General features: G+C 69.1%; 352 protein-coding genes, 1 tRNA gene and 4 riboswitches. Of the genes, 163 read left to right on the forward strand and 190 right to left on the reverse strand.

Annotation, left to right across the window (positions count from 1 at the left end; translation table 11 throughout):
* Together WFG93_RS07550 and WFG93_RS07555 are read left to right on the forward strand one after the other, a co-directional pair.
* Nucleotides 1-300, forward strand: a 300-nt coding sequence (locus WFG93_RS07550) for a cell wall-binding repeat-containing protein (RefSeq protein ID WP_336645723.1), incomplete at its 5' end; no start/stop codon positions are given.
* A 173-nt stretch (nt 301-473) separates the two neighbouring features.
* Nucleotides 474-2,414 (forward strand): DUF4012 domain-containing protein, encoded by a 1,941-nt coding sequence (locus tag WFG93_RS07555; RefSeq protein WP_336645724.1) that lies wholly within the window; start codon nt 474-476, stop codon nt 2,412-2,414.
* Nucleotides 2,415-2,499: 85 nt separating this feature from the next.
* On the opposite strand, the gene WFG93_RS07560 is transcribed toward WFG93_RS07555, so the two are convergent.
* Nucleotides 2,500-2,958, reverse strand: a complete 459-nt coding sequence (locus tag WFG93_RS07560; RefSeq protein ID WP_336645725.1) for a GtrA family protein — start codon at nt 2,956-2,958, stop codon at nt 2,500-2,502.
* 60 nt (nt 2,959-3,018) lie between these two features.
* On the opposite strand from WFG93_RS07560, the gene WFG93_RS07565 reads away from it, so the two are divergent.
* Together WFG93_RS07565 and WFG93_RS07570 are read left to right on the forward strand one after the other, a co-directional pair.
* Nucleotides 3,019-3,819 carry a glycosyltransferase family 2 protein gene (locus WFG93_RS07565; RefSeq protein WP_336645726.1) on the forward strand — a complete coding sequence of 267 codons (801 nt, stop codon included), beginning with the start codon at nt 3,019-3,021 and terminating at the stop codon, nt 3,817-3,819.
* Nucleotides 3,816-5,285, forward strand: a complete 1,470-nt coding sequence (locus WFG93_RS07570; RefSeq protein ID WP_336645727.1) for a hypothetical protein — start codon at nt 3,816-3,818, stop codon at nt 5,283-5,285. The genes WFG93_RS07565 and WFG93_RS07570 overlap by 4 nt, the downstream gene beginning before the upstream one ends.
* Before the next feature lie 276 nt (nt 5,286-5,561).
* On the opposite strand, the gene WFG93_RS07575 is transcribed toward WFG93_RS07570, so the two are convergent.
* Complete coding sequence (locus WFG93_RS07575) at nt 5,562-5,939, reverse strand: hypothetical protein (protein WP_336645728.1); 378 nt, start codon at nt 5,937-5,939, stop codon at nt 5,562-5,564.
* Nucleotides 5,940-5,963: 24 nt separating this feature from the next.
* Nucleotides 5,964-6,725, reverse strand: a complete 762-nt coding sequence (locus tag WFG93_RS07580; protein WP_336645729.1) for an SGNH/GDSL hydrolase family protein — start codon at nt 6,723-6,725, stop codon at nt 5,964-5,966.
* A 234-nt stretch (nt 6,726-6,959) separates the two neighbouring features.
* Here WFG93_RS07580 and WFG93_RS07585 point away from each other — a divergent pair, with 234 nt between their 5' ends.
* A complete protein-coding gene (locus WFG93_RS07585) occupies nt 6,960-8,900 on the forward strand; it encodes an endo-1,3-alpha-glucanase family glycosylhydrolase (RefSeq protein ID WP_336646048.1) in 1,941 nt (646 codons plus the stop codon).
* Between the two features lies 1 nt (nt 8,901).
* On the opposite strand, the gene WFG93_RS07590 is transcribed toward WFG93_RS07585, so the two are convergent.
* Together WFG93_RS07590 and WFG93_RS07595 are read right to left on the reverse strand one after the other, a co-directional pair.
* Complete coding sequence (locus tag WFG93_RS07590; RefSeq protein ID WP_336645730.1) at nt 8,902-9,456, reverse strand: arsenate reductase/protein-tyrosine-phosphatase family protein; 555 nt, start codon at nt 9,454-9,456, stop codon at nt 8,902-8,904.
* On the reverse strand, nt 9,453-10,910 hold the full coding sequence (locus tag WFG93_RS07595) for a polysaccharide biosynthesis tyrosine autokinase (RefSeq protein ID WP_336645731.1): 1,458 nt from the start codon (nt 10,908-10,910) through the stop codon (nt 9,453-9,455). The genes WFG93_RS07590 and WFG93_RS07595 overlap by 4 nt, the downstream gene beginning before the upstream one ends.
* Nucleotides 10,911-11,116: 206 nt before the next feature.
* Here WFG93_RS07595 and WFG93_RS07600 point away from each other — a divergent pair, with 206 nt between their 5' ends.
* Nucleotides 11,117-12,607 carry a hypothetical protein gene (locus tag WFG93_RS07600; protein WP_336645732.1) on the forward strand — a complete coding sequence of 497 codons (1,491 nt, stop codon included), beginning with the start codon at nt 11,117-11,119 and terminating at the stop codon, nt 12,605-12,607.
* Here WFG93_RS07600 and WFG93_RS07605 read toward each other — a convergent pair.
* The 4 genes from WFG93_RS07605 to WFG93_RS07620 all read right to left on the reverse strand — a co-directional run bounded on the left by WFG93_RS07605 (nt 12,491) and on the right by WFG93_RS07620 (nt 16,227).
* Entirely contained in the window at nt 12,491-13,465 is a 975-nt protein-coding gene (locus tag WFG93_RS07605; protein WP_336645733.1) for a GDP-L-fucose synthase family protein, read from the reverse strand. The two genes, WFG93_RS07600 and WFG93_RS07605, sit on opposite strands and share 117 nt — an antisense overlap.
* Nucleotides 13,462-14,493, reverse strand: coding sequence for a GDP-mannose 4,6-dehydratase (gene gmd, locus WFG93_RS07610; RefSeq protein WP_336645734.1), 1,032 nt, complete (start codon nt 14,491-14,493; stop codon nt 13,462-13,464). The genes WFG93_RS07605 and gmd overlap by 4 nt, the downstream gene beginning before the upstream one ends.
* 85 nt (nt 14,494-14,578) lie before the next feature.
* A complete protein-coding gene (locus tag WFG93_RS07615; RefSeq protein WP_336645735.1) occupies nt 14,579-15,685 on the reverse strand; it encodes a glycosyltransferase in 1,107 nt (368 codons plus the stop codon).
* Entirely contained in the window at nt 15,682-16,227 is a 546-nt protein-coding gene (locus tag WFG93_RS07620) for a putative colanic acid biosynthesis acetyltransferase (protein WP_336645736.1), read from the reverse strand. Before WFG93_RS07620 ends, WFG93_RS07615 begins: the two co-directional genes overlap by 4 nt.
* Before the next feature lie 162 nt (nt 16,228-16,389).
* Between WFG93_RS07620 and WFG93_RS07625 the strand changes: the two genes are divergently transcribed.
* Nucleotides 16,390-17,583 carry a hypothetical protein gene (locus tag WFG93_RS07625; protein ID WP_336645737.1) on the forward strand — a complete coding sequence of 398 codons (1,194 nt, stop codon included), beginning with the start codon at nt 16,390-16,392 and terminating at the stop codon, nt 17,581-17,583.
* A gap of 3 nt (nt 17,584-17,586) precedes the next feature.
* Here the strand turns inward: WFG93_RS07625 and WFG93_RS07630 are convergent, their stop codons facing one another.
* Entirely contained in the window at nt 17,587-18,330 is a 744-nt protein-coding gene (locus WFG93_RS07630; RefSeq protein WP_336645738.1) for a CDP-alcohol phosphatidyltransferase family protein, read from the reverse strand.
* 84 nt (nt 18,331-18,414) lie between these two features.
* Here WFG93_RS07630 and WFG93_RS07635 point away from each other — a divergent pair, with 84 nt between their 5' ends.
* The gene (locus WFG93_RS07635) at nt 18,415-24,105 is read left to right on the forward strand and encodes a LamG-like jellyroll fold domain-containing protein (RefSeq protein WP_336645739.1); all 5,691 of its coding nucleotides are present in this window, start codon (nt 18,415-18,417) and stop codon (nt 24,103-24,105) included.
* A gap of 131 nt (nt 24,106-24,236) precedes the next feature.
* The gene (locus tag WFG93_RS07640; RefSeq protein WP_336645740.1) at nt 24,237-25,559 is read left to right on the forward strand and encodes a glycerophosphodiester phosphodiesterase; all 1,323 of its coding nucleotides are present in this window, start codon (nt 24,237-24,239) and stop codon (nt 25,557-25,559) included.
* Between the two features lie 27 nt (nt 25,560-25,586).
* Here WFG93_RS07640 and WFG93_RS07645 read toward each other — a convergent pair whose 3' ends face one another.
* The 13 genes from WFG93_RS07645 to WFG93_RS07705 all read right to left on the reverse strand — a co-directional run bounded on the left by WFG93_RS07645 (nt 25,587) and on the right by WFG93_RS07705 (nt 40,368).
* Nucleotides 25,587-26,810: a glycosyltransferase gene (locus WFG93_RS07645; RefSeq protein WP_336645741.1), complete on the reverse strand. Its 1,224-nt coding sequence runs from the start codon at nt 26,808-26,810 to the stop codon at nt 25,587-25,589.
* 4 nt (nt 26,811-26,814) lie between these two features.
* A complete protein-coding gene (locus WFG93_RS07650; RefSeq protein WP_336645742.1) occupies nt 26,815-28,347 on the reverse strand; it encodes a sugar transferase in 1,533 nt (510 codons plus the stop codon).
* Between the two features lie 222 nt (nt 28,348-28,569).
* Nucleotides 28,570-29,016 carry an adenylyltransferase/cytidyltransferase family protein gene (locus WFG93_RS07655; RefSeq protein ID WP_336645743.1) on the reverse strand — a complete coding sequence of 149 codons (447 nt, stop codon included), beginning with the start codon at nt 29,014-29,016 and terminating at the stop codon, nt 28,570-28,572.
* A gap of 120 nt (nt 29,017-29,136) precedes the next feature.
* Nucleotides 29,137-30,348, reverse strand: a complete 1,212-nt coding sequence (locus WFG93_RS07660) for an MFS transporter (protein ID WP_336645744.1) — start codon at nt 30,346-30,348, stop codon at nt 29,137-29,139.
* 31 nt (nt 30,349-30,379) lie between these two features.
* Complete coding sequence (locus WFG93_RS07665; RefSeq protein WP_336645745.1) at nt 30,380-31,510, reverse strand: class II aldolase/adducin family protein; 1,131 nt, start codon at nt 31,508-31,510, stop codon at nt 30,380-30,382.
* Nucleotides 31,511-31,584: 74 nt separating this feature from the next.
* The gene (lsrF, locus tag WFG93_RS07670; protein WP_336645746.1) at nt 31,585-32,469 is read right to left on the reverse strand and encodes a 3-hydroxy-5-phosphonooxypentane-2,4-dione thiolase; all 885 of its coding nucleotides are present in this window, start codon (nt 32,467-32,469) and stop codon (nt 31,585-31,587) included.
* A 45-nt stretch (nt 32,470-32,514) separates the two neighbouring features.
* The gene (locus tag WFG93_RS07675) at nt 32,515-32,919 is read right to left on the reverse strand and encodes a cupin domain-containing protein (protein ID WP_336645747.1); all 405 of its coding nucleotides are present in this window, start codon (nt 32,917-32,919) and stop codon (nt 32,515-32,517) included.
* A gap of 23 nt (nt 32,920-32,942) precedes the next feature.
* On the reverse strand, nt 32,943-34,502 hold the full coding sequence (gene lsrK, locus WFG93_RS07680; protein WP_336645748.1) for an autoinducer-2 kinase: 1,560 nt from the start codon (nt 34,500-34,502) through the stop codon (nt 32,943-32,945).
* Nucleotides 34,499-35,497: a sugar-binding transcriptional regulator gene (locus WFG93_RS07685; protein ID WP_336645749.1), complete on the reverse strand. Its 999-nt coding sequence runs from the start codon at nt 35,495-35,497 to the stop codon at nt 34,499-34,501. Before WFG93_RS07685 ends, lsrK begins: the two co-directional genes overlap by 4 nt.
* 64 nt (nt 35,498-35,561) lie before the next feature.
* Entirely contained in the window at nt 35,562-36,599 is a 1,038-nt protein-coding gene (gene lsrB, locus WFG93_RS07690; RefSeq protein ID WP_336645750.1) for an autoinducer 2 ABC transporter substrate-binding protein LsrB, read from the reverse strand.
* Nucleotides 36,600-36,707: 108 nt separating this feature from the next.
* Nucleotides 36,708-37,784 carry an ABC transporter permease gene (locus WFG93_RS07695; protein WP_336645751.1) on the reverse strand — a complete coding sequence of 359 codons (1,077 nt, stop codon included), beginning with the start codon at nt 37,782-37,784 and terminating at the stop codon, nt 36,708-36,710.
* Entirely contained in the window at nt 37,781-38,812 is a 1,032-nt protein-coding gene (locus WFG93_RS07700) for an ABC transporter permease (RefSeq protein WP_336645752.1), read from the reverse strand. Before WFG93_RS07700 ends, WFG93_RS07695 begins: the two co-directional genes overlap by 4 nt.
* Entirely contained in the window at nt 38,809-40,368 is a 1,560-nt protein-coding gene (locus WFG93_RS07705) for a sugar ABC transporter ATP-binding protein (RefSeq protein WP_336645753.1), read from the reverse strand. Before WFG93_RS07705 ends, WFG93_RS07700 begins: the two co-directional genes overlap by 4 nt.
* 130 nt (nt 40,369-40,498) lie before the next feature.
* On the opposite strand from WFG93_RS07705, the gene coaA reads away from it, so the two are divergent.
* On the forward strand, nt 40,499-41,440 hold the full coding sequence (gene coaA / locus WFG93_RS07710; RefSeq protein ID WP_336645754.1) for a type I pantothenate kinase: 942 nt from the start codon (nt 40,499-40,501) through the stop codon (nt 41,438-41,440).
* Between the two features lie 3 nt (nt 41,441-41,443).
* Nucleotides 41,444-41,980 (forward strand): VanZ family protein, encoded by a 537-nt coding sequence (locus tag WFG93_RS07715; protein WP_336645755.1) that lies wholly within the window; start codon nt 41,444-41,446, stop codon nt 41,978-41,980.
* 21 nt (nt 41,981-42,001) lie between these two features.
* On the opposite strand, the gene WFG93_RS07720 is transcribed toward WFG93_RS07715, so the two are convergent.
* Nucleotides 42,002-43,477, reverse strand: a complete 1,476-nt coding sequence (locus WFG93_RS07720) for a sugar transferase (RefSeq protein ID WP_336645756.1) — start codon at nt 43,475-43,477, stop codon at nt 42,002-42,004.
* A gap of 165 nt (nt 43,478-43,642) precedes the next feature.
* Entirely contained in the window at nt 43,643-44,809 is a 1,167-nt protein-coding gene (locus WFG93_RS07725; RefSeq protein ID WP_336645757.1) for a nucleotide sugar dehydrogenase, read from the reverse strand.
* Nucleotides 44,810-44,877: 68 nt separating this feature from the next.
* Here WFG93_RS07725 and WFG93_RS07730 point away from each other — a divergent pair, with 68 nt between their 5' ends.
* Nucleotides 44,878-47,214: a glycosyltransferase gene (locus WFG93_RS07730; protein ID WP_336645758.1), complete on the forward strand. Its 2,337-nt coding sequence runs from the start codon at nt 44,878-44,880 to the stop codon at nt 47,212-47,214.
* Here WFG93_RS07730 and WFG93_RS07735 read toward each other — a convergent pair.
* Together WFG93_RS07735 and WFG93_RS07740 are read right to left on the reverse strand one after the other, a co-directional pair.
* Nucleotides 47,211-49,139: an ABC transporter ATP-binding protein gene (locus WFG93_RS07735; protein WP_336645759.1), complete on the reverse strand. Its 1,929-nt coding sequence runs from the start codon at nt 49,137-49,139 to the stop codon at nt 47,211-47,213. The genes WFG93_RS07730 and WFG93_RS07735 overlap by 4 nt on opposite strands.
* Nucleotides 49,132-49,983 (reverse strand): ABC transporter permease, encoded by an 852-nt coding sequence (locus tag WFG93_RS07740; RefSeq protein ID WP_336645760.1) that lies wholly within the window; start codon nt 49,981-49,983, stop codon nt 49,132-49,134. The genes WFG93_RS07735 and WFG93_RS07740 overlap by 8 nt, the downstream gene beginning before the upstream one ends.
* Nucleotides 49,984-50,209: 226 nt before the next feature.
* Here WFG93_RS07740 and WFG93_RS07745 point away from each other — a divergent pair, with 226 nt between their 5' ends.
* A complete protein-coding gene (locus tag WFG93_RS07745; protein WP_336645761.1) occupies nt 50,210-52,612 on the forward strand; it encodes a glycosyltransferase in 2,403 nt (800 codons plus the stop codon).
* Nucleotides 52,613-52,627: 15 nt separating this feature from the next.
* Here WFG93_RS07745 and WFG93_RS07750 read toward each other — a convergent pair whose 3' ends face one another.
* Nucleotides 52,628-53,668 (reverse strand): hypothetical protein, encoded by a 1,041-nt coding sequence (locus WFG93_RS07750; RefSeq protein WP_336645762.1) that lies wholly within the window; start codon nt 53,666-53,668, stop codon nt 52,628-52,630.
* A 93-nt stretch (nt 53,669-53,761) separates the two neighbouring features.
* On the opposite strand from WFG93_RS07750, the gene WFG93_RS07755 reads away from it, so the two are divergent.
* From WFG93_RS07755 to WFG93_RS07780, 6 genes are all read left to right on the forward strand, one after another.
* Entirely contained in the window at nt 53,762-54,736 is a 975-nt protein-coding gene (locus WFG93_RS07755) for a hypothetical protein (RefSeq protein ID WP_336645763.1), read from the forward strand.
* 58 nt (nt 54,737-54,794) lie between these two features.
* Entirely contained in the window at nt 54,795-56,258 is a 1,464-nt protein-coding gene (locus WFG93_RS07760; protein ID WP_336645764.1) for a hypothetical protein, read from the forward strand.
* 167 nt (nt 56,259-56,425) lie between these two features.
* On the forward strand, nt 56,426-59,239 hold the full coding sequence (locus tag WFG93_RS07765; RefSeq protein WP_336645765.1) for a glycosyltransferase family 2 protein: 2,814 nt from the start codon (nt 56,426-56,428) through the stop codon (nt 59,237-59,239).
* Nucleotides 59,240-59,294: 55 nt separating this feature from the next.
* On the forward strand, nt 59,295-60,170 hold the full coding sequence (locus WFG93_RS07770; protein ID WP_336645766.1) for a hypothetical protein: 876 nt from the start codon (nt 59,295-59,297) through the stop codon (nt 60,168-60,170).
* 362 nt (nt 60,171-60,532) lie between these two features.
* Nucleotides 60,533-61,831, forward strand: coding sequence for an alginate lyase family protein (locus tag WFG93_RS07775; RefSeq protein ID WP_336645767.1), 1,299 nt, complete (start codon nt 60,533-60,535; stop codon nt 61,829-61,831).
* Nucleotides 61,832-62,131: 300 nt separating this feature from the next.
* Nucleotides 62,132-63,607: a hypothetical protein gene (locus tag WFG93_RS07780; RefSeq protein ID WP_336645768.1), complete on the forward strand. Its 1,476-nt coding sequence runs from the start codon at nt 62,132-62,134 to the stop codon at nt 63,605-63,607.
* A 328-nt stretch (nt 63,608-63,935) separates the two neighbouring features.
* Here the strand turns inward: WFG93_RS07780 and WFG93_RS07785 are convergent, their stop codons facing one another.
* Nucleotides 63,936-66,872, reverse strand: coding sequence for a glycosyltransferase (locus WFG93_RS07785; protein ID WP_336645769.1), 2,937 nt, complete (start codon nt 66,870-66,872; stop codon nt 63,936-63,938).
* Nucleotides 66,869-69,907 (reverse strand): glycosyltransferase family 2 protein, encoded by a 3,039-nt coding sequence (locus WFG93_RS07790; RefSeq protein WP_336645770.1) that lies wholly within the window; start codon nt 69,905-69,907, stop codon nt 66,869-66,871. Before WFG93_RS07790 ends, WFG93_RS07785 begins: the two co-directional genes overlap by 4 nt.
* Nucleotides 69,908-69,992: 85 nt before the next feature.
* On the opposite strand from WFG93_RS07790, the gene WFG93_RS07795 reads away from it, so the two are divergent.
* Nucleotides 69,993-71,018, forward strand: a complete 1,026-nt coding sequence (locus WFG93_RS07795; protein ID WP_336645771.1) for a hypothetical protein — start codon at nt 69,993-69,995, stop codon at nt 71,016-71,018.
* Here WFG93_RS07795 and WFG93_RS07800 read toward each other — a convergent pair.
* Nucleotides 71,010-71,840: a glycosyltransferase gene (locus tag WFG93_RS07800; RefSeq protein WP_336645772.1), complete on the reverse strand. Its 831-nt coding sequence runs from the start codon at nt 71,838-71,840 to the stop codon at nt 71,010-71,012. The genes WFG93_RS07795 and WFG93_RS07800 overlap by 9 nt on opposite strands.
* 18 nt (nt 71,841-71,858) lie before the next feature.
* Nucleotides 71,859-72,920 carry a polysaccharide pyruvyl transferase family protein gene (locus WFG93_RS07805; RefSeq protein WP_336645773.1) on the reverse strand — a complete coding sequence of 354 codons (1,062 nt, stop codon included), beginning with the start codon at nt 72,918-72,920 and terminating at the stop codon, nt 71,859-71,861.
* A gap of 280 nt (nt 72,921-73,200) precedes the next feature.
* Here WFG93_RS07805 and WFG93_RS07810 point away from each other — a divergent pair, with 280 nt between their 5' ends.
* From WFG93_RS07810 to WFG93_RS07820, 3 genes are read left to right on the forward strand one after another with little or no spacing between them, the layout of a single operon-like run.
* Nucleotides 73,201-74,808, forward strand: a complete 1,608-nt coding sequence (locus tag WFG93_RS07810; RefSeq protein ID WP_336645774.1) for an alginate lyase family protein — start codon at nt 73,201-73,203, stop codon at nt 74,806-74,808.
* 4 nt (nt 74,809-74,812) lie between these two features.
* Nucleotides 74,813-75,916, forward strand: a complete 1,104-nt coding sequence (locus tag WFG93_RS07815) for a hypothetical protein (RefSeq protein ID WP_336645775.1) — start codon at nt 74,813-74,815, stop codon at nt 75,914-75,916.
* Entirely contained in the window at nt 75,913-77,010 is a 1,098-nt protein-coding gene (locus WFG93_RS07820) for a glycosyltransferase (RefSeq protein ID WP_336645776.1), read from the forward strand. The genes WFG93_RS07815 and WFG93_RS07820 overlap by 4 nt, the downstream gene beginning before the upstream one ends.
* Nucleotides 77,011-77,023: 13 nt before the next feature.
* On the opposite strand, the gene WFG93_RS07825 is transcribed toward WFG93_RS07820, so the two are convergent.
* Together WFG93_RS07825 and WFG93_RS07830 are read right to left on the reverse strand one after the other, a co-directional pair.
* The gene (locus WFG93_RS07825; RefSeq protein ID WP_336645777.1) at nt 77,024-77,992 is read right to left on the reverse strand and encodes a glycosyltransferase family 4 protein; all 969 of its coding nucleotides are present in this window, start codon (nt 77,990-77,992) and stop codon (nt 77,024-77,026) included.
* Nucleotides 77,989-79,128, reverse strand: coding sequence for a glycosyltransferase (locus WFG93_RS07830; protein ID WP_336645778.1), 1,140 nt, complete (start codon nt 79,126-79,128; stop codon nt 77,989-77,991). Before WFG93_RS07830 ends, WFG93_RS07825 begins: the two co-directional genes overlap by 4 nt.
* A gap of 107 nt (nt 79,129-79,235) precedes the next feature.
* On the opposite strand from WFG93_RS07830, the gene glmS reads away from it, so the two are divergent.
* Nucleotides 79,236-81,083: a glutamine--fructose-6-phosphate transaminase (isomerizing) gene (glmS, locus tag WFG93_RS07835; RefSeq protein WP_336645779.1), complete on the forward strand. Its 1,848-nt coding sequence runs from the start codon at nt 79,236-79,238 to the stop codon at nt 81,081-81,083.
* Nucleotides 81,084-81,204: 121 nt separating this feature from the next.
* Here glmS and WFG93_RS07840 read toward each other — a convergent pair whose 3' ends face one another.
* Nucleotides 81,205-82,038, reverse strand: a complete 834-nt coding sequence (locus WFG93_RS07840) for an endonuclease domain-containing protein (protein ID WP_336645780.1) — start codon at nt 82,036-82,038, stop codon at nt 81,205-81,207.
* A gap of 284 nt (nt 82,039-82,322) precedes the next feature.
* Here WFG93_RS07840 and WFG93_RS07845 point away from each other — a divergent pair, with 284 nt between their 5' ends.
* The 3 genes from WFG93_RS07845 (at nt 82,323) to tsaE (ending at nt 84,395) form a co-directional block, all read left to right on the forward strand.
* Complete coding sequence (locus WFG93_RS07845) at nt 82,323-82,685, forward strand: holo-ACP synthase (protein WP_336645781.1); 363 nt, start codon at nt 82,323-82,325, stop codon at nt 82,683-82,685.
* A gap of 121 nt (nt 82,686-82,806) precedes the next feature.
* Entirely contained in the window at nt 82,807-83,916 is a 1,110-nt protein-coding gene (gene alr / locus WFG93_RS07850) for an alanine racemase (protein ID WP_336645782.1), read from the forward strand.
* On the forward strand, nt 83,913-84,395 hold the full coding sequence (tsaE, locus tag WFG93_RS07855) for a tRNA (adenosine(37)-N6)-threonylcarbamoyltransferase complex ATPase subunit type 1 TsaE (protein ID WP_336645783.1): 483 nt from the start codon (nt 83,913-83,915) through the stop codon (nt 84,393-84,395). The genes alr and tsaE overlap by 4 nt, the downstream gene beginning before the upstream one ends.
* Before the next feature lie 21 nt (nt 84,396-84,416).
* On the opposite strand, the gene csrA is transcribed toward tsaE, so the two are convergent.
* The 17 genes from csrA to WFG93_RS07940 all read right to left on the reverse strand — a co-directional run bounded on the left by csrA (nt 84,417) and on the right by WFG93_RS07940 (nt 100,166).
* Complete coding sequence (gene csrA / locus WFG93_RS07860; protein ID WP_336645784.1) at nt 84,417-84,668, reverse strand: carbon storage regulator CsrA; 252 nt, start codon at nt 84,666-84,668, stop codon at nt 84,417-84,419.
* A gap of 4 nt (nt 84,669-84,672) precedes the next feature.
* The gene (locus tag WFG93_RS07865) at nt 84,673-86,742 is read right to left on the reverse strand and encodes a flagellar biosynthesis protein FlhA (RefSeq protein WP_336645785.1); all 2,070 of its coding nucleotides are present in this window, start codon (nt 86,740-86,742) and stop codon (nt 84,673-84,675) included.
* A gap of 32 nt (nt 86,743-86,774) precedes the next feature.
* Complete coding sequence (locus WFG93_RS07870) at nt 86,775-87,857, reverse strand: EscU/YscU/HrcU family type III secretion system export apparatus switch protein (RefSeq protein WP_336645786.1); 1,083 nt, start codon at nt 87,855-87,857, stop codon at nt 86,775-86,777.
* Complete coding sequence (locus WFG93_RS07875; protein ID WP_336645787.1) at nt 87,854-88,615, reverse strand: flagellar biosynthetic protein FliR; 762 nt, start codon at nt 88,613-88,615, stop codon at nt 87,854-87,856. Before WFG93_RS07875 ends, WFG93_RS07870 begins: the two co-directional genes overlap by 4 nt.
* A 1-nt stretch (nt 88,616) precedes the next feature.
* Nucleotides 88,617-88,892 (reverse strand): flagellar biosynthesis protein FliQ, encoded by a 276-nt coding sequence (gene fliQ, locus WFG93_RS07880; protein WP_336645788.1) that lies wholly within the window; start codon nt 88,890-88,892, stop codon nt 88,617-88,619.
* A complete protein-coding gene (gene fliP / locus WFG93_RS07885; protein WP_336645789.1) occupies nt 88,889-89,803 on the reverse strand; it encodes a flagellar type III secretion system pore protein FliP in 915 nt (304 codons plus the stop codon). Before fliP ends, fliQ begins: the two co-directional genes overlap by 4 nt.
* Nucleotides 89,800-90,330: a flagellar biosynthetic protein FliO gene (fliO, locus tag WFG93_RS07890; protein ID WP_336646049.1), complete on the reverse strand. Its 531-nt coding sequence runs from the start codon at nt 90,328-90,330 to the stop codon at nt 89,800-89,802. The genes fliP and fliO overlap by 4 nt, the downstream gene beginning before the upstream one ends.
* A 1-nt stretch (nt 90,331) precedes the next feature.
* A complete protein-coding gene (fliN, locus tag WFG93_RS07895) occupies nt 90,332-90,991 on the reverse strand; it encodes a flagellar motor switch protein FliN (RefSeq protein WP_336645790.1) in 660 nt (219 codons plus the stop codon).
* Nucleotides 90,988-91,899 (reverse strand): flagellar motor switch protein FliM, encoded by a 912-nt coding sequence (locus tag WFG93_RS07900; RefSeq protein WP_336646050.1) that lies wholly within the window; start codon nt 91,897-91,899, stop codon nt 90,988-90,990. The genes fliN and WFG93_RS07900 overlap by 4 nt, the downstream gene beginning before the upstream one ends.
* A 51-nt stretch (nt 91,900-91,950) precedes the next feature.
* On the reverse strand, nt 91,951-92,760 hold the full coding sequence (locus WFG93_RS07905; protein WP_336645791.1) for an OmpA/MotB family protein: 810 nt from the start codon (nt 92,758-92,760) through the stop codon (nt 91,951-91,953).
* Nucleotides 92,757-93,590: a motility protein A gene (locus tag WFG93_RS07910; RefSeq protein WP_336645792.1), complete on the reverse strand. Its 834-nt coding sequence runs from the start codon at nt 93,588-93,590 to the stop codon at nt 92,757-92,759. Before WFG93_RS07910 ends, WFG93_RS07905 begins: the two co-directional genes overlap by 4 nt.
* Nucleotides 93,590-93,814: a flagellar FlbD family protein gene (locus WFG93_RS07915; RefSeq protein WP_336645793.1), complete on the reverse strand. Its 225-nt coding sequence runs from the start codon at nt 93,812-93,814 to the stop codon at nt 93,590-93,592. Before WFG93_RS07915 ends, WFG93_RS07910 begins: the two co-directional genes overlap by 1 nt.
* A gap of 98 nt (nt 93,815-93,912) precedes the next feature.
* On the reverse strand, nt 93,913-95,505 hold the full coding sequence (locus WFG93_RS07920) for a DHA2 family efflux MFS transporter permease subunit (RefSeq protein WP_336646051.1): 1,593 nt from the start codon (nt 95,503-95,505) through the stop codon (nt 93,913-93,915).
* A 121-nt stretch (nt 95,506-95,626) separates the two neighbouring features.
* A complete protein-coding gene (locus WFG93_RS07925; RefSeq protein ID WP_336645794.1) occupies nt 95,627-96,088 on the reverse strand; it encodes a DUF2871 domain-containing protein in 462 nt (153 codons plus the stop codon).
* 52 nt (nt 96,089-96,140) lie between these two features.
* Nucleotides 96,141-96,758, reverse strand: a complete 618-nt coding sequence (locus WFG93_RS07930) for a response regulator transcription factor (protein WP_336645795.1) — start codon at nt 96,756-96,758, stop codon at nt 96,141-96,143.
* Complete coding sequence (locus tag WFG93_RS07935) at nt 96,755-98,086, reverse strand: sensor histidine kinase (RefSeq protein WP_336645796.1); 1,332 nt, start codon at nt 98,084-98,086, stop codon at nt 96,755-96,757. The genes WFG93_RS07930 and WFG93_RS07935 overlap by 4 nt, the downstream gene beginning before the upstream one ends.
* Nucleotides 98,052-100,166, reverse strand: a complete 2,115-nt coding sequence (locus WFG93_RS07940; RefSeq protein ID WP_336645797.1) for an MMPL family transporter — start codon at nt 100,164-100,166, stop codon at nt 98,052-98,054. Before WFG93_RS07940 ends, WFG93_RS07935 begins: the two co-directional genes overlap by 35 nt.
* A 165-nt stretch (nt 100,167-100,331) precedes the next feature.
* Here WFG93_RS07940 and WFG93_RS07945 point away from each other — a divergent pair, with 165 nt between their 5' ends.
* A complete protein-coding gene (locus WFG93_RS07945) occupies nt 100,332-101,549 on the forward strand; it encodes a Fic family protein (protein WP_336645798.1) in 1,218 nt (405 codons plus the stop codon).
* Between the two features lie 93 nt (nt 101,550-101,642).
* Here the strand turns inward: WFG93_RS07945 and WFG93_RS07950 are convergent, their stop codons facing one another.
* From WFG93_RS07950 to WFG93_RS08025, 16 genes are all read right to left on the reverse strand, one after another.
* Nucleotides 101,643-102,806 carry a flagellar hook protein FlgE gene (locus tag WFG93_RS07950; RefSeq protein ID WP_336645799.1) on the reverse strand — a complete coding sequence of 388 codons (1,164 nt, stop codon included), beginning with the start codon at nt 102,804-102,806 and terminating at the stop codon, nt 101,643-101,645.
* 10 nt (nt 102,807-102,816) lie between these two features.
* Entirely contained in the window at nt 102,817-103,242 is a 426-nt protein-coding gene (locus WFG93_RS07955) for a flagellar hook assembly protein FlgD (RefSeq protein ID WP_336645800.1), read from the reverse strand.
* 15 nt (nt 103,243-103,257) lie between these two features.
* Nucleotides 103,258-104,847, reverse strand: coding sequence for a flagellar hook-length control protein FliK (locus WFG93_RS07960; RefSeq protein WP_336646052.1), 1,590 nt, complete (start codon nt 104,845-104,847; stop codon nt 103,258-103,260).
* A 2-nt stretch (nt 104,848-104,849) separates the two neighbouring features.
* Entirely contained in the window at nt 104,850-105,272 is a 423-nt protein-coding gene (locus tag WFG93_RS07965; protein WP_336645801.1) for a hypothetical protein, read from the reverse strand.
* Entirely contained in the window at nt 105,269-106,564 is a 1,296-nt protein-coding gene (locus WFG93_RS07970; protein ID WP_336645802.1) for a FliI/YscN family ATPase, read from the reverse strand. The genes WFG93_RS07965 and WFG93_RS07970 overlap by 4 nt, the downstream gene beginning before the upstream one ends.
* Nucleotides 106,561-107,166, reverse strand: a complete 606-nt coding sequence (locus WFG93_RS07975; RefSeq protein WP_336645803.1) for a FliH/SctL family protein — start codon at nt 107,164-107,166, stop codon at nt 106,561-106,563. The genes WFG93_RS07970 and WFG93_RS07975 overlap by 4 nt, the downstream gene beginning before the upstream one ends.
* The gene (gene fliG, locus WFG93_RS07980) at nt 107,156-108,154 is read right to left on the reverse strand and encodes a flagellar motor switch protein FliG (protein ID WP_336645804.1); all 999 of its coding nucleotides are present in this window, start codon (nt 108,152-108,154) and stop codon (nt 107,156-107,158) included. Before fliG ends, WFG93_RS07975 begins: the two co-directional genes overlap by 11 nt.
* Nucleotides 108,151-109,785, reverse strand: a complete 1,635-nt coding sequence (gene fliF, locus WFG93_RS07985) for a flagellar basal-body MS-ring/collar protein FliF (RefSeq protein WP_336645805.1) — start codon at nt 109,783-109,785, stop codon at nt 108,151-108,153. Before fliF ends, fliG begins: the two co-directional genes overlap by 4 nt.
* On the reverse strand, nt 109,785-110,108 hold the full coding sequence (gene fliE, locus WFG93_RS07990) for a flagellar hook-basal body complex protein FliE (RefSeq protein WP_336645806.1): 324 nt from the start codon (nt 110,106-110,108) through the stop codon (nt 109,785-109,787). The genes fliF and fliE overlap by 1 nt, the downstream gene beginning before the upstream one ends.
* Nucleotides 110,108-110,500: a flagellar basal body rod protein FlgC gene (locus WFG93_RS07995; RefSeq protein WP_336645807.1), complete on the reverse strand. Its 393-nt coding sequence runs from the start codon at nt 110,498-110,500 to the stop codon at nt 110,108-110,110. The genes fliE and WFG93_RS07995 overlap by 1 nt, the downstream gene beginning before the upstream one ends.
* Nucleotides 110,497-110,841: a flagellar basal body rod protein FlgB gene (locus tag WFG93_RS08000; RefSeq protein WP_336645808.1), complete on the reverse strand. Its 345-nt coding sequence runs from the start codon at nt 110,839-110,841 to the stop codon at nt 110,497-110,499. Before WFG93_RS08000 ends, WFG93_RS07995 begins: the two co-directional genes overlap by 4 nt.
* A gap of 248 nt (nt 110,842-111,089) precedes the next feature.
* Nucleotides 111,090-111,356 carry a hypothetical protein gene (locus WFG93_RS08005; protein ID WP_336645809.1) on the reverse strand — a complete coding sequence of 89 codons (267 nt, stop codon included), beginning with the start codon at nt 111,354-111,356 and terminating at the stop codon, nt 111,090-111,092.
* Between the two features lie 16 nt (nt 111,357-111,372).
* Nucleotides 111,373-111,771: a flagellar export chaperone FliS gene (gene fliS / locus WFG93_RS08010; RefSeq protein WP_336645810.1), complete on the reverse strand. Its 399-nt coding sequence runs from the start codon at nt 111,769-111,771 to the stop codon at nt 111,373-111,375.
* Nucleotides 111,768-113,156 carry a flagellar filament capping protein FliD gene (gene fliD, locus WFG93_RS08015; RefSeq protein WP_336645811.1) on the reverse strand — a complete coding sequence of 463 codons (1,389 nt, stop codon included), beginning with the start codon at nt 113,154-113,156 and terminating at the stop codon, nt 111,768-111,770. The genes fliS and fliD overlap by 4 nt, the downstream gene beginning before the upstream one ends.
* 72 nt (nt 113,157-113,228) lie before the next feature.
* Nucleotides 113,229-114,407: a flagellin N-terminal helical domain-containing protein gene (locus WFG93_RS08020; RefSeq protein ID WP_336645812.1), complete on the reverse strand. Its 1,179-nt coding sequence runs from the start codon at nt 114,405-114,407 to the stop codon at nt 113,229-113,231.
* An 88-nt stretch (nt 114,408-114,495) separates the two neighbouring features.
* Nucleotides 114,496-115,305 (reverse strand): sigma-70 family RNA polymerase sigma factor, encoded by an 810-nt coding sequence (locus tag WFG93_RS08025; RefSeq protein WP_336645813.1) that lies wholly within the window; start codon nt 115,303-115,305, stop codon nt 114,496-114,498.
* 205 nt (nt 115,306-115,510) lie between these two features.
* Between WFG93_RS08025 and flgN the strand changes: the two genes are divergently transcribed.
* The 5 genes from flgN to WFG93_RS08050 all read left to right on the forward strand — a co-directional run bounded on the left by flgN (nt 115,511) and on the right by WFG93_RS08050 (nt 119,793).
* Nucleotides 115,511-115,993 (forward strand): flagellar export chaperone FlgN, encoded by a 483-nt coding sequence (flgN, locus tag WFG93_RS08030; protein WP_336645814.1) that lies wholly within the window; start codon nt 115,511-115,513, stop codon nt 115,991-115,993.
* A gap of 6 nt (nt 115,994-115,999) precedes the next feature.
* Nucleotides 116,000-117,418 (forward strand): flagellar hook-associated protein FlgK, encoded by a 1,419-nt coding sequence (gene flgK / locus WFG93_RS08035; protein WP_336645815.1) that lies wholly within the window; start codon nt 116,000-116,002, stop codon nt 117,416-117,418.
* Between the two features lie 9 nt (nt 117,419-117,427).
* Nucleotides 117,428-118,309, forward strand: coding sequence for a flagellar hook-associated protein FlgL (gene flgL, locus WFG93_RS08040; protein WP_336645816.1), 882 nt, complete (start codon nt 117,428-117,430; stop codon nt 118,307-118,309).
* Nucleotides 118,306-118,677, forward strand: coding sequence for a flagellar assembly protein FliW (fliW, locus tag WFG93_RS08045; protein ID WP_336645817.1), 372 nt, complete (start codon nt 118,306-118,308; stop codon nt 118,675-118,677). The genes flgL and fliW overlap by 4 nt, the downstream gene beginning before the upstream one ends.
* Nucleotides 118,678-118,878: 201 nt before the next feature.
* Nucleotides 118,879-119,793: a response regulator transcription factor gene (locus WFG93_RS08050; RefSeq protein WP_336645818.1), complete on the forward strand. Its 915-nt coding sequence runs from the start codon at nt 118,879-118,881 to the stop codon at nt 119,791-119,793.
* Between the two features lie 31 nt (nt 119,794-119,824).
* Here WFG93_RS08050 and WFG93_RS08055 read toward each other — a convergent pair whose 3' ends face one another.
* Together WFG93_RS08055 and WFG93_RS08060 are read right to left on the reverse strand one after the other, a co-directional pair.
* Complete coding sequence (locus WFG93_RS08055) at nt 119,825-121,366, reverse strand: chitinase (RefSeq protein ID WP_336645819.1); 1,542 nt, start codon at nt 121,364-121,366, stop codon at nt 119,825-119,827.
* Nucleotides 121,363-123,723 (reverse strand): glycosyltransferase family 2 protein, encoded by a 2,361-nt coding sequence (locus tag WFG93_RS08060; RefSeq protein WP_336645820.1) that lies wholly within the window; start codon nt 123,721-123,723, stop codon nt 121,363-121,365. The genes WFG93_RS08055 and WFG93_RS08060 overlap by 4 nt, the downstream gene beginning before the upstream one ends.
* 247 nt (nt 123,724-123,970) lie before the next feature.
* Here WFG93_RS08060 and WFG93_RS08065 point away from each other — a divergent pair, with 247 nt between their 5' ends.
* From WFG93_RS08065 to WFG93_RS08095, 7 genes are read left to right on the forward strand one after another with little or no spacing between them, the layout of a single operon-like run.
* A complete protein-coding gene (locus WFG93_RS08065) occupies nt 123,971-125,617 on the forward strand; it encodes a sensor histidine kinase (protein WP_336645821.1) in 1,647 nt (548 codons plus the stop codon).
* The gene (locus WFG93_RS08070) at nt 125,614-126,816 is read left to right on the forward strand and encodes a hypothetical protein (protein ID WP_336645822.1); all 1,203 of its coding nucleotides are present in this window, start codon (nt 125,614-125,616) and stop codon (nt 126,814-126,816) included. The genes WFG93_RS08065 and WFG93_RS08070 overlap by 4 nt, the downstream gene beginning before the upstream one ends.
* Before the next feature lie 41 nt (nt 126,817-126,857).
* Nucleotides 126,858-127,445: a tRNA (adenosine(37)-N6)-threonylcarbamoyltransferase complex dimerization subunit type 1 TsaB gene (tsaB, locus tag WFG93_RS08075; RefSeq protein ID WP_336645823.1), complete on the forward strand. Its 588-nt coding sequence runs from the start codon at nt 126,858-126,860 to the stop codon at nt 127,443-127,445.
* Nucleotides 127,442-128,026, forward strand: a complete 585-nt coding sequence (gene rimI / locus WFG93_RS08080; protein WP_336645824.1) for a ribosomal protein S18-alanine N-acetyltransferase — start codon at nt 127,442-127,444, stop codon at nt 128,024-128,026. The genes tsaB and rimI overlap by 4 nt, the downstream gene beginning before the upstream one ends.
* Nucleotides 128,023-129,090, forward strand: coding sequence for a tRNA (adenosine(37)-N6)-threonylcarbamoyltransferase complex transferase subunit TsaD (gene tsaD / locus WFG93_RS08085; protein WP_336645825.1), 1,068 nt, complete (start codon nt 128,023-128,025; stop codon nt 129,088-129,090). The genes rimI and tsaD overlap by 4 nt, the downstream gene beginning before the upstream one ends.
* Nucleotides 129,087-129,524: a hypothetical protein gene (locus WFG93_RS08090; protein WP_336645826.1), complete on the forward strand. Its 438-nt coding sequence runs from the start codon at nt 129,087-129,089 to the stop codon at nt 129,522-129,524. Before tsaD ends, WFG93_RS08090 begins: the two co-directional genes overlap by 4 nt.
* A 3-nt stretch (nt 129,525-129,527) precedes the next feature.
* Nucleotides 129,528-130,643 carry a hypothetical protein gene (locus tag WFG93_RS08095; protein WP_336645827.1) on the forward strand — a complete coding sequence of 372 codons (1,116 nt, stop codon included), beginning with the start codon at nt 129,528-129,530 and terminating at the stop codon, nt 130,641-130,643.
* Here WFG93_RS08095 and WFG93_RS08100 read toward each other — a convergent pair whose 3' ends face one another.
* Nucleotides 130,644-131,834, reverse strand: a complete 1,191-nt coding sequence (locus WFG93_RS08100) for a class I SAM-dependent methyltransferase (RefSeq protein WP_336645828.1) — start codon at nt 131,832-131,834, stop codon at nt 130,644-130,646.
* A gap of 141 nt (nt 131,835-131,975) precedes the next feature.
* Between WFG93_RS08100 and groES the strand changes: the two genes are divergently transcribed.
* The 5 genes from groES (at nt 131,976) to WFG93_RS08125 (ending at nt 137,570) form a co-directional block, all read left to right on the forward strand.
* Nucleotides 131,976-132,272 carry a co-chaperone GroES gene (gene groES / locus WFG93_RS08105; protein ID WP_067242196.1) on the forward strand — a complete coding sequence of 99 codons (297 nt, stop codon included), beginning with the start codon at nt 131,976-131,978 and terminating at the stop codon, nt 132,270-132,272.
* Between the two features lie 208 nt (nt 132,273-132,480).
* Nucleotides 132,481-133,707 carry a hypothetical protein gene (locus tag WFG93_RS08110; protein WP_336645829.1) on the forward strand — a complete coding sequence of 409 codons (1,227 nt, stop codon included), beginning with the start codon at nt 132,481-132,483 and terminating at the stop codon, nt 133,705-133,707.
* 90 nt (nt 133,708-133,797) lie between these two features.
* On the forward strand, nt 133,798-134,010 hold the full coding sequence (locus tag WFG93_RS08115; RefSeq protein WP_336645830.1) for a hypothetical protein: 213 nt from the start codon (nt 133,798-133,800) through the stop codon (nt 134,008-134,010).
* Nucleotides 134,011-134,043: 33 nt separating this feature from the next.
* Nucleotides 134,044-135,924 (forward strand): dynamin family protein, encoded by a 1,881-nt coding sequence (locus tag WFG93_RS08120; protein ID WP_336645831.1) that lies wholly within the window; start codon nt 134,044-134,046, stop codon nt 135,922-135,924.
* Nucleotides 135,921-137,570, forward strand: coding sequence for a GTPase (locus WFG93_RS08125; RefSeq protein ID WP_336645832.1), 1,650 nt, complete (start codon nt 135,921-135,923; stop codon nt 137,568-137,570). Before WFG93_RS08120 ends, WFG93_RS08125 begins: the two co-directional genes overlap by 4 nt.
* A gap of 454 nt (nt 137,571-138,024) precedes the next feature.
* On the opposite strand, the gene WFG93_RS08130 is transcribed toward WFG93_RS08125, so the two are convergent.
* From WFG93_RS08130 to WFG93_RS08140, 3 genes are all read right to left on the reverse strand, one after another.
* On the reverse strand, nt 138,025-138,912 hold the full coding sequence (locus WFG93_RS08130; protein ID WP_336645833.1) for an IniB N-terminal domain-containing protein: 888 nt from the start codon (nt 138,910-138,912) through the stop codon (nt 138,025-138,027).
* A gap of 81 nt (nt 138,913-138,993) precedes the next feature.
* The gene (locus WFG93_RS08135) at nt 138,994-141,684 is read right to left on the reverse strand and encodes a helix-turn-helix transcriptional regulator (RefSeq protein ID WP_336645834.1); all 2,691 of its coding nucleotides are present in this window, start codon (nt 141,682-141,684) and stop codon (nt 138,994-138,996) included.
* Nucleotides 141,685-141,720: 36 nt separating this feature from the next.
* Nucleotides 141,721-143,454 carry an Hsp70 family protein gene (locus tag WFG93_RS08140; RefSeq protein ID WP_336645835.1) on the reverse strand — a complete coding sequence of 578 codons (1,734 nt, stop codon included), beginning with the start codon at nt 143,452-143,454 and terminating at the stop codon, nt 141,721-141,723.
* Between the two features lie 99 nt (nt 143,455-143,553).
* On the opposite strand from WFG93_RS08140, the gene rarD (WFG93_RS08145) reads away from it, so the two are divergent.
* Nucleotides 143,554-144,465 (forward strand): EamA family transporter RarD, encoded by a 912-nt coding sequence (gene rarD / locus WFG93_RS08145; RefSeq protein ID WP_336645836.1) that lies wholly within the window; start codon nt 143,554-143,556, stop codon nt 144,463-144,465.
* 100 nt (nt 144,466-144,565) lie between these two features.
* On the forward strand, nt 144,566-145,831 hold the full coding sequence (locus WFG93_RS08150; RefSeq protein WP_336645837.1) for an ABC transporter substrate-binding protein: 1,266 nt from the start codon (nt 144,566-144,568) through the stop codon (nt 145,829-145,831).
* A gap of 168 nt (nt 145,832-145,999) precedes the next feature.
* Here the strand turns inward: WFG93_RS08150 and WFG93_RS08155 are convergent, their stop codons facing one another.
* The 4 genes from WFG93_RS08155 to WFG93_RS08170 all read right to left on the reverse strand — a co-directional run bounded on the left by WFG93_RS08155 (nt 146,000) and on the right by WFG93_RS08170 (nt 150,091).
* Nucleotides 146,000-146,758 (reverse strand): ABC transporter ATP-binding protein, encoded by a 759-nt coding sequence (locus WFG93_RS08155; protein WP_336645838.1) that lies wholly within the window; start codon nt 146,756-146,758, stop codon nt 146,000-146,002.
* Entirely contained in the window at nt 146,758-147,693 is a 936-nt protein-coding gene (locus WFG93_RS08160; protein WP_336646053.1) for an ABC transporter ATP-binding protein, read from the reverse strand. The genes WFG93_RS08155 and WFG93_RS08160 overlap by 1 nt, the downstream gene beginning before the upstream one ends.
* A gap of 64 nt (nt 147,694-147,757) precedes the next feature.
* Nucleotides 147,758-148,735 carry a branched-chain amino acid ABC transporter permease gene (locus tag WFG93_RS08165; RefSeq protein WP_336645839.1) on the reverse strand — a complete coding sequence of 326 codons (978 nt, stop codon included), beginning with the start codon at nt 148,733-148,735 and terminating at the stop codon, nt 147,758-147,760.
* 3 nt (nt 148,736-148,738) lie between these two features.
* On the reverse strand, nt 148,739-150,091 hold the full coding sequence (locus WFG93_RS08170; protein ID WP_336645840.1) for a branched-chain amino acid ABC transporter permease: 1,353 nt from the start codon (nt 150,089-150,091) through the stop codon (nt 148,739-148,741).
* 234 nt (nt 150,092-150,325) lie between these two features.
* Here WFG93_RS08170 and guaB point away from each other — a divergent pair, with 234 nt between their 5' ends.
* Genes guaB through WFG93_RS08185 form a run of 3 tightly spaced genes read left to right on the forward strand, consistent with a single transcriptional unit; the run spans nt 150,326 to nt 154,755 of the window.
* A complete protein-coding gene (gene guaB / locus WFG93_RS08175; RefSeq protein WP_336645841.1) occupies nt 150,326-151,828 on the forward strand; it encodes an IMP dehydrogenase in 1,503 nt (500 codons plus the stop codon).
* Nucleotides 151,829-151,885: 57 nt separating this feature from the next.
* Entirely contained in the window at nt 151,886-153,241 is a 1,356-nt protein-coding gene (locus tag WFG93_RS08180) for an MFS transporter (RefSeq protein WP_336645842.1), read from the forward strand.
* Nucleotides 153,238-154,755: a pyridoxal phosphate-dependent decarboxylase family protein gene (locus WFG93_RS08185; RefSeq protein WP_336645843.1), complete on the forward strand. Its 1,518-nt coding sequence runs from the start codon at nt 153,238-153,240 to the stop codon at nt 154,753-154,755. The genes WFG93_RS08180 and WFG93_RS08185 overlap by 4 nt, the downstream gene beginning before the upstream one ends.
* A 145-nt stretch (nt 154,756-154,900) precedes the next feature.
* On the opposite strand, the gene WFG93_RS08190 is transcribed toward WFG93_RS08185, so the two are convergent.
* The gene (locus WFG93_RS08190; RefSeq protein WP_336645844.1) at nt 154,901-155,749 is read right to left on the reverse strand and encodes a type IV toxin-antitoxin system AbiEi family antitoxin domain-containing protein; all 849 of its coding nucleotides are present in this window, start codon (nt 155,747-155,749) and stop codon (nt 154,901-154,903) included.
* 295 nt (nt 155,750-156,044) lie between these two features.
* Between WFG93_RS08190 and WFG93_RS08195 the strand changes: the two genes are divergently transcribed.
* From WFG93_RS08195 to guaA, 5 genes are all read left to right on the forward strand, one after another.
* Nucleotides 156,045-157,163, forward strand: a complete 1,119-nt coding sequence (locus WFG93_RS08195; protein WP_336646054.1) for a GuaB3 family IMP dehydrogenase-related protein — start codon at nt 156,045-156,047, stop codon at nt 157,161-157,163.
* The gene (locus tag WFG93_RS08200; RefSeq protein ID WP_336645845.1) at nt 157,160-157,960 is read left to right on the forward strand and encodes an SURF1 family protein; all 801 of its coding nucleotides are present in this window, start codon (nt 157,160-157,162) and stop codon (nt 157,958-157,960) included. Before WFG93_RS08195 ends, WFG93_RS08200 begins: the two co-directional genes overlap by 4 nt.
* A 156-nt stretch (nt 157,961-158,116) precedes the next feature.
* On the forward strand, nt 158,117-162,769 hold the full coding sequence (locus tag WFG93_RS08205; RefSeq protein WP_336645846.1) for an ExeM/NucH family extracellular endonuclease: 4,653 nt from the start codon (nt 158,117-158,119) through the stop codon (nt 162,767-162,769).
* A gap of 123 nt (nt 162,770-162,892) precedes the next feature.
* Nucleotides 162,893-163,381: a DUF3817 domain-containing protein gene (locus WFG93_RS08210; protein ID WP_336645847.1), complete on the forward strand. Its 489-nt coding sequence runs from the start codon at nt 162,893-162,895 to the stop codon at nt 163,379-163,381.
* Nucleotides 163,378-164,964: a glutamine-hydrolyzing GMP synthase gene (guaA, locus tag WFG93_RS08215; RefSeq protein WP_336645848.1), complete on the forward strand. Its 1,587-nt coding sequence runs from the start codon at nt 163,378-163,380 to the stop codon at nt 164,962-164,964. The genes WFG93_RS08210 and guaA overlap by 4 nt, the downstream gene beginning before the upstream one ends.
* Nucleotides 164,965-165,109: 145 nt before the next feature.
* Here guaA and WFG93_RS08220 read toward each other — a convergent pair whose 3' ends face one another.
* Nucleotides 165,110-165,382 (reverse strand): GlsB/YeaQ/YmgE family stress response membrane protein, encoded by a 273-nt coding sequence (locus WFG93_RS08220; protein WP_336645849.1) that lies wholly within the window; start codon nt 165,380-165,382, stop codon nt 165,110-165,112.
* 189 nt (nt 165,383-165,571) lie between these two features.
* Entirely contained in the window at nt 165,572-166,498 is a 927-nt protein-coding gene (locus WFG93_RS08225) for a Bax inhibitor-1/YccA family protein (RefSeq protein WP_336645850.1), read from the reverse strand.
* 87 nt (nt 166,499-166,585) lie between these two features.
* Between WFG93_RS08225 and WFG93_RS08230 the strand changes: the two genes are divergently transcribed.
* From WFG93_RS08230 to WFG93_RS08240, 3 genes are all read left to right on the forward strand, one after another.
* A complete protein-coding gene (locus tag WFG93_RS08230; RefSeq protein WP_336645851.1) occupies nt 166,586-167,569 on the forward strand; it encodes a glycerophosphodiester phosphodiesterase family protein in 984 nt (327 codons plus the stop codon).
* Nucleotides 167,570-167,696: 127 nt separating this feature from the next.
* On the forward strand, nt 167,697-168,680 hold the full coding sequence (locus WFG93_RS08235; RefSeq protein WP_336645852.1) for an ABC transporter ATP-binding protein: 984 nt from the start codon (nt 167,697-167,699) through the stop codon (nt 168,678-168,680).
* Entirely contained in the window at nt 168,677-169,696 is a 1,020-nt protein-coding gene (locus WFG93_RS08240; protein ID WP_336645853.1) for an ABC transporter permease, read from the forward strand. The genes WFG93_RS08235 and WFG93_RS08240 overlap by 4 nt, the downstream gene beginning before the upstream one ends.
* Nucleotides 169,697-169,714: 18 nt before the next feature.
* Here the strand turns inward: WFG93_RS08240 and WFG93_RS08245 are convergent, their stop codons facing one another.
* Complete coding sequence (locus WFG93_RS08245; RefSeq protein ID WP_336646055.1) at nt 169,715-170,113, reverse strand: pyridoxamine 5'-phosphate oxidase family protein; 399 nt, start codon at nt 170,111-170,113, stop codon at nt 169,715-169,717.
* Nucleotides 170,114-170,185: 72 nt separating this feature from the next.
* On the opposite strand from WFG93_RS08245, the gene WFG93_RS08250 reads away from it, so the two are divergent.
* The 3 genes from WFG93_RS08250 to ligD all read left to right on the forward strand — a co-directional run bounded on the left by WFG93_RS08250 (nt 170,186) and on the right by ligD (nt 175,048).
* Nucleotides 170,186-172,684: an ATP-dependent helicase gene (locus WFG93_RS08250; protein WP_336645854.1), complete on the forward strand. Its 2,499-nt coding sequence runs from the start codon at nt 170,186-170,188 to the stop codon at nt 172,682-172,684.
* Nucleotides 172,685-172,726: 42 nt separating this feature from the next.
* A complete protein-coding gene (locus WFG93_RS08255; RefSeq protein WP_336645855.1) occupies nt 172,727-173,911 on the forward strand; it encodes an SseB family protein in 1,185 nt (394 codons plus the stop codon).
* 75 nt (nt 173,912-173,986) lie between these two features.
* On the forward strand, nt 173,987-175,048 hold the full coding sequence (gene ligD / locus WFG93_RS08260) for a non-homologous end-joining DNA ligase (RefSeq protein ID WP_336645856.1): 1,062 nt from the start codon (nt 173,987-173,989) through the stop codon (nt 175,046-175,048).
* 32 nt (nt 175,049-175,080) lie between these two features.
* Here ligD and WFG93_RS08265 read toward each other — a convergent pair whose 3' ends face one another.
* Both WFG93_RS08265 and WFG93_RS08270 read right to left on the reverse strand, forming a co-directional pair.
* Nucleotides 175,081-176,115 (reverse strand): ATP-dependent DNA ligase, encoded by a 1,035-nt coding sequence (locus tag WFG93_RS08265; RefSeq protein ID WP_336645857.1) that lies wholly within the window; start codon nt 176,113-176,115, stop codon nt 175,081-175,083.
* 21 nt (nt 176,116-176,136) lie between these two features.
* Nucleotides 176,137-177,585, reverse strand: coding sequence for a phytoene desaturase family protein (locus tag WFG93_RS08270; RefSeq protein WP_336645858.1), 1,449 nt, complete (start codon nt 177,583-177,585; stop codon nt 176,137-176,139).
* Between the two features lie 64 nt (nt 177,586-177,649).
* Between WFG93_RS08270 and WFG93_RS08275 the strand changes: the two genes are divergently transcribed.
* Nucleotides 177,650-178,159, forward strand: coding sequence for a hypothetical protein (locus tag WFG93_RS08275; RefSeq protein WP_336645859.1), 510 nt, complete (start codon nt 177,650-177,652; stop codon nt 178,157-178,159).
* Nucleotides 178,160-178,186: 27 nt separating this feature from the next.
* On the opposite strand, the gene WFG93_RS08280 is transcribed toward WFG93_RS08275, so the two are convergent.
* Nucleotides 178,187-178,846, reverse strand: coding sequence for a TetR/AcrR family transcriptional regulator (locus WFG93_RS08280; RefSeq protein WP_336645860.1), 660 nt, complete (start codon nt 178,844-178,846; stop codon nt 178,187-178,189).
* A 132-nt stretch (nt 178,847-178,978) separates the two neighbouring features.
* Here WFG93_RS08280 and sucC point away from each other — a divergent pair, with 132 nt between their 5' ends.
* Nucleotides 178,979-180,145, forward strand: a complete 1,167-nt coding sequence (sucC, locus tag WFG93_RS08285) for an ADP-forming succinate--CoA ligase subunit beta (protein WP_336645861.1) — start codon at nt 178,979-178,981, stop codon at nt 180,143-180,145.
* A gap of 22 nt (nt 180,146-180,167) precedes the next feature.
* On the forward strand, nt 180,168-181,070 hold the full coding sequence (gene sucD, locus WFG93_RS08290) for a succinate--CoA ligase subunit alpha (protein ID WP_336645862.1): 903 nt from the start codon (nt 180,168-180,170) through the stop codon (nt 181,068-181,070).
* 91 nt (nt 181,071-181,161) lie between these two features.
* Here sucD and WFG93_RS08295 read toward each other — a convergent pair whose 3' ends face one another.
* Nucleotides 181,162-181,908, reverse strand: coding sequence for an SDR family NAD(P)-dependent oxidoreductase (locus tag WFG93_RS08295; RefSeq protein ID WP_336645863.1), 747 nt, complete (start codon nt 181,906-181,908; stop codon nt 181,162-181,164).
* A 36-nt stretch (nt 181,909-181,944) separates the two neighbouring features.
* Complete coding sequence (locus WFG93_RS08300; protein ID WP_336645864.1) at nt 181,945-183,411, reverse strand: NCS2 family permease; 1,467 nt, start codon at nt 183,409-183,411, stop codon at nt 181,945-181,947.
* A 91-nt stretch (nt 183,412-183,502) separates the two neighbouring features.
* Between WFG93_RS08300 and WFG93_RS08305 the strand changes: the two genes are divergently transcribed.
* Genes WFG93_RS08305 through purH form a run of 3 tightly spaced genes read left to right on the forward strand, consistent with a single transcriptional unit; the run spans nt 183,503 to nt 186,996 of the window.
* Nucleotides 183,503-184,771 (forward strand): cell division protein PerM, encoded by a 1,269-nt coding sequence (locus tag WFG93_RS08305; RefSeq protein WP_336645865.1) that lies wholly within the window; start codon nt 183,503-183,505, stop codon nt 184,769-184,771.
* 4 nt (nt 184,772-184,775) lie between these two features.
* Nucleotides 184,776-185,357 (forward strand): phosphoribosylglycinamide formyltransferase, encoded by a 582-nt coding sequence (gene purN, locus WFG93_RS08310; RefSeq protein WP_336645866.1) that lies wholly within the window; start codon nt 184,776-184,778, stop codon nt 185,355-185,357.
* A 31-nt stretch (nt 185,358-185,388) separates the two neighbouring features.
* Nucleotides 185,389-186,996: a bifunctional phosphoribosylaminoimidazolecarboxamide formyltransferase/IMP cyclohydrolase gene (gene purH, locus WFG93_RS08315; protein ID WP_336645867.1), complete on the forward strand. Its 1,608-nt coding sequence runs from the start codon at nt 185,389-185,391 to the stop codon at nt 186,994-186,996.
* 35 nt (nt 186,997-187,031) lie between these two features.
* Here purH and WFG93_RS08320 read toward each other — a convergent pair whose 3' ends face one another.
* Entirely contained in the window at nt 187,032-187,463 is a 432-nt protein-coding gene (locus WFG93_RS08320) for an Lrp/AsnC family transcriptional regulator (RefSeq protein ID WP_336645868.1), read from the reverse strand.
* A 140-nt stretch (nt 187,464-187,603) separates the two neighbouring features.
* Between WFG93_RS08320 and WFG93_RS08325 the strand changes: the two genes are divergently transcribed.
* From WFG93_RS08325 to WFG93_RS08355, 7 genes are all read left to right on the forward strand, one after another.
* Nucleotides 187,604-188,641 carry an ornithine cyclodeaminase gene (locus WFG93_RS08325; RefSeq protein ID WP_336645869.1) on the forward strand — a complete coding sequence of 346 codons (1,038 nt, stop codon included), beginning with the start codon at nt 187,604-187,606 and terminating at the stop codon, nt 188,639-188,641.
* Entirely contained in the window at nt 188,638-189,624 is a 987-nt protein-coding gene (gene ctlX / locus WFG93_RS08330) for a citrulline utilization hydrolase CtlX (RefSeq protein WP_336645870.1), read from the forward strand. The genes WFG93_RS08325 and ctlX overlap by 4 nt, the downstream gene beginning before the upstream one ends.
* Complete coding sequence (locus WFG93_RS08335) at nt 189,621-191,138, forward strand: Ada metal-binding domain-containing protein (protein ID WP_336645871.1); 1,518 nt, start codon at nt 189,621-189,623, stop codon at nt 191,136-191,138. The genes ctlX and WFG93_RS08335 overlap by 4 nt, the downstream gene beginning before the upstream one ends.
* Entirely contained in the window at nt 191,135-191,632 is a 498-nt protein-coding gene (locus WFG93_RS08340; protein WP_336645872.1) for a methylated-DNA--[protein]-cysteine S-methyltransferase, read from the forward strand. The genes WFG93_RS08335 and WFG93_RS08340 overlap by 4 nt, the downstream gene beginning before the upstream one ends.
* A 291-nt stretch (nt 191,633-191,923) precedes the next feature.
* Entirely contained in the window at nt 191,924-193,816 is a 1,893-nt protein-coding gene (locus tag WFG93_RS08345; RefSeq protein WP_336645873.1) for an ABC transporter ATP-binding protein, read from the forward strand.
* Nucleotides 193,813-195,621 (forward strand): ABC transporter ATP-binding protein, encoded by a 1,809-nt coding sequence (locus tag WFG93_RS08350; protein WP_336645874.1) that lies wholly within the window; start codon nt 193,813-193,815, stop codon nt 195,619-195,621. Before WFG93_RS08345 ends, WFG93_RS08350 begins: the two co-directional genes overlap by 4 nt.
* Nucleotides 195,622-195,636: 15 nt before the next feature.
* The gene (locus tag WFG93_RS08355) at nt 195,637-196,401 is read left to right on the forward strand and encodes a hypothetical protein (protein WP_336645875.1); all 765 of its coding nucleotides are present in this window, start codon (nt 195,637-195,639) and stop codon (nt 196,399-196,401) included.
* Between the two features lie 18 nt (nt 196,402-196,419).
* Here WFG93_RS08355 and WFG93_RS08360 read toward each other — a convergent pair whose 3' ends face one another.
* Entirely contained in the window at nt 196,420-196,878 is a 459-nt protein-coding gene (locus WFG93_RS08360; protein ID WP_336645876.1) for a GNAT family N-acetyltransferase, read from the reverse strand.
* A gap of 125 nt (nt 196,879-197,003) precedes the next feature.
* Here WFG93_RS08360 and WFG93_RS08365 point away from each other — a divergent pair, with 125 nt between their 5' ends.
* Nucleotides 197,004-199,220 carry an NADP-dependent isocitrate dehydrogenase gene (locus tag WFG93_RS08365; RefSeq protein ID WP_336645877.1) on the forward strand — a complete coding sequence of 739 codons (2,217 nt, stop codon included), beginning with the start codon at nt 197,004-197,006 and terminating at the stop codon, nt 199,218-199,220.
* A 96-nt stretch (nt 199,221-199,316) separates the two neighbouring features.
* On the opposite strand, the gene WFG93_RS08370 is transcribed toward WFG93_RS08365, so the two are convergent.
* On the reverse strand, nt 199,317-200,756 hold the full coding sequence (locus WFG93_RS08370; RefSeq protein ID WP_336645878.1) for a L,D-transpeptidase: 1,440 nt from the start codon (nt 200,754-200,756) through the stop codon (nt 199,317-199,319).
* 167 nt (nt 200,757-200,923) lie between these two features.
* Between WFG93_RS08370 and WFG93_RS08375 the strand changes: the two genes are divergently transcribed.
* Both WFG93_RS08375 and WFG93_RS08380 read left to right on the forward strand, forming a co-directional pair.
* Nucleotides 200,924-202,084 (forward strand): ROK family transcriptional regulator, encoded by a 1,161-nt coding sequence (locus tag WFG93_RS08375; RefSeq protein WP_336645879.1) that lies wholly within the window; start codon nt 200,924-200,926, stop codon nt 202,082-202,084.
* A 175-nt stretch (nt 202,085-202,259) separates the two neighbouring features.
* The gene (locus WFG93_RS08380) at nt 202,260-203,039 is read left to right on the forward strand and encodes a glucosamine-6-phosphate deaminase (RefSeq protein WP_336645880.1); all 780 of its coding nucleotides are present in this window, start codon (nt 202,260-202,262) and stop codon (nt 203,037-203,039) included.
* Between the two features lie 50 nt (nt 203,040-203,089).
* Here WFG93_RS08380 and WFG93_RS08385 read toward each other — a convergent pair whose 3' ends face one another.
* The 5 genes from WFG93_RS08385 to nagA all read right to left on the reverse strand — a co-directional run bounded on the left by WFG93_RS08385 (nt 203,090) and on the right by nagA (nt 208,213).
* Nucleotides 203,090-203,485, reverse strand: a complete 396-nt coding sequence (locus WFG93_RS08385; RefSeq protein ID WP_336645881.1) for an NUDIX hydrolase — start codon at nt 203,483-203,485, stop codon at nt 203,090-203,092.
* The gene (locus tag WFG93_RS08390) at nt 203,478-204,839 is read right to left on the reverse strand and encodes an FAD-binding oxidoreductase (RefSeq protein ID WP_336645882.1); all 1,362 of its coding nucleotides are present in this window, start codon (nt 204,837-204,839) and stop codon (nt 203,478-203,480) included. Before WFG93_RS08390 ends, WFG93_RS08385 begins: the two co-directional genes overlap by 8 nt.
* Before the next feature lie 13 nt (nt 204,840-204,852).
* The gene (locus WFG93_RS08395) at nt 204,853-205,224 is read right to left on the reverse strand and encodes a YrdB family protein (RefSeq protein WP_336645883.1); all 372 of its coding nucleotides are present in this window, start codon (nt 205,222-205,224) and stop codon (nt 204,853-204,855) included.
* Nucleotides 205,225-205,264: 40 nt separating this feature from the next.
* Nucleotides 205,265-206,860, reverse strand: a complete 1,596-nt coding sequence (locus WFG93_RS08400; protein WP_336645884.1) for an RNA polymerase sigma factor — start codon at nt 206,858-206,860, stop codon at nt 205,265-205,267.
* 177 nt (nt 206,861-207,037) lie between these two features.
* Nucleotides 207,038-208,213: an N-acetylglucosamine-6-phosphate deacetylase gene (nagA, locus tag WFG93_RS08405; protein ID WP_336645885.1), complete on the reverse strand. Its 1,176-nt coding sequence runs from the start codon at nt 208,211-208,213 to the stop codon at nt 207,038-207,040.
* A 125-nt stretch (nt 208,214-208,338) separates the two neighbouring features.
* Nucleotides 208,339-208,421, forward strand: a riboswitch (ZMP/ZTP riboswitch).
* Between the two features lie 36 nt (nt 208,422-208,457).
* Here nagA and glyA point away from each other — a divergent pair.
* Together glyA and WFG93_RS08415 are read left to right on the forward strand one after the other, a co-directional pair.
* Nucleotides 208,458-209,732: a serine hydroxymethyltransferase gene (gene glyA / locus WFG93_RS08410; RefSeq protein ID WP_336645886.1), complete on the forward strand. Its 1,275-nt coding sequence runs from the start codon at nt 208,458-208,460 to the stop codon at nt 209,730-209,732.
* A 109-nt stretch (nt 209,733-209,841) separates the two neighbouring features.
* The gene (locus WFG93_RS08415; RefSeq protein ID WP_336645887.1) at nt 209,842-210,729 is read left to right on the forward strand and encodes a bifunctional methylenetetrahydrofolate dehydrogenase/methenyltetrahydrofolate cyclohydrolase; all 888 of its coding nucleotides are present in this window, start codon (nt 209,842-209,844) and stop codon (nt 210,727-210,729) included.
* Between the two features lie 39 nt (nt 210,730-210,768).
* Here the strand turns inward: WFG93_RS08415 and WFG93_RS08420 are convergent, their stop codons facing one another.
* The gene (locus WFG93_RS08420; protein ID WP_336645888.1) at nt 210,769-211,491 is read right to left on the reverse strand and encodes a DUF6882 domain-containing protein; all 723 of its coding nucleotides are present in this window, start codon (nt 211,489-211,491) and stop codon (nt 210,769-210,771) included.
* A gap of 94 nt (nt 211,492-211,585) precedes the next feature.
* On the opposite strand from WFG93_RS08420, the gene WFG93_RS08425 reads away from it, so the two are divergent.
* Nucleotides 211,586-212,950 (forward strand): short-chain fatty acid transporter, encoded by a 1,365-nt coding sequence (locus WFG93_RS08425; RefSeq protein WP_336645889.1) that lies wholly within the window; start codon nt 211,586-211,588, stop codon nt 212,948-212,950.
* A 10-nt stretch (nt 212,951-212,960) separates the two neighbouring features.
* Here WFG93_RS08425 and WFG93_RS08430 read toward each other — a convergent pair whose 3' ends face one another.
* The 7 genes from WFG93_RS08430 to WFG93_RS08460 all read right to left on the reverse strand — a co-directional run bounded on the left by WFG93_RS08430 (nt 212,961) and on the right by WFG93_RS08460 (nt 220,804).
* Entirely contained in the window at nt 212,961-214,187 is a 1,227-nt protein-coding gene (locus tag WFG93_RS08430; RefSeq protein WP_336645890.1) for an MFS transporter, read from the reverse strand.
* Between the two features lie 7 nt (nt 214,188-214,194).
* Nucleotides 214,195-214,998 carry an aldolase/citrate lyase family protein gene (locus WFG93_RS08435; RefSeq protein ID WP_336645891.1) on the reverse strand — a complete coding sequence of 268 codons (804 nt, stop codon included), beginning with the start codon at nt 214,996-214,998 and terminating at the stop codon, nt 214,195-214,197.
* Nucleotides 214,983-215,765, reverse strand: coding sequence for a 2-keto-4-pentenoate hydratase (locus tag WFG93_RS08440; RefSeq protein WP_336646056.1), 783 nt, complete (start codon nt 215,763-215,765; stop codon nt 214,983-214,985). The genes WFG93_RS08435 and WFG93_RS08440 overlap by 16 nt, the downstream gene beginning before the upstream one ends.
* 2 nt (nt 215,766-215,767) lie before the next feature.
* Complete coding sequence (gene hpaD, locus WFG93_RS08445; protein WP_336645892.1) at nt 215,768-216,934, reverse strand: 3,4-dihydroxyphenylacetate 2,3-dioxygenase; 1,167 nt, start codon at nt 216,932-216,934, stop codon at nt 215,768-215,770.
* Nucleotides 216,935-217,062: 128 nt separating this feature from the next.
* On the reverse strand, nt 217,063-218,601 hold the full coding sequence (gene hpaE / locus WFG93_RS08450; protein WP_336645893.1) for a 5-carboxymethyl-2-hydroxymuconate semialdehyde dehydrogenase: 1,539 nt from the start codon (nt 218,599-218,601) through the stop codon (nt 217,063-217,065).
* A complete protein-coding gene (locus WFG93_RS08455; protein ID WP_336645894.1) occupies nt 218,601-219,281 on the reverse strand; it encodes a GntR family transcriptional regulator in 681 nt (226 codons plus the stop codon). The genes hpaE and WFG93_RS08455 overlap by 1 nt, the downstream gene beginning before the upstream one ends.
* Complete coding sequence (locus WFG93_RS08460; RefSeq protein WP_336645895.1) at nt 219,278-220,804, reverse strand: fumarylacetoacetate hydrolase family protein; 1,527 nt, start codon at nt 220,802-220,804, stop codon at nt 219,278-219,280. Before WFG93_RS08460 ends, WFG93_RS08455 begins: the two co-directional genes overlap by 4 nt.
* Before the next feature lie 142 nt (nt 220,805-220,946).
* On the opposite strand from WFG93_RS08460, the gene WFG93_RS08465 reads away from it, so the two are divergent.
* A complete protein-coding gene (locus WFG93_RS08465) occupies nt 220,947-222,353 on the forward strand; it encodes an MFS transporter (RefSeq protein WP_336645896.1) in 1,407 nt (468 codons plus the stop codon).
* Nucleotides 222,354-222,377: 24 nt separating this feature from the next.
* Here the strand turns inward: WFG93_RS08465 and WFG93_RS08470 are convergent, their stop codons facing one another.
* On the reverse strand, nt 222,378-223,067 hold the full coding sequence (locus tag WFG93_RS08470) for an IclR family transcriptional regulator (RefSeq protein WP_336645897.1): 690 nt from the start codon (nt 223,065-223,067) through the stop codon (nt 222,378-222,380).
* 103 nt (nt 223,068-223,170) lie between these two features.
* Between WFG93_RS08470 and WFG93_RS08475 the strand changes: the two genes are divergently transcribed.
* The 5 genes from WFG93_RS08475 to WFG93_RS08495 all read left to right on the forward strand — a co-directional run bounded on the left by WFG93_RS08475 (nt 223,171) and on the right by WFG93_RS08495 (nt 228,840).
* Complete coding sequence (locus WFG93_RS08475) at nt 223,171-225,027, forward strand: FAD-dependent monooxygenase (protein WP_336646057.1); 1,857 nt, start codon at nt 223,171-223,173, stop codon at nt 225,025-225,027.
* 210 nt (nt 225,028-225,237) lie between these two features.
* Nucleotides 225,238-226,227 (forward strand): ABC transporter ATP-binding protein, encoded by a 990-nt coding sequence (locus WFG93_RS08480; protein WP_336645898.1) that lies wholly within the window; start codon nt 225,238-225,240, stop codon nt 226,225-226,227.
* Between the two features lies 1 nt (nt 226,228).
* Nucleotides 226,229-227,008 (forward strand): ABC transporter permease, encoded by a 780-nt coding sequence (locus WFG93_RS08485; protein ID WP_336645899.1) that lies wholly within the window; start codon nt 226,229-226,231, stop codon nt 227,006-227,008.
* Nucleotides 227,009-227,083: 75 nt separating this feature from the next.
* A complete protein-coding gene (locus WFG93_RS08490; protein ID WP_336645900.1) occupies nt 227,084-228,205 on the forward strand; it encodes a sensor histidine kinase in 1,122 nt (373 codons plus the stop codon).
* Between the two features lie 5 nt (nt 228,206-228,210).
* Nucleotides 228,211-228,840, forward strand: a complete 630-nt coding sequence (locus WFG93_RS08495; RefSeq protein WP_336646058.1) for a response regulator transcription factor — start codon at nt 228,211-228,213, stop codon at nt 228,838-228,840.
* A 34-nt stretch (nt 228,841-228,874) separates the two neighbouring features.
* Here WFG93_RS08495 and WFG93_RS08500 read toward each other — a convergent pair whose 3' ends face one another.
* Complete coding sequence (locus tag WFG93_RS08500; RefSeq protein ID WP_336645901.1) at nt 228,875-230,590, reverse strand: thiamine pyrophosphate-binding protein; 1,716 nt, start codon at nt 230,588-230,590, stop codon at nt 228,875-228,877.
* A gap of 123 nt (nt 230,591-230,713) precedes the next feature.
* Nucleotides 230,714-231,529, reverse strand: coding sequence for a class II glutamine amidotransferase (locus tag WFG93_RS08505; protein WP_336645902.1), 816 nt, complete (start codon nt 231,527-231,529; stop codon nt 230,714-230,716).
* A gap of 138 nt (nt 231,530-231,667) precedes the next feature.
* On the opposite strand from WFG93_RS08505, the gene WFG93_RS08510 reads away from it, so the two are divergent.
* Nucleotides 231,668-232,177 carry a phosphoribosyltransferase gene (locus tag WFG93_RS08510; RefSeq protein ID WP_336645903.1) on the forward strand — a complete coding sequence of 170 codons (510 nt, stop codon included), beginning with the start codon at nt 231,668-231,670 and terminating at the stop codon, nt 232,175-232,177.
* 16 nt (nt 232,178-232,193) lie between these two features.
* Here the strand turns inward: WFG93_RS08510 and WFG93_RS08515 are convergent, their stop codons facing one another.
* From WFG93_RS08515 to WFG93_RS08550, 8 genes are all read right to left on the reverse strand, one after another.
* The gene (locus WFG93_RS08515; RefSeq protein ID WP_336645904.1) at nt 232,194-233,705 is read right to left on the reverse strand and encodes an ATP-dependent DNA ligase; all 1,512 of its coding nucleotides are present in this window, start codon (nt 233,703-233,705) and stop codon (nt 232,194-232,196) included.
* An 83-nt stretch (nt 233,706-233,788) separates the two neighbouring features.
* Nucleotides 233,789-234,559, reverse strand: a complete 771-nt coding sequence (locus WFG93_RS08520) for an enoyl-CoA hydratase/isomerase family protein (protein ID WP_336645905.1) — start codon at nt 234,557-234,559, stop codon at nt 233,789-233,791.
* Between the two features lie 34 nt (nt 234,560-234,593).
* A complete protein-coding gene (gene paaE / locus WFG93_RS08525) occupies nt 234,594-235,757 on the reverse strand; it encodes a 1,2-phenylacetyl-CoA epoxidase subunit PaaE (protein ID WP_442928249.1) in 1,164 nt (387 codons plus the stop codon).
* The gene (paaD, locus tag WFG93_RS08530; RefSeq protein WP_336645906.1) at nt 235,757-236,260 is read right to left on the reverse strand and encodes a 1,2-phenylacetyl-CoA epoxidase subunit PaaD; all 504 of its coding nucleotides are present in this window, start codon (nt 236,258-236,260) and stop codon (nt 235,757-235,759) included. The genes paaE and paaD overlap by 1 nt, the downstream gene beginning before the upstream one ends.
* A complete protein-coding gene (gene paaC, locus WFG93_RS08535) occupies nt 236,254-237,156 on the reverse strand; it encodes a 1,2-phenylacetyl-CoA epoxidase subunit PaaC (RefSeq protein WP_336645907.1) in 903 nt (300 codons plus the stop codon). Before paaC ends, paaD begins: the two co-directional genes overlap by 7 nt.
* A complete protein-coding gene (paaB, locus tag WFG93_RS08540; protein ID WP_336645908.1) occupies nt 237,153-237,443 on the reverse strand; it encodes a 1,2-phenylacetyl-CoA epoxidase subunit PaaB in 291 nt (96 codons plus the stop codon). Before paaB ends, paaC begins: the two co-directional genes overlap by 4 nt.
* On the reverse strand, nt 237,440-238,453 hold the full coding sequence (gene paaA / locus WFG93_RS08545; RefSeq protein WP_336645909.1) for a 1,2-phenylacetyl-CoA epoxidase subunit PaaA: 1,014 nt from the start codon (nt 238,451-238,453) through the stop codon (nt 237,440-237,442). The genes paaB and paaA overlap by 4 nt, the downstream gene beginning before the upstream one ends.
* 75 nt (nt 238,454-238,528) lie before the next feature.
* Nucleotides 238,529-238,948 (reverse strand): pilus assembly protein CpaE, encoded by a 420-nt coding sequence (locus tag WFG93_RS08550; protein WP_336646060.1) that lies wholly within the window; start codon nt 238,946-238,948, stop codon nt 238,529-238,531.
* 88 nt (nt 238,949-239,036) lie between these two features.
* Here WFG93_RS08550 and WFG93_RS08555 point away from each other — a divergent pair, with 88 nt between their 5' ends.
* Together WFG93_RS08555 and WFG93_RS08560 are read left to right on the forward strand one after the other, a co-directional pair.
* On the forward strand, nt 239,037-241,151 hold the full coding sequence (locus WFG93_RS08555) for a DEAD/DEAH box helicase (RefSeq protein ID WP_336645910.1): 2,115 nt from the start codon (nt 239,037-239,039) through the stop codon (nt 241,149-241,151).
* Between the two features lie 193 nt (nt 241,152-241,344).
* Nucleotides 241,345-242,814, forward strand: a complete 1,470-nt coding sequence (locus WFG93_RS08560; protein ID WP_336645911.1) for an HNH endonuclease signature motif containing protein — start codon at nt 241,345-241,347, stop codon at nt 242,812-242,814.
* A gap of 7 nt (nt 242,815-242,821) precedes the next feature.
* On the opposite strand, the gene WFG93_RS08565 is transcribed toward WFG93_RS08560, so the two are convergent.
* The 3 genes from WFG93_RS08565 to WFG93_RS08575 form a co-directional block, all read right to left on the reverse strand.
* Entirely contained in the window at nt 242,822-243,379 is a 558-nt protein-coding gene (locus tag WFG93_RS08565) for a GrpB family protein (protein ID WP_336645912.1), read from the reverse strand.
* A complete protein-coding gene (locus WFG93_RS08570) occupies nt 243,376-243,744 on the reverse strand; it encodes a hypothetical protein (RefSeq protein ID WP_336645913.1) in 369 nt (122 codons plus the stop codon). The genes WFG93_RS08565 and WFG93_RS08570 overlap by 4 nt, the downstream gene beginning before the upstream one ends.
* A gap of 69 nt (nt 243,745-243,813) precedes the next feature.
* Nucleotides 243,814-244,296 (reverse strand): GNAT family N-acetyltransferase, encoded by a 483-nt coding sequence (locus tag WFG93_RS08575; RefSeq protein ID WP_336645914.1) that lies wholly within the window; start codon nt 244,294-244,296, stop codon nt 243,814-243,816.
* An 84-nt stretch (nt 244,297-244,380) separates the two neighbouring features.
* On the opposite strand from WFG93_RS08575, the gene WFG93_RS08580 reads away from it, so the two are divergent.
* Entirely contained in the window at nt 244,381-244,776 is a 396-nt protein-coding gene (locus WFG93_RS08580; protein ID WP_336645915.1) for an NUDIX domain-containing protein, read from the forward strand.
* Nucleotides 244,777-244,884: 108 nt separating this feature from the next.
* Here the strand turns inward: WFG93_RS08580 and WFG93_RS08585 are convergent, their stop codons facing one another.
* A complete protein-coding gene (locus WFG93_RS08585; protein WP_336646061.1) occupies nt 244,885-245,553 on the reverse strand; it encodes a DUF4166 domain-containing protein in 669 nt (222 codons plus the stop codon).
* Nucleotides 245,554-245,564: 11 nt separating this feature from the next.
* The gene (locus WFG93_RS08590; protein ID WP_336645916.1) at nt 245,565-246,173 is read right to left on the reverse strand and encodes an SRPBCC family protein; all 609 of its coding nucleotides are present in this window, start codon (nt 246,171-246,173) and stop codon (nt 245,565-245,567) included.
* A 177-nt stretch (nt 246,174-246,350) separates the two neighbouring features.
* Between WFG93_RS08590 and WFG93_RS08595 the strand changes: the two genes are divergently transcribed.
* Nucleotides 246,351-246,935, forward strand: coding sequence for a 2'-5' RNA ligase family protein (locus tag WFG93_RS08595; protein ID WP_336645917.1), 585 nt, complete (start codon nt 246,351-246,353; stop codon nt 246,933-246,935).
* Nucleotides 246,936-246,939: 4 nt separating this feature from the next.
* Here WFG93_RS08595 and WFG93_RS08600 read toward each other — a convergent pair whose 3' ends face one another.
* Together WFG93_RS08600 and WFG93_RS08605 are read right to left on the reverse strand one after the other, a co-directional pair.
* Nucleotides 246,940-247,083: a hypothetical protein gene (locus WFG93_RS08600; RefSeq protein ID WP_336645918.1), complete on the reverse strand. Its 144-nt coding sequence runs from the start codon at nt 247,081-247,083 to the stop codon at nt 246,940-246,942.
* Between the two features lie 102 nt (nt 247,084-247,185).
* A complete protein-coding gene (locus WFG93_RS08605; protein WP_336645919.1) occupies nt 247,186-247,608 on the reverse strand; it encodes a hypothetical protein in 423 nt (140 codons plus the stop codon).
* A gap of 901 nt (nt 247,609-248,509) precedes the next feature.
* On the opposite strand from WFG93_RS08605, the gene WFG93_RS08610 reads away from it, so the two are divergent.
* Entirely contained in the window at nt 248,510-248,794 is a 285-nt protein-coding gene (locus tag WFG93_RS08610; RefSeq protein WP_336645920.1) for a hypothetical protein, read from the forward strand.
* A 123-nt stretch (nt 248,795-248,917) separates the two neighbouring features.
* Here WFG93_RS08610 and WFG93_RS13980 read toward each other — a convergent pair whose 3' ends face one another.
* The 8 genes from WFG93_RS13980 to pdhA are packed head-to-tail and all read right to left on the reverse strand — an operon-like array spanning nt 248,918 to nt 258,176.
* Nucleotides 248,918-249,553 carry a GNAT family N-acetyltransferase gene (locus tag WFG93_RS13980; protein WP_442928250.1) on the reverse strand — a complete coding sequence of 212 codons (636 nt, stop codon included), beginning with the start codon at nt 249,551-249,553 and terminating at the stop codon, nt 248,918-248,920.
* A 41-nt stretch (nt 249,554-249,594) separates the two neighbouring features.
* Nucleotides 249,595-251,682, reverse strand: coding sequence for a phenylacetic acid degradation bifunctional protein PaaZ (paaZ, locus tag WFG93_RS08620; RefSeq protein WP_336645922.1), 2,088 nt, complete (start codon nt 251,680-251,682; stop codon nt 249,595-249,597).
* Complete coding sequence (locus WFG93_RS08625) at nt 251,679-252,533, reverse strand: 3-hydroxyacyl-CoA dehydrogenase family protein (RefSeq protein WP_336645923.1); 855 nt, start codon at nt 252,531-252,533, stop codon at nt 251,679-251,681. Before WFG93_RS08625 ends, paaZ begins: the two co-directional genes overlap by 4 nt.
* Nucleotides 252,530-253,297 (reverse strand): enoyl-CoA hydratase/isomerase family protein, encoded by a 768-nt coding sequence (locus WFG93_RS08630; RefSeq protein WP_336645924.1) that lies wholly within the window; start codon nt 253,295-253,297, stop codon nt 252,530-252,532. Before WFG93_RS08630 ends, WFG93_RS08625 begins: the two co-directional genes overlap by 4 nt.
* Nucleotides 253,290-254,480, reverse strand: a complete 1,191-nt coding sequence (locus WFG93_RS08635) for a thiolase family protein (protein WP_336645925.1) — start codon at nt 254,478-254,480, stop codon at nt 253,290-253,292. Before WFG93_RS08635 ends, WFG93_RS08630 begins: the two co-directional genes overlap by 8 nt.
* Nucleotides 254,477-256,006 carry a dihydrolipoamide acetyltransferase family protein gene (locus WFG93_RS08640; RefSeq protein ID WP_336645926.1) on the reverse strand — a complete coding sequence of 510 codons (1,530 nt, stop codon included), beginning with the start codon at nt 256,004-256,006 and terminating at the stop codon, nt 254,477-254,479. The genes WFG93_RS08635 and WFG93_RS08640 overlap by 4 nt, the downstream gene beginning before the upstream one ends.
* On the reverse strand, nt 256,003-257,076 hold the full coding sequence (locus tag WFG93_RS08645) for an alpha-ketoacid dehydrogenase subunit beta (protein WP_442928251.1): 1,074 nt from the start codon (nt 257,074-257,076) through the stop codon (nt 256,003-256,005). The genes WFG93_RS08640 and WFG93_RS08645 overlap by 4 nt, the downstream gene beginning before the upstream one ends.
* A complete protein-coding gene (gene pdhA / locus WFG93_RS08650) occupies nt 257,073-258,176 on the reverse strand; it encodes a pyruvate dehydrogenase (acetyl-transferring) E1 component subunit alpha (protein WP_336645927.1) in 1,104 nt (367 codons plus the stop codon). The genes WFG93_RS08645 and pdhA overlap by 4 nt, the downstream gene beginning before the upstream one ends.
* A 185-nt stretch (nt 258,177-258,361) precedes the next feature.
* On the opposite strand from pdhA, the gene WFG93_RS08655 reads away from it, so the two are divergent.
* Both WFG93_RS08655 and WFG93_RS08660 read left to right on the forward strand, forming a co-directional pair.
* Entirely contained in the window at nt 258,362-258,790 is a 429-nt protein-coding gene (locus tag WFG93_RS08655) for an Lrp/AsnC family transcriptional regulator (RefSeq protein WP_336646063.1), read from the forward strand.
* A gap of 24 nt (nt 258,791-258,814) precedes the next feature.
* A complete protein-coding gene (locus tag WFG93_RS08660) occupies nt 258,815-259,945 on the forward strand; it encodes a hypothetical protein (protein ID WP_336645928.1) in 1,131 nt (376 codons plus the stop codon).
* Between the two features lie 5 nt (nt 259,946-259,950).
* Here the strand turns inward: WFG93_RS08660 and WFG93_RS08665 are convergent, their stop codons facing one another.
* The 3 genes from WFG93_RS08665 to WFG93_RS08675 are packed head-to-tail and all read right to left on the reverse strand — an operon-like array spanning nt 259,951 to nt 262,855.
* On the reverse strand, nt 259,951-260,601 hold the full coding sequence (locus WFG93_RS08665) for an HAD-IA family hydrolase (RefSeq protein WP_336645929.1): 651 nt from the start codon (nt 260,599-260,601) through the stop codon (nt 259,951-259,953).
* 45 nt (nt 260,602-260,646) lie between these two features.
* Nucleotides 260,647-262,053, reverse strand: a complete 1,407-nt coding sequence (locus tag WFG93_RS08670; protein ID WP_336645930.1) for an amidase — start codon at nt 262,051-262,053, stop codon at nt 260,647-260,649.
* A gap of 40 nt (nt 262,054-262,093) precedes the next feature.
* The gene (locus WFG93_RS08675) at nt 262,094-262,855 is read right to left on the reverse strand and encodes a sulfite exporter TauE/SafE family protein (protein ID WP_336645931.1); all 762 of its coding nucleotides are present in this window, start codon (nt 262,853-262,855) and stop codon (nt 262,094-262,096) included.
* Nucleotides 262,856-263,039: 184 nt separating this feature from the next.
* Here WFG93_RS08675 and WFG93_RS08680 point away from each other — a divergent pair, with 184 nt between their 5' ends.
* Together WFG93_RS08680 and WFG93_RS08685 are read left to right on the forward strand one after the other, a co-directional pair.
* Nucleotides 263,040-264,488, forward strand: coding sequence for a glyceraldehyde-3-phosphate dehydrogenase (locus tag WFG93_RS08680; RefSeq protein ID WP_336645932.1), 1,449 nt, complete (start codon nt 263,040-263,042; stop codon nt 264,486-264,488).
* Nucleotides 264,489-264,598: 110 nt separating this feature from the next.
* Nucleotides 264,599-265,375 carry a thioesterase family protein gene (locus WFG93_RS08685; protein ID WP_336645933.1) on the forward strand — a complete coding sequence of 259 codons (777 nt, stop codon included), beginning with the start codon at nt 264,599-264,601 and terminating at the stop codon, nt 265,373-265,375.
* A gap of 90 nt (nt 265,376-265,465) precedes the next feature.
* On the opposite strand, the gene WFG93_RS08690 is transcribed toward WFG93_RS08685, so the two are convergent.
* Nucleotides 265,466-266,908 (reverse strand): helix-turn-helix domain-containing protein, encoded by a 1,443-nt coding sequence (locus tag WFG93_RS08690; protein WP_336645934.1) that lies wholly within the window; start codon nt 266,906-266,908, stop codon nt 265,466-265,468.
* Between the two features lie 109 nt (nt 266,909-267,017).
* On the opposite strand from WFG93_RS08690, the gene WFG93_RS08695 reads away from it, so the two are divergent.
* From WFG93_RS08695 to WFG93_RS08705, 3 genes are all read left to right on the forward strand, one after another.
* Nucleotides 267,018-268,889, forward strand: coding sequence for a phosphoenolpyruvate carboxykinase (GTP) (locus tag WFG93_RS08695; protein WP_336645935.1), 1,872 nt, complete (start codon nt 267,018-267,020; stop codon nt 268,887-268,889).
* A 120-nt stretch (nt 268,890-269,009) separates the two neighbouring features.
* On the forward strand, nt 269,010-269,897 hold the full coding sequence (locus WFG93_RS08700; RefSeq protein WP_336645936.1) for an alpha/beta fold hydrolase: 888 nt from the start codon (nt 269,010-269,012) through the stop codon (nt 269,895-269,897).
* A complete protein-coding gene (locus tag WFG93_RS08705) occupies nt 269,894-271,357 on the forward strand; it encodes a diguanylate cyclase domain-containing protein (RefSeq protein WP_336645937.1) in 1,464 nt (487 codons plus the stop codon). Before WFG93_RS08700 ends, WFG93_RS08705 begins: the two co-directional genes overlap by 4 nt.
* A gap of 9 nt (nt 271,358-271,366) precedes the next feature.
* Here the strand turns inward: WFG93_RS08705 and WFG93_RS08710 are convergent, their stop codons facing one another.
* The 15 genes from WFG93_RS08710 to WFG93_RS08780 form a co-directional block, all read right to left on the reverse strand.
* Complete coding sequence (locus tag WFG93_RS08710; RefSeq protein ID WP_336645938.1) at nt 271,367-273,265, reverse strand: ABC transporter ATP-binding protein; 1,899 nt, start codon at nt 273,263-273,265, stop codon at nt 271,367-271,369.
* A gap of 56 nt (nt 273,266-273,321) precedes the next feature.
* On the reverse strand, nt 273,322-273,528 hold the full coding sequence (locus tag WFG93_RS08715) for an AsnC family protein (protein ID WP_336645939.1): 207 nt from the start codon (nt 273,526-273,528) through the stop codon (nt 273,322-273,324).
* A 55-nt stretch (nt 273,529-273,583) separates the two neighbouring features.
* Nucleotides 273,584-273,997 carry an MmcQ/YjbR family DNA-binding protein gene (locus WFG93_RS08720; RefSeq protein ID WP_336645940.1) on the reverse strand — a complete coding sequence of 138 codons (414 nt, stop codon included), beginning with the start codon at nt 273,995-273,997 and terminating at the stop codon, nt 273,584-273,586.
* Nucleotides 273,998-274,043: 46 nt separating this feature from the next.
* Nucleotides 274,044-275,270, reverse strand: a complete 1,227-nt coding sequence (locus WFG93_RS08725) for an alpha-hydroxy acid oxidase (RefSeq protein WP_336645941.1) — start codon at nt 275,268-275,270, stop codon at nt 274,044-274,046.
* Nucleotides 275,267-275,992 (reverse strand): ABC transporter ATP-binding protein, encoded by a 726-nt coding sequence (locus WFG93_RS08730; RefSeq protein ID WP_336645942.1) that lies wholly within the window; start codon nt 275,990-275,992, stop codon nt 275,267-275,269. Before WFG93_RS08730 ends, WFG93_RS08725 begins: the two co-directional genes overlap by 4 nt.
* Nucleotides 275,985-277,706, reverse strand: coding sequence for a branched-chain amino acid ABC transporter ATP-binding protein/permease (locus tag WFG93_RS08735; RefSeq protein ID WP_336645943.1), 1,722 nt, complete (start codon nt 277,704-277,706; stop codon nt 275,985-275,987). The genes WFG93_RS08730 and WFG93_RS08735 overlap by 8 nt, the downstream gene beginning before the upstream one ends.
* A complete protein-coding gene (locus WFG93_RS08740) occupies nt 277,706-278,584 on the reverse strand; it encodes a branched-chain amino acid ABC transporter permease (protein ID WP_336645944.1) in 879 nt (292 codons plus the stop codon). The genes WFG93_RS08735 and WFG93_RS08740 overlap by 1 nt, the downstream gene beginning before the upstream one ends.
* 23 nt (nt 278,585-278,607) lie before the next feature.
* Nucleotides 278,608-279,780: an ABC transporter substrate-binding protein gene (locus WFG93_RS08745; protein WP_336645945.1), complete on the reverse strand. Its 1,173-nt coding sequence runs from the start codon at nt 279,778-279,780 to the stop codon at nt 278,608-278,610.
* A gap of 154 nt (nt 279,781-279,934) precedes the next feature.
* On the reverse strand, nt 279,935-280,291 hold the full coding sequence (locus WFG93_RS08750; RefSeq protein ID WP_336645946.1) for a Fe-S protein: 357 nt from the start codon (nt 280,289-280,291) through the stop codon (nt 279,935-279,937).
* Nucleotides 280,292-280,309: 18 nt separating this feature from the next.
* Entirely contained in the window at nt 280,310-280,786 is a 477-nt protein-coding gene (gene ribH, locus WFG93_RS08755; RefSeq protein ID WP_336645947.1) for a 6,7-dimethyl-8-ribityllumazine synthase, read from the reverse strand.
* A complete protein-coding gene (gene ribA / locus WFG93_RS08760) occupies nt 280,783-282,051 on the reverse strand; it encodes a GTP cyclohydrolase II (RefSeq protein WP_336645948.1) in 1,269 nt (422 codons plus the stop codon). The genes ribH and ribA overlap by 4 nt, the downstream gene beginning before the upstream one ends.
* Complete coding sequence (locus tag WFG93_RS08765) at nt 282,048-282,716, reverse strand: riboflavin synthase (RefSeq protein WP_336645949.1); 669 nt, start codon at nt 282,714-282,716, stop codon at nt 282,048-282,050. The genes ribA and WFG93_RS08765 overlap by 4 nt, the downstream gene beginning before the upstream one ends.
* Nucleotides 282,716-283,798 (reverse strand): bifunctional diaminohydroxyphosphoribosylaminopyrimidine deaminase/5-amino-6-(5-phosphoribosylamino)uracil reductase RibD, encoded by a 1,083-nt coding sequence (gene ribD, locus WFG93_RS08770; RefSeq protein WP_336645950.1) that lies wholly within the window; start codon nt 283,796-283,798, stop codon nt 282,716-282,718. The genes WFG93_RS08765 and ribD overlap by 1 nt, the downstream gene beginning before the upstream one ends.
* Before the next feature lie 47 nt (nt 283,799-283,845).
* A riboswitch (FMN riboswitch) is annotated at nt 283,846-283,988 on the reverse strand.
* Nucleotides 283,989-284,054: 66 nt separating this feature from the next.
* On the reverse strand, nt 284,055-284,918 hold the full coding sequence (locus tag WFG93_RS08775; protein WP_336645951.1) for an Fpg/Nei family DNA glycosylase: 864 nt from the start codon (nt 284,916-284,918) through the stop codon (nt 284,055-284,057).
* Nucleotides 284,919-285,077: 159 nt separating this feature from the next.
* Nucleotides 285,078-285,647: a GNAT family N-acetyltransferase gene (locus WFG93_RS08780; protein WP_336645952.1), complete on the reverse strand. Its 570-nt coding sequence runs from the start codon at nt 285,645-285,647 to the stop codon at nt 285,078-285,080.
* Between the two features lie 99 nt (nt 285,648-285,746).
* Between WFG93_RS08780 and rarD (WFG93_RS08785) the strand changes: the two genes are divergently transcribed.
* From rarD (WFG93_RS08785) to cydC, 3 genes are read left to right on the forward strand one after another with little or no spacing between them, the layout of a single operon-like run.
* The gene (gene rarD, locus WFG93_RS08785; protein ID WP_336645953.1) at nt 285,747-286,703 is read left to right on the forward strand and encodes an EamA family transporter RarD; all 957 of its coding nucleotides are present in this window, start codon (nt 285,747-285,749) and stop codon (nt 286,701-286,703) included.
* 9 nt (nt 286,704-286,712) lie between these two features.
* Nucleotides 286,713-290,264, forward strand: coding sequence for a transcription-repair coupling factor (gene mfd / locus WFG93_RS08790; protein WP_336645954.1), 3,552 nt, complete (start codon nt 286,713-286,715; stop codon nt 290,262-290,264).
* Between the two features lie 52 nt (nt 290,265-290,316).
* Nucleotides 290,317-293,736 carry a thiol reductant ABC exporter subunit CydC gene (gene cydC / locus WFG93_RS08795; protein ID WP_336645955.1) on the forward strand — a complete coding sequence of 1,140 codons (3,420 nt, stop codon included), beginning with the start codon at nt 290,317-290,319 and terminating at the stop codon, nt 293,734-293,736.
* A 10-nt stretch (nt 293,737-293,746) separates the two neighbouring features.
* On the opposite strand, the gene WFG93_RS08800 is transcribed toward cydC, so the two are convergent.
* Entirely contained in the window at nt 293,747-294,568 is an 822-nt protein-coding gene (locus tag WFG93_RS08800; protein WP_336645956.1) for a M56 family metallopeptidase, read from the reverse strand.
* A gap of 8 nt (nt 294,569-294,576) precedes the next feature.
* Nucleotides 294,577-294,933: a BlaI/MecI/CopY family transcriptional regulator gene (locus WFG93_RS08805; RefSeq protein ID WP_336645957.1), complete on the reverse strand. Its 357-nt coding sequence runs from the start codon at nt 294,931-294,933 to the stop codon at nt 294,577-294,579.
* A gap of 157 nt (nt 294,934-295,090) precedes the next feature.
* Here WFG93_RS08805 and WFG93_RS08810 point away from each other — a divergent pair, with 157 nt between their 5' ends.
* Genes WFG93_RS08810 through WFG93_RS08820 form a run of 3 tightly spaced genes read left to right on the forward strand, consistent with a single transcriptional unit; the run spans nt 295,091 to nt 298,383 of the window.
* Complete coding sequence (locus tag WFG93_RS08810) at nt 295,091-296,680, forward strand: cytochrome ubiquinol oxidase subunit I (protein WP_336645958.1); 1,590 nt, start codon at nt 295,091-295,093, stop codon at nt 296,678-296,680.
* Nucleotides 296,681-296,704: 24 nt separating this feature from the next.
* A complete protein-coding gene (cydB, locus tag WFG93_RS08815) occupies nt 296,705-297,742 on the forward strand; it encodes a cytochrome d ubiquinol oxidase subunit II (protein ID WP_336645959.1) in 1,038 nt (345 codons plus the stop codon).
* Between the two features lie 26 nt (nt 297,743-297,768).
* Nucleotides 297,769-298,383, forward strand: a complete 615-nt coding sequence (locus WFG93_RS08820) for a gamma carbonic anhydrase family protein (RefSeq protein WP_336645960.1) — start codon at nt 297,769-297,771, stop codon at nt 298,381-298,383.
* A gap of 124 nt (nt 298,384-298,507) precedes the next feature.
* Here WFG93_RS08820 and gdhA read toward each other — a convergent pair whose 3' ends face one another.
* Together gdhA and WFG93_RS08830 are read right to left on the reverse strand one after the other, a co-directional pair.
* Entirely contained in the window at nt 298,508-299,824 is a 1,317-nt protein-coding gene (gdhA, locus tag WFG93_RS08825; RefSeq protein WP_336646064.1) for an NADP-specific glutamate dehydrogenase, read from the reverse strand.
* A 180-nt stretch (nt 299,825-300,004) separates the two neighbouring features.
* Nucleotides 300,005-302,671, reverse strand: a complete 2,667-nt coding sequence (locus WFG93_RS08830; protein WP_336645961.1) for a phosphoenolpyruvate carboxylase — start codon at nt 302,669-302,671, stop codon at nt 300,005-300,007.
* A gap of 57 nt (nt 302,672-302,728) precedes the next feature.
* Here WFG93_RS08830 and WFG93_RS08835 point away from each other — a divergent pair, with 57 nt between their 5' ends.
* The 3 genes from WFG93_RS08835 (at nt 302,729) to WFG93_RS08845 (ending at nt 306,088) form a co-directional block, all read left to right on the forward strand.
* Nucleotides 302,729-303,904 (forward strand): Na+/H+ antiporter NhaA, encoded by a 1,176-nt coding sequence (locus tag WFG93_RS08835; RefSeq protein WP_336645962.1) that lies wholly within the window; start codon nt 302,729-302,731, stop codon nt 303,902-303,904.
* Nucleotides 303,905-303,908: 4 nt separating this feature from the next.
* Nucleotides 303,909-304,619: a MazG nucleotide pyrophosphohydrolase domain-containing protein gene (locus tag WFG93_RS08840; RefSeq protein WP_336645963.1), complete on the forward strand. Its 711-nt coding sequence runs from the start codon at nt 303,909-303,911 to the stop codon at nt 304,617-304,619.
* Between the two features lie 158 nt (nt 304,620-304,777).
* Nucleotides 304,778-306,088, forward strand: a complete 1,311-nt coding sequence (locus WFG93_RS08845) for a histidine--tRNA ligase (RefSeq protein WP_336646065.1) — start codon at nt 304,778-304,780, stop codon at nt 306,086-306,088.
* A gap of 109 nt (nt 306,089-306,197) precedes the next feature.
* Here the strand turns inward: WFG93_RS08845 and WFG93_RS08850 are convergent, their stop codons facing one another.
* Entirely contained in the window at nt 306,198-307,427 is a 1,230-nt protein-coding gene (locus tag WFG93_RS08850; RefSeq protein ID WP_336646066.1) for an APC family permease, read from the reverse strand.
* A 198-nt stretch (nt 307,428-307,625) separates the two neighbouring features.
* Between WFG93_RS08850 and WFG93_RS08855 the strand changes: the two genes are divergently transcribed.
* The 9 genes from WFG93_RS08855 (at nt 307,626) to WFG93_RS08895 (ending at nt 316,176) form a co-directional block, all read left to right on the forward strand.
* Nucleotides 307,626-307,976 (forward strand): GntR family transcriptional regulator, encoded by a 351-nt coding sequence (locus WFG93_RS08855; protein WP_336645964.1) that lies wholly within the window; start codon nt 307,626-307,628, stop codon nt 307,974-307,976.
* Nucleotides 307,973-309,028: a DUF1648 domain-containing protein gene (locus tag WFG93_RS08860; RefSeq protein ID WP_336645965.1), complete on the forward strand. Its 1,056-nt coding sequence runs from the start codon at nt 307,973-307,975 to the stop codon at nt 309,026-309,028. Before WFG93_RS08855 ends, WFG93_RS08860 begins: the two co-directional genes overlap by 4 nt.
* On the forward strand, nt 309,025-310,086 hold the full coding sequence (locus WFG93_RS08865; RefSeq protein WP_336645966.1) for a CPBP family intramembrane glutamic endopeptidase: 1,062 nt from the start codon (nt 309,025-309,027) through the stop codon (nt 310,084-310,086). The genes WFG93_RS08860 and WFG93_RS08865 overlap by 4 nt, the downstream gene beginning before the upstream one ends.
* A 31-nt stretch (nt 310,087-310,117) precedes the next feature.
* Complete coding sequence (locus WFG93_RS08870) at nt 310,118-310,780, forward strand: O-methyltransferase (protein ID WP_336645967.1); 663 nt, start codon at nt 310,118-310,120, stop codon at nt 310,778-310,780.
* Nucleotides 310,781-310,856: 76 nt separating this feature from the next.
* On the forward strand, nt 310,857-312,137 hold the full coding sequence (gene eno / locus WFG93_RS08875) for a phosphopyruvate hydratase (RefSeq protein ID WP_336645968.1): 1,281 nt from the start codon (nt 310,857-310,859) through the stop codon (nt 312,135-312,137).
* A gap of 53 nt (nt 312,138-312,190) precedes the next feature.
* The gene (locus WFG93_RS08880) at nt 312,191-312,712 is read left to right on the forward strand and encodes an FtsB family cell division protein (protein WP_336645969.1); all 522 of its coding nucleotides are present in this window, start codon (nt 312,191-312,193) and stop codon (nt 312,710-312,712) included.
* A 58-nt stretch (nt 312,713-312,770) separates the two neighbouring features.
* Complete coding sequence (locus tag WFG93_RS08885) at nt 312,771-313,304, forward strand: DUF501 domain-containing protein (protein WP_336645970.1); 534 nt, start codon at nt 312,771-312,773, stop codon at nt 313,302-313,304.
* Nucleotides 313,305-313,315: 11 nt separating this feature from the next.
* The gene (locus tag WFG93_RS08890) at nt 313,316-314,680 is read left to right on the forward strand and encodes a S8 family serine peptidase (RefSeq protein WP_336645971.1); all 1,365 of its coding nucleotides are present in this window, start codon (nt 313,316-313,318) and stop codon (nt 314,678-314,680) included.
* A gap of 20 nt (nt 314,681-314,700) precedes the next feature.
* Nucleotides 314,701-316,176: an NAD(P)/FAD-dependent oxidoreductase gene (locus WFG93_RS08895; RefSeq protein ID WP_336645972.1), complete on the forward strand. Its 1,476-nt coding sequence runs from the start codon at nt 314,701-314,703 to the stop codon at nt 316,174-316,176.
* A 61-nt stretch (nt 316,177-316,237) separates the two neighbouring features.
* On the opposite strand, the gene WFG93_RS08900 is transcribed toward WFG93_RS08895, so the two are convergent.
* Nucleotides 316,238-316,310, reverse strand: a tRNA-Leu gene (locus WFG93_RS08900).
* A gap of 156 nt (nt 316,311-316,466) precedes the next feature.
* Between WFG93_RS08900 and WFG93_RS08905 the strand changes: the two genes are divergently transcribed.
* The gene (locus WFG93_RS08905; RefSeq protein ID WP_336645973.1) at nt 316,467-317,780 is read left to right on the forward strand and encodes a D-arabinono-1,4-lactone oxidase; all 1,314 of its coding nucleotides are present in this window, start codon (nt 316,467-316,469) and stop codon (nt 317,778-317,780) included.
* 71 nt (nt 317,781-317,851) lie between these two features.
* Nucleotides 317,852-318,418, forward strand: a complete 567-nt coding sequence (locus tag WFG93_RS08910) for a LemA family protein (protein WP_336645974.1) — start codon at nt 317,852-317,854, stop codon at nt 318,416-318,418.
* Nucleotides 318,419-318,439: 21 nt separating this feature from the next.
* Here the strand turns inward: WFG93_RS08910 and WFG93_RS08915 are convergent, their stop codons facing one another.
* A complete protein-coding gene (locus WFG93_RS08915; RefSeq protein WP_336645975.1) occupies nt 318,440-319,702 on the reverse strand; it encodes a winged helix-turn-helix domain-containing protein in 1,263 nt (420 codons plus the stop codon).
* 69 nt (nt 319,703-319,771) lie between these two features.
* Here WFG93_RS08915 and WFG93_RS08920 point away from each other — a divergent pair, with 69 nt between their 5' ends.
* Both WFG93_RS08920 and ilvA read left to right on the forward strand, forming a co-directional pair.
* Complete coding sequence (locus WFG93_RS08920; protein WP_336645976.1) at nt 319,772-320,971, forward strand: AI-2E family transporter; 1,200 nt, start codon at nt 319,772-319,774, stop codon at nt 320,969-320,971.
* Complete coding sequence (ilvA, locus tag WFG93_RS08925) at nt 320,968-322,197, forward strand: threonine ammonia-lyase (RefSeq protein WP_336645977.1); 1,230 nt, start codon at nt 320,968-320,970, stop codon at nt 322,195-322,197. The genes WFG93_RS08920 and ilvA overlap by 4 nt, the downstream gene beginning before the upstream one ends.
* A 102-nt stretch (nt 322,198-322,299) precedes the next feature.
* Here the strand turns inward: ilvA and greA are convergent, their stop codons facing one another.
* Both greA and WFG93_RS08935 read right to left on the reverse strand, forming a co-directional pair.
* The gene (greA, locus tag WFG93_RS08930) at nt 322,300-322,788 is read right to left on the reverse strand and encodes a transcription elongation factor GreA (RefSeq protein ID WP_182252596.1); all 489 of its coding nucleotides are present in this window, start codon (nt 322,786-322,788) and stop codon (nt 322,300-322,302) included.
* A gap of 119 nt (nt 322,789-322,907) precedes the next feature.
* A complete protein-coding gene (locus WFG93_RS08935; RefSeq protein WP_336645978.1) occupies nt 322,908-323,294 on the reverse strand; it encodes a DUF4307 domain-containing protein in 387 nt (128 codons plus the stop codon).
* A 74-nt stretch (nt 323,295-323,368) separates the two neighbouring features.
* Between WFG93_RS08935 and WFG93_RS08940 the strand changes: the two genes are divergently transcribed.
* Nucleotides 323,369-323,614, forward strand: coding sequence for a hypothetical protein (locus WFG93_RS08940; RefSeq protein WP_336645979.1), 246 nt, complete (start codon nt 323,369-323,371; stop codon nt 323,612-323,614).
* 30 nt (nt 323,615-323,644) lie between these two features.
* Here WFG93_RS08940 and WFG93_RS08945 read toward each other — a convergent pair whose 3' ends face one another.
* Both WFG93_RS08945 and trhA read right to left on the reverse strand, forming a co-directional pair.
* A complete protein-coding gene (locus tag WFG93_RS08945) occupies nt 323,645-324,118 on the reverse strand; it encodes an S-ribosylhomocysteine lyase (protein ID WP_336645980.1) in 474 nt (157 codons plus the stop codon).
* A gap of 77 nt (nt 324,119-324,195) precedes the next feature.
* Nucleotides 324,196-324,885 (reverse strand): PAQR family membrane homeostasis protein TrhA, encoded by a 690-nt coding sequence (gene trhA / locus WFG93_RS08950; protein ID WP_336646067.1) that lies wholly within the window; start codon nt 324,883-324,885, stop codon nt 324,196-324,198.
* Nucleotides 324,886-325,030: 145 nt separating this feature from the next.
* Here trhA and WFG93_RS08955 point away from each other — a divergent pair, with 145 nt between their 5' ends.
* Both WFG93_RS08955 and WFG93_RS08960 read left to right on the forward strand, forming a co-directional pair.
* The gene (locus tag WFG93_RS08955; protein WP_336645981.1) at nt 325,031-325,813 is read left to right on the forward strand and encodes an isoprenyl transferase; all 783 of its coding nucleotides are present in this window, start codon (nt 325,031-325,033) and stop codon (nt 325,811-325,813) included.
* Nucleotides 325,814-326,008: 195 nt separating this feature from the next.
* On the forward strand, nt 326,009-327,364 hold the full coding sequence (locus tag WFG93_RS08960) for a PhoH family protein (protein ID WP_336645982.1): 1,356 nt from the start codon (nt 326,009-326,011) through the stop codon (nt 327,362-327,364).
* A 145-nt stretch (nt 327,365-327,509) separates the two neighbouring features.
* Here the strand turns inward: WFG93_RS08960 and WFG93_RS08965 are convergent, their stop codons facing one another.
* The 8 genes from WFG93_RS08965 to xseA form a co-directional block, all read right to left on the reverse strand.
* Nucleotides 327,510-328,070 carry a PKD domain-containing protein gene (locus WFG93_RS08965; protein ID WP_336645983.1) on the reverse strand — a complete coding sequence of 187 codons (561 nt, stop codon included), beginning with the start codon at nt 328,068-328,070 and terminating at the stop codon, nt 327,510-327,512.
* Nucleotides 328,071-328,348: 278 nt separating this feature from the next.
* Nucleotides 328,349-328,882, reverse strand: coding sequence for a hypothetical protein (locus WFG93_RS08970; protein WP_336646068.1), 534 nt, complete (start codon nt 328,880-328,882; stop codon nt 328,349-328,351).
* Nucleotides 328,883-328,958: 76 nt separating this feature from the next.
* Complete coding sequence (locus WFG93_RS08975) at nt 328,959-329,795, reverse strand: type IV toxin-antitoxin system AbiEi family antitoxin domain-containing protein (RefSeq protein ID WP_336645984.1); 837 nt, start codon at nt 329,793-329,795, stop codon at nt 328,959-328,961.
* Nucleotides 329,796-329,975: 180 nt separating this feature from the next.
* Nucleotides 329,976-331,370: a class II fumarate hydratase gene (locus tag WFG93_RS08980; RefSeq protein WP_336645985.1), complete on the reverse strand. Its 1,395-nt coding sequence runs from the start codon at nt 331,368-331,370 to the stop codon at nt 329,976-329,978.
* Nucleotides 331,367-332,041 carry a carbonic anhydrase gene (locus WFG93_RS08985; protein ID WP_336645986.1) on the reverse strand — a complete coding sequence of 225 codons (675 nt, stop codon included), beginning with the start codon at nt 332,039-332,041 and terminating at the stop codon, nt 331,367-331,369. The genes WFG93_RS08980 and WFG93_RS08985 overlap by 4 nt, the downstream gene beginning before the upstream one ends.
* Nucleotides 332,038-332,679 (reverse strand): DUF4245 family protein, encoded by a 642-nt coding sequence (locus WFG93_RS08990; protein ID WP_336645987.1) that lies wholly within the window; start codon nt 332,677-332,679, stop codon nt 332,038-332,040. Before WFG93_RS08990 ends, WFG93_RS08985 begins: the two co-directional genes overlap by 4 nt.
* Nucleotides 332,676-332,915 (reverse strand): exodeoxyribonuclease VII small subunit, encoded by a 240-nt coding sequence (locus WFG93_RS08995; RefSeq protein WP_336645988.1) that lies wholly within the window; start codon nt 332,913-332,915, stop codon nt 332,676-332,678. Before WFG93_RS08995 ends, WFG93_RS08990 begins: the two co-directional genes overlap by 4 nt.
* 196 nt (nt 332,916-333,111) lie before the next feature.
* The gene (gene xseA, locus WFG93_RS09000; protein WP_336645989.1) at nt 333,112-334,389 is read right to left on the reverse strand and encodes an exodeoxyribonuclease VII large subunit; all 1,278 of its coding nucleotides are present in this window, start codon (nt 334,387-334,389) and stop codon (nt 333,112-333,114) included.
* 263 nt (nt 334,390-334,652) lie between these two features.
* Here xseA and WFG93_RS09005 point away from each other — a divergent pair, with 263 nt between their 5' ends.
* The 3 genes from WFG93_RS09005 to WFG93_RS09015 are packed head-to-tail and all read left to right on the forward strand — an operon-like array spanning nt 334,653 to nt 337,564.
* On the forward strand, nt 334,653-335,705 hold the full coding sequence (locus WFG93_RS09005) for a 4-hydroxy-3-methylbut-2-enyl diphosphate reductase (RefSeq protein WP_336646069.1): 1,053 nt from the start codon (nt 334,653-334,655) through the stop codon (nt 335,703-335,705).
* Nucleotides 335,702-336,235, forward strand: coding sequence for a DUF6264 family protein (locus WFG93_RS09010; RefSeq protein ID WP_336645990.1), 534 nt, complete (start codon nt 335,702-335,704; stop codon nt 336,233-336,235). Before WFG93_RS09005 ends, WFG93_RS09010 begins: the two co-directional genes overlap by 4 nt.
* 9 nt (nt 336,236-336,244) lie before the next feature.
* Nucleotides 336,245-337,564, forward strand: a complete 1,320-nt coding sequence (locus WFG93_RS09015) for a hypothetical protein (protein ID WP_336645991.1) — start codon at nt 336,245-336,247, stop codon at nt 337,562-337,564.
* Between the two features lie 60 nt (nt 337,565-337,624).
* Here the strand turns inward: WFG93_RS09015 and WFG93_RS09020 are convergent, their stop codons facing one another.
* Nucleotides 337,625-338,131, reverse strand: a complete 507-nt coding sequence (locus tag WFG93_RS09020) for a DUF2231 domain-containing protein (RefSeq protein WP_336645992.1) — start codon at nt 338,129-338,131, stop codon at nt 337,625-337,627.
* Nucleotides 338,132-338,201: 70 nt separating this feature from the next.
* Here WFG93_RS09020 and WFG93_RS09025 point away from each other — a divergent pair, with 70 nt between their 5' ends.
* From WFG93_RS09025 to WFG93_RS09035, 3 genes are all read left to right on the forward strand, one after another.
* Nucleotides 338,202-338,708: a sigma-70 family RNA polymerase sigma factor gene (locus WFG93_RS09025; protein ID WP_336645993.1), complete on the forward strand. Its 507-nt coding sequence runs from the start codon at nt 338,202-338,204 to the stop codon at nt 338,706-338,708.
* On the forward strand, nt 338,705-339,361 hold the full coding sequence (locus WFG93_RS09030) for a zf-HC2 domain-containing protein (RefSeq protein ID WP_336645994.1): 657 nt from the start codon (nt 338,705-338,707) through the stop codon (nt 339,359-339,361). Before WFG93_RS09025 ends, WFG93_RS09030 begins: the two co-directional genes overlap by 4 nt.
* A 74-nt stretch (nt 339,362-339,435) precedes the next feature.
* Entirely contained in the window at nt 339,436-339,951 is a 516-nt protein-coding gene (locus tag WFG93_RS09035) for a COG4315 family predicted lipoprotein (protein ID WP_336645995.1), read from the forward strand.
* 79 nt (nt 339,952-340,030) lie between these two features.
* Here the strand turns inward: WFG93_RS09035 and fbaA are convergent, their stop codons facing one another.
* Nucleotides 340,031-341,059 carry a class II fructose-bisphosphate aldolase gene (gene fbaA, locus WFG93_RS09040; RefSeq protein WP_336645996.1) on the reverse strand — a complete coding sequence of 343 codons (1,029 nt, stop codon included), beginning with the start codon at nt 341,057-341,059 and terminating at the stop codon, nt 340,031-340,033.
* Nucleotides 341,060-341,241: 182 nt separating this feature from the next.
* Between fbaA and glpX the strand changes: the two genes are divergently transcribed.
* Both glpX and WFG93_RS09050 read left to right on the forward strand, forming a co-directional pair.
* On the forward strand, nt 341,242-342,228 hold the full coding sequence (gene glpX / locus WFG93_RS09045; RefSeq protein ID WP_336645997.1) for a class II fructose-bisphosphatase: 987 nt from the start codon (nt 341,242-341,244) through the stop codon (nt 342,226-342,228).
* 95 nt (nt 342,229-342,323) lie between these two features.
* Nucleotides 342,324-342,599: a hypothetical protein gene (locus WFG93_RS09050; RefSeq protein ID WP_336645998.1), complete on the forward strand. Its 276-nt coding sequence runs from the start codon at nt 342,324-342,326 to the stop codon at nt 342,597-342,599.
* Between the two features lie 40 nt (nt 342,600-342,639).
* Here WFG93_RS09050 and WFG93_RS09055 read toward each other — a convergent pair whose 3' ends face one another.
* Entirely contained in the window at nt 342,640-343,023 is a 384-nt protein-coding gene (locus tag WFG93_RS09055) for an ankyrin repeat domain-containing protein (protein WP_336645999.1), read from the reverse strand.
* On the reverse strand, nt 343,020-343,676 hold the full coding sequence (locus WFG93_RS09060; protein ID WP_336646000.1) for a 3'-5' exonuclease: 657 nt from the start codon (nt 343,674-343,676) through the stop codon (nt 343,020-343,022). Before WFG93_RS09060 ends, WFG93_RS09055 begins: the two co-directional genes overlap by 4 nt.
* A gap of 61 nt (nt 343,677-343,737) precedes the next feature.
* Here WFG93_RS09060 and WFG93_RS09065 point away from each other — a divergent pair, with 61 nt between their 5' ends.
* The 6 genes from WFG93_RS09065 to WFG93_RS09090 all read left to right on the forward strand — a co-directional run bounded on the left by WFG93_RS09065 (nt 343,738) and on the right by WFG93_RS09090 (nt 347,644).
* Nucleotides 343,738-344,301, forward strand: a complete 564-nt coding sequence (locus tag WFG93_RS09065) for a class I SAM-dependent methyltransferase (RefSeq protein ID WP_336646001.1) — start codon at nt 343,738-343,740, stop codon at nt 344,299-344,301.
* Between the two features lie 45 nt (nt 344,302-344,346).
* Nucleotides 344,347-345,420, forward strand: a complete 1,074-nt coding sequence (ychF, locus tag WFG93_RS09070; protein WP_336646002.1) for a redox-regulated ATPase YchF — start codon at nt 344,347-344,349, stop codon at nt 345,418-345,420.
* A 33-nt stretch (nt 345,421-345,453) separates the two neighbouring features.
* Nucleotides 345,454-345,735 carry a type II toxin-antitoxin system RelE/ParE family toxin gene (locus WFG93_RS09075; protein ID WP_336646003.1) on the forward strand — a complete coding sequence of 94 codons (282 nt, stop codon included), beginning with the start codon at nt 345,454-345,456 and terminating at the stop codon, nt 345,733-345,735.
* Nucleotides 345,722-346,024, forward strand: a complete 303-nt coding sequence (locus WFG93_RS09080; RefSeq protein WP_336646004.1) for a HigA family addiction module antitoxin — start codon at nt 345,722-345,724, stop codon at nt 346,022-346,024. The genes WFG93_RS09075 and WFG93_RS09080 overlap by 14 nt, the downstream gene beginning before the upstream one ends.
* Nucleotides 346,025-346,363: 339 nt before the next feature.
* A complete protein-coding gene (locus tag WFG93_RS09085) occupies nt 346,364-346,909 on the forward strand; it encodes a hypothetical protein (protein WP_336646005.1) in 546 nt (181 codons plus the stop codon).
* Between the two features lie 48 nt (nt 346,910-346,957).
* The gene (locus tag WFG93_RS09090; RefSeq protein ID WP_336646006.1) at nt 346,958-347,644 is read left to right on the forward strand and encodes a hypothetical protein; all 687 of its coding nucleotides are present in this window, start codon (nt 346,958-346,960) and stop codon (nt 347,642-347,644) included.
* Between the two features lie 15 nt (nt 347,645-347,659).
* Here the strand turns inward: WFG93_RS09090 and WFG93_RS09095 are convergent, their stop codons facing one another.
* Both WFG93_RS09095 and pdxH read right to left on the reverse strand, forming a co-directional pair.
* Nucleotides 347,660-348,349, reverse strand: a complete 690-nt coding sequence (locus WFG93_RS09095) for a mismatch-specific DNA-glycosylase (protein ID WP_336646007.1) — start codon at nt 348,347-348,349, stop codon at nt 347,660-347,662.
* A complete protein-coding gene (gene pdxH / locus WFG93_RS09100; RefSeq protein ID WP_336646008.1) occupies nt 348,346-348,960 on the reverse strand; it encodes a pyridoxamine 5'-phosphate oxidase in 615 nt (204 codons plus the stop codon). The genes WFG93_RS09095 and pdxH overlap by 4 nt, the downstream gene beginning before the upstream one ends.
* 101 nt (nt 348,961-349,061) lie before the next feature.
* Between pdxH and WFG93_RS09105 the strand changes: the two genes are divergently transcribed.
* The 3 genes from WFG93_RS09105 to WFG93_RS09115 all read left to right on the forward strand — a co-directional run bounded on the left by WFG93_RS09105 (nt 349,062) and on the right by WFG93_RS09115 (nt 351,408).
* A complete protein-coding gene (locus tag WFG93_RS09105; protein WP_336646009.1) occupies nt 349,062-349,628 on the forward strand; it encodes a dihydrofolate reductase family protein in 567 nt (188 codons plus the stop codon).
* A gap of 124 nt (nt 349,629-349,752) precedes the next feature.
* On the forward strand, nt 349,753-350,322 hold the full coding sequence (locus WFG93_RS09110; protein WP_336646010.1) for an alpha/beta fold hydrolase: 570 nt from the start codon (nt 349,753-349,755) through the stop codon (nt 350,320-350,322).
* 30 nt (nt 350,323-350,352) lie between these two features.
* Nucleotides 350,353-351,408, forward strand: coding sequence for a tellurite resistance/C4-dicarboxylate transporter family protein (locus WFG93_RS09115; protein ID WP_442928252.1), 1,056 nt, complete (start codon nt 350,353-350,355; stop codon nt 351,406-351,408).
* A gap of 35 nt (nt 351,409-351,443) precedes the next feature.
* Here WFG93_RS09115 and WFG93_RS09120 read toward each other — a convergent pair whose 3' ends face one another.
* Both WFG93_RS09120 and WFG93_RS09125 read right to left on the reverse strand, forming a co-directional pair.
* Entirely contained in the window at nt 351,444-351,932 is a 489-nt protein-coding gene (locus tag WFG93_RS09120; protein WP_336646012.1) for a GNAT family N-acetyltransferase, read from the reverse strand.
* Nucleotides 351,933-351,939: 7 nt separating this feature from the next.
* Nucleotides 351,940-352,506, reverse strand: a complete 567-nt coding sequence (locus WFG93_RS09125) for a 1-acyl-sn-glycerol-3-phosphate acyltransferase (RefSeq protein WP_336646013.1) — start codon at nt 352,504-352,506, stop codon at nt 351,940-351,942.
* Between the two features lie 177 nt (nt 352,507-352,683).
* On the opposite strand from WFG93_RS09125, the gene WFG93_RS09130 reads away from it, so the two are divergent.
* On the forward strand, nt 352,684-353,256 hold the full coding sequence (locus tag WFG93_RS09130; RefSeq protein ID WP_336646014.1) for a Dps family protein: 573 nt from the start codon (nt 352,684-352,686) through the stop codon (nt 353,254-353,256).
* 89 nt (nt 353,257-353,345) lie between these two features.
* On the opposite strand, the gene WFG93_RS09135 is transcribed toward WFG93_RS09130, so the two are convergent.
* From WFG93_RS09135 to WFG93_RS09155, 5 genes are all read right to left on the reverse strand, one after another.
* Nucleotides 353,346-353,636, reverse strand: coding sequence for a Fe-S cluster assembly protein HesB (locus WFG93_RS09135; RefSeq protein ID WP_336646015.1), 291 nt, complete (start codon nt 353,634-353,636; stop codon nt 353,346-353,348).
* A gap of 130 nt (nt 353,637-353,766) precedes the next feature.
* Nucleotides 353,767-354,270 carry a DUF6328 family protein gene (locus WFG93_RS09140; RefSeq protein ID WP_336646016.1) on the reverse strand — a complete coding sequence of 168 codons (504 nt, stop codon included), beginning with the start codon at nt 354,268-354,270 and terminating at the stop codon, nt 353,767-353,769.
* Between the two features lie 37 nt (nt 354,271-354,307).
* Complete coding sequence (locus tag WFG93_RS09145; RefSeq protein WP_336646017.1) at nt 354,308-355,318, reverse strand: DUF2804 domain-containing protein; 1,011 nt, start codon at nt 355,316-355,318, stop codon at nt 354,308-354,310.
* Between the two features lie 360 nt (nt 355,319-355,678).
* Nucleotides 355,679-356,311: a carboxymuconolactone decarboxylase family protein gene (locus tag WFG93_RS09150; RefSeq protein WP_336646018.1), complete on the reverse strand. Its 633-nt coding sequence runs from the start codon at nt 356,309-356,311 to the stop codon at nt 355,679-355,681.
* Nucleotides 356,312-356,384: 73 nt separating this feature from the next.
* Nucleotides 356,385-357,860 (reverse strand): DHA2 family efflux MFS transporter permease subunit, encoded by a 1,476-nt coding sequence (locus WFG93_RS09155; RefSeq protein WP_336646019.1) that lies wholly within the window; start codon nt 357,858-357,860, stop codon nt 356,385-356,387.
* 169 nt (nt 357,861-358,029) lie between these two features.
* On the opposite strand from WFG93_RS09155, the gene WFG93_RS09160 reads away from it, so the two are divergent.
* Nucleotides 358,030-359,919, forward strand: coding sequence for an ABC transporter ATP-binding protein (locus WFG93_RS09160; RefSeq protein WP_336646020.1), 1,890 nt, complete (start codon nt 358,030-358,032; stop codon nt 359,917-359,919).
* Nucleotides 359,920-359,923: 4 nt separating this feature from the next.
* Here the strand turns inward: WFG93_RS09160 and WFG93_RS09165 are convergent, their stop codons facing one another.
* Nucleotides 359,924-360,880 (reverse strand): glycosyltransferase family 2 protein, encoded by a 957-nt coding sequence (locus tag WFG93_RS09165; RefSeq protein ID WP_336646021.1) that lies wholly within the window; start codon nt 360,878-360,880, stop codon nt 359,924-359,926.
* Between the two features lie 59 nt (nt 360,881-360,939).
* Here WFG93_RS09165 and WFG93_RS09170 point away from each other — a divergent pair, with 59 nt between their 5' ends.
* Nucleotides 360,940-361,926, forward strand: coding sequence for a squalene cyclase (locus WFG93_RS09170; protein WP_336646022.1), 987 nt, complete (start codon nt 360,940-360,942; stop codon nt 361,924-361,926).
* A 32-nt stretch (nt 361,927-361,958) separates the two neighbouring features.
* On the opposite strand, the gene WFG93_RS09175 is transcribed toward WFG93_RS09170, so the two are convergent.
* The 5 genes from WFG93_RS09175 to WFG93_RS09195 all read right to left on the reverse strand — a co-directional run bounded on the left by WFG93_RS09175 (nt 361,959) and on the right by WFG93_RS09195 (nt 367,537).
* The gene (locus WFG93_RS09175) at nt 361,959-363,107 is read right to left on the reverse strand and encodes a cysteine desulfurase family protein (protein ID WP_336646023.1); all 1,149 of its coding nucleotides are present in this window, start codon (nt 363,105-363,107) and stop codon (nt 361,959-361,961) included.
* Nucleotide 363,108: 1 nt separating this feature from the next.
* Nucleotides 363,109-363,960 (reverse strand): carboxylating nicotinate-nucleotide diphosphorylase, encoded by an 852-nt coding sequence (gene nadC, locus WFG93_RS09180; protein WP_336646024.1) that lies wholly within the window; start codon nt 363,958-363,960, stop codon nt 363,109-363,111.
* Entirely contained in the window at nt 363,957-365,447 is a 1,491-nt protein-coding gene (gene nadB / locus WFG93_RS09185) for an L-aspartate oxidase (protein WP_336646025.1), read from the reverse strand. Before nadB ends, nadC begins: the two co-directional genes overlap by 4 nt.
* Nucleotides 365,444-366,748, reverse strand: a complete 1,305-nt coding sequence (gene nadA / locus WFG93_RS09190; RefSeq protein WP_336646026.1) for a quinolinate synthase NadA — start codon at nt 366,746-366,748, stop codon at nt 365,444-365,446. Before nadA ends, nadB begins: the two co-directional genes overlap by 4 nt.
* Before the next feature lie 123 nt (nt 366,749-366,871).
* Nucleotides 366,872-367,537 (reverse strand): NUDIX hydrolase, encoded by a 666-nt coding sequence (locus tag WFG93_RS09195; RefSeq protein WP_336646027.1) that lies wholly within the window; start codon nt 367,535-367,537, stop codon nt 366,872-366,874.
* Nucleotides 367,538-367,587: 50 nt separating this feature from the next.
* Nucleotides 367,588-367,681, forward strand: a riboswitch (glycine riboswitch).
* A gap of 1 nt (nt 367,682) precedes the next feature.
* Nucleotides 367,683-367,792, forward strand: a riboswitch (glycine riboswitch).
* Nucleotides 367,793-367,845: 53 nt separating this feature from the next.
* Here WFG93_RS09195 and gcvT point away from each other — a divergent pair.
* From gcvT to WFG93_RS09235, 8 genes are all read left to right on the forward strand, one after another.
* The gene (gene gcvT / locus WFG93_RS09200) at nt 367,846-369,000 is read left to right on the forward strand and encodes a glycine cleavage system aminomethyltransferase GcvT (protein WP_336646028.1); all 1,155 of its coding nucleotides are present in this window, start codon (nt 367,846-367,848) and stop codon (nt 368,998-369,000) included.
* A complete protein-coding gene (gcvH, locus tag WFG93_RS09205; protein ID WP_336646029.1) occupies nt 368,997-369,374 on the forward strand; it encodes a glycine cleavage system protein GcvH in 378 nt (125 codons plus the stop codon). Before gcvT ends, gcvH begins: the two co-directional genes overlap by 4 nt.
* A gap of 2 nt (nt 369,375-369,376) precedes the next feature.
* Nucleotides 369,377-372,277, forward strand: coding sequence for an aminomethyl-transferring glycine dehydrogenase (gcvP, locus tag WFG93_RS09210; protein ID WP_442928253.1), 2,901 nt, complete (start codon nt 369,377-369,379; stop codon nt 372,275-372,277).
* A gap of 171 nt (nt 372,278-372,448) precedes the next feature.
* Nucleotides 372,449-374,083: a peptide ABC transporter substrate-binding protein gene (locus tag WFG93_RS09215; protein ID WP_336646030.1), complete on the forward strand. Its 1,635-nt coding sequence runs from the start codon at nt 372,449-372,451 to the stop codon at nt 374,081-374,083.
* Nucleotides 374,084-374,179: 96 nt separating this feature from the next.
* On the forward strand, nt 374,180-375,112 hold the full coding sequence (locus WFG93_RS09220) for an ABC transporter permease (RefSeq protein WP_336646031.1): 933 nt from the start codon (nt 374,180-374,182) through the stop codon (nt 375,110-375,112).
* A complete protein-coding gene (locus tag WFG93_RS09225; protein ID WP_336646032.1) occupies nt 375,099-376,043 on the forward strand; it encodes an ABC transporter permease in 945 nt (314 codons plus the stop codon). Before WFG93_RS09220 ends, WFG93_RS09225 begins: the two co-directional genes overlap by 14 nt.
* Entirely contained in the window at nt 376,040-377,689 is a 1,650-nt protein-coding gene (locus WFG93_RS09230; protein WP_336646033.1) for an ABC transporter ATP-binding protein, read from the forward strand. Before WFG93_RS09225 ends, WFG93_RS09230 begins: the two co-directional genes overlap by 4 nt.
* Nucleotides 377,686-378,255 (forward strand): PH domain-containing protein, encoded by a 570-nt coding sequence (locus WFG93_RS09235; protein ID WP_336646034.1) that lies wholly within the window; start codon nt 377,686-377,688, stop codon nt 378,253-378,255. The genes WFG93_RS09230 and WFG93_RS09235 overlap by 4 nt, the downstream gene beginning before the upstream one ends.
* 9 nt (nt 378,256-378,264) lie before the next feature.
* On the opposite strand, the gene WFG93_RS09240 is transcribed toward WFG93_RS09235, so the two are convergent.
* Nucleotides 378,265-379,023, reverse strand: a complete 759-nt coding sequence (locus WFG93_RS09240; protein WP_336646035.1) for a CPBP family intramembrane glutamic endopeptidase — start codon at nt 379,021-379,023, stop codon at nt 378,265-378,267.
* Between the two features lie 125 nt (nt 379,024-379,148).
* Here WFG93_RS09240 and typA point away from each other — a divergent pair, with 125 nt between their 5' ends.
* Both typA and WFG93_RS09250 read left to right on the forward strand, forming a co-directional pair.
* Nucleotides 379,149-381,059, forward strand: coding sequence for a translational GTPase TypA (gene typA, locus WFG93_RS09245; RefSeq protein ID WP_336646036.1), 1,911 nt, complete (start codon nt 379,149-379,151; stop codon nt 381,057-381,059).
* A gap of 355 nt (nt 381,060-381,414) precedes the next feature.
* Nucleotides 381,415-382,242, forward strand: coding sequence for a phospholipase (locus WFG93_RS09250; RefSeq protein WP_336646037.1), 828 nt, complete (start codon nt 381,415-381,417; stop codon nt 382,240-382,242).
* Nucleotides 382,243-382,268: 26 nt separating this feature from the next.
* Here WFG93_RS09250 and WFG93_RS09255 read toward each other — a convergent pair whose 3' ends face one another.
* Nucleotides 382,269-382,814 carry a helix-turn-helix domain-containing protein gene (locus WFG93_RS09255; RefSeq protein WP_336646038.1) on the reverse strand — a complete coding sequence of 182 codons (546 nt, stop codon included), beginning with the start codon at nt 382,812-382,814 and terminating at the stop codon, nt 382,269-382,271.
* Nucleotides 382,815-382,879: 65 nt separating this feature from the next.
* Between WFG93_RS09255 and WFG93_RS09260 the strand changes: the two genes are divergently transcribed.
* From WFG93_RS09260 to WFG93_RS09285, 6 genes are all read left to right on the forward strand, one after another.
* Nucleotides 382,880-383,635 (forward strand): AzlC family ABC transporter permease, encoded by a 756-nt coding sequence (locus WFG93_RS09260; RefSeq protein ID WP_336646039.1) that lies wholly within the window; start codon nt 382,880-382,882, stop codon nt 383,633-383,635.
* Nucleotides 383,632-383,946: an AzlD domain-containing protein gene (locus WFG93_RS09265; RefSeq protein WP_336646040.1), complete on the forward strand. Its 315-nt coding sequence runs from the start codon at nt 383,632-383,634 to the stop codon at nt 383,944-383,946. Before WFG93_RS09260 ends, WFG93_RS09265 begins: the two co-directional genes overlap by 4 nt.
* A 55-nt stretch (nt 383,947-384,001) precedes the next feature.
* The gene (locus WFG93_RS09270) at nt 384,002-384,400 is read left to right on the forward strand and encodes a histidinol dehydrogenase (RefSeq protein WP_336646071.1); all 399 of its coding nucleotides are present in this window, start codon (nt 384,002-384,004) and stop codon (nt 384,398-384,400) included.
* Nucleotides 384,401-384,404: 4 nt separating this feature from the next.
* Nucleotides 384,405-384,725, forward strand: a complete 321-nt coding sequence (fdxA, locus tag WFG93_RS09275; protein WP_336646041.1) for a ferredoxin — start codon at nt 384,405-384,407, stop codon at nt 384,723-384,725.
* A complete protein-coding gene (dapC, locus tag WFG93_RS09280) occupies nt 384,726-385,838 on the forward strand; it encodes a succinyldiaminopimelate transaminase (RefSeq protein WP_336646042.1) in 1,113 nt (370 codons plus the stop codon).
* Nucleotides 385,839-386,003: 165 nt separating this feature from the next.
* On the forward strand, nt 386,004-387,293 hold the full coding sequence (locus WFG93_RS09285; protein WP_336646043.1) for a citrate synthase: 1,290 nt from the start codon (nt 386,004-386,006) through the stop codon (nt 387,291-387,293).
* A gap of 73 nt (nt 387,294-387,366) precedes the next feature.
* Here WFG93_RS09285 and WFG93_RS09290 read toward each other — a convergent pair whose 3' ends face one another.
* Both WFG93_RS09290 and dapD read right to left on the reverse strand, forming a co-directional pair.
* Complete coding sequence (locus WFG93_RS09290; protein ID WP_336646044.1) at nt 387,367-388,875, reverse strand: DEAD/DEAH box helicase; 1,509 nt, start codon at nt 388,873-388,875, stop codon at nt 387,367-387,369.
* A gap of 208 nt (nt 388,876-389,083) precedes the next feature.
* Nucleotides 389,084-390,034, reverse strand: coding sequence for a 2,3,4,5-tetrahydropyridine-2,6-dicarboxylate N-succinyltransferase (dapD, locus tag WFG93_RS09295; RefSeq protein ID WP_336646045.1), 951 nt, complete (start codon nt 390,032-390,034; stop codon nt 389,084-389,086).
* A 69-nt stretch (nt 390,035-390,103) separates the two neighbouring features.
* On the opposite strand from dapD, the gene dapE reads away from it, so the two are divergent.
* The 3 genes from dapE (at nt 390,104) to WFG93_RS09310 (ending at nt 392,627) form a co-directional block, all read left to right on the forward strand.
* Complete coding sequence (gene dapE / locus WFG93_RS09300) at nt 390,104-391,177, forward strand: succinyl-diaminopimelate desuccinylase (RefSeq protein ID WP_336646046.1); 1,074 nt, start codon at nt 390,104-390,106, stop codon at nt 391,175-391,177.
* Nucleotides 391,159-392,373: a hypothetical protein gene (locus tag WFG93_RS09305; protein WP_336646047.1), complete on the forward strand. Its 1,215-nt coding sequence runs from the start codon at nt 391,159-391,161 to the stop codon at nt 392,371-392,373. Before dapE ends, WFG93_RS09305 begins: the two co-directional genes overlap by 19 nt.
* An 80-nt stretch (nt 392,374-392,453) precedes the next feature.
* Nucleotides 392,454-392,627 (forward strand): DUF3117 domain-containing protein, encoded by a 174-nt coding sequence (locus tag WFG93_RS09310; RefSeq protein WP_067122349.1) that lies wholly within the window; start codon nt 392,454-392,456, stop codon nt 392,625-392,627.
* Nucleotides 392,628-392,762 lie beyond the last annotated feature (135 nt).

The following is a 392,762-nucleotide window of genomic DNA, read 5'->3' on the forward strand; positions in this document are numbered from 1 at the left end:
ACGCGGTTGTCTGGTGCGAGTCGGTATGAGACGTCGGCGGCGATCTCGAAGGCATCGTTCGGCGCCGGTGTGCCGGTGGCGTACGTGGCGAATGGTGCGACGTTCCCCGACGCGCTGTCGGGGGCTCCGGTGGCGGGGATGAACAAGGGGCCCGTGCTGCTGGTCGCTGCGGGTTCGATCCCGGATGCGATCAGTGCGGAGCTGAAGCGGCTGAAGCCGAAGAAGATCGTGATCCTCGGTGGCGCGGGAGCGGTGAGCAGCAGCGTGGAGAACCAGCTGAAGAGCTTCACCGTCAGGTGACGAAAGCAGAAGGGCGGTCACCTCCGGTGGCCGCCCTTCTGCATCCCGCCAGGCTGCACAGAGGCGATCGCACAGGAAGCCATATCTCCACGCGGTAGCGTTGTGACCGGCGCGTGCATACCCGATGACGAGCCCGACCCATGACCACATCAGCCTTTCTCGAGGATGCCGCCATGACTACCAGAGCCGAACGTCGCGCTGAGCGGGAGCAGCAGCAGCGCGCCGACTTCGACCAGTTCGCCCAGGATGTCACTGCCGGGCGGCAGTCCGGTGGTGACGATCGGCCTCCGCGGCGCCCGCTGCTGCGCAGCTTCCGGTTCTGGGTCCCGATCAGCGTCCTCCTCATCCTCATCGTCGCGATCGGCACCGCATTCTTCGTCGGCTCGCACGTGTACAAGCGCGCCATGGCTGCCAAGACGTCGCTCGAGAAGGCGATGCCGCTGGCATCCGAAGCAGCGGACGCGGTCCTCGCCGGAGACAACGCGCAGGCGAAGGAGATCGCCGGCCGGCTGGCCGCGCTCACGGCTGACGCTCGTACGCAGACCGACGACGATGTCTGGAAGAGCATCGAGTGGCTGCCCGTCGCCGGGCCCAACCTGTACGCCGTCCGCACGGCCGCAGCGGTGACCGACGACCTGGTGCAGGACGCCCTCACGCCGGCGACCGACCTGTCGCTCGCGGCCCTGAAGCCGAAGGACGGCGCAATCGACCTCGCGGGCATCGCCGCCATGCAGGGCGTGATCTCGCAGGCGTCCACCGCGATGTCGACCGCCGCGAAGACGCTCGGGACCATCGACAACGACCAGCTCATTCCGCAGGTCACCGGGGCGCTCGACAAGCTCACCGGCACGGTCGACGAGCTCGAGCCGATGCTCAAGCCGGCGTCCGAGATCCTCGCGGTGCTGCCCGAGGCACTGGGCGCCGACGCTCCCAAGCACTACCTGCTGATGTTCCAGAACAACGCCGAGTCGCGCGGCAGTGGCGGCAACCCCGCCGCGCTCGTGCGCATCGACGTCGACAAGGGCAGGATCGACATCGGCGAACAGGCATCGAGCGGCGACTTCAACAACAACCGCAGTAACCCGATCACCGAGCTCAACCCCGAGACCGTCGCCCTGTACGGCGACAAGATCGGCCGGTACGTGCAGGACTCCACCCTCACGCCCGACTTCCCCGAGACGGCGAACATCGTGCGCGCATGGTGGGCTGAGGAGTTCGGCACGCCCCTGGACGGAGTGGTGTCGTTCGACCCGGTCGCACTGGGCTATCTGCTGAAGGCGACCGGGCCGGCTCCGGTGCCGAACGAGCCCGTCGACGTCGGCGGCTACTCCATTCGCGCCCTGAACGAACCGCTCACCCTGACCGCGGAGAACGCGGTGCCGTTCCTGCTCAGCGAGGTGTACTCGCAGTACCCGAACCCCTTCCAGCAGGATGCCGTCTTCGCACTGTCCACGCGAGCCGTGTTCGACGCGCTCGTATCCGGCAACGCCGAGCCGAAGGCACTGCTCGAGAGCCTGACCAAGGCCGTCGATGAGGGGCGCCTGATGTATCAGACGTCGAACGAAGAGCAGGCGAAGTTGATCGGAGAATCCCTGCTCTCGGGAAAGATGCCCACCAGCAACGCCGACACCACAACGGTCGGCGCGTATGTGAACGACGTAACCGAGGGCAAGCTCGACTACTACCTGCAACTCGACATGGCGGCGAAGACCACCCAGTGCTCGGCTCCCGACCAGCCGACCTTCGATGTGACCGCCACCATCACCAACACCCTCGATGCTCAGCAGGCGGCCGACCTGCCCAGGTACGTCGCACCTGCGCGATTCTTCAAGAAGGGCAACATCGCCACCAACCTCGTCGTCTACGGCCCTGTCGGCGCGAAGGCGACCAAGGTGATGGTCGACGGCAAGGAAGTGAAGGGCAAGAGCGTGCCGCATCTCGGTCGCAACGCTGTGCTCGTGATGCTCGAGAACGCGCCCGGGCAGAAGCACACGATGACTGTCACCTATGCGGGTGAGGCGGGGGAGTACGGCCCGCTCCAGGTGCGGCACACGCCGATGGTGCGCACGACTCCGGTGGCGATCGAGGCGCCCGGCTGCGCGGACGACAAGTAGCCGAGGAGGCGCCGCCGGGGGAGGGTGTCCCGCACCGAAGTGCCGGAACAACGAAGGAATCGAAGATCCGGCCCCGCCTGCCGAATCAACCGAGCCGGGGCTGCGACTTCTTCGAGACCCGGAAGACCACGCCGTGGTACAGCACGAATCGCACCAGCACGACGATGGCGATGCTCGCCAGGTTTACGATGTTGACTGCGAACGGGCCCGCGGGCCGGTCGAGCACGGCGGAAGCGGCGAGAACGCCCAGCCACAGCAGCAGCGCACCCAGGCCCGTGCAGGCTGCGTTCACGAGCACGAAAAGCACCAGTTCGCTCACGCGGCCGCGGCGGTCGCGGTGGCGGAAGGTCCACTCGCGATTGCCGATGTACGCGTTGATCAACGCGACCAGCGAGGCGATGATCTTTGCCCAGACGACATCGACACCCATGGCGTACACGAGCAGATTGAAGACGGCCACTTCGATGAGTGTGCTGACGGCGCCGACGATGAGGAAGCGACTCCCGACCGAGGCGAGCCGACGCAGTCGGGGGTGAATTCTCATGGCTCGACTAGGCTACTAGGGAGTGCGACCGTTCGCTGTCGCTGACCTGTGAGGATCCGCGTGACAGTTGCCCATCTCGTGATCGTGATGCCCGCTTACAACGAAGCGGAGGGCATCACTGAGTTCATCGACGAGATCCGTGAGCACGTCGCACCGCTCGCCGATCGGGTGACATTCGCGGTCGCCGATGATCGCTCGACGGATGCCACCGTCGCGGCCCTCAGCGGGATCGACGACGTCGAGGTTCGCCCGCAGGCGGTCAACCGGGGGCACGGTCCCACCGCCGTCGCCGCCTACCAGGCCGGCCTCGCGCTGGATCCCGACCTGCTCGTCCATGTCGACGGCGACGGCCAGTTCGTCGGCCCCGACTTCGCGCGCCTGATCCTGGCGGCCGAGAGCACCGGCGCGGACGTGGTGCACGGAGTCCGGCACAGCCGCACCGATGCCTGGTACCGCCGCGTGCTCACCGGCGCGGTCGGCCTGCTGATCGCGGCTGCGGCGGGTCGTCGCGTGCCCGACGTCAACACTCCGCTGCGCGCGTACCGCCCGGACGCGCTGCGACCGCTCCTCGACGCGCTTCCGGCCGACGCCCTCGTGCCGCACGTGCACTTCTCCCTCGCCGAAGCGCGGGCCGGCTTCCGGGTGCGCTACCTCTCCGTGCGCAGCATCCCGCGCCGCGGCGCCTCGGCCAACGGCACGATGTGGGGCTCCGGCGTGAAGGCGCTGGTACCGCCGCCGCGTCTGCGGCAGTTCGCCGTCGCGGCGCTGCGTGAGGCATGGCAGCTCTCGCTGCGCCCCGGCGCGCCGCTGCGTGGCATCCGCTCACCTCATCCTGTCGAGACGGGTGACCGGTCGGCATGAGGTTCGCGCGCACGATCGCGTTCTGGATGCTGGCGGCGATGCTGCTGGCCTGCCACGTGGTCGTGATCCAGCACAGCCTCACCGCGCGCTTCTGGGAGGACGAGGCGTTCAACCTCACCGTCCCGCTCAACCTGCTCGCCGGGCTCGGCTACTCGAGCGACGGCGCGCTGTCGGGCTCGACGATCACCCCGCTCGACCCGCGCATCTCGACCGGTCCCACCGTGCTGCTGCCGGTCGCCGGCGCGCTGGCTCTCGGGGGAGACCCGGTGATCAGCGCTCGCCTGATCCCCGTGGGCTTCTGGATCGCGCTGATCGCGGGGCTCTTCGTGCTCGGACGTCGCGTCGCCGGGCGCTGGGCGGCGCTCCTCGGCGTAGCCGTGCCGCTCGCCTTCAATGGGATGGGCAGCTATTCGCCCATTCAGGGGCCCGCCGACCTGCTCGGCGAGATCCCGGCGGCCGCCCTGCTGGTGTGGGCTCTCGTGGTGCTGCCCAAGCGGCCGTGGCTGGCGGGGCTGTTCGTCGGTCTGGCGGTGCAGGCGAAGCTGATCGCGCTGCTCGCCCTGCCCGCGTTCGCGGTGGCGCTGTGGGTGCTCGCCCCGGGGAGCGGATGGCGGCGTCTCCTCGAGACGCTGAAGCGGGCATGGCTGCCGCTGATCCTCGTCGGCGTGCCGACCCTGCTGTTCGAGATCGGGGCGCTGCTGACGTTCGGTGCGAGCGGCTATCTCGATCACCTGCGTGCACTGCGGGATTTCGTGCGCGGAGGAGGCCAGCACGTCGCCCCCACGACGATCTCGCAGAAGTTCGAGACGCTCGGCGGCGCATGGTTCGTGCCGACGTGGGTCGCCGGTGCGACTGTCGTGTTGTGCGTCGTTCTCATCGTCGTCGGTCTGCTGATGGCGCGTCGCCGCGCGTCCGACCTGCGGCTGCCGCTCATGCTGGCGACGGCTGCGGGAATCGGCGCTCTGGTGTTCGTCGGCTGGTGGTCGACGGCTTCGCACCTGCCGCTGTGGGTGCGGCATCCTGCGCCGGGAGTGCTCGCGTTCTTGCCGGTGATCGTCATCGTCGCGGCGTGGGGGGCGCGGGAGATCATCTTCGCTGGCAAGGGGCGGGGACGGACGCCGCAGCGCGCCCTCGCCGCGCTGCTGGCGGCCGCAGTCACCGCGGCCGTCGTCGCCGGCGTCGTCGGACACGTGCAACAGACGTTCCAGCCGCGCAGCGAGACTCTGGCCACCCAGCGCGCGGACGTGAAGATCATCAGCGCATGGGTAGAGCAGACCGACACCGAATGGCTGGCCGCGCAGCCGTGGGGTGCAGCGATCGCGCCCATCGTGATGTCTGGCGCGCACGCCGGGATGTTCGATGCGCGCGCCATGCGCGATGTCCCGCGTCTCACCGGGATGAAGTGCGAGACCGAGACGCTCGTCGCCGGTGCCCGGTACAGGGTCTGCGCTCCGCCGGCTCACTGACGCCGAGGCTGGGCTGTTCCGGCGCAAGCCGCCCATGAAAGTGCGCGGCCCCAGCGAGTGGGGACTCGGCTGAGGCCGCTGACGCAGAACTCTGGGGAAGTTCCACGTCCGACGCGCAGCACTGGGGATGCTTGAGCGCGTCAGCGACGCGTATGACGGCGCCGCACGGCCAGTCTACGCACTGCTCAACCTTTCACTTCAGCGGGAAGCGGATAACTTGCGGCGAGCGTACAATACCGGCGGGATATGCGCACCCCGATGAAGCGTACGCCCGCCTCAACGCTTTACGGTGAGCGTGAAAGCGATGTCTTCGATCTCTCCGGTTGGGTCGCTGAGCACGATGCTTGTCTTCCCCGGCGTCAGGCCACGAATCTCCGGGGCTATGGCGTCACTGCTGTTGCTGCCCTGAACGAACTCGGCCACGTCCGCATCCACTTGAACAGCCCGCAAAGCGTGTGTGCGGTCAGCAGGCTGAATGGCCAGCACCTCGCCGACGGAAATCGTGATGGTCTTCCCGTCGAGGTCGGCGACGTCGACGACCGCGTCCGATGTCACGGAGGGTGCAGGGCTGGGGGACATGTCCGCAGAGCATCCGCTGAGTACGGCGGTGAACCCGACCACAAGGAGGACGACGGACTTCGGTGTTCGGATCATGGCATCCTTCATGGTTGATAGGACTCAGGGAAGGGCGATCTTCGCGATCGCCTTCTCGACTGCAGAGGCCAATGCACGATAGCCATTGGCATTCGGATGCACCGAGTCTTCGGACATCAGATCACTCCTGTCAGCAAGCGGCTGGCCTGCGTCGATGAGTGTGACGCCGTGCTCCTCCGTGACCTTCTTGAACGCGGGCGCCAACTCATCGAACTGTGGCGGTGGAGGGTCGTCGTCGCGCCACGGGGTGAGTACCATGATGACGGCATCCGGGTAGCGGTTCTTCAGATCATGGAGCAAGAGGTCGAGACCTTCAACGATCTTTGCCGTCCCTTTCCCGATGTCGTTGCGGCCCCCACTGATGATTATCGCGCGGGGGGAGCCGACGATCTCCTTGCTCGTCTCGGCGTAAGTACCGCAGTAACGTCGCCCGCATCCGTCCGTGCCGGACGTCGTCAAGTAGCCGGTTCCGCCTCGTCCGAGGTTGGCGACGTCCCAGCCGCGCTTCGCCCCCACGAGATCCGGCCAGGTGACGCCCTCACCCCCCACCCCTTGGGTATAGGAGTCCCCGAGAAACACGACCAAGGGCATTGGTTTTGGCAGCGCTGGAGCGGTCTGCGCAGACGGCGCGACGAAAGGAGCAGGCTCTGCGCGCTCAGCGGAAGAGGCGACGCCCAAGGCAATGCCGATCACGCACGTGGTGACCAGGAGTGCCCAGATCGGCAGCCCTCCGATCTCGCGCGTCAGCGCACGCCTGATCACCCCATGTTTCCCCATGCGCATCATGCTACTGCGCTATGAGGATTCTGAGAACGACTGCTCGGCGAGGCGGGCGTAAGACTGGCCTGAGCGTCCTTTTCAGGATCGGAAGCTAGCCTATGCTGTGCTGCCCCGCTACCCTTCGCAATCATGCGAGCGGATCAGCCGCCTGCTGCGAGTTCGTTCCGACGTGCTCGCGGCTCAGCCCCTCAGAATCCCCGTTGCGGAAACGCAGACCCAGGAACTACATCTGTGACTCGAATGACATCTGTAAGCCGAAGAAAAATTCCCCTCATCGCGAGCCTCGCTCTCGCACTGGTCGCGTCGGCCCTTCCCGCAGCAGCATTCGCGCCCGCGGCTTCCGCCGCGACCGCCAGCCCCGAGAAGGTCGTTCTCAAAGCCGTCGACACCGCGTGGGCGACCAACCGCTACCCCAGCACCGTTCAGAAGCACGACTACCTCAGTGCCACAAGGAGCGCCGACACAACGTTCCTGAAGTTCTCGGGAGCTGCCCTCAAGGGTAAGGACGTGAAGTCGGCCTCGCTCGAACTCAAGGTCCGGTCGACGACCGCAACAAAGCCCGGCCTCGTCGCCTATAAGACCTCTTCAAACTGGTCAGCCGGAACTCTCACTTTCAATAATAAGCCCGCAGCAGGCGGAGTGGCTTCGGGACAAAGCGCTACTGTGGTTGCCGGGCAGGTCGTACGTGTGCCGCTGAACGTCGACGCAATTCCCACTACTGGAAACTTCTCGTTCAGCTTGAAGTATGCACAGGCTGGCATCCGTCTTCAGATGGAGCGGTCCGGCGCGTATGCGGCGAAAATCGTTGTGACCACAGCCAACGAAGCAGTGGCCACGGAAGATCGACCGCAGGCGCCGAGTCCGAAGCCGAGCGGATCGCCGCGGGTCTTCGCCCATTACTTCGTGCCTTACCCCCTGTCGCTCGACAATAAGGCGCCCGAGTCCGACTACTACGCCCGCAACTACCTCAGCCCGAGCGGTGAGAATGGCAAATTCTCTGAGCAGGGAGGTCTGCTGCGTGATCGTCCGCTTTCGCCTGCGCCACAATCCGCATCCGATTGGCGAGTGCGCAACATGGCCACTGAAGTTCGCCAGGCCAAGGCCGCCGGGATCGACGGTTGGATGCTCAATCTCATGAGCAGCTCGGGCCAGGGCTGGGAAGCCGGTATCAACGTGATGAAGGCGTCGGCTTCCGTCGGTGACTTCGTCGTCGTGCCCATGGTCGATGGCTCGTCCGGGTTCGTGAAGAACACGCCGACGCAGGCTGCTTCATTGCTCAATCAGCTATACCGTTCTGGCCCGGCGTACAAGATTAATGGCTCGTACCTGCTCTCCTCGTTCAAGGCGGAGGGAGCTTCGGTGAGCTGGTGGAGCCAGGTCATCAGCATCCTGGAGAAGACCCACGGCTTGCCGATCACCTTCCAAGCGGTATTCCTCAACGCCAGCGATGACAACATGAAGGCATTCGCTCCCATCGCGGACGGCTACGGGAACTGGGGCTCTCGGACGGAGCGGAACTCCCTCGCTCGTCCTAACTACGACGCCAGGGCCGCATCGTACGGTAAGACGTGGATGGAGCCGATCGCCGTCCAGGATGTCCGGTTCAATGCATCCCGGTGGGCAGAGTCGAACAATACAGCCGCGGTCCGCGCCCAATGGAAGCGCGCGATCGAAGAGAACGTGGACTACGTACAGCTGGTCACCTGGAATGACTACAGCGAATCCACGCAGATCGCTCCGTCCCAGGCGCATGGTGATTCGTTCCTGGATCTCACGCGGTACTACACCACTTGGTTTGAGACCGGTAAAGCACCGGCGGTGGCTTCGGATGAGATCCTGCTGACTCACCGCACTCAGTTCGTCAACGCGAAGCCAACCTTCTCCCACAAGTTGATGGGCGCGCCGACGCTTGACGGCACGTCGACTCCGGCCCGCGACACAGTCGAAGCCGTCGTGTGGATGAAGGCTGCAGGCACGGTTCGGATCACTGTCGGTGGCAAGACGACAACCGTCTCCGCGCCCGCAGGCATGTCCGCGCATACTGTCGCCCTCGGCCTGGGTACTGTTTCGGCCTCGATCGAGCGGTCTGGATCAGTCACCGCCAAGCTGACCTCGCCCTACAAGGTTGTTTCAACCCCAAAGGTGCAGGACTTGCAGTACTACGCAGCCAGCACTTGGTGAGTCATTGGGTGAAGTAGTGGGCTAGCTCGCCTACCACTGCATCCATCAAGGTCCCGACGCGCGCGTAAACGCGTCGGGACCTTCTCCATGGATCCACGATGTCGTCCTCATCTGTTGAGGCCCCAGCTTTGCCACGAGCACCGTTCGCGGAATCAACGAGGTCAGCTAACGAGCGTGAGCCTGGAGGGCTGCCGCTGCGCAACAGCCGAACGAACTGTTGCGCGGTGAACGTGCGCGCTGCCACGCCGTCAAAGGTATGAGAGAGCACCCGGCGCTGATCGCGAGTGGCGGTGAGGATGATGTCCGCCTCCTCGACGTCGACCTGATCGAGCTGACGGGCGCGGTGTTGCGCGGCCTCTAGTCCGTCGCTCTGCAGACGCAGGGCCAGCCGCCGGCTCAACGGATGTCCCACGAGCGCTCGCAAACCAGCCGAGCTTGCGGCAATGTCGTATCGCCCCAGCTGAGCGAGGGTCGCGCGGAGTCGAAGCTCCAGATACGGCGAGCGGCAGACGTTGCCAGTACACACGAACAGCACCCGCTGCGTGGCCTCGATCACGTCGCATCGCGAAGTTCTACAGCCGCGAATGCGTCATCTCTTCGTTCGATCGGTACCTCGCTGCCCGCGCGTCGGCGCCTGCGGGGCCCGGCGGGCACACGAGGTTCCCTCGCTTCTCGAGTAGAGGATTCGTAGCGGTAGCGACTGCTCGACCGCACACGCGCGAAGTTGAAGATCGCGCCCTCGGCGGTGGCTCCGACACCTCTTAACCGTTCCGCCGCTCGACGCAGGTCGCGCACACGCAGCACTCGAGAGGCGCCGACGACGATAACGCTGCCGAACATCCTCGCCACCACAGCGGCATCGGAAACGGGGTTGAGAGGGGGGCAGTCGATGACGGTCACATCGAAGTGTGACCTGATCAGGCGCAGGGTCTCTGCGGCTGCGCTCGACTCGAGCAGCTCACTGGGATTCGGAGGGATAGTCCCCGACAGCAGGACCTTCACCCCGTCTTCTCCCCACGGGACGAGTGCGTCCATCGCGGAGATATCTCCGGCGATGACATCACTGAATCCCAACGCGTCAGGCAGATCGAGCACTCCGCCCAGCGATGGGCGGCGGAGGTCTGCCTCAATGAGACAGGTCTTGAGCCCTGAAGCCGCCAGCGCGATCGCGACATTTGCAGATGTCGAGCTCTTGCCCTCTCCAGGGTTTGCGGAGGTGATAGCGAACACCTTGTGCTTCTCTCCGGACTGGAGGAACCTCAGATTTGCTCGAACCTGCCGGTACTCCTCGGCTCGAAGAGAATGTCTGTCTCTCATGGCGATCGGCTGTCGTCCTGCTCTGCGATCGTATCCGATCGAGCCGATTACCGGCGCGTTCAGCAGTCCAGAGAGCTGGTCGGCAGATCGTACTCGCGCATCGAGCACGCCGCGCACGACCACCGTGATCGTGGCCAGCAGTACGCCGAGGAGTAGGCCGACGACGAGCAGCAGCGGAACGTTGGGTGCGGACGGAAGGACGGGTGGAACTGCGGATTCGATCACCTGCAAGCGCACTGGCGAATCGCCCTGTACGCGAGGAGTGAGCGCCGGAACGACTTCGGACAGGTTGGTGGAGACGGAGTTCGCCACCGCAGCGGCACGCTCCGGCGACTCGTCTGTCGCTGAGATGGTGATGACACTGGTGTTCAGACCGACGGACGCTGAGACCTGTTTGCGCAACTTGCGAACCGTGGTGTCGAGATCCAGAGCTTCGATCACAGGCTGCAGGACGACTTCGCGCGTCGAGATCGCGGCGAAGTTTCGCGCCTGCTGTTGTGAGAAGTTCGTGGATTGCGCGATCTCGCCCGTATTGGCGCCGCCTGTGGCAGTGACGAAGACGTCTGCGCTGGCTGTGTACTCCCGCGGTGTGACCTGGGCTGCAACCCAACCGAAGGTCACGCCGACTATCAGGCACAGCGCAACCACCGCCCACTGATAACGCACCAGTCGCAGCAAACTATTGGATTCCATGCATCGCCCCCAACGCCGATGTCGGCATCACGCCGGACAGATGTCGACCGGCGCGCTCCCATGATATCTTTGGCCGCTGACCCGGGTAACCGCCGACACTTACAGCACCGAACGGCGCCGACGAAAACATGCCACCAGAAGGTAAGAGCGTGAGAACGAATCGCGACTCACACGCGAGCGCGACGCTCTCGAGGAGCCTCCGCTGGGTGCTGCTGGTCCTATCAGTCTCGATCCTCTCGGTCGGCCTTCCTGTATTCCTCCTCGCCGACATCGATGATGTCGCCAGGAGCGAAGCCTGGACGGTGACGTTGGGCCTCATGGTCTGGGCTGGAGTCCGGTTGTCCCTGTTGTGGGTCGCGGGCGTTCCGCGACTCTTCGACTTCTTTTTCTGGCTGTTCACGTATATCTTCATGGGCATTGCGCCGACTGCGCAGATTCGTTCTGGTCTGACTTCGACGACCACGCCTGGCGTGGACCCGAATCTCGATCTGCCTGCCGCTGGTGTGGTTGCGCTCGGCGTGGCGTGCTACGAGATCGGCAGACTGATCTGGCTGCACCGTGAGCACCGCGAAGTGCTTCACGCTCAGCCGAAGACGCGTTCAGTCTCGAAATGGCGCACAGTCGCTTTGTTCATCGTGGCCCTCGCCCTGAGTGGTTTCGTCGTTTCGCGACTGGGCGTGACGATCTTTCAGGGGAGTCGGGATGCGGCTGCCGCGGCGCGTGCGGCAGCGTGGCCGGACCCAGCGGTGCGCAGTCTCACGTATGCCAGTGGTATCTACCCGATGGTCGTGGCTGTGGGCGCGCTGCTGCAGTTGCGACGAGCGAGCACGACATCGGCAAGTAGACAGCTGGCGATCGCTGGCGCCGTCATGGGAGGAGCAGTGCTGCTGCTCATCGTCAATCCCGTCACAAGCGCGCGATACTCATTCGGCACGATCGCCTTCGCCCTCGTCGTCTATGCCGGCGCGTTGACCACCACTGCCCGGGCAAGAGTAGCGATGGCCGCAGTCATCGCGGGCTTTCTCTTCGTTTTCCCACTCGCTGACGCCTTCCGACGTGTAGACGGAGGGATCGCCACTCGCAGTGGATTCTTCACGGAGTACCTTTCCAATCCGGATTATGACGCATTTTGGCAGGTGGCCAATGCTGTCTCTCTCTGGACGGAGGGCATGGCTACGCCGCTGCGTCAGTTCGCCGGAAGTGTTTTCTTCTGGGTGCCCCGCGCCGTGTGGGCGGACAAGCCAACCGACACCGGCATACTCCTCGCGGAGTACCGCGGCTATTCATTTGATAACCTCTCTGCTCCGATATGGGCCGAAGCGATCGTCAATGGCGGGCTGATCGCGGTGATCATCCTTTTCGTAATCTACGGCCTCAGCGCACGGTTGATGGATACGCGTAGCGCGGCGGCCCTGTCGCGCAGCGGCGCATGGGCGATCGCCGGTGCGGTACTGCCAGTGTTCACGACGATCCTGCTGCGCGGCTCGCTATTGCAGGCCACGGGGCCATTGCTGTTAACCGTTGGCTGCATACTTTTCGTTACTGCTGGGCGCGGACCTTTCGCGGTCAGCGACGACCTCTTAGGTTCGCAACCTGGATACGTGCGACCGATACCAATCGACAGTGCGGCTCAACCCTTCGTGAAGACTGACGCTGGCGGTCCATCCCGACTCCGCCAGGCGAGAGACATCGAGTAGCTTCTGCGGCGTACCGTCGGGCTTGTCGGTGTCCCAGAGCACTTCACCTTCGAAGCCGGTGACCTCGGCGATGGCTTCAGCGATCTCGCGGATCGTGGCGTCTTTGCCCGTTCCCACGTTCACGTGCTCTGTGCCGTCGTAGTTCTCTAGGAGGTGCAGCAACGCTGAGGAGAGGTCATCGGCGTGCAGGAATTCGCGTCGCGGAGTGCCGGTACCCCAGTTGGTCACAGATCGCGCTCCGGATGTCACCGCGTCGTCATACCGTCGGATCAGTGCCGGAAGGACATGTGACCCAAGGGGGGAGAAGTTGTCATTCGGACCGTACAGATTCGTCGGCATAGCGGAGATCCAGGGCAGACCATCCTGTCGGCGCACCGCTTGCACATGCAAGATCCCTGCGATCTTCGCTATCGCGTACGCGTCGTTCGTCGGCTCCAGGTGTCCTGTCAGCAGCGCGTCCTCCCTGATCGGCTGCGGAGCGAGTCTTGGGTAGATGCACGAGGAGCCAAGGAACAACAACCGCTCGACCTCGACTTCGCGCGCCGCGTCCATGACGTTCGTTTGGATGCGGACATTGTCGCTGAGGAAGTCAACCGGGTAGGTGCTGTTTGCGAGTATGCCCCCGACCCTCGCCGCTGCTAGCACCACGTAGCGTGGTCGGACATCCCGGAAGAAGTCGAAGACGTCTTCACGATTTCTCAGGTCCAGCTCTGCAGAGGTGCGCCCAACGAGATTGTAGAACCCCGAGCCCTTCAACTGACGCCACATGGCGCTGCCGGCGAGCCCTCGATGTCCCGCGATGTAGAAGGGCGCGTCTCGATCGAGCGACTTGGGCCGAAAATCGTGCCGGTCGCTCATAGGACTGGCCAGCCCGAAAGCGGGACCTGATCGATCCACGGCGCGCCGGCGTGCTCGAGTGCCTTGATGTCAGCGTCGACCATGAGACGTGCAAGCTCCAGCGGACCGACGCTCGCCTTCCACCCGAGCTTCTCCTCCGCCTTGCGGGGGTCTCCGATCAGCGCATCCACTTCGGTCGGCCGCAGATAGCGCTCGTCGAAGCGGACATGGTCCTCCCAGTTCAGCCCGGCATGCGCGAACGCCGTTTCCAGGAACTCCCGTACTGTCGTCCCGGTACCAGTAGCGAGGACGAAATCGTCTGGCTCGTCGACCTGCAGCATGCGCCACATGCCTTCCACGTACTCGGCGGCGTAACCCCAGTCGCGCACGGCATCCAGGTTGCCCATGTACACATGGTCCTGCCGGCCGGCCTTGATCGCCGCGACGGCACGCGTGATCTTTCGCGTCACGAATGTCTCTCCACGACGGGGCGACTCGTGGTTGAAGAGGATGCCGTTGGTCGCGAACATCCCGTATGCCTCGCGGTAGTTCTTCGTGATCCAGTAGCTGTAGAGCTTTGCGGCGGCGTACGGGGACCGGGGGTAGAAGGGCGTCGTCTCATTCTGAGGAGGCGGCGTAGCACCATAGAGCTCCGACGAGGACGCCTGGTAGAAGCGCGTGTCGATACCGGACATTCGCACCGCTTCCAGAAGGCGAATGGATCCAGTCCCGGTTGTGTCAGCGGTGTGCTCCGGCTCGTCGAAGGAAACGCGAACATGTGATTGTGCGGCGAGGTTGTAGACCTCATCCGGCCGGATGCTGGCAAGCAGCGTCGTCAGCCGTGCGCCGTCGCTCAGATCGCCGTAGTGGAGGAACAGCTTTGCATCTGAGCGATGGGGGTCCACGTAGAGATGATCGATTCGAGACGTATTGAAGGTTGAAGCGCGGCGAATCATGCCATGCACTTCATACCCCTTGCCGAGAAGCAACTCAGCGAGATACGACCCGTCCTGGCCCGTGATCCCCGTGATTAAGGCGCGTTTAGTCACTCTGTTCCCCTTAGGTTCGGGCGGCTCGCTGCTTCGCGGCCGACTCCGTGTCGGGCTTCCCCATCTCGGCCCGACACGAGCGATCCTATAGGTAGAGTTGCTCCAGTTGTCGCGCGATGGCCGCCATGCTCCGCTTTTCGCGGACTGCCTGGCGCCCCCGCTCACCCGTCGCCCGTGCGCGATCTGGGTCGGCGATCAGCCCGCGCATGGACTCGATGAGGTCGGAAAGCGAACTCCCGATCACTGTCCCTGCATCACTTTCGGCGACAAATGAGGCAAGGCCGCAGGTCTCCGTCACGATCACAGGTAGTCCGACCGACATCGCTTCCAAGACAGACATCGGGTACGGCTCGTCCACGCTGGGAAGAACGTAAATCGACGCTTCTTGCATACGTGACGCTGTCTCACTCATGCTCACGGCCCCTTCCCAGCGGATGCGATCGCTGTAACCTGAACGTAGGATCGCCGCTCGTACGGACGCGCCTTCGCCTTCGTCTGGACCGATAAGGGTGAATCGCACCTCGGGAAATTCCTGGGCGAGAACGGTTGCCGCCTGCACGAAATGAACAGGTCTCTTTCTCTTTGCGAGCCTGGCGAGATACAGTACGTGCGGGACGTCCGGACGGGAACTCGGGAACTTCCCCTCTGGGACTCCATTAGGCAGTTCGACGAGTCGTGCCGCTCCTCGTGTGACCTCGCGAAGTCCGGCTCTCTCGACTTCGGACAAATACGCCACGGCGTGAGCGCTTTTCAGTACTCGTCGAGTAAGAACTGCATCAAGAGGGCCTGCGAGCGGGTTCGAGGATGGATCGATCATCCCGTGCGTTTGAAGTACGACGCGAGCCCCGCCCCGCTGAGCGAGGTATGCTGCGGGGAGTGTCACCAGGTCTCTTGCGGCGTGCACGTGTATGACGTCGAATTCGTGGCGATGCCGATGAACCGCACGCCATAGCCGGGGAGAGGCGAGGCCCGCGAAGCCAGCGCGCGGCAGAGCTGACATCACGGGGAACAGTCGTGTGCGTACACCTTCCAGCTTGACGGGGGGCGGCCCCGGGAATCCGCGTTGCCCTCCGGCAAGGACAACATCGTGACCGAGATCGCGAAGTGCTGCCAGCTGGTTGAGAGCGACCCGCGTCGGACCGCCGTACTCTCCATCCGGGCTCACCAGAGTGACCACGCCCAATATTCTCATGGCCGTGGCCCCGAGGGGTGCGCTCGGGGGGCGAGGACCGTTTCACCCTCATGAACATCTCGCGTGACGAGCGCCGTGGCGCCGACGAGCGCATTGGCACCGATGGTCACACCGCGAAGTATTGTCGCTCTTGCGGCGACCCAGGCGCCGTTCCCTACTCGGATCGGTGCGTTGTCGAACTCGAAAGTCGGGGAGTGGCGGTCGTGACTCCCGGTACACAAGAGGACGTCCTGCGAGATGCACACGTCGTGGCCGATGTCGACCGGCTCTAGATTGAGGATCCAGACGCGTTCACCGATCCAGCTCGCGTCGCCGATTGTGAGTTTCCATGGCCAGTGCACCCGCACGCCGGATCGTAGATTCACCCCACGACCGATGGTGGCGCCGAAGGCCCTGAGTACCGCGATTCGAACTCGGACAGGAACGTACCATGGCATCACCAGCACGCTGGAGACGAGTTGCCAAGCCGCCTGCCACGCGCGTCCCCGCCCTTTGTCGTAGCCGGCGCCGGTGAAACCGGAGAGCCTTCGCATCCGCCCCATGAGCGACATACTATGCCGCCACGCGGAAGAGCTACGCCGCTCCCGTTGCGAACCTCAGCGATAGGATCGCTTCCAGCATCCGTGCCTTGCACCGCGATGTGGTCTTTGCCGGCGCGTTGGAGGTCAGATGCCACCGGTCGTACGCCTCCTGGTGAGTCGGCGATGAGCCGGCGCCTCCGGGTCCCACCGCTCACCCTGGCACAGGCGTTTGCCAGTGCCGCCGGCGCCATTCCCATGGTGGTCGGAGCGGCGCGAATGCCGGCTTCGGAGTTCGCGGCCTTCTCGGTCCTTGTGTTGGTCGTGATCATGGCTGTCGGAGGTGTCCGAGCAGCGCTGCTGCAACCCGCCTTGATTCACCAGCGCGTCGCCGTCGGCGCTCTCGTACGAGCACGTTATGCGTGGACAGCGTTCGCTTCAGCGTTGTTGGTGCTGGTGCCCGCTGCCTGGCTTCTGACGATGATGCCCGTCGCGGAAGCGGCCGTGGCGGGAACAGCCGGGGCTATGCCGGTTCTTTATGAGTGGGCTCGATACCGATCGATCGGATCATCACGTCGCTGGCTGGTCGCGGGCGCGGACGGCCTCAGGGCGGTTCTGACGCTGATCACCCTCGTGCCGCTGATTCCGGCGGTGACCTCTAGCTTCATGCTCGTGATCGGGGTTTCGACAGCAGTTCCCGCCATCGTCATCCTTACACTGTGTCCACGGCCATCCACCTTTGCCCCTTACCGGGCGTACCGGGCTGCCGCGGGTTGGCAGGCGATCGACTTCGCCATCGGACAGTTCATCGTCTCGGTGCCGCTGATCGTGCTTGCCGGCGTCGGCGCTGATCGTCTCATCGCCGGAGCGCGGCTCGCGCAGACGCTGCTCGGTCCGCTGAATCTCGCGTTCTCAGCCGCCAGTACGAACATCATCGCCGACGGAGCCACGGACAGCGCCCATGCTCGCGCCGCCGCAGTCATCAGCCGAGGGTGGCGTGCGAGTTGGCAGCTCGTAACGCTCGCAACCGCAGTGGTCGGAGGGCTGGTGCTCTTCGTCTGGGCCTCGGGGTTCTCATTGCGCGGGGTCGATCACGATTTCCTGCTCTGGGGCCTGATCTTTGTCGGTTCCGCGACGGTGCTCAGTGGTTGGGCGGGTATCCATGGCATTGTTCTCAGAGTCCTCGGGCATCAGTCGAGCGTGACGGCTGTCCGGGTCGGCATCGCCGCCATCACCACCGCTGGCTTCCTTATCGGATTTGCCGTCGGAGGAGGTGAAGCGAGCCTCGCCGCGGGTTTCATCGCGAACGGCGTGTCGGCGCCGTTGCTGTTCGTGCCGGTCGCGTTGGCGCATTATCGCCGGGACATTCGAGAACGCTGACGATCACCGCAGCCGCGACAGCGCGCGGAACCACTTGGCGAAAAGAAGGCTAGTGATCGCCGCTGTCGCGGAGCCCAGGATGGCGTAGGCGGTGAAGAAGGCGGCAGGAAGCCCCCACAGGGTGAACGACAGGGCAAGGATGCCGTAGTCAGCGAAGAGGAGCACGACCGCTCGCATGGCCGACGGCGTGCTCCGCTGAACGGGGTCACCCCCTATCGCTCTGGTAAGCAGTTCGAAAAGGGTCATCCCTGAGAACATCAGGACCACGACCAACATGTAAGCCAGCGGCACAAGCAGCCAACCGGAGGTGAGAAGCTCATGCCTGTAAGCCGAAATCAGAACGGCTGCATGCACGGCCACCATCTTCCCCGCATCGACGACGTGGTCGAGCCATTCGCCGGCTGGGCTGCCGCGGCCGGTCAGTCGGGCCACCTGACCGTCGGCGGAGTCCAGCGCGAAACCGAGAACCAGACAGAATGCGACGACAAGCCCCGACCCCACCGCAACGGGCGCTACTGCGAGGACGATGAGTCCCGCAACGGTCATCGCCGCTGAAACCCCCGTCACCGCGTTCGGGGAGAGCCCCGCGGCAGCCGCTGCCGCCGCGAGCACGCGCCCTACCGGTCGGTTGATGTATCGCGAGTACAGCGAGATTCCCACGGGTGACTTCTGTGAAGCCTGCAGTGAGCTCAGCGCCGTGGAGAACGTCAGACCGGACAAGAGTATCCTCTCCGCGGTCACGCCCATCGCGATCGCATCCCTTCAGGAACCATATGCGACTGCAGGCCAACAAGTGTCGAAGATAGTTGCTTCCCCAAAACAGTGCGCCGCATGTATGCTGACCCTGCGTCGAAGCGGAACGTAGAAGAAGGGCTGGATCCGAGGGAGGATCCAGACAACGACTTCCGCTCGACGTTACTGGGGAAAATCGCATCCGAGTTCAACGGGTGCTCTAGGGATGGGGATCCCGTGGGGAAACGAGTTTGGGCTGCCGGCGCAGCCGTCGTAGCACTCGTCGCAGGTCTGGTTGTCGCGCAAGCGCCGCAACAAGCCTCGGCGCTTTCGCCCGGAGTGCACTTCAGTGCCGACGATCTGCCCACCTGGCAGACCAACGGCACCGTCTATGCGCTTGCCGCGTCAGGCGGCAAGGTCGTGGCAGGAGGCACATTCACGCAGCTGAGACCGCCCGCTGGCGCATCCGGCACTGCGCGCACGCAGACAGCACTCGCTGTCTTGAACGCCGATACGGGCGCCCCCGACAGCTGCCAGTTCGCCGTCAGCGCGGCCAGTGGGACGGCCTCGGTGCTCGCGCTGACCACGAATGCGGACCAGTCCGTCGTCTATGTCGCCGGCAACTTCTCAAGCATCGGCGGTGTGAATGTCGGGCGGGTCGCGGCGATCGATGTGAATGCCTGTGTCGTGAAGCCATTCCGGCCGGCTCAATTCTCGTCGACCGCCACTGCCCTTGCTCAATACGGCAACGTTCTGTACGTCGGAGGCCTGTTCAACACCGTCGGAGGGCAAACGCGCCGGGGCTTCGCTGCGGTGAACGCCACGACGGGCGCGCTGCTCGACTGGGTGGCCGATGCGGTGCGAACGGTCACGAACCTTCCTGCGGACGTGGGCCAAGGACGTGCGGTCGCCGTGTCTCCTGACGGCCAGAAGGTCGTTGTCGGCGGCGACATGTTCGAGATCAACGGCCAGTACTCGCATTCGATTGCGATGGTGACCGGAGCGACCGGGGCGAACGGTGCCGGCGGTGAGGTTCTTCGTACCTACCCGTCCGGCTTCTTCCCGAACTCGTCCATCACCAAGACCATCTGGTCCGGCGATGACGGGCGCTTCTACATCGGCAACGAGGGTACCGGCGGTGGCGTATTCGATGGCCGTGCTGCGTTCTCGTGGGAGACCGGCGATCAGGTGTGGCGAGACACCTGCCTCGGCGCGACCCAAGCCGTTCTCCTCTACGAGCAGACTCTTTACTCCGCCAGCCATGCGCACGACTGCTCCGGTATCAACGCGTTCAACGACGGTATCCGAAACTACTTCCTTGCTCAGGACTCGAACACGACGCAGCTGCTCGGGTGGTTCCCTGCCGGGAACGACGGCATCGGGGAGGGGATCGGACCGCGTGCGCTCACCGTCGCGGAGGGTGGCACGACAGGGAAAAAGTACATGTGGGCAGGTGGCGAGTTCACCCGCATCAACAACAAGGGGCAGCAGGGTCTGACTCGCTTCGGACCGGATGACGTAGGGGCTCCGCCCGCTCCCGTCGTCTCGGCCGTTGCTACCAGCGACGGCACGATTCAAGTTCAGTTCCGCACTGTGGTGGACTCCGATGACAGTGACCTCACCTACAGTGTGTACCGGAACAACGGCACCACGCCGGTCTGGACCGGAAAGGGAAGCTCCATGTGGTGGGAGCGCCCGCAGATCACCTTCGTCGATAAGGCGGTGAACGCCGGCAGCACCTACTCCTACCGTGTCACAGCGTCGGATGGGACGAACACTTCCGGCCTCTCTGCTACGGCAAGTGCTCGGGCTGTCGCAGCGAAGACGGACTGGGATTCCACCGTCCGCGCAGCGGGGGCGACGGGCTTCTGGTCGGGCGCAGTGACGTCCGGTGTGTGGGCCCTCGACGCTTCTGCGAAGGACACGAGTGTTGACGGTCCGGCGATGCGGTTGATGGAAGGCGCTACGACCTCTGCCTCCAGCGCAGTCCCATCGAACTCACAGTCCTTCTCCCTGGACGGCGTCGACGACTACCTCGTGACCGACCAATATCGTCCCGGACTAACGACGTACAGTGTGTCGGCGTGGATCAACACAACCACCGATCGCGGGGGCAAGATCATCGGCTTCGGCAACGGGCGCCCGCGTACGGGTAACAACGCGCCGAACCTGAGTGGCAGCTATGATCGACACCTTTACATGCAGAATGACGGTCGCGTCCGCTTCGGAGCGTACAACGGGAGCACCACTACGGTGACTTCCCCATCCGCGCTCAACGATGGTTCGTGGCACCTTGTCACGGGCACTCAGGGCCCAGAGGGCATGCGCCTCTACGTCGACGGGAAGCGCGTCGCTTCCAACTCCGTCGCCAACCAGCAGGCTTACTGGGGGATTTGGCGCATCGGAGGCGACAACCTTTCGGGATGGCCGTCGCGGCCTTCGAGCAACTTCTTCGGCGGACTGATCGACGAGCCGGCTGTGTACCCGCGAGCGCTCACGGCACGCGAGGTCGCTGCTCAGTACGTGGCCGCGGGTCGAGACCTGGTCACGAACCCTGTTCCGGCTGATGCTTACGGGAAGACTGTCTTCGAAGGCGATCCGCTGCTCTACTGGCGGCTCGGCGGTTCGACGGCCGACATCGCGGATTCCTCCTACTTCGGCACTACCCCCGGCACCGCACTTCCCGGTGTGGTTCAGGGCGTGACGGGGATTGTCGAGAACAACGCCGCAGTGCGGGTACCCGGATCGTCCGACGGTACGATCGCCACGAGCCAGAGCCTGACTCCATCGGCCACTGTCTCGGCAGAGATCTGGTTCCGCACGACCACGACGTCCGGCGGAAAGATTCTCGGGTTCGAGAACACCGCGACCGGCAACGGCTCCGGATACGACAAGCATCTGTACATGACCGATGACGGGCGCCTGATCTGGGGCTCCTACATCGGCAGTGCCGCCACTGTCACGAGCACGAAAAGCTACAACAACGGTGCTTGGCATCACGCGGTGGGTGTCATCGACTCCACAGGACGGCAGCTCTATGTCGACGGGCAGATGGTCGCGAGCAGCCCCGTCACCGGCGCCGAGTCCGGAGAGGGATACTGGCGCCTGGGCGGCGGAAACTTGAACAGCTGGCCGAACCGGCCCTCGAGCTTCTATTTCAATGGAGACCTCGACGAGTTCGCCATCTATTCCTCCTCGCTTTCGCCGGCAGTGGTCGCCGACCACTACGCCATCGGATCTGTGGACCGTTCCGCGCCCACCATGCCGACGGCAGTCAGTGCGAAGCATGTCACGGGTGGCGTCGAACTCGCGTGGGACGCCTCGACCGATGACGTGGGTGTCGCCCGCTACGAGGTCCATCGCGGTACTGGACCGGACTTCACGGTGGACAGCGCCACCCTTCTGGGCACGACGAGCACGACGACGTTCAACGACGCGACTGCGCCCGTTGGTGAGGTTTCGTACAAGGTGGTAGCGCTCGACTCCTCTGGCAACCGTAGCCAACCGTCTGATGCGGTCACCTTCACGGTGACGGATCAGCAAGCACCCTCGGCCCCCGAAGGACTTGCTGCTCAAACGGTAGGGACGGATGTCTCGCTCACGTGGTCCGCGTCGGAGGACAACGTCGGCGTGACGGGCTACGACATCTACCGCGGTGACAAGTCGGGCTTCGACCCGTCTGAGTCGGCGAAGATCGGCGAGAGCACCGAACTCGCCTTCACCGACGAAGATCTCGACCCGGGCACGTACTACTACGTTGTGGTAGCTGAGGACGCCGCGGGTAACCGCAGCAACGCATCGATCGAAACGAGCCTGGGTCACCGCCTGGTGGATGCCATTGCACCGACTCAGCCGAGCGACCTCGCAGCGACGATGTCAGACGGGAATGTCCAGCTGAGCTGGGCTGCCTCCACGGACGACATCGGCGTCACTGGATATCGGGTGTATCGAGGTTCGTCGGCAGACTTCGTGCCATCGAGCAGCACCCTCTTGGGGCAAACGACAGCCCTCGCGTACCTGGACAGCGCTGTTCCTGCGGGCACTTGGTACTACAAGGTGATAGCGCAGGACGCCGCCGGCAACGTCAGCTCTCCAGCTTCAGCCTCCGTAGCCATCGCGGATGACTCCGCGCCGACCGCTCCTGGAGACGTGAAGGCGTCGGTCACCGGCAGCAGCGTGACGGTCTCCTGGTCCCCTGCGACCGACAACGTGGCAGTCGTCGGATATCAGGTCCACCGCGGCGACTCGGCCGGCTTCGCGCCGGAGGCGGGCAACAAGGTGGGGGCAAGTACGTCGACGTCCTTCACCGACCGAAGCGTCGCCCCAGGCACCTACTACTACAAGCTGACCGCTGAGGATGGCGCAGGGAACGTCAGCGCCTCGAGTGATGCCGCCTCCGCGACGGTCGTCGCCGCGCCTCAGGAGCCGGTGACCATCTCCGTGGTCGCGACAGCGGACGCGATGGCTGCAGCGGTCAACGCGAACTATGCCTACGGCGCCTCCAACCAACTTTCGTCTCGGTTCGATACGGCTATCGTGTCGTTCCTGCAGTTCGATCTGCCGGCGGCTCCCTCCGGCCTGGTACTGGACAGTGCGCAGCTGCGAGTGCGAACCTCCACGGATCCGTCCGCGGGTTCGGCGAACACTCACCAGTTGCGTCGCGCGTCTGGTGCGTGGTCCGAGTCGCAGCTCACCTGGAACACGAGGTTGACGAACGTCGACCCCACCGTGTTGGGGGAGCTGTCCGGTGCGACCGCGATCAACACGGCCTACTCCGCGAATCTGTCTGCGGCGGGGCTGGCACCGAGCCTCGGCACATCCGCGACTTTGCAACTCTCGAGCGCTGCGGGAACGGATAACCTCCGCCTCTGGTCTCGTGAGTCCACCAACGCCGCTTATCGGCCCACCCTGGTCCTGAACTTCGTTCCTGGAACCGGCCCGGGACCTGACCCCGACCCTGACGTCCCGGACGTCACGGCACCCTCTGCGCCGGCCGGTGTGACGGCAGCGGTCAACGGTACAACGGCAACGTTGACGTGGTCGGCGTCGACTGATGATGTTGGGGTGGCTGAGTATCGGATCCACCGTGGCGATGCGGCGAACTTCACTGCTGACACGGGAAACCAGATCGGAACAAATCGATCGACTTCCTTCACCGATGCGGGATTGGCGCCCGGCACGTATTACTACCGAGTTGTCGCCGTTGACGCGGCGGGTAATGCCAGCAGTGCCAGCACTGCCGCCAGCGCCGTTATCGCGACGCCCGGCCCGGATCCGGTGCAGCCGGTGACCGTCACGCTGAGTGCCACAGCTGATTCGATGGCGGCGCAGATCGCGCCAACTACTCTCTACGGGACTACGAACCAGCTGTCTTCGCGAGGCACAACCCCCATCGAGTCGTTCCTTCGCTTCGACCTGCCTACAGCTCCGCCGGGGACTGTTCTCAGCGGGGTTGAGCTGAAGGTGAGGACGTCAACTGATCCAACCGCGGGCTCGGCCGACGCTCATGACTTCGCTCTGATCGGCAATGAATGGGATCAGGCGACAATCAACTGGAACAACCGGCCGACGCAGGCCGGGCCGCGCATTGGGCAGCTCACAGGAGCGACCGCGACGAACACGGCGTACTCCGCACAGCTTGATGCTGCAGCGATCCGATCCGTTCTGGGCTCGACGCAGACTCTGCGTATGTCGAGTGCTGGCAGTGACAACGTACGGCTCTGGTCTTCGGAAGCAAGCTCTTCCGCATACCGCCCAGTCCTAGTGCTTCAGTTCACTCCAGCGCCATGACTAGTCACGGGCGGCTCTCACGCAGGGCGGTGCTGGCGCTGGGTGGCGTCGCCCTGCTGACTGCTTGCACACCGTCGCCAGCGAAACCACTGCAGCAGCCGACGTCGACGCCCTTGGCGTCGGCGGTCGCTGTGCCTGGTTCCGTCTCTGGTCTGCTGGGAAGCGAGAGCTTCTTCGTCGCGCATCGTGGCAGTGGTGACAACTGGCCGGAGCACACTCTCACGGCATACCGATCCGCTTTGAAAGCCGGCGCCGATGCCGTCGAGGTGTCGGTGTGCGCAACAGCGGATGGAGTCCTGGTGTGCCATCACGATCTCTCGGCTTCCAGGACCTTGGGTGTGCAGCGAAATATCTCTGAGATGACCTGGAACGAGATCAACCAGTTGCGAGTTGACGCTCGTGCCTGGTTGGGCCCCGAAGCTCCATTGGAGCCGGTCAGCCGGCTCGAGGACGTTTTCGCAGCGTTGGGTGACGAGGTTCTGATGTTCATTGAGGACAAGCAGGGCAGCAACACCCGAGCGATCCTAGATCTGATGGATGCCCAGCCGAGGTCGACCGAGCGTTTGGTATGGAAGCAGTGGGCGCCAGCTAAGCAGGTCAACATGGTCAAAGATCGAGGATATGCGGCTTGGGGTTACTTCGACTCTGATCAGATGGGACGGTTGGACGAGTTCGCCGCTCGCTTCGATGCCATTGGCGTTCCTACCAGGATCAGCGACGACGAACTATCTCGGGCTGTTGCGACAGGAACTCCTGTCATCTGCTGGGAGGTGCATTTCAATGCGGAGGTCGATCGCCTGAACCGGATGGGAGTTGCCGGAAAGATGTGCTCCAACATCCCGTACCTGACCGGCGGCAAGCGCCGCAGTTCTGATGATTTCCAGTCGGGACGCCGAGCCGCGGGTGACCTGCCTTCGGGGTTCGAACAGTTGGGCTGGTACGCGCAGCCGGCCCTCGTCTCCGATCGGGGCGCGTTGCGTGTGCAACGAGCAGGTCGTTGCAGCTACCTCATGGGGTCATTGGCGCGTCCAGACTTGTCACTCGTGAGCCTGGAGGTCACACTGACCTGGCCGGACAAAGCTCCTGATGTTGGTGCCGCTGGAGTGGTCTTCGGTCTACTCGCGGATGGCCCCGGTGGGGAGGCGGAGCGAGGCAATTCAGATGGATATGAGCTGCATCTCACTGCGGATGGGGCGCTTCGCTTGATTGCACGTGAGTCCGGGCAGGTGGGCCAGGTACTCGCGGAGCAGGGCGGAGCGGCACCGCGCGCCGGCGAGCAGATCCGTGTCCGCATCGACGCTGACGCGTCCCAGGTCCGTATCCATCGAGCAGGCGCGCTCACTTCCATGGATGTGAATGACGGTAGATGGCGCGGGCCGTGGGTACGACTCTTCAAAGACTACGAATCTCCGTTGGCAGTAGAGTTCTCCGACATCACCGTCAAGCTGCTCTAACGCCGTCCGTTCGCCGCGCACGCGCTTTCAGGCTGTGATCGCTTGCGTTAGCGTTTGCTCGAACGCGTTGATCGCGGCTGACGAGGTTAGATGAGCAGCGCGATACGCGCGACCTGAGGCGCCGTAAGAAGCCGCAGCTCCCGGTTGTGCGTCCAGCGCTTCGATCGCATCCACAAGCGCAACCGGGTCACCCGCTGCCACGACCGGACCAGCGCCCGACGCGAGAACCTCGTCGTGTGTGGTGCTGGAGGAGTCAACGGCGGCAACGACCGGCAGCCCCGTCGCGAAGTAAGTGGTCAGCTTGCTGGGTACGGACATCTCGGTCAGTCCGGGGCGCTCGTTCGCGAGCAACACGTCAGCCGCCGCTAGCGTGTCCAAGAAGCGGTCGTCGGGCAGGGGGTCCACGAAGTCGAGGCGGGGGTCGGCGCCGAGCGATTCGAGGTGCTCACGCTGATTGCCATCGCCGAGCAGCACGAAGCGCACTCGCGAGCCGCGTCGGGTCGCCTCGCGAGCGGCGTACACGACATTCTCGAGGCCCTGCTTGGCGCCCATCGCTCCGGCGTGCAGAACGATGACGTCATCATCCGCCCAGTGCATCCGCCCACGCGTCTCAGCGCGGCGATCTCCGCTCACGTCCGGGACGTGCGACCAGTTGCGCACCACATCGATTGGCGCGGATGTGCCGACGCCCTCCACGAACATCGAGCGGAAACGGTCGTGGATCACCACCACGCGATGGGACGCATCCGCCAGGCTCCGCTCCACGCGTGCGATGAGCCCCTTTCCCCTCCCGCTGGACGCCTGTCCGACACCCAGCGTGTAGATGTCCTGCACCCAAGTGACCACAGGGATGCCCTGCAGGCGAGCCCGTGCGGCGACGAGTCGGGATGCGAGCAGGGCGGGCGAGATGACCACCACCACGTCAGGTGACCTCCACCTCGTGAACAGGGCACGCACGCCGAACGACAGCTCGAACAGTGCACGACGAATTGTGCTGGGCCGATGCGGGATGTAGTGGCGAAGCCGCCTCACGCGTACCCCGTTCGTTTCATCGCGTGCAGGCAGGTGCCGGTACTCCGCGGGGATGCGCCACCAGGGATAGTGCGGGAACGAGGTGATTACGCTGACGTCGTGGCCCCGGCCCGCGAGCCCCTCAGCCATCCCCGTCGTGTAGGGGCTGATGCCGGTGGGCTCCGGCGCGTAGTTGACGCCAATGAAGAGGATCGATCGATCTGGTGATGCTGCCGGCATACGCTCAGTATGCCCCGCTCGGGCGCAGCATGACCTTCGCCGTGCGCCACATGATCTGCAGGTCGCTGACGACCGACCAGTTCTCGACGTAGCGAAGGTCAAGTCGCACGCTTTCGTCCCACGACAGGTCGCTGCGCCCCGAGACCTGCCAGAGGCCCGTGATGCCCGGCTTGATGTACAGCCGACGGAACACCTTGCCGTCATACCCGGTGACTTCGCTGGGCAGCGGCGGCCGTGGCCCGACCACACTCATGTCGCCGACGAGAACGTTCCAGAACTGGGGCAGCTCGTCCAAAGAGAGCTTGCGCAGCACGCGGCCGACGCGGGTGACGCGAGGATCGTCCTTCATCTTGAACAGCAGCCCGGCTCCTTCGTTCTGTTCGCGAAGCGCGGCGAGCTGCTGCTCGGCATCCGTGCGCATCGAGCGGAACTTGACCATCTTGAACAGCTTGCCGTCGCGCCCGACGCGCTCTTGGAAGAAGAACACGGGACCTGGAGAGTCGAGCTTGATGAGCAGAGCGAGTACCGGAAGCATCAGCGCGATCGGCACGAGGGCGCAGAAAGCGACGCCGACGTCGAGTGCGCGCTTCACCAGGTGCTGCCCGCCAGAGTACGTGGGAATCTGCATGCGAATCAGCGGGAGCCCGTCCAGCGCTTCGAACGAGAGGCGCGGACCGGCCACATCGGTGAGCCGGCTCGAGAGCACGAGTTCGGCGGCGGTGCCCTCCAGCTGCCAACTCAGGCGCTTGACGAAGTCTGCATCGCCCTGTGGTCTGCTGGCGACGATGATCGTGTCGGCGCCGAGATCGCGAGCCACCGCGCCTACAGTGCGCAGGTTCCCCAGAACCGGATAGGCGCCGTCGCCGACGACCAATTCGCGGGCGTTGCCGTCGAGCAGGGTGACGCCGACGATTCGCAGCCCCGCTGAGTTCGAGCGGCTGAGGCTGTCGACAACGTATTCCACGTCGTCACGCTCGCCGACGACGAGCGTGCGCGACGTGTAGGAACCCTGGTTACGCTGCTGCACCAGCCAGCGACGCCACGACCACCGGCTCAGCATCAGCAATCCCAGCCCGAGGGGGAGGGCGACGAGCAGGAGCAACTGCATTCCATGCAGGCTCGTGAGCGCGTCACCGATGGCCAGGATGCCGAATGCCAAGCCGGTGGCGTGCGCAACGCCACGGTATTCGACCGCGCTGGGCCGAAACAGCGCAGCGTCGCGCGTGTGGGTGCCGCCGAGCATCGCCAGCCACAGTGCACACAGAAGGGATGCGCGCAGGGCGGTGTCGAGCGGGCTAGCCCCCAGCTGGAGTTGGATGCTTGCGGTGAGACCGACAGCGAGGCCGATCATCGCCACATCCGTGACGTGCAGAAGCGAGCGGTAGTGCCGTTCCCAGCGGCGCCGCTGCTCCAGCGTTGTGGTCGCGCGCGGTGCCACGACCAAGTCGGGCACCGCGCGCAGCGCTCGTGGCTCGGAGACGACGAGACCGTCGCCCCCGCCGCGGGTGTACCCCAGGACTTCCTCTACGGAGGTCATCGTGAAGCTCCACGAGCTGATGATGTACGCAAACCCCAGTGCGACATGTTTCCCCAGATTCCCCAGACCCGCCGCCGCAGACGGCGGGCATTTCGATAGGCGCCGACCCCTCGGCGCCTCGCGACCCCAGATCGCGGTACGGATGCTGCTCCCCAGCGGCATCCGCAAGTTCAGGCGTGACGCATCGCTCGCCTCACGGCGGGGAGCGTGATCCGGACTTCGTCATTGAGCCACCGCCAACTCGCCGCGTGTCAGCACGTCGAGAGCGCGTCTCAGCGTCGTACTCGATGTGTGCGCGGTGTACGGGAAGTACACGACCTCCACGCCCACGGATGCGAACTCGCGCTCGAGCCGAAGGCCCTTCTCGGTGCCACGCCAGTCATCGCCCTTGAAGAAGCGCGTGAAGTGCAGGTCGTGCCAGGCATCCATCTTCGCCGGCTTCGTCTCGATATAGACGTCGTCCACGAATGAGATGTGCCTGACGATCTCCGCGCGCTCGTCTTCCGGCACGACGGGATCGATCCCCTTCACGGCGCGCAGCATCTCGTCGCTGACGACGCCCGCGATCAGTACGTCGCAGTGTTGACGTGCATTGCGAAGGATGTTCAGATGCCCGACATGAAACAAGTCGAAGGCTCCGGCGGCATAGCCGACGATACGCGTCCCCATGATCTCCCCAGATCAACCACATGAGTGCGAATCCCCACCCGCACACGGCCCCCCATCGGCCGTTCCTGTGACTCTACTAGTGGTTACGCGCGTCACGCAAGGAAGGCTTGAAGAACGGCGTCAGAAACTTCCGCGCAGCCCTTCTTGGGGCTCGAGGCGAAGGCTGATCAGCATCAGCACCAGGCCGAAGCTGGTGAGGGCGACACCGACCCAACCCGGAGCGAGATAGCCCCAGTCGGCTGCGATGGCGGCCCCTCCCAGTCCTGCGCCTAAGCCATTCGCGATGTTGAACCCGGCGTGATTGAGAGCGGCGCCGAACAGCCGCGCCTCGCCGGCGACGCGTATCAGTCGGGACTGCAGGGCCGGCATCAAGATCGCCGACGTCCCGCTGGCGAAGAACGCGCAGATGTACAGGCCGATCGCGGTCTGGGCGAACAAGCTGTACGACGTGAGTGCGACGATCGAGAGCGATAGTCCCCACACGGCCGCGGCAGCGGGACGCCAGTCGGTGAGCACACCGCCCAGAAGATTCCCGATGGTCATTCCGACACCCATGGTCGCGAGTACCCATGGGATTGCGTCTGCCGACAGCGCGGTCTCGCGAACCGTCACCTCGGCGATGTAGGAGTACACCGCGAAGAAGCCTCCGAAGCCAATCGAGCTCACTCCAACCATGGCCCACAGCGGGGCGCTGCGCAGCGCCGACAGCTCGCGCAGCGGACTGCGCCGCGGATCGCCGGGCCATGCCGGCAAGAACACGCGAACCAGTATCAGAGTCACCGCAAACAGCCCTGCCACCACGACATACACCCACCGCCACCCCAGCTGCTGTCCGAGCACGGTCGACAGCGGCACGCCGACCACATTCGCGAGCGTGAGCCCCGACATCGCGAGTGCGATGCCGCGTCCTTCCCCTCCCGGGCCCATCAGCCGACTGGCGAGCAACGACACGACGCCGAAGTAGGCGCCGTGCGGCAGGCCGGCGATGAAGCGCGACAATATGACCGAGCCGAATGCGGGCATGAGAGCGGAAGCGAGCGTGCCCAACGACAGCAGGCCGAGAAGCAGCAGGGCGAGCCGTACCTGCGACATCCGTGCCCCGAAGACCGCGAACAACGGAGCGCCGACGACAACACCCAAGGCATAGGCCGAGATCAGCGTGCCCGCCTGCGCGATCACATCCTCGGGTGCCCTCGTGTAGTCGGGAAGAAGATCCCGAGCGATCTCAGGCAGAAGGCCCATGGTCGCGAACTCTGTGATGCCGATGGCGAAGCCGCCCAGGGCCAGTGCGAACAGCGCGACCCTCCGCTTCAGCGGCGACAGTTCAGACAAGAATCTCGGTGTCCTCCGTAGCAGTGCTCATTCAACGCAGCCGTCGCTGCTCGAGCTCCCAGTACTCGATGCCGAACGCCTGCGACTCGTCGACGGTCCGATAGCCCCCAGCTCGCTCCGCGGCGGTCATGACACGCATCGTGTGGCGGTAGATGTCCATGATCGCCTGCGCGGCCCGCTGATCCGCCGCCACTGCGAGCAGGCCCAGTTCGGGATGCAGCACGACCCGCGGAGTCGGATCGAGCATGATGAGGTCCGCATAGCGGTGGCGGTCGAAGTAGGCCCGGTAACTGCTCACGTAACCGTCGACGTCATCCCCGATGAGGGGCGTTCTCTTGGTTCGGATCACGTGCTCGAGCGTTGTAGGGCCGCGAGAGGTCAGCTGATCGAGGTCGGGACGCTGGAGAAAGTCGCGCACCTCACGGTCATCGCACTGCAAGATACTGAGCGGTCCGGTGGTGTGGCGTTCGAGCCGGTCGATCAGAGCGACGGCCCCCGGACCGCTTGCCGGTGTCAGGGGCACGACCTGGCCGCTGAACGGTGCACGAAGGTCCACCCCGAGATCTACGAAGTGCGCTTCGGCTCGCCCGACCAGATCGAGATGCAGCGCGTATGCCTCTTCCACGGTGTCGGCCATGGTGAACAGGCCGTGGTGCTGCAGCACGAGCGCCTGTGCGATCCCTCCCGACTGCTGCCAGATTCGCGAAGCGACCTGCGCGAGGTCGAACCCCGGCATGACGTACGGCACGGTGACGACGCCATCACCCAGCACCTCCCGCACAAGGTCGAGCCCGCGAGCGGTGTCGGTAAGAGCGACGATGGCATCCGCGTGCGTGTGCAGCACCGACGTGAACGGCAGCGCGTGATGCAGCATGGCCTCGATCGTCGGTGCGGGCTGAGCAGGAAGAACGGTGGCCGCCGTGTAGCCGGTCATCATCTCGGTGTCGCTCAGCGTTTCGCGCGCGAACAGCTCCTGCAAGTCCGCTCGGCGCAGCTGAACTAGACCTTCCTCCGTCAGGTCCCCTAGGTTGAACCCCGAGGCCTTCGCCCAAAGGAATTCCTCGTTCTTCACCGACGTGTTCCCGCCCCCGTGCAGCACGAGGAAAGGATCACGTCCCAGACGGCGCGATGCCGAAACCGTCTCCTGCAACAAGGCATGCATGTTCTGTTCCCTCGTTCTTCCGCCATGAGCGAAGGGCCGGTGCGCGAACAGCGACGCGCACCGGCCCTCATGATTCAGTCGTCAGCACCATCCGACAGATCGCGGTACTCCGCGTGCGCTTCTTCGGCCGTGACGCCACCGTGAACGACCGAGCGGACGGCTCGGATCATAGCGGCGGGGTGCTGACGCTGGAAGATGTTCCGACCCATGTCGACCCCGGCTGCGCCTTCGGAGATCGCCTTGTATGCCATCGTGAGCGCGTCCAGCGAAGGCAGCTTCTTGCCGCCCGCCATGATCACCGGCACCGGGCACGCGGCGGTGACGTTCTCGAAGCCCTCTTCGCAGTAGTAGGTCTTCACCATCTGCGCGCCGAGCTCTGCGATGATGCGAGTTGCGAGGCCCAAGTAGCGCGAGTCGCGAGTGAGCTCCTTGCCCACCGCGGTCACGCCCAGAACCGGGATGCCGTAACGCAGACCGGCGTCGATCTGCTGCGTCAGGTTGTGCACGGACTGGGTCTCGTGCTCCCCGCCCACGAACACCTGGACCGCGACTGCCGCTGCGTCGATACGCACGGCATCCTCCATGTCCATGGCGATGCGCTCGTCGGACAGGTCCTTCAGGATCGACGGACCGCCCGACGCTCGCACGACGAGTGCGCTGTCGATCGAGGCGGGCACGACGGATCGCAGGATGCCACGGGTCGCCATCAGCGCGTCGGCCTGAGGTGCGAGCGGCACGATGTTGAGGTCGACGCGCTCGAGGCCCCGAGTGGGCCCCTGGAAGTAGCCGTGGTCGAACGCGAGCATGACCGTCCGGCCGTCCTCGCCGAAGATGCGTGACAGGCGATGGCGCATGCCGAAGTCGAGCTGACCGGCGCCCTTCACCGCCGATCCCTCGGTCCGCTGCGGCGTGCCCACGCCGAAGTCCTTCGAATCGATGTTGCCTTCAAGATCTGCCATGGTCGCAGTCCCTTCTTCTCGGTGAGTATCTGAACGTCAGCGTCGTCACGCGGCTGCGCGTGCCTTGGCTTCAGAGATCGCGTCGACGGGCACGGGGTCGCCGGGCACCCAGGGCACCTGCACACCGTCTGCGGGATCGTAGGGCGCTTTGACGAAGACGGCGCGGAACACGGCGTCAGAATTGTTCACGAAGTAGTGCATCTCGCCGGGGTCGCAGCGCACGATGTCGCCGACCGAGAGCTCATAGCTCTTCTCGCAGTCGATCCACACGGTGCAGGCGCCCTCGATCACGACGAAGCTCTCTTCGATCTTGGCGTGATAGTGATTCACCGCGTCGTCACCGGGGCGCAGTCTCACCACGCCGAAGTCAGTGCGGGGGCCGCGCAGTACATATCCGGGGCCGTACTCGCCGAAACGGAATTCAGGCTTGCTGGTGTGAGTGAGTTCCATCGTCTCTCTTTCCTTCTGTGATGTCAGCTGCCCGGCGCACGCCAGAGCGAAGTCGTGATTCCGGCATCCATGAGCTCGCGCTGCGGGGCGTACGCGGCGAGCCAGCGCTCTCTGACCTGCGCATATGCCGCGTGTGCGCCGGCGTCAGGTTCGACCGTGCGCTCCCATGAGAGCCATGCCGCGGCGGCATCCGACGGAGTGGCGAACGCGCCCGCCCCTGCCGCAGCGCACGCTGCCGCGCCCTGTGCAGTGGCTTCGGTGACAGCGGGGACCCGTACCGTGCGCCCGAGCACGTCGGCCACGATCTGCGTCCAGACCGCACTCTTCGCAGAGCCGCCGGCGAATACCACCTCGTCCGCACGCGTGCCGCTGAAGTCCTCCACCATCTCGAGGTTGAGAGCGGCGACGATCGCGGCGTTCTCGAGCAGCGATCGGAACATGGCGGCACGCAGATGCGACCCGGCGATATCCAGAGAGAGGTTGAGGAAGGACGGAGCCGCATGCTTCCAGCGCCGATAGTTCATGACATCGGAGAAGATCGGAATGACCCCCTCCGAGCCGATAGGGATCTCACTCGCCGCTGCGGTCAGCGCATCCAGTGGCTCGGCGCCGGTCTCCTGCGCGGCGCGGATCTCCTCCTGGGCGAAAGTGTCACGGAACCAGCGGATGGATGTGCCGACGTGGAAGGCGATGGCCTCCGCCTGCCAGAGATCGGGAATCGCCGCGGCATTCACGCGTACTCGCATCTGCGGGTCGACGGAGGGCGTGGGGAGGTTGACGAACTGCTGCCAGAACGTGCCGGCAACGATCGCGGCCTGGCCGGGAGCGGTGAGGCCCATCGCCAGAGCCGCGAGCTGCGCGTCGCCGCCTCCGAGAACCACGCGCGTCGATGTCGACAGGCCGGTCTCCTCCGCGGCGGAGGGCAGCACGTGGCCGATCACCGTTCCAGGTTCGAACGTGCGGGGAAGAAGGTCGTCTCGCAAGCCGCATGCACGCAGCAGCTCGGGGTCGCCGCTGCGGCTGTCGAGGGCGACGAAGCCGGAGGTCGAGCCGTTCGACGGCTCCATGACACGCTCGCCGCTGAGCCGGTACAGTACCCACTCGCTGAGCATCAGGACGGTGGCCGCGCGGTCGTACAGGTCGGGACGGTGCGTCTTCAACCAGAGCAGGCGGGGACCTGCCGCAAGGGCGAAGCTCTGCCCGGTGCGGTCATAGATCGTCTCCTCGAGTCCGTCCTGGGCAGCGAGGGTGCGCACCTCCTGCTCCGCGCGGGCGTCGACATTCGCGCACGCCCAGATCTCATCGCCGGCCGCGTCGAGCACCACGATTCCCTCACGCATGGAAGTCGAGCTCAGTGCCGAGATGTCATCGCCGGTCAGATTCGCCGCCGCAAGTGCCTCGATGATGATCTCGACGATCAGAGGCCAATTGCGCTCGGTGACGAATCCCATCGATCCCGGGACGCCCTGCTCGGCGTCGTGTTCCCAAGCGCGCTGAGCGATCGAGACGAGCTTGCCGTGCAGATTGAACACGCACGCGCGGACGGAGCCGGTACCGGCGTCGATCGCCATCACGTGACTCATACGTATTCCTCCTTGGTCGCTTCCGTCGCACCGTCGCCCGCTTCTGCCGCGAGCAGTGCACGGGCCACGTCCTCGGTCGTGACCAGCACATCCAGATACCCCCCGCGCAGCGCGCCGAGGATCGCCCCGACCTTGTCCATCCCTCCGGCGATCCCGATCACGTTGGGGATGCTGCGGAGCTCATCGACGCCGATGCCGATGCGGCGATCGTGGAGGGGAAGATCGAGCACTCGTCCTTGAGCGTCATAGAAAAGTCCGAGAATGTCGCCGACGGCTCCGAGCTTCTGGATCTCGACGAGTTCCTTGTCGCTGACGTACCCCTGTTGCGCGAGAGTCGCCTGTGACGCGACTCCTCCGATGCCGACGAGTGCGTGCTCAGCCGCGCGGCAGTGCTCCAGGGCCCGACCTACGACGCCTTCGTTCCGGAGTGACTCGGCGAGTTCCGGCGAGGAGACGACAATCGGAGCGGGGATGACGGCGTCGTGGTAAGGACCCGGCTTGCCACGCACGCGACGAAGAGTGGGCACGTAGGTGTTGACTCCACCGGTCAGCGTCGCGGTGTTGATCTTGGCGGTCTGCTCGAGCGGCAGGCGTTCCATCGTCGCGTGCACGGTCTCTCCCCATCCGAGTGCGAGCGTCTGGCCGGCCTCGAGTCGGTTCTGCAGATACTGCGCACCTCCGCGAGCGAGGCGCCGGGAGACCTCGTACGGGTCAGTGGGCTCGAACTCCAGGGCCGGGGGCACGAGGGCCTCTCGCAGTCCGAAAGCCTCGCGCAGACGGCGACCGAGCTGAAAGGCCTCGAAGTTGCTCGACCCGAGCGTGAATGTGACGATGCCCGTCTGGCGGCTCCGCTCCAGCAGTCGTCCTGCGGTCGCGCGGGAGATAGACAGGCGCTTGGCGACCTCGTCCTGCGTGAGCTGATCGACGTAGTAGTACCAGGCTGCGCGCAGCAGCTGCTCGTGGGTCTCCCAGTCGTCGTACTCGGCGACGCTCATGGTGTGTCCTCTCTCCGGTCATCTGTGGGGGCGGTGGGGTGCGCGCGCACCCCACCGCGGACGATCAGAAGTCGTAATCGTCGATGTTCTCAGCAGTGAACACGGTGCGCTCGGGCATCACGATGATGCCGTTGCCGTCCGCCTCGTAGTCGTAACCCTGAACGGAGTTCGGCTGCACCTCGAGTTCACCGAAGCCCTCGACGTCGACCTTGTCGCCGACGTTGAGCTTCTTGCCGTCGAGCAGCAGCTTGGCGATGTGCACCGACAGCGCGCCCTGGGCCTTCGCGTCCCAAAGGGCGAAGCGCTTCAGAGTGCCGTTCTTGATGTACTCCTTCATCGCGTTCGGCGTCGAGAATCCAACGAGCGTGATGTCGGTACGACCGAGGTTCTCGAGAGCCTGTGCGGTGCCGGGCAGTGCGTTGGCATCCGGGGCGATGATCACCTTGAGGTCAGGGTTGGCGTTGATCAGCGCCTCGGCCTGCTGGACGGCGCGCTCCGTCTGGTTCTCGGAGAAGATCGTGTCGACGATCTCCCAATTGGTCTCCTTCCCGATGATCCCCTTGGCCACCTCGGCCCACTGGTTCTGGTCGGTCACGGTCGGGCTGGAGTAGTGGAAAGCGACCTTCGCGGTGTCATCCGCCGCGATGTCCTCCAGCGCCATGTCGACCAGCAACTTGCCGAGCTGGTCGGGGGTGCCCTGGCTGATGTAGAACTGCCGGCATTCCGGGTTGACGTCCGAGTCCCAGGTGAGGGTGACCACTCCCTGCTTGCGTGCCTTCTCGAGCGACTGGCACAGGCCGTCCGGGGTGGTTGACGAGACGATGATCGCGTTGAAACCTTGACCGACATAGGTGTTGATCAACTCGACCTGCTTGGCTGCCGAGGCCTCGGGCGAGCCGAGGTACTGCACATCCAGGCCGGTCTCCTTGCCGGCGGCGACCGCGCCCTCGCCTCCTGCCTCGAAGAACCCGACGCCCGTCAGCTTCGGAATGAAGGCGACCTGCGCTCCGGCGGAATCACCGGAACCCTTGTCGCCGCCGCTGCCGTTGTCGCTGCCACTTGCGCTGCATCCGGTCAGTGCGACCAGACTCACTGCTGTCACCGCAATCGCGGTCCTGATCCGATTCCTCATCGAATCTCTCCAATCACTCTTGGCAATTCCTTGCCTTATCGGGGTGGGACATTTCAGGTCGTTACGGTGCTCCGGCGATCACGCGGAGGTCTTCATAGCCGAGATCGTCGCGGTGTCCGGGATAGCGGTCGTGGTGCCGGTCATGCGCTTGAGGTTCTCTCGGCGCACGCGGGCGTTGCGCACCTTCTCGGACCAGCGGCCGCTCCACCAGCGCAGGCTCGCGACGGTGACCAGGATCACGCCGGTGAAGACGGCCACCTCGTTCTCGGTAAGTCGAGCGAAACGCAGCCCCTGCTGCAGGAAGCCGATCACGAACGTGGCCACGATGACGCCGAACATCGATCCTTCGCCGCCGTACATCGACACCCCGCCGATGACGACGAGAGTGAGCACCGGCATCAGCAGCGCCGATCCGATGTCCGCCCGAGCGGACCCGACGTACGACGAGAGCAGCACGCCCACGATGCCCGCGCACAGCGACGTGAGGGCGTAGGAGCCGATGAGCACAGCGTTCGATCGGAACCCGGCGTAGCGCGCTGCCACAGGGTTCGCCCCGATCAGCCGCGCCTGGCGACCGAAAGTCGAGCGGCCGAGGAGGAAGGCGAAGAACGCCGCGCACAGGGCGAAGATGATGAGCATGTTGGGCACGCCGAGAAGATCGCCGCCGGCTATTGACGAGAACTCAGCCGGCAAGCCCGAAACGCCCTCGAACGCTGAGACGCCGCCAAGCCCGGAAGCGGCGAGAGCCAGTCCCGCGAACAGGAACTGCGTGCCGAGCGTGATGACCATGGGGTTCGCGCCGGTGGTGACGATGAGCACGCCATTGAACACACCTGCGAGTGCGGCGATCGCGAGACCCACCAGCACAGCGACCCAGATGTTGGCTCCCGACTTGTATGTCACTCCCATGATGATCGCCGCCAGGGAAGCCACCGAGGCGAAGCTGATGTCGATCCCGCCCGTGATCATCACCAGTGCAAGCGGAAGCGCGATGATCCCGAGGTAGACGAAGTCCGACAGAGAGTAGACCATGCGGCTTGGGTCCATGAATTTCGGGTTCAGCGCGCCGAAGATCAGAACCTCGAGGATCAGTACGCCGATGAGGCCGATCTCCCAGCGGGCGAACATACGCAGTCGCGACTTCAATGCGTTCATGAGTGGACCTCGCTCTTGAGTTCGCGGGTGGGGATTGACTGCTCCGCCGGCCGAGTCTCTTGCAGCGCGGCGTAGCGAGAGGCCAGTCGGCGCCTGGACACGAGCGATCGGACGCGAGAATCCGCGATCAGCGCCGCGATCAGAATCGCGCCGATCACAGTGTCAGACCACGACCCGGGCACGCCGAGGAAGCTCAGCGAGCTCGTGGCAGTGCTGATGAAGAGAGCACCCAGCACCGCGCCGGCGACCGTTCCCACGCCTCCGGTGAGGGAGACACCACCGATCACAGCTGCCGCGATCGCTCGCATCTCGATGCCCTGTCCCGCCTGGTTGCCGATCGAGCCGACCTGCGCGAGGAAGACCAGCGCGGCCAGAGCGGCGAAGAGGCCGGACAGCGTGTACGCGAGGATGACGATGCGGTTCGTGGACATTCCGACGAGGTACGCGCCGTCTGCGTTGTCGCCCGTGGCGTAGAAGCAGCGCCCGAAGCGGGTCCGCGCCATCACGAGCGCGACGATCACCACGACCGCGACCGTAACCCAGACCAGCATTGGCACGCCCAGCCATTCGACGCGTCCGATGCGTCGATACGCCGACGGAAGGCTCTCGATGGAGTAGCCACCTGTGATGAGGAATGAGATGCCGCGGTACGCTGCGAGAGTGCCGAGTGTCATCACGATGGAGGGCACGTGTCCGTACGTGACACCGATTCCGTTGATGGCGCCCAGCCCTGCGCCGAGGACGAGTACCGCAAGTATGGCGACCCACAGCGGCGCGCCATCGCGCATGAGCATCGCTCCGGTGATGCCCGACAGCGCGAGCGTGGATCCGACTGACACATCGATGTTGCGCGTCAGGATGACCAAGGCGCTTCCGACCGCGAGCAGACCGAGGATGACGGTCGCGTTGAGTACTCGTGCGAGGTTTCCGGGAGCGATGAAGCTCGGATGCACGATGCCGACGACCGCGACCAGCGCGAGCACACCGGCGACAGTGATCGCCTCACGTTGTTTGAGCAGCGTTCTCATGAGTGCAGTACCTCCCGGGCCGAACCGAACGACGCATCGCGGACGGCGCTGAGTGTGATGTCATCCCCGACGATCTCGTCGTGAATCCTTCCGTCTCGCATCACCACTACTCGGTGACTGAGATCGACGACCTCCTCGAAATCCGACGAGATGAGCACGACAGCGAGGCCGCTCTTCGCCAGCTCGTCGATCAGCCGGTAGAGGTCCTCCCGCGCACCGACGTCGACGCCGCGCGAAGGTTCGTCGAGAATGATCACCGACGGGTTGCTCGCCAGGGCCTTCGCAAGGGAGACCTTCTGCTGGTTGCCGCCGGAGAGGTTCGCGAGTCGTCGGCGCCTGCTGCCCTTCTGCAGTGAGAGGTCCTTCGCGAACCGCTCGGTGAGCGCAACATCGCGTCGGTGACTGATCACTCCCGCGGTGCTGACCTTCTGAAGCACCGACGCGCTGGTGTTGTCGACGATGTCGCCGATCAGGAAGATGCCGTGCGCGTGCCGGTCTTCGGGGACGTAGGCCAGGCCGCGGTCGAGCGCTCGGCGAGGGGTGGGCCGCGTGAACGGCTTGCCGTTCAGAATCACAGAGCCAGAACCCGGGCGCAATCCGTACAGTGTCTCGGCCAGCTCTGTGCGCCCACTGCCGACCACCCCTGCGATTCCGAGCACCTCGCCGGGGTGCACCTCCAGGCTGACCTCGACGAAGCCCTGCCCGCTCATACCCTCCACGCGAAGGGCGGGGGAACCGCTGCGGTCGATCGACTTCCCGCCGTTCCGTCGCTGCAGCAGCTGTGCGTCTGGCACCATTGCCTGCACGAGGGAAGCGGCGTCGACGTCGCTCGTTGCTGCCTGCAGCACCATGTTGCCGTCCCGCAGGACTGTGACGCGATGGCAGAGTTCGAAGATCTCCGACATCCGGTGACTGACGTAGAAGATGCCCACACCGTCGGCGGCGAGTTTGCGCAGCTGCGAGAAGAGTCGATCCACCTCGCGCGCCGTGAGAGCGGCGGTCGGCTCATCCACGATCAGCAGGCGGGCTTCGCGCAGCATCCCGCGAACCAATTCGATCAGCTGCTGGTCAGAGATCGACAGCTCACCAGCGGGGTGATCCAGATCGATCCTGTGCCCTAGTGAGGCGATGACGTCGGTGACTTCGGCTTTGGTGACCTTGCGGGAGCCCAGAGCGAGCGCGACGTTCTCGTACACGGACAGGTTCGGGAACAGCTTCGGCTCCTGAGGAACCATGTACACGGAGTTGGCGTGAGCCGACTTGGGGGAGAGGTTCTTGACCTCATTGCCGTTGATCGTGATGGTGCCGGCATCCGGCTCGACCACGCCCGTGATCGCTTTCATGAGCGTCGACTTACCGGCGCCGTTTCCGCCGACGAGGGCGTGAATCTCTCCTTCGTGCACGTCGATGTTCACGCCCTTCAGGACGGGAATCCCGCCGAAGGACTTCCAGAGATCGGCTACGCGTGCGACGACAGAGCGTTCAGTCGACCCTTCGGACATTGAGCACCTCCACGACGTTGTGAGAAAAAGTTCACACAGAGAGCATCTGTGCATCAGGAGTCATAGTGACATATGCTCACGCGGTAAGCAAATGTCAATCGCCGTGAAAATCGCGACGCTGAACGATGGGGGGCCTCTCGAGAGCCGCCTCAGCGGCGTGCCCCGGCACCACTACGATGTAGGCGTGAGCGTCGCCCCGAACCTGCCGCTGTCTCCGTACCGCGAGATCGACCGTGCTGATTGGGCTCGCCTGGCGGCTGGACTGGATCAGCCGCTCACGGAGACCGAGGTCATCGGCATCCGCGGCATCGGCGACCGCCTCGACATCACCGAGGTGCGTGAGGTCTACCTTCCGCTCAGCCGTCTGCTCAGCCTCTACGCCAGCTCCACCCGTCAGCTCGGAAGGGCGACCAGTGCCTTCCTGCAGGAGGACGACACGACCACGCCGTTCGTCGTCGGCGTCGCGGGCTCCGTTGCGGTCGGCAAGTCCACCATCGCCCGTCTGCTGCGCGAGCTGATGAGCCGCTGGCCCGGCACACCGCGCGTCGAGCTGGTGACCACTGACGGCTTCCTCTACCCGAACGCCGAGCTCGAGCGGCGCGGGCTGATGGACCGCAAGGGGTTTCCCGAGTCGTACGACCGCCGCGCGCTCATCTCCTTCCTCACCGAGGTGAAGAGCGGTGCCGCCGAAGTGCGCGCCCCGTTCTACTCGCACATGCGCTACGACATCGTGCCCGACGCGCACGTCGTCGTGCGTCGGCCAGACGTCGTCATCGTCGAAGGGCTGAACGTGCTGCAGCCGCCGCCCGCTCCGAACGACGTCGCCGTCAGCGACCTGTTCGACTTCTCGATCTTCGTCGACGCCGACACCGCCCACATCGAGCGCTGGTACATCGACCGCTTCCTCGCGCTGCGCCAGAGCGCCTTCAGCAACCCGTCGTCGTACTTCAACGTGTTCGCGCATCTCAGCGACGACGAGGCCGTCACAACCGCGCTGGGGTTCTGGAACGAGATCAACATGCCCAACCTCATCGAGAACGTCATGCCGACCCGCCATCGCGCGACACTGGTGCTGCGCAAGGGCGCCGAGCACGCCGTTGAGAGCGTGCAGCTGCGGAAGGTGTGAAGGGTGACTGACGAGTTCACGCGGATGCTGAATTCTGCCCGGCAGCAGATCCCGGCACGCCCGTCGACCAGCGGGCTGCGCGTGGGCATCGCCGTTGCGCTGCTGCTGGTCTGCCTCGTCGTCGTGCTGTGCGTCACCATGTCGCCGACGCCGATCAATCTCGGGCGCGAGGACGCCATCCGAAAGCTGCTCACCGTGCTGCACGACAACGGTGTGCCCGAGTGGTTCGGCTATTCGAAGCTGGAGTTCACGGCGAACATCGCGATGTTCATCCCGCTCGGGCTGCTGATCGGACTCGCGCTTCCTCGCGGGCTCGGGTGGCTGGGGCTGGTGCTGCCACCCGCCTTCTCCGCCTGCATCGAGCTCACGCAGGCGCTGGTGCTCTCGCAGCGGACCGCGACGATCGAGGATGTAATCGCCAACAGTCTGGGCGGCTGGATCGGTCTGGCCGCGGCGTGGACGATCCGCCTGATCGTGCATCGGCGTGATCAGAAGGTGATCGCGCAGGCGCGATGGGACGAGCGCTGGGGGAGTCGCTGATCGTCTCTCCGACGCGAGAGGTCAGTGCGCAGTCCTGCCCGGGGCGAGGACCGCTTTGATCGTGCGGAACAGGATGTGGATGTCCTGCGTGAACGACCAGTTCTCGACGTAGTACAGGTCGAGCCGGATCGAGTCCTCCAGCGACAGCTGCGAGCGGCCGCTCACCTGCCACAGTCCGCTCATCCCCGGCTTGACCATCAGGCGGCGTCCGACGACGTCGTCGTAGAGCTCCACCTCGGCCGGGCGCTGCGGGCGCGGCCCGACCAGGCTCATCCGTCCCGAGAGCACATTCAGCAGCTGCGGCAGCTCGTCGATCGAGTGACGGCGGATGAAGCGCCCGACGCGCGTGATGCGGGGATCGTTGTTCACCTTGAAGAACGGCCGATCCGTGGCCTCCTGCAGATCGAGCAAACTCGCCAGCTGGTCGTCGGCACCCTGCACCATCGAGCGGAACTTGATCATCGAGAAGAGCACTCCTCGCCGTCCCACCCGCTGCTGCGTGTAGGTCACCGGGCCCGGTCCCTCGAGGCGGATTGCGATGGCCGTGGCGAGCATGATGGGCGATGCCACCATCAGAAGCAGCAGCGACACGACGATGTCGAACGAGCGCTTCGCGAAACGTCGATGACCTTCGAGCCGAGGGAAGTCGACGTGCACGAGCGGCAGCCCGGCGACCGGCTTCGCGTGGATACGGGGGCCGGCGACGTCGGTCAGCGCCGGCGCGACCACCCAGTTCACGTCGCGCTCTGCCATCGCCCAGCCCAGGCGCCGCATGGCGGTCGGGCCGATCTCGTCCGCACCGGTGAGGATGAGGGTGTCGGCGCCGATCTCGTCGATGGCCTTCTCGGCCTCATGCAGCGGGGCGAGTACCGGCACATCGGCGATGGCGGTATCAGCGCCGCCCGGGGTCACGGCCCCTACGATCAGGTAGCCGGTGCCATGGGTGCCCCGGATCTGCTTGATGATGTGGGCGATCTTGGCCCGATCGCCGAGCACGACCGCGCGATAGACGAAGTCGCCCGCCTGCTGGCGCCCGCGCAGCCACTGGCGGGACCACCAGCGCCCGAAGAGAAGGCCGCCGAGACCGACCGGGATCACCCAGAGGAAGAGCGTGCGGGCGACTTCGATCCGCAGGAAGAACGCGACGATGACGATGACCGCGAATGCGAAGAACGTCGCATCGATCACGCGTCGGTACTCCAGCACACCGTGCCCGACGATGTGCCGATCGCGGCTGTCGAACGCGGCAAGCGCCAGCATCCACAGCGCGCCGATGACGACCAGCGGTACCGCGTACGGCACATCATCGGGGCCACCCGGCCACGACAACCGCGTGTCGGATCCGCCGAGCAGAAGACTGCCGAGCCCGACGAGGGTGACGAGGAGGACGATCATGTCGGCGTAGACGAGCCGCAGCGCGTAACGGCGAGCCCAGCGAGGCAGACGCCGGCGACGGGCCGCAGCGGACTGAGCTGATCCCGCATGCGGGTGGGTCACCGAGTGAGCCTTGGGTCGCGCTCGCCAGGACGGAAGTCCTTGCAGCGCTTTGATCTCTTCGGTTGAAGCCCCCACGTCACCCGCTCTGCTCAATCAATCAGCAACACTGTTCCGCTGTCATAGCGGTCTGGTGTATACGTCAGAATACTATGCCTCGCTGAGACCTCAATCCCGCCCGAAGAGATCCCGCGTGTACACCTTGTGCGCGACGTCCTCCAGCGCGTCCGTCGCGCGGTTCGCGATGATCACGTCGGATCGGCGCTTGAAGTCCTCGAAGTCGCGCACGACCTCGGAATTGAAGAACTGGTCTTCCTCGAAGGTGGGCTCGTGGATGATCACGTTCACGCCCTTGGCCTTGATCCGCTTCATGATGCCCTGGATCGACGACTCGCGGAAGTTGTCCGAGCCCGACTTCATAACCAGCCGGTAGATGCCCACGGTCTGGGGCTCGCGCGCGAGGACGTCGGCGGCGACGAAGTCCTTGCGGGTGCTGTTGGCGTCGACGATGGCCGCGATGAGGTTCTGCGGCACCTCAGAGTAGTTGGCGAGCAGCTGCTTGGTGTCTTTCGGCAGGCAGTATCCGCCGTAGCCGAAGGACGGGTTGTTGTAGTGCGTGCCGATGCGAGGGTCGAGGCCGACGCCGTCGATGATCTGCCGGGAGTTCAGCCCGTGCACCGCCGCATACGTGTCGAGCTCGTTGAAGTAGGCGACGCGCAGCGCGAGATAGGTGTTGGCGAACAGCTTGATCGCTTCGGCCTCGGTCGGGTCGGTGAGAAGCACGGGCACGTCGGTGTCGATGGCGCCCTCGAGCAGCAGATCGGCGAACCGCTGGCCGGCCGGCCCGCGGTCGCCCACGACGATGCGGGACGGGTGCAGGTTGTCGTACAGGGCGCGTCCCTCACGCAGGAACTCGGGGGAGAAGATGATGGTGGCATCCGGATGCTGCGCAGCGAGGCTTGCGGTGAAGCCGACGGGGACGGTCGACTTGATGACGATCACGGCCTGCGGGTTGATGCCGAGCACGACGTCGACCACCGACTCGACGGACGAGGTGTCGAAGAAGTTCGCGACCTCGTCGTAGTTGGTGGGGGTCGCGACGACGACGAACTCGGCGTCGCGATAGGCCGCCTCCACGTCGAGCGTCGCGGTGAGGCTGAGCTCACGGGTGCGGAGATAGTCCTGCAGCTCTTCGTCGACGATCGGCGACATGCGGTCGTTGAGAAGGTCCACCTTCTGCGGGTCGATGTCGACGGCGACCACATCGTGGTGCTGCGCGAGGATGACAGCGTTGGACAGGCCCACGTAGCCGGTTCCGGCGATGGCGATCTTCATGGTCTCCAGGTTATCGGGTCTGCCGGGCCCGCATTTACGCGGGTAACGGCCGGATAGACTCAAGACCTATGGTCGCGCCGCCCCAGATCACGATCGTCATGCCCGTTTTCAACGATGAAGCGACAGTTGGAGCGGCACTGTCGAGCGCGGTCGGTCAGACCCTCGCCGAGATCGAGATCGTCTGCGTCGACGATGCCTCCACCGATGCAACGGTGGCGGTGATCGAGCGCTATCGCGCTCAGGACTCGCGGGTGCGGCTCGTCGAGCACGACCGCAACCTCTCGGCGTTCCAGGCGCGTCGGACCGGCGTGATGGCAGCGCGGGCGAAGCGGCTGCTGTTTCTCGATGGGGATGACGAGCTGGCCCCGGATGCCGCACAGAAGGCACTCGCGCTCGCCGAGGCGTCGGATGCTGACCTCGTCGGCTTCGGCGTGACCGTGATCGAGAAGGACGGACGTACCGGGGGAGCGTACGAGCGCCGACTGCAGCCCGCGCACGGACGCCTCGATGGCCCCGAAGTGCTGCCGGGGCTGTTTCCGATCGGCAAGCCGGCGCAGGGGCAGCTGTGGCGCATGACGTTCCGCACCAGTGTTCTCCGCGATGCGTACGCGCTGCTGGCCGATGACCTGGTCCTTCCCAGAGTCAACGACCTTCCGCTGATGTTCCTCATAGCGGCGCTCGCCGAGTCGTATGCCTCCACCGACGCACGGCTCTACCGCTACCACTTCGGACGCGGCGGAAGCGGTCACGACGTGGACAGCATCGAGCGCGCGAGGTTCTACACCTCGGCGATCGACTCGATCTCGGCGATCGCCCCGGCGGTCGAAGGGCTCGCTGCGCGGCATCCCGATCCCCAGCTTCTTCGTGACTCGTACGAGTCGGTGCGACTGTCGATCATCGGCTACGTGTGCTCCCAGCTCATCGACCGCAGCGTCGGCTCGGTGTTGGACGCATCGCTCGCGCACCTGCACACCGTGGCGACGGCTCACGACATCGTTCACGCGGCCGCGCGCTTCTACCCCCGCACCCTCAGCACGTTGAAGTTCCATTCGCCGTGGCAGGACCACGGAGATCGCCCGGTGCGCAGCGTGCTGCTCGTGACCTCGACTCTGCGCACCGGCGGCGTCTCCGCGGTGATCGCCTCGCAGACGCACTACCTGCTCGCTGCCGGGTATCGAGTGGTCGTGGTCGCCCGCAGCGCGGGAAGCGACCGTGCCGCGATACCCCTGGGCGCGGAGTTCGTCGAGCTGACCGGACGTACCCTCCTGGATCGGCTGGAGGTATGGGCCGAGATCATCCGCAGCCACGATGTCGACGTGGTGATCGATCATCAGATCCTCTACTCGAGCACCTGGCCGGAGTTCGCGCTGATGGCGCGCGCGGAAGGGGCGGCCACGATCGGATGGATGCACAACTTCGTCGGTCGACCGATCTACGACGGCACCGACCGGCTCTCGCTCATCGAGCAGTGCAGTGGCGTCCTGGCTCGTCTGATCGTGCTGTCGCCGTTGGATGCCTCGTACTTCTCGTTGCGAGGCGTGGAGCACGTCGCATGGGTGCCGAACCCGCCGTCGCCGCTGCTGCTGGAATCCGCCGCGCAGACCGTCGACAAGCAGCCGCCGCGAGGGCGGATCGAGCTTCTCTGGTGGGGACGGCTGGAACAGCACACGAAGCAGGTGTACGACCTGATCGAGGTGGGGGTGCAGCTGCGCTCGCTCGGCGTAGATTTCCGGCTGCGCGTGGTGGGACCGGACTGGGGCGACGTGACGGCGGCGAAGTTCAACGCGCGCTCTCGTCGGCGCGGGGTCGGCAAGCAGGTGATCGCGATCGGACCGCTTCGCGGGCATGCGCTGCGCAACGTGATCGACAGCGCCGATGTGTTCGTCTCCACCAGCATCATCGAGGGCTACCAGCTGACCATCGCCGAGGCGCAGGCGCGCGGCCTGCCCGTCGTCATGTACGCACTGCCTTGGCTCTCCCTCGTGCAGGGGAACGAGGGCGTGTTGTCGGTGCCGCAGGGCGATGCGCGGGAACTCGCACTGTGCATCCTCGATCTCGTGAGCGATCCCGAGCGCTACCGGCGAGTGTCCGCGGCGGCGCAGTCCGCTGCGGCACGGGCTGTCGACTACGACTTCGCGAGGCTGTATCAGGGCGTCGTGACCGGAACGCTGCCGAGCGAGTTCTCACCACAACCGACGCAGGAAGATGCCCGGCAGCTGCTCGGGCTGCTGGTCTTCTTCGCTGAGCGTGTGCAGCGGCGTCACCGTGTCGTGGCGAGTACGGCGGGCACTCGGGCCTCTCGTGCGTGGAAGTCGGCCGCGCCGGCAGGGCGCGCAGTGCTCAAGCTCGTCCCGGCTCTGCGCCCGCTCGCGCACCGCGCGAAGGCGTGGCTGGGGGCCGGTTAGCCACCCTCAGGAACCACCAAGGACGGCGTCTCTGCTGTCGGCGGTTCCTCGGCTGCGGGAGGCGGCTCAGTTGGCTCCGGATCCGTCGGTTCGGTGGGAGGATCGGGGGTCGTCGGAGTCTCTGGCGGAGTCGTCGGTGCAGGAGTCGATGGCGTAGTGACTACCGGGGGCGCCTGGGTGGCAGGCGGGGGAGCCGGAGCCGCCGGCTCGTTCTGCCGCGGTGCTTCTTCCTCAGGAGCAGGAGCAGGGGCAGGGGCAGGGGCAGGGGCAGGTGCAGGAGCAGCGAGCTCGCGGGTGACGGTCACGGCTTTCGAGACTCGCACGCCGTCGTCGTTCGTGGCCGTCAGCGTGTAGCTCTCGTTCTCCTTGGCGCACGAGAACGGCACCTTGGCATCCGTCGCCTTCGGCGGCATCGTCTCGGGAAGCGCGGCCGGATCGATGACGACCGAAGTCGGGGCGACGACGACGTTGGACGCGCCGGTGACCTCCCAGCTGAACATTGCCGTGCCCTCTGCATCTTCGCTGGCGCACGCCACGGGCGCCTCAGCTGCGGTGAATCCGACGATCACGGGCTGCGGAATGGCAGGCGTGCGCGTTCTCTCCACCGTTGGCATGCCCGACGTGGTGCGAGGCGTCACCGCTGCGCCGCTCGTCGCCAGCGCGAACGCGGCGCCGATGCCGACCGCGAGCAGGATCGCGCCTCCGGTGATGATCGCCGCGATGATCCGCTTCCGCACGCGCTTGTCTGCCTCGCGCTGGTAGCGCTCGCGGCGGGTCGCAGCTCGCGCTTCGCTCGCCGCGCGCGCCATGGAGCGCTTGGTCTCTTCCGCGGCTTCGGCGGGCGTCTCCGGCTCTAGGCCCTTCAGCAGTTCCTCGAGGAGAGAGACTCCGCCGACTTCGGCAGCCGCCGGAGCGTTCGTGGGCGACTTCGATTCTTCTCGCGGCTGTGGCTTCTTCTTCGGCAGCGGCTGGGTCTGGGTTTGCGCCTCAGGCGAGGATGCTCCCGTTTCCGGCCGCGCTTTCGTCGGCTCTGTCTGAGCCGCGGTAGAGGCTACCTCTGTGACCGGGGCCGAGGGCTTCTTCGCTCCGGGCTTCGCCTTCGTCACGGAGGCCGCACCGACTGTGGCGCCGCCGGGATTCTTCGTCCACTTCACATAGTCGTTGATGACGTCTTTCGCGTCGCCATCCGCGCGCAGCTCGCCCTTGTGGATCCACATGACACGCTCGCACGTGTCACGCAACGATCCTGCCGAGTGGCTCACGATCATCACGAGGCCCGCGCTGTCGCGAAGTTCGCGGATGCGCTTCTCGCTCTTCATCTTGAAGCGACGGTCGCCCACGGCGAGAGCCTCGTCGACGAGCAGGATGGAGTGCGCCTTGGCGGAGGCGATCGCGAACCGCAGCCGAGCGGCCATACCCGACGAGTACGTGCGCATCGGGTGGTGGATGAACTCGTTGAGCTCCGCGAAATCCGAGATCGGCCCGACCTGAGCGGCCGCTTCTTCTGGCGAGAAACCCATCGCCAAGAGGCCGAGCTTGATGTTGTTCTCGCCGGAGAGTTCGGGCATCAAGGCGGCGTTGACGCCGAGGAGCACGGGACGATCAGCTGCTCTGATGCTTCCCGCAGACGTCGGGATCAGGCCGCTCATCGCTTTGAACAGCGTGGACTTGCCGGATCCGTTATGGCCGACGACGCCGATGGTCTCGCCTTGTGACGCGGTGAAGGAGACGCCCCGGAGAGCGGGTACCGTGTGCAATCCTCTGCCGCCGCGCAGCGCTCCCAGGCTGAACATCTTGTCGCGGGCGCTCAACTTCTTGCCCGAAGCGTACACACGGTACGTGACGTGCGCGTTATCGGCGACGATCATCGGCAGAGGACTCGACTCCGACTGCCGCGCTTCTTCGAGGGTGATGAGGTCACTCACTGAGCCCGTACCTCGCCTCTGCCTTCCAGAAGTAGACCAGGCCGATTCCCAGGGCGAGGACGGTCCATATCGGAGCCGCAATCAGAGCAAGAGAAGGAACAGCGTGGTCGACAAGCGTGACGCCCCGAATCATGGCGATGAAGTCGTACGTCGGCACGAGGTGCGCGATGGTGAGGATGAGGGGGTTGTCAGCGAAGATGAGGTCGACCTGAAAGAAGATTGAGCTCACGTAGAACAGGACTCGGTTGACGATGGGAATGAACTGCTGCACGTCGCGAGTCCACACCGACATGCGGGCGACGATGAGCGCAACACCGAAGTTGAACAGGGCCATCATCGCGAGGATCGGGATGATCAGCAGCCAAGACCATCGCATCGGAACGCCGAAGATCGGCAGCAGGATGACGAGCAGCGTGAAGATCGGGATGGCTCGCAAGGCTTCTTCAAGGACCACCGAGACCGGAAGCAGAATACGGGGAAAGCCGAGACTCTGCACGAGCCGGGAGTTGCTGGTGATCGATTTCGAGCCGGCGCCGAAGCATCCTGTGAAGAACTGGAAGGTGAACGTGCCGGTCAGCACGTAGGGGATCCAGTCGTCTGGGCGTGCCGACTCTGAGAGCAGAGCGCCGAAGAGCGTTCCGTAGATCGCCGCCATGAAAAGCGGACGCAGGACCAACCAGAGGATGCCCAGGCGGTTCTGCAGCAGTCCACTGACGATCTTGAACTGGGCGAGGGTGTAGGCGAACGTTCGCCTGCGCCAGGCTTCCGCGAGGTATGCCCGGAACGGCGGGCGTTGGCCGACTTCAAAGAGACCGTCTGCGGGCGCGCCGAGGGAGGCGGACATCAAGAACTCCCTCCCACCCGACCGGTTTGCCGAGTGTCGAGGGACCCGCCCTCGAATCAAATCTCATGCGATCATACCCGCCTGCCAGTGCCTGTACGCGAAGACGGACTCCCTCGACTTCCGAAGAACGACCCCGGTGCTGCGTAAGATCGAGAAGGCGTGCTGCCGCTGGTGGGCGTGTGTCGCATGTGCTCGGCGTGCGCGTCTTCGTATTCATGGAGCCCTGATGTCCCTTCCGCCCCGCGTCTCGATCATCATCCCTGTGCACAACGACCAGGCGACGGTCGGAGCCGCTGTGGCGAGCGCCCTTGCCCAGACGCTGCCCGATATCCAGGTGATCTGCGTCGACGACGCTTCCACCGACGACAGCGCGCGCATCATCGAGGCTTTGGCCGAGGAAGACGACCGCGTGCGACTCATCCGGCAGCCCGAGAACCGCTCCGCTTTCCAAGCGCGCCGGGCAGGAGTGATCGCGGCAGCGGCAGATTTCATCCTGTTCGTCGATGGTGATGACGAACTGCGACCGGATGCGGCGCAAGCCGCTCTGCAGGCGGCGGAAGCGCACGCCGCTGACCTGGTCGGTTTCGGCATCGAAGTGATCGCGCTAGATGGAGGGGTGGTCGGCGGGTACCAGAACAGGCTCGCCCCGAAGCACAAGAGCTTGGACGGCGACGCGGTGCTCGCTGAGCTTTTCCCCATCGACAAACCTGCGCAGGGCCAGCTCTGGCGCTACCTGTTCCGTGCCAGCGTCGTGCGCGACGCATACGCGCTGCTTCCCGCCGATCTCGTGCTGCCGCGGGTCAACGACCTGCCGCTGATGTATCTGGTGGCCTCGCTCTCCTCGCGGTATGTATCGGTCGACCGACAGCTCTACCGGTACCACTACGGCCGAGGCGGGAGCGGGCAGAGCGTCGCGACGCTCGAGCACGCTCGGTTCTATGCCGACGCCATTCGGTCGATTGAGAGCATCGCGCCGGCGATCCGATCCATCGCCCGCACGAGTGCAGACCCGGCTGTACTCCTCGACAACTACGAATCCGTTCGATTGTCGATCATCGGATACGTCACGAAGTATTTGCTCCAGCACACGACTGAAGAGCTCGCCGAGGATGTCATGGCGCACCTTCGAACCTGCGCTTCTGAGGTCGATCTTGTCGTTGCCGCAACACGTTTCTATCCGGATTCGCTCGTGGCTTTGAAGCAGCACAGTCGACCGGTCGATCCGCAAGGCCGGCCAGTGCGCAGTGTGCTCCTCACCACGAGAGTTCTTACGACGGGTGGTGTCTCAGGGGTGGTGCTCGCCCAGGCCACATTCCTGCTTCGGGCCGGTTACCGGGTCACCATCGTGGCCAGGCGTTACGGCAGCGATCCCGATGCAGTGCCCGCCGACGCAACCTTCATCGAGATGGTCGGCCGCGGGCTGCCGGAGCGCCTGCGGGAATGGGCGGAGATCTGCCGCGAGCACGAGGTCGACGTCGTGATCGACCACCAGGTGCTCTACAGTCGCGATTGGCCCGAGTACGCGCTGATCGCCCGCGCTCTCGGAGCAGTCAATATCGGCTGGCTTCACAATTTCGTCGGCCGGCCGATCTACGACAGGAACGGGCTTCACGAGCTCCTGAAGGCGAACGCAGGGTTGCTGGACACTCTGGTCTCGTTGTCGCCACTTGACGTGGCCTTCTGGAAGCTGCGGGGCGTCGAGAACGCTGTATATGTACCGAATCCACCGTCTCCGCTGCTGCTGGATTCTGTCGGCAGCGCGCAGCTGAAGAGGCTGACCGGAGGGCGGCGTGAGCTCATCTGGTGGGGCAGACTTGATGAGCGCACCAAGCAGGTGACACAGCTCATCGAGGTCGCGGACGAGTTGCGCCGCCTCTCGGTCGATTTCCGGCTCAGGATCGTCGGCCCCGACTGGGACGACTGGACGGCCCGTCGATTCAACGAGGTCGTGCGGAAACGGCGCCTCGAAGGACATATTCAGGCCGTCGGCGAGCTTCGCGGACAGCAGCTCATCGAGGCCATCGACAGCGCCGATGCCTTCGTCACGACCAGCATCATCGAGGGGTATCAGCTCACCATCGCCGAGGCACAGGCGCGGGGCCTGCCGGTATTCATGTACGAATTGCCTTGGCTCACGCTGGTACAGGACAACCCCGGGGTGGTCGCCGTTCCACAGGGAGACGCCGCCGGCCTCGCGCGCGAGCTCGGCGCAGCTCTGAATTCTTCAGCCCGTTACGAAGAGCTCTCCCGGGCATCGATCGTCGCTGCCAGCCGCGAGCTTTCGTACGACTTCGCCACCCTGTACGAGCAAGTGATCAGCGGCACGCTGCCACCCGAGTTCTCCCCGGAACCTACTCTGGCCGATGCGCAGCAGCTGCTGGATCTGATGATCTTCTTCGCGGAGCGTGGCGGAGGGCCGCGGAAGGAGGGCGGTCAGGACAAGCCCGCGCGCCGAGGTGTCAGCCAGCCGTCGAGTTTGAAGGGCCCTCCGCAGGGCTCTTCGCTGGGCTCGCGCACATGGCGAGCGGTCAGCCCGCTGGGGCGGACGATGCTGCAGCTGTTCCCGGGCATGCGTCCGTACGCGCAGCGCCTCAAGAAGGCGATTCTCTCGAATCATTCGCTGGAATGAGCGTGAGGATCCCACCTAAGCGTCGTGCGCTTCGATCGCGGTTTGAATACGCTGCGTAAGAGCTTGCAGCTGGAGCCGCGCGGAATCGATCGCGCGGGGGAGTGCCGGCAGTTCTGAATCGAGGCCCGCTGCGCGCGGGCCGAAGTTCGCATGGTCGCCGGTGAGGGAGCCGACGCCGGCGATGTCGAGAAGTCGCCGGATCTTGTTGGGGTCCGTCGCCGAGCCCAAGGGATAGGCGCCCTCCGTCGCACCCATGATGAGCGCGTGCGCGCGGTCGCTGACAACCGCGAGCGATCGCGAGTACACCGATCGCACATGCGAATCGAGATCGTCGTGTCGGGTGCTCGCCGCCACAAGGTATTCGCCGCCGAGCGCGTCTGCCAACTGCACGGCGCGGGGCGCATCCCTGGCGACCTGCGCGACGGTTGCGACGCGTGTCCCCGTGCGGCTCGCCACATCGCGTACGGCGGTGAGCCAGGGGTCCCCGGGCCAGGGGCGGTCGAAGCGGAGGGTGACAGCGAGGAGTGTGCGCTCGTCGGGCGGGGCCCAGGCAGAAGGCTGCGAGCCGAGATGGAACGCCCAGTCCGGGGCGCTGTCGCCGAAGCCGGCCGCATCCCGTGAGACGTCGTCTCGCCACGACATCACGTCTGTTTCCCGCAGCGTGCGGTCGAAGTCGACACTGTCTGCCGTGCTGGGCGTCTTCAGCCCGATGCCCGCGGCGATGACGACACCGTCGCGATCGCGGGTCCGTCGCATCTCGCGGATGCGCCCGGCGCCCGGAAAGGAGTGACCGGGGCGCGGATTCACCTCGCCCGCATTGAGGAGGTAGATCGGCCGTGCCGTCTCAGACAGGGCAGTTGCCCACTCGCGTTGAGTCTCATAGACGACATCGGAACCCGATAGCGGGATGCCAGCGAGATAGTCCGATGTCTGCCCCTCGAGATGGACATGAAACCGGTAGGTGTTGCGACCTACGGCACGAAGGAGGCCAGCACGCAAGGCCGAATCCCCGAGGTTGTCATCCTGCCCCGAGGGGTGAATGAAGACGTCGTGCACGCGCAAACCTCCTAATCGGGATCAACCTATTATGGTCAGGTGGTACCTCCTAATCGGTCGACGAGTTCGGTCCCGCCGCTGATCGTTCACGAGGTGCATCGGCCGCCCGCGCCTCTGCTGCGCTACGTCGACCAGGTGGCGGGCGACGGCCCTACGGAGGTCGAGTTCCGGTTCTCGCGCAGCGTGCTCACTGACTTCGACATCGACGTGGTGCACGTGCTGGAGCCGCATCTTGAAACGCTGCTGGGAACCGGGCATGGTGGGCCGCTGCAGCGACTCTTCGCGGTGAGGGCTCTGACGAGCAACCTTCGAAAGCACCGCATCGCCTTGGTGAGGACGCTGCCCGGCGTGGGAGCTTCAATCGGTCACGATCGGTCCCTCGCGCAGCGCATGCTGGACGAGGCGACGACTGCGTTCGTTGTGTTTCACGAATCGACGCTCACACCAGATGCGTCCCGAACGACGGTGATCCCGCACGCGCACTTCGGCGAGCGCTTCCGCGGCTATCCGCGGGCTCATAGCGTCGAAGGCCGTGTGCTCTGCGTTGCCCGCGGCAAGCTTCCCAAAGCCGCCGGAGCGCTCGTCGGGACTCCGAGAGTGAGTGGGATACAGGGCGTTGCCCTGCGCTTCGCCGGGGAAGCCGATGAGTCGCTCGAGCGAGTGATCCGCTCGGCTGTTGCTCAGCATCCTCGTACTGTGTCGATGCGTCTGGAACGTCTTTCGGATGGCGCCCGAGTGCAGGAGATCGGCGCCGCGGAGTTGGTGGCCGTGCCCGAGGTCGAATCGATGGGTGACCTTCAAACGGTTTTCCTGGCCCTTACGCTCGATCGGCCCGTGATCACACCGCGGAGCCCCCAGATGGCTGCGCTCGCCGAAGAGGTGGGGCCGGGATGGGTGCACCTGACCGAGGGATCGATCACCGCTTCGGCCCTGGACGAAGCGTTCACAGCCATAAGATCGACGTCGCGTTCTCGATCTCCTCGCTTCACTCAGCGAGACCTGCGCGCCGTGATCTCGAGATACTCAACGGTTTTTCGGCTGAGTGCTCAGAGTGTGCAGAAGCCTTGAACGGATGCATCATCGACCAGCACCTGTCCTTCGTCCAACTCATGGGACGATAGCTTCCATGAGTTCCACGATGGGGTGGCATGAAGCCGCTGCGAACGATTCCGCGATCTCGCCGCTGGAGCACTTCGAGCATCTGCTGTTCGCGCGGGGCTACCTGCTGTCTCGTGTCTTAAAGCCCGCCCCTGCGGCGCACTGGCGACATCACGCGGTAGGCCGCTGGTTCCTCACGCGTGATTCTCGTCTCGCGGCGACTTTTCGCGAGCTCGACGGTCGCAGCCTTCTGCTGGTCGGGAATGCGATCGATCTACGCTCACAGGTCGACGGCGCGCCCGTCGTGGACGGTCTCCTTCGTGCGTGGAGGGTATCCCGGGCGGCTCTTGACGAGGCGCTCGAGTGGCTGGCGGGGCGCTACGTGATCCTGGCGCAGTCACCGGAGGAGGATTTTTTTCAAACTGATGCAACGGGGATGCTGTCCGCTTCCTACTCCGCGGCCGAGCGGATGGTCTCCTCCCATCAGAATCTCCTCGCTGAGGCGGCCGGCGGCTTGGACTATTCGACCTTCGGTGAGCCGGACTGGTTGCGCAAGCGTAACGCGTACGCATTCCCCGGAACTTTCACCCGCTTCGCAGGCGTGCACATGCTGACTGCGAACACGGAGCTTGATGTTAGAGAGTTCAGGATCCGGCGGGTGGGACCTTTGCCAGCGGAACCGGGTGAGCCGCGCGAAATCGCTGGTCAGGTGCTGGACCTCATGCGCCAGCAGCACCCGTTTCTCACCCGGAGGGGCGGTGGGCCGCTGGTCTCGCTTACCGCCGGACTCGACAGCCGAATCACGATGGCGGCGATGCGTGAGCTCGCCCCACAGTCTCTCTTCTTCACGTATGAGAAGGTGTACGACCGCAAGTCCGGGTCAGACTACGACAGGTCCATAGCAACGCAGCTTGCAGCGCATCTCGGCTTGCGGCACCACGGCTACGGGTTGACCACTGCGTCAAGATCGCCCGAGCTGGACGCGGTGCTCGAACGAAGCACCTTCCTCACTCACGGTCGTATCGTCGCCGCGTCCTACCTGCATGAACTGCCTGCTGATCGGCTGCACGTGCGCTCGAATCTCTACGAAATCGCTCGCGCGTACTATCGGGGTAAGGAACGTCCCGTAGTCGATCCTCGCCTGTTCGCCCGTATCTTGACCTCAAGCTCAGCTCCTCCGCGAGCTGTGGTCGAAGCGTTCGACGAGATGGCTGCGGCCACGGGGATCTTCGACGTGGGTGACTATGATCCGCTCGACCTGTTCTACTGGGAACACCGCATCGTCAGTTGGTTCCACAAGGTTCTACTCGAATCGGATATTGCGCACGACACCCACACACTGGTGAACTCTCGTGTGATTCTGCGGTTGCTGCTGTCGGTACCTCTAACCGATCGACGGGCGGGGACGGTGTTTGACCACATCATTGGCCTTGCTTGGCGGGAGGCGTATGACCTGCCCGTGAACGGCAGCCTGCGATCGGTAGGCCAGTAGGCCAGTAGGCCAGTAGGCCAGTAGGCCAGTAGGCCACGAACACCTGTGATCGCCCGAGCACGTGCCTGGATAGGCTATACGCCTAGACGCGGATCACGCGCGGGGAACAAACACATGGACCCGGCTTACGAGCCGGTCCTTTTCTTGGGTTGGAGCGATGGGCGAACATGAATGACTTCTTGATCAGGCTCGCGCGCGGAGAGCAGCCTGTCGCAGCGGCTGCTTCGTCAGACGTTGTGGAAGCACCTAAAGGTGAGCATGTGGCCCGGAACGCCCCGCGTGCATTGTCTTTCGCTTCTCCCTCACTCGATGCGCTCGGACGATGCTCAACAGTGCGGGAGCGCATGGAAGTGCTCAGGGTCGACGCGGCAGCAGCTCCAACATCTGATGTAGTGACATTCGCTGCGAGGAACCGTTCGCGCTGGGCGCTTGAAGTTCTCGTGCAGCGCTTTACACGTGGTCTGCTCGATTGGGACAGTCTTCGGGTTGAGTTATTGCGAGCGCACGCGAGCGGCCCCGAAGTCGCATCGACGCTCGAGCAAATCTCCCCGAGCAAATTGTGGTTGCTTCGCCAAGCGCTTTCGTCGCATCACCTTGACCCGGAGGCGGAGCATGCGATCCTCGTAGCGGTGGCAGACAGAGTTCTGGCAGGCGAGCGCTTCGATAAGTCCGCATTGCCTGCCCTCGCAGTGAATCTTATAGGGGCCGGACTCGATAAGCATGTTCGCCAGCTGCTGCGCATCTATACGTCCGACACCTATCTTCGACACGCTCTCACCGTGGAACTGGCGCATCCACGTTTCGGTGGAAGCCACGAACTGCTGCTTTCACGCTTCAACCAGATCTATCGACGGTTCGGACTAGAGCCCGTTACAACGGAGGGACCGGGATCCGTCCCTTTCACTCAGCTGCGCGCGGAGCCGGCCGAGCGCATCGAGGGCGGGCCTCTGGTTTCGGTGATCATGAGCTGCTGGTCACCAGGGGAGGAACTGCTCCTCGCCGTCCGCTCGATCATCGATCAGACCTATCAGAACTGGGAGCTTCTCGTCACGGACGACGCGTCTCCTGACGAATTCAGCCATGTGCTGGATCAGGTTGCGGCGATGGACACGCGAATCCGGGTCGTGCGCAACGCGGAGAACGCCGGAACTTACGTTCGTCGAAACGAAGCGCTCGATCTCGCCCAGGGCGAGTTCGTCACGATGCAGGACTCAGATGATTGGTCGCATCCCCGGCGAATCGAGATTCAGGTTCGAGATCTGCTCGACGCGCAGCATCGGTTGGCCAACATCATCTACAACGTCCGGCTGACGGAAGACCTCTCGCTTTACAGCGAGAGAGGGATGCAATTGGGACTCTGCGAACCAGCGATCATGTTCCGGCGGGAGCGGGTGATGGAGAAGGTCGGCTACTTCGATGATATTCGGAAGGCGGCAGATCGGGAGTTTCGCCAACGGCTAGAAGCGGTCACTGGTGTTCCGGTTGCGGTGGTGGGGCCGGAGATCCCTCTTGTTCTCATGCTTGCCGACGTCGGGTCCCTTTCTGGCTCGGACTTCCGCGGTAAGTGGGTCCACCCGGCGCGTATCGCCTACCGCAGCTCGATGCTTCGCACCCACGATCTGATCAGTGACGGCGAGCAGACTGCACTTTTCCCGGCGCGACAGGTGTCAAGGACGCTGGACGCGCCAGAAGCGCTCCTCGGGCGCAGCACGGCGCCTTCACATCTCGACCTTCTCGTGATCCTCGATGGACGATCACACGCAACGCGCAGATCGTTCCTCGCGGGAGTCGTAGAAGAGCTCCGAGCGGCGCTGGAGTGCGGCCTGACGATAGGCGTGATGCATTCGGATTCGCTTCTCGGGGGCAAGCAGCAGGGGTACTTCGACTTGCCTCTGCAACGACTCATCGACGAGGAAGGCCTGCACCGCGTAATCGAAGGGCAGCAGATTTCCGCGTCTACTGTTGTAGTCAGGCATGCAGTCTCCGCTCAGGGACACCCCGCGGAAACCCTGCAGGTCGCGACGGACCGAGTGGTGATCGTGGAGGATGCCAGCGGCGGGGATAAGCGCGGGCTCAGCTTCGCGAAGGGCGACGTGGTCGACACCGTAACGGCATGGTTCAGTGCTGAAGCAACCTGGCAGACGGCGGAACCGCGCCCGCTGCCGCCTGCGATCGAGTCCGTCGTAGTAGACGAGGATGACCTGCGAATCGTTGTGAGATGTGCCGAGGTGAGCGGACACGCCTCGCTCGAACTGCGTGGAGCGGAAGTCACCCCGATTCAACACACTCCCTTGAAGCCACGCGCATCCGCTGTCGAGGACGAGGAGCCCGTGGAGAGGTTGCTGGCGGCGCGTCTGCCGTTGTCCACCATCGGCAGCGAGCCATTCCAGGTCGTTGCTCGCCTCGGTTCCTATGCCTACGTGCTCGAAGTCGAGCTGGCCAGGGTGCTCACCTTGTCGGCTACGCATCTCCTCGTGCGTCGACCGGGTCAGCGGCTTCAGTTGATCAGTGGGGATGCCGCACCCTCTCACTCGCTGCGTGCTATGGTTCGCGCCATCCACATCGACGACGGGCGCCTGAAGTTGAATATCGAACCCGACGAGCGAGCCAAGCTCACCCGAGTCGTGGCTGTGCGTGAGGTTCGCGGCACCCTCAGGCGGCGTGGCCTCGCGCTCAAAGCGACTGCAGACGGACACACTCTCGCATCAAGACAAATTGCTCCGTTGGCAGAGGTTCGGTGGCGGCTGTTCGGCATCTTCCAAACTCCGGTAGGCCGTGTGCAGCACCCTCTGTTCTTCGACGCAGGACTGCAGGCGGCAAGTAGTGGCGAATGGCATGCTCAGCCTGATGGCGACCACGTGATTCAGCTCGGAAGAGAAGGCCGTCAGGGCCGGGCCACAGACATCAAACAGACGGGCTCCTCGCGGCCCGGTCGGTTCAGGCGGTGGCTGCACGGTCGGACCGGAACCGTCTCGACCTGACGGGCACCAGGACGACCTGAGGGTCGAGCTGAAGACATCAAGAAGGAGAAGAAGGATGGCCAAGGAAGTGCATCGAGAGGTCGGCGAGTTCGCGGGGGTCGACACTGTGGCGATGTCCGAACTAGAAGCCGCCGTAGGGACGATGTGCTCAGGCGAGCGACGCCGTTTCAAGGAAGATCTCGGACAGGGGGGGCAGTTGGATGGCGCCCTTCTGGCACAGGACTCGGACACACTGGTGGTGACGCTTCACGGGCTCCTAGACAGAGAGAAGTTTCAGATCCCGCGCTTCGAGCGGGCTCGGTCTACGGAACCGTTCGGAACCTCCTGCCTGTATTGGGCAGACCCCAGCTTGTGGCTGGATCCCAAGCTGAAGCTCGCATGGTTCACCGGTGTAGCAGCGATAGATGTGCTTTCGCTGCTCGCCGAGCGGTCGACGGCAGTCGCCACGCAGCTCGGAGCAAAGCAAGTTATCTTTACCGGGTCGTCCGGAGGGGGATTCGCGGCCTTGCAGGTGTCGGCGCTCGTTCCGGGCTCGACGGCGCTCGTCTTCAACCCGCAGACAGAAATCTATCGTTATCACACGGCGATGCAGCGACGGTATCTCGCCAATTGCCGGCCGGATGTCTTGAACGGAACCCCAGCAGATCGATTCACCTTCGACCATGACTGGAGCGCCCCACTGGATGACCGCTACTCAGCGCTGAGGCGATATGAGCGTCCGACTGGAAACACGGTGATCTACTACTCCAACTCGCTTGACTGGCATGACGAAAATCACCGTCAGCCGTTCGAACAGATCGTAGTTACAGACGACTCACGCCGATATATCCTGCACACCTACGAGCAGAAGGGCGGGCATCAACCGCCTTCTCCGGGGCGTTTCACCGACGCACTGCGCGACGCGCTGGCCACCGTCAGCACTGGGCCTTGATCAGCCCCTGTGGACGCATCTGGCGTGCGGTCGCGGTTGCCGCCACCACGTGCGCTGTTCTGCTCACTGGTCTCGCGCCAAGTGCCGCACAAGCCGAAAACAAGGGGTCTCCCTACTTGAACGGTGTCGTCCCGCTTACCTCATCGGCTGGATTCGTCCACCCCGGCGTCTTCCTCGGTCTCCCTCAGCTCGAGGCAGTTCGACGTGAAGTCAAACAGCGGCGAGAGCCTCAGATTTCTATCTATCGGTGGTTGGTGAAGACAAAACACGGGCTTATCGACCGCACGCCGGTATGGGACGTGTACTCAGACGCTGTCGACCCCTCAAAGAAGTGCGACCCTCATGGGCGAAACGGTTGCATCATGGCGGCCGGATTCGATGGAGATGCTGGCCGCGAGCACACCGATCGCGGCAAGCGCAACATGAGCTATCAGATCAATAGCGCCTATGCGAATGCGTTGCTATATTACTACTCCGGCGGTAAGGAGAAGTATGCGCAGAATGCTATCCGCATGCTCAACGCATACGCTCACACATTCAAAGGATTCGCATCTTCCTCCGAGAACAGTCATGTCGGGGACCTCTTTGCTGCGTGGATGTCGCAGACGCTCGTTCGGGCAGCTGAGATTATTCGCTACACATACTCGCCGACGGAGGGCAAGCAGTCGTTCGATGTTGCAGCCTTCGAATCAATGTTGCGCACGGCGTTCGTGCCTCGTCTGCGAGGAGGCACTGCCAACATCAACAACTGGCGCACAAGCGCGGCCGAGGGGCTGATGAATATCGGCATCTTCCTCGATGATCGCCGCCTCTACGAGCGATCCCTGGAGATCTGGCGGGAGGTGACGCCTGCCTACATCTATCTCAGGAGCGACGGTCCGCGCCCGGCATCGCTCCTCGACGGCACTGACGCTCAACTGGACTGTCGCTGGGCCGACAACCGTGCGGAAGCCTGCAAATCGCACCCGAAGAAGTCTCCCGGCATCATGTATCAGAACGGCCAGAATCAAGAGATCTGCCGCGATATGTGGCACTCCTCTGCAGGGGTTGGTGGCATCATCAACGCCGCGGAGACGGCCTTCCTGCAGGGCGACGATCTATACGCAGAAGAGGGGACTCGGATCAGGACGGGACTGTCATACATGATCCAGCTCAGCCAGAACGTCAAGAAGCACGGGTATCCAGCAGACTTCTGCGCAGTGACAGCCGGTTCCGGGGCCGCAGCCGAGCAAGGCGCACTTCCGGAGGACTGGGACTCGACTGAGCCGCTTTCCGTGGTCGTTGCGCAAAACCACTATTCAAATCGACTCGGTGTCTCGTTCTCGTCGATCGACATTCCCGGCTACTCGCCCGCTCGCGAGGAATCAGACCCTATCGCAAGGTACGTGAAGGAGTATCGATCGGGTCCGCGCGACACCTACGGATATGTTAGCGCGTGGCAGGTGCTTACGCATTCCGGGATAGGTGAGGGAGTCCCGGCCTCAGCCGAGCCCTTACCTCCCCCCGCTCCCGGGACACCCGATGCTCACCTTGAGTCGAGAGACAAACCCACGGGTGTGGGGGGCATTTTGATCATTTTCGGCATAGCTTCTATCGTTCTCCTCACAGTCGGGCTGCTTCGGCTTGCATTGAGCGCCAACCGTCGTGACTCGGTCACGTAACAGTCTGGCAGACCTGCCTTCGACGCTCTGGAAATGGTGATCATGCCGTCCTCCTGCGGTGGTAACGCGGCATAGTCAGCTCGTTCCATGAGGCTCTTCTCGAGTCGGATATCTTGCAGAACTCGCGCACATCGACGAATGTGCCCGTGGGCCCCCGGTTAATGGTTCCCGTACCCTGATCGACCAACTGGAAGGAGCGGCGTTCATCAAGACGTAAGCCTAGGCTGGCAGCGTATGCCCGGCCCGGCAACGGTTCAACCGCGTGCTGTCCGGCCCAACACCCGTGAGAGCATTGGTCGTATGACGTCGACGTTGAGGTGGCACGAAGCTGCTGTGAATGACTCCGCGATCCCGCCGCGAGGCGACTTCACCCACACACTTTTCGCGCGCGGCTATCTCTTGTCGAAGAAGCATCAGGCGGCTCCCGTGGCGCATTGGCGCAGCAGCGTTGTCGGCTCGTGGTATTTAACTCGTGACCCCCGTCTTGCGGCCACTTTTCGAAGCGATGGCGAGAAGAGTCTTCTTCTGATCGGCAACGCGATTGACTTGCGCACCGAGGTCGAGGGCGCAGCCGTCGTCGACGTGTTGCATCGGGCTTGGCGATCTTCTAAGGCTGATCTGGATGAAGCGCTGGAGTGGCTCGCGGGCCGGTACGTAATTCTCGGCCAGTCCAACAGCGAGGGCTTCCTGCAGACCGACGCGACGGGGATGCTGTCGGCTTCATACTCGTCCCGAGACCAGCTCATCTCATCTCACCAGAACCTACTATCGGAGGCCGCTGGCGGATTGGATCTCTCACCTTTTGGTGGGCACCGTTGGCTAGCGGAGCATAATGCTTCCACTTTCCCCGGAACGTACACTCGCTTCGACGGTGTACGGATGCTAACGGCGAACACGGAACTGAACCTCCGGGACTTCAGCATCAACAGGGTGGGCCCTCTGCCGATGGACCGGCACGGGTCTGAGGACGCCGCACACACCGTCCTGGATCTGATGCAGCGCCAGCTTCCTTTCCTTGCGCGGAGTGGGGGAGGACCGATGGTGTCGTTGACGGCCGGATTGGACAGTCGAGTTACGACGGCTGTCATGCGCCCTCTGCTAGCAGACTCGTTGTTCTTCACTTACGAGCGACATCGCGACCCGAAGAACGTATCGAAGCGAGATTCGGAAGTGGCCAGGGAACTCTCTTCGTGGCTCAAACTCAAGCATCATTCATACAAGGTGAGGCCGCTATCGAAAGCCTCGGCTTTGGATGCTTCTCTCGAGGCAATACTGGAACGCAACACGTTCGTGAGCCACGGGCGGTCGATCGCAGCATCGTATCTTCGGGAGCTGCCTGCCGACCGCCTTCATGTGCGATCGAACCTTTACGAAATTGCCCGTGCATTTTACAGAAGTCCACCAGAAGAAGGCATAGGTGCTCGTGGATTCGCATCGCTCCTTACGGGCGGAGCCGTGTCCTCTGGTCCTGCGGTGGAAGCCTTCGATGAGATGATAGCGACGACCGGGATACTTCACGTTGACGGGTACGAGCCTCTGGATCTCTTCTACTGGGAACACCGTATGGTGAGCTGGTTCAACAAGGTGCTTCTCGAGTCAGATATTGCACACGACACTCACATCATCGTGAATTCCCGTGTGATTCTGCGATACATGCTCTCAGTCAGCAGCAGGGAGCGCCGTGAAGGGCAACTACTCGACCGCGTCATAGCGTTGGCGTGGCCCGCAGTCTACGATCTACCCGTGAACGGTCGTGTTCGGAAACTCGCGCTATGACTCGTGCAGCTCTCGGTACCGGTTGCGAATATGGGCCTTGGGCACCGGTGAAGCGTTGGAAGACGGCGTTCTGCTGAACCGGCCGGACCCGAGCTGCGCGGTCATACCCTCACCGGACCGGGCCCGCGCTGTTCGAGGTGTCGACCCGGCGCAGGTCCGCGTTCTGATAGCACGAGGGGTCATCGTGCGATCTCTCTTTGCTTCTTGGCGGAAGCAAGAGGTCATCCCACGATGGCCTTCCTACGTCAAGGACGACGAGAACCGCACGGGAAGTGCCATCACGATATGGGACGCACTGACGACGGAAGCAGCACCCGCCAGGCGCGGCTCAAACCCTAGCGCTCTTACTGGCGCGCCCAGATGACCTGAAGAACTGGACAGTTTCGCCATCGTTGAACCGAATGTTCATGTGCGCATCGCCAGACGAGGACGCCCTGGTCTCGATCGGAAGCTCCAGCGTCTTCTCGCGTCCTTTAGACCTCACCCTCGCTGCGACTCGCCACCGACGCTTCCCGCCCTCCGTAACGTCATGCGATGCAGAGTAGAGTCCTGGACCTTTCCGAGATACTTCCAACGGAAGCTCGATCGTTCCGTCGGCGAGATGCCGTCGAAGTTCCGCTCCGACTACTTCGTGGCCATGCGGGGCACGAATATCGAGTATCAAGCGGCTGTCGCGAATCGTGCCGCCAACGACCCGGGTGCGTCGCGCGCGCAGACGGAGGGCGGCCCCGAGGTTCCGGCGGGCGCGCATCAAGAGCTTCGCGATCGGCCCTCGCTTGAGAAGTTCAGAACGTGCGGGCGCCGGGGTGTCGCGCACGCCAGCCACATCGAGGCCAGTAACGTCAGGGGCACTGAGGGTGGTTGCAGAGCCCTTTGTATCGCCGCGGTCAGCATTTCTCCGTGCGATCGAGAGCTGTTGACGGAGATAAGCCTCTTTGCGCTCCAATTTCTCTATGCGGGAGAGCTGCCGTCGGAGGTAGGCCTCCTTGCGCTCCATTTTCTCGACTCGTTCGAGTGCAGCCCGGCCCGTTCGCTCGGCCTTGTGAAGCTTCTCCCGGATACCCGAATGCCGCTCAGCGAAGAAGATTGTCAGGTCGAGGAGTTGACTCGCGTCCTGCAGAGACGGCTCTGGGGAATATGCGGTGTCCAGCGCGCCATTGACCAGCTTGACATAGAGGGCAGCGTAATCGACGTCAAGCAACCTGCGTGCGGCAGCTAGCGAAGCGCTCGAAAGTTGATTGTAACGCTCCGGGTCCCTGAGAATCGCGGCCATCTGCCGCGCAAGACCGAGTGCGTCTCCCTGCGGTACCGATACCACGCCCTGGTTGTCTTGCACAGGGACGAGCCACGGCATTTCATACATGAATACTGGAAGCCCGCGGGACTGCGCTTCGATGATCGTTAGCTGGTAGCCCTCGATCACACTCGTTCCCACGAACGCATCCGCACCGTCTAGAGCTGCCACGAGCTCCGAGCCTCGAAGAGCTCCAACCGCTTCGAGATACGAGGCTAGACCGGCTTTCTCGGCAGCAGCGTTCAGGCGGGCTGCACTGTAGCCGGGCTGATCCGGTCCGATTACACGAAGTCGGAATTCGACTTCGAGGGTTCGCAGCTCGGATGCGATCGCGATAAGTTCACGCACCTGCTTAGTGTGCTGTTCGAGCCTGCCGATCCAGACAAGTTCAAGGCGATCTCCAGGCGCATGTCTACGGGGTACGTCTGCCCCTTGATTGAGAATCATGGGGGAGGGTGGGTTCGGAAGATATGATACGTGAGAGATGCCACGGAGTTTCCAAAAGGCGACGTCCAATGGCGAGAGTGCGACTACGTGAGCTAGCGACGGCAGGGAGCGCTTCAAATAGCCATGCATGTCGTTGAGATCATAAGTAGGGCGGCCTGCGAAGTTGTGAATCCATCCGATCGTAGGGATTCCGAGAGCGGCTGCCATAAGGGCATATGCATGCCAATCGGTGGAGTAGAGAATCCGATGATCAATGACGACGTCAACCTGTTCGCGTCGGCATATGTCTGCCCACGTATCGAGGCGGTCGGCAAGATCGCCGTTGATGACTTCGTAGAACGGTGTATCCTCCGGTAGAAGGGTCGAGTCGTTTCCGGAACGGCGGACAGCGATCGATACTTTATGTCCATGCTGGGCGAGGAAGGCTGCCTGAGCGAGAACGACCATCGAGACGCCACCAGTGGTCAGGTTCGCAGTAGTTATCAGCACGCTCTTTACTTCTCGCTCCCCGAGGCGTGGTGGCTCGGTGGCCTCAGCGAGACGCTCCAGCACCGCGGGTTGATGGCGGACCGCGGCACGAATCATATCGATGCTGCCGACGCGATCCCGGATCTCACCAACAGCTAGGTCGAACAAGTGGTGGTCGGAAGTGCCTAGAGCCCATCGCATCGCAATTCCGGCGATCGAAAGCGTGGCGGCGGCGTGGCTAGCCAATAAAGCTTCAGGGTTAGTATGCCGATATGCAGCCTCGCGGACGGCATCGTCGGTCGCGCGGAAAGCATCGATGGCGCTCACCTGGAAGGCTATGGCTTCCTGAGCCGTTGCCTCGAGGGTACTTGCTCCGCGTCGCCAGAAATAGCGGTAGAGCTTGTCAGGGATGGACCTGTAGCGACGAGCAACCAAGGCTGCCAGAAATGCAATGGGGAGATCATTTGCACGATAAAATCGGGCACCCCGCGGTGTGAGATCGTACGCAGATCTGAGCACCTCGGTTCGGAAGAGATACTTCCAAAGCTGACCCGCGGCTCTCCCGTTCGGAGGAAAGAGAGCTGGCAGGATGTCATCACCGAGCAGTTCCGTATGCTTTGGCTGGCTACGTTGTTCCCACGCATCGCCTGACTTGCCATTCGGATAAAAGATCTGGATCCCGAACTGGACTATGTCCGCTTCATGAGCCTCGGCGGTTGCTGCACTTCTAGCCGCCGCGTTACGGTCCAGCTCGTCGTCGCCGTCGAGGAAGAGAACGTATGGTGCGTTCGCCGCGAAGATTCCAGCCCGCCGTGCTTGGAAAGCAGACATATTTTCGGGATGACGAATGAGACGAATTCGCGGGTCGCGCTTCATATAGCTAGCAACGATTTCCGGAGTCTTGTCGGAAGAAGCGTCGTCGACGACGATGATCTCGATCTGGGTGAGGGTTTGGTCAACAGCGCTGTCTAGCGCTGCCGCGATTGTTTCCTCATCATTGAATACTGGCACGATGATCGTGACCAGCGCTGAGACCTGTGTCGTGTCAGAGTTCATGCTTCAACCCAATTCATTTCATTCGCTGCCGGGGACTTCCGACCGTCTTCGGCCGTCCCAAATATCGTTCTACGGATCTCCCGGGCGGCATCGAGCAACACATGCGCGTACTCCGCCCCTATGTAGTTAAAGTCGCGTCCGCTCAGGTTTGGTGATGCGTCTTCCGGATGTTCGCGAGCCCGATGCACAGCATTGTCGACTCGCTCGGCGGTCAACGGATCCGAGAGTGGGATTACCCAGTTGTCACCAACTGCCTCGCACATTGATTCAGCTGTCGGGTTGCTCGGGGTGAGCACGGGCGTTCGCAGTGCCAGACACATCATCGCAAGCTGATACGCGTCGGGCGACCTCACGTCGGGGACCATTACGAGCTCTGCCCCAGTGATCTCCTCGACGAGAGCTGCGTCGGACAGCATTCCGAGCCGCTGGCTTACTTGTCGAGGCGTCCGCTCCATAGCGCGTGCGCATTCGACCAACAGGGTTGCATCGGCAGGAGCCACCACGCGCAATGACAGACCGGGCGTACGCGAGACGAAGAATGTGCGCAGCGCGCTTATTGCGAACGCATTTGACCCACTTCGAGAGAGGGATAGTAGACGTCCCGGCTCTCGGGTTCTTGTGGGATACCCCGAAAGGAGCGACGACAAATCAGCGGATGGGATACGTACGGTCCGAGAGGGATCGGGAGTGTCTACGGTTAGATCATTGACGATGAAACGGGTAGTCGCGTCGTCGAGGAGCACTTGCGCCTCCTGCAACCGCTGATCGCTCACCGGTTCGGGCGAAGCGATGAGAACTCGCACGAGTCCTGCTCTTGATTCCTTGAGGTCGTCGACGAACCGCTTCGTGCGCTCGAGCCTTCTTGCGGCTGGGGAGTCAGCGTTTAAGCCTAGGTATGCGTCCAGCGCCCCAACCCCATACACCAAGTCGGTGCCGAGGGCAGACCGAAATGCGCGCTGGAACCGAACATCAAACTCTCGTCCTGCGTTAGTAACGAGCTGGTCCTCGTATTTCATCTGTGCGCCGGGCGCACTGAATGTGGCCAGCACCTGAGGACAAAGCGTCGCACGTCTGCTTAAGGTAGCGAACCGCGAGAGTTCCGAGATGCTTCCCCAGCTGGGCTCGACGCCCAGCCAGGCAGCAACTGTGGACTGAACATCTGTGACCGTGAACGTGATCTGTCGTACGTCTCCACCGGAGGGATCTTCAACGATGACGGCTCGCGACGTCTCGATCGGACGACGCGCGGTGCTGTGGGCTTGTACGGCGCTCGCATGACGGATCACGACAAGCGGAGTATCGACAGGCTGATCTTCGAAGACTTGATAGACGACATGCTCATCGACGAGTGTTTGCAGTAGAGACGAAAGCCTCGGTCCGCCTCGCCGGATTCCGAGGGAGTCACTATGAAGCAGACCGATTGACAAGCCAGCGGAGGCGGCTTCGCGCATTTCCAGCGAAACCTGTCTCAAGAACGCCTCCCGACCTCGCCGACTCTGCCCATCTATGATGACCAGGACATCAACCCTCACCCGTGTTTCGCGGGCGCCGCCGGGATGGAGGAGGTCAGGCGGCGCGACGAAGCGCCGGCTTGTGTCCTCAAGGGCAATTCGGCCTTCGGCGAATTTCGACCTGACGAGGTCGTGGTACCGATCCACTGCAGCTCGGTACGCTACCCGTGCCGATGTCATCCAACCGGGCCCGAAATCCGACCCGGATAACGAAGTCGAAGATGCGAGCATCAGCTGCACCGGTGCCATCGGACCGATCAGTTTAACAGTGGAACCGGTGACAATCTCAAGCCTCAGGCGATACTCGCGGTCGGCGCCCTTGCGTATCCCGTCATAGAAGCCGGCGCTCGAGAGTGCTCTCTCCCGGCGGAACATGATGGCCGGCTCCGTGAGGGTGAGGGCGGTTCCACGGTTGGTCGCAAAAGATAGCTCCTCGGTGGCCCGAGCATGACGCACGATGTTTCCGATACGTCCAGGGTGGGCTTCCAGATCCTGAGCCTGCATCTCGATCCTCTGCGGGTGAGACCAATCATCTGAATCGTGAAAAGTGACGTACTCTCCGGACGCGATGCTGAGTGCTTCATTGCGGCGAACATAAGTGCCGGCATTCACGTCATTCCGGATCACCTGCACCCGTGGGTCTATCGCTTCCAACTTGGAGAAGACATCGTCGTAGTCCGCACCTGAAGCGTCGTCGGTCACGATCAACTCCCAGTCTTGGTAGGTCTGGTCGATGACGGAGCGAACAGCGGTGAAAATCTCCTCTCCAGGGCGCCACGCTGACATGATTACTGAGACCAAAGGGCCACGCGCCTTGCGGTCGGAAGCGGCTGTCAGGCGGCTGAACGGAGAGCCGTCCCCGTCGAGGAGACACACCTCGACCATTCCTGCCGCTCTGTAGGCCTCGTTGAGCTTCTCAAGGAGGCCATCATGAGTACCACCGAATCGAGGGTGTGCGAGCTCAGCCTCGACAACGATCCTGGACCACGAGCCCGGCGCGAGATCCACCGCGATGGAACCCGCGTGCTCGACGCAGTCGAACCGGAGGAGGGTCGAAGCTAGTTGTGGCAGATTCTCTTCACTGAGGCGGTCGCCGTTGACGTGGCGGTAGGCGATGCGGCGTGCGACGGCGGCTTCAACCTCGCTATCGGGAGCGGAACTCAGTGCGTCCAGGAGCATCATGAGGTGCTCTGTCGTGAACATCGCGAGCCGTGCTTCGGACGCTGGATCTTGCTCTAGAAGCAAATCAGTTCTCAGAGCGTTCCAGTCGCACACGCCTGAGGTGAATCGACGGGCGACCAGATCAAGCCCGGCTTTTGAGGGATTCCACTTCGCGAACCTCACCACATCGAGCCGGGTGAGCCCATTGTAGCTCAGCCTGTCCTCTTCATCGGCTGTCGCCGGTGCCGGGAGCTGCTTGATGTGACATAAACCGATCAGTAGGTCTTTACTCAATGTGGCTCCGGTGTAGGTTTCGGCTCGAAGAGCAGTCCCGTGCGCATGTGGCAGATGGAGTGGGTTCACGAGATGAAGCTGTGATACCCCAGTATATTGAACGGCGATGTGCCCATCGTCCTGCTTGGCGCGGGTAAGAGAAGGAGCTGGATGTATGGTGCTTCCAACACCCGAGGAAGCTGTCCGCTTCGACCTCGAAGGCGCCTCCATGCGCTCCAGGTTGCTGGACGGTTCCCTGAACGGCGAAGATCGTGACCGGCTCCTGCTTCGCCTAGATCGCGGCATCGATCTTGGTGCGAGCGCAATACTGCAAGATGCTCAGTTGTACGTCGATCCGCGGGCGGCGCTGCCAACTCCGGCAGGGGTTCGGAATGCGATAAAGGGGTCCCATGCAAACATGCGGCATCACCGCGGCGTGCCTGACTTCCATATTGATAGGCGAGACACTCTGCACTGGATCGAAGTCGGCTCGGTCGCGCTCCCAACGTTCGTCCACCCGACGGGCTCCTCGGTTCTTATCGTCACCTTCCACGGCGTGCTCAACAGGGACAAGTATGTTCTGCCTCGGTTTGAGTGGGTGAACTCCCTGCGGAACCTTGGACACAGCATTCTCTCGTTCGGTGACCCCACGATGGATCTAGAACTCGGTCTTGAAGGCGGATGGTGGCTGGGCACTCCCCTTGTTGATGTGGTCCCACAGATGGCCACTATCGTGTCGCGCGCCATGGAAGAACTCGGCGCGCGAGATCTGGTTCTCGCGGGCTCGTCGATGGGGGGATTTGGCGCTCTTCAACTCGGAGCCTACTTCCCTGAAGCCACGGTGGTCGCCTTCAACCCCCAAACGGACGTCCGCAAATATCACGTCCGACGGGTAACGCGGGTTGCGATGGGATCGGTGTTCGGGGCCGACGCGCCGCCTCACCCGCCACGGGTCAGTGTCCTGGAACGGTATGCCTCGACCGGAATTGTGCCCTCCCGCATCCGCTACGTGGCCAACATTGGTGACCGACATCACAACGAAGAGCATTTCGAGCCCTTTTCCGCGGGCTTGGAGTCCATCCAGCCGGGACGAATCATTCGAACGACTCGCGATGACGGGCCGGGACACGTCAAGATCCCCGCCCCGGCGTTCATCTCCACAGTCCTCGAAGAGCTCGAGCGGCTCAATGCGTCAGCTTGAGGTCGGGCGGTCCGCGGGATCGCTGCGTGCAATGGTGGGAAACTTCTTCACCAGCGTCCCGCAATCAACGCTGTCTTGGTGTCTGTTGTGGCGCACGAGATGATCCTCATCCTTTCCGAAAGCCTTGTCCTGATGGCGATGGTGCGTCTGTAGGTACATGGGCTCTCGGGAGTCGAGAATGACTGGGCGAAGAGCATCGACCTTGTCATGAGGGCCGGCTTCCAAGCCGCTAAGTGCGCCGGACTCCGCATTGAACTCGCCTATATAGGCCTGACCGGCGGAGGGAAGCAGCTGGCGCATGAAACGGAAGTCACGGTGGCGTCCTTGCTCGTAGACGGCAGCGATTCCAAGACCAAACGAGACGGCATAGCCCATATGATCCGCGGACGCGAACGAATCGAGGCTCTCCAGGTAGTCTGCCGCCAGTACGTCGTCGTCGTCTACGCGGAACCAGACGACCGGACCATCGGACCTACCCGCACGAATCATGTCACCCCTGATCATTTCTCGCGGGTCGCATGCTCCTTCCACTTCGTCGAGGAGAAGAAACGGAAACTGCTCGGCGGCTGTCTCGAGACCGGCCCGCCACTGCCGCGGAAGGTCGCTTGAGAAGTGCACGATATGGCGATACTCGAAGCGCTCCGCCCACGTCGCGTACACGGGGAGCGCGAGATTGAGAAATACGTCGCTTCGAAGTCTCATGCGTTCCGCGCTGAAGAGCTTCGGTGCGTAGGCGGCGGCCGAATCCTTGGAAATTCGCCAACTCAGGTCTCCAGGGGAGTGCACACTGAACCGTGTAGACCCGTAGTACTGAGCGCACATCGTTTTCCTCAGATGGCGTTACGGCGTAACGGAACTAATGATTGCTTGAATGCGTAGCGTGAGCCGGGCCAGTTGCCCTCTCGCTTCATCGATAGCGGGAGCTAACTCTGGCAGCCGATCAGGAAGCTGGTCGGCGAAGACATCCAGCTCATCGAAACGTCCGATGAGGGCACCGAGGCCGACAGTATCCATCAGACGGAAAATCTTCCCTGGATCAGCTCCGGACCCGATGGGGTAAGCGCCTTCAGTGGCCCCCATGATCAAGGCATGTGCGCGATCGCTCACCACTGCTAGCGAACGCTGGTAGACGGCCCGAACATGGGCGTCTAGAGAATCGTGGGAGAGGCTCGGGGGAAGCAAGTACTCGCCACCGAGGTCTGCCGCGAGTTGGACTGCCCGCGGGGCATCTCGAGACACCTGTGCGACGGTTACGATCCTCGTCGACGTCACTTGCGCTAGCGATCTGACAGCAGCGATCCAACGCGCATCAGGGTAGGGCCTGTCGAAGCGAAGTGTGACCGCGAGCATCTCGCGAGAAGCAGCCGCGAGCCAGCTCGAGGTCTTCGTGCCAAGCGCGAACGCCCAGTCAGGGTTCACCTCTCCGAAGCCTGCTGCCCGCTGAGAGCCGAAGTCGCGCCACGACACTATGTCCGCGTCACGGAAGGCCGCTCGAAAGTGCACGGCACGTGCCAGCCGTGGCTCCTTAAGCCCGATGCCCGCGGCGATTACCGCACCGCCGGACTTCTTCGCTGCGGCGAGCTCCGCCGTGCGGCGTTTCGTCGGATATCCGGCGTCGTCGGCGCCGGCCAAAGCGATCTCACCAGCATTGAAGATGTGGACAACTGGAGAGGCGAGATCAATCGCACCCACCCATGCTTCCCTATCCGCATACCAGATGTGCCGCTCCCGCAGATCAAGCCCGGCGATGTAATCGGTTGTCTGAGTGCGCCCGACGACGCGAAACATCCGTCGAGGCCCGTCAACAGCTTTCAGGTACGCGTTTCGGAGAGCCGAGTCTCCGAGGTTGTCGTCTTGCCCGGCCGCGTCGACGTGGATCTGCTGAACGGCTTGAACATCCATGAGTACGAAGATACTAGCCGCTCGCCGTTTGACAGGACGTGCCGGTGCCGGCCATCGGGCTCCCGGCCTCCGAAGGTCTCAAGGGTCGGCTCCGGAGGTAGGCTCGACGGGCACTTGATAAACCAGAACACTATCGGCGTCCACGGGTGCCAATCGACGCCAAAGGAGCTCTCGTTGGACGACTGGACTGAACGTGAACGGGCGGCCGGACGCGGTCGCTGTGCGTAGCCGTCCGCTTCGCCGTGCGTTGGCAGCTGCGATGCTGGCGTGTCTCACCTGCATGCTCTTACTGCTGCCCAATGGATCGAGCGCGACCGCGGAGACCAGCGAGTCGCCGTATTTGAACGGGATCGCGTCGACGACATCAGCTGCGGGATTCGTGCATCCCGGCGTCTTCCTTGGCCTTCCTGAGCTCGAGGCAGTTCGTAGGGAGATTGTTGCTGGGGGAAAACCGCAAGCGACCATCTTCGCTTGGTTGAAAAGCACGTCCAACCGCGATCTTGTTGAGCGGAAGCCCGTGTGGGACGTGTACTCGGATGCTCAGAACCGATCCTCGCCATGCGATCCCCATAGTAGCCATGGGTGTGTCATCGATGCGGGATACGGCGGTGAAAAGGGTCGGAACCACACGAATTCAACCAAGCGAGATATCGGAGCACAAATCAACAGCGCCTACACGAACGCTTTGCTCTATTACTACTCCGGGGGCGACGAGTACTACGCCCAAAACGCGGTCAGGACGCTTAATGCGTACGGGCATGTGTTGAAGGGCTTCGCCTCGACCGACGCAAATGGACATGTCGGCGATCTCTTCGCGGCGTGGATGTCGCAGACGCTCGTCCGTGCGGCCGAAATCATCCGATACACCTACGTGCCTACGCCCGGAAGCGAGTCGTTCGATGTGGAGTCGTTCGAGCGGATGTTGAGGACGGCTTTCGTGCCGCGCTTGTGGGAGGGCACTGCGCACATCAACAACTGGCGCACCAGCGCCGCAGAGGGGCTGATGAACATCGGCATCTTTCTGGATGACCGGAACCTTTACGATCGTGCGCTCGCGATCTGGCGCGATGTCACCCCGGCCTACATCTACGTGTTAAGCGATGGGGAGCGGCCGAGCTCCCTTCTCCAAGGGTCGGAAGCTCAGAAGGACTGCTCGTGGATCCATAACTTTTCGCGCGCCTGTAAGAAAGACCCGAAAGTTGAGCCGGGGTTGGTGTACCAGAATGGGCAGAATCAGGAGATCTGTCGGGACATGTGGCATTCGTCGGCCGGTGTTGGAGGCATTATAAATGCCGCTGAAACCGCATACCTTCAGGGTGACGACTTATACGGTGAGGAAGAATCACGTATGATGACTGGTCTTTCATATATGGTACAGATCAGTCGCGGTGTGGAGCATGCAGGGTATCCAGATGACTTCTGCGCGGATGCAGCGGAGTACGGCGGCGTCGGCTCGAGTGGACTCAGCTTTCCAACAGAATGGAAGGATTTCGAACCTTTGTCTGCGGTCGTCGCTTACAACCACTACTTCGAGCGGAAAGGATTAGCTTTTCCCCTGGTAAAGATAGCCGGCTATCATGACACGGGTCCCCACGATCCCGTCGCGGCGTTTATCGATCAGGAACTGTCGGGTCCTCACGACACGAGGGACTACGTCACTTCGTGGCAGGTGCTCACGCATCACGGCGTAGGGGCGGGAGTACCGCCACACGCTCGGCCCCTGACCCGACCTTCCGCTAGTCCATCTGCGGATTGGCTCGGCGCGGCGAGCAAGGCATCTGAAGAATCGATTGGCGGGGCGGTGCGCAACGCCCTCTTATTCGTGTCTCTCATCGCGGTGGTGGCGTTGCTGGCGGCGCAGGGACGGAGGAAGCGCCCCTTAGAGTAGGGCCATGCTTTTCGGACTCGGCATCGCCTCGAGCCGCCCTCTTCCTACCCGCACTTTCGTCTCCCTGACCGGCCCCGAAGGCAACATCGGTGACGCGCTCATCAGGCGTGAGACGCTGCGGTGGGCGCTTGGCACGTCGGACGAACTCGTGGTCTACACCGGTGCCTCACCCGGCAGCTGGCTGCGTCAGCTCGGCGTGCCCGAGGACGCCACGGCGCTGAGGTCGAAGCGCAGCGTGCCCAAGTGGCTGTGGATGCTCGCGACGGCGCCGGCGCGACCGGTACTCGTGTTCGAAGCCGGCGAAGTGCCGCTGCACAAAGGCAACGCCCTGCGCGAGCTGGTCTTCCTCATGGAGACGATCCTGGTCCGGCTCAAACGCGGAGTGGTCGTGCGGCCTCCCCGTGGCATCCGGGCGCCGACGCACCCATCCCTCTGGTTGCACGCACGGGCTGCGCGGCTGTCGCAGATCGCGCTGTGGCGCGACGGGACAAGCGCCGCGCTGGTCAGTGGCACCGACGTCGTGCCGGACATCGGATTCGCCGTCCTTACGAGTGCGCCCGGAGTCTCGGGAGAGCGCAACGAGCTCATCGTGAGCATGCGGGGCGCACGCCCCATGCCCAGCGCTGCATGGGTTCGCGCCGTTCGCGCGACAGCGGATGCAGAGGGACTCCGGATCCGCACGGTCGTGCAGGTGCGCGAAGACGAGGCTCGCGCTCGAGAGCTAGCGCAAGCGCTCGGCGGCGAGTTCGATCCGTGGGGTTCGACAGATCCGGTGACGCAGGAAGCGAAGCTGCGCGAGCGATACCTCCACGCCAGGCTTGTGATCAGCGACCGGATGCATGTGCTCGTGCTCGCCGCGATCGACGGCGCCGTTCCGGCGGAGCTGGCTCCGAACCCGACGGAGAAGATCGCGAACGCATTCGCCACCGTACGCATTCACGACATCACGCTGGATGCGCTGCAGGCCGATGCTGGTCGAATGCAGGAGTTCCTGCAGGCCCAGCTTGATCGGTCGGCGTTCATCGCCGAGCAGATCGGAGCGGCACGGCAGCGACTGGCAGAGGTCGAGCAGCAGATGCGGGCCACGATTCAGGCGGCACGCAGATGAACGGTTCACCGCCCGTGATCGGCGAGGTCCGGCGGGTTCTGTTCCTCTCGCACAGTCACGCGTACGGCGCTTTCCGCGTGGGAAGCCACCATTACGCCAGAGAACTGGCGCGAGCCGGTGCCGACGTAGTGCATCTGTCCACGCCGATCTCCCGCATCCATCGACTCCTCGGGCGGGTCACCGCCGAGGAGGAATCGCCGGTGCCGCGTGGCCCGCATGCCGACGCTGACGGGGTGTCGCACCTCGTCCCACGCACGACCCTGCCGCTGCCGGTCGGACGCTTCTCAGTGGCGCGAGAGCTCAGACGGTACGGGATCGACCCGGCCTTCGATGCGGTGCTCATCGATCAGCCGCTGCTCTGGGACTCGGCTGTACGCGCGCTCGCTCCGCGGCTCGTCTACCGGCCCACCGACCTCTATCCGTCGGGTGTCAAGAATCGGCTGCAGCGCACGATCCGCGACGTGGCCGACGGTGTCGTCGCGACGTCGGAGGTGGTGCTTCGCGAACTCGGCGGCTTCTCGCAGCCGCGCCGGGTCATCGGCAATGGCGTGGACGTGGCGCACTTCACACAAGGGACGCCGGAGAGGGGAGGGCGGCCGCCCGTGTGCGTCTACGCCGGCGCTCTCGATTCGCGCTTCGACTGGCAGCAGCTGAGTGCATGGGCGCTGGCGCATCCCGAGGTGAAGTTCGTCGTGGCCGGACCCTCCCCACAGCCGACGGCGCCCCTGTCCGAGAACATCGAACTCGTCGGAAGCATCGCCTACGACGCGCTTCCTGCTCTGCTGCACGACGCGAGAGTCGGCCTCCTACCCCTCTCGGATGATCCGCTCAATGCCGGCCGCAGCCCCATGAAGCTGCACGAGTACCTCGCGGCAGGTCTCGCTGTCGTTGCACGCGGAACCTCCGTGATCCGATCCGACTCGGCCGCGGGGATGTTCACCTACGACAACGAGGTCGACGCCGGAACTGCGCTCACTCGCGCGCTCGGCAGCGCTTCCCCCAACGCGGGCGGTGTGCGTGTGGCCGCGAACGAGTCATGGCAGATGAAGGCAGGCGAGCTCGCCGCCTTCCTGAACGCCCTTCCGGCCCGCTGACGAGCCGCCGCTGTCAGCGGAGCGCGCGCTCCAGGGCATCCGAGATGATCCGCGCGGTGCGGTCCCAGTCATGCGCTCCTGACGGCGGCGATACCCGGCTCGAGGATTCGGTCGCGACCGTGAGCGCGGCGGCCCACTCCTCAGCATCCCCGGACGAGTCCAACGCCCATCCACGGGCACCGACCACCTCCGCCACAGCCTCGCAGCCGCGCCAGAAGAGCACGGGCACGCCGCACGCCACCGACTCGAGGGCGGGCAGGCCGAAGCCCTCGATCGTCGAGGGCATGACCGTCGCTGCGGCTCCGCGATACAGCGCTGCCAGGCGATCATCGTCCAGGCCGTGCATCCACTCCACGCGCCGTTCGACTCCGAGTTCGGTCGCGCGCACCGTCGCCGCCCCGACCTCGCGCTGCGGCACCACCGCGCGCAGCCGGAGAACCGGCGCCAACGCGAGTGCTCGCAGCACGACATCCAGGTTCTTGTGGGCACGCATGTTGCCCACGTACACGACGTAGGGGTCCGGCCGCACGTCCGCCGGGCCCTCCACGGTGAAAGCGACGGAGCATCCGTTGCCCGCGTCGACCACCTCGACGCTGTCGTCGCGCACCCACTCGCGAATGGCGCGCGCGGAGGTCTGCGACACCGTGAGCACGACGCCGGCCTTGCGCACCGCGTGACGAACCGGGCCGCGGTAGTACGTCTCGAACTTCACGCGCCCGGGCCACGGCGTGTGCAGGTGGATGAGGTCGTGCACGGTGAGGATCTGCCGTGGGGCGCGCACCAGCGCGCCGTAGCCGGGGGAGTAGACCAGCGAGTCGCGGCCGAGCGGTGGCAGCGCGCGGAACGCGTCGAGCGGGGAGTGCGCGTTCCCGCTGAGGCCCAGCGAGCGCCACTCGGGCCGCAGCCGCGGCAGCACCTCACTCGCGTAGCGGCCGATGCCGTGCGATCCGCGATAGCGGTCGTCCACATACAGTCCGGTCATGACGCCGCCCCGGTCGGCCGGACGGTGGCATCCGCGCCGGTCAGCTCGGCGACCCACTCCGCGATGCGCGCGGAGAAGACGCTGGTGTCGAATTCGTGTGCGCGGGCGACGCAGGCATCCGAAGTCGCTCCGACGGCCCTCTCGACGGCCGCGGCCAGCTCGTCGCGCGACCACTCCCTCACGAGCGCGCCCGTGACGCCGTCGACGACGGTCTCGGCGGTGCCGCCGGTCGCGTTCGCCACCACCGGCGTGCCGGCGGCCATCGCCTCGACGGGCATGATGCCGAAGTCCTCGACGGCGGGGAACACCATGGCGAGCGCGTTCTTGTACAGATGAGCGAGGGCGGCAGAAGACGGATCGAGCACGAACGTGACGTTCGCATTGCCATGCGCGGCCGCCATCGCCCGCAGCCGGGACTCCTCGGGGCCGCTGCCCGCCAGTACCACGGGCAGGCCCGACGCCAGCCCCGCCTCGATCACGCGGTCGAGACGCTTGTAGGGCACGAATCGCGAGACGCCGAGCAGATACTCCGCGGGCAGCCCGGCGAGCGCGTGGCGCTCAGCCGGTTGGAGGTCGGCGTGCACGGCGGCGGTGACGGCTGACACGTCGACCGGCGGATGGATGACCGTCGCCTCCTGCTCCCAGGTGTCGGCGATGCGCTGCGCGATGAACGCGCTGTTCGCCGCGATCGCGAGAGGCTCGGCCGCGCGCTTGCGATCGATGGGTTTGAGCAGAGCGGATGCTGCTCGCGCCGCGATTCCGGAGCCTCGGCCGTCGAGCTCGGGCGTCCAGATGTAGCGAGCCGGCGTGTGCGCGTACACGAGCTTCGGCGCCTGCCGCGCTGGACCACCGAACCGCGCGTGGTGTGCGAACACGTGACTGCTGGTGAGCACCCAATCCGCCTCGCGGGTGGGCAGGTGCCGCCACGCGGATGGCATCAAGGGAAGTGCGGCCGCCTTGCTCCGGCGCAGCGGAGTGCGCGCAAGCGCGGTCTCCTGCACGCCCTGGAAGCGGCCGTCGCTGTCGTTCCACAGGCAGAAGCGCTCCGCGTCGGGGAAGACGTCCGAGAGGACTTCGAAGACATTCTCCGAGCCGCCGTGCCGCGAGAGCCACTCGTGCACCAGAATGCCTGACACCTCTCGCACCTCCCTGCTGAGCCCTGAAGATCCTCTCATGGCTGGCGCGGACCCCCCGAGCGATTCGTTCAGACTCCTCGCAAAATCGCGACCTTATTCTTGAACCCATGTGTGGAATCGTCGGATACGTGGGCCCGCGGCCCAGCCAGGACATCCTTCTCGCAGGTCTCGCCCGCCTCGAGTACCGCGGCTACGACTCGGCCGGCATCGCCGTCATCGATGAGCAGGGTGACCTCGGCATGCGCAAGAAGGCCGGCAAGCTCAGCGCGCTGCGCGACTCGCTCGCCGATGCGCCGCTCGCCGACGGCACCACCGGCATCGGCCACACCCGCTGGGCCACGCACGGTGGACCCACCGACGTCAACGCGCACCCGCACCTCGCCGACGACGACAAGCTCGCCGTCATCCACAACGGCATCATCGAGAACTTCGCCGCGCTGCGCGACGAGCTCCTCGGCGAGGGCGTGACCTTCCGCAGCGAGACCGACACCGAGGTCGCCGCGAAGCTGCTGGGGCGCGAGTACCAGGCATCCGGCGACCTGGCATCCGCCTTCCGCGCCGTCGTCAACCGCCTCGAGGGCGCCTTCACCCTGCTCGCCATGCACGAGGACCAGCCCGGACTCGTCGTCGGGGCACGCCGCAACTCCCCGCTGGTGATCGGCCTGGGCGAGGGCGAGAACTTCCTCGGCTCCGACGTCGCCGCCTTCGTCGAGCACACTCGCAACGCGCTCGCCATCGGCCAGGACCAGATCGTCGCCATCACCCCGTCCGCGGTGACCGTCACCGACTTCGAGGGCAACCCCGTCGAGGCGCAGCCGTTCGACGTGTCGTGGGACGCCGCCGCCGCCGAGAAGGGCGGCTGGTCGTCGTTCATGGCCAAGGAGGTCGCCGAGCAGCCCGACGCCGTCGCGAACACCATCCGCGGCCGCGTGCAGGGCGACGCCGTCGTCATCCCCGAGCTCGACGGGCTCGACTCGCTCTTCGTGGGCATCGACCGCGTCATAATCACCGCCTGCGGCACCGCCTCGTACGCGGCGCTGGTGGGCAAGTACGCGCTCGAGCAGTGGGCGCGCGTGCCGGTCGACGTCGAGCTGGCCCACGAGTTCCGCTACCGCGACCCGGTGATCGGCGACTCCACGCTGGTCATCTCCATCAGCCAGTCCGGCGAGACCATGGACACCCTGATGGCCGTGAAGTACGCCCGCGAGCGCGGCGCGCGCACGCTGTCGATCTGCAACACCCAGGGCGCGACGATCCCGCGCGAGTCGGATGCCGTCGTCTACACGCACGCCGGCCCCGAGGTCGCCGTCGCTTCGACCAAGGCGTTCTCCGCGCAGATCACCGCGCTGCTGCTGCTCGGCCTGCACATGGGCCGCGTGCGCGGGACGCTGACTTCTTCTGCAGCTTCGGATGTCGCCGAGTTGCAGGCGCTGCCCGAGAAGATCGCGCAGGTGCTCGCCGAGGAGAACGACCACGTCACGCAGCTCGCGTCGTGGATGGCCGACACCCGCTCGGTGCTCTTCCTCGGCCGGCACGTGGGCTTCCCGATTGCGCTCGAGGGCGCGCTGAAGCTCAAGGAGATCTCGTACATCCACGCCGAGGGCTTCGCCGCCGGTGAGCTCAAGCACGGCCCCATCGCGCTGATCGAGCCCGGCCAGCCGGTGTTCGTGATCGTGCCGTCGCCGCGCCACTCCGCGCTGATCCACTCGAAGGTGGTGTCGAACATCCAGGAGATCCGCGCGCGCGGTGCCCGGGTGATCGTGATCGCCGAAGAGGGGGATGCCGCCGTGCTGCCCTTCGCCGACGAGGTCATCCGCATCCCGCTCGCCGGCCCGATGTTCGAGCCGCTGCTGGCCGTCGTGCCGCTGCAGATCTTCGCCATGGCGCTCGCCACCGCGAAGGGCCTGGACGTCGACCAGCCGCGCAACCTGGCGAAGTCCGTCACCGTGGAGTGACCTGGTCTTTCCGTGCTTTCTCGCGCACGGATGTCGGCTCGAAACACGGATGTCGGCGGGAATGGGCGGATGCTGCTGGCATCCGTTCTTCCCGCCGACATCTGTGCGTGAGCGGCGGAGATCAGTCGCCGATCCGGCGGATCGCGGCGAGGATGGCCGGAACAACCGCCTCCCACTTGTGCACGACGAGCGCGTAGTCGAAGCGCAGGGTCTCGTACCCGAGGGCGGATGCCGCCGCGTCGCGCAGCAGGTCGCTGTGCCGGCGCTCGGCGCTCTGGTGGTTCTCCCTGCCGTCCACCTCGAGGATCAGCCGGCCGCCGACGACGAAGTCGACCCGTCCGACGGTGTTGATCTCGACCTGGCAGTCCAGACGGATGCCGAGCAGATGCAGGCGGAACCGCAGCAGCGATTCCAGGCCGCTCTGCGCGTCGGATCGCGCCAGCTGCAGCATCCACTGCGCGGCGTGCGGAAGCTCGGCGGAGATGCGGCGGCGATCGGATGCCGAGATCAGCCGCTTGTTCCAGGCGGACTCGTACGCGGCGAAGAACTCCTCGGCGGGCAGGCATCGGTACGCGTGGATCAGCGCGGTGGCGACGGATGCCATGCCCACGCTCGCGGTTCCGGGGGAGTGATGCACCGTGCACTCGCACTTCGGATGCGGGTGGCGGCGACCGGCTCGCCCGAGCCAGACGTGCACTTTGTCGTCGGGGTTCGAGAGCACCCAGACCCGATGCCATCGCAGCGCATCGGCGCAGGTCAGCTCACCACCGTGCGCCGCCGCCGTCCGCACCTTCGGGTTCAGGGTGGGAAGTGCGAAGACGCCAGGGCGCACTCGCCGAATGCTGCCCTCGGCGACCGCATCGGCCAGGATGCGCCGGCTGCAGCCGTACTGCTGCAGGAGTGTGCCGCGGGCGACGCCGTCGAAGCGGCCGAGGAGTTCTGCGGGAGTCAGCATCCTCCGAGGGTCCCGCCCGTGGCAGGGCTGCGGGCGGCTGCGGGCGCGGAATGTGGATGGATCCGCGGAGGTGGGTTCTGTGCAGGAGGAGTGGCCGGCATCCGGCATCCGGCATCATTTCGCACAGATGTCGGCGCGATGGACGGATGCCGGCGCGAATCAGCCGATCCTGCCGACATCCGTGATCTGAGCCGACATCCGTGCGGATGGTGTGCACGTGGGCGGTCGCAGGCGGGCGGGCGGGCGGCTGGGGGCGGGCAGACGCCGGCGAGTAGGCTGGCAGGGTGATCATGGGCACGGGCGTCGACCTCGTCGACATCGCACGGTTCGAGCGTTCGGTCACCCGTACGCCGAGGCTGCTGTCGCGGCTGTTCACCGAGTCCGAGCAGCAGCTCAAGCTGAGCTCGCTGGCCGCCCGGTACGCCGCGAAGGAAGCCTTGATCAAGGCGCTCGGCGGCAGCGACGGGGTGTACTGGACCGAGATCGAGATCGGTGCCGAGCCGTCGGGCAAGCCCCTCTTCGTGCTGTACGGCTCGACGGCGGCGGTCGTCGCGGAGCGCGGCATCACCACGCTGCACCTGAGCATGACGCACGACGCGGGCCTCGCCATCGCCTACGTGATCGCCGAGAGGACGGATGCCGCATGACCCTGCCCCGCCACCACGCCGACACCCCCACTTCGCGCCGACACCCCCAGGTGCATGCAGCCGCGGCTGGGGGTCTGGGCGGCAACTGGGGGTCTCGGCGGAGTGCGGGGGGAGGGGTGCGATGACTGCGGGCAATCCGGCCCGGGAGGCATCGGTCGACCTTGGGGCGATCGCCGCGAACGTGCGCCACTTCCGCGACCTCACCGGCGGGCAGGTGATCGGCGTCGTCAAGGCCAACGCCTACGGCCACGGCGCCGTCGAGGTCGCGACCGCCGCGCTCGCCGGCGGGGCCACCCGGCTCGGCACGGCCACGCTCGAGGAGTCGCTCGCCCTGCGCAGAGCCGGCATCACCGCGCCACTGATGGCCTGGCTGCACGGGCCGGGCCAGCGCTTCGACGACGCGGTCGAGGCCGGCATCGAGATCGGCATCTCGTCGTACGGGCAGCTGCTGGCGGCATCCGAGGCCGCCGCGCCGCCGGCATCCGTGCACCTCAAGGTCGACACCGGGCTCTCGCGCAACGGCATCCCGACCGCCGAGCTCGACCACGTGCTCGCCGAGGCCGCGCGACTCGAGCGCATCGGCCGCATCCGCGTGCTCAGCATCTTCAGCCACCTCTCCGGCGCCAGCCGCGACGACGACCTCGCCCAGCTCGCCCGCTACGAGCAGATCGTCCAGCGCGCGGCCGAGCTGGGCGTGCACCCCGAGTTCCGCCACCTCGCCGCGACCGCCGGCGCGATCGACCTGCCCGAGGCGCGGCTCGATGCGGTGCGCATCGGCATCGGCATGTACGGGCTCTCGCCCTTCGCCGACCGCAGCTCGGCCGACCTCGGCCTGCGCCCGGCGATGTCGCTGCGCGCGGCGGTCGCCGCCGTCCGCCGCGTGCCCGCCGGCACCGGAGTCTCGTACGACTACGCCTACCGCTGCGAACGCGAGACGACCCTCGCTCTGGTGCCGCTCGGCTATGCCGACGGAGTGCCGCGCCAGGCGTCCAGCCGCGGCCCGGTGCTGATCAACGGACGCCGCTACCGCGTCGCCGGCCGCATCGCGATGGACCAGTTCGTCGTCGACATGGGCGACGATCGGGTGCGCGAGGGTGACGAGGTGGTGCTGTTCGGCGATCCGCTGGAGGGCGAGCCGAGCGCGACCGAGTGGGCGGATGCCGCCGACACCATCAACTACGAGATCGTCACCCGCATCGGCGATCGCGTGCCGCGCAGGTGGCACTCATGAGCATCGATCCCGCCTTCCTCGGCCGGCACGAGATCCGCACGGCGGACGCCATGGAGAACATCGGCCTGCGCATCGGCGAGCAGCTCGAACCCGGTGATCTGATCGTGCTCACCGGACCGCTCGGCGCCGGCAAGACCACGTTCACGCGCGGCCTCGCGGAGGGGCTCGGCGTGCGCGGTCCGGTGCAGAGCCCCACATTCGTGATCGCCCGCACCCACCCGTCACTGGTCGAGGGTCCGCCGCTCGTGCACGTGGACGCCTACCGGCTGGGCTCGGCCGCAGAGCTCGACGACCTCGACATCGACTTCGTGCGCTCGGTGGTGGTGATCGAGTGGGGCCGGCCGATGGCATCCGCGATCGCCGACGCGTGGTGGGACATCGAGATCGAGCGTCCGGTCGGGGGAGCGGAGGCGCTCGACGACGAGGACCTCGACGCCGACGCGCCGCGCGTCATCACGATCGAGCGCCTCGGCGACTGAGCCTGAGCGCGTGAGAGGGCGTCAGCCGTCGGCGCGACGGCGGTTGAGCGCGGCGACGATGGCATCCGCCGTCTCGGCTCCGGACGCCCCGGATGCCGCCGCCGAGACGTTCTCGGCCTGCACGGCCTGGACGATCTCCGAGCGCTGGATGCGGGTCTCGCGAGGCGCCTTGATGCCGAGGCGCACGCTGTCGCCCTTGACGTCGAGCAGCGTCACCTCGATCTCATCGCCGATCAGCACGCTCTCGCCGATCCGCCTCGTCAACACCAGCATCCGATCAGCCTACCGGCGTCGGGGGCACGAGGCCGGTGACCGCGGGCTGCACCGCGTCGCGCACCACTCCCACTGTCTCGATCGTGAACGCTCCGGACGCTTCGGTGTACGAGAGTACCGGCAGCCCGTCGGTCTGCGCCGACACCATCCGGCGCACAGCCGCCCGCAGCGTCGGCGCGCACACCAGCACGGGCTCGCCGCCCTCGCTCGCCGCCGCCGCGGTGACGGCCTGGCGCACGGAGTCGATCACGGCCTCCATGCGCTGCGGGTCGAACACGATCTGGGGGCCCTCGTCGCCCATGCGCAGGCTCTCGAGCATGGCCTGCTCGAGCAGCGGGTTGATCATGATCACGCGCAGCACGCCGTCCTCCGCGAAGCGCGCGGCGATCGCGGGACCGAGGGCGGCGCGTGCGGCTTCGATGAGACCCTCCGGATCGGCGGATGTTTTCGCGCGCAGCGCGAGGGCCTCGTAGATGCGGCTGAGGTCGTTGATGGGCACACGCTCGGCGAGCAGCCCCTGCAGCACGCGCTGCACCTCGGCGAGCGACAGCAGCGCGGGCGTGAGCTCCTCCACCGCGGCGGGGGAGACCTGCTTGAGCGCGTCGGTGAGCTGGCGCACGTCCTCACGGCTGAGCAGGCGCGCAGCGCCGGCGTGGATCACGCTTGACAGGTGTGTGATGACCACGCTGGCACGGTCGACGACGGTGGCGCCGGCGAGCTCGGCGCTGTGGCGCATCTCCATCGGGATCCACTTGCCCTCGAGGCCGAACACCGGATCGTGCACGGCCGCGCCGGGCAGCGCGTCCAGTCCCGCTCCCAGCGCCAGCAGGCGGCCCTGCGGTACGACGCCGCGGCCGGCCTCGACGCCGGCGATGCGGATGACGTAGGTGGAGGGTGGCAGCTCGATGCTGTCGCGCGTGCGCACCGGAGGTACCACCAGGCCGAGATCCAGCGCGATGCGCCGGCGCAGCGCCTTCACGCGTGCGAGCAGATCGTCGGGCCCGCCGGTGACCAGGTCGACGACGTCGGTGGAGAGCTGGATCTCCAGCGCGTGCACACGCATGCGCTCCATCAGCTCCTCGGGGCTGTCGGTGGAGAGGTTCTCCACCACCGGCTCGGCCGCGGCGGCGGCATCCGCCTGCGTGGCCTTGATGCGCTGCGCAGCGAGGATCAGCAGCGCACCCACCACCATGAACGGCAGCATCGGCATGCCGGGGATGAACGCCATCACGATCGCCGCGCAGCCGGCGATGTTCAGCGCGTTGACCGACTGACCCAGCTGCGCGAACGCGGCGCTGCCCATCTCGGTCTCGGCGTTCGAGCGCGTGACGATCATGCCCGTCGAGACCGCCATCAGCAGCGCCGGGATCTGCGTGACGAGCCCGTCGCCGATGGTCAGCAGGCTGTACGTGCTGACCGACTCGTCGAGCGCCATGCCGTGCGAGACCATGCCGATGGCGATGCCGCCGACGATGTTGATGATGATGATCACCAGGCCGGCAATGGCGTCGCCCTTGACGAACTTCGAGGCGCCGTCCATCGCGCCGTAGAAGTCCGCCTCGGCGGCGACCTCGGCGCGGCGCTCGCGCGCCTGCGCGTCGGTGATGAGACCGGCGTTGAGGTCGGCGTCGATGGCCATCTGCTTGCCGGGCATCGCGTCGAGCGTGAAGCGGGCGCCCACCTCGGCCACGCGCTCGGCGCCCTTGGTGACCACGACGAACTGGATGACGACGAGGATGAGGAACACCACGGCGCCGATGATGAGCGAGCCGCCCACGGCGATCGCGCCGAACGCCTCGATGACCTGGCCTGCATACGCCTCACCGAGCACGAGACGGGTGGACGCCACGTTCAGCCCCAACCGGAACAGCGTGGCCACCAGCAGCAGCGACGGGAACACCGAGAAGTCCAGCGGCTTGCGGATGAACATGGTCGTCAGCAGGATGACCAGCGCGAACAGGATGTTCAGGATGATCAGCAGGTCCAGCAGCAGCGGCGGCACCGGCACGACCAGCAGCATGATGATGCCCACCACGGCGATCGGCACGGCGATCCTGTTCAGCATTCCGCGCATGCGGTCCTCCTTCTCACTTCACGACTCTCACATCACGCCGTCGGCACCGGCATCGAGTGCACGCCGCGGGCCGAGCCGCGCTTGCGCAGCATGTCGACGAACACCAGCACCCGCGCGACGGCGATGTACAGCTCTTCGGGGATCTCCTGACCCAGCTCGCACGCCGCGTGCAGCGCGCGCGCCAGGGGCACGTCGCGCACCATCGGCACGCCCGCCTCGGTGGCCCGCTCGCGGATGCGCTCGGCGACCACGCCCTTGCCCTTCGCGACGACCTTCGGGGCCGACCGGCCGGCCTCGTAGGTCAGCGCCACTGCGACGTGGGTGGGGTTGACCAGCACGACATCCGACCCGCCGACGGCGGCGATCATGCGGTTGCGGCTCATCGCCAGCTGTCTCGAGCGCCGCTGCTGGCGGATCAGCGGGTCGCCCTCGGAGTTCTTGTGCTCGTCGCGCACCTCGCGCTTGGTCATGCGGGTGTGCTTGGTGTTGCGGCGCATCACGACGAACACGTCGATCGCGGCCAGCCCGAGCCCCACCGCGATCGCGACCTGCAGCAGGGTGGCGGTGCCGCCGGCGGCGGTGCCGAGCAAGCGGGTGATCGAATGCGCCCCGCTGACCGAGAGCACCGGGATCAGCGTGGCGATCACCGCCCACAGCGCGACGGCGATGGCCCCGGTCTTCAGCAGCGCCTTCGCGCCCTCCCACAGCGCCTGCATGCCGAAGATGCGCTTCATGCCGTTGACGAGGTTGAACTGCTCGTAGCGTCCGGAGAACTTGCGCATGCGCACGCCGCCCTGCACGGTCGCGCCGACGAGGGTGACCACCACGACGCTCACCAGCAGCGTGCCGAGGGTGGGCAGCACCGACGACAGGCCGAGGCCCAGCACGTGCAGGGCGGATGCCGGCGACGGGTCGCGCATCACCGCCGGCAGCGTGATCAGCTGCTCGGTGCCCGCGGCGGCGCCGGCGCTCATCGCGGCGGGCATGGCGATGGCGGCCGCCGCGATGCCCAGCCACGCGGTGAGGTCCTGGCTGCGCGAGAGGCGGCCTTTCTGCCGTGCCTCTCGCAGGTGCTTCTCGGTGGCCTTCTCACTGCGCTCGCCGCTGTCGCTCATCGCCCCACCCCCTGCATCATGCGCAGCGCGTCGGAGGTGAGCGCGTTGACGATGCCCGGCAGCGCCACGAACGTGAAGCCGGCCAGCACGAGGGTGAGCAGGATCTTGATTGGAAAGCCCATGGCGAAGGCGTTCAGCGCGGGTGCGACGCGGGTGATCAGTCCCAGGCCGGCGTCGGCGAGGAAGAGCACGAGCAGCAGCGGGCCGGCGATCTGCACGGCACCCAGGAACATCTGCACGACCCCGTCGACGAGCATCTCGGCGGGCGAGGCGAGATCGAACACGCCGTCGACCGGCACCGCGTCGAAGCTGCGGGCCAGGCCGCCGAGCACGACCTGGTACCCGCCGGAGGCGAACAGCAGCGCCAGCGCGGTGAGGTGGAACAGGCGGGTGAACTGGGCGCCGTTGATCATGGCCTGCGGGTCGAACCCCTGCGCGAGCTGGAACCCGCCGAACACGTCGATCAGGCTGCCCGCCGCCTGCACGGCCGAGAAGCACACGAACACGAGAAAGCCCAGCACCGCGCCGGTGAGCACCTGCAGCGTCAGCGCGCCGAGGAACCCGGCGGTGTCGAGGTTCACGTACCCGGGAGTGACCACGCCCGACACGGCCAGGGCGAGCGCCATCGCGAGCATCGCCTTGATGCGACGCGGGATCGCACCGTACGAGAACGGCGGGGCGATCATCACGAACGCGGTGATGCGCACCCCGGCGAGCATCGTGGCCTCGAGCCAGGCGAAGTCGATGGGGATGTGCATGTCAGCCGCCGCTCAGCAGCTGCGGGATGCGGTCGAACATCAGGTGCGTGAACTGCACGATCTCCGAGATCATCCAGTTACCCGCGATGAGCAGCGCGAGGCCGACCGCGACGATCTTCGGCACGAACGACAGCGTCACCTCCTGCACCTGCGTGATCGACTGCAGCAGCGAGATGGCGAAGCCCACCACGAGGGCGGTGATCAGCAGGGGAGCGGCGAGCTTTGCGGCCACCAGCAGTCCCTGCGTGCCGATGTCGAGGACGGCCTCGGGGCTCATCCGGCACCTCCGTAGCTCTCCAGCAGGGTGCGGATGATGAGTCCCCACCCGTCGACGAGGATGAACAGCAGGATCTTGAACGGCAGCGAGATCATCACCGGCGGCAGCATCATCATGCCCATCGACATCAGCGCTGCGGCGACGACGAGGTCGATGACCAGGAACGGCACGAAGATGACGAAGCCGATGATGAACGCCGCGCGCAGCTCCGAGATCATGAACGCCGGGATGAGCGTGTGCATGGGCACGCTCTGCGGATCGTCGGGGTTCGGCAGCGCGGCGATGCGGGTGAGCAGCGCGAGATCCTCCTGGCGCGTGAAGCGCAGCATCCAGTCGCGCAGCGGCACCTGACCGACGTCGATCGCCTGCGCGAAGGTCATCGAGCCGTCGACGTACGGCTGCACGGCGACGGTGTTGATGTCGGTGAGCACCGGCCACATGATGAACAGCGACAGGAACAGGGCGAGCCCGGCGAGCACCTGATTCGGCGGGATGGTCGGCAGAGAGAGTGCGTTGCGGGTCATCGCCAGCACGACGAAGATCTTCGTGAACGACGACATCATCAGCAGCAGCGCCGGCGCGATCGACAGCAGCGTGATGCCGAGCAGGGTGAGGATCGACGTAGACGGCGAGCCATCCACGCCGTTGATGTCGATCGTGACGCCCTCGCCGCCGGCGCCTTCTTCGTCGTCAGCGGGCGCGGTGGGCGGGGTGGGGTCCTCGGGGGCGTCGGGGTCGGTGAGGCTCGCTGGCGTCGCGTGAGAGGCGGGTGCGGCGTGAGAGGCGGATGCCGCAGGAGAAGCGGATACCGTGGCGTGCGCTGCGGCATCCGACCACAGCACCGACGCGGCGACGATCAGCAGCGCGCAGAGCAGCAGCACGACACGGCCGCGCCGGGCGAGGGCGCTCATCGCGCGCGTCGCAGGAACTCGGCCGTCTGCCTCCAGGTCTGCGGCGAGAGGATGGATCCGTGCAGCGGATCCGGCGTGCTGGTCTGCTCGGCACGGCGGTCGCGGCGCAGCGCCGGCACCGCGGGTTGCGCCGCCGCGGCGGCGAGGTCGTGCGGCGTCGCCTGCGCCTCAGCGGCGAGCAGCGCGTCGAAGCCGCGCGAGGTGGCATCCGGTGTCGCCGACGCGGCCATGGGCTCGGGCGCGCGACCGGCGAGGTGCACCACGGGTCGCGGCGCGCGCTCGGCGGGCAGCCGCTCGATGAGGTTCACGCCGTTCTCGGTGACGCCGAGCAGGTAGCGGGCGTCGTCGGTCTCGACGACCACCAGCTGCGCCTTGCCGCCCAGCGCGCGGCGGGCGACCACGGTGATCTCGGCCCCGTCCCGACGCTGCTGCATGCGCTTGCCGACGCGGCGCTGCAGGTACCAGAGCAGCCCGAGCACCGCCGCCAGCGAGAGGGCGACGCGCAGCAGCAGGAGCAGCTCGTCCAGTTCAGGCCTCGGCGTTCTCGAGGATGCGGGTGATGCGCACGGCGTAGTCCTGATCGACGACGACGATCTCGCCGTGTGCGATCACGCGGCCGTTCAGCAGCACGTCGGCCGGGGCGCCGGCCGAGCGGTCGAGCTCGACGATGCGGCCCGGCTCGAGGTCGAGCACGTCGCGCACTGACATGCGGGTGCGTCCGATCTCGACGGTGAGGTCCATCTCCACGCCGGCGATGCGCTGCAGCCGGCGCGACGAGGTCGGGCCGGACTGCGGGCTGTGCGTCACGCGCACCGCGAGCCGGCCGATCGTGCGGCCCGCGTCGTCTTGCAGGTCGAACACCTGCGCGGCGGGGTGCGCGAACACCGCCGAGGCGTCGCCGATGGTGGCGGCGTCCAGGCGACCGGCGCCGAGGGCGCCGACGGCGGCCTCGAGCGGGCCCAGCAGCCGGTCGGTGAGCGGTGCGTCGCCGAGTCCGTCGATCAGGGCGCCGGGTTCGAGGATCTGCACGGCCAGCTGGGCGCTGGCCTCGCCGACGTAGCCGACCAGCACCGCGTCGCCGGTGTCGCCCGACGCCTGCGAGGCGACCGCGACCGCGGGAGCGGCGGTGGGCAGGCGAGCGGCGAACGCGGCGGCGACGGCGGACTCGTAGGCGAGGGTGCTGGTCACGGGTGCTCCTGGGCGGGGAAGGACGTCGTCGCGGTGACGACGCAGGCGAGGCGGGCGCCGCTGGTGCCGACGGCGGCGGTGGCGAAAGGCTGGTCGCCGACCATCAGCTCGAGCGGACGGTCGGCGGAGTGCGGCAGGGTGAGCAGGTCGCCTACGGCGAGGTCGAGCACCTCGTGCGGGCGCACCGTGCGCGGCGCGAGGCGCAGCGCGAGCTCGACCGGGGTGCGCTCGACCTGGCGGTCGATGGCTCCCGGGGTGGTGGTTTCGGGAGCGCCGGTGGCGGCGGAGCTCAGCGCGCGCAGGATGACGGATGCCGGCAGCATGACGCTGGCGCCCAGAGCACGGCCCCCGGAGCGGATGGAGAGCAGCGCGACGATCACCGGCTCGTTGGCGGCAGCGACCTGGGTGAACTGCGAGCTGTGCTGGATGCCGGCGATGGTGATGCCCTCGGGCAGCAGCCCGTCGAGCGATCGGGTGAGATGCTCGATCGCGTCGCGCATGACCGCGCCGACCAGCGCCTGCTCGATGTGGGTGAGCGGGCGGCCCTCGGCGGTGTCGACCGGGCGGCCGCCGACCATCTGCACCACCCAGGCGGTGGCAAGGGCGGCGGGGAACTGGATCACCGCACGGGCGTCGGATCCGGGCAGCGCGCACACGACGAGAGTGGTGGCGGGCGGCAGCGATCCGCCGTACTCGTCGTAGGTCTGCATGGTGACCGCTTCGACCGCGACGTGCGAGCGGCCGTGCGTGCGCGCCGACAGCTGCGATCCCCACTGGCGGGCGAACGTCTCGAACGACATCTCGAGGATGCGGGCGTGCTCGCGCGAGAGCGTCGTCGAGCGACCGAAGTCGTACAGCTCGACGTCGCCCTCCGGGCGCACGCTCGAGCGCGCGCTCTCCTCGATCATCACGACCCGGACTATCGGGCGGTGATCGACGCGCGTAAGCAGACGTGCGGATCAGCGGGACGGCGCTTTGGCCTGCAGTCCCGGCAGCAGCTGACGCACCTCCTCATCGGCCTCGGAGAGAACGACCACGTCGACTCGTCTGTTCTTGGCGAGCGCCTGCTCGCTGGTGCCCTTCTCGATGGGGCGGGCGTCGCCGAAGCCCACGGACTGGATGACCCCGGCGGGGATGCCGCACCGCTCGACCAGGTGGCGCAGCACCTGCGTCGCGCGCGCCGACGAGAGCTCCCAGTTCGTCGCGAACGGTGCGACGGACTGGCGGTTGTCGGCGTGCCCCTCCACCGAGATCTCGTTCGGGATGCCGGCGAGCACGCCGCCGAGCGCGTCGAGGGTGTCGGTGGCGACCGCGCTGAGGGCGGTGCTGTTCGTGCCGAAGAAGGTCTCGGCGCTGACCAGGCTGATGGTGAGCCCGCGCGCGTCGATCGTGAAAGTGGCGGCGTCGGCGAGGCCGCGCTGTGCGAGGGCATCGCGGATGCGGTCGCGCAGCGCCGAGAGGTCGTCGAACTCCTTCTGCGCGGCATCCAGCTCGATGTCGGCGAAGCCCTCGCCCTGCTCGTCGAGCAGCTGCGCGGGCACCACCACACCCTGCGAGACGTCGATCTTGTCGCTCTTCTCCTGCCCGAACCCGGTCGCCAGCGACGCGCTCAGCGCGGCGAACTTCTGCTGGTCGACCGACGACATCGCGAACAGCACGATGAACATGCACATCAGCACGGTGATCATGTCGAGGTACGACGCCATCCAGCGCTCATCCGGTCCGCTGTGCCCGTCGGGTTCGATGCGGCGGCGCCGGCGCACGCTCATGAGTTGGCTCCGGCGAACGGCGCCGCGCCGTCGCGGCTTCCGCGGCCCTTCTTGTCGGCCTTGTCCTTGCCGGTCTTCGCGCCCTTGCCATCCGAGATCAGCGCGCCCAGGCGCTCCTCGACGTGCGCGGGCGCCGCCCCCGCCTGCACGGCGAGCATGCCCTCCATCAGCACCGTCATGCGCTCCAGCTCCAGCTCGCCCAGCCGCTGCAGGCGCCCGCCGATCGGCAGCCAGATGAAGTTCGCCGACAGCAGTCCCCACAGCGTGGCGACGAATGCCGCGGCGATCAGCGGCCCCAGGGTGTCGGGTTTGTCGAGCTTCTCGAGCACGTGGGTGAGCGACACGACGGTGCCGATGATGCCCACGGTGGGTGCGAAGCCACCGAGAGTCATGAAGAACCGCGATGCGGTTCGGTTGCGGGCCGCGGCAGAGGCGATCTCGTCTTCGAGCAGGATGCGCAGATCCTCGGCGTCGATGCCGTCGGCGATGCTCTGCAGCGCCTGGCGCAGGAACGGATCCTTCTCGTCGGAGACGCCCTGCTCGAGGGCCAGCAGGCCCTCGGTGCGCGCCTTCTCGGCGTAGCCGACAACGGTGCTGATCACGCTCTGCGCCGTGCGCGGCTCACCGCGGAAAGCGCGCGGCAGCGCTCCGACGGCGTGCAGGAAGTCGCGCAGCGTGCCACTGGCGATGCCGACCGCGATGGTGCCGCCGAAGACGAGCACCATGGGCGCCGGCAGCAGCAGCGCCGTGAACGACGCGCCCTCCATGCTGATCATCGCCAGCAGGGCGCCGAACGCGAGCACGAGTCCGAGGATGAGGCCGATGTCCATCAGCGCTCTCCCGCGCCGAACGCCCACGACAGGCGCGAAGCCTCGGCCAGCACACCGGCGCGGAACGCGGTGATCTGCTCGATGAGGTCTTCCAGGCTCTCCTGCACCACGAAGCGCGCGCCGTCGACCATGATGATCGTGGTGTCAGGCGAGGCCTGCACCCTCTCGATCAGGTCGGGGTTCACCGCGAACCTGCTGCGGTTGAGACGCGTGACGACGATCATGAGCTCCATCCTGGAAGATCGGCCCCGGCGCGAGTCCGGTGCGACGACGGCCCATCCTGGTCCGTCGTCGGGGACTGTCGGCAGTCCCGGCCCGCGCGTTAGCGGCGCGTGGCCTGCGCCCCGCGCTCCGCCGCCCGTCGCAGCCGCAGCGCGCCCACGAAGCCGAGGATCAGGAAGACCGTCGCCACGAGCAGCGCGCCGCGGGTGGCATCCGCGAATCCGCCGGCCAGCGCGTCGATGACCGTCGTCGTCCGGTCGCCGTACGCGCTCGCCTCGCCCTGCGCGCGCAGCTGCGTGATCGTCGTGCCGGCCGACACGCGCGTCGATTCGGCGAGCCGATCGGCGCCCGCCGTGACGCCGGCGCTGTCGAGGGCGGCGGGCAGCGACACCGCCAGCCACACCGACAGCGCGGTGCCCGCCAGTGCGGTGCCCAGCGCCGATCCCACCTGACGCACGGTGCTCTGCGTGGCCGAGCCCTGCCCCGAGACGGCGACGGGGATGTCGCTGAGCACGGTGCCGGTCAGCTGCGCCGAGGCGAGGCCGAGTCCGAGGCCGTAGACGACCAGTGGCAGCGCGATCAGCCAGCCGGGGCTGTCGGCGCGCAGCAGCAGCGCGAGCGCCACCGTGCCGACGATCTCGAGTCCGAGCCCGAGCAGCACCGTGCCGGGGGCGCCGAAGCGAGCGGCGAGGTGGCGGGCGGCGGCTCCGGAGAGGAAGGCGCCGGCGGCCATGGCGGCGAGCACGAGACCGGCGCCCATCACGTCGAGGCCGAGCGCGTTGATGAGATACAGCGGCAGCACGAAGATGATCGCGAACTCGCCGATCGCGACCATCGCGGCGGTGAGGTTGCCCCACGAGAAGGTCGAGAACGAGAACAGCCCGAGATCCAGCAGCGCCTCGCGCTGCACCTTCTCGCGGTGCCGCTCCCACACGACGAAGAGCACGAGCGCGACGACGGCGATGGTCAGCGCCACCGGCACGGCGGAGATGGCGGCATCCTTCGACCAGGTCCAGCCCAGCAGCGTGAGGTCGCTCTTCGGCGTCCACCAGCCCAGGTCCGGGCCCTCGACGACGGCGAACACCAGCGCGCCGAAGCCGATCGCGCTCAGCAGCGCGCCGTCGACGTCGACACCGGGGCGGGTCTTGCGTCCGCGCGTCTCGGGCACCACGATCGCTGCGGCGATGAGCAGGATCGCGCCCATCGGCAGGTTGACCAGGAAGATCCAGTGCCACGAGGCCCACTGCGTCAGCGCGCCGCCGGCGAGCGGGCCGATCGCGGCGGCACCGGAGATGACCGCGCCCCACACGCCGAAGGCGGCCGCGCGGTAGCGGCCGCGGAACACGGCGTTAACGGTCGACAGCGTGGAGGGCATGATGAGCGCCGCGCCCACGGCCTGCACCGCCCGGGCGCCGATGAGCGCTCCTGCGCTCGCCGAGACTGCGGCGAGCAGGCTGCCGCCCATGAAGACGACCAGCCCGGCCAGGAACAGGCGCTTGCGGCCCCAGCGATCGGCGAGGCTGCCGGTCGAGAGCAGCAACGCTGCGAGCACCACCGCGTAGAGGCTGTTGACCCACTGCGCGTCGGTGAGATCGAGGTGCAGGTCGCGGATGATCGCCGGCAGCGCGACGCCGACGATCGTGCCGTCGAGCACGATCAGGCCGAGCCCGATCGAGAGCACCGCCAGCGCGATCCACTCCCGTCGGGTGGGCGCCGCCTCGGCCTTCTCGCCGGTGACTCCGGCGCGGCTGTCTCCAGCGCGGCTGTTCTCGGTGCTCACGCTCTTCTCCTCCTCCACGACCTGCCGCTCTCGATCACACGCCGGCGGTCGCCGCGACGCCCAGGCTACGTGCCCGCGCGGCGGACTCCACGGCGACGGCCTTGCGCAGCGCGACGAAGAACACGATCATCGCGGCGGTGAGCAGAATGTGCCCGAGACCGGCGATGCCGGCGATCATCTTGGTCGACGGCTCGCCCAGCACCGTGAGGGTGCCGTGCCAGACCATCATGGCGGCGGTGAGGATGACACCGGCGTTGTACAGCCAGAAGAACCAGCCGAACAGCTTGGGGCTGCGCGAGAGGGTGAAGACCTTCTCGAGCACGAGCACGATCAGCAGCACGATGAAGCCGAGCGTGAGCAGGTGGGTGTGCACGACGCCGAGCTGCGTGAACGCACCCTCGGTGAAGTCGTTGGCCTTGGTGAACTCGCGGTAGAACAGGCCGGATGCCACGCCGGCGAGCATGTAGGCGAAGGCGGCGGCGACGAGTCTCGTCATGATGTTCCTCTCAGTTGGGATGGGTTCGGATGCCGGCGCGCGGCCGGCCGGTTCAGAGCAGCCCCACCTGCTGGGCGACGTGGATGGCGCGAGAGCGGCTGTCGACGTCGAGCTTGGTGAAGATGTGCGCGATGTGGCTCTTCACCGTCGCCTCGGTGACGAACAGGCTGCGGGCGATCTCGCGGTTCGCCGCGCCGGTGGCCATCAGGCGCAGCACCTCGATCTCGCGCTCGGTGAGCTTGGGCAGCGGGTTGCGCATGCCCTTCAGCACGCGTGCGGCGAGGTCGGGCGACAGGATGGTCTCGCCGGCGTGCGCGCGCCGGATGCCGTCGATGATCACCTCGGGGGCGACGTCCTTGAGCAGGTAGCCGGCCGCTCCGGCCTCGATCGCGCCGAGGATCTCGGCATCACGGTCGAAGGTGGTCAGGATCAGCACGGCCGGGGCGGGGTCGAGGGCGCGCAGCGCGGCGGTGGTGCGGATGCCGTCGATGCCGGCACCCAGCCGCAGATCGCACAGCACCACGTCGGGGTGCAGGTGAGCGGCGAGGGCGATGGCCTCTTCGCCGGTCGCTGCTTCGCCGACCACCTTGAGGGTGTCGGTGTCGAGCACGCTGCGCAGACCGCTGCGCACCACGGGGTGATCGTCGACGAGCAGGACGGTGGTGGTCATGATGTCGGCTCCTGCGGGTCGGGGGACGGGGTGGGCTGGATCGGCACGGACACCGAGATGGCCGTGCCCTCACCGGGGGCGCTCTCGACGTCGAGGGCACCGCCGAGCTCGCGCAGCCGCGCGCGGATGAAGCGCAGCCCGTAGCTCGACGAGCCGGACTCGAGGTCGCGCTCCCAGGCGGAGGTGTCGAAGCCGACGCCGTCGTCGATGATGTCGAGGCGCACCGAGCGGTCGTCGTCGATCAGACTGACCACGACCCGGGACGCCCTGGCATGCAGGCGCACATTGCCCAGCGCCGACTGCGCCGTGCGCAGCAGCGCCACCTCGACGGCGGTGGGCAGCAGGGGCAGATGCTCATCGACATGCAGCTCGGTGCGCAGCCCCGCCTCCTGCTGCGCGCGCTCGAGCATGCGGGCCAGCGCGTCGGCGAGAACGTTCTCGTCGAGCTCGGCGGGTGCCAGCGCGGCGATGATGCGGCGCACATCGCCCAGGCTGTCACCGGCGAGGTTCTCGAGCTGGGTGAGGGTGCGCGCGGCGTCGGCATCCGTGCTGCGTGCGGCACCCGCATGCGCGAGCAGTCGGATCGACGACAGCGCCTGCGCGACCGTGTCGTGGATGTCACGCGAGATGCGGGTGCGCTCGGCGGTCGCGCCGGCCTCGCGCTGCGCAAGGGCGAGCTCGTCCTGCAGGTCGGCCATCTCGTGCTGAGCGCGGGTGAGCGAGGCCACCAGTCGCTCGCGTTCAGCGGCATCGCGCAGCAGCTGCACGTAGCCGCGCGAGATGCCGAACGCGAACACCCCGCCGATCAGCGGACCGAACACGTTCGCGTAGCTGGTGGCGCCGTGGTGCACGATCGGGCCGAGGATGACGACGGCGAGCACCACCGCCGAGAACAGCAGACCCCAGCGCAGCGGCAGCAGGTGCCCGGCGAGCAGCCAGAGCAGGAAAGCCACCCACACGAACTCCGGCGAGACGGCGACCGCGGCGATCCAGACCGCGGCGAAGCCGACGAGCCACCAGATCGCGACCCGCCGGGCGCCGGCGCGCAGCGGCAGCAGCGCCCCCGCGGTGTGCCAGGCGAGGATCGCCACGCCGGCGATGATGGCGGCGGCCACCGGCGTGCCCGCCGCGATCGCGCGGATCACGCCGATCGCGGCGAGCCCGGCGGCGATGACGTGCTGACCGATCTCCATCGCGCGCACGGTGGGCGCCGCCGAGGCCGGCCCCATCCGGTCACCGTGCGTCCGGTCGGGGATCCTGTTCCGGTGCGTGCGGCCGGGGCCGCCCGGTTCCTCACCGGGCGACAGCGGCATGCTCACGAGGCTCATGGGTCGATTCTTCCTGCGAAGCGGTGGCAGGCGAAGAGCCGGGACGGCTCGGCCACCAGATGCGCTCGCCGACCAGGGCGAAGATCGCCGGCACGATCACGGTGCGCACGATGAGCGTGTCGACGATCACGCCGACCCCGACGATCAGGCCGAGCTGTCCGAGGGTCACCAGCGGCAGCACGCCCAGCGCGGCGAACACCGCGGCGAGCACGATGCCGGCGCTGGTGATCACACCGCCGGTGTGGGTGACGGCCTCGACGATCCCGGCGCGCGTGCCGTGCCGGCCGGCCTCGCTGCGTGCGCGGTGCACGAGGAAGATCGTGTAGTCGATGCCCAGCGCCACCAGGAACAGGAACGCCAGCAGCGGCACCTGCAGGTCGAGGGCGTGCTGACCGAGCAGCACGCGGCTCAGCCACGCGCCCGCGCCGATCGCGGCAACCGCGCTGGCGAGGTTGACCAGCAGCAGCAGCACCGGCGCGACGATCGAGCGCAGCAGCACGAGCAGCACGATGAAGCTGACCGCCAGCACGAGCGGTGCGATCAGCAGGAGGTCCTGCTGGTTGCCGGTGCGCGCGTCGAGGTCGGTCGCGACGGCGCCGCCGACGACGGCATCCGCTCCGGGCACGGCGTGCACGGCGTCGCGCAGCTCGGTGATCTGGTCGAGGCTCTCGGTGGTGCTCGGGGCGTACTCGCTGGTGACCATGAGCTTGGTCAGCGACCCGTCCGCGCTCTCGCCGGCGGGATGCGCGCGCACCACGCCCTCCACGTCGTCGATCGCGGTGAGCACGTCGTCGGCGCGGTCGCTGTCGGCGACGACGAGGATCGGCTGTGCTTCTCCGGCGGGGAAGTGCTGCGAGAGCACCTCGAGCCCGGTGGCGGATTCGGACTGCACACGGAACTTCTCGATCTGGTCGAGGCCCACCGAGGTGCCCAGCAGGCCCGTGGCCATGACGGCCAGCAGCGCCACGCCGCCGACGAGGCTGAGCGCGGGGCGCCGCACCACGCGGGTGGCGAGGGCACGCCACGCGCGACCCTGCACGCGGGCCTGGCCCGGGCGGGGCACGAACGGCCAGAACACGCCGCGACCGCAGACCGCCAGCAGCGGCGGCAGCAGGAACAGCACAGCGGTGAGGGCGATCAGCAGGCCGATCGCGCTCGAGACACCCAGGCCGTGCGTGCCGGGGATGACGGCGAGCACGAGCGTGAGCAGGGCCAGCACCACGGTGACGTTCGAGGCGAGGATCGCCGGAGCGGTGCGCCGCCACGCGATGCTCAGCGCACGGCGGTGGTTCTCGGTCTCGAGCAGCTCTTCGCGGTAGCGGGAGATCAGCAGCAGGGCGTAGTTGGTGCCGGCGCCGAAGACGAGCACGCTGATGATGCCCGCGTCGAACTGCAGGTCCCAGGTAGCGCCGGCCGCGGCGGTCATGCGCCCGGCGAGACCGTCGGCGAGCGCGACGACGACGAGCGGGATCAGCCACAGCACGGGGGAGCGGTAGGTGATGATCAGCAGCACGGCGACGATGAGGATGGTCACCAGCAGCAGGGTGAAGTCGGCGCCTTCGAACGCGGATGCCACGTCGGCGCCGAAGGCCGGACCGCCGGTCACCTGCGAGGTGAGCCCATCGATGCGGTGCTCGGCCAGGTCGGCGCGCAGGTCGCCGACCACCTCGGCCGTCGCGGTGTTCGTCTCGCCCACCGTGATCGGGGCGACCAGCAGCGCGGCCTTGCCGTCCTCGCTCACCAGGGGGCCGGTGGCGTCGGCATCCGTGCGCTCGTCGAGCACGGGCAGCAGGTCTTTCAGCCCGGCGAGGTCGGCCTCGCTCAGCGCCGCGCCGTCGTCGCGCGTGGTGACGACGAGCACCGACTGACGGTCGGCGTGGGGGAATTCGTCGAGCAGGGCGCTCGTGCGCGCGGACTCGGAGTCTGTCGGCGCGGAGGCGTTGCCCTCGGGGGCCTTCGCCGAGCCGAACGCGCCGAACAGCAGCACCATCACGAGCAGGACGAGGCCCAGCGACACCCACGCGCCTCGGCGCGAGGTCAGCCGGTCGGAGAAAGAGGGGCGAACCGCAGAATCTGGCATGACATCAACTTCACCAGCGGGGCGCGCGCAGCACATCGCGAGCAAGGGTGAAGTGGGTCTCAGCCGAAAGGATGAGACCCGCCCGACTGCTCACAGTGCTGGCATGGGAATCGTTATTCTCGTCTCAAAGCGCTAAACCTTAATAGCTCCTGCGATACTCGGGTTATGGTTCTCGAAAAGGACGAGCCTGGACGCGGTGCCCGGCCCGCGCACACGGTCGACACGCTGCCGTGGCGTCAGCAGGCGCGCGGCGGTACGCGCGCTGATCGCATGTTGTCTTCGGTGGACACGATGACGCCGCCGATGATCTCGTCGCTCGACTACGTGCCGCCTATCCCGACAATGGTGCTCTCGGAGTCGGCGCTGCTGGCTGTTGCTCAGGCGGATACCGACGCTGAGGGACACTCGGCTGCGATGAGTCGGTTCATGATGCGGACCGAGTCGGTCGCCTCGTCGAAGATCGAGCGCATCACCGCCACTGCGATCGACTTCGCCAAGGCGCTCGCGGGAAATCGATCGAACAGCTCGGCGACGAGCATGGTGGCGGCGAGCACTGCGCTTCATGACCTTGTGACGGGTGTCGCCGACCGCGGACAGTTCTCGCTGGACGGTCTTCTGGCCGCCCACCTCGCCCTGATGCGGGACGACCGTTACGAAGCCGACTACGCGGGACGGCTCAGAGACATGCAGAACTGGATCGGCGGCAGCGACTACTCGCCGCGTGATGCCCTGCATGTGCCGCCGGCGCCAGAACGCGTGCCGGCACTGATGGAGGACCTCATCGAGTACCTGAACCGTGACGATGTTCCGGTGATGGTGCAGGCCGCCATCGGGCACGCGCAGTTCGAGTCGATCCACGCGTTCACCGATGGCAACGGTCGTATCGGCCGTGCTCTCGTCTCGGCCGTGTTTCGGCGCCGCGGCGTGACGCGCAATGCCGTGGTGCCCCTCGCCAGCGGGCTCCTTGCCAAGCGCGACGACTATTTCGCAGCGCTTGGGGACTACCGGCAGGGCGATCCGGCGCCGCTGATCGATCTGTTCGCCCGCTCGGCGCGCGCTGCTGCGGTGTGTTCGCGCGAGTCGATCGCTCGCATCAAAGCGCTGCCCCAGGAGTGGGCAATCGAGCTCCGGCCGCGGGCGGGTTCGGCTGTGGCAGCGCTCATTCCCGCCTTCTACGATCATCCGGTGATGGCTGCAGCCGAGATCGAACAGCGCTCGGGCGCTTCTGAGCAGCAGACTTACCGTGCGATCGCGCAGCTCGCTGAGGCGGGGTTCATCCAGGAGATCACCGGACGCAAGCGAGACCGGGTCTGGGTCGCCGCCGAGCTGCTGGCGGAGCTCGATGACCTGGATCGGCGAATCCAGGGGGAGATGGCCGGCTGATCCGGCAACGCGAGACAGGAGAGCTCCCGGGATTCTCCGGGAGCTCTCCTGTTGAGCAGATCAGATCCGAGACACCTGCGCGTGCCGGATGGATCAGCGCTTGAGGTTGGTGAGCTCCTGCAGCACCTCGTCGCTGGTGGTGATGATGCGCGCGTTCGCCTGGAAGCCGCGCTGCGCGACGATGAGGTTCGTGAACTCCTGCGAGAGGTCGACGTTCGACATCTCCAGCGCGCCGCTGATGATGCCGCCCATGCCGTCCTGGCCCGCCTGGCCGACGCTCGCCTGACCGGAGTTCGCGGTGGGGCGGAACTGCGACGAGCCCGCCTTCTCGAGCCCGCCCGGGTTGGCGAAGCCGGCCAGAGCGATGCGCGCGAGCACCTTCGATTCCCCGTTGCTGAACGTGCCCATCAGGCTGCCGTCCTCGGTGAGCGCGTACGACGACAGAGTGCCGGCGGGGCGGCCGTTCTGTCCCGTGAGGGCCACCGTGTTCACGTCGCTGAAGCTCGTGAGCGCGGAGAGGTCGACCTTCACGCCGTTGGTCGTCTGGAGGGACGAGTCACCGCTCTGCTTGCCGTTCGCGAACGTCAGCGAGGTGCGGGTGCCGTTCGGGTCGGTGACGTCCCAGCCGCCCGCGGTGCGGGTGAAGGTGAGTTGCAGCGCCGACGCCTTGCCGGCGGCGTCGTACACCTGGATGTCGCGGACGAGCTTGTCGCCCTCCTTCGTCTCTGCGGGCAGGTTCCCCGTCGCCGTGGCGGCGTCGGTGCGAACGGCGGGCACCACGGCGCCGACCGGCAGGGCGATGTTGTCCAGCGCCTGCCCGCCGGTGATCACGCCGTCCTGCGCGGTCCAGCCCTGCACGAGCGCGCCGTCCACCGTGGTGAGTCGCCCGGCGGCGTCGAACGAGAACCCGCCGTTACGGGTGTAGAGCGTCTCGCCGCCGCTCTGCACCATGAAGAAGCCGTCGCCCGCGATCATCAGGTCGGTCGGCACGCCGGTCGGCTGCGGAGCGCCGGAGCTGAAGTTGGTGCGGATGCCGGCGAGCTGAACGCCCAGGCCGACCTGCGCCGGGTTCGAGCCGCCGGCATCCGTCCCCGGGCCCATCGAGTTCTTCACGAGCTGCGAGAGCGAGTCCTGGAACTGCGCGGCGGAGGACTTGAAGCCCGCGGTGTTGACGTTGGCGATGTTGTTGCCGGTGACATCGAGCATGGTCTGGTGCGTGCGCAGGCCGGAGATGCCGGCGAAGAGGGAGCGGAGCATGATGCGCCTTTCAGGAAGAGGTGAGGGTGAGGCCGGAGAGGGCGTCGAGCGGCACGGATGCGCCGCCGACGGTGACAAGGGGAACAGGGCCGGCGAACGACACGGCCGACACGGTGCCGGTGTGCGAGGCGCCGTCGGCGTCGACGTACTGCGCCTCGCGTCCGATGAGCGCGGCGGCGGTCTGCCGCATGCTCAGGGCGAAGCTCTCGGACGTCATCGTCGTGAGCTGAGTGAGCTGCTCCATCGAAGCGAGCTGCGTCGTCTGCGCGATCATCTCGTTCGTGTTCATCGGAGAGCTCGGGTCCTGGTTCGACAGCTGGGTGACCAGCAGCTTCAGGAAGACCTCGGAGTCGAGGGTCTTCTTCTGCGTCGTCGGTGGCACGGTGCCGCCGGTCTGCAGACCGCTCGCGGCGGTGATGGAATCCACGGAGGTCATCGTTCTCCTTCCTGTTCAGGCGTAGACATCGATGCGGGTGCTCCCGCTCGAGAGGCGGTCGGTGTGGACGGGGGAGGCGGCGCTCGCTTCCCTGGGCGCGGGCGCCCCCGGTCGGGCAGCGGCGCCGGCCCGCCAGCGGTCGGACGCGCCGCCGTGCGCGTCGCCGCCGGAATGGGCCGGTGTGCGCGCCTGCGGGTCCTGGCGTGCTTGCGCGTCGGGCCGGCTCTGCTCGCCGAAGCGCGGCTGGCTGTCCGTGCCTCGATCATTCAGCGAGTCCTGCGTTGCGACGCTCACCGAGGCACCCGGAGCGGCGACCGCGAGGTCGCGGCGCAGGTCGGCGAGCAGGGTGCGCAGCGCGTCGCGTCCGGCATCCGAGGGCGCGTGCAGCTCGAGTCGGATGCTGCCGCCGGAGATGTGCGCACGCACCGTGACCGGACCGAGGTTCTCGGGCGAGACGGTGAGGGTGATGCTGTGCTCTCCCTCGGCTGAGCGAGCCAGGGCGATCGCGGGCGTGCTGATCTGCGGCAGCAGAGGCGTGCGCGGCGACGCGCTCGCCGGGGCCGCGGCTGGAGTCGGGGTCACGATGTCAGTCGTCGGCGCCGGGCTGACGGGTGCTGCCGCCGGCAGGGCGGTCGGTGGCGTGGAGTCCGCGGCGGGAGCGGTCGGGACAGAAGCTGTGCCGGATGCAGGAGGAATCGCTGCTTCCGGGACGAGCGCGGGCTGCACGGCTGTTTCGGCAGGCCCGGTCGGGACCGTTGCTGTGGTGACGGCGGGGATGCCGGAGGACGACACGGGCCGGCTGTCGAGAGATACTCCGGGTGCGGGAACAGGCAGGGGATGACCGGCCTCTGCGGCTGGCGACGGGGTGGAAACGGATGCGGCCTGCAGCGTCCATCCGGTGCCGCCGGCCAGCTGCTGCGATGCGCCACCGGCCACCGTGCCTTCAGGGGTGGCGACCTTCCGCGCAGTGATCGTCGGCAGCGCGTCCGGCTGCGAAGCGTCTGCCGATGCGGCGACTTCCGGCGGAGCCTCAGGTCTGGCGGCGTCGGCAGGTGCAGCGTCGGCGGAGACAGTCGGTGATATCGCAGGTTCTGCCGGCGTCATCGCAACCGGCGCAGGGGGGACGGCTCCTGCTTTCGGCAGCCGATCAGTCGGGCGCGGGTCTTCGCGCTCCGGCTCGGCGGACGTAGTCCCCGCAGGCGCAGTCTCTGCAGGCGCAGTCTCTGCAGGCGCAGTCTTTGTCGCGGCAAGCGCACTTGGGGCGGGCGCGGTGACGGCGGGCGCGGTGACGGCGGGCTCGGTGACGGCGGGCTCGGTCTCATTGAGCGGAGCGTCTGCCGGCTCCTCCACCGGCGCTGCGTGCGCTGGTGCTCCGAGGAAAGCCGGCGACGCGATCGACACCGCTTCTGCGGTCAGGACTGCGTTCGCCTTCTCGGTCGTCGCCTCGGGCGCGGCATCCGGCATCCGTCCGTCGAGCGTCGCCTCGCTCTGCTGTCGCAGTGCGGCGGCGAAGCCATCACCTCGTCCGGCAGCCGCGCTCGCCGCCGGCACCGCAGCGCTGGCCCCCTGCCCGGCGGTGGGGGTCGGCAGGTTCAGCATGATCATGCTCACGAGGACTGCTCCTCGCCGCGGCGCAGCGCGATCTCATCCAGCTCGATCTGCTCGGCGCGCAGCTCCTCGGCGCGCATCCGCATCTCGTGCGCGGTGGCGAGCCGGTCGAGTCCGCGCACCTCGCGGCGCGTGCCGTCGTGGTGGCTCTTCGCCTCGTCGACGCGCTGCTGCTGCTGCGCGGCGAGCGTCTGCAGATCGGCCAGCATGCTGCGCCCGGCGACCCGGGCCGCGGCCATGGCAGCCAGTGAGCGCACGTCGACGGCATCCGATTCCGTCGCCGCCAGCGCCGCGCGCAGGTGCCGATCGCGCGCTCGGGTCTGATTCGCGTCGATCACCGCGCGGGAGAGTTCCTGCGCGGCCGCGCGCTCCTGGATCGCGCGCACGCGCAGCAGGCCGGCGAGGGAGAACGATCGTGTCACGGTGTGCCTCCGAGGTCGGCGACGAGCTGCTGCAGACGGCGCCACGAGTCCGCGGCGGGGCTGATCTCATCCAGCGGCTGGGTGAGGAAGGCGGAGATGCTCTGCTCGTTGGCCAGCGCAGCATCCACTCGCGGGTTGGCCCCCGGCTGGTATGCCCCGATGTCGATGAGGTCGTTCGCACTGCGCCGCGCCGCGAGCACGGCGCGCAGGGTGCCGGCCTCGGCGCGCTGAGCGGCGGTCGTGATCTTGCCGGCGACGCGGGACACCGAGGCGAGTACGTCGATGGCGGGGTGGTGCCCGGTCAGGGCGAGGGCGCGGTCGAGCACGACGTGCCCGTCGAGGATGGAGCGCACCGCGTCGGCGATCGGCTCGTTGTGGTCGTCGCCGTCGACGAGCACGGTGTAGATGCCGGTGACCGACCCGCCCCGGTCCGTGCCGGCCCGCTCCAGCAGGCCGGCGAGGATCGAGAACGTCGAGGGCGGGTAGCCGCGGGTCGCGGGCGGCTCACCGGCGGACAGGCCGATCTCACGCTGCGCCATCGCCACGCGGGTCAGCGAATCCATCATCAGGATCGCGTGCTGACCGTCATCGCGGAACGCCTCCGCGATGCGGGTCGCAGTGTACGCCGCGCGGATGCGGGCCATCGCGGGCTGGTCGGAGGTTGAGACGACCACCACCGCGCGGGCGAGGCCCTCCGGGCCCAGATCGTCTTCGAGGAACTCGCGCACCTCGCGGCCGCGCTCACCGACGAGGGCGATGACGGTGGCATCCGCTTCGGTGCCGCGCGCGACCATCGACAGCAGCGAGGACTTGCCGACGCCCGACCCGGCGAACAGGCCCACGCGCTGACCGCGGCCCACGCTCACCAGCGTGTCGAGGGCGCGCACACCCAGTGCCATCGGCGTCGCGATGCGATCGCGGCCGAGCACCGAGGGTGGGGCGTGATCGAGGTCGACGAGCGGGGCCTGGATCGGACCCTTGCCGTCGATGGGGCGTCCCAGTCCGTCGAGCACGCGCCCGAGCAGGCCCGCGCCGACAGGCACGCGCAGCGGACCTCCGCGGCCGCGCACGGGCATGCCGATCGTCAGCCCGGTGGTCGCGGCCAGCGGCATGCAGCTCAACCCGTCGGGGCCGGTCGCGACGACCTCCGCCTCGACGCTGTCACCCAGTTCCACCAGGTCGCCGACCGCGCCGTCGATGCCGCGCACCTCGACGCCGAGTCCACGCACGCGCGTCACGCGTCCGCGTCGTTCCGGTCGGGCGGCTTGCAGCACCGCGCCCCAGCGGCTCACGGGGCTTCTCCGTACAGGGCCTCGCGCGCGCGGGCGAGAGCCCCGCCGATCCGCGCGTCGACCAGGCCGTCGTCGAGCACGGTGATCGCATCGCCCGCGGCGAGGTTCTCGTCTGCGGTGAACGTGGCGTGCGCGGGCAGCAGATCGTGTGCGCGCAGCGTCTGCAGGTCGGCGGGGTTGAGCCGCACCTCGGCCGGGGGTCGCCCGTCTGCGGCGGCCAGCGCTCGGCGCAGTGCGCTCACGGCCGAGAAATCGCGGTCGGTCAGCGCCTCGGCGAGGATCGCCTCCGCCAGTTCGATCGCCCGCGCCGAGATCTGCTGCTCGGCGAGAGCGGCCAGGTTCTGGGTGCGGGCGTCCAGCGCTTCGGTCGCGGCCTGGAGTGCGGAAAGGGCGGATGCCAGCGCGCGCTGCGCGGCGGCATCCGCTTCCTCGCGCTGCAGCTGCTGCTGCGCCGCCACCTGCGCCGCCTCCGCGGCCGCCACCCGGAAGCCATCGGCATGACCGTCGGCGTAGCCGCGCCGACGCGCGCGCAACCGCTCGGCGTCGGCGTCGGCGCCACGCAGACGGGGGAACACCGCCGGGGCGAAAGCGTCAGTAGACATACTCGTCCTCGTCGCTGCGCTGCACCGAGATCTCACCGGCGGCCTCCATGCCGCGCAGCATGTGCACGATCTCCGCGCGCGCCTCCTCGACCTGCGAGATGCGCACCGGACCGAGACTGCGCGACTCGAGGTCGAGGTTCTCGCGGTTGCGCTCCGAGACGTTGCGGCGGATGACCTCGGCGATGCCCTCGTTGGCGCCCTTGAGCGCCAGGGCGAGGGTGCGGAGGTCGACACCGCGCAGCACGCGCTGCGCGTCGCGGTCGTCGAGGCGCACGATGTCGGCGAAGGTGAACATGCGCGAGCGGATGTCGTCGGCCAGCGACCGGTCGCGGTTCTCGATGCTCTCCAGCAGCGACTTCTCGATCGCCGCGTCAGAGCGGTTGATGATCTCGACCAGCGGTTCGACACCGCCGAGTCGCTCCGGGGCGTCACGGGCGGCGAGCACGCCGGTGCGGGCCTTGAGCGATTCGGCGACGATGCCGATGGCATCCTGCGTGGCGGTGCCCATCGTCGCGATCGCGTGCGCGACATCGGTGCGCGCGGCTTCGGGCAGCGCGGCGAGCACCGCCGCGGCATGATCGGTCGCGAGATGCGCGAGCACCAGCGCGACGGTCTGCGGCAGCTCGCCGTCGAGCAGACCGGCGATCTGGGCGGGATCGGCCGCGCTGAGGAACTCGAACGCGGAGTTCGATGAGCCGACCCGGCCCAGCAGCGCCGCCGCTCGCTCGGAGCCGAACGACGCCTCCAGCAGCGTCGCTGCGATGTCCCGACCGCCGCGACCGGGCGGCAGGTGCCCGGCGGCGATGCGCTGGAAGTCGCCCAGAGCCTGCGCGGTGGTGGGCGCGTCGAGGCTCTGCAGGCCGATGATCTCGGCGGTGATGGCCTCGGCCTCTGGTTCGGACAGGTGCTTCATCACCTCGATGGCCGCCGCGCGGTCGATGTTCATCAGCACGACCGCCGCCTTCTGGCGTCCGCTCAGCGTCTTCATACGCCCGCCCGATCCGAGAGCAGCGTGCGCAGCAGGTCGGCGGTGCGCTGCGGGTCGCGACGACTGAGCGCCTCGATCTCGCCCCGGCGGCGCTCGAGGCTCATCTGCGCCGGCTCGGTCTCGATCTCCAGCTCGGGGATCAGCTCGGTGGCCGGCGCGAGCGCGGGCTCGGGGGAGGTGACAGTGAGCGGCACGGTCGCCGGCTGCTCGAGCGCGGGGACACCGGCGTAGGCGGCGACCGACGGGGCGCGCTCGCCGAACATCAGCTCGAACTCGTCGGGCGGCTGTGCGCGACGACGCGCGCGCACCAGCAGGAAGATCACCACGGCCAGCAGCGGTGCGGCGATGGCGACCACGATCAGCGCGGTGGTGAGCATGGCCGAACGCTGCTCGGCCTCCGCGGCATCCTTCGCGGCCTTCAGCGCCGCCTGTGCGGCATCCGCGTCGCCCTGGCTGAACGGCACCAGCTCCACGGTCAGCACGTCTCCGCGCGTGCGGTCGATACCCGCCGCCGCGGCCACCAGATCGCTCAGCTGCCCGCTGCCGATCTCGCCGCCGGCATCCGCGTCCACCGCCACCGACACCGACTGACGCGTGATCGACCCGGCCGGGGTCGAGGTGGTCTGCGTCGCCTTGTTGACGACGTTGTTGCGCGTCTCCTCGGTCATCTCGTAGGTGCCCGCGCCGTTCGAGGGCACCGCGATGTTGTCGGGACCCAGCACGCCGCTGCCGCCCTGTGCTCCCGACCCCGTCTCGGTGCGCGTGTGCTCACTCGAGGGCAGCACACCCTCGACGGGCGTGTAGATCTCTTCCAGGCGCTCGTTCACTGAGCGGTCGACGTCGGCGGTGACCGTCACCGTGGCGTTGCCGGCTCCCACCACGCGATCGAGCAGGTCCTGCACGCTCTTGGCCACGCGGGTCTCGTAGTCGCCCGCCTGCCGATCCACCCCGCCGGTCGCGCCGAGCCCGACGGCCGACAGCGTGTGTCCGCTCTGGTCGACGACCGCCACGTTCTCGGGCTTCAGTCCGCTCACCGCGGCGGAGGTGAGGTGCACGATCGCCTCGATCTGGTCGGCGTTGAGCGAACCTCGGCCGGTCTCGACGAACACCGACGCGGTGGGGTCGACGGTCTCCGAGACGAACACGCTCTCCTCGGGGATCGCCAGGCGCACCGAGGCCGCTGACACGCCCTTGAGCGACGAGATCGTCGCGGCGAGCTCGCCCTCGATCGCTCGCTTGTAGGCGACGGACTGCTGGAACTCCGAGGTCGTCACGCCGAGGTCGTCGAGCAGCGAGTAGCCGTCGGTGCTGTCGCTGGGCAGCCCGGCTGCCGCGGCCGACAGGCGCTGGTCGTACACGTCGCCCTCGGGCACGAGCACCGTCGAGCCCCCGTCGGCCAGCTCGTACGACACCGAGGCCGAGCGCAGCTGCTCGACCATCGCGTTGGCATCCGAGGCGCTCAGGCCGGTGAACAGCGGCGTCATCGTGGGCTTGGCGGCCCAGCTGACCAATGCCGCCACGCCCAGCGCGAGCACAGCGAGGCCGATGATCGCGATGGTGCGCTGGGCCATCGTGAATCCGGCGATGGCCTGCCGGGCGCGTTGGAACGCGCTCGTGACGGCGGTGGGCATCAGGCCTGCATCCGCATGATCTCGTTGAACGCGTCGACGCCCTTGTTGCGCACGGCCGCGACCAGCTCGAGCGTCACCGCAGCGCGAGTCGACGCGATCATCGCGGCGTGGATGTCGTCGAGGTCACCGGTGACCGCGGCCACCTTCAGCCCGTCAGCCTGCGACTGCAGTCCGCGCAGCTCGTCGACGGCACTGGTGATGCTGTTCGCGAAGGTGGCGCCGCCGTCGGTCGATGCGCCGGAGACCGGCGAAGGGCGCTCGGTGGAGAGCGCGGAGGAGGGCAGTGCCGAGGCGAGGGCTTCGACGCCCGAGATCGCGGCCATCAGTTGCGTCCGATCTGCAGGGCGGCCTCATAGGCGTTGCGAGCGCGGTCGACGATCCCGGCGCTGGCCTGATAACCGCGCTGGGCCATGATCAGCTGGCTCATCTGATCGCCGAGGTCGATGTCGGGGTAGCGGACGTACCCGTCGGCATCCGCGAGGGGGTGATCCGGCTGGTGCACGAGACGGCCCTCGTCGCTGCCGAGCTCGGTGCCGGCGACGAACACACCGGGCGAGACGGCGCTGTTCTCGACGACCACGTAGCGCTCCTGGAACGCCGGGGCGGCCGGGGTGACGGCGGTGTTGATGTTGGCGATGTTGTCGCTGAGCGCGTCCAGCCACTTGCGGTGCGCGGTCAGGCCGGTGCTGGCGATGCCGATCGTGTCGAAGGTCACGATGAGGTCCTCATGGCGGCGCGCACCGACGCGAAGGACCCGTTGATGGCCTGTGTGGCGAACTGGTAGCGCAGCATCGTGTCGACGCTCGAGAGCGTCTCGGTGTCGAGGTTGACGTTGTTGCCGTTCAGGCGCGTCGGCTCGAGCGACTCGCCGACCGTGGCGGTGGCGGCGCCGCGTCCGGAGCGGACGGCGTCGGCCAGGGCCTGCTCGAACTGCACGCGCTTGGCGTGGTAGTCGGGGGTGTTGACGTTGGCGATGTTGTCGGCGATGGCGCGCTGACGCAGCGAGAGGCTGTCGAGCGCGCTCGAGAGCGCGGAGAGGGTCACAGAGTCGAACACGAACCGGCTTCCATCCGTCGGTGGGTGAGGCCTATCCGTGGCCGATCCTGGTGAGCGCTCCCTGCTCCTGAGGCTCTATCGGCACATCCCGCCCCCGCGTTAGCCACTGGGGGGTCAAAATTTGTCGTATGAGAGCGGTGCCATGCGGCATTTATTGACCCCTCTCGCGCGCCCGTCTCGTGTGGGGGTCAAAATTTGTCGCATGTTGGGGGTGGGATGCGGCATTTTTTGACCCCTCGTGGCGGGGGTCAGCCGGCGACGTCGAGGTACGCGGGGGAGTCGGATGCCGCATCCGGGACCCTGCGCAGCGCCACGAGCTGATGCGCGATCGCATCCTGCTGCCCGCGGATCTCGGCAATGCGCTCCTGCTGCCGCAGCAGCAGGGTGCGCGCGCGGTCGGCGAACTCCTCGGGCATGGGCTCGGCGGGCGGATGCCACGACGCATCGCCCTCGTCGATGCCGGCCAGTTCGCGTTCGAAGCGGTCGAACAGCGACGTCCACGCGGCGGTGTTCATGCGCGAGCGGCACCTCTCACGCCTGCGCGGCGCTCTGGCCGGTGCTCAGTGAATCCGCCGCCGCACGCCACGCCTCGCACAGCGGAGCGACCAGCTCGGCGCAGCTGCGCGTGCGCTCGGGGTCGCGGCCGATATTCGCCCCGATCAGGGTCTGCGTGAGGAACGCGTACAGCGACTGCAGCCCCGCGCTGCCGTCCCAGGCGTCGGTCAGCGACGAACGCAGCTCGGCGATGATCGCCTGCGCGTGCTGCAGCTGCACGTTCGCCTCGTTCCAGTCCCCGCGCCGCTGTGCGGCCTCGCCGCGTTCGATATCCAGCAGCAGCCGGTCGTACAGCATCGTCACGAGGCGCTCGGGCGCGGCGGACAGGACGGCGAGTTCGCGGTAGCGCTGCTGCGCCTTCAGTGCGGCGTTCATGATCCGGATCCGTTCTGCTTCGGCGTCAGCGCCGCCAGCTGCGAGGAGAGGTAGGAGGACTGCGACTGCATGCGCGACAGCTGCACCTCGAGCTGGGCGTAGGTGCGCTCGAGGGTCGCCTTGCGCTGCGCGAGGCGCACATCCCAGCGTCCGATCTGCTCGCCGATGGCGTCGACCTCGCCCTGCTGGCCGGTGATGCGCGCGGTGAGCAGCCCGTCGTGCTTGTCGGAGTAAGTCTCGGCCACGTCCTGCACGCGCTCGACGACACCGGCGAACAGCCGGGCGACTCGGTCGGGATCCTCGGCCAGCGCGGCGGTGTACTTCGCCTGGTCGAACGACAGCACGCCATGACGGTCGACCGAGATGCCGATGCTCGAGGGCGAGACGTCGTCGACGGGGTACTGCACGGCATCGGCAAGCGCGCGTCGCAGTGCCCGCACCGTGCTGTCGCCGGTGAACACGCCGAGCGTGGTGTTCTCTCCGGCACCGCTGGGCACGGTGGCAGTGGAGCCGTTGTCGATGCGGGTGAGCAGCGAGGCGAGCTGCGAGATCAGATCGCCGGACGCCTTGGCCTGTGCCGACGCGTCGCGGGTGACCCCGATCGTGACGGGATCTGCGGGCTTGGCGGTCACGGTGACGTTCACGCCGGTGAAGAGGTCTGCGAAGGTGCCGGTCGACGATGTGACGACCTGCTCGGCGGCTGTGCCGGCCCACAGCCGGATCTGCGCGTCGGCGCCGGTCGTGATGGTCGCCGCCCCCGGCTCGGTAGCGAGGTCGGTGGAGGCGCCGGCGTCGACGGACGCCATATCACCGCGATCCACCCGGAACGCCCCGGCGGCACCGGTCTCGGTGGCCGACAGCTGCAGACGGTAGAGAGGCGCTCCCTCGGCATCCGTTCCGGCGGAGACAGCACGGGCAGTGATACCGAAACCCGCCGCCGTGATCGCCTTCGCAACGTCCTGAGGGGAGGAGGAGGTCGCAGTCACCTCCACTTTTTCACCGGTGGAGTTCTGCAGCGTGAGCACCGGCGGCTCGTCGGGCCAGGCCGCGTACGCGGCGGTGACGACGGAGTGTCGCTGGGCGACGCGATCGACGACGATCTCGGCGGTGACCGGTTCGGCGTCCTTGGTCGCGGAGACGCTGACGCCGGATGCCGATGACGAGGTGGCGAAGCGCGCCATGGCCCCGGGTGCGAGGGCCGCTTTCGCCTTGGTGGCGATGTCCTGCAGTGAGGAGTTCAGCGACTGCAGGTTCGAGATGATGACGCCCTTGTCGGTCATCTTCGATCTCAGAAGATTGCGGGGGATGGCGTTGACGTCCATCAACGACTTGATGAGCTCGGTGGTGTTCAGGCCCGACACCAGACCGTCGAGTGCGATTCCCATGGGAGCCTTTCCGGAGCGGGGCGAGACATCCGGGTGGGGACCAGAAGGGTCCCCACCCGGATGCCGTCAGGATCAGCGCAGCAGCTGCAGAACGCCCTGGTTGGCCTGGTTGGCCTGGGCCAGCATGGCGGTGCCGGCCTGCGACAGGATGTTCTTCGCGGTGAACTTGACCATCTCGGACGCCATGTCGGTGTCGCGGATGCGGCTCTCGGCAGCCGACAGGTTCTCGGCCGACACGTTGAGCGAGTTGATCGTCGACTCGAAGCGGTTCTGGATCGCACCGAGGTCGGCGCGAGCAGCCGAGACGTTCGTGATCGCCGCGTCCAGCTTCTGGATCGAGAGCTTCGCGGCTCCAGCGGACGAGAAGTCCAGACCGCCGGTGACGGGGGCGCCGGCGGTGATGGTCGTCACGTTGTCCGAAGTGGAGGTAGCCGCGTCAACCGTCGCGCCGTCGTTCGCGCGCACCGTGTAGCCCGTTGCGACGCCGTTCGCGTCCTTCACGACAGTCGCAGTGAACGACTGTGAGAAGTTGGCGTCCGCGTTCAGCGCGGCGACGAGGTCGTCGCCGTTGGTGATGGTCTTGCCGGTGAGATCGACGGTCACCGTCTTCTCGACGGCAGTGCCGGTACCGGCACTGAACGAGAAGGAGTCCATGCCATCGATGGCGCCCGACGTGGTGTCATCGAAATCGAACCGGGTGCCGGTCGCAGCCAGGGTGCCGTTCTTCAGATCAGCTGCAAGCGTCTTCACGTTCGCTGACGTGAGGTTGACGCTGATCTGGCTTGCGTCATCCCCATTTGCGCCGACCTGGAAGGACAGGCCCGACTTCGAGCCATCCAGCAGGTTGATGCCGTTGAAGTTGGTCGAGTCCGAGATACGCGTCAGCTCGTCAAGGAGCTGACCGGCCTCCTTCGCGATCGCGCCGCGCGACTCCGTGTTGTTCGAGTCGTTACCGGCCTGCACCGCGAGGTCGCGCACGCGCTGCAGGATGGAGTGGACCTCGGTCAGGGCGCCTTCTGCGGTCTGGATGACCGAGATGCCGTCCTGGGCGTTGCGTGCCGCGACGTTCAGACCGCCGACCTGCGCACGCAGGCCCTCGGAGATCGCCAGGCCGGCCGCGTCGTCGGCAGCGCGGTTGATGCGCAGACCGCTCGAGAGCTTCTCGAGCGACTTCGACAGGTCGTTCTGCGTCGACGACAGGTTGCGGTAGGCGTTGAGCGCCGACACGTTGGTGTTGATCTGCATACCCATTTTGTGTTCCTCCGTGATGGGATTCGTGCGAAGCCCGTCCGTGGGCTTCACCGTCACCTATCGGCGGATGAACGCGGGTCGTTAGTCGTCAGGTGGCGACGGGCTCCGGCGCTGCCAGAGCGCGGGCGATGCGCGCCCCGCCGGTCTCGGCGATGCGGCTGAAGAAGCCCTCGCGGACCGACGTCGACACCCGCGATGTCGTCGGCGCCTCCGCGCCGTCGCGGTAGTAGCGCTCGAGCGCGTCGCGCAGCAGGCGCACTGCCTCGGCGCGCTGCTGCGACACGGCGGAGTGCGAGACGCCCAGCTGCTCGGCGATGTCCTTGACCGGCCGCTCCTCGAGGTACACGGCGTGCACGATCAGCCGCATCCGCTCGGGCAGGGCCTGGATGGCGTGCTCGAGCACGGTGCGCCGCTCGGCGACCACCGCCGACTCCTCGGGCAGCGGCAGGTGTGAGGCGATCTCGGCCTCGTACGCCTCGTCGAGGGTGGTGACCGTGCGCGACGCGTCGGCGAGAGCGCCGAACACCTCCTCCTGCGCGACCCCCATCGCCGTGGCGATCTCGGTCACCGTGGCGGTGCGCCCCAGCGCTGCCGAGAGGCTGTCCTGCACGGCGGTGGTCTCTTTGATGCGTCGACGGATGCCACGCGAGGCCCAGTCCATCGAGCGCATCTCGTCGGCGAATGCGCCCAGGATGCGGCGGCGCGCGTACGCGCCGAACGGCACTCCCAGCGACGGGTCGTAGGCGTCCGCGGCGGTGACCAGGGCCAGCGCACCCGCCGACGCGAGATCCTCGCGCGACACGTGCGTCGCGCGCGCGTGCGTCTCAGAGGCGAGGTAACCCACCAATGGCAGATTCTGCTCGATGAGGCGATTGCGCTCGTCACGCGTCGTCGTCATGGCGTGGCCTTTCCCGTACGAATACCGGGGCTGAACAGCCCCCATATGGTCGGTCCCCCCCTACCACGCTCTGAATATTAGCGGCATGGGGAGAAATCCCCATAGCACTCGGATAACAATTCATCTGTGGCGGTCGATAGCTAGAGGCTGACCGGTCGCTCGGCCGTACGGCCACTGGGGATGAGAGCACTGGGGAAGAGGACCAATGGGAGCCAACGAATTGTCCATCCAGCTGTGGCGTGAGCGCGAACTGCTCGAGCTGCTGCTGTTCAAGCTCGAGGAGCAGGAGCTGCTACTCGCGGCGGGCCGTTCGCGCTGGATGAAGTACGCGACACGCGAGATCGAGCAGGTGCTGGAAGGGCTGCGGGCGGCGGGGATCGCCCGTGTCGTGGAGGCCGAGTCCGTCGCAGCGGAGTGGGGCGCGCCGGAAGGCGCCGGCATCCGCCAGCTCATCGAGGCCGCCCCGGAAGGCGCCTGGCCCGAGATCCTCACCGAGCACCTGCGCGCCGTGACCGCGCTCACCGACGAGATCGGCCGGCTGCGCGACGTGAACGCCGAGCAGCTGCACGCGGTCATGCGCGCCACCCAGGAGACCATCGCCGGCCTCGGAGACGAGACCGGCGAGTACGACACGCACGGCGATCGGGCTCGCGACAGCTCGGCCCGGATCATCGACACGGAGATGTGAGGCACCATGTCCACCTTCAGCGGTCTGGGAACCGCCGCCAGTGCGCTGGCCGCCGCCCGACGGGGCATGGACGTCGTCGGTCAGAACATCGCCAACCAGGCAACCGAGGGCTATACGCGTCAGCGGGTGAGCACGTCTGCGATCGCCGCCGTCGCCCAGTCGGGCAGGTTCAGCATGGGGGCTCTGCCGGGGCACGGGGTCGCGGTCGATGGGATCGTGCGGCTGGGTGACGCGCTGCTGGATGCCCGCGTTCGCGACACGTCCGCCGCGGCAGGGTTCTGGTCGACCAGGGCGCTCGCCGCGACCACGGCCGAGAAGGCTCTGGCCGAGCCCGGCGCGCAGGGACTCTCGGCCCGGTTCACGCAGTTCTGGAGCAGCTGGCAGGACGTCGGCAACGCGCCCGATTCCGGTGCCGCCGGCGCGGTGGTGCTCGAATCGGCGACCGAGCTCGTCGCGCACATCGCCGACGGCTATCGTGCCGTGGCGGCCCAGTGGAGCGACGCGCGCACCTCCGCCGAGCGCACCGTCAGTCAGGTCAACGCGACCGCGACCCAGATCGCCGCACTGAACGGCGAGATCCGCGACGCGCTCGCCGCCGGACGGTCGGCTAACGAGCTGATCGACCGACGCGACACACTCGTGCAGACGGCCGCCCGTCTCGTCGGCGCTCGCGGCACGCTGGAAGCAGACGGCACCATGACGGTGCGCGTCGACGGCAACGCCCTCGTCGCCGGCGGTGACGCACGCGCGCTGCGGATCGACGGTCCGAACGCGATCGATCAGGCGGGTCGCCTGACGGTGTCGTGGGTGGGCGCTTCCGCCGACGACGAATTCGCCGCATCGATCGGCGGGGGCGAGCTGGGTGGCCTGCTCAGCGTGCTCGCTCCGGCCCAGGACGGCGGCACGCTCGCCGGGCTCGCCGATGCCTACAACGAGGTCGCCCGCACGCTCGCGAAGGATGTGAACGCGCAGCACAGCGCCGGCGTCACGGGCACGGGCCAGAACGGCGGCGACTTCTTCTCTCTCGCGGCCGACGGTCCGGCCGCCCTCGGTCTCCGTCTGGCCGTCCGGTCGGCATCCGAGCTCGCTCTCGCCGCGCGTGACGCCGGCGCGCTCGACGCCGGCAACGCCGATGCGATCTCTCAGATCGGCCGCAGCGTGACCGGACCGGATGCCGCGTGGGCCGACGCCGTGTCGGGTTTCGCCGTCGCCACCGCCGGTGACATCCAGCGCGCCCGCGTGTCGGAGGTGGCCTCCGTCGCCGCGATCGGCGCGCAGCGCTCGGTCGCCGGCGTCGACGGCGACGAGGAGACGATCAGCCTGCTGACGTACCAGACCGCCTACCAGGCCGCCGCGCGCGTCCTCACGGCCGTCGACGAATCGCTCGACGTGCTCATCAACCGCACCGGCCTGGTCGGCCGATAGGAGGCGAAGATGATCTCGCGAGTCACGGCGTCGTCGATGGCGCAGACGTCCATGCGCCAGCTGCAGGCGAATCTGTCCGAGCTGGCCCGCCTGCAGGAGCAGGCGACCTCTCAGCGCGCGTTCCTCGCGCCGTCCGACGATCCGACGGCGGCGACCACCGCGATGCGCGTGCACGCCGAGCAGCGGCGCACCGAGCAGTACGCGCGCAACGCCAACGACGGCCTGGCGTGGCTGACCGCCGCGGACTCCGCCATCACCGCGAGCACGACGCTGCTCGCGCGCGCCCGCAACCTCACGGTGCAGGGCGCCAACGACGGCGCCCTCGACCCGGTGGCGAAGGAGGCGATCGCCGTCGAGCTCGAGGGCATCCGCGACGAGCTGCTCGCGCAGGCGAACACGCGGGTGCTGGGCCGCTCGGTGTTCGCCGGCACCTCCGACACCGCCGCGTTCACCGAGCAGGGGGCATACAGCGGCGTTCCGGACTCCGAGGTGGTGCGCCGGGTGTCGGATGGCACGTCGATCCGAGTGGATGCCGACGGCGCCGCCGTCTTCGGCGTCGGGAAGGCTTCGGTGTTCACGCTGATCGATGACATCGTGAAGGATCTTCGCGCGGGCGAGAACGTGGGCCCGCGATTGAACGAGATCGACGATCGGCGCACGGCTATGCTCAGTGCGCAGGGCGCCGTCGGCGCCCGGCAGTCCCAGATGGAGCGCGCGAAGGAGGCGACGTTGCAGGACTCGGTATCGCTCGAGGCCCGACGCGCCGCCGTCGAGGATGTGGACTCGGTGGAGGTGCTCGTGCGCCTGCAGGCGCAGGAGCTGGTCTATCGCTCGGCTCTGGCCGTCACCGGACGGGTGCTGCAGCCATCGCTCATGGAGTTCCTGCGATGAGCGCGGTGCTCGACTTCATCGCCGCCCCACCCGGCTTCGAGCCGCACACCCGCTTCACGCTCGACCCGGTCGACGGCGCGGACGGCCTGTTCTCACTAGGCGCCATCGACGACGACGCCCTGCGGCTGTACCTGCTCGATCCGCAGCATGTCGTCGCCGGCTATGCGCCGACGCTGTCAGACGAGCAGGCCGGGCAGCTGGGCCTGACTGCGCCGGATGACGCCATGCTGCTCGTCGTCGCCAACCCGGGCAGCGACGGGGTGCACGTGAATCTGCTCGCGCCCATCGTCGCGAACCGCGCGACCGGGGTGGCGGCACAGCTGATCCTGGAGGGCCAGGACTACCCGCTGCGCGCCGCGCTGGGCTGATTTCCACAAAGAAGTCGTCTTCTGCGCCCGGTTCCGGGTAGTGTCGGCTCTGCTGGTGTCGCAGACTCCGACCGTCGTACGCCGACGGGACGAGGATGCGTCGGCCTCGAGGGGAGGCCGGTCTCGGAAGGGGAGACGTGCACCGGTTCACGGGGGGACCGTCGGGCAGACGATGCTGCCCGAAAACGCTGTAGGGGAGCAATGTCTGGTTTCGCTGTACCGTCCAAGACCGCCGTCATCGTCGAAGACGATCCCGACGTCCGCGATCTGCTGGACGAGGTGTTCTGTGCGGCCGGGTTCCGCACCGTCCTCGCCACCACCGGTTTCGAGGGGGTCGCAGCCGTGCAGGAGCACGACCCCGTGATCACCACACTCGACGTCAACCTGCCGGGCATCGACGGGTTCGAAGCCGTGCGTCGCATCCGCAAGACGAGCGACACCTACATCATCATGCTCTCCGCGCTCGCCGAGGAATCCGACATCGTGCTGGGTCTCAGCTCAGGAGCGGATGACTACGTCACCAAGCCGTTCCGACCGCGCGAGCTGCGCGCGCGCATCGAGGCGTTCATGCGTCGGCCGCGCCGTCTGGAGCGCGACGCGTTCGCCGATTCCGGACCGATCACGCCGATTCGGCTGGTCCCCGACCCCGAGAACTCGGATGCCGAGGACTCGGCGGCGCACGAGGTGCCCGGCGCTCCGGAGGTGGCGGTGGCCGCTCGCAATCCCGGCGCGGATGCCGCGATCGTCGCGATCGGCGACGGCAACGCCGAGTGGATCAGCCACCGCGACCTCAGCCTGGATCTCGCCACGCACACCGTGCTGGTCGCACAGCGTGAGGTCGAGCTCACACCGACCGAGTTCGACCTGCTCGCGACCCTGCTGGAGTCCAAGCGCCGGGTGCGCAGCAAGTCCGATCTCGCGCTCGTCCTGCGCGGGGAGGCGTTCGGGTCGTCGTACTACGTCGGCGAACCCGACAAGCGCGCCATCGAGGCGCACATCGCGAACCTGCGCCGCAAGCTCGGCGACAGCAGCAGCGAGCCCAATTACATCGAGACGGTCCGCGGGGTCGGCTACCGTCTCACCCCGCAGTCGGACGCCATCGCCGCATTCGGCTGACGCCGCCCCCGGTGGACGCGGCCCCGCCCGATCAGGGCTTCGCGTCGTCCTCCTCGACGACCTGCCACGGCGAGCGGTCGTGGTCGAGGACGCCGTCCGAAGGCAGCTCTCCCTGCGTCCACCACTTCGCCTGGAAGGGCGTGCCCTGATACAGCACGCGTGCGCCCTTCTGATACACCGTCGCGGCCTTCCACTCCGGGTACGTGCCGGCAGCCGCGGTGGGCAGGGCGAACGGCTCGTCATCGGGCATCACCGGGCCGACCAGCACCCAGGAGGTCTGATCGGGGCCGGGCGTCGGATCGTCCGGCTCAGGGCCGCCGAGCACCCACCACTTCGCGGCGTAGACGTAGCCGTGCCACACCACTCTGACGCCCGACGAGTAGCCGGCATCCGGTGACCAGATCGGGTAGGGGCTCGTCTCGGAATCGTCTCGAACCGGCCGCGCGGCCTCCGGTTCTGCGGTCTGCACGGCGGGCGCGCCGCGGAAGCCGGCGGCGAGCGCGCCGGCGAAGGTGCGCTCATTCTGATCGACGCCGCTGCAGGCGTCGGAGACGACCGTGACGTCGGGGTAGTTCTGTCCGCAGGTGCGGTCACGGTTGATCGACCACATCGACAGGCGGGCCATCCTGTTCTGCTGCGCGAATGCGTTCAGCCGTTCCGCGTCGCGCAGGGTGAACACCTCGTCGCGCACGTCGTTCTGCCCGATCATCGGCGTCGCGCCGATCAGCGACCATGCGCTGCCGCCGGGCAGATCCAGGCCCCGGTCGGCGTACACGCGCGTGAGCTGGTCGTGCACCGCCTCGAGGGCGTCGATCGACGCCGCGGACATCGATCGACCGCCCAGATCAGTGCCGTAGTCCATCGTCATCGCGTTCACCCCGGCGATGCTCACCCCGCCGTCGATGAGGATGCGCACCGCTTCGATCCCGTCGGCGGTGAGGCCGTCCAGGGCGACCGGCAGCGTCACCCACACGTCGAGCCGGTCGCCGGTGCGCTCGCGTGCCGCCTGCAGGCGTGCGATGGCTTCCGCGCGCCGCACGCCGGCCGCGCGATCCGAGAGGTTTCCCGCCTCGAGATCGAGGTCCATCGTGCTCACGCCGTATCGGTCGAGCACCGCCGCGTACGCGATCTGCAGGGACGCCACGTTCTCGCACGCGCTGGCGAGCTCCGTGTTGAGTGCGCCGCCGAACGACACGGCCACATGCGCGCCGGCGCGTCGCATCCGGTCCACGCGCCGATCGAGGTCGAGCTCGCGTCCGGCAGCAGTGAGGTCGTATGCGCTTCCCCAGGTCGGCAAGCATGATTCGGCGTCCTCCGCGACGACGAACGACAGCAGCACCGTGCCGTTCACGCTCTCGTCGACCGTGGTGGCGGCTGCGCCATGCACGGCGGTGACATCGAAGTAGCCCCCGAACCAGCGCGGCCCGGCGGGGGTCTGCACCTCAGGACGCGTGGAGGAGAGGTACCAGGGCACGCCGGCGGCCGCCCCGATGGTGAGGGCGAGGACGAGGACGCCCACCAGCACACGCCAGGGGGAGAGGCGCTTGCCGGGGTGGCGAGTGGAGGGGCTCATCGCGAACCGCCCGTCTTCTCGAGCGGACGAGGCGGCGCGGCATCCGACGGCGCTGTGCGTCGCGCGGTCGACAGCGACCCGCGCGCGGCGAGCGGGCGCCGGGACTGGGAACCCGCGTTCTGCGGCGTGCCGGGGGCGGCGTGGCCCTCGTGCAGCGCCACGCGCCAATCGCGGCCGGCATCCGTGGCGGCGTCGTCGTGACCGGACTGCTCGATGTCCACCCACATCCAGTCGGTGAGCCCGACCCATACGTCCACGACCGAGGCGCGCACGCCGATGTTGCCCAGCACCGCCCACAGCGCACAGACGGCGTTGATCGCGGAGAAGGCGAACGTGCCCCAGGCGCCGTCCACGAAGCTGCGCCAGCCCACCAGCGCCGAGAAGGCGACGATGAGGTACGGGGCCACGATGTACAGCAGCGGCGAGCTCGTGCGGTCCTTCACCTTCGGGGTGCGGGCGAAGGGGATCTTGCGTCCGGTGAGGCCCTGCTGCACGGACTTCAGCACTCCGGCGAGGTTCACCGGCAGCAGGATCAGGTTGAACCCGTAGATGCGGAAGATGTCGGTGCGCTTGTACCCGCAGTAGTGCAGATCGCTCGCCATCGCGAGGAAGTAGGGCAGGGCGCCCAGCAGGATGAACGGGCTGACCAGCCTGCTGTCGTACGGGTACGCGAGCAGGAAGATCAGGCCGATGCTCGCCCACGCGATGGACGCCATGTAGTTCAGCCGCAGCGTCACCTCACCGAATGAGAGCGGCTTGTGCGCGCGGCGCATCTCTCGCACCCGCTGCCACATCTTGGGCAGGATCAGCAGACCGCCGTTCGCCCAGCGGCGACGCTGCACGATCAGCGAACCCCAGTCCGGAGGGGTCGCGCTGTAGCTCAGTCGCTCGGGGTAGTTCACGAGCTTCCAGCCGAACACCGTCAGATCGACGCTCGACTCGGTGTCCTCGATGACCGTGCGATCCTGCACGTAGCGGCGCACCTCGAGCCCGTCGACGCTCTCGATCTCGAGGATGTCGTCGAGCGCCTCCATGCGGATGACGGCGTTCGCCCCCACCCAGAAGGTCGCGTTGTGGTACGTCATGCCCTGGTGCAGCAGGTGCTGCACATCGGTGGTCGCGCCGGCGAGGCGCTCGATGCGGCTGGGTGCGTTGCGGAACGACGAGTACGGCGTCTGCGCCACCGCGACGGTGGAGTTCTCGGGCTGCTCGAGGAAGTGCACCAGGCGCAGGCAGTAGTCGCGCAGCAGCACCGAGTCGGCGTCGAGGGTGAGCACGAAATCCGAGTAGGGCACCTCGATGTCGGCGCGCCCACCGCCGGCGGCGGGGCGGAGCATGAGGCCGTCAGGGGTCTTGTGCTCGATGAAGCGGCCGCCGAGAAGTCCGATGTACGAGTTGAGGTTCATGGCCTTGTTCGCCTCGTGCGACAGCGACGCGTAGCGCTTGCGCTCGAAGGACGTCAGCTCGGCCGAGAAGATCCAGGTGAGGCGGCGGTACAGCTCGCGCATGCGCTGCGTCGGCAGCCCTTCGCCCTCTGCGTACGCGGCTTCGAGCGCACCGGCGGTCGTCTCGAGGTCGTCGGCGAGGCCGAGCAGCACCTCCTCGACGAAGAAGTCGTCGACGTGGTCATCGCGCCGCTCATCGGCAGCGAGGTCGTGCAGCCAGTCGATGGCGAAGCGGTACTGCGCGATGAGATCGGGCAGTCGAGCGGGGTCGTTCTTCTGCGCAAGCATCAGACCGTTCTGGCGGGCTTCGAACCTGGTCATCGCCGCGGCGATCACCTCGTGAACGCTGCGCAGCTCTGCCTCGATGGCGGCAGCCATGCCGCGGGTCTCCTTGAGCCTGGCATCGGCGGCCTCGTCGCCCGGCTGCGGCGCGTCGTCGATGAGCAGCACGACGCGCAATGCGGGATACTCCTGCAGCGCGGCCGACCACAGCGTCTTGCGGATCACCTCGGGTTCCTCCGCGTACGAGGGCACGAGCACCGTGAGCGGCCGATGGTCGGGGCTGAAGTGCCGGTCCAGCTCCGCGCGGGCAGCGCGGCGGTGCTTGCGGAACCGCTCGAAGGCACCGTGCCGTGCGACGAGGTACATCAGGGCCGAGAAGGTGAGGAAGGTCACCACTGTGACGTACGACAGGCCCTCGAGCATGCGCCCCACGGTGTCGAACTCGCCGGCGAAGAACAGGGTGATCGCGACGGAGAGCACGTACAGCGCCCACATCGTGACGGTGAGCCAGATCGCGGCGCGACTGGCGATGAGCTTGGTCGTGGAGGGCCGGGGATGCACCGCGGGCAGCGGCGCGTGCGTGCGCTCGGTGCCCCACTGGCGTCGCCGTCCGGTCTTCCTGTCCCGCATCGCGCCTCCCGGCACACGACCCGGGCTCAAGCCGTCCCTGCGCGGGCCACCCTGACGGGGCGGCGCATGGCTGACGACGATGGCGTCCAATGGACGGGTTCGTCGTCGGAGACGGGGCGGCGCCTCCGGGCGGGCGACGATCCACTCCGATCGTAGAGCAGGCGAGAGCGGCGGATGCCGGGATGACGGCGATCTTCGACTAATCTTGCGCGAGACTTCAGCGACCGCACTGAAAGGGACGACGACCATGCACCGCACGTCCTCGGTCTGGCGGTGGCAGCTGATCTTCACCGGCAGCATCGTGAGCGTGGTGGTGGCCGTGGCGGCGCTGCTGCCGAGGGTGTTCACGCATCCCCTCTTCGTCGCCGGGATCGCGCTGGTGATCGTCGTCACCCTGGTGACGTTCCTGATCCCCTGGCAGCGGGTGCGTCCGGGGTGGATCGCCGTGGTGCCCTTCGCCGACCTCATCGCGATCGCGTTGACGGCGGCAGTGACGGACCTGCGCATCGGGTTCCTGTGGGTCATCCCGGTCGCCTGGATCGCGACCTACTACTCGGGTTGGGTGGTCGCGGCCGCTGTCGCGACCATCAGCGTCAGCCTGGTGGCCATCGCCGGCGCCCAGGGCCCGATCGCCGAAGCGACGATGCGGGTCGTGGTGACGATGCTCGCGCTGGGCTTCCTGGGCACCAGCATCCGCATCGGCGCGGTGCGCGGCCGCGCCGCACGCCGTCTGCTGCGTCGGCAGTCGCAGCAGACCCGACGTGCCGCCGATCGTGCCGCCGCGCACGAGCGGCGCGTCACCCAGATCATCGACGCGCTCGACACCGCCCTCGTCGCCATCTCGGCCCGCGGCGTGATCGTGAAGATGAACGAGGCCTATCGCGAGCTCTACGGACGCGACCGGCACGGGGCGCGCCTTCCCGCGCCGGCGGTGGAGTACGACGACCACCGCGGCGAGCCGCTGGTGCCCACCGCGACGACCCTCGCTCGCGCGGCCCGCGGCGAGCGGCTGGACGGCGAGCGGGTCTGGCTCTACGACGCATCCGGGCGCTGGCGCGCGCTGCAGGTGACGACCCAGCCGATCGCCTCGGTCGACGAGGACGGCGAGACGACGCTGCTGATCATCGACGACATCACCGAACAGCTCGAGGCGGGGGAGGAGCGCCGCAAGGTGGCCGCCATCGTCTCGCACGAGCTGCGCAACCCGCTCACCGCCATCCTCGGTCACGTCGACCTGCTGCTCGATCGCGACGATCTGCCCGAGCGCGTCCGACGCCAGCTCGAGACCGTGGCGAATGCCAGCGAACGCATGCAACGGCTGGTCACCTCGGCGCTGGAATCGACGCGTCCGACGGTGCGGCCGGAGCGGGTCGATCTCAGCGTGCTCGCCCGCGCGGCCGTGGAGCTGTTCCTGCCCACCGCGGCAGCAAAGAACCTCACGCTCACGGTGGTCGGCATGGATGCGCTGGTCGTCTCGGGCGACGCGTTCCGACTCCGTCAAGCGCTCGACAACGTGCTCAGCAACGCCGTGAAGTACACGCCCGCGGGCGGCCGGGTGTCGGTGCGCCTGGGCATCGCCGACGACGACGCGGCGGAGCTGCTGGTCAGCGACACCGGCGTCGGCATAGCCCCGGATGATCTCGGACGACTCTTCGAGCCGTACTTCCGCGCCCCCGAGGCCGTGCGCAGCGGAGTGCCCGGCACCGGCCTCGGGCTCGGCATCGTCCGCGAGATCCTCACCGCGCACGGCGGTGAGCTGTGCGTGACCAGCGAGCGCGGGGTCGGCACGAGAGTGCGGATGCTGCTGCCGCGCGGACCGGCGGTCGTGAACGCCCGCGCGCTCGTGGCCGCCGGCGCCGACGCAACCAACGCACCCTCCGAGGAGTCCCTATGATCAGCACGATCCTCGACGCGGGCGGCGACGTCGTGAACGTGCACGTCGGTCTTCCGCAGACCATCATCGTGATGGTCAGCCTCGCCACCGCGATGGTGTTCGGTCTCGCGGTGCTGCGCCGCCCGTCGTCGGCCACCACAGCATGGGGGATCGCCTTCGGCATCGGGCTGCTCGCGACGTACGTGTGGGCTGCCGCGGAGCAGGCGGGTCTCGGCCCGCTACGCGCTCTCGCCTCCGGACTGATGCTGGCGTTCGAGCCGCTGGTGTGGCTCGGGCTGCGCCTGTTCGCCGGGCGTCGGGTGCCCTGGTTCGAGGCCGGGGCCTTCGTCATCATGGTCCCCACGGCGCTGGCGCTGTCGGCGGCAACAGAGGCGTTCTCCCTCGTGTTCAGCCTGGCCTTCGCCTGCGGAGGCGTGTTCGCGGGGCTGATCGCGATCGACCTCGCACGGCTGCGCATCCCGTCACGCGATGTCACGCTGCCGCTGCTGCTGGTCAGCGGGGCCTTCGCGATCGCCGCCGCTCTCAACCTCGCCTGGCGGGTGATCGGACCGGTCGCCGATGCGGGTGAGCAGATCTCGGTGCTGCGGGAGGTGAACGGGGTGGGGACGATGGTCACCAGCGTGTGCGCAGCGGTGACCATCCTGCTGCTGGTGCGCTCCGACACGTCGGGCGGGCTGGGCGGCGACGCCGGCCCGCACGGGAGTGCGCTGCACCGCGGCGAGGATGCCCTGCGCGAGCGCTTCGCGCGCATTCGCGCCCGCCACGACGCGAGCTGGTCGTTGCTGGACGTGCGGCTGGACGACCCGGGCGATCTGCGGGAGGCGTCCGGCCAGTCGGACTTCGCCGCGATCGTGCAGCGCTTCCGCACTGCTGTGGTCGAGGCGCTGCCGCCCTCGGCGGACATCGTGCGCGGCGACGGCACGCAGCTGCTCGCGCTCGTTCCCGGCAACGAGCGGACGGTCGAGCATCACGTGCGAACGGCGCTCGAGCGCGTCTCGTCCGTCGACGAACAGGACGAGCTGTCGGTCATCCGGGTTTCGGCCAGTATCGGGTGGGCGACCGTGCTCGAGAGCGACTTCGATCTGGACACGCTCACCGCGCTCGCCGCGACCCGGGCCGACAACGCACGCAGCCAGGGCGGCGACCGCTGGGAGTCCGGGGGACAGAGCACGGTGACCACGACCATCACCATCGCCTGACTCCACCGTCGCCGTCGCCCGAGCGCCACTACTCTGGAAGGGTGATCCTCGCCGTCGACACCTCACTGGGCACGGCCGTCGCCGTCATCGACGCCGACGGGCGCGCCGTCGCCGAGGCCGCCACCGACGACCCGCTGGGGCACGCCGAAGTGATCGGCGATCTGCTGGCCGAGGTCGCGCGGCCGGAGATCACGCACGTCGTCGCCGGGATGGGGCCGGGGCCATTCACCGGTCTGCGCATCGGCATCGCCGCCGCGCGCGCCTTCGCGCTCGGCCGCGGCATCCCGCTCCTCCCGGTGCCCAGCCACTACGCCGTGGCGCTCGAGATCGAGAACGAGGAGGCCTTCGCCGTGGTCACGGACGCGCGGCGGCGCGAGATCGCCGTGAGCGTGTTCCAGGGGACGGATGCCGACGGCATCCCGCAGCTGCGCACGCCGACCCGCCTCGAGAAGCGCGGCACGAGCATCGCCGAGCCGGTGCACGAGGTGACCGCCCTGTCCGCGGTGGCCCTCGCGCGCGTCGGGGCGAGGGCGATCGTGGCGGGACGCGCCCTCGCCGACGCGGAGCCGCTGTACCTGCGCTCGCCGGATGTCGTGCAGCCCGGCGCCCCGAAGCGGGTGAGCGCATGAGCCTGCGCACCGCTCACCTCGACGACCTGACTGCGATCATGCTGCTCGAGCGCCGCAGCTTCCCCGCCGACGCGTGGAGCGAGCAGACGATGGGCACCGAGATCGCCAGCATCCATAACGTCTACCTGGTCGATGTCGAGGGCGAGCGCATCGTCGGCTACGGCGGGGTGCGCGCTCTGCAGGGCGGGCGCGACGCCGACATCCAGACCATCGCGCTGGAACCCGAGGCGCGCGGCGGCGGACGCGGACGCGCACTTCTGCGCGCCCTCATCACCGCGGCCGTCGAGCGCGGCGCCCAGGAGCTGTTCCTCGAGGTGCGCGACGACAATGACGTCGCGCAGGCGCTGTACCGCTCCGAGGGCTTCACCGAGCTCGGTCGCCGCCCGCGCTACTACCAGCCGGGCGATGTCGACGCCGTGGTGATGCGGCTCGACCTGCGCACCTGGGCGGATGCCGCCTCACATGAAACGCAGGAGAACACGCGGAACGCAGGGGCGGATGCCGAATCAGCTCCTGAGATTCAGGTGAAGTCCGACAATCCGGATGCCGTGGGTCGGGATGCCGGGGAGGGCCGCTCATGACGGGCCCCCTGGTGCTCGGCATCGAGACGAGCTGCGACGAGACCGGCATCGGGATCGTGCGCGGTCGGCAGCTGCTGTCGAACACGATCGCCTCGAGCATGGACGAGCACGCCCGCTACGGGGGCGTCGTTCCCGAGGTCGCCGCCCGCGCGCACCTCGAGGCACTGCAGCCGACGATCGAACGCGCGCTCGCCGAGGCGAAGGTCGCGCTCCACGATCTCGACGCGATCGCGGTGACCAGCGGGCCGGGCCTGGCCGGGGCTCTCATGGTGGGGGTCGGCGCCGCGAAGGGGCTGGCCGTCTCGCTCGGCAAGCCGCTGTACGCGGTCAACCACCTCGTCGGCCACATCGCCGCCGACATCCTCACCTCCGACGAGCGCGCCACCGCCCCGCTGGAGTACCCGACCATCGCCCTGCTCGTCTCGGGAGGGCACACCTCCCTGCTGCACGTGCGCGATCTCACCACCGACGTCGAGCTGCTGGGCGAGACCGTCGACGACGCCGCCGGCGAGGCCTTCGACAAGGTGGCCCGGCTGCTCGGACTGCCGTATCCGGGCGGGCCGCAGATCGACCGCGCCGCGGCCGAGGGTGATCCCAGTGCGATCCGCTTCCCGCGCGGGCTGTCGAAGGCCTCCGATATGGCCAAGCACCGCTACGACTTCTCGTTCTCGGGTCTGAAGACCGCCGTCGCGCGCTGGGTCGAGCGGGCCGAATCGAACGGCGAAGAGGTGCCGGTCGCGGATGTCGCCGCCAGCTTCCGTGAGGCGGTCGTGGACGTGCTCGTGACGAAGGCGCTCGCCGCGTGCGCCGATCGCGGTGTGCCACGGCTGCTGCTGGGCGGCGGAGTGATCGCCAACCGGCGACTGCGTGACGTCGCGCTCGCGCGGGCCGCGGACGCCGGCGTCGCCGTGCGCATCCCGCCCCTGTCGCTGTGCACCGACAACGGGGCGATGATCGCCGGGCTCGCCGCCGAGCTGATCTCCAGCGGCCGCACCCCGTCGACCCTCGCGTTCGGCGCGGACTCCACCCTCCCGGTGACCGAGATCCAGGTGAGCCCGTCATGAGCGAGCCCCGCATCGAGCAGCCCACCCCCGAGGTCGCCCGACCCGACGCGGACGCCGCGCTGCCCGGTGGGCGGAAGGACTACGGTCGGCTGCCGACCGGACCGGTTCCGGTCGAGCAGACGGCGCGACACGCGGACGCCGAAGAGCAGCCGGTCTACGAATGGGCGCCGACCACCGACACGCTGCCGGTCGACGACACGAGACTCGCGCCCTGGGCCTTGATCGCCGCGATCGTCGCGCTCGCCACGTCGATGTTCGTGGGATGGGGCATCCCGGTCGCCATCATCTCGGTGATCGCGGCGATCATGTCACTGCGACGGCCCGTGGAGAACCGCGAGGTGGCCGTGTGGGCGCTGGTGCTGGGGTTGTTCGCGACGCTGTGCAGCGCGGGCTGGCTGCTGTGGGCGGCGATGCAGTTAGAGAATCTGGGGTGACGGATGCTGAGCGAGGCGGAAGGCTCACGACGACGTGAGCTGCAGGGGAAGGCCTACACCGCCGGCGGCGGGCTGACCGACGCCGAAGCGCGCGAGCTGCGCGACCTGGACGCCGGGCACAGTGCGGCCTCCGCCTCGGTCCCGCCGGCTGAAGAGCGCCCAGAGCAGGCGGCGATGCCAGAGCGCCCCGGCGGCGCGGCATCCGCTCTGCCGGACGAGCCGGACGAGCCGGACGAGCCGGACGATCCGGACGCACTGGACGCACCGGTCGAGCGGAACGCACCGGGCGAGCCGCACGAGACCTCCGCCCCACCGCGCCGCCGGCGGCTGCCCGCGGTGCTGCTCTCGGCAGCGGTCGCGCTGGTGCTGGGCCTCGGCGTCGGATGGCTGCTGTTCCAGCGCGGGGACGCAACTCCCGCGATGACCGCGGAGCAGACCGAGGTCATGGTCGAGCTCGAGAAGACGAAGACGTTCGATGCGGGATCGGTCGTCTTCGTCGGCGAGAGGTACGGGGTGTCCGCCTGGCGGGCCACTGCCCAGGACGGCGCGCAGAACTGCCTCGCGCTGCACGTCGACGACCGCCAGCAGCACAACTGCATGCCCCCGCCCGACGGCGAGGAGACCTTCCCACAGCCGGTGAACGCGTCGATCGGCAGCGCCGACGGCAAGTGGATGTACTGGGCCATGATCGCCGAGGACCTCTCCGGCCGCGAGCACGTGCTCATCCAGCGCCACGGCATGGGGGTCGAAGGTGACTGGACGAGCGAGTACACGCCCGACGAGCTGATCTACGCGCAGACGCTGGTCGATCGCGGGGTCGAACCCGGATCGCTCTACATCGTCGGCTACGACGGGCAGACGCCCGTGTTCCTGTCGCAGTTCGACGAGCGCTGCGTGTACGTCGTCGACAGGGAGAGCATGGACGTCGCCCAGGCGTGCGACGCCTCGCAGGGCGAGACGCTCTCACTGACTGTCGGCGACACGGTCTACCAGGTGCAGGAGAGCGGCAATCGCGGGCCGGTGCTGACGATTCTGCGCACCGCGCCGTCGGTCGTCTGCGATGTCGACTCGGGCTACTGCGCGTCTGTCGACGACAAGACCGGTGAGGTGGGCGGCTGATCAGACGCGATCGGCGAGGATCGCCACCCGCCCGGCGCTCGTGCGGGTGAGGATCAGCGTCGCCTCGGCGGCGCCCTTCAACGTGAGCTTGCGGCGGAACGCGGCCGGGTCGATGTCCATGCCGCGCTTCTTGATCTCCAGCCGCCCGACGTCGGCCGCGCGCAGGGCGGCGTTGATCGTCTTGACGTGCGCCGGCAGCACCTCGCGCACCCGGAACGACTGCACGAACGGCGACGTGAGCGCCGCGTCGCCGGTGAGATAGGCGATCTTCGCATCGAGCATTCCCGCCTCCAGCATCCGGGCGGCGTCGCCGACCAGGCGCGCGCGGATGACGGCGCCGTCGGGCTCGTGGAGGAACGCGCCCAGCTCGCGCACGGGCTCGTCGCCGGCATCCGTCACTCCGGTGAGCTCGTGTGTCTCCCCGCCGCGCATGACCAGTGCCGCGCGCCGGATGCCGGGGCGGGCGAGCCCCCCGCTCCACAGCACCAGCTCCACCACGCTGCCGTCGGCGCTGACCCACTGCGCCTCGACATCGTCGGGGATCAGCTCGCGGTCCAGGCCCGGACCCAGCTTGATGCCCGTCGGATGCCGGCGCGCCACTTCAAAGCACCAGTCCAGCGACGGAGACCAGTCGGCAGCGGCGGTGCGGGTGGTCTCGGCGTGCCCGGCGGTGCGGCGAGCCGGGTCGAGCCAGATCGCCGTCTGCTCGCTGCGGACCGTGCCGAGGTAGTCCTCGGCGGTGGCGTGCTGCACGGTTGCCGCGAACGGCGCGAGGTTGTACGCCGCGATTGCGGCGGTGACCTCGTCCGCGTCGACCGCGCTCACCTCGAGACCGGCGCCCGCGAAGGCGAGGCTGTCGCCGCCGATACCGCAGCCTAGGTCGGCCACCTCGCCGATGCCGGCGCGGCGCAGGCGCCCGGCGTGCAGGGCGGCCACCTTCAGACGCGTGGCCTGCTCGAGACCGGCGCGGGTGAACAGCATCCGGTCGGCGAGCTCGCCGAACTTCGCGCGCGCCTTCACCCGCAGGCGGGCCTGGCCGACGACCGCGGAGACGAGGTCGGGGGAGTGGCCGGCAGCGCGCAGCCGCGAGACCGCGCGGGCGACGTCGGCGGTCTGCTCGACGGATCCCACCTCGTCGAGCAGGGCGAGACCCTCGCGCGTGAGCAGGGCGGTCAGCTCGGACATCTCCACCCCTTCAGCCTACGGCGCAGCGCGTCAGAGCTGGCACTCGCATTGCATGAGTGCCAGCCCTCGTCCTACACTGGAGTTAGCACCCTCACCTCGAGAGTGCTAACAGTCTTCTGATCTCAGTCACGAAAGAAGAGGTACACCGTGTCGGTTTCCATCAAGCCGCTCGAGGACCGCATCGTCATCCAGCAGGTCGAGGCAGAGCAGACCACCGCAAGCGGTCTGGTCATCCCCGACACCGCCAAGGAGAAGCCCCAGGAGGGCGAGGTCGTGGCAGTCGGCCCCGGCCGCATCGACGACAACGGCAACCGGGTTCCGCTCGACGTCGCCGTGGGCGACCGCGTTCTGTACAGCAAGTACGGCGGAACCGAGGTGAAGTTCGGCGCTGACGAGTACCTCGTGCTCTCGGCGCGCGACGTGCTCGCCGTCGTCGTCCGCTGACGCGGTTCGACACAGCTCCCAGAGGGTCCGGATGCCACGGCATCCGGACCCTCTGTCGTGCCGCCCCTATCCGCCTCACCGGTCACCCCCGATTCCCCCCGCGACGAACCCGCAGACCCCGGGTCGGCTCCCGATGCCGCATCGAGTGCCGAGTCGCACACTCGGATCAAGCGCAACGCGGCGCTCTTCGAACAAGGGGACATCGATCATGGCTTTGGACGACAACGTCAACCTTCTCGGTACGCAGGTGAACACCGGGATGGACAACGTCGGGAACGACAACTCCGACAACTCCGTGAGGGACGACTCGGACAACTCGGTGCGGGACAACTCCGACAACTCGGACAACTCGGTCGACGACAGCTCGACGAACGACTCGAACAACGACAGCTCCGACAACTCGGACAACTCGGACAACTCCGACAACTCGGACAACTCGGACAACTCCGACAACTCGGACAACTCCGACAACTCAGTCGATGACAGCTCGACGAACGACTCGTACAACGACAACTCCGACAACTCCGACAACTCGGACAACTCCGACAACTCGACGAACGACTCGTACAACGACAACTCGGACAACTCCGACAACTCGGACAACTCCGACAACTCGGACAACTCCGACAACTCGGACAACTCGGACAACTCGGACAACTCGACGAACGACTCGTACAACGACAACTCCGACAACTCCGACCGCTCGTGGCGCGACAACTCCGACCACTCCGTGACCGATTCGTACAACACGCTGTACGACAACTCGGTGACCACCGGTGTGCGGCAGTACAACTCCGGCTTCGGGGACGTGAGCATCGGCGCCGGCGGCGGCAGCATGGGCGCGATGGCGGGTATGGGAGGCGGCGGCACGCTTCACATCGACGGTCGTACGACGCTCAACGACCAGTCCGTCAACCAGAGCATCTCCACGGCTTCCTCGGGCGGCGCGGCAGCGGCGGCGGCGGACGGCGGCGCTGAGTCGTTGGCTTCCGAGCAGATGCCGGGCTCCGGCTCCGGATCCGGCGGCGATTCCTCCGGTGGCAATGTCACGCAGACGTTCAGCCAGAACAGCGTGATCGCCTCCGGTGACGGGTCGCAGGCGGCCGGCGGCGACGCGACGATCCACAACATCACCACGAACACCACGATGGGCGACGTGTGGACCGGCAACACGTGGACGACAGATTCGTTCAACGAGGACTTCTCCGAGAACTGGTCGATCAACGACTCGTTCCAGGACGACTCGATGACCGACAACTCGACGCACTGGAGCGCCAACGAGTCCTTCCAGGACAACTCCGCGACCGACAACTCCCAGGACTGGGACGTCACGGAGTCGTACGAGGACAACTCCATGACTGCCGACATGGACGTCGACATGACGAGCAGCAACGTCGACAGCCCCTTCGGAGACGGGAACGACTTGAGCTTCTGAGTACACTCGGATGCCCTGCCTGTCCGGCCGTCGTCTTGGACGGTGGCGGCCGGACACACCAGATGACCACTCCGATTCGGAGGACACGACATGCCGGGTGAGGAATCGTTCGCAGATGACCAACTGGGGACGGCAGAGGGGATCGACGGTGCCGTCGACCCGTTCGGCGACGACATCTTCACCCGCGAGATCGTGAACATCTCCGAATCGGATTGGGATCTGGACACGAACGAGCTCTGGGGGGATGCTGTGGATACCACGGACCCGGGTGCGGACGCATCCGGCGGGGAGCTCTTCGGCTGATCCGCGACGATCCGGCGAGGAACTGGGGAGCTCGTGCAGGACCAACACGCGAACGGCACACAGCAGATCGCCGGCGTCATCCGTGACGCCGGCGATCTCGCCGTGTCCGCGGGCAGGACGGACCTGGCCGCACGGCTGTCTCAGGCCGGGGAGCGGCTGACCGATCCGGCGATCCGGGTGATCGTCGTCGGCGAGTTCAAGCAGGGCAAGAGCAAGCTCATCAACGCCCTCGTCAACGCCCCCGCCTGCCCCGTCGACGACGACGTCGCGACCACCGTGCCGACGACGGTCGGCTACGCCGCAGAGCCCTCCGCCTGGGTCACCGAGAAGCCGGCGGCCGCGGGCGCGGCGCCGTCACGGCGGCGGATCGAGCTCGACGAGCTGACGAACTGGGTCTCGGAGCGCGGGAACCCCGGCAATGAGCGCGACATCCTCTCGGCCGAGGTGCTGCTGCCACGCGAGATCCTGCGCGGTGGGCTGCAGCTGGTCGATTCCCCGGGTGTGGGCGGGCTGGAGTCGGCGAACTTCCTCGCCACGCTGTCGGCGCTCAGCTCGGCGCACGCGGTGCTGCTCGTCTCCGACGCCTCGCAGGAGTACACCGAACCCGAGCTGCAGTTCCTGCGCCACGCGATGCGCATCTCGCCCAACGTCGCGGCGGTGCTCGCCAAGACCGACCTGTATCCGGACTGGCGCACCATCGAGCAGATCGATCGCGCGCACCTCACCGAAGACGGCGATGTGCCGCTGTTCTCGGTCTCGAGCGACCTGCGCCTGCTCGCGGCCGAGCTGCAGGACCGCGCCCTCAACGACGAGTCCGGATTCCCCGCGCTCGTGGCCCATCTGCGCCGGGAGGTGCTGGGACGGGCCGAGAGCATCCACCAGCGTGGAGCGGTGCATGACCTCATGTCCGTCGTCGATCAGCTGGGCATCTCGTTGCACGCTGAGCTGAACGCCCTGCAGCACCCCGAGGACACTCCGCGCATGATCGCCGAACTCGAGGCGGCCAAGGCCAAGGCCGACGAGTTCCGCGGGCGCTCGGCCCGCTGGCAGGTGACCCTCTCAGACGGGATCGCCGATCTCGTCGCCGACATGGAGCACGACGTGCGCGACCGGCTGCGCAAGGTGCAGCGCGAGGCCGAGCAGGCCATCGATGAGGGCGACCCCGGGCCCATCTGGGATCAGATCAGGGAGTGGCTCGAGCAGCGGGTCACCGCCGCGGTGTCGGAGACCTTCGTGTGGACCGACGAGCGCTCGCGGTGGCTGGCCGAGGAGGTGGCCGAGCTGTTCAGCAAGGACGAGTCCGAGATCCCGATCGTCGACGTGTCGGACATCGGCGGGGTGCTCGACCCCGTCGACGACATCGCCGGACTGGATGCCGGTCAGCTCAGCGCCGGGGAGAAGATCTACATCGGGGTGCGCGGATCGTACGGTGGCGTGCTGATGGTGGGCCTGGCGACCGGACTGATCGGCATGGCGCTGATCAACCCGCTCTCGCTGCTGGCCGGTGTGCTGGTCGGCCGCCGCGCGTACCGCGAGGACATGGGCAACCGCCTCTCCCGGCGCCAGCAGGAGGCGAAGATGATCGTGCGCCGCTACATCGACGAGGTCACCTTCCAGGTCGGCAAGCAGCTGAAGGACCGGCTGCGTCTGGTGCAGCGCGGCGCGCGCGATCACTTCGGATCACTCGCGGAGGAGCTGCACAGCTCCCTGTCGGACGCCCTGCTGAAGGCGCGCCAGGCGGCATCCGGGTTCACCGCTACACGGGATCAGCGGGTGCAGCAGCTGCAGAAGCGCATCGACGAGCTCGAGCGGGTGCGGCGGGAGATCCCCGCACTGCCCGAGCATGCCGCGGTCTCGGCTCGATTCGCGCCGCGTGCCGTCACCGCGGGTTCCCGCGACCGGGGCCCACGATGACCGACGCGGTGATCGACGAGACCCTCGATCTGCTGCGCGTCGCGCGCGAGGTCTACAGTGCCGACCGAGCCGCGATCCGGCTGATCGACCAGCTCGAGGTGCGACTGGGTGAACCGCTGCGACTGGCCATCGCCGGCATGGTCAAGGCGGGGAAGTCGACGCTGCTCAATGCGATGCTCGGCGAGCGGATCGCGGCCACCGACACGGGGGAGTGCACGCGCATCGTCACCTGGTACCGCCACTCGGTGACGCCCTCGATCACCATGCACCTCACGGGCGGTGCGTCGGCGCGCATGCCGATCCGCCGCTCGAGCGGACTGCTCGCGTTCGACCTGGGCGGACGCGGCGCCGACGAGATCGACTGGATCGACGTCGGCTGGCCGCTGGAGGGGCTGTCCTCGGCGATCCTCATCGACACACCGGGTATCGCATCGCTGTCGGCAGAGGTCGCCGCGCGCACCGAGCGCTTCCTCACCTCCGACGACGCCGCCTCATCGGCGGACGCGGTGATCTACCTGCTGCGTCACCTGCACGGCGCCGACGTGAAGTTCCTGCAGGCGTTCCGTGACACGGCCGCCGGCGCCGCGCAGAGCGTGTGCGCGGTGGCCGTCCTCTCCCGCGCCGACGAGGTCGGCTCGGGACGCATCGACTCGCTGCTCTCGGCGCGTCGGGTCGCCCTGCGGTACGAGCGCGATGGCGACCTGGCGGCGCTGGCGCTGCGGGTCATCCCCGTCGCGGGCCTGCTCGCCGAGGGTGCGCGCACGCTGCGCGAGAGCGAGTTCATCGCTCTGAGAGAGCTCGCGGAGCTCGCACGCGCCGACCGTGAGGCGCTGCTCGTCTCGGCAGACCGCTTCGTGCGCCCCAGTTCGGCGACCGGTCTCAGCGAGAGCGTCCGCCAAGAGCTCCTGACGCGCTTCGGCATCTTCGGCGTGCGCTTGGCGACCGCGCTGATCCGCGCCGGCGCGCACACCTCCTCCGCCCTCTCGGAGAGCCTGGTCGAGCAGAGCGGCGTGCGCGAGCTGCAGGACTTCGTGCGCGCGCAGCTGCTTCCGCGCGCGCCGGTGCTCAAAGCGCGCGGTGTGGTCATGCAGGTGCAGGCGCTGCTGCGTCGGTCGCCGCGGGAGGGCAGCGAACGCGTCGAGGCCCGCATCGAGCGGTTCGCCGCGTCGGCGCACGCGCTGCGGGAGCTCGAGCTGCTGGCTCTGGCCCGCTCCCGCGGACTGCCCGTGCCACCCGAGCACCGCACCGCCGCGGAGCGCATCCTGGGTGGGCAGGGGCCGGACCCGCGTGCCCGCCTGGGCCTGGACGCAGGGGCGACGGATGCCGACGTCGCGGCGGCGGCGTCATCGCTCGTCGATCGATGGCGGATGCTGGCGGCCGGCCCGCTGGCCTCGCGGGAGACGACCGCGGTGTGCGGCGCCGTGGTGCGCAGCCTCGAGGAGGTTCTCGCCACGGGCGAGGTCGGCTCAGCGGGCAGCGCCGTCCGCGCGCTGCAGTCCGCGCCGGACGTCCACATGACGAGCCGACCAGGCGACGGCCCCGGGCATGACGGCGGCGAGCAGGGCGAGCAGGACGAGCGCCGCCTGCGCCGAGAGAAGTGGCTGCAGCACCGCTCCCTTCGCTCCCAACGCCACCCACTCCGGTGAGAGCAGCACCAGCAGCGCCTGCACCACCAGCGTGGCGAGCTGCCACCAGCGCACGTTGCCGCGCCGGCCCATGAACGACACCAGCATGGTGATCTGCGCTGCCACCAGGGTGACCGCTGCTGCGAAGAACACCCAGAAGACGATGTCGGCCGCGGAGTCATAGGTCGACGCGCTGCGTCCGGCGGTGATGGACTCGGCGTTGTCCGCGATGAGCGGCAGCAGGTCCTTGCGGATGACGAACAGGTACACGGCGGCGAAGGCGCCGACGGCGAAGCTGAGCACCCACAGCAGCAGGCTCAGACGCACCGAGAACGGCGGCGGCACCTTGACCACCACCGGTGGTGCGTAGGGGCTGGCAAGCGCGGGCCGCTCCGGGCGGCGCTTGGCGCTGAACGGCTCGACGATGCCGGCGGCCTCCGTGGCGGAGGGCGCCGGCAGCGCAGAGCGGGACCGTTCAATCATCGTCGAGCGCGGCGTCGACCGGCTGGTCCTCGAGCGTCGCCGCGGCGGCATCCGCCTCGTACGAGTCGCTCGTGCCCGAGGTCATGTCGCTCTCGAGCACGTCGGCCGGTTCGGGGACGTCGGCGGGAGCGGATGCGGGCGCGGCCGCCTCCACCGGTGCGGCCGCCTCCACCGGTGCGGCTTCGGCCGGTGCCGGCTCCACAGCTTCCGGCGCGGCCGGTGCCGGGTCGGTCGGTGCCGGGTCGGCCGGCGCATCGTCGGTGGGCGCGGGTGCGGCATCCGGGGCGGGCAGCGGTGCGGCGTCCTCGCCGGGAACGGCGGGAGGTGCGCCGTCGGGACTCTCGCCGACCTGATTGAAGCTGCCGTCGTACTCCTCGTTGCCGACCGACACATCGCCCATGGTCACGTCGACGTCAGAGTCCACGACAGCGACGTCGTCGCCGGCGGCGACGGCGTTGTCGCCGGAGGCGAGCACCGCGTCCTGGTCGAACAGCTGCGTGACATCCCCGCCTTCGGTCCAGATGTTCTGGTTGACCGATTGATCCACGAGCGTCGAGCGGGCATCGATCGCGGTGTTCTGCTCGATGGTGGTGGTGTACTGCTGGACCATCCGCACGATCTCACCGACCGGCCCGCCACCACCGCCGCCTCCCGAGGGCGGTGCCCAGTCCTGATGGTGCACGTGGTGCACCACATCCGGGCGGTCCACGATCACGGGGCGCACGGCCGCGACATCGGCCATGCCGACACCAGCGAGACCGTGCTGGTCGAGAACGGGCTGCGGATCCGCCGCGAACTCCGCGGCGGCCTCCGGGTCGTGCAGCAGACTGAGGATGAATGCGATCAGCGCGTCCGCGATGGTCTCGATCGGTGAAGTCATCAGCAGTCCCCTTCAACGCGTGCCGGATCGGCCGTGCCGCCCCGCCCTTCTGGTGTGAAGTCGGGGAGCCTGAACGCGATGCTAGGACGGCGCCGGACCCGTGGCATCGGGGGATCCCCCGATAGTGCGCCGCCGATCTACGGGGGTTGCGTGCGGGGAGTGGGCGGCGCTCTCGTCGGTCCCCAGCAGCGTGCGCAGCCGTGCCAGCATCTCGGATCGCGTCTGCACTCCCAGTCGGCGCCGGATGTGCGCGATGTGGTGCTCGGCGGTACGCGGGGAGATGAAGATCTTCGCTCCGATCTCCGCGTACGTCTTCCCCTGCAGCACGAGCCGGGCCACCTCGATCTCGCGGTCGCTGAGCACGTCGAGCTGTGCGGAGCCATCGTCGGCGGGCGCTGCTGCGGTGTCGACGCGCGCCGCCGTACTGGGATGCAGATCGCGGGCGCAGGCGAGCAGCTGAGCGGCCACCCGCCGGTCGGCGCTGCGTGCAGCACCGTGACCGGCGAGACGGGCGGCGTCCCAGAGCAGGCCCACGGCCGCCAGCGACTTCGCCGCGGACACGACCGCCGACGCGTCAACCGTGCCGGCCAGCACCTCGGTCCAGACCCGCCCTGCGCGCGCCATCCCGGTCGCGACCCGGCTGTGCGGCGCTTCGGCGACGAGGGCTTTCGCGTGCGGAGCGAGCAGCGCGGGACTGCTGGTGAGAATGCCCTGCTGCACACCGAGCCAGTGCACGTGCGCCGACCACAGCGGCGGCTCGCCCAGCCCGCGCACCAGCTCGAGGGCCCGATCCCGCTGCGGCGCCACACGGGCCGCATCACCGAGCTGGCTGGCGGCGACGATGAGCTCGCCGAGCGGATGCAGCAGATAGATGTCGGGATCGACTCTCAGCAGTGCACCTCGTGCGCGCTGCCACGCCGCCTTCAGCGCTGTCGCGTCGTCCTGACGCCGGGCGACCGCCACGTGCACGGCATGCCGGAGCACCGCGTCGCGCGGTGACCACGCGCGCTCGTCTTCCGCCTGCACCAGCAGCTGCAGCGCACGGGCCGGCTGCGCGCGCTGCACGCACACCCATGCCGCCCACAGCAGCAGGCGGCGACGCGCCCAGCGGCCGCCGTGACGTCGTTCGGCGGCGCCGATCAGGACCTCGGCGGCTGCAACGGGGCGTCCGAGGTTCAGCGCGACGATCGCAGCGATGACCGCCGGCGGCTCGCAGAGCGCGTCGTCGGCGCCAGTCGCGCTGTACAGGTCGGCCGCACGCAGGAGCTCGGCCAGGCAGGACTCGTCGACGTCGGGAGCGAGAGTGCGGCGCAGACCGCTGCGCAGCAGCTCGGCCGCCACGCTCATCGTCGTGGCAGCACCCGGTGGCGCGCCCGCGAGCGTGCCGTTGTCGGTGTCAGCGCCGGTGTCAGCCTGCGGGCGCGCGCCAGGGGGACGACCAGCGCCGAGGGCAGCCACGTCGGCGTCCGCGAGACTCAGGCTCTGCTCCGAAGTCGTCGTGGTCGCGGGTGCCGTCGTCGATGAGGTCGGCGTCGTCGCCGACGCGGCGGCGGCGGCGCGCCGATAGCCGGCATCCGCTCTCGCCAGCATTCCGCGGGCCGACCACACAGCGGCAGACAGGCGCAGCGCGTGGCCCTGCAGAAACCGGGGATCGTCGTCGACGGCGGCATCGAGGATCGCCGCGCACGCATCCAGCCGACCGTCGGCCCACGCGGCGCGCGCCCGGCGTTCGGCTGAGCGGGCCGGCGCAGCACCGCACTGGATTGCCGCATCGTAGAGCGCGGCGGCACGGGCCGGGGAGGAGGCGAGCAGCCGGTCCGCACGCGCCTCGAGAGCGTCGGCGACGAGCGGACTGCGCAGTCTGCGAAGCTCGACGGGCTGGTCGACGGTGTCGGGCAGTGCCGCGCTCAGCGCTATCAGCCGGTGTGCCGGCAGAAACCGGCGCACCGCCGTGCGGATGATGGGGGCGGTGTCCCCGCCGCGCAGCAGCAGACCCTCGGCATAGCCGCGCAGAAGGAGGTCGTCGCGTGCGGCCGCGTCGTGGCGTCGGTCAGGCTCGGAGGTATCCGCCGTGGCGGCCTCGGCGTTCGTCTGGGCATCCGGCAGCGCCCCCGCGAGCGGACCAGCGATGCAGATGCGCTCGACGGCGAGCTGCAGCGCGGCATCGACCGTGTCCAGTCGGTGCGCCACGAGCTCCGCCATGGCGCGCTGCAGCTCGTGATGGGCGGGATCGTCGGCGCAGTCGCGGGGGTCGTGATGCTGCAGCGCGGCGATCACCAGCCACGCCACGCCGGCCGTGTCGCGCAGGATGTGATCCACGCACTCCGGTGCCATCGGCCGCTGCAGCGCGTCGAGATGGTCGAGCAGATCCGATCGCGAGACGTGTCCCAGCACGATGGACGGGGTGTCCCTCTCGAGCATCCGCACGACCGCCTGCGCGCCCGGCGGCAGCGGTCCCGGGCGGGTGGTCGCGATCAGCGCCGCACGCGGGTCGGCGGCGCGTTCACCGAGGGTGATCAGCGCGCGGTCGTCCAGCAGGTGCAGGTCGTCCACGAGCAGGACGTCCTCCGCCGGCACGCCGGCCAGATCGTCGACAGCGGTGGTGAGCAGGGTGCGCCGGCGGGGATGCTCGACGAGCGCGCGCAGACGATGCAGGGCGAGCGATTTCCCGGCGCCGGCGGCGCCGACCACCACGACCCGGGGCGTCTGGGCCGGCATGGTCTCCAGGGCGGGCCGGGCATGCCGTTCCCACGCCAGCAACGGCGCCGGCATCGCCGTACTGCGTTCTGGGGATGCCGTGGACATGGGTCAGGCCGCGTCGGCGAGCGGTTCCGCAGTGGCTGAATGCTCTGAGGTCGGAGGGGTCGGCTCGACGGTCGGCTGAGGGGCGGGCGCGGATGCGGTCGACGGGTCTTCCACGGGCTCGGACGCCGAAGCCGGTGCGTGATCGCTGGTCGCCTGATCCGCCGGCTCGGCCTCGGGCGCCGGCGCTGCTGTCGGCTGGGCCTCGGGCGCCTGATCTGCGGTCGACTGGGGCCCAGGCGTGCTCTCCACCGCTGACGGGGAAGAGGGGGCGGTGGGTGCCGGCGTCGGGACCGACGGCTGAGGGCGCGTGGATGACGAGCCCGTGCCACCCGTCTGCGGCGCGGTGGGCTGAGGTGGGGGAACCGGAGGGGAGGGTCGCTGCGCAGCAGGCAGCGCTGCCCGCGAGGAGGGGGCGGTGCTGAATCCCGACGCCGCACGGCGCACTCCGACGTCGTCGCCGGCATCCGCTCGGGACCCGTCGGCTGCCGCGCTGGTCGGCTCGTCCATGGTGGTGGCTCCGAAGACCATGCCACCGGCGATGAGCACGCCCGCCACGACCAACATCGCCGCCGCACCGTAGGGCACTCGTGCGCCGCGCAACCCCGCGAGCAGCCCTGCCAGCAGCGGCACGCGCTCGGGGGCAGCCACCTCAGGCGGCACGACGGCAGCGCGCGCCCGCCGGCGGTCAGCGGTGCGCTCCCAGGCGATCAGTCCCGCACCGAGCGCAGTCGCGAACTGCGGGTCCTTCGGCATCGTGAGAGGGCGGTCCATCCGCCGCGAGAGAGTCTGGGCGACCAGAGGCAGTTGTGCGCCGCCGCCGACCAGCACGATCTCGTCGAGCTGGTCGGCGCGCACACCGGCATCGTCGAGCGCGCCCTCCAGGGTGTCGACCGTGCGCTCGATCACGGGTGCAGCGAGGTCCTCGAGCTCGGCGCGGGTCAACCGCACGTGCGCCTCGCGGCCATGCAGCCGCAGCGCGACGGCCGCATCCGAACGTCGGGAGAGTTCCTCCTTGGCGGCCGCCACCGAGGCGCGCGACGCCACGAGCTCATCCGCACTGCCGGGGCGGCGCGTTCCGCCGCCGCTCAGCGAGATGACGTGCTGCAGCAGCGAGAGATCCAGATCTGCTGCTCCGACGGGCAGCACGCAGGGCGGGCCGGCCAGGGCAGCACCGTCGAGCACACTCGCCTCGAAGGTCTCGCCACCGAGGTCGTACACTGCGATCGCCCGCGAGCGTCCGCTGCTCGCGGCATGACGCGCCGCCGCGTACCCGGCGGGGACCAGCAGCACGTCGCCCAGGGCGGCATGCTGAAGCGCGGCGCGCAGGGTCTGGATGCGGTGCCCGCGCCACCCGGTGGGGTGGGCCAGGGCGATGCATCCGGGAATCACGCCGTACTGCGCGACCACGACCGCCACCGCCCAGCGCACCATCCGCGTCACCAGCTCCTCAGCCGGCACGGCGAAGCCGCCGACCACGACCGGCGCCCGATCGCCGACGCGGGAGAAGAAGTCGCGCACCAGCCGCTCCGGCTGGGCCGCGCCGCGCCGTTCGGCCTCGTCGCCGAAGAGCACGTCACCGTCCTCGGCGATGAACGCGCCGGCGCTCACGTGGTCGCGATCGGCTCCGAGTCTCAGGTGACTCGTGATCGCCTCGTCTTCCGCTCCCGCCGAGACCAGAACCGCCTGTAGGCGGGTCTGTCCTGCGTCGAGGGCGAGCAGCAGCTCCGCTGTGCCCATCGTGATTCGCCGTCTTCCCCAGAATTCAGCCGTGAGTACCGCCCATGCTAGAGCGAGCGGCGAGCGGATGGAAGAGGCGGCGGTCGCTAGGCTGAGTCGGTGAGCACGAAGAGCGCGGGCGCCGCGTACACCGTCTGCGCCTACCTGCTGTGGGGCGTGCTGCCGCTGTACTTCCTCGCGCTCGCGCCCACGGGCGCATGGGAGATCGTCGCGTGGCGCGTGCTGCTCTCCTTCGTCTTCTGCCTCATCCTGCTCACCGTGATGCGGGGGTGGCCGGCGCTCGTCTCCGTCATCCGCCAGCCCCGCCTGCTCGGCTGGACGGCACTGGCCGGCGTGCTCATCTACGTCAACTGGCAGACCTTCGTGATCGGCACGCTGACCGGGCACGTCATCGAGACGAGTCTCGGCTACTTCATCAACCCGATCTTCACGGTGCTGCTGGGCGTGTTCGTGCTGCGCGAGCGCATCCGTCGGCTGCAGTGGATCGCGATCGGCGTCGCCGCGCTCGCCGTCGTGGTCATCGTCGTCGCGTACGGCGCCTTCCCCTGGATCGCCCTGACCCTCACCGCGTCCTTCGGCATCTACGGACTGGTGAAGAAGCAGATCGGCGCGGCAGTGGATGCCACCAGCGGACTCACGCTGGAATCGTTCTGGCTGATCCCGATCGCCGCGGTGACCCTCATCGTGGTCGCGCAGACCGACGGCATCACCTTCGGGCAGGTCTCGCCGCTGCACACCGCCCTGGTCGCCGGAGCGGGAATCGCCACCGCGGTGCCGCTGCTGCTGTTCGCCGCCGGCACCCGCCGGATCGATCTCAGCCTGGTGGGGATGTTCCAGTTCATCACCCCCGTCATGCAGTTCGTGGTGGGGTGGGCCCTGCTGGGCGAGCCCATGCCGCTGGAGCGCTGGATCGGCTTCATCATCGTGTGGATCGCGATCGTCGTCTTCGTGGTCGATCTCATGCTGCAGAAGGGGCGCCGGCGGCGCACGGCACCGGCTCAGCTGGTGTGAGCGCATCGTTAGCCGACCGAGACAGAACCCGGCTCCCCGACCCAATAGGGTGAGAATCACCCGAAGTGGATTTCCACGTTCAGTTACGCAAGGGAGCAACATGAACGCAATGAAGGGCTCGCGTCCGGCGAGGATCTTCGCGGCGGCTGCGATGGTCAGCGCCTCCGCACTCATCATCGCGGGCTGCAGCAGCACGCCCGCAGACAAGCCCAGCGACAAGCCCGGGGGTGAGAAGCCGGCCGCCGCGGACCTCACCCTGAAGCTCGGATCGCTGCTGCCCGTCTCGGGCCAGCTGGCGTTCCTCGGTGCTCCGATGGAGGCCGGTGTCACTCTCGCCGTCTCGCAGATCAACGACGCCGACGCCGGCGTGCAGGTCGAGCTGACCAACGCCGACGAGGGCGACCTCGACAACAAGGCGTACGAGACCTCGATCACCAAGCTGCAGAGCGCCGGCATCACCGCCATGATCGGCGCAGCATCGTCGTCGGTGTCGAAGCTCATCCTCGACAGCAACGTCGGGGCGGGCATCGTGACCGTCTCGCCGTCGAACACCTCGGCGGACTTCACCGGCCTCAGCCCCATGTACTTCCGCACCGCCCCCAGCGACAACCTGCAGGGCGAGGTGCTCGGCAACCAGATCGCCGAAGACGGCAACACGACTCTCGGCATCATCTACCAGAACGACCCGTACGGCACCGGCCTCGCCGAGGCCATCAAGAGCACGTTCGAGTCCGCCGGCGGCAAGGTCGTCGCCGAGGCGTCGTACAACCAGGGCGACGGCCAGTACAACGCGCAGGTGCAGACCGTCGCGGCCGCCAAGCCCGACGCAGTGGCCATCGTCTCGTACGAGCAGTTCAAGACGATCGCCCCGCTGCTCGGCAACGCGGGCGTCGACACCGGCAAGCTGTACATGGTCGACGGCAACCTCTCGAACTACGGCAAGGACAACCTGCCGATCAAGCTCGAGGGCTCGAAGGGCACCCGCGCGGGGGCCGAGCTTCCCGAGGACTTCCTCGAGCAGCTGAACGAGGTCTGGACCAAGGCCGGCAACGACAAGATCAACGACGTCACCTACTCGGCCGAGGCCTACGACGCCACGATCCTCGTCGCACTGGCTGCGCTCGAGGCGCGCTCCGTCGAGGGCAAGGACATCGCGGCGAAGATGCGTGAGGTCTCCGGCGGCGAGGGCGACGGTGAGAAGTGCACCTCGTTCGAGGAGTGCGCGAAGATCATCAACGACGGCGGCACCGCTGACTACGAGGGCCTGTCCGGCTCGGTCACGTTCGACGAGAACAACGACCCGAAGGGCGCGGCCATCGGCGTGTACGAGTACGGCGCCGACAACAACAACACCCGCATCAAGTAAGTCGCGGGGGAAGGCCCCGGATGCCGCTCGGCATCCGGGGCCTTCTGCGTGTCAGGGCGCGGGTGTCTGGGCACGAGTGCGTGCGGGGAGCCGGATGCTGGTCATGAGGCGCGTGTGGCCACCATATGGCTCCTCGCGACGTGCCGCGCGCGCGGCAACCGCCCTGCGTCAGGCGGCGTCCTGGCCCAGCGTGCCCAGGTAGAGCCCGATGACCTTCGGGTCGTTCAGCAGATCGCGTCCGGAGCCCTCGTAGGCGTCGCGGCCCTGGTCGAGCACGTAGCCGCGGTCGCAGATCTGCAGGCAGCGGCGTGCGTTCTGCTCGACCATGATCGTCGTCACGCCCGCCTTGTTGATGTCCGACACCCGGATGAACGCGTCATCCTGACGCACCGGCGACAGGCCGGCGGACGGCTCGTCCAGCAGCAGCACCGACGGGTTCATCATGAGCGCGCGCGACATCGCCACCATCTGGCGCTCACCACCCGAGAGCGAGCCGGCGCGCTGGTTCAGCCGCTTGCCGAGCTCGGCGAAGATGCCGGTGACGAACTCCAGGCGCTCGTCGTAGATCTTCGGGTTCTGGTACAGCCCCATCTGCAGGTTCTCGGCGATCGTCAGCGAGGGGAAGACGTTGTTCGTCTGCGGCACGAACCCCACACCCTTCGCCACGAGCTTGTCGGCCTTCAGACCGAGGATGCTGGACCCGTTGACGGTGATGTCGCCGTCGCGGACCTGCACCATGCCGAAGATCGACTTCAGCAGTGTGGACTTGCCGGCGCCGTTGGGGCCGATGATGCCGATCAGCTCACCCTGACGCGCGACGAGGTTCGCCCCGTTGAGGATGTTCACGCCAGGGAGGTACCCCGCGTGGACGTTCTTCAGCTCGACGACGACGTCGGTGGCTGAGTGTGTCACGGAACTGGCATCCATCACTTCTTCTCCTCTTCGGCCTCGGCGTCCAGCTCGGCCTCCGCCTCGGCTTCGATCTTCTCCCGCATGCGCGTGGCGGATGCCGCAGCGCCGGAGTCGACCACCGAGATGCGGCCGGTGACCGCCCCCAGGTCGACGTCCTGGTGCGCACCGAGGTACGCGTCGACGACGGCCGGATCCTCCATCACCGTCTCGGGCGGCCCCTCGGCGACTACGCGGCCCTCTGCCATGACCACCACCCAGTCGGCGATGTGGCGCACCATGTGCATGTCGTGCTCGACGAAGAGCACCGTCATGCCGCGATCCTTCAGGCCGAGGATGTGATCGAGCAGCGACTGCGTCAGCGCGGGGTTGACCCCGGCCATCGGCTCGTCCAGCATCACCAGCTGCGGGTCGCTCATCAGTGCGCGCGCCATCTCGAGCAGCTTGCGCTGCCCGCCCGACAGTGAGGCGGCGAAGTCCTTCTCCTTGGTATCCAGCTTGAACAGCGTCAGCAGCTCACGAGCCTTCTGCTCGATCTCGACTTCCTTCTTCTTCCAGATGCCGGGGATCAGGCTCTGCCAGAACTTCTCGCCGGGCTGGTCGGGCGAGCCGAGCTTCATGTTCTCGAGCACGGTCAGCAGCGACAGCGCCTTGGTCAGCTGGAAGGTGCGCACCTGGCCCATCCGCGCGACCTTGAACGAGGGGATGCCGGCGAGGTTCTTGCCGTCGTACTCCCACGTTCCGCTGTTGGGCTTGTCGAAGCCGCACAGCAGATTGAACAGCGTCGTCTTGCCGGCGCCGTTCGGCCCGATCAGCGCCGTGATCGCGCCGCGCGGGATCTCGAGGTGGTCGACGCTGACCGCGGTGAGGCCGCCGAAGCGCCGCTCCACGCCGTCGACCACGAGGATCGGGTCGGTCTTGGCGACACCAGGCGCAGCCGGTCCCTTCGCCAGACCCGTGGCCTTGGCTCGTCTGCCCGGGGCGGATGCCGCAGTCGCGGCATCCAGGGGCTCGTTCTCACTTGGCAAAGGTCATCTCCCTCTTGTCTCCGAGGATGCCCTGTGGGCGGTAGATCACGATGAGCATGAGGGCCACACCCGCGAGGATCCAGCGGACGATCTCCGCCTGCGATGACGTCATCGGCAGGTAGCCTGCGCTGGCCATCTGCGGCAGCAAGTTGCCGAGGAACGCGAACAGGACCCAGAACAGCACGGCGCCCAGCGTCGGGCCGAACACGGTGGCCGCGCCGCCGAGCAGCAGCACGGTCCACAGGAAGAAGGTCAGCGACGTCGAGTAGCTGCCCGGCACCACGGCCGAGGGCAGCACGAACACGATGCCACCGGCGGCGCCGATCACACCGCCGACCACGAGCGCCTGCATCTTGTAGGCGAACACGTTCTTGCCGAGCGAGCGCACAGCGTCCTCGTCCTCGCGGATGCCCTTGAGCACCCGACCCCACGGGCTGCGCATGAGCGCCCACACCAGCAGGATCGACAGGGCCAGCAGGATGAGACCGAACAGGATGTTCCACAGCTCGGTCGCGTTGTAGGTCCACGGGCCGAAGCCGTAGGTGCCCTCGGGGATCGGGTTCGCGGCGCGGAAGCCCGCGTGGTAGCCGGTGCGGCCGCCGGCAGCTCCCGTGACGTCCTCGAACAGCCGGGTGAGGAACAGCAGCCGCACGACCTCGGCCGTCGCGATGGTCGCGATGGCGAGGTAGTCGGCGCGCAAGCGCAGGGTCGGGATGCCGAGCAGCAGCGCGAACACCGCACCGCCGGCGAGGCCGATGAGCATGCCCAGCCACCACGGCGCGCCGAAGGTGAGCACGGGGATCGCGTAGCCGTAGGCGCCGACGGCCATGAAGGCCGCCATGCCGAAGTTGAGCAGACCCGCGTAGCCGAAGTGCACCGCGAGACCCGTCGCCGCCAGCGCATAGGCGATCGTGACCGGGCTGAGGAGGTAGACGGCGGTGTTGCCGAAGATCGATCCGAAGTCCATGCGTCAGCCCAGCCTTTCCTTGCGACCGAACAGACCCTGCGGCCTGACCAGCAGGATGACGACCAGCGCGACCAGCGCGGTGGCGTACTTGAGATCGGACGGCACACCCAGCAGCGTCGAGACCTCCACCGCGATGCCCACGATGAGCGAGCCGACCAGCGCGCCGATCGCCGAGCCGAGACCGCCGAGGGTGATCGCGGTGAAGATCAGCAGCAGCATCTGCATGCCCATGTCCCACTTCACGCCCGGGCGGAAGTACGCCCACAGGATGCCGGACAGCGCGGCCAGCGAGCCTGCGACGATCCAGACGATGCGCACCACACGGTCGACGTCGATGCCCGAGGCCGCGGCGAGCTGCGGGTTGTCGGAGATGGCCCGGGTGGCCTTTCCGATGCGTGTGCGCGTGAGGAAGTAGGCCATGCCGAGGATCGCGGCCAGGCTGATGGCCATGCCGATCAGGTCGATGTACGACAGCTGGATCGGGCCGAGCTCCAGCGGCGCGGGGCTCGCGCCGGGCAGCTGAGCGGTGTCGCCGCCGATGAGGAACTGCAGCACATAGCGCAGCGCCAGCGAGAGCCCGATGCTGACGATCAGCAGCTGCACGATGCCGAGGCCACGTCGGCGCAGCGGGCGCCAGATGCCGGCATCCATCGCCCAGCCCAGCGCTCCACCGCCGATCACCGCGGCGATGATGCCCGCCCACAGCGGCAGGTTCCACAGCGACGTGAACAGAACCACGACCACGCCGCCCCAGGTGACCATCTCGCCGTGTGCGAAGTTCGACAGCCGTGTGGTGCCGTAGATGAGAGCCGCTCCCATCGAGGCGAGGCCGAGCAGCAGGCCGAAGTTGATGCCGCCGACGGTGCGCGAGATCAGCTGGTCGAGGAACGAGACGGTGATCCGCTCGCCCTGGCCGAGGAAGAGGTTGATGATCTTCGTCCCGGTCAGTCCGAACTCCGCCTCGAACGAGCCGCTTGTCCCCTCGACGGGCTCGACGCCGTCGGGCAGCTGCGTGGCGTCGACGATGACGCCCTTCGGCAGCGAGTCCTCATCGACCGAGAGGGTGTACTTCTCCTTCTCGGGTACGTAGAGGCGCCACTTGCCGTCGGCGTCGGTCTTGGTCTCGTCCTTGAAGCCGTTGCCCTCGACGCTGATCCCGACCCCGTCCAGCGGCTCGCCCTTGTAGGACATGTTGCCGGCGAAGTAGAAGTCGGTGATCTCCTGGCCGTCATCGGTGGTGTCGGCCCATGCTGATCCGGCGGGTATGCCGAGCACGAGGAAAGCTGTCAGCAGTGCCGCGAGCAACGCGATCACCCCGTGCTGAGGGCGCCGAAGCGCCACTGTTCTCAGTCCCACGCATCCTCCACATCGAGTGCCTGCGAGCGGCTTCGGGTCGCCGGTCGTCATGGACGTCGCACTGAGCGTATCCCGCAGGAGCCGGAATGCGCACCTCCGGCGGCCGCGCGCCGCGCGGGCGACCTCTCAGCGAGCGGCGCTTAGAATCGATAGGCGGGTCTGGCCCGTCGGCCGCAGACGTCCCCGCGCACTCGTCATTCGACCGCGCCACCCGGCGCAGAGGAGCCAGTTTCCATGCAGCAGCACGACCCGTTCGGATTCACCGGGCTCACCTATGACGATGTGCTCCTGCTGCCGGGTCACACCGACGTGATCCCCAGCGAGGCCGACACGTCGTCGCACATCACCCGCCGCATCTCGGTCGCCACGCCCCTGCTCTCCAGCGCGATGGACACCGTCACCGAGGCCCGCATGGCGATCGCCATGGCACGCGAGGGCGGGATCGGCATCCTGCATCGCAACCTCTCGATCGCCGACCAGGCCGCGCAGGTCGACCGCGTCAAGCGCAGCGAGTCGGGGATGATCACCGACCCGATCACCACGACCGCCGACGCGACCGTCGAAGAGGTCGACAACCTCTGCGCGCGCTACCGCATCTCGGGTCTTCCCGTCGTGGATGAGCAGAACCACCTCGTGGGCATCATCACCAACCGCGACATGCGCTTCGTGTCGGGTTTCGAGCGCCAGACCACGCGGGTGCGCGACGTGATGACCAGCGAGAACCTCGTCACCGCGCCGGTGGGCGTGGCCGCGGGTGATGTCATCGCGCTGTTCGCCAAGCACCGTGTCGAGAAGCTGCCCCTGATCGACGAGGACGGGACCCTCGCGGGCCTGATCACCATCAAGGACTTCGACAAGAGCGAGAAGTACCCGCTGGCCACCAAGGACGACCAGGGCCGGCTGCGCGTCGGCGCCGCGATCGGCTTCTTCGGCGACGCGTGGGAGCGCGCCGAGGCGCTGCGCGACGCGGGCGTCGACGTGCTGGTGGTCGATACCGCCAACGGGCAGTCGCAGGGCGTGATCGACCTGGTCAAGCGACTCAAGGCCGACGAGTCGTTCGCGCACATCGACGTGATCGGCGGCAACGTCGCGACCCGCGAGGGCGCGCAGGCGCTGGTGGATGCGGGCGTCGACGCCGTCAAGGTGGGCGTGGGCCCCGGCTCGATCTGCACCACCCGCGTCGTCGCGGGTGTCGGCGTGCCGCAGGTGACCGCGGTGTACGAGGCGTCGCTCGCGGCGGGTCCGGCCGGTGTGCCGGTGATCGCCGACGGCGGGCTGCAGTACTCCGGCGACATCGCCAAGGCGCTGGTGGCCGGAGCGGATGCCGTGATGCTCGGGTCGCTCCTGGCGGGCACCGACGAGTCGCCGGGCGAGATCGTCTTCCAGTCCGGCAAGCAGTTCAAGCAGTACCGCGGCATGGGCTCGCTGGGCGCGATGCAGACCCGCGGCAAGCAGACCTCGTACTCGAAGGACCGCTACTTCCAGGCCGACGTGCCCAACGACGACAAGCTGATCCCCGAGGGCATCGAGGGTCAGGTGCCCTACCGCGGGCCGGTCTCGGCCGTGGCGTACCAGCTGGTCGGCGGACTGCGCCAGTCGATGTTCTACGTCGGCGCGCGCACGATCGAGGAGCTCAAGCAGCGCGGCCGGTTCGTGCGCATCACGGCCGCCGGCCTGAAGGAGTCGCACCCGCACGACGTGCAGATCGTCGTCGAGGCGCCCAACTACAAGAAGTAGGCCGCGAGCCTTTCTCTGTCGACCGGCGCGCTGCGCGCGCGCCACTAGAGTGACCGCATGGGTCCAGGGTCGAGTTCTCTCACGCGCGGTCAGGTGTCCCGCTACGCCATCGGCTCCCTCGGCACGGGCGGTTTCGCGACCCTGCCCGGCCTCGTGCTCGTCTACTACCTCACCGACTCGCTGGGGGTGACCGCGCTGGCGGCGGGCGGGATCGTCACCGCCGCGAAGGTGTGGGACGTGCTGATCGACCCGGTGATCGGCGGGATGAGCGACACCGCGCTCGCGCGCACCGGATCGCGCCGCCGGCTCATGCTCATCGGCGCGATCGGGTTGCCGATCTTCTTCATCCTGACCTTCGCCGCCCCGGCGGGTGCGGGGCCGGTGGCGTCCGGTCTCTGGGTGCTTGTCGCGTTCATGCTCGCAGCGACATGCTTCAGCCTCTTCCAGGTGCCGTACATCGCCCTGCCCGCCGAGCTCACCGACGAGTACCGCGAGCGCACCCGGCTGCTCAGCTGGCGCGTGGTGCTGCTGACTGTCGCGATCCTGCTGTTCGGCGCGGGCGGGCCGGAGATCCGCGGCATGTTCCCGGACGACCCGTTGCTGGGCTACCTCATCATGGCGGCCGTCGCGGCGGTGCTGCTGGGAGCCGGGCTGCTCATAGCATCCACCGTCGCGCCGACGCGTCCTCCGCTGCCCGTGCGCCCGGGTGCCTCGATCGGCATGCACTATCGCGACGGGGTGACCGTGCTGCGCGAGAGCCAGCCCTTCCGCGCGCTGCTGGGCACCTTCATGCTGCAGGGCCTGGCCACCGGACTCATGCTCGCCGCCGCGCAGTTCGTCGCGCGCTGGGTACTCGGCGACGAGGATGCCGTCACGCCCTTGTTTGTCGCCCTGATTGCACCCGCGCTGCTGATGGCGCCGGTGTGGAAGCGCATCGCCGACCGGATCGGCAAGGAGCGCGGCTTCCGAGTCGCCAGCGCCCTCTTCCTCGTCGCCACGGTCGTGCTGGCGCTGATGGTGTGGATGCCGGGGTGGTGGATCCTCGCGCCTGTGGCGCTCGCCGGCGCCGCCTACGCTGGAATGCAGACCCTGCCGATGGCCATGCTGCCCGATGTCATCGCCCACGATCGCACCGCGAGCGGAGGAGAGAACCGCTCGGGCGTGTTCAGCGGCGTGTGGACCGCGGGCGAGACCACCGGCATGGCGCTCGGGGCGACTGTGCTCTCGATCGTGCTCGCGCTGACCGGCTACATCGAGACCACCGCGGACGTCGAGGTGTCGCAGCCGGGTGCCGCAGTGACCGGCATCGCGATCGCCTTCAGCCTGCTGCCGGCCGTGCTCATGCTCGCCAGCCTGGTCGTGCTCGCACGCTACCGGCTGCGCGAGCACGACATCGTCGGGACGTCGGCGTGAGCAGCGCGGATCCGCGCGTTCCGTCGCCGCGCCTCGACGGACACACGGATGCCGTGCTCGAGCGGCTGCGCGCGCTGCGCGCCGGCGACGCGCCGACCCACGGCGGCCGCGTGCTGTCGTACGTGTACGACAGCGGGATGGCCGAGCTCGACGAGCTGGCCGACGCCGCGGCGCGCGTCGCCCGGCCGCTGAACGGACTCGACCCCACCGTGTTCCCCTCGATCGCCGCGATGGAGCGCGATCTGATCGGCTTCGCCCGCCGGATGCTGCACGGCGACCGCTCGGTCGTCGGCACGGTCACCAGCGGGGGGACAGAGAGCTGCCTGCTCGCCGTGAAGACCGCCCGCGATCTGTGGCGCCTCGATCGGCGGGCCGGCGACCGGCACAACGAGCGCTTGCCGGGGAGCCGGCCGCGTATCGTCGCGCCCGCGAGCGCGCATGCGGCCTTCCGCAAGGCCGCACAGCTGTTCGACCTCGCGTTCGACGCCGTGCCGTGCGGCGCGGACGGCGCGGTGGCGGCATCCGACCTCATCGCGCGTCTCGACGACGACGTCGCGCTCGTGGTCGTCTCGGCACCCGCCTATCCCACGGGCGTGCTCGATCCGATCGCGGAGGTCGCGGCTGCGGCATCCGCTCGCGCCATCGCGTGCCACGTCGACGCGTGCTTCGGCGGCTTCGTGCTGCCGTGGTGGCGCGACGTGCCGCGATGGGACTTCCGCGTGCGCGGGGTCACGAGCATCTCGGCCGATCTGCACAAGTTCGGCTATGCGCCCAAGGGTGTCTCGGTGCTGCTGCACCGCGGCCGCCGGCGCCAGCGCGCGCAGTTCTTCGCGACGACGGACTGGGCGGGCTATCCGGTCGTGAATCCGACTCTGCTCGGCTCCCGCTCGGCATCGCCGCTCGCGGCGGCCTGGGCGATCACGCAGCATCTCGGCGACTCCGGCTACGCGGGCCTGACCGCGTCGATCCACCGGGTCGCTGTGGCCGTGACGGATGCCGTCGCCGGCATCCGAGGGCTGCGCGTGCTCGGCGATCCGGTCGGGCCGGCCATCGCGGTGGTCGCCGACCTCGGCGTCCCGGCCGACCAGCGCGTGGATCCGCACCGCCTCGCCGACGCGCTGATGGCATACGGCTGGAAGATCCAGCACCAGCCCGGACTCGTGCAGCGCGACGGCACGCGACTGCCGCACAGCGCCCACCTCACGCTCACCCCGGTGCTGGAGCAGAGGGTCGACGAGTTCACCGGCGCGCTCACCGCGGCGGCGGACGAGGTGCGCGGGAAGCGCCCGGCGGATGCTCGGATGCTGGTCGCCGCGTTGCGCGTCCTGGGATACGGCGAGGGCGGGCGGGTGCCAGGGCCGACGTCCGCCTGGCTGCTGCTGCGCCTCGCCGGCGCGGGCCGGGTTGCCGCCGATCGGCCGATGTCGCTGCTGATGTCGCTCATCGAGCAGCTGCCGCACCCGGTCGCCGAGGCCCTGCTCACCGAGCTGCTCGCCCGGCTGTCCGAGCCCTGACGCTCGCGGCGCGTGGGACCCGTCCGCCCCGCAGGTTTTCCCCGGGTGAAGGTGATTCATCCGAGGAAGGATGCCGGCGGCTGCATCCATCCTTCCCTCGTGCGTTCTCCTTCGCCCGATGAATTGCGGCTCGGGGGAGGCGCCGTCACCGGCGCCGGGCCAGGTGCAGACCCTGCGCGATCGCGTTCAGCAGGGTCTCCTGCACATAGCGCCGGTCGAACATGACCTGCTGGTAGTCGAAGCGCAGCACCGTGTAGCCGAGCAGTGCCAGGCGGGCGTCCTGCCGCAGATCACGCCGGCGGTCCTTCGCATCCTGATGGAACTCGAACCCGTCGAGCTGCACCACGAGCCGATCGCCGATGAGGGCGTCGACCAGATGCCCGTCGATCAGCACCTGCTGTCGCACCTCGACGCCGCAGCTGCGGGCGATCGCGACGAAAGCCGTCTCGATGCCGGAGTCCGACAGCGCACCGACGCGCTCGAGCACCTGACCTGCGGCCGGCGTTCCCCAGTGCGTGCGCCGCAGCTGCGAGAGGGTCACCGCGCCTCCGCGCAGCGCGGATTCCCACACGGCGGTGGCTGCGGACAGCTCGAGACATCGCGCGGTGTGGAACAGCACGTTCAGCAGCGGCTCGTCCGTGGTGAACCGCGTCACCGGCAGCGGGCCGCGTGCCCAGTGCGCTTTCACCCCCTGCCGCTTCGTGCGACAGGCGCTGGAGGGCAGGGCGACGTGCGCGGTTCCATCCGTCTCCGGCGTCCACAGCCCGTGCTCGCGGGTGGCCGAGACGCACGTGACGCGACCGCTGACCGATGCCGCCGCCCGACGCGCAGGCGAGCATTCCGCACTGACCACCCACGACCTGTGCACGCGCTCGATCACACCGCGATCCACGGCGACACGGACCTCATAGGCCGAGTAGCCCGCGTCGCGCAGCTGCGAGCTGTGCGCGACGCCGCGGTGCTGGCTCATCCACTTCGCGATCGGGGTCTTCATGACGCCCGATCCTGCCCGTCGCCGGCATCCGCGTGGTGTTCGATGCGCGCGGATGTGCACAACCTGTGCCGAACCACGTGCTGTGCAGGAACACCGACGCCGGAGTGCTCAGCCGGCATGATTCACCCGGGGAAGGTGATCCACCGAGGGAAGGACGCCCGCCGCAAGCATCCTTCCCTCGCGCGTTCTCCGTCGCCGGATGAAAACACCGGCGGATGAAAACACGGGCGGCGGGCCCCACCCGGCCTGGCCCACGGAACTCCGCACACCTCCCGGGTAGGCTGGACGAGTGAGCATGGACATCGAGATCGGCCGAGGCAAGCGCGCGCGTCGCGCGTACACGTTCGACGACATCGCGGTGGTCCCGTCGCGGCGCACCCGCAACCCCGCCGACGTGTCGACGACCTGGACGATCGACGCGTTCTCGTTCGACATCCCCGTGCTGGGAGCACCGATGGACTCGGTGGTCAGCCCGGCGACAGCCATCGCGCTCGGCAAGCTGGGCGGTCTGGGCGTGCTCGATCTCGAGGGCCTGTGGACGCGCTACGACGACCCGCAGCCCATGCTCGACGAGATCGCCGCGCTGCCCGCCGAGCGAGCGACCGTGCGCATGCAGCAGCTGTATGCCGAGCCGATCAAGCCCGAGCTGGTGACCCGGCGCATCGCCGAGATCCGCGAGGCCGGGGTCACCGTCGCCGGATCGCTCACGCCGCAGCGCACCCAGGAGCTGTACGAGACCGTCGTCGCCGCGGGCGTCGACCTGTTCGTGATCCGCGGCACCACCGTGTCGGCCGAGCACGTCTCCAGCGCGCTCGAGCCGCTGAACCTGAAGAAGTTCATCTACGACCTCGACGTCCCGGTCATCGTCGGCGGTGCCTCCACGTACACGGCCGCGCTGCACCTCATGCGCACGGGAGCTGCAGGCGTGCTCGTCGGCTTCGGCGGGGGAGCGGCGTCCACCACGCGCGTCACCCTCGGCATCCACGCCCCGATGGCGACGGCCGTCTCGGACGTCGCCGCCGCGCGCCGCGACTACCTCGACGAGTCGGGCGGCCGCTACGTGCACGTGATCGCCGACGGCGGCGTGGGCACGTCGGGAGACATGGTCAAGGCGCTCGCGATGGGAGCGGATGCCGTGATGCTGGGCGTCGCGCTGTCGCGCGCGACGGACGCGCCCGGTCAGGGCTTCCACTGGGGCGCCGAGGCGCACCACCCCGAACTGCCCCGCGGGCGGCGCGTCGCCGTCGAGCGCGTGGCCGACCTCGAGCAGATCCTCTTCGGCCCCGCCCCGGTCGCCGACGGCACGGCGAACCTCATCGGCGCGCTGCGAAAGTCGATGGCGACCACCGGATACTCCGACCTGAAGGAGTTCCAGCGGGTCGAGGTCGTGCTCGCCCCCTACGAGCTGGGATGACCGCCCCGCAGCCGGTCGCGGCACCGCAGTTCCCGCCCACGCTGCGCGAGGTGATGCTCCGGGGACGGTGGATCGGCGTGCTCGTGCTGTGCCTCGTCGTCGCCGGAGTGTTCGCGTGGCTCGGGCAGTGGCAGCTCTCCCGCGCGGTCGACACCGATCCGCTGCCGCCGGGCGCGACCGAGCAGGTGCGTCCCCTCGACGAGGTTGTCCAGCCCGGGCAGTACCTGCCTGAACCGCTGGGCGGGCAGAAGGTGACCGCGCGCGGCACCTGGGTACCCGAGGACTTCATCGTCATCTCGTCGCGCTTCAACGACGGTGCGGAGGGCTACTGGGTCACCGGGCAGCTGCGGGTCGCCGAGCGCACCTCCCTCGCTGTCGCGCTCGGCTGGGCGCCGACGCGCGAGAAGGCGGATGCCGTCGCCGCCGCCCTCACCCGCCAGGGCGCGGTCGAGGTGTCTCTGACCGGGCGGCTGATCGACGACGAGGGCGTTGAGCTTCCCCCCGGCGATGACGTGCACGAGCTGACGCGGATGTCTCCGGCCGCGCTGCTCGGCCGCTGGCACGACATCGCCCAGCTGGACGTGTACCGCCCGTTCCTGGCATCCCTCGACGCCCCGCAGGGCCTGGTCGACATCCACTCGCCGGCCCCCGAGACGACTTCGCCGATCAACTGGCTGAACATCTTCTACGCCGCCGAGTGGGCGATCTTCGCCGGTTTCGCGTTCTATCTCTGGTACCGCCTCGCCCGCGACGCGTGGGAGCGCGAGGTGGAGGAGTTCGAGGACGCCCGCGGCTGAGCGACGCGGCGGTGGCCGGCAGGTGAAGAGCGTTCGAATCCTCTTGCCGGATGTCGGCGGTCGGGCCTATGGTCACTGTCATGCGTGCGCCTCTCGTGCACGCGGCGGTGGCCCCACGAGGTCCGCCGGCCCATCCTGACCGAGGAGACAGCGTCCATGATGTCCACCCCCGCTGACGGGAACCGGAAGGTTCCCATCGCACTGCACAGGAAGCGGGGGCGCATTGCGGCGCTCGCGCTGACGACCGCCTTCACGATGAGCATGGGTTCGCTCATCGCCGCTCCCGCCTTCGCGAACACCGCCGGCACCGGTGTCGTCATCAATGAGGCCTACCTGTCCGGCGGCAGCGCCGGCGCCGCGTTCAAGAACAAATTCATCGAGCTGTACAACCCGACCGACAAGGATGTCGTCCTCGACGGGATGTCGCTGCAGTACCGCTCGGCGACGGGCACGGGCGCGTCCAACAGCTTCGTCGCGCTCAAGGGCACCATCAAGGCCGGCGGCTACTTCCTCGTGCAGGCGAACAGCAACGGCACTGCCGGCGCCGACCTGCCCACGCCCGACCAGACCAGCACGCTGACGCCCAGCGGCACGACCGGCACGATCGCGCTCGTGCAGGGCACCACCGCTGCCACCCTGCCGGTCGGCGACGCGGCCGGCGCCGACGGCATCATCGACCTGCTCGGGTACGGCAAGTCGAACACCTTCGAAGGTGCGACCGCCGGGGCACCCGCGGGCAACACCGACGTCAAGTCCCTGAACCGCACCGACGGCAAGGACACCGACGTCAACAACGCGGACTTCACCCTGTCGGCCGCCATCACGCCCACCAACTCCGGCAGCCAGGGCGGCGGCACCGACCCCGATCCCACAGACCCGGGTACCGAACCCGGTGAGAAGCTCAGCATCGCCGAGGTGCAGGGCACGACCGACGTCTCGCCGTACAAGGGCAGGACCGTCACCGTGGAAGGAGTCATCACCGCCGACTACCGCACGGGCGGATACAAGGGCATCGTGATCCAGACCGCCGGTTCCGGCGGCGCGGAGGACAAGACGCCCGGCGCCTCGGACGGCGTGTTCGTCTTCCTCGACGGCAAGAGCGTGCCGGGCGAGATCGGCGACCTCGTGTCGGTCACGGGTGTCGTGGACGAGTACTTCAACCAGACCCAGATCGCGCCGGCAGCGGCATCCGGTGTCACGCTCGTCACCGCGGGCGTCGGAGCGCCCGAGCCCACGCCGCTGCCCACGGATGTGGTGGGCTCCGCGCGTGAGGCGTACGAGAGCATGCTCGTGCTGCCCACCGGCGAGTACCTCGTCGCCTCCAGCCACCAGCTGTTCACCTACGGCACGCTGTGGCTGAACCCGGGTGAGCTGAACGTGAAGGGCACCGAGCTCGAGCGGCCCGGGCCAGAGGCGGATGCCATCGCCGCGGCGAACCGCGCCGACCGGATCCTGCTCGACGACGGCTACAGCATCCAGGTGTCCAACAAGGACCACCCGAACGACCAGCCGTACTTCACCAAGGACGTCGTGGTGCGCAACGGCGACGCGGTGGACTTCGGCGGCAAGGGCATGGTGCTGCAGTACGGGTTCGACGACTGGCGTCTGCAGCCGGTGAAGCCGCTGGACAGTGGCTCGCCCGCCGATGAGAAGCTCGCCTTCACGTCGAAGAACCCGCGCCCCGAGGTGCCCTCCGTGGGCGGCGACGTGAAGATCGCGTCGTTCAACGTCTACAACTACTTCACCACGCTGACCAGCGAGAACCCCGACGCTCGTGGGGCGAAGACCGCAGCGGAGTTCGCCATCCAGAAGTCGAAGATCGTGGCGGCGATCAACCGCCTCGACGCCGACGTGGTGTCGCTGATGGAGATCGAGAACTCGGTCAAGCTCGGAGATCCCGCCGACACCGCGCTCGCCGACCTGGTCGACGGGCTCAACGCGGCAGCCGGGGCGGGCGTGTGGGACTACGTGCCCACGCCGAAGTCGCTGCAGAACGCGGCGACCACCGACTTCATCACCAACGCGATCATCTACAAGCCCGCCGAGGTCACGCCGGAAGGCGCAGCCGAGACGATCGACGACGAGACCGTGTGGGGCAACGCACGTGAGCCCATCGCTCAGGCGTTCGACGCCGACGGGCGCACGGTCACCGTCGTCGCCAACCACTTCAAGTCGAAGTCGGGCAGCGGCACGCAGCCGGCCGACGGACAGGGGTTCTTCAACGCAGACCGCGTGAAGCAGGCGGAATCGCTGCTGGCGTTCACCGAGCGGCTGAAGAAGACGCACGGCGGCGACATGCTGCTGATCGGCGACTTCAACGCCTACGGGCATGAGGACCCGATCGACGTGTTCACCTCGAAGGGCTGGGTCGACACCGTTCCCGCGCACTCGCCGGGCAGTTACACCTACACCTTCGACGGTGAGCTCGGCTCGCTCGACCACGTGATCGCCTCGCCCTCGCTGGCGCCGTCGATCACCGGCGCCGATGCCTGGACGATCAACTCGCCCGAGTGGAGCGACCGCGGCTACGCCTACGGCGCGACCGAAACTGGCACGCCCTTCCGTTCGAGCGACCACGACCCGATCCTCGTCGGAGTCTCGTCGACCGTGCCACCGGTGAGCATCGACATCGCCACGATCAACGACTTCCACGGGCGCATCGAGGCCGACGGCGCCAGCGCGGGAGCCGCGGTGCTCGCCGGCGCCGTCGCCCAGGTGCGGAAGGAGAACCCGAACACGATCTTCGCCGCCGCGGGCGACCTGATCGGCGCGTCGACGTTCACCTCGTTCATCCAGAACGACGAGCCGACCATCGACGCGCTCAACCTCGCGGGCCTCGACGTGAGCGCGGCGGGCAACCACGAGTTCGACCAGGGCTGGGTGGATCTGCGCGACCGCGTGCAGGACCGCGCGGACTGGGAGTACATCGCCGCCAACGTCTTCCTCACCGAGACCGGACAGCCCGCGCTGGCCCCGGCCTGGGTGAAGGAGCTCGACGGAGTGCGGGTCGGGTTCGTCGGTGCCGTCACCGAGGACCTGCCCTCGCTCGTCTCTCCGGACGGCATCGCGGATCTCGAGGTGCGCAGCATCGTCGACTCCGTGAACGCGGTGGCCGACGACCTGCGCGACGGCGACCCCGCCAACGGCGAGGCCGATGTGGTGATCCTGCTGGTGCACGAGGGCGCGACCACGGTCGAGCTCGACAGCATCACCCCTGACACCCCGCTGGGCGAGATCGTCTACGGCGTCGACGGGGACGTGGATGCCATCGTCTCGGCGCACACTCACCTCGCCTACAACCACGTGATCGACGGGCGACCGGTCGTCTCAGCCGGTCAATACGGCGAGAACCTCGGCGTGATGAACCTGCAGGTCGACCGCGACTCGAAGGAGCTGCTGTCGATCAAGAACGAGATCCGCCCGCTGGCCAGCAAGGTCGACGACAAGTGGGTCGCGAACTACCCGGCGGTGCCCGGCGTGCAGGCGATCGTCGACGAGGCCAAGGCCGAGGCCGACGTGCTCGGCGCGGTCAAGGTGGGCGACATCACCGCCGACTTCAACCGCGCACGTCAGAGCGACGGCAAGACCGAGAACCGCGGCGGGGAGTCGACGATCGGCAACTTCGTCGCGGATGTGCAGCAGTGGGCCACCGGCGCGGACATCGCGCTGATGAACCCGGGCGGCATCCGCGCCAACCTCACGTACGCATCGAGCGGGGCCGGCGACCCCGACGGCAACGTGACCTACCGCGAAGCGGCGACGGTGCAGCCGTTCGCCAACACGCTGGTCACGCTGCAGCTCACGGGTGCGCAGGTGAAGAAGGTGCTCGAAGAGCAGTGGCAGCCGGCCGGCGCGAGCCGTCCGTTCCTCAAGCTCGGCGTCTCGAAGGGGCTGTCGTACACCTACGACCCGACCGCGGCGCAGGGGGAGCGGATCACGTCCATCACGCTGAACGGCGCACCGATCGATTCGCAGGCGTCGTACGCGGTGGTGGCGAACTCGTTCCTCGCCGCCGGCGGCGACAACTTCGTCTCGTTCCGCGAGGGCACGGCGAAGAAGGACACCGGCAAGATCGACCTGCAGTCGATGGTGGACTGGTTCTCGGAGAACGGCACTGCCACGCCGGATCTGACCCAGCGCGCCGTCGGCGCCTCGTTCAGCCCCGCCCCGGATGCCGACGGGTACCGCGTCGGCGACCAGGTGACAGTCGCGCTGTCGTCGCTCGCGTTCAGCACCAGCGAGCAGAAGCCGACCGAGGTGTCGTTCTCGCTCGGTGACACGGTGCTCGGCACCGCGACGGTGGACCCGGCAGTGGTCGACACGCTCGACGAGGCAGGACGGGCGACCTTCGAGTTCACCGTTCCCGACGGCGCCGCGGGGCAGCCGCTGGTCGCGACGCCGAACGTCGGCGGCCCGGTCACGCTGCCGTTCCTCGTCGCCGACGGGGGAGGCGAGCCCGGCCCGTTCCAGGGCGCGATCGAGCTCGGTTCGTCGAAGGTCAGCGCAGGGAGCAAGCTCGCCGTCCGCGGCACCGGCTTCGAGCCGGGTGAGACGGTGACGGTCGAGCTGCAGCCGAAGAAGGGCACCTCGATCGCACTCGGCACGGTGGTGGTCGGCGACGACGGCAGCTTCGCCGCGTCGCTCACGGTGCCCAAGGCCACGCAGCCCGGCAAGTACACGCTCGCCGTCTCGCAGGCCGACGGGGATGCCGCGACCGCGACCGTGCACGTGAACCGTGCCGGCGGGGTCAAGGCGATCGTCGAGCAGATCGTCGACTGGATCTGGAACCTGTTGCGCGGATGGTGGTGACACCCCACTCACCGTGACGTGGCGGGGGCCGTCGGGATCGACCCCGACGGCCCTCGCCGCGCCCGCCGTGCCCGCCTTCCCCGGCGGGCGGCGCCCGTCGGGGCGACGGCTAGAATGGAGGGCATGCCCGAGCCCAGAGTCGCCAGCTTCCCGGCGATCCGCGGAGCGCTGAAGTTCTATCAGATCGCCTCGATCATCACCGGCGTCATGCTACTGCTGCTCGTGACCGAGATGGTGCTGAAGTACACGCCGATCCATCTCGAACTCTTCCTCGGCGGATCCGGCGGCTTCCTCTGGTTCGCCGAGGTCGTCGAGACCGCCGAAGGACTCGAGTCCACCGGCGACGGCTTCAACATCTCCCTCGGCATCCTCGTCGCCCACGGCTGGTTCTACGTCGTGTACCTCTTCGCCTGCTTCCGGATGTGGAGCCTGATGCGCTGGCGGTTCCCGCGATTCATCCTGCTCGCGCTCGGCGGCGTCGTGCCCCTGCTGTCGTTCTTCATGGAGACGCGCGTCGCGCGCGACGTGAAGGCCTACCTCGCCCATCGCGAGGCGACCGAGTCGTCACCCGACGCCGCCGCCGCGAACACCACCCCGGAAGGTGCCCGTTGACCGAGCAGACCGAGACCCAGCAGCGCCCCGCGCTCGTCGTCGACTTCGGCGCGCAGTACGCCCAGCTCATCGCCCGCCGCGTACGCGAGGCGGGCGTCTACAGCGAGATCGTGCCGCACACCGCGACCGCGGAGGAGATCGCGGCGAAGAACCCGGTCGCGCTGATCCTCTCCGGCGGGCCCTCCTCGGTGTACGAGGACGGCGCGCCGAAGCTCGACCCGGGCGTCTTCGATCTCGGGGTGCCCACCCTCGGCATCTGCTACGGCTTCCAGTACATGGCGCAGACCCTCGGCGGTGAGGTGGCCAACACCGGCCTGCGCGAGTACGGCGCCACCGACGCGCAGATCCCCGACAACGACAGCACACTGCTGGCCGGACAGCCCGCTGAGCAGAACGTGTGGATGAGCCACGGAGACCAGGTCTCGCGTGCGCCCGAGGGCTTCGAGGTGCTCGCCACCACCAACGCCACCAAGGTCGCCGCGTTCGCCGACGAGCAGCGCCGGATGTACGGCGTGCAGTGGCATCCCGAGGTCAAGCACTCCGACCACGGCCAGACGATCATCGAGAACTTCCTGCACAAGGGCGCCGGCCTGCCCGCCGACTGGAACAGCGACAACGTGATCGCCGAGCAGATCGAGCGCATCCGCGAGCAGGTCGGCGACGCCCGTGTCATCTCGGCCCTCTCCGGTGGGGTCGACTCCGCGGTCTCCACCGCCCTCGTGCACAAGGCCATCGGCGATCAGCTGACGGCCGTGTTCGTCGACCACGGCCTGCTGCGCAAGGGCGAGCGGGAGCAGGTCGAGAAGGACTACGTCGAATCGACCGGCGTGCGCTTGATCACCGTCGATGCGGTCGACACCTTCCTGGGCCACCTCGCCGGGGTGACCGATCCCGAGACCAAGCGCAAGATCATCGGCCGCGAGTTCATCCGTGCGTTCGAGCAGGTGCAGCGCGACCTCGTGGAAGAGGCGAAGGCCACCGGCGGGGCCCCGGTGAAGTTCCTCGTGCAGGGCACCCTGTACCCCGACGTGGTCGAGTCCGGCGGCGGAGCCGGAACGGCGAACATCAAGTCGCATCACAACGTCGGTGGCCTGCCGGAGGACCTCGACTTCGAGCTCGTCGAGCCGCTGCGCGCGCTGTTCAAGGACGAGGTCCGTGCGATCGGCCGCGAGCTCGGCATCCCCGAGGCGATCGTCGGCCGCCAGCCGTTCCCCGGTCCCGGCCTCGGCATCCGCATCATCGGCGAGGTGACGCTCGAGCGCCTCGAGATCCTGCGCGAAGCAGACGCGATCGCCCGCGAGGAGCTCACCAGGGCCGGCCTCGACCAGACCATCTGGCAATGCCCGGTCGTGCTGCTCGCCGACGTGCGCTCGGTGGGCGTGCAGGGCGATGGCCGCACCTACGGTCACCCGATCGTGCTGCGCCCCGTCTCCAGCGAGGACGCCATGACCGCCGACTGGACGCGCCTGCCGTACGACGTGCTCGCCCGCATCTCCAACCGCATCACCAACGAGGTGCGCGAGGTCAACCGAGTGGTGCTTGACGTCACGTCGAAGCCACCGGCGACCATCGAGTGGGAGTGAGAGAAGGGGCCGCGAGCGCGGCCCCTTCTTCGTTGTGCGGGCAGCGGGTGCAGGCGACGCTCCCTGCACGCGCTCAGGCCCGCCTGCAGACGCGAACACGGCCGCTGCCCGAGGGCAGCGGCCGTGTCCGTTGGGGCGCTGAGGGTCAGGCGCGGCGACGGTCGCCGCGGCCGACGATGAGGCCGTAGATCAGCAGCACGATGATCGAGCCGCCGATCGCGAGCAGCCAGGTGCCGAGGTCGAAGAACTCCTCGAGTCCGCGGCCGAACAGCATGCCTCCGATCCAGCCGCCGAGCAGTGCGCCGACGATGCCGAGCAGGAGGGTCACGATCCAGCCGCCACCCTGCTTGCCGGGGAGGATCAGCTTCGCGATCGCACCGGCGATGAGGCCGAGGAGAAGAAATCCGAGGAAGCCCATGTGAGTCTCCGTTCTCTGAGTGATGCCGGGGGTTCCCGGGTACATCCAGCCTGCCCGATCGCTATGAATTTCGGTCATCCCCTTGTGCGCGGCCATCGGATGCGGTAAAAAACGCGCCGCACAGCGAAAAGGGCCGCCCTCCGAGGAGGACGACCCTTTCCGAGACCGGTGCGGCTCAGCGGATCCGCATCAGTTGTTGCCACGCAGGATCGCGAGGATGCGCAGGATCTCGACGTACAGCCACACCACGGTGACCATGATGCCGAAGGCGCCGAGCCAGCCGTACTTGCGCGGGGCGCCGTTGCGCACGCCCTGCTGGATCTGGTCGAAGTCCATCACCAGGGAGTAGGCCGCCATCAGCACGACCAGCACGCCGATGACGACGCCGAGCGGGATGCCGAACACCTTGGTGCTGTACAGGCCGAAGGTGAGCTCGGAGTTCAGCACGCCGGTCGCCATCAGAATGAGGTTCAGCACCTGGAACACCAGGTAGCCGACCATCGCGATGAGGACGACCTTGGTCATCTTCGCCGAGGCGCGCACCTTGCCGCTGGCGAACAGGGCAAGGGTGACACCGACGACGGCGACCGTCGCGAGCGTGGCCTGCACGACGACGCCGGGCCAGATCAGCTCGAAGAACGCCGAGATGCCGCCGACGAAGAGGCCCTCGAACGCGGCGTAGCCGAAGATCAGCGCGGGGCGCACCTTCTTGCGCGATGTGAAGGTGACGATCATGGCGAGCACGAAGCCGCCGAGCGCGCCGACGATCCACGGCAGCATGTTCGCGGTGCCGGTCGCCTGCGCGCCGGACATCGTCCACATCCAGCCGACGAGCGCGGTGACGAGGAGGATGCCGAACAGGCCGGCGGTCTTCCAGACGGTGTCCTCGACGCTCATCCGGTCGGTCTCGATAGCGCCGGCCGGGGGAGCGGCGTACATGCCCTCGAGGCGGGCGTTCGCCGCGGCATCCATTCCGGGATGCGCGAACGAGCCGGCCTGCGCGGCGCCCGGGGCGGGCGGGGGCGCGTACGTGCCCTGTGGCGCACCGGGATAGGTCGCGACCTTGCGCGGGTCCTGCTGCTGGAAAGCAGGGTTGTTGAATGCGAAATTGCTCATGGTGGCCTCTACTCCCGAGGGATCGGTCAACTCTTGCCTCAACGATAGCCGCGCGACCCTATGAACAGGGTGCTTTACGCTGAAAGCGTGCCCAGGAGATCACCGCTCGTCATCGGGCATCGCGGCGCCCCCGGGTACCGCCCGGAGCACAGCCGCTCCTCGTACGAACTCGCCCTCGCGATGGGCGTCGACGCGGTCGAACCGGACGTCGTCGCCACCAAGGACGGCGTGCTCGTGCTGCGGCACGAGAACGAGATCTCGGGCACCACGGATGTCGCCGATCATCCCGAGTTCGCCGACCGGCGCACGACAAAGCGCATCGACGGCGCGGATCTGACCGGGTGGTTCACCGAGGACTTCACCTGGGACGAGCTGGCGACGCTGCGCACGCGCGAGCGGCTGCCGCGGATCCGCCGCTCGAGCGCCACCTTCGACGACGCCCAGCCGATCCTGCGACTGACCGATCTGCTCGACCTGGTGCGTGCGGGATCCGAGGAGCACGGGCGCGAGATCGGCATCGTCCTCGAGATCAAGCACGCCACCTACTTCCAGAGCATCGGGCTCGACCTCGCGCCGCTCATCGAACGGGATCTGCGCGCGGGCGGCTGGGCCGACGGCGAGCTGCCGCTGATCATCGAATGCTTCGAATCGACGATCCTCGAACGCCTCCGTACCGTCGGCATCGCGGCATCCTTCGTGTACCTCATCGAGGCATCCGGCACGCCCTACGACCTCGTCGCGGCGCTGGGCGACGCGGCCCCACGCTATGCCGACGTGGTCACGCCCGCAGGGCTCGACCGGCTCGTCGGACGCGTGGACGGCATCAGCGTCAGCAAGAAGATGCTGCTGGCATCCGGGAGCACGCTCGTCGCGGACGCGCATGCGCGCGGTCTGCGCGTGTTCACGTGGACGTGCCGCCCCGAGAACGCCTTCCTCGACCGGCGGTTCCGCACCGGAGGCGGCAAGGCCGCCTTCGGGGACTTCGAGGGGGAGTGGCAGGCGATCGCCGACACCGGTCTCGATGGCGTGTTCGTCGACCATCCGGACCTCGGCGTCGCTTTCTTCCGTTGAGCGGGATGCGTCCGCCAGGCGGATTCATCCGGGGAAGGCGATTCATCCGCGGAAGGACGAAAGCACGCCCATCCGTCCTTCGCTCGCGCGTTCGCCTTCGCTCGGTGAAACCCCCTAGGCTCGCCTCATGATGGGTGTGGTCGCGGAGGGGGTCCGGCGGTCGTTCGGCGGGGTGCACGCGGTGGTGGATGCCACCTTCCGTGCGGAACCGGGGCGGATCACCGGTCTGGTGGGACCGAACGGGGCGGGCAAGACGACGCTGCTGCTGATGCTGGCGTCGCTGCTGGCGCCGGACGGCGGGCGCATCAGCATCGACGGCGCCGATCCCGTGCGCGACCCGGCAGCGGTGCGCAAGGTGCTCGGATGGATGCCGGATGCGCTGGGCGCCTGGCCCTCGCTCACCGCGCGGGAGAGCATCGTGACCACCGCGCGCCTGCACGACATGAGCACCGCCGATGCCGCGGCTCGGGCGGACGAGCTGCTGGCGCTGGTGGGACTCGCCGAGCTCGCCACAGCGCCGGCGCGGGTGCTCTCGCGCGGGCAGAAGCAGAAGCTCGGTCTCGCTCGGGCCCTCGTGCATCGTCCGCGGGTGCTGCTGCTCGACGAGCCGGCATCCGGTCTCGATCCGGAGGCCCGCGTGCAGCTGCGTGTGCTGCTGCGCGGTCTCGCCGCCGCGGGCACGACCATCCTCATCTCCAGCCACGTGCTCTCGGAGCTGGAGGAGGTGGTCGACGACACCGTCTTCCTCGTCTCGGGATCGGTGGTGACGCCGTCAGCCGCGCCCGCCGCGCGCACCTATCGTGTGCGTCTCGCCGGCTCCCCGGCTCCTGCTGTACGCGTCGCCGCGGCGCTGGAGCTGGCACCGGAGCGGGTCGGGATCGACCGGGGCGATGCGCTGGTGGCGCTCGCCGATGAGGCATCCGCCGTCGACGCGCTGCGCCGCATGGTCGCCGCTGGGCTGGCGGTGCTGGAGTTCGCACCGGCGCAGAGCGCACTCGAGGAATCCTTCCTGGCCCTGCGGCATCCGTCGGCTCCGCTCACCCCGGCAGCCCCGCCGGCACCGACCACGCCGCCGGCACCGCCCACGTACCAGGACGGAGCCGCGTCGTGAGCATCTCGCGCATCGTCACCATCGCCCGCCTCGAGCTGACGCAGCGCCTGCGCAGCGTCGGCTGGTACGTGCTGCTGGGCATCTTCGCCCTGCTGCTGCTCGGCATCACGGCCCTGTCGTTCCTGGTGTTCTCGGGCAACGACATGCCCGGGGCGGGCGTGTTCTCGATCGTCGTGAACTTCGTGCTGCTGCTGGTCGTGCTGGTCTCGCCGACGCTGAGCGGCAACGCCATCAACGGCGATCGAGAAGCCGCGACGCTCGCGCCGATCCAGGTCACCGCCGCCACCACCGGCGACATCATGCTCGGCAAGCTGCTCGCTGCGGTCGCCACGGGATGCGCATTCCTGCTCATCTCCGTGCCGTTCCTCGCGATCGGCGTCCTCGGCGGCGGCGTCTCTGCGGGAATGTTCGCCGTGTCGCTGCTCGTGCTGCTGGCCGAGATCATCCTCGTCGCCGCGATCGGGGTGGGACTGAGCGGCCTGATCGCCCGGCCGCTGTTCTCGATCGCGGCGACCTACCTGGCCGTCGCCGCGCTCGTGATCGGCACGCTGATCGCCTTCGGGCTCGGTGGCGCGGCGATCCGCACGTCGGTGACGAACTACGAGCGGCCGTGGGACGACACGACCGGCGAGCCGATCTGCGATCAGTGGCAGGAGGTCACTTACGAGCAGCCGCGCTTCGACCTGGTGTGGGGCATCCTGGCCGCGAACCCGTTCGTCGTCCTCGCCGACGCCACCCCGACGACCTTCGTCGACGGCTATCCCCAGGACATGTTCGGCCAGATCAAGGTCGGCGTTCGTCTGGCCCAGCGCACCCCCGAGGGGGAGCGGTGGGACGCCTGCGAGCCCGGGTTCTCGGCGGGCGAGACCCCGGAGGAGCTGACGAAGGACTCGGTGCCCAGCTGGTTCGTCGGGCTCGGTCTGCAGGCGCTCATCGCCGCGGGGCTGTTCGCGGGGGCCTGGTCGCGCACCCGCACCCCTGCCCGCCGTCTGCCACCGGGCACCCGCATCGCCTGATCGGCCGGCTGGCGCTGCTCAGGAGCGGCGGCGCACGCGACGCCCGGTGAGCAGCTGCGATGACAGCCGCAGCGGCAGCGAGCGATCGCCCTCGGCCCACGGCCGCCGGGTGGACGCGCCCAGCACCGCGTCGAGCTCGGCCATGGTCATGGTGGTGACCGGCCCGTTGACGAGCACGCTCCAGCCGGTGGCGGCGAGGCTCTCGTGGTGGTCGACCTCGAATGCGACCAGCTCGCGGCTCGAGGGCAGCGCACTGAGCGGACCCTCGGGATCGGTGCGGATGACGATGTCGCGGCCGTCGGTGAGGAAGTTGACCGGGATGATCTGCACCCGCCCGTCGGCGACGAATCCGATCCGGCCCACCGTGGTCGTCCGCAGCAGTTCGATGCACTCCTGCTCGGTCAGCGGCGTCATCATCGCAGTCACCGTCCCTCCGCTCTCCTCGAGCGTACCCCCGACGTCGGATGCCCGGAATAGACTCGAATGGACATGACCGACGTCCCTCTCATCGTTCCCGCACCCTCCGGCTCGCGCCCCTCCGACAGCCGCGACGCGCTGCTCGACGGGCTGAACCCGCAGCAGCTCGAAGCCGTCACCTACCGCGGGCAGGCGCTGCTGATCGTCGCCGGCGCGGGTTCGGGCAAGACCAGTGTGCTCACCCGCCGCATCGCGCTGCTGCTGCGCGAGCGCGAGGCCTGGCCCAGCCAGATCCTCGCCATCACGTTCACGAACAAGGCCGCGGCGGAGATGCGCGAGCGCGTCGCAGCGCTCGTCGGCGACGTCGCCCGCGGCATGTGGATCTCGACGTTCCACTCGGCCTGCGTGCGGATCCTGCGCCGCGAGGCGGAGCAGTTCGGCTTCACCAAGTCCTTCACGATCTACGACTCCGGCGACTCGCGCGCGCTGCTGAAGCGTCTGGTGAAGGAGCACGAGGCCGACGCGTACGGGCTCACCCCCGGTGCTGTGCAGTCGCGCATCTCGAAGCTGAAGAACGAGTTGACGGATGCCGAGGGCTTCGCCCGACAGGCCAACCTCAGCGACCCGGCCGAGCGGAAGTTCGCCGATATCTTCACCGACTATCAGCGGGCGCTGCAGAAGGCGAACGCCTTCGACTTCGACGACCTCATCGGCCAGACGGTGTACCTGTTCCGCGCGTTCCCGCAGGTCGCCGACGTGTACCGGCGGCGCTTCCGGCACATCCTCGTGGACGAGTACCAGGACACCAACCACGCCCAATACGCGCTGATTCACGAGCTCACGCGCCCGGTGTCCGGTGAGAGCGCCGAGCCCGACGGGTTCGAGATGAACGGCATGATGATCTTCGAACCCGACCCTTCGACAGGCTCAGGGACCCATTCGACAGGCTCGGCGACCCATTCGACGGGAGCCGCCGGCGCGTCGCTGACGGTGGTCGGCGACTCCGACCAGTCCATCTACGCGTTCCGCGGAGCCGACATCCGCAACATCAGCGAGTTCGAGCGAGACTTCCCCGGCGCGAAGGTCGTGCTGCTCGAGCAGAACTACCGCTCCACGCAGAACATCCTGTCGGCGGCGAACGCCGTGATCGGCAACAACTTCGACCGCAAGGCGAAGAACCTGTGGAGCGACCGCGGCCCGGGTGAGAAGATCATCGGCTTCACCGGGTACTCGCAGCACGACGAGGCGCAGTTCGTCGCCGACGAGGTCGAGTCGCTGCGCCGCTCCGGCGTGCCGTACTCCGAGATGGCGGTCTTCTACCGCACCAACTCGCAGTCGCGAGCGCTCGAGGAGATCTTCATCCGCGCGGCGGTGCCGTACAAGATCATGGGCGGCACCAAGTTCTACGAGCGGGCGGAGATCAAGGACGCCCTGGCCTATCTGGTCGCGGTCGCCAACCCCGCCGACGAGATGGCCGTGCGCCGCATCCTCAACCGTCCCCGCCGCGGTATCGGCGACGTGACCGAGACCGCCATCGCGCGGTTCGCCGACGAGAACTCGCTCAGCTTCCGCGACGCGCTGCGCAACGCCCCCCTGCTCGGGGTCGGGCCGAAGATCCAGGCCGCGATCACCCGGCTGGACCAGGTGCTCGACGAGGCCGCCGAGATCCTCACGCCGTCTTCCGGAGAGGTGCCGGCGGCGACGTCCGTCGCCGAGGGGCTCACGCTGCTGCTCAATCAGAGCGGCTACTTCGACATGCTGCGTGCCAGCCGCGACCCGCAGGACGAGGCGCGGCTGGAGAACCTCGACGAATTCGTCGCCGTCGCCCGCGACTTCGCGCGGAACAACCCGGACGGGACGATCGCGGACTTCCTCACCGAGGTCGCCCTCGTCTCGGATGCCGACGACCTCGACGATGAATCGGGTTCGGTGTCGCTGATGACCATGCACACGGCGAAGGGCCTCGAGTACGACGCGGTGTTCGTCACCGGCGTCGAGGAGGACCTCATCCCGCACCGCATCTCCGCGGGCGAGCCGGGCGGTCCGCAGGAGGAGCGGCGGCTGTTCTACGTCGGCATCACCCGCGCGCGCAAGCGCCTGCACCTCTCGCTCGCGATGACCCGCGCGCAGTTCGGTGAGGTGTCGGTGGCGATGCCCAGCCGCTTCCTGCAGGAGATCCCGGGCGATCTCATCGACTGGCGCCAGTCGCCGGGCGATGTGAACTCGCGCGGCGGGATGCAGTCGCGCGCCCTCAATGCGCGCCGGGCGGGCGGGTTCGGCGGCTCCGGGCGCAGCAACGACCCGTTCGCGCCGAAGTCCCTTCCGAAGGGGGCGGGTCTCAAGCCGCTGGCCACCGCGATGGACCGCTTCCCCAACAAGGTCACCGGCAAGGTGCGCGACAACGGCGATCTTCAGCTGACCTCAGGGGACCGGATCCGGCACGACGATTTCGGCGAGGGGCGCGTCGAGGCGGTCACCGGCGAGGGCGCCAAGCGCATCGCGCACGTCCGGTTCGACAGCGCCGGACAGAAGAAGCTGCTCATCAAGATCGCCCCGATCACCAAGCTCTGAGCACACGCTCGCCCGGTCGAGCGTGCGGTTAGGCTGGCAGATATGGCCCTCTTCTCACGCCGCAGGAAGTCCGTCGACCAGCCCGACGCCGCGCCCGTCGACTCCGCCGAGAACTCCGGATCCGACGAACCCCAGCGCGACGAGCTGGCCAGCGACGCGCCGCTGACCGCGCCGTCCGAGCCGGTCCCCGAGGTGAGCATCTCGGTGCAGGCGTTCCGCGGAGTGGGCGCGGACGCCGGACCCGAGGTCAGCCTGCCCGACGAGAGCGGGGCGATCCCCGAGCCGGATGCCGCCGACGCGACACCCGGGCGCTCCAGCTCGCCGTCCGCCACGGGACTGCCCAGCGAGCAGCCCGGCGCGGGGCAGAACGGCCAGCAGGCCGTTCCGCGCCTGCCGCTGGCCGCCGCGCTGCCCCCCGAGCAGATCCACACCGTGGAGGGGCTGAACGACAACGTCCTGCTGCGCGAGGCGCTCGCCGAACTGCAGGACGGCGCGACCAACGAGCAGCTGCTGGGCGTCATGCGCCAGTCGCTGCAGGGTCACCTCTACCTGCGCGTGCACGGCGACGCCCGCGAGCAGATCAGTGCGGGCAAGCCCCTCTCGGTCGGGGTCGTGCGTGACGGCGACCGCTCGTTCATGCTCGCCTACAGCTCCGGCCGGGCGCTGCGCGACTCGGTGCAGGGCGCGGAGGACGCTGCCGCCACCTCGGCGATCGCACAGCCGGTCACCGCGATCTACCAGCAGGTCGTCAGCGGCGGGTTCAACGGCATCATCCTCGACAACTCCTCCGCGCCGCACCGCGCGGTCTTCCCGACGGAGCTGCTGCAGAAGGCGCTCGAACAGGGGGATGAGGACATGGCGGTGAAGACGGCCCTGGCCGCACCGCGCGACGAGCAGACCCCGGTGCGCGTTGCCGAGGCGCTCGCGCGCACGCGCAGCTGGGTTGCCGTGAACGACGGCGGCAACGGCCAGCCGGTCGGCATCGCCGAGGCGCACGCCACCGACGGACGCCGCTTCCTGCAGGTGTTCTCGCACCCGCTGGAGGTGGTCGCGCTGGGTCGCAAGGACCAGCCCATGCCGTTCCAGCCCGAGCAGCTGGCGAAGATCCTCAGCGAGCACAGCGAGATCGCCGGCATCCTCGTCGACATCGCCGGCCCGTCGCTCGCGATCGAGCGCGACGCGCTCAGCGCCGTGCTGGTGCTGGCGGTCGAACTCGGCGACGACTGAACCGACCGCATAGTCGGCCCCGCCGGCCGCCGCCAGCCCCTGTGCCCTCGCGCACGGACGGCCTAATGTCGGAGCATGGCCTCTGAGCGAGTGAAGCTGACCGTGCAGGACGGCGACGGCGAGCGCGTCGTGCAGCTGTCGAGCCCGAACAAGGTGGTCTGGCCCGTCGACGACGGGGAGGGGATCACCAAGGCGGAGTACGCCGATTACGTGCAGCAGGTGTCCACGCCGTTCCTCGCCGCCAACGGCGACCGGCCGGTGTCGCTGGAGCGGTACCGGGACGGCATCCGGGGTGAGCAGTTCTTCTCGAAGAATCCGCCCAAGGGCACTCCCGATTTCGTCGACGCGGTGATGTGCACCTACAACAGCGGGCGCCGGCATCCGCAGATCGTGCTGAACCGTCCCAGCGCGATCGTCTGGGCCGTGCAGATGAACACGGTGGTGTTCCACCCGTGGGCGTCGCTGGCCGCCGACACCGACAACCCGGTCGAGCTGCGCATCGATCTGGACCCGCAGCCCGGCACGGGCATCGAACAGGCGATCCCCGCCGCGCACGCGCTGCGCGAGGTGCTGCGCGAAGCGGGCCTGAACCCGTTCATCAAGACCAGCGGAAACCGCGGGCTGCACGTGTTCAGCCCGATCGTGCCGGAGTGGGAGTTCCTCGTGGTGCGTCACGCCGTGATCGCTGCCGGACGCGAGCTGGAGCGCCGGATGCCGGATCGGGTGACGACCAACTGGTGGAAGGAGGAGCGCGGTGAGCGGGTCTTCGTCGACTTCAACCAGGCCAACCGCGACCGCACGATCGCCGGAGCGTACAGTCCGCGCGCTAAGGTCAACGCGCCGGTGTCGACCCCGCTGCACTGGGACGAGGTGGACGATGTGGACCCCCGCCGGTTCACCGTGCGCACCATCCCCGCGCGTCTGGCCGAGGTCGGCGACCCGTGGGCGGACATGCAGAAGGCGCCGGGCCGGATCGACACGCTGCTGCAGTGGTGGGAGCGGGATCTGCAGGACGGGCTGGGCGAGCTGCCCTTCCCGCCGGAGTTCCCGAAGATGCCGGGCGAGCCGCCGCGCGTGCAGCCGAGCAAGATGGTCGCCGGGAACTGGGACGAGAACGGCGAAGCCATCGCGCACTGATCGCGCCCGCCGGGGCGCCCGCCGTCGGGCCGCTACTCGATGACGTCCGCGAGGTCGTACCCGGCCACGGTCTCCAGCTGCGCGTAGCTGCACGAGCGCGCGTCGCGGTCGGGGCGCCAGCGCTCGAACTGCACGGTATGGCGGAACCGGTCGCCCTCGAGCTGGTCGTAGCGCACCTCCAGCACGCGCTCCGGCCGCAGCCGCACGAAGGTCATGTCCTTCGCGCCGCTGAAGCGCGAGCGCTCGCTCTCACCGGTCACCGCCGCACCGGCATCGTCGCGCTCGACCAGCGGCGCGAGCTCGTCGACCAGCCGGCGCCGCATGGCATCCGTCCACGCCGCGACCCCGCCGACCTGATGCAGCACCCCGGCGTCGTCGTAGAGACCCACCAGCAGCGATCCCACGCCGGAGCCGCTCTTGTGCACCCGGTAGCCGAGCGCGACGACGTCGGCGGTGCGCGCGTGCTTGATCTTCAGCAGCGCGCGCTTGCCGGGCGCGTACGGGTCGTCGAGCGGCTTGGCGACGACGCCGTCGAGTCCCGCGCCCTCGAACTCCGCCAGCCAGCGGCGAGCGAGATCGGCATCCTCGGTGGTGCGGGTCAGATGCAGCGGGTCGCGCATCCCCTCCATCAGTCGTTCCAGGCGCGCCCGGCGCTCCCGGAACGGGCGCTGCTGCAGGTCGTCGTCGCCCTCGACGAGCAGATCGAAGGCGATGAACATCGCCGGGGTCTCGGCCGCCAGCTTCGCCACTCGCGATGCGGCGGGATGGATGCGCTGACTCAGCGCCTCCCAGTCCAGCCGCTGGGCGCCCGCGGGGCCGGTGGCCACCACGATCTCCCCGTCGAGCAGGCACGGCCCGGGCAGCAGCGCCCCGAGCCGCTCGACCAGCTCGGGAAAGTACCGGGTCAGCGGCTTCGCGCCGCGCGAGCCGATCTCGAGGGTCTCGCCGTCCCACGCGATCAGGCCCCGGAAACCGTCCCACTTCGGCTCGTACAGCAGGGGCCGCTTGGCGGGATCCGGGATGGCCGGCACGGCCTTGGCGAGCATGGGCGAGGGGATGTCGTACATGCAGCGGTCCTCTCCGGTGCGTCAGAACAGATCGGTCAGGGAGTGCGGCAGGCGCGCATCGCGCAGCGCCGTGCGCGCCGCGAGCCAGCCCGCCATGCCGTTCACGCCGGGGCCGGGCGGCGTCGACGCCGACGACAGGTACACGCCGCGCATGGGCGTGCGCCAGGGCGTCGGCGAGATCATCGGCCGTTTGAACGCCTGCAGGACGGTGAACGCCCCGCCGTACACGTCGCCGCCGATCTCCGCGGCGTTGAGCATCTCGCGTGCGGAGGCGGGCACGGCGCGGCTGGCGAGGATGCGATCGCGGAAGCCCGGTGCGAAGCGCTCCACCTGGCGGGTGATCAGCTCGGTGGCGTCGAGGTCGGAGCCTGCCGGCACGTGGATGTACGCCCAGAGCACCGCCTTGCCGGCGGGGGCTCGCGTCTCGTCGAGCACCGACGGCTGCACGGCAAGCACGTACGGCCGCTCGCTCACCCTGCCGCGGGCGACCGCGTTCTCGCTGGCCCACACCTCGTCGCGGGTGCCGCCGACGTGCACGGTGGGCGAGCGCCGCACCAGCGGATTGGTCCAGGGGATGGGCCCGTCCAGCGCGAAGTCCACCTTCGCCGCCGCGGCTCCGTAGCGGTACGCCCGCACCGCGCGCGCGTACCCGGCGGGCACATCGGGATGGGTGAGCGCGAGGCGCGGCGATGTGTCCAGGAACAGCAGGTCGCCGCGAGCGGGATCGCCCCAGTCCAGCGCGCCGAGGTCGCGCACCTGCTCGCCCGTGCGCACCGTGCCGCCGTGCGCCTGCAGATCGGCGATGAGCGCATCCGCGATCTGCTGCGCGCCGCCGCGCGGGTACACCCATCCGCCGGCGTGCCCGTGCGCCATCAGCAGCAGACCCGCCGCCGCCGAGCCCAGCGACGGCATCCGGGTGTTCGCGTGCGCCATCACCCCGGACAGCAGCGCGGCCCCCGCCTCGGTGCGCAGGGTGAGGCGGGAGAACTCGGTGCCCTGCTCCAGCATCCGGGTGGCGTAGCGTGCAGCGGTGATCGGATGGGAGGGCATGCGCAGCAGCTGATGTCCGGTGAAGTCCACCACCCCGTCGATGTGCCGGGCGAGCGGGCGGGCCAGGGCGAGCCAGGCGCGCTCATCGGCGCCCAGCCCGCGGGCCGTGCGCTCGACGTCGCGCCACGCGATCGCCGCCCGGCCGTCGTCGAGCGGATGCGCGTAGGAGATCTCCGGTGTGATCCACTGCACGCGCTCGTGCAGGCCGAACGCGCGGAAGATCGGGGAGCTGAGGGCCGCCGGATGCACCGCGGAGCAGATGTCGTAGATGAAGCCGGGCAGCGGGCCGGGCGCGGTGCGGATGCCGCCGCCGAGCGTGTCGGCGCCCTCGATCACCTCGACCCGGTAGCCCGCGCGTGCCAGTGCCACCGCGGCGACCAGTCCGTTCGGACCGCTGCCGATCACCGTCGCCCGTGCCATGCGGCCAGTCTGGCATGCGGCTCCGCGCGCCAGAGGGGGCTTGCGGGATGAGAGAATCGATGTGATGAACGAAGTACAGGGTCCGACCCCCGCAGGAACCTCCCGACCGTACCGATCGCTCGCGGAGGCGCTGCGTGCGCACCGCATCCCCGTCGAGAACCACGAGTTCATCGCGGCGGTGACGGATGCCGTCGGCATCAGCAGCTACATCGACCGCGGACGCTACATCGAGGCCATCCGCCGCTCCCCGGGCGCGCCGCTGCACATCGGCCGCAGCTACATCAACGGCTTCGAAGCCGACGAGCAGGTGAGCGTCGCCGGCCGCGTGCTGCCGCTGCTGCCCAGCGAGGGCCGTGCGCCGTACTTCTACGTGCACCAGCCCAGCGCCGTGCCCGCCGCTTCGGCATCCGCCCGCGCCGCGCGCACCCGCGCGTCGGCACCGCGTGCGGCATCCCGCCCGGCGCCGGAGCCGCGCGCCGCGCGCGCGACCGACCTCAGCCAGCGCGACTACGGCGTGTGCGACACCTGCTTCATGGTGAAGAACGCCGCTGGCCGCTGCGGCTGCGACGAGTGAGGCCGCGCGGCTGACACCGCCGGATGCTCAGGAGAGCTGGGCCTGCACGCGCCGTGACATCTCGGCGATCGGCATCGAGCGCGGGAAGACCGCCACGACGACGTCATCCGCGGCGCCGGGCGCGGCGTCCGGAAGCACCCCGTACCGGCGCCGCACATCGTCGAGCGCGTCGTGCAGCACGCTCACCGGCACCTTCCTGCCGCGCAGCAGCTGACGCAGCACGTGATTGTGCACGGCCGTGATGAGCGCCGAGAACCCGACCGCATCGATCGGGGCGATGCCCGGCAGCGCGCCGCGCAGGTACTCATCGAACAGCCGCTCGTACCGGAACACGGTGACGATCTCGCGGTCGCGCAGCACCGGCACCTTCCGCACGATCTGATAGCGCCGCCGAGCGAGCTCGGGATCGCGAGCGAAGTGCGAGAAGACGCGCTCGGACGCCTCGCATACGGCCGTCCACGGGTCGTCGTGCGGCTCCGCGAGGAACGCCCGCAGCTCGTCGAGCAGCGCCTCGTGATCGGTGAACACGACATCCTCCTTGCCGCCGAACTGACGGAAGAAGGTGGAGCGCGAGACGCCCGCGGCCTTCGCGATCTGCTCGACCGACGTGGCCTCGAAGCCCTGCTCGGCGAAGAGGTCGATCGCCGCGGCGACGACGCCGGTGCGGACCTCGGTCGGATGCTGCATAGGGGAGAGCCTAGACCCCGCGGTCGGGGCGGTGCCGTCAGCGGTAGTAGGCTGTGGGATCGGGTCGATCGGTGATCGACACCCGACAGAACTGTCGCGTCCCATCCGCCGCAACCAGCGAAGGACTGCACTGTGGATCTCTACGAGTACCAGGCACGAGACCTTTTCGAATCCTACGGAGTGCCGGTTCTCGCCGGCATCGTCGCCGACACCCCCGAGGAGGTGAAGGCAGCGGCCGAGAAACTCGGTGGAGTGGTGGTCGTCAAGGCCCAGGTGAAGACCGGAGGCCGTGGCAAGGCCGGCGGCGTCAAGGTCGCCAAGACCCCCGACGAGGCGTACGAGGCGGCGAAGGCGATCCTCGGTCTCGACATCAAGGGCCACGTCGTCAAGCGCGTCATGGTCGCGGCGGGCGCCCGCATCGCCGAGGAGTTCTACTTCTCGGTGCTGCTCGACCGCGCCAACCGCTCGTACCTGTCGCTGTGCAGCGTCGAGGGCGGCATGGAGATCGAGCAGCTCGCGGTCGAGAAGCCCGAGGCGCTCGCGCGCGTCGAGGTGAACCCGCTGACCGGCATCGACAAGGCCAAGGCCGTCGAGATCGCCCGGGCGGCGAACTTCCCGGAGGACCTCATCGAGAAGGTCTCCGACGTCTTCGTCAAGCTGTACGAGGTCTACAAGGGCGAGGACGCCACGCTCGTCGAGGTGAACCCTCTCGTGCGCACCGAGGATGGCGAGATCATCGCCCTCGACGGCAAGGTCACGCTCGACGAGAACGCGTCCGAGATCCGTCACCCCGAGCACGAGGCCCTCGCCGACAAGGGCGCGGAGAACCCGCTCGAGGCGAAGGCCAAGGCATCCGGTCTGAACTACGTCAAGCTCGACGGCCAGGTCGGCGTCATCGGCAACGGCGCGGGACTGGTCATGTCCACGCTCGACGTCGTCGCCTACGCCGGCGAGAAGCACGGCGGCGTGAAGCCGGCGAACTTCCTCGACATCGGCGGCGGCGCCTCGGCCACGGTCATGGCCGCCGGTCTCGACGTCATCCTCGGCGACGAGCAGGTCAAGAGCGTCTTCGTGAACGTCTTCGGCGGCATCACCTCGTGCGTCGCCGTCGCAGAGGGCATCGTCAAGGCCCTCGAGATCCTCGGCGACGCCGCCACCAAGCCGCTCGTGGTGCGCCTCGACGGCAACCAGGTCGAGGAGGGCCGCGAGATCCTCGCGGCGGCGAACCACCCGCTGGTCACCCTCGCGGCCACCATGGACGAAGGCGCCGACAAGGCCGCCGAGCTGGCGAACGCCTGACGCGCCGGAAGGAATCACAGACATGTCGATCTTCATCAACAAGGACTCCAAGGTCATCGTCCAGGGCATCACCGGCGGCGAGGGCACCAAGCACACCGCCCTGATGCTCAAGGCGGGCACGAACATCGTCGGCGGCGTGAACGCGCGCAAGGCCGGCACCACCGTCTCGCACACCGACAAGGACGGCAACCCGGTCGACCTGCCCGTGTTCGGCTCGGTCGCCGAGGCCATGGAGAAGACCGGGGCCGACGTCTCGATCGCCTTCGTGCCCGGTGCCTTCACCAAGGACGCCATGGTCGAGGCCATCGACGCGGAGATCCCGCTGCTCGTGGTCATCACCGAGGGCGTCCCCGTCGGCGACAGCGCCGAGGCGTGGGCGTACGCCACCGAGAAGGGCAACAAGACCCGCATCATCGGACCGAACTGCCCGGGCATCATCACGCCCGGCGAGTCCCTGGTGGGCATCACCCCGGCGAACATCACCGGCAAGGGCCCGATCGGGCTCGTGTCGAAGTCGGGCACGCTCACCTACCAGATGATGTTCGAGCTGCGCGACCTCGGCTTCTCGACCGCCATCGGCATCGGCGGAGACCCGGTCATCGGCACCACGCACATCGACGCGCTCGCCGCGTTCGAGGCCGACCCCGAGACCAAGGCCATCGTCATGATCGGCGAGATCGGCGGCGACGCCGAGGAGCGTGCGGCCGACTACATCAAGGCGAACGTCACCAAGCCGGTCGTCGGCTACGTCGCCGGCTTCACCGCCCCCGAGGGCAAGACCATGGGCCATGCCGGCGCCATCGTCTCGGGCTCGGCGGGCACCGCGCAGGCGAAGAAGGAGGCCCTCGAGGCCGCCGGCGTCAAGGTCGGCAAGACGCCCTCCGAGACCGCCGATCTGATGCGCGCCATCGTCGAGGCGCTCTGATCGGATAGACTGAACGACGAAGGCCCCGGGCTCCACCCCGGGGCCTTCGTCATGTCCGGCCGATGGACCTGCGTCTCAGCGGGTCAGGGCCTCAGCGCGCGAGCGAGCCGCCGTCGACGGGCAGCGTGACGCCGGTGATGAACCCGGCGGCGTCGGAGAGCAGGAACGCGGTGGCCTCGGCGATGTCCTCGGGATCGCCCAGCCGGCGCATCGGCACCTCGTCGGCATAGCGCTGCCGCGATTCCGCGGGCAGCGACGCCAGCGCCGCCGTGAGCACCGGTCCCGGCGCGACCGCGTTGATGCGGATGCCGGCGGCGGCGTTCTCGGCCGCGGCCGACATGGTCAGCGACACCACGCCGTGCTTGGCGGCGCCGTAGGGCGTCAACTGCGACGTCGACTGCAGGCCGGCGATGGAGGCGATGTTCACGATCGCGCCGGCGCCCTGCGCCGTCATCCGCTCGAGCTCGGCCCGCATGCAGTGGAAGGTTCCGGTCAGCGTCACCGCGATGGTGCGCTGCCACTCGGCGTCGCTGATCTGCTGCAGGGGCCGGGGCGGCGCACCGAGCCCGGCGTTGTTCACCGCCAGGTCGAGGCCGCCGTGCTCGTCGACGGCGCGCTGCACGAGCGCGCGCACCTCGGCATCATCGGCGACGTTCGCGTGCTGGTAGACCGCGGTGCCGCCCGCGCCGACGATGAGCTCCACGGTCTCGGCGCCGGCGGTGTCATCCACGTCCGACACGACGACGCGCGCGCCCTCCGCAGCCAGCTTCACGGCGATGGCTCGGCCGATCCCGGCTCCCGCGGCGGTGACGAGTGCGCTCTTGTTCTCGAACAGCATGATGTTCCTCTCGTATCGGACAGCTTCTGGACCGGGTCAGCTGAAGAGCATCTCGATCGGCCCGCGGGCGAAGAAGACCAGGAAGCCCGCGCCCACGACCCACAGCAGCGGGCTGACCAGGCGGGCGCGGCCGGAGAGTGACTGGATGAGCACCCAGCTCACGAAGCCCGCCCCGATGCCGTTCGCGATCGAGTAGGTCAGCGGCATGACGGTGACGGTGAGGAACACCGGCATGAGCACCCGGAAATCGCTGAAGTCGATGTGCCTGATCTGCGCCATCATCATCGCGCCCACGATGATCAGGGCGGCGGCGGCGATCTCGGTGGGCACGATCGAGGTCAGGGGCGTCAGGAACATCGCGATGAGGAACACCACACCCGTGACGACGTTGGCGAACCCGGTGCGTGCCCCCTCGCCGATGCCGGCGCCCGACTCGATGAAGACGGTGCTGGACGACGACGAGGTCGCGCCACCGGCGATGGCACCGAAGCCCTCCACGACGAGTGCGGACTTGATGCGCGGGAAGTCGCCCTTCGCGTCGGCGAGGTCGGCCTCCTTGGCCAGGCCGGTCATGGTGCCCATGGCGTCGAAGAAGTTCGTGAACAGCAGGGTGAAGACGATCATCACGATCGCGACGGCGCTGACGCGGCCGAAGTCGAAGGTGAAGTCGACCTTGCCGAGCAGGCTGAGGTCCGGCAGGCTCACCGGTGAGCCGGTCAGCGCCGGCACCGTGAGCCCCCACCCGCCGGGATTCACGACCGCGCCGGACTCGTCGAAGGCTCGCGGACCGATGTGCCAGATGGCCTCGACGATGACGGCGAGCACCGTGCCGAAGACGAGGCCGATCAGCATGCCGCCCTTGATCCGCAGCGCGACGAGGATCGCCGTGACGATGAGGGTGACGACGAACAGCAGAGTGGGGACGGTCGCCACCGAGCCGGCGACGCCGAGCCCGACCGGGGGAGAAGCCGCCCCGGTGGCTGAGACGAAGCCGGCGTTGACGAATCCGATGAAGGCGATGAAGAGCCCGATGCCGACCGTGATCGCGATCTTCAGCTGGAACGGCACGGCGTCGAAGATCGCCTTGCGCAGGCCGGTGGCGGCCAGCAGCACGATCAGCGCGCCGTTGATCATCACCAGTGCCATCGCCTCCGGCCAGGTGACCTGACCGACGACGCTGAAGGCGACGAAGGCGTTGATGCCCAGGCCGGCGGCGAACGCGAACGGCAGGCGGCTGATCACACCGAACAGGATGGTCATGACGCCGGCGGTCAGCGCGGTCGCGGCTCCCACGGCGTTGAAGTCGAGCACGGCGCCGGACACGTCGGGCTTGCCCGACAGGATGATCGGGTTGAGGATGACGATGTACGCCATCGTGACGAACGTGACCAGACCACCGCGGATCTCCGCCGCGAAGCTCGATCCTCGCTTCGTGATCTCGAAGTAGCGGTCGAGCGCGTTGCGGGGCTCGGTGTCGGTGTGCGCAGGGGCGGCATGAGTCATCGGGGGGACCTCCGGAGAGAATCTACCGTGTTCGCTGTTCCGCGCGTGCCCGCGACGAAGCCCGGGGGCGCGCGCGTAGGCTCGAGTCGTCATGCATCGTGTCATCGTCGTGCTCCTCGCCGCCCTCGACGCCGCCGTCGCGGCGGCCGTGGGTCTGGCCGCCGTGCTCGCCCCTTTCACGCTGCTGTGGGTGCTGGCGTTCGGCCTGCAGGCCGACTGGGGCTCGCTGTGGCCGGTCAGCGGCACGCTCTGGCAGTTCGGGCACGGCGTCCCTCTCGAGGTCGCCCTGCCGGATCAGCTCGTGCGCGAGCTGGGGATCGCCCCCGAAGCCGCGCGCTTCGGCCTGTCGGTGCCGCCACTGGCGCTGCTGCTGTTCACCCTGCTCTTCTCGGCGCGATCCGGGCGCGGCGCTGCCGCGGCCGGCAGCTGGCCGGCCGGCGTCGCGTCGGGCGTCGTCGTGTTCGCGCTGATCAGCGCGGGGGTGGCCGCCACCGGCGCCACGGACGTGCTGCGCGCGCCGCTGTGGGCGGCGATCCTGCTGCCGACCGCGGTGTACGCGGTCGGTGCTCTCTCCGGCGCGCTGACGCGCGCGTGGACGGAGGGAGACGACGGCCTGATCGACCGGCTGCACGATCTCGTGGACGGCCTCGGCGACTGGGCTCCGGTGCTGCCGGAGTCGCTGCGCGGCGCGACTGTGGTGTCCGTGGCGCTGGTGGGTGCTTCCGCCGTCGCCATCGCGGCGTCGACCGCCCTGCGCGGCGGAGAGGTGGTCGCGCTGTTCGAGGCGGCGCACGTCGACGCCCTCGGCGCGGGCATGCTGACCCTCGCGCACCTCGCCTATCTGCCGACGCTGCTCGTCTGGGCCGCCAGCTGGCTCGCCGGCCCTGGCTTCGCCGTCGGCACGGGAACCGCAGTGTCGCCCGCCGGTACCGAGCTGGGAGTCGTGCCCGGCCTGCCGGTGTTCGGGCTGATGCCGGCGAACGCGTCGTTCTGGATGCTGGTGTGCGTGCTCGTGCCGATCGGCTGCGGCGCGCTGGCGGGCTGGATGGTGCGCTCGCGTCTGGTCTGGGAGGGAACCGCTGCGCCTGCCGCTCCTCGCGCGGTGCTCGCCGTGGCCATCGCGGGGTTCTCCGCCGCTGCTGCGGCGGCTGCCGCGGCGCTCGCATCCGGCGCGATCGGACCGGGACGCCTCGCCCACACCGGCCCTGCTCCCGGCTCGTTCGCGCTGGCCGTCGGCATCGAGGTGCTCATCGGCGCCGGCATCCTGCTGCTCGCGCCCCGGCATCGCGACGAGCTGGCCGAGGAGCGCGTCGACCGCTGGAACGAGGAGATGGCGGGGCTCCGGGCGCCGGTAGACTGACCGGGTGCTGACGCTCGCCGTTCTCATCTCCGGTACCGGCTCGAACCTCCGAGCCCTGCTCGAGGCCGCGAGCCACCCGGATTTCCCCGCGCGGGTCATCGTCGTCGGGGCGGATCGGGATGCTGCCGGTCTCGCGCACGCCGAGGAGTTCGGCATCCCCACCTTCACCGTGCCCTACACTGCGTATCCCAGCCGGGAGGAATGGGGCCGCGAGCTGGCGACGCAGCTGGACGCCTGGGAGCCGGATCTCATCGTGCTCAGCGGGCTCATGCGCCTGCTGCCGGCGGAGGTCGTCGAGCGCTACGCCCCGCGCATCATCAACACGCACCCCGCCCATCTGCCGGAGTTCCCCGGCGCGCACGGCGTGCGCGATGCGCTCGCGGCGGGCGTCAGCGAGACCGGCGCCAGCATCATCGTGATCGACGACGGCGTCGACAGCGGTCCGATCCTCGCCCAGGAGCGTGTGCCCGTGCTCCCCGGCGACACCGAGTCCACCCTGCACGACCGCATCAAGCCCGTCGAGCGGCGTCTGCTCATCGACGTCGTTCAGCGCATCGCCACCGGCGAGCTCGCACTGTCCCGCTGAACCCGATCCCTCGCCCCGAAGGAGCAATCCCATGGCCGGCCCCCGCCTCGACCCCTCGCTGTACCGCGACCGCGACCTGGTGCGCATCACCCGCGCGCTCGTGTCGGTGAGCGACAAGTCCGGCCTGCTCGAGCTGGCTGAGGCGCTCGCCGCCGCCGGCGTCGAGATCGTCTCGACCGGATCCACCGCGCAGACCATCCGCGACGCCGGGCACGAGGTGACCGACGTCGCCACCGTCACCGGCGTCGCCGAGATGCTCGACGGGCGCGTGAAGACCCTGCACCCGAAGGTGCACGGCGGCCTGCTCGCCGACCTGCGGCTGGAGGATCACGAGCGGCAGCTGGCGGAGCTCGGCATCGACCCGTTCGAGCTGGTGGTCGTCAACCTGTACCCGTTCGTCGAGACCGTGGCATCCGGTGCCGAACCGGATGCCATCGTCGAGCAGATCGACATCGGCGGACCGGCTATGGTCCGTGCGGCGGCCAAGAACCACGCGAATGTGGCGATCGTCGTCTCGCCCGAGTCGTACCCCGCGATCATCGAGGCCGTCGAGGCGGGCGGCACCGACCTCGCCCAGCGCCGCGAGCTCGCCGCACGCGCGTTCGCGCACACCGCCAACTACGACTCCGCCGTCGCACAGTGGTTCTCGGAGGGCACCCTCGCCGAGGGCGTCGACCTGCCCGCGCACCTCACCGTCAAGGCCGAGCGCCTGGCGACGCTGCGCTACGGCGAGAACTCCCACCAGCGCGGCGCGATCTACACGCGCGCGGGCGGTCACGGCATCGCGCAGGCCAAGCAGCTGCAGGGCAAGGAGATGTCGTACAACAACTACGTCGACGCCGACGCCGCGCTGCGCGCCGCATACGACATGGTGCTGCCCGCGGTGGCCATCATCAAGCACGCGAACCCGTGCGGCATCGCCACCACGGCCCCGAACGCACTCGACCCGATCGCCAGCGCGCACCTGCGCGCCCACGAATGCGACCCCGTGTCGGCGTACGGCGGGGTCATCGCCGCGAACGGCACCGTCACGCTGAAGATGGCGGAGAACCTGAAGGACATCTTCACCGAGGTGATCGTCGCACCAGACTTCGAGCCGGCCGCGCTGGAGGTGTTCAAGGCGAAGAAGAACCTGCGCCTGCTGCAGCTGCCGGCGGACTGGCGGCAGGAGCGCATGGACGTGCGGCTCGTGTCGGGTGGCCTGCTGCTGCAGGACGCCGACCTGTTCCCGGACGACATCGTCTCGGTCGCCAAGAACTGGCAGCTGGTCTCGGGCGAGCACCCCGACGACGCCGAGATGGAGAACCTCATCTTCGCGTGGAAGGCGTGCCGTGCCGTGAAGTCCAACGCCATCGTGCTCGCCAAGGACAACGCCACCGTCGGAGTGGGCATGGGACAGGTGAACCGGGTGGACTCCTGCCGGCTGGCCGTCGAGCGCGCCGGCGGCCGAGCGGCCGGGTCGGTCGCCGCCTCGGACGCGTTCTTCCCCTTCGCCGACGGGGCGCAGGTGCTCATCGACGCCGGGGTCACGGCGATCGTCCAGCCCGGCGGCTCCGTGCGCGATGACGAGGTCGTGGACGCTGCCCGCAAGGCCGGCGTGACGATGTTCTTCACCGGGGAACGCCACTTCTTCCACTGACGCCCGGCTCGCAGGCGCGCCCGCGAGTCCTCCGCTCAGGCGGTCGCCGAGCTGAGCAGAATGCTCGTCTCGCTGTCGCGGATGCCGTCGATGCCGCGGATCACGCCGAGGATCTCGTCGAAGGATGCCAGGCTGTCGCAGCTGATCTCGGCGACCAGGTCCCACCGGCCGTTGGTGGTGTGCAGGGCGGCGATCTGCGGCACTCCGCGCAGGCTGCGGATCACCTCGCGGGTGTTGCGGCCCTCGACGGCGATGAGCGTGATGGCGCGCACGACCGACGCGGCCGCGGGGTCGCGCACCCGCACCGAGAAGCCGACGATCACCCCGCTCTCGGTGAGCCGGCGCAGCCGGCTGTCGACGGTCGCCCGCGTGACGCCGAGGGCGCGGGCGAGCTGGACCACCGGCTCGCGGCCGTTGGCGCGCAGCAGCGAGAGCAGACGGCGATCCAGATCATCCACGCGGCACATCCCGAGAGCACATGGGCACAATGTAATGACACAGTGCGCATAAGTGCTAATCCCTGCGCGTCATGATCCATCATGCTGATTGAAAGTGCGAGTGCGCGCTCCGTAGGGTGGAAGGACAAGAGCAGAGGGAGAGGATGGACATGGTCCGTTTCGTCGATGTGGCGAACATGCGCCGCTGGTTGATCGAGACCGGCATCGAGCGCGCGATCACGGGGATCGCCGAGACGCTGGTCGAGGACTTCCGCCGCTGGGAGCAGTTCGACAAGACCTCGCGCGTGGCCAGTCACTCCGACATCGGGGTGATCGAGCTGATGCCGGCCAGCGACGGCCGCCAGTACGGCTTCAAGTACGTCAACGGACACCCCGCCAATCCCGCACGCGGACTGCAGACGGTAACCGCGTTCGGTGTGCTCGCCGACGTCGACAGCGGCTATCCCACGCTGTGGAGCGAGATGACGATCCTCACCGCGCTGCGCACCGCGGCGACCTCCGCGATGGCGGCGCGCGTGCTCGCACCGGCGGACGCGACGACGATGGCGATGATCGGCACCGGCAGCCAGGCGGAGTTCCAGGCGCTGGCGTTCCGCGCCCTGCTGGGCATCGATCGGCTGCGCGTGTGGGACATCGACCCGGGCGCGCTGGACGTGCTCGAGGCGAATCTGCGCCCGCTGGGCTTCGACATCGTCCGTGCCGGCAGCGCACGCGAAGCGGTCGAGGGCGCGCACATCATCACCACGTGCACCGCCGACAAGGCCAACGCCACCGTCCTCACCGACGACATGGTCGCCCCCGGCGTGCACATCAACGCGATCGGCGGCGACTGCCCCGGCAAGACGGAGCTCGACGTGCGCATCCTGCACCGCGCCGACATCTTCGTCGAGTACCCACCGCAGACCCGAATCGAGGGCGAGATCCAGCAGCTCGACGACGAGCACCCCGTGATCGAGCTGTGGCGGGTGCTGCGCGGGGAGGCGCCCGGTCGCACCTCGCCCGAGCAGATCACCGTGTTCGACTCGGTCGGCTTCGCCATCGAGGACTTCTCAGCCCTGCGCTACCTCGATGCCGCTCTCGACGGCTCGGACCACTTCACCGAGGTCGACCTGATCGCCGACCCCGCCGACCCCAAGGACCTCTTCGCGCTCGTCGCCGAGGGCGCGTCGGTGCGGAGCCGGGTGTGAGAGCAGTGTCGGCGCAGGCGCCGAACGCGGTGGTGCTGATCCGCCCGCATCATTTCCGGCCGAACCCGCAGACCGCGGCCGACAACACCTTCCAGCGCATCGCCGACCACGACGTGTCCCGCGCCGCGTACGAGGCGTGCACGCGGCTGGCCGAGATCCTGCGCGCGGAGGGCGTGCGCGTGCACCTGTTCGAGGACGAGACCAAGACGCGCCCCGACAGCGTGTTCCCGAACAACTGGTTCTCCACGCACGCTGGCGGGCGCATCGCCGTGTACCCCATGTACGCGGTGAACCGGCGCGGCGAGCGACGGCAGGATGTCATCGAGATGCTGAAGTCCGCGTATCGCGTGCAGGAGGTCATCGACTACTCCGGTCTCGAGGCGGACGAGCTGTTCCTCGAGGGCACCGGGGCGATGGTGCTCGACCATGTCTCGCGCATCGCGTACGCCGCGCGCTCGCTGCGCTGCGAGCCGGTGCTCGTGGAGCGCTTCTGCACGGTGTTCGGCTACGAGCCCGTCGTGTTCGATGCGGTCGACACCGACGGCGTGCCGATCTACCACACGAACGTGATGATGTGCATCGGCACGGACTTCGCCCTCGTCGGACTGGATGCCATCGTCCCCGACGCCCGCCGCGCCGAGGTCGCGCAGCGCATCCGCGACAGCGGTCGCGTCGTCATCCCGCTCACCGCGGCGCAGGTAGCCTCCTACGCCGGTAACGCAATCGAGCTGCGCAGCGGGGACGGGGAGCGCCTGCTGGTCATCTCCGAGACGGGGTATCGCAGCCTCGACGACGAGCAGAAGCGGATGCTGGCGGCGTCCTGCCGGGTGCTGCCTGTCGACGTGTCGCCGATCGAGCTGGCGGGTGGATCGGTGCGGTGCATGATCGCGGGCATCCACCTGGATGCCCGCGAGCCGGCGTCCGCCGTGATGTCCGATTCCCGCCAGCCGAGCATCGCGGAGCGTGCCAGAGTGGAGGCATGACCGCCCCCGCCGCGACCGGCTTCGATGAGCGCTACCGCGCCATCAGCGCCAAGGACACCCGCTTCGACGGGCAGTTCGTCACGGCCGTGCGCTCGACCGGCATCTACTGCCGACCCAGCTGCCCCGCGCGCACCCCACGGCGCGAGAACGTCACCTTCTATCCCACCAGCGCCGCCGCGCACGAGGCGGGCTACCGGGCCTGCAAGCGCTGCCTTCCCGAGGCCGCACCCGGCTCGCCGGCGTGGGATCTGCGGGGCGATGCCGCCGCGCGTGCCATGCGCCTGATCGCGGCCGGGGTGGTGGAGCGCGAGGGCGTACCCGGACTGGCGCACCGGCTGGGCTACTCGACGCGGCATCTCACACGCGTGCTCACCGCCGAACTCGGCGCCGGGCCGCTCGCGCTCGCGCGGGCGCACCGCGCGCACACCGCCCGGATGCTGCTGGTCGGCACCGACCTGCCGGTCGCCGACGTGGCCTTCTCCGCCGGCTTCGCGAGTGTCCGGCAGTGCAACGACACCATCCGCGAGGTGTTCGAGATGACCCCGCTGCAGCTGCGCGCCACGCGCCGTTCGACACGCGCAGGCATCCGATCCGACGACGCGGATGCCGCTGCCCCGGGGATCATCGATCTGCTGCTGCCGCACCGCGCGCCCATCGACACCGCGGGCGTGTTCTCGTGGATGGCGGCACGCGCGCTGCCCGGAGTCGAGCGCGCCGCCCCCGACTCCTTCGCCCGGTATCTGCGGATGCCGGGGGGACCGGCGCACTTCGAGATCAGACGCACCACCGCGGGCCGGCTGCGGCTGCGCGCCCGGCTCAGCCGCCTGTCCGATCTCGCCCCGCTGGTGGCGATCGCAAGACGGCTGTTCGACCTCGACGCCGACCCCGCGGCGGTGGACGAGGCGCTGAGCGCGCACCCCGCGCTCGCGCCACTGGTGGCGGCCGTGCCCGGCATCCGCGTGCCCGGCGCCGCTGATCCGCACGAGATGCTCATCCGCGCGATGATCGGCCAGCAGATCACGGTCGCGGCGGCGCGCACGGCACTCACCGCCCTCGCCGTCGAGCTGGGCGAGCGCACCGCCGACGGCGGGCTGCTCTTTCCCACGATGGCCGCGATCGCCGAGCGCGGTGCCGAGGTGCTGCGCGGTCCCGCCGCCCGCATCCGCGCCGTCACCGGCGCGGCGGCCGCCCTCGCCGGCGGCGACCTCACCCTCACGGTCGGCGATGACGCCGTCGAGCAGCGGGCCGCGCTGCTCGCGCGAGCGGGCATCGGGCCGTGGACGGCGGACTACGTGCGCATGCGCGTGATCGGCGACCCGGATGTCTTCCTGCCCGGCGATGTCGCCGTGCGCGCCGGCGCGGCCGCCGTGGGACTTCCCGCCGAACCCGCTGCGCTCACCGCGTGGGCGCAGCAGCATGCGCCGTGGCGCAGCTACCTCACCGCCCATCTCTGGCGCGCCGCCCCCGTGCGCGCGACCCGTCGCCCCCGCACCACCGGCAAGGAGCCGTCATGACCGCCGCCATCCAGACCATCGACACCCCCGACGGAGCCCTCACGATCCTCGCCGACGGCGCGGGGCGCGTGCTCGCCTCGGGATGGACCAGCGACCAGGCAGCCCTGCTCGCCCGGGTCCACCCGCAGCTGCGCCCGGAGTGCGTCTCGCCGGGGCGGACGGATGCCGCCGACGCCGCTCGGGCCTACTACGCCGGCGACGTGCACGCGATCGACGCCGTGACGGTGCATCAGCGCGGCACGGCGCTGCAGAGCGCAGGCTGGGCGCAGCTGCGGCGCATCGCCCCCGGTCACCCGCTGAGCTATGCGCAGTTCGCCGCCGCGCTGGGCAGTCCTCAGGCGGTGCGCGCGGCAGCGTCCATCTGCGCCCGCAACGCGCCGGCGCTGTTCGTGCCCTGTCACCGGGTGCTGCGCGCGGACGGATCGCTCGGCGGCTTCGCGTGGGGACTCGACGTGAAGCAGAGCCTGCTGGCGCGGGAGGGCCGCGACGCCTGATCCTGGATCACCCGTGCGCAGCGCCGCGGTGACGCCGCGCGCAGTCGACATGCCGTCCGGTGCTTGCGATGACCGCGAGAGCAGGAATAGGCTCGAAGGCTGTCGCGCCGACCGGGCGACGAGGCCGAGCGCCGGAGGGCATCATGATCACGACGACGTACATCGCTCCCCGCACGCGCGCTCTGCACGTGCGCGCCTAGCGTCCCCGCGCGGCCCTCGCCGCGCCCCGCACACAGCGGATGCCATCGGCATCCGCACACCACTTCGTCGCCCCTCACGCAACCGAGAGTCATGTCTGCACCTTCGTCATCGTCGTCGCTGTCCACGCCCGCCGCGCTCTGGCGGCTGAAGCCCTTCGTCCAGCCGATCATCGGCCGCCTCATCGGCGGTGCGCTCAGCGCGCTCGGCGCCGCCGTCATCGCGCTGATGATCCCGATCGTCCTCGAACAGGTGGTGCAGGGCTTCGCCGACGCCGATGCGGCCGCGGGGCCGCTGCCGTTCGTGCTGGCCGGCGCGTTCGCCGTGCTCGCGCTCGGCCTCGGCGAGGCGGCGATGGTGTGGCTGCGCCGCTGGTTCGTGCTCACCCCGGCGACCGAGGTCGAGTATCAGATGCGTGCCGAGCTGTACTCGCGGCTGCAGGGTCTGCCCGTCGCGTTCCACGACCGCTGGCAGTCCGGTCAGCTGCTGAGCCGCATGATGCAGGACATCAACATCATCCGGCGCTGGCTCGCGTTCGGTCTGATCCTGCTCGTGGTCAACATCCTCACCATCATGATCGGCGCGGTGCTGCTGTTCCGCTGGCACTGGCTGCTCGGCGTGATCTTCCTCGTGACCGGCATGCCGATGTGGATCCAGGGGTACCTGTTCGAGAAGCGCTACGGCGCCCTCTCCCGCCGCAGCCAGGACCAGGCGGGAGATCTCGCGACCAGCGTCGAGGAGAGCGTGCACGGCATCCGCGTGCTCAAGGCCTTCGGCCGCGGCAAGCACGCGCTGAGCAGGTTCAGCCGGCAGGCCGAGACGCTGCGCGAGACCGAGCTGAGCAAAGCCAGGGCGGTCGGTGAGATCTGGTTCTGGCTCGACCTCATGCCGCAGGTCGCGTTCGGCGTCAGCCTCATCGCCGGCATCTGGCTGATCGCGAACGGCGCGATCGACGTACCGCAGCTGTTCGCGTTCTTCGCGATGGCGACGGTGCTGCGCTGGCCCATCGAGTCCATCGGCTTCCTGTTCTCGTTCATGCTGGATGCGCGCACCGCCACCGACCGCGTGTTCGAGATCTTCCAGGAGGAGAACACGATCGCCGACCCCGCCCACCCGGTGCGCATCGCCGAGCCTCGCGGCGCGCTCGCCTTCGAGGGAGCGCACTTCCGCTATCAGGACGCAGGTCCCGCGGAGCGGGACCTGCTCGACGGGATCGACCTCGTGCTGCGCCCCGGCGAAACCATGGCGCTGGTCGGTCTGACCGGCTCGGGCAAGACCACGCTGACCACTCTGCCCGCGCGACTGTACGACGTCACCGGCGGGCGCGTCACGCTCGACGGCGTGGATGTGCGCGACCTCGAGCTGTCCGAGCTGCGTCGGCACGTCGCCATGGCCTTCGAGGACGCCACGCTGTTCTCCGCCTCAGTGCGCGAGAACGTGCTGCTCGGCCGCGCCGACCTCGACATCCACGGCGAGGAGGGCGAGCGCGTGCTGCGCGAGGCCCTGCAGGTCGCGCAGGCGGGCTTCGTCGACGCGCTGCCCGACGGGGTGGAGACCATCATCGGCGAGGAGGGGCTGAGTCTGTCCGGTGGACAGCGGCAGCGCCTCGCGCTCGCGCGCGCGGTCGCCGCCGACCCGAAGGTGCTCGTGCTGGACGACCCGCTGTCGGCGCTGGATGTCGACACCGAGGCGCTCGTCGAGGAGGCCCTGCGGCACGTGCTCGCCGACACGACCGCCCTGGTGGTCGCGCACCGGCCCTCGACGGTCGCGTTGGCCGACCGGGTCGCGCTGCTCGAGAAGGGGCGCATCAGCGCCGTCGGCACGCACTCCGAGCTGCTCGCGCGCAGCGCCCACTACCGGCACGTGATCTCGAGCCTGGCCGCCGAGCAGGCCGAGCAGACCGCGCGCACCGGAGCCATCGACATCATCACCGACGCTTCGGCAGGCTCAGCGACCCAGATGAACGATGAGGAGGTGCAGGCATGAGCATCGCCGGCACACAGGGCGAGGACCGCTCCGACTACACCCGCGCCGAGAGCCGCGCGATCCGCCAGCGCTCGCTGCGCCTGCTCGGCTCGCTGATCGAGCCGCTGCGGCTGCGGATCGTCATCGCCGCGCTCGTGCTCGTCGTCTCGACCGCGTTGCAGGTCGCCGGGCCGCTCATCATCGGCATCGCGCTGGACCGCGCCCTGCCGCAGCTGCTGCAGACCGCGGACTGGATGCCGGCCATCCTGGTGACCGTCGTCTTCCTGCTCGCCGGCATCATCGGCTCCGCGCTGATCGGGCTGTACGTCGTGCTCGCGGCGCGCATCACGCAGGCCGTGCTGCTCGACCTGCGCAAGCGCATCTTCCTGCACACCCAGCGACTCAGTCTCGAGTTCCACGAGTCGTACACCTCCGGCCGCATCATCTCGCGCCAGACCAGCGACCTCGACTCGATCCGCGAGCTGCTCGACGGCGGGCTCAACAACCTCGTCTCCGGTGTGCTGTTCGGGGTGTTCACCTTCATCGCGCTGGTGATCGCCGACTGGCGCTCTGGCGTCGTGCTCGCGCTCGCCGGCGTGCCCCTGGTGCTGCTCATGCGCTGGTTCTACAACCGCTCGCAGCTGGTCTACCGGGAATCGCGAGTGATCAGCGCGAAGGTGATCGTGCAGTTCGTCGAGACGATGACGGGCATCCGCGCGGTGAAGTCGTTCCGCAAGGAGCCGCGCAACGAGGTCGCGTTCCGGCAGGTCGCGGGCGACTACCGCGACGTGAACCGTCGTTCCATGGTGCTCTTCGGCACCTTCGAGCCGGGGCTCATGGGCGTGGCGGCGCTGACCCTCGCGTCGGTGGTGCTGTGGGGCGGCCTGCGCGTGGCCGACGGCGCCATCGGCGTCGGCGTGCTGCTGGCCAGCGTGCTGTACGTGCGCAACTTCTTCGCGCCCATGCAGGAGATCGCGATGTTCCTGAACTCCTACCAGTCCGCCACGGCGGCGCTCGAGAAGGTGTCGGGCGTGCTGGAGGAGCAACCCACGGTGCCCGACCCTGAGAAGCCGGTCGACCTGTGGGAGTCGCGCGGAGCGATCCGCTTCGAAGCGGTCACCTTCGGTTACAACGGCGACAAGACGATCCTGCCCGACTTCACGCTCGACATCCCCGCCGGGCAGACGGTGGCGCTGGTGGGCACGACCGGAGCGGGCAAGTCGACGCTGGCCAAGCTCGTGTCGCGCTTCTACGATCCCACCGAGGGGCGGGTGACGCTCGACGGTGTGGACCTGCGGATGCTGCATCCGAAGGACCTGCGTCGCGCGATCGTCATGGTCACCCAGGAGGCGTATCTGTTCAGCGGCACGGTCGCGGACAACATCGCGCTCGGGCGTCCGGATGCCACGATGGACGAGATCCGCGCGGCCGCGCGAGCGGTCGGCGCGGACGAGTTCATCTCGGCGCTGCCCGACGGCTACGCCACCGACGTGAACAAGCGCGGCGGCCGCGTCTCGGCCGGCCAGCGCCAGCTGATCTCGTTCGCCCGCGCCTTCCTCGCCGATCCGGCGGTGCTCATCCTCGACGAGGCGACCGCCTCGCTCGACATCCCCTCCGAGCGGCTCATCCAGGAGGCGCTGCAGACGCTGCTCGCCGATCGCACCGCGATCATCATCGCGCACCGGCTCTCCACCGTCGCCATTGCCGATCGGGTGCTGGTGATGGAGCACGGGCGGATCATCGAGGACGACACGCCCGCCGCGCTGATCGGCGGCACCGGGAAGTTCGCGCAGCTGCACGCGGCCTGGCAGGAGACCCTCGTCTGAGGCGAGAATGGTGTGGTGGAACCGATCTGGGCGGCGCTGACCGAGCTGTGGTGGATCCCGCCCGTCGTCGTCAGCGGCGGGGCCACGGGCTATCTCGTCAAACGGAGGCGCAGCTCGATGAACGGGAGACGGCTGGGATACGACGCCGCGCGGCTCGAGCTGCGTCAGGCGCAGCGGGATGCCCGCGCTGCGGCCGACATGGCCCGCATCGCGCGGGCGGAGGCGGCGCGGGTCGCCGCCGATCGCACGGCATCGCGGGCGGATGCCGAGGCGGTGGCATCCGCCCGCCGTGCCCTGCGTGAGGCGCAGCGTGCTGCGCGTGCCGCGGCGGCGCAGGTCAAAGCCAGCCGGGTGCGGCTCTCGATCGAGCGCTCCGCGCTGAGCTCAGGCGGCACGCCGCCGCTGGAGCGCACCCGTGCACGGCACGACGCGGTGCTCGCCAGGTGGATGGAGTACGAGACCGACCCCGCCCGCGTGATCGCCTACCCGCAGATGAGCGACGGGCGCCGACCCGCGACCGCCGCCTTCCTGGATGCGCTGCAGCGCGCCCGCGATGCCCGGCCGTCCGCGGAGCACCGGATGACGGCGGAGGAATTCAGCGCGTACCGCCGGGCCGTGGACGACCTCGAGCGCGCGTTCGAGATCGCCGAGCGTGCGGCGCGCGGGCAGGCCGTGCAGCCGGAGCTGCCGGATGCGCTGTGGGATGCCGCACGCACGGTCGTGCTGCGCACCTCCGACAGCATGGTCGCCTGGACCCAGCGGTGGCGCCGCGAGCGCTGACTGCGCTCGCGCGACAGCTCAGTCCGAGACACGCACCTGACCGACGACCTCGCCGTACTCGGTCTCGCCGACCGGCTCGAAGCCCATCCGGCGGAAGAACGCCTCCGGCCCGGCCTCGCCGGCCTCGTAGATGACGTTCACATGGTCGACGCCGCGCCGCCTGGCCTCTTCGATCAGCGCCTCGACCGCGAAGCGGCCCACACCGCGGCGCTGATCGTCGGCGTCCACGTTGATGCGCCACAGCACGCTGCGGAAGTGCTCTTCCGGGGTGTCGGCGTCGAAGCTCGCGCTGACGAACCCCACCACCTCGTCACCGTCGAGAACGACGCGCTGCCAGGAGGTCTGCGGGTTCACCACGGTCGCGGCGATGCCGTACGACACCGGCGCGAGGAACTGCTCCTGCCCGGGCTTGAGCGACAGGTTGTTCACGGCGACGATCGTCGCGGCGGAGAGTTCGACCATGCGCAGTTCCGACATGCCCCCAGGCTAGCCCCTCGACACCCCTCCCTGTCCACCGTGACGGCCGCCCGCTCCGGAATGGCCGCGAGCAGACTCGGGTATCTTGGTATCGAGATAAATCTGCCCTCGCGAACGGAGATCCGGTGACCGACGACGCCATCATCTACACCTATACGGACGAGGCACCCGCGCTGGCGACAGCGTCGTTCCTGCCCATCGTCAAGGCCTTCACCGGACAGGCGGGCATCGAGGTGGAGACCAGGGACATCTCGCTCGCCGGTCGCATCCTCGCCGCCTTCCCGCAGAAGCTCACCCCCGAGCAGCAGGTCGGCGACGCGCTGGCGGAGCTGGGCGGGCTGGCCACGCTGCCCGAGGCCAACATCATCAAGCTGCCCAACATCTCGGCATCCATCCCGCAGCTGAAGGCGGCCATCGCCGAGCTGCAGCAGCAGGGCTACGACGTGCCGGACTACCCGGACGAGCCGCAGTCGCTCGAGCAGAAGGACATCCGCGCCCGCTACGACCGCATCAAAGGGTCGGCCGTCAACCCGGTGCTGCGTGAGGGCAACAGCGACCGGCGTGCTCCGCTCGCCGTGAAGAACTACGCCAAGAAGCACCCGCACCGCAACAAGCCCTTCGCCGCGGGATCGAAGACGCGCGTGGCGACGATGGGTCACGACGACTTCAAGAGCAACGAGCGCTCGTGGGTCGCCGCGCACGACGAGGTGCTGAGCTTCCAGCACGTCGCCGCCGACGGCACCATCACGGTGCTGAAGGAGGGGCTGAAGGTGCTGCCGCGCGAGATCGTCGACGCGACGTTCCTGTCGGCCGCGCAGCTCGACGCCTTCCTCGCCGAGACGCTCGAGCAGGCGAAGTCCGACGACGTGCTCTACTCCGTGCACCTGAAGGCCACGATGATGAAGGTCAGCGACCCGATCATCTTCGGCCACGTCGTCAAGGCGTTCTTCAAGGACGTGTTCGCCCAGTACGGCGACCGCCTCGCCGCAGCGGGCCTGAGCGCCAACGACGGTCTGGGCTCCATCCTCGCCGGCCTGTCCGGCATCGCCGGCGGCGAGGAGATCGCCGCGGCCTTCGAGCGCGCGCTCGCCGACGGCCCGCGCCTGTCGTACGTCAACTCCGACAAGGGCATCACCAACCTGCACGTCCCCAGCGACGTGATCGTCGACGCGTCGATGCCAGCGCTCGTGCGCAACGGCGGCAAGCTCTGGGGCCGTGACGGCGGCGAAGACGACACCATCGCCGTCATCCCGGACTCGTCGTACGCGGGCGTGTACCAGGCCGTGATCGACGACGTCATCGCGAACGGGCCGCTCGATCCCGCCACGATCGGCACCGTGCCGAACGTCGGGCTGATGGCGCAGGCGGCCGAGGAGTACGGCAGCCACGACAAGACGTTCGAGATCGCATCCGACGGCGTCGTGCAGGTGCTCGACAGCGAGGGCGACGTGCTCATCGAGCACACGGTCGGTGCGGGGGACATCTGGCGCGCCACGCAGACCAAGCACATCCCCGTCATGGACTGGGTGAAGCTGGCCGTCACCCGTGCCCGCGCGACCGGGGCGCCCGCGGTGTTCTGGCTCGACGCCAACCGCTCGCACGACGCGCAGATCATCGCGAAGGTGCACCAGGGACTCGCCACGCTCGACACCACGGGGCTGACGATCACGATCCTCGCCCCCGAGGAGGCCACCCGCTACACGCTCGCGCGCATGCGTCACGGCCTCGACACCATCTCGGTGACCGGCAACGTGCTGCGCGACTACCTCACCGACCTGTTCCCGATCCTCGAGGTGGGCACGAGCGCCAAGATGCTCTCGATCGTCCCGCTGCTCGCGGGTGGCGGCCTGTTCGAGACCGGCGCGGGCGGCTCCGCGCCCAAGCACGTGCAGCAGCTGGTGGGGGAGAACTACCTGCGCTGGGACTCGCTGGGCGAGTTCTTCGCGCTGGCGGCCTCGCTCGAGCACTTCGCCGACCGCACCGGCAACGAGAAGGCGCGCGTCCTCGCCGAGACGCTGGATGCCGCCACCGGCACCTTCCTCGAGGAGGACCGCTCGCCCGGCCGCGCGCTCGGCACGATCGACAACCGCGGCAGCCACTTCTACCTCGGCCTGTACTGGGCGCAGGAGCTGGCCCGGCAGACGAAGGACGCCGACCTGGCGGCCGCGTTCGCGCCGGTCGCCGAGACGCTCGCGGCGAACGAGCAGAAGATCGTCGAGGAGCTGAACGCCGTGCAGGGGCATCCGGTCGACATCGGCGGCTACTACCGTCCCGATGCCGAGAAGGTGGATGCCGCCATGCGTCCGTCTGCGACGCTGAACGGCGTGATCGACGCCCTCTGAGCGCATACGCGAAGGGGCCGGATGCTGATCAGCATCCGGCCCCTTTCGCGTCTGTCCGCGCGGCTCTGCGCCGCTCCGCGCGGCGGGGAGCGCAGGTCAGTCGTGCACCCAGACCTCGGTGCCCTTGGTCGCCCACTCGTACACGAAGCGCGCCGAGTCGATGCTCATGTTCACGCAGCCGTGGCTCATCGGCGTGCCGAAGTTGCTGTGCCAGTAGGTGCCGTGCAGCGCCTCATCGCCGTTGAAGTAGGAGATGAAGGGGACGTTCTCGGTGACGTACTTGCTGCCGTCGGCGTTGCTGCCGCGCATGTCCTGGGTGCGCAGCTGCGCGTAGACGCGGAAGCGGCCCTTGTCGGTGGGGGTGGCGCCGGCCCCGGTGGAGACCGCCCACGATTTGACGAGCTTCTCGTTCTCGTACAGGTAGGTGCGCTGCTCGCTGAGATCGACCTCGACCCGGCGGAACAGGTTGGTCGCCTCGAACGGGGTGGAGGTCACCGGCAGCGCGAAAGCCGCCTCTCCCTGCGCGAGCTTCTCGGCGAAGCCGGCGGCGGTGGCCGAGGTGTCGCCCAGCACGCGGCCGTCCAGACCCTCGGTGAGGGCCTTCAGCACCTTGCCGTCGGAGTCGACGATGTTGCGCGCGTTGACCGGTTCGCGGTTCACGAGCTCGGGCAGGGTGTCCACGACGGACTGGATGCCGGCCGCGTCCGCGGAGATCTCGAAGCGTCCATCGACCGGGGCGACCGTCAGCCACCCGGCGGCGACCTCAGGGGCGACCGGCACGGTGCGCTCGTCGCCGACGTAGAAGCCGATGGTCGAGAGCATGCCGTTGAGCTTCTCGACGGTGCCGGCAGCCAGGTCGTCGGTGATCTCGGCCGGCACCTCGGTGGCGTCACCCGAGAAGCGGAACGAGTCCTGCCCGGCGGCGAGGGCCATGGTGAACTGCTCCGCGAGCGCGTCCACGGAGATTCCCGTTCCGGCTACAGCGGGAGTCGCCGTATACGCCTTCGCGGTGTCATCGAACACGACGGTCGCATCGGTGGGGGCGGTGAAGCTGGCGGGCACGGCCGCGCGCAGCGTCCGGTCCGCGGCGGTCGGGTCGAGGGTGACCTCCGCGGTGATCGGATCGCCCATCCACGCCCCGAGGTTCCACATCGGGCGCTCGCTGAAGGCCTGCTCGGTGAGGCCGCTCGCGTCGACCGCGGCGCCGAGATCGGCCCCATCGACGCGTGCGCCGTCACCGGCACCCGTCAGCTCCACCTCGGTGGCCGCGACGCGCGCGTTGATCGCCTCGGCAGCCATCCCGGGAGTCATGAACCCGACCGGAACGCCCGCGACGGTCGTGCCGGGGGCGATGAGCACCAGCGAGGCCGCGGCGGCCGCCAGGGCGAGAGCGCCGGTGCCCAGACCGATCCACAACCCCAGGCGGCGCCGACGGGGGGCGGGCTCTGTCGGCGCCCATTCCATGTGCTGGCTGTCGCCGTCCGATGAGTCGGTGCTCGACTGGCCGGTGCCCGGTCCGGAGATCAGGTCGGTCACGGACTCACCCCCCTAGGTACAGCGTGACGTGTCTTTTCATGGTACGGGACAGGGGGTGACGGGGCGGCGACATCCGCCCTCTGCAGCACGGCGAGCAATAACGTTTCGGTAAAGCGGTCGCTGGCCTCGGCTTGCGGGTCACAGGTTCGTAAGGTCTACTAACAAACATGACCCTTCCGGACGGCCCCGCGCCGGCGCCGCTCGTGTTCGGCGAGGCGCAGCGGCTGCGGTCGGCGGGGAAGGTGCTGCCCGAGCAGGCCCGCGCGCACAACCGCGCGCTCGTGCTGCAGACGCTGTACCACCGCGGGGGTCTGAGCCGTGCCGACCTGGCGCGCGAGACCGGCCTGACCCGCGTGACGATCTCGGATCTCGTGGCCGAGTGCATCGCCGACGGGATCGTGGTCGAGACCGGTGTGCGCGCGGCGTCCGGCCCGGGCAAGCCCGCGGTCCTGCTGGACATCGACCGAGCCGGCCACCACATCATCGGCGTGGACCTGTCGGGCACGCAGGCGTTCCACGGGGCCGTGCTCGATCTGGACGGGCAGGTGCTGGAGCGGTACTCGATCGCCCTGCCCGAGCGCGCCGATCCGGAGCAGGCCTACGCGGCAGTGCGCGATCTCGTGCAACAGCTGGTGCGCAGCGCGCAGCAGCCGATCCTGGGGATCGGGATCGGCAGTCCCGGCCTTGTGCGGCCGGACGGATTCGTCGTCAGCGCGCCGAATCTCAGCTGGACCGATATGCCGCTCGAGCAGCGTCTGCACGAAGAGCTGGCGCTGCCGGTGCTGGTGCGCAACGACGCGAACGCCGCCGTGCTGGCGGAGTACACCTTCGGCTCCGGCGGCAGCGACCTGATGCTCGTGCGGATCGGTCGAGGAGTGGGCGCGGGCGTGATCACCGGCGGTCGGCAGGTGCTGGGCAGTCGCTTCGCCGCGGGCGAGATCGGCCACGTCGTCATCGACGCCGATGCCGGTCCGCTGTGCGTGTGCGGACGGCACGGCTGCCTGGAGGCCTGGGTGAATGCACCGCGGCTGCGCGAACTGCTGGCCGCGGCACCTGATCGCGGCGAGGTGATCCTGGAGTCCGCAGGCGCCCGACTGGGCAGCGCGGTCGCGCCCATCGTCGCGGCCCTCGACCTCGCCGAGGTGGTGCTCGCCGCACCGGCGGAGCTGCTGACCGACGCGTTCGTCCGCTCCGCCGCCACGTCGCTGCACGCGCACACCCTGCCGGGCGTCTTCGCGAATGTGCGCGTGCGTCCGACCGCGCAGCAGGATATCGTCCTGCGCGGCGCGGCCGTGATGGTGCTGCACGCACAGCTGGGGGTGTCGTGACCGCTCACCGCGCCCCGATGAGAGAATCGAGCTGCGCGGGGATTCCTCCCATCGCTGCGAACCGCGCTGCCCTGCTCGGCGCCGGCTCCGCCCCCGGACACCCCCACCGTCGCACCGTCTGCGAACCCGCCGCGCCCGAGCGCGCGGCCGCACACCGAGAAGGAGATCCCCGCACATGGCTGAAGTCGTGATCCTGGACAGCAAGGCCGCCGCCGGCGCGCTCGTCGCCGACGAGATCGTTCGCCTCATCGACGAGCTGCCCAGCCCGGTGCTCGGACTCGCCACGGGTTCCACTCCGCTGCCGGTGTACGAGGCGCTGCGCGAGCGTCTCAGCGGCCGGGACGTCTCGCACGTGCGCGGCTTCGCGCTCGACGAGTACGTGGGGCTCGACCCGGCGCACCCCGAGAGCTACCGCTCGGTGATCAGCCGCGAGGTCATCGAGCCGCTGGGTCTCGACCCGGAGCTGATCCGCGTGCCGGCGGGAGCCATCGAGACAATCGAACACGCCGGGCGCGACTACGAGCAGGAGATCATCGAAGCCGGCGGGGTCGACCTGCAGATCCTCGGGATCGGCACCGACGGGCACATCGGCTTCAACGAGCCGGGCTCGTCATTCGCGTCCATCACGCGCATCAAGACGCTCACCGAGCGCACCCGGCAGGACAACGCGCGCTTCTTCGACTCGATCGACGACGTGCCGCGGCACTGCATCACGCAGGGGCTCGGCACGATCCTGCGCGCACGCCACCTCGTGCTGCTGGCCTTCGGCGCAGGCAAGGCGGCCGCCGTCGCCGCTGCCGTCGAAGGGCCCCTCAGCGCACGAGTGCCCGCGTCGGCGATCCAGCTGCATCCGCACGTCACGGTCGTGCTCGACGAGGCCGCCGCGGCGGAGCTCGCGCTGACCGACTACTACCGGCACAGCTGGAACAACAAGCCGTCCTGGCAGGGCATCTGACCCTCGGTCGTGCTTGGGGCCGGCCGGCCTCTCGTCAGCCGGTCGGGCGGTCAGCCCCAGGCGATCGGCAGCAGATGCTCGGTGCTCAGCGGCGCGAGCGGCACGCTCGTGCTGTCGCCGGGCTCGAGCCAGCGCAGCTCGGCCAGCTCGGCCTGCACGACGACCTCGTGCGCCTCGGCGTGCAGCGCGAAGGCGTCCGCGACGACGCGATGATCGGGTTCGTTGGCCGCTGCCGACACGAAGGTGCCCAGCGGGCGCAGGCGGCTCTCGTCGACTCGCAGCGCGAGCTCCTCGTCGAGCTCGCGGACGAGCGTCTGTGCGGGCGTCTCGCCCGGTTCGGGCTTGCCGCCGGGCTGCATGAAGCGGCTGGTGCCGCGCTTGCGGACGACCAGCGCGCGCCCGGCGCCGTCGACGATCACCGCGGCGCTCACGCGGATGTCAGGCACTGTGGAACACCTTCCCGGGATTGAGGATTCCCTGCGGATCGAACACCCGCACGATCTGCCGCTGGATCTCCCACTGGTCCTCGCCGAGCTCCTCGGCGAGCCACCGGCTCTTCAGCACGCCGATGCCGTGTTCGCCGGTGAGCGTGCCGCCCAACCGCACCGCCGCGCGGAACAGGGCGTCGGCGGCGGCCCAGATGTGCGCGGGCACCTGCTCGCCTTCGAAGATGAAGTTCGGATGCAGGTTGCCGTCGCCCGCGTGCGCGACGGTGGGGATGCGCACCTGGAACTCCCGCTCGATGCGCGCGATCTCATCGAACATCGCCGCCATCGCGCTGCGCGGCACCGCCACATCCTCGATCAGGGTCGTGCCGAGCGACGCCATCGCCGGGTGCATCGAGCGCCGGATCGCCAGCAGGCGCTCTCCCTCGGCCGCGTCGTCGGTCTCGGTCACCGTGGCGCCGGCGCCCTCGAGCACGGCGACGATCTCTGCCGCCTCCGTGCGCGCGGCGGGGCCGTCGGTCTGGATGGTGAGCTGCGCGGTGCCGGCGGGCGGCTCGGGCAGTGCCAGCAGCGCGTGCACGGCTGCCAGCGAGGTGGCATCCATGAGCTCCATGATCGCGGGCTGGACGCCGGCGGCCGTGACGGCGGCTGAGCCCGCCGCCGCAGCCCGCACGGTGGGGAAGGCGGCCACGATCGTGCACACCGGACCCGGCACGCGACGGCGCAGCTTGAGCGTCGCCCCGACGATCACCCCCAGCAGCGCTTCCGAGCCGATCACGAGCGAGGTGAGGTCCAGCCCGGTGACGCCCTTCACGGTGCGGTGGCCCAGACGCAGCATCCGCCCGTCCGCGAGCACCAGATCGACCCCGAGCACCGCGTCGCGCACCACGCCGTACTTCGCGCACAGCAGGCCCCCCGCGCCCGTGGCGATGTTGCCGCCGACGGTGGAGATGTCGCGGCTGGCCGGATCGGGAGGCCACCACAGGTCGTGCGCGGCGAGCAGGGCGTTCAGCTCGCCGTTGAGGATGCCGGGCTCGACGACGGCGATGAGATCGTCGGGACGCACCTCGAGCACCCGGTTCAGTCCGACGGTGGAGAGCACGATCTCGCCGGGACCGGCGTTGGCCGCTCCCGCCAGCCCGGTGCCGGCGCCGCGCACCACGACCGGCGTACCGGTCTGGGACGCGAGCCGCATCGTCCGCTGCACGTCGTCGACGGACTGCGCGTGCACGACTGCCAGGGGAGCGCCGGGGGAGCGGTGCCCACTGCGGTCGGCGCGAGCGGCCTCGAGCGACGCCGTGGAGGTGTCCACGCGCTCGCCGAGCGCCTCGCGCAGACGCTCGAGCACGGTCATCGGCGCCGCCGGCTCAGCCCAGCGCGCGGCGACCGGCGACGACTCCGGATGCCACCGCGACGACGGCGAAGGCGACGCCCAGCCACGCCTGGCCCATCGACCACCACGCCAGCGTCACGCCGACGTAGATGAGCACCTCCACCAGCGCGCGCAGGAACGGATGAAGTCGCAGCACCGGCCTGGGGGAGAGGAAGAGCGCCCAGATCAGCAGCACGAGCAGCGGTGCGCCGATGCCGACCACGATGTTCCATGGGAACGCCCATGCGCCGAACCCCCACAGCGCGAGCGTGGCGAGGGCCGCCAGCAGCACCAGCACGCGGACGATGTCGAGAGGCGTGACGGCAGGACGCTGGACGCCGGGTTCGGTGGCGGAGTGCGACGACATGCCCCCAGTCTATTCGCGGCGCCCGACGCCGTGCTCGGGCTCACTCGCTGTGGCTGTCCGCCTGCCGCGACGCGTCGGCGGCGGTGGAATCCGCGGAGGAGGAGGGCGCAGAGTCGGCTGTCGGGGAGGACTCCGAGCCGGACGGGCCTTCTGCGCCCGGTGCGAGGATCGGAGCGTCAGCCGCCGGATCCTGCGACTCGTCTGCGGGCGGCACCGGAGCCGGTGAGGGCGAGGGCGTCGGAGTCGGAGTCGGCGCGGGGGAGGGGGTGGGAGTGGATTCGGGGCGCGGGCTGGATTCCGGCGTGGGGCGCGGGGCCGGTGCGGTTTGCACGGGGTGCGCGGTGTCGGCAGGGCGCGAGGGCGCAGGGGCCGGCACGCGCGGCGGCACGATGACGCCCGAGCGATGCCGCTCAGGGTGCCGCTCTGCGTGCCGCGACGCCGGGGGCGACGGCGGGACGGGGCGGCGCTCGTCGATCATCTCGAAGACCATCGGACGCTCGACGGCCATCGATTCGTCTGGCGTGACCTCAGAGGCGATCGCCGAGGAGGCGGGCTCCAGCACGCGCGGTCCCGCTGCGCTCGCGCCGGCACGCGGACCGGCGTCGCTCGCGGACAGCATGCCTGGCACGACAGCCGATGCCGCCAGCGCTCCGGCGACGACGAGCGCCGCGGAGCCGGCGCCGACCAGCGCGCCGATGCCGGAGATGCGTCGCGCCCGGCCGCCGCCCGTGCTGGGCGCTTCGCCGGTGCGTGCGAGATGCGCGGATGCCGCCATCGCGGTGCCCTCCGCCGACGCGCCCATCGGCTGCTGCGCGGCAGGGCCCGCTCCGTCAGCCGCGACGAGTGCGACCGGCCCGGTGCGCAGGGCGACGGGCCCGGTGACCACGGGAACGGTACCGGTGAGCGTGCTGAGCGGCCCGGTGAGTGGGCCGGTGTGCGCGTCGGGCTGGGCGATCACGGACTTCGGCATCGGCGGTACGGCGAGAGGCGCCGCCGCGGACGCGCTCGATGTCGCCGAGCGGTAGCGTGCGGCGCCGGAGCAGCCGAGCACGAGCGGGAGCAGGATGCTGGTGAGCCGATCGGGTGCGAGGGCGGAGGCGGGAGCATCGGCGGAGCGCGTGCGCAGCCAGGTCTCGCGCAGCGCGTCCCACGCCTGGGCATCCAGCTGCGCCACCGCGCCGGGGCGGACCCCCAGCAGCGGCGCGGCCGCCGTCGGCATCAGAGGCTCGACGCGCGTGTACCACAGCACCTCCTGCCAGCGGTGCGACAGCATCCGGAACGCTGCGGCGATGCCCTCGCCGTCCCTCGCCTCGGCACCCTCTGCGGAATCGACGGTGGTCGCGCCTTCGGCGCGCGGGTGGGCATCGGCATCCGCGGTGTTGCGCACACCGGCGAGCAGGTGCGCGCGGAACGAGCCGTTCGGGCCCGCACCGCGTCGGATCGCACGATGGATGCGAGTGAACGCCTCCTGCACGAGCTGCTCGGCGTCCTCCCCACGCGCGATCGCGCGCGCCGCGAGGACACCGGCGGTGTGGTGCCGCCGCCAGAGCTCGCCGAACGCCGCGGTATCGCCCATCCTGGCGCGCAGGACGAGATCCGCATCGGCCACCGGGCGGCCGGAGCTCGCGGTCCTCACGTCTGTCCTCCCGATGGGAACGCTCTCAGGGAAACGGGCGCGGCATCCCTCACGCGCCCGGTCCATTCTCACGCGGAACGGCGAAGACCGCTACGAATGTGCGGAATCCACAAGATCGCTCCGGCAGCATCGCGGCGTCGTTTGTGCGCACCCCATGACGTGGCCGCGGCGCGCCGGTCATCGCCGGGGGGTGGTGCCCACCCACACGCCCTGCACCGCGAGCGCGGCGTCGAGCAGCACCGCATCCGCCGTGAAGCCCGGCTGCAGCAGGCCAAGCGTGCGCTCGTACCCGACGGCGCGCGCCGGCGTCGTCGTCAGCGCGCGCACGGCCTCGGCCAGAGGAACGCCCGCCTCCACCGCCCGCCGCAGCGCCACGTCCTGGGTGAGGGTCGATCCGGCGATCGAGCCCGTGTGGTCGGCACGCGCCACGCCGTCGGTGACCGTCACCTTCACCGCCCCCAGGTCGTAATGGCCGTCGGCGCTGCCGGCGGCGGCCATGGCATCCGTGATCAGCGCCACGCGGCCGGGGGCGACGTCGAAGAGCAGCTTGATGATGTGCGGGTCGAGGTGGATGTTGTCGGCGATGCCCTCGAGGATCACCTGGTGGTCGGCCGCGGCGATGAGCACCGGACCCGGCGCGCGGTGATGGATGCCGTTCATCGCGTTGAACGCGTGCGTGAGGATCGAGGCGCCCGCCTCGAACGCCTGCCGGGCGACGGCCGCGTCGGCATCGGTGTGCCCCACCGCGGCGGCCGCGCCGGCGGCGACGACCATCCGCACCGCCTCCATCCCGCCAGGCAGCTCGGGTGCGATCGTGACCTGGCGGACGGTGCCACGCCCCGCCTCGAGCAGCCGGGCGACGTCGGCGGGCTGCGGGTGGCGCAGCAGGGAGGGCTCGTGCGCGCCGTGGTGTCCGGGATCGAGGAACGGACCCTCCAGGTGGCTGCCGAGGATCTCGGCATCCGCTTCGCTCAGCTCGGCGATCATCGCGACCTGCGCGGCGAGCTCGTCGATCGTCGCGGTCACCAGCGAGATGACCGCACGCGTCGTGCCGTGCGCACGGTGCATCTCACGACCGACGCGGATGGCCTGGACGCCGTCGTCGTAGGCGGCACCCGCGCCGCCGTGGCCGTGGATGTCGATGAACCCGGGGGTCAGCAGCGCGTCGGACCCCGCCGCGGCGGCGGCGTCGATCACGTCGTCGGCGGGCTGCCAGTCCGAGCCCGTGCCACGGGCGACGACCAGGCCGTCCTCGAAGCGCACCCATCCGCCGTCGACGAGCGTGCCGTCGCCGTCGGCGATGCGGGCGGAGTGGATGACCCGCGAGCCGCGGTGATCGGTGGTCGGTGTCATCTGTGCGCTCCAGGGATCTCGTCGGCGGGATGGAAGATGAGGAAGGACGATGAACAAAACCTATCGCGCGGTGAGCGGAATGTGACGTCCTCGATCTCGGTCGCGGCGCCACCCATCCGGTAAGCTTCTTGCGTCGCGACTGGCGTCTGGGTGGGTCACCACCGGGGAGCGGCCTCAGAGAAATCGACCGCGCGCCTGGGCCGATGAGGAACACCCCTATTTCCCGTGTGAACAGGAGACCGTCATGACCGACCGCTACTTCGACGCCCCGCTCGCCGAGGTCGACCCCGAGATAGCCGAGGTGCTCGAGCGCGAGCTGAAGCGCCAGCAGACCTTCCTCGAGATGATCGCCTCCGAGAACTTCGTGCCCGTGTCGGTGCTGCAGTCGCAGGGCTCGGTGCTCACGAACAAGTACGCCGAGGGCTACCCGGGCCGGCGCTACTACGGCGGATGCGAAGAGGTCGACGTCGCCGAGGAACTCGCGATCTCGCGGGCGAAGGCGCTGTTCGGCGCGGAGTTCGCCAACGTGCAGCCGCACTCCGGCGCGACCGCCAACGCGGCGGTGCTGCACGCCATCGCCCGCCCCGGCGACACGCTGCTCGGCCTCTCGCTCGACCAGGGCGGGCACCTCACCCACGGCATGAAGATCAACTTCTCGGGCCGGCTGTACGACATCGTCGCGTACGGCGTCGACCCCGAGACCTCGACCATCGACATGGACGAGGTGCGCCGTCTCGCCCTCGAGCACAAGCCGAAGGTGATCATCGCCGGCTGGTCGGCGTATCCGCGCACGCTCGACTTCGCCGCCTTCCGCGCCATCGCCGACGAGGTCGGCGCGCTCCTCTGGGTCGACATGGCGCACTTCGCCGGCCTGGTGGCCGCGGGCGTGCACCCCAACCCGGTGCCGCACGCGCACGTCGTGTCGTCGACCGTGCACAAGACCATCGGCGGCCCCCGTTCGGGCTTCATCCTCACCAACGACGCCGACATCGCGAAGAAGATCAACTCCGCGGTGTTCCCCGGTCAGCAGGGCGGACCGCTCATGCACGTGATCGCCGCGAAGGCGACCGCGTTCAAGATCGCCGGCACGCCGGAGTTCAAGGAGCGCCAGGAGCGCGTGCTGCGCGGTGCGTCGATCATCGCCGAGCGGCTCTCGCAGCAGGACGTGAAGGACGCCGGCGTGGCCGTGCGCTCGGGCGGAACCGACGTGCACCTCGTGCTCGTCGACCTGCGCGATGCCGAGATCGACGGCAAGCAGGCCGAGGACCTGCTGCACGAGATCCACATCACGGTGAACCGCAACGCGGTGCCGAACGACCCGCGTCCGCCGATGGTCACCTCCGGGCTGCGGATCGGCACGCCGGCGCTCGCGACGCGCGGCTTCGGCGACGCGGAGTTCACCGAGGTCGCCGACGTGATCGCCCTGGCGCTGCAGCCGGGCGCCGACATCGAGGCGCTGCGCGCCCGGGTGGACGCGCTCGCGGCATCCTTCCCCCTCTACCCGACCCTCCAGCAGTAACCCCTCCCCCCTCCCCTTGTCATGAGGGGTCAAAAAGTGCGGGGTGGCAACGCTCCCATGCGACATTTTCTGACCCCTCATGGGGGAGGAGGGGCGTGAAAGGACCGTGATGACCGCGAAGATCCTCGACGGCAAGGTCGCTGCGGCGGCGATCAAGGAAGAGCTGCGCGAGCGCGTGGCTGCGCTGCGCGAACGCGGCGTCATCCCCGGCATCGCCACCGTGCTGGTCGGAGCGGACCCCGCCTCGCAGCTGTACGTCGGCATGAAGCACCGCCAGTCCGAGGCGATCGGCATGAACTCGATCCAGCGCGAGCTGCCGGCCGACGCCACGCAGCAGCAGGTCGAGGCGCTGATCGACGAGCTCAACGCCGACGACACCTGCCACGGCTACATCGTGCAGCTGCCGCTGCCGAAGCACCTCGACACCGACGCGATCCTCGAGCGGATCGACCCCGCCAAGGACGCCGACGGCCTGCATCCGACCAACCTGGGCCGGCTCGTGCTGAACGTCAACGGTCCGATCCACACTCCGTTGCCCTGCACCCCCCGCGGCGTGATCGAGCTGCTGCTGCGCAACGACTACGACCTCGCCGGCAAGCACGTCGTCGTGGTGGGCCGGGGCGTGACGATCGGACGCCCGATGGGGCTGCTGCTCACCCGCCGCACCATCAACGCCACGGTCACCCAGGTGCACACCGGCACCCCGGACATGTCGCCGTATCTGCGTCAGGCCGACGTGATCGTCGCCGGCGCCGGGGTCAAGCACCTCATCCGCGCCGAGGACGTGAAGCCCGGAGCCGCCGTGCTCGACGTGGGCGTCACCCGCGAGGACGATCCTGAGACCGGCAAGTCGAAGGTCTACGGCGACGTGCACCCTGATGTCGCGGAGGTCGCCGGCTTCATCTCGCCGAACCCCGGCGGTGTCGGCCCGATGACCGTCGCGCTGCTCATGACCAACGTCGTCGAGGCGGCCGAGCGGGCTCTGCCCGCCGCCTGAGCGTCAGATCAGCGCGCGGGTTGCCCCGACGCGAGGAACTCAGGCGTCCGCGCCGAGTCGACCCCGGATGCCGGTGATGCGGGCGTGCTCGTCGAACTCGAAGGTCGCGGTTCCGCTGGCATCCGTCACCTCCGCGGCCGAGAACGCGTCGTCGGTCCAGGTCAGCTGCCACCCGGCGAGGCGGGCGAGGTCCCACACCGAGGCGCGCCCGTCGGCGAGGGCGAGCCCGGACAGGATGCGCGGCAGCGCCGCGGCGGCATCCGCCACCGTCAACGACGTGAACGGATCCTCCAGCAGCAGCACCGCCCGCGCCTCGCCGACAGTGGCGGCGTAGAACGACGAGAATCCGGTGATCTCGACGGCCGCGCCGCCGATCGCCCGCGCGAGGTCGTCCATCCACACGGACAGGTCATCGCCGATGTCTTCGGGGAAGGCCACCTCGCCCTCGGTGAGCTCGCGGATGCCGTGCTCGGCGCCATAGGCGCGCAGCGCCTCCGTGATGCCGGTGCGATCGCCCTGCGGCAGTGCCCACGACCACATCATCGATCGGGGACCGGGGGCGATGGACGCGACCAGATGCGGCGTCGCGACCACCGTGCGGCTCGGATCCTCCACGGCGCTGAAGGTGAATGTCCCGGCATCCAGGTCGGCATCCCAGCGGTGCTCTCCGAGTGCCTCGGTCGCGGTGCGCAGCTGATCCTGACGAAGGGCGGTGAACAGGGCCGCGCGATCGGCCAGCGCGCGCAGGGTCTCGAAGGTCATGCGTCCAGTCTGACCGTGGATGCTGTGCGGCTCCAAAGCGTCGGCCGTGAGATCGCTATGGTCGAAGCATCACCGGAACGAAGGAGTCTCCGCCATGCACACCACGCCGGCCCGGACCGAGAAGCGCAGCATCATGCGCCCCGTGAACCGCTTTCTCGAGCGATGGGTGCCCTCCGCGCTCACCTTCGCGATCGTGCTGACCCTCGTGGTCGCGGTGCTCGCGATGACGCTGACGCGGACGAACCCGGTCGACGTCGTGAAGGGCTGGGGCGACGGGCTGGCCGGCCTGCTGGCGTTCATGACGCAGATGTCACTGATCCTGCTGCTGGGGTACATGCTCGCCAACACGCGACCGGTCCGGCGTCTGCTGCGCGGACTGGCTCGCGTGCCGCACAACGCCGCGACGGCGTACGTGTTCGTGTTCGTCGTCGCCGCCGTTGCGAGCCTGATCACCTGGGGTCTGGGGCTGATCGTGGGCACGCTGCTCGCCCGCGAGATCGCCGTGCAGGCGCGTGAGCGCGGCATGCGGGTGCACTTCCCGCTGCTGGTCGCGGCGGGATACTCGGGTTTCGTGGTGTGGCACATGGGCTACTCCGGGTCTGGTCCGCTGACGGCCGCGACGCCCGACTCGTTCCTCGCCGAGAGCCTGGGCGGCGAGGTCGTGCCGGTGTCGCAGACCATCTTCTCCAGCTGGAACATGCTGGCGGCGCTCGGCGTCATCGTGGTGTGCGCGCTGCTGTTCCTGCTCATCCGGCCGCGCTCCGGCGACCCCGTCTACGAACTGCCGGTGCACGTGGGCGCGGAGGTGGATGACGAGGCGGATGACGAGGTCGTGACCCCCGCGGACCGCATCGACGCCTCCCGCGTGCTCACCCTCGTGCTGGGCCTGTGCCTGGTGGCCTACCTGGTGGTGCACTTCGCCCAGGGCGGCACGCTGACGCTCGACATCGTGAACTGGTCGTTCCTCGCGCTCATCCTCCTGCTCGTGCGCAGCCCGTTCGAGCTGATCCACCTCACCAAGCGCGCGGCGTCGAACGTCGGCGAGATCCTGCTGCAGTTCCCGCTGTACGCCGGCATCCTCGGCATCATGTCGACCTCGGGGCTCATCACGCTCTTCTCGAACGCGTTCGTCTCGATTGCGACGCCCGTCACGTTCGGCGTGCTGGCGCTGCTCTCGGCCGGCATCGTGAACTTCTTCGTCCCCTCGGGCGGCGGGCAGTTCGCGGTGCAGGGCCCGATCATGCTCGATGCGGCGAACCAGCTGGGCGTGGATCCGTCGATCGCGATCATGGCGGTCGCCTACGGCGATCAGTGGACGAACATGATCCAGCCGTTCTGGGCCCTGCCGGTCCTGGCGATCGCCGGACTGAAGATGCGCGACATCCTCGGGTACACGTTCGTCACGCTGCTCGGCTCCGGGGTGGTGATGGCGGCGGCACTGCTGCTCGTGAGCCTGTGAGTCTGCGCGATCAGGCGGTGACGGATGCCGCCTCGACGCGTCCCATCCGCCACACGCTGGGGATGAGCATGGTGCCCAGCGCGACCACGGCGTAGACGATCGCCGAGCCGACCAGCAGCGCGGTCGTGTCGACTCGCCCGATCAGCCATCCGAACGCCAGCGTCCCGAGCGGCATGGCGACGAAGCTGGCGAGCATGTCGTAGCTGGCCACGCGGGAGAGCTTGTCGCCGGGGATCTGCTCCATCTCGGTGACGTTCCAGCCGGTGTTGAAGATCTCCACCCCGGCGCCCGCGAGGAACGCCGCGACGGCGACCAGCGCCGCGTGCGGGTACAGCCCGAGCATGGTCAGCGGGATCGCCAGGGCGGTCACCGCGAGCATGCCCCAGCGCAGCGGACGCCGCAGCGGCAGCCACATCAGCAGCAGGGTCATCACCAGGATGCCGGCGCCTTCGGCGCTGACCACCCAGCCCCATCCGGCGATGCCCAGGCGCGGGTCGTTCTTGGCGATGAACGGCCCAGCCACACCCCACGCGCCGATGTGGATGGCGTTGAGCAGCATGAACGCCAGGCAGATGCTCCACATCCACGTGCGCGACCAGAACTCGCCCCACCCGGTGCGCAGGTCCCGGAAGAAGCTCGCGTCGGACGGCGACGGCGCGGGAAGGCGCACCATCGCCAGCAGCACGATGGCCACGAGCCAGCCCACGATCTGCACCGACATCGCCCACGCGGGGCCCGCCGAGGCGACGAGCACGCCGGCGATGATGGGCCCGCCGATGGTGGTGGCCGAGCGCACGAACGAGAGCATGGCGTTGGCCTGCTGCAGATGCGCAGGAGTGGTCAGCTGCGGGATGATGCCCTGCATCGCCGGCATCACGAACGCCGTCGACGCGCCGGTGACCGCCGAGAGCGCGGCGAGCAGCGGCACGGTCGCGTTGCTGCTGAACAGCAGGGCCACCATCGCTCCGACCGACAGGATGTCGAGCACGTAGCAGCTCTGGATCACCGCTGCACGCGGGAGCCGATCGGCGACCACGCCGCCGAAGACGAGGAAGACGACGTTGGCGACCGTGAAGACCGTCAGCACAGTGGCCAGCGCGGCGGGGGAGTTGTCGATGGCGAGCACCGCGAACGCGAGCGCGATCGACGACATCGATCCGCCGATCATGGTGATGGTGCGGGCAAGGAAGAACCACCGGAAACCGGGATCCTGCAGCGCACCGAGGGCGCGGCTCATGACAGCGTCAGTACGTGTCGGTGTCGTCGGCCCCGGATGCCGGGATGAACCGCGCCGCAAGCGCCTCGGCACCCCGAGCGAGGATCGTGACATCCGCCCCGGCGGAGAGGAAATGCGCGCCGGCGGCGAGGTAGGCGCCCGCGCCGGCCGGGTCGAAGGCGTTCACGCCGACCTTCTTGCCGGCATCCGTCACCGCGGTGAACACCCGGTGCACGGCGTCGAGCACGTCGGGGTGCGACTGCTGACCGGGCACGCCCATGGAGGCGGCGAGGTCGGCCGGGCCGACCAGCACGCCGTCGACACCGTCGACTGCCGCGATGTCGGCTGCTGCGGCGACAGCATCCGCCGATTCGATCTGCACGAGCAGCGACACGGTCTCGGACGCGTTCGGCACGTAACCGCTCACGCGGCCCCACCGGCCGCTGCGGGCCAGCCCCGAGCCGACGCCGCGCACGCCCTCGGGCGGGTAGCGCACGGCGGCCACCGCCGCCTGCGCCTGCGCAGCCGAGCCGACCATCGGCACGAGCAGGTTCTGCGCGCCCGTGTCGAGCACCTGCTTTATGATGACGGGGTCGTTCACCGGCACGCGCACCACGGTCGGCACGCGATACGCCGCGATCACCTGCAGTTGCTGCTGCACGGTGACGACGGTGTTCGGGCCGTGCTCCATGTCGATCAGCAGCCAGTCCACACCCGAGCCGGCGCAGATCTCCGCGTTCAGCGTCGTGCCGGTGCTCAGCCACATTCCCACCAGGGGGCGGTCGGCGCGGGCGAGCGCGTCGCGGAAGGTGGGCTCTAGACGAAGCGGCATGCGATGGTTCCCATCTCGCGGTAGTCGCACAGCACCTCGTCGCCGCGCTCGACCCACATGGGTCGTGTGAACGATCCTGCCAGGATGATCTCGCCCGCCTCCAGCCGTGCGCCGTGCTGGTGGAACTTGTTCGCCAGCCATGCCACGCCCGTCGCCGGGTGACCGAGCACGCCGGCCGCGACGCCGGTCTCCTCGATCTCGCCGTTCTTCGACAGCACCCCTGGCACCCAGCGCAGGTCGATCTCGTCCGGGCGCAGGTGCACGTCGCCGAGCACCATCGCACCGTAGGCGGCGTTGTCGCTGATGGTGTCGACGATCGTGCGCCCCTCCAGCTCGATGTGCGAGTTGAGCACCTCCAGTGCCGGCACAGCGTAGTCGATCGCCGCGAGCGCGTCGTCGAGCGTGCAGTCCGGCCCTTCCAGGGGCGTCTTCAGCACGAACGCCAGTTCGACCTCGATGCGCACGTTCGAGAAGCGCTCGACGGGGATCTCGGCGCCCGAGCGGTAGACGGTGTCGTCGAACATCACGCCGTAGTCGGGCTCGCTGATGCCGGTCGCCTGCTGCATCGCCTTGGAGGTGAGGCCGATCTTGCGCCCCACCAGCCGGCGCCCGGCGGCGATCTGCGAGTCGCGCCACACACCCTGAATCGCATAGGAGTCCTCGACCGTGGCATCCGGATACCGCGCGGTGATGCGCGGCATCACGGTGCGCGTCCGCTCGGCGTCGGCGAGCTCGGCCGCCAGCGCGGCGATCGTCTCGGCGGGCAGGGTCACAGCTGGTGTCCGAGCTTGTACTCGCCCTGCTTCCACTCCGGCATCGACTTCTCGCCCTCCTCGGGACGGGTGTACGAGAAGCCGTCCGCGCCGATCGTGACCGCCATCTCGCTGCGGTCGGTGCGCGCGATGACCGGCTGCGGGTTGCCGTCCAGGTCGAGCACGAGGCTGGCATCGGTGTACCACGACGGCACGACGGGGTTGCCCCACCAGTCGCGGCGCTGGTTGTCGTGCACGTCCCACGTGACGACGGGGTTGTCGGGGTCGCCGGTGTAGTAGTCCTGCGTGTAGATCTCCACGCGGTGGCCGTCGGGATCGCGCAGGTACAGGTAGAAGGCGTTGCTCACGCCGTGGCGGCCCGGGCCGCGCTCGATGGCATCCGACCTGCGCAGCGCGCCGAGCTTGTCGCAGATGGCGAGGATGTTGTGCTTCTCGTGCGTGGCGAACGCGACGTGATGCATGCGCGGGCCGTCGCCGCCGGTCGCGGCGGTGTCGTGCACGGTGGGCTTGCGGCGCATCCACGCGGCGTAGACGGTGCCCTGCTCGTCCTGGATGTCCTCGGTGACGCGGAAGCCGAGGTCCTGGTAGTGGCGCACGGCGCGCGGGACGTCCGGGGTGACCTGGTTGAAGTGGTCCAGGCGCACGAGCTCGCCGGGGGTGTGCAGGTCGTAGCGCCAGGAGAGGCGCTCGACGTGGGTGGTCTCGAAGAAGAACTCGTACGGGAAGCCGAGCGGGTCGACCACGCGCACGGAGTCGCCGATGCCCTTCACGAAGCCGCCGGCCTCGCGGCGCACGTCGCAGCCGAGCTCGGTGTAGAACGCGACGGCCTTGTCGAGGTCGGCGGCAGAGCGCACGCGGTACGAGAAGGCCGCGACGGCGGCCACCGGGCCCTTGCGCAGCACGAGGTTGTGGTGGATGAACTCCTCGGTCGAGCGCAGGTAGATCGCCTCGTCGTCCTCCTCGGTGACGTACAGTCCGAGCACGTCCACGTAGAACTGCCGGGAGGCGGCGAGGTCGGTGACGACGAGCTCCATGTACGCGCAGCGCAGGATGTCGGGGGGCGAGGCCTGCGGGGTGGCGACCGGGTTCTCGGCCTGGATCGGGGCCTCGGCGCTCACGTAGTAGCCCGAGGAGGTGAGGGTCATGTCGTCGCGGTTGGTCATCTCAGCGTCCTTGCTTGTCAATTTCTTCGAACCGCCCCCCGCTCCGGTATCAGTTGGTGCCGCCTGATCAGGTTTCCAGCGGCACGAACTCATACCGGAGCGAGAAGCGGGGGTGGGGAGGGGCGGGGTCAGCGGGGGTCCGGGTCGTCGAGGTCGGTGGCCCCGTGATCCTGCTGCTTGCCGAAGGTGGGATTGTGCGGGGCCCCGAGCGTGATGTGCACGCTCTGCTGGTCGGTGTAGAAGTCGATCGACCGGTAGCCGCCCTCGTGCCCGAGACCGGATGCCTTCACGCCGCCGAACGGGGTGCGCAGGTCGCGCACGTTGTTGGAGTTCAGCCACACCATGCCGGCCTCGACCGCGCCGGCGAAGTTGTGCCCGCGGCGCAGGTCGTTCGTCCACACGTAGGCGGCCAGGCCGTAGGCGGTGTTGTTCGCCAGGGCGAGGGCCTCCTCCTCGGTGTCGAAGGGCGTGATCGCGACGACCGGGCCGAAGATCTCCTCCTGGAAGATGCGGGCGTCGGGGGAGACGTCGGCGAAGACCGTCGGTACGACGAAGTTGCCCGTCTCGAAGCCGTCCGGGCGCCCGCCGCCGGCGACCAGGCGCGCCTCGTCCCTGCCGATCTCGACGTAGCTCATCACCTTGGCGTAGTGCTCGGGGTGCACGAGCGCGCCGACCTCGGTGTCGGGGTCATGCGGATACCCCACGCGGATGCGCGTGGCCTGCGCGGCGTAGCGCTCGACGAACTCGTCGTAGATCGAGCGCTCGACGAGGATGCGCGAGCCGGCCGTGCAGCGCTCGCCGTTCAGCGAGAAGACACCGAAGATGCAGGCGTCGATGGCGACGTCGAGGTCCGCGTCGGCGAAGACCACGGCGGGGCTCTTGCCGCCCAGCTCCATCGACAGGCCCTTGAGGAACGGAGCGGCGTTGCGGAAGATCAGCTGCCCGGTGCTGCTCTCACCGGTGAAGGAGATGAGCGGCACGTCGGGGTGCTTGACCAGCGCGTCGCCGGCGTCTTCGCCGAGGCCGTTGACGAGGTTGAACACGCCCTTCGGCAGCCCGGCCTCTTCGAAGATGCCGGCCCACAGCGACGCCGACAGCGGGGTGAACTCGGCGGGCTTGAGCACGACGGTGTTTCCCGTGGCGAGGGCGGGGCCGAGCTTCCACGACTCGAGCATGAACGGGGTGTTCCACGGGGTGATGAGTCCGGCCACGCCGATCGGCTTGCGGTTGACGTAGTTCATCTGCTTGCCCGGCACCTTGAAGGCGTCGTCGGCTTGCGCGACGATGAGGTCGGCGAAGAAGCGGAAGTTCTCGGCCGCACGTCGCGCCTGCCCCAGGGCCTGAGTGATGGGCAGGCCGGAGTCGAACGACTCCAGCTCGGCCAGTCGGGCATCACGCGACTCGACGATGTCGGCGATGCGGTGCAGCACGCGGGAGCGCTCGCGCGGCAGCATCCGGGGCCACGGGCCCTCTTCGAACGCGCGCTTGGCAGCGGCGACGGCGCGCTCGATGTCGGCCTTCTTGCCGGCCGCGGCGCGCACGTAGGTCTCGTTGGTGACGGGGTTGAGCACCTCGAACGTGTCGCCGTCGGTCGAGTCGACGAACTCGCCGTCGATGTAGTGCTGGATCTTCTCGGGCAGGTCGGCGGGGGTGTAGACGTCGGTCATCATCGTCCTTCTTCGCGGGGGTGGGGATGCCGGGCAGCCAGGAACGCGTCCAGGGTGCGCCAGCGATGGTCTCGGGCTGCCAGCTCGATCGCGAGCGGTTCGGCGCCGTCGCGGATCAGCTGCAGGATCTGGGCGTGCTCCTCCACCGAATGCCGGGCGCGCCCGGGCACGAAGGCGAAGGTGGAGTCGCGGATGCCGGAGAGCCGGCCCCAGCCGCGGTGCACGAGGTCCAGGATGTGCGGGTTGGGGCACGGCTCGAACAGCACGGCGTGGAACTGCTGGTTGAGCTGGGTGAAGCGATGCGCGTCGAAGTGGTCGAGCAGCTGTCGCATCCGCTCGTTGATGCGCTCGGCGCGATCGAGCGTCTCGGCGTCGAGCAGGGGAGCGGACAGCGCGGTGGCCGAGCCCTCCACCAGCCCCAGGGTCTGCATGGTGTGCGCGTACTCGTCCTCGTCCATGAGCGAGACGTGCGCACCGACGTTGCGCTCATAGGTGACCAGGCCCTCGGCCTCGAGCCGGCGGATGGCCTCGCGCACCGGCACGACGCTCATGTGCAGCTCGCGCGCGATCGCGCCGAGCACCAGGCGGTAGCCGGGTACGTAGGCGTGCGAGGCGATGCGTCCGCGCAGCCAGCTGTAGGCCTGCTCGGATTTGCTGCTCTCGCGCACCACGGTGGTCATCCTCGTGCTCCGGGCCGGGCGTCGTAGCGCGCACGCCATTCGGCGTTCATCGGGAACAGCCCGTCGACCGGATGCCCGGCCGCGACCTGCTCGGCGATCCACGCGTCCTCGTCCTCCTGCGCAAGCGCCGCGTCGGCGACCTCCTCGGCCAGGCCGACCGGGATCACGATGACGCCGTCGCCGTCGCCGACGATGACGTCGCCGGGCTGCACGGTCGCGCCGCCGCATCCGATGGTCACATCGAACTCCCACGGCACGTGCCGCCGGCCGAGCACGGACGGGTGCGCGCCCTGGGAGAAGACCGGCAAGCCGATCTCGGCGACGGCGTCGTAGTCGCGCACGCCGCCGTCGGTGACGACGCCGGCCGCGCCACGGGTCTTCGCGCGCAGGGCGAGGATGTCGCCGAGGGTGCCGGTGCTGGCATCCCCGCGCGCCTCGATCACGATGATCTCTCCCTCGCCGACGGCGTCGAAGGCGCGCTTCTGGGCGTTGTACCCGCCGCCGTGGCTCTTGAACAGGTCCTCGCGGGCGGGGACGAAGCGCAGGGTCTTGGCGGTGCCGACGATCTTGGCGCCGGGCAGGTTCGCCGAGAGCCCGTCGATGAAGCAGGAGTGCAGGCCGCGCTTGCGAAGCTGGCTGGACAACCCGGCGGTCGGCGCCGCCATCAGCTTGCTGCGCAGCTCGTCGGACAGACCCACTTCCCCCTGCCCTTCCGAAGAGGGGTCAGAAAGTGTCGGGTGGGCGGGGCTGGATGCGGCATTTTTTGACCCCTCTTCCGGGGGGAGGCCGGCCAGGGCGCGAGATCCCCAGGCCTCGGCGCGCTGCAGGTCGTCGACGCCGGGCAGCGAGCCCAGTGCGGGGTCGAAGGGCACCTGGCCCTGGATGACGGTCGTGCGCAGGCGCCCCGAAGACGGCGCACCCTCGGCATCCGGGGCGTCCACCTCGATCTCGACGACATCGCCCGGCACGATCACGCTCGAGCCGGCCGGCGTCCCGGTGAGGATGACGTCGCCGGTCTCGAGGGTGAAGTGCTGCGACAGGTCGGCGACGAGCTGGGGAAGTGGGAAAAGCAGGCCGGCGGTGGTGTCGTCCTGGGCGAGCTCGCCGTTGACCCAGGCACGTACCCGCAGCGCCGCGGGGTCCACCCGAGACGCGTCGATGAGCTCGGGTCCGAGCGGCGTGTAGCCGTCGCCGCCCTTGGACCGCACGTTCGAGCCCTTGTCGTTGGCACGCAGGTCGTAGAGGCCGAGGTCGTTGGCCGCGGTGATGGATGCCACGTGCGCCCACGCCTGCTCGACCGCCACCCGACGCGCGGGTGCGCCGATGATCAGCGCGATCTCACCCTCGAAGGCGAGCAGCTCGGTGCCCGCGGGACGCTCGACGACCCCGTCGGTGCCGGCGAGGGAGCTGGCCGGCTTGAAGAAGTAGGAGGGGGCGACCGGGCGCCGTCCGCGCTGGTCCGCGCGGGAGACGTAGTTCAGGTGGATCGCGATGATCTTGCCGGGGCGTGCGAGCTCGGTCATAGGGCGCCTCCTTGCCGGTTTCACACGAGGGAAGCGCCGGCTGCCGGCGTCCCTTGTGCGTCGTATTCGAAATCGTATATGATCCTGCTGCGGGTGGCAAGCATCCGATTCCACCCCCGACAGAGTCGTCAGAAGGAGCATCATGAGCGATCAGCCAGGCCGTTCCCGGGCCTCAGCCGCCCAACCGGGCTTCACCCCCACCGGGACCATCGCAAGCCACGACGACCGCCGCCGCGTCGTGTTCGCCACCGTCGTCGGCACCACGGTCGAGTGGTACGACTTCTTCATCTACGCGTTCGCGGCCGCGACGGTGTTCGCCGCGCTGTTCTTCGAGCCGATGGGCAAGGAGTTCGCGCAGATCGTCGCGTTCTTCACCGTCGGCGTGAGCTTCCTCTTCCGGCCACTGGGCGCATTCCTCGCCGGCCACTTCGGCGACCGGATCGGGCGCCGCCCGATGCTCGTCATCACCCTGCTCGTCATGGGGGCCGCCACCACGCTGGTCGGCGTGCTGCCCACGCACGCTGCGATCGGCGTGTGGGCGCCCATCCTGCTGATCGTGCTGCGCGTGCTGCAGGGCATCTCCGCGGGCGGCGAGTGGGGCGGCGCCGTGCTGATGGCGGTCGAGCACGCGCCGCGGCACAAGCGCGGCCTGTTCGGCGCGTCGCCGCAGATCGGCGTGCCGATCGGCCTGCTGCTGGCCTCGATGATGCTCGCGCTGATGGCGCAGATCGCGCCAGGCGACGCATTCCTCGAGTGGGGCTGGCGCGTGCCGTTCCTGCTGTCGATCCTGCTGATCGGCGTCGGCTACTGGGTGCGTCGCCGCGTCTCGGAGAGCCCGGTGTTCGCCGAGATCGCCGAGCGCAAGGAGGAGACCCGGATGCCGATCGTGCAGCTGCTGCGTCACCACGCGCCGCTGGTGCTGATCGCCGCGCTCGTGTTCGCCGGCAACAACGCCGTGGGCTACATGACCACCGGCGGCTACATGCAGCGCTACGCCACGGCCACCCCCGGGCCGATCGAGCTCGACACCTCGGCGGTGTTCTGGGTGGTCGCGCTCTCGGGTGTGACCTGGCTGATCTCCACCTGGTTCGCCGGCTGGATCAGCGACCGCATCGGCCGGCGCAACACCTACATCGCGGGATGGCTGCTGCAGCTGGTGGGCGTGTTCCTGCTCTTCCCGCTCACGAACATCGGCACCGTGGCGTCGCTCGCCGTCGCCCTCGTCGTGCTCACGATCGGGCTCGGCCTGACCTACGGCCCGCAGGCGGCGCTGTACGCCGAGCTCTTCCCCGCGTCCATCCGCTTCTCCGGCGTGTCGATCTCGTACGCGATCGGGGCGATCCTCGGCGGTGCGTTCTCGCCGCTGATCGCGCAGGCGATCTTCCAGGCGACCGGCGAGACCATGGGCATCACCTGGTACCTGGCCGGCATGACCGCGATCGGTCTGATCGCGACGCTGCTGCTGCGCGACCGCAGCGGCATCCCGCTCGGGCCCGAGCACGAGGCCGAGCAGGCGAAGAGCCCGATCCACGGCCTGACGAAGGCCTGACACCGCTCGCCGCGCCGGCCGCCGTCATCCCCCGAGAGCCTCGCGGATGACGGCGGCCGAGCGCTGCAGTCGCGCGGCGATCTCGGCATCCGAGAACCGCGACGCGACGTGCACGACGGCGAGGGCCGCCGGGCGCGCCCCGCGCAGCGGCAGCGGCACGGCGACCGATCTCAGGTTGGGGATGACCTCGTCGTGGCTGAGCGCGTAGCCGCCCTCTCTCACCTGCGCGACCTCGGCGCGCAGGTCGGGGTCGAGCTCGGGCCGGTCGTGCTCGCGCAGCTGCGCGAGGATCGCCTTTCCCGGTGCGCCGGAGCTGACCGGATGCCGGGTGCCGGGCCGCTGGGCGACATTCGCGACGGTATGACGCGGCTCGACGCTGGTCAGTGTGATCACCTCGTCGCCGTCCAGCACCGCGAGGAACGCGGTGAGGCCCAGCTCGTTGGCGACCGCGGTCAGCTCGGGCAGGGCCTCGGCCTGCAGATCGTGCGCGACCCCGGCGGCGAGGGCGGCCATCCGCGGGCCGAGGGCGGCGAGGCCGGAGGCGTCGCGAGCGACGAGCCGATGATCTTCGAGGGTGCGCAGCAGGCGGTAGGCGACGGAGCGGTGCACCTCCAGGCGCGCGGCCAGGTCGTCGATCGACAGCGGTCCGTCCGCGAGGATCTCGAGGATCCGGATGCCGCGGCTGAGCGTCTGCGAGGCGGGGGCGGCAGTCATCTGTGGCTCCTGATCTCTTGTGGCACAGCAATGCTTCGTATACGATCTGTTCAATAGTAGAACGCTGTGTTCGAATATAGAACACAGAAGGGAATCAATGACGATGCAGTTCCACCACCACGGCTACGTGTCGCGAGACCCCCGGGTGCAGCCCGCAGCCGGCCTGGGCCTCGACCGCTCCACCGAGCTGCCCGACGAGATGGACGTGCTCATCGTCGGCTCCGGCCCTGCCGGGATGCTGCTGGCCGCCCAGATGTCGCAGTACCCGGAGGTGAACACGCGCCTCATCGAGAAGCGCGACGGCCGCCTCGTGCTCGGCCAGGCCGACGGCATCCAGCCCCGCAGCGTGGAGACCTTTCAGGCGTTCGGGTTCGCTGAGCGGATCATGGCCGAGGCGTACAACATCGGATGGATGAACTTCTGGGGGCCCGACCCCGAGAACCGGCAGAACATCATCCGCACCGCGCGCACCGCGGACTATGCCTACGACATCTGCGAGTTCCCGCATCTCATCGTCAACCAGGCACGCGTGCTGGACTACTTCGCCGAGGCCGCCGCAGACGGGCCGGGCCGCATCGTGCCCGATTACGGCATCGAGTTCGCAGGGCTCACCGTGCACGACGAGGGCGAGTACCCCGTCGAGGTGCGGGTGAAGGACGCGGGCGGGGAGCGCACGGTCCGCGCGAAGTACGTCGTCGGATGCGATGGTGCGCGCAGCGGGGTGCGCACGGCCATCGGCCGCAAGCACGTCGGCGACATCTCCGCGCACGCGTGGGGCGTCATGGACGTGCTGGTGAACACCGACTTCCCCGACTGGCGGACCAAGTGCGCCATCAACGCCGAGGCGGGCAACATCCTGCACATCCCTCGCGAGGGCGGCTACCTCAGCCGGATGTACATCGACCTCGGCGCGGTCGCCGCCGATGACGATCACCGCGTGCGGCAGACGCCGATCGAGGAGATCATCCGCCGGGCGAACGAGATCCTGCACCCGTACTCGATCGACGTGAAGGACGTCGCCTGGCACAGCGTCTACGAGGTCGGCCACCGCGTGACCGACGGGTTCGACGACGTCATCGACGGGTCCGGCCGCACGCCGCGCGTCTTCCTCACCGGCGACGCCTGCCACACGCACAGTGCGAAGGCCGGTCAGGGCATGAACGTGTCGATGCAGGACGGCTTCAACCTCGGCTGGAAGCTCGGATCCGTGCTCACCGGACGCAGCCCGGAGGCGCTGCTGGCCACCTACGGCGCCGAGCGCAAGCCGGTCGCGCAGCAGCTGATCGATTTCGACCGGGAGTGGTCGAGTCTGATGGCACGCAAGCCCGAGGAGATCTCCGACCCGCAGGAGCTTGCCACCTTCTACCTGGGCACCGCCGAGTTCCCATCGGGGTTCATGACGCAGTACACGTCGTCGATGATCACCGGCTCCGACGCACACCAGAACCTCGCCGCCGGCTTCCCGCTCGGCAAGCGCTTCAAGTCGGCCGAGGTCACCCGCGTCTGCGACGGCAACGTCGTGCATCTCGGCCATCACGCCCGCGCCGACGGGCGGTGGCGGGTGTACGCGTTCGGTGACGCCTCCGGCGAGCGGCTGAACGCGTGGGCAGCGCAGGCGGCGGAGGTCTTCGCCCGCTTCACGCCAGCGGATGCCGACGTCGACGCGGTCTTCGACGTGAAGGGCATTCACCAGGGCTCGTACGAGGACGCGGAGGTGACCGCGGCTCCGCAGCTGTTCGCCCCGAAGACCGGGCCGCTCGGGCTCACCGACTGGGAGAAGCTCCACGCGTCCGCACCCAGCAAGTGGAATGCGACCGACATCTTCGAGGCGCGTGAGCTCTCGCGCGACGGTGTGGTCGTCGTGGTGCGTCCGGACCAGTATGTGGCGGCGATCCTGCCGCTGGACGGCGTCGACGAGCTGGCGGCGTTCTTCGAAGGGGCACTGCTGCCGGCATCCTGAGGCTCGCCTCACGCCGGCATCCGTTCCCGTCCACCCGGAACGCAGGAGCCCACCCGGAACGCAGGAGCCGATCTCGCATCGGCTCCTGCGTTCCGTGCGTTCTCCGGTGATCGCGCAGCGCCGGTTCCGACGCCGCGCATGACACGTGTCACGCCGAGGTCGTGACACTGCCCTCCGGATGCCGTTGCGCTGAGCGGCCACGCTGGAGGCATGCTCACCGCCACCACGACCTCACCCGGCCCCCCGCCGGTCGTCCACACGTCGCATGCTGAGACGACCCGAACCGCCTCCACGCACCCGATCGCGATCGAGCTGCGCGGCGTCCGGCGCCACTTCGGCTCGGGCGCGCAGCGCGTGCGCGCAGTGGACGGCCTCGATCTCACCATCCGCCGCGGCGAGGTGGTCGCGCTGCTCGGACCCAACGGCGCCGGCAAGACCACCACGCTCGACATGCTGCTCGGCCTCAGCGTCCCCAGCGAGGGCACCGTGCGAGTGCAGGGCATGCCACCCGCCCGCGCGGCACGGGGCGGAGCGATCGCGGCGGTGCTGCAGACCGGCGGTCTGCTGGGCGATCTCACCGTCGGCGAGACCGTGCACCTCATCGCCTCGCTGCATGGAGCGGCGGCGGTCGCCCGGATCCCGTCCGCCCTGGCACAGGCCGATCTCACCGCGCTCGCGCGCCGTCGGGTGGCGAAGTGCTCAGGCGGCGAGCAGCAGCGCGTGAAGTTCGCGCTCGCCCTGGTCGCCGATCCCGGCATCCTCGTGCTCGACGAGCCGACCGCGGGCATGGACGTCACCGCGCGCCGTCGCTTCTGGGATGTGATGCGCGCGGATGCCGATGCCGGGCGCACCATCGTCTTCGCCACCCACTACCTCGAGGAGGCCGAGCAGTTCGCCCGCCGCACGGTGGTGATGCACCGCGGACGCATCGTCGCCGACGCCCCGACCGCACAGCTGCGAGCCGGTCTCGGCGCGCGGCGGGTGGCGGCGACCCTTCCCGGCGGCGGTGCCGACGGCATCGTGCGGGGGTTGCGCATGCGGGCGGATGTCAGCGAGCTGCGTGTGGATGCGGCGCGGCTCACGCTGCGCGCGCTGGATTCGGATGCCGTCGCCGCGGCGCTGCTGGCCGCCGGTTGCCGCGACCTGGAGATCGCCGCGCCCACGCTCGAGACCGCCTTCACCGCTCTCACGGAGGACTGAGATGACCATCGCCACAACCGCGCGCAAGCGCCTCTCGCTCACGATGCTGCGCCTCGAGGGCCTTCGGCAGCTGCGCAACCCCTACACGCTCGCCTTCACCCTCGCCATGCCGGTCGTGATGTACCTGCTGTTCGGTGCGTCCGCCGACTATGCCGACCTCTCGGCCGGCAACGGCAACGTGTCGTTCTACGTGATGGCGTCGATGGCCGCCTACGGCACGGCGGTCGCGATGAGCTCGCTCACCTCGCTGGCCGCCGCCGAGGCGCAGCAGGGCTGGGGACGCCAGCTGGCGATGACCCCGCTGAGCACGGCCGGATACGCCCTGATCAAGCTGCTCACCGCACTCGGGTTCGCTGTGCTGGCCCTGTTCGCCGTATTCACCGCCGGCCTGCTCACCGGTGCCCAGGCCGAAGAGAGCTGGCGCTGGGCTGCGGTGGCGGGCATCATCCTGCTCACCGGCACCATGTTCGGACTGTACGGGCTGGGCGTCGGGCTGTTCTTCAACGCCGATTCCTCTGCCGCGCTCGCGTCGATCTCGATGACGTTCTTCGCCTTCTTCGGCAACGTGTTCATGCCGCTGGACGGCGTCATGCTCGACCTCGCCCGCCTGACCCCGCTGTACGGTTTCGTCGCGCTCAGCCGCTGGCCGCTCACCGACGGCACTCTGACCACCGGGCAGACCGACCCGCTGTGGGCCGTGCTGCTGAACATCGTCGTCTGGCTGGCAGTGTTCGCCGTGCTGGTGCTGGCCGGGGCGCGGCGTTCGCGCCGGCGGCGGTGAGCGGCGGCGGTGAGCGGCGGCGATGGGCAGCGGTGCGGCCATGAGCGCGACGCGGCGGATCAGTAGGTTGGAGTCATGACTGCGCATCCGGGACAGATCGAGCGTCTCGCCGTGTCCTCGCACTGGGATCGCTACGGCTGGCTCATGGCGGTCGTCTGGATGATCTTCCTGGCGTACCCGGTGATCGCCCTGCTGCGCTCCGGCGCTGCGCAGGGGTGGATCGCGACCGGGTGGGTGGCGCTGATCGTGTTCGCGGCGATGTACGTCATCGGCTTCGTGCGCGGCAGTCGCGGCGGCGGCGGCCTCGGCTCGCCACCGGTACCCGGACAGTGGACCTTCTTCGCCGTCCTCGTCGTGTGCGCCGGGCTGTCGGTGCCTGCGGAGGGCCCGATCGCGCTGAGCTTCCTGCCGTTCATCATGTCGTTCGCCTCGTACGGGCTCACCCGGGCAGCGCATTGGATCACCTCGGTCACCGCGGTGCTGATCACGGCCGCCTGCATCTTCCTGCTGCCCGGCGGCACATCGTACTTCGCGCTGCTGGTGGTGGTGACGCTGCTGGGCGTGGTCAACACCGTGTCGACGTGGCTGATCATCCGCTCGGCGCAGGCCGAGCGTCTGGGGATCGAGCTCGCCACGAGCGAGGGGCGCGAGGCGCTCGCGCGCGATGTGCACGACCTCATCGGGCACTCGCTCACGGTCGTGCAGCTGAAGTCCCAGCTCGCCGCGCGGCTGGTCGACGCCGATCCCGAGCGGGCGAAGGCCGAGCTCGCTGCCATCACCGCCCTGACCGGCGAGGCGCTCGACGCGGCCCGCGCCACCGTCGCGGGCGCGCGCAGCGCCACCCTCGACGAGCAGCTGGCGCGCAGCGGCGAGGCGCTGGCCGCCGGGGGAGTCGCGCTGCAGGTCGAGGGCGCGTCTGACGCGCTCTCACCCGCCCAGGCGCTGACGGCAAGCTGGATTCTGCGCGAGTCCACCACCAACGTGCTGCGGCACAGTGCCGCACGGCGGGCGCGGGTGACGGTGGCGCCGGGGCGGCTCGTCATCGAGGACGACGGCCGCGGACTCGATGGCGGCGAGACCGCGGTGTCGGAGGGCAGCGGCATCCGCGGCATGCGTGAGCGCGCTGCGGCCGCCGGGGCGGTGTTCGGCATCGGTCCGGCCGCGGGGGCGGGCACGCGGGTGGAGGTGCGGTGGTGACTCGGATGCCGTCCGGCGCGCCGGGTGCCGGCATCCGGCTGCTCGTCGCCGACGACCAGGCACTCGTGCGCGGCGCACTCGCCGCCCTGCTCGAGCTGGAACCCGACATCGAGGTGGTCGGCGCCGCCGCAGACGGCGAGGAGGCGCTGGAACTGGCGGCCGCCCTCACACCGGACGTCTGCCTGATGGACATCCAGATGCCCGGGATCGACGGCATCGAGGCCACCCGTCGTCTGCGCGCGGCGAGCCCGGCCACCCGGGTGCTGATCGTGACGACGTTCGCCCGGCCCGGCTACCTGCGCGACGCGCTGGATGCCGGCGCCAGCGGATTCATGGTGAAGGACGCCCCCGCCGAGCAGCTCGCCGACGCCGTGCGTCGCACGCACGCCGGACTGCGCGTGCTCGATCCGGCGCTCGCCGAGAAGAGCCTGTTCGAGGGCGCGAACCCGCTCAGCGATCGGGAGCGGCAGGTGCTGCGGCTGGCTGCCGACGGCAGATCCGCGGCGGCGGTGGCATCCGAGGTGTTCCTGTCAGCGGGCACGGTGCGCAACCACCTCTCGGCGGCGATCGGCAAGACCGGTGCGCGCAACCGTGCGCAAGCGGTGCGCATCGCGCAGGACAAGGGCTGGATCTGAGCCGTCGATCGCAGCCGGTGCCGACGACGCCGGATCAGGAGTTCACGCGGATGATCTCCTCCTGGTACGGCGCGATGACCTTGCCCGAGATGCGCAAGTCCAGCACCAGGAAGCTCCGCTGCGAGACCGGCTCCACCGCCCAGGCGCGCAGCCGCTCGAGATCGTCGAGGGTGCGCACCACGACGCCCTCAGCGCCGACCGCCGCCGCGAAGGCGGCGAAGTCGACCTCGGGGATGAGCATCGGCGCCTCGGCCAGACCCTTCAGGCCGTACAGGTTGACCTCGGCACCGTAGGCGGCGTCATTCCAGATCACGGCGACACCTCGGCCGGCCGCCGCGCGCACTGCGGACTCCAGGTCGGCGATCGCCATCAGCCCACCGCCGTCGCCGGAGGTGAGCACGATGGTCTGCTCAGGCCGGGCGCGGCTCGCACCGACGACGCTTGGCCAGCCCTGACCGATGGACTGGAACGCGGTGCCGACCATCATCATGCGATCGGGCGCGGCCACGGGCCAGTACATGTTCGCCCAGCCGATGAAGTGCCCGCCGTCCGAGACGACCACGCGGTCCTCGGGCAGCATTTCGGCGAGGCGCCGGGCCGCCGAGCGCGGGTCGAGGCGGCCGTCGCGGGCGATGTCGTCGCCGGAGTCGTAGGCGCGGGCGGATGCCACGTCGACGCTCTCCCGCCACGGACTGCTCGGAACTCCGGAGTTCTCGCCATCGACGGGCCGGTCCGACGGCGTGTCGGCGTCGTTCGCGCCCGGTTCTCCGGAGTTCTGCATCCGCGAGACCAGCGCCTCGGCGGCGAGACGCGCATCCGCGCGCACGAACCCGCCCACATGGGCATGGGTGGCGGCCGGCGTGACGTCGATCTGGAAGACGCGGGTCCCCGGCGCGAACAGCGCGCCGAAACGCATCGTGAACTGGTTGAGTGAGGCGCCGAACACGACCGCCACGTCGGCGTCGCGGATCAGCTCCATCGCGCCCTCGGCCCCGAAGCCGCCGGTCACGCCGAGGTCGTAGCGGGTGTCGGGGAAGATCCCGCGGCCGAGCGCGGTGGATGCCGTCAGCGCGCCGGTCGCCTCGGCCAGCGCTCCCAGCGCCGCACCCGCGCCCGAGAGCCATGCACCGCGACCGGCCAGCAGGAAGGGCCGCTTCGCTGTGCGCAGTGCGTCCGCGATCTCATCCAGCATCCCCTCGGCGAACTCGCCGCGCGGCGCGAGCGGAACGGGCAGGCGTGGCGCGGGTGCCGCCGGTACCGATCCGGCCTCGAGCGCGGCGACGTCATAGGGGATCGCGAGCACCACCGGCACCCGATACGTCAGCGCGTGCTCGATCGCGATGACCGTGGTCGCGGCGGCGTCGGTGCGACCAGTGGTGTACGTGCGAGCCCCGACAGCGGATGCCATCGCGATCTGATCGACATCCCAGGGGCGCGGCCCGGAGGTGGGCTCGTCGCCGACGACCAGCACGAGCGGCACGTGCGCCTGCACCGCCTCCGCAAGGGCCGTGAGCGTATTCGTGAACCCCGCGCCATAGGTCGAGGTCGCAGCGGCGATGCGGCCCGATGCCCGGAAATGAGCGTCCGCGGCGACGACGGCGCCCTGCTCGTGGCGCACCGCCGTGAACACGGCATCCGTCTGCGTCTCGAGAGCATCGAGGAAGTACGCGTTGCCGTTGCCCATCACCCCGAACACGTGGTCGATGTGCTGCGCGAGGGTGTGGGCGACATGAGCGGAGACGGAGGGCATGCGGAAGCGCCTTTCAGACAGGGAACGGAGGGATCCGTATGTGTCTCGCGGCTGCCGCGTCATCGCGCAGTGCTTCGTGCCCCTTTTTCGAGCATCGGCCGCCACCGGCCGGACGCCTCGATTCTAGCCGTGGATCGCGTGCTCGGCCGCCAGCTCGACGGTCGTCGCCGTGCGGTCGGCCAGCCGGATCGAGGTCACCGACTCGGGCGGCAGCGGCGTCCATCCGGCACCGGCCACGCCGGTCGAGCCGACACTGATCGTGCCGTCGGCGCCGGTGCGCCAGCGCAGCGCGAAGTAGTCCTCGTTGTGCTCGCTGGGCAGGACGTCGGCGAGCGGCGCGAGACGCGACAGATCGTGATCGGTGAGGATGCTGGTGGCGTTGGCATGCACGACGACGAGCTCCTCGTCGTCGAGCAGCAGCGCGTTCAGGCTGGCCAGCGGGAACAGCTCGCGCAGCAGCCGCGCAGTGCGGGTGGCGGCCTCGTGCAGCGTGACACCGTCGGCGAGGTGCTCGCGGATCAGCGCGAAGTACATCTCGCTGTCGGTGCTGCCGGTCAGCGCGGCGACGCTGGCGGGGGAGAGCAGCGCGCGCAGCCGCTCCAGAGGCTTGATCGTGCCGTTGTGCGCGAAAGCGATGCCATCGACCTCGAAGGGATGCGCATTGCAGTCGAGCACGGGAAGGCCCGCCGTGGCCCAGCGCAGGTGCACCATGGCGGCGCGCGAAGAACTGTCCAGGGCGCGGTCGAAGCCCGGGTCGCCGATGGCGGAGTGCGCCGACTTGTGCACCTCCGGTGCCGCGTCAGGGCGCGCAACTCCCGCCCAGCCCCACCCGTCGCCATGCAGGCGCGCGAGGGAGAGCAGGCTCTCCACCCCGTCCGCGCCGAGCTCCTCGCGCGCGGTGGATTGCTCGGGAGCGACGAAGGCGAACAGGCGGCACATGATGAAGACGACCTCGGGTATCGATGGGTGCGGAGCGCGGCGGGCGACGCGATCACATCCTTCGTTTCTACCCCATGTGCGCCTGTCACAGGGCGGAATCCGTTCACTCGGCTTCTTCGGATGTAACACAATGGAGAAGTGACTGAGGCTGCGATCGAGCGCGAGACGCTCACCTGGGACGGATTCGGCGATGCGACGCGAGACCTCGCGCGCGAGATCATCGACAGCGGCTTCGCGCCGGAGGTGGTCGTCGCGATCGCCCGCGGCGGTCTGCTGCCCGCCGGTGCGATCGCGTACGGGCTCGGCGCGAAGAACTGCGGCGCGATCAACATGGAGTTCTACACGGGCATCGGCACGGTGCTCGACGCCCCTGAGGTGCTGCCGCCCGAGCTCGACATGGAGTACCTGGACGGGCGGCGCGTGCTGCTCGTCGACGACGTCGCCGACTCGGGACGCACCCTCGCGCTCGCCGTACAGCTGCTGAAGGAGAAGGGCGCCGACGTGCGCTCGGTCACCATCTACACCAAGCCGTCGACGATCATCCAGCCCGACTACGCCTGGAAGGACACCGATCTCTGGATCAACTTCCCGTGGTCGTTCAAGGGCACCGTCGTCGAGGAGGACCAGGGTCTGCCGCCCTCGGCGTGACGCTCTTCGAGTGCGCTCAGCCGCGCAGCAGCGACCTCAGCGATTGGACCGTGTCGGCCTCGCCGGCCGTCTTGTCGGTGCGATAGCCCTTCACCCGCGCGAAGCGCAGGGCGATGCCGCCGGGATACCGCGGTGAGCGCTGCACGCCGTCGATCGCGATCTCGACGACGGTCTCGGGCCGCAGGAAGACGGTGCTCGCCGTGCGGCGGGTCTGGAGCGCGGGGAAGTTCTCGGTCTGCCAGCGCAGCAGCTCGTCAGTGAGACCTTTGAACGTCTTGCCGACCATGACGAATCCGCCCGGCTCGCCGAACTCGCCCTCGGGATCCCGGGCTCCCAGGTGCAGGTTCGACAGCATCCCGGTCCGCCGGCCCGAGCCCCACTCGGCGCCGAGCACGACGAGGTCGTAGGTGAGTACTGGTTTCACCTTCACCCAGGACTTGCCACGGCGCCCGGCCGTGTACGTCGATTCGAGTGCTTTGACCAGCACGCCCTCATGTCCGGCCGCGAGCGCGTCGCGCGAGAGTCGCTCGGCCTCCGCGGCATCGTCGGTGACGACGCCCGGCATCCGCCAGTCGCCGGCGACGCGCTCGAGCTCTGCCAGTCGCACGCTGAGCGGCTCGTCGATGAGGTCGCGGCCGTCGACGTGCAGGATGTCGAAGAACCACGGGCGCAGCGCGATCTCACGTGCGACGTCGGCGCCGAAGCGCGACATCGTCTCCTGGAACGGTCGTGGCCCGCCGTCCTCATCGAGTGACAGCGTCTCGCCGTCGAGGATCACATCGTGCGCAGGAAGTGCGCGCACGATCTCGACCAGCTCCGGCACGCGGTGGGTGACATCGGCGAGGCTGCGGGTGTAGACGCCCACCTCGTCGCCGTGCCGGTGCACCTGGATGCGCGCCCCGTCGAGCTTGTACTCCACCGACGCGCGCCCGGTGATCTCCAGCGCCGCGGTCGGTGTGCCCGCGGTCGAGGCGAGCATCGGCATCACCGGTCGCCCGACGGCATCGAGATCGTCCTCACCGCCGGTCAGCGCGACGACGGCAGTCTCGCCCAGGTCGCCGGAGAGCATCGCCGCGCGCCGCACCGACGCGACCGGCCGCTCCGAGGCGCGGGCGATCGCCTCGTGCAGCACGCCGCTGAGCGCGCCGGTGCGCAGCTCGCCCATCATCGCCCGCGAGAGCAGCTGCCATTCGGCCGCAGTGCACTGTGCGGCGAGCCGCTGCAGCAGGTTCTGCCGCGCAGCGGTCGAGCCGGCCCCCGAAGTCGCGGCAAGGGCATCCAACGACTGATCGACGTCCGCGATCGTGAGTGTCGGAGTCTCGGCGTGTGCGACGTCGAGACCGCCCAGCGTGCGCCAGCCGACACCGATCCGTCCCTGCCGGGGCGCGGCCAGCAGCAACCCGACCAGCGGACGCAGCTCTTCGGGCGACGCGGACGCCAGCAGCCGCGCGAGCACATCGATCTTGGCGAGGCGGGACGACGTGGCGGCGACCTCATCGGTCGCTGCGAGCAGCTCGGAGAGCATCATCCCGGCATCCTCGCATCCACCGCCGACATGACCGGAGGGGGTTGCGCAGGTGTCGCTCGGTACAGGGTCGTCGCCGGCGCGGATCACCGCCCGCGGAACTCGGGCTTGCGCTTCTGCTGGAACGCGGCGAAGCCCTCGCGGTAGTCGTCGGTGTCGCAGAGGGCGGCCTGTGCGGCGTTCTCGATGTCGATCGATTCCCACAGGGCCAGACGCTCATCGCGGATGCGGGCGATCAGGCGCTTGCTGGCGAGGAACGCCGCCGTCGCGCCGCGGGCGGCGGTGCGCGCGGCATCCTCGGTCGCCGGCTGCACCTCGTCGTCGGGGAAGACGCGCGAGAAGAGACCGGATGCCACCGCCTCACCGCCCGACATCAGCCGACCGGTGTAGATGAGGTCGAGGGTCTTGTGCGGGCCGAGGCGCTCCGCGAACAGGGCGTGGCCGCCGGAGTCGAGGGTCGCACCGAGAGCTGCGAACGGCGAGCCGATCTTCGCCGACTCGGCGACGTAGACCACATCGGTGACGATGAGCAGGCCGAGCCCGACACCGAGGCACGCCCCGTGGGCGGCGGCGAAAGTGGGGGCGGGGAACGCCGCCATGCGCTTCAGCAGCGGGGTGACGATGCCGCCGAGGTAGCCGATGACGTCGTCGTCACGCGGGTCGACTCCGGAGATGTCGCGACCGGCGCAGAACGCCCGTCCCTCGCCGCGAAGCACCAGCGCGCGCGCGCCGGCGTCCTCGGCCTCGTCGTACGCGGCGTGCAGCCCGTGCAGGGCCTGCTCATCGAGCGCATTGAGACGTTCCGGCGCGTTCAGCGTGATGTGAGCGACGTCGTCGTCGATGCGGATGTCGATCATGCGCACTCCTTGAAATCTGGTTCCCGTCGAAGGCTCACACGTCGTAGTCCACGACGAGCCGATCACTGGTCGGGTGGGACTGGCAGGTGAGGACGTACCCGCGCTCGATCTCGTCCGGTTCGAGCGCGTAGTTCTCGGTCATCGTCACGCTGCCCTCGAGCACCCGTGCCCGACACGTGCCGCACACCCCTCCAGAGCAGGCGTATGGGGCATCCGGCCGCACGCGCAGCGCGGCATTCAGCACCGATTCATGCGCGTCGACCGGGCTCTGCACGCTCGATGAGACACCGTCGAGGTTGATCTCGATGCGGTACGCCTTCTCGCCCGCCCGCACCTCGACCCGGCGGGGCCCCCGCTCGGCGGCAGCGTCGCCGGTGGTGAACAGCTCGAAGCGCACGTGCTCCTTGGGCACCCCCAGGTCGGCGAGCACCTCGCGGCACAGATCCACGAGTGCGAACGGGCCGCACAGGAACCACTCGTCGACCGTCGACGGCAGGATCAGCGACTCCAGGATGGTGCGCAGCTTCTGCTCGTCGATGCGGCCGGAGAGCAGGGGGGCCGTGCGCTGCTCACGGGAGAGCACGTGGTGCAGCACGAGCCGGGTCGGGTAGCGGTCCTTGAGGTCGGCGAGATCCTCGAGGAACATCACGTCGCTGGTCGACCGGTTCGTGTACAGCAGGGTGAAGCGCGTGGTGTCGGATGCCGTGAGCAGGGTGCGCGCGAGCGCCATCATCGGCGTGATGCCTGAACCGGCAGCGATGCCGACGACGTGCGTGCCCTCCAGCTCGTCGAGGCCCGAGGTGAAGGTGCCCTGCGGGCTCATCACGTCGATCTGGAATCCGGGGGTGAGCTCGGTCTGCGCCCACGTGGAGAACAGCCCGCCCTCGTCGCGCTTGACCGCGACGCTGAGGCTTGTTGCACCATCGCGCACCGGCGCGGGCGGCCGGCACAGCGAGTACGAGCGGCGCACCTCGGTGCCGTCCAGCTGCACGCGCAGGGCGACGTACTGTCCGGGCAGGTACGCGTAGTCGTCGGCGAGATCGGCCGGGACGGCGAAGGTCACCTCGATCGCGTCATCCGTGAGGCGACGCACGTTCGAAACCGTCAGGGCGTGGAACCGCGCGCGATGCCGGTCGGCGACGAGCGGCGGTGCGCTCTCGTCATGCGCAGTGGCGGGTGGCATCCGGAACAGCGGCATCAGATCACCTTGAAGTGGTCGAAGGGCTCGAGGCACGCGCGGCACTCGAACAGCGCCTTGCACGAGGTCGAGCCGAAGCGCGAGACCTCCCGCGTGTCGAGCGAGCCGCACCGCGGGCACTTCACGGACAGGCGCACGGTGAGCGGTCCCTGAACCTGTCGAAGGGCCGCGCGGCCGGACGGTGGTGCGATGCCGTACTCGACGAGCTTTCGCTTGCCGTCCTCGCTCATCCAGTCGGTCGTCCAGGCCGGGGAGAGCACGAGGCGCACCTCGACGTCGCCGAAGCCGTCGGCTGTCAGGGCGAGGATGATGTCGTCGCGGATGGCATCCATCGCCGGGCATCCGGAATAGGTCGGGGTGATGTCGACGGTGACGCGCTCGCCGTCCACTCGCACGTCGCGCAGCACCCCGAGATCGTCGATCGTGAGCACCGGGATCTCCGGGTCGGTGACGGTGGCCGCGACCTCACGCGCGCGGACAGCGCGGGCGCTGATCGTCACCATGTCGCCCCCGGATGCCGTCGAGCGAGCACCTGCATCTCGGCGAGCAGGTGACCGAACGGGGTCGCGTGCGAGCCGCGGCGACCGCCGGCGCGGGATGCCTTCGCGTCGGGCCTCGTGAGGTCGGCTTCGGCGAAGACGGTGTCGATGACGGCGTCGAACCCGGCCCGCAGCGTCGAGGGTCGCACGGCGACGCCCGCGAGCCGATCGATGAGCGGCTCGTCGCGGAACAGCTCATCGACGTACGGCCACATGTCGCCGAGCGCGCGGATCATCTTCTCGCGGGAGAGCTCGGTGCCGCCGGCCAGGCGCAGCACCCACTGCACGGCGTGGTCGCGGTGGTAGTCGACCTCTTTCAGCGACTTCGCGGCGATCGCGGCGAACGTCTCATCGGTCGAGGCGCGCAGCACCGAGTACAGCTCGTACATGTACGCCGACGCGATCAGCTGCCGGGCGATCGTCTGCGCGAAGTCGCCGTTGGGCTGCTCGACCAGCCATGAGCTGCGGAACTCGGGCTCGTCGCGCAAGTACGCCAGGTCGTCCTCGGTGCGACCGTCCCACGAGCCGGCGTAACGCAGCAGCGAGCGCGCATGGCCGAGCAGGTCGAGGGCGATGTTGCCGAGGGCGACGTCCTCCTCGAGTTCGGGGGCGCGCGAGATCCACGCGCCGAGCTGCTGCGAGAGGACCAGCGCGTCGTCGCCGAGCCAGATTGCGTACTCGGCGAGGTCGGCGGACGCCGCCCGCGCGTCGCCGCCGGAGAGCTCGGATGCCAGGTGCAGCTCCTCGACGGACACATGGACGTCGTCGGCGCCGCCCTGAGCTTGTCGGGCGCCGCCCTGAGCTTGTCGGGCGTCGCCCTGAGCTTGTCGGGCGTCGCCCTGAGCTTGTCGAAGGGTCATAGGTGAGGCACCCCCTCGGATGCCGTGTAGTACTTGGCGTGGCGGTAGTTCTTGCCCGCGGAGGTCTCGAAGTAGGCGCCCTTGGCATCTGGATCGCTGGTGGTGATGGCATCCGCCGGGACGACCCAGATCGACACCCCCTCGCCGCGGCGCGTGTAGAGGTCTCGCGCGTTGCGAACGGCCATCTCGGCATCCGGAGCCAGCAGCGACCCGACGTGCACGTGACTCAGGCCTCGGTTGGCGCGCACGAACACCTCCCAGAGGGGCCATTCGCTCTGCTGGCTCATGACGCCATCCCTTCGACAGGTTCAGGGGCCCGGACAGGCTCAGGAGACCACGTTCCGGCCTGCTTGCGGGCGTACTCCGCGGCGGCTTCGCGCACCCACGCGCCCTCGTCGTGTGCCGTGCGGCGGCGCTCGAGGCGTTCGGCGTTGCACGGCCCGTTGCCCTTCAGCACCTCGAAGAACTCGTCCCAGTCGATCTCGCCCATGTCGTACTGCTGGGTAGCGTCGTTCCACCTCAGATCGGGGTCGGGCAGGGTGATCCCGAGGATCTCGGCCTGCGGCACGAGCATTCCGACGAAGCGCTGACGCAGGTCGTCGTTGGAGAAGCGCTTGATCTTCCACTTCATCGACTGCGCGGAGTTCGGCGACTGGTCATCCGGCGGGCCGAACATGGCCAGGCTCGGCCAGTACCACCGGTTCACGGCATCCTGCGCCATCTCGCGCTGCTCGACGGTGCCCTGCATGAGGGTGAGCAGGATCTCGAACCCCTGCCGCTGGTGGAACGACTCCTCCTTGCAGATGCGCACCATCGCGCGTCCGTACGGTCCGTACGACGCGCGGCACAGCGGCACCTGGTTGACGATCGCGGCGCCGTCGACGAGCCAGCCGATCGCCCCCATGTCCGCCCAGGTCGGCGTCGGGTAGTTGAAGATCGACGAGTACTTCGCCCTGCCGTCGATGAGCTGCCGCATCATCTCGTCGCGCGTGATGCCGAGGGTCTGGGCGGCGGAGTAGAGATAGAGTCCGTGGCCGGCTTCGTCCTGCACCTTGGCCATCAGGATGGCCTTGCGCTTGAGACTCGGTGCGCGGGTGATCCAGTTGCCCTCGGGCTGCATGCCGATGATCTCGGAGTGCGCGTGCTGGGAGATCTGCCGGATGAGGGTCTTGCGGTACGCCTCGGGCATCCAGTCGCGCGGCTCGATGCGCTGCTCGTTCGCGACGAGCTCGTCGAAGCGTCGCTCCTCGTCTGAGATGTCGCCGTCGACGAGGGAGAGGTCTGCGGGGCTGGTCATCATCGACTCCATCGGTTTACTGACCGTTCGGTAGGTAATTCTCGCATGCGGGAGTCGGGCGGGCAAGGCGGGTTGTCAGCGAGCGCGGCGCAGCAGGGTGAGCAGCGCCTGTCCGTATGCCTCGGCGGGTTCGGGATGCTCGAAGCGCATCCGCTCACCGGCGATCTCGATCTCGACGACGAACGCGTCGGGCAGCCGCTGCAACGAGCGGAACGTGCCGCGCAGCAGCTCGCGCAGCTGGTCCTCGCGTGGCAACCATACCGCCTCCGACAGCTGCACGGCGTCGAGCGCCCACTCGGTGGTGCCGTTGAAGGCGAGGTCGGTGCCCGACGGCGTGAGGCGCGCCTCGATCGTCATCTCACTGACATTGAAGATGTCGGCTTCGGCCTCGAGCTCGATCTCCTCGGGCAGGTCGAGGGCGAAGCGATCACCGCTGGCCGGATGCCAGACGAGACCGTTCTCGCGCAGGTTCACGGCCAGTTCGCGGCTGATCATGTCTCTACGGTAGGTGACCGGGGGATGCATCGGGACGCGGCGTCGGGAGGCGGGGGTGGTGTCGGCGGTGTGCGGCAGAGTGGATGCCATGGCCTCATCGACCTCGACCGACATCCGTGATGCCGCGCTCGCCGCGCTGCGCGAGCTGGTCGGGCGCCCCGACGCGACGTTCCACGACGGGCAGTACGAGGCCATCGAGGCGCTGGTCGCCGAGCACCGCCGGGCGCTCGTGGTGCAGCGCACCGGGTGGGGCAAGTCGGCGGTGTACTTCGTCGCTACGCTGCTGCTGCGCCGGCAGGGCGCGGGGCCGACCGTGCTCGTCTCGCCGCTGCTGGCGCTGATGCGCGACCAGATCGCGGCGGCCGAGCGAGCCGGTGTGCGGGCCGTAGCGATCAACTCGACCAACGCGCATGAATGGGCCGACGTGATCGCCCGGCTCGACCGCGACGAGGTCGACGTGCTGCTCGTGTCGCCCGAGCGGCTGAACAACCCGGCGTTCCGTGAGAACCAGCTCCCGGCGCTGGTGCGGCGGATCGGCATGCTCGTGGTCGACGAGGCGCACTGCATCAGCGACTGGGGGCACGACTTCCGCCCCGACTACCGGCGCCTGCGCGAGCTGATCGCCGAGATGCCGACCGGGGTGCCGGTGCTTGCCACCACCGCGACGGCGAACAGCCGGGTGGTCGCCGATGTGGCGGAGCAGCTCGGCGGCAGGGGCGGACCGGCGGATGCCGGGGTTCTGACGATCCGTGGACCGTTGGCTCGCGCATCCCTCCGCCTCGGCGTGCTGCAGCTGCCCGGCTCCGCTCAGCGACTGGCCTGGCTGCTCAGCCATCTGAACGATCTGCCCGGCTCGGGCATCATCTACGCGCTCACGGTCTCGGCCGCGGTCGACACTGCCCGGCTGCTGCGCGAGCAGGGGCATGAGGTGCGCGCGTACACCGGGCAGACGGATGCGGAGGAGCGCGAGCAATCCGAGGGGATGCTGAAGCGCAACGAGGTCAAGGCGCTCGTCGCCACCAGCGCGCTGGGCATGGGCTTCGACAAGCCCGACCTCGGCTTCGTCGTCCACCTCGGGGCTCCATCGTCGCCGGTCGCGTATTACCAGCAGGTCGGGCGTGCCGGGCGAGCCAGCGACAGCGCCGATGTGCTGCTGCTGCCCGGTGTGGAGGATCGCGACATCTGGCACTACTTCGCCACCGCGTCGATGCCCGACCGCGAGCGTGCCGAGCGCGTGATCGCGGCGCTGGGCGATCAGCCGCTGTCGACTCCGGCGCTGGAGGCGATCGTCGACATCCGGCGCACGCCGCTGGAGCTGCTGCTGAAGGTGCTCGACGTCGACGGCGCGGTGCGGCGAGTGCAGGGCGGCTGGGTCGCGACTGGTCAGCCGTGGGTGTACGACGCCGAGCGGTACGAGCGCATCGCCGCCGAGCGCCGCGCCGAGCAGCAGCACATGATCGACTATCAGCAGACCGACGGCTGTCGCATGGAGTTCCTGCAGCGCTCGCTCGACGATGACACGGCCACGCCGTGCGGTCGCTGTGACAATTGCGCCGGGCCGTGGTTTCCGACCGAGATCGGTTCGGATGCCGGGGCTGCCGCGTCCGGTGCACTCGACCGCGTCGGCGTGGCGATCGAGGCGCGCCGGCAGTGGCCCACCGGTGGGGACCGCGTCGGTGTTCCGGTGAAGGGGCGCATCCCCGCCGACGAGCAGGCGGGGGAGGGGCGCGCGCTGGCCAGGCTCACCGACCTCGGCTGGGGAGGGACCCTGCGGCAGGTGTTCGCCGCCGGAGCTCCGGATGCGGAGGTCACCCCGCAGCTGCTCGACGCGTGCGTGCGGGTGCTGGCCGGGTGGGGCTGGGAGCGGCGTCCGGTGGCGGTGGTCGCCGTGCCGTCGCGCTCGAAGCCGTTGCTCGTCGACTCGCTGGCCAGGGGGATAGCCGACATCGGGCGACTGCCGTACATCGGGGCGCTCGACTTCGCGAGCGGCGGGCCGAGCGGCGAGCCGGGCGGCAACAGCGTGTTCCGTCTCGCGGGTCTCTGGGAGCGCTTCAGCGCCGACGGCCTCGCGGTGCCGGACGGGCCGGTGCTGCTCGTCGACGACCAGGCCGACAGCCGCTGGACGCTCACGGTCGCTGCCCGCGAGCTGCGCCGGGCCGGGGCGAGCGAGGTGCTGCCGTTCGTGCTGGCGCTGCGCGGCTGAGCCCTCGGTGGTCCGCCGCCATCCGCGAGGCTTCTGTTTCAGCCCGAGACAGCCCTTGCGGAGCACCGTTTCGTGCGGGAAGGCAGGTCTCGTGGAGCTCGGGCCGGGCATCCGGAAAATTCTGTCGAAAAGTTTTCCTGGTCTGGGGATATCGGCCGTGCCAATGTCGGTGGCCCTCGTCACAATGGAAGGTATGAACAGCCCCGCTGTTGCTCTCGCTCAGGTCGCCGCAGGCCTGCGTGATCTGCTGTCCGGCGACGCGCTTGCCGGGCTGTCGGATGCGGAGCGGGCGGAGGCGCTCGCTGGGCTCGGGGAGATCTCGCGGCTGGCGGAGGCGGGCATCGTCGAGACGGTCGCGACGGCGGATGCGGAGTTCGGGCATCGGTTCGGATGCCGGGGCATGAACGGGATGCTGCGCCGGGTGGTGCTCGTGGACGCGTCGGCGGCGGCGCGGGTCATCCGGGCGGCGGAGGCGGTGCAGCGTGAGACGAGTCTGGTGTCGGGGGAGCGGATGCCGGCGCGCTGGCCGGCGCTGCGTGAGGCGCTGCTGGACGGCGCCGTCGGTCTCGCCGGTCTGTTGGCGGCGGTCTGCCCGCTGGAGCAGGCGCGGGATCGCATCACTGTCGAGCAGCGGATGTGGGCGGATGCGAACCTCGCCGCGTTCGCCCGCGGCGACGTGCTCCCCGACGCCGACCACGACCACGACCACGACGGTGACGGTGACGGTGACGGTGATGGTGGGCGGGCGCCGCGGGCGTCGGCGGAGGATCTGAAGCAGTTCGCGGCGACCCTCGCGATCATGCTCGACCCGGACGGGGCGGAGCCGGCGGATCAGCGGGCGCAGGCACGCCGGTCGATCACGATCGGGCGGCTGCGCGACGGTGTGCACCCGATACGCGGCAACCTCACCCCCGAAGTCGCCGCGCAATGGCAGCTTATCGAAGACGCGTACAACAATCCCAAAGTCGGCGGCGCACCCGACACGGGCGTGCACTTCACCCTCGTCGACGACGACCCCTACAGCGACGACGCGTTCAACAGCGATCCGCGCAAGCGGATCGACCCGCGCACCCCCGCCCAGAAACGCCACGACGCCCTCGCCGCCGCCCTCGGCATCGCCGCCCGCCACAGCGAGATGCCCACACTCGGCGGCGCCGCCCCGACCCTGGTCGTGCACGTCGACGCCGCAGATCTGGCGGCAGGCACCGGCTGGGCAACCCTGCCCGGATCCGACACCGCCGTCCCCCTGCACGTCGCCACCCACACCGCCTGCACCGGAGCCATCCAACGCGTACTGTTCGACCAGGGCCGCATCGTCGGGATCACGACCACCGACCGCATCTTCACCGTTCACCAGCGGCGGGCCATCGTCGCCAGAGACCAGGAATGCCTGATCCCCGGATGCCATGTCCCGGCGACCTGGTGCGAGATCCACCACGTCATCGAGCACGCCCGCGGCGGCCCCACCCACACCGACAATGGCGTGCCACTCTGCTGGTGGCATCACCGCTCGCTCGGCCAATCCGGGTGGGAGATCCGCATGAACGCGGGCCTCCCCCAGATCCGCGGACCGGCCTGGTGGGACGCCGAGCAGAAATGGCGCACACCGAGACTGTCCACCCTCCATGCGCGTCGCCGCCGCGACGGCGTGCTGCGGATATGAGCCGACGTCAGTCCTGTTCGGAAGCGCTCCGGCCGACGGTCGACTCCTCGACCGCCGCCAGGATGAACGACTCTTTGCCTGCGTTGTAGTCCGCCCGCTCTGTCACGGTGGCGGCGAGGCGCCGCTTCAGCCGCGCGTAGGCCCGGGCCAGCGTGGGATCGCCGCGCAGAGCGTCGCGGAACGCGAGGTGTTCGCGGGCCCACGCCGAGTCCACCTCGCAGACATGGATGTGGACATCGCGCACCCGCCCGGCCGGCGGCCGGAAGAAGCGGAAGTCGGCGCCGCGCGCCCGCAGCACCATGCCCACGCTCTCGAGCGCGATCGCATACGACGATTCATCCGACAGATCGGGCACCTGCACCTGCATGTCGATGACCGGCTTGGCTGGCAGCCCCGGCACGGCGGTGGAGCCGACGTGGTCGACCCGCACCGGAAGTGGTGAGAGCGCCTCCGTCAGGCGCTCCTCCCACCGCTGGCCGATCGCCAGCCACTCCTTCGACGGTTCGTGGATCTCGACGGCCTCGCCGATCGGCTGGTCGAACCACTCGACATCCGGGTCGCTCATCGTTCGGACTGGCCTTCCACCGTCCACCACGCGACAGCCACAAGACAGAGACCGTCGTCGGTGTCGCGGTAGAACACGTCGCCCGGGTATTCGACGCCCGGGGCCACGCGGTCTTCGGGCAGCGACAGGTTGATGCTCCACTGCGGATTGAGAGCTGCGAACTGTTCCCAGTACTCGGGGGCGAACCTCTCGGGTTCCTCAGCGGATAGTCCTTCCCAGTCCGCGGGGTCTCGAAGCTCGGGATCTGCTCCGTTGCAGACGAAGCCGCTCGCGTCGCCCTGCGCGGCTGCTTCGATCAGCGTCTCTGTGGTCGAGATCGTGGCCGCCCATCCTGTCCCCAGATGAGGCTGTCCATTCCCGCACACCCTGAGAGCGCGATCACCGAGGCAGTCGCAATGGCGGCCGAGACAGCTCTCGTCGTTCGTCTCATGGGCTCACAGTAACGATCCGGTATGCGGCGGCTGTCCCTCATGCGCTTCCCCTCGGTCACCGCCTGGAGCGGATGCTGTCAACTCCTTCGAGAACAGCAGCTCGGCCACCTCGCTTGGCAGGAGAAGCACTCCAGCGTCGCTATATCCGCGTCGCCGGTACAGATGCTGCGAGCGTTCGTCGGATGCGGTTGAGGTGAGCACCGTCGTGTATTGACTCTCAGCCATCTCGCGCTCCCAGACTTCCAGTAGCAGACTGCCCAGTCCGATTCCGCGATGCTCTTTGAGGACGTAGATCATGTTGAGAAAGGGGTGCTCATCCCAGAACAGCGTCCACCGAAGCCAGCCGATCAGCGTTCCGTGATCGTCGAGAACCAGTACACGACCGTCTGTGACAGCATGTGCGATCGCGTCGCCTTCCGGGTGGCGATCGTGCTCGATCAGGAAGGCAAGGTCGCTCTCCTGAGCCATGCGAACGACGGGCATCATGCTCACAGCCTCACACGAACCCGGCGCCGCCGCTCGATCGAGGTCGCGTTCCGGACTGATGGCGACCGCGATTACAGTCGGTGCATGAGGATACGGGCCGTCGCTGTAGTGATCGACGGCGATGAGGTTCTGGTCATCAATCGTCGTAAGCGTGGCGACGAATATTGCGTGCTCCCCGGTGGAGGGGTTGAGGCCGGCGAATCACTCCACCAGGCCTGCCTTCGAGAGCTGTGCGAGGAGACGGGCTTAGAGGGGGAAGTCGTCCGACGCCTGCCCTCCGTCGATGAACTCCTCGAAGCAGAGGCCGTCTACTTTGAAGTCCGCGTTCGCTCGCGCGAACTCCGCCTCGGTGGTCCCGAAGCACAACGGGACCAGCCTCTCAACCGGTACAAGCCGGCCTGGGCCACGGTTTGGTCGCTCAGCGGCTTAGTCCCAGAACACGCCCGCGCGGCCGTGCGCGCCGCGCACGCTGGCCTCTAGCTCCCGGCAACGTCGGCGAACAAGGCGTTGCGACGATCGGCTTGAATTCGCTCACTTCATAGGCCGACGGCAGGCCGCGGAATCCTTGACGACCGGGGCGTCGATGCGTCAGAGCCGCCGCTCGTGTCGTCGTGGCTTCAGCCGGTCCGGGGCATCGGTCGCGGGCGGGAACTCGCACGTGAACCACCCGTCGTATCCGAAGAGGAAGCCGAAGAGTCCGTTCCGCACCTCGAGCGAGATGTGGAAGGCGCCCTCAGCCTCGTCGTAGCGCTCGTGGAGTTCGGCGCGACCCGAGAACAGCATTGGGAACCGGAACGCGATGGGCCCCTCGTAGAAGCGCTGCTCATCCGATCGCAGAACGAGGCCACCGTGCTCGTCGACTTCGAGATGCAGATCGACGGCCAGGTGCTGATGCGTGCCGAGGTAGTCCACGATCGTCCTACGGTCAGGATCGAGCACCATCGTCGCGTCGAACCGCGCCGGCCATCGTCGCGCGCGATACTCGCGAACGAAGGTCACGGTTTCTCGACCGTACGGGTCGAGGTACGGGTAGTTCTCGATGACGAATGGCACGTTCGTGCCGGTATCTGCGACGAGGATGTGACGCAGCCGACCGATCAGCAGAAATGGAACCGTCCACCATGGCCCTCTGCGGATTCGGCTCATGGTCCCGCGCCCGACGCATCCGTAGCCGTTCGCCACCGAGACTCCGAACCGCCGCTGCATCATGGGATGCAGACGTGCGAAGGCTTCGTCTCCGAGCGCTGCCCGGAACATCGGGGTGCCGCTCACGAGAGGCTCACTCTCTGCAGCGTCTGCGGAGCATCAGCCATCGCGCCGTCACGGGGTGGGACGGTGCGACACCGCGACGCGCGGGGTCTGCCCGAACGCCAGAACCACACGACCGACAGCAGGGGCCACCGATCCGGTTCTTCGCCGCGCTCGGCCCAGATGCGCAGCCGGTCGAAGCTCCATGCGGTCATCCAGAGGATCACCGGCCGCATCGCCAGATCGGCGAATCTGCCCCAGCCTGGCTGATAGTCGTATCCGGTGATGAATCGCACGCCCTCGGGCGTCGGTACGTAGCGCCAGTAACCGCGGCCGCTGCGCAACGGCGACAGGCGGTCGTCGGTCGAGAACGCGAGCGCGGACGTGCGGATGCCGTCGTGGCGGGTCTTCTCTCCGAGTGAGACGCCCTCGCCCCGGATCACGTGCAGCGGCAAGGCCCGTTCGTACCGGAACCGCGACCGGCCCGCCGAATCGGAACCGCTCGGCTCGATCCTGCTGAAGCGCAGGTCCCATCGCGGGTGGAGGTCGGGATCCTGCGTCAGCGCCCAGATCGTCTCCACATCGGCTCGGATGAGCACCTCGACATACAACGCCTGCGACCGACGCATACTCGACCCCCGACTGCTGTTCGCCGACACTCTGACACTCGACGCTACACGGGACGTCAGTCGCGGTCGGGCCGGATGCTGCGGAACTCCACCGGGTTACCGCGTGAGCTCTCCGCAAACCGGTCGCACAGCCGCAACGCGGTCATACCCGCGCCGACGACCGAGTAGCTTCGTCACATGCGTCCGCCCTTCATGAACACCAGGGAGCAGCTCGACTCTCTCGACGGTCAGCAGTACCTTGTGCTTCGTCCGACCTCCGATGTGGCTGATTGCTACGTGGAGGAGCAGACCCGGGCCCTGGAACTGCGCGAACTGCCACACCCGCACACCGGCCACGTGACGCTGCGCGGCTTCTACGAGCCGACGCGCCGCGATGATCTGGCTGCGCTTGTGCGCGCCTGGGCTTCCACACAACAGCCGATCGAGATCATCGCCGATGCCGTCGACGTTTTCCCGGAACCTTGGCAGATCGTCATCCTTCGACTAGCCCGTACCCGGGCTCTCGTCACCGCCTACACGTCTCTGACCGAAATCCTGGATGCGACTGACTTTCGCCGACTCGGCGAGCTTTCTGTCGATGAGTGGACCTTTCACATGTCTGTCGTCTACGGCAAGACCTTGGCGAGAGAGGATTGGCAAGCCATCGAGGCCGCGCGAGTTCGTGAGTTCCAGCACTCCGTGAGCGAAGTGGTGTCGGACGTCGAGCTCGTCTCATACGTCGGAGGGAAGGAGCACCGCGAGATCATCCGGCTCGGTCACTGAAGTGCTACTCCTCCTTCTCATTCACGATGAGTCGCAGCAGGTTCTCCGTCAGCGTCAGCCCTGAGAAGTCGATGACGAACTCACCCGAGCCGGGTCCAGTGTCGGCGCGCCGAACCGCTGAGAGCTTGGGAGATCGAGGGGTGGTCACCCTCGATCGTCACATGAGTGCGGCAGTGTCCGCCTCTGTTTCCGGTGCGGCCGGTGCGGGGCACGTGTGCCGCCGCATTGAACCGACACGGTGATGGTGGCTCTATCTGAGCGTGAGCGTGTCGGTCTCCGGCCAGTCCTCGTAGTCGATCTTTAGGACGACGGGAAGACGGGTGATCTCCTCCGGCAGATCGAACTCGTGGGTCGTCGGAGACATGTCGGCGGTGCAGGGGTCGTTGGGTGACGGTCCGAAAGTCACAGCAACGCGGTCTGGTACCTCAGCCACGAGAGCCGTCGCTACGGGAGGGCAACTTCCGCTCCCGATGGTCACGATGGCGAATGTCTCACCGCGCTCGATCCACGTCGCAATGGGTCGATCATTCAGCGGGTCGACGACGAGACCATCCGGCACGCCGCGCCGCGTCTCGCGCGCGACTCCAACGTCGGAGGCGCTGCAACCGGCCAACGCACAGACCATGATCATCAGACCCGCAACGCCGACGCAGCCAGCGCGGAGATTCACCATGCTCTGATTGTGGGGCTTATCGTGCGTAAGCGCTCGGATCGGTACGGGGCAGAGTCAGCGCCGATGCCTACCCGTCGAACACCTCACCGCTGGCAAATGCGGCGTCCTCGGCTAAGAGCTCAACGAGGGCTGTCGGGCACTTTGACAGGATCTCTCGTTCCGCTGAAGGCATTGACTGCGACCGAAAATCGGCCCTCACGTCGTAGCAGGTGTACACCTCGCTTGGCCCGTTGTAGGCATAGTGCACAGAGAAAGATTGCGCCCGCTCTGCTTCGCCTCGTCTTCACGCTCTCACTCTCTCATTACGAAGTGTGGAGACGTCGGAGACGCGATTGACCGCGAGGCCTGGAGAACTACGAAGCGGCGAGGGTATTGGCTGATCCCGTTCGGTCTTTCAGAATGCCCTCGGTCTACCAGGCGTAGACATTCTCGGAGATCCGGACAGCTCCGGCAGCACTGCGCGTAGTTGCTTTGCCGGAACGATTGCCGTGAGCCGGTTTGGGCAGGGGTTTTCGGAGGTGGTGAGTACCCTGGGCGGATGCGAGTGTATGTTCACGGCACGGGTCGCCGGGGCCGTGATGCGTGGCCTTCGATCCCGGGCCAGGGGTCGCGCTTTGCGAGTCTTGACTTCGCGGGATCGATGGACGAGAACGTTGCATCTCTCGCAGCGCTCACTCCGCGCGATGCGGTCGTCTTCGCGCATTCCGCCGGCGCCGTGCCCGTTCTTCTGGCTCTGCAGGCACGTCAGATCGTCGCGCGCACTCGTTCTCCTAGAACCAGGCCTCTATGACGTCGCCAGGGGTGTCCCTGTGATCGAAGATCACGTCGAGCGATGACGCGCGCCCGAGCCCTTTCTCGGAGTGGCGACCTGTTCGGTTACTGGTCTATCGTCCGCCCGCTCATGTTCGAGGGCCCCGCCGACCCTTCTCGCTGGGATGAAGAGCGGGAAGCAGCCGCGAGATTTGAAGCGAAGCAGCCCCCGTGGGGGTTCGGAGTGGCAAGCTCGGCGATCAACGGGGTGCCCACCCTTGTCGTCACGGGAGGGTGGAATGCGGAGTACGAGGCGATAGCCGGCGTGCTCGTAGCGGAGGGTGCAAAACACGTTCAGCTCGCCGGCACAAAGCACAGACCGCAGGGTCATCCAGGCTTCGCCGACACCGTCGACGGGTTCCTCTTCGGTCTATGAGCGGCCCGGCGAAAACGATCGTTTACGGTGAAGAGGCGTTATCCGTGCTGGACGGGCTGCCGAAACCGCTGGTCACAACGGGCTAATGGCAGTGGTCTTCGGCTGGCGCCCTTGCTCATCGATTCATTTGTTGAGGACGCGACCCATCACCTGTCGGTCGTCGCCGTAAGTGGCAAGGCTCACCCATCCTCGCGACGAGTAGAGGCGTACCGCTGGGTCGTCGGGACTGCTAGACGATGCGAGTAGCGCGCGCCGGTGGCTAAGGTTCGCGAGCAGTGCGTCGTGCAGCTGACCTCCTATGCCTCGGCCCCGCGCTTCAGGAATCACGGCGAGCTCGACGAACTCAAAATGTCCCCCGACCCATCTATCAACTTTCGATCCAAGCTCGCGCGTGATGAAGTCAGACCAGTACTGTCCGCGTTCCCCGGTATAACCCCACGCGAACCCGACCAGCCGCCCGTCGTCATGCGCGACAGCGAGGCGGTATCCGGCACGCGAGCGATGACGGTCCCATGGCGATATCGCCCACTCCGCCGGATCGTTCACCTCTCCGAACGCCGCGGTCCAGACGCCAAGAACTTCATCGCGGTGTACCGACGCGTCCGTGCCGGCCACGGTTTCGATGGTGATCACACATTCATCGTTGCAGGAGAAGGCAGCCTGCCGAAAACGATCGTTTCCGGCAGCCTCGTCGTCGTCGTCAACAAGGTGCACGACACGCCGAGGAATGATCCGCCGAAACCCTCTGCCGAAACCCATATCGCCAGAACCTCGACCGCATCGTTTTCGGCGGGGGCTGTTCAGGCAGCGATCGGTTCCTTGCTGACCAGCGTCAGCACGTCGTACGTCGCGACGATCTCGTCGCGCTGATTGCGGATGACGGCATCCCAGCGCACCTCGCCGTACTCGTCCGTCTCGCGCGGAGTGATCTGCTTCGCCGTCAGCTCGACCCGGATGCTGTCGCCCGGCGACACGGGAGTGATGAAGCGCAGGTTCTCGAGCCCGTAGTTCGCCAGCACCGGCCCCGGCTCGGGATCGACGAACAGCCCGGCCGCCCACGACACGAGCAGATACCCGTGCGCGACGCGTCCGGGGAAGAACGGGTTGGCAGCCGCCGACTCCTCGCCCATGTGGGCGTAGAAGGTGTCGCCGGTGAAGTGCGCGAAGGTCTCGATGTCGTCGAGCGTCACCTCACGGGCATCCGAGGCGATCTGGTCGCCGATACGCAGCTCCGCCAGCGACTTGCGGAACGGATGCCGGTCGCCGGCGCTCGTCGCCGCGCCCGCGTGCCACACGCCGGTCAGCGCGGTGAGCATCTCGGGCGACCCCTGCACCGCCGTGCGCTGCATGTGGTGCAGCACGGCGCGGATGCCGCCGAGCTCCTCACCGCCGCCGGCGCGGCCCGGACCGCCGTGCACCAGACCCGGGAGAGGAGAACCGTGCCCGGTGGACGTGCGACTGTTGTCGCGGTCGAGCAGCAGCATCCGGCCATTGAACGGGGCGATGCGCGTCGCCAGCTCGACCGCCTGAGCCGAATCGTGCGTCGCGATGCTCGTCACCAGCGATCCGCCACCGCGCGCGACGAGATCCGCGGCCTCCGCGGTCGTCGAGTACGTGAGCAGCGACGACACCGGGCCGAACGCCTCGACGTCGTGCACGGCCTCGACGCTCGGGTCATCGAACCGCAGCAGCAGCGGCGCCACGAAAGCGCCGTCCGGCGCCGGGCCCGCCGATCCGTCGGCGTGCCGCACATCGGGCGCGTCGGTCGAGCCGACCACGACCCGGCCACCGGCATCCTGCAGCTTCTGCACCTGTCGCAGCACCTCGTCGCGCTGCGCGGTCGACGCGAGCGGGCCCATCGTCACCCCCTCGGCGCGCGGGTCGCCGAGCACCGTCTTCTGCGCGATGCGCGTCCGCACGGCGTCGATGACGGCATCGGCGGTGGCCGCGGGGACGATCGCGCGGCGGATCGCCGTGCACTTCTGCCCGGCCTTCGACGTCATCTCCACGACGAGCTGGCGGATGTACGCGTCGAACTCGGGCGAGCCCGCGACGGCATCCGTGCCGAGCACCGATGCGTTGATGGAGTCGGTCTCGGTGGTGAAGCGCACCCCTCCGGTCTGCACGGCCGGGTGCTGGCGCAGCTTCTCGGCGGTCGACGCGCTGCCGGTGAACCCGACCAGGTCGCCGAGCCGCAGATGATCGAGCAGGTCGGGCACGCTGCCGCTGATCAGCTGCAGCGATCCTTCGGGCAGCAGCCCCGATTCGACGAGGATGCGCACCATCGCCTCGGCGAGATACCCCGTCGGCGTGGCGGGCTTCACGACCGTCGGCATCCCGGCGAGGAACGCCGGGGCCAGCTTCTCGAGCGACCCCCACACCGGGAAGTTGAACGCGTTGATCTGCACCGCGGCGCCCGGCAGCGTCGTGTACACGTGCCGGCCGAGGAAGCTGCCGTCCTTCGAGAGCGGCTCGACCGCGCCGTCGACGTGCACGCGGCTGTTCGGCAGCTCGCGCCGGCCCTTGCCCGAGTACGAGAACAGCACGCCGATGCCGCCGTCGATGTCGATCCACGAGTCGCTCTTCGTCGCCCCCGTGCGCGCCGAGATGGCATACAGCTCGTCTTTGCGCTCGGTCAGCGCAAGCGCGAACTGCTTGAGCAGCAACGCGCGCTGGTGAAAGGTCAGCTCGGCCAGGCTCGCATGGCCGGTGGTTCGCGCGTACTCCAGGGCAGCGGCCAGGTCGAGCCCCTCGGTCGAGACCCGCGTGATGATCTCGCCGGTGGAGGCGTCTCGGACGTCGGTGCCCTTCGACAAGCTCAGGGACCCAGAAGGGGCGGATGGCGTCCACCACTCGCCCTGGACGTAGCTCGGCAGAAAATCGGTCATCTCTCCTCGTTCCACACGTAGAACCCCTCGCCGCTCTTGCGGCCCAGCTTCCCGGCATCCACCATCTGCCGCAGCAGTCGCGGCGGCTCGAACCGCGGCCCGAGCTCGCGGGCGAGCTCCTCGGCGATCCCGAGGCGCACGTCGAGCCCGACAACGTCGGTGGTGCGCAGCGGACCCATCGGATGCCGATACCCCAGCTCCATGGCCGCGTCGATGTCGGCGGCATCTCCGACGCCCTCCTCGAGCATCCGGATCGCCTCCAGACCCAGCAGCACGCCCAGCCGACTCGACGCGAAACCGGGGGAGTCGCGGACGACAACGGGGGTCTTGCGCAGCGTCGCGACCCATTCCCGCGCGGCGTCGACGACGGCGCGGTGCGTGCGCGCGCCGACGACCAGCTCCACGAGTTGCGACGCCGGCACGGGATTGAAGAAGTGCATCCCGAGGAAGCGCTCCGGTCGGGTGAGGGATGCCGCGAGCTCGTCGATCGAGATCGACGACGTGTTCGTGGCGAGCACCGCGTCGTGCGCGACGAGCTGCTCGATGTGCGCCAGCGCCTCGGCCTTCAGCGGGCGGTCCTCGGGCACCGCCTCGATCACCAGGCCGGCGGTCGCGAACGCCGCGGGGTCGGTGTGCACGGCGAACGACTCGATCATGTGCTGCGGCTCGACCAGATCGCCGCGCCGCACTGAGTTCTCGATGCTGGACAGCACGCGTCCGCGCGCAGCCTCGGCGGATTCCTCGTCGCGCTCGACCAGCCGCACCCGCGCGCCGGCCAGCAGGAAGGCGTGTGCGATGCCGGCGCCCATGCGCCCGCCGCCGAGCACGCCGACGATTCCGGGAACGCTCATCGGCTCTCCTCCTCGAAGCGCTGCGACCGGCGCTCTCGGCGCTCGAGGAACGCCGTCATGCGCCGGCGCTTCTCGTCGCTGTCGAACAGCTCGGCCTGCAGCTCGAGCTCGATCGCCGGATGCTGATCGGTAGGAGCGAGCAGAGCGCGCTTGGTGAGCTCGGTCGCCCGCGCGCCGTTCGCGCAGATGCGGTCGGCGACGGCATGCACGGCATCGAGCAGCTCGTCGGGTTCGTGCAGCGACGACAGCAGACCCCACGAGAGAGCCTCCTCCGCGTCGAGGATCCGGCCGGTCAGCAGCAGCTCGCTCGCGCGCGCGTGCCCGACGATCTCGGGCAGCCGCCATGTCGCGCCCGCCGCGGCGATGATGCCCAGCCCCGTCTCCGGGTTGCCCATGCGCACACCCGGCGTGCCGAGGCGGATGTCGGCGGCGTAGGCGAGCTCGGCACCGCCGCCCAGCGCATAGCCGTCGATCGCGGCGATGGCCGGCATCGGCAGCTCGCGGATGCGCCGGAAGATCGTCGAGTTGATGCCGCGGCGCGCGTCGTCGGCAGTGCGGTCGCGCAGCTGGCGGATGTCCGCGCCGGAGGCGAAGATGCCGTCGGCGCCGGTGACGATGAGCACCCGCGGCGTGCTCTCGAGCTCGGCGCACACGGCGTGCAGCTCGTCGACCATGCCCTGATCGATCGCGTTGCGCACGGCGGGGCGATCGAGCGTCACGACCGTCCGGTCGTCGCGCCTCTCGATCCGCAGCGTTTCAGCCATCGACGCGCTCCACGATCATCGCCGTGCCCTGGCCGACACCCACGCACATCGTCGCGAGCCCGTACCGCGCACCCTCGCGCTCCATGCGACCCAGCAGCGTCACCAGCAGTCGCGACCCGCTGGAGCCGAGCGGATGCCCGAGGGCGATCGCGCCGCCGTCGGCGTTCACGAGCTCGGGATCGAGGCCGAGGCGACGGATGCACGCCAGCGACTGCGAAGCGAACGCCTCGTTCAGCTCCACCGCACCGAGATCTGACACGGTGAGGCCCGCACTCTGCAGAGCCTTCTCGGTGGCAGGGACGGGCCCGAGGCCCATGATCTCGGGCGCGAGAGCAGCGGTGGCGGATGCGACGATGCGCGCTCGCGGTCGAAGGCTGTGGCGCGCGACGGCATCCGCTCCCGCCACGACGATCGCCGAGGCGCCGTCGTTCAGCGAGCTGGCGTTGCCGGCGGTGACCACCTCGCCGCCCGCGACCACTGGGCGCAACGCCGCGAGCGCCTCGAGCGACGTCTCCCGGCGCGGGCCCTCGTCGGTATTGACCACACCGCGGCTCGTCTCGACCGGAACGATCTCGGCTGCGAGGCGGCCGGCGTCGATCGCCGCGAGGGCGCGCTCGTGGCTGCGCAGGGCGAACGCGTCGGCATCCGCTCTGCTGATCCCGTCGACGCGCGCGACTTCCTCGGCCGTCTCGGGCATCGAGAAGGTCGCCTTCTCTCTAGCCAGCAGGCGGGGATTCGGGAAGCGCCACCCGATCGAGGTGTCGTAGGCGTCGCCGGGCTTGCCCCACGCGCGCTGCGGCTTGGCCTGCACCCAGGGCGCGCGCGTCATGGATTCCACACCGCCGGCCACCATGAGATCCGCGTCGCCCGCGCGGATCGCCTGCGATGCCAGCGCGATCGCGGTCATCCCCGACGCGCACAGGCGGTTGACGGTGAAGCCCGGGATGCTGTCGGGCAGCCCGGCCAGCAGAACGGCCATTCGCGCGACGTTGCGGTTGTCCTCGCCGGCCTGGTTCGCCGCGCCCAGGATGACCTCGTCGATGGCATCCGCCCGCACGCCCGCCCGGCGGACGACCTCTCCGACGACGAGCGCCGCGAGATTGTCGGGACGGATGCTGGCGAGAGCGCCGCCGTACCGGCCGACGGGCGTGCGCACGCCGCCGACGAGGAAGGCTTCGGTCATCGGATCCTCCCGAAGGCTCGCAGCGGATGCTCGATCAGCTCGACGAGTCGACGCAGGAATCCCGCGGCGTATCCGCCGTCGCAGACGCGGTGGTCGAAGACGAGGGAGAGCTGGGCGATGCGTCGCGCGACGATCTCCCCGTCGACGACCCAGGGGCGCTCGATCATGCGGCCGATGCCGAGGATCGCGACCTCGGGGTGGTTGATGATCGCCGCGGAGCCGTCGACGCCGAGGGCGCCGTAGTTGTTGAGGGTGAAGGTGGATCCGCGCAGACGGTGGGCGGGGGTGCGGCCGGCGCGGGCGGTCTCGGCGAGCTCGCGCAGCTGCGCGTCGAGCTCGTCGATCGACAGCTGGTGCGCGCGCGGGATGACGGGGACGAGAAGGCCGCGCGCGGTGTCGGCGGCGACGCCGAGGTGCACGCCGTCGAAGGTGACGATCTGCGTCGCGTCGTCGGTCAGGCGGGCCGCCAGCAGGGGGAACTCCGCCAGCGCGATCAGCGTGAACCGCGCGAGCACCGCCGTGAGCGAGGGAGCGCGGCCGCCGGCGGGCGCCATCTCGGTGCGGGCGTTCCAGAGGGTGGTGGCGTCGACGTCGACCCAGACGGTCGCCTCGGGGATCTCGGCGCGGCTGCGCGAGAGGGTCGCGCTGATGGCGGTGCGCATGGCGGAGAGCCGCTCGCGGGAGGCGACGGAGAGCCCCTCCGGCAGCTGAGTGTGCGCCGATGCCGTTGCGCTCGCTGCAGCGGGCTCTGCATACGACGCGGCGCGCAGCACGTCGCCGCGGGTGATCGCGCCGTCGGCGCCGGTGCCGGTGAGGTGGCGCACATCCACGCCGAGATCCCGTGCGAGGCGGCGCACGAGTGGTGAGCGCACCGCGGGGCGGAGGGTCGTGCTCTGCTCCGTCGCATCGACAGCACGGGATGTCGGCGAGGGAGCGGCCTGTTCACGCGACGAAGCCGTGCGCTCGCCGAGGTCCCGTGCACTCGACGGGGTGGCTGCGGCCGTCTTGGCATCCGTCTGCGCATTTTGTCGTGCTGGCGGGCGACGTCGCCCCGACGAGCGCCGGTCGGAGGTCCCGTAGCCGATGAGCACGTTGCCCGATCCGCCGGCGCGCTCCTCGACCCGGTACGCCTCCTTTCCAGAAGCGGGGTCAGAAATTGCCGCATGTGCACCCTCAGATGCGACATTTTGTGACCCCTCTCGGGAGGGGGTGGGGTGAGGGGGGTCAGAAATTGCCGCATGAGCACCCTCGGATGCGACGTTTTTTGACCCCTCGTGGGAGGGGGAGACCTCGAGGACGGGAGCGCCGACGGGGATCATCTCTCCGGGCTCGCCGTGCAGAGCGGTGATCACCCCGGCGAACGGCGACGGCAACTCGACGATGCTCTTCGCCGTCTCCACCTCGGCGATCGCCTGATCGGTGCGGATCGTGTCGCCCACCTGCACCAGCCACTGCACCAGTCCGGCCTCGGTCAGCCCTTCGCCGAGGTCAGGCAGACAGAACACGCGAGCGGTCGTCGTCGTCATCGTGCACCCTCCTCGTCGTCGTCCCAGTGCAATGAGTCGATCGCGTCCAGCACCCGGTCGGCGTCCGGCAGATACCAGTGCTCGAGCTTGGGTGGAGCGTACGGCGTGTCGAAACCGGTCACCCGCCGCACCGGCGCCTCGAGGTACTCGAAGCACCGCTCGAAGACGCGCGCCTGGATCTCCGAGGCCACACTGGCGAAACCGGGAGCCTCGGCGACCACCACTGCACGCCCGGTCGCCCGCACCGCCGCGGTGACCGTCTCGTCATCGAAGGGTGTCAGCGAGCGCACGTCGATCACCTGCACGCTGCGCCCCTCCTCGGCGGCGATCTCGGCGGCCTCCAGCGCGACCGGTACCATCGCCGCATAGCTGATCAGCGTGACATCCGTGCCCTCGCGAGCGACACGCGCCCGGCCCAGCGGCACGGACACCGAGGTGTCCACGTCGCCCTTCGACCAGTACAGCTTCTTCGGCTCGAGGAAGATCACCGGATCGGGCGAGGCGATCGCCGCGCGCAGCATCGAGTACGCGTCCTGTGGCGTCGCCGGCGACACCACGACCAGTCCGGGAGTGTGCGCGTAGTAGGCCTCGGACGAGTCGCAGTGATGCTCGACACCGCCGATACCGCCTCCGAACGGGATGCGGATGACCAGCGGCATGCGCACCGCGCCCCGTGTGCGGTTGCCGAACTTGGCCACCTGACTGACGATCTGCTCGAACGCCGGCAGCGCGAACGCGTCGAACTGCATCTCGACGACGGGGCGCATGCCGTTCATCGCCATCCCCACCGCCGTGCCGACGATGCCCGACTCCGCCAGCGGAGTGTCGAAGCAGCGGTCCTCGCCGAACCGCTCGGCCAGACCGTCGGTCACCCGGAACACCCCGCCCAGGGCGCCCACGTCCTCGCCGTAGACGACGACGGCCGGATCCTCCTGAATGGCGTCGGCGAGCGCCCGGTTCAGCGCCGCCGCCATGGTCATCGTGCCCACGACGTGCGCAGTAGGGTCCAGATCGCTCGCGCGGCCCTGAGCCTGTCGGGGGTCGCTGCCCTGAGCCTGTCGAAGGGTCATGCCCGTCCTCCTGTCTCAGCGAGCGACTCGCGTCGCAGCTCGTCCTGCAGCATCCGCCACTGCTCCTCGAGCTGCGGTGAGCGCTCGGCGGTGACGTGGCGGAAGAGGTCCTCGGGATCGAGCTGGGCGTCCTCGTTCAACGCGATGCGCAGCTCATCGGCGATCCGCTCCGCGCTCGCCGCGATGCTCTGCTCGTCCTCGGGCGTCAGGGCGCCCCGCGAGACGAGGTGCGTCCGCAGTCGGGTCAGCGGATCGCGTGCGATCCACGCCTGCACCTCCTCGCGCTCGCGGTAACGGGTGTCGTCGTCGGCGTTGGTGTGCGCCTGCATCCGGTACGTGTGCGCCTCGACGAGCGAGGGACCCCCGCCGGAGCGGGCACGCTGCACCGCCTCATCGAGAACCGCGAGCAGCGCGGCGACGTCGTTGCCGTCCACGCGCTGGCCCGGGATGCCGTACCCGATCGCCTTGTGCGCGAGCGAGGGAGCGACGCTCTGCCGGGAGAGCGGCACCGAGATCGCGAAGCCGTTGTTCTGCACGAAGAACACCACCGGCAGGTGGAACACCGCGGCGAAGTTCATCGCCTCGTGGAAATCGCCCTCACTGGTCGCCCCGTCGCCGCACAGTGCGAGCACCACCGTGTCCTCGCCGCGGTGCCGTGCGGCCTGCGCGAACCCCACCGCGTGCAGCAGCTGCGTGGCCAGCGGAGTGGCCTGCGGCGCCACCCGATGCGCGGCGGGGTCGTACCCGCAGTGCCAGTCGCCGGCCAGCAGCGTCATTGTCTCGGCGGCGGGGACGCCACGGCCGATGATCGCGACCGCGTCGCGATAGGTCGGGAACAGCCAGTCGTCCTCGCCGAGCACGAGCGCAGCCGCGACCTGGCAGGCCTCCTGCCCGTGCGACGAGGGATACACCGCCAGCCGGCCCTGACGCACCAGAGCGCTGGCCTGATCGTTGATGCGTCGCCCCTCGACGAGCGAGCGGTAGGCGCGGCGCAGCCGCTCGGCATCCGGCGCGCGGTAGAGCGGGTCGTCGACGCCGTGACCGTCTGCGTTGATCAGGCAGACGGGAGTGTCGCGGGGGAGCAGATCGTCGTGCATCATCGGGTTCGCCTTCCTCGCCGAACGTGATGGCACCAGCATGCCCGCATCGCGTCATTCGTCCCACTCACGCCCCTGATTCCCGGACGATTGTGCACTGATTGCGCCGGAACAGATCAGAGTGTCAGGATGCAGTGACGAAACGGCCGGCGCAGCGTGCGGCCGCGGAAGGGACGGCGATGGCCGAGATGGATGCCGTGGACCATGCGATCCTCGCGGAGCTGCGCCGCGACGCCCGGGCCTCGATGACGCGCATCGCGGAGGCCGTGCACATCTCGCGCGCAGGTGCGCACGCACGGATCAAGCGCCTCACGGAGCAGGGCGTCATCGCCGGGTACACCGTGCGCACCGACCCGGTGCAGCTCGGCCATCACGCCTCGGCGTACGTCATGCTCGCCATCGAGCAGGCCAGCTGGCAGGAGGTGCAGTCCCGGCTGCGCGCGATTCCCGAGGTCGAGCACATGGCGCTCGTGGGCGGGGATTTCGACGTCATCCTGCTGGTGCGCGCCAGCGATGCACGTGACCTGCGCCGGATCGTGCTCGAGGACATCCAGGCGATCCCCTCCATCCGCTCCACGCGCACGACGCTCATCTTCGAGGACTTCGGTCGGGACTGAGGTCCGGTGCCCTAGCCTGAGCGGATGGAGCGGATGGAGCGGATGGAGCGGATGCCGACATCGCACACCCTGTTGGCTGGCCCGCGGGGTCGCCGCCTGGCGCTCGAGTTCGCGCTGGCCCGCGAGAGCGACCGGGACGACGCATCGCACCGGCTCGACACGGCCGTGATGACCGCCGCCAACGCGTTCGAGCCGTCCGGCACGCTGATCTCGATCGGCGGCGGACCGGGCTCCGCGCCCCCGCCGGCCACACCCGCCGACGTGGCGCGACTGCTGACGCAGACGAAGCTCGACGCGCCCAGCCCGCGCCTGCTGCGCACCGCGCTGGCGCGCTCGGTGGACATGGCGCGCTACTGGCAGGAGCCCGACGGCGAAGATCAGCTGGCGGCGACCCCCGAGGTCCGAAAGGCGTTGGCGCGGGTCGCCGCGCACCTCGCACCGGCCCTGCGCGAATGGGCCAGCGCACTCCGCCCCGACGCGCAGTGGCTCGTGCAGTGGGACAGCCCCGGCATCGCCGCACCGCGAGCGATCTCGCCCGAGGAGCTGCAGACGGCCGGCGACAGGCAGGTCGAGGCGGAGCGGCGGGCGCACGTCGAACGGCCGGCCGACCCGCATGCGAACTTCAGTGGCGAATGGTGGTCGATGCCGGCCTGGCTCGCTCCATCGACGATGGGGGAGACCCTCGACCGCAGCCCCGCGGGCTTGTGGTTCGTGGAGGACGGCATGGGCTGGGAGCGCGCCTTCGTCTACCGCGCGAGGATCGCGCCCGATGCGCGCGTGTGCGAGATCGACGGCCCGCAAGCGTGGGCGCAGCTGTGCCGTCGGTTCCCCGTCGACGTGAGCGCGAGCAGACGCCACGACTGGTTCCGCGCCACGGGGCGAGTCGGTGCCTGGGTGGTTCCGGACTGGGCCGCTCTCGCCGAGCACTACGACGGAGTGCACCTGCAGGCGGCGGCGTACCTCGCCGCGGCGGGGACGGCGATCCCGGTGGACGACGACCGCGCTTCGGTGATCGCCGGCTGGAACCCCGATGAGACGTACTGGCTCACCTCAGCGGTCAGCTTCGAGTCGCCGCCGCACACCTGGGTATCGCCCGGCGGACAGGGCGACGCATGGCGAATCCAGGATGATGCCCTCGGGGATACCCCGCGCTGACCTCGTCAGTCGATGGTCAGGGCGAAGCCGCCCGCGGTCTCCACGACGGAGATGTGAGTGAGATCCGCGACCGCATATGTCGGCCCGAAGCCGGCGGCAGCGGCGCCCACGCCGATGACTCGCATCCCGGCAGCGAGTCCGGCCTGCACCCCGGCCTCGGAATCCTCGAACACCACGCAGTCCTTCGGCTCGACGCCGAGCGCGCTCGCCGCCGCGAGGAACCCTTCGGGGTGGGGTTTCGACGCCGACACGCTCTCAGCGGTGATCGCCAGCTTCGGCACGGTCAGCCCGGCCGCCCGCATCCGCGCCGTCATCAACGGCACGTTCGCCGATGTGACGATCGCGTGCGGCCGTTCGCGCAGCGCGGCCAGCAGCGCCGCCGCCCCCGCGATCTCCACCACGCCGTCGACGTCGCCGCTCTCGCGGGCGAGCATCTCGTCGTTCTCGCGCAGGTTGATCGCGTGCTCGCGCTCGGGCAGCAGGATCGCCATGCTCTGATGCCCCTGCCGGCCGTGCACGGTCTCGAGCACGCGAGCCGGGTCCAGCCCGTGCGGGCGCGCCCACTCCAGCCACAGCCGCTCGACAACCGCGGTGGAGTCGACGAGCGTGCCGTCCATGTCGAGCAGGACGGCGCGGGCGTGCATAGTGGTGGGCATCACCCCAGCCTAGGGAAGAACACCCAGGGCGGCCGGCGATGCCGGTCAGCGGTGCCAGATCGGCGGCTTCGGCATGGCACCCACCCGGCTCTCCAGGACCGCGGCGAGGGCGATGATCGCGGCTTCGCCGCCCGGCCGGCCGATCAGCTGCACGCTCACCGGATGCCCGGATGCCTCGCGCGTCACCGGCAGCACGATCGCGGGCAGCCCGGCGACGTTGACGAAGCTGCTGTACGGCGCATACTGCACCTGCTGCGAGAAACCGCGCACGGGATCGTGCCGGTCGAACCAGCCGACCGGCTGCGGCGGCAGCGCGAGGGCGGGCGTGAGAACGGCGTCGAACGGATCGAACGCGGTGATCGTGGCGTGCTCGAAGGCGGATGCCGCAGCAAGCGCCTGCAGCACCTCCGCTCCGGTCAGGCGTCGGCCCTCGCGCACCAGCCAGGCGGTGATCGGCTCGACGAGCTCGAGGTCCGCGTCGCTCAGTGCCATCCGCGCCGCGCTGGTCCGCCACAGGGTCGTGAACAGCTCGGCATAGCCGCGCGGATGCCACGCGAAACCGTCCACGCCGTGCCCGGCATCCGTCAGCAGCGCCGCAGCGACCTCGACCGCGTGGGCGGCGTCGGCGTCGAGGCGGATGTCCTCCGCGTCATCCCACGGCGAGACCGTCGACACGCCGATGCGCATCGGAGCCGTCGGCACCGTCGCGGCAGGCAGGAACGGACCAGACCCGGGCGCGCGCGTCGCGAACCGGTGCGGGCGCCCTGCGCACTGCACGTCCAGCAGCAGCGCGGCATCGGCGACCGTACGCGCGATGGGACCCGCCACGGGAAGACCGCCGGGACTGTCGAGTCCGGATGCGAACGCCACCCGTCCCCGCGACGGCTTGATGCCGACCACGCCGACCGTCGCCGCAGGGATGCGGATCGAGCCGCCGCCGTCCGAACCCGGCGCGAGCGGCAGCAGCCCGGCTGCCACAGCAGCCGCGGCACCCCCGCTGGAGCCGCCGGCGCCGTTCGCGAGGTTCCAGGGATCGCGCGTGGGCGGGCCGATCTGCGTCTCGGTGTATCCGGTGAGCCCGAACTCCGGCGTGCTGGTCTTGCCGAGGCTGATTCCGCCCGCCTCGTCCAGCACGGCCGCCTGATCGGCGGTGGCCACAGGCACGAGATCGCGGTGCAGACGCGATCCTGATCGGGTGGGCACCCCGGCGCGGGCGACGAGGTCCTTGTCGGCGAACGGCAGGCCCCACAGCGCGCCTTCCGGGGCCGTCCGTGCCAGCCGGGTCGCTCGCTCCCGAGCGGCGTCGCCGGTCACCTCGACGAACGCGCCGACTGCGCCGTCGATTCGCGCGATGCGCTCGAGATAGTGCGCCACCAGATCGGACGGTGCGAACGCACCGGTGCGCAGCCCCGAGCGCTGTTCGAGTGCGGTCAGATCGTGCAGCTCGGCCATCTCTCGACCCTATGCCGCCGCGCGGGCCGTCACCGACTCGTCAGCCGAGCAGCAGGAAGACGGCCAGTGCGCCGATCACCACGATCAGAGTCCGCAGCAGCCAGGCCGGCAGACGCCTGCCGATCACCGCACCGAGCCCGGCGCCGGCGAGAGAGCCGACGGCGATCGTCACGACCGCCACCCACGGCAGCGGCGCAGAGAAGAGGAAGATGGCCGTCGCCACGCCGCCGGCGACCGTCTGCAGCACGTTCTTCATGGCGTTCACGCGCTGCAGCTTCTCGCCCGTCGTCAGCTCGAGGATGCCGACGATCAGCACGCCCTGTGCGGCGCCGAAGTACCCGCCGTACACGCCCGTGCCGAAGATCAGCGGGAACTCCAGCCATCGCGGCCACAGTCCGCCTATCCGCCCTGCACCGGCACGTCGGTTCATCAGCGGCTGCACGGCGACGAGCAGGCAGCCGACGATGATCAGCACCGGTGCGACCAGGCGGAACACCTCCGCGGGCAGCACCAGCAGGGCGAGAGCGCCGAGCACCGCACCGATGATGGTCAGCACGATGAGCGGCACGAGCGGGCGCCATTGACCGCGCAGCTCCCGGCGGTAGCCGACGACGCCGGCGACGTTGCCGATGGCCAGTCCGACGGTGTTCGCCATGTTCGCCGGCACGGGCGGAAGACCCAGCGCCAGCAGGGTCGGGAAGACGATCAGGCTGCCCGAGCCCACGACGGTGTTGATCACCCCCGCTCCGAGAGCGGCGAGGGCCAGCAGGCCCAGTTCGAGCGGGGAGAAGGTGGTGATCATCGGGCAGCAGTCTTTGTTCGCGTTAAGAATCGGGTTTCGAAGGCTGGGAGACAGTCTGCCCGATTTTGCATCCCGGAATCCTTCTCTCACCGCGTAGGGCCGGCTCTAACCTGGTCATGGCGAACCGCCCCCTCCACCCGCAGCGCCCGACCCGCCGGCGCTCGAGCAGCACTCAAGGACGCACATGGACGATGTCGTGACACACCGCGACGACTGGAAGGTCAACGAAGAGCTGGCAGAGCGGATGATCCCGCTGATCGGCGGACTGAACCGCGAGCGCGATGTCGTGACCTCGCTGCACGGTCACCGTCTGCTCGGGCTCTCGACCACCGGCATACTCGAGGTGCACGAACGCGTCGCCCAGCTCGGTCACCGTCAGATCGCGCTCACCGACACGCTCGCCGTGCTCGAGGCTCTGCGTGAACTGGCCCCGGGCGCGTCGTCGCTTGACGTCGCCCGTCTCATCGAGGATCACGCCGACAGCGGGCGCGAGCTCGACGAGTTCCTGCGGGCGGAGCTCTCGGCGGCGCTGGATGCCGAGCTCTCGCCCCCCGTCGACGTGGTGCTCTACGGGTTCGGCCGCATCGGCCGGCTGCTCGCGCGCATCATCCTCGCGCACACCGGCGGCGGCAGCGGACTGCGCCTGCGGGCGATCGTCGTGCGCCGCGGATCCGCGAACGACATCGTCAAGCGAGCCTCGCTGCTGCTGCGCGACTCCGTGCACGGTCGCTTCGCCGGCACGGTGACCGTCGACGAGGAGAACTCGCAGATCATCGCGAACGGCAACCGCATCCAGGTCATCTACTCCGACGACCCCGCCACCGTGGACTACACGGCTTATGGCATCCACGACGCGATCATCGTCGACAACACCGGACGCTGGCGCGACGAGGACGGCCTGGCCCGTCACCTGCAGGCCAAGGGCGCCGCGCGGGTGCTGCTGACCGCACCCGGCAAGGGCGAGCTGAAGAACATCGTGCACGGCATCAACGACGACACCATCGGCCCCGATGACCGCATCCTGTCGGCCGCGTCGTGCACGACGAACGCGATCACTCCCGTGCTCGCCGCCATCGACGAGGCGTACGGAGTCGTCCGCGGCCACGTCGAGACCGTGCACTCCTTCACGAACGACCAGAACCTCATCGACAACTTCCACAAGGGCGACCGCCGCGGCCGCTCCGCCGTGCTGAACATGGTCATCACCGAGACCGGCGCCGCCAAGGCCGTCGCCCGCGCCCTTCCACAGCTGGCCGGCAAGCTCACCGGCTCGGCGATCCGCGTGCCCACGCCCGACGTCTCGCTCGCCGTGCTGCACCTCACCCTGGAGAACCCGGCGACGCGCGACGAGATCAACGACTATCTGCGCCGCGCTTCGCTGCACTCGAAGCTGCGCCAGCAGATCGACTACGTCGAGAGCCCCGAGGTGGTCTCCACCGATTTCGTCGGCTCGCACCGTGCGGGCATCGTCGACGGACTCGCGACGATCGCCAACGACCGCGACGTGGTGCTGTACGTCTGGTACGACAACGAGTACGGCTACTCGTGCCAGGTGGTGCGGGTGCTCGAGGTGATGGCGGGAACGCACCCCGTGGTGCTCCCGACCCGTCGCGAGGTCACGCTGCACGCCTGATCGCCTGGCGCGATGTCCGAGGCCGCGGGGATCATGGAGACATGGATGCCCGCGGCCTTCGCGCTGCCCGCCAGGCCTGCCCGGCGCTGCGCGATTGACACAATGGTCGGGTGTCGAGCTACTTCCTGCGCCTGTCCGAGACCGCGTTCGCGCCCACCGAGCACGTCGGCGGCGCCTGGAACCCTGACGAGCAGCACGTCGCGCCGGTGCTCGGACTGCTCGCGCATCTGGTCGAGGCCGAGCACCGCGCGCGCCGCGCTGATGCCCCGCTGCTGCTCGCCCGAGCGAACTACGACATCCTCGGCGTCATCCCGATGGACGCGTTCGAGGTGGCGGTGCGTCTGGTGCGCCCTGGTCGCACGATCGAGCTCGTCGAGGCGACGCTCACTCACGCGGGCCGTGCGGCGCTGGTCCTGAGAGCCTGGATGCTGCAGCGGGGGGACACTGCTGCGATCGCGGGTTCGCCGCTGCCGTCGATGCCCGCGCTGGAGGTGCTCGACGCGTGGACGGCGGGGGAGGTGTGGCCGGGCGGCGCCATTCGGTCGATCGACGCGCGCCGCGCGCACCTCGAGACCGGCCGCGCCCAGTGCTGGATCCGGCCCCGACATCCCCTGCTGCCGGATGAGAGCGTGTCGGGACGTGCGCGGATGCTGGGCATGGTCGACTTCGCGAACGGCATCGCCACCCGCGTCGCTCCGGAAGCGGCGCTGTACCCGAACGTCGACCTCACCGCGAGCGTGTTCCGCGAGCCGGAGGGGGAGTGGTTCGGGCTGGACACATCGGTCTCGTTCGGCGCGGACGGCACGGGGCTGACCGAGTCGGTGCTCAGCGACTGCACCGGCCCGCTCGGGACGGTGTCGCAGACGTTGACGGTGCGTCCGCGCTGATGGTCCCCTGAGCTTGTCGATCTGGGTCCCTGAGCCTGTCGATCTGGGTCCCTGAGCCTGTCGATCTGGGTCCCTGAGCCTGTCGAAGGGTCACTCCGCGGCGTGCCGGTCGAGGAACGAGTACACCTCGTTGTCATCGACACCGGGGAACGCCCCGCGCGGCAGCGGACGGAACATGTGCGTGTGCACGCGTGCGCTCGGCCAGGCGCGCCCCTCCCAGCGCTGCGACACGGTGGCGGGAGCGCGACGGCAGCACGACTCGTCGGGACAGGTCGACTGGGCACGGTGCGTCGTCTCGCGGCCGCGCCACCAGCGGGCGTCGTCGAAGGGAACGCCCACCGTGACCGAGAATCCGCCGTCGCTGGCCGAGCCCGTCTGCGTCGCGCACCAGAAGGTGCCCGCCGGGGTGTCGGTGTACTGGTAGTGCTCGGTGGTGCGGTTGCGCTGCTCGAACGCCGCGCGAGCGCCGAAGCTGCGGCACGCGGGCTGTCCTTCCACGGCGCCGGTGACATCCATCGGCAGCGGCAGGTCGTCGTTCTCGTAGACGCGGGTGATCGCGCCGTTCTCGTCGACGCGCAGGAAGTGCAGTCGCATGTCGAGGTGATGCGTCATGAGGTTCGTCATGCGCATGCCGGCCGCCTCGTGCGTGACGCCGAACGCGTCGCGGAAGTCCTCGACCGCGAGGTTGCGGTCCTTCTTCGCCTGCTGCAGGAAGGCCACGCCCGCCGTCTCCGGGATGAGGCAGCACGCGGCGAAGTAGTTGATCTCGAGTCGCTGCTGCAGGAAGTCCGCGTAGTCGGTCGGCGGGGTATGGCCCAGCAGACGGTGCGCCATCGCCTGCAGCGCCATCGAACGCAGCCCGTGTCCGCCGGGGATCGACGCCGGCGGCAGGTAGATGCGCCCGTTCTCGAGGTCGGTGATCGAGCGAGTGGAGTGCGGCAGATCGTCGGCATAGATCAGCTCGAAGCCCAGCTTCGCCGCCATCAGCGTCACGGTGCGGTGCGTCAGCGCACCCGAGACATGGCCGGCCGCCTTGAGCTGCTTCTCTGCGAGCGCCTCGATCTCGGGCAGGTAGTTGTCACGTGCACGCATGGTGAGGCGCATCTCGGTGTTCGCCCGGCGTGCCTCCTCGGGCGTCGCGATCGCCTCGGTCTCGCGCCGGTGCAGTTCACGATGCAGACCGAGGATCGCCTCGATGGTCTCATCGCTCATCGTCTTCGACACCCGCACGCCGGCGATGCCCAGCTGGCGGAAGATCGGGCTGGACTGCGCGCGCTCGAGCTCGATCTCGAGCGCGGCGCGCCGATTGGGTGGCTCGCCCGAGATCAGGTCGGCGACGTCGGTGCCACAGGCGTCGGCGATGGCCTGCAGCAGTGAGAGCTTCGGCTCGCGCTTGCCGTTCTCGACCAGGCTCAGCTGGGAACCCGCGATGCCCACCGTCGCCCCGAGGTCGTCGAGGGTGAGGTTCTTCGCCGTGCGATGGTGCCGGATGCGATGTCCGAGGGTGCTGAGTTCGAGTCCGCTGCTGACCATTCCTTGATCATAGCCGAAAGATTCGATGTTCTTTCAACCAAAAACCGTCTCAAACACCGCGAAAGCTGGCACAGGATGGTCTCACCGCACCCGCCTCGAAGGAGCAGACATGGCACTCGCTGAGACGTACACGCCCCCGACCACCCCGGTCGCACCGGCGCGAAGCTTCGGGGCAGTGCCCTCGTACGACACGCCGGCCATGGCCCAGCTTCGCGCGTGGGTCGACGAGATCGCGCAGCTCACGCAGCCCGCGCGGGTGCACTGGATCGACGGCTCCCGCGCCGAGAACAACGCGATCATGCGCGAGCTGGTCGACGAGGGCAAGCTCATCAAGCTGAACCCGGAGTGGCGCCCCGGCTCGTACCTCGCCCGGTCGCACCCCAGCGACGTCGCGCGCACCGAGGGGCGCACCTTCATCGCCTCCGAGCGCGAGGAGGATGCCGGCCCTACCAACAACTGGGCCGATCCTGTGGAGATGCGCGAGACGCTGAACGGTCTCTTCGAGGGCTCGATGCGCGGGCGCACCATGTACGTGATCCCGTTCTCGATGGGGCCCGTGGGTGGCAAGCTCTCGCACATCGGCGTGCAGGTCACCGACAGCGCCTACGCGGTGGCATCCATCGGCATCATGACCCGCGTCGGCGACGCCGTCACGCGCCGGATCGCCGACGGCGCGCCCTGGGTGCGCACCGTGCACTCGGTGGGGGCGCCGCTGGGTCCCGGCCAGGCCGACGTCGAATGGCCCTGCAATGACGAGAAGTACATCGTGCACTTCCCCGAGACGCTCGAGGTGTACTCGTACGGCTCGGGATACGGCGGAAACGCCATCCTCGCCAAGAAGTGCTTCGCGCTGCGCATCGCCTCGGTCATCGCACGCGACGAGGGCTGGCTGGCGGAGCACATGCTGCTGATCCGGGTCACCGATCCACGTGGGCGCTCCTACCACGTGGCGGCGGCGTTCCCCTCCGCGTGCGGCAAGACGAACCTCGCGATGCTGCGCCCCACCATCCCGGGCTGGAGCGTGGAGACGCTCGGCGATGACATCGTCTGGATCCGACCGGGCGAGGACGGGCGCATGTACGCCATGAACCCCGAGGCGGGCTTCTTCGGCGTCGCGCCAGGCACCGGGGAGTCCACCAACGTGACCGCCGTGGAGACGCTGTGGGGCAACACCATCTTCACCAACGTCGCACTGCGCCCCGACGGCGACGTGTGGTGGGAGGGTCTCACCGACACCCCGCCCGCCGAGCTGATCGACTGGAAGGGCGATCCGTGGACGCCGGATTGCGGACGCCCCGCGGCGCACCCGAACTCGCGCTTCACGGTCTCCGCCGCGCAGTGCCCGCAGATCTCCGAGGACTGGGAGGCGCCCGAGGGCGTGCCGCTGGATGTCATCCTCTTCGGCGGACGCCGCGCGACGAACGTGCCGCTCGTGGTCGAGGCCACCGACTGGAGCCACGGCGTCTTCCTCGGCTCGAACATCTCGTCCGAGCGCACCGCCGCGGCCGAGGGCAAGGTGGGCGAGCTGCGGCGCGATCCGTTCGCCATGCTGCCGTTCTGCGGCTACAACATGGGCGACTACTTCGCACACTGGTTGAAGGTGGGCCGCACGCTGCGCTTCGACCGCGCACCGCGCATCTTCCAGGTGAACTGGTTCCGCCGCGGCGAGGACGGGCGCTTCCTGTGGCCCGGCTTCGGCGACAACTCCCGCGTGATCGACTGGATCATCCGCCGCATCAGCGGCGAGGTCGGGGCGGTGGACAGCCCGATCGGGCGCCTGCCGCTGCGCGCGGACCTGAACCTCGAGGGGCTCGAGATCAGCGACGCCGACCTCGACGAGCTGTTCGAGGTCGACGTGGACGCCTGGCTCGCCGAGGCGGATTCGACCGAGGAGTTCTACGCGATGTTCGGCGACACGCTGCCTCCGGCGCTGCGCAGTGAGCTGGAGGCCCTGCGCTACCGGCTCAACGCCGCGCGCTGACTGCTGCGCCGAGGAAGGACCCGTGACGGCGGGATGCACCCGACGACCCATGGCTGAGTGGTCGGGCATCCCGCCGTCGCGTATTCTCGGGCGTGACCGTACGCCACCGAGGAGGGATCTGTGACGCCACTCGACTCCGCACCAGCCGTGCCCCACGAGGGTGCGACCACGTGGACGTCATCCGACGACGTCATCCGCCGCAACGCCGTGGAGGTGCTCGGTGACCCCGAGGCGCCGGTGCTCGTGTTCGGCCATGGATACGGCACCGACCAGTCGACCTGGCGTCCGATCGCCGAACGCTTCGCGCACTCGCACCGCGTGGTGCTCTTCGACTACGTCGGCTCGGGCCGCTCGGATCTGGGCGCGTACGACGAGCGTCGCTACGACTCGCTCGAGGGCTACGCCGACGACCTGATCGAGGTCATCGAGGCGGTCGGTGCGCGGCAGGTGTCGTTCGTGGGCCACTCCGCCAGCGGCATGATCGGTGCGCTCGCCTCGATCCGCCGCCCGGACCTGTTCGGGCGGCTCGTGATGATCTGCCCCTCACCGCGCTACGTCAACGACGGCGACTACGTCGGCGGCTTCGATCGCGAGGACGTGCTCGAGCTGCTGTCCAGCATCGAGGCGAATCAGCCCGGGTGGGCGGCATCGATCGCGCCGGCGGTGACCGCGCGCGCCGACCTCCCCGACGTCGCCGACCGGGTGCGCGACCTGTTCACCGCGACACCGCACGAGGTGGCCAAGCACTTCGCCCGGGTGGTCTTCTTCAGTGACGTGCGCCACCGTCTCGGCGAGATCACGGTGCCGACCACGATCGTGCAGTCGGTCGGCGACATCATCTGCCCGCCGCACATCGGCGAGTACCTCAGCGCGCGCATCCCGCACAGTGAGCTCGTGCGTCTCGACTCCGCGGGCCATTTCGTGCACCTCACCGACCCCGACCTCATCACCGCGCAGATCCAGCGCGTCCTGTCTGACGACGCCGGCTCGCCGGCCCCGTCGCTGTGAGCGCCTCATACGAGAACCGTCCGGAGGGGAACGACGCGCACGGGCCGGACCCTGACCGGCTGGTCGATCTGCTGCAGCACACGCCGGCGGCACTGTTCGTGCTGGGGTTGGACGGCACGATCCTCGCGCACAACGAGGGCATGCGCGTCTGGCTCGGCGAGAGCGATGACGCCGCGGGTCTGCGCGGGCGCAACATCGTGGAATGGCTCACCGCATCGTCGCGGCTGCTCTATGAGACGCAGGTGATGCCACGGCTTCTCGAGACCGGACGCCTGCGCGAGGTGATGCTCGAGATCCGAGACAGCGACCGTGAACGTCGCGCGGCCCTCATCAACGCCCAGTTGCGGCGCACCGAGGACGGCGGGAAGGTCGCGTACATCGCCGCCGTCGAGACCACCGCGCGCGCAGCCTTCGAGAAGCAGCTCGTGTCGGCTCAGCGCGCCGCCGACATCGCGCACCGTCGGCTGGTGCTGCTGCAGGATGCCACGAGTGCGCTCGCCGTGGCGAACGGACTGGACGACCTCGGCGAGACGCTCGGGCGGGCGGCGAGCCGGGCGACGGCCGCGGCGTGGACAGCTGTGCGTCTCGTCGATCCCTCCGGCCGCGCCGACGTCACGGTGCGCGAGTGGGGGATCTCCCCGCCCGGGGTGGAGCTGGACGCGCGCCCCGCGGCATCCGATCAGCAGCTGGTCTGCCGCGACGCCGACGAGATCGCGCAGGTGGTGCCGCAGGACGCGGCAGCCCTGCGGATGGCGGGCATCGAAGCGCTCGTGGTGACCCCGATCACGCGCCTCGTGGACGACCGCACGGTCGTGCTCGGTGAGATCCACTGCTGGTTCCGTCGTGCGCGCTCGCTGGAGTCCGACGAGCTCGAGACGCTGCTCGCGCTCGCCGCGCAGGCCGAGCGGGTCGTCGACCACCTGCGCCTGCGTGATCGGCTGCGCCACCACGCGCTGCACGACAGCCTCACCGGCCTGCCCAACCGGACCCTGTTCGAGGAGCGGCTCGAGCGGATGCTGGCGCGGGCCGCGGAATCCGGCGAGGCCTGCACGGTGCTCTTCCTCGACCTGGACGGCTTCAAGGGCATCAACGATCAGCGTGGGCACGGCGTCGGCGATGAGGTGCTGCGCACCATCGCGACGCGGCTGACGGCCGTGTGCCGGGTCAGCGACACCGTCGCACGTCTGGGCGGCGACGAGTTCCTCATCGCCGCGGCCAGGCTCGACGAGCAGACCGCGCTGCAGCTGGCCGAGCGGGTGCGCGCCGCGGTGCGCCGGCCGCTGGAAGGTGCCGCCGCGGGCTCTCCGCTCTCGGCGAGCGTGGGCGCGGTGCACTGGATGCCGGCGCGCGGGGACGCCGCTCCCGCAGCCGCGGATGTGGTCGCCGCCGCGGACGCGGCGATGTACGAGGCCAAGCACGCCGGTAAGGACGGCGTGCGCGTGCGGGTTTGGGGCGGCTGAGGGGGCCGCTCAGACGAGCAGCTGGTGACGGGCGAGATTGCGGTACAGGGGCGTGGACTCGACGAGCTCGGCGTGCGAGCCCTGACCCACCACGCGGCCGTCCTGCAGCACCACGATCAGGTCGCTGTCGACGACGGTGGAGAGCCGATGCGCGATAACCAGCAGGGTGCGATCGGCCGCAGCCGCGTCGATCGCCTCCCGCATGCGCTGCTCGTTCACGCCGTCCAGCGATGACGTCGACTCGTCCAGCAGCAGGATCGGCGCCTCGGTGAGCAGCGCGCGGGCGATCGCAAGTCGCTGGCGCTCGCCTCCCGAGAGCATCACACCGTCCTCGCCGACCGGCGCCTGCAGTCCCAGCGGGCTGCGGGCGAGCACATCGCCGAGGTTCACCGAGCGCAGCACACGCACGCAGTCCTCGTCGGTGGCATCCGGCGCGGCCAGGCGCAGGTTCTCGCCGAGCGTGCCGGCCAGGGTCGGCGCGTCCTGCTCGACGTAGCCGAACTGCGCGCGCAGCTGCACGCGCGGGTAGGTGCGCAGGTCGTGCCCGGCGAGGCGGATGGAGCCGCCGGTCGGGTCGTAGAAGCGCTCGATGAGCGAGAGGACCGTGCTCTTGCCCGCCCCGCTGGGGCCCACGAGGGCGACGCGCGCCCCACGCGGCACGGCGAACGTGACGCCCTTGAGCACATCTCGCGCGAGGTCGTCCACGGCAGGCGCAGCGCTGCTCGTCTCGGTCGCGGCGCGTCCCAGATGCGCGTCGACCAGCACGTTCTGCGCCTCCCGTGCCGCGGCCTCGCGGGCGGCGACGACCGCGTCCGGATAGCGGAAGCGCACGTCGCGGAATTCGATCGCGGGTGCGCCGACGACGGGGACGGCTGCGGCAGCGGCATCCGGCTCGTCATCCTGCGTCTCGGTCGGCAGGTCGAGCACCTCCTGGATGCGCCCGAGCGCACCCAGCGCCTGATTCACCGACGTTATCGCCCCGAACGCCTGCCCGAGCGGCATCACGAGCATGAACAGGAACATGATGAACGTGACCAGCGCGGCGATGGTGAGGGCGCCGGATGCCACCCGGAACCCGCCCACGCCGAGGACCACCAGCAGCGACAGCTGCAGCGCGATGCCGGCGATCGGCACGACCATCGACGAGATCTTCGCGATGCGCACCCCCAGCCCGTACGCCTCGCCGGCGAGATCCTCCACGGCCCGCGCCTCGCGCTCGGTGGCGCCCGAAGCGCGCACGGTGCGGATCGAGGAGATGCCCCGCTCGACTCCGGATGCCAGTTCGCCGACCTTCTGCTGCTGCGCGGCCGACGCGGTGCGGATCCGTCCGCTGAGCAGCACGACGACCACGACCGACGCGCCGATGACGAGCACGATCAGCAGCAGCAGCAGGGGATCGATCAGCAGCATCGCGATCAGCGCGCCGAGGAACAGGATCGCCCCGCCGACGGCGTCGGCCAGGCCCTGGGTGAGCACGGCGTACAGCAGGGTGGTGTCGGTGCCGACGCGGCTGACGAGGTCGCCGGTGCGGCGCGCGTCGAACTCGCTGATCGGCAGGTGCAGGATGCGGGCGATGAGCTGACGGCGGCTGGAGTATACGACCGCGGTGCCGGTGCGCTGCAGCAGGTAGTGCTGGTAGCCCGAGATGACGGATGCCGCGACGACGAACACGACCAGCAGCCAGACCAGCGCGCCCAGACCGCGATCGTTCTGCACCCGGTCGATGACCTGACCGACCAGCAGGGGCTGCACGAGCGACGCGGCCGCGCCGACCACGCTGAGCACCGCGACGACGGCGAGCACCTTCTTGTGCTCGAACAGGAAGGGCAGCAGCTGACGGAAGGTCGCGCGCGGGCCGTCGGACGGCGCGCCGCGACCGCGGCGGCGTGACGGCGCCGTGCGAGACATGGGACCTCGATCTCAGGAGAGTGTGTGCCGGGGCATGCGGGAACCGGGCATCGGATCTATTGTCTGCCGAACTTCTTATGCGCGGCCTGTTTGGTGACGCCGAGAGCGCTCGCGATCGCCTGCCAGGAGTACCCCGCAACGCGAGCACGGCGCACCTCAACCTCCTCAGCACGGGCGAGCTCGCGACGGATGCCGGTGAGTCGGTGGAGTTCGGCGAGCGGCTCGCCCTCTGGCTCGGCGGCCCGCGCCGTCTGAGGCCTCATGAAGTCAATCTATATTGACGTCTCCGTGCTGTCAAGAGCAGTTGACGATGGTCGGCTATTCGACGAGTCCGTTCTCGGCGAGCCAGGCTCGTGCGACAGTGGTCGGCACGCGCAGCAGCCAGGCGTCGGTGAGCGTCTCGCGCAGCAGCTGCGTGTCGATCTGGTCGAGTCGGGTGAGCACGGCCGGATAGCCGTCGAAGTGCGGGATCGTGAAGAACGCGTGCGGGTACGTCTCGATGAGCGCGGACTTGTCGTGCTCGCTCTCGACGTGGATGCCGAGGACGACGCCGGCCGGCCACTCCCGGCCGAGGTGGGCCAGCTGCTCGAGGTCGCGCTTGCTCGGCGGACGCTCCCAGGCGATCATGCCGGCGCTGGTGCGCCAGCACGCTCCGCCACGGTGCCCTTCGACGGTCTCGACCACGCGCGGGAAGCCGAGCACGATGCGGCGCACGTCCTCGATGGTCGCCATGCCGCCAGAGTACGCCAGACGCCCCGGGGTGTCAGCCCGTGCACGCTCAGCCCAGACGCACCCGCCCGCGCAGCTCGCGCACGCTCGAGACGCCGGCGAGCTGCATCGTGCGCACCGCCTCGTCGCGCATGATCTGCAGCATCCGATCCACGCCGCGCTCGCCGCCCGCCATCAACCCGTACAGGTAGGCGCGACCGACCATGCACGCGTCGGCGCCGAGCCCGACCGCGGCGAGCACGTCGGCGCCGGAGAGGATGCCGGTGTCGAGGAAGATCTCGGCCCGATCTCCTACGGCCGCAGCGACCTCGGGCAGCAGCCGCAGGGGAGTGGGGGCGCGGTCGAGCTGTCGTCCGCCGTGATTCGACACCACCAGCGCGTCGGCGCCGGCATCCACCACGCGCCGCGCGTCGGCGACGGACTGGATGCCCTTCACCACGAGCTTGCCCGACCATTCTTCACGCAGCCATGCGAGGTCGTCGAGCTTCAGGCTCGGGTCGAACATGCGCCCGACGAGCTCGGCGACCGTGCCGTCGAAGGAGCGCAGACTGGCGAACTCGATCGGGGCGGTGGTGAGCACGTGGAACCACCACTGCGGATGCCACGCCATGTCCCACATCGTGCGCAGGTTCAGCGTCGGCGGGATGGTCAGCCCGTTGCGCGCGTCACGCATCCGGTTGCCGGCGACGGGGGTGTCGACGGTGAGCACCAGGGTGCCGTACCCCGCGCGGCGAGCCTCGTCGATGAGCCGTCGCGTGCCCTCGCGGTCCTTCCAGAGGTACACCTGGAACCAGTTCGATCCCGTGGGGACGGCCTGCTGCAGCTCACCCGGCGCCGTGGTGCCCATGGTGGAGAGGGTGTACGGGACGCCGGCTCGCGCCGCCGCGCGGGCCACCGCGATCTCGCCCTCGTGATGCATCATCCGGGTGAAACCGGTCGGCGCCATGATCAGCGGGAGCGACGCGGTCTCGCCGAGGATGGTCGTCGAGGTGTCCACCTGGGCGACATCGTGCAGCACCCGCGGCTCGAACTCGACCTCGGCGAACGCGCGCCGGGCGCGAGCGATGCTCAGCTCGTCCTCGGCGGCGCCGTGCACGTAGTCGAACACCGATCGCGGGGTGCTGCGCCGCGCGAGACGCGCGAGATCCTTCACGGACAGCGCGCGGGCCAGGCGTCGCTCGACTCCGTTCCACACCGGGCGACGGAAGCCGAGCAGAGGCGCCACCGCAGCCCAGGTCGGCACGCGGCGCGGGATGCGTCGCGGGGGCAGGGTCATCCCTTCGCCCTGCCGGTGCCGAGGTAGGCCTGGATGATGTCGTCGTCGGCCAGCAGCGTGGCCGAGGGGCCCGAGCGGACGATCTCGCCGTTCTGCAGGATGTGCCCCTCGTCGGCGGCCTGCAGGGCGCGTCGCGCGTTCTGCTCGACGAGCAGCACGGTGGTGCCGCCGGCGAGGACCTCTTCGATCACCGCGAACACCTCGTTGACGATCTTCGGTGCGAGGCCCATCGACGGCTCGTCCATGAGGATGAGCTGGGGTCTCGCCAGCATCGCACGCGCGATCGCGAGCATCTGCTGCTCGCCGCCCGACAGGGAACCGGCGGCGAGCTTGCGGCGCTCGCCGAGCACGGGGAAGCGCTGGTACATCTCGTCGATGCCCGCAGCCGCGCCCGGTCCGTGGAACCGGGCACCCATCTGCAGGTTCTCGGCGATCGTCATCGTCGCGAGGATCTGCCGGCCCTCGGGCACCTGCACAAGTCCCCGCGGCACCAGACGGTGCGAGCGCAGGCGGGTGATGTCGGCGCCCTGGAACAGGATCCGTCCGGCGGCAGGCCGCACCAGTCCGGACACGGCATTGATGATCGAGGACTTGCCGGCCCCGTTGGCGCCGACCAGCGTGACCAGCGAGCCGGCCGCGACGTCGAACGAGACACCGCGCACGGCCTGCACCCGGCCGTACGAGACCGCGAGGTCCTGCACGCTCAGCAGCGGCTCAGCCATTGTTCTCCTCAGGGGTGGTCGCCGAGCCCGCGCGGTACGAGGTGGCGTCCTCGTCGGCGGCGCCCAGGTAGGCCTCGATGACGCGCTCGTCGGCCGCGATCTCCGCCGGCGTGCCGTCGGCGAGCACCTCGCCGAAGTTCAGCACCACGATGTGATCGCACGTGTCGAGCACCATCCCGACGTTGTGCTCGATGAAGATGATCGTCAGACCGTCGGCGGTGAGCGAGCGGATCAGCGACGACAGCGCCTCCGCCTCGACATGGTTCATGCCGGCGGCCGGCTCGTCGAGGATGAGCAGCGACGGGTCCGCGGCGAGGGCGCGAGCGATCTCGAGCCGGCGCTGGTCGCCGTACGACAGGCTCTGCGCAGTGTCGTTCGCCTTCTCGAGCAGGCCGACCCGCCGCAGGCAGCGGGCCGCGTGCTCGAGCGCCATCCGCTCGTCACGTCGCGCCGACGGCAGCCACACCAGGCGGCGCAGGAAGGTGGGACGCGCCACCAGGTGGGCGCCGATCAGCACGTTCTCGAGCGCGGTGAGCCGGTTGAACAGCTTCGAGTGCTGGAAGGTGCGCGTCACGCCGGCCGCGGCGATGCGGTGCACCGGTGTGCGCCCCACCGGCACGCCGAGCACGGTGGCCGAGCCGGAGGAGGGCGGGATGAGTCCGCTGATCATGTTGACCAGGGTGGTCTTGCCCGCGCCGTTGGGGCCGATGAGTCCGACCACATCGCCGCTGCGCACGGTGAGATCGACGCCACGCACGGCGTGCACGCCGCCGTGCTCCTTCGACAGGCCCTTCAGCTCGGCGACCACTTCGCCCTTCGTGGGATGCGTGCGCCCCACGATCGGCTCGGAGGTGTCGAGCGCGGACACGTCGATGCGCTGATGTCGGCGGGGGATGAGACTGGCGATCCCACCGGGCAGGTACAGGATCACGAGCAGCAGCAGCAGGCCGGAGATGAACGGGCGGATCCAGCCCGCTTCGATGCCGATCATGCGCTGCAGCTCGGGCAGCAGGGTCTGGAAGCCGCTGCCGAGCACCGGTCCGAGGAAGTTCGCGGTGCCGCCGACCACGGCCGTGACCAGACCGTCGATGGCCTTGTCGAACGCGAAGTCCTCGGGGGCGATCAGGCGCAGGTAGTAGGCCCACATCACGCCGTAGAGTCCGGCGAGCACGCCCGCCGCGACGAATGCGCTGAGGCGGTGCCCACCCACGTTGATGCCGATCGAGCGGGCGGCGAGCTCATCCTCGCGGATGGCCTCCAGCGCCCGACCGTAGCGCGAGCGGCCCTGCCGCCAGAACCAGTAGGCGACCAGCAGCAGCACGATCCACGCGATCAGCGGGGTCATGATCTTGGGCACGGGCATGCCCTGAGCGCCGCCGGTCCATTCCGCGTTGAGGATGAAGATGCGGATGGCCTCGGCGAAGCCGAGCGTCGCGATCGCGAGGAACACCCCGCGCAGGCGCATGGTCGGAAGGCCGAGGATGACGGCGGCCAGTGCGCCCACCAGCATCCCGACGACCATGGCGAACAGCAGCGTCGGCAGCGGACCCCACGCGTCCGGCGTCGGGGTGATCGTCGCCGCGGTGAAGGCGGCGATCCCGGCGAAGCCGGCCTGGGCGAGGCTGAGCTGCCCCGCCACGAGCACCGCGTAGAACGAGAACGCGAAGACGCCGTTGAGCGCGATGAAGACGAGGGTCGACTCGGTGAACAGCATCAGACCTCACGCACCTTGCGCTTGCCGAACAGACCCTGCGGGCGCACCAGCAGGATGACGAAGAGCAGCGCGAACGCGATGAGGTCGCGCCAGCTGGAGCCGACGTACTGGATCGCGAACACCTCGGCGACGCCGAGCACGAGACCGCCGATCAGCGCGCCGGGCAGCGAGCCCATGCCGCCGACGATGATCACGGCCAGGCCCTTCAGCTCTATCGCGCTGCCCATGCCCAGCTGCGCGCTGTTCACGCTGAGGGCGAAGAGCACGCCGGCCACCGCGCCCAGCGCGGTGGAGATGGCGAAGGTGATGGAGGTGACGCGGTCGACGTTGACGCCGAGAACCCGGGCGGCACCCGGGTTCTCGGCGACGGCGCGCATCGAGCGGCCCAGCGACGACCGGCTCACCAGCAGGGTGAGCGCGATCATCAGACCGAGCGAGACGGCGACGATGACGATCTGCAGCATGCTGGCCGTCACTCCGCCGAACTCGATCGCGTCGTCGGGCACCGTACCGGCGGGGAAGCGCCGGGTGTTCGGTCCGAACACGGCCTGCAGCAGCGCGATGAGCATGCCGCCCATCGCGATCGAGGAGATCAGCCCGGCGAAGTGCGCGTCAGGACGGTCCTTCAACGGACGGAACGCGATCCGCTCGATGAGCAGACCCACGATCGCGCCGAAGGCGAAGACCAGCACGAGCACGACGCCGATCGGCAGATCGAACGACTCGGTGAGCCAGATGCCGACGAACGCCGAGGCGGCGAACGCGGCGGGATGGGCCAGGTTCAGTCGGTCGAGGATGCCGAACACCAGGGTGAACCCGATGGCGAACAGCGCGTAGATCGATCCGAGGAACAGGCCGTTCAGCAACTGCTGCGCCATGGCGGTTCTCTTCGCTCCGCAGGTCAGTTCAGGACGGCGAACTTGCCGTCCTTGACGATCTGCACGACGGCCGGGTGCTCGGCGTCACGGTCCTTGTTGATGCTGATCGAGCCGAGCGGGGTGGCAAGGTCCTTGACCTCGGTCAGTCCCTTCTGCACGTCGGTGCGCTCCGCCGAGCAGTTCGAGCGCACGGCGTGGTCGACGATCTGCATGCCGGCGTACGCCTGCGCGGCGAACTGATCGGGGCCGGCGCCGTACTTCTCCTCGTAGGCCTTCATGAACGCGGTGTTCTCGGGGCTGTCCGAGGCGGAGTTCCAGGCCGCACCCACGATGACGCCCTCGGCGGCCTCGCCGGCGTCCTTCATGAGCGCCGGGTTGTTGAAGCCGTTGCCGCCGATGATGGGCTGATCGATGCCGAGCTCGCGCGCCTGGGTGACCAGCGGGATGGCCGCCTCGATGAGGGCCGACACGACGATGGCATCCGGCTTCTGCTCCTTCGCCGCGGTGAGCAGGCTGCGGAAGTCGGTGTCCTTGACCGAGAACTTCAGGGTCTCCAGCACCTCGACGCCCTGGTCCTTCAGCGCCGACTCCATCACCTTGTACCCGGACTCGGTGAACGCGTCGTCGTTGCTGTACATCACGACGACCTTCTTCAGGCCGAGCTTGTCCTTGGCGGTCTCGATGGTCTGCGGGATCACCTGCGCCTCGGTGAGCGAGTCGCGGAAGATGAAGTCGCCCTGCGCAGTGATGCCGGTGGCGGTGTTCGAGATGGCGAGCACGGGCATGCCGCCCTCCTGCGCGATGGGCTGCGCCTGGAACGCGGTGTTCGACAGGGTGGGGCCGATCACCAGGCTGGTGCCGTCCGAGACGAACTTCTCGAACACGCTGATCGCCTGTCGCGGGTCGGACCCGTCGTCCTCGACCTTCAGCGAGTACTTGACGCCCTTCTCGGCGTTGAGATCGTCCAGCGCCAGCTCGAGGCCCTTCTGCTGCGACTCGCCGTAGCTGGCGGCGGCGCCGGTGAGGCTGAGGGCGGCGCCCAGGGGGACGGTGCCCTCGATGACGCAGCTCTCGCCGCTGCCCGATCCCTTCAGTCCCTCTCCCGGGGCGGTGCTGCCGCTGTCGGCCGAGCTGCAGCCGGCGAGGACGAGGGCGGATGCGGACAGGATGACGGCGGTGTGCAGTGCTTTACGCATGAGGGATCCATTCGACGGGCATGTGAGTGCGGATTGCCCCGCGCGACACGGACTTCGTGTGCGCGGGCGAGCGCGGCGTCCTCATCGAGGCGCGCTGTGCGGCAATGCCTCGATCATATGCCCGGGCGCAGGCACGTCGTGGGCCTGTGACCGCTCACCAGAGGACGGCGATGCCCGCGTTCACGGCGGTGAGGATGCCGATGCCCCAGAACAGCGCGGCGGGAACGGCCCCGGCCTTGCGCTGACGTGCCTGGCCGATGCCGAGGAACGCGCCGATGATCAGCAGGATGACGAGCTTCGTGCCGATCTTCGCGTAGTTCGGTGTGACGTCGTCGGGCAGTCCCCAGGGGGCGGCGAGGGCGAGACCGGCCACCGCGGCGATCGTCACGCCGATGTGCATGAGCTTGACGATCTCACGTCGCCCGCCGAACGCCTGCACCGCCCACGCACCGAAGAGCACGGCGAAGCCGAGAAGGTGGATGAACAGGACGATGTGGCGCAAGGTCTCCATGACCCCAGGCTAGCCTGTTCAGCCGCGCAGCTCCGCGACCACGCGCGCGGTGCGGATCGCCGCGTCCGCGGCCTCCGCGCCCTTGTCCTCCTTCGAGCCGGCGAGGCCCGCACGGTCCAGTCCCTGCTGCTCGTCGTCGAGGGTGAGCACGCCGAAGCCGACCGGCTTTCCGGCATCCAGCGCCACCCGCGTCAGTCCGTCGGTGGTCGCCGCCGAGACGTACTCGAAGTGCGGCGTGCCGCCGCGGATGATCACGCCGAGGGCGACCACGGCGTCCGCACCGCCGGCGAACGCCGCCTGCGCGGCGACCGCGAGCTCGAACGATCCCGGCACGCGTACAAGCGTGTGGGCGGCGCCGGCGGCATCCAGCACGCGCTGAGCGCCCGCGATCAGGCCGTTCGAGATCGTCTCGTGCCAGGTTCCCGCCACGACGACGACGCGCAGCCCGGTGCCGTCGAGGGGGGTGTGCGGGGTGGGGGCTCCTGCGCCGCTCATGCGTCGTCCTTTCCGAGGGCGCTGGCCAGCTCGGCCGCACCGATGATGTGTCCCATGCGATCGCGCTTGGTCTCGAGGTACTGATGGTTGTTCGGCCCGACGCCGACGATCAGGGGCACCTGCTCGACGACCTCGAGGCCCAGTGCGCGCAGCTGCGCGACCTTGTCGGTGTTGTTGGTCAGCAGTCGCACCTTCGAGATGCCGAGGTCGGCCAGGATGCCGGCCGCCGCCGCGTACTCGCGGGCGTCGGCGGGCAGGCCCAGCGCGAGGTTGGCGTCGACGGTGTCCAGGCCCTCCTCCTGCAGGGCGTAGGCGCGGAGCTTGTTGATCAGTCCGATGCCGCGGCCCTCGTGACCGCGCATGTAGATCACGACGCCGCCCTCCGCCTCGATGCGGTCGAGGGCCGCGCGCAGCTGCGGGCCGCACTCGCACTTCTGCGAGCCGAACGCCTCGCCGGTGAGGCACTCCGAGTGCACGCGCACCAGCGCGGTGTCGCCGGGCGTGCCCGAGACGACTGCGATGTGGTCGGTGCCGCTGACGCGATCCTTGTACGCCAGGAAGCGGAAGGTGCCGTGATCGGTGGGCACGTTCGCGTCGGCGCGCAGGCTCACCCGGCGGCGGGTGCGCAGGGGAGCGCACGCGGTCTCGTCGCGGGGGTCGGTCTCGTTCAGGTGCGCGATGAGCTGCTCGATGGTGATCACCGGCACGCCCTCGCGCGCGCCGAGCTCGAGCAGGCCCGGCAGGCGCATCATACTGCCGTCGTCGGCGACGACCTCGGCGATCGCACCCACCGGCTGCAGCCCGGCGAGGCGCATGAGCTCGACCGCCGCCTCGGTGTGTCCGCCGCGCTCGCGCACGCCGCCGTCGACCGCGCGCAGCGGGAGGATGTGCCCGGGGCGGATCAGGCTCGTGGGTACGGATGCCGGGTTCGCGAGCACGTTCAGGGTCAGCGCGCGGTCGCTGGCGCTGATGCCGGTGGTGACGCCCTCGGCGGCATCCACGCTCACCGTGTACGCCGTGGTGCGGGCGTCCTCGTTGACCTCCACCATCGGGGGGAGATTGAGGTGATCGGCGAGGTCGGCGGGCATCGGGGCGCAGATGAGGCCGGAGGTCCAGCGCACCATCCACGCCATAGTCTCCGGCGTCGCCAGCTCGGCGGAGATGATGATGTCGCCCTCGTTCTCGCGGTTCTCGTCGTCGGCGACGATGACCGGGCGACCGGCGCGCAGCGCGTCGAGAGCGTCGGTGATGGGGGAAAGGCTCATCGCGAGCCTCCTTCCGGAAGGGAGCGGAATGCGAGCAGCCGCTCGACGTGACGGGCGAGGATGTCGGTCTCGAGGTTGACGAGGTCGCCGGGCTGCAGTGCGCCGAGCGTGGTCGCCTCGAGCGTCTCGGGGATCAGCGAGACCTCGAACCAGTGCGCGCTGTCCGAGCCCTGCCCTGGGGCGGCGCTGTCCGACCCCTGCCCTGGGGCGGAGCTGACCGCGCTCACGGTGAGCGAGGTGCCTGCCACGCTGATCGAGCCCTTGTCGACGACCAGGGGGGCGAGCTCGGCGGGCAGTGCGATGCGCAGCACCTGCCACTGCGCACCGGGACGCACCTCGAGCACCGTACCGACGCCGTCGACGTGACCCTGCACGATGTGTCCGCCCAGGCGCGCGCCGACCGGCATGGCCTTCTCGATGTTCACCCGCGAGCCGACGGCGACGGCGCCCAGAGCCGACACGTCGAGGGTCTGCTTCATGACATCCGCGTCAAAGGTGTCGGCGCTCGAGCCGACGACGGTCAGGCAGACGCCGCTGACGGCGATGGATTCGCCGTGCACGGCATCCGCCGCGGCCTTCGGCGCGCGCACGGTGAGCCGCCAACCGTCGCCGGCGGGCGAGATCTCGGCGATCTCGCCGATCTCCTCGATGATTCCGGTGAACATCAGCTTCCTTCCTTCGCGGTCGGCCTCGGGTTCGGTGTCGACGTCGGTGTCGGTGGGGCGGCGCGCGGCGCCGTGACGGGGTGAGCGATCACGAGCAGGTCGTCGCCGAGCGGCATCCACTGCTCGACCTCGAGGCGGACCGCCTCGCCGATGCCGCTGACGCCGATGTCGGTGAGCGCGACGCGGTCGCCGCCGAGCAGCACCGGTGCGAGGTACGCGAGGACCGTGTCGGCGTAGCCCGCAGCGACGAACGCGCTGGCCAGGGTCGGTCCGCCCTCGACGAAGACGCGCTGCACGCCGCGCGCGGCGAGATCGGTGAGCACGGCGGTCAGATCATGCGTGTCGTAGAAGAGCGGAGTGCGCGGATGCCGATGCACGGCCGCCGTCGGCGGCGTCGCGCGCGTGCCGATCACGACCGGCACGGGCTGGTTCGGCCGCAGCTCATCGCCGTCGCGCGCTGTGAGCGCCGGATCATCCGCGAGCAGAGTGCCGGTGCCCACGACGATCGCATCGGCGTCGGTGCGCCGGAGGTGCACGTCGGCGCGGGCCTCGGGCCCGGTGATCCACTGGCTGGACCCGTCGGATGCCGCGGCCCGCCCGTCCAGGCTCTGCGCCCACTTCACGGTGACCAGGGGGCGGCCCAGGCGCTGCACGGCGAGCCAGTCGTGGATCAGCCGCTCGGCGGCATCCGCCTGCTCACCGACGACGACCTCGACGCCGGCCGCGCGCAGCCGTTCCGCGCCGCCGCCGGAGATCTCGCCGGGGTCGTCGAACGCGTAGACGACGCGCGCGATACCCGCGTCGATCAGCGCCTGCGCGCACGGGCCGGTGCGACCGGTGTGGTTGCAGGGCTCGAGCGTGACGATGGCGGTCGCGCCATGCACCTGAGTGCCGTCGAGGCGGGAGAGGGCGTCGACCTCCGCGTGCGGCGTGCCGGCTCCGCGGTGCACGCCCTCGGCGAGCACCTCGCCGGAGGCGGAGAGGATGACGGCGCCGACCTGCGGATTCACACCGCGCGGGCCGTCGGCGGCGAGGGCGAGGGCGCGCGACATCGCGTCGCGCTCGGCCTCGGTCGCAGCCATCGGTCTTCCTTCTCTGGGATATCCGGGGTCTGCAGCGCACGAGGACGCCACGTGCTGCCTCTCATCCGGACTGACGAGCTCTCGCTCGCATCACCGTCGGTTCCGGATTTCCACCGGATCGGCGCCTGTCGCCAGGCGTTCGCGGACTGTCACCGCCGGTTCGGATTCACACCGACCCCGGAGCACGTTGATGCTCTGAGTCTAGTCAACGTGCGCGGGAAGGATTCATTCCGCGTAACACGGGTGGGGCGTGCGCTCATTTCAGCAGCCGGGAGAGCCGGCGGTCGGCGAGCACCTTGCCGCCGGTCTGGCAGGTGGGGCAGTACTCCATGCTGCGATCGGCGAAGAACACGCTGCGCACGGTGTCTCCGCACACCGGGCACGTTTCACCGCGGCGCGCGTGCACCTGCATGCCGCGCCGCTTGGCATCCTTCAGATCCGCGGGCGGTCTGCCTGCCGCCGCCGCGACGGCATCGCGCAGCGTGTGCTGCATCGCCTCGTAGAGGCGGTCGATCTCGGCGTCGTCGAGGTTCGCCGCCGGCGCGTACGGCGACATCCGCGCGGCATGTAAGATCTCGTCGCTGTAGGCGTTGCCGATTCCGGCGATGAGGTTCTGATCGCGCAGCAGACCCTTGATCTGGGTGCGGCGGCCGGCGAGCAGGGCGGCGAAGGCGTCGCGGGTGAAGTCGGCGGCGAGCGGATCCGGGCCGAGTCGGGCGATGCCGGCCACCTCCTGCGGATCGCGCACCACGTACACGGCGAGAGATTTCTTGGTGCCGGCCTCGGTGAGGTCGAATCCGCTGTCGTCGTCGAGCGCGACTCTCACCGCGATGGGGCTGCGTCCGGGCTTGATGGGCGTCTGGGGCAGCTCGTCGTACCAGCGCAGCCAGCCCGCCTTCGCGAGGTGGAAGACGAGGTGCAGCTCGGGGCCGCAGTCGATGTCGATGAACTTGCCCCGGCGGGCGGCGGCGGTGATCGTCGCGCCCTCGAGCGCCGACACCGGCGGGTCGAACGTCTTCAGCGCGGCGATGGCGGCGACGCGCACACGCGCGATGGTGTGACCCGCGGCGCGCGCGGCGAGGAAGTCGACGAGTCCCTGAACCTCCGGCATCTCCGGCATCCCGTCATCCTGCCACCATTCCCCCCTCTTGAGGGGTCAAAAAATGCCGCATGGGAGCGTGCACATCCCGCACTTATTGACCCCCCACGACGCGCGCGAGGCGCAGGGGGGCCAGAAAACGTCGCATGGGAGCGCGCACATGCGACGTTTTTTGACCCCTCAGGGGGAGAGGACGCGCCAGGGGGCCGGATGCCGGTCGTCCGATGCCAGCAGGCCGGCGATCCACCCGTCGTCGCGCCCGCGCGCGCTCGCCAGCCCCTGGCGCAGCGTCCCCTCGTACCGGAAGCCCAGCGAGCGGGCGGTGCGCGCCGACGGGACGTTGCCGACCACGGCCCGCCACGTCACCCGCGCGAGGCGCAGCTCGCCGAACGCGAAGTCGATCACGGCTCGCGCGGCCTCGCCCATCACACCGCGTCCGCGGAACTCGGCGACGCCCCAGAAGCCGATCTCGGCCTCGCCACCGTGCGGGTGCGCGGTGATCCGGTGCAGCCCGATCATCCCGGCCAGCACATCGCCCTCGCGGATCGCCCATACCGTCTCGACTCCGTCCGCCCACCATCCGGCGACGAGCTCCACGAACTCAGCCGCGTTCTCCCGTGAGTACGGACTCGGCACCGTCGTCCACCGCGACACCTCCGGATCCTGGCAGGCCGCGGTGATCGCGTCGATGTCCGCCGTGGTGGGGATGCTGAGAACGAGCCGTTCGGTGTGCAGGGTGACGGGATCCATCCGGCAACGTTATCGGCAGCCGTCCACCCCCGATATCCTGGAACGCGGCGCTGCGCCGGCCATCAGCATGCACACGGCGCGCAGAAGACGGAGGCGGACGTGGCGGTGCAGCACACCTCGCCGCGCGGAGTGCTCGCCTCCGTGCTCGCCTCGGTGCTCTTCGGCGCGATCTTCTTCCTCGCCGGCATCCTCAGCTCATCCGCCGAGGTCGTCTTCGCGTGGCGGATCCTGGTGACCTTCGCCTGCTACGCGCTCGCGCTGCTGCATCCGCTCGCCCGCGCGCAGCTGCGTCTGCTCGCCCGTCGCCTCAGCGCCCGGTGGTGGATGCCGCTGCTGCTGGTCGGCCTCGCCGCCATCATCGGCTTCCAGCTGTGGCTGTTCATGTGGGCACCGATGCACGGTCACGCCCTCGACACCTCGCTCGGGTACCTGCTGCTGCCGATCTGCCTCGTACTGGGCGGGCGCTTCCTGCTGCGCGCACGGGTGAGCCGGATGCAATGGGTCGTCGTGTCCCTGGCCGCCGCCGCCGTCGCGGTGAAGATCGCCGCCACCCCGCAGCTGTCGTGGGTGACGCTGGCGATCTGCCTGCCGTACACCGTCTACTTCGTCGTGCGGCAGCGCTTCGGCCTGGACGGCCCCATCGTGTTCGGCGCCGAATCGCTGCTGATGCTGCCGGTCGCGGTGCTCTTCCTCGCCACGGCCGCGCCGGGAGTGCTCACTGGCGCCGAACTGACCGGTCTCGCGGGGATCGGCATCGCCAGCGCGGCGGCGATGTCGCTGTACCTCGCGGCTGCGACGCTGCTGCCGCTGCCGGTGTTCGGCCTGCTCAGCTACGTCGAACCCGTGCTGCTGGTGGGCGTCGCGCTGCTGCTGGGTGAGCGGATGCAGGGCGCGGATGCCGTCGTCTACGGCATCCTCGCCGTCGCGCTCACCGTGCTCGCCGTGGAGGGCTTTCGCGGCTCCCGGCGCAGCCGCCGCGGCCGCGGCGACCTGCCGCTGCCGAGCGACCCGGGTGCTCCCGGGGTCGGCGAGCCGGACACCGACCGTCGCGACTAGAATCGTCCGGTGACTGTTCCGGGGATTCTGCGCGCCTTGGAAGAGGCGAACCTGTACCGCGACGCCCTCACCTGGGCGCAGACCGACGCCGAGATCTCCGCCGTCGACGGGCTCGACGCCCCGATCATCGCCGGACTGCTGCGCAAGCGCGCCGCCGCCGGGCTGCCCGCCTCGGTCCTCGTGGTCACCCCCACCGGACGCCGCGCCGAATCGGTCGCGTCGGCGCTGGACGCGTACCTCGCCGACGCCGAGGTGCTCACCTTCCCCGCCTGGGAGACGCTGCCGCACGAACGGCTCAGCCCGAGTCCCGACACGGTGGGGCGCCGACTCGACACCCTGCGCCGCATCGTCACCTGGAGCGGTGAGCGACCGCTCGTCATCGTCGCCTCGGTGCGCGCCGCCCTGCAGCCCCTCGCGGCGAACCTCGGCGACGCCGCCCCGCTCGAGCTGCGGATGGGCGGCCGCGGCATCGAGCTGGAGGATGCCGTCGAGCAGCTCGTGGAGCGCGCGTACTCACGAGTGGACATGGTCTCGCGCCGCGGCGAGTTCGCCGTGCGCGGCGGCATCCTCGACGTGTTCCCGCCCACGGCCGATCACCCGCTGCGCGTGGAGTTCTTCGGCGACGAGGTCGACCAGATCCGCGCCTTCTCGGTGGCCGACCAGCGTTCCCTGCCCGGAGACGTCGAGTCCGTCTCGCTGGCCGCGAGTCGTGAGCTGCTGCTCACCCCGGAGGTGCGCGAGCGCGCCGGTGCGCTGATCGGACGGTTCCCCGCCATCGCGGGGATGCTCGAGAAGATGTCGCAGGGCATCCCGGTGGAGGGGATGGAGTCGCTTCTGCCCGCCGTATCGGGAGCGCTGGTCACCCTCGCCGAGTACCTCCCCGAGCGCTCGGCGGTCGCCATCGTCGACCCCGCGCGCGGCGCGGCACGAGCGAAGAACCTCGGCGAGACCAACCGGGAGTTCCTCGAGGCCGCGTGGAACGCCGCCACGTCGGGAGCCTCGGCTCCGATCGACACTTCGACGGGGCTCAGCACAAGTCTCAGCGCGGGCGAGTTCGTCAGCCTCGCGCGCCTGCGCGAGATCGTGCACGAGCGCGACGGCGTGTGGTGGCGCGTCACGCCGTTCGCGGTCGACGACGAGGCGGCCGAGAACCTCGATTCCTCGATCATCCCCTCCTTCCACGGCAACGTCGACGGCGCGATCGCGTTCGTCGAGGCGCGCCTCGGTGACGGCTGGCGCGTCGTCATCATCTCCTCGGGTCAGGGGCTCGTCGAGCGCGCCCGAGACGTGCTCAGCGACCGCGGCCTCGCCGCGCGGATCGTCGAGCAGCTGACCGACGAGCCCGAGGGCGGCGTCGCGACGCTCGTCGCCGGGTCCGTTGAGTCGGGTTTCCAGGTGCCGGATGCCAGGATCGCGGTGCTCACCGACAACGAGTTCTACGGACGCACGATCGGCGGCGACCAGCGGACCGTGAAGAAGCTGGCCTCGCGGCGGCGCAACGTCGTCGACCCGCTGCAGCTCAAGCAGGGCGATTTCGTCGTGCACTCCACGCACGGCATCGGGCGCTTCGTCGAGATGACCAAGCGCGAGGTGTCGTCCGGTGGTCGTAATGCCGTCAAGACCACCCGCGAGTACCTCGTGCTCGAGTACGCGCCCTCGAAGCGGGGCTATCCCGGCGACAAGCTGTTCGTGCCCACGGATCAGCTCGACCTGCTCTCGAAGTACGTCGGCGGCGAGGCGCCCACGCTGTCGAAGATGGGCGGCAGCGACTGGGCGGCAGCGAAGGGCAAGGCGCGCCGGGCGGTGCGCGACATCGCGGTCGAGCTCGTGAAGCTGTACTCCGCGCGGATGAGCTCGAAGGGGCACGCGTTCGGCCCCGACACGCCCTGGCAGCGCGAGCTCGAAGAGGCGTTCCCGTTCGCCGAGACGCAGGACCAGCTGCAGACCATCGAGGAGATCAAGGCGGACATGGAGCGGCCGATCCCGATGGACCGGCTGCTGTCGGGCGACGTCGGCTTCGGCAAGACCGAGGTCGCCGTGCGCGCTGCCTTCAAGGCCATCCAGGAGGGCAAGCAGGTGGCCATGCTCGTGCCCACCACCCTGCTCGTCAAGCAGCACCTCGAGACGTTCACCGAGCGCTTCGCCGGCTTCCCGGTGAAGGTGCGCCCGCTCTCCCGGTTCCAGACCGACAAGGAGGCGCGGCTCACCCTGCAGGGGCTCGTGGACGGCTCGATCGACATGGTCATCGGCACGCACCGCATCCTCACGGATCAGGTGATCTTCAAGGACCTCGGGCTGATGATCATCGACGAGGAGCAGCGCTTCGGCGTCGAGCACAAGGACGCGCTGAAGAAGCTGAAGACCAACGTCGACATCCTCGCCATGAGCGCGACCCCGATCCCGCGCACGCTGGAGATGGCGGTCACCGGCATCCGGGAGATGTCCACATTGCAGACCCCGCCCGAGGACCGGCATCCGATCCTCTCCTTCGTCGGCCCGCGCAGCGATCGCCAGATCGCCGCGGCGATCCGTCGCGAGATCCTGCGCGAGGGGCAGGTGTTCTTCGTGCACAACCGGGTGCAGTCGATCCAGCGGGTGGCATCCGAGCTCGCCGAGCTCGTGCCCGAGGCGCGCATCGCCGTCGCCCACGGCAGGATGGGCGAGCATCAGCTCGAGCAGGTCGTCGACGACTTCTGGGAGCGCAAGTACGACGTGCTCGTCTCGACGACGATCATCGAGACCGGCCTGGACATCTCGAATGCCAACACGATCATCATCGACCGCGCCGACAAGTACGGGCTCTCCCAGCTGCACCAGCTGCGCGGACGCGTGGGCCGCGGCCGCGAGCGCGCCTACGCCTACTTCCTCTACGACGAGATGAAGCCGCTCAGCGAGACCGCCGCCGACCGGCTGCAGACGATCGCGGTCAACAACGAACTGGGCTCCGGCATGCAGGTCGCGCTGAAGGACCTCGAGCTGCGCGGCGCCGGCAATCTGCTCGGCGCCGAGCAGGCCGGCCACATCGCCGGCGTCGGCTTCGACCTGTACCTGCGCATGATCGGCGAGGCGGTTGCGACCTTCCGCGGCGAGGACACGAACTCCGAGGTCGAGCTGCGTCTCGAGCTGCCGGTCGACGCCCGCATCCCGGAGCACTACATCGACAGCGAGCGACTGCGGCTGGAGGCCTACCAGAAGCTGTCGTCGGCGGCGACGGCATCCGCGGCGGACGACGCGATCGACCTGGTGGTCGAGGAACTCGTCGACCGCTACGGCGCCTTCCCCGACGAGGTGACCACGCTGGTGCAGGTGGCCCGGCTGCGCCGCCGCGCGGCGCGCGCCGGCCTGTCGGACGTCGTCGCGATGGGGTCGAACCTGCGCATCGCCCCGGCGCGCTTCGAGGACTCCATGAAGGTGCGTCTGCAGCGGCTGTACCCGAAGGCGAAGCTCGTCGGCGGGGGAGAGGCGCTGGTCGTGCCGATGCCCACCGAGACCGATCTGCTCGAGTGGGTGGGCAACCTGTTCACGGCGATGTTCCCCGAGCCCGTGGCCGTCGGCGCCTGATCGGCTCATCCCGCGACGAGCAAGGACTTCTACAGACGGTAGAATTGAGTGCGTGAGCGCTGACCCGAACGACCCGTGGGTGATCGAGGCGGCGCGTGAGGCGGCGCCGGCACGTCGGCCCGACCTGCGCGCCGTGCCCCGGCCCGCGCTGTACGCCCTCGGGCTGCTCGCCGCCGCCCGGGGGCTCGGCCTCGTGCTCATCGCCGAGGCGGTTGCGCGCGGCATCGCGCTGCTCGCCGACGGCGGGGCCGCGGGCGACGGTCCGACCGGAGCGCTGCCGACGGATGCCGTACGGCTCATCCTGCTGTGCGGACTGACCGGCGCACTGCTGCGTGCGGGAGGCGAATGGGCGAGCTCCGTGGTGTCGCGTCGGATCGCCACATCGGTCAAGCGCGAGCTGCGCATCCGGCTCTGGCGACGCATCGCCGAGGGCGAGCGCACCGGCGGCGGCGGCGCGACAGCGGTGCTCGCGGCCGACGGCCTGGACGACCTCGACGACTACTTCATCCAGTCGCTGCCGGCGCTCGTGGCCGCGGCGGTCGTGCCACTGCTGGTCGGCATCCGCATCCTCGGCGCGGACTGGCTCAGCGCCGTCATCATCGTGCTCACCGTGCCCCTCGTGCCGCTGTTCATGGTGCTCATCGGCCGGCACACCCAACAGCGCACCGACCGGGCTCTCGGCGCGCTCGGTCGGCTCGCCGACCATCTCACGGAGCTGGCGCGTGGACTGCCCGTGCTCGTCGGACTCGGCCGGGTCGAGGAGCAGACCCGCGCGCTGGACGCCATCCAGCAGCGCTACCGGCGGCGCACCGAGGAGACCCTGCGGTGGGCGTTCCTGTCGGCTCTCGCACTAGAACTCATCGCGACGATCTCGGTCGCCGTGGTCGCCGTGTTCCTGGGGCTGCGTCTGCTCGATGGCACCATGGCGCTCGAGCCGGCGCTGATCGCCCTGATCCTCGCACCAGAGTGCTTCACCGCGCTGCGTGACGTCGGCACCGCGTTCCACGCGTCGCAGGACGGACTCTCGGCACTGGCGCGCGTGCGCGCCATTCTCGCCCTGCCGCACCGCCGCGACGTGCGTGCCGCCGCAGCCGAGAAAGCTGCGGACGCCGAAGCCGCGCAGGATGCCGTGCGGGTGCACGCGCTGGCCGTGTCGTACGCCGGCCGGCGCACCCCCGCTCTGCGTCCGATCACCGCACAGCTGTCCGGCATCACCGCGGTGACCGGCCCGAGCGGCGCGGGCAAGTCGACCCTCCTCGCCGCTCTCGTCGGAGCCCTCCCCGCCGACGCCGAGGTCGCCGGCACGATCGACGGAGTCGACTCGGATGCCGTCGCGTGGGCGCCGCAGGCACCGCACGCCTTCGCGCACACACCGCGCGCGGAGCTCGCACTCTACGGCGCGGACGCGTCGGCGCTCGCCGAGGTGGGACTCGCCGAGCTCGCCGACGCCGCGATCGCCGAGCTCAGCCCCGGCGAGCTGCGCCGGCTGGCGGTGGCGCGGGCGCTGGCACGGGTGGATGCCGGAGCGCGCCTGCTCGTGCTGGACGAGCCGACGGCGCATCTGGATGCAGGGGCGGCCGATCTCGTGCGGCGGGCGGTGCGCCGGCGCGCGGATCACTGCGTGATCGTACTCGCCACGCACGAGGAGGAGACCCTCGCCCTGGCCTCGCATCGCGTGGAGGTGGGCGAGGAGATGCCCCGTCCGGGCGTGGCGGTTCGGAACGCACCTTCCGCCGAGGTCGTCCCTCCCGCCGCCCGGCGCGCCGGCGACGAAGCGCGCCCCGCAGCGCAACGGCCGGCGTCCGGCATCCGTCCGCTCACCCTGCGCGCGCTGCTGCGCCCGCACGCCTGGCTGTGGGCCGGGTCGATCGCGCTCTCGGCGCTCGCCGCGGGGCTCGCGGCCGCGCTGACCGCCGTCTCGGGCTGGCTGATCGTGCGGGCGAGCATCGAGGAGTACATCATGTACCTCCTGGTCGCCATCGTCGGCGTGCGCGCGTTCGGCATCGGCCGCGCCGCGGGCCGCTACGCGGACCGTCTCGTCACCCACCGGGCCGCCTTCGCCGTCGTCGACGCGCTGCGGCTGCGGCTGTGGCGGGCGATCGCCGCGCGCGGGGCCGGCTCCCGGCGCCTGCTCGAGGGCGGCGCCCCGCTGGACTACCTGGTCACCCTCGTCGACGACCTGCGCGAGCAGCTGCCGCGTGTCATCCCGCCGCTCGGGGCGGGCCTGCTGGTCACTGTCGGCGCCATCGTCACCACAGCGTTCGTGACCCCGCATCTCACGGTGCTGGTGGCAGCGGTGCTGCTGATCGCGGTGACCCTCGCCGTCGTGCTGGCGATCCTCAGCGAGCGCGGTGCGAGCGCCGATCGGGTGCAGGCGCGCTCGGACATCGTGCGCGGATCGTCGGCGCTGGCATCCGCGTCCGACGACCTGCGCGGCAACGGCGTCGCCGACCGCGCGCTGCACGCGCTCACCGCCGCGGGCGACCGCCTCGCCGCCGCCGAACGGCGCGCGGCGTGGTCGGCGGGTCTCGGCGCCGCCGTGGTCACCGTCGCCACCACTGCTTTGGCTGTGCTGGTGCCGCTGCTCTCGGCCGGACGACCCGCTGAATCAGCGTCGGTGATCGCCCTGCTCGCCCTCGCCCTGCTCGAGCCGCTCGCGGCGCTGGTGAGCGCCGTGCACCGCCTCCCGGCGCTGCGCACGCTGCTCGATCGCCTCGCCCCCGTGCTGCGTCCGGCGCCCCAGCCGGAGTGGGGCGAGCGGATCCCGGATGCCGTCGGCGAGCTCGCCCTGCACGAGGTGAGCATCCGCTACCCGGGCGCTGCCCGTCCGGCGGTCGCCGCAGTGAGTGCAGAGGTGTCGCGCGGGGGATGGCTGGTGCTGAACGGGCCCTCCGGCTCGGGCAAGTCGACCCTGCTGTCGGCGGTCATGGGCGCGCTGCCCGTGGCATCCGGGCGCATCGAGGCCGACCGGATGCCACTGACCAGGCTGCGCGAGCGGGCCTGGCGCGAGCGGGTCGCGTGGTGCCCTCAGGACGCGTACGTCTTCGACTCCACGCTGCGCGGAAACCTGCTGCTGGCGCGTGCACGTGCGGATGCCGTGGACGATGACGCGCTGCGGGCGGTCCTCCGGCAGGCGGGCCTGGCCGCACTGCTGCGCGCGCTCGACGACGACCTGGATGCGCGCGTCGGTCCCGGCGGCTCGGCGCTGTCCGGCGGCGAACGTCAGCGCCTCGCGGTGGCGCGCGCGCTGCTCACCCGCGCCGAGGTCATCCTGCTCGACGAGCCCACCGCGCACCTGGATCAGCCCACCGCCGTCGCGATGATGGCCGACGTGCGTGCGGCGGCCGCTGCGCGGATCGTGCTGCTCGTCTCGCACCGCGCCGCCGACCGACGCGAGGGCGACACCGTGGTGCGCCTCGGTCACGCGCAGCCCGCGCGGGAGCCCGCCGCGGAGGAGGCGGCGCTGCGCTGAGACGGACGGCTCAGCGGGCGAGGCGGCGGAAGCGGTCGCTGACGCGCATCGAACCCGACACGGGCTGATCGGCGACGGCATCCGCCCCCGGAACGCCGCTCGCACCCACCTGCAGGATCGCGCGGGCGAGCACCTCGTCGCGCACCTCACGACGCGCATAGTCGTCGGCGAGCATCTCCACGAGCGCGGCGACCTCGACCTCGGCCCGCGCGGCGATCGGGAACCACGGCAGCGCCGAGCGCCAGGCGCGGAAGGCGAGCAGCAGCAGGTCGTGACGCTGCTCGACATGCGCGCGCTCGTGGGCGATCACCGCGACCAGCTCGTCGGCGTCGAGGCGGTCGAGCAGCCCCTGCGAGAGCACCGTGACCGAGCGGGCGCCGTGCGGCAGGCAGTAGGCGACCGGCACGGCGTCGTCGATCACCCGGGTGCGCGCGCGCGTCGGATGCGGGGAGGTGAGCAGCTCGAGCAGGGCGAGGTGCCGGTGGCGCTGGCGGGTCACCTGCACGACGGTCACCCCGAGGTGGGTGAGCAGGTAGACCGTGAACAGCGCGGCCGGCAGCAGCGCGAGCCACGGATGCCGGGGCAGGGCCGCGTGACCGGCCAGCGCGAGTGCGCCGATGATCGAGAAGCCGCCGGCGAGGCCGATGGCCTGCCACAGCAGCAGCGCCATCACCGGGGCGCGCATCGGCCACACCGCGCGGGAGAGCGCAACGGGCACCGGCCAGGCGAGGGCGATCGCGACCGCGCCGAGCGCGACGGCGGCCGCGACGACCACCGCGTGCGGGATCACCAGCGCGCCGGAGAGCGCGGAATCGGCGGCCAGCGCGATCATCGCCGCGCTCAGCCCGTACGGCCGAGCAGCTGACGCAGGATCGCCGCGTCCTCCGCCGACACACCGCCGACGAACCGCTCCAGCACGGCCGTGCGATCTCCGCCGTCGCCGAGCACGGAGTGCATGAGCTCAGCGACATGGTCGGCCCGCGAGGCGACCGCGGTGTAGCGGTGCGGCCGGGCGGAGCGATCCGAGGCGACGAAGCCCTTCTTCTCCAGGCGCGAGAGCACCGTGAGCAGGGTCGTCACGGCCAGGGCGCGTCCGTCGGCCTCCAGCTGGTGCTGCACGTCGTAGGCGCTGCGCGTGTCGTCGGCATCCCACAGGGCGTCCATGACTGCGCGCTCCAGCTCTCCGAGCGTTCCCATTGCGGCATCCTCCCTCGCGCGACGTTTCTTCCGGTGCCCCATTCTACCCTCTGTCGAAATTGTTCTATGCTGTGTCGAAGAAGTTCTACGGCCTGTAGAATTGAGGGTGGGCGGCGACGCGCCTCCCGCACCGCGAAGCCCGCGAAGGAGATCTCCCGTGGACGTGCTCGACATCGCCCGTTGGCAGTTCGGCATCACGACCGTCTATCACTTCCTCATGGTGCCGCTGACCCTCGGGCTCGGCATGATGGTCGCGATCATGCAGACCCGGTGGGTGCGCACGGGGGACGAGAAGTTCCTGCGGATGACGAAGTTCTGGGGCAAGGTCTACCTCATCAACTTCATCGTCGGCGTCGCCACCGGCCTCGTGCAGGAGTTCCAGTTCGGCATGGCATGGAGCGAGTACTCCCGCTTCGTCGGCGACGTCTTCGGTGCGCCGCTCGCGATGGAGGGGCTGCTGGCCTTCTTCGTCGAATCGACCTTCCTCGGCATCTGGATCTTCGGCTGGGGGCGCCTGCGCAAGAGCCTGCACCTCGCCGCGCTGTGGTGCGCGGTGATCGGATCGTGGATCTCGGCGTTCTTCATCATCGTCGCGAACTCGTGGATGCAGCACCCCGTCGGCGTCGAGCTGGGCGCGGACGGGCGGCCCGTGATGACCGACATCTGGGCCGTGCTGACCAACAGCACCGCGCTGGCGGCGTACACGCACACCATCTTCGGCGCGCTCGTGGTGGCCGGTATGTTCCTGCTCGGCATCTCCTGGTACCACCTGTGGCGCCGCGGCCACGACGGCATCGACACGGTGGACGCCGACGGACGAGTCATCGTCGGCGCAGCGGATGCCGTGCCCGGCCGTGACCGCAAGGACCACGGCGTCTGGATCTGGTCGCTGCGCTTCGGTGCGATCGTCGCGATCGCCGGCTTCCTCGGCACCGTGGCATCCGGTGACATCCAGGGCAAGCTCATGTACGAGCAGCAGCCGATGAAGATGGCCGCGGCCGAGGCCGCCTGCCACACCGGCTCGTCGTTCTCGGTGCTCTCGCTGGGCGACCCGGGCTCGACCGACTGCGCTGACGTCGTCACCCTCATCGAGATCCCCGGCGTGCTGGGCTTCCTCGGCACGGGGGAGTGGGGGGCCGAGATGCCCGGCATCAACGACCTCGAGCCGCAGTACGTCGACCAGTACGGCAAGACCATCCCCGACGACGCGCTCTACGGCGACATGGCGGGCACTGACGTGCAGTACGTGCCGGTGATGTGGGTGACCTATTGGGGCTTCCGGCTGATGATCGGCCTGGGCGGCGTCGTCGCCTTCGGCGGCGCGGTGGCACTGTGGCTCACCCGCAAGGGCACCGTGCCGGGCTCGGTGTGGATCATGCGCCTCGCCCTGCTCGGCATGGTCGCCCCGTTCGCGGCCAACATCGCCGGGTGGATCTTCACGGAACTGGGCCGGCAGCCCTTCGTCGTCGCGCCCAACCCTGACGCGACCGGCATCGACGGGGTGTTCATGTTCACCGCCGCCGCCGTCTCACCCGGGGTGACCGCCGGCGAGATGCTCTTCTCGGTGATCACCCTGAGCCTCGTCTACGGCGTCATGCTCGTCATCGAGGGCTACCTGATGGTGAAGTACGTGCGCGGCGGCGTCGCGGCCTCGATGCCCGAGCTGGTGGCATCCGCGCACCGCGACGACGACGATCACGACGACCCCGCGGGCCCGCGCGACGACGTGCTCGCCTTCGCCTACTGACCGATCCGCATCCAGGAGGAACTGATGGAAACGCTTCCCGTCGTCTGGTTCATCGCGATCGCGGTGCTGTGGACCGGCTATCTGCTGCTCGAGGGCTTCGACCTCGGCGTGGGCATGCACATGATCTTCTCGACGCGCTCCGAGCGCGACCGTCGGGTCATGCTCAACACGATCGGACCGGTCTGGGACGGCAACGAGGTGTGGCTGATCACGGCCGGTGCGGCCATGTTCGCCGCCTTCCCCGCCTGGTACGCGGCGCTGTTCTCGACCCTCTACGTGCCGCTGACGATCACGCTCGTCGGTCTCATCGTGCGCGCGGTGGGCATCGAGTACCGCGGCAAGGTGCACACCGAGCGGTGGCGCACGGTGTGGACCTGGCTGATCGGCCTGGGCTCGCTCATCGTCGCGTTCTGCGTCGGCGCCGCGCTCGCGCTGACCTCGACCGGCCTGCCGATCGACGCCAACGGCGACCGCGTGGGCGGCCCGTTCGTGTGGCTGACCGTCCCGGCCGTGCTCGGCGGGTTGGCGGTGGTGGGATTCGCGCTGCTGCACTCGGCCACCTTCCTGGGGCTCAAGGCCGATGGGCCGGTGCGCGAGCGCGCCGGGCGGTTCGCCGCGCGGTGGGCGCCGCTGTGCCTCGCCCCGGCCGCCGTCTGGGCGATCTGGGTGCAGTTCGCGCACGGCGGCAGCGTGCTGGCGTGGGCGTTCATCGCAGCGGCCGTGGTGGCGGCGGTGCTCGGCTGGGGCGCCGCGCGGCAGCGGCACGAGGGTCGCGCGTTCATCGGCTACGCGGGATTCGGGCTGTTCGGGGCGGCGGCGGTCTTCGCCGGGATGTTCCCGCGGCTGCTGCCCTCGACGGTGGCTGCCGCCTTCGACTTGACGGTCTGGAACGCCGCGAACGGACCGTACACGCTGGGCGTGATGACGGTGGTCGCCGCCGTCTCGCTGCCGGTGATCCTGCTGTACCAGGCGTGGAGCTACTGGATCTTCCGCAAGCGGGTCACTCCGGGCATGATCCCCGAGGTGCACATCGTGCTCCCGGCGGTGCTGCGCGCGCGCTGACCGGCGTCGCGGGCTAGTCTGTGGCCATGTTGTACGAGCACCTCGGGGCTCGGCCCCGCATCCACGACAGCGCCGTCGTGTCACCGACCGCCGTGATCTCGGGCGATGTGCGCATCGGGCCCGGATGCCAGGTCCTGCACGGCGCGGTGATCACGGCAGAGGGCAGCCCCATCACCCTCGGCGAGCACGTCATCGTGATGGAGAACGCCCTCATCCGGGCGACCTCCGCCGACGCGGTGCACATCGGCGATCACACCCTCATCGGCACGCTGGCGAGCATCGCCGGTGCGTGCGTGAGCGAGGAGGTGTTCTTCGCCTCCGGCGCACGCGTGTTCAACGGCGCCCACGTCGGGCCGCGCTGCGAGATCCGCGTCAACGCGATCGTGCAGCGCCGCGCCGTGCTGCCGGAGGGCACGGTCGTGCCGATCGGATGGGTGGCCGCAGGCGACCCGGTGCGGCTGTTCTCACCCGACCAGGCCGAGGAGATCTCCGCCGCGATGCCGGCCCTGGACTTTCCCGGTCACGTATTCGGCGTCGACCGCGACACCCCGGACCTCATGGTGCAGCTCACCGAGCGCTACGGCAGCTCGCTGGCCCGCCACGCGGCCGACCGGCGGATCGATCCCACCCGCCCGATCTGACCCCCGCCAGACCCCCGCCCCGACCCCCCGATGCGAGAAACCACTGCCTGCGAGAGAAACACCCGCGGGGGTGGTTTCTCATGCAGGAAGTGGTTTCTCGGCGGATGTCAGCGACGCGTGCGGGTCAGATCACGCCCTGCGCGAGCATCGCGTCGGCGACGCGCTCGAAGCCGGCGATGTTGGCGCCCGCGACGTAGTCGCCGGGGGTGCCGTAGCGCTCCGCCGCGCGGAACGAGGCGTCATGGATGTCGGCCATGATGTCGCGCAGCTTCTGCTCGCTGTTCGCGAAGTTCCAGCGCTGACGCGAGGCATTCTGGCTCATCTCCAGCGCGGAGGTCGCCACACCACCGGCGTTGGCCGCCTTGCCCGGGGCGAAGAGCACCTCGGAGTCCTGGAACGCGCCGACGGCCTCGGGCGTGGACGGCATGTTCGCGCCCTCGGCGACCGCGCGCACCCCGTTGGCGATGAGCACGCGGGCGGAGTCCTCGTTCAGCTCGTTCTGCGTGGCCGACGGCACGGCGATGTCGACCGGGATCTCCCAGACGTTGCCGCCCTCGACGAAGCGGGCGCCGGAACGGCGGTTCGCGTACTCGACGATGCGACCGCGCTCGACCTCCTTGATCTGCCGCAGCAGCGCCAGATCGATGCCGGCCTCGTCGACGATGTAGCCCGAGGAGTCGGATGCCGTGATCGCGCGTGCCCCGAGCTGGGTGGCCTTCTCGATGGCGTAGATCGCGACGTTGCCCGAGCCCGATACGGCTACGCGCTTGCCTTCGAGGCTCTCGCCGTGCACCGCGAGCATCTCCTGCACGAAGAACACCGCGCCGTAGCCGGTCGCCTCGGTGCGCACCTGCGCGCCGCCCCAGCCGATGCCCTTGCCGGTGAGGATGCCCGACTCGTGGCGGTTGGTGATCTTGCGGTACATGCCGAACAGGTAGCCGATCTCGCGGCCGCCGACGCCGATGTCACCGGCGGGGACGTCGGTGTGCTCGCCGATGTGGCGGAACAGCTCGCTCATGAACGACTGGCAGAAGCGCATGACCTCGGCCTCGCTCTTGCCATGCGGGTCGAAGTTCGAGCCGCCCTTGCCGCCGCCGATGCCCTGGCCGGTGAGCGCGTTCTTGAAGATCTGCTCGAAGCCGAGGAACTTGATGATCGAGATGTTCACCGAGGGGTGGAAGCGCAGTCCGCCCTTGTACGGGCCGAGCGCGGAGTTGTACTGCACGCGGTAGCCGCGGTTGACCTGCAGCTTTCCGGCGTCGTCGATCCACGGCACGCGGAAGATGACCTGCCGCTCGGGTTCGACGAGGCGCTCGAGGACGCCCTGGTCGAGGTACTTGGGGTGGCGCTCGAGGACCGGACCGATCGAGTGCAGCACCTCGTGCACCGCCTGGTGGAACTCCGGCTCATTCGGGTTGAGGCTGCGCACCGTGTCGAACACGGGCTGGGCGGCATCGCTGAGCGGATGGAAGTCGGCAGTGTTCTCTGTCACGCGGGAAGCTTTCTGATGGGGGATGGAAGGGTGCGATCGTGTCGCTCGATGCTTCGCCGGATCAGGCTGGAGCCTTCACTTTAGCTGGCGGGCCGTGCCGCCTCCGACGAGAAGACGCAGGGGATGCTATCACCCGGTGTTCTGCAGGCCCGCCGCGACTCCGCTGACCGAAAGCAGCAGCAGACGCTGCAGATCGGTCCCTCCGACACGCTCAGGGACCGAGACCGCGTGAGCCTCCGCACGCAGCGCACGCAGGGCCCGCAGCTGCAGCAGCGACAGCGCATCGACGTACGGGGTGCGCAGCTGCACGGCGCGCTGCAGCACGGGCTTGTTGCCCAGCAGCTGCTCGCCGCCGGTCAGGCGGATCACCCATTCGCGGGTGAGGGCGAGCTCGTCGAGCACGATCTGCGCCAGGTCGTCGCGGTCGCCGAGCGCGAGGTACTCGCGGGCGATGCGCTCATCGGTCTTCGCCAGGCTCATCGCGACGTTGTCGATCATGGTGCGCAGCAGCGGCCACTCGCGGTACGCCGCCACCAGCGTCGTCTCGTCGCCGACGGCATCCAGCGCTGAGCCCAGCCCGAACCAGCCCGCCAGGTTGATGCGCGCCTGCGTCCACGCGAACACCCATGGGATCGCGCGCAGATCCTCCAGCGACTCCACCGACAGACCGCGCCGGGCCGGTCGGGAGCCCAGGGCCAGTAGCCCGATCTCCTCCATCGGCGTGACCGTCGCGAACCACGGCGCGAAGCCGTCGGCGGCGACGAGCGAGAAGAACCGCTCGCGCGAGGCGACATCCATCACGCGGGCGACGTCGGCGAAGCGCTCGGCGGCGCCGCTGGTGCGCTGCTCCACCGTGGGGGAGGAGGCGAGCAGCGTCGCCGCGGCGACCTGGTCGATGTGCCGCATCGCGATGGCCGGCTCGCCGTAGCGGGCGAAGATCACCTCGCCCTGCTCGGTGAGCTTGAAGCGGCCGTCGACCGAGTGCGGCGGCTGGGCGAGGATCGCCGAGTTCGCCGGCCCACCCCCGCGGCCCAGTGCCCCGCCGCGGCCGTGGAAGAGCGTCAGGCGGATGCCGGACTCCTGCGCCCACAGGGCGATCTGACGCTGCGCCTCGTAGAGGGCGAGGTTCGCGGCCACCGGGCCGACGTCCTTCGACGAGTCGGAGTAGCCGAGCATCACCTCGAGGCGGTTGCCCGTGGCATCCAGCCGCGCCCGGAACTCCGGGAACTGCACGACCTCGGCGAGGATCGCGGGGGCCGCCTGCAGGTCGGCGAAGGTCTCGAACAATGGCACGACGTCGAGCACCGGCGCGTCCTCGCCCAGTGCGTAGGCGGCGAGGCGGTGCACGTTGACGAGGTCCTGCGCGGACTGCGTGAACGAGACGACGTACCGTCCCGCGGCGCGCAGGCCATGACGGCGCTGGATGTCGGCGACCGCGCGGAACACATCGAGCACCTCCTCGGTCTGCGCGCTGCGCTCGCCGCCGGCGTCGAGCTCGGCCAGCGCCTGGCGGTGCACCTTGGAGTGCTGGCGCACCTCCAGCTCGGTGAGGTGGAACCCGTACGTCTCCACCTGCCAGATCAGGTGCTGCACGCCGCCGTAGGCGTGTCGGCGCGCGCCGGCATCCGCCAGCGACGACTGCACGGTGCGCAGGTCGGCGAGCAGCTGCTCGGGGGCGTCGTACGCGCCGTCCTGATCGGTGCGGGTCGCGTGCACCCGGTGCACCAGCGCGAGCATCACGCGCCGGTGCGGTTCGGCGGGCGAGCGGGTGGCGATGTCCTCGGCCAGCCGCGGATGCCGTGCGGCGAAGTCCTGCCAGATCGCCTCCACCTCGGCGCTGGGCGGGGTGTCGGCGGCGTCGAGGGTGAGCGTGCGACCGATCCGCTCGAGTGCCCGCTCGAGCCCGCGCAGCACGTGCTCGGAGGCGATCGCCGCCGCCTCGCGCGTGATCGCCGCGGTGACGAACGGGTTGCCGTCGCGGTCGCCGCCCACCCACGAGCCCACGCGCACAAAGGCGGGGACCAGCGGCGCGCTGGCGCCGGAGCCGTCACCGCGCAGCGCATCGTCGATGCGGCGGTACACGTGCGGGACGGTGGTGAACAGCGTCTCGTCGAACACGCCCATCACCGTGCGCACCTCGTCGGTGGGGGTGGGCTTCTGCGCGCGCAGCGGCGCGGTGCGCCAGAGCGTGTCGATCTCCTCCAGCATCCGGCGTCGCGCGCGGTGCGCCTCGGCCCCACCGGCGCTCGCCGCATCGTGCTCGGTGAGCAGCTCGGACAGCCGGCGGATGCTGCCCGACACCGCGCGCCGTCGCGCCTCGGTGGGGTGCGCGGTGAAGACCGGGTGGAAACGCAGCTCGGCGAGGCGCTCGCGAGCGGCATCCGCACCGATCTCCTCGGTCAGCTGCGCGAACGCCGACGCGACGGTGTCGGCACTGTGCGCCGCCGAGCGTTCGCGCAGGATGCGCACGCGCTGGTGCTCCTCGGCGAGGTTCACCAGGTGGAAGTAGCAGGTGAAGGCGCGCGCGACCTCGTCGGCGCGCTCGATCGTGAACGAGTCGGCGATCTCGGCGGCGCGGGCGAACGCGTCGTCGTCGGCCTCGGACGCCTGGATGGTCGCCAGCCGCAGCCGTTCGACGTCCTCGAACAGACCCGGGGTGCCGGATTCTCGCAGCACCTGTCCCAGCAGGCCGCCGAGCATGCGCACGTCGGCGCGCATGGCCTCCGGGATGCCGTCGGATGCCTCGAATCGGGTGATGACGCGGATGGCTTCGGTGTTCGTGGGCTCATGCGACATGGTTCGAGAGTAAACCGGCCCGCGGACCCGTCACGCCCCTGTGACAGAGTGGAGGGGATGCGAATCTCCGACAATCCTCTGCGCGGGCAGCAGTTCCCCGCCGCTCTTCTGCTCGCCGCCGCGGCGCTCGGCCTGCTGCTGGCGAATCTCGCCACGCACGACGTGATCGCCGGCGTGCTGCACGCGCACATCGCCGTCCCGGGCACGGCGCTGGACCTCTCGGTCGAGGAGTGGGTCGCCGACGGACTGCTGGCGGTGTTCTTCCTCGTCGTGGCCATCGAGCTGCGCCACGAGCTCACCCACGGCGAGCTCGACTCGCCCCGCAAGGCGCTGCAGCCGGCGATCGCAGCCGGCGGGGGCGTGATCGCGCCGATCATCGTGTACCTGCTCATCGCCGGCCCTTCCGCCGAGGCGGGCACCGCGGGCGGATGGCCGATCCCGACGGCAACCGACATCGCCTTCGCACTCGGCGTGCTCGCGATGTTCGGCAAGGGCCTGCCGCCGGCCGTGCGCGTGTTCCTGCTGGCCCTGGCGATCCTCGACGACATCATCGGCATCATCTTCATCGCCGTGCTGTTCGCGCACGACGTGAACTGGCTGATGTTCGCGCTCGCCGTGGTCGCGGTGGCCGTCTTCGGCGTGCTGAGCCGGATGCTGGCGAAGAACGGCTCCGCGGGCATCGCCGTCGTCATGGGCGTGCTCGGCGTCGTCGCCTGGGGGCTGATGGCGCTCTCCGGCATCCACGCCACCATCGCCGGCGTCATGCTCGGCCTGGTCTTCTCGCCCGCACCGGCCGAGAGGACCCGCCACGGGCTGGAGCCCACCGTCAACGGCGTGATCCTGCCGGTGTTCGCGTTCGTCGCCGCGTTCGTGGTCATCCCGCACGTGTCGCCGACCGCGTTGTCGCCCGCGTTCTGGGGCATCCTCATCGCTCTGCCGGTCGGCAAGATCATCGGAATCGGTCTCTTCGGCTGGCTCAGCATGCAGCTGCGCCCGAGGGGCACCGAGCCCGCGCTGCGCCTGCCCGACATCCTCGCCGCCGGCACTCTGGGTGGCATCGGCTTCACCGTCTCGCTGCTGCTGGCCAACCTCGCCTTCGCCGGTGACGGTGAGGTGCGCGATCAGGCGATCCTCGGCGTGCTGGGCGGCTCGCTGATCGCGCTGCTGCTCTCGGCGATCGTCGTGAGCGCGCGCGCCCGCTCGTACCGCACCCTGGCCGCCGCCTCGGAGTGATCTGATGACCGAGCCGCGCAAGGTGCCGGATCCGCTGCAGGTGCCCGATCCCCTGCAGGTGCCCGATCCCCTGCGGGCGGCCGCGGAGACCATGCGCCAGGTGCGCGATCGCTGCGTGTGGTCGCAGCGGATCACGCACGCCGACCTCGTGCCGTACCTCATCGAGGAGGCGCACGAGCTCATCGACGCCGTCGAGCGCGGCGATCGGGCGGAGCTGCGCGAGGAGCTCGGCGACCTGCTGTGGCAGGTGCTCTTCCACGCGGCCGTCGCCGCGCAGGACCCGGATGACGCCTTCGACATCGACGATGTGGCGCGCGGCCTGACCGAGAAGATGGTGCGACGGCATCCGCACGTCTTCGCGGACGCCGTCGCGACCACACCCGAAGAAGTGCTCGTGCACTGGAACGCGGCCAAGGCCGCCGAGAAGCGCGCGCGTCGCAGCGTGCTCGACGGCGTGCCGGCCGGGATGCCCGCGCTGGCACGGGCGCAGAAGGTGCTGGGCCGCGCGGCGGCGGTCATCGAGTCGACCGTCGTGCCTCCCGCCCCCTGGGTCCCTGAGCCTGTCGAAGGGCCCGCATCCGAGGCGGAGCTGGGCGACGCGCTGCTCGCCCTGGTCGCGCAGGCACGCGCGCAGGGATGGGATGCCGAGCGCGCGCTGCGCGAGCGCATCCGCCTGCTCGAGGCCGACGTGCGCGCGGCCGAGCAGGCAGGCTGACCGTTCGAATCGCTCACCTTGCTGCCTCAAAGGCCGAATCGGAGCAATTCAGGCGATTCGAAGGGCATGTCGGCCACCGAGCCGCGCAGCCGTCGACGATACAGGCGCGGGCGACCTGGAAAGATGGACGGGTGGCAACTGTGAACCCGCCGCGCGGCATGCGCGACTTCCTCCCCGCTGACAAGGCCCGTCGCGAGCGCGTGCTCGCCGTCATCCGCGAGCGCTACCGCGCGCACGGCTTCGACGAGATCGAGACGCCGGTGGTCGAGGAGCACGGGCGGCTGCATGCCGGCATCGGCGGCGACAACGAGAAGCTCTCGTACAGCATCCTGCGCCGCGGACTCGACGCCGACGGCATCCGCGCCGCCGCCGACGACCCCGCCGCGCTCAGCGACCTCGGCCTGCGCTACGACCTCACCGTGCCTCTCGCGCGCTTCTACGCCAGCAACCGCGCTCAGCTGCCCAGCGTGTTCCGCGCGATCCAGATCGGCCCCGTCTGGCGGGCGGAGCGGCCGCAGAAGGGCCGCTACCGGCAGTTCGTGCAGTGCGACATCGACATCATCGGAGACGACAGCGCGCGCGCCGAGGCGGAGCTCATCGTCGCGTCGCTCGACACGATCGACGCGCTCGGCCTCCAGGGCGGGTCGGTGCGCATCAACGACCGTCGTGCCCTGGACTGGATGCTGGACAGCTTCGGCTTCACCGAGGACGAGCGCCCCGGCGTGCTGATCACGATCGACAAGCTCGACAAGATCGGCCCGGACGGGGTCGCAGCCGAGCTGCGTGAGCGCGCGGTCACCGCCGGTGCCGTCGACGCGTTCGAGGCGTTCCTGAAGCGCCCGCAGACGCGCGAGTACAACGCCTACGGTGAGCGGCAGATCCGCAAGGCGCTGCCCGAGGGAGCGCCGGACGAGATCGTCGCGCATCTCGTCGCCCTCGGGGATGCCGTCATCGCCGCGCGTTCATCCGCTGACCCTTCGACAAGCTCAGGACAGGCCGCAGGGGATGAGTTCGAGGCGGATCCGCCGCTGGTCTACGACCCGTTCCTCGTGCGCGGCATGGGGTACTACACCGGCACGATCTTCGAACTCGCGCACCCCTCGGTGAGCTACTCCCTCGGCGGCGGCGGACGCTACGACGGCATGATCGGCCGCTTCCTCGGCCAGCAGGTGCCGGCGGTGGGCTTCTCGATCGGCTTCGAGCGCATCGTCGACCTGGTCGCCGAGCAGGAGGCCGACCAGGCGCAGGCCGTGGTGCTCGTGCACGACGCGGACGTGCCCGTGCCCGAACTGCTTGCTCACAAGGCGGCGCTGCTGCGCGACGGAGCTGTGGCGCGCGTGCGCCTGGAGCGGCGGCCGAAGAACATGAAGGCGCTGCTGGAGCGCGCCGCGGCGGACGGATACACCGGCTTCGCCTCCGTTCGCGCGGGCGCGATGCCCGGCGAGGCGGAGGTCCGCCCGCTCGGCTGACGGACGAATCGGGGGCCGACACGCCAGATGTCGGACGTTCTCGCTGGAACTGTCCGACATCTGGAGTGTCGGCCCCCGGATCGGAAGGCGTGCCCGGCGCGGCGACCGGTCAGCGGGCGGCGCGCAGGCGCAGCATCCGGTACCCCACCCCGACCGCGACCACGCCCGTGCCGATCAGCGACGCGAGCACCGGCAGCGTCGAGACCAGCACCAGGCATCCTGCCGCGCCGATCACCTGCAGCACCTTCGGATAGCGGCGCACGTCCGCGCGCTGGCGGAAGGCCGAGGCATTGGCGAGCAGGTAGTACAGCAGCACCCCGAACGAGGAGAAGCCGATCGCGCCGCGCAGGTCGGCCACCAGCACCACGGCGATCACGATCACCGCGACCGCGATCTCAGCGCGCCGCGGCACGTGCCAGCGCTCGTCGACCTTCGCCAGGAACCCGGGCAGGTCCCGCTCGCGCGCCATCGCGAGCATCGTGCGTCCGATGCCGGTGATCAGCGCGAGGAGGGCGCCGAGTGACGCCGCCGCTGCGGTGATCCGGACGACCGGTCCCGCCGCGTCCCAGCCCGCCGCGGCGACCACGTCGGCCAGCGGATGCGGGCTGCCGATGGCATCCGACCCCAGCGTGGCCATCACGGCGACGGCGACCAGCACGTAGACCACGACCGCGCCGGCCAGGGCGCCGACGATGGCGCGCGGGATGGTGCGCGCCGGATCAACGACCTCCTCGCCCATCGTGGCGATGCGCGCGTACCCGGCGAACGCGAAGAAGATCAGCCCGGCGCCCTGCAGCACGCCGTACACCGTTCCGGTGGGCAGCGGTGCGGGTGCGGCGGCGCTCGGCCCGGCGGCGAGAGCGGATGCCGCGATCACGGCCAGACCGAGCAGCGAGCACACCACGAGGATGCGGGTGAGCAGCGCGGTGCGGGTGATGCCGAAGCAGTTCACGGCCGCCAGCGCGGCCACGGCCAGCACCGCCATCGGCGTGCGCCAGGGCTCCGGCGCGGCGTAGGCGGCGAAGGTCATCGCCATGGCCGCGCTGCTGGCGATCTTGCCGATCACGAAGCACCATCCCGCGATGAATCCCGCCCAGGGTCCGATCTCGGTGCGCGCGTAGGCGTAGGTGCCGCCGGAGACCGGATGCACGGCGGCGAGCTGCGCGGAGGACGTGGCGTTGCAGAACGCGACGACCGCGGCGACCGCGAGAGCCACGAGCAGGCCCGATCCGGCAGCGCGCAACGCGGACGGCCATACCGCGAAGACGCCAGCGCCGATCATCGACCCCAGCCCCACGGCGATGGCGTCGGGCAGTCTCAGGCGGCGTGCGAGCGGCATCCGCTCATCGTGCCAGGTCGGGGTGAACGCCGGGTTGCGGGACGTGGCCGACTGCGCCGCGTACAGCCCGGGGGCCGACACGCCAGATGTCGGCCGTTCCTACGGGAAGCGTCCGACACCTGGCGTGTCGGCCCCCAGAATGCAACACCGCTTGTCCTAGTTGATCTAGTTGCACTAGAGTAATGCCAGGAGGTGGACATGCTCATCAGAATCGATCCCGACACTGCCCGGCCGCTGTTCGAGCAGATCGCGGCATCGGTGCGCGCCGACGTGCTCGCCGGCCGGCTGCGCCCCGGCGATCGCCTGCCGTCGGCGCGGGAGGTCGCGGATGCCGTCGACGTGAACGTGCACACCGCGCTGCGCGCCTACCAGGAACTGCGCAGCGAGGGCCTGATCGACCTGCGCCGCGGCAGGGGAGCGGTCGTCTCAGCGTCCGCCGCCCCGCTCGCCGGCCTCGCCGACGACATCCGCCAACTCGTCGATCGCGCCGGAGAGCTGGGCGTGAGCCCCACCACCCTCGCCGCCCTCATCAAGGAGATGAACTCATGAATACGCGTCCTCCCGCAGCGGCGACGACCGGCGACACCGCTCGCGACATCGCAGGCGACATCGCACGCGCCCGGCGCGCTCTGGCGCTGGTCGGCCTCGGCCTCCCGCTCCTGATCTCCGCAGTCGCCGCCGGGCTCATCGCGCTGTGGCTGCCCGAGCTGCCCGACCCGGCGGCGATCCACTGGAGCGCCGGCGGCGTCGACGGCTTCGGCCCGCCGGCGACCTTCCTGTGGATCGTCATCGGCCTGGGCTTCGGCCTGCCGGCGCTGCTGGCCGGCAGTGCCCTGCTGCTGGGCCGTGGGCAGTGGGGACCGACTGCGCGTTTCCTCGGCGCACTCGCCCTGGGCCTGTCGGGCTTCAGCGCTGTCACCGCGATCGGCTCCGCCTCGGTGCAACGCGGCCTGTCGAGCGCCGCGGACGCGGGTGATGTGCTGCCCGTGCTGCTGGGCGCGTTGGGCGCGCTGCTCGTGCTCAGCGCGGCGGGGTGGGTGCTGCAGCCGCACGTCGATCCACCCGCGACCACCGCCCTGCCGAGCGCTCCCATCGCCGCGATCGGAGCGAGTGAGCGAGTGGTCTGGCTGGCCACCGCGACCATGGCCCCCGCCGCCCTCGCCGTGCTCGGCGTGGCAGTCGTGCTGCTGATCGGAGTCACCGCGGTGCTGGCCCTGCAGGCGACGGAGATGCTGTGGATCCCGTTGCTCGTGCTCGTCATCGTGGGCGTCGCCGTCGCGGCCACCGCGTCGTTCCGTGTGCGCATCGCCGCCGACGGCGTGCGTGTGCGCTCGCAGCTGGGATTCCCGCGCCTGACCGTCCCGCTCGACGAGATCACCGGCGTCCGGGTCGTCGAGTGCCACCCGATGGGCGAGTTCGGCGGGTACGGCTGGCGCGTCGGAATGGACGGGCGCACGGGCATCGTGCTGCGCACAAGTCCGGCGCTCGAGATCGGTCGCCGCGGACGCGGCGCCCTGATCATCACCGTCGACGGCGCCGATGTCGGCGCCGCCACCCTGCAAGCGCTCCAGGGGCGCCGCATCGGAAGGAGTCGCCCATGAGAAGCCACATGCACGAGACCGGCGAGCGGATGCCGGAGCGGATGCCGCCCGTGCGCCTCACGGCGAGCGCCGCGTTCGTGGTGATCGCCTGCGGCCTGGCCTGGCTGGTCGCGCTGCCGCTGTGGCTGGGCGACGGGCTCGCCGAGCCGAGCACGGCCCTGCTGCTGCCGGTGATGATGTTCACGCCGGCGGTCGCGGTGCTGGTCGTCCTCTTCGCACTCCACCCGATCCCGCGCGGGCAGCGACTGCGCTTCCTGGGGATGTGGCCGCTGCGGCCCGCCCGGCGCGTGGTGTGGCTGTGCGTGCTGGGGCTGCTCGCTCCCCCGGTGCTCGTCTTCCTCGGAATGCTGGTCGCGTCGGCCTTCGGATGGATCTCCCTCGACCTGGTGCATCTCTCCGGCTTCGCCGAGCTGCTGCGGGCGAGCCTGCCCGCAGGCACCCCGCTTCCGCCGCCGTGGCTGGTCGTCGGCAGTCAGCTCATCGCGATGCCCCTCGCGGCCGCCACCATCAACGCCGTCGCCGCGTTCGGCGAGGAGCTCGGCTGGCGCGGCTTCCTCGTGCCGGCGCTGCGCCGCTACGGAACGTGGCCGGCGCTGATCATCAGCGGTGTCGTGTGGGGGCTCTGGCACGCGCCGATCATCCTGCTCGGCTACAACTTCGGCCGCCCGGATTTCACCGGCGTGCTCTTCATGGTCGGCGGCGCCCTCGCGTGGGGCATCCTGCTCGGCTGGCTGCGGCTGCGCTCGGCCTCGCTGTGGCCCGCGGTGTTCGCGCACGGCGCGCTCAACGCCGCGGCGGGCATGCTGGTGCTCTTCCACAGCGCCGGTACCCGCACCGACCCGGCGCTGTCGGGCCCGCTGGGCGTCGCGATGTGGATGCTCCTCGCCGTCGTCATCGTCGCCCTGCTGCTGACCGGGCAGTTCCGGCGGCAGCCCGCCCTGGCGCCCACACCCGGACGAACGGCCGCGTCAGCCGCCCCGCCGCCCGCAGCACCACCCGCCCCGCCCGCAGCACCACCCGCCCCGCCCGCAGGACCGCCGTCCGCGTCGGGCGCTTGACCAGGGCCGGCGAGCGGGCTTGGCTGGGCGCATGGTCGAATCCACGCCGGGCGCCTGGCGCGCCGCCGACGAGTACCTCGCCGACACGCTCGTCGGCTCTGACGTCCACCTCGAGCGCGCCCTGAGCGCGCAGCGGTCAGCCGGGATGCCCGAGATCGAGGTGTCACCCGTCGCCGGCAAGCTGCTGAACCTGCTGGTGCGCATCAGCGGCGCGCGGCGCGTGCTCGAGATCGGCACGCTGGGCGGCTACTCCACCATCTGGATGGCCCGTGCGGTCGGCGAGGGGGGACGCGTGGTCACGATCGAGGCCGAAGCCGCGCACGCCGCCATCGCCCGGGAGAGCATCGATGCGGCCGGCGTCGGCGATCGCGTGGACATCCGCGTGGGCCGCGGCGAGGACGTCCTGCCCACCCTGGTCGGTGGGTTCGACCTCGTCTTCATCGACGCCGACAAGGAATCCAACACGCTCTACCTCGACTGGGCGGCGAAGCTGGGGCACCCCGGAACGGTGATCGTGCTCGACAACGTCGGTCGCGACGGCGAGATCGTGAACGATGCGACGAGCGACACGAAGGTGCGCGGCACGCGGGAGGGACTGCGGATGCTGGGGGAGGACTCGCGCTTCGACGCCACTGCGCTGCAGACCGTGGGCGTCAAGGGCTGGGACGGCGTAGCGATCGCCGTGCTCGTCTGAGCCCCCGCGCTAGACTGACCGACGGATCGACGTCGCTCCACCACCACCCTTCCCTCCCTTTCGAAGGAGCACTTCTGTGGCACTGATCGAGGCTGTAGGCGCACGCGAGATTCTCGACTCGCGCGGAAACCCGACCGTCGAGGTGGAGGTGCTCCTCGACGACGGCATCGTGCAGCGCGCGGCCGTGCCGTCCGGTGCGTCCACCGGCGCCTTCGAGGCGTACGAGCTGCGCGACGGCGACAAGAGCCGCTACGGCGGGAAGGGCGTCCTGAAGGCGGTCGAAGCGGTCATCGACGAGCTCGGCCCCGCCATCGAGGGCATCGAGGCGAGCGAGCAGCGCGTCGTCGACGAGATCCTCAACGAGGTCGACGGCACCGACAACAAGAAGCGCGTCGGCGCGAACGCCATCCTCGGCGTCAGCCTCGCCGTGGCGAAGGCCGCCGCCGACTCGGCCGACCTGCCGCTGTTCCGCTACCTCGGCGGACCCAACGCGCACCTGCTGCCCGTCCCGCTGTTCAACGTCATCAACGGCGGCGAGCACGCCGACAACGGCATCGACATGCAGGAGTTCTTCCTCGCCCCGATCGGCGCCGACACCTACTCCGAGTCGCTGCGCTGGGGCGTCGAGACCTACCACGTGCTGCGCAGCGAGCTGAAGGCCGCCGGCTACGCCACGGGCCTCGGCGACGAGGGCGGCTTCGCCCCCGACCTGCCCAGCAACCGCGAGGGCCTCGAGTTCCTCATCAAGGCGATCGAGAAGGCCGGCTTCACGCCCGGCAAGGACATCGCCCTCGGCCTGGACGTGGCCGCCACCGAGTTCTTCAAGGACGGCGTGTACCGCCTCGACAACAAGGACTGGACCGGCCCCGAGCTGATCGAGTACTACCAGGGCCTGGTCGCCGACTTCCCGATCGTCACCATCGAGGACGCCCTCGCCGAGGACGACTGGGACAACTGGAAGCAGCTCACCGACGCGCTCGGCACCAAGGTGCAGCTGGTCGGCGACGACCTGTTCGTCACCAACCCCGAGCGTCTCGCCGACGGCATCCGCCGCGGTGTCGCGAACTCGCTGCTGGTCAAGGTCAACCAGATCGGCACGCTCACCGAGACGTTCGACGCCGTCAGCCTCGCGCAGCGCTCCGGCTACACCGCGATGCTCTCGCACCGCTCGGGCGAGACCGAGGACACCACGATCGCCGACCTCGCGGTGGCCACCAACGCGGGTCAGATCAAGACCGGTGCGCCGGCTCGCAGCGAGCGCGTCGCGAAGTACAATCAGCTTCTGCGCATCGAAGAGGAGCTGGGCGACGCCGCGGTGTTCGCCGGGGCATCCGCCTTCCCGCGCTTCCAGGCCTGAGCGCCGCGCACAGCGCGCGGACACACGACCCGCACACACGAAGGAGGGGGAGCATGGCGAAACGACCGGCTCCCCCTTCTTCGCCGTCCGGCTCCGAGACCGGGCGGGGCGGGGGCGGGCGTACCCGCGGCACTCGCACGGTCGACGCGCGGGAATGGGCAAGCGGCATCCGGCTCTCCAGCTTCGCCGTGATCATGCTCTCGCTGGTGGTGCTGGGCACCTGGGTGCTGGTGCCCACGATCGGCACGTATCTCGACCAGAAGCAGAAGATCGCCGCCCTGGAGCACTCGGTGCAGCTGACCCAGGACCAGATCGCGGAACTGGAGCGCGAACGCGATCGCTGGAACGACCCGGCCTACATCACCACGCAGGCGCGGGAGCGGCTGTACTACGTCAAGCCCGGCGAGGTCGTCTACCTCGTCGACTTCGACCTCGATCCCTCCGAGCTGCCGCCCGAGCAGCAGGAGGTCAGCAGCAAGCTCGAGGAGCGCCCCGCCGACTGGATGCCGCAGCTGCTGCGCGGCCTCACCTCGGCCGGTTTGGCGAAGAACGCCGTCGAAGGCGCCGCGCGGTAGGGCGCGAACCGCGTCTGCACTGGGGCGGCGCACAGTCACCCTCCCGTACCCTGGTGGGGTGACGAGACCCCCTTACGAGACGCCCACCGCAGCCGAGATCGCCGTGGTCTCGCAGCAGCTCGGCCGTGCGGCCCGCGGCGTCGTCGGCATCGCCGCCCGCTGCGCGTGCGGCAACCCGACAGTGGTCGCCACCGCGCCGCGTCTGGACGACGGGACGCCGTTCCCCACGTTCTACTACCTCACCCATCCTGCCGCGACCGTCGCGATGTCGACGCTCGAGGCCACGCAGGTGATGCCGGAGCTCGCCGGGATGCTCGAAGCGGATGCCGACGTCGCCGCCGCCTACTCGCGCGCGCATGAGGCGTACCTCGCCGATCGCGCCCAGTTCGGCGAGGTTCCCGAGATCGCCGGCATCTCGGCCGGCGGGATGCCCACCCGGGTGAAGTGCCTGCACGCCCTCGCCGGCCACGCCCTCGCGGCCGGTCCCGGTGTCAACCCGATCGGCGATCTCGCGCTGCAGCGCTCCACCTGGTCGCCGGAACGGTGCGCCTGCACCGACCCCGGTGCAGCGCTCGGGGACCGCGGGGAATGATCTGCCAGCGGATGCTGCGCTCGATCGCCGTGGGGACGGCGATCGCGGCATCCGTGCTCCTCGCCGCCGCACCCGCCGCCGCCGCCGCGACGACGCCCGCACCGGTGACGGCGCCGGATGCCACTCCGACCGCCGCATCGACGCCGACACCCACGCCGCCGCCCATCCCGGACGACCCGAAGGATCCCGCCCGCGCGCTGGAGTACTGGCTGGACGGCGCGAACATCCGTCAAGCCTGGGGCGTCACGCGCGGCAAGGGCGCGACCATCGCGGTGATCGACACCGGCATCGGCAAGCCACCGGTGACCTTCGACGGCGCGGTCATCGACGGCACCGACGTGTCGGGCGTCGGTAGCGCCGACGGGCGTACGCCGGTGGGCGTGCGCGACCCGAACCACGGGTCGTGGGTGGCGTCGCTGGCCGCCGGCCGCGGGAACCCCGACGGGACGGGCATGATCGGCGTGGCGCCCGAGGCGAAGCTGCTGTCGGTGTCGCTGGGCTTCCCCGGATCGGCGTCGACCGTCCCGTTCACCGAGCAGGTCGTCGAGGCGATGAAGTGGTCGGTCGATCACGGCGCCGACATCATCAACCTCTCGTTCACCACGAACACCCTCGACTGGGACCGCAGCTGGGACGAGGCCTTCCTGTACGCCTTCGAGCACGATGTCGTCGTGATCGTGGCGGCGGGCAACCGCGGCAGCGGCACGTCGATCGTCGGGGCCCCTGCCACGATCCCCGGAGTGCTCACCGTGGGGGGCGTCGATCAGACCGGTGTGGCCAGCCAGGGCGCGTCCACCCAGGGCATCACGATCGGCATCTCCGCGCCCAGCGAATCGCTGCTGGGCATGTCGGCCGACGGCACCCTGCGCGCGTGGGACGGCACCAGCGGTGCGGCGCCCATCGTCGCCGGGGCGGCGGCGCTGGTCCGCGCCGCGCACCCCGATCTCAATGCGGCGAACGTGATCAACCGGCTCATCCGCACGGCCGTGCCGGTGCCCGAGATGGCGCGCACGCCCGACCCGCTGTACGGCTTCGGGCTGCTGGATGCGAACGCCGCGGTGCGCGCGTCGCTGCCCCTCGTCGAGCGCAATCCGATGGGCGATCTGAAGGAATGGGTGCGGGTGTACCGCCGCGCCGACGCCCCCGAGCAGCCGCAGCCGCAGAGCACCACGACGCCGATCGCAGTGCCTCCGCTGCCCGCCGTCGACCCGCCCGCCGAGCCCGGTTCACCCCTTCTGCCGACGGCGGAATCGCTGCGGTACGGTACCCTGCCGCTGCTGGCGCTCACGGTGCCTGGTATCCTGGTAGCGCTTGGCGTCACCGCAGCTGCCCGGCGCATCCGATTGGAGCGCGGTCGACGCACTCCCACACCCTGACGACGAGGAGTTGTCCCCCTGTGCCTCAGAACAGCACTGCACCCCGCATTCTGATTGTCGGTGGAGGCTACGCAGGTTTCTACACCGCCTGGAAGCTCGAGAAGCACCTTCGCAAGGGCGAGGCCGAGGTCACGATGGTGGATCCGCTGCCGTACATGACGTACCAGCCCTTCCTCCCCGAGGTCGCCGCGAGCTCGATCGAGCCGCGGCACGCGGTCGTGGCCCACCGCCGCCACCTCAAGCGCACGCACGTGATCACCGCGAAGGTCACCGGCATCGACCACGCGAACAAGGTCGCCACCATCACCCCCGAGGTCGGCGACCCGTACGAGTTCTTCTACGACCAGATCGTCGTCACCGCCGGTGCGGTCTCGCGCACGTTCCCCATCCCCGGCATCGCAGACAACGCGATCGGGATGAAGACGATCGAAGAGGCCGTCGCCGTGCGCGACACGCTGCTGACCAACTTCGACAAGGCCGCGTCCATCCCGCCCGGCCCGGCGCGCGACCGTCTGCTGACCGTCGTGGTCGTCGGCGGTGGCTTCGCCGGCATCGAGGCGTTCGCCGAGCTGCGCTCGTTCGCCTCGGCCCTGCTGCCGAAGTACCCGCAGCTGCGGTTCGAGGACACCCACTTCCACCTCATCGAGGCGATGGGCCGGATCATGCCCGAGGTCTCGCTGAAGACCAGCGAGTGGGTGCTGAAGGACCTCGCCAAGCGCGGCGCTTACGTGCACCTCGACACGCAGGTGACCAGCGCCGTCGACGGCAACGTCGAGCTCTCCACCGGCGCCGTGATCCCGACCGACCTCATCGTCTGGACCGCCGGTGTGATGGCCAACCCCACCGTCGTGCGCGGCGGCGACCTGCCCGCCGAGGAGCGCGGCCGCATCCAGACCCGTGCGGACCTGCGCGTCGGCACCGCCGAGCAGCCCGTCGAGGGCGCCTGGGCGGCCGGCGACGTCTCCGCTGTCCCCGACCTGTCGGGCGGCGGCGTCGGCGGCTTCTGCGTCCCCAACGCCCAGCACGCGGTGCGTCAGGCGAAGCTGCTCGCGAAGAACCTCGTGGCCGTGCTGCGCGGTGAGGGCACCAAGGACTACTTCCACAAGAACCTGGGTGCTGTCGCCGGTCTGGGCCTCTACGACGGTGTGTTCCAGTCGGGCAACATCGCCATCAAGGGCTTCTTCGCCTGGGTCGCGCACCGTGGCTACCACGGTCTGGCCATGCCGACGTGGGAGCGCAAGTGGCGCGTGCTGTGGGGCTGGTGGAACAACCTGTGGCTCGGCCGCGACATCGTGAACCTCAAGGCCGTCGAGCACCCGCGTGAGGCGTTTGAGGAGTTCGCCGCGCGCCCGCGTCCGGCGGTCACCCCGGCCGCTGCGCCCACGACGCCGGCCGCGAAGGCCGACGCACCGAAGGCCGACGCGGAGAGGGCGGATGCCGGCAAGGCCGACGCCGCACGGCCGGCGGCGAAGGAGACCGTCCCGGTCGACGCCTGACCTGAAGCGTCCGAAGGGCCCGTGCGAGAGCGATCTCGCACGGGCCCTTCGCATGACCTCGTGCCCCCACCGGGATTCGAACCCGGACTGAAGCGTGTTTAAGACGCCTGCCTCTGCCGTTGGGCTATGGGGGCCCGCCGCTCAGCCTATCGACGCAGCCGCCCGATACGCTGCGGGGCGTGCGTGGCGTCGTATGGTGGGAGCGTGTCCGAGCCGACCACCCTGCACGACCCCGGCGCACCCCGAGCGGTGCGCAGCCAGCGCGTCCTCGCGCATTCGGACGCGGCATCATGACCCGTCCGGGCGGCACCTGGCAGAACTGGGGCCGCACGGCCGCGGTGCGTCCGCTGCGCGTGGAGCGACCGCGGTCGCCGGAGGGCGTGCAACGTGCCGTGCAGGCCGCCGCCGCGCACGGCCTCACCGTCAAGGCGGTGGGCGCCGGACACAGCTTCACCGGGATCGCCGTCGCCCCCGGTGTGCTGCTCGAGCTGGACGACCTGCAGGGGCTGGTCTCGGCCGACCCGCGGACGGGTCGGGTGACGCTTCTCGCCGGTACTCGGCTGCACCGCGTCCCGGCGCTGCTCAAGCCCTACGGACTCGCCATGCAGAACCTCGGCGACATCGACCGCCAGTCGATCAGCGGCGCCATCGCCACCGGGACGCACGGCACCGGCGCCGGTTTCGGCGGCATCGCCACCCAGGTGCGCGGGCTCACGCTCATCACCGGTGACGGGGAGTTCCTGCGCATCGACGAGCACCGCAACAGTGAGCTGCTGCCCGGCGCGATCATCAACCTGGGCGCGCTGGGCGTCGTGGTCGAAGTGACGCTGCAGTGCGTCCCGGCCTTCGTGCTCGCCGCCGTCGACGCCCCTGTCCCGCTGGACGAGACGATCGCGACGCTGCCCGAGCGGGTGGCGGATGCCGATCACTTCGAGTTCTACTGGCATCCGCACACCGATGTGGCGCTGACCAAGACGCAGACCCGGCTGCCGGAGTCCACCCGCCGCCATCCCCGCTCGCCACTTGCGCGCTGGACGGACGAGACGCTGCTCGGCAACGGTGTCTTCGGCGCGTTCTGCGCGGTCAGTCGGTTCGTGCCGACGCTGATCCCGCCGTTCAACCGACTCGCCATGCGGGCGACCGGCCACGGGGAGTACACGGATCTGTCGCATCGCGTGTTCACGCATCGTCGCGATGTGCGCTTCCGCGAGATGGAGTACGCCCTGCCCGTCGCGCAGCTCACTGCGGCGTTCGAGCAGCTGCGCCGGCTCATCCGCGACCGGGGATGGCGCGTCGAGTTCCCGATCGAGGTGCGCTTCGCGGCCGCGGACGAGCTCTGGCTGTCGACCGCGACCGGTCGCGACACCGCCTACATCGCCGTGCACCGGTACTGGCGGGTGAACCCGCGCGAGTACTTCGACGCCGTCGAGCAGATCATGCTGGCCCATGACGGGCGCCCGCACTGGGGCAAGCTGCACGGTCTGAGCGCCGACGAGCTGCGCGAGCGCTACCCCCGCTTCGATGACTTCCGAGCGCTGCGCGATCGGCTCGACCCCCAGCGGGTCTTCGGCAACCGGCATCTGGAGCGCATTCTCGGCGCATGACGGCGGCCTGTCGTCCAGGCGCTGCGCAGTCATCGCCGCATAGGATGGATGACGATCCAAGAGGGGGCTCCATGGAATGGCTGTGGCCGGTACTGATCGTCGTCGGGGTGCTCGTGCTCGCCGGCATCTATCTGTGGTCGACGTACAACTCGCTGGTGCAGCTGAACGTGCGCGTCGACGAGGCGTGGAGCGGGATCACCGTGCAGCTCAAGCGGCGAGCGGATCTGATCCCCAACCTCATCGAGACCGTGCGCGGTTACGCCGCGCACGAGAAGGAGGTCTTCGAGGGGGTCACCCGCGCGCGGGCGGAGACGCTGTCGGCGTCGGGCCCGGCAGAGGCGGGTGTGGCGGAGGGCCACCTGCAGCAGGCGCTGCGCAGCCTCTTCGCGGTGGCGGAGGCCTATCCGCAGCTGCAGGCCAGCCAGAACTACCTGCAGCTGCAGCACTCGCTGGTCGACACCGAGGACAAGATCCAGGCGGCGCGGCGCTTCTACAACGGCGGGGTGCGCGAGCTGAACACCAAGATCAAGGTGTTCCCGAACAATCTCTTCGCCCGTGGGCTGGGCTTCACCGAACGCGAGTTCTTCGAGGTCGCCGACGACGGCGCCATCTCCGAGCCGCCGCGCGTGCAGTTCTGAGCGCCGCCACTGCGGCGCAGATCACTGCCGCGGGTGCACGTGCCGTGCGACGGCGGCATCCGCGCCGCTGAGTGCACGAGCGACCGCGTCCGCCGCATCGCCCCAGCCCGACACGCTGACGCGCTCGAGGCCCTGCCAACCCGCGGCGCGGGCGAGCTCGGCGGCCAGGGGCGCCGCATCCGCATCCGGGTGCGCGTGCGGCTCCCACCACGCCGACTGCACGCGCAGCGTCGAGGTCGAGCGGTCGGCCTTGAGGTCCACCCGGCTCACGATGCGATCACCCACCAGCACCGGCAGCGAGTAGTAGCCGTAACGACGCCGGTCGGCGGGCACGTAGATCTCGATGCGGTAGTCGAAGTCGAAGACCCGCAGCGCGCGCTCGCGGAACCACACGAGCGGGTCGAACGGGGTCAGCAGCGCCGCGCGCTCGATGCGACGCGGCAGGGTCGCCGCCCGGTGACGCCACGCCGGCAGTGGCCGGTCGCCGCGCTGCCATCCGCGCACCACCACCGGCTCCAGCTCGCCGGCATCCACCAGCTGCTGCACGGCCTCCCGGACCGCGCTCTGGTCGCGCAGCCGGTAATAGTCGTTGAGGTCCGCGATCGTCGCCACGCCGTACGAGCGGGCGGCGCGGCGCACCAGCTCGCGCACCGCGTCGCCCCGATCGATCCGGTGTTCACGCACCGCCGCGGGGATCACCCGCTCGGCGAGGGCGTAGCGCCGCTCGAAACCGGCTCGACCGGCGATCGCCACCTCTCCGCAGCGCCAGAGGTGCTCGAGCGCGATCTTGGCCTCGTCCCAGTCCCACCAGGTGCCGCGCTCGCGGGGCGCGTCATCGCGCAGATCGGCCGGACGCACGATTCCGCGGTCGGCGAGCTCCGCGCGCACCCACGCCAGCGTGCGCGGGTGCGCGTGCATCCACGCCCCGGGACGTGCCGCCCGCGCGCGCCACTCGGCCATGCGGAAGCCCCACAGAGCCCAGTCCGCGACCGGCATGAAGGCGGCCTCGTGCGGCAGGTACTCCACGTAGTGCCGGGTGCGGGCGAGGAACATCCGATCCAGCAGCGCCGTGTCGTAAGGGCCCAGGCGGGAGAACATCGGCAGGTAGTGCGAGCGCGCGAACACGTTCACCGAGTCGATCTGCAGCACGCCCAGCCGCTGCATCGTCCGGTGCAGGTGCGCCGGGCCGACGGCATCCGGCTCACGACGTGACAGGCCCTGCGCGGCCAGCGTCATCCGGCGCGCCTCGGCGGCGCTGAGGGTCGGCACTCCTCGACTCGTCACTGCGCCAGGCTATCCGTCGCCGCCGACACCGAGAACTGCCGGCCGCGGCGGGATACGTAGAATTGCACAATGAGCGACGACCCCACTCCGAGGTTCCGCAATCCGTTCCGCCACAGCCCGACCGTCCCCGTGCGCCCGGTGCGCGAGCAGGTCGACCAGGCCGTGCCGGCGTCGCTTCGGATCACCGCCGCATACTCGTGGCGGCTGCTCGTCATCGCCGGAGTTGTGGCGCTGTTCATCTGGCTGGTGATGCTGCTCAAGCTGCTCGTCATCCCGGTCATGATCGCCATCCTCATCACGGCCCTGCTCTCGCCCGCGTTCGAGCTCATGCTGCGGGCCCGCTTCCCGCGCTGGCTCGCCATCGCCATCACGGTGATCGGCACCCTCGGCATCGTGACCGGCCTGCTCTGGCTCGTGGTGTGGCAGGTGCGTGCGCAGCTGCCCGATGTGCAGGCCAAGACGGCAGAGGCCATCGAGCAGGTGCGCTCCTTCCTCATGACCGGGCCGATGCACCTGAGCTCGGCGCAGATCGATCAGTACATCCAGCGCGGCATGGCGCTGCTCAACGAGCAGGCCGACCTGCTGCTCAACGGCGCGCTCGCGGTCACGGGCACCGCCGCGCACATCCTCACTGGGGCGCTGCTGGCGCTGTTCATCCTCATCTGCCTGCTCGCCGACGGCGCCGGGATCTGGCGGTGGACGCTGCGGCTGTTCCCCCGAAAGGCACGGCCCGCCGCCGACGCGGCAGCGCGCAACGGCTGGGCTACCGTGATCGACTACGCGCGCACGCAGATGCTCGTCGCCGGCATCGACGCCATCGGCATCGGCGTCGGCGCGGCGGTGCTCGGGGTGCCGATGCCGATCCCGATCGCGGTGCTGGTGTTCCTCGGCTCGTTCGTGCCGATCGTCGGCGCGGTCGTCACCGGCGCCGTGGCCGTGTTCCTCGCGCTGGTGTACAACGGCGCACTGATCGGCCTGCTCATGCTGGCCGTGGTGCTGCTCGTGCAGCAGCTCGAGGGCCATATCCTGCAGCCGATCCTGATGGGCTCCGCCGTGAAGGTGCACCCGCTCGCCGTGGTCCTGGTCGTCGCCGGGGGAGCGATGGTCGCCGGCATCCCGGGCGCCCTCTTCGCCGTGCCGCTCGCTGCGTTCGTCAACGTCGCCGCGGTGACCATCAGCACCGGCGCCTGGCGCACCGGGCGCGAGCCCGCCGCCGACGATCTCATCTGGAGCACAGTGCCGCGCGAGCGGCAGAGGAGGAAGCGATGACCACAGTCCCCAGCCTGGCCGAGTTCCAGAGCGCAGCCGAGAGTCTGGCCGGGGTGATCTCGCGCACGCCCACCGAGCTCTCGCGCGCACTCGGCGATGCGCTGGGTTCGAAGGTGATGCTGAAGATGGAGAACCTGCAGCGCACCGGATCGTTCAAGATCCGCGGGGCGACGTACCGGCTCTCCCGGCTCACCGCCGAGGAGCGGGCACGCGGCGTGGTCGCGGCATCCGCCGGGAATCACGCGCAGGGTGTCGCGCTCGCGGCGCAGATGCTGGGCATCCCTGCGACGATCTTCATGCCCCTCGGAGTGCCCGTGCCGAAGCTGCTGGCCACGCGCGGGTACGGCGCCGAGGTGGTGCTGGAGGGCGAGACCGTCGCCACCTCGCTGCGGCTGGCTGCGGATTTCGCCGAGCGCACCGGTGCCGTGCTGATCCACCCCTTCGATCACCGTGACATCGTCATCGGCCAGGGCACACTGGGCCTCGAGGTCATCGAGGACGTGCCCGACGTCGACACCGTCATCATGGGCATCGGCGGCGGGGGACTGATCGCGGGCGTGGCGGCCGCGGTCAAGGCCGCCGCGGCAGCAGCCGGCCGCACCGTCCGGGTGATCGGCGTGCAAGCCGAGAACGCCGCGGCAGTGCCGCCGTCACTCGACGCCGGCGGACCGGTCGAGATCCAGACCCAGCCGACCATCGCCGACGGCATCCTCGTCGCACGACCCGGCGACGTGCCCTTCGCGATCATCCGCGACCTCGTCGACGAGGTGGTCACCGTCTCGGAAGACGACATCGCCCGGGCGCTGCTGGTGCTGCTCGAGCACGCGAAGGTGGTCGTCGAGCCGGCCGGCGCGGTCGGGGTCGCCGCGATCCTCGCCGGGAAGGTGCACGGCACCGGCGTGACCGTGCCGATCCTCTCCGGGGGCAACATCGACCCGATGCTGCTGCAGCGGGTGGTGGCGCACGGGCTCGCCGCGTCGGGACGCTATGCGACCGTGCGCATCCCTCTGCCGGATCGCCCCGGACAGCTCGCGAAGGTGTCGGAGCTGCTCGCCGAGGCGGGCGCGAACGTCATGGAGGTGCTGCACACCCGGCACGGGCACGGCCTGCAGATCAGTGACATGATCCTGCAGCTGTCGATCGAGACCCGCGGCCCCGAGCACACGCAGCTCGCACTCGACACGCTGCGCCGCGCCGGCTTCGAGCCGCTCGTGGTGCCGGACTGATCGCACGACCGCGCTTCGCACGACGCGGGCTGACGCGGACCGGTGCCGCAGATGCGAACGGCGGGATGCCCACCGGGCATCCCGCCGCTGCGGCACCGGCACTCAGCCGGTGTAGGTCTCGACGCCCGTGATCTCGACCGAGATCGAGCGACCGTTCGGCGCCTCGTAGCTGGACTTGTCGCCCACCTTGAGGCCGATGATGGCCTGGCCGAGCGGGCTCGCCTCGCTGTACACGTCGAGGTCGCCGCCGGCGGCGATCTCACGGCTGCCGAGCAGGAAGACCTCCTCGTCGCCGGCGACGAGCGCCGTCACGACCGTGCCCGGCTCGACGATGCCGCGGCTGGTGGGGGCCTCGCCGACCTTGGCGGTCTTCAGCAGCTGCTGCAGGGTGCGGATGCGCGCCTCCTGCTTGCCCTGCTCGTCCTTCGCAGCGTGGTAGCCGCCGTTCTCCTTGAGGTCGCCCTCTTCGCGGGCCGCCTCGATGCGGGCCGCGATCTCGTCTCGGCCGACGGTGGAGAGGTGCTCGAGCTCTTCGACGAGCCGATCGTAGGCCTCCTGCGTGAGGAAAGGTACCTGAGCGTCTGTGGACACAGCGTGCTCCTTCATGCGGGCCCCTTCAGGGGCTGGGGAAGTCGGGCCTGTCGTGGACCCGCGGGATATGCCAAGACGCCCCGGCGTGGGCCGGGGCGTCGGTCATCTTTCGGATGATTCTAAGTGACCCAGCAGGTCTTCACCAAACCCGTCGTGGCCTCGGCGACGGTCGGGATGCTGACGGCGACGCCCTGGGTGTGGTGCTCGCCGCCCGGGATCTCGACGATCTTCCAGCCCACCACCCCGAACTCCTCGTCCTGGGCCTCGACCGCGCAGGCGACGTCGGCGCCCTGCGGCGCGGTGAACTGGAAACGGAGTTCGACCGTGTGCGCGTCGACCACGGTGAAGCCCAGGTCATCGGCATCCACCGCGTTCATCTGTGTCGACACCACCATCCACCCCAGCCCGACCACGAGGGCCGTCGCGACCACGCCCAGGACGACCCAGGGCAGGCGGCGTCGAGGAGTGCGGCCGTAGCGCTCATCGAGCTCGCGTGCGGTGGTCACGTCTCTCCCGGTTCTCGGACGGCGGATAGGCTGGTGCTTCCAGGTTATTCGACCTGCGGAGAAGAGGCGGACACATGATCCTGTTCGGGGAGAGCACTCCCATCCCGACGCCGTCGATGACGGTGAACCCGGAATCGGTCACGCCCGGATTCCCCGGGTTCGCGCTCATCGTGCTGATCGTCGTGGCGGTGATCCTGCTCATCTGGGACATGAACCGTCGCATCCGCCGGGTGCGCTACCGCGAAGAGGTGCGCGAGGAGCTGGATGCCGAAGAGGCCGCGCTGCGCGCGCGGGACGAGGGCGACGACACCGCCCGCTGACGGCTCTGGCGCGCTCAGGGGCCGACGCGGTCAGACCCCGACGCGCTCGTAAGCGTCGAGACTGATCCCCTGCTCGAGGATGCGACGCGACCACTCCCTGGCGCTGTGCAGGCTGTGATCGCGATAGTTGCCGCACTCCACCGCCGAGACCCCGGGCACGTCATCCCACTGCGCGCTCTCGGCGATGAACTCGAGACCTCCGCGCACCGCGGCGACGACGTCCGCGACGCTGGGCTCACCCCACAGGATCGCGTGGAATCCGGTGCGGCAGCCGAAGGGCGAGATGTCGATCAGACCGTCGATGCGGTCGCGCACGACGCTGGCCAGCAGATGCTCGATGGTGTGCAGTCCGGCCGTCGGGATCTCGCCCTCGTTGGGCTGCACGAAGCGCACATCGAAGTTCGAGATCGCATCGCCCTTCGGGCCGTGTTCGACGCTGATCAGTCGCACGTACGGCGCCTGCACGGCGGTGTGGTCCAGGGTGAAGCTCTCGACTTCGGCCATTGCTCGCTCCTCGCGTCTCGGTGTTCTCGAGCGTAACCCGCAGGGCGGCGCGGTCGCCTGGGCGACGACTCACGGGGTCATCCGGCAGGGACGCCGAGCGACGGGGAGAGCGGCTCGAGGGAGATCAGCAGGCACGCGGTCCAGTGGCAGAGGAAGGCCAGCACTGTGCAGACGTGGAAGATCTCGTGGAAGCCGAAGTGGCCCGGCCAGGGGTTCGGCCGCTTGAGCGCGTAGATGATCGCGCCGGCCGTATACAGCAGGCCGCCGACGACGACGAGCACCATCATGGCCACGCTCGCGTGCAGAAGGTCGCCCATGTACATCACCGCGGCCCATCCGAGCGCGAGGTAGAGGGCCACGTAGAGCCAGCGCGGCGCGTTGATCCAGAAGACGCGGAACAGGATGCCGAGCACGGTGCCGCTCCACACCACGATGAGCAGCACGAGACCCTTCTGCGGCGGGAGCGCCAGAGTCGCCAGCGGCGTGTAGGTGCCGGCGATGAGCAGCAGGATGTTCGCGTGGTCGATGCGCTTGAGCACGGCCTTGGTCTTGGGACCCCAGTCGAAGCGGTGATACACCGCGGAGTTACCGAACAGCAGCAGCGACGTGGTCATAAACACGGCGGCCGCCCACTTGGCGGGTGCGCCCTGCGCGAGGACGATGAGCACGACGCCCGCGGCGATTGCGACGGGGAACGTGCCGGCGTGGATCCAGCCGCGCCAGGTGGGCCTGACCTCGACCGCGGCATCCACCGCGGCAGCGTCCATGAGGGGCAGCTGGGGCACGTCGGGTTCAGCGTCGTCTGAGGCTCGGGTGCTCACGTGCTCACTCTAGGCATGGGCGCATGCCGTTGGCCGTACATGTCCTCAGGATCTGCCGCGTTCTCGCAGCGCGTGGCGGTAGCGTAGGCACGTGACTGCACGCGAGGGCTCGGGGCGCGGGCCCCTGTACCGGCTCTACGGGAACCGCCTTCGCCGACGGATAGACCCGTCGAAGGTTCCGCATCACGTCGCGATGATGATCGACGGCAACCGGCGCTGGGCACGCCAGCTCGGATTCGAGTCCGCTGCCGCCGGCCACCGCGCCGGCGCGGCGAAGATGCGCGAGTTCCTGGCGTGGTGCGACGAGCTGGGCGTGGGCGTGGTCTCGCTGTACCTGCTCTCGGCGGACAACCTGCGAAAGCGCGATTCGAAGGAGATCCAGGACCTCATCGAGATCATCGCCGAGCTCGCGGATTCTCTGGCCGAGCGCGGTGACTGGCGGGTGCAGCACGTCGGCCGGGCTGACATCCTTCCCGCCGAGCTGTCCCGGGTGCTGGCCGACGCCCAGCGGCGTACCAGCGGCCACGAGGGCCTGCACGTGAACCTGGCTGTCGGCTACGGCGGGCGCAACGAGATCGTCGATGCGGTGCACAGCATCATCGCCGAGCACAACGCCAGCGGCGGCACCCTCGAGGACCTCGCCGAGCATCTCACTCCGGAGATGATCGGCGAGCACCTCTACACGGGTGGTCAGCCCGATCCCGACCTCGTCATCCGCACCAGCGGTGAGCAGCGGCTGAGCGACTTCCTGCTCTGGCAGAGCGCGCACAGCGAGTTCTACTTCGTCGAGGCGCTCGGACCCGACCTGCGCGAAGTCGACTTCCTGCGGGCGATCCGCGATTTCGCGGATCGCGATCGCCGCTTCGGTCGCTGACCCACGGCATCCGCGCGCGTCGTTCACCCGACGGACACGCGACACACCCTTCGACAACAGTGGCGGAAGGCAGCCGCGGGCCGTACGTTCATCTCATCGGGCACGGTGCCCGGTCGGGTCGGCCTTCAGGATCGCGACTCGTGGCCATGGCCGACTCGCTGCAGAGCCGGGAACAGTCCCGGGTGGGAGTGGATCATGACCACACGTACAGCACAGCAGCAGTCCACCTCAGCCGCCGGAGCCGTGTCACACGATGACACGGCTCTTCGCACATATGTGCTCGACACATCCGTGCTGCTGAGCGATCCTCAGGCGCTGTTCCGCTTCGCGGAGCACTCGATCGTGCTGCCGGTCGTGGTGATCAGCGAGCTGGAGAGCAAGCGCCATGATCCCGAACTCGGCTACTTCGCACGACGCGCGCTGCGTCATCTCGACGAGCTGCGCATCGAGCACGGACGGCTGGACTTCCCCATCGAGGTGGGCGACGGCGGCACCCTGCGCGTCGAGCTGGTCAACGCCGACATGTCGCTGCTGCCCGCCGGCATCCGCTTCGGCGACAACGACAGCCGCATTCTCGCCACCGCGGCGCACCTGGCCGACGACGGCCAGAACGTCACGATCGTGTCGAAGGACCTGCCGATGCGCGTCAAGGCGGCTGCGCTCGGTCTGCCCGCCGAGGAGTACCTGGCGGAGCAGGCCGTGGATGCGGGCTGGACCGGCATCGCCACCGTCGACCTGTCGGGCGACGAGATGAGCGATCTCTACGAGAGCGAGGTCGGGCTCAGCGAGGAGGTGCGCGGGCTGCCGGTGAACACTGGACTGATCATCCACTCCGAGCGCGGGTCCGCCCTCGGACGGGTGATCGGCGACGGCGAGTTCCGGCTGGTGCGCGGCGACCGTGAGGCGTTCGGCATGCACGGGCGGTCGGCCGAGCAGCGAATCGCGATCGACCTGCTGCTCGATCCCGAGGTGGGCATCGTCTCGCTGGGCGGACGCGCCGGCACGGGCAAGTCGGCGCTGGCGCTGTGCGCGGGGCTGGAGGCGGTGCTCGAGCGGCAGCAGCAGAAGAAGATCATCGTGTTCCGGCCGCTGTTCGCGGTCGGCGGGCAGGAGCTCGGGTATCTGCCCGGTGACCAGGGCGAGAAGATGAACCCGTGGGGGCAGGCGGTGTTCGACACGCTCGGCTCGGTCGTCTCGGGCAACGTGCTCGACGAGGTGGTCGAGCGGGGGATGCTGGAGGTGCTGCCGCTCACCCACATCCGCGGGCGCTCACTGCACGATGCCTTCGTGATCGTCGATGAGGCGCAGTCGCTGGAGCGCAACGTGCTGCTCACGGTGCTCAGCAGGATCGGGCAGAACTCGCGGGTGGTGCTGACCCACGACGTCGGCCAGCGCGACAACCTGCGCGTCGGACGTTACGACGGTGTGGCCAGCGTGATCGAGACGCTGAAGGGGCACGACCTGTTCGGTCACGTCACCCTGCAGCGATCGGAGCGCTCGGCGATCGCCGCGCTGGTCACGGACCTGCTGGAGGGCGGCGAGCTCAGCTGACGACGGGGCTGCACTGGTGCGTTCTGGGGGCCGACACGCCAGATGTAGGACGGCTTCGTGGAGGCAGTCCGACATCTGGAGTGTCGGCCCCCGGTTCGTATGCGGCCGGATGCCGGATGCCGGATGCGGGGGCCGGATGCCGGGGTCAGCAGCCCGGGGCGGACGGCTGCTCGGTGCACGTGTGCGCGACGAGGGCGGTCCGTGCTTCGAAGATGCGGATCTGCTGGGTCGGGCCCGGGACGTCGAGCTGCCCGTCGACGAGGAACCACCCCACCCCGAAGTCGATCTCGGCGGTGTAGGCGATGTCGACCTGGGCCTCGTACGTCCCCCGCTCGGAGTAGGTGTGACTCGTCTCGGTGGGCGTGAACTGCGCCTGGCCGAGATCGGCCCAGCTGCGACCAGGGCTGCTCGAGGTGCGTGACTCGCCGTCGCCGTAGCGGAAGGTGTACGAAGCCGGTGTGAAGCGGACGTCCACCGGGAAGCCGAACAGCTCGCCCGAGCGCACATGCGCCTGCGCCTCAGTGACGAAATTCGTGGGCAACCCGGCGACTCCGAGGTTGTCCGGCTCTCCTGCGACGGCGCCCTTGGCGGGGGAGAAGATCGCGAGGTCGGAGATCGTGACCGGCGGGATGCTCGGCGTCGAGTCCGAAGCCTCCTCATCCGGAGTGCCCTCGGGCCTTTCGACGTACTCCCAGCACGAGATCATCGCGTCCCAGTTGATGCGGCACTCCTCGGGCGTCGGAGGCTGCGGGCGAGGCTCGACATCGCCGACGTGGATTGCGTCGGGGGTTCTCTTGTGAAATTCAGCCTCATGTCCGAGATTACCGCCGCGGTTTCTAACGCCTTCGACACGGAGCGTGTCTCCCTTGCTGTTGATACCCCATGACGCTCCGCCGCCACCAATTTCAGAGTCAGGTGGGGGTGGATTGCTCGTTTGGAGAAGAACGACAGAAGCGAGCAATGCAGCGACGAGAGAGGTAGGCGTCAACATTTGAACGATTCCGGTTGATGGTTGGAAGCGATCTTTAGCTGAGTGGGGGTGTCGCCGGGAACGAAGGTGACCTTGAGAGCCCGGCGACTGACGCGGTCCTCCGGAAGCACCGACTGGCTGTCAACGTTGAGCAGATCCACCCCTGAGACGTCAAGGCATAAGTTGGCGACTATCTTCTTGGCGCTTCGTGAGACGGGCGTGTAAGAATCGAAGGTTGTCTCACCCACTCGGGTCAGGTGTTCTGCATGGTAGTAACTGAGATTCTCGCGCTCTGAAGACAGCGCTGATGCGGTAAGCCAGTTGTAGACGGGTTCGAAGGTCTCATCGTTTCGAAGATCCGTCTCATTCAAGCCCGCCACGTAGGCGCGGTAGGTCTCTTCCGCCGCGGCGAACGCCTCCTCGTCCGAGGCGAAGAGCGCCGTCTTGGTCGGCTTCGGCTCCGGTTCGGGCGTGCAGGCCGACAGCATCCCGATGAGCACGCAGACAGCAGCGACGCCCGAGGTCGCGCGTGCGAATGTGGTCGTCATCGTCACGGCACCACGGTAACCCCGCGGGCCGGCGGTGCGCTCGAGTTATCCACAGCCGCGTGCACGATCGCCTCTGTCACGCGTGCTCGACGGTGCGGCCCAGGGCGGCGAGCACCGAGCGCTGCACGGTTTCCCACTCGTGCAGGATCTGCTCGTAGTCGAAGCGCAGCGTCTCGTACCCGAGCGCGGACGCGACCGCATCCCGCATGAGGTCCTTGTGACGCAGGGACGGGCCGTCGTGGTTCTCCCGCCCGTCCGCCTCAAGGATCAGCCGGCCGTCGATGACGAAGTCCACGCGCCCCACTCCGACGATGACCACCTGGCACTCGAGCTCGATCCCCAGCAGGTGCAGGCGCAAGCGCAGCAGGGACTCCAGCCCGCTCTCGGCATCCGGTCGCGCGAAGTCGACGAGCCACCGGGCGTGCGCGGGCAGCGCGGCCCGGATGCGCAGGCGCGCGCCATCCGACAGCAGCCGCAGCTTCCACGCCGACTCGAAGGATGCGAAGAACGCCTCGTCGCCCGCGCAGCGATACAGGTGCACGAGGGCCGTCTCGACGTCGACGATTCCGAAGGCGGAGCGTCCACGGAAGTAGTGGCTCACGCAGCGGCATCCGGGGTGCGGGTGAACGCGGCCACGGCGCCCGACCCACACGTGCGGAACGCCCTCCGGCGCGAGCACCCACACCCCCAGACGCCGAAGCGCCTCCGAGCACGTGAGCGCACCGCCGTGCCGGGCGGCGGTGCGCTCAGCCTGATTCAGCTCCGGGGTGGCGAACACGCCGGGGCGCAGTCGCTCGATGCGGCCGTCGCGCGCGGCCCTGCTCAGCTGCATGCGACTGACGCCGTATTCCTGAAGCTGCGTCCCTTGCGCGAGTCCGCCGAGGCGGGCCACCAGCACCTGTGGATCGAACATGGCACCAGCATCCGCCCGCGAAGGCGCCGACCGGGTGCCGATTCCCGGGATCCTGGGACAACTTCTCAGCCTCGGCCGTTGTGCAGAGGATACGAAACGGGGGCCGACACTCCAGGTGTCGGACGGATCATGACGATGCGTCCGACATCTGGCGTGTCGGCCCCCGAAACGTAACGGGGCTCAGCCGGCGTGCGTCATCGACAGCAGGTCGAGCTTCTCGTCGAGCACCTCTTCGGTGATCTCGCCGCGCTCGACGTAGCCGAGGTCGATCACGGCGTCACGCACGGTGATGCCCTTGGCGACCGCGTGCTTGGCGATCTTCGCGGCTGCCTCGTAGCCGATGACCTTGTTCAGCGGCGTGACGATCGACGGGCTCATGCCGGCGAAGGCGGCCGCGCGCTCGACGTTGGCCTCCAGGCCGTCGATGGTCTTGTCTGCCAGCACGCGGACGGCGTTCGAGAGCAGTCGGATCGACTCGAGCAGCGCCGTGCCCATCACCGGGATGGCGACGTTCAGCTCGAACGAGCCGGACGCGCCCGCCCACGCGACGGTCGCGTCGTTGCCGATCACACGCGCGCACACCATCAGCACGGCCTCCGGAACCACGGGGTTCACCTTGCCGGGCATGATCGACGAACCGGGCTGCAGGTCGGGGATGTGCAGCTCGCCGAGGCCGGTGTTCGGGCCGGACCCCATCCAGCGCAGGTCGTTGTTGATCTTCGTCAGCGACACGGCGATGGTGCGCAGCGCCCCGGATGCCTCGACGAGACCGTCGCGGTTGGCCTGCGCCTCGAAGTGGTCCTTCGCCTCGGTGATCGGCAGCTCGGTCTCGGCGGCGAGCAGCTCGATGACCTTCTGCGGGAAGCCCAGCGGCGTGTTGATGCCGGTGCCCACTGCGGTGCCGCCGAGCGGCACCTCGGCGACGCGGGGGAGGGCGGACTGCACGCGCTCGATGCCGAGGCGGATCTGGCGCGCGTAGCCGCCGAACTCCTGGCCGAGCGTGACCGGGGTCGCATCCATCAGGTGCGTACGACCCGACTTCACGACGCCCTTCCACAGCTCCGCCTTCGCCTCGAGAGCGACGGCGAGGTGGTCGAGCGAGGGGATGAGCGTGTCGATCAGCGCCTGCGTGACGGCGATGTGCACCGACGTCGGGAAGACGTCGTTCGACGACTGCGACGCGTTCACGTGGTCGTTCGGGTGCACGGCCGAGCCGAGGATGCCGGATGCCAGATTCGCCAGCACCTCGTTCATGTTCATGTTCGACGACGTGCCCGAACCGGTCTGGTACGTGTCGACGGGGAACTCGCCGTCGTGCTTGCCGGATGCCACCTCGTCGGCGGCCTTCGCGATGGCATCCGCGATGTCGCCGTCCAGGGTGCCCAGGTGCTTGTTGGCGAGCGCCGCCGCCTTCTTGATCCGCGCGAGCGCGGCGATCTGGGTCGACTCGAGCCCCTTGCCCGAGATCGGGAAGTTCTCGACGGCGCGCTGGGTCTGGGCGCTGTAGAGAGCCTTCGCGGGCACGCGCACCTCGCCCATGGTGTCGTGCTCGATGCGGTACTCGTTGTCGGTCATGCCGATTCCTCCTTGAAAGCGGGGACGCGCCCCTCGGCGTCGATCCCCACGGTGACGACGGGCACAGCCGTGCCCTCTGCGAGACGGTAGTTCGCGCCCACGATGCCGAGCCGACCCGCGGCCACGGCATTGCTGATCATCTCGGACGAGTGCAGCAGGTCTGCGACGGTGTTGCGCAGGTGCTCGCGTCCGACGAGCTCGGCATCGATGTCGGCCGGCGTCGTACCGCCGGTCTCGGCGAGCACCTTGCGCGCGGCCGGGACGATCGGTGCGATGAGCTTCCAGATGCCCGCCGGAAGCGGAGCGGAGTCGATCGCGGTGCCGTCGATGGCGGCGCGCACCGCGCCGCAGGAGTCATGGGCGAGCACGACGATGAGCGGCACGTTGAGGATGCCGACGGCGTACTCCAGGCTGGCGACGATCGACTCGCCGATCACCTGTCCGGCGTTGCGGACGACGAACAGATCGCCCAGGCCCTTGTCGAAGATGATCTCGGCGGCGAGGCGCGAGTCGGAGCAGCCGAACAGGGTCGCGATCGGCGCCTGGCCGTCGGCGAGCTCGTGGCGCTTGGAGACGTCCTGGTGCGGGTGCGCGGGAGTGCCGGCGACGAATCGCCTGTTCCCTTCGAGCATCTCATTCCAGGCCTCAGCGGGTGTCATCGTTGCGGTCATTCGGCCTCCTTCAGGTCGTCGATCTGTGCGGACAGGGATTCTGCGAGCTCGGCCGTCGCCTGCGGCGACTGGGAGCCGTACAGCAGCACGTAGTCGGGACCGGCCTGGGTCCCGAGGGCGTAGGTGATGTTGCCGGTCGGGCGGGAGGAGAGGTCGAACTCGTCCCACGTGCGGCCGTCGATCGTCTTCTCGCCGCTCGGGGCAGCGCCGCCGAGCACCTGCGGCGCCCAGGACACGTCGGCGTCGAACGCCTGCGCGACGCGGATGAACCCGCGCTCGTCATCCGCGGCGGGGGCGAGGGTGATGGTCCAGACCTTCGTGGCACCGCCCTCGAGTCCGGCGGCGTTGACACGCCAGTAGTCATCGGCCTCGGCGACGATGGCCGGGCGCTGCATGGACGTCTCGACCTCGCTGGCGATGCGGGCGACATCGATCGGGGGCCGATCCGGCACGTCGCCGCGGGGCACGCCGAGCACGACCACCGCGACCACGGCGACGGTGACGATCAGAGCGGCGATGAGATTTCGGAAGGTCTGGCTCGAGCGGTAGACGCGGCTCGACTCGGCCTTGCGGTCGGCGGTCTCCTGCGCGGTCTCGGGGCGCCCGAGTCCGGCGACGATGCGAGGCTGGCGGCTCATTCGGCGGCTCCGGCGGATGCGGCATCGCGTGCAGCATCCAGACGCCGCTTCGCGCCGAGCAGCCACTCCTCGCAGCGGGCGGCGAGAGCCTCACCGCGCTCCCACAGCGCGAGGGAGTGCTCGAGAGTGGGCGAACCCTGTTCGAGTTCGGCGACCACGCGCACCAGCTCGTCGCGCGCGGCCTCGAACGACAGGGATTCGACGGGGGAGTCGTGGGGCGCGGTCACGGCCCCCATCTTACCGGCGTGTCGCGGGGGACCGATCCCGGGTGGGCGGGCCGGAACGGGGGCCGACACGCCAAATGTCGGACGCATCCGCGCAGACCGTCCGACATCTGGCGTGTCGGCCCCCGAAGCGTACGGATGCCGGATGCCGGATGCCGGGGGCCGGGCGGGCCGGGGGCCAGGCGGGGTCGGGGGCAGGCGGGGGCGGTCAGTCGGCTTCGGGCGTCTCGCCCTCCGAGACCGCGCGCAGCGAGCCGCGGTCGACCGCCACGGTGAGCGGCGTGCCGGCGGGAGCGTCGGCGGCGTCGCTGAGGATGCGGCCGTCGTCGAGGTGCACGATCGCATAGCCGCGCGCGAGCGTGGCTGCGGGCGACAGCGCCCGCAGGGAGGCGCGCAGCTCGGCGGTGGAGCGCTGCGCGGCATCCAGCTTCCTGGTCACCGTGTCGCGTCCGCGCGACGCGAGCAGCCAGACCTCCTGCGCGCGCTCGTCGATGATCGGATCGGGTGAGCGCAGCACCGGGCGCGAGCGCAGCTGCTCTAGCTGCATGACGTCGTGCGAGATGCGCTGGGTCAGCCGGGTCGTCGCCCGCGAGCGCAGCTGGGCGACGATGGCGCGCTGCTCGCCGACATCCGGCACCACCCGCTTCGCCGCATCCGTCGGGGTGGAGGCGCGCAGGTCGGCGACGTCGTCGAGCAGGGGGTGGTCGTTCTCGTGACCGATCGCGCTCACGATCGGCGTGGTGGCCGCCGCCACCGCGCGCACGAGGCGTTCGTCGCTGAACCCGAGCAGGGTCTGCGGGTCGCCTCCGCCGCGGGCGATGACGATCACGTCGACGTCGGGATCGGCATCCAACCGCTGCAGGGCCGCCAGCACCTCGGGTACGCACCGGTCACCCTGCACGGCGACGTGCTCGGTGCGGAAGTTCACCTGCGGCCAGCGCAGTTCGGCGTTGCGATGCACGTCCTTCTCGGCATCCGAGCGTTCGCCGGTGATCAGGCCGATGCAGTGCGGCAGGAACGGCAGCGCCTTCTTGCGTGCCCCGTCGAACAGGCCCTCCAGCCGCAGCTGCGCGCGCAGCTTCTCGAGCCGTTCCAGCTGATCGCCCAGGCCGACGTGCTTCATCGCCGACACCACGAAGCTGAAGTCGCCGCCCTTGACGAAGTAGTCGGCCTTCACGGCCGCCACCACGTGGTCGCCGACCGCGAGATCGGCCGGGACGCGCGGACGCACGCTCGACCACACCCGGATCGAGATCTGCGCGTCGGAGCGGTTGTCCTTCAGCCGCGCGAAGACGTTGCCCGCGCGGACGTTCCACGAGGTGATCTCACCCTCGACCCACACGGTGTTCCAGCGCGCCACGAAGTCGCGGATGGTGCCGTTCAGCCGGGCGACCGAGGTGGGGGCGTCCGGTCGCGAATCGCGCGGCGCGACCGCATCGGCGGGCGGCGGCTCACCGGGCACGGCGGTCGCGTGGAAGACGGTCATCCCTCCATTGTCCGGGATGCCACGGACGCCCGACTGACGTGGGGCACGCCGCGGCGCGGCCGGGTTGCGATCTGGGGGCCGACACTCCAGATGTCGGACGGTTTGCACGCAAGTGTCCGACATCTGGCGTGTCGGCCCCCGCAGCGAACCAGCCGCCCCGGCAGTCCCCCGCACCAGACCCCGCCCGGCCGCCGGGCTCCCGGCCCGTGACCAGGTGCCGCCGGTAGACTCGCGGTGTGAGTTCAACCGCTGTCTCGCTGCCCGTGCCGCACATCCCGTCCCGCCGTCGCGCCCCCGAGCGCGCGCGGCTCGAGAACCGTCCGGTCAGCGGCGAGAAGCGGGTGCTGCTGGCGGCGCCGCGAGGCTACTGCGCCGGTGTCGATCGCGCAGTCGTCGCCGTCGAGAAGGCACTCGAGCGCTACGGTGCGCCGGTGTACGTGCGCAAGCAGATCGTGCACAACATCCACGTGGTGACCGAGCTCGAGCAGAAGGGCGCGATCTTCGTCGAAGAGGTCGACGAGGTGCCCGAGGGCGCGCACATCGTCTTCAGCGCGCACGGCGTCTCGCCGGCCGTGGTGCAGGGCGCTGCGGACCGCGGGCTGCACGCGATCGACGCGACCTGCCCGCTGGTCACCAAGGTGCACCGCGAGGCCGTGCGCTTCGCGCGCGACGACTTCGAGATCCTGCTCATCGGCCACGACGGTCACGAGGAGGTCGAGGGCACTGCCGGTCACGCCCCCGAGCGCGTGACGATCGTGAACTCGCCCGACGAGGCCGACACCGTGCAGGTCAAGGACCCGTCGAAGGTCGTCTGGCTCTCGCAGACCACCCTGTCGGTCGACGAGACGATGGAGACGGTGAACCGGCTGCGCACGCGCTTCCCCGAGTTGCAGAACCCGCCGTCGGATGACATCTGCTACGCCACCCAGAACCGCCAGGTCGCCATCAAGAAGATCGCCCGTGACTCGGACCTCGTCATCGTGGTCGGCTCGGCGAACTCCTCGAACAGCGTGCGCCTGGTCGAGGTCGCGCTGGAGTACGGGGCGAAGGCCGCCTACCGCGTCGACTACGCCGACGAGGTGCGCCAGGAGTGGCTCGACGGCGTGCGCACCATCGGTGTGACCAGCGGCGCATCGGTGCCCGAGGTGCTGGTGCGCGAGGTGCTCGAGGCACTGGACGAGGCCGGCTACGCCGACGTCGAAGAGGTGCGCACCGCAGAGGAGGACCTGATGTTCTCGCTGCCGAAGGAGCTGCGTCAGGACCTCGCCGGCAAGCGCGACGAGCGCGCGCTCGGCGGGCGGGTCCGTCGCTCGTGAGCGATCGCCCGCAGTACGGCGAGTACGCGACGCCAGAGGAGCAGCGCGCGCGCCGGGGGCTGCCGCCGGAGGATGCCGCGGACGCGGCATCCGTCCCGACCCCGACAGCCCCGACGCCGGCCACGCCCGTGGGACCCCCGACGACGGAGGCGCCCGCGCGACCGGTGGGGCGTCTGATCACTTTCCTGCTGCTGGGCTTCGGGCTGTTCAACGTGCTCTCGTCGATCCCGCAGTTCCTGAACATGTCCGACACGCTGAGCGGGTCGATGAAGATGCTCGGACTCGACGGCGAGTTCACGAGCTACGCCGCCGCACGCACGTGGGGCACTGTCGCGGTCGTGATCCTCGTCGTCGGGTACGCGGCGACGGTGTGGTTGTCGTTCCGCCGGCTGCGCGCCGGGCGCTCGTCTTGGTGGGTGCCGCTGGTCGGCTTCGTCGTGACCATGCTGCTGGTGTCGGTGTGCATCTCGATCGTGATGTTCAGCGATCCCGCCTTCACCGCGGGCCTCACCACACCGCCCGCCGGGTAGCCTCGGAGGGTGTCAGAAGAGCAGATCGCGTTCCACGTCGCCTACGCCTCGGTGGATTCCCGCAACGGCGAGGACCCCACGGCTGAGGCGGAGGGCATCCTGCGGGCGGAGCGCGTGCTCGCCGCGTCCCGGGGCTTCGACGGGGATGAGGCTGTGCTGCTGATCCCCGTCACCGACAGCGAGGCAATCGTCGCGCTCGATGCGGACGATCGGCTGCGATTCGACCTGGCCGTCGAGCAGCTGCGCGCGCTGTTCACCGCGGCGGGTCTCGCCCTGCACCTCGGCGTGGACGACGACGCGCTCGAGACTGTGGATGCCGAGCTCGACGACGCGGCAGTGTCATCCGAGGACCTCGCGGGATTCGGGATGCCGGACGACGCGGACGCTGCGGATGACGAGTCCGTTGAGACGGACTTCGCGATGTCGTCGGTGCACGTGGCGGAGTTCTCCCGCCGCGGGCCGTGGGGTGCGCGGCTCATGGCCCAGCTGCTGGGCGTGCAGGTCGACTACCTGGAAGCCGGCGACTGGTCGGCGTACCGCTACGTCACGGATGAGCCGCGCGCGACGGTCGCCGGTTCGTCGGCCGATCACCCGATCATCGAGGTCAACGTTCCGGGTGACTGGGGCGGCGCGTGGGTGGAGGTCACCGCACGCGGCGGGCGCACGGGCATGTTCTGGCCGAACGCCGAGCGCCTCACGCGCCCGGTGCTCGACATCGACGCGCTCGCCGTGCCGGAGAGCGCGGAGGTGTACCGGCGGATGCTGACCGAAGCCGACGGCACTGCCGAGCAGCTGCTCGTGCTCGCGCAGGGCGACCCGCTCGATCACGATGCCGCCGCACGCGCATGCGCTCCGGAAGCACTCGGCGGCACGGCGGGGGCGCGAGAGCGCGTGATAGCGTTCGTCGCGGCTTTCGGGGTGCCGTCCGCGCTGATCTCCGCGGTTCTCACGCAGGGATCGTCGGCTGCTGCGGATGCCGCCGCCGGCGACGCAGAGGAACCGGATGCCGGTGCCGGGGGTGCACTCGATCTCCTCACCGCGCCGCAGCGATTCGCTCCGGCCGGGTGGCCGCGTACGTTGGGTGGGCTGCTGGTCGGCGGAATCGGGGAGACCTTCCCGCTGACGCGACGCGAGACGCCACTCGCGCGGACGACCGCGTTCCTGCGGGCACGTCCCCGGCTCGGGGCCGCAGTGGGATACGGCGAACTCGCGGCCGGCATCGCGGCTGTCAGGGCGCGCTCACCGCTCATGCGCGGGGTCGGCGTGCTGCTCGTGATCGACGCGGTGGTGGATCTCGCCGTATGGGCTCGGCGGATGCGCAGCCGCTGACGACGTCCGCCCAGGACGGCGGATCCACGCCGACCGGATCCGCCTGGACGATCCGAGCGCTCAGACGCCTCCCCAGACCGCCTGAGCCCCGGTATCCCCGGTGAGCACCGTCACGACGATCGTGCCGACTGCGGCGATCACCGCGGCACCGGCGATGATCACCGTGAGGGCGCGTGCTGCGCCCGCATTCGTGCGGCGCAGTCGCCGAACCATCCGATCACTCACGGCCACCGCGACCGCCGCGATCAGCAGGGCGATCGTCCACGGGATCAGCAGCCGTCCCAGCGACTCATGACGTTCGACGGCCGGGGTCTCGCCGACCGTCTCGGCAAGGCTCTCGCCGGCGAGCACGGTGACCGGCGCCAGACCGGCGACGACGAGCGCCGCGATCGGCGGGGCGTATCCCAGGTGGCGGCGCGCCGTCGGCCACAGCGCGACGATCGCCACGGTGAGAGCGGTGAGCGGCGTAAGCACCACCGTCGCGTGCACGAGCAGCGGATGCATCGGCAGTCCGGCGATGCGGAAGGCGTCGATGTCGGCGAAGATGTCCATACGAAGAGAACGCATCGTGTGCCGTTCCGGTTCACCGTTGAACCGGAGACCTCTCCGCCTCGTTTCCCTCGTGAGGAGGCGATCCGTGACGCATGACGACGACGAACGGCTGACCGCGCTCTACGAGCTGCATTCCGGGCCGATCCGGCGGTATGTCGTGAGCATCACGGGTAGCCGCGGCTCTGCCGACGACATCGTGCAGGAGACGCTGCTGCGGGCATGGCGCACACCGCGGATCCTCGAGCAGGACCCGACGACTTCGCGGGCGTGGATGATCACGGTGGCCAGGCACATTGTGATCGACGAGGCGCGCAGCGCTAGGCGCCGCCACGAGAGCGCGGTCGCCGACGTGCCAGAACGGGCGATCGACGACGGGACCGACCGGCTGTTCGATGCGCTGCTGGTCCAGGACGCGCTCGCCGCGCTGAGCGCGGAGCATCGGGCGGTGGTCGTCGCCGCATACTACCGCGGGCGCAGCGTCGCCGAGGTGGCGACGGAGCTCGGCATCCCCGAGGGAACGGTCAAGTCGCGGATGCACTACGGCCTGCGGGCACTGCGCCTCGCGCTGCAGGAGAGAGGAGTGACCCGGTGAAGGGAGATCACGAGCGTTTCCTCACGTGGGACGCCGCGTACACGCTGGGCGCGCTGTCGGCTGCCGAACGCTCGGAGTACGAAGAGCACCTGACGCGCTGCGCGCGCTGCCGAGATGCCGTGGCCGAGCTGAGCTCGACCGTCTCGCTGCTGTCGCTGCTGGACGCCGGGGATGTCGAGCGGATCTCGGATGCCGGTGACGTCGCACCGGTCAGAGTGCTCGCCGCTGCGCGGGAGCGGCGTCTGCGCCATCGACGGATCGGCGCGTGGGCGGTTGGGGCGGTCGCCGCCGTCGTCGTGGCGCTCGGCATCTCGGTCGCCGCGCTCACGCCTCGACCGGCCGAAGCGATGCTGATGGACCCCGTCGCGGGCGCGCCCGTGACGGCATCGGTGACGATGACGTCTGTGCCCTGGGGAACGAAGCTCGAGCTGACCTGCGAGTACGACGGATACCGCGCGGCAGGTGTGGGTGGGGAGTACGCCCTTGCCATCGTGGCGGACGACGGCACGACGTCGACGCTGTCGACATGGAGCGTCGAGCCGGGCGCGACGGCTCGCCTGTCGGCCGGAACAGCCCTGGCCGTGTCGGACATCAGGGCGGTCGAGATCCGTGACGCGTCCGGATCCGTCGTGGTTCGCCGCGACCTCGACTGAACCCTCCGGCCTGCTGTCTCGTGTCACTGGAATCGAGCCCGGGCATCGTGCCCGGCGGACGAAAGGACGCGATCATGCGCAAGGCACTCGCCATCGGAGGCATCGCCCTCGCACTCCTGCTCGGCGGCTGCAGCGCCGGCACGAACGGCTCGCCGGGGTCACCCGGATCTTCCGGGACGGACGACGGCGGCTCGTACCGCACCCCCTCGAGCGATGCATCCGAGCCTGCGGCATCCGGAGCGGACCTCATGGTCGCGGAGACCTCGGTCGGCGAGGTCGTGGTGGATGCCGACGGGATGACGGTCTACATGTTCGACAAGGACACCCAGGGCACGGACACCAGCGCATGCACCGGCGTCTGCCTCCAGAACTGGCCTCCGCTGATCGCCGCCGGCGACGAGCCGCATGGTGACGGCGTCACCGGAGACCTCGGCACGATCGAGACCGCGGACGGCAAGATGCAGGTGACCCTGAACGGTTGGCCGCTCTACTACTTCGCGGGTGACAGCGCCGCCGGAGACGTGAACGGGCAGGGCGTCAACGACGTCTGGTGGGTGCTGAGCCCGGCAGGGGAGCGGATGGCCGGATGATCCCGCAGTCCTCGCACTTCTTCGGACAACGCATAGGCGCCGCCGGATGGCATCCGACGGCGCCTATGCGAACTGGCGGTCAGCTCTTCGACTGTCCGTGCGAGCCGAGCTGACGCGTCGACTCGACCACGCGTGCGGCCATCGCCGACTCGGCGATCTTGCCCCAGGCGCGCGGGTCGTACTGCTTCTTGTTCCCGACCTCGCCGTCGACCTTCAGCACGCCGTCGTAATTCTTGAACATGTAGTCGGCGATCGAGCGCGTGAACGCGTACTGCGTGTCGGTGTCGATGTTCATCTTGATGACACCGTTCGCGACGGCGGTGGCGATCTCCTCGTCACTCGAGCCCGAGCCGCCGTGGAAGACGAGGTCGAGGGGCTTGGGGCCGGTGCTGTACTTCTTCGCCACTTCGGCCTGGATGTCGCCGAGCAGTTCGGGACGCAGCTTCACTCCACCCGGCTTGTACACGCCGTGCACGTTGCCGAAGGTCAGCGCGGCGATGTAGCGGCCCTGCTCGCCGAGGCCGAGCGCCTGGATGGCCTGGTCGACGTCCGCGAACGTCGTGTAGAGGGCGTCGTTCGAGCCCTCGTGCGCGACGCCGTCCTCCTCGCCGCCGACGACGCCGATCTCGACCTCGAGGATCGCGTTGATCGCCTTCATGCGCGGCAGCAGCTCCTTGGCGATCTCGATGTTCTCATCGAGCGGCACGGCCGATCCGTCCCACATGTGCGACTGGAAGATCGGGTTGCGTCCGGCCTTGACCTCTTCCTCGGACGCGGCGATCAGCGGCTCGACGAAGCCGGCCAGGGCGTCCTTCGGGCAGTGGTCGGTGTGCAGCGCGACGGTGATCGGGTAGTTCTTGGCGACCTCGGTGGCATAGCGCGCGAAGGCAAGAGCGCCGGTTGCGCGGGCTTTCACGGTGTGGCCGGCGAAGTAGTCCGCACCGCCCGTCGTGACCTGGATGATGCCGTCCGAGCCGGCCTCGGTCAGTCCCTGCAGCACGGCGTTGATGGTCTGCGAGCTGGAGACGTTGAATGCGGGATACGCGAAGCCGCCGGCCTTCGCGCGATCGAGCATCTCTGCGTACTGTTCCGGAGTGGCGACGGGCATGAGTTCTCCTGCCTCTGAGGTGCGGGGGTTCCTGCTCACTTTAGCCCGCAGACAGATGATTCCCGTGGCGGTTACGCTCGGTGCCCCAAGGTTCTTGATGCACAGATAAGAACGCGTATTCCTTCATTGTCATCCTGCGAAAAGTCGCCGATTCCGCGAACCTCCGTCGCTATGCTGACCGCATGGTGAGCCTCACAGCCGATCTCAGCCCCCTCCGTCCCGACCGCAACCTCGCGATGGAACTCGTGCGCGCGACCGAAGCCGCGGCGATCCGCGCGGTGCCGTTCGTCGGCCGAGGCGCGAAGGAGGCTGCGGACGGTGCCGCCGTCGACGCGATGCGCGCCTTCCTCGGCACCGTGGACTTCCAGGGTCGTGTCGTCATCGGCGAGGGCGAGAAGGACAACGCGCCGATGCTGTTCAACGGTGAGGTCGTCGGCACCGGCCGCGGTCCCGAATGCGACATCGCCGTCGACCCGATCGACGGCACGACGCTCACCGCGGAGGGACGCCAGAACGCGCTCTCCGTGCTCGCCGTGTCCGACCGCGGCACGATGCTCGACGCGTCCAGCGTGTTCTACATGGACAAGCTCGTCACCGGCCCCGCCGGTGTGGGCGTCGTCGACATCCGCAAGCCGATCGGCGAGAACGTCCGCCGCCTCGCCAAGGCTCTCGGCAAGCCGGTCGACGAGGTGGTCGTCTCGGTGCTGAACCGTCCGCGCCACGAGAAACTCATCGCCGAGATCCGCGAGGCCGGAGCCGGCACCCGCCTGATGAGCGACGGCGACGTCGCCGGCGGCATCAACGCAGCCCGTCACGATGCGCGCACCGACATGTGCGTCGGTATCGGCGGCAGCCCGGAGGGCATCGTCACGGCATGCGCGATCAAGGCGCTCGGCGGTCACATCCAGGGAATGCTCTGGCCGCGCGATGACGACGAGCGCCAGCGCGGCATCGATGCCGGGCTCGAGTTCGACAAGGTCTACGAGGCCGACGATCTCGTTCGGGGCGACAACACGATCTTCGTCGCCACCGGCGTCACCGACGGCCAGCTCGTGCGCGGTGTGCGCCGCGAGGGCAACTACCTCTACACCGAGAGCGTGGTGCTGCGCGGAGCCTCGGGCACGCTGCGCCGCATCGTGTCCGATCACCTCGTCTCGAAGTGGCTGTGAGCCGCGCCTGCCGACGTTCTCAGCGACCGCTGGCAGAATAGAGGGGAACCGGCGTGCCCAGAGCGTCGGCACAGCCACGCAGAGGAGTGCTCCGGATGTCGTCCACTGGATCTGAGAGTCCGAGCCGCGTACAGCACATCACCACGAAGACCGGCCGGATCCTGCGCGTGACGGAGGAGCAGATCATGGCGGCCCAGCAGGCCAAGGCGGCGGTCGCCCCGAGCTTCGACCCCGCACGCCGCGCCGACGTGCTGTTCCGCGTGCGCCGCGCAGAAGGCCACGAGCTGAGCTCGTGGTGGATGATCGGTGCTTTCCTCGTCAGCTCCGGCATCGTCATCGCGCTGCTCTCGTGGGTGCCCGGCGGGGCCTGACCCGCACTCCGAGCGCTGAAGCCGGCGGTAGCGGCGCCGGTCAGAAGGCGTCGAGCAGCGCGCGCATGTCGCTCAGCCCGAACTGGTCGGCGACCTGCTTGGCGGTGTGCGCACCGGCATCCTGGTCCGCACCGGCCTCGAGCAGCTGCCGCAGCAGCGGCTCGTTGCGACGGAACACCGCGCACGACACCGCGGTCTGGCCGTTCGCGTTCACGGCATCCAGATCCGCACCGCGGCTGATGAGGTCGGCGACGGTCTCGGCGTGCTCGGCGTAGGTCGCGACGATCAGCAGGGTGTCCTGACGAGGATTGCGCACATCGACCGGCACGCCCGCCTCGAGCATCTCTCCCAGCGGTCCGGTGCGCCCCTGTCGGGCCAGGTCGAATGTGCCCTCGATCACCTCGAGGCTCAGTCCGTTCGTCATCCGACCATTGTGACCGATCGCCGACGCGCGTGCGGGCGACGTGTCGTCGCATCGGAGGCGCGGGCGGCAGCGGCTGCGCGCTCGCCGGCCAGCGGCGCCGACAGTGCGACGCCCAGCGCGCCGGCCAGCGCCATGACGTCGAGAGCGGTGGCGCGGCGGGCGGCATCGATGATGATCTGCGCGCAGGCGCGGGCGTCGGCGAGGGCGTCGTGGTGCGAGAAATCGCCGAAGCCAGCCGCTGCGGCGGCCATCGGCAGCCGGTACGAGTCGAGGTCGTAGGTCTTGCGAGCGACAGCCAGCGAGCACAGCGATCGGTAGGGTGGGGCTTCGAGTCCGGTGGCTTCGCACGCGCGGCGCAGGACGTTCAGATCGAATCCGGCGTTGTGCGCAACGAGCACGTCCTCGCCGACGAAGGCGCAGAGGTGCTCGAGCTGCTCCGGCCAGGTCGCTGCGTCGAGGACGTGGTGCGGGTGGATGCCGTGGATGCGCACGTTCCACTCGTTGAACACGTCATGGCCCTGCGGCGGACGGATCAGCCACCCCGTCTGCGCGACGACCTGTCCGTCGCGGACGCGGACGAGGCCGACGGAGCATGCGGAGGCGGGACTGGAGTTCGCCGTCTCGAAGTCGATCGCAGTGAAATCCAGTGGCACGGGCTTCAGCCTGTCATGACATCTGGATGCCGCTCGGCAGGCTCGCCATAAGCTGAGGAACATGAGCGATGCACGGGCGACCTCCTTCGGCGCCGAGGCGGAGAACTATGAGGCAGCGCGGCCGGATTACCCGTTCGAAGCCGTGGCGTGGATGCTCGAGCGCCTGCCCGAAGGTGCGCGACGGCTCGCCGATGTGGGCGCCGGAACCGGCAAGCTCACCCGGGTCGTCGTCTCGGCGGGGAATGCCGAGGTCGTCGCCGTGGATCCGGATGCCGCGATGCTCGCCGAACTGCGCGAGCAGGTGCCGAGTGTGCCGACCTTCCTCGGCACGGCCGAGTCACTGCCGCTTCCGGATGCCGCCGTCGACGCTGTCGTTCTGGGGCAGGCCTGGCACTGGGTGGATCCGGTGGCGGCATCCGCAGAGATCGGGCGGGTCGTGCGACCCGGCGGGACTCTCGGGCTGATCTGGAACGTGCGCGACAGCCACGTCGACTGGGTGCGACGACTCACCGAGATCATGCACGCGAGCGCCGCCGAGCAGATGCTCGACGCGCTGGGGCTGAAGGGCGACGCGACGATCGACGTGCCGTACGTCACCCGCGCGTTCCGGGCGCTGCGCGCCTGAGCCGCCGGCACTGCGCGACGCCTCCCGCCGGTAGACTCGTCTCCCGTGGCTCTCACTATCGGAATCGTCGGTCTGCCCAACGTCGGCAAGTCCACTCTCTTCAACGCGCTGACCAAGAACGACGTGCTCGCGGCGAACTACCCGTTCGCGACGATCGAGCCGAACATCGGCGTGGTGAACCTGCCCGACCCGCGACTGCAGACGCTGGCCGGCATCTTCGGCAGCGAGCGCATCCTGCCCGCCACCGTGTCGTTCGTCGACATCGCCGGCATCGTCCGCGGTGCGAGCGAGGGGGAGGGGCTGGGCAACCAGTTCCTCGCGAACATCCGCGAGGCCGACGCGATCGCGCAGGTCGTGCGCGGCTTCGTCGACGACGATGTCGTGCACGTCGAGGGAACTGTCGACCCCAAGGGCGACATGGAGACCATCAACGCCGAGCTCATGCTCGCCGACCTGCAGACCATCGAGAAAGCTCTGCCGCGCTTCGAGAAGGAAGTGAAGCAGAAGAAGACCGACCCGGCGGTGCTGGATGCCGCGAACGCGGCGAAGGATGCCCTCGAGCGCGGTCAGCTGCTCTCCACCGCGGGTATCGACCTCGCGCCGATCAAGGAGCTCGGCCTGCTGACGGCGAAGCCGTACATCTACGTGTTCAATGTCGACGAGTCGGTGCTCACCGACGATGCGAAGAAGGCCGAGCTGCAGGCGCTGGTCGCCCCCGCGCAGGCGGTGTTCCTCGACGCGAAGATCGAGTCCGAGCTGATCGGGCTGGACCCGGAGGACGCTCAGGAGCTGCTCGAGGCGACCGGACAGAGCGAGTCGGGTCTCGACCAGCTCGCCCGTATCGGCTTCGCCACCCTCGGCCTGCAGACCTACCTCACCGCAGGTCCGAAGGAGTCACGCGCCTGGACGATCCCTCAGGGCGCCAAGGCGCCGCAGGCGGCGGGTGTGATCCACACCGACTTCGAGAAGGGCTTCATCAAGGCGGAGGTGATCTCTTTCGAGGACCTCGTCGCGACCGGTTCGGTCGCTGAGGCCCGCGCGAAGGGCAAGGCGCGCCTGGAGGGCAAGGACTACGTCATGCAGGACGGCGACGTGGTCGAGTTCCGGTTCAACGTCTAGCGTTAATGACGGTCCCCGTCATACGCTGGCTGCATGATCAGGTCGTTCGGCGACAAGGAGACCGAACGGCTGTGGCGACGTGAGCGGGTGCGCTCGATGGATCCGCGGATCCATCGCGTCGCGTTGCGCAAGCTTCGTCAGGTGGGATCCGCGGAGGTACTCGAGGACCTCCGGGTTCCACCCGGCAACCGGCTCGAGGCCCTCCAGGGTGACCGAGCCGGTCAGTACAGCATCAGGATCAACGACCAGTGGCGGATCTGCTTCGTGTGGACGGACGCCGGACCAGAGGAGGTGGAGATCGTTGACTACCACTGACAAGATTCCCCCGATACACCCGGGCGAGGTTCTCATGGAGGACTTCATCAAGGGTTTCGAGATCACGCAGAACCGACTCGCCGTCGCAATCGGAGTGCCGCCCCGGCGGATCAACGAGATCGTGCACGGCAAGCGGGGGATCACGGCAGACACGGCACTTCGCCTTGCGAAGTACTTCGGCACCTCGGCGGAGTTCTGGATCAATCTGCAGAGTCACTACGAGCTTGACCGTGCAGAGGATCTCGCCGGGGAGCAGATCGCTTCGATCGCTCCGTTGAAGATCGCGTGACCGGGCATCTCATCGTGATTTCTGGTCTTCCCGGCGTCGGGAAGACCAGCGTTGCTGAAATCGCTGCTGGGCTCATGGACTCCGTGCATCTGTCCATCGACGCGGTGGAGGAATCGATGCTCTCTTGCGGGCTGTCGGCGAGTTGGCGAGTCGGGTAGCCGCGTACGAAGCGACCCCGGCGGATGAGGTCGCGGACGCGCTCGTCTCCTGCCTCGCGACGAAGTAGGGAGCGGCCGGAGTCAGCCGGCGAGATGCCTCTCTGTGACGTAACGCGGTAAAGTTCCGCTTCAACGTGTGAGCCTCGCCGGTCGTCGAGCGATCGCATCGAGGCGAAACGGCATGCGCGCACGGCACGAATTCGGAAGCCTGCGCGCATATGAGACGAACGAGGCAGCCGCGACGCCTGATCGTAGGAGGGTCACCATGATGGGTCGGAACGCCTCTTTCATCGCGCTCATCGCAGCCGCATTCCTGCTGGTGTCGTGCACGGCGCATGCTGGCGAGCCCGAATTCGCAGGGACTGCGCATCCACAGGTCCGTCCGACGCCGGAATCGGCGCCGCGTGCATTCTCGGAGCGCGTCCCGCTCGACTCATGCGGCGAGTTCACTCTTGGCGTCGGAGAGCACCTTCCAGGCGCCGCGACAGAATGCCTGGAGAATGCGGTCGGCACCACCGGTGCGGAACTCGTGCATGCGGCGCCGACAGATGAGGGCGACGCAGTCGTGACGTGGATCCGCGCACTGCCCACCGGCGGCATCGAGATCTGGACGGACTTCAGCAAGGACAGGTTTGCGGGCAAGGGATCATGGCAGCACGACCTCTGCCCGGACGCGCACTCCTGGCCGGTGCTCTCAGGCGAGTGCGCGAACGAATCGTTCGACTAGCGGTACGAGTACGCGCAGTCGCAGTCGCAGGTCTGCCAACATGGCGTCATGCTCACACCCAGGTTCTCGGTCGCTCTCGCCGCTGTCGGGCTGGCCGCCCTCGCGCTCGCCGGATGCACCGCTGTGACCACGCCACAAGCGGCGAGCACGCCCACGGCATCCGCTCCCGCGGCTGTCGCTACGCCGGTCACCGAAGCGACGCCGACGCCGAAAGCCGCCGAGTCTGAAAGCTGCTCCAGCCTGTCCGAGGTCTCCAGCACTGACGGCGGGCTGTACTGGACACGACGAGGGACTCTCCGCGATCTGGGCGCACGCGAGTTCGCGCGGGGTGAGGTGACAGTCGACGCAGAGGGCTTGCCCGTGACCTACACGGTTGAGGCCGACGACGTCATGGCCGTGGTTGCCGAGCGGCTCTGCGCATATCCGACCCTCGACTCGATGAACCACAGACGTGACATACACCCGGGCCAGGTGCTGTGGCTCACGCCCGATCCCGACAGTCCCTGGATACCGTATTACGGCCCCATGGACGCGCCGGCCGGATTCCTGCAGATTCCGTACCAGCAGGCGATCGAATCCGCAGGTGCAGCGGTCGACGCGGGTGACGTGGACACCGTGCGGGCGATCTGGCACGACACGCTCAAGCCCATGTTCACCGACCAGGGCACCATCGCTGCCGTCCAGAGCGTGGTCGACTCCGGCGACCTCGACGCGCTTCGTCAGCTCTTCTCCTGACGCCGGCCGCTGGCTCTACGTGAGCGAGGCGCTCGCCGCCCGGACCGCCCGCCACCAGTCGGCGAGGGTGTCGACCGTTTCGTGCGCGTTCAGGCCGCTCGGATTCGGCACCACCCACAGTCGCACATCGGCCGGCCAGTCCCGCACAGCGCCGGCATCCTGAGCGCCCATTCGCGCCTGCGGCACGCCGAACGCGGTGCGGAAGGCCGTGATCCCCACCACGGCGACCGTGTCCGGCTGCAGCACTCGCACCCGCTCGATGAGCCGCTTACCGCCCGTGCGCAGCTCGGCGGCCGAGAGCTCGTCGGCGCGCGCTGTGGGGCGGGTGACGAGGTTGGTCATGCCGATGCCGCGCGCGGCCAGCATCCGCTCGTCGGAGGGCGACAGACCGCGCGACGCGTCCACGACGCCATCGGTGAGGCCGGCCGCGGCCAGCGACGGCCAGAACCTGTTGCCGGGGCGCGCGAAGGGCGCGTTGACAGCGACCGTCCACGGGCTCGGGTTGATGCCGACCATCAGCAGCCGCACCCGACCCGCGGAGTCCGCATCGCTCGGGAAGGGGAGCACGTCGTCCCGGCCGAGACCGGCGGATGCCGCATGCGCAAGCTCTGCGCGGTCGGGGCGCCGTCCGCCGAGCGGCGACGGCCCGCGCCAGGACGCCCAGTCGGCCGGAAGCCCTCCTGTGGCGGAGGCTGAGGCGCTCACGGTGCGAGCAGCTCGGTGGTCCAGCCGGCGCCGTCGACGGCGTAGACGAGCCGATCGTGCAGCCGCGACCGCCGCCCCTGCCAGAACTCCATCCGCTCGGGCGCCACCCGGAAGCCGCCCCAGTGCGGCGGCGCCGGCACCTCCACGGCGGCGAAGCGCTCTTCGGCCAGCGCGACCGCGGCCTCCAGCTCCGCACGATCCCCGATCGGACGGCTCTGCCGAGACGCCCAGGCGCCCAGCTGCGAACCCCGGGGACGCGTCGCGTGGTACGCCTCCACCTCCGCGCGCGTGACCGGAGCGGCCGTGCCCTCCACGCGGATCTGCCGCTCCAGCTCGGGCCAGTGGAACACGAGCGCGGCCTGCGGGCAGGCGGCGAGCTCCCGGCCCTTGTCGGAGTCGGTGTGCGTGAAGAAGACGAAGCCGCGCTCGTCCCACTCCTTCAGCAGCACGACCCGCGAACGCGGACGCCATCCGCTGCCGGCCCGCGCGAGCGTGGAAAGGGTCATGGCGGTCGCCGAGAACGGGCGGTCGGCGGCTTCCGCACGACGCGCGTCGGCGAACCACTCCTCGAACAATGGGAAGGGCGTGGCGGGCGGCTGATCGAGGGGCATGGCTCCATCGTGCCCGATTCGCCCCGCCCGCGGGTCTTGTCCGCGGCGACCGATCGGCCTACGCTCGGCATCCCATCCATCTGCGTTCTGGGGAGCATCGCATGGGCACTCTCAGCTACACCGCCAGCATCTCCCTCGACGGATACGTCGCCGACGCGCAGGGGGATTTCAACTGGTCGGGCCCCAACGACGAGGTCTTCCAGCTGCACATCGACCGGATGTCGCAGCTGTCGGCCGAGGTGCTCGGCCGGCACACCTACCTGCTCATGCGGTACTGGGAGCAGGAGCCCGACGAGGGCTGGGATGATTCCGAGCGGGAGTTCGCGCGCCGCTGGCAGGGGCTGGATCACGTGGTCGTCTCGACCACGCTCTCCGAGGCCGAGGTCGCCCCGGACGACCGGCTGGTGCCCGGTCTGAAGTTGCCGGCTCTGCAGCGGCTGGTCCACGAGGCGACCGGTGAGGTGGAGATCTTCGGCCCGACCACTGCCGCAGACGCCATCCGCGCGGGGATGGTCGCCGACTTCCGCTTCTTCGTCTTCCCGAAGGTCGTCGGCGGGGGACTGGCCGCCCTGCCGAGCGACACGCGACTGGATCTGCAGCTGGTCGAGCATCGCGTCTTCGAGGACGGCGTCGCGTACCTGCACTACCGTTCCCCTCGTACCGGCTGAGGCGAAAGAATGAGCGGATGCCGGCGAGGCGCCGGATGACGCCCGACGAGGTGATCGCGGCGGTGCCCGGTACGCTGGGGGAGGCCATCGTCGCGCCACCGACCACCGGAAGTGAGCACACATCGTGACCCAGCCCAGCATCTTCGAGCCTGAAGGCCGCGGTGTCCCCTTCATCGACGAGGGCGAAGGCCCGGTCACGCTCGTGCTGGTCACCGACCGTGCACTCGAAGCCGACGGCCTCGGCGTCATCTCGCACTATCTCGCCGAAGAGGCCGGCTTCCGCGTCGTGCGCATCGGCACGCGCGCGGATGCCGACGGCACCTCGGTGGCAGAGCGCGCCGGCGACGCGGCCGCCGTCATCACCGACCTCGGCATCGACGACACCTGGATCGGCGGACACGGCTCCGGCGGCACGATCGCCCGCACCTTCGCCCTCGATCACGCAGGACACGTGAACGGCCTGCTGCTGCTCGGCGTCGAGGACGAGCAGATCGAACTCGCCCCCGGCATCCCGGTGCTGATCATCCAGGCCGAGAACGATGAGGTCACCCCGGCGGCGCACGCCGAGGCGCTGCAGGCCACCGCTCCCGAGCGCGCCACGATCACCCGCATCCCGAATGCCGACCACTACTTCGTCGCCACGCACCCGATCGAGACCGCCGTGGTGATCGAGGAGTACCTGGACTGGGACTGACCTCCTCGCGGAGAGCCGACGATGAACCCGGTGCGCACAGCGGTCGCCGAACTGGCACCCGGATACTTCGCGGCCGTGATGGGCACCGGCATCGTCTCGATCGGACTGCACGACCTGGGCGTCGATGCTGCATCCGTCGTGCTGATGTGGCTCGCCGCAACCCTGTACCTCCTGCTCTGGGCGATGTATCTCTGGCGCGCAGTCGCGTTCGGCCGCAACGTGCTCGCCGACCTGCGCGACCCTGAGAAGGCGTTCGCGTACTTCACCGTCGTGGCGGCCTCGGGCGTGCTCGGGGTGCGCTTCGCGCGAGAGGACCTCACCGCGCTCGCCCTGCCGCTGTTCGTGCTCGCCGGGGTGATCTGGGTGGTGTTCGGCTACCTGCTGCCGTGGCAGGTGCTGATGACCCGGGACGGCAGGCCGATCCTCGCGCGGGCCAACGGCACCTGGTTCGTGTGGGCTGTCGCGAGTCAGTCACTCGCCATCAGCATGACGCAGCTGCGGCCCGCTGAGGGCAGCGCTCTCGCCATGGGGGTCGGTCTGCTCGCGGTGCTCGCGTGGGCGGTCGGTGTGGTGCTGTACGCGGCGATCGCCATGCTCGTCCTGCTGCGCGTCGTGCACTACGGAGTGACACCGCAGCAGTTCGACCCCGCCTACTGGGTGGCGATGGGCGCGCTCGCGATCGCCGTCGTCGCGGGAGCGAGCATCGTCGAGATGCCTCGCACGCCCATGGTGGATGCGGTACGGCCACTGATCGCGGCGACCGTGGTGATCTTCTGGGTCTTCTGCCTGTGGCTGATCCCCCTGCTGGTGGGCGCGGGAGTGTGGCGGCACGGAGTGCATCGGGTCCCGCTGCGCTACGTGCCGACGCTGTGGTCGATGGTCTTCCCGATCGGGATGTTCGCCGTCGCGTCGGAGTCGCTCGGTCGCGCCGACCAGCTTCCCGCGGCGGGCGCGGTCGGACACGTGGTGCTGGTGGTGGCCGTCATCGTGTGGGCCGCCGTGTTCGCCGCGATGCTGCACCACGCGACCCGCGCCGTCTGGGGCACCCTGCGTCCGCAGCACCCGTCGTTGCGAGTCGACGGCTGAGCGGCGTCGGCGGCTGAGCGGTCTGGCGAGCGGCCTCAGCGCGGCGCGTGCAGCCGCTTGCGCAGGAATATCTGCTCGGTGCCGTCGTCCTGCGGCACGCGCTGGCTGATGCGGTAGCCGCAGCTCTCGTACAGGCGCAGGTTCGCCTCGCTCAGGCTGCCGGTGAACAGCTCCGCCTCGGCAGCATCGCTGGCCCGCTCGGCCTGCTCGAGCAGGGAACGGCCGATGCCCTCGCCCTGCATGTCAGGAGCGATCGCGATGCGCCCGACCAGCAGCAGGTCGCCGTCGATCCTGCCGCGCAGCGCGCCGACGAGTCTGCCGTCAGCGCGCGCCGTCCATCCGTAGCAGTCGCTGAGCTCGGCGTGCACGGCGTCGAGCGTCTGCGTGAGCGGCGGCATGTCGACGCTGCCGTAGATCAGGGCTTCGGAGACGAAGGCCGCGCGCTGCAGGGTGAGCACTTCGCCGGCATCCGCGGGCCCGATCCGTGCGAAGCGGATCTGCAGGTTGCTCTCGGAGGTGGTCATGCGTCCATCATCCCTCTTCACGCAGGCGCGGCTCGACGCGGTGCGCCGGGCGCAATCCGGCCTTGTCGGCGTAGAAGCTGCGGATGCGGTCCATGTCGGCCGGCGCGTCACCGGTGAGCTCGATGGTCGGGCCGAGGCCGCACGTCATGGTGCTGCGGTCCACATAGCCCAGCGTCACCGGCATCCCGGTCTCGCGCGCGATGCGGTAGAACCCGGACTTCCAGTGCGTGTGGCCCCGGCGTGTGCCGTCGGGCGTGACGACGAGAGCGAACACCTCGCCGCTGCGCACCCGCTCGACTACGTCGCCGACTACTCGGCCGGGATCGGCCCGATCGACAGGGATGCCGCCGAGGGCGCGCATGAGCGGCCCGCGCCACCCGGCGAAGAGGCTCTTCTTGCCGAGCCAGCGCACGTCGATGCCGAGCCGCCATGAGATGGCGAGCATGAGCACGAAGTCCCAGTTCGAGGTGTGCGGCGCGCCGATGAGCACGGTCGGCCGCACGGGCGCAGGGTGCGACCGCAGAGTCCAGCGACTGCAGAGCCAGAAGATCCGCGCGATGAGACGTCGAAGCATCCCTTCACCGTAGGGCAGCGGATATGCGGGCGCGAGCATGCCTGCACGGCCCGGGTGGACCACCGCGGCGGTGAAATCAACCCCCTCATGAGGCGCGCCGAGCGGTGTTAGCGTGCCGAGCACACATAAACGGACCGCGCGGCGCGCAGCGCCGTGCAGAAGACAGAGGTGGTATTCATGGCAGCCAAGAGCACCGCGACCCAGAAGTCGAAGAACGCAGGCACGAAGACGAAGGATGCGGTGAAGGCGAAGGATGCCGCCGAGAGCACGCCGCTGGAGAACGCCGAGAAGGGCTTCCAGGCGTCGCCCGAACTCATCCGCGATCTGCAGGCGGTGCTCGTCGACCTCATCGAGCTGTCAGTGCAGGGCAAGCAGGCGCACTGGAACGTGGTCGGACGCAACTTCCGTGACACGCATCTGCAGCTGGACGAGATCATCGAGGCCGCGCGCACCTTCGGTGACACGGTGGCCGAGCGCCTGCGCGCGCTGCACGCGGCCCCGGACGGGCGAAGCGCCACCGTCGCCGAGTCGACCACGCTGCCGGAGTTCCCGATGGGCGAGGTCTCGACGACCGAGACGATCGATCTGATCACCGTGCGCCTCGAGGCGACTGTCGCCACGATGCGTCGTGTGCACGATCAGGTCGACGATGAGGACCCCACTTCGGCGGATGTCCTGCACGCGATCATCGAGAAGCTCGAGCAGTACGCGTGGATGGTCAGCGCGGAGAACCGCACGCCCAGCAAGTGACGCCTCGGTCGGCACCGCCGGCATCGGACAGCACGAGGGCCGTCATCCCCGAGTGGGGATGACGGCCCTCGTCTTGCGTGCGGCGGCGGTCAGGCCGGCTGCGGCGAGAGGCTGAACGACACAGCGCCCTGCTCGTCGACCGAGGCGTCGAGCACCTTGTCGTCGAGCGCATCGGCAGCGGCCTTCTCCAGGAAGATCCGGATGTCCTCGTCGCCGACGATCGCATCGCCGGGCTCTGGGGTGGTGGCGACCGTCACCGCGAAGCGCGGCTCGGTCTCGGTGCCCGACGAGTGGATGCGGAGTCCGGCATCCGGCGTCGTGCTCTGCTGGGCGACGATGGTTGCCGCGATCGTGTTTGCGTTCTCGGTCAGGGTGAGCATCGGCTCTCCTTCCGGTTGCGGACACCACACCGTTCGGCGCGATGTCCGTGCCACGATTCCGCACCGCGGCGCCGGGTTCAAGCTGAGCCGGAGTCTTTGAGGGGTTTCACACCCAGTGCTGTCCTGGCTCTCAGCGTCGGCTCTCGCCGTGCCCTCCCCGGCGCAGCAGCAGGGGCAGCCCCAACCACAGCGCCAGGATGATCACCAGCCCGATTCCGGCGGCGATGAACGCGAATACGTGGTTGAAGGTGAAGTCGATGATGAGGACCGTCACGCCGAGGGTCAGGGCGGCGATGACGAACATGTTCGCCTTGACGATCCGGTGCGACACCCGCACGAGCTCGGCCTTGCGTCCCTGCGCGAACAGCACGCGGTGCATGCCGACCGGGGTGAGCGCGAGCACCGTGGCGACCGCGGCGAGCAGGACGAGCGTGATGTACAGCAGCCGCTGCAGGTCGTTCAGTTCACGGAACAGCGGCTGGAAGGCCACCGCGAGCAGGAAGCCCGTCAGGATCTGGGTGCCGGTCTGCATCACGCGGAGCTCCTGCATGAGCTCTTCCCAGTTGCGGTCGGCGCGCTCGGCTCGCGTCTCGTCACGCCCGTCGTGCTGCGCGTCGGAGTCGGTGTGGTCCATGACATCGGACGTTACACGCTCGCGCGATGACCCCGGTTCACCAGCGGGCGACCACCTCCTCGACCCAGCCCGTGACCCCGTCCACGTCCAGCCACTCACCGCCGTCGGTGCGCACCTGTCCCTGGAAGCGTCCGATCCGCTGGTGGCGTTCGTAGCGCAACGCGAGCAGGCGCGTCGTTCCGCGACGCACGTGCTCGGGATGCAGGGTGAGATCCACGCGGTCGCCGCGAGCTCGCCACGGTGCCGTCGGATCGCCATGATCGACGGTCCATTCGAGGTCCCCGGCGATCTTGTGCACCCGCCCGTCCACGGCGAACGCGTTCTGCGACACCCCGTGCCGCAGCGCCTGCGGGCCGCCCTCGAGCTGCAGACCCAGACGGTGGCCGGATGTCATCCCGGCCCCCGCCGCCCGGACCCAATGAGTGCGGTACGGCGGGCGGGCGCGCAGGTGATCGAGCATGGCCCACGAGGCACCGGCCGGCACGTCGTGCACGATTCCGTCGATCTCGAGCACGCCGGATGCGGGCCGGTCGACATCGCGCACACTCATCGAGGGCTGCGCGTCCGCGTACGGCGCGGCCGACGTCAGGATCTCGTGCCCGGGACGGCGGGCGGCGACGATCTCGACCCGCACACGGGGGGAGCGCCCCACCAGCAGGGTCGCGCCGGCGGCATCCGAGAACTCCAACGAGACCTGCCGCCCGTTCGAGCGCGCCGGTCCGTGATCCAGCGTGCCCGGCAACTGCACCCCGACCGAGAGCGGACTGAGCTCGAACGCGTCGACCTCCGTGCCGGTGCGACGATCGAGCACCCACAGCTGGCGGACGTTCGCGTAGTCGAGGGCGCCGATCATCAGGGCGACCGCGTGGGTGGGGGTGAGCACGGTCCAGTGCTCCCAGCGCTTGCTGCGGCCCCAGCCGCGCAGACCGCCGCCGATGTCATCGGTGTCGATGATCGGCTCACGCGCCCACCCGACGGCATCCGGGTTCTGGCGCCCGCGACCGTCGGTGAGCGCGACGCGCTCGGTGATCTCCCGTTCCGGCGTCATGCACGTCCTCCACGCGTAGTCATCAGGGTGTGCACGTCAGCGCCGGGGATGCGGAGGGTGGAAGCGGGTGGGCGCGCCATCGAGCGTCGGCAGGGCAGCGGTGGTGCTCATGAGCATCCTTTCGGCGCGACGACGCGCGGTGCGGGGCGTTCGCGGCAGCGCGCTCGCCCCGACTCGGGTGATCTCACCATAGAGGGTCGCGGGCCTCGACGGCAGGCGTAGCATCGAGGGCATGGCTGAACAGGAGTCCTCCGCGGCGTCGGCATCCGCTTTCTCGGCACCCGGTTCGGGGACATCTGCTCCCGCGGCGGGGCTGCGGCTGATCGACTCAGTCGCCCCCGCCGGATACTGCACCGGAGATCACTGCGTGCTGCCCTCCGAGGGGCTCGCGGAGGAGGCGGAGGGGGCCGAGGCGTGCGCGACGTCGGCGCGCGAGCGCAGCGCGGATGCCAGCTCGGGCGCGAGCAGCGGGTCGTCGTCGAGCGGGACGGCCAGCGCGAGCAGCGACCGGCTGTAGTGGTTGCGCAGCCCCGCCGCGAGGGTGATGTCGAGGATCTGCCGGTCTGTGAAGCCGTGCACACGCAGCTCGGCCGCGTCGTCGTCGGTCATCTCCTCTGGTGAACGCGACAACCGCTGCGCATAGCGGATGACCGCCTGCTCGGCTTCGTCGAAGCCCGCGTCGTCGTCGGCGGCGAATGCGCGCACCCCCGCCTCGTCGAGCACACCCGCGTCGAGCGCCTTGCGGGAATGCGCGAGCAGGCAGTGCGTCGATCCGATCGCGCGCGCGGCGCCCAGGGTCGCCGCCTCGTACACGCGCACCCCGATCGAGGGGACGACGGCGCGCACCAGCGCGACGAACGCGGCGTGCGCCTCGGGGTTCAGCGCCATCGCCGCGGTGTAGCGGTGCACGAAGCCGTCCGCGTCGAGGTCCTCCTGATACATCTCGGCGACGGCACCTGCGGCGCCCTCCGGCGTCGGCGGAGTGATGATCATGGAGGCACGGTACTCCCGCACCCCGCGCGAGGAAAGAGCGACCTGCGGGTGGTGGGGGCGCTCTCGTCCCGTCTCAGTGCGCGGCGGGCGCCGCCGTCTCTTCCAGCTCGTCGGCCGGCTTGCGGATGAGGAACGCGCCGACGATCGTCACTGTCGCGATGATCGCGCCCAGCGTAACCGAGGTGCGCGTGCCTGCGGCGACCGCAGCGGGCACCTCGGTGCCGCCGCCGGCGTTGGTCACGGCCGTGAAGATCGCCATCATCACGGCGATTCCGGCAGCGCCGGCGACCTGCTGGATCGTGCCGATCACCGCGCTGCCGTAGGCGTAGAAGCGCGGCGTCAGCGAAGCGAGCGAGGCCGTGAAGAGCGGGGTGAACGACAGCGCGAGGCCGACCGAGAGGAACGTCTGCGCGACCAGCACCACCCAGATCGAGCTGTCGACGGTGAGCGTGGTGAAGAACCACAGCATCGACGCGGCCAGGAACGATCCGGGGATGAGCAGGATGCGCGTGCCGTGACTGTCGTACACGCGACCGATGAGCGGACCCAGCAGTCCCATCGCCAGCGCACCCGGCAGCACCACGAGCCCCGCTTCGAGCGCCTTGAGCTCGAGCGCGTCCTGCAGGAACAGCGGGATCACGGTGATGCTGCCGAAGAAGGCGAGGGAGAGCAGGAACATCTGCGCCATCGACAGCGAGAAGCCTCGCGAGCAGAACACGCGCAGGTCGAGCAGCGCATCGTCGTGCTTCTGCAGCACCACCTGCCGCCACAGGAACAAGCCGAGTCCGACAGCTCCCACGCACAGCGCGGCGATCATCGGGGTCGCCGCTGCGCCGCTGCTGAGGCCGCCGATCTGACTGAGTCCGAAGACGATCCCGCCGAAGCCGAACGCGGACAGCACGATCGAGAGCGCGTCGATGGGGGCGCGCGTGGTGTCGCCGACGTTCGTCAGCCAGCGCCACCCGATGAACATCGCCACCAGGGCGATCGGCAGCACGACGACGAAGATCGCCCGCCACCCGAAGTGGTCGAGCAGGAAGCCCGACATGGTCGGTCCGATGGCGGGCGCGAGCGACATGACGATGCTCACGCGACCCATCATCCGGCCGCGCGAGGCGGCGGGCACGAGATTCATGATGGTCGTCATCAGCAGCGGCATCATCACCGCGGTGCCGGACGCCTGCACGATGCGCCCGCCCAGCAGAACGGCGAATCCGGGCGCGAGCGCGGCGATCAGCGTGCCCGTCGAGAACAGCACGATCGCACCGAGGAACATCTGCCGGGTCGTGAAGCGGCGCAGCAGGAAGCCCGTGATCGGGATCACCACGGCCATGGTGAGCATGAACGCGCTCGTGACCCACTGGGCGGCGATCGGGGTGATGCCCAGGTCGGTGATCAGGTGCGGGATCGCCATGCCCATGGTGGTCTCGTTGAGGATCGCGACGAAGGCCGCGGCGAGCAGCACCCAGATCACCGCCATGTCCTTGGCGGGCATGATGGCGCGTGATGCGGCGGCGGCGGGAGCGTGTCCGGTGCGGACGTCGGACATGGGTCTCCTCGAGAGGTGAAGTGAGAGGTGCAGATGGCGGTGCGGCTGCGCGCGTCTGCGCGGCGGGGAATCCGGCGCGAAGCGACGCAGCCGGCGGAGGTCAGCCGTTCATCCTAACGCTGTTCGGCGGATCGGTGTCGTCGTTCTGCTGGCCGACTAGCCTGAGGTGATGAGCATGGGTGTGCCGGGAGGACGGGGAGTGGCGTTCCGGGGCGTCGACGAGGCGGCCCAGCGCCGCCTCAACGCAGCGGCACCCAAGGTGCCCGGTCTCGGTCGTCGTGTGGTGCAGCTGTTCGCCCGGTACCGCGCCAGGCTCGTGCTGACCGCACTGCTGGTGGTCGTCGGAGCCGGAATCGCGGTGATCCCGCCGCTGCTGGTGCAGCGGATCTTCGACGACGCGCTCTTCCCCGTCGACGGCGGCGGCCCGCACATCCCGCTGCTGGCGACGCTGGTGAGCATCACGATCGGCCTTTTCCTGCTGTCGGCGGTGGTGGGCGTCGCCCAGACGTGGCTGACCTCGACCGTCGGCAACGAGGTCACCGGCGACCTGCGCGTGCGTCTGTTCGAGCACCTGCAGGCGATGGAGCTCGGCTTCTTCACGAGGACGAAGACCGGCGTCATCCAGTCGCGGCTGCAGAACGACGTGGGCGGTGTCTCGGGGGTGCTGACGAACACCGTCACCAGCGTGCTCGGCAACACCGTCACCGTGATCGCCTCGCTCGTCGCGATGATCCTCATCGACTGGCGCCTGACGCTGATCGCCGTGGTGCTCATGCCGATCCTCGTGCTCGTGCAGCGTCGGGTGGGGCAGGTGCGTGCGCGCATCGCCGCCGAGACGCAGGAGTCGCTCTCGGAGCTGACCAGCATCACCCAGGAGACGCTGAGCGTGTCCGGCATCCTGCTCTCGAAGTCCTTCAACCGCCAGCGCACCGAGTCCGTGCGCTACCAGGGCGAGAACAGAAACCAGGTGCGCCTGCAGGTGCGCCGGGCCATGAGCGGTCAGGGCTTCTTCGCCGTCGTGCAGGTGATCATGGCCAGCGTGCCGGCCATCATCTACCTCGTCGCGGGCTTCTTCCTCCTCTCGGGTGCGACCGAGATCACCGCCGGAACGATCGTTGCGTTCACCACGGTGCAGGCGCGCCTGCTCATGCCGCTGATGGGTCTGATGCGCGTCGCCCTGGACCTGCAGACCTCGACGGCACTGTTCGCGCGCATCTTCGAATACCTCGACCTGGTGCCGCAGATCAGCGATGCGCCCGACGCGGTCGATCTCTCGCAGGCGCCGGGACCGCGCGGTCAGGTGGAGTTCGACGATGTCGTCTTCCGGTATCCGGATGCCGCGCCCGGCACGCGTCCGACGTTGGACGGCGTGTCGTTCGTGGCAGAGCCGGGCAAGCACGTCGCGTTCGTGGGCCCTTCCGGGGCGGGCAAGACGACCATCCTGTACCTCGCGCCCCGACTGTACGAGGCGTCCGGTGGATCAGTGCGCTTCTGGGGCGCGGACGTGCGCACGCTGACGCAGGAGTCGATCATCGACCAGGTCGGCATCGTCTCGCAGGAGACGTACCTGTTCCACGCCACGATCCGCGAGAACCTGCGGTACGCGAAACCGGATGCCACCGATGAGGAGCTAGAGCGGGCCTGCCGCGCGGCGAACATCCACCATGTCATCACCGGGTTCGACGAGGGCTACGACACCGTGGTGGGCGAGCGGGGCTACCGGCTGTCGGGAGGGGAGAAGCAGCGCATCGCGATCGCTCGCGTGCTGCTGAAGGACCCGCCGGTGCTCCTGCTCGACGAGGCGACCTCGGCGCTGGACACCGTCTCGGAGCGGCTGGTGCAGGAGGCGCTGGATGCGGCGGCACAGGGGCGCACCACGCTCACCATCGCCCATCGGCTCTCGACCGTGATCGATGCCGACATCATCCATGTCGTGGAGGCGGGGCGCATCGTCGAGTCGGGCACGCACTCCGAGCTGCTCGCCGGCGGTGGGCTGTACGCCACCCTCGCCGCGCAGCAGATGGCGGCGACGCGCATCCTCGAGGACGGGACGCGCTGAGCCCTCACCAGTCCAGCGCGGCGCGCAGTGTGGGATCGGCAGCCGCCAGCGCCGACTCCGGCAGCGCACGCAGCGCGTCCTGGAACGCGTCGAGGGCGGCGCGGTAAGCGGGATCCGGATGCGCGGCGGCGATGGACTCGAGAGAGGGCAGGTCCATGGCGCGGATGAGGGCGATGCGAGCGCGCACCGCGGAGAGCTGACCGGCGCCGACGAGCACATCGATGCCGCCGAGCAGGGCCGCCAGATAGTCGTGCAGCACCGGCAGCTGCGCGCGGCCCTGCGTGATCGAGGTGCCGTCGGCGCGCACCCGCCAGTGCACCGCGACATCGGGGATCACATCGAAGGCGCGCGCCTGGGTGTACATCCGCTGCGCGACGACCTGGTCCTCGTAGGCGACGTCCTCGGGAAAACGCAGCCCCTCCCAGAGCGTGCTGCGGCTGAGCTTTGACCACGCGACGATGTTCGCGGAGGCGTCTGGGTGCTCGGCGAGGGTGACACCCAGCCGGCGCGGCGAGGTCGCGGCCGCGACCCACGGCTGCACCCTGCCGGGTCGATACGCACCACCGACGAGGCGTGATCGCACGTACGCGGCCGCGACGAACTCGCTGCCGGACTCGTCGAGCGTGCGCAGCCAGGTCTCGATCGCGCGCGGGGTCAGTTCGTCATCCCCGTCGAGGAACCCCAGGAACGGGGTGTCGACGCGGTCGAGGCCGATGTTGCGGGCGGCGCCCAGACCGCGGGACTCGTCATGCTGCAGCACCGAGAAGCGGGCATCCGCTGCCGCCGCAGCGGCGAACACCGCACCGGTGTCGTCGCGCGAGCCGTCGTCGACGAGCAGGGCGTGCCAGCGCTGCTCCGTCTGCGCCTGCAGCGAGCGGATAGCGGCGGGCACGTGAGCGCCGACGTCGCGAGCGGGAACGATCATCGTCACGAGCGGCGGTGGCGTCGCGAGCGGGGGCACGAGGTGAGTCTAGGGTCACCGGATGCGCCATGTCGGCGGGTCGGCGTAACGTGCCTGCCATGACTTCGCTGACGAAGGACATCGTGGACTGGCTGCTGGACTCCGACCCCGCATTGCGCTGGCAGGCCGAGCGCGACCTGCTCGTAGCGCCCGAGCACACCTGGCGAGCGACCCGAGCGCGGGTCGTGACCGAGGGCTTCGGAGCGACGATCCTCGCGCGACAGGACGCGGACGGCCGCTGGGCGGGCGGGGCATACTTCCCCGCCGAGGACTTCGCCGGGGAGGGGGTGATCGTGGACGATCCGAACGCCCAGCCCTGGATCGCGACGACATGGGCCCTGAAAGACCTGCGGGAGCTGGGAGCGGATGCCGCAGCGCTGGCGGGCACCGCGCAGAAGCTCGCCGACGGCTGCCGCTGGGAGTACGACGACCTGCCGTACTGGGGTGGCGAGATCGACGTGTGCATCAACGCCTTCACCCTCGCCACCGGCGCCTGGCTGGGCGCGGACGTCTCTGCGCTCGCCGCCTGGTTCCCCGCGCACCGGCTCGCGGACGGCGGATGGAACTGCGAGGCGGAGGAAGGGCGCTCCACCCGCTCCTCCTTCCACTCGACGCTGAACGCCGTGGCCGAGATGCTCGCTTACGAGCGGATCACCGGCGACATGTCGTTGCGCGCGACACGGCATGGCGGCGAGGAGTACCTGCTCGAGCGGCACCTGATGCGCCGCCGATCGGACGGTCAGCAGGTGGGAGACTTCGTCACCGACTTCATCGCGCCCAGCCGCTGGCAGTACAGCGCTCTCGCCGCGCTGGATCACTTCCGGGCGGTCGCGCAGCTCGAAGGGACATCAGCCGACCCGCGGCTCGCGGACGCCGTGCAGGCGGTGCGCACCGCACGCCAGGACGATGGCACCTGGCGTCAGGGAGACGCGCATCCCGGCGTGGTCTGGGTGCGCACGGACGCGCCACCCGGACAGCGCTCGAAGTGGCTCACGCTGATCGGCACCCGGGTGCTGGACTGGTGGGATGCCGCCGGCATCGTGTGATCGCGGCGTCGTGTGATCGCGGGGTCGTGTGATCAGGTTGCGGAAACCGCGCGCACCGCCTCGGCGACCACGGCGGCGAGCTGGGCCGGCGCGCCATCGGGAAGAGGGCTGCGGCCGAAACTGAAGCGCACGGATGTCTGTGCGATCTCGGCGGGGATGCCCAGCGCGATCAGCACCGGTGACGGCTCGTCGCTTCCCGCCGCGCACGCCGAGCCGCTCGATGAGATCACCCCGCGCCGCTCCAGTTCGAGCAGCACTGCCTCCCCGGCGGTTCCCGCGAAGGTGAAGCTCGCCAGGCCCGGAAGCCGGTGCTCGGGCGCGCCGGTCAGAGCGGCCTGCGGCACGGCATCCGATACCGCATCGATGAAGGCGGACGTCTGCGAGGCCACGCGCGACGCGTGCTGCGCGCGCTCGGCATCCGCGAGTTCCAGCGCCGCGGCTAGTGCCACCGCGCCCGCCACGTTCTCGGTGCCGCTGCGACGCCCGCGCTCCTGCCCGCCGCCGTGCAGCAACGGCTCCAGCGGGACCCGGGAGCGCACGGCCAGCGCGCCGATGCCCTTCGGGGTGCCCAGCTTGTGCCCGGCGATCGTGACGGCGTCGGCGCCGAGACCGCGAAGATCGACCCGTCCCGCCGACTGCACCGCGTCGACGTGCATCGGCACGCCGTGCTCGCGCGCGACCGCGACGAGGGAGCCGATCTCCTGCACGGTGCCGACCTCGTTGTTCGCGTGGCCGATGCTCACCAGTGCCGTGGGGCGCTCATCCAGCGCCGCCGCGAGGTCGTCCGCGCCGACGGCGCCGTGGCCGTCCACCGCCAGCATCCGCACCGCCACTCCGTGCAGCCGGTGCAGGTACGCGGCGGACTGCAGCACCGAGTCGTGCTCGATCGGCGTGGTCACCAGCGCGCGGCGCTGGGCGTCTTCCGCGAGCGCGGCCAGCACGATGCCTTTGACGGCAAGGTTGTTCGCCTCGGTGCCGCCGGAGGTGAAGATCACCTCGCTCGTGCGCATGCCCAGGCTCGCGGCGACCCGCTCGCGCGCCCGTTCCAGGGCCCGCGCGGCCTGCTCGCCCGCGCTGTGGTGGCTGGAGGGGTTGCCGTGCATGCCGACGAGGTAGGGGCGCATCGCCTCGAGCACCTCGGGGCGCACCGGCGTTGTGGCGGCGTGATCGAGGTAGAGCATGTCAGTCGATCCGCAGGTCGAGGCCGAGGTCCAGTGCGCGCGCCGAGTGGGTCAGCGCTCCGACGGAGATGACCTGCACGCCCGTCTCTGCGATCGCCCGGACGCGTTCCAGGCTCACCCCGCCCGATGCCTCAGCGACCGCGCGGCCGGCGATGAGCGCGACGCCCGCGCGCAGGTCCTCGAGCGAGAAGTTGTCGAGCAGCACGGTGTGCGCGCCGCCGTCGAGCACCTCCGGGATCTGATCGAGCCGGTCGACCTCCACCACAACGTGCGTGGTGTGCGGCAGGCGTGACAGCGCCGCGCGCAGGGCGGAGGCGAGATCGTGTCCGCTCTGACGCAGCACGGCGAGGTGATTGTCCTTGGCCATCACGGCATCCGACAGCGAGCGGCGGTGATTGCTGCCGCCGCCGGAGAGCACCGCGTGGCGCTCGAACTCGCGCAGTCCCGGCGTCGTCTTGCGGGTGTCGGCGATGCGCACGCCGGTGCCGGCGACCGCGTCGACGTACGCAGCGGTGAGGGTGGCGATGCCGCTCATCCGCTGGGCGAAGTTCAGCGCGACGCGCTCGGCGGTGAGCAGGCTGCGCGCGCTTCCGGCGACGGAGGCGAGCACGTCGCCGCGCTCGAAGCGCGCGCCGTCGGCGAGGCGCAGTCGCACCTCGACGCCGGGGTCGGTGAGTGTGAAGGCGGCGGCGAAGACGTCACCCCCGCTGAACACGCCGCCCTCGCGCGCGACGAGGTCGGCGGTCGCGTGGGCGTGCTCGGGCAGCAGGACGGTGCTGGTGATGTCACCCCAGGGCGCGTCCTCCTCGAGGGCGGCGCGAACGGTGCGGTGCAGGGCGGCGGGGGTGATCATGCGGCTCCGATCAGCGCGGGGGAGAGGCGGTGGTGTGCGCCGAGTGATTCGGTACGCGCGAGGGCGGCGGATGCCACGGCGCGCGCCACGGCGAGCAGGTTGGCGTCCTCCAGCCCGGCCGCGGTGTCGGTGGCTGGGGAAGTCCAGGTGTGCAGCTGCGCGACGGCATCCCGCAGTCCGTCCTCGGTGCGCAGCAGCCCGACCTGCTCCCACATCAGCCGCTGCATCCCCACCCGCCCCTCGCTCCGGTATGAGTTTCGGTCGCTTGGACGGCTCGCAGGCGGCACAAAGTCATACCGGAGCGAGGGGCGGGGGAAGGGCGCGGAGGGGAGAGGCGGGGAGGGGAAGGGCAAGGAGGCGGCGACGCGCGCGGCGAACACCGCCCCCTCGAGCAGCGAGTTCGAGGCGAGCCGATTGGCGCCGTGCACGCCCGTGCACGCGGTCTCGCCCACCGCCCACAGCCCCGGCAGCGATGTGCGCCCGTCGACGTCGGTCACCACACCGCCCATCAGGTAATGCGCGGCCGGCGTCACCGGCACCCTTTCATGGCGCCAGTCGATCCCGCGCCGGCGCAGCGCGGCGTCGATCGTGGGGAAGCGCTCGGCCAGCGAACCCCTCACGCCGGTCGCGTCGAGCAGCACCGGAGCACCCTGCCGCTGGGCCTGCCGGGCGACAGCGCGCGCCACGACGTCGCGCGGAGCGAGTTCGGCGTCCGGATGCTCGTCCAGCAGGAATCGGCGACCGTCGGCGTCGCGCAGCACCGCGCCCGCCCCGCGCACGGCCTCGGAGATGAGGAAGGGCGCCGCCCCCGCCAGCACGGTGGGGTGGAACTGCACGAACTCCAGATCCGCCGCCTGGGCACCGGCGCGCAGCGCCAGCGCGATCCCGTCGCCGGTCGTGCTCGACGGATTCGTCGTCTGCGCGTAGAGCTGTCCGGCGCCGCCGGTCGCGAGCACCACGGCGTCCGCCCGCAGAGTCTCGCCCCCGAGAAGGCGGATGCCGCGCACGCGCCCCTGCTCCACCAGCAGGTCGGCCGCCATGCAGCCCTCCCGCACGAGGACCGCCGACTCCCGCACACGCGCGCACAGCGCCGCCGAGATCGCCGCGCCGGTGGCATCTCCGCCCGCGTGCGCGATGCGCGCCCGGCTGTGCGCCGCCTCCAGACCACGCGACAGCTCTCCGGTCGGCGCACGGTCGAATCCGACTCCGGCGGCGACCAGGCCGGCGATCGCCGCCGCGGCGCCGCCTACCAGCGCCTCGACGGCCCGCGGATCACCGTGACCGTCGCCTGCCCGCAGAGTGTCCTCCGCGTGCAGAGCGGGAGAATCACCCGAGCCGTAGGCACCCGCGATGCCGCCCTGCGCCCACGCCGTCGCCCCGTCGCCGAGCGCGCCCTTGACGAGAAGAGTCACCGCATCGCCCCGCGCGACAGCTTGCAGCGCGGTGCTCAGCCCCGCGACACCGCCGCCGACGACGATGACGTTCATCGCGGCTTCGCCGCCAGCATCCGCTCGAGCGCGACCCGCGCGGGCGCGGCGACGTCGTCCGACACGGCGATGCGGTTCGGCCTGCGGCCGGCGACGAGCTCTTCCAGCACCCACGCGAGATATCCCGGGTGGATGCGGTACATAGTCGAGCACGGGCACACAACGGGGTCGAGGCAGAAGATCTCGTGCTGCGGATACTGCGCCGCGAGACGGCGGACGAGATTGATCTCGGTGCCGATCGCGAAGACCGCAGGCTCGGCGGCATCCGCGATCGCACGGCGGATGTAGTCGGTGGACCCCGCCTCATCCGCGGCGTCGACGACCTCCATCGGACACTCCGGGTGCACGATCACCCGCACTCCCGGATGCTGGGCGCGCGCCTGCGCGATCTGGTCGACTGTGAACCGGCGGTGCACCGAGCAGAACCCGTGCCAGAGGATCACCCGGCTCTCGCGCAGCTCGTCAGCGCCGGCCCCGCCCAGCGCGCGGTGCGGATTCCACAGCGGCATCCGCTCGAGCGGCACGCCCATCGCCTTGGCGGTGTTGCGCCCCAGATGCTGGTCGGGGAAGAACAGCACCCGCCGGCCCCGCGCGAACGCCCACTCCAGCACCGTCGCGGCGTTCGACGAGGTGCACACGATGCCGCCGTGCCGACCGACGAACCCCTTGATGACGGCAGAGGAGTTCATGTAGGTCACCGGGATGACCGGCAGCAGCCCCTCGGCATCCGGTCGGTCGAGCGGCCCGAGCACCTCGGCGAGCTGCTCCCAGCAGTCCTCCACCTGGTCGATGTCGGCCATGTCGGCCATCGAGCAGCCGGCTGCGAGGTTGGGCAGGATCACCCTCTGCTCCGGACGGGAGAGCAGGTCGGCGGTCTCGGCCATGAAGTGCACGCCGCAGAACACGATCGCCTCGGCATCCGGATGCTCGAGAGCGGCGTTGGCGAGCTGGAAGGAGTCGCCGACGTAGTCGGCGTGACGCACCACCTCCTCGCGCTGGTAGAAGTGCCCGAGCACCACGACACGATCGCCGAGTGCGTCCTTCGCGGCGCGGATGCGGGCGTCGAGCTCATCCTCGTCGGCCTCCCGATAGGCGGCGGGCAGCTCACCCTGGCGCGGGGCGCCGACGGGGATGACGTCGCCCATCGACGAGCCCGGACCGTACCCGGGCCGGATGTCGAAGTCCCAGGGCCCGGCGGCGAGGTCGGTCGCGCAGGTGGCATCCGTCGACGTGCCGGTCAGAATCGCCTGCAGGGCGTGATCGACCGACGGGTCGATCGTGCGCAGGGGAGAGGTGGGCATCGCAGCCGCCTTCTGGTCAATGTGACATTTACCGGTGCTCAGGTTATGTCACGGTGACCATAAGTGCAACGACGGATGCCGCCGGCGACCGCGCTCGCGGCCGCCCGCCGCGCCGCGGCCAGGTCAGCCGCGGGCGAGGTACCGGTACAGCCGGGCCGGACGGTGCTTGCCGGTGCGGAACGACTCGGTCGGCTCGAGCTCGTCGGAGCCCTCGAGCAGGCGACGGAAGTTCGAGGGGTCGAGGCGCTGGCCCAGCACCGCCTCGTAGACCTCGCGCAGCTCGGTGAGCGTGAACTCGTCGGGCAGCAGGCCCGCAGCGATCCGGCTGTAGCCGACCTTGTTGCGCAGCCGCCACAGCGCGTAGTCCGCGATGCGGTTGTGATCGAAGGCGAGCGGCGGGATCGCGTCGACGTCGAACCACTCCACGTTCTCGGGGGCGTCCTGGCCGGCGCGCTGCGCGTCGACGAGGTCGGAGCGCAGCAGCGCCCAGTACACGATCGCGATCGCGCGCGACGGCGACCGGTCGACGTCGCCGAAGGTGTAGAGCTGCTCGAGATAGCTCGGCTTCAGCGCGGTGGTCTCGGCGAGCGTGCGGGATGCGGCGGCATCCAGGTCCTCCGCGGGATCGAGCCATCCGCCCGGCAGTGCCCACGAGCCCAGGTGCGGTTCACGCGTGCGCCGCACCAGGGGGAGCATCAGGCGATCGCCGTCCTCGGCGGTGCGCAGCGAGAAGATGACGGTCGATACGGCGACGCGGATGGGGTCGCGCTCTGCGATCGGGCCACTCACATCGACGAGCCTAGACGGTATGCTGAGAGGCCTAATCGAATACAGGCCGTACGACCCGTGCGGGAGAGTCCGATGATCGCGATCGGACACCGAAGGAGCAAGCCTCCCCGCCAATCTCTCAGGTGCCCCCACCGTGCCGGTCCGGCCGCTCTGAAAAGCGATGCTCACGCATCCGCCGACGGTGAAAGCCCTCGTCCATCAGCTCCTCGAGCCGCTGGCGAGGGCGAAGCTCTCAGGCCCGATGACAGAGGGGGAGTTCCGAGGACGCCGGCGACGGCGTCCTGCCCGATCCCGACCGGGAGGACTCCGTGACCGAACTGCTCGAACCGCAGGGCGACAGCCCGCGCTACACCCCGCTGCGTGAGCGGCACGAGGCGCTCGGCGCCTCGTTCACCGACTTCGGCGGCTGGCAGATGCCGGTGCGCTACACCTCCGACCTCGCCGAGCACCGCGCGGTGCGCGAGGCGGCGGGGGTGTTCGACATCTCGCACATGGCCGAGTTCACAGTGCGCGGCACCGCCGCCGCCGCCTACCTCGATCACGCGCTCGCCGGGCGCCTGTCGGCGATGTCGACGGGCAAGGCGAAGTACTCGCTGCTGCTCGCCGAGGACGGCGGCATCATCGACGACGTCATCGTGTACCGACTCGCCGACGACGACTTCCTCATCATCTCCAACGCCGGCAACCGCGACGCCGTGCGCGAGGCGCTGCTCGACCGGGTGTCAGCCGTCTCGGGCGACGTCGAAGTGCTGGACGTCTCGGACGACTATGGGCTGATCGCCGTGCAGGGTCCGAACGCCGCCCGCATCGTGGCCGCGGTCGACGGCATCGACGACATCAGCGTGCCATGGGACGAGCAGAAGTACTACTCCTGGGCGCGCGCGACGTACAACGGCAAGCCGCTGCTGCTGGCCCGCACCGGCTACACCGGTGAGGACGGCTTCGAGCTGCTGGTGGATGCCGCCGACGCGCCGGCGCTGTGGGACGCCGTGCTGAGCGCGGGCACCGATCACGGGCTGGTGCCGGCCGGTCTGGCCGCGCGAGACACGCTCCGGCTCGAGGCGGGGATGCCGCTGTACGGCCACGAGCTCACCAGGCGGACCGTTCCGGCCCAGGCCGGCCTCGGTCGCGTCGTCGCCGCCGACAAGGACGGGTTCATCGGCAAGGACGCCCTGGCCTCCGGCGCCGCCGGCACCGGCGCGCACGCCGGGCGCACCTTGATCGGCCTGTCGGCGGAGGGCCGGCGCGCCGGACGCGCGGGCTATCCGGTCGTTCTCGAGGACGGCACCGTCGTCGGCGAGATCACCAGCGGAGCGCTCAGCCCCACGCTCGGCCACCCCATCGCAATGGCCTTCGTCGACGCATCCGCCGCCGACGGTCAGACCCCGTTGTTCCTCGATGTGCGGGGCACCAGGACCCCCGCGACCCCGACCGCCCTGCCTTTCTACCGGAGGAAGAAATGACCGATCTCAACACCCTGAAGTACAGCGAAGAGCACGAGTGGGTCGCCGCCGACGGCGCGACCGCTACGATCGGCATCACCGACTTCGCAGCCGACGCGCTCGGCGACATCGTGTTCGTCGAGCTGCCCGAGGTGGGCGCAGAGCTCAGCCGCGGCGACGTCTTCGGCGAGGCGGAGTCGACCAAGTCGGTTTCCGAGCTGTACGCGCCGGTCGACGGCAAGGTCGTGGCCGTCAACGACGCCGTGGTCGACGACCCGGCGTTGCTGAACTCCTCGCCCTTCGAGGACGCGTGGCTGATCAAGGTCGAGATCGCCGACGGCGCGCTGGACGGGCTGCTGGACCGCGACGGGTACGTCGCGCACACGAAGGCCTGAGCGTGACCGCATTCTCCGACCGTCACATCGGGGTCACCGCCGAGGCGCAGCAGCACATGCTCCGCACCCTCGGCATCGACCCGTCCAGTCCGCTCGAGCCCGACCTCGACGAGCCGATCGAGACGCTCATGCGCCAGGCGGTTCCGGCGGCGATCTTCACCGGCCCTTCGACCGGTGAAGCCGAATCAGCGATCCCGTCCGCGGCATCCGAGGCCGAGGCCCTGGCAGAGCTGCGCGCGCTCGCCGCGCGCAACACCGTCAACCGCCCGATGATCGGGCTGGGCTACTACGGCACCTTCACCCCGAGCGTCATCCAGCGCAATGTCCTCGAGAACCCGTCCTGGTACACGGCGTACACCCCGTACCAGCCGGAGATCTCGCAGGGCCGACTCGAGGCGCTCATCAACTTCCAGACCATGGTCGCCGATCTCACCGGCCTGTCGACCGCGAACGCGTCGATGCTCGACGAGTCCACGGCGGTGGCCGAGGGGATGCTGCTCGCGCGCCGGGCCTCGAAGTCGAAGTCGGACGTGTTCGTCGTCGACGCCGACGCCCTCCCGCAGACCAGGGCGCTGCTGGCGACGAGAGCGGATGCCGTCGGCATCCGCCTCATGGAGCGCGATCTCGCCGGCGGTGACGAGCTGCCCGAGGAGCTGTTCGGCGTCTTCGTGCAGTACCCGGGCGCGTCCGGACGGGTGTGGGATCCCACCGCCGTCTTCGACGCCGCGCACGTGGCGAAGGCCGTCACGGTCGCCGCCGCCGACCTGCTCGCCCTCACGCTGCTGCGCTCGCCGGGCTCGCTCGGCGCGGACGTCGCGGTGGGCACGACCCAGCGCTTCGGCGTGCCGATGGGCTTCGGCGGCCCGCACGCCGGATACATGGCGGTGCGCGCCGGGCTCGAGCGGCAGCTGCCCGGTCGCCTCGTGGGCGTCTCGCAGGATGCCGAGGGCCGGCCCGCCTACCGGCTGGCGCTGCAGACGCGCGAGCAGCACATCCGCCGTGAGAAGGCCACCTCGAACATCTGCACCGCACAGGTGCTGCTGGCCGTCATGGCGGCCATGTACGCGGTCTATCACGGTCCGGACGGGCTGCGCCGCATCGGATCGGAGGTCGCGGCCAAGACCGAGCTGCTTCGCGACTGGCTCGTCGAGGCCGGAGCGCGCGTCGAGCATGACGCGTTCTTCGACACCCTCACCGTGCAGGTGCCCGGTGGCGCCGAGGCCGCGGTCTCACGTGCCCACGACGCGGGCATCCTGCTGCGACTCGTCGACGCCGACACCGTCGGCATCTCCGTCGACGAGACGACGACGATCACCGACCTGCACCGCGTGGCGCTGGTGTTCGGCGGCAAGCAGGAGCGCGCGTTCGGCTTCTTCGGCGTCTCGCACGGCGCCCTGCCCGAGGCGCTGCTGCGCGACGACGAGTACCTGACGCACCCGGTCTTCCATGCGCACCGCTCCGAGACGGCGATGATGCGCTATCTCAAGCAGCTCGCCGACCGCGACTACGCGCTCGATCGCGGCATGATCCCGCTCGGGTCGTGCACGATGAAGCTCAACGCGGCGACGGAGATGGCGGCGATCAGCTGGCCGGAGTTCGCGCAGCTGCATCCGTTCGCCCCGCGCGAGGACGTCGAGGGCTCGCTCGCGATGATCGACCAGCTCGAGGCGTGGCTGGCGGAGGTGACCGGGTACGACGCGGTCTCGCTGCAGCCGAACGCCGGCTCGCAGGGCGAGCTTGCCGGGCTGCTCGCGATCCGCGGGTACCACCTCGCCAACGGCGACACGCAGCGCACGATCTGCCTGATCCCGTCCTCCGCGCACGGCACGAACGCGGCCTCGGCCGTGCTCGCCGGCATGAAGGTCGTCGTCGTCGCCTGCGACGAGCTCGGCAACGTCGACCTCGACGACCTGCGCGCCAGGATCGCACAGCACGCAGACGAGCTGTCGGCGCTGATGATCACCTACCCCTCCACGCACGGCGTGTACGAGCAGCAGGTGCTGGACATCACCTCCGCCGTGCACGACGCGGGCGGTCAGGTGTACGTCGACGGCGCGAACCTCAACGCTCTGCTCGGATACGCGCGCTTCGGCGACCTGGGCGGCGACGTCTCGCACCTCAACCTGCACAAGACGTTCGCCATCCCCCACGGCGGGGGCGGACCGGGCGTCGGGCCGGTCGCAGCCAAGGCGCACCTGGCGCCGTACCTGCCCGGGCACCCGCTGGCGCAGCGCGCCGAGCACGCGGGCGGCTACGTCTTCGAGGGCGGTCCGGTCTCGGGCGCTCCCTACGGGTCGGCCGGTGTGCTGCCGATCTCCTGGGCGTACGTGCGGATGATGGGGCCGGAGGGCCTGCGCGCCGCCACCGCGGCGGCGGTGCTGTCGGCGAACTACATCGCTGAGCGGCTGCGCGAGCACTACCCGGTGCTGTACACCGGTGAGGGCGGACGCGTCGCGCACGAGTGCATCCTCGACCTGCGACCGCTGCGGGAGGCGACGGGCGTGACCGTCGACGATGTGGCCAAGCGACTGATCGACTACGGCTTCCACGCGCCGACCATGTCGTTCCCCGTCGCGGGGACGCTGATGGTCGAGCCCACCGAATCCGAGGACCTGGCCGAGGTGGACCGCTTCGTCGACGCGATGATCCGGATCAAGGCCGAGGCGGATGCCGTCGCCGCGGGCACCTGGCCCGCCGACGACAACCCGCTGGTCGGTGCTCCGCACACGGCCGCCGCGCTCATCACGGGGGAGTGGGAGCACGCGTACAGCCGCGAGGTCGCCGCGTACCCGGTGCGTGAGCTGATCGCGACGAAGTACTGGCCGCCGGTGCGCCGGATCGATCAGGCCTACGGTGACCGCAACCTGGTGTGCGCCTGCCCGCCGATCGAGGCGTTCGCCTGAGCTGCTCGCCCGCGCGAGCACGCCCCCGCCGCATCTGCGGCGGGGGCGTTTCGGTTAAGGGTGAATAACAGTTGCTCTGTTGTGCTGGCGACATCGCCGAAGAGTCCTAGGATCGGAAGGGAGCGCGCTCGACGGCGAGCGCGTGCTTGTCCCGGTCCACAGGAGGACGCAGTGAAGCACAACAAGATCACACTCGCGGGCATCGCGCTGCTCGCGGCGGGTGCCCTGGCACTCTCCGGCTGCGCGAGCGGGGGCGACAAGCCCGACGCGGATAAGGGCTCATCGAGCGCCGACGCCAACGCGATCATCAAGGTCAACGGCTCTGAACCCCAGAACCCGCTGATCCCGACCAACACCAACGAGACCGGTGGCGGAAAGATCCTCGACTCGATCTTCTCCGGCCTGATCGGCTACGCAGCCGACGGCTCGGTGTTCAACGACGTGGCGGAGGACATCACCGTCGAGGACCCGCAGAACCTCACGGTCAAGCTGCGCAAGGGCCTGAAGTTCACCGACGGCGAGGAAGTGACCGCCGACAACTTCATCAAGGCGTGGAACTACGGTGCGCTGGCCTCGAACGCGCAGCTGTCCAGCTACTTCTTCGAGGACATCGAGGGCTTCAGCTACGACAAGGACTCCGAGCTGACCGGTCTGAAGCAGGTCGACGACCACACCTTCACCATCAAGCTCAACAAGCCGGCGTCCGACTTCGCGCAGCGCCTGGGCTACTCCGCCTACTTCCCGCTGCCCGACGCGGCCTTCGAGGACATGGACGCATTCGGTGAGAAGCCGATCGGCAACGGTCCGTACATGCTCGACGGCGACAGCGCGTGGAAGCACGACGTGGGCATCGACCTCGTCGTCAACCCCGACTACGACGGCCCGCGCAAGCCGGCCAACGGCGGCCTGAACATCGTCTTCTACGCCTCGCAGGACTCCGCGTACAACGACCTGCTCGGCGGCGACCTCGACGTGCTCGACGCCATCCCCGACTCCGCCTTCGGCAACTACGAGTCCGACCTGGGCGACCGTGCGGTCAACCAGCCCGCGGCCATCTTCCAGTCCTTCACCATCCCCGAGCGCCTCGAGCACTTCGGAGGCGAAGAGGGCAAGCTGCGCCGCCAGGCGCTGTCGATGGCGATCAACCGCAAGGAGATCACGGACGTGATCTTCCAGGGCACCCGCACCCCGGCCAGCGACTTCACCTCCCCGGTGATCGACGGCTGGAGCGACTCGCTCAAGGGCGCCGACGTGCTCGACTTCAACGAGAAGAAGGCCAAGGAGCTGTGGGCCGAGGCCGACAAGATGAGCCCCTGGAGCGGCACCTTCCAGATCGCGTACAACGCCGACGGCGGCCACCAGGCCTGGGTCGACGCCACCGTGAACTCCATCAAGAACACGCTCGGCATCGACGCGTCGGGCGCGCCGTACCCGACCTTCAAGGAGCTGCGCACCAAGGTCACCGATCGCACGATCGACACCGCGTTCCGCACCGGCTGGCAGGCGGACTACCCCGGTCTGTACAACTTCCTCGGACCGCTGTACGCCACCAACGCCGGCTCCAACGACGGTGACTACTCCAACCCCGAGTTCGACAAGCTGCTGGCGGAGGGCGTCTCGGAGACCGACCCCGACAAGGCCAACGAGCTCTACCAGAAGGCGCAGGAGGTCCTGCTGCAGGACCTGCCCGCCACCCCGCTGTGGTACTCGAACGTCGTCGGCGGCTTCGGCGAGGACGTCTCGAACGTGAAGTTCGGATGGAACTCCGTTCCGCTCTACGAACAGATCGAGAAGAAGGCGGAGTAACCCTTCGCGACGAGGCGGTGGTGTCCGCACCACCGCCTCGTCCTCTCTGCCCTCGAGGCGCGCCGAGCGCGTCTCGTACCCGAAGGGAGGCCGAGGGTGGCCTATTACATCCTCAGAAGGATCCTGCAGGCGATCCCCGTGTTCTTCGGAGCGACGCTGCTGATCTACTTCATGGTGTTCGCCATGCCCGGCGACCCGATCGCCGGTCTGTTCGGCGACAAGCAGCCCAACCCGGCCGTGCTCGAGCGGCTGCGTGCCGAGTACCACCTCGACGAACCGTTCCTGGTGCAGTACTTCTACTACATCGCCGGCATCTTCCGGCTCGACTTCGGCACGAGCTTCTCGGGACAGTCGGTCTCCGACATCCTCGCCCGCACCTTCCCGGTCACCCTGCGCCTCGCGGTGATGGCGGTGGGGATCGCCTTCGTGCTGGCCATCGTCATCGGGCTGTTCTCCGCGCTGAACAAGGGCGGACTTTTCGACAACTCGATGCTCGTGCTCGCACTGATCTTCATCGCCGTGCCGATCTTCGTGCTCTCGTTCCTCGCGCAGTACTTCCTGGGCGTGCAGCTCGGCTGGTTCAGACCCACGGTCGGCGGGCAGAACGACTGGAACGATCTGTGGCTGCCGGCGTGGGTGCTCGGCTTCAGCGTCTACGCCACCAGCATGCGCCTCACCCGTGCGTCGACCATCGAGACGCTCGGTCAGGACTGGGTGCGCACCGCCTACGGCAAGGGCCTCTCTCGCGGCCGCGTCATCCCGGTGCACGTGCTGCGGAACTCGCTGATCCCCATGGTCACCGACCTCGGCACGGTGTTCGGCGTGCTGATGGTGGGCGCGACGGTGACCGAGGCCATCTTCAACGTCCCCGGCGTCGGCAACACCCTTTACCAGGCGATCATCCGCGGCGAGAATCCCACGGTCGTCTCGTTCGTGACGGTGTTCGTCGTCGTGTACGTGCTCGTCAACCTCGTCGTGGACCTCATCTACGGCCTGCTCGATCCGAGGATCCGCTATGTCTCGTCGTGACCCGCACCTGGAGCACTACGTCGCGCCGGTCGACACCACCTCGGTGCCCGTCGACGTCGTGCGCATCGACCCCAAGCCCAGCAACCTGTGGCTGGATGCCTGGCGCGATTTGCGCCGTCGGCCGCTGTTCTGGGTCTCCACGGCCTTCGTCCTGCTGGTGATCGTCGTGGCGCTCGCGCCCACGCTGTTCACCCAGGTGCCGCCGAACCTCGGCTGCCAGCTGGCCAACAGCAACGGCGGTCCGGAGTCCGGGCATCCGATGGGCTTCACCCGCCAGGGCTGCGACGTGTACTCGCGCGTCATCTGGGGCACGCGCACCTCGCTCTCGGTCGGCGTGCTCGCCACCGTCATCAGCACGGTGCTGGGCATCATCATGGGCGCGCTCGCCGGCTTCTACGGCGGCTGGCTCGACTCGCTGCTCTCGCGCGTGGGCGACATCTTCTTCACGATCCCCTACATCATCGCGGCGATCGTCGTCATGTCGGTGCTGCCCGATCGCAATGTGATCGTGCTCGCCCTCGCGATCGGCGGGTTCGCCTGGGCATCCACGGCACGCATCATGCGCGCCGAGGTGCTGCGGGTGAAGCAGTCCGACTTCGTGATGGGCGCCGAGGCCGTCGGCATGTCCCGGTTCCGGACCCTGCTCGTGCATGTGCTGCCCAACGCCATGGCGCCGGTGATCGTGGTGGCCACCCTGTCCCTCGCCGGATCCATCGTCGCGGAGGCCACTCTGTCCTTCCTCGGCGTCGGACTCGGCAGCGGGACCATGTCGTGGGGACTGGACATCGGCAACGCCCAGGTCACCATCCGCACCGCGCCGATGGCGCTGTTCTGGCCGTCGCTGGCGCTGACCCTCACCGTGCTGGCATTCGTCACACTCGGCGAGCTGCTGCGCGACGCCGTCGACCCGAAGGCGAGGGCCCAGCGATGAGCGAACCGCTCCTCCGTGTACGCGATCTGAAGGTCGCGTTCCGCAGCGACAAGCAGGACCGGGAGGTGCTGCACGGCATCAGCTTCGATCTGCTCGCCGGCGAGACCCTCGCGATCGTGGGGGAGTCCGGCTCGGGCAAGTCCACCACAGCCGCCGCGATCATCGGACTGCTGCCGGGCAACGGCCGCGTCACCGGGGGCAGCATCGCCCTGGACGGACGCGAGCTGACCACGGCCAAGCGCGCCGAGATGGAGCACATCCGCGGACGCGAGATCGGCTACGTGCCGCAGGACCCGATGTCGAACCTCAACCCGGTGTGGTCGATCGGCTTCCAGGTCAAGGAGGCCGTGCGCGCCAACGGCCTGGCACAGGGGCGTCAGGAGGTGCACGACCGCGCGGTCGAGGTGCTGCAGCAGGCCGGCCTCGCCGACGCCGAGCGTCGTATGCACCAGTTCCCGCATCAGTTCTCGGGCGGTATGCGGCAGCGCGCTCTGATCGGCATCGGCCTCGCGGCCGATCCGCAGCTGCTGATCGCCGACGAGCCGACCAGCGCGCTGGACGTGACCGTGCAGCGGGTGATCCTCGATCACCTCGCGAGCCTGACCGCGGAACGGGGCACCTCGGTGCTGCTGATCACCCACGACCTGGGGCTCGCCGGCGACCGCGCCGACCGCATCGTCGTGATGAACCAGGGCGAGATCGTCGAGGCCGGACCCAGCGCCGACATCCTCACCAACCCCCGCCACCCGTACACTCAGCGACTGGTCGCCGCGGCGCCGAGCCTCGCCTCCAAGCGCATCGGGATCAGCGCCCGAACCGTCGACGAGCCGGTCGCGGATGCACCGGCTGTCGTCGAGGTGCGCGACCTGGTCAAGGAGTACTCGATCCGCACCGGCGGCCTGCGCAGCGAGAAGTTCCTCGCCGTCGACGGCGTCTCGTTCTCGATCCCGCGCGGCAAGACGCTCGCCCTGGTGGGCGAGTCGGGATCGGGCAAGTCCACCGTGGCGAAGATGCTGCTGCAGCTGGAGAAGACCACCAGCGGCGAGATCCTCATCGACGGCGAGGCGACCAGCACCATGTCGCGCGCTGAGGTGTTCAAGCTGCGCCGGCGCATGCAGCCGGTGTTCCAGGACCCGTACGGCTCGCTCGACCCGCTGCGCAGCATCGGCAGCCTCATCAGTGAGCCGCTGCACGTGCACGGCATCGGCACCCGCGACGAGCAGCACAAGCGTGTGCTCGAGCTGCTCGATCAGGTGGCGCTGCCGCGGCAGCTCAGCGAGCGATACCCGAACGAGCTGTCGGGTGGTCAGCGTCAGCGCGTCGCGATCGCGCGGGCGCTCGCGCTCAAGCCCGACATCGTCGTGCTCGACGAGGCGGTCTCGGCGCTGGACGTGCTCGTGCAGGATCAGATCCTGCACCTGCTCTCCGACCTTCAGGACGAGCTGGGTCTGACCTACCTGTTCATCACGCACGACCTCGCGGTCGTGCGCGTGGCGGCCGACCTCGTGTGCGTCATGGAGAAGGGTCGCATCGTCGAACAGGGCACGGTGGATGCCATCTTCACTGATCCCAGCGAGGACTACACCCGTCGCCTGCTCGACGCGATCCCCGGCGCATCGCTGCCGCTCGGCGGCGCCACGCTGTGACCTCGCCGCGGTCGCGCGCGTCGCGCACGCCCGCCGCGCTGCGCAACCTCGGCGGCACGGTGCTGCTCGTGATCTGCGCGGTGATCGCGGCGGTGCTGGTCGTCGACGCGGCGCTGCGGGCGGGCGTGGGGGAGGCGCTGCTCGTCGCGCCGTGGCCGCTGCTCGTGCTGTGGAGCGTTCACGTCGTCGGCGTCGCCTCACGGGTGCGGCTGCGGCCGGGGGGAGTGTTCGTGCAGAACCTGCTGCGCACGACCTTCGCGCCGTGGGTGCGGGTGCGCGGCATCCGGATGGGCTGGCAGCTGCAGATCTCCCTCGACGACGGCACTCGCATCGACTGCCTCGGCGGTCCCGCTCGGCGGCGTCCGCAGCGGCTCGGGCCGGGACGCACGAAGGAGGATGTCTCGGGCGATGCGGATGACGCGGTCGCTGCGCTGCGCAAGGCGCAGCAGGCGGCGAGCACGGAGGCGTCCGATGGGCGCATCCGACGCGGCTGGGATCTGCCGGCTATCGGCGTGCTCGTCGTGCTCGTCGTCTGGGCCGGCATCGCGGTGCTGCTCACCCGCTGACCGACGGGCTCAGCCGGGTAGGCCGAACAACGCCGGCCACGTCGCGGCCGCCCACGGGTAGCCCACGAACGCTGCGGCGTCGATGAGGAAGTGAGCGATCAGGAACGGCAGCAGCCGCCGCGAGCGGATGAACAGCCAGCCGAACAGCAGGCCCATGGCGAGGTTGCCGACGAACGCGCCCGGCCCCTGATAGAGGTGGTAGCTCGCGCGCAGCACGCTCGTCGCGATGACGATCGGCCACGCGCCCCAGCCCAGCTGTCGCAGCCGGGCGAACAGGTAGCCGAGCACGACGAACTCCTCCTGGATCGACGCGCGCGCCGCGGACAGCAGCAGGATCGGCACCGTCCACCAGTGCGCGTCGAGTCCGGCCGGGTCGACGGCGACGAACCAGCCGAGAGCGCGGCCCGCCAGGTAGAGCCCGATGCCGGGGATGCCGATAGCGAGCACCAGTGCCGCACCCCACCCGATGTCGCGCGCCGGTCTCGCACCGTCGAGCCCGAGCATGCCAAGACGCGGCCGGCGCGATCGCCAGAGCAGGAAGCACACCAGCAGCGCCGGCACGACCCCGAATCCGATCGAGAGCAGCTGATAGACGAAGTCGAACACCTCGCGGTCGCTCCGGGACGGATTGAGCGTCGCGGTCTGGTCGGCGAGCGGAGTGACGTCGGTGAGCCGGTAGATCAGCTGCACGACCGCGTACACCGCGGACTGCCCGAGCCCCAGCGCGAGCACGAGGGCGATCTCCCACCACAGTCTCGTCCGTCGCACGCTTCCGATGCTAAGGCCTGTTCCCAGGCGGCATCCGCGCCCGTACGCTATTCTGGAACGTCGCTCTCGTTCATTCGGCACACGCGGCACCCCATCTCACACCAAATCCGCATTGGACTTCTTGAATGGCGCACGCCCTCCGCTCTGACCTCCGAAACGTCGCGATCGTCGCACACGTCGACCACGGCAAGACCACGCTCGTCGACGCCATGCTCCGTCAGACCGGCTCGTTCGGCGAGCACGCGCACGTCGAGGAGCGCGCGATGGACTCCAACGACCTGGAGCGCGAGAAGGGGATCACGATCCTCGCCAAGAACACGGCGATCACGTACAACGGCGAGCACACTGAGGTGCCGGTGACGATCAACGTCGTCGACACCCCCGGGCACGCCGACTTCGGCGGCGAGGTGGAGCGCGCCCTGTCGATGGTCGACGGCGTGGTGCTGCTCGTCGACTCCTCCGAGGGACCGCTGCCGCAGACCCGCTTCGTGCTGCGCAAGGCGCTCGAGGCGAAGCTGCCGGTGATCCTCCTGGTGAACAAGACCGACCGCGGTGACGCCCGCATCGCCGAGGTGGAGGCCGAGGCGCAGGACCTGCTGCTGGGCCTGGCATCCGATCTCGTCGACGACGTGCCCGACCTCGATGTCGACGCCCTGCTCGACGTACCCGTCGTCTACGCGTCCGGGCGTGCCGGCGCGGCCTCGCGCAACCGCCCCGCCAACGGCGAGCTGCCCGACAACGACGACCTCGAGCCGCTGTTCCAGGCGATCCTCGAGCACGTGCCGGCTCCGTCGTACGATGACGAGGCGCCGTTGCAGGCGTGGGTGACGAACCTCGACTCCTCGGCGTTCCTCGGTCGCCTCGCCCTGCTGCGCGTGTTCAACGGCACCCTGAAGAAGGGTCAGACCGTCGCCTGGGTGCGTCAGGACGGCACGACCCAGAACGCCCGCATCACCGAGCTGCTGATGACCAAGGCGCTCGAGCGCTATCCGGCCGAGTCCGCCGGCCCCGGCGACATCGCGGTGATCGCCGGCTTCGCCGACATCATGATCGGCGAGACCATCGCCGATCCCGAGGACGTACGCGCGCTGCCGCAGATCTCGGTCGACGAGCCGTCGATCTCGATGACCATCGGCACGAACACCTCGCCGCTGGTCGGCAAGGTCAAGGGACACAAGCTCACCGCCCGGATGGTGAAGGACCGCCTCGACCGCGAGCTGATCGGAAACGTGTCGCTGCGCGTGAACGACATCGGACGCCCGGACGCGTGGGAGGTGCAGGGCCGCGGCGAGCTGCAGCTCGCGATCCTCGTCGAGAACATGCGGCGTGAGGGCTTCGAGCTGACCGTCGGCAAGCCGCAGGTGGTCACCCGCAAGGTCGACGGCAAGGTGCACGAGCCGTACGAGCACCTCACCGTCGATGTGCCCGAGGAGCACCTCGGCGCGGTCACGCAGCTGATGGCGAACCGCCGCGGTCGCATGGAGAACATGATCAACCACGGCACCGGCTGGATCCGCATGGAGTTCATCGTGCCCTCGCGCGGCCTCATCGGCTTCCGCACCGAGTTCCTCTCGATCACCCGCGGCACCGGGATCGCCAACGCGATCTCGCACGGCTACGGCGAGTGGGCGGGCTCCATCGTCGCCCGTCAGAACGGCTCGATCGTCGCCGACCGCTCGGGCGTGGTGACGCCGTTCGCGATGATCGCCCTGCAGGAGCGCATGTCGTTCTTCGTGAAGCCGACCGAAGAGGTCTACGAGGGCATGGTCATCGGCGAGAACTCGCGCGCCGACGACATGGACGTCAACATCACCAAGGAGAAGAAGCTCACCAACATGCGCTCCTCCACGGCCGACACCTTCGAGTCGATGACGCCGCCGCGCATCCTCTCGCTCGAGGAGTCGCTCGAGTTCGCGCGCGAGGACGAGTGCGTCGAGGTCACGCCCGAGGCGGTGCGCATCCGCAAGGTGATCCTCGACCAGACCACCCGCGGCCGGGAGGCGTCGCGACTCAAGCGCCAGGACGCCAACGTCTGAGCTGAGCACGGGCCGCGTCCGACAGCGACGATCGCAGGCCGAATCGAACGAGGATCCCGGTGCCGCCGGGGTCCTCGTTCGTGTCGGGGTCCCTTTCGGACGCAGGTGACGAAGATAACGAACGCATAACACATCTTCCCGAGTGCACAGCAGCGGTTTTCCCGGCGGGTGACCACCTCACATCCAGGTGGGTGCGGGCTTTCGCCCAGGTGGCGGGTTCAGGCTTGATTCTCGTGCCCGGGACACCGCGCTCCCGATGAGCGAGCCCCGCAGAGGGTCCGGGCGGTCGACCACCCGAAAGTCGAATCCCATGCTTCATACCCGTAATACCCGTGCGTCCCAGCGTCTCGCCGCTGTGGCAACCGCACACACACGCATGCGCCGTCCGTTCCTCGGCGTCGCGATCGGCGCAGTGCTCGCCGCGTCGGCCGCCGGCGGCGTCGTCTTCGCGCCCGCCGCCCTCGGTGCGGTCCCCTCCGAGCAGGCCCTGCAGCAGGCGGCGGACGCCACCCACAGCGGCGAGATCGCGCTCGTGAACGCGCAGGCCCTCAATCATGTCGTCGCCGAGACGGACGTCCCGCTCCCCGCCGAGACGAGCAGCGTCGACCTCGCTGATCTGAAGAAGAGCGTCCGTGTCCTCGCGCACGCCGACGAGCTCAGCGCGGAGGAGGTCGCCGATCGCACCGCCGACGTGATCCTCGGCACCGTGATCGTGCAGTCGCGCACCGCGGACCTGCAGGACGACCTCACCGCCGCGAAGGAGGCCGAGGCCGCTCGCGTCAAGGCCGAGCAGGAGCGCATCGCCGCCGAGGAGGCCGCGAAGAAGGCCGAGGAGCAGAAGCGCCGGGCCGCGGAGGCGCTGGCCGCGGTCAACACGCCTGAGGGGGCCAAGCAGACCGCCCGGCAGATGGCGGCCGAGCGCTACGGCTGGGGCGAGGGCGAGTTCTCCTGCCTGGCGCAGCTGTGGACCAAGGAGTCCGGCTGGAACTACCAGGCGTACAACAACGACGGCGGAGCGACCGGCATCCCGCAGGCGCTCCCAGGAGACAAGATGGCCACTGCGGGCGCCGACTGGCGCACCAACGCCGCCACCCAGATCGCGTGGGGCCTCGGCTACATCGACCGCGCCTACGGGTCGCCGTGCGCGGCGTGGGGGCACTCGCAGGCCGTCAACTGGTACTGATCGGTCGAAACGCGCCGGATGCCGGTTCAGCGCAGCTCTGAGATGAGCACGGCGCTGGTGCCCGGCATCCGCGCTTCGAACACGTGCGGGGCGTCACCGGCGTACGACAGGTAGTCGCCGGGGTGCAGCAGCTGCGGGTCGTCGTCAGGACCGACCAGCGCTCGACCGCTCACCAGCACGACGTGTTCGGTGGTGCCGCTGCGGTGCGGCACGGACCGGCGCGGTTCACCCGGCTCGGCCTGGATGAGGTAGATGTCGCGCCGCGTGCCCGGCGCCGCCGCCGAGAGCAGTGTGGCGGCGTACGGGCTCGCGGCGGAGGGCACTCCGGTGTGCTCGCCGAGCCGGATGAGCCGCGCCGCGGGCGCGCGCTCCTCGACCAAGGTGGCGAACGGCACGCCGAGAGCGTCGCCGATCGCCCACAGCGTCTCCACGCTGGGGTTGCCAGAACCGCTCTCCAGCTGGGAGATCGTGGCCTTCGACACGCCGGCGCGGCGTGCGAGCTCCGAGACCGACAGCGCGGCGGCCTCGCGCTCGCGACGCAGGGAGCGGGCGAGACGTTCACGCAGATCCATGCGTTCAGTATGTCAAACGACCGTTCGATTTGACTGAATGATGAAGACTGTTCAGAATCATGATCATGCGTTCAACAGAGCGAACAGAAGAGCAGCGCGCCGCCGCGGAGGTGTGGCGCGAGGGGTTGGGCGTCGCGCTGGCCACGAGCGCGTACGGCGTCTCATTCGGGGCGCTCGCGGTGGCATCCGGTCTGGACGTCTGGCAGACCTGCGTGCTCAGCCTGCTCATGTTCACCGGAGGATCGCAGTTCGCCTTCATCGGCGTGCTCGGCGCGGGCGGCGCTGCCGCTCTGCCGTCGGCGGTGGCCTCCGCCGCGCTGCTCGGGGTGCGCAACGCGGCGTACGGCATGCGGATGTCGTCGTTGATCGGCGCCGGCTTCTGGCGTCGCACCGCCGCCGCCCACGTGACGATCGACGAATCCACCGCCGTGGCGCTCTCGCAGAGCGAGCCTCGGCACGCGCGACGCGGGTTCTGGGTGACCGGTCTCGGCGTCTTCATGGGCTGGAACCTGATGACGCTCGCCGGCGCCCTGCTCGGCGACGTGCTGGGGGACCCGAAGGCGTGGGGACTGGATGCCGCGGCGGCGGCCGCATTCCTCGCCCTGCTGTGGCCGCGTCTGCGGCAGCGGCAGGCGATCGCGGTCGGAGTGGCGGCGGCCGTCGTCGCCGCAGGGCTGACACCGGTGCTGATGCCCGGGCTTCCCGTGCTCGTCGCCGCCCTGGTCGCGGTTGTGGTCGGCTGGTTCAACTGGCTGGGGCGCGCCGATGCCGCCGGTGCCGGCACCGCGAGCCGGCACGTCGGCGTGGGGGAGCGGGTATGAGCGTGTGGAGTGCCGTGCTGCTGGCGGCGTGCATCTGCACGGCCATGAAGATGATCGGCTATCTGGTACCCGCGCGGCTGCTCGAGGCGCCTCGACCTGCCCGCATCTCGGATCTGCTCACCGTGGCGCTGCTCGGTGCCCTGGTCGCTGTGCAGTCCCTCGGCGCCGGGCAGGCGGTACTGGTCGACGCGCGGCTGCCCGCGGTGCTCGTCGCGGCGGGTCTGCTGTGGCTGCGCCAATCGTTCCTCGTTGTGGTGTTCGCCGCCGCGGCGGTCGCGGCGCTGCTGCGGCTGCTCGGATGGGCGGGCTGAGGCCGCACGCCGCCGTGGCGGTGTGAGCGCGCATTAGGCTGACTGCGTGCGCAGAATGCTCTCCCGAGGCCTCTCCTGGCTGGCCGCCGCTCTCGTCGGGGCGGTCTACGGCGTCGCGGCCACCATCGCGCACAGCTTCACCCTCGGCCCGGTGCCGCTGGGCATGATCCTCGGTGCAGTGGCCTGTGCGGCGCTGCTCATCGCGCTGCGCACGCTGACCGGCGATCGCTGGGCAGCCCTCGCCGCCGGCCTCGGCATGATGGCACTGCTGCTGACGATCTCGCAGCGCGGCCCCGGCGGCTCGATCATCGTGCCCAACACAGTGCTCGGCAACGTGTGGATGTACGTGCTCGCCGGCATCGTGGTGCTGGTCGTCGCATGGCCTGACCTGTCGCGGCTGCGCGCGCTGTCATCCGGTGCGCCGGACGAGCGTCGCCGAGGGGTCGTAGACTGAACACGTGACGTACGTGATCGCTCTTCCCTGCGTCGATGTCAAGGACCGCGCCTGCATCGACGAGTGCCCCGTGGACTGCATCTACGAAGGCGAGCGGATGCTGTACATCCATCCGGACGAATGCGTGGACTGCGGCGCCTGCGAGCCCGTCTGCCCCGTCGAGGCGATCTACTACGAGGACGACCTTCCCGAGGAGTGGGCCGACTACTACAAGGCGAACGTCGAGTTCTTCGACGAGATCGGCTCTCCCGGCGGCGCCTCCAAAGTCGGCGTGTACGACTTCGACCACCCCATCGTCGCTGCGCTGCCGCCACAGGGGCAGTGAGTGGGAGTCCGGGACCTCGCGGACTACCCGTGGGACACGGTCGCTCCGTACCGTGAGCGCGCCGCCCGGCATCCGGACGGGCTCGTCGATCTCTCCATCGGCTCGCCGGTCGACTCGACGCCCGAGGTGATCCGCCGGGCGCTCGCCGAGGCGACCGACGCCCACGCCTACCCGCAGACCGTCGGCACCGCGGATGTGCGCGACGCGATCGTCGACTGGTACGCGCGTCGTCGCGGCGTGCCCGACCTGACCCCGGCGAACGTGATGCCGACGATCGGCTCCAAGGAGCTCGTCGCGCTGCTGCCGCTGCTGCTCGGCCTCGGGCCCGGCGATCTCGTCGTGCACCCGCGCGTCGCCTATCCCACCTACGCGGTGGGCGCGGCCGTCGTGGGCGCGCGGGCTCTGGCGGCTGACGATCCCGCGGAGTGGCCGGAGGGCACCAAGCTCATCTGGATAAACACCCCCGGCAATCCTGACGGGCGCACCTGGAGCGTCGACGAGCTGCGTGCCGCCGTGCGCCGCGCGCGCGAGATCGGTGCGGTGCTCGCCAGTGACGAGTGCTACGCCGAACTGGGCTGGGACGGACCCTGGGCGCACGAGATCATCCCCTCGGTCCTCGACCCGCGGGTCACCGGAGGCAGCCGCTCCGGGCTGCTGAGCGTGTACTCGCTGAGCAAGCAGTCGAACCTGGCCGGATACCGTGCGGCGTTCATCGCAGGGTGCGCGCACCTGGTCGGCGACGTGCTCGCCGCGCGCAAGCATCTCGGTCTCATGCCGCCCGCACCCGTGCAGCACGCGATGGCTGTCGCGCTACGCGATGACGAGCACGTCGCAGCCCAGAAGCAGCTCTACCGCGCGCGTCGCGAGGTGCTGCTGCCGGCGCTCGAGCGCGCCGGGTTCCGCATCGACGGGTCGCACGCGGGACTCTACCTCTGGGCGACCGAGGGACGCGACGCGTGGGACTCGATGGGGCGGCTCGCGTCGCTCGGCATCCTCGCCGGCCCGGGTCACTTCTACGGCGACCACTCCGCGCAGCATGTGCGTCTGTCTCTCACCGCCCCGCTCGAGCGCGTGCAGCAGGCCGCCGCGCGGCTGGTGGCCCCGCGCCCCTGATCGACCGTCTTGTGGCTGGCATGCGGTCGGAGCGGTGATCTCTTGGCGGATGTCACAGTAGGCCGAGTGCGCGACTAGGCTGTAGTGGCGATGGAGTCGCAGACGGCTCGGCGCTGCGTGCGTCGGACATCGCCCACGACGAGACGAACGCAGCAGGAGGTTGGCGTGAGCGAAGCTCAGTCCGAGAAGGCGACTCTTTCGATCGGCGGCACCACGGCGGAGTTCCCCGTGGTCCGCGGCACGACCGGCACCGACAGCATCGACTTCTCGACCCTGACGCGACAGACCGGCTACACCGGGCTGGACTACGGCTTCGTCAACACGGCGTCGACCAAGTCGGCGGTCACTTTCATCGACGGCGACAAGGGCATCCTGCGCTACCGCGGATACCCGATCGAGCAGATCGCGAAGAACTGCAGCTACCTCGAGGTCGCGTGGCTGCTGATCTACGGCGAGCTGCCCACCGCCGTCGAGCTGGCTGAGTTCGACGAGAAGATCCGCCGCCACACTCTGCTGCACGAAGATCTCAAGCACTTCTTCTCCGCCCTGCCGCACACCGCGCACCCGATGTCGGTGCTGTCGTCGGCCGTCGCCGCGCTGTCGACGTACTACGAGGGCCAGACCGACCCGCACAACCCCGAGCACGTCGAGCTCAACATGGTGCGCATGCTCGCCAAGCTTCCGGTCATCGCCGCCTACGCGCACAAGAAGAGCGTCGGCCAGGCGTTCCTGTATCCGGACAACTCGCTGAGCTTCGTCGACAACTTCCTCAAGTTGAACTTCGGCGTGCACAGCGAGCCGTACGAGGTCAACCCGGTCATGTCGAAGGCGCTCGAGCTGCTGCTGATCCTGCACGAGGACCACGAGCAGAACGCGTCCACCTCGACGGTGCGCCTGGTCGGCTCGACCGGCGCGAACCAGTTCGCGTCGATCTCGGCCGGCATCCAGGCGCTCTCCGGCCCACTGCACGGCGGGGCGAACGAGGCGGTGCTTACCATGCTGGGGCAGATCCGCGAATCGGGCCAGAGCGTGCAGCGCTTCGTCGAGCGCGTGAAGAACAAGGAGGCGGGCGTGAAGCTGATGGGCTTCGGACACCGCGTCTACAAGAACTACGACCCGCGCGCGAAGCTCGTCAAGGAGGCCGCGGACGAGGTGCTCGCCGAACTGGGCGTGACCGACCCGCTGCTGGATCTCGCGAAGGAGCTCGAGGAGATCGCGCTCGCCGACGACTACTTCAAGGAGCGCCGCCTCTACCCGAACGTCGACTTCTACACCGGCGTGATCTACAAGGCGATGGGCTTCCCGACCCGCATGTTCACCGTGCTGTTCGCGATCGGTCGTCTGCCGGGCTGGCTCGCGCAGTGGCGCGAGCTGAACCTCGACCCGCAGACGAAGATCGGTCGCCCGCAGCAGCTGTACGTCGGCTCGCCCGAGCGCGCGTTCCCGACGCGCTGAGCCGCGGCATCCCAGACGGGAACGGCCCGGCATCCTTCTCGGATGCCGGGCCGTTCCGCGTGTCGGCGGAGGGTCAGCGGCCCTGCGGGCGGCTGGCGCGGCGTGCGCCGGCGCGCGCCCGCCCCGCACCGTGCTGCTGGCCGTTCGACGCCGGACGTGCGGCGCTGTGGTCGGCCTGGCGCTGCTGACCGGCCGGTGACCCGGTCTGCGTGGAGTACCGCGTCTGGCTGCTCTGGCCGTGCGAGCGTGCGCGCTCCCGGCTGACGTCCGTGCGCTGCGCGGTGTCACCGGAGCGTCCGGAGCGACGGCGGCCGGATCGGCCGCGTCCGCCGGCCTGCTCGCCGGACTGCTGCGCGGACTTCGCCTTCGGCTTGCTCTGCTGCTGCTGCACGACGGGCGCCGGCTTGACCTTCGCTGCGCGATCGCCGACCAGCTCTGCCACGATCGCCGGGGTGACGTCCTCGATGCCCACGGTGATCTGCGCCTTGCGGAGGATGTCCTTCACGTCGCGACGCTGCTCGGGCAGGGCCAGGGTGACCACCGTGCCGGCGGCACCGGCGCGCGCGGTGCGCCCGGAGCGGTGCAGGTATGCCTTGTGCTCGACGGGCGGGTCGACGTGCACGACCAGCTCGACGTCGTCGACGTGCACGCCGCGGGCGGCGACGTCGGTCGCGACCAGCACCCGCACGCCACCGTCGGACGGGTCGGCGCTGAACGCGGCGAGGTTGCGCTCGCGTGCGTTCTGGCCGAGGTTGCCGTGCAGGTCAACCGAGGGGATGCCGGACGAGGTCAGCTGCTTGGCGAGCTTCTTGGCGTGGTGCTTGGTGCGCGTGAACAGGATGCGACGGCCGACGCCCGATGCGAGGTCCTCGACCAGCTTCTTCTTCGCGTCGGCATCCGCCGCCATCAGCACGCGGTGGGTCATCTCGCCGACCGGAACGCTGGCCTCGTCGACCTCGTGGCTCACCGGCTCGTGCAGGAAGCGCTTCGCGAGCGCGTCGATGCCGCGGTCCAGCGTGGCGCTGAACAGCAGCCGCTGCCCGCGCGGCGGGGTCGCGGCGAGGATGCGGGTCACGCCGGGCAGGAAGCCGAGGTCGGCCATGTGGTCGGCCTCGTCCAGCACGGCGACCTCGACCGCGGCGAGCGACACGACGCCCTGCTTCATGAGGTCTTCGAGCCGGCCGGGGCAGGCGACGACGATGTCGACGCCGCTGCGCAGCGCCTGCTCCTGCGGGCGCTGGCTGACCCCGCCGAACACCGTGGCCACTCGCAGGCCCACGGCCGCGGCGAGCGGCGCGAGGGTCGCGGCAATCTGGGTGGCGAGCTCGCGCGTCGGCGCCAGCACGAGTCCGCGCGGGCGTCCTGCCCTGGTGGTCGCGCCGGATGCAGCCAGTCGCGCGACGAGCGGCAGTGAGAAGGCGATGGTCTTGCCGCTGCCGGTGCGCCCGCGGCCCAGCAGGTCGCGGCCGGCGAGGGAGTCGGGCAGTGTGTCGCGCTGGATGGCGAACGGCTCGGTCTTGCCGTCGGCGGCCAGAACATCGGCCAGCGCGGCGGGCACGCCGAGATCGAGGAAGGAAGGCATAGGGGTGTCTCCAGGATGGCGCAGCAGGGCTGCGGAATGGGCGACGGCGCGGGATCGCGCATCGTTTCGCCGCTCGAGGGGCCGGACCGGATGCTGTGAAGGATGCCGGTGCGGAAGGGTATCGACGACGCAGACGTCTCGCTTCTGCGAGGGGCGTCACCTCAACACTAACAGCACCGCGCCCCGTGGGCCTGTGCGAGCGTTCAGTTCAGGCGTGCAGGGCGTCGTTGAGCGTCACGCCGCTGCCGCTGCGCGAGACGGCTTCGACCCGCCCGCTGAGCGAGTTGCGGCGGAACAGCAGGCGGTCCCGCCCCGACAGCTCGGCGGCCTTCACGACGACCGGGCCGCCCTCGGGGCGCGGCGCGGCATCGACGAGCGAGACCTTGGTGCCGGCAGTGACGTACAGGCCGGCCTCGACCACGCAGTCGTCGCCGAGGGAGATCCCGATCCCCGCGTTCGCGCCCAGCAGGCTCCGCGCGCCGATCGACACGCGGTGCGCGCCGCCGCCGGAGAGGGTGCCCATGATCGACGCGCCGCCGCCGATGTCGCTGTCCGCGCCCACCACGACGCCCTGCGAGATGCGGCCCTCGATCATGGCGGCACCGAGGGTTCCGGCGTTGAAATTGACGAAGCCCTCGTGCATCACCGTGGTGCCGGGGGAGAGGTGCGCGCCCAGGCGCACGCGCGCCGCGTCGGCGATGCGCACGCCCTCCGGCTGCACGTAGTCGGTCAGACGGGGGAACTTGTCCAGCCCCTGCACCTGGATGCCGTGGCGCTGCAGCACGGGCCGCAGGCGGGCGGCATCCGCCGGCAGCATTGGGCCGGCGTTCGTCCAGGCCGCATTCGGCAGGTGCGCGAAGATGCCGTCCAGATTCAGCTCGTTGGGGCGCACCAGCAGACGCGACAGCGCCTGCAGGCGCAGATACGCGTCCGCGGTCGATGTCACGGGCGCGTCGAGATCCACCTCGAGCTGCACCGTCTCGACCGTCACCGCCCGACGCTCGTCGGCTTCCGCGAAGCGGCGCCAGGTGGCCTGCGCGCTCTCGGCATCCGCCGCCTGCTCGCCGAGACCGATCTCGGGGTACCACGCGTCGAGCACCGTGCCGTCCGATGCGATCGTGCTCAGTCCGATGCCCCATGCCGTTCGCGCTGTGCTCATCCGTCCACGCTACGTCGCCCGGCGGCTCCTGCGCGCGTGTGTGACGCCGCTGCTGGCTAGGCTGGGCGCATGGCGCTCGATCTGACGGCATCCGCCCTCGACATCACCCGAACGATCTGCAACATCCCCAGCGTCTCGGGTGGCGAGGCCGCCCTCGCTGACGAGATCGAGGCGGCGGTGCGCGGCTGCGCGCACCTCGAGGTGCTGCGCCACGGGAACACCATCGTCGCGCAGACGCGGCTCGGCAGGTCGCAGCGGGTGGTCATCGCCGGGCACATCGACACCGTCCCGATCAACGACAACGTGCCGACCCGTGACATCGAGGCGGAGGGGGTCGCGTATCTGTGGGGTCGCGGCACGGTGGACATGAAAGCCGGCGTCGCGGTGCAGCTCAAGCTCGCTGCGGAGCTTACCGACCCGGCGGTCGACATCACCTGGATGTGGTACGACAACGAAGAGGTGGACGCGTCGCAGAACGGTCTGTTCCTGCTCGCCGAAGCCCACCCCGAGCTGTTCGAGGCGGACTTCGCCATCCTCGGCGAGCCGTCGGACGGACGCGTCGAGGGCGGATGCAACGGAACCCTGCGCGCGGTGGTGCGCGTGCACGGCGTCCGCGCGCACAGCGCCCGGTCGTGGATCGGCGAGAACGCCATCCACGGCGCCGCACCCATCCTCGCCCGCCTCGCCGAGTACCGCGCGCGTGAGGTGAAGGTGGAGGGCCTGGCGTACCGGGAGGGGTTGAACGCGGTGAGCATCCGCGGCGGTGTCGCGGGCAACGTCATCCCCGACCTGTGTGAGGTCGAGGTCAACTACCGGTTCGCGCCGAGCCGCAGCGTAGACGAGGCCGAGGCGCATGTGCGGGCGGCGTTCGCCGGGTTCGAGGTGGAGATCACGGATGCCGCCGCCGGTGCTCGCCCGGGCCTGGACGCGCCCATCGCGCAGCGGTTCCTGGAGGCGGTCGGCGGGGAGGCGCACGCGAAGTACGGCTGGACCGACGTCGCGCGCTTCTCGGCGATGGGAGTGCCCGCGGTCAACTACGGCCCCGGTGACCCGCATCTCGCGCACCACGACGACGAGCGGGTGCCCGTAACGCAGATCGAACAGGTCGAACGCGGGCTGCGCGCGTGGCTCAGCCGCTCCTGACGCGAGGGCTGCGCCGCTGGACGCGCACGCCCGTGCTCGGGCGGATCGCGGTCATCTACGCGCTGGGTCGCCTGGTCACGACCGGACTGCTCGCGCTCGCCGCCAGCCAGTCGAGCCCGCTCTCGCGCTTCGGCGCGCACCCCGACCTCGCGGACTACGTGGTCGGCTGGGACGGTCAGTGGTACTGGACCGTCGCTGTGTTCGGATACCCGTCGGTGCTCCCCGTCGACGCGAGCGGCCAGGTCAGCGAGAACGCCTGGGCGTTCATGCCCGTGTACGCGTATCTGGCGAATGCCGTCGGATTCGGGGAGTGGGGACGGGGAGCGCTGCTCGTGTCGCTGGTCGCCGGGTTCGGGGCCTGCGTGTCGCTGCACCGCCTGCTGCGCGCCCGGATCGGCACGAGCGCGGCACTGTGGGCCGTCGCCTTCTTCGCCTTCGGGCCGCTCGCCGCGCTTTTCCAGGTCGGCTACGCAGAGAGTCTCTTCGTGCTGCTGCTGCTCGTCGCCCTCGATCTCGTCGCTCGGCGCCGTTACGTGCTGCTGTACGCGATCATCCCCGTGATGGGCTTCACGCGGCCCGGGGTGCTCGCCTTCGCGCTGTTCCTCGGGCTGCACGGCATCGCCCGCTGGTGGCGCCGCGACGCCGAGCCGCTCCACGGGCGTGAGGCAGTGCACATCGTGGCGCTGGGTGCACTGGCGACGGCGGTCGGATTCGCCTGGCAGGTGATCGCGGCGGTGGTCACCGGAGACCCCGGCGCGTATCTGAAGACCGAGCTCTCGTGGCGGCGCAACTGGCTGGCCGACGAGGCTGCGGCCTTCGTGCCGTTCGAGGGCTTCGTGCGCGGGGCCGGCTTCTGGGCCGGGCGCTGGGGCCTCACCGAGGGAGCCGGCTGGCTGCTGCTGGCCCTGCTCGTCGCGGCTGCCGTGTCGCTGCTGCTGCGCTCGCGCGCGGTGCGGGCGCTGGGCGCCGACATGCGGCTGTGGAGCGCGAGCTACGTGCTGTACCTGCTGGCGGTGTTCTTCCCGCAGTCGAGCACGTTCCGGCTGCTGTTCCCGCTGACGCCGCTGGTCGGGGCGCTCGCGGTGCCCCGCTCCCGCACCTACCGCTGGGGTGTGCTGCTCGTGAGCGTGCTGCTGCAGGGCCTTTGGATCCACCAGATGTACGGGCTGGCGCACACATATTGGCAGGTTCCCTGACCGGTATGTGACGCGCGTAACACGATCGTGTGGGCCTACCGATAAACTTGACGCATACCACCGAGGGAAAGGGTGCCACGATGGCAGCGATGAAGCCGAGGACCGGCGACGGACCGATGGAGGCCGTGAAGGAGGGGCGACTCATCATCGTGCGGGTTCCGCTCGAGGGAGGCGGCCGACTGGTCGTGTCCGTGAACGACGCTGAGGCGAAGGAGCTTCACGACGTGCTGGCAGCCGTCGTGACCCCCGCCTGACCAGCTGACGCCGGAAGGGGGGGGGGGGGCAAAGCATGGGGCGGCCCGCGGACGGGGGGCGGGGGGGGGGGGGGGGGGGGGGGCGGGCCCCCCCCCCGCGCGCGAAGCCCCCCGCCCGGGGGGGGGGGAGCCCCC

The sequence above is a fragment of the Microbacterium sp. USHLN186 genome, from assembly GCF_037145155.1.
Lineage (GTDB): Bacteria > Actinomycetota > Actinomycetes > Actinomycetales > Microbacteriaceae > Microbacterium.

Bases quoted from the DNA above. Each gene is read 5' to 3' on its own strand.
- WFG93_RS07555 (WP_336645724.1), top strand. From the start codon at position 474: ATGACTACCAGAGCCGAACGTCGCGCTGAGCGGGAGCAGCAGCAGCGC.
- WFG93_RS07560 (WP_336645725.1), bottom strand. From the start codon at position 2,958: ATGAGAATTCACCCCCGACTGCGTCGGCTCGCCTCGGTCGGGAGTCGC.
- WFG93_RS07570 (WP_336645727.1), top strand. From the start codon at position 3,816: ATGAGGTTCGCGCGCACGATCGCGTTCTGGATGCTGGCGGCGATGCTG.
- WFG93_RS07575 (WP_336645728.1), bottom strand. From the start codon at position 5,939: ATGATCCGAACACCGAAGTCCGTCGTCCTCCTTGTGGTCGGGTTCACC.
- WFG93_RS07580 (WP_336645729.1), bottom strand. From the start codon at position 6,725: ATGATGCGCATGGGGAAACATGGGGTGATCAGGCGTGCGCTGACGCGC.
- WFG93_RS07585 (WP_336646048.1), top strand. From the start codon at position 6,960: ATGACATCTGTAAGCCGAAGAAAAATTCCCCTCATCGCGAGCCTCGCT.
- WFG93_RS07595 (WP_336645731.1), bottom strand. From the start codon at position 10,910: ATGGAATCCAATAGTTTGCTGCGACTGGTGCGTTATCAGTGGGCGGTG.
- WFG93_RS07605 (WP_336645733.1), bottom strand. From the start codon at position 13,465: ATGAGCGACCGGCACGATTTTCGGCCCAAGTCGCTCGATCGAGACGCG.
- WFG93_RS07615 (WP_336645735.1), bottom strand. From the start codon at position 15,685: ATGAGAATATTGGGCGTGGTCACTCTGGTGAGCCCGGATGGAGAGTAC.
- WFG93_RS07620 (WP_336645736.1), bottom strand. From the start codon at position 16,227: ATGGGGCGGATGCGAAGGCTCTCCGGTTTCACCGGCGCCGGCTACGAC.
- WFG93_RS07625 (WP_336645737.1), top strand. From the start codon at position 16,390: ATGAGCCGGCGCCTCCGGGTCCCACCGCTCACCCTGGCACAGGCGTTT.
- WFG93_RS07630 (WP_336645738.1), bottom strand. From the start codon at position 18,330: ATGGGCGTGACCGCGGAGAGGATACTCTTGTCCGGTCTGACGTTCTCC.
- WFG93_RS07635 (WP_336645739.1), top strand. From the start codon at position 18,415: ATGTATGCTGACCCTGCGTCGAAGCGGAACGTAGAAGAAGGGCTGGAT.
- WFG93_RS07645 (WP_336645741.1), bottom strand. From the start codon at position 26,810: ATGCCGGCAGCATCACCAGATCGATCGATCCTCTTCATTGGCGTCAAC.
- WFG93_RS07650 (WP_336645742.1), bottom strand. From the start codon at position 28,347: ATGACCTCCGTAGAGGAAGTCCTGGGGTACACCCGCGGCGGGGGCGAC.
- WFG93_RS07655 (WP_336645743.1), bottom strand. From the start codon at position 29,016: ATGGGGACGCGTATCGTCGGCTATGCCGCCGGAGCCTTCGACTTGTTT.
- WFG93_RS07665 (WP_336645745.1), bottom strand. From the start codon at position 31,510: ATGCATGCCTTGTTGCAGGAGACGGTTTCGGCATCGCGCCGTCTGGGA.
- lsrF (WP_336645746.1), bottom strand. From the start codon at position 32,469: ATGGCAGATCTTGAAGGCAACATCGATTCGAAGGACTTCGGCGTGGGC.
- WFG93_RS07675 (WP_336645747.1), bottom strand. From the start codon at position 32,919: ATGGAACTCACTCACACCAGCAAGCCTGAATTCCGTTTCGGCGAGTAC.
- lsrK (WP_336645748.1), bottom strand. From the start codon at position 34,502: ATGAGTCACGTGATGGCGATCGACGCCGGTACCGGCTCCGTCCGCGCG.
- WFG93_RS07685 (WP_336645749.1), bottom strand. From the start codon at position 35,497: ATGAGCGTCGCCGAGTACGACGACTGGGAGACCCACGAGCAGCTGCTG.
- WFG93_RS07695 (WP_336645751.1), bottom strand. From the start codon at position 37,784: ATGAACGCATTGAAGTCGCGACTGCGTATGTTCGCCCGCTGGGAGATC.
- WFG93_RS07700 (WP_336645752.1), bottom strand. From the start codon at position 38,812: ATGAGAACGCTGCTCAAACAACGTGAGGCGATCACTGTCGCCGGTGTG.
- WFG93_RS07705 (WP_336645753.1), bottom strand. From the start codon at position 40,368: ATGCACAGATGCTCTCTGTGTGAACTTTTTCTCACAACGTCGTGGAGG.
- WFG93_RS07725 (WP_336645757.1), bottom strand. From the start codon at position 44,809: ATGAAGATCGCCATCGCCGGAACCGGCTACGTGGGCCTGTCCAACGCT.
- WFG93_RS07730 (WP_336645758.1), top strand. From the start codon at position 44,878: ATGGTCGCGCCGCCCCAGATCACGATCGTCATGCCCGTTTTCAACGAT.
- WFG93_RS07740 (WP_336645760.1), bottom strand. From the start codon at position 49,983: ATGTCCGCCTCCCTCGGCGCGCCCGCAGACGGTCTCTTTGAAGTCGGC.
- WFG93_RS07745 (WP_336645761.1), top strand. From the start codon at position 50,210: ATGTCCCTTCCGCCCCGCGTCTCGATCATCATCCCTGTGCACAACGAC.
- WFG93_RS07760 (WP_336645764.1), top strand. From the start codon at position 54,795: ATGAGTTCCACGATGGGGTGGCATGAAGCCGCTGCGAACGATTCCGCG.
- WFG93_RS07765 (WP_336645765.1), top strand. From the start codon at position 56,426: ATGAATGACTTCTTGATCAGGCTCGCGCGCGGAGAGCAGCCTGTCGCA.
- WFG93_RS07770 (WP_336645766.1), top strand. From the start codon at position 59,295: ATGGCCAAGGAAGTGCATCGAGAGGTCGGCGAGTTCGCGGGGGTCGAC.
- WFG93_RS07775 (WP_336645767.1), top strand. From the start codon at position 60,533: ATGGCGGCCGGATTCGATGGAGATGCTGGCCGCGAGCACACCGATCGC.
- WFG93_RS07780 (WP_336645768.1), top strand. From the start codon at position 62,132: ATGACGTCGACGTTGAGGTGGCACGAAGCTGCTGTGAATGACTCCGCG.
- WFG93_RS07785 (WP_336645769.1), bottom strand. From the start codon at position 66,872: ATGAACTCTGACACGACACAGGTCTCAGCGCTGGTCACGATCATCGTG.
- WFG93_RS07795 (WP_336645771.1), top strand. From the start codon at position 69,993: ATGGTGCTTCCAACACCCGAGGAAGCTGTCCGCTTCGACCTCGAAGGC.
- WFG93_RS07800 (WP_336645772.1), bottom strand. From the start codon at position 71,840: ATGTGCGCTCAGTACTACGGGTCTACACGGTTCAGTGTGCACTCCCCT.
- WFG93_RS07805 (WP_336645773.1), bottom strand. From the start codon at position 72,920: ATGGATGTTCAAGCCGTTCAGCAGATCCACGTCGACGCGGCCGGGCAA.
- WFG93_RS07810 (WP_336645774.1), top strand. From the start codon at position 73,201: ATGCTCTTACTGCTGCCCAATGGATCGAGCGCGACCGCGGAGACCAGC.
- WFG93_RS07815 (WP_336645775.1), top strand. From the start codon at position 74,813: ATGCTTTTCGGACTCGGCATCGCCTCGAGCCGCCCTCTTCCTACCCGC.
- WFG93_RS07820 (WP_336645776.1), top strand. From the start codon at position 75,913: ATGAACGGTTCACCGCCCGTGATCGGCGAGGTCCGGCGGGTTCTGTTC.
- WFG93_RS07825 (WP_336645777.1), bottom strand. From the start codon at position 77,992: ATGACCGGACTGTATGTGGACGACCGCTATCGCGGATCGCACGGCATC.
- glmS (WP_336645779.1), top strand. From the start codon at position 79,236: ATGTGTGGAATCGTCGGATACGTGGGCCCGCGGCCCAGCCAGGACATC.
- WFG93_RS07840 (WP_336645780.1), bottom strand. From the start codon at position 82,038: ATGCTGACTCCCGCAGAACTCCTCGGCCGCTTCGACGGCGTCGCCCGC.
- alr (WP_336645782.1), top strand. From the start codon at position 82,807: ATGACTGCGGGCAATCCGGCCCGGGAGGCATCGGTCGACCTTGGGGCG.
- tsaE (WP_336645783.1), top strand. From the start codon at position 83,913: ATGAGCATCGATCCCGCCTTCCTCGGCCGGCACGAGATCCGCACGGCG.
- csrA (WP_336645784.1), bottom strand. From the start codon at position 84,668: ATGCTGGTGTTGACGAGGCGGATCGGCGAGAGCGTGCTGATCGGCGAT.
- WFG93_RS07865 (WP_336645785.1), bottom strand. From the start codon at position 86,742: ATGCGCGGAATGCTGAACAGGATCGCCGTGCCGATCGCCGTGGTGGGC.
- WFG93_RS07870 (WP_336645786.1), bottom strand. From the start codon at position 87,857: ATGAGCGACAGCGGCGAGCGCAGTGAGAAGGCCACCGAGAAGCACCTG.
- WFG93_RS07875 (WP_336645787.1), bottom strand. From the start codon at position 88,615: ATGCACATCCCCATCGACTTCGCCTGGCTCGAGGCCACGATGCTCGCC.
- fliQ (WP_336645788.1), bottom strand. From the start codon at position 88,892: ATGAGCCCCGAGGCCGTCCTCGACATCGGCACGCAGGGACTGCTGGTG.
- fliP (WP_336645789.1), bottom strand. From the start codon at position 89,803: ATGAGCGCCCTCGCCCGGCGCGGCCGTGTCGTGCTGCTGCTCTGCGCG.
- WFG93_RS07900 (WP_336646050.1), bottom strand. From the start codon at position 91,899: ATGATCGAGGAGAGCGCGCGCTCGAGCGTGCGCCCGGAGGGCGACGTC.
- WFG93_RS07905 (WP_336645791.1), bottom strand. From the start codon at position 92,760: ATGAGCGTGCGCCGGCGCCGCCGCATCGAACCCGACGGGCACAGCGGA.
- WFG93_RS07910 (WP_336645792.1), bottom strand. From the start codon at position 93,590: ATGGACATCGGCCTCATCCTCGGACTCGTGCTCGCGTTCGGCGCCCTG.
- WFG93_RS07915 (WP_336645793.1), bottom strand. From the start codon at position 93,814: ATGATCGTCGTCACGCGTCTCAACCGCAGCAGGTTCGCGGTGAACCCC.
- WFG93_RS07925 (WP_336645794.1), bottom strand. From the start codon at position 96,088: ATGACGAGACTCGTCGCCGCCGCCTTCGCCTACATGCTCGCCGGCGTG.
- WFG93_RS07930 (WP_336645795.1), bottom strand. From the start codon at position 96,758: ATGACCACCACCGTCCTGCTCGTCGACGATCACCCCGTGGTGCGCAGC.
- WFG93_RS07935 (WP_336645796.1), bottom strand. From the start codon at position 98,086: ATGAGCCTCGTGAGCATGCCGCTGTCGCCCGGTGAGGAACCGGGCGGC.
- WFG93_RS07940 (WP_336645797.1), bottom strand. From the start codon at position 100,166: ATGCCAGATTCTGCGGTTCGCCCCTCTTTCTCCGACCGGCTGACCTCG.
- WFG93_RS07945 (WP_336645798.1), top strand. From the start codon at position 100,332: ATGGTTCTCGAAAAGGACGAGCCTGGACGCGGTGCCCGGCCCGCGCAC.
- WFG93_RS07950 (WP_336645799.1), bottom strand. From the start codon at position 102,806: ATGCTCCGCTCCCTCTTCGCCGGCATCTCCGGCCTGCGCACGCACCAG.
- WFG93_RS07955 (WP_336645800.1), bottom strand. From the start codon at position 103,242: ATGACCTCCGTGGATTCCATCACCGCCGCGAGCGGTCTGCAGACCGGC.
- WFG93_RS07960 (WP_336646052.1), bottom strand. From the start codon at position 104,847: ATGATCATGCTGAACCTGCCGACCCCCACCGCCGGGCAGGGGGCCAGC.
- WFG93_RS07975 (WP_336645803.1), bottom strand. From the start codon at position 107,166: ATGTCTACTGACGCTTTCGCCCCGGCGGTGTTCCCCCGTCTGCGTGGC.
- fliG (WP_336645804.1), bottom strand. From the start codon at position 108,154: ATGAAGACGCTGAGCGGACGCCAGAAGGCGGCGGTCGTGCTGATGAAC.
- fliF (WP_336645805.1), bottom strand. From the start codon at position 109,785: ATGCCCACCGCCGTCACGAGCGCGTTCCAACGCGCCCGGCAGGCCATC.
- fliE (WP_336645806.1), bottom strand. From the start codon at position 110,108: ATGGCCGCGATCTCGGGCGTCGAAGCCCTCGCCTCGGCACTGCCCTCC.
- WFG93_RS08005 (WP_336645809.1), bottom strand. From the start codon at position 111,356: ATGAACACCGCCGCGTGGACGTCGCTGTTCGACCGCTTCGAACGCGAA.
- fliS (WP_336645810.1), bottom strand. From the start codon at position 111,771: ATGAACGCCGCACTGAAGGCGCAGCAGCGCTACCGCGAACTCGCCGTC.
- fliD (WP_336645811.1), bottom strand. From the start codon at position 113,156: ATGGGAATCGCACTCGACGGTCTGGTGTCGGGCCTGAACACCACCGAG.
- WFG93_RS08020 (WP_336645812.1), bottom strand. From the start codon at position 114,407: ATGGGTATGCAGATCAACACCAACGTGTCGGCGCTCAACGCCTACCGC.
- WFG93_RS08025 (WP_336645813.1), bottom strand. From the start codon at position 115,305: ATGACGACGACGCGTGACGAGCGCAATCGCCTCATCGAGCAGAATCTG.
- flgN (WP_336645814.1), top strand. From the start codon at position 115,511: ATGGGAGCCAACGAATTGTCCATCCAGCTGTGGCGTGAGCGCGAACTG.
- flgK (WP_336645815.1), top strand. From the start codon at position 116,000: ATGTCCACCTTCAGCGGTCTGGGAACCGCCGCCAGTGCGCTGGCCGCC.
- flgL (WP_336645816.1), top strand. From the start codon at position 117,428: ATGATCTCGCGAGTCACGGCGTCGTCGATGGCGCAGACGTCCATGCGC.
- fliW (WP_336645817.1), top strand. From the start codon at position 118,306: ATGAGCGCGGTGCTCGACTTCATCGCCGCCCCACCCGGCTTCGAGCCG.
- WFG93_RS08050 (WP_336645818.1), top strand. From the start codon at position 118,879: ATGTCTGGTTTCGCTGTACCGTCCAAGACCGCCGTCATCGTCGAAGAC.
- WFG93_RS08055 (WP_336645819.1), bottom strand. From the start codon at position 121,366: ATGAGCCCCTCCACTCGCCACCCCGGCAAGCGCCTCTCCCCCTGGCGT.
- WFG93_RS08060 (WP_336645820.1), bottom strand. From the start codon at position 123,723: ATGCGGGACAGGAAGACCGGACGGCGACGCCAGTGGGGCACCGAGCGC.
- WFG93_RS08065 (WP_336645821.1), top strand. From the start codon at position 123,971: ATGCACCGCACGTCCTCGGTCTGGCGGTGGCAGCTGATCTTCACCGGC.
- WFG93_RS08070 (WP_336645822.1), top strand. From the start codon at position 125,614: ATGATCAGCACGATCCTCGACGCGGGCGGCGACGTCGTGAACGTGCAC.
- rimI (WP_336645824.1), top strand. From the start codon at position 127,442: ATGAGCCTGCGCACCGCTCACCTCGACGACCTGACTGCGATCATGCTG.
- tsaD (WP_336645825.1), top strand. From the start codon at position 128,023: ATGACGGGCCCCCTGGTGCTCGGCATCGAGACGAGCTGCGACGAGACC.
- WFG93_RS08090 (WP_336645826.1), top strand. From the start codon at position 129,087: ATGAGCGAGCCCCGCATCGAGCAGCCCACCCCCGAGGTCGCCCGACCC.
- WFG93_RS08095 (WP_336645827.1), top strand. From the start codon at position 129,528: ATGCTGAGCGAGGCGGAAGGCTCACGACGACGTGAGCTGCAGGGGAAG.
- WFG93_RS08110 (WP_336645829.1), top strand. From the start codon at position 132,481: ATGGCTTTGGACGACAACGTCAACCTTCTCGGTACGCAGGTGAACACC.
- WFG93_RS08115 (WP_336645830.1), top strand. From the start codon at position 133,798: ATGCCGGGTGAGGAATCGTTCGCAGATGACCAACTGGGGACGGCAGAG.
- WFG93_RS08125 (WP_336645832.1), top strand. From the start codon at position 135,921: ATGACCGACGCGGTGATCGACGAGACCCTCGATCTGCTGCGCGTCGCG.
- WFG93_RS08130 (WP_336645833.1), bottom strand. From the start codon at position 138,912: ATGACTTCACCGATCGAGACCATCGCGGACGCGCTGATCGCATTCATC.
- WFG93_RS08135 (WP_336645834.1), bottom strand. From the start codon at position 141,684: ATGCCGGCGCCGTTGCTGGCGTGGGAACGGCATGCCCGGCCCGCCCTG.
- WFG93_RS08140 (WP_336645835.1), bottom strand. From the start codon at position 143,454: ATGGGCACAGCGGAGCTGCTGCTCGCCCTCGACGCAGGACAGACCCGC.
- WFG93_RS08150 (WP_336645837.1), top strand. From the start codon at position 144,566: ATGAACGCAATGAAGGGCTCGCGTCCGGCGAGGATCTTCGCGGCGGCT.
- WFG93_RS08155 (WP_336645838.1), bottom strand. From the start codon at position 146,758: ATGGATGCCAGTTCCGTGACACACTCAGCCACCGACGTCGTCGTCGAG.
- WFG93_RS08165 (WP_336645839.1), bottom strand. From the start codon at position 148,735: ATGGACTTCGGATCGATCTTCGGCAACACCGCCGTCTACCTCCTCAGC.
- guaB (WP_336645841.1), top strand. From the start codon at position 150,326: ATGCAGCAGCACGACCCGTTCGGATTCACCGGGCTCACCTATGACGAT.
- WFG93_RS08180 (WP_336645842.1), top strand. From the start codon at position 151,886: ATGGGTCCAGGGTCGAGTTCTCTCACGCGCGGTCAGGTGTCCCGCTAC.
- WFG93_RS08190 (WP_336645844.1), bottom strand. From the start codon at position 155,749: ATGAAGACCCCGATCGCGAAGTGGATGAGCCAGCACCGCGGCGTCGCG.
- WFG93_RS08195 (WP_336646054.1), top strand. From the start codon at position 156,045: ATGGACATCGAGATCGGCCGAGGCAAGCGCGCGCGTCGCGCGTACACG.
- WFG93_RS08200 (WP_336645845.1), top strand. From the start codon at position 157,160: ATGACCGCCCCGCAGCCGGTCGCGGCACCGCAGTTCCCGCCCACGCTG.
- WFG93_RS08205 (WP_336645846.1), top strand. From the start codon at position 158,117: ATGATGTCCACCCCCGCTGACGGGAACCGGAAGGTTCCCATCGCACTG.
- WFG93_RS08210 (WP_336645847.1), top strand. From the start codon at position 162,893: ATGCCCGAGCCCAGAGTCGCCAGCTTCCCGGCGATCCGCGGAGCGCTG.
- WFG93_RS08220 (WP_336645849.1), bottom strand. From the start codon at position 165,382: ATGGGCTTCCTCGGATTTCTTCTCCTCGGCCTCATCGCCGGTGCGATC.
- WFG93_RS08225 (WP_336645850.1), bottom strand. From the start codon at position 166,498: ATGAGCAATTTCGCATTCAACAACCCTGCTTTCCAGCAGCAGGACCCG.
- WFG93_RS08235 (WP_336645852.1), top strand. From the start codon at position 167,697: ATGATGGGTGTGGTCGCGGAGGGGGTCCGGCGGTCGTTCGGCGGGGTG.
- WFG93_RS08245 (WP_336646055.1), bottom strand. From the start codon at position 170,113: ATGATGACGCCGCTGACCGAGCAGGAGTGCATCGAACTGCTGCGGACG.
- WFG93_RS08250 (WP_336645854.1), top strand. From the start codon at position 170,186: ATGACCGACGTCCCTCTCATCGTTCCCGCACCCTCCGGCTCGCGCCCC.
- WFG93_RS08255 (WP_336645855.1), top strand. From the start codon at position 172,727: ATGGCCCTCTTCTCACGCCGCAGGAAGTCCGTCGACCAGCCCGACGCC.
- ligD (WP_336645856.1), top strand. From the start codon at position 173,987: ATGGCCTCTGAGCGAGTGAAGCTGACCGTGCAGGACGGCGACGGCGAG.
- WFG93_RS08265 (WP_336645857.1), bottom strand. From the start codon at position 176,115: ATGTACGACATCCCCTCGCCCATGCTCGCCAAGGCCGTGCCGGCCATC.
- WFG93_RS08270 (WP_336645858.1), bottom strand. From the start codon at position 177,585: ATGGCACGGGCGACGGTGATCGGCAGCGGTCCGAACGGACTGGTCGCC.
- WFG93_RS08275 (WP_336645859.1), top strand. From the start codon at position 177,650: ATGAACGAAGTACAGGGTCCGACCCCCGCAGGAACCTCCCGACCGTAC.
- WFG93_RS08280 (WP_336645860.1), bottom strand. From the start codon at position 178,846: ATGCAGCATCCGACCGAGGTCCGCACCGGCGTCGTCGCCGCGGCGATC.
- sucD (WP_336645862.1), top strand. From the start codon at position 180,168: ATGTCGATCTTCATCAACAAGGACTCCAAGGTCATCGTCCAGGGCATC.
- WFG93_RS08295 (WP_336645863.1), bottom strand. From the start codon at position 181,908: ATGCTGTTCGAGAACAAGAGCGCACTCGTCACCGCCGCGGGAGCCGGG.
- WFG93_RS08300 (WP_336645864.1), bottom strand. From the start codon at position 183,411: ATGACTCATGCCGCCCCTGCGCACACCGACACCGAGCCCCGCAACGCG.
- WFG93_RS08305 (WP_336645865.1), top strand. From the start codon at position 183,503: ATGCATCGTGTCATCGTCGTGCTCCTCGCCGCCCTCGACGCCGCCGTC.
- purH (WP_336645867.1), top strand. From the start codon at position 185,389: ATGGCCGGCCCCCGCCTCGACCCCTCGCTGTACCGCGACCGCGACCTG.
- WFG93_RS08320 (WP_336645868.1), bottom strand. From the start codon at position 187,463: ATGTGCCGCGTGGATGATCTGGATCGCCGTCTGCTCTCGCTGCTGCGC.
- WFG93_RS08325 (WP_336645869.1), top strand. From the start codon at position 187,604: ATGGTCCGTTTCGTCGATGTGGCGAACATGCGCCGCTGGTTGATCGAG.
- WFG93_RS08335 (WP_336645871.1), top strand. From the start codon at position 189,621: ATGACCGCCCCCGCCGCGACCGGCTTCGATGAGCGCTACCGCGCCATC.
- WFG93_RS08340 (WP_336645872.1), top strand. From the start codon at position 191,135: ATGACCGCCGCCATCCAGACCATCGACACCCCCGACGGAGCCCTCACG.
- WFG93_RS08345 (WP_336645873.1), top strand. From the start codon at position 191,924: ATGTCTGCACCTTCGTCATCGTCGTCGCTGTCCACGCCCGCCGCGCTC.
- WFG93_RS08350 (WP_336645874.1), top strand. From the start codon at position 193,813: ATGAGCATCGCCGGCACACAGGGCGAGGACCGCTCCGACTACACCCGC.
- WFG93_RS08360 (WP_336645876.1), bottom strand. From the start codon at position 196,878: ATGTCGGAACTGCGCATGGTCGAACTCTCCGCCGCGACGATCGTCGCC.
- WFG93_RS08375 (WP_336645879.1), top strand. From the start codon at position 200,924: ATGACCCTTCCGGACGGCCCCGCGCCGGCGCCGCTCGTGTTCGGCGAG.
- WFG93_RS08380 (WP_336645880.1), top strand. From the start codon at position 202,260: ATGGCTGAAGTCGTGATCCTGGACAGCAAGGCCGCCGCCGGCGCGCTC.
- WFG93_RS08390 (WP_336645882.1), bottom strand. From the start codon at position 204,839: ATGACCGTGCTCGAGCGTCTGCGCGAGGCGCTCGGCGAGCGCGTGGAC.
- WFG93_RS08395 (WP_336645883.1), bottom strand. From the start codon at position 205,224: ATGTCGTCGCACTCCGCCACCGAACCCGGCGTCCAGCGTCCTGCCGTC.
- nagA (WP_336645885.1), bottom strand. From the start codon at position 208,213: ATGACACCGACCACCGATCACCGCGGCTCGCGGGTCATCCACTCCGCC.
- glyA (WP_336645886.1), top strand. From the start codon at position 208,458: ATGACCGACCGCTACTTCGACGCCCCGCTCGCCGAGGTCGACCCCGAG.
- WFG93_RS08415 (WP_336645887.1), top strand. From the start codon at position 209,842: ATGACCGCGAAGATCCTCGACGGCAAGGTCGCTGCGGCGGCGATCAAG.
- WFG93_RS08420 (WP_336645888.1), bottom strand. From the start codon at position 211,491: ATGACCTTCGAGACCCTGCGCGCGCTGGCCGATCGCGCGGCCCTGTTC.
- WFG93_RS08425 (WP_336645889.1), top strand. From the start codon at position 211,586: ATGCACACCACGCCGGCCCGGACCGAGAAGCGCAGCATCATGCGCCCC.
- WFG93_RS08430 (WP_336645890.1), bottom strand. From the start codon at position 214,187: ATGAGCCGCGCCCTCGGTGCGCTGCAGGATCCCGGTTTCCGGTGGTTC.
- WFG93_RS08435 (WP_336645891.1), bottom strand. From the start codon at position 214,998: ATGCCGCTTCGTCTAGAGCCCACCTTCCGCGACGCGCTCGCCCGCGCC.
- hpaD (WP_336645892.1), bottom strand. From the start codon at position 216,934: ATGACCAACCGCGACGACATGACCCTCACCTCCTCGGGCTACTACGTG.
- hpaE (WP_336645893.1), bottom strand. From the start codon at position 218,601: ATGACCGACGTCTACACCCCCGCCGACCTGCCCGAGAAGATCCAGCAC.
- WFG93_RS08455 (WP_336645894.1), bottom strand. From the start codon at position 219,281: ATGACCACCGTGGTGCGCGAGAGCAGCAAATCCGAGCAGGCCTACAGC.
- WFG93_RS08460 (WP_336645895.1), bottom strand. From the start codon at position 220,804: ATGACCGAGCTCGCACGCCCCGGCAAGATCATCGCGATCCACCTGAAC.
- WFG93_RS08465 (WP_336645896.1), top strand. From the start codon at position 220,947: ATGAGCGATCAGCCAGGCCGTTCCCGGGCCTCAGCCGCCCAACCGGGC.
- WFG93_RS08470 (WP_336645897.1), bottom strand. From the start codon at position 223,067: ATGACTGCCGCCCCCGCCTCGCAGACGCTCAGCCGCGGCATCCGGATC.
- WFG93_RS08475 (WP_336646057.1), top strand. From the start codon at position 223,171: ATGCAGTTCCACCACCACGGCTACGTGTCGCGAGACCCCCGGGTGCAG.
- WFG93_RS08480 (WP_336645898.1), top strand. From the start codon at position 225,238: ATGCTCACCGCCACCACGACCTCACCCGGCCCCCCGCCGGTCGTCCAC.
- WFG93_RS08485 (WP_336645899.1), top strand. From the start codon at position 226,229: ATGACCATCGCCACAACCGCGCGCAAGCGCCTCTCGCTCACGATGCTG.
- WFG93_RS08490 (WP_336645900.1), top strand. From the start codon at position 227,084: ATGACTGCGCATCCGGGACAGATCGAGCGTCTCGCCGTGTCCTCGCAC.
- WFG93_RS08495 (WP_336646058.1), top strand. From the start codon at position 228,211: ATGCCGTCCGGCGCGCCGGGTGCCGGCATCCGGCTGCTCGTCGCCGAC.
- WFG93_RS08500 (WP_336645901.1), bottom strand. From the start codon at position 230,590: ATGCCCTCCGTCTCCGCTCATGTCGCCCACACCCTCGCGCAGCACATC.
- WFG93_RS08505 (WP_336645902.1), bottom strand. From the start codon at position 231,529: ATGTGCCGCCTGTTCGCCTTCGTCGCTCCCGAGCAATCCACCGCGCGC.
- WFG93_RS08515 (WP_336645904.1), bottom strand. From the start codon at position 233,705: ATGATGCTCTCCGAGCTGCTCGCAGCGACCGATGAGGTCGCCGCCACG.
- WFG93_RS08520 (WP_336645905.1), bottom strand. From the start codon at position 234,559: ATGATCGACATCCGCATCGACGACGACGTCGCTCACATCACGCTGAAC.
- paaE (WP_442928249.1), bottom strand. From the start codon at position 235,757: ATGCCGCTGTTCCGGATGCCACCCGCCACTGCGCATGACGAGAGCGCA.
- paaD (WP_336645906.1), bottom strand. From the start codon at position 236,260: ATGGTGACGATCAGCGCCCGCGCTGTCCGCGCGCGTGAGGTCGCGGCC.
- paaC (WP_336645907.1), bottom strand. From the start codon at position 237,156: ATGACCCTTCGACAAGCTCAGGGCGACGCCCGACAAGCTCAGGGCGAC.
- paaB (WP_336645908.1), bottom strand. From the start codon at position 237,443: ATGAGCCAGCAGAGCGAATGGCCCCTCTGGGAGGTGTTCGTGCGCGCC.
- paaA (WP_336645909.1), bottom strand. From the start codon at position 238,453: ATGACCAGCCCCGCAGACCTCTCCCTCGTCGACGGCGACATCTCAGAC.
- WFG93_RS08550 (WP_336646060.1), bottom strand. From the start codon at position 238,948: ATGATCAGCCGCGAACTGGCCGTGAACCTGCGCGAGAACGGTCTCGTC.
- WFG93_RS08555 (WP_336645910.1), top strand. From the start codon at position 239,037: ATGGCCTCATCGACCTCGACCGACATCCGTGATGCCGCGCTCGCCGCG.
- WFG93_RS08560 (WP_336645911.1), top strand. From the start codon at position 241,345: ATGAACAGCCCCGCTGTTGCTCTCGCTCAGGTCGCCGCAGGCCTGCGT.
- WFG93_RS08565 (WP_336645912.1), bottom strand. From the start codon at position 243,379: ATGAGCGACCCGGATGTCGAGTGGTTCGACCAGCCGATCGGCGAGGCC.
- WFG93_RS08575 (WP_336645914.1), bottom strand. From the start codon at position 244,296: ATGATGCCCGTCGTTCGCATGGCTCAGGAGAGCGACCTTGCCTTCCTG.
- WFG93_RS08580 (WP_336645915.1), top strand. From the start codon at position 244,381: ATGAGGATACGGGCCGTCGCTGTAGTGATCGACGGCGATGAGGTTCTG.
- WFG93_RS08585 (WP_336646061.1), bottom strand. From the start codon at position 245,553: ATGTTCCGGGCAGCGCTCGGAGACGAAGCCTTCGCACGTCTGCATCCC.
- WFG93_RS08590 (WP_336645916.1), bottom strand. From the start codon at position 246,173: ATGCGTCGGTCGCAGGCGTTGTATGTCGAGGTGCTCATCCGAGCCGAT.
- WFG93_RS08595 (WP_336645917.1), top strand. From the start codon at position 246,351: ATGCGTCCGCCCTTCATGAACACCAGGGAGCAGCTCGACTCTCTCGAC.
- WFG93_RS08605 (WP_336645919.1), bottom strand. From the start codon at position 247,608: ATGGTGAATCTCCGCGCTGGCTGCGTCGGCGTTGCGGGTCTGATGATC.
- WFG93_RS08610 (WP_336645920.1), top strand. From the start codon at position 248,510: ATGTTCGAGGGCCCCGCCGACCCTTCTCGCTGGGATGAAGAGCGGGAA.
- WFG93_RS13980 (WP_442928250.1), bottom strand. From the start codon at position 249,553: ATGGGTTTCGGCAGAGGGTTTCGGCGGATCATTCCTCGGCGTGTCGTG.
- paaZ (WP_336645922.1), bottom strand. From the start codon at position 251,682: ATGACCGATTTTCTGCCGAGCTACGTCCAGGGCGAGTGGTGGACGCCA.
- WFG93_RS08625 (WP_336645923.1), bottom strand. From the start codon at position 252,533: ATGAGCGTTCCCGGAATCGTCGGCGTGCTCGGCGGCGGGCGCATGGGC.
- WFG93_RS08630 (WP_336645924.1), bottom strand. From the start codon at position 253,297: ATGGCTGAAACGCTGCGGATCGAGAGGCGCGACGACCGGACGGTCGTG.
- WFG93_RS08635 (WP_336645925.1), bottom strand. From the start codon at position 254,480: ATGACCGAAGCCTTCCTCGTCGGCGGCGTGCGCACGCCCGTCGGCCGG.
- WFG93_RS08640 (WP_336645926.1), bottom strand. From the start codon at position 256,006: ATGACGACGACGACCGCTCGCGTGTTCTGTCTGCCTGACCTCGGCGAA.
- WFG93_RS08645 (WP_442928251.1), bottom strand. From the start codon at position 257,076: ATGACCCTTCGACAGGCTCAGGGCAGCGACCCCCGACAGGCTCAGGGC.
- pdhA (WP_336645927.1), bottom strand. From the start codon at position 258,176: ATGATGCACGACGATCTGCTCCCCCGCGACACTCCCGTCTGCCTGATC.
- WFG93_RS08655 (WP_336646063.1), top strand. From the start codon at position 258,362: ATGGATGCCGTGGACCATGCGATCCTCGCGGAGCTGCGCCGCGACGCC.
- WFG93_RS08660 (WP_336645928.1), top strand. From the start codon at position 258,815: ATGGAGCGGATGGAGCGGATGGAGCGGATGCCGACATCGCACACCCTG.
- WFG93_RS08665 (WP_336645929.1), bottom strand. From the start codon at position 260,601: ATGCCCACCACTATGCACGCCCGCGCCGTCCTGCTCGACATGGACGGC.
- WFG93_RS08670 (WP_336645930.1), bottom strand. From the start codon at position 262,053: ATGGCCGAGCTGCACGATCTGACCGCACTCGAACAGCGCTCGGGGCTG.
- WFG93_RS08675 (WP_336645931.1), bottom strand. From the start codon at position 262,855: ATGATCACCACCTTCTCCCCGCTCGAACTGGGCCTGCTGGCCCTCGCC.
- WFG93_RS08680 (WP_336645932.1), top strand. From the start codon at position 263,040: ATGGACGATGTCGTGACACACCGCGACGACTGGAAGGTCAACGAAGAG.
- WFG93_RS08690 (WP_336645934.1), bottom strand. From the start codon at position 266,908: ATGGTCAGCAGCGGACTCGAACTCAGCACCCTCGGACATCGCATCCGG.
- WFG93_RS08695 (WP_336645935.1), top strand. From the start codon at position 267,018: ATGGCACTCGCTGAGACGTACACGCCCCCGACCACCCCGGTCGCACCG.
- WFG93_RS08710 (WP_336645938.1), bottom strand. From the start codon at position 273,265: ATGTCTCGCACGGCGCCGTCACGCCGCCGCGGTCGCGGCGCGCCGTCC.
- WFG93_RS08715 (WP_336645939.1), bottom strand. From the start codon at position 273,528: ATGAGGCCTCAGACGGCGCGGGCCGCCGAGCCAGAGGGCGAGCCGCTC.
- WFG93_RS08720 (WP_336645940.1), bottom strand. From the start codon at position 273,997: ATGGCGACCATCGAGGACGTGCGCCGCATCGTGCTCGGCTTCCCGCGC.
- WFG93_RS08725 (WP_336645941.1), bottom strand. From the start codon at position 275,270: ATGACCCTGCCCCCGCGACGCATCCCGCGCCGCGTGCCGACCTGGGCT.
- WFG93_RS08730 (WP_336645942.1), bottom strand. From the start codon at position 275,992: ATGGCTGAGCCGCTGCTGAGCGTGCAGGACCTCGCGGTCTCGTACGGC.
- WFG93_RS08735 (WP_336645943.1), bottom strand. From the start codon at position 277,706: ATGCTGTTCACCGAGTCGACCCTCGTCTTCATCGCGCTCAACGGCGTC.
- WFG93_RS08740 (WP_336645944.1), bottom strand. From the start codon at position 278,584: ATGGCGCAGCAGTTGCTGAACGGCCTGTTCCTCGGATCGATCTACGCG.
- WFG93_RS08745 (WP_336645945.1), bottom strand. From the start codon at position 279,780: ATGCGTAAAGCACTGCACACCGCCGTCATCCTGTCCGCATCCGCCCTC.
- WFG93_RS08750 (WP_336645946.1), bottom strand. From the start codon at position 280,291: ATGGAGACCTTGCGCCACATCGTCCTGTTCATCCACCTTCTCGGCTTC.
- ribH (WP_336645947.1), bottom strand. From the start codon at position 280,786: ATGAGCGGCGCAGGAGCCCCCACCCCGCACACCCCCCTCGACGGCACC.
- ribA (WP_336645948.1), bottom strand. From the start codon at position 282,051: ATGAGCCTTTCCCCCATCACCGACGCTCTCGACGCGCTGCGCGCCGGT.
- WFG93_RS08765 (WP_336645949.1), bottom strand. From the start codon at position 282,716: ATGTTCACCGGAATCATCGAGGAGATCGGCGAGATCGCCGAGATCTCG.
- ribD (WP_336645950.1), bottom strand. From the start codon at position 283,798: ATGGCTGCGACCGAGGCCGAGCGCGACGCGATGTCGCGCGCCCTCGCC.
- WFG93_RS08775 (WP_336645951.1), bottom strand. From the start codon at position 284,918: ATGCCGGAGATGCCGGAGGTTCAGGGACTCGTCGACTTCCTCGCCGCG.
- WFG93_RS08780 (WP_336645952.1), bottom strand. From the start codon at position 285,647: ATGGATCCCGTCACCCTGCACACCGAACGGCTCGTTCTCAGCATCCCC.
- WFG93_RS08800 (WP_336645956.1), bottom strand. From the start codon at position 294,568: ATGATCGCGCTGGCCGCCGATTCCGCGCTCTCCGGCGCGCTGGTGATC.
- WFG93_RS08805 (WP_336645957.1), bottom strand. From the start codon at position 294,933: ATGGGAACGCTCGGAGAGCTGGAGCGCGCAGTCATGGACGCCCTGTGG.
- cydB (WP_336645959.1), top strand. From the start codon at position 296,705: ATGGAAACGCTTCCCGTCGTCTGGTTCATCGCGATCGCGGTGCTGTGG.
- WFG93_RS08820 (WP_336645960.1), top strand. From the start codon at position 297,769: ATGTTGTACGAGCACCTCGGGGCTCGGCCCCGCATCCACGACAGCGCC.
- WFG93_RS08830 (WP_336645961.1), bottom strand. From the start codon at position 302,671: ATGTCGCATGAGCCCACGAACACCGAAGCCATCCGCGTCATCACCCGA.
- WFG93_RS08835 (WP_336645962.1), top strand. From the start codon at position 302,729: ATGCGAATCTCCGACAATCCTCTGCGCGGGCAGCAGTTCCCCGCCGCT.
- WFG93_RS08840 (WP_336645963.1), top strand. From the start codon at position 303,909: ATGACCGAGCCGCGCAAGGTGCCGGATCCGCTGCAGGTGCCCGATCCC.
- WFG93_RS08845 (WP_336646065.1), top strand. From the start codon at position 304,778: ATGCGCGACTTCCTCCCCGCTGACAAGGCCCGTCGCGAGCGCGTGCTC.
- WFG93_RS08850 (WP_336646066.1), bottom strand. From the start codon at position 307,427: ATGCCGCTCGCACGCCGCCTGAGACTGCCCGACGCCATCGCCGTGGGG.
- WFG93_RS08855 (WP_336645964.1), top strand. From the start codon at position 307,626: ATGCTCATCAGAATCGATCCCGACACTGCCCGGCCGCTGTTCGAGCAG.
- WFG93_RS08860 (WP_336645965.1), top strand. From the start codon at position 307,973: ATGAATACGCGTCCTCCCGCAGCGGCGACGACCGGCGACACCGCTCGC.
- WFG93_RS08865 (WP_336645966.1), top strand. From the start codon at position 309,025: ATGAGAAGCCACATGCACGAGACCGGCGAGCGGATGCCGGAGCGGATG.
- WFG93_RS08870 (WP_336645967.1), top strand. From the start codon at position 310,118: ATGGTCGAATCCACGCCGGGCGCCTGGCGCGCCGCCGACGAGTACCTC.
- WFG93_RS08880 (WP_336645969.1), top strand. From the start codon at position 312,191: ATGGCGAAACGACCGGCTCCCCCTTCTTCGCCGTCCGGCTCCGAGACC.
- WFG93_RS08890 (WP_336645971.1), top strand. From the start codon at position 313,316: ATGCTGCGCTCGATCGCCGTGGGGACGGCGATCGCGGCATCCGTGCTC.
- WFG93_RS08905 (WP_336645973.1), top strand. From the start codon at position 316,467: ATGACCCGTCCGGGCGGCACCTGGCAGAACTGGGGCCGCACGGCCGCG.
- WFG93_RS08910 (WP_336645974.1), top strand. From the start codon at position 317,852: ATGGAATGGCTGTGGCCGGTACTGATCGTCGTCGGGGTGCTCGTGCTC.
- WFG93_RS08920 (WP_336645976.1), top strand. From the start codon at position 319,772: ATGAGCGACGACCCCACTCCGAGGTTCCGCAATCCGTTCCGCCACAGC.
- ilvA (WP_336645977.1), top strand. From the start codon at position 320,968: ATGACCACAGTCCCCAGCCTGGCCGAGTTCCAGAGCGCAGCCGAGAGT.
- WFG93_RS08940 (WP_336645979.1), top strand. From the start codon at position 323,369: ATGATCCTGTTCGGGGAGAGCACTCCCATCCCGACGCCGTCGATGACG.
- WFG93_RS08945 (WP_336645980.1), bottom strand. From the start codon at position 324,118: ATGGCCGAAGTCGAGAGCTTCACCCTGGACCACACCGCCGTGCAGGCG.
- trhA (WP_336646067.1), bottom strand. From the start codon at position 324,885: ATGGACGCTGCCGCGGTGGATGCCGCGGTCGAGGTCAGGCCCACCTGG.
- WFG93_RS08960 (WP_336645982.1), top strand. From the start codon at position 326,009: ATGACCACACGTACAGCACAGCAGCAGTCCACCTCAGCCGCCGGAGCC.
- WFG93_RS08965 (WP_336645983.1), bottom strand. From the start codon at position 328,070: ATGATCTCGTGCTGGGAGTACGTCGAAAGGCCCGAGGGCACTCCGGAT.
- WFG93_RS08970 (WP_336646068.1), bottom strand. From the start codon at position 328,882: ATGACGACCACATTCGCACGCGCGACCTCGGGCGTCGCTGCTGTCTGC.
- WFG93_RS08975 (WP_336645984.1), bottom strand. From the start codon at position 329,795: ATGTTCGATCCACAGGTGCTGGTGGCCCGCCTCGGCGGACTCGCGCAA.
- WFG93_RS08980 (WP_336645985.1), bottom strand. From the start codon at position 331,370: ATGACCGACAACGAGTACCGCATCGAGCACGACACCATGGGCGAGGTG.
- WFG93_RS08985 (WP_336645986.1), bottom strand. From the start codon at position 332,041: ATGACCGCAACGATGACACCCGCTGAGGCCTGGAATGAGATGCTCGAA.
- WFG93_RS08990 (WP_336645987.1), bottom strand. From the start codon at position 332,679: ATGAGCCGCCAGCCTCGCATCGTCGCCGGACTCGGGCGCCCCGAGACC.
- WFG93_RS08995 (WP_336645988.1), bottom strand. From the start codon at position 332,915: ATGGGGGCCGTGACCGCGCCCCACGACTCCCCCGTCGAATCCCTGTCG.
- xseA (WP_336645989.1), bottom strand. From the start codon at position 334,389: ATGACCGTCTTCCACGCGACCGCCGTGCCCGGTGAGCCGCCGCCCGCC.
- WFG93_RS09020 (WP_336645992.1), bottom strand. From the start codon at position 338,131: ATGCGTTCTCTTCGTATGGACATCTTCGCCGACATCGACGCCTTCCGC.
- WFG93_RS09035 (WP_336645995.1), top strand. From the start codon at position 339,436: ATGCGCAAGGCACTCGCCATCGGAGGCATCGCCCTCGCACTCCTGCTC.
- fbaA (WP_336645996.1), bottom strand. From the start codon at position 341,059: ATGCCCGTCGCCACTCCGGAACAGTACGCAGAGATGCTCGATCGCGCG.
- glpX (WP_336645997.1), top strand. From the start codon at position 341,242: ATGGTGAGCCTCACAGCCGATCTCAGCCCCCTCCGTCCCGACCGCAAC.
- WFG93_RS09050 (WP_336645998.1), top strand. From the start codon at position 342,324: ATGTCGTCCACTGGATCTGAGAGTCCGAGCCGCGTACAGCACATCACC.
- WFG93_RS09055 (WP_336645999.1), bottom strand. From the start codon at position 343,023: ATGACGAACGGACTGAGCCTCGAGGTGATCGAGGGCACATTCGACCTG.
- WFG93_RS09065 (WP_336646001.1), top strand. From the start codon at position 343,738: ATGAGCGATGCACGGGCGACCTCCTTCGGCGCCGAGGCGGAGAACTAT.
- WFG93_RS09075 (WP_336646003.1), top strand. From the start codon at position 345,454: ATGATCAGGTCGTTCGGCGACAAGGAGACCGAACGGCTGTGGCGACGT.
- WFG93_RS09085 (WP_336646005.1), top strand. From the start codon at position 346,364: ATGCGCGCACGGCACGAATTCGGAAGCCTGCGCGCATATGAGACGAAC.
- WFG93_RS09090 (WP_336646006.1), top strand. From the start codon at position 346,958: ATGCTCACACCCAGGTTCTCGGTCGCTCTCGCCGCTGTCGGGCTGGCC.
- pdxH (WP_336646008.1), bottom strand. From the start codon at position 348,960: ATGCCCCTCGATCAGCCGCCCGCCACGCCCTTCCCATTGTTCGAGGAG.
- WFG93_RS09105 (WP_336646009.1), top strand. From the start codon at position 349,062: ATGGGCACTCTCAGCTACACCGCCAGCATCTCCCTCGACGGATACGTC.
- WFG93_RS09120 (WP_336646012.1), bottom strand. From the start codon at position 351,932: ATGACCACCTCCGAGAGCAACCTGCAGATCCGCTTCGCACGGATCGGG.
- WFG93_RS09125 (WP_336646013.1), bottom strand. From the start codon at position 352,506: ATGCTTCGACGTCTCATCGCGCGGATCTTCTGGCTCTGCAGTCGCTGG.
- WFG93_RS09130 (WP_336646014.1), top strand. From the start codon at position 352,684: ATGGCAGCCAAGAGCACCGCGACCCAGAAGTCGAAGAACGCAGGCACG.
- WFG93_RS09135 (WP_336646015.1), bottom strand. From the start codon at position 353,636: ATGCTCACCCTGACCGAGAACGCAAACACGATCGCGGCAACCATCGTC.
- WFG93_RS09140 (WP_336646016.1), bottom strand. From the start codon at position 354,270: ATGGACCACACCGACTCCGACGCGCAGCACGACGGGCGTGACGAGACG.
- WFG93_RS09145 (WP_336646017.1), bottom strand. From the start codon at position 355,318: ATGACGCCGGAACGGGAGATCACCGAGCGCGTCGCGCTCACCGACGGT.
- WFG93_RS09150 (WP_336646018.1), bottom strand. From the start codon at position 356,311: ATGATCATCACTCCGCCGACGCCGGAGGGCGCCGCAGGTGCCGTCGCC.
- WFG93_RS09155 (WP_336646019.1), bottom strand. From the start codon at position 357,860: ATGTCCGACGTCCGCACCGGACACGCTCCCGCCGCCGCCGCATCACGC.
- WFG93_RS09160 (WP_336646020.1), top strand. From the start codon at position 358,030: ATGAGCATGGGTGTGCCGGGAGGACGGGGAGTGGCGTTCCGGGGCGTC.
- WFG93_RS09170 (WP_336646022.1), top strand. From the start codon at position 360,940: ATGACTTCGCTGACGAAGGACATCGTGGACTGGCTGCTGGACTCCGAC.
- WFG93_RS09175 (WP_336646023.1), bottom strand. From the start codon at position 363,107: ATGCTCTACCTCGATCACGCCGCCACAACGCCGGTGCGCCCCGAGGTG.
- nadC (WP_336646024.1), bottom strand. From the start codon at position 363,960: ATGATCACCCCCGCCGCCCTGCACCGCACCGTTCGCGCCGCCCTCGAG.
- nadB (WP_336646025.1), bottom strand. From the start codon at position 365,447: ATGAACGTCATCGTCGTCGGCGGCGGTGTCGCGGGGCTGAGCACCGCG.
- nadA (WP_336646026.1), bottom strand. From the start codon at position 366,748: ATGCCCACCTCTCCCCTGCGCACGATCGACCCGTCGGTCGATCACGCC.
- gcvH (WP_336646029.1), top strand. From the start codon at position 368,997: ATGACCGATCTCAACACCCTGAAGTACAGCGAAGAGCACGAGTGGGTC.
- WFG93_RS09225 (WP_336646032.1), top strand. From the start codon at position 375,099: ATGTCTCGTCGTGACCCGCACCTGGAGCACTACGTCGCGCCGGTCGAC.
- WFG93_RS09230 (WP_336646033.1), top strand. From the start codon at position 376,040: ATGAGCGAACCGCTCCTCCGTGTACGCGATCTGAAGGTCGCGTTCCGC.
- typA (WP_336646036.1), top strand. From the start codon at position 379,149: ATGGCGCACGCCCTCCGCTCTGACCTCCGAAACGTCGCGATCGTCGCA.
- WFG93_RS09255 (WP_336646038.1), bottom strand. From the start codon at position 382,814: ATGGATCTGCGTGAACGTCTCGCCCGCTCCCTGCGTCGCGAGCGCGAG.
- WFG93_RS09260 (WP_336646039.1), top strand. From the start codon at position 382,880: ATGCGTTCAACAGAGCGAACAGAAGAGCAGCGCGCCGCCGCGGAGGTG.
- WFG93_RS09265 (WP_336646040.1), top strand. From the start codon at position 383,632: ATGAGCGTGTGGAGTGCCGTGCTGCTGGCGGCGTGCATCTGCACGGCC.
- WFG93_RS09270 (WP_336646071.1), top strand. From the start codon at position 384,002: ATGCTCTCCCGAGGCCTCTCCTGGCTGGCCGCCGCTCTCGTCGGGGCG.
- WFG93_RS09290 (WP_336646044.1), bottom strand. From the start codon at position 388,875: ATGCCTTCCTTCCTCGATCTCGGCGTGCCCGCCGCGCTGGCCGATGTT.
- dapD (WP_336646045.1), bottom strand. From the start codon at position 390,034: ATGAGCACAGCGCGAACGGCATGGGGCATCGGACTGAGCACGATCGCA.
- dapE (WP_336646046.1), top strand. From the start codon at position 390,104: ATGGCGCTCGATCTGACGGCATCCGCCCTCGACATCACCCGAACGATC.
- WFG93_RS09310 (WP_067122349.1), top strand. From the start codon at position 392,454: ATGGCAGCGATGAAGCCGAGGACCGGCGACGGACCGATGGAGGCCGTG.